The 461,373-nt window shown below is 69.2% G+C and carries 422 protein-coding genes, 4 tRNA genes, 5 pseudogenes and 1 riboswitch (2 of these 432 running past the window's edge); of the genes and pseudogenes, 151 read left to right on the top strand and 280 right to left on the bottom strand.

Annotated features, from left to right (window positions below):
* Positions 1 to 88 carry the end of a TIGR03089 family protein gene (locus ABTV10_RS18195; protein ID WP_499029103.1) on the top strand. It extends 623 nt beyond the left edge of the window, so 88 of the gene's 711 nt are visible here — the last part of the coding sequence; its start codon lies off the left edge, out of view; it ends in the stop codon at positions 86 to 88.
* 66 nt (positions 89 to 154) lie between these two features.
* Here ABTV10_RS18195 and ABTV10_RS18200 read toward each other — a convergent pair whose 3' ends face one another.
* Entirely contained in the window at positions 155 to 2,596 is a 2,442-nt protein-coding gene (locus tag ABTV10_RS18200; protein ID WP_499029105.1) for an ABC transporter permease, read from the bottom strand.
* Complete coding sequence (locus ABTV10_RS18205) at positions 2,596 to 3,351, bottom strand: ABC transporter ATP-binding protein (protein ID WP_499029107.1); 756 nt, start codon at positions 3,349 to 3,351, stop codon at positions 2,596 to 2,598. The genes ABTV10_RS18200 and ABTV10_RS18205 overlap by 1 nt, the downstream gene beginning before the upstream one ends.
* Positions 3,352 to 3,609: 258 nt before the next feature.
* Between ABTV10_RS18205 and ABTV10_RS18210 the strand changes: the two genes are divergently transcribed.
* Positions 3,610 to 4,467, top strand: a complete 858-nt coding sequence (locus ABTV10_RS18210; protein WP_499029109.1) for a DUF559 domain-containing protein — start codon at positions 3,610 to 3,612, stop codon at positions 4,465 to 4,467.
* Positions 4,468 to 4,536: 69 nt separating this feature from the next.
* On the opposite strand, the gene ABTV10_RS18215 is transcribed toward ABTV10_RS18210, so the two are convergent.
* Genes ABTV10_RS18215 through ABTV10_RS18230 form a run of 4 tightly spaced genes read right to left on the bottom strand, consistent with a single transcriptional unit; the run spans position 4,537 to position 8,191 of the window.
* Positions 4,537 to 5,205 carry a response regulator transcription factor gene (locus ABTV10_RS18215; RefSeq protein WP_499029111.1) on the bottom strand — a complete coding sequence of 223 codons (669 nt, stop codon included), beginning with the start codon at positions 5,203 to 5,205 and terminating at the stop codon, positions 4,537 to 4,539.
* A gap of 10 nt (positions 5,206 to 5,215) precedes the next feature.
* Complete coding sequence (locus ABTV10_RS18220) at positions 5,216 to 6,409, bottom strand: sensor histidine kinase (protein WP_499029113.1); 1,194 nt, start codon at positions 6,407 to 6,409, stop codon at positions 5,216 to 5,218.
* Positions 6,410 to 6,439: 30 nt separating this feature from the next.
* Positions 6,440 to 6,949: a 5-(carboxyamino)imidazole ribonucleotide mutase gene (purE, locus tag ABTV10_RS18225; protein WP_499029115.1), complete on the bottom strand. Its 510-nt coding sequence runs from the start codon at positions 6,947 to 6,949 to the stop codon at positions 6,440 to 6,442.
* 36 nt (positions 6,950 to 6,985) lie between these two features.
* Positions 6,986 to 8,191, bottom strand: coding sequence for a 5-(carboxyamino)imidazole ribonucleotide synthase (locus ABTV10_RS18230; protein WP_499035215.1), 1,206 nt, complete (start codon positions 8,189 to 8,191; stop codon positions 6,986 to 6,988).
* Positions 8,192 to 8,382: 191 nt separating this feature from the next.
* Between ABTV10_RS18230 and ABTV10_RS18235 the strand changes: the two genes are divergently transcribed.
* Positions 8,383 to 8,931, top strand: a complete 549-nt coding sequence (locus tag ABTV10_RS18235; protein ID WP_499029117.1) for a GtrA family protein — start codon at positions 8,383 to 8,385, stop codon at positions 8,929 to 8,931.
* Here ABTV10_RS18235 and ABTV10_RS18240 read toward each other — a convergent pair.
* From ABTV10_RS18240 to ABTV10_RS18255, 4 genes are read right to left on the bottom strand one after another with little or no spacing between them, the layout of a single operon-like run.
* Entirely contained in the window at positions 8,928 to 10,253 is a 1,326-nt protein-coding gene (locus ABTV10_RS18240; RefSeq protein WP_499029119.1) for a sensor histidine kinase, read from the bottom strand. The two genes, ABTV10_RS18235 and ABTV10_RS18240, sit on opposite strands and share 4 nt — an antisense overlap.
* A gap of 12 nt (positions 10,254 to 10,265) precedes the next feature.
* Positions 10,266 to 10,946 carry a response regulator transcription factor gene (locus ABTV10_RS18245; RefSeq protein ID WP_127914529.1) on the bottom strand — a complete coding sequence of 227 codons (681 nt, stop codon included), beginning with the start codon at positions 10,944 to 10,946 and terminating at the stop codon, positions 10,266 to 10,268.
* 38 nt (positions 10,947 to 10,984) lie between these two features.
* Positions 10,985 to 11,587: a PH domain-containing protein gene (locus tag ABTV10_RS18250; RefSeq protein WP_499029121.1), complete on the bottom strand. Its 603-nt coding sequence runs from the start codon at positions 11,585 to 11,587 to the stop codon at positions 10,985 to 10,987.
* A gap of 50 nt (positions 11,588 to 11,637) precedes the next feature.
* Positions 11,638 to 12,234 carry an HdeD family acid-resistance protein gene (locus tag ABTV10_RS18255; RefSeq protein WP_499029122.1) on the bottom strand — a complete coding sequence of 199 codons (597 nt, stop codon included), beginning with the start codon at positions 12,232 to 12,234 and terminating at the stop codon, positions 11,638 to 11,640.
* A 206-nt stretch (positions 12,235 to 12,440) separates the two neighbouring features.
* On the opposite strand from ABTV10_RS18255, the gene ABTV10_RS18260 reads away from it, so the two are divergent.
* Positions 12,441 to 12,860 (top strand): DUF7144 family membrane protein, encoded by a 420-nt coding sequence (locus ABTV10_RS18260; protein ID WP_499029124.1) that lies wholly within the window; start codon positions 12,441 to 12,443, stop codon positions 12,858 to 12,860.
* Positions 12,861 to 12,864: 4 nt separating this feature from the next.
* Here ABTV10_RS18260 and ABTV10_RS18265 read toward each other — a convergent pair whose 3' ends face one another.
* Complete coding sequence (locus tag ABTV10_RS18265) at positions 12,865 to 13,698, bottom strand: biotin--[acetyl-CoA-carboxylase] ligase (RefSeq protein WP_499029126.1); 834 nt, start codon at positions 13,696 to 13,698, stop codon at positions 12,865 to 12,867.
* A 221-nt stretch (positions 13,699 to 13,919) separates the two neighbouring features.
* Here ABTV10_RS18265 and ABTV10_RS18270 point away from each other — a divergent pair, with 221 nt between their 5' ends.
* From ABTV10_RS18270 to ABTV10_RS18280, 3 genes are read left to right on the top strand one after another with little or no spacing between them, the layout of a single operon-like run.
* Positions 13,920 to 15,455 carry an acyl-CoA carboxylase subunit beta gene (locus ABTV10_RS18270; RefSeq protein WP_499035216.1) on the top strand — a complete coding sequence of 512 codons (1,536 nt, stop codon included), beginning with the start codon at positions 13,920 to 13,922 and terminating at the stop codon, positions 15,453 to 15,455.
* Complete coding sequence (locus tag ABTV10_RS18275) at positions 15,452 to 15,784, top strand: acyl-CoA carboxylase subunit epsilon (protein ID WP_499029128.1); 333 nt, start codon at positions 15,452 to 15,454, stop codon at positions 15,782 to 15,784. The genes ABTV10_RS18270 and ABTV10_RS18275 overlap by 4 nt, the downstream gene beginning before the upstream one ends.
* Positions 15,781 to 16,425, top strand: a complete 645-nt coding sequence (locus ABTV10_RS18280) for a Maf family protein (RefSeq protein WP_499029129.1) — start codon at positions 15,781 to 15,783, stop codon at positions 16,423 to 16,425. Before ABTV10_RS18275 ends, ABTV10_RS18280 begins: the two co-directional genes overlap by 4 nt.
* A gap of 7 nt (positions 16,426 to 16,432) precedes the next feature.
* On the opposite strand, the gene ABTV10_RS18285 is transcribed toward ABTV10_RS18280, so the two are convergent.
* Positions 16,433 to 16,822 carry a group III truncated hemoglobin gene (locus ABTV10_RS18285; RefSeq protein ID WP_499029131.1) on the bottom strand — a complete coding sequence of 130 codons (390 nt, stop codon included), beginning with the start codon at positions 16,820 to 16,822 and terminating at the stop codon, positions 16,433 to 16,435.
* Between the two features lie 116 nt (positions 16,823 to 16,938).
* Between ABTV10_RS18285 and ABTV10_RS18290 the strand changes: the two genes are divergently transcribed.
* The 7 genes from ABTV10_RS18290 to ABTV10_RS18320 all read left to right on the top strand — a co-directional run bounded on the left by ABTV10_RS18290 (position 16,939) and on the right by ABTV10_RS18320 (position 22,949).
* A complete protein-coding gene (locus tag ABTV10_RS18290) occupies positions 16,939 to 17,862 on the top strand; it encodes a sulfurtransferase (protein WP_499029133.1) in 924 nt (307 codons plus the stop codon).
* Positions 17,859 to 18,269, top strand: a complete 411-nt coding sequence (locus tag ABTV10_RS18295) for a SufE family protein (protein WP_499029135.1) — start codon at positions 17,859 to 17,861, stop codon at positions 18,267 to 18,269. Before ABTV10_RS18290 ends, ABTV10_RS18295 begins: the two co-directional genes overlap by 4 nt.
* A gap of 112 nt (positions 18,270 to 18,381) precedes the next feature.
* On the top strand, positions 18,382 to 19,764 hold the full coding sequence (locus tag ABTV10_RS18300) for a condensation domain-containing protein (RefSeq protein ID WP_499029137.1): 1,383 nt from the start codon (positions 18,382 to 18,384) through the stop codon (positions 19,762 to 19,764).
* A gap of 230 nt (positions 19,765 to 19,994) precedes the next feature.
* Positions 19,995 to 21,761 carry an acetyl/propionyl/methylcrotonyl-CoA carboxylase subunit alpha gene (locus ABTV10_RS18305; protein WP_499035217.1) on the top strand — a complete coding sequence of 589 codons (1,767 nt, stop codon included), beginning with the start codon at positions 19,995 to 19,997 and terminating at the stop codon, positions 21,759 to 21,761.
* A 90-nt stretch (positions 21,762 to 21,851) separates the two neighbouring features.
* Positions 21,852 to 22,244, top strand: a complete 393-nt coding sequence (locus ABTV10_RS18310; RefSeq protein WP_499029139.1) for a DUF1707 SHOCT-like domain-containing protein — start codon at positions 21,852 to 21,854, stop codon at positions 22,242 to 22,244.
* On the top strand, positions 22,244 to 22,585 hold the full coding sequence (locus tag ABTV10_RS18315) for a hypothetical protein (RefSeq protein ID WP_499029141.1): 342 nt from the start codon (positions 22,244 to 22,246) through the stop codon (positions 22,583 to 22,585). Before ABTV10_RS18310 ends, ABTV10_RS18315 begins: the two co-directional genes overlap by 1 nt.
* 10 nt (positions 22,586 to 22,595) lie before the next feature.
* Entirely contained in the window at positions 22,596 to 22,949 is a 354-nt protein-coding gene (locus ABTV10_RS18320; protein WP_499029143.1) for a VanZ family protein, read from the top strand.
* 16 nt (positions 22,950 to 22,965) lie between these two features.
* Here ABTV10_RS18320 and ABTV10_RS18325 read toward each other — a convergent pair whose 3' ends face one another.
* The 3 genes from ABTV10_RS18325 to lat form a co-directional block, all read right to left on the bottom strand.
* Positions 22,966 to 23,769, bottom strand: coding sequence for a tyrosine-protein phosphatase (locus ABTV10_RS18325; protein ID WP_499029145.1), 804 nt, complete (start codon positions 23,767 to 23,769; stop codon positions 22,966 to 22,968).
* A gap of 80 nt (positions 23,770 to 23,849) precedes the next feature.
* The gene (locus tag ABTV10_RS18330) at positions 23,850 to 25,400 is read right to left on the bottom strand and encodes a Rieske 2Fe-2S domain-containing protein (protein ID WP_499029147.1); all 1,551 of its coding nucleotides are present in this window, start codon (positions 25,398 to 25,400) and stop codon (positions 23,850 to 23,852) included.
* A 109-nt stretch (positions 25,401 to 25,509) separates the two neighbouring features.
* A complete protein-coding gene (gene lat, locus ABTV10_RS18335; RefSeq protein ID WP_499029149.1) occupies positions 25,510 to 26,850 on the bottom strand; it encodes an L-lysine 6-transaminase in 1,341 nt (446 codons plus the stop codon).
* Positions 26,851 to 26,915: 65 nt separating this feature from the next.
* Between lat and hglS the strand changes: the two genes are divergently transcribed.
* From hglS to ABTV10_RS18350, 3 genes are all read left to right on the top strand, one after another.
* The gene (gene hglS, locus ABTV10_RS18340) at positions 26,916 to 28,169 is read left to right on the top strand and encodes a 2-oxoadipate dioxygenase/decarboxylase (protein WP_499029151.1); all 1,254 of its coding nucleotides are present in this window, start codon (positions 26,916 to 26,918) and stop codon (positions 28,167 to 28,169) included.
* Positions 28,166 to 29,695 (top strand): L-piperidine-6-carboxylate dehydrogenase, encoded by a 1,530-nt coding sequence (gene amaB / locus ABTV10_RS18345; protein WP_499029153.1) that lies wholly within the window; start codon positions 28,166 to 28,168, stop codon positions 29,693 to 29,695. Before hglS ends, amaB begins: the two co-directional genes overlap by 4 nt.
* Before the next feature lie 95 nt (positions 29,696 to 29,790).
* A complete protein-coding gene (locus tag ABTV10_RS18350) occupies positions 29,791 to 30,366 on the top strand; it encodes a hypothetical protein (RefSeq protein ID WP_499029155.1) in 576 nt (191 codons plus the stop codon).
* 77 nt (positions 30,367 to 30,443) lie between these two features.
* Here the strand turns inward: ABTV10_RS18350 and ABTV10_RS18355 are convergent, their stop codons facing one another.
* From ABTV10_RS18355 to ABTV10_RS18390, 8 genes are all read right to left on the bottom strand, one after another.
* Entirely contained in the window at positions 30,444 to 31,670 is a 1,227-nt protein-coding gene (locus tag ABTV10_RS18355) for an acyl-CoA dehydrogenase family protein (protein WP_499029157.1), read from the bottom strand.
* Positions 31,671 to 31,713: 43 nt separating this feature from the next.
* Positions 31,714 to 32,781 (bottom strand): phosphotransferase family protein, encoded by a 1,068-nt coding sequence (locus tag ABTV10_RS18360; protein ID WP_499029159.1) that lies wholly within the window; start codon positions 32,779 to 32,781, stop codon positions 31,714 to 31,716.
* Positions 32,782 to 32,785: 4 nt separating this feature from the next.
* Positions 32,786 to 34,528, bottom strand: coding sequence for an AMP-dependent synthetase/ligase (locus tag ABTV10_RS18365; RefSeq protein ID WP_499029161.1), 1,743 nt, complete (start codon positions 34,526 to 34,528; stop codon positions 32,786 to 32,788).
* A gap of 30 nt (positions 34,529 to 34,558) precedes the next feature.
* The gene (locus tag ABTV10_RS18370; RefSeq protein ID WP_499029163.1) at positions 34,559 to 35,206 is read right to left on the bottom strand and encodes a TetR/AcrR family transcriptional regulator; all 648 of its coding nucleotides are present in this window, start codon (positions 35,204 to 35,206) and stop codon (positions 34,559 to 34,561) included.
* Between the two features lie 11 nt (positions 35,207 to 35,217).
* Positions 35,218 to 36,123, bottom strand: coding sequence for a crotonase/enoyl-CoA hydratase family protein (locus ABTV10_RS18375; protein WP_499029165.1), 906 nt, complete (start codon positions 36,121 to 36,123; stop codon positions 35,218 to 35,220).
* Between the two features lie 93 nt (positions 36,124 to 36,216).
* Positions 36,217 to 37,044 (bottom strand): SDR family oxidoreductase, encoded by an 828-nt coding sequence (locus tag ABTV10_RS18380; protein WP_499029167.1) that lies wholly within the window; start codon positions 37,042 to 37,044, stop codon positions 36,217 to 36,219.
* Entirely contained in the window at positions 37,041 to 38,513 is a 1,473-nt protein-coding gene (locus ABTV10_RS18385) for a flavin-containing monooxygenase (protein WP_499029169.1), read from the bottom strand. Before ABTV10_RS18385 ends, ABTV10_RS18380 begins: the two co-directional genes overlap by 4 nt.
* Positions 38,510 to 39,460 carry a patatin-like phospholipase family protein gene (locus ABTV10_RS18390; RefSeq protein WP_499029171.1) on the bottom strand — a complete coding sequence of 317 codons (951 nt, stop codon included), beginning with the start codon at positions 39,458 to 39,460 and terminating at the stop codon, positions 38,510 to 38,512. Before ABTV10_RS18390 ends, ABTV10_RS18385 begins: the two co-directional genes overlap by 4 nt.
* Before the next feature lie 61 nt (positions 39,461 to 39,521).
* Between ABTV10_RS18390 and ABTV10_RS18395 the strand changes: the two genes are divergently transcribed.
* Entirely contained in the window at positions 39,522 to 40,151 is a 630-nt protein-coding gene (locus ABTV10_RS18395; protein ID WP_499029173.1) for a TetR/AcrR family transcriptional regulator, read from the top strand.
* Between the two features lie 18 nt (positions 40,152 to 40,169).
* Here ABTV10_RS18395 and ABTV10_RS18400 read toward each other — a convergent pair whose 3' ends face one another.
* Positions 40,170 to 40,769 carry a DUF8020 domain-containing protein gene (locus tag ABTV10_RS18400; RefSeq protein WP_499029175.1) on the bottom strand — a complete coding sequence of 200 codons (600 nt, stop codon included), beginning with the start codon at positions 40,767 to 40,769 and terminating at the stop codon, positions 40,170 to 40,172.
* A 233-nt stretch (positions 40,770 to 41,002) separates the two neighbouring features.
* Between ABTV10_RS18400 and ABTV10_RS18405 the strand changes: the two genes are divergently transcribed.
* Positions 41,003 to 42,097: an N-formylglutamate amidohydrolase gene (locus ABTV10_RS18405; protein WP_499029177.1), complete on the top strand. Its 1,095-nt coding sequence runs from the start codon at positions 41,003 to 41,005 to the stop codon at positions 42,095 to 42,097.
* A gap of 34 nt (positions 42,098 to 42,131) precedes the next feature.
* Here ABTV10_RS18405 and ABTV10_RS18410 read toward each other — a convergent pair whose 3' ends face one another.
* Positions 42,132 to 43,469 (bottom strand): anaerobic C4-dicarboxylate transporter, encoded by a 1,338-nt coding sequence (locus tag ABTV10_RS18410; RefSeq protein ID WP_499029178.1) that lies wholly within the window; start codon positions 43,467 to 43,469, stop codon positions 42,132 to 42,134.
* Positions 43,470 to 43,558: 89 nt separating this feature from the next.
* On the opposite strand from ABTV10_RS18410, the gene ABTV10_RS18415 reads away from it, so the two are divergent.
* The 4 genes from ABTV10_RS18415 (at position 43,559) to ABTV10_RS18430 (ending at position 50,533) form a co-directional block, all read left to right on the top strand.
* Positions 43,559 to 48,145: an ATP-dependent helicase gene (locus ABTV10_RS18415; protein ID WP_499029180.1), complete on the top strand. Its 4,587-nt coding sequence runs from the start codon at positions 43,559 to 43,561 to the stop codon at positions 48,143 to 48,145.
* A 3-nt stretch (positions 48,146 to 48,148) separates the two neighbouring features.
* The gene (locus tag ABTV10_RS18420) at positions 48,149 to 48,934 is read left to right on the top strand and encodes a DNA-formamidopyrimidine glycosylase family protein (protein ID WP_499029182.1); all 786 of its coding nucleotides are present in this window, start codon (positions 48,149 to 48,151) and stop codon (positions 48,932 to 48,934) included.
* A gap of 100 nt (positions 48,935 to 49,034) precedes the next feature.
* The gene (locus ABTV10_RS18425) at positions 49,035 to 49,973 is read left to right on the top strand and encodes an oxygenase MpaB family protein (RefSeq protein ID WP_499029184.1); all 939 of its coding nucleotides are present in this window, start codon (positions 49,035 to 49,037) and stop codon (positions 49,971 to 49,973) included.
* A gap of 20 nt (positions 49,974 to 49,993) precedes the next feature.
* Positions 49,994 to 50,533 (top strand): hypothetical protein, encoded by a 540-nt coding sequence (locus tag ABTV10_RS18430; protein ID WP_499029186.1) that lies wholly within the window; start codon positions 49,994 to 49,996, stop codon positions 50,531 to 50,533.
* Here the strand turns inward: ABTV10_RS18430 and ABTV10_RS18435 are convergent.
* Positions 50,511 to 52,262 (bottom strand): glycerol-3-phosphate dehydrogenase/oxidase, encoded by a 1,752-nt coding sequence (locus ABTV10_RS18435; protein ID WP_499029188.1) that lies wholly within the window; start codon positions 52,260 to 52,262, stop codon positions 50,511 to 50,513. The genes ABTV10_RS18430 and ABTV10_RS18435 overlap by 23 nt on opposite strands.
* An 81-nt stretch (positions 52,263 to 52,343) precedes the next feature.
* On the opposite strand from ABTV10_RS18435, the gene glpK reads away from it, so the two are divergent.
* On the top strand, positions 52,344 to 53,852 hold the full coding sequence (gene glpK / locus ABTV10_RS18440) for a glycerol kinase GlpK (protein ID WP_499029190.1): 1,509 nt from the start codon (positions 52,344 to 52,346) through the stop codon (positions 53,850 to 53,852).
* Here glpK and ABTV10_RS18445 read toward each other — a convergent pair.
* The 3 genes from ABTV10_RS18445 to ABTV10_RS18455 all read right to left on the bottom strand — a co-directional run bounded on the left by ABTV10_RS18445 (position 53,816) and on the right by ABTV10_RS18455 (position 57,343).
* Positions 53,816 to 54,406 carry a type II toxin-antitoxin system Phd/YefM family antitoxin gene (locus ABTV10_RS18445; protein WP_433606282.1) on the bottom strand — a complete coding sequence of 197 codons (591 nt, stop codon included), beginning with the start codon at positions 54,404 to 54,406 and terminating at the stop codon, positions 53,816 to 53,818. The genes glpK and ABTV10_RS18445 overlap by 37 nt on opposite strands.
* 116 nt (positions 54,407 to 54,522) lie before the next feature.
* Complete coding sequence (locus ABTV10_RS18450) at positions 54,523 to 55,749, bottom strand: aminotransferase-like domain-containing protein (RefSeq protein ID WP_499029192.1); 1,227 nt, start codon at positions 55,747 to 55,749, stop codon at positions 54,523 to 54,525.
* 187 nt (positions 55,750 to 55,936) lie between these two features.
* On the bottom strand, positions 55,937 to 57,343 hold the full coding sequence (locus ABTV10_RS18455) for an NAD(P)H-quinone dehydrogenase (RefSeq protein WP_499029194.1): 1,407 nt from the start codon (positions 57,341 to 57,343) through the stop codon (positions 55,937 to 55,939).
* Positions 57,344 to 57,530: 187 nt separating this feature from the next.
* Between ABTV10_RS18455 and ABTV10_RS18460 the strand changes: the two genes are divergently transcribed.
* Positions 57,531 to 58,001, top strand: a complete 471-nt coding sequence (locus ABTV10_RS18460) for a gamma-glutamylcyclotransferase (RefSeq protein ID WP_433606288.1) — start codon at positions 57,531 to 57,533, stop codon at positions 57,999 to 58,001.
* A gap of 25 nt (positions 58,002 to 58,026) precedes the next feature.
* Here ABTV10_RS18460 and ABTV10_RS18465 read toward each other — a convergent pair whose 3' ends face one another.
* From ABTV10_RS18465 to ABTV10_RS18475, 3 genes are all read right to left on the bottom strand, one after another.
* A complete protein-coding gene (locus ABTV10_RS18465; protein WP_499029196.1) occupies positions 58,027 to 59,178 on the bottom strand; it encodes a M20 family metallopeptidase in 1,152 nt (383 codons plus the stop codon).
* Entirely contained in the window at positions 59,175 to 60,311 is a 1,137-nt protein-coding gene (locus ABTV10_RS18470) for a M20 family metallopeptidase (protein ID WP_499029198.1), read from the bottom strand. Before ABTV10_RS18470 ends, ABTV10_RS18465 begins: the two co-directional genes overlap by 4 nt.
* Positions 60,312 to 60,399: 88 nt before the next feature.
* Positions 60,400 to 61,098, bottom strand: coding sequence for an enoyl-CoA hydratase-related protein (locus ABTV10_RS18475; protein ID WP_499029200.1), 699 nt, complete (start codon positions 61,096 to 61,098; stop codon positions 60,400 to 60,402).
* 54 nt (positions 61,099 to 61,152) lie between these two features.
* Between ABTV10_RS18475 and ABTV10_RS18480 the strand changes: the two genes are divergently transcribed.
* Positions 61,153 to 61,938, top strand: coding sequence for a purine-nucleoside phosphorylase (locus tag ABTV10_RS18480; protein WP_499029202.1), 786 nt, complete (start codon positions 61,153 to 61,155; stop codon positions 61,936 to 61,938).
* Positions 61,935 to 63,413: a phospho-sugar mutase gene (locus tag ABTV10_RS18485; RefSeq protein WP_499029204.1), complete on the top strand. Its 1,479-nt coding sequence runs from the start codon at positions 61,935 to 61,937 to the stop codon at positions 63,411 to 63,413. The genes ABTV10_RS18480 and ABTV10_RS18485 overlap by 4 nt, the downstream gene beginning before the upstream one ends.
* On the opposite strand, the gene upp is transcribed toward ABTV10_RS18485, so the two are convergent.
* A complete protein-coding gene (gene upp / locus ABTV10_RS18490) occupies positions 63,410 to 64,033 on the bottom strand; it encodes a uracil phosphoribosyltransferase (RefSeq protein WP_499029206.1) in 624 nt (207 codons plus the stop codon). The genes ABTV10_RS18485 and upp overlap by 4 nt on opposite strands.
* Positions 64,034 to 64,148: 115 nt before the next feature.
* Here upp and ABTV10_RS18495 point away from each other — a divergent pair, with 115 nt between their 5' ends.
* From ABTV10_RS18495 to ABTV10_RS18515, 5 genes are read left to right on the top strand one after another with little or no spacing between them, the layout of a single operon-like run.
* Complete coding sequence (locus ABTV10_RS18495; protein ID WP_433606300.1) at positions 64,149 to 64,466, top strand: type VII secretion target; 318 nt, start codon at positions 64,149 to 64,151, stop codon at positions 64,464 to 64,466.
* Positions 64,463 to 65,629 (top strand): bifunctional WXG100 family type VII secretion target/C40 family peptidase, encoded by a 1,167-nt coding sequence (locus tag ABTV10_RS18500; protein WP_499029208.1) that lies wholly within the window; start codon positions 64,463 to 64,465, stop codon positions 65,627 to 65,629. The genes ABTV10_RS18495 and ABTV10_RS18500 overlap by 4 nt, the downstream gene beginning before the upstream one ends.
* A 10-nt stretch (positions 65,630 to 65,639) precedes the next feature.
* Positions 65,640 to 65,984, top strand: coding sequence for a hypothetical protein (locus ABTV10_RS18505; RefSeq protein WP_499029210.1), 345 nt, complete (start codon positions 65,640 to 65,642; stop codon positions 65,982 to 65,984).
* Positions 65,981 to 66,286 (top strand): YbaB/EbfC family nucleoid-associated protein, encoded by a 306-nt coding sequence (locus ABTV10_RS18510; RefSeq protein WP_499029212.1) that lies wholly within the window; start codon positions 65,981 to 65,983, stop codon positions 66,284 to 66,286. Before ABTV10_RS18505 ends, ABTV10_RS18510 begins: the two co-directional genes overlap by 4 nt.
* Positions 66,287 to 66,334: 48 nt before the next feature.
* The gene (locus tag ABTV10_RS18515) at positions 66,335 to 67,585 is read left to right on the top strand and encodes a SatS C-terminal domain-containing protein (RefSeq protein WP_499029214.1); all 1,251 of its coding nucleotides are present in this window, start codon (positions 66,335 to 66,337) and stop codon (positions 67,583 to 67,585) included.
* A gap of 1 nt (position 67,586) precedes the next feature.
* Here the strand turns inward: ABTV10_RS18515 and ABTV10_RS18520 are convergent, their stop codons facing one another.
* On the bottom strand, positions 67,587 to 68,675 hold the full coding sequence (locus ABTV10_RS18520) for an adenosine deaminase (protein ID WP_499029216.1): 1,089 nt from the start codon (positions 68,673 to 68,675) through the stop codon (positions 67,587 to 67,589).
* 640 nt (positions 68,676 to 69,315) lie between these two features.
* Here ABTV10_RS18520 and sdhC point away from each other — a divergent pair.
* The 5 genes from sdhC (at position 69,316) to ABTV10_RS18545 (ending at position 74,229) form a co-directional block, all read left to right on the top strand.
* On the top strand, positions 69,316 to 69,720 hold the full coding sequence (gene sdhC / locus ABTV10_RS18525) for a succinate dehydrogenase, cytochrome b556 subunit (RefSeq protein WP_127914577.1): 405 nt from the start codon (positions 69,316 to 69,318) through the stop codon (positions 69,718 to 69,720).
* A 1-nt stretch (position 69,721) separates the two neighbouring features.
* On the top strand, positions 69,722 to 70,165 hold the full coding sequence (locus ABTV10_RS18530) for a succinate dehydrogenase hydrophobic membrane anchor subunit (protein ID WP_499029218.1): 444 nt from the start codon (positions 69,722 to 69,724) through the stop codon (positions 70,163 to 70,165).
* A 15-nt stretch (positions 70,166 to 70,180) separates the two neighbouring features.
* Complete coding sequence (gene sdhA / locus ABTV10_RS18535; protein ID WP_499029221.1) at positions 70,181 to 71,932, top strand: succinate dehydrogenase flavoprotein subunit; 1,752 nt, start codon at positions 70,181 to 70,183, stop codon at positions 71,930 to 71,932.
* A complete protein-coding gene (locus ABTV10_RS18540) occupies positions 71,932 to 72,708 on the top strand; it encodes a succinate dehydrogenase iron-sulfur subunit (RefSeq protein ID WP_127914580.1) in 777 nt (258 codons plus the stop codon). Before sdhA ends, ABTV10_RS18540 begins: the two co-directional genes overlap by 1 nt.
* Before the next feature lie 180 nt (positions 72,709 to 72,888).
* Positions 72,889 to 74,229, top strand: coding sequence for a D-alanyl-D-alanine carboxypeptidase family protein (locus tag ABTV10_RS18545; protein WP_499029223.1), 1,341 nt, complete (start codon positions 72,889 to 72,891; stop codon positions 74,227 to 74,229).
* Between the two features lie 18 nt (positions 74,230 to 74,247).
* Here the strand turns inward: ABTV10_RS18545 and yhjD are convergent, their stop codons facing one another.
* The 9 genes from yhjD to ABTV10_RS18590 form a co-directional block, all read right to left on the bottom strand.
* Positions 74,248 to 75,273 carry an inner membrane protein YhjD gene (yhjD, locus tag ABTV10_RS18550; RefSeq protein WP_499029225.1) on the bottom strand — a complete coding sequence of 342 codons (1,026 nt, stop codon included), beginning with the start codon at positions 75,271 to 75,273 and terminating at the stop codon, positions 74,248 to 74,250.
* A gap of 7 nt (positions 75,274 to 75,280) precedes the next feature.
* Positions 75,281 to 76,324, bottom strand: a complete 1,044-nt coding sequence (gene trpS / locus ABTV10_RS18555) for a tryptophan--tRNA ligase (protein WP_499029227.1) — start codon at positions 76,322 to 76,324, stop codon at positions 75,281 to 75,283.
* A 14-nt stretch (positions 76,325 to 76,338) separates the two neighbouring features.
* On the bottom strand, positions 76,339 to 76,779 hold the full coding sequence (locus ABTV10_RS18560) for a barstar family protein (RefSeq protein ID WP_499029229.1): 441 nt from the start codon (positions 76,777 to 76,779) through the stop codon (positions 76,339 to 76,341).
* Positions 76,779 to 77,285: a guanyl-specific ribonuclease gene (locus ABTV10_RS18565; RefSeq protein ID WP_499029231.1), complete on the bottom strand. Its 507-nt coding sequence runs from the start codon at positions 77,283 to 77,285 to the stop codon at positions 76,779 to 76,781. The genes ABTV10_RS18560 and ABTV10_RS18565 overlap by 1 nt, the downstream gene beginning before the upstream one ends.
* Positions 77,285 to 78,088, bottom strand: coding sequence for an exodeoxyribonuclease III (locus ABTV10_RS18570; protein WP_499029232.1), 804 nt, complete (start codon positions 78,086 to 78,088; stop codon positions 77,285 to 77,287). Before ABTV10_RS18570 ends, ABTV10_RS18565 begins: the two co-directional genes overlap by 1 nt.
* Before the next feature lie 42 nt (positions 78,089 to 78,130).
* Entirely contained in the window at positions 78,131 to 79,330 is a 1,200-nt protein-coding gene (locus tag ABTV10_RS18575) for an MFS transporter (RefSeq protein ID WP_499029234.1), read from the bottom strand.
* A gap of 112 nt (positions 79,331 to 79,442) precedes the next feature.
* On the bottom strand, positions 79,443 to 80,660 hold the full coding sequence (locus ABTV10_RS18580) for an NADP-dependent isocitrate dehydrogenase (protein WP_499029236.1): 1,218 nt from the start codon (positions 80,658 to 80,660) through the stop codon (positions 79,443 to 79,445).
* Between the two features lie 272 nt (positions 80,661 to 80,932).
* Positions 80,933 to 82,516, bottom strand: a complete 1,584-nt coding sequence (hutH, locus tag ABTV10_RS18585) for a histidine ammonia-lyase (protein WP_499029239.1) — start codon at positions 82,514 to 82,516, stop codon at positions 80,933 to 80,935.
* A gap of 63 nt (positions 82,517 to 82,579) precedes the next feature.
* Complete coding sequence (locus ABTV10_RS18590) at positions 82,580 to 83,974, bottom strand: amino acid permease (RefSeq protein ID WP_499035218.1); 1,395 nt, start codon at positions 83,972 to 83,974, stop codon at positions 82,580 to 82,582.
* A gap of 209 nt (positions 83,975 to 84,183) precedes the next feature.
* A riboswitch (SAM riboswitch) is annotated at positions 84,184 to 84,299 on the top strand.
* 148 nt (positions 84,300 to 84,447) lie between these two features.
* Here ABTV10_RS18590 and ABTV10_RS18595 point away from each other — a divergent pair.
* The gene (locus ABTV10_RS18595) at positions 84,448 to 85,749 is read left to right on the top strand and encodes a bifunctional o-acetylhomoserine/o-acetylserine sulfhydrylase (protein ID WP_433606332.1); all 1,302 of its coding nucleotides are present in this window, start codon (positions 84,448 to 84,450) and stop codon (positions 85,747 to 85,749) included.
* Complete coding sequence (gene metX / locus ABTV10_RS18600) at positions 85,746 to 86,891, top strand: homoserine O-acetyltransferase MetX (protein WP_499029241.1); 1,146 nt, start codon at positions 85,746 to 85,748, stop codon at positions 86,889 to 86,891. Before ABTV10_RS18595 ends, metX begins: the two co-directional genes overlap by 4 nt.
* Before the next feature lie 27 nt (positions 86,892 to 86,918).
* Here the strand turns inward: metX and ABTV10_RS18605 are convergent, their stop codons facing one another.
* Both ABTV10_RS18605 and ABTV10_RS18610 read right to left on the bottom strand, forming a co-directional pair.
* Positions 86,919 to 87,194 (bottom strand): DUF3017 domain-containing protein, encoded by a 276-nt coding sequence (locus ABTV10_RS18605; RefSeq protein ID WP_499029243.1) that lies wholly within the window; start codon positions 87,192 to 87,194, stop codon positions 86,919 to 86,921.
* A gap of 9 nt (positions 87,195 to 87,203) precedes the next feature.
* Positions 87,204 to 88,064 (bottom strand): bifunctional methylenetetrahydrofolate dehydrogenase/methenyltetrahydrofolate cyclohydrolase, encoded by an 861-nt coding sequence (locus ABTV10_RS18610; RefSeq protein ID WP_499029245.1) that lies wholly within the window; start codon positions 88,062 to 88,064, stop codon positions 87,204 to 87,206.
* Between the two features lie 31 nt (positions 88,065 to 88,095).
* Between ABTV10_RS18610 and ABTV10_RS18615 the strand changes: the two genes are divergently transcribed.
* Positions 88,096 to 88,602, top strand: a complete 507-nt coding sequence (locus tag ABTV10_RS18615) for a GNAT family N-acetyltransferase (RefSeq protein ID WP_499029247.1) — start codon at positions 88,096 to 88,098, stop codon at positions 88,600 to 88,602.
* Between the two features lie 9 nt (positions 88,603 to 88,611).
* Here ABTV10_RS18615 and ABTV10_RS18620 read toward each other — a convergent pair whose 3' ends face one another.
* Positions 88,612 to 89,217 (bottom strand): pentapeptide repeat-containing protein, encoded by a 606-nt coding sequence (locus ABTV10_RS18620; RefSeq protein WP_499029249.1) that lies wholly within the window; start codon positions 89,215 to 89,217, stop codon positions 88,612 to 88,614.
* 172 nt (positions 89,218 to 89,389) lie between these two features.
* Here ABTV10_RS18620 and ABTV10_RS18625 point away from each other — a divergent pair, with 172 nt between their 5' ends.
* Positions 89,390 to 89,854: a tRNA (cytidine(34)-2'-O)-methyltransferase gene (locus ABTV10_RS18625; RefSeq protein ID WP_499029251.1), complete on the top strand. Its 465-nt coding sequence runs from the start codon at positions 89,390 to 89,392 to the stop codon at positions 89,852 to 89,854.
* A gap of 99 nt (positions 89,855 to 89,953) precedes the next feature.
* Here the strand turns inward: ABTV10_RS18625 and ABTV10_RS18630 are convergent, their stop codons facing one another.
* On the bottom strand, positions 89,954 to 90,847 hold the full coding sequence (locus ABTV10_RS18630; protein ID WP_499029253.1) for a LysR family transcriptional regulator: 894 nt from the start codon (positions 90,845 to 90,847) through the stop codon (positions 89,954 to 89,956).
* Positions 90,848 to 90,938: 91 nt separating this feature from the next.
* Here ABTV10_RS18630 and ABTV10_RS18635 point away from each other — a divergent pair, with 91 nt between their 5' ends.
* Positions 90,939 to 92,003: a TDT family transporter gene (locus tag ABTV10_RS18635; RefSeq protein WP_499029255.1), complete on the top strand. Its 1,065-nt coding sequence runs from the start codon at positions 90,939 to 90,941 to the stop codon at positions 92,001 to 92,003.
* 16 nt (positions 92,004 to 92,019) lie between these two features.
* Here ABTV10_RS18635 and ABTV10_RS18640 read toward each other — a convergent pair whose 3' ends face one another.
* The 8 genes from ABTV10_RS18640 to ABTV10_RS18675 all read right to left on the bottom strand — a co-directional run bounded on the left by ABTV10_RS18640 (position 92,020) and on the right by ABTV10_RS18675 (position 102,911).
* Positions 92,020 to 92,406 (bottom strand): DUF302 domain-containing protein, encoded by a 387-nt coding sequence (locus tag ABTV10_RS18640; RefSeq protein ID WP_499029257.1) that lies wholly within the window; start codon positions 92,404 to 92,406, stop codon positions 92,020 to 92,022.
* A gap of 52 nt (positions 92,407 to 92,458) precedes the next feature.
* Positions 92,459 to 92,725, bottom strand: coding sequence for a metal-sensitive transcriptional regulator (locus tag ABTV10_RS18645; RefSeq protein WP_499029260.1), 267 nt, complete (start codon positions 92,723 to 92,725; stop codon positions 92,459 to 92,461).
* A 92-nt stretch (positions 92,726 to 92,817) separates the two neighbouring features.
* Positions 92,818 to 94,983, bottom strand: a complete 2,166-nt coding sequence (locus tag ABTV10_RS18650; protein WP_499029262.1) for an MMPL family transporter — start codon at positions 94,981 to 94,983, stop codon at positions 92,818 to 92,820.
* Positions 94,984 to 95,108: 125 nt separating this feature from the next.
* Positions 95,109 to 95,417, bottom strand: a complete 309-nt coding sequence (locus ABTV10_RS18655; protein ID WP_499029264.1) for a rhodanese-like domain-containing protein — start codon at positions 95,415 to 95,417, stop codon at positions 95,109 to 95,111.
* 41 nt (positions 95,418 to 95,458) lie between these two features.
* A complete protein-coding gene (locus ABTV10_RS18660; RefSeq protein ID WP_499029266.1) occupies positions 95,459 to 97,114 on the bottom strand; it encodes an FAD-dependent oxidoreductase in 1,656 nt (551 codons plus the stop codon).
* Positions 97,115 to 97,181: 67 nt separating this feature from the next.
* A complete protein-coding gene (locus ABTV10_RS18665) occupies positions 97,182 to 100,544 on the bottom strand; it encodes an error-prone DNA polymerase (protein WP_499029268.1) in 3,363 nt (1,120 codons plus the stop codon).
* A gap of 74 nt (positions 100,545 to 100,618) precedes the next feature.
* Positions 100,619 to 101,800, bottom strand: coding sequence for a methyl acetate hydrolase AcmB (acmB, locus tag ABTV10_RS18670; protein WP_499029270.1), 1,182 nt, complete (start codon positions 101,798 to 101,800; stop codon positions 100,619 to 100,621).
* A gap of 118 nt (positions 101,801 to 101,918) precedes the next feature.
* The gene (locus ABTV10_RS18675; protein WP_499029272.1) at positions 101,919 to 102,911 is read right to left on the bottom strand and encodes an AraC family transcriptional regulator; all 993 of its coding nucleotides are present in this window, start codon (positions 102,909 to 102,911) and stop codon (positions 101,919 to 101,921) included.
* A 299-nt stretch (positions 102,912 to 103,210) separates the two neighbouring features.
* Here ABTV10_RS18675 and ABTV10_RS18680 point away from each other — a divergent pair, with 299 nt between their 5' ends.
* From ABTV10_RS18680 to ABTV10_RS18700, 5 genes are read left to right on the top strand one after another with little or no spacing between them, the layout of a single operon-like run.
* Complete coding sequence (locus ABTV10_RS18680; protein WP_499029275.1) at positions 103,211 to 103,516, top strand: WXG100 family type VII secretion target; 306 nt, start codon at positions 103,211 to 103,213, stop codon at positions 103,514 to 103,516.
* On the top strand, positions 103,516 to 103,803 hold the full coding sequence (locus tag ABTV10_RS18685; RefSeq protein ID WP_433606363.1) for a WXG100 family type VII secretion target: 288 nt from the start codon (positions 103,516 to 103,518) through the stop codon (positions 103,801 to 103,803). Before ABTV10_RS18680 ends, ABTV10_RS18685 begins: the two co-directional genes overlap by 1 nt.
* The gene (locus ABTV10_RS18690; RefSeq protein WP_499029277.1) at positions 103,800 to 105,017 is read left to right on the top strand and encodes a colicin E3/pyocin S6 family cytotoxin; all 1,218 of its coding nucleotides are present in this window, start codon (positions 103,800 to 103,802) and stop codon (positions 105,015 to 105,017) included. The genes ABTV10_RS18685 and ABTV10_RS18690 overlap by 4 nt, the downstream gene beginning before the upstream one ends.
* On the top strand, positions 105,014 to 105,250 hold the full coding sequence (locus ABTV10_RS18695) for a DUF7683 domain-containing protein (RefSeq protein WP_499029279.1): 237 nt from the start codon (positions 105,014 to 105,016) through the stop codon (positions 105,248 to 105,250). Before ABTV10_RS18690 ends, ABTV10_RS18695 begins: the two co-directional genes overlap by 4 nt.
* A 45-nt stretch (positions 105,251 to 105,295) precedes the next feature.
* Positions 105,296 to 105,646 carry a YbaB/EbfC family nucleoid-associated protein gene (locus tag ABTV10_RS18700; protein ID WP_499029280.1) on the top strand — a complete coding sequence of 117 codons (351 nt, stop codon included), beginning with the start codon at positions 105,296 to 105,298 and terminating at the stop codon, positions 105,644 to 105,646.
* Between the two features lie 141 nt (positions 105,647 to 105,787).
* On the opposite strand, the gene ABTV10_RS18705 is transcribed toward ABTV10_RS18700, so the two are convergent.
* Together ABTV10_RS18705 and ABTV10_RS18710 are read right to left on the bottom strand one after the other, a co-directional pair.
* Entirely contained in the window at positions 105,788 to 106,603 is an 816-nt protein-coding gene (locus ABTV10_RS18705) for a DUF4261 domain-containing protein (protein ID WP_499029282.1), read from the bottom strand.
* A gap of 110 nt (positions 106,604 to 106,713) precedes the next feature.
* Positions 106,714 to 107,142, bottom strand: a complete 429-nt coding sequence (locus ABTV10_RS18710) for a YfbO family protein (protein WP_499029284.1) — start codon at positions 107,140 to 107,142, stop codon at positions 106,714 to 106,716.
* A 162-nt stretch (positions 107,143 to 107,304) separates the two neighbouring features.
* Between ABTV10_RS18710 and wrbA the strand changes: the two genes are divergently transcribed.
* From wrbA to ABTV10_RS18765, 11 genes are all read left to right on the top strand, one after another.
* Positions 107,305 to 107,910, top strand: coding sequence for an NAD(P)H:quinone oxidoreductase (wrbA, locus tag ABTV10_RS18715; protein WP_499029286.1), 606 nt, complete (start codon positions 107,305 to 107,307; stop codon positions 107,908 to 107,910).
* Between the two features lie 50 nt (positions 107,911 to 107,960).
* Positions 107,961 to 108,866 carry a MurR/RpiR family transcriptional regulator gene (locus ABTV10_RS18720; RefSeq protein WP_499029288.1) on the top strand — a complete coding sequence of 302 codons (906 nt, stop codon included), beginning with the start codon at positions 107,961 to 107,963 and terminating at the stop codon, positions 108,864 to 108,866.
* A gap of 128 nt (positions 108,867 to 108,994) precedes the next feature.
* On the top strand, positions 108,995 to 110,128 hold the full coding sequence (locus ABTV10_RS18725) for an ABC transporter ATP-binding protein (protein ID WP_499029290.1): 1,134 nt from the start codon (positions 108,995 to 108,997) through the stop codon (positions 110,126 to 110,128).
* Complete coding sequence (locus ABTV10_RS18730; RefSeq protein ID WP_499029292.1) at positions 110,121 to 111,479, top strand: ABC transporter substrate-binding protein; 1,359 nt, start codon at positions 110,121 to 110,123, stop codon at positions 111,477 to 111,479. Before ABTV10_RS18725 ends, ABTV10_RS18730 begins: the two co-directional genes overlap by 8 nt.
* A gap of 20 nt (positions 111,480 to 111,499) precedes the next feature.
* On the top strand, positions 111,500 to 112,255 hold the full coding sequence (locus tag ABTV10_RS18735; RefSeq protein ID WP_499029294.1) for a tyrosine-protein phosphatase: 756 nt from the start codon (positions 111,500 to 111,502) through the stop codon (positions 112,253 to 112,255).
* Positions 112,256 to 112,295: 40 nt separating this feature from the next.
* Positions 112,296 to 113,186, top strand: a complete 891-nt coding sequence (locus ABTV10_RS18740; RefSeq protein WP_499029295.1) for a phosphodiesterase — start codon at positions 112,296 to 112,298, stop codon at positions 113,184 to 113,186.
* Positions 113,187 to 113,216: 30 nt separating this feature from the next.
* Positions 113,217 to 114,182 carry a carbohydrate ABC transporter permease gene (locus tag ABTV10_RS18745; protein ID WP_499029298.1) on the top strand — a complete coding sequence of 322 codons (966 nt, stop codon included), beginning with the start codon at positions 113,217 to 113,219 and terminating at the stop codon, positions 114,180 to 114,182.
* Between the two features lie 21 nt (positions 114,183 to 114,203).
* A complete protein-coding gene (locus ABTV10_RS18750) occupies positions 114,204 to 115,100 on the top strand; it encodes a carbohydrate ABC transporter permease (protein ID WP_499029300.1) in 897 nt (298 codons plus the stop codon).
* Positions 115,101 to 115,199: 99 nt separating this feature from the next.
* Entirely contained in the window at positions 115,200 to 117,320 is a 2,121-nt protein-coding gene (locus tag ABTV10_RS18755; RefSeq protein ID WP_499029302.1) for an MMPL family transporter, read from the top strand.
* A gap of 57 nt (positions 117,321 to 117,377) precedes the next feature.
* A complete protein-coding gene (locus ABTV10_RS18760; RefSeq protein ID WP_499029304.1) occupies positions 117,378 to 119,372 on the top strand; it encodes an SDR family oxidoreductase in 1,995 nt (664 codons plus the stop codon).
* Between the two features lie 160 nt (positions 119,373 to 119,532).
* Entirely contained in the window at positions 119,533 to 120,978 is a 1,446-nt protein-coding gene (locus ABTV10_RS18765; RefSeq protein ID WP_499029306.1) for a trimethylamine monooxygenase, read from the top strand.
* A gap of 22 nt (positions 120,979 to 121,000) precedes the next feature.
* Here the strand turns inward: ABTV10_RS18765 and ABTV10_RS18770 are convergent, their stop codons facing one another.
* Genes ABTV10_RS18770 through imuA' form a run of 7 tightly spaced genes read right to left on the bottom strand, consistent with a single transcriptional unit; the run spans position 121,001 to position 128,337 of the window.
* On the bottom strand, positions 121,001 to 121,918 hold the full coding sequence (locus tag ABTV10_RS18770) for a ferredoxin family protein (protein WP_499029308.1): 918 nt from the start codon (positions 121,916 to 121,918) through the stop codon (positions 121,001 to 121,003).
* A gap of 21 nt (positions 121,919 to 121,939) precedes the next feature.
* Positions 121,940 to 122,518: a YdeI/OmpD-associated family protein gene (locus tag ABTV10_RS18775; RefSeq protein ID WP_499029310.1), complete on the bottom strand. Its 579-nt coding sequence runs from the start codon at positions 122,516 to 122,518 to the stop codon at positions 121,940 to 121,942.
* A gap of 1 nt (position 122,519) precedes the next feature.
* On the bottom strand, positions 122,520 to 123,032 hold the full coding sequence (locus ABTV10_RS18780; protein WP_499029312.1) for a hypothetical protein: 513 nt from the start codon (positions 123,030 to 123,032) through the stop codon (positions 122,520 to 122,522).
* A gap of 29 nt (positions 123,033 to 123,061) precedes the next feature.
* The gene (locus ABTV10_RS18785; protein WP_499029315.1) at positions 123,062 to 123,829 is read right to left on the bottom strand and encodes an alpha/beta fold hydrolase; all 768 of its coding nucleotides are present in this window, start codon (positions 123,827 to 123,829) and stop codon (positions 123,062 to 123,064) included.
* 2 nt (positions 123,830 to 123,831) lie between these two features.
* Positions 123,832 to 125,973, bottom strand: a complete 2,142-nt coding sequence (locus ABTV10_RS18790) for a heavy metal translocating P-type ATPase (protein WP_499029317.1) — start codon at positions 125,971 to 125,973, stop codon at positions 123,832 to 123,834.
* Positions 125,974 to 126,013: 40 nt separating this feature from the next.
* A complete protein-coding gene (locus ABTV10_RS18795; protein ID WP_499029319.1) occupies positions 126,014 to 127,570 on the bottom strand; it encodes a DNA polymerase Y family protein in 1,557 nt (518 codons plus the stop codon).
* Entirely contained in the window at positions 127,567 to 128,337 is a 771-nt protein-coding gene (gene imuA', locus ABTV10_RS18800; protein ID WP_499029321.1) for a DnaE2-dependent mutagenesis accessory factor ImuA', read from the bottom strand. The genes ABTV10_RS18795 and imuA' overlap by 4 nt, the downstream gene beginning before the upstream one ends.
* A gap of 174 nt (positions 128,338 to 128,511) precedes the next feature.
* Here imuA' and ABTV10_RS18805 point away from each other — a divergent pair, with 174 nt between their 5' ends.
* Complete coding sequence (locus ABTV10_RS18805) at positions 128,512 to 129,747, top strand: serine/threonine-protein kinase (protein WP_499029323.1); 1,236 nt, start codon at positions 128,512 to 128,514, stop codon at positions 129,745 to 129,747.
* Between the two features lie 15 nt (positions 129,748 to 129,762).
* Here the strand turns inward: ABTV10_RS18805 and ABTV10_RS18810 are convergent, their stop codons facing one another.
* Entirely contained in the window at positions 129,763 to 130,437 is a 675-nt protein-coding gene (locus ABTV10_RS18810) for a response regulator (protein ID WP_499029325.1), read from the bottom strand.
* A gap of 10 nt (positions 130,438 to 130,447) precedes the next feature.
* Positions 130,448 to 131,782, bottom strand: coding sequence for a PspC domain-containing protein (locus ABTV10_RS18815; protein WP_499029328.1), 1,335 nt, complete (start codon positions 131,780 to 131,782; stop codon positions 130,448 to 130,450).
* Positions 131,783 to 131,922: 140 nt separating this feature from the next.
* Here ABTV10_RS18815 and ABTV10_RS18820 point away from each other — a divergent pair, with 140 nt between their 5' ends.
* The gene (locus ABTV10_RS18820) at positions 131,923 to 133,224 is read left to right on the top strand and encodes a PspC domain-containing protein (protein WP_499029330.1); all 1,302 of its coding nucleotides are present in this window, start codon (positions 131,923 to 131,925) and stop codon (positions 133,222 to 133,224) included.
* Positions 133,217 to 133,468 carry a hypothetical protein gene (locus ABTV10_RS18825; RefSeq protein ID WP_499029332.1) on the top strand — a complete coding sequence of 84 codons (252 nt, stop codon included), beginning with the start codon at positions 133,217 to 133,219 and terminating at the stop codon, positions 133,466 to 133,468. The genes ABTV10_RS18820 and ABTV10_RS18825 overlap by 8 nt, the downstream gene beginning before the upstream one ends.
* A gap of 65 nt (positions 133,469 to 133,533) precedes the next feature.
* On the opposite strand, the gene guaA is transcribed toward ABTV10_RS18825, so the two are convergent.
* From guaA to guaB, 4 genes are all read right to left on the bottom strand, one after another.
* Positions 133,534 to 135,105 (bottom strand): glutamine-hydrolyzing GMP synthase, encoded by a 1,572-nt coding sequence (guaA, locus tag ABTV10_RS18830; RefSeq protein WP_433606417.1) that lies wholly within the window; start codon positions 135,103 to 135,105, stop codon positions 133,534 to 133,536.
* A gap of 41 nt (positions 135,106 to 135,146) precedes the next feature.
* Positions 135,147 to 136,898, bottom strand: a complete 1,752-nt coding sequence (locus tag ABTV10_RS18835) for an FAD-dependent oxidoreductase (RefSeq protein WP_499029334.1) — start codon at positions 136,896 to 136,898, stop codon at positions 135,147 to 135,149.
* A gap of 211 nt (positions 136,899 to 137,109) precedes the next feature.
* Positions 137,110 to 138,249, bottom strand: a complete 1,140-nt coding sequence (locus ABTV10_RS18840; RefSeq protein ID WP_433606421.1) for a GuaB3 family IMP dehydrogenase-related protein — start codon at positions 138,247 to 138,249, stop codon at positions 137,110 to 137,112.
* Positions 138,250 to 138,281: 32 nt separating this feature from the next.
* On the bottom strand, positions 138,282 to 139,748 hold the full coding sequence (gene guaB, locus ABTV10_RS18845) for an IMP dehydrogenase (RefSeq protein ID WP_499035219.1): 1,467 nt from the start codon (positions 139,746 to 139,748) through the stop codon (positions 138,282 to 138,284).
* Between the two features lie 250 nt (positions 139,749 to 139,998).
* Here guaB and ABTV10_RS18850 point away from each other — a divergent pair, with 250 nt between their 5' ends.
* Positions 139,999 to 140,403 (top strand): DUF5319 domain-containing protein, encoded by a 405-nt coding sequence (locus ABTV10_RS18850; RefSeq protein WP_430333678.1) that lies wholly within the window; start codon positions 139,999 to 140,001, stop codon positions 140,401 to 140,403.
* Positions 140,404 to 140,494: 91 nt separating this feature from the next.
* Here ABTV10_RS18850 and ABTV10_RS18855 read toward each other — a convergent pair whose 3' ends face one another.
* The 3 genes from ABTV10_RS18855 to ABTV10_RS18865 all read right to left on the bottom strand — a co-directional run bounded on the left by ABTV10_RS18855 (position 140,495) and on the right by ABTV10_RS18865 (position 142,973).
* Positions 140,495 to 141,460 carry an anti-sigma-D factor RsdA gene (locus ABTV10_RS18855; RefSeq protein WP_499029337.1) on the bottom strand — a complete coding sequence of 322 codons (966 nt, stop codon included), beginning with the start codon at positions 141,458 to 141,460 and terminating at the stop codon, positions 140,495 to 140,497.
* Positions 141,453 to 142,031: a sigma-70 family RNA polymerase sigma factor gene (locus ABTV10_RS18860; protein WP_499029339.1), complete on the bottom strand. Its 579-nt coding sequence runs from the start codon at positions 142,029 to 142,031 to the stop codon at positions 141,453 to 141,455. The genes ABTV10_RS18855 and ABTV10_RS18860 overlap by 8 nt, the downstream gene beginning before the upstream one ends.
* Before the next feature lie 129 nt (positions 142,032 to 142,160).
* A complete protein-coding gene (locus ABTV10_RS18865) occupies positions 142,161 to 142,973 on the bottom strand; it encodes a hypothetical protein (RefSeq protein WP_499029341.1) in 813 nt (270 codons plus the stop codon).
* A gap of 498 nt (positions 142,974 to 143,471) precedes the next feature.
* Between ABTV10_RS18865 and ABTV10_RS18870 the strand changes: the two genes are divergently transcribed.
* Positions 143,472 to 143,762, top strand: a complete 291-nt coding sequence (locus ABTV10_RS18870) for a WhiB family transcriptional regulator (RefSeq protein WP_433606432.1) — start codon at positions 143,472 to 143,474, stop codon at positions 143,760 to 143,762.
* 102 nt (positions 143,763 to 143,864) lie between these two features.
* Here ABTV10_RS18870 and groL read toward each other — a convergent pair whose 3' ends face one another.
* The 4 genes from groL to ABTV10_RS18890 form a co-directional block, all read right to left on the bottom strand.
* Positions 143,865 to 145,478, bottom strand: coding sequence for a chaperonin GroEL (gene groL / locus ABTV10_RS18875; protein ID WP_499029343.1), 1,614 nt, complete (start codon positions 145,476 to 145,478; stop codon positions 143,865 to 143,867).
* 90 nt (positions 145,479 to 145,568) lie between these two features.
* Positions 145,569 to 145,871 (bottom strand): co-chaperone GroES, encoded by a 303-nt coding sequence (gene groES / locus ABTV10_RS18880; protein ID WP_005518479.1) that lies wholly within the window; start codon positions 145,869 to 145,871, stop codon positions 145,569 to 145,571.
* Between the two features lie 189 nt (positions 145,872 to 146,060).
* Positions 146,061 to 146,495 carry a hotdog fold thioesterase gene (locus tag ABTV10_RS18885; RefSeq protein WP_499029345.1) on the bottom strand — a complete coding sequence of 145 codons (435 nt, stop codon included), beginning with the start codon at positions 146,493 to 146,495 and terminating at the stop codon, positions 146,061 to 146,063.
* Positions 146,492 to 147,463, bottom strand: coding sequence for a zinc-binding dehydrogenase (locus ABTV10_RS18890; RefSeq protein WP_499029347.1), 972 nt, complete (start codon positions 147,461 to 147,463; stop codon positions 146,492 to 146,494). The genes ABTV10_RS18885 and ABTV10_RS18890 overlap by 4 nt, the downstream gene beginning before the upstream one ends.
* Positions 147,464 to 147,625: 162 nt before the next feature.
* Between ABTV10_RS18890 and ABTV10_RS18895 the strand changes: the two genes are divergently transcribed.
* The 12 genes from ABTV10_RS18895 to ABTV10_RS18950 all read left to right on the top strand — a co-directional run bounded on the left by ABTV10_RS18895 (position 147,626) and on the right by ABTV10_RS18950 (position 160,367).
* Entirely contained in the window at positions 147,626 to 148,441 is an 816-nt protein-coding gene (locus ABTV10_RS18895; RefSeq protein WP_499029349.1) for a 2-keto-4-pentenoate hydratase, read from the top strand.
* A 17-nt stretch (positions 148,442 to 148,458) separates the two neighbouring features.
* Positions 148,459 to 149,796, top strand: a complete 1,338-nt coding sequence (locus tag ABTV10_RS18900; protein WP_499029351.1) for an aromatic ring-hydroxylating dioxygenase subunit alpha — start codon at positions 148,459 to 148,461, stop codon at positions 149,794 to 149,796.
* Positions 149,793 to 150,143: a bifunctional 3-phenylpropionate/cinnamic acid dioxygenase ferredoxin subunit gene (locus ABTV10_RS18905; RefSeq protein ID WP_499029353.1), complete on the top strand. Its 351-nt coding sequence runs from the start codon at positions 149,793 to 149,795 to the stop codon at positions 150,141 to 150,143. The genes ABTV10_RS18900 and ABTV10_RS18905 overlap by 4 nt, the downstream gene beginning before the upstream one ends.
* A gap of 7 nt (positions 150,144 to 150,150) precedes the next feature.
* Positions 150,151 to 151,389, top strand: a complete 1,239-nt coding sequence (locus ABTV10_RS18910) for an NAD(P)/FAD-dependent oxidoreductase (RefSeq protein ID WP_499029355.1) — start codon at positions 150,151 to 150,153, stop codon at positions 151,387 to 151,389.
* Between the two features lie 7 nt (positions 151,390 to 151,396).
* On the top strand, positions 151,397 to 151,966 hold the full coding sequence (locus tag ABTV10_RS18915; protein ID WP_433606449.1) for an aromatic-ring-hydroxylating dioxygenase subunit beta: 570 nt from the start codon (positions 151,397 to 151,399) through the stop codon (positions 151,964 to 151,966).
* A 47-nt stretch (positions 151,967 to 152,013) separates the two neighbouring features.
* Complete coding sequence (locus ABTV10_RS18920) at positions 152,014 to 152,883, top strand: alpha/beta fold hydrolase (RefSeq protein WP_499029357.1); 870 nt, start codon at positions 152,014 to 152,016, stop codon at positions 152,881 to 152,883.
* On the top strand, positions 152,880 to 153,716 hold the full coding sequence (hcaB, locus tag ABTV10_RS18925) for a 3-(cis-5,6-dihydroxycyclohexa-1,3-dien-1-yl)propanoate dehydrogenase (protein WP_499029359.1): 837 nt from the start codon (positions 152,880 to 152,882) through the stop codon (positions 153,714 to 153,716). The genes ABTV10_RS18920 and hcaB overlap by 4 nt, the downstream gene beginning before the upstream one ends.
* On the top strand, positions 153,713 to 155,314 hold the full coding sequence (locus ABTV10_RS18930) for an acyl-CoA synthetase (RefSeq protein WP_499029361.1): 1,602 nt from the start codon (positions 153,713 to 153,715) through the stop codon (positions 155,312 to 155,314). The genes hcaB and ABTV10_RS18930 overlap by 4 nt, the downstream gene beginning before the upstream one ends.
* Entirely contained in the window at positions 155,311 to 155,709 is a 399-nt protein-coding gene (locus ABTV10_RS18935) for a hypothetical protein (protein ID WP_499029362.1), read from the top strand. The genes ABTV10_RS18930 and ABTV10_RS18935 overlap by 4 nt, the downstream gene beginning before the upstream one ends.
* 147 nt (positions 155,710 to 155,856) lie before the next feature.
* Positions 155,857 to 156,687 (top strand): class I SAM-dependent methyltransferase, encoded by an 831-nt coding sequence (locus tag ABTV10_RS18940; RefSeq protein WP_499029364.1) that lies wholly within the window; start codon positions 155,857 to 155,859, stop codon positions 156,685 to 156,687.
* Between the two features lie 39 nt (positions 156,688 to 156,726).
* Complete coding sequence (locus ABTV10_RS18945) at positions 156,727 to 157,731, top strand: endonuclease/exonuclease/phosphatase family protein (RefSeq protein WP_499029366.1); 1,005 nt, start codon at positions 156,727 to 156,729, stop codon at positions 157,729 to 157,731.
* A 182-nt stretch (positions 157,732 to 157,913) separates the two neighbouring features.
* On the top strand, positions 157,914 to 160,367 hold the full coding sequence (locus tag ABTV10_RS18950; protein WP_499029368.1) for a LuxR C-terminal-related transcriptional regulator: 2,454 nt from the start codon (positions 157,914 to 157,916) through the stop codon (positions 160,365 to 160,367).
* A gap of 191 nt (positions 160,368 to 160,558) precedes the next feature.
* On the opposite strand, the gene ABTV10_RS18955 is transcribed toward ABTV10_RS18950, so the two are convergent.
* Entirely contained in the window at positions 160,559 to 161,983 is a 1,425-nt protein-coding gene (locus ABTV10_RS18955) for a LuxR C-terminal-related transcriptional regulator (RefSeq protein ID WP_499029370.1), read from the bottom strand.
* A gap of 12 nt (positions 161,984 to 161,995) precedes the next feature.
* On the opposite strand from ABTV10_RS18955, the gene ABTV10_RS18960 reads away from it, so the two are divergent.
* Positions 161,996 to 162,430, top strand: a complete 435-nt coding sequence (locus tag ABTV10_RS18960) for a hypothetical protein (RefSeq protein ID WP_499029372.1) — start codon at positions 161,996 to 161,998, stop codon at positions 162,428 to 162,430.
* A 29-nt stretch (positions 162,431 to 162,459) separates the two neighbouring features.
* Here the strand turns inward: ABTV10_RS18960 and ephH are convergent, their stop codons facing one another.
* The 3 genes from ephH to ABTV10_RS18975 form a co-directional block, all read right to left on the bottom strand.
* Positions 162,460 to 163,278, bottom strand: a complete 819-nt coding sequence (gene ephH / locus ABTV10_RS18965; RefSeq protein WP_499029374.1) for an epoxide hydrolase EphH — start codon at positions 163,276 to 163,278, stop codon at positions 162,460 to 162,462.
* 127 nt (positions 163,279 to 163,405) lie between these two features.
* Entirely contained in the window at positions 163,406 to 164,338 is a 933-nt protein-coding gene (locus ABTV10_RS18970) for a 3-carboxyethylcatechol 2,3-dioxygenase (RefSeq protein ID WP_499029375.1), read from the bottom strand.
* A gap of 66 nt (positions 164,339 to 164,404) precedes the next feature.
* The gene (locus ABTV10_RS18975; RefSeq protein WP_499029377.1) at positions 164,405 to 165,211 is read right to left on the bottom strand and encodes an IclR family transcriptional regulator; all 807 of its coding nucleotides are present in this window, start codon (positions 165,209 to 165,211) and stop codon (positions 164,405 to 164,407) included.
* Positions 165,212 to 165,419: 208 nt separating this feature from the next.
* Here ABTV10_RS18975 and ABTV10_RS18980 point away from each other — a divergent pair, with 208 nt between their 5' ends.
* The 11 genes from ABTV10_RS18980 to ABTV10_RS19030 all read left to right on the top strand — a co-directional run bounded on the left by ABTV10_RS18980 (position 165,420) and on the right by ABTV10_RS19030 (position 178,401).
* The gene (locus ABTV10_RS18980; RefSeq protein WP_433606476.1) at positions 165,420 to 166,016 is read left to right on the top strand and encodes a helix-turn-helix domain-containing protein; all 597 of its coding nucleotides are present in this window, start codon (positions 165,420 to 165,422) and stop codon (positions 166,014 to 166,016) included.
* A 114-nt stretch (positions 166,017 to 166,130) separates the two neighbouring features.
* Positions 166,131 to 166,928 (top strand): IclR family transcriptional regulator, encoded by a 798-nt coding sequence (locus tag ABTV10_RS18985; protein WP_499029379.1) that lies wholly within the window; start codon positions 166,131 to 166,133, stop codon positions 166,926 to 166,928.
* A 76-nt stretch (positions 166,929 to 167,004) separates the two neighbouring features.
* The gene (locus ABTV10_RS18990; protein ID WP_499029381.1) at positions 167,005 to 167,745 is read left to right on the top strand and encodes an HD domain-containing protein; all 741 of its coding nucleotides are present in this window, start codon (positions 167,005 to 167,007) and stop codon (positions 167,743 to 167,745) included.
* A 2-nt stretch (positions 167,746 to 167,747) separates the two neighbouring features.
* Positions 167,748 to 170,147 carry a cytochrome P450 gene (locus ABTV10_RS18995; protein ID WP_499029383.1) on the top strand — a complete coding sequence of 800 codons (2,400 nt, stop codon included), beginning with the start codon at positions 167,748 to 167,750 and terminating at the stop codon, positions 170,145 to 170,147.
* 69 nt (positions 170,148 to 170,216) lie between these two features.
* Positions 170,217 to 172,031 (top strand): PEP-utilizing enzyme, encoded by a 1,815-nt coding sequence (locus tag ABTV10_RS19000; RefSeq protein WP_499029385.1) that lies wholly within the window; start codon positions 170,217 to 170,219, stop codon positions 172,029 to 172,031.
* A gap of 1 nt (position 172,032) precedes the next feature.
* Positions 172,033 to 172,770 (top strand): SDR family NAD(P)-dependent oxidoreductase, encoded by a 738-nt coding sequence (locus ABTV10_RS19005; RefSeq protein WP_433606485.1) that lies wholly within the window; start codon positions 172,033 to 172,035, stop codon positions 172,768 to 172,770.
* An 11-nt stretch (positions 172,771 to 172,781) separates the two neighbouring features.
* Positions 172,782 to 173,102, top strand: a complete 321-nt coding sequence (locus ABTV10_RS19010) for a 2Fe-2S iron-sulfur cluster-binding protein (protein ID WP_433606487.1) — start codon at positions 172,782 to 172,784, stop codon at positions 173,100 to 173,102.
* A 2-nt stretch (positions 173,103 to 173,104) separates the two neighbouring features.
* Positions 173,105 to 174,424, top strand: a complete 1,320-nt coding sequence (locus ABTV10_RS19015) for an NAD(P)/FAD-dependent oxidoreductase (RefSeq protein WP_499029388.1) — start codon at positions 173,105 to 173,107, stop codon at positions 174,422 to 174,424.
* A 6-nt stretch (positions 174,425 to 174,430) separates the two neighbouring features.
* Positions 174,431 to 175,078, top strand: coding sequence for an HD domain-containing protein (locus ABTV10_RS19020; RefSeq protein ID WP_114718903.1), 648 nt, complete (start codon positions 174,431 to 174,433; stop codon positions 175,076 to 175,078).
* Positions 175,075 to 176,562: an aldehyde dehydrogenase family protein gene (locus ABTV10_RS19025; protein ID WP_499029390.1), complete on the top strand. Its 1,488-nt coding sequence runs from the start codon at positions 175,075 to 175,077 to the stop codon at positions 176,560 to 176,562. The genes ABTV10_RS19020 and ABTV10_RS19025 overlap by 4 nt, the downstream gene beginning before the upstream one ends.
* A gap of 90 nt (positions 176,563 to 176,652) precedes the next feature.
* Positions 176,653 to 178,401, top strand: coding sequence for a TIGR03767 family metallophosphoesterase (locus ABTV10_RS19030; RefSeq protein WP_499029392.1), 1,749 nt, complete (start codon positions 176,653 to 176,655; stop codon positions 178,399 to 178,401).
* A gap of 31 nt (positions 178,402 to 178,432) precedes the next feature.
* Here ABTV10_RS19030 and ABTV10_RS19035 read toward each other — a convergent pair whose 3' ends face one another.
* Positions 178,433 to 178,987, bottom strand: coding sequence for a potassium channel family protein (locus ABTV10_RS19035; protein ID WP_499029394.1), 555 nt, complete (start codon positions 178,985 to 178,987; stop codon positions 178,433 to 178,435).
* 220 nt (positions 178,988 to 179,207) lie between these two features.
* On the opposite strand from ABTV10_RS19035, the gene ABTV10_RS19040 reads away from it, so the two are divergent.
* Complete coding sequence (locus ABTV10_RS19040) at positions 179,208 to 180,584, top strand: DUF7159 family protein (protein WP_499029397.1); 1,377 nt, start codon at positions 179,208 to 179,210, stop codon at positions 180,582 to 180,584.
* On the opposite strand, the gene tsaD is transcribed toward ABTV10_RS19040, so the two are convergent.
* The 9 genes from tsaD to glmS form a co-directional block, all read right to left on the bottom strand.
* Positions 180,529 to 181,569 carry a tRNA (adenosine(37)-N6)-threonylcarbamoyltransferase complex transferase subunit TsaD gene (gene tsaD / locus ABTV10_RS19045; protein ID WP_499029399.1) on the bottom strand — a complete coding sequence of 347 codons (1,041 nt, stop codon included), beginning with the start codon at positions 181,567 to 181,569 and terminating at the stop codon, positions 180,529 to 180,531. The genes ABTV10_RS19040 and tsaD overlap by 56 nt on opposite strands.
* Positions 181,570 to 181,574: 5 nt before the next feature.
* Positions 181,575 to 182,045, bottom strand: coding sequence for a ribosomal protein S18-alanine N-acetyltransferase (gene rimI, locus ABTV10_RS19050; protein ID WP_433606500.1), 471 nt, complete (start codon positions 182,043 to 182,045; stop codon positions 181,575 to 181,577).
* Positions 182,046 to 182,053: 8 nt separating this feature from the next.
* Complete coding sequence (tsaB, locus tag ABTV10_RS19055) at positions 182,054 to 182,710, bottom strand: tRNA (adenosine(37)-N6)-threonylcarbamoyltransferase complex dimerization subunit type 1 TsaB (RefSeq protein ID WP_433606502.1); 657 nt, start codon at positions 182,708 to 182,710, stop codon at positions 182,054 to 182,056.
* Positions 182,711 to 182,736: 26 nt separating this feature from the next.
* A complete protein-coding gene (tsaE, locus tag ABTV10_RS19060) occupies positions 182,737 to 183,234 on the bottom strand; it encodes a tRNA (adenosine(37)-N6)-threonylcarbamoyltransferase complex ATPase subunit type 1 TsaE (RefSeq protein WP_499029401.1) in 498 nt (165 codons plus the stop codon).
* Entirely contained in the window at positions 183,224 to 184,318 is a 1,095-nt protein-coding gene (locus ABTV10_RS19065; protein WP_499029403.1) for an alpha/beta fold hydrolase, read from the bottom strand. Before ABTV10_RS19065 ends, tsaE begins: the two co-directional genes overlap by 11 nt.
* Positions 184,315 to 185,532, bottom strand: a complete 1,218-nt coding sequence (alr, locus tag ABTV10_RS19070) for an alanine racemase (RefSeq protein WP_499029406.1) — start codon at positions 185,530 to 185,532, stop codon at positions 184,315 to 184,317. Before alr ends, ABTV10_RS19065 begins: the two co-directional genes overlap by 4 nt.
* 58 nt (positions 185,533 to 185,590) lie before the next feature.
* The gene (locus ABTV10_RS19075; protein ID WP_499029408.1) at positions 185,591 to 187,063 is read right to left on the bottom strand and encodes an NAD(P)H-hydrate dehydratase; all 1,473 of its coding nucleotides are present in this window, start codon (positions 187,061 to 187,063) and stop codon (positions 185,591 to 185,593) included.
* 2 nt (positions 187,064 to 187,065) lie between these two features.
* Positions 187,066 to 187,845 (bottom strand): VOC family protein, encoded by a 780-nt coding sequence (locus tag ABTV10_RS19080; RefSeq protein WP_499029410.1) that lies wholly within the window; start codon positions 187,843 to 187,845, stop codon positions 187,066 to 187,068.
* A gap of 195 nt (positions 187,846 to 188,040) precedes the next feature.
* Positions 188,041 to 189,906 carry a glutamine--fructose-6-phosphate transaminase (isomerizing) gene (gene glmS / locus ABTV10_RS19085; protein WP_499029412.1) on the bottom strand — a complete coding sequence of 622 codons (1,866 nt, stop codon included), beginning with the start codon at positions 189,904 to 189,906 and terminating at the stop codon, positions 188,041 to 188,043.
* A gap of 67 nt (positions 189,907 to 189,973) precedes the next feature.
* Here glmS and ABTV10_RS19090 point away from each other — a divergent pair, with 67 nt between their 5' ends.
* Entirely contained in the window at positions 189,974 to 190,858 is an 885-nt protein-coding gene (locus ABTV10_RS19090; protein WP_499029414.1) for a dienelactone hydrolase family protein, read from the top strand.
* Position 190,859: 1 nt separating this feature from the next.
* Here ABTV10_RS19090 and ABTV10_RS19095 read toward each other — a convergent pair whose 3' ends face one another.
* The 10 genes from ABTV10_RS19095 to eccCa all read right to left on the bottom strand — a co-directional run bounded on the left by ABTV10_RS19095 (position 190,860) and on the right by eccCa (position 202,870).
* On the bottom strand, positions 190,860 to 192,338 hold the full coding sequence (locus tag ABTV10_RS19095; RefSeq protein WP_499029416.1) for a hypothetical protein: 1,479 nt from the start codon (positions 192,336 to 192,338) through the stop codon (positions 190,860 to 190,862).
* Positions 192,338 to 192,643, bottom strand: coding sequence for a hypothetical protein (locus ABTV10_RS19100; RefSeq protein WP_499029418.1), 306 nt, complete (start codon positions 192,641 to 192,643; stop codon positions 192,338 to 192,340). The genes ABTV10_RS19095 and ABTV10_RS19100 overlap by 1 nt, the downstream gene beginning before the upstream one ends.
* 105 nt (positions 192,644 to 192,748) lie before the next feature.
* Positions 192,749 to 194,086, bottom strand: a complete 1,338-nt coding sequence (glmM, locus tag ABTV10_RS19105) for a phosphoglucosamine mutase (RefSeq protein WP_499029421.1) — start codon at positions 194,084 to 194,086, stop codon at positions 192,749 to 192,751.
* Between the two features lie 153 nt (positions 194,087 to 194,239).
* On the bottom strand, positions 194,240 to 194,629 hold the full coding sequence (rpsI, locus tag ABTV10_RS19110) for a 30S ribosomal protein S9 (protein ID WP_499035220.1): 390 nt from the start codon (positions 194,627 to 194,629) through the stop codon (positions 194,240 to 194,242).
* A 116-nt stretch (positions 194,630 to 194,745) separates the two neighbouring features.
* Positions 194,746 to 195,240 (bottom strand): 50S ribosomal protein L13, encoded by a 495-nt coding sequence (gene rplM / locus ABTV10_RS19115; protein ID WP_499029423.1) that lies wholly within the window; start codon positions 195,238 to 195,240, stop codon positions 194,746 to 194,748.
* Between the two features lie 121 nt (positions 195,241 to 195,361).
* Positions 195,362 to 196,606 carry an ornithine--oxo-acid transaminase gene (rocD, locus tag ABTV10_RS19120; RefSeq protein ID WP_499029426.1) on the bottom strand — a complete coding sequence of 415 codons (1,245 nt, stop codon included), beginning with the start codon at positions 196,604 to 196,606 and terminating at the stop codon, positions 195,362 to 195,364.
* Positions 196,607 to 196,763: 157 nt separating this feature from the next.
* Entirely contained in the window at positions 196,764 to 197,048 is a 285-nt protein-coding gene (locus ABTV10_RS19125; protein ID WP_433606528.1) for a WXG100 family type VII secretion target, read from the bottom strand.
* Positions 197,049 to 197,096: 48 nt separating this feature from the next.
* Complete coding sequence (locus ABTV10_RS19130) at positions 197,097 to 197,411, bottom strand: WXG100 family type VII secretion target (RefSeq protein WP_433606531.1); 315 nt, start codon at positions 197,409 to 197,411, stop codon at positions 197,097 to 197,099.
* A 174-nt stretch (positions 197,412 to 197,585) separates the two neighbouring features.
* Positions 197,586 to 198,860, bottom strand: a complete 1,275-nt coding sequence (locus ABTV10_RS19135; protein ID WP_499029428.1) for a type VII secretion-associated protein — start codon at positions 198,858 to 198,860, stop codon at positions 197,586 to 197,588.
* Entirely contained in the window at positions 198,857 to 202,870 is a 4,014-nt protein-coding gene (gene eccCa / locus ABTV10_RS19140; RefSeq protein WP_499029430.1) for a type VII secretion protein EccCa, read from the bottom strand. Before eccCa ends, ABTV10_RS19135 begins: the two co-directional genes overlap by 4 nt.
* A 218-nt stretch (positions 202,871 to 203,088) precedes the next feature.
* Here eccCa and eccD point away from each other — a divergent pair, with 218 nt between their 5' ends.
* Both eccD and mycP read left to right on the top strand, forming a co-directional pair.
* Complete coding sequence (gene eccD, locus ABTV10_RS19145; RefSeq protein WP_499029432.1) at positions 203,089 to 204,558, top strand: type VII secretion integral membrane protein EccD; 1,470 nt, start codon at positions 203,089 to 203,091, stop codon at positions 204,556 to 204,558.
* A gap of 8 nt (positions 204,559 to 204,566) precedes the next feature.
* Positions 204,567 to 205,958: a type VII secretion-associated serine protease mycosin gene (gene mycP, locus ABTV10_RS19150; protein ID WP_499029434.1), complete on the top strand. Its 1,392-nt coding sequence runs from the start codon at positions 204,567 to 204,569 to the stop codon at positions 205,956 to 205,958.
* Positions 205,959 to 206,041: 83 nt separating this feature from the next.
* On the opposite strand, the gene eccB is transcribed toward mycP, so the two are convergent.
* Positions 206,042 to 207,517 carry a type VII secretion protein EccB gene (eccB, locus tag ABTV10_RS19155; RefSeq protein WP_499029436.1) on the bottom strand — a complete coding sequence of 492 codons (1,476 nt, stop codon included), beginning with the start codon at positions 207,515 to 207,517 and terminating at the stop codon, positions 206,042 to 206,044.
* A 106-nt stretch (positions 207,518 to 207,623) separates the two neighbouring features.
* On the opposite strand from eccB, the gene eccE reads away from it, so the two are divergent.
* Positions 207,624 to 209,267 carry a type VII secretion protein EccE gene (eccE, locus tag ABTV10_RS19160; RefSeq protein ID WP_499029438.1) on the top strand — a complete coding sequence of 548 codons (1,644 nt, stop codon included), beginning with the start codon at positions 207,624 to 207,626 and terminating at the stop codon, positions 209,265 to 209,267.
* 5 nt (positions 209,268 to 209,272) lie between these two features.
* On the opposite strand, the gene ABTV10_RS19165 is transcribed toward eccE, so the two are convergent.
* Both ABTV10_RS19165 and ABTV10_RS19170 read right to left on the bottom strand, forming a co-directional pair.
* A complete protein-coding gene (locus ABTV10_RS19165) occupies positions 209,273 to 209,827 on the bottom strand; it encodes an NADPH-dependent FMN reductase (RefSeq protein WP_499029440.1) in 555 nt (184 codons plus the stop codon).
* A 38-nt stretch (positions 209,828 to 209,865) separates the two neighbouring features.
* Complete coding sequence (locus ABTV10_RS19170) at positions 209,866 to 210,435, bottom strand: TetR/AcrR family transcriptional regulator (RefSeq protein ID WP_433606547.1); 570 nt, start codon at positions 210,433 to 210,435, stop codon at positions 209,866 to 209,868.
* A gap of 71 nt (positions 210,436 to 210,506) precedes the next feature.
* Here ABTV10_RS19170 and ABTV10_RS19175 point away from each other — a divergent pair, with 71 nt between their 5' ends.
* A complete protein-coding gene (locus ABTV10_RS19175) occupies positions 210,507 to 211,649 on the top strand; it encodes an acyl-CoA dehydrogenase family protein (RefSeq protein ID WP_499029442.1) in 1,143 nt (380 codons plus the stop codon).
* Positions 211,650 to 211,672: 23 nt separating this feature from the next.
* Here ABTV10_RS19175 and ABTV10_RS19180 read toward each other — a convergent pair whose 3' ends face one another.
* From ABTV10_RS19180 to infA, 9 genes are all read right to left on the bottom strand, one after another.
* Complete coding sequence (locus tag ABTV10_RS19180; RefSeq protein ID WP_499029445.1) at positions 211,673 to 212,629, bottom strand: esterase/lipase family protein; 957 nt, start codon at positions 212,627 to 212,629, stop codon at positions 211,673 to 211,675.
* A 320-nt stretch (positions 212,630 to 212,949) separates the two neighbouring features.
* On the bottom strand, positions 212,950 to 213,774 hold the full coding sequence (gene truA / locus ABTV10_RS19185) for a tRNA pseudouridine(38-40) synthase TruA (protein WP_499029447.1): 825 nt from the start codon (positions 213,772 to 213,774) through the stop codon (positions 212,950 to 212,952).
* A gap of 71 nt (positions 213,775 to 213,845) precedes the next feature.
* The gene (gene rplQ, locus ABTV10_RS19190; protein WP_499029449.1) at positions 213,846 to 214,337 is read right to left on the bottom strand and encodes a 50S ribosomal protein L17; all 492 of its coding nucleotides are present in this window, start codon (positions 214,335 to 214,337) and stop codon (positions 213,846 to 213,848) included.
* Positions 214,338 to 214,392: 55 nt separating this feature from the next.
* On the bottom strand, positions 214,393 to 215,457 hold the full coding sequence (locus tag ABTV10_RS19195; RefSeq protein ID WP_433606557.1) for a DNA-directed RNA polymerase subunit alpha: 1,065 nt from the start codon (positions 215,455 to 215,457) through the stop codon (positions 214,393 to 214,395).
* 100 nt (positions 215,458 to 215,557) lie between these two features.
* Positions 215,558 to 216,163, bottom strand: a complete 606-nt coding sequence (gene rpsD, locus ABTV10_RS19200) for a 30S ribosomal protein S4 (RefSeq protein ID WP_114718865.1) — start codon at positions 216,161 to 216,163, stop codon at positions 215,558 to 215,560.
* A gap of 26 nt (positions 216,164 to 216,189) precedes the next feature.
* Positions 216,190 to 216,603, bottom strand: a complete 414-nt coding sequence (gene rpsK, locus ABTV10_RS19205; RefSeq protein ID WP_005239680.1) for a 30S ribosomal protein S11 — start codon at positions 216,601 to 216,603, stop codon at positions 216,190 to 216,192.
* On the bottom strand, positions 216,603 to 216,971 hold the full coding sequence (gene rpsM / locus ABTV10_RS19210) for a 30S ribosomal protein S13 (protein WP_280758552.1): 369 nt from the start codon (positions 216,969 to 216,971) through the stop codon (positions 216,603 to 216,605). The genes rpsK and rpsM overlap by 1 nt, the downstream gene beginning before the upstream one ends.
* A 218-nt stretch (positions 216,972 to 217,189) precedes the next feature.
* Positions 217,190 to 217,303 carry a 50S ribosomal protein L36 gene (gene rpmJ, locus ABTV10_RS19215; RefSeq protein ID WP_025347279.1) on the bottom strand — a complete coding sequence of 38 codons (114 nt, stop codon included), beginning with the start codon at positions 217,301 to 217,303 and terminating at the stop codon, positions 217,190 to 217,192.
* Between the two features lie 77 nt (positions 217,304 to 217,380).
* Complete coding sequence (gene infA, locus ABTV10_RS19220) at positions 217,381 to 217,602, bottom strand: translation initiation factor IF-1 (protein ID WP_003418601.1); 222 nt, start codon at positions 217,600 to 217,602, stop codon at positions 217,381 to 217,383.
* Positions 217,603 to 217,827: 225 nt separating this feature from the next.
* On the opposite strand from infA, the gene dtd reads away from it, so the two are divergent.
* Positions 217,828 to 218,265: a D-aminoacyl-tRNA deacylase gene (dtd, locus tag ABTV10_RS19225; RefSeq protein WP_433606562.1), complete on the top strand. Its 438-nt coding sequence runs from the start codon at positions 217,828 to 217,830 to the stop codon at positions 218,263 to 218,265.
* Between the two features lie 69 nt (positions 218,266 to 218,334).
* Here the strand turns inward: dtd and map are convergent, their stop codons facing one another.
* The 24 genes from map to rpsJ form a co-directional block, all read right to left on the bottom strand.
* Positions 218,335 to 219,138: a type I methionyl aminopeptidase gene (gene map / locus ABTV10_RS19230; protein ID WP_499029455.1), complete on the bottom strand. Its 804-nt coding sequence runs from the start codon at positions 219,136 to 219,138 to the stop codon at positions 218,335 to 218,337.
* Positions 219,138 to 219,683, bottom strand: a complete 546-nt coding sequence (locus tag ABTV10_RS19235) for an adenylate kinase (protein WP_433606566.1) — start codon at positions 219,681 to 219,683, stop codon at positions 219,138 to 219,140. The genes map and ABTV10_RS19235 overlap by 1 nt, the downstream gene beginning before the upstream one ends.
* The gene (secY, locus tag ABTV10_RS19240) at positions 219,680 to 221,002 is read right to left on the bottom strand and encodes a preprotein translocase subunit SecY (RefSeq protein WP_499029457.1); all 1,323 of its coding nucleotides are present in this window, start codon (positions 221,000 to 221,002) and stop codon (positions 219,680 to 219,682) included. Before secY ends, ABTV10_RS19235 begins: the two co-directional genes overlap by 4 nt.
* A gap of 219 nt (positions 221,003 to 221,221) precedes the next feature.
* Complete coding sequence (gene rplO, locus ABTV10_RS19245) at positions 221,222 to 221,662, bottom strand: 50S ribosomal protein L15 (protein WP_280758543.1); 441 nt, start codon at positions 221,660 to 221,662, stop codon at positions 221,222 to 221,224.
* A 2-nt stretch (positions 221,663 to 221,664) separates the two neighbouring features.
* A complete protein-coding gene (rpmD, locus tag ABTV10_RS19250) occupies positions 221,665 to 221,844 on the bottom strand; it encodes a 50S ribosomal protein L30 (protein WP_280758542.1) in 180 nt (59 codons plus the stop codon).
* On the bottom strand, positions 221,844 to 222,482 hold the full coding sequence (gene rpsE / locus ABTV10_RS19255; RefSeq protein ID WP_127918765.1) for a 30S ribosomal protein S5: 639 nt from the start codon (positions 222,480 to 222,482) through the stop codon (positions 221,844 to 221,846). Before rpsE ends, rpmD begins: the two co-directional genes overlap by 1 nt.
* 31 nt (positions 222,483 to 222,513) lie before the next feature.
* Positions 222,514 to 222,921 carry a 50S ribosomal protein L18 gene (rplR, locus tag ABTV10_RS19260; protein ID WP_499029460.1) on the bottom strand — a complete coding sequence of 136 codons (408 nt, stop codon included), beginning with the start codon at positions 222,919 to 222,921 and terminating at the stop codon, positions 222,514 to 222,516.
* Position 222,922: 1 nt separating this feature from the next.
* Complete coding sequence (rplF, locus tag ABTV10_RS19265; protein WP_433606572.1) at positions 222,923 to 223,462, bottom strand: 50S ribosomal protein L6; 540 nt, start codon at positions 223,460 to 223,462, stop codon at positions 222,923 to 222,925.
* Between the two features lie 14 nt (positions 223,463 to 223,476).
* The gene (gene rpsH, locus ABTV10_RS19270) at positions 223,477 to 223,875 is read right to left on the bottom strand and encodes a 30S ribosomal protein S8 (protein ID WP_433606574.1); all 399 of its coding nucleotides are present in this window, start codon (positions 223,873 to 223,875) and stop codon (positions 223,477 to 223,479) included.
* A gap of 170 nt (positions 223,876 to 224,045) precedes the next feature.
* Positions 224,046 to 224,231 (bottom strand): type Z 30S ribosomal protein S14, encoded by a 186-nt coding sequence (locus tag ABTV10_RS19275; protein ID WP_005518383.1) that lies wholly within the window; start codon positions 224,229 to 224,231, stop codon positions 224,046 to 224,048.
* Positions 224,232 to 224,235: 4 nt separating this feature from the next.
* On the bottom strand, positions 224,236 to 224,802 hold the full coding sequence (rplE, locus tag ABTV10_RS19280; RefSeq protein ID WP_433606576.1) for a 50S ribosomal protein L5: 567 nt from the start codon (positions 224,800 to 224,802) through the stop codon (positions 224,236 to 224,238).
* Between the two features lies 1 nt (position 224,803).
* A complete protein-coding gene (rplX, locus tag ABTV10_RS19285; protein ID WP_127918761.1) occupies positions 224,804 to 225,121 on the bottom strand; it encodes a 50S ribosomal protein L24 in 318 nt (105 codons plus the stop codon).
* A complete protein-coding gene (gene rplN, locus ABTV10_RS19290; RefSeq protein ID WP_433606579.1) occupies positions 225,121 to 225,489 on the bottom strand; it encodes a 50S ribosomal protein L14 in 369 nt (122 codons plus the stop codon). The genes rplX and rplN overlap by 1 nt, the downstream gene beginning before the upstream one ends.
* Positions 225,490 to 225,659: 170 nt before the next feature.
* Positions 225,660 to 225,932, bottom strand: coding sequence for a 30S ribosomal protein S17 (gene rpsQ / locus ABTV10_RS19295; RefSeq protein WP_499029463.1), 273 nt, complete (start codon positions 225,930 to 225,932; stop codon positions 225,660 to 225,662).
* A gap of 14 nt (positions 225,933 to 225,946) precedes the next feature.
* On the bottom strand, positions 225,947 to 226,183 hold the full coding sequence (gene rpmC / locus ABTV10_RS19300; protein WP_127918758.1) for a 50S ribosomal protein L29: 237 nt from the start codon (positions 226,181 to 226,183) through the stop codon (positions 225,947 to 225,949).
* Positions 226,183 to 226,599 (bottom strand): 50S ribosomal protein L16, encoded by a 417-nt coding sequence (gene rplP, locus ABTV10_RS19305; RefSeq protein ID WP_031937766.1) that lies wholly within the window; start codon positions 226,597 to 226,599, stop codon positions 226,183 to 226,185. Before rplP ends, rpmC begins: the two co-directional genes overlap by 1 nt.
* Positions 226,600 to 226,602: 3 nt before the next feature.
* Positions 226,603 to 227,400 (bottom strand): 30S ribosomal protein S3, encoded by a 798-nt coding sequence (rpsC, locus tag ABTV10_RS19310; protein ID WP_127918757.1) that lies wholly within the window; start codon positions 227,398 to 227,400, stop codon positions 226,603 to 226,605.
* The gene (gene rplV, locus ABTV10_RS19315) at positions 227,400 to 227,804 is read right to left on the bottom strand and encodes a 50S ribosomal protein L22 (protein WP_433606583.1); all 405 of its coding nucleotides are present in this window, start codon (positions 227,802 to 227,804) and stop codon (positions 227,400 to 227,402) included. Before rplV ends, rpsC begins: the two co-directional genes overlap by 1 nt.
* Positions 227,801 to 228,082 (bottom strand): 30S ribosomal protein S19, encoded by a 282-nt coding sequence (gene rpsS, locus ABTV10_RS19320; protein ID WP_005518370.1) that lies wholly within the window; start codon positions 228,080 to 228,082, stop codon positions 227,801 to 227,803. The genes rplV and rpsS overlap by 4 nt, the downstream gene beginning before the upstream one ends.
* 18 nt (positions 228,083 to 228,100) lie before the next feature.
* Entirely contained in the window at positions 228,101 to 228,934 is an 834-nt protein-coding gene (gene rplB, locus ABTV10_RS19325; RefSeq protein WP_127918755.1) for a 50S ribosomal protein L2, read from the bottom strand.
* 40 nt (positions 228,935 to 228,974) lie between these two features.
* Positions 228,975 to 229,280, bottom strand: a complete 306-nt coding sequence (gene rplW, locus ABTV10_RS19330) for a 50S ribosomal protein L23 (protein ID WP_005239632.1) — start codon at positions 229,278 to 229,280, stop codon at positions 228,975 to 228,977.
* Positions 229,277 to 229,942 (bottom strand): 50S ribosomal protein L4, encoded by a 666-nt coding sequence (gene rplD / locus ABTV10_RS19335; protein ID WP_433606586.1) that lies wholly within the window; start codon positions 229,940 to 229,942, stop codon positions 229,277 to 229,279. Before rplD ends, rplW begins: the two co-directional genes overlap by 4 nt.
* Positions 229,939 to 230,592: a 50S ribosomal protein L3 gene (gene rplC, locus ABTV10_RS19340; protein WP_433606588.1), complete on the bottom strand. Its 654-nt coding sequence runs from the start codon at positions 230,590 to 230,592 to the stop codon at positions 229,939 to 229,941. Before rplC ends, rplD begins: the two co-directional genes overlap by 4 nt.
* A 28-nt stretch (positions 230,593 to 230,620) precedes the next feature.
* A complete protein-coding gene (gene rpsJ / locus ABTV10_RS19345) occupies positions 230,621 to 230,926 on the bottom strand; it encodes a 30S ribosomal protein S10 (protein ID WP_003938093.1) in 306 nt (101 codons plus the stop codon).
* 495 nt (positions 230,927 to 231,421) lie between these two features.
* Here rpsJ and ABTV10_RS19350 point away from each other — a divergent pair, with 495 nt between their 5' ends.
* Positions 231,422 to 231,901 carry a hotdog fold domain-containing protein gene (locus tag ABTV10_RS19350; protein WP_499029469.1) on the top strand — a complete coding sequence of 160 codons (480 nt, stop codon included), beginning with the start codon at positions 231,422 to 231,424 and terminating at the stop codon, positions 231,899 to 231,901.
* A 12-nt stretch (positions 231,902 to 231,913) separates the two neighbouring features.
* Here ABTV10_RS19350 and ABTV10_RS19355 read toward each other — a convergent pair whose 3' ends face one another.
* Positions 231,914 to 233,227: an oxygenase MpaB family protein gene (locus ABTV10_RS19355; RefSeq protein WP_499029471.1), complete on the bottom strand. Its 1,314-nt coding sequence runs from the start codon at positions 233,225 to 233,227 to the stop codon at positions 231,914 to 231,916.
* A 126-nt stretch (positions 233,228 to 233,353) separates the two neighbouring features.
* Between ABTV10_RS19355 and ABTV10_RS19360 the strand changes: the two genes are divergently transcribed.
* From ABTV10_RS19360 to ABTV10_RS19380, 5 genes are all read left to right on the top strand, one after another.
* Complete coding sequence (locus tag ABTV10_RS19360) at positions 233,354 to 234,049, top strand: GntR family transcriptional regulator (RefSeq protein ID WP_499029473.1); 696 nt, start codon at positions 233,354 to 233,356, stop codon at positions 234,047 to 234,049.
* 195 nt (positions 234,050 to 234,244) lie between these two features.
* Entirely contained in the window at positions 234,245 to 235,225 is a 981-nt protein-coding gene (locus ABTV10_RS19365) for an ATP-binding cassette domain-containing protein (protein WP_499029475.1), read from the top strand.
* Positions 235,222 to 236,085, top strand: a complete 864-nt coding sequence (locus ABTV10_RS19370) for an ABC transporter permease (RefSeq protein WP_499029476.1) — start codon at positions 235,222 to 235,224, stop codon at positions 236,083 to 236,085. Before ABTV10_RS19365 ends, ABTV10_RS19370 begins: the two co-directional genes overlap by 4 nt.
* Positions 236,082 to 236,948, top strand: a complete 867-nt coding sequence (locus ABTV10_RS19375) for an ABC transporter permease (RefSeq protein ID WP_499029478.1) — start codon at positions 236,082 to 236,084, stop codon at positions 236,946 to 236,948. Before ABTV10_RS19370 ends, ABTV10_RS19375 begins: the two co-directional genes overlap by 4 nt.
* Before the next feature lie 182 nt (positions 236,949 to 237,130).
* On the top strand, positions 237,131 to 238,030 hold the full coding sequence (locus ABTV10_RS19380) for an esterase/lipase family protein (RefSeq protein ID WP_499029480.1): 900 nt from the start codon (positions 237,131 to 237,133) through the stop codon (positions 238,028 to 238,030).
* Positions 238,031 to 238,110: 80 nt separating this feature from the next.
* Here ABTV10_RS19380 and ABTV10_RS19385 read toward each other — a convergent pair whose 3' ends face one another.
* The 13 genes and pseudogenes from ABTV10_RS19385 to ABTV10_RS19445 form a co-directional block, all read right to left on the bottom strand.
* On the bottom strand, positions 238,111 to 243,978 hold the full coding sequence (locus ABTV10_RS19385) for an amino acid adenylation domain-containing protein (protein WP_499029482.1): 5,868 nt from the start codon (positions 243,976 to 243,978) through the stop codon (positions 238,111 to 238,113).
* Positions 243,979 to 244,083: 105 nt separating this feature from the next.
* On the bottom strand, positions 244,084 to 261,084 hold the full coding sequence (locus ABTV10_RS19390; RefSeq protein WP_499029484.1) for a non-ribosomal peptide synthase/polyketide synthase: 17,001 nt from the start codon (positions 261,082 to 261,084) through the stop codon (positions 244,084 to 244,086).
* A 90-nt stretch (positions 261,085 to 261,174) separates the two neighbouring features.
* Positions 261,175 to 281,910, bottom strand: a complete 20,736-nt coding sequence (locus tag ABTV10_RS19395; RefSeq protein WP_499029487.1) for a non-ribosomal peptide synthase/polyketide synthase — start codon at positions 281,908 to 281,910, stop codon at positions 261,175 to 261,177.
* 373 nt (positions 281,911 to 282,283) lie between these two features.
* The gene (locus tag ABTV10_RS19400) at positions 282,284 to 282,475 is read right to left on the bottom strand and encodes a pyridoxamine 5'-phosphate oxidase family protein (protein ID WP_499029489.1); all 192 of its coding nucleotides are present in this window, start codon (positions 282,473 to 282,475) and stop codon (positions 282,284 to 282,286) included.
* A 69-nt stretch (positions 282,476 to 282,544) separates the two neighbouring features.
* A complete protein-coding gene (locus tag ABTV10_RS19405; RefSeq protein ID WP_433606612.1) occupies positions 282,545 to 283,300 on the bottom strand; it encodes a FadR/GntR family transcriptional regulator in 756 nt (251 codons plus the stop codon).
* 312 nt (positions 283,301 to 283,612) lie between these two features.
* Complete coding sequence (locus tag ABTV10_RS19410) at positions 283,613 to 284,806, bottom strand: acetyl-CoA C-acetyltransferase (protein WP_433606615.1); 1,194 nt, start codon at positions 284,804 to 284,806, stop codon at positions 283,613 to 283,615.
* Positions 284,799 to 285,452: a CoA transferase subunit B gene (locus ABTV10_RS19415; protein ID WP_433606618.1), complete on the bottom strand. Its 654-nt coding sequence runs from the start codon at positions 285,450 to 285,452 to the stop codon at positions 284,799 to 284,801. Before ABTV10_RS19415 ends, ABTV10_RS19410 begins: the two co-directional genes overlap by 8 nt.
* Positions 285,449 to 286,195, bottom strand: a complete 747-nt coding sequence (locus ABTV10_RS19420; RefSeq protein WP_433606620.1) for a CoA transferase subunit A — start codon at positions 286,193 to 286,195, stop codon at positions 285,449 to 285,451. The genes ABTV10_RS19415 and ABTV10_RS19420 overlap by 4 nt, the downstream gene beginning before the upstream one ends.
* On the bottom strand, positions 286,196 to 287,053 hold the full coding sequence (locus ABTV10_RS19425) for an HpcH/HpaI aldolase/citrate lyase family protein (protein WP_433606622.1): 858 nt from the start codon (positions 287,051 to 287,053) through the stop codon (positions 286,196 to 286,198).
* Positions 287,050 to 287,517, bottom strand: a complete 468-nt coding sequence (locus ABTV10_RS19430) for a MaoC family dehydratase (RefSeq protein ID WP_280758848.1) — start codon at positions 287,515 to 287,517, stop codon at positions 287,050 to 287,052. The genes ABTV10_RS19425 and ABTV10_RS19430 overlap by 4 nt, the downstream gene beginning before the upstream one ends.
* Positions 287,518 to 287,519: 2 nt before the next feature.
* Positions 287,520 to 288,689: an acyl-CoA dehydrogenase family protein gene (locus tag ABTV10_RS19435; protein ID WP_433606624.1), complete on the bottom strand. Its 1,170-nt coding sequence runs from the start codon at positions 288,687 to 288,689 to the stop codon at positions 287,520 to 287,522.
* Positions 288,686 to 290,719, bottom strand: a complete 2,034-nt coding sequence (locus tag ABTV10_RS19440; protein ID WP_433606626.1) for an acetyl/propionyl/methylcrotonyl-CoA carboxylase subunit alpha — start codon at positions 290,717 to 290,719, stop codon at positions 288,686 to 288,688. Before ABTV10_RS19440 ends, ABTV10_RS19435 begins: the two co-directional genes overlap by 4 nt.
* Positions 290,720 to 290,727: 8 nt before the next feature.
* Positions 290,728 to 292,239 (bottom strand): annotated as a pseudogene (locus ABTV10_RS19445) (carboxyl transferase domain-containing protein); the annotation flags it as partial.
* Positions 292,240 to 292,430: 191 nt separating this feature from the next.
* Between ABTV10_RS19445 and ABTV10_RS19450 the strand changes: the two are divergent.
* Complete coding sequence (locus ABTV10_RS19450; protein ID WP_499029494.1) at positions 292,431 to 293,087, top strand: SACE_7040 family transcriptional regulator; 657 nt, start codon at positions 292,431 to 292,433, stop codon at positions 293,085 to 293,087.
* 18 nt (positions 293,088 to 293,105) lie between these two features.
* Here the strand turns inward: ABTV10_RS19450 and ABTV10_RS19455 are convergent, their stop codons facing one another.
* From ABTV10_RS19455 to ABTV10_RS19465, 3 genes are all read right to left on the bottom strand, one after another.
* Positions 293,106 to 293,369, bottom strand: a complete 264-nt coding sequence (locus tag ABTV10_RS19455; protein WP_433606630.1) for a GlsB/YeaQ/YmgE family stress response membrane protein — start codon at positions 293,367 to 293,369, stop codon at positions 293,106 to 293,108.
* A 117-nt stretch (positions 293,370 to 293,486) separates the two neighbouring features.
* Complete coding sequence (locus ABTV10_RS19460; RefSeq protein ID WP_433606632.1) at positions 293,487 to 294,599, bottom strand: NDMA-dependent alcohol dehydrogenase; 1,113 nt, start codon at positions 294,597 to 294,599, stop codon at positions 293,487 to 293,489.
* A gap of 38 nt (positions 294,600 to 294,637) precedes the next feature.
* Positions 294,638 to 296,137, bottom strand: a complete 1,500-nt coding sequence (locus ABTV10_RS19465; RefSeq protein WP_433606634.1) for an aldehyde dehydrogenase family protein — start codon at positions 296,135 to 296,137, stop codon at positions 294,638 to 294,640.
* 165 nt (positions 296,138 to 296,302) lie between these two features.
* Here ABTV10_RS19465 and ABTV10_RS19470 point away from each other — a divergent pair, with 165 nt between their 5' ends.
* A complete protein-coding gene (locus ABTV10_RS19470; protein WP_433606636.1) occupies positions 296,303 to 296,614 on the top strand; it encodes a hypothetical protein in 312 nt (103 codons plus the stop codon).
* Between the two features lie 61 nt (positions 296,615 to 296,675).
* On the opposite strand, the gene ABTV10_RS19475 is transcribed toward ABTV10_RS19470, so the two are convergent.
* The 11 genes from ABTV10_RS19475 to ABTV10_RS19525 form a co-directional block, all read right to left on the bottom strand.
* A complete protein-coding gene (locus tag ABTV10_RS19475; RefSeq protein ID WP_499029498.1) occupies positions 296,676 to 298,322 on the bottom strand; it encodes a sigma-54-dependent Fis family transcriptional regulator in 1,647 nt (548 codons plus the stop codon).
* A gap of 12 nt (positions 298,323 to 298,334) precedes the next feature.
* A complete protein-coding gene (locus ABTV10_RS19480) occupies positions 298,335 to 299,990 on the bottom strand; it encodes an AMP-binding protein (RefSeq protein ID WP_433606638.1) in 1,656 nt (551 codons plus the stop codon).
* A gap of 162 nt (positions 299,991 to 300,152) precedes the next feature.
* Positions 300,153 to 301,475 (bottom strand): MFS transporter, encoded by a 1,323-nt coding sequence (locus tag ABTV10_RS19485; protein ID WP_433606640.1) that lies wholly within the window; start codon positions 301,473 to 301,475, stop codon positions 300,153 to 300,155.
* Positions 301,476 to 301,591: 116 nt separating this feature from the next.
* Complete coding sequence (locus tag ABTV10_RS19490; protein WP_433606642.1) at positions 301,592 to 302,251, bottom strand: YoaK family protein; 660 nt, start codon at positions 302,249 to 302,251, stop codon at positions 301,592 to 301,594.
* Between the two features lie 72 nt (positions 302,252 to 302,323).
* The gene (locus ABTV10_RS19495) at positions 302,324 to 302,878 is read right to left on the bottom strand and encodes a hypothetical protein (RefSeq protein WP_499029501.1); all 555 of its coding nucleotides are present in this window, start codon (positions 302,876 to 302,878) and stop codon (positions 302,324 to 302,326) included.
* 73 nt (positions 302,879 to 302,951) lie between these two features.
* Complete coding sequence (locus ABTV10_RS19500; RefSeq protein ID WP_433606646.1) at positions 302,952 to 304,262, bottom strand: GAF domain-containing protein; 1,311 nt, start codon at positions 304,260 to 304,262, stop codon at positions 302,952 to 302,954.
* 62 nt (positions 304,263 to 304,324) lie between these two features.
* Entirely contained in the window at positions 304,325 to 305,812 is a 1,488-nt protein-coding gene (mftG, locus tag ABTV10_RS19505; protein ID WP_499029503.1) for a mycofactocin dehydrogenase MftG, read from the bottom strand.
* Positions 305,813 to 305,814: 2 nt separating this feature from the next.
* Positions 305,815 to 307,212: a mycofactocin biosynthesis glycosyltransferase MftF gene (gene mftF, locus ABTV10_RS19510; protein WP_499029506.1), complete on the bottom strand. Its 1,398-nt coding sequence runs from the start codon at positions 307,210 to 307,212 to the stop codon at positions 305,815 to 305,817.
* Between the two features lie 73 nt (positions 307,213 to 307,285).
* The gene (gene mftE, locus ABTV10_RS19515) at positions 307,286 to 307,966 is read right to left on the bottom strand and encodes a mycofactocin biosynthesis peptidyl-dipeptidase MftE (protein ID WP_433606654.1); all 681 of its coding nucleotides are present in this window, start codon (positions 307,964 to 307,966) and stop codon (positions 307,286 to 307,288) included.
* Between the two features lie 81 nt (positions 307,967 to 308,047).
* Positions 308,048 to 308,671 (bottom strand): hypothetical protein, encoded by a 624-nt coding sequence (locus tag ABTV10_RS19520; RefSeq protein WP_499029508.1) that lies wholly within the window; start codon positions 308,669 to 308,671, stop codon positions 308,048 to 308,050.
* Positions 308,672 to 308,708: 37 nt separating this feature from the next.
* Entirely contained in the window at positions 308,709 to 309,128 is a 420-nt protein-coding gene (locus ABTV10_RS19525) for a hypothetical protein (RefSeq protein ID WP_499029510.1), read from the bottom strand.
* A 181-nt stretch (positions 309,129 to 309,309) separates the two neighbouring features.
* On the opposite strand from ABTV10_RS19525, the gene ABTV10_RS19530 reads away from it, so the two are divergent.
* The 3 genes from ABTV10_RS19530 (at position 309,310) to ABTV10_RS19540 (ending at position 312,578) form a co-directional block, all read left to right on the top strand.
* Complete coding sequence (locus tag ABTV10_RS19530; RefSeq protein WP_433606660.1) at positions 309,310 to 309,762, top strand: HIT family protein; 453 nt, start codon at positions 309,310 to 309,312, stop codon at positions 309,760 to 309,762.
* Between the two features lie 965 nt (positions 309,763 to 310,727).
* A complete protein-coding gene (locus ABTV10_RS19535; protein WP_499029512.1) occupies positions 310,728 to 311,954 on the top strand; it encodes an HNH endonuclease signature motif containing protein in 1,227 nt (408 codons plus the stop codon).
* A 231-nt stretch (positions 311,955 to 312,185) separates the two neighbouring features.
* A complete protein-coding gene (locus tag ABTV10_RS19540) occupies positions 312,186 to 312,578 on the top strand; it encodes a DUF4240 domain-containing protein (RefSeq protein WP_433606666.1) in 393 nt (130 codons plus the stop codon).
* A gap of 23 nt (positions 312,579 to 312,601) precedes the next feature.
* On the opposite strand, the gene ABTV10_RS19545 is transcribed toward ABTV10_RS19540, so the two are convergent.
* The 7 genes from ABTV10_RS19545 to mftA all read right to left on the bottom strand — a co-directional run bounded on the left by ABTV10_RS19545 (position 312,602) and on the right by mftA (position 320,373).
* Positions 312,602 to 314,560 (bottom strand): mycofactocin system FadH/OYE family oxidoreductase 2, encoded by a 1,959-nt coding sequence (locus tag ABTV10_RS19545; protein WP_499029515.1) that lies wholly within the window; start codon positions 314,558 to 314,560, stop codon positions 312,602 to 312,604.
* A gap of 13 nt (positions 314,561 to 314,573) precedes the next feature.
* On the bottom strand, positions 314,574 to 315,386 hold the full coding sequence (locus ABTV10_RS19550; protein WP_127915657.1) for a mycofactocin-coupled SDR family oxidoreductase: 813 nt from the start codon (positions 315,384 to 315,386) through the stop codon (positions 314,574 to 314,576).
* A 21-nt stretch (positions 315,387 to 315,407) separates the two neighbouring features.
* Positions 315,408 to 317,369, bottom strand: a complete 1,962-nt coding sequence (locus tag ABTV10_RS19555; RefSeq protein WP_499029517.1) for a mycofactocin system FadH/OYE family oxidoreductase 1 — start codon at positions 317,367 to 317,369, stop codon at positions 315,408 to 315,410.
* A gap of 25 nt (positions 317,370 to 317,394) precedes the next feature.
* Positions 317,395 to 318,573 carry a pre-mycofactocin synthase MftD gene (mftD, locus tag ABTV10_RS19560; protein ID WP_499029519.1) on the bottom strand — a complete coding sequence of 393 codons (1,179 nt, stop codon included), beginning with the start codon at positions 318,571 to 318,573 and terminating at the stop codon, positions 317,395 to 317,397.
* 88 nt (positions 318,574 to 318,661) lie between these two features.
* Positions 318,662 to 319,879: a mycofactocin radical SAM maturase gene (gene mftC / locus ABTV10_RS19565; RefSeq protein WP_499029522.1), complete on the bottom strand. Its 1,218-nt coding sequence runs from the start codon at positions 319,877 to 319,879 to the stop codon at positions 318,662 to 318,664.
* Positions 319,880 to 319,975: 96 nt separating this feature from the next.
* Positions 319,976 to 320,278, bottom strand: a complete 303-nt coding sequence (gene mftB / locus ABTV10_RS19570) for a mycofactocin biosynthesis chaperone MftB (protein ID WP_499029524.1) — start codon at positions 320,276 to 320,278, stop codon at positions 319,976 to 319,978.
* 2 nt (positions 320,279 to 320,280) lie between these two features.
* Positions 320,281 to 320,373, bottom strand: a complete 93-nt coding sequence (mftA, locus tag ABTV10_RS19575) for a mycofactocin precursor MftA (RefSeq protein ID WP_127915652.1) — start codon at positions 320,371 to 320,373, stop codon at positions 320,281 to 320,283.
* 123 nt (positions 320,374 to 320,496) lie between these two features.
* Here mftA and mftR point away from each other — a divergent pair, with 123 nt between their 5' ends.
* The 5 genes from mftR to ABTV10_RS19600 all read left to right on the top strand — a co-directional run bounded on the left by mftR (position 320,497) and on the right by ABTV10_RS19600 (position 324,367).
* Positions 320,497 to 321,138, top strand: coding sequence for a mycofactocin system transcriptional regulator MftR (gene mftR, locus ABTV10_RS19580; protein ID WP_499029526.1), 642 nt, complete (start codon positions 320,497 to 320,499; stop codon positions 321,136 to 321,138).
* Positions 321,128 to 321,931 (top strand): mycofactocin oligosaccharide methyltransferase MftM, encoded by an 804-nt coding sequence (mftM, locus tag ABTV10_RS19585; protein ID WP_499029528.1) that lies wholly within the window; start codon positions 321,128 to 321,130, stop codon positions 321,929 to 321,931. Before mftR ends, mftM begins: the two co-directional genes overlap by 11 nt.
* 159 nt (positions 321,932 to 322,090) lie before the next feature.
* Positions 322,091 to 323,146, top strand: coding sequence for a 2Fe-2S iron-sulfur cluster-binding protein (locus ABTV10_RS19590; protein WP_499029530.1), 1,056 nt, complete (start codon positions 322,091 to 322,093; stop codon positions 323,144 to 323,146).
* Between the two features lie 210 nt (positions 323,147 to 323,356).
* Positions 323,357 to 323,719, top strand: a complete 363-nt coding sequence (locus tag ABTV10_RS19595; RefSeq protein ID WP_433606686.1) for an SPW repeat protein — start codon at positions 323,357 to 323,359, stop codon at positions 323,717 to 323,719.
* Positions 323,720 to 323,758: 39 nt separating this feature from the next.
* Positions 323,759 to 324,367 (top strand): TetR/AcrR family transcriptional regulator, encoded by a 609-nt coding sequence (locus tag ABTV10_RS19600; RefSeq protein ID WP_499029532.1) that lies wholly within the window; start codon positions 323,759 to 323,761, stop codon positions 324,365 to 324,367.
* A gap of 15 nt (positions 324,368 to 324,382) precedes the next feature.
* On the opposite strand, the gene ABTV10_RS19605 is transcribed toward ABTV10_RS19600, so the two are convergent.
* Both ABTV10_RS19605 and ABTV10_RS19610 read right to left on the bottom strand, forming a co-directional pair.
* On the bottom strand, positions 324,383 to 325,150 hold the full coding sequence (locus tag ABTV10_RS19605) for a glutamate racemase (RefSeq protein ID WP_499029534.1): 768 nt from the start codon (positions 325,148 to 325,150) through the stop codon (positions 324,383 to 324,385).
* 46 nt (positions 325,151 to 325,196) lie between these two features.
* Positions 325,197 to 326,399, bottom strand: a complete 1,203-nt coding sequence (locus ABTV10_RS19610) for an NAD(P)/FAD-dependent oxidoreductase (RefSeq protein WP_499029536.1) — start codon at positions 326,397 to 326,399, stop codon at positions 325,197 to 325,199.
* 221 nt (positions 326,400 to 326,620) lie between these two features.
* On the opposite strand from ABTV10_RS19610, the gene ABTV10_RS19615 reads away from it, so the two are divergent.
* The 6 genes from ABTV10_RS19615 to ABTV10_RS19640 are packed head-to-tail and all read left to right on the top strand — an operon-like array spanning position 326,621 to position 329,821.
* Positions 326,621 to 327,103 carry an Asp23/Gls24 family envelope stress response protein gene (locus tag ABTV10_RS19615; RefSeq protein WP_433606694.1) on the top strand — a complete coding sequence of 161 codons (483 nt, stop codon included), beginning with the start codon at positions 326,621 to 326,623 and terminating at the stop codon, positions 327,101 to 327,103.
* Positions 327,104 to 327,129: 26 nt separating this feature from the next.
* Entirely contained in the window at positions 327,130 to 327,435 is a 306-nt protein-coding gene (locus ABTV10_RS19620) for a hypothetical protein (protein ID WP_499029539.1), read from the top strand.
* Complete coding sequence (locus ABTV10_RS19625) at positions 327,432 to 327,611, top strand: DUF2273 domain-containing protein (RefSeq protein WP_127915643.1); 180 nt, start codon at positions 327,432 to 327,434, stop codon at positions 327,609 to 327,611. Before ABTV10_RS19620 ends, ABTV10_RS19625 begins: the two co-directional genes overlap by 4 nt.
* On the top strand, positions 327,604 to 328,569 hold the full coding sequence (locus ABTV10_RS19630) for a DUF6286 domain-containing protein (protein WP_499029541.1): 966 nt from the start codon (positions 327,604 to 327,606) through the stop codon (positions 328,567 to 328,569). Before ABTV10_RS19625 ends, ABTV10_RS19630 begins: the two co-directional genes overlap by 8 nt.
* Positions 328,566 to 329,183, top strand: a complete 618-nt coding sequence (locus ABTV10_RS19635) for a hypothetical protein (protein WP_499029543.1) — start codon at positions 328,566 to 328,568, stop codon at positions 329,181 to 329,183. The genes ABTV10_RS19630 and ABTV10_RS19635 overlap by 4 nt, the downstream gene beginning before the upstream one ends.
* 14 nt (positions 329,184 to 329,197) lie before the next feature.
* The gene (locus ABTV10_RS19640; RefSeq protein WP_499035221.1) at positions 329,198 to 329,821 is read left to right on the top strand and encodes a pentapeptide repeat-containing protein; all 624 of its coding nucleotides are present in this window, start codon (positions 329,198 to 329,200) and stop codon (positions 329,819 to 329,821) included.
* Here the strand turns inward: ABTV10_RS19640 and ABTV10_RS19645 are convergent.
* Complete coding sequence (locus ABTV10_RS19645) at positions 329,818 to 330,195, bottom strand: YybH family protein (RefSeq protein WP_499029545.1); 378 nt, start codon at positions 330,193 to 330,195, stop codon at positions 329,818 to 329,820. The genes ABTV10_RS19640 and ABTV10_RS19645 overlap by 4 nt on opposite strands.
* Positions 330,196 to 330,297: 102 nt before the next feature.
* Between ABTV10_RS19645 and ABTV10_RS19650 the strand changes: the two genes are divergently transcribed.
* Positions 330,298 to 331,188 (top strand): LysR family transcriptional regulator, encoded by an 891-nt coding sequence (locus ABTV10_RS19650; protein ID WP_499029547.1) that lies wholly within the window; start codon positions 330,298 to 330,300, stop codon positions 331,186 to 331,188.
* A 39-nt stretch (positions 331,189 to 331,227) separates the two neighbouring features.
* On the opposite strand, the gene ABTV10_RS19655 is transcribed toward ABTV10_RS19650, so the two are convergent.
* The 20 genes from ABTV10_RS19655 to ABTV10_RS19750 form a co-directional block, all read right to left on the bottom strand.
* Positions 331,228 to 332,712 carry an FAD-dependent monooxygenase gene (locus tag ABTV10_RS19655; RefSeq protein ID WP_499029549.1) on the bottom strand — a complete coding sequence of 495 codons (1,485 nt, stop codon included), beginning with the start codon at positions 332,710 to 332,712 and terminating at the stop codon, positions 331,228 to 331,230.
* Positions 332,713 to 332,905: 193 nt separating this feature from the next.
* Entirely contained in the window at positions 332,906 to 334,096 is a 1,191-nt protein-coding gene (gene tuf / locus ABTV10_RS19660; protein ID WP_433606709.1) for an elongation factor Tu, read from the bottom strand.
* A gap of 89 nt (positions 334,097 to 334,185) precedes the next feature.
* The gene (fusA, locus tag ABTV10_RS19665) at positions 334,186 to 336,288 is read right to left on the bottom strand and encodes an elongation factor G (RefSeq protein WP_433606711.1); all 2,103 of its coding nucleotides are present in this window, start codon (positions 336,286 to 336,288) and stop codon (positions 334,186 to 334,188) included.
* A 151-nt stretch (positions 336,289 to 336,439) separates the two neighbouring features.
* Entirely contained in the window at positions 336,440 to 336,910 is a 471-nt protein-coding gene (gene rpsG / locus ABTV10_RS19670; RefSeq protein WP_005518273.1) for a 30S ribosomal protein S7, read from the bottom strand.
* Positions 336,910 to 337,284, bottom strand: a complete 375-nt coding sequence (gene rpsL / locus ABTV10_RS19675; RefSeq protein ID WP_127915634.1) for a 30S ribosomal protein S12 — start codon at positions 337,282 to 337,284, stop codon at positions 336,910 to 336,912. The genes rpsG and rpsL overlap by 1 nt, the downstream gene beginning before the upstream one ends.
* A gap of 354 nt (positions 337,285 to 337,638) precedes the next feature.
* On the bottom strand, positions 337,639 to 338,157 hold the full coding sequence (locus ABTV10_RS19680; protein ID WP_499029552.1) for a DUF3558 domain-containing protein: 519 nt from the start codon (positions 338,155 to 338,157) through the stop codon (positions 337,639 to 337,641).
* 8 nt (positions 338,158 to 338,165) lie between these two features.
* On the bottom strand, positions 338,166 to 338,696 hold the full coding sequence (locus ABTV10_RS19685) for a DUF3558 domain-containing protein (RefSeq protein ID WP_499029555.1): 531 nt from the start codon (positions 338,694 to 338,696) through the stop codon (positions 338,166 to 338,168).
* A gap of 18 nt (positions 338,697 to 338,714) precedes the next feature.
* Positions 338,715 to 339,344 carry a TetR/AcrR family transcriptional regulator gene (locus tag ABTV10_RS19690; protein ID WP_433606719.1) on the bottom strand — a complete coding sequence of 210 codons (630 nt, stop codon included), beginning with the start codon at positions 339,342 to 339,344 and terminating at the stop codon, positions 338,715 to 338,717.
* Between the two features lie 254 nt (positions 339,345 to 339,598).
* The gene (locus ABTV10_RS19695) at positions 339,599 to 340,393 is read right to left on the bottom strand and encodes an enoyl-CoA hydratase family protein (protein ID WP_499029557.1); all 795 of its coding nucleotides are present in this window, start codon (positions 340,391 to 340,393) and stop codon (positions 339,599 to 339,601) included.
* Between the two features lie 11 nt (positions 340,394 to 340,404).
* Positions 340,405 to 341,568: an acyl-CoA dehydrogenase family protein gene (locus ABTV10_RS19700; protein WP_433606723.1), complete on the bottom strand. Its 1,164-nt coding sequence runs from the start codon at positions 341,566 to 341,568 to the stop codon at positions 340,405 to 340,407.
* A complete protein-coding gene (locus ABTV10_RS19705) occupies positions 341,565 to 343,568 on the bottom strand; it encodes an acetyl/propionyl/methylcrotonyl-CoA carboxylase subunit alpha (protein ID WP_499029559.1) in 2,004 nt (667 codons plus the stop codon). Before ABTV10_RS19705 ends, ABTV10_RS19700 begins: the two co-directional genes overlap by 4 nt.
* 14 nt (positions 343,569 to 343,582) lie before the next feature.
* Positions 343,583 to 345,181, bottom strand: coding sequence for an acyl-CoA carboxylase subunit beta (locus ABTV10_RS19710; protein ID WP_433606727.1), 1,599 nt, complete (start codon positions 345,179 to 345,181; stop codon positions 343,583 to 343,585).
* A complete protein-coding gene (locus ABTV10_RS19715) occupies positions 345,178 to 346,326 on the bottom strand; it encodes an acyl-CoA dehydrogenase family protein (protein ID WP_499029562.1) in 1,149 nt (382 codons plus the stop codon). Before ABTV10_RS19715 ends, ABTV10_RS19710 begins: the two co-directional genes overlap by 4 nt.
* Positions 346,323 to 348,071, bottom strand: a complete 1,749-nt coding sequence (locus ABTV10_RS19720; protein ID WP_499029564.1) for an acyclic terpene utilization AtuA family protein — start codon at positions 348,069 to 348,071, stop codon at positions 346,323 to 346,325. Before ABTV10_RS19720 ends, ABTV10_RS19715 begins: the two co-directional genes overlap by 4 nt.
* Complete coding sequence (locus tag ABTV10_RS19725; RefSeq protein ID WP_499029566.1) at positions 348,068 to 348,877, bottom strand: TIGR03084 family metal-binding protein; 810 nt, start codon at positions 348,875 to 348,877, stop codon at positions 348,068 to 348,070. Before ABTV10_RS19725 ends, ABTV10_RS19720 begins: the two co-directional genes overlap by 4 nt.
* Positions 348,878 to 348,997: 120 nt before the next feature.
* Positions 348,998 to 349,351, bottom strand: a complete 354-nt coding sequence (locus ABTV10_RS19730) for a hypothetical protein (RefSeq protein ID WP_433606735.1) — start codon at positions 349,349 to 349,351, stop codon at positions 348,998 to 349,000.
* A gap of 163 nt (positions 349,352 to 349,514) precedes the next feature.
* A complete protein-coding gene (locus ABTV10_RS19735) occupies positions 349,515 to 351,053 on the bottom strand; it encodes a DHA2 family efflux MFS transporter permease subunit (RefSeq protein ID WP_499029569.1) in 1,539 nt (512 codons plus the stop codon).
* A complete protein-coding gene (locus ABTV10_RS19740; protein ID WP_499029571.1) occupies positions 351,050 to 351,520 on the bottom strand; it encodes a MarR family winged helix-turn-helix transcriptional regulator in 471 nt (156 codons plus the stop codon). The genes ABTV10_RS19735 and ABTV10_RS19740 overlap by 4 nt, the downstream gene beginning before the upstream one ends.
* A gap of 151 nt (positions 351,521 to 351,671) precedes the next feature.
* The gene (locus ABTV10_RS19745; RefSeq protein ID WP_499029573.1) at positions 351,672 to 352,637 is read right to left on the bottom strand and encodes an NADPH:quinone oxidoreductase family protein; all 966 of its coding nucleotides are present in this window, start codon (positions 352,635 to 352,637) and stop codon (positions 351,672 to 351,674) included.
* A 45-nt stretch (positions 352,638 to 352,682) separates the two neighbouring features.
* Positions 352,683 to 354,377 (bottom strand): FAD-dependent oxidoreductase, encoded by a 1,695-nt coding sequence (locus tag ABTV10_RS19750; protein WP_499029576.1) that lies wholly within the window; start codon positions 354,375 to 354,377, stop codon positions 352,683 to 352,685.
* Between the two features lie 219 nt (positions 354,378 to 354,596).
* Between ABTV10_RS19750 and ABTV10_RS19755 the strand changes: the two genes are divergently transcribed.
* Complete coding sequence (locus tag ABTV10_RS19755) at positions 354,597 to 355,400, top strand: acyl-[acyl-carrier-protein] thioesterase (RefSeq protein WP_499029578.1); 804 nt, start codon at positions 354,597 to 354,599, stop codon at positions 355,398 to 355,400.
* Here the strand turns inward: ABTV10_RS19755 and ABTV10_RS19760 are convergent, their stop codons facing one another.
* The 29 genes and pseudogenes from ABTV10_RS19760 to ABTV10_RS19900 form a co-directional block, all read right to left on the bottom strand.
* Positions 355,401 to 355,601, bottom strand: coding sequence for a hypothetical protein (locus ABTV10_RS19760; RefSeq protein WP_174912506.1), 201 nt, complete (start codon positions 355,599 to 355,601; stop codon positions 355,401 to 355,403).
* A gap of 154 nt (positions 355,602 to 355,755) precedes the next feature.
* Positions 355,756 to 359,739, bottom strand: a complete 3,984-nt coding sequence (locus ABTV10_RS19765) for a DNA-directed RNA polymerase subunit beta' (protein WP_499035223.1) — start codon at positions 359,737 to 359,739, stop codon at positions 355,756 to 355,758.
* Positions 359,740 to 359,843: 104 nt separating this feature from the next.
* Positions 359,844 to 363,269 (bottom strand): annotated as a pseudogene (gene rpoB, locus ABTV10_RS19770) (DNA-directed RNA polymerase subunit beta); the annotation flags it as partial.
* Between the two features lie 483 nt (positions 363,270 to 363,752).
* Positions 363,753 to 364,520 carry a hypothetical protein gene (locus tag ABTV10_RS19775; RefSeq protein WP_499029580.1) on the bottom strand — a complete coding sequence of 256 codons (768 nt, stop codon included), beginning with the start codon at positions 364,518 to 364,520 and terminating at the stop codon, positions 363,753 to 363,755.
* A 74-nt stretch (positions 364,521 to 364,594) separates the two neighbouring features.
* On the bottom strand, positions 364,595 to 365,224 hold the full coding sequence (locus tag ABTV10_RS19780) for a hypothetical protein (RefSeq protein WP_499029583.1): 630 nt from the start codon (positions 365,222 to 365,224) through the stop codon (positions 364,595 to 364,597).
* A 40-nt stretch (positions 365,225 to 365,264) separates the two neighbouring features.
* A complete protein-coding gene (locus ABTV10_RS19785; RefSeq protein WP_433606752.1) occupies positions 365,265 to 366,515 on the bottom strand; it encodes an MCE family protein in 1,251 nt (416 codons plus the stop codon).
* Positions 366,515 to 367,759, bottom strand: coding sequence for an MCE family protein (locus ABTV10_RS19790; protein ID WP_499029586.1), 1,245 nt, complete (start codon positions 367,757 to 367,759; stop codon positions 366,515 to 366,517). Before ABTV10_RS19790 ends, ABTV10_RS19785 begins: the two co-directional genes overlap by 1 nt.
* A complete protein-coding gene (locus ABTV10_RS19795) occupies positions 367,756 to 368,994 on the bottom strand; it encodes an MCE family protein (RefSeq protein WP_499029588.1) in 1,239 nt (412 codons plus the stop codon). Before ABTV10_RS19795 ends, ABTV10_RS19790 begins: the two co-directional genes overlap by 4 nt.
* Positions 368,994 to 370,001 carry an MCE family protein gene (locus ABTV10_RS19800; protein WP_499029590.1) on the bottom strand — a complete coding sequence of 336 codons (1,008 nt, stop codon included), beginning with the start codon at positions 369,999 to 370,001 and terminating at the stop codon, positions 368,994 to 368,996. The genes ABTV10_RS19795 and ABTV10_RS19800 overlap by 1 nt, the downstream gene beginning before the upstream one ends.
* On the bottom strand, positions 369,998 to 371,074 hold the full coding sequence (locus ABTV10_RS19805; RefSeq protein ID WP_499029592.1) for an MCE family protein: 1,077 nt from the start codon (positions 371,072 to 371,074) through the stop codon (positions 369,998 to 370,000). Before ABTV10_RS19805 ends, ABTV10_RS19800 begins: the two co-directional genes overlap by 4 nt.
* A complete protein-coding gene (locus ABTV10_RS19810; protein WP_499029594.1) occupies positions 371,071 to 372,408 on the bottom strand; it encodes an MCE family protein in 1,338 nt (445 codons plus the stop codon). Before ABTV10_RS19810 ends, ABTV10_RS19805 begins: the two co-directional genes overlap by 4 nt.
* A complete protein-coding gene (locus ABTV10_RS19815) occupies positions 372,405 to 373,265 on the bottom strand; it encodes an MlaE family ABC transporter permease (RefSeq protein WP_433606758.1) in 861 nt (286 codons plus the stop codon). The genes ABTV10_RS19810 and ABTV10_RS19815 overlap by 4 nt, the downstream gene beginning before the upstream one ends.
* A gap of 4 nt (positions 373,266 to 373,269) precedes the next feature.
* Positions 373,270 to 374,064: an MlaE family ABC transporter permease gene (locus ABTV10_RS19820; protein ID WP_499029597.1), complete on the bottom strand. Its 795-nt coding sequence runs from the start codon at positions 374,062 to 374,064 to the stop codon at positions 373,270 to 373,272.
* 9 nt (positions 374,065 to 374,073) lie between these two features.
* The gene (locus tag ABTV10_RS19825; RefSeq protein WP_433606762.1) at positions 374,074 to 375,123 is read right to left on the bottom strand and encodes an ABC transporter ATP-binding protein; all 1,050 of its coding nucleotides are present in this window, start codon (positions 375,121 to 375,123) and stop codon (positions 374,074 to 374,076) included.
* Positions 375,124 to 375,353: 230 nt separating this feature from the next.
* A complete protein-coding gene (rplL, locus tag ABTV10_RS19830; RefSeq protein WP_433606764.1) occupies positions 375,354 to 375,740 on the bottom strand; it encodes a 50S ribosomal protein L7/L12 in 387 nt (128 codons plus the stop codon).
* Positions 375,741 to 375,825: 85 nt separating this feature from the next.
* A complete protein-coding gene (rplJ, locus tag ABTV10_RS19835; protein ID WP_433606767.1) occupies positions 375,826 to 376,380 on the bottom strand; it encodes a 50S ribosomal protein L10 in 555 nt (184 codons plus the stop codon).
* Positions 376,381 to 376,842: 462 nt separating this feature from the next.
* Positions 376,843 to 377,556, bottom strand: a complete 714-nt coding sequence (rplA, locus tag ABTV10_RS19840) for a 50S ribosomal protein L1 (RefSeq protein WP_433606769.1) — start codon at positions 377,554 to 377,556, stop codon at positions 376,843 to 376,845.
* A gap of 128 nt (positions 377,557 to 377,684) precedes the next feature.
* Entirely contained in the window at positions 377,685 to 378,119 is a 435-nt protein-coding gene (gene rplK / locus ABTV10_RS19845) for a 50S ribosomal protein L11 (RefSeq protein ID WP_031937663.1), read from the bottom strand.
* A gap of 111 nt (positions 378,120 to 378,230) precedes the next feature.
* The gene (gene nusG / locus ABTV10_RS19850; RefSeq protein WP_499029601.1) at positions 378,231 to 379,034 is read right to left on the bottom strand and encodes a transcription termination/antitermination protein NusG; all 804 of its coding nucleotides are present in this window, start codon (positions 379,032 to 379,034) and stop codon (positions 378,231 to 378,233) included.
* 60 nt (positions 379,035 to 379,094) lie between these two features.
* Positions 379,095 to 379,607: a preprotein translocase subunit SecE gene (secE, locus tag ABTV10_RS19855; RefSeq protein ID WP_499029603.1), complete on the bottom strand. Its 513-nt coding sequence runs from the start codon at positions 379,605 to 379,607 to the stop codon at positions 379,095 to 379,097.
* A gap of 34 nt (positions 379,608 to 379,641) precedes the next feature.
* Positions 379,642 to 379,714 (bottom strand) — tRNA-Trp (locus tag ABTV10_RS19860).
* A gap of 162 nt (positions 379,715 to 379,876) precedes the next feature.
* Positions 379,877 to 380,302 carry a (3R)-hydroxyacyl-ACP dehydratase subunit HadB gene (hadB, locus tag ABTV10_RS19865; RefSeq protein ID WP_433606776.1) on the bottom strand — a complete coding sequence of 142 codons (426 nt, stop codon included), beginning with the start codon at positions 380,300 to 380,302 and terminating at the stop codon, positions 379,877 to 379,879.
* Positions 380,289 to 380,837, bottom strand: a complete 549-nt coding sequence (hadA, locus tag ABTV10_RS19870) for a (3R)-hydroxyacyl-ACP dehydratase subunit HadA (RefSeq protein WP_499029605.1) — start codon at positions 380,835 to 380,837, stop codon at positions 380,289 to 380,291. The genes hadB and hadA overlap by 14 nt, the downstream gene beginning before the upstream one ends.
* A gap of 93 nt (positions 380,838 to 380,930) precedes the next feature.
* Entirely contained in the window at positions 380,931 to 381,098 is a 168-nt protein-coding gene (rpmG, locus tag ABTV10_RS19875; protein WP_031937658.1) for a 50S ribosomal protein L33, read from the bottom strand.
* 62 nt (positions 381,099 to 381,160) lie between these two features.
* Positions 381,161 to 381,233 (bottom strand) — tRNA-Met (locus ABTV10_RS19880).
* Positions 381,234 to 381,278: 45 nt separating this feature from the next.
* A tRNA-Thr gene (locus ABTV10_RS19885) sits at positions 381,279 to 381,351 on the bottom strand.
* A 366-nt stretch (positions 381,352 to 381,717) separates the two neighbouring features.
* A pseudogene (locus ABTV10_RS19890) lies at positions 381,718 to 381,888 on the bottom strand (aldehyde dehydrogenase family protein); the annotation flags it as partial.
* Between the two features lie 272 nt (positions 381,889 to 382,160).
* Positions 382,161 to 382,766, bottom strand: a pseudogene (locus ABTV10_RS19895) (aldehyde dehydrogenase family protein); the annotation flags it as partial.
* A 202-nt stretch (positions 382,767 to 382,968) separates the two neighbouring features.
* A tRNA-Tyr gene (locus ABTV10_RS19900) sits at positions 382,969 to 383,054 on the bottom strand.
* Positions 383,055 to 383,221: 167 nt separating this feature from the next.
* Between ABTV10_RS19900 and ABTV10_RS19905 the strand changes: the two genes are divergently transcribed.
* Positions 383,222 to 383,713 carry a YajQ family cyclic di-GMP-binding protein gene (locus ABTV10_RS19905; protein ID WP_499029607.1) on the top strand — a complete coding sequence of 164 codons (492 nt, stop codon included), beginning with the start codon at positions 383,222 to 383,224 and terminating at the stop codon, positions 383,711 to 383,713.
* A 75-nt stretch (positions 383,714 to 383,788) separates the two neighbouring features.
* On the opposite strand, the gene htpX is transcribed toward ABTV10_RS19905, so the two are convergent.
* Together htpX and ABTV10_RS19915 are read right to left on the bottom strand one after the other, a co-directional pair.
* Positions 383,789 to 384,694, bottom strand: a complete 906-nt coding sequence (htpX, locus tag ABTV10_RS19910; protein ID WP_499029609.1) for a zinc metalloprotease HtpX — start codon at positions 384,692 to 384,694, stop codon at positions 383,789 to 383,791.
* A gap of 116 nt (positions 384,695 to 384,810) precedes the next feature.
* The gene (locus tag ABTV10_RS19915; RefSeq protein WP_499029611.1) at positions 384,811 to 385,824 is read right to left on the bottom strand and encodes a polyprenyl synthetase family protein; all 1,014 of its coding nucleotides are present in this window, start codon (positions 385,822 to 385,824) and stop codon (positions 384,811 to 384,813) included.
* 131 nt (positions 385,825 to 385,955) lie between these two features.
* On the opposite strand from ABTV10_RS19915, the gene ABTV10_RS19920 reads away from it, so the two are divergent.
* A complete protein-coding gene (locus ABTV10_RS19920) occupies positions 385,956 to 387,227 on the top strand; it encodes a geranylgeranyl reductase family protein (protein ID WP_499029613.1) in 1,272 nt (423 codons plus the stop codon).
* A 104-nt stretch (positions 387,228 to 387,331) separates the two neighbouring features.
* On the opposite strand, the gene ABTV10_RS19925 is transcribed toward ABTV10_RS19920, so the two are convergent.
* The 4 genes from ABTV10_RS19925 to menD are packed head-to-tail and all read right to left on the bottom strand — an operon-like array spanning position 387,332 to position 390,854.
* Positions 387,332 to 388,030 carry a demethylmenaquinone methyltransferase gene (locus ABTV10_RS19925; RefSeq protein WP_499029614.1) on the bottom strand — a complete coding sequence of 233 codons (699 nt, stop codon included), beginning with the start codon at positions 388,028 to 388,030 and terminating at the stop codon, positions 387,332 to 387,334.
* 23 nt (positions 388,031 to 388,053) lie between these two features.
* Positions 388,054 to 388,743 carry a phosphatase PAP2 family protein gene (locus ABTV10_RS19930; RefSeq protein ID WP_499029615.1) on the bottom strand — a complete coding sequence of 230 codons (690 nt, stop codon included), beginning with the start codon at positions 388,741 to 388,743 and terminating at the stop codon, positions 388,054 to 388,056.
* A 36-nt stretch (positions 388,744 to 388,779) separates the two neighbouring features.
* Complete coding sequence (locus tag ABTV10_RS19935) at positions 388,780 to 389,211, bottom strand: hypothetical protein (protein WP_499029616.1); 432 nt, start codon at positions 389,209 to 389,211, stop codon at positions 388,780 to 388,782.
* On the bottom strand, positions 389,208 to 390,854 hold the full coding sequence (menD, locus tag ABTV10_RS19940; RefSeq protein WP_499029618.1) for a 2-succinyl-5-enolpyruvyl-6-hydroxy-3-cyclohexene-1-carboxylic-acid synthase: 1,647 nt from the start codon (positions 390,852 to 390,854) through the stop codon (positions 389,208 to 389,210). Before menD ends, ABTV10_RS19935 begins: the two co-directional genes overlap by 4 nt.
* A 62-nt stretch (positions 390,855 to 390,916) precedes the next feature.
* Here menD and ABTV10_RS19945 point away from each other — a divergent pair, with 62 nt between their 5' ends.
* Both ABTV10_RS19945 and ABTV10_RS19950 read left to right on the top strand, forming a co-directional pair.
* Entirely contained in the window at positions 390,917 to 391,516 is a 600-nt protein-coding gene (locus ABTV10_RS19945) for a flavin reductase family protein (protein WP_499029620.1), read from the top strand.
* 65 nt (positions 391,517 to 391,581) lie between these two features.
* Positions 391,582 to 392,406 carry a siderophore-interacting protein gene (locus ABTV10_RS19950; protein WP_499029622.1) on the top strand — a complete coding sequence of 275 codons (825 nt, stop codon included), beginning with the start codon at positions 391,582 to 391,584 and terminating at the stop codon, positions 392,404 to 392,406.
* A 108-nt stretch (positions 392,407 to 392,514) separates the two neighbouring features.
* Here the strand turns inward: ABTV10_RS19950 and ABTV10_RS19955 are convergent, their stop codons facing one another.
* The 3 genes from ABTV10_RS19955 to ABTV10_RS19965 are packed head-to-tail and all read right to left on the bottom strand — an operon-like array spanning position 392,515 to position 394,666.
* Positions 392,515 to 392,961: a DUF6918 family protein gene (locus ABTV10_RS19955; protein ID WP_499029624.1), complete on the bottom strand. Its 447-nt coding sequence runs from the start codon at positions 392,959 to 392,961 to the stop codon at positions 392,515 to 392,517.
* A gap of 47 nt (positions 392,962 to 393,008) precedes the next feature.
* The gene (locus tag ABTV10_RS19960; RefSeq protein WP_499029626.1) at positions 393,009 to 394,022 is read right to left on the bottom strand and encodes an o-succinylbenzoate synthase; all 1,014 of its coding nucleotides are present in this window, start codon (positions 394,020 to 394,022) and stop codon (positions 393,009 to 393,011) included.
* Positions 394,019 to 394,666, bottom strand: coding sequence for a PaaI family thioesterase (locus ABTV10_RS19965; protein WP_499029628.1), 648 nt, complete (start codon positions 394,664 to 394,666; stop codon positions 394,019 to 394,021). Before ABTV10_RS19965 ends, ABTV10_RS19960 begins: the two co-directional genes overlap by 4 nt.
* 83 nt (positions 394,667 to 394,749) lie before the next feature.
* Between ABTV10_RS19965 and ABTV10_RS19970 the strand changes: the two genes are divergently transcribed.
* From ABTV10_RS19970 to ABTV10_RS20000, 7 genes are all read left to right on the top strand, one after another.
* Complete coding sequence (locus tag ABTV10_RS19970) at positions 394,750 to 395,643, top strand: 1,4-dihydroxy-2-naphthoyl-CoA synthase (protein ID WP_433606803.1); 894 nt, start codon at positions 394,750 to 394,752, stop codon at positions 395,641 to 395,643.
* 120 nt (positions 395,644 to 395,763) lie between these two features.
* On the top strand, positions 395,764 to 395,982 hold the full coding sequence (locus tag ABTV10_RS19975) for an SGNH hydrolase domain-containing protein (RefSeq protein ID WP_499035225.1): 219 nt from the start codon (positions 395,764 to 395,766) through the stop codon (positions 395,980 to 395,982).
* A gap of 72 nt (positions 395,983 to 396,054) precedes the next feature.
* A complete protein-coding gene (locus ABTV10_RS19980; protein WP_499029630.1) occupies positions 396,055 to 396,678 on the top strand; it encodes a dienelactone hydrolase family protein in 624 nt (207 codons plus the stop codon).
* The gene (locus ABTV10_RS19985; RefSeq protein ID WP_499029632.1) at positions 396,675 to 398,330 is read left to right on the top strand and encodes a RecQ family ATP-dependent DNA helicase; all 1,656 of its coding nucleotides are present in this window, start codon (positions 396,675 to 396,677) and stop codon (positions 398,328 to 398,330) included. Before ABTV10_RS19980 ends, ABTV10_RS19985 begins: the two co-directional genes overlap by 4 nt.
* Before the next feature lie 33 nt (positions 398,331 to 398,363).
* Positions 398,364 to 398,813, top strand: coding sequence for a hypothetical protein (locus tag ABTV10_RS19990; protein WP_433606811.1), 450 nt, complete (start codon positions 398,364 to 398,366; stop codon positions 398,811 to 398,813).
* Positions 398,814 to 398,845: 32 nt separating this feature from the next.
* Positions 398,846 to 399,226, top strand: a complete 381-nt coding sequence (locus tag ABTV10_RS19995; RefSeq protein WP_499029633.1) for a VOC family protein — start codon at positions 398,846 to 398,848, stop codon at positions 399,224 to 399,226.
* 76 nt (positions 399,227 to 399,302) lie between these two features.
* Entirely contained in the window at positions 399,303 to 400,472 is a 1,170-nt protein-coding gene (locus ABTV10_RS20000; RefSeq protein WP_499028866.1) for an IS30 family transposase, read from the top strand.
* Between the two features lie 46 nt (positions 400,473 to 400,518).
* Here ABTV10_RS20000 and ABTV10_RS20005 read toward each other — a convergent pair whose 3' ends face one another.
* From ABTV10_RS20005 to ABTV10_RS20025, 5 genes are all read right to left on the bottom strand, one after another.
* On the bottom strand, positions 400,519 to 400,872 hold the full coding sequence (locus ABTV10_RS20005) for a hypothetical protein (RefSeq protein ID WP_499029635.1): 354 nt from the start codon (positions 400,870 to 400,872) through the stop codon (positions 400,519 to 400,521).
* A 2-nt stretch (positions 400,873 to 400,874) separates the two neighbouring features.
* A complete protein-coding gene (locus tag ABTV10_RS20010) occupies positions 400,875 to 401,624 on the bottom strand; it encodes an ABC transporter ATP-binding protein (RefSeq protein ID WP_499029637.1) in 750 nt (249 codons plus the stop codon).
* Positions 401,624 to 402,367, bottom strand: a complete 744-nt coding sequence (locus ABTV10_RS20015; RefSeq protein ID WP_499029639.1) for an ABC transporter ATP-binding protein — start codon at positions 402,365 to 402,367, stop codon at positions 401,624 to 401,626. Before ABTV10_RS20015 ends, ABTV10_RS20010 begins: the two co-directional genes overlap by 1 nt.
* Entirely contained in the window at positions 402,360 to 404,651 is a 2,292-nt protein-coding gene (locus ABTV10_RS20020; protein ID WP_499029642.1) for an ABC transporter permease, read from the bottom strand. Before ABTV10_RS20020 ends, ABTV10_RS20015 begins: the two co-directional genes overlap by 8 nt.
* 138 nt (positions 404,652 to 404,789) lie before the next feature.
* Entirely contained in the window at positions 404,790 to 406,205 is a 1,416-nt protein-coding gene (locus ABTV10_RS20025; RefSeq protein ID WP_433606822.1) for an ABC transporter substrate-binding protein, read from the bottom strand.
* A 457-nt stretch (positions 406,206 to 406,662) separates the two neighbouring features.
* On the opposite strand from ABTV10_RS20025, the gene ABTV10_RS20030 reads away from it, so the two are divergent.
* From ABTV10_RS20030 to ABTV10_RS20070, 9 genes are all read left to right on the top strand, one after another.
* On the top strand, positions 406,663 to 407,877 hold the full coding sequence (locus tag ABTV10_RS20030; protein ID WP_499029645.1) for an inorganic phosphate transporter: 1,215 nt from the start codon (positions 406,663 to 406,665) through the stop codon (positions 407,875 to 407,877).
* Positions 407,878 to 407,890: 13 nt separating this feature from the next.
* Positions 407,891 to 408,163 carry a hypothetical protein gene (locus tag ABTV10_RS20035; protein WP_433606826.1) on the top strand — a complete coding sequence of 91 codons (273 nt, stop codon included), beginning with the start codon at positions 407,891 to 407,893 and terminating at the stop codon, positions 408,161 to 408,163.
* Positions 408,164 to 408,206: 43 nt separating this feature from the next.
* Positions 408,207 to 408,596 (top strand): DUF3349 domain-containing protein, encoded by a 390-nt coding sequence (locus ABTV10_RS20040; protein ID WP_499029648.1) that lies wholly within the window; start codon positions 408,207 to 408,209, stop codon positions 408,594 to 408,596.
* 22 nt (positions 408,597 to 408,618) lie between these two features.
* Positions 408,619 to 408,921: a DUF3349 domain-containing protein gene (locus ABTV10_RS20045; protein ID WP_433606830.1), complete on the top strand. Its 303-nt coding sequence runs from the start codon at positions 408,619 to 408,621 to the stop codon at positions 408,919 to 408,921.
* Between the two features lie 41 nt (positions 408,922 to 408,962).
* Positions 408,963 to 410,159, top strand: a complete 1,197-nt coding sequence (gene menE / locus ABTV10_RS20050; protein ID WP_499029650.1) for an o-succinylbenzoate--CoA ligase — start codon at positions 408,963 to 408,965, stop codon at positions 410,157 to 410,159.
* A 322-nt stretch (positions 410,160 to 410,481) separates the two neighbouring features.
* A complete protein-coding gene (locus tag ABTV10_RS20055) occupies positions 410,482 to 410,997 on the top strand; it encodes a hypothetical protein (protein WP_499029652.1) in 516 nt (171 codons plus the stop codon).
* Between the two features lie 193 nt (positions 410,998 to 411,190).
* Complete coding sequence (locus tag ABTV10_RS20060) at positions 411,191 to 411,730, top strand: hypothetical protein (protein WP_499029654.1); 540 nt, start codon at positions 411,191 to 411,193, stop codon at positions 411,728 to 411,730.
* A gap of 122 nt (positions 411,731 to 411,852) precedes the next feature.
* Positions 411,853 to 412,827, top strand: coding sequence for an ATP-binding cassette domain-containing protein (locus ABTV10_RS20065; RefSeq protein ID WP_499029656.1), 975 nt, complete (start codon positions 411,853 to 411,855; stop codon positions 412,825 to 412,827).
* Positions 412,824 to 413,651, top strand: coding sequence for an ABC transporter permease (locus ABTV10_RS20070; protein ID WP_499029658.1), 828 nt, complete (start codon positions 412,824 to 412,826; stop codon positions 413,649 to 413,651). The genes ABTV10_RS20065 and ABTV10_RS20070 overlap by 4 nt, the downstream gene beginning before the upstream one ends.
* Positions 413,652 to 413,656: 5 nt before the next feature.
* On the opposite strand, the gene ABTV10_RS20075 is transcribed toward ABTV10_RS20070, so the two are convergent.
* The gene (locus tag ABTV10_RS20075; RefSeq protein ID WP_499029660.1) at positions 413,657 to 416,977 is read right to left on the bottom strand and encodes an ATP-binding protein; all 3,321 of its coding nucleotides are present in this window, start codon (positions 416,975 to 416,977) and stop codon (positions 413,657 to 413,659) included.
* Between the two features lie 69 nt (positions 416,978 to 417,046).
* On the opposite strand from ABTV10_RS20075, the gene ABTV10_RS20080 reads away from it, so the two are divergent.
* The gene (locus ABTV10_RS20080; RefSeq protein WP_499029662.1) at positions 417,047 to 417,916 is read left to right on the top strand and encodes a 1,4-dihydroxy-2-naphthoate polyprenyltransferase; all 870 of its coding nucleotides are present in this window, start codon (positions 417,047 to 417,049) and stop codon (positions 417,914 to 417,916) included.
* Between the two features lie 27 nt (positions 417,917 to 417,943).
* On the opposite strand, the gene ABTV10_RS20085 is transcribed toward ABTV10_RS20080, so the two are convergent.
* Genes ABTV10_RS20085 through ABTV10_RS20095 form a run of 3 tightly spaced genes read right to left on the bottom strand, consistent with a single transcriptional unit; the run spans position 417,944 to position 419,084 of the window.
* A complete protein-coding gene (locus ABTV10_RS20085) occupies positions 417,944 to 418,294 on the bottom strand; it encodes a VOC family protein (protein ID WP_499029664.1) in 351 nt (116 codons plus the stop codon).
* Between the two features lies 1 nt (position 418,295).
* On the bottom strand, positions 418,296 to 418,676 hold the full coding sequence (locus ABTV10_RS20090) for a phage holin family protein (protein WP_499029666.1): 381 nt from the start codon (positions 418,674 to 418,676) through the stop codon (positions 418,296 to 418,298).
* A 54-nt stretch (positions 418,677 to 418,730) separates the two neighbouring features.
* Positions 418,731 to 419,084, bottom strand: coding sequence for a hypothetical protein (locus ABTV10_RS20095; protein WP_499029668.1), 354 nt, complete (start codon positions 419,082 to 419,084; stop codon positions 418,731 to 418,733).
* Positions 419,085 to 419,187: 103 nt separating this feature from the next.
* Between ABTV10_RS20095 and ABTV10_RS20100 the strand changes: the two genes are divergently transcribed.
* Positions 419,188 to 419,517, top strand: a complete 330-nt coding sequence (locus tag ABTV10_RS20100) for a hypothetical protein (RefSeq protein ID WP_499029670.1) — start codon at positions 419,188 to 419,190, stop codon at positions 419,515 to 419,517.
* Here the strand turns inward: ABTV10_RS20100 and ABTV10_RS20105 are convergent.
* Entirely contained in the window at positions 419,496 to 420,257 is a 762-nt protein-coding gene (locus tag ABTV10_RS20105; RefSeq protein WP_499029672.1) for a lysophospholipid acyltransferase family protein, read from the bottom strand. The genes ABTV10_RS20100 and ABTV10_RS20105 overlap by 22 nt on opposite strands.
* A gap of 97 nt (positions 420,258 to 420,354) precedes the next feature.
* Positions 420,355 to 421,206 carry an SDR family NAD(P)-dependent oxidoreductase gene (locus ABTV10_RS20110; protein ID WP_499029674.1) on the bottom strand — a complete coding sequence of 284 codons (852 nt, stop codon included), beginning with the start codon at positions 421,204 to 421,206 and terminating at the stop codon, positions 420,355 to 420,357.
* A 188-nt stretch (positions 421,207 to 421,394) separates the two neighbouring features.
* On the opposite strand from ABTV10_RS20110, the gene ABTV10_RS20115 reads away from it, so the two are divergent.
* On the top strand, positions 421,395 to 421,694 hold the full coding sequence (locus tag ABTV10_RS20115) for a hypothetical protein (protein WP_499029676.1): 300 nt from the start codon (positions 421,395 to 421,397) through the stop codon (positions 421,692 to 421,694).
* 134 nt (positions 421,695 to 421,828) lie between these two features.
* On the opposite strand, the gene cds1 is transcribed toward ABTV10_RS20115, so the two are convergent.
* Together cds1 and ABTV10_RS20125 are read right to left on the bottom strand one after the other, a co-directional pair.
* Positions 421,829 to 422,923 carry an L-cysteine desulfhydrase Cds1 gene (gene cds1, locus ABTV10_RS20120; protein WP_499029678.1) on the bottom strand — a complete coding sequence of 365 codons (1,095 nt, stop codon included), beginning with the start codon at positions 422,921 to 422,923 and terminating at the stop codon, positions 421,829 to 421,831.
* The gene (locus tag ABTV10_RS20125; protein ID WP_499029680.1) at positions 422,920 to 423,273 is read right to left on the bottom strand and encodes a DUF4229 domain-containing protein; all 354 of its coding nucleotides are present in this window, start codon (positions 423,271 to 423,273) and stop codon (positions 422,920 to 422,922) included. The genes cds1 and ABTV10_RS20125 overlap by 4 nt, the downstream gene beginning before the upstream one ends.
* Before the next feature lie 325 nt (positions 423,274 to 423,598).
* Here ABTV10_RS20125 and ABTV10_RS20130 point away from each other — a divergent pair, with 325 nt between their 5' ends.
* From ABTV10_RS20130 to ABTV10_RS20150, 5 genes and pseudogenes are all read left to right on the top strand, one after another.
* Entirely contained in the window at positions 423,599 to 423,811 is a 213-nt protein-coding gene (locus ABTV10_RS20130; protein WP_005518137.1) for a BldC family transcriptional regulator, read from the top strand.
* A gap of 82 nt (positions 423,812 to 423,893) precedes the next feature.
* On the top strand, positions 423,894 to 424,124 hold the full coding sequence (locus ABTV10_RS20135) for a hypothetical protein (RefSeq protein WP_433606865.1): 231 nt from the start codon (positions 423,894 to 423,896) through the stop codon (positions 424,122 to 424,124).
* A gap of 288 nt (positions 424,125 to 424,412) precedes the next feature.
* Positions 424,413 to 424,541, top strand: a pseudogene (locus tag ABTV10_RS20140) (hypothetical protein); the annotation flags it as partial.
* Positions 424,542 to 424,574: 33 nt separating this feature from the next.
* Positions 424,575 to 424,904 carry a transposase gene (locus ABTV10_RS20145; RefSeq protein WP_499035126.1) on the top strand — a complete coding sequence of 110 codons (330 nt, stop codon included), beginning with the start codon at positions 424,575 to 424,577 and terminating at the stop codon, positions 424,902 to 424,904.
* Complete coding sequence (locus ABTV10_RS20150; RefSeq protein WP_499028888.1) at positions 424,901 to 425,755, top strand: IS3 family transposase; 855 nt, start codon at positions 424,901 to 424,903, stop codon at positions 425,753 to 425,755. Before ABTV10_RS20145 ends, ABTV10_RS20150 begins: the two co-directional genes overlap by 4 nt.
* An 86-nt stretch (positions 425,756 to 425,841) precedes the next feature.
* On the opposite strand, the gene ccsB is transcribed toward ABTV10_RS20150, so the two are convergent.
* Genes ccsB through hemL form a run of 6 tightly spaced genes read right to left on the bottom strand, consistent with a single transcriptional unit; the run spans position 425,842 to position 432,002 of the window.
* A complete protein-coding gene (gene ccsB / locus ABTV10_RS20155; RefSeq protein ID WP_499029684.1) occupies positions 425,842 to 426,810 on the bottom strand; it encodes a c-type cytochrome biogenesis protein CcsB in 969 nt (322 codons plus the stop codon).
* A gap of 38 nt (positions 426,811 to 426,848) precedes the next feature.
* Positions 426,849 to 428,528 carry a cytochrome c biogenesis protein ResB gene (gene resB / locus ABTV10_RS20160; protein WP_499029687.1) on the bottom strand — a complete coding sequence of 560 codons (1,680 nt, stop codon included), beginning with the start codon at positions 428,526 to 428,528 and terminating at the stop codon, positions 426,849 to 426,851.
* Positions 428,525 to 429,352 carry a cytochrome c biogenesis CcdA family protein gene (locus tag ABTV10_RS20165; RefSeq protein ID WP_499029689.1) on the bottom strand — a complete coding sequence of 276 codons (828 nt, stop codon included), beginning with the start codon at positions 429,350 to 429,352 and terminating at the stop codon, positions 428,525 to 428,527. The genes resB and ABTV10_RS20165 overlap by 4 nt, the downstream gene beginning before the upstream one ends.
* Positions 429,349 to 429,963: a TlpA disulfide reductase family protein gene (locus ABTV10_RS20170; RefSeq protein ID WP_499029691.1), complete on the bottom strand. Its 615-nt coding sequence runs from the start codon at positions 429,961 to 429,963 to the stop codon at positions 429,349 to 429,351. The genes ABTV10_RS20165 and ABTV10_RS20170 overlap by 4 nt, the downstream gene beginning before the upstream one ends.
* The gene (locus ABTV10_RS20175) at positions 429,960 to 430,634 is read right to left on the bottom strand and encodes a histidine phosphatase family protein (RefSeq protein ID WP_499029693.1); all 675 of its coding nucleotides are present in this window, start codon (positions 430,632 to 430,634) and stop codon (positions 429,960 to 429,962) included. Before ABTV10_RS20175 ends, ABTV10_RS20170 begins: the two co-directional genes overlap by 4 nt.
* A 33-nt stretch (positions 430,635 to 430,667) precedes the next feature.
* Positions 430,668 to 432,002 carry a glutamate-1-semialdehyde 2,1-aminomutase gene (hemL, locus tag ABTV10_RS20180; protein ID WP_499029695.1) on the bottom strand — a complete coding sequence of 445 codons (1,335 nt, stop codon included), beginning with the start codon at positions 432,000 to 432,002 and terminating at the stop codon, positions 430,668 to 430,670.
* A 148-nt stretch (positions 432,003 to 432,150) separates the two neighbouring features.
* Between hemL and ABTV10_RS20185 the strand changes: the two genes are divergently transcribed.
* The gene (locus ABTV10_RS20185) at positions 432,151 to 434,085 is read left to right on the top strand and encodes an acyl-CoA dehydrogenase family protein (RefSeq protein ID WP_499029697.1); all 1,935 of its coding nucleotides are present in this window, start codon (positions 432,151 to 432,153) and stop codon (positions 434,083 to 434,085) included.
* Here ABTV10_RS20185 and ABTV10_RS20190 read toward each other — a convergent pair.
* The 3 genes from ABTV10_RS20190 to ABTV10_RS20200 all read right to left on the bottom strand — a co-directional run bounded on the left by ABTV10_RS20190 (position 434,082) and on the right by ABTV10_RS20200 (position 436,694).
* Positions 434,082 to 434,885, bottom strand: a complete 804-nt coding sequence (locus ABTV10_RS20190; RefSeq protein ID WP_499029699.1) for a putative protein N(5)-glutamine methyltransferase — start codon at positions 434,883 to 434,885, stop codon at positions 434,082 to 434,084. The genes ABTV10_RS20185 and ABTV10_RS20190 overlap by 4 nt on opposite strands.
* 165 nt (positions 434,886 to 435,050) lie before the next feature.
* The gene (locus ABTV10_RS20195; RefSeq protein ID WP_499029701.1) at positions 435,051 to 436,202 is read right to left on the bottom strand and encodes a PQQ-dependent sugar dehydrogenase; all 1,152 of its coding nucleotides are present in this window, start codon (positions 436,200 to 436,202) and stop codon (positions 435,051 to 435,053) included.
* Between the two features lie 93 nt (positions 436,203 to 436,295).
* On the bottom strand, positions 436,296 to 436,694 hold the full coding sequence (locus ABTV10_RS20200) for a nitroreductase family deazaflavin-dependent oxidoreductase (RefSeq protein WP_499029703.1): 399 nt from the start codon (positions 436,692 to 436,694) through the stop codon (positions 436,296 to 436,298).
* 119 nt (positions 436,695 to 436,813) lie between these two features.
* Here ABTV10_RS20200 and ABTV10_RS20205 point away from each other — a divergent pair, with 119 nt between their 5' ends.
* On the top strand, positions 436,814 to 437,800 hold the full coding sequence (locus tag ABTV10_RS20205) for a hypothetical protein (RefSeq protein WP_499029705.1): 987 nt from the start codon (positions 436,814 to 436,816) through the stop codon (positions 437,798 to 437,800).
* On the opposite strand, the gene ABTV10_RS20210 is transcribed toward ABTV10_RS20205, so the two are convergent.
* The 6 genes from ABTV10_RS20210 to ABTV10_RS20235 are packed head-to-tail and all read right to left on the bottom strand — an operon-like array spanning position 437,784 to position 441,594.
* Positions 437,784 to 439,952, bottom strand: a complete 2,169-nt coding sequence (locus ABTV10_RS20210; protein WP_499029707.1) for a heavy metal translocating P-type ATPase — start codon at positions 439,950 to 439,952, stop codon at positions 437,784 to 437,786. The genes ABTV10_RS20205 and ABTV10_RS20210 overlap by 17 nt on opposite strands.
* Positions 439,949 to 440,152: a heavy-metal-associated domain-containing protein gene (locus tag ABTV10_RS20215; protein WP_499029709.1), complete on the bottom strand. Its 204-nt coding sequence runs from the start codon at positions 440,150 to 440,152 to the stop codon at positions 439,949 to 439,951. The genes ABTV10_RS20210 and ABTV10_RS20215 overlap by 4 nt, the downstream gene beginning before the upstream one ends.
* Positions 440,153 to 440,168: 16 nt before the next feature.
* The gene (locus ABTV10_RS20220; RefSeq protein WP_031940195.1) at positions 440,169 to 440,450 is read right to left on the bottom strand and encodes a metal-sensitive transcriptional regulator; all 282 of its coding nucleotides are present in this window, start codon (positions 440,448 to 440,450) and stop codon (positions 440,169 to 440,171) included.
* A 28-nt stretch (positions 440,451 to 440,478) separates the two neighbouring features.
* Positions 440,479 to 440,709, bottom strand: coding sequence for a hypothetical protein (locus ABTV10_RS20225; RefSeq protein WP_499029711.1), 231 nt, complete (start codon positions 440,707 to 440,709; stop codon positions 440,479 to 440,481).
* Positions 440,706 to 441,209: a transport-regulating membrane protein Mce1N gene (gene mce1N / locus ABTV10_RS20230; RefSeq protein ID WP_499029714.1), complete on the bottom strand. Its 504-nt coding sequence runs from the start codon at positions 441,207 to 441,209 to the stop codon at positions 440,706 to 440,708. Before mce1N ends, ABTV10_RS20225 begins: the two co-directional genes overlap by 4 nt.
* Complete coding sequence (locus ABTV10_RS20235; protein WP_499029716.1) at positions 441,178 to 441,594, bottom strand: hypothetical protein; 417 nt, start codon at positions 441,592 to 441,594, stop codon at positions 441,178 to 441,180. The genes mce1N and ABTV10_RS20235 overlap by 32 nt, the downstream gene beginning before the upstream one ends.
* A gap of 130 nt (positions 441,595 to 441,724) precedes the next feature.
* Between ABTV10_RS20235 and ABTV10_RS20240 the strand changes: the two genes are divergently transcribed.
* On the top strand, positions 441,725 to 442,318 hold the full coding sequence (locus ABTV10_RS20240; RefSeq protein WP_499029718.1) for a hypothetical protein: 594 nt from the start codon (positions 441,725 to 441,727) through the stop codon (positions 442,316 to 442,318).
* Positions 442,319 to 442,553: 235 nt separating this feature from the next.
* On the opposite strand, the gene ABTV10_RS20245 is transcribed toward ABTV10_RS20240, so the two are convergent.
* The 7 genes from ABTV10_RS20245 to ABTV10_RS20275 all read right to left on the bottom strand — a co-directional run bounded on the left by ABTV10_RS20245 (position 442,554) and on the right by ABTV10_RS20275 (position 449,472).
* Positions 442,554 to 443,192, bottom strand: a complete 639-nt coding sequence (locus tag ABTV10_RS20245) for a hypothetical protein (RefSeq protein ID WP_499029720.1) — start codon at positions 443,190 to 443,192, stop codon at positions 442,554 to 442,556.
* Entirely contained in the window at positions 443,180 to 444,157 is a 978-nt protein-coding gene (gene hemB / locus ABTV10_RS20250; protein WP_499029722.1) for a porphobilinogen synthase, read from the bottom strand. Before hemB ends, ABTV10_RS20245 begins: the two co-directional genes overlap by 13 nt.
* A gap of 18 nt (positions 444,158 to 444,175) precedes the next feature.
* Positions 444,176 to 445,741, bottom strand: coding sequence for a bifunctional uroporphyrinogen-III C-methyltransferase/uroporphyrinogen-III synthase (locus ABTV10_RS20255; protein ID WP_499029724.1), 1,566 nt, complete (start codon positions 445,739 to 445,741; stop codon positions 444,176 to 444,178).
* Positions 445,742 to 445,813: 72 nt separating this feature from the next.
* Positions 445,814 to 446,824 carry a hydroxymethylbilane synthase gene (gene hemC, locus ABTV10_RS20260; RefSeq protein WP_499029726.1) on the bottom strand — a complete coding sequence of 337 codons (1,011 nt, stop codon included), beginning with the start codon at positions 446,822 to 446,824 and terminating at the stop codon, positions 445,814 to 445,816.
* Positions 446,821 to 448,194 (bottom strand): glutamyl-tRNA reductase, encoded by a 1,374-nt coding sequence (locus ABTV10_RS20265; RefSeq protein ID WP_499029728.1) that lies wholly within the window; start codon positions 448,192 to 448,194, stop codon positions 446,821 to 446,823. The genes hemC and ABTV10_RS20265 overlap by 4 nt, the downstream gene beginning before the upstream one ends.
* Entirely contained in the window at positions 448,191 to 448,997 is an 807-nt protein-coding gene (locus ABTV10_RS20270; RefSeq protein WP_433606911.1) for a redox-sensing transcriptional repressor Rex, read from the bottom strand. Before ABTV10_RS20270 ends, ABTV10_RS20265 begins: the two co-directional genes overlap by 4 nt.
* A 211-nt stretch (positions 448,998 to 449,208) precedes the next feature.
* Positions 449,209 to 449,472 carry a glutaredoxin family protein gene (locus tag ABTV10_RS20275; protein ID WP_499029730.1) on the bottom strand — a complete coding sequence of 88 codons (264 nt, stop codon included), beginning with the start codon at positions 449,470 to 449,472 and terminating at the stop codon, positions 449,209 to 449,211.
* A gap of 189 nt (positions 449,473 to 449,661) precedes the next feature.
* On the opposite strand from ABTV10_RS20275, the gene ABTV10_RS20280 reads away from it, so the two are divergent.
* Positions 449,662 to 450,789 carry an HAD family hydrolase gene (locus ABTV10_RS20280; RefSeq protein WP_499029732.1) on the top strand — a complete coding sequence of 376 codons (1,128 nt, stop codon included), beginning with the start codon at positions 449,662 to 449,664 and terminating at the stop codon, positions 450,787 to 450,789.
* On the opposite strand, the gene ABTV10_RS20285 is transcribed toward ABTV10_RS20280, so the two are convergent.
* The 10 genes from ABTV10_RS20285 to ABTV10_RS20330 all read right to left on the bottom strand — a co-directional run bounded on the left by ABTV10_RS20285 (position 450,747) and on the right by ABTV10_RS20330 (position 459,289).
* Positions 450,747 to 451,814 (bottom strand): lysophospholipid acyltransferase family protein, encoded by a 1,068-nt coding sequence (locus ABTV10_RS20285; RefSeq protein WP_499029734.1) that lies wholly within the window; start codon positions 451,812 to 451,814, stop codon positions 450,747 to 450,749. The two genes, ABTV10_RS20280 and ABTV10_RS20285, sit on opposite strands and share 43 nt — an antisense overlap.
* A gap of 71 nt (positions 451,815 to 451,885) precedes the next feature.
* On the bottom strand, positions 451,886 to 452,944 hold the full coding sequence (locus tag ABTV10_RS20290; protein ID WP_499029736.1) for an NAD-dependent epimerase/dehydratase family protein: 1,059 nt from the start codon (positions 452,942 to 452,944) through the stop codon (positions 451,886 to 451,888).
* Between the two features lie 206 nt (positions 452,945 to 453,150).
* Positions 453,151 to 453,252, bottom strand: coding sequence for a 30S ribosomal protein bS22 (locus tag ABTV10_RS20295; RefSeq protein ID WP_003402602.1), 102 nt, complete (start codon positions 453,250 to 453,252; stop codon positions 453,151 to 453,153).
* A 210-nt stretch (positions 453,253 to 453,462) separates the two neighbouring features.
* On the bottom strand, positions 453,463 to 453,723 hold the full coding sequence (locus tag ABTV10_RS20300; protein ID WP_433606921.1) for a helix-turn-helix domain-containing protein: 261 nt from the start codon (positions 453,721 to 453,723) through the stop codon (positions 453,463 to 453,465).
* A gap of 138 nt (positions 453,724 to 453,861) precedes the next feature.
* On the bottom strand, positions 453,862 to 454,677 hold the full coding sequence (gene proC / locus ABTV10_RS20305) for a pyrroline-5-carboxylate reductase (RefSeq protein ID WP_499029741.1): 816 nt from the start codon (positions 454,675 to 454,677) through the stop codon (positions 453,862 to 453,864).
* 61 nt (positions 454,678 to 454,738) lie between these two features.
* Complete coding sequence (locus tag ABTV10_RS20310) at positions 454,739 to 455,587, bottom strand: thioesterase family protein (protein WP_499029743.1); 849 nt, start codon at positions 455,585 to 455,587, stop codon at positions 454,739 to 454,741.
* Entirely contained in the window at positions 455,584 to 456,243 is a 660-nt protein-coding gene (locus ABTV10_RS20315; protein WP_499029746.1) for a MerR family transcriptional regulator, read from the bottom strand. The genes ABTV10_RS20310 and ABTV10_RS20315 overlap by 4 nt, the downstream gene beginning before the upstream one ends.
* A 170-nt stretch (positions 456,244 to 456,413) precedes the next feature.
* A complete protein-coding gene (locus ABTV10_RS20320) occupies positions 456,414 to 457,256 on the bottom strand; it encodes a sugar phosphate isomerase/epimerase family protein (RefSeq protein WP_499029748.1) in 843 nt (280 codons plus the stop codon).
* Positions 457,257 to 457,295: 39 nt separating this feature from the next.
* Positions 457,296 to 458,339: an Rv0497 family membrane protein gene (locus ABTV10_RS20325; protein ID WP_499029750.1), complete on the bottom strand. Its 1,044-nt coding sequence runs from the start codon at positions 458,337 to 458,339 to the stop codon at positions 457,296 to 457,298.
* Entirely contained in the window at positions 458,336 to 459,289 is a 954-nt protein-coding gene (locus ABTV10_RS20330) for a Ppx/GppA family phosphatase (protein ID WP_499029752.1), read from the bottom strand. Before ABTV10_RS20330 ends, ABTV10_RS20325 begins: the two co-directional genes overlap by 4 nt.
* A 33-nt stretch (positions 459,290 to 459,322) precedes the next feature.
* Between ABTV10_RS20330 and ABTV10_RS20335 the strand changes: the two genes are divergently transcribed.
* A complete protein-coding gene (locus ABTV10_RS20335) occupies positions 459,323 to 460,162 on the top strand; it encodes a DUF3109 family protein (RefSeq protein WP_499029754.1) in 840 nt (279 codons plus the stop codon).
* 66 nt (positions 460,163 to 460,228) lie between these two features.
* On the opposite strand, the gene ABTV10_RS20340 is transcribed toward ABTV10_RS20335, so the two are convergent.
* Both ABTV10_RS20340 and ABTV10_RS20345 read right to left on the bottom strand, forming a co-directional pair.
* Complete coding sequence (locus ABTV10_RS20340; RefSeq protein ID WP_433606933.1) at positions 460,229 to 460,918, bottom strand: winged helix-turn-helix domain-containing protein; 690 nt, start codon at positions 460,916 to 460,918, stop codon at positions 460,229 to 460,231.
* A 31-nt stretch (positions 460,919 to 460,949) separates the two neighbouring features.
* A protein-coding gene (locus tag ABTV10_RS20345) for a sensor histidine kinase (protein WP_433606935.1) crosses the window boundary here: on the bottom strand, positions 460,950 to 461,373 show its final stretch. Its footprint extends 785 nt past the window's final position; the window shows 424 of its 1,209 coding nt (coding positions 786–1,209); its start codon lies beyond the right edge, outside the window; its stop codon occupies positions 460,950 to 460,952.

The raw sequence follows: 461,373 nt of genomic DNA on the forward strand, positions 1-461,373 counted from the left end.
CTCGCTGGTGCAGGTCTCCAACCCCGACGACGCAGCGCTCGCCCGCCGCGTCGACTCCGAGAAGGTCACCGCCCTACTCGGCGGATAGGGGTCGATCGACACGGCAGGGCCCGGGATCACGGTGATCCCGGGCCCTGCGTCGTCTCGTCGCTGCTCAGCCGGCCAGCGCCGCCACCGGCGCGGTACCGGCCGCCCGCCGCGCCGGCAGCACTGCCGCGACGACGCCGGCGACGCCACCGCCCACCGCGATCAGCGCAAGCGTCGCCCAGGGCAGGGTGTTCAGCACGAGGTCGTCGAAACCGAACACCGACGCCGATCCGCTGATGCCGAACACCAGACCCAGCGCCACGCCGAGCGCCGAGGCCACGCCGGCGATCAGCAGCGCCTCCCACAGCAGCAGTGACCGCAGGCCCGACCGGGTCAGGCCCAGCGCCCTCAGCAGCCCGGATTCGCGGCGCCGTTCGAGCACCGACAGCGCCATCGTGTTACCGACACCGATCAGCGCGATCACCACCGCGACCGACAGCAACCCGGCGACGATCAGCAGCAGCGTGTCCAGCACGCTGTCGAGCGTCGCGCGCATCACGAGCGAGCCGCCGACATCGCTGCCCGGAGCCAACTGCTCTGCGAGCGAAGTAATCTCGTCCTGCACGGCACGGCTGTCGGCGTCGCTCAGTCCGTCGTCGAGCCGGATCCACATCTGGTCCTGCACCACCTGAGACGACAGCGCCGTCAGAATCCGCGCCTCGGTCAACGAGGTCCGGCCGTCCGCGCTGCCCACCGTCACCTCGGCACGACCCACGTTGCCGGCCAGCGCGACCTTGTCGCCCGCATGAAGTCCGTAGTACTGCATATCGGCCGACGGCAGCAGCAGCTGGTCCGCGACCGGCAGCTCGACGTCGGAACGCAGCGTCGCACGAACCGCGCCCAGGTCGACGCCCGTGACCCGGATCGTGCGCCCGTCGGACAGGGCGACGTCGGCGGTCCCGATCGGCGCGACCGCGGCCACACCCTGCAGGCCCTGCACCCGGTCGACGAGATCGACCGGCAGTCCCGCCGCTTCCTCGGTGACGACGCTCACGTCCACCGGGAATTGGTCGTCGACAGCGCCGGGCGCGCTGGCCTTGGTCACCGCGATCCCGACGACGAGCGTGCTGGTGAGCGTGACGCCGATCAGCAGCGCCGTCGCGGTCGCCGCGGTGCGGCGCGGATTACGGCCGGCGTTGCCGGCCGCGAGCTGGCCCACGGGGCCGCCCAGGCGGGACACCACCGCACCCACCTGTGAGATCACCGCGGGAATGATCCGCTGTCCGAGGATCACGATCGAGACGAAGGTCAGCAGCCCGCCGACGCACGCGATCAGCACCTGCGCGGTCCCGGCACCGACGCCGAGAATGCCGACGCCGGCGAGCAGCCCGAGAGTCCCCACCACTCGACGGGTCCGCGACACCACGACCGATTCCGGCTTCGATTCGAGCGGCTGCAGCGCCGCGAGCGGCGACACCCTGGTTGCGGCCCGGCCCGGGGCCGATGCTGCAACCATCGTCATCACGACGCCGACGGCGAGGCCGACGACCACCGTCACCGGTGTCACACTCAAGCTCTGCAACGGGATCGGCACGTCGGCCGCCGAAGCGATTTGCGCCACCAACCAGGCCGCGGCCACACCGAGGCCGACGCCCAGCACCGACGCGACCGCGCCGACCCCGGCCGCCTCGACCCGCACACTGCCGCGGACCTGTGCCGCCGTGGCGCCCACGCAGCGCAGCAGCGCCAACTCCTGGGTGCGGGCGGCGAGCAGGACCGCGAACGTGTTGGCGATAACGAGCCCCGCGACCACCACTGCGATGGCGCCGAACGCGAGCAGCACGCTCGCCAGGACGTCGGAGTCGCCGAGGAACTGCTGCGACGCCAACTCCGCCTGCCGGACACCGGTCACCACCGTGACGTCGGCGGGCAGCATCGACCCCATCCGCTGGGCCAACTGTTCCTGCGACAGGGTGCCGTCACCGGCCACGCGGATCTCCCGCACCGTCGCGCCCGACGCCCACTGCCCCAGCTGCGCCGGCGTCGCGTAGATGGTCGTGCCGTTCATGCTCTGCGCCGTGCCCGCCAGATCGACGGTGCCGACAACCTTCGCGGTCTCCGTCTGGGAGTCGCTGCCCAGCACCGTCACCGTCAGGTCGGTCCCGACCGGGATATCCGACCCGGACCCGACCGCGACCTCCCCCAACGCCTCCGGGAACCGGCCGTCCTGCAACTTCTGCCAACGCAACCCGGGGTCCTGCGACAGCGACACCGCCGACCCGTACGACGAGCCCTCACCGTCGCGCCGCACCTTCACACTGGCCGAGCTGTCCTCGGCGACCGCCCGCACGCCCGGGATCGCCGCGACCGTCGCGGGGTCGACGGTGCCGGTGACGACCACGTCCGTCGTCGCGTACTGCCCGGCAAGCGAACCCGTCACGCCGGCCTTGAGCGTCGCGTTCAACGTCAGCGTCGCCACGATGAACGCCACCGAGATCACGACCGCCAGGATCGACGCGACATACCGTCCCGCATGCGCGCGCATCTGTGCCCACGCCAAGCCACGCATCAGCGGGTCCTGCTCAGGTCGTCGGCGCCGAGCGAACGCATCGTCTCGATCACCGAATCGGTGGTAGGACGGTCGATCTCGCCGGCGATGGTGCCGTCGGCGATCAGCACTACGCGATCGGCATACGACGCGGCGACCGGGTCGTGGGTCACCATCACGACGGTCTGCCCGGTCTCGCGGACGCTCGACCGCAGCAGGTCGAGCACCTCGGCACCGGTGCGCGAGTCCAGGTTGCCGGTGGGCTCGTCCGCGAAGATCACGTCGGGCTGCGGCAACAGCGCCCGCGCGACGGCGACCCGCTGCTGCTGTCCACCGGACAGCTCGTGGGGGCGGTGTCCGAGCCGGTCGGTCAGGCCCAGGCGCCGCACCACCTCGTCGCGCCAGCCGCGCTCGGGGACCCGTCCGGCCAGCCGCATCGGCAGCAGCATGTTCTCCTCCGCCGAGAGCACCGGCAGCAGGTTGAACGCCTGGAACACGAACCCGATCCGCTCGCGGCGCAGTTCGGTCAGCTCACGGTCGCCCAGCGCGGTGATCTCGGTGCCGCCCACGTGCACCGTGCCCGACGTCGCCACGTCCAGTCCGGCCAGGCAGTGCATCAACGTCGACTTGCCCGAGCCGGACGGACCCATGATCGCGGTGAAGGCGCCGGCCTCGAAGTCCACATCCACACCACGCAGGGCGTGGACCGCGGTCTCGCCGCCGCCGTACGTCTTGGTCAGGGCCCGCGCCTGCACCTTCTGGTCACCATTTCTCATGCTGTCGACGTTATGGCTGGTCAGGGTCCTTCCACATCGGAGCGCGGGGCGATCTCCGCGGACGCCGGCGTCATACCTCGGTAGGACCCGGCATCAGCCTGGGCGCCCATTCCTTCGCGATCGGCGCAGGTTCCCGCCGCTACGTCGAAGGAATGGGCGGTGAGGCCGACTGTCCACAGGGCAGCCGTCATCCCCAGATTTCCTGCCGGCCTCGAATCACGGGCACTCGATGTCGGCATCGGCCCCGAGTCTGCGATCGTGAACGCCTTCGGAATCCACACCTACGACGAACTGCTCGCCGCCGGTATCCCGCGCAGCACGATCGGCAGCCGATGCCGCAGCGGCCGATACCACCGAGTGCTACCGCGGATCTATGCGATGACCGAGCCGACGACGCTTGCGCTCTGCCACGCAGTGACACGCTGGCAGCCGACCGCCGTGCTCAGCCACCGGACCGCGGCCTGGCTGCACGGATGGACCGGTGAACCGGACATCGTGGAGGCCACGGTGCCCGCCCACGTTCGGGCACGAACGCCGAAGTGGCTTCTCCTGCATCGCCGTAACCTCGCCGACGCCCAGGTCGGCGAAGCCTGGTCGCTGCCGACGGTGTCGGCCCCGCAGGCACTGGTGGACTGCGCCGCCGTCATGTCCGCGGACGAATTCGAACGCCTCGTGGACAATCAACTGACCAGGTCGGTCGCCCCGCAGCAGTTGCGAGACTTGCTCGACAACTGTCCCGGCAGGTGGGGCAACACGTCATCCAGGGGGCAGTTCCGCACCGCCGCCGTGCGGGCCGCGTCGGAACCGGAACGTCTGCTCGCGCGGGCGCTCAACCGGCGGCGTTGTCCGATGGCCGTGAACGAACCCGTCGGCCCGTACGTGTGCGACTTCGTCGATGCCCGAGCCGAACTCGTCGTCGAGGTGGACGGCCGCGAGTTCCACAGCGCGCCGGACGTGTTCCGCCGCGACAGACGACGCCAGAACTGGCTGGTCCGACAGGGCTGGCTGGTGCTGCGCTACGCCGCCTACGACGTCCTGACCGATCCGGACGCCGTGGCGGACGAGATCGTCGCGGTGGTGCGGCGCCGCCGACACGCGCGACGCCGATCGTCCTGAGCGCCCATTCTTCGCCTGATCGCGCGGGTTTCCGCGCCGCTTCCGAAAGAATGGGCGCCTGAGCCGACGTCAGTCGGAGCCCAGCAGGTCCTGCGGCCGGACGAGACCGATCTGGAACGCGTACAGCACCGCCTGCACACGGTCCCGCGAGCCGGTCTTCGAGAGCACCCGTCCCACATGGGTTTTCACCGTGGCCTCGGAGACCACGAACTTCTCGGCGATCTCCGCGTTCGACAGCCCGTGGGCCATCGCCTCGAGCACCTCCACCTCGCGCGGCGTCAGGTCCTCGGGCAGTGACGGCTGCACCGAGTTGCCCAGCATCGGGCCCACGTGCTGCAGCAGCTTGCGGGTCGAGCGGGCCTCGATGACGGCGTCGCCGCGGTGCACGGTGCGGATCGCGTCGAGCAACTGCTCGGGCGGGACGTCCTTGAGCAGGAAGCCACTGGCACCGGCGCTGATCGCCGACATCACGTACTCGTCGTTCTCGAACGTGGTGAGCACCACCACCTTCGGCGAATCGTCACGGGCGGTGAGCCGGCGGGTCGCCTCGATGCCGTCCATGTTCGGCATCTGGACGTCCATCAGCACGACGTCGGCGGGCGTGCGGGACAACTCCTCGACTCCGCGGGCGCCGTCCGACGCCTCGAGAACCACGGTGAGGTCCGGCTGCGAGTCGATCACCATGCGGAACCCGGCCCGCACCAGCTGCTGGTCGTCGACGAGGGCCACGCGAATCATGGCGTCCAGCCTAGGGTGCGACGTACGGGAGCCTGCCCCGCACCCGGTAGCCGCCGCCCGGCACCGGTCCGGCGGTGAGCTTTCCGCCGTGCAGCTTGGCCCGCTCGGTCATGCCGATCACGCCCTGCCCGCCCGGCGACGGCTCGATCAGTGCCGCCGCACCGCCACGGCCGTCGTCGGCGACAACCAGTTCGACGTCGTCCGATCCCCAGTTCACCGCGACGCGCGCCTGCGCCCCGGGGCCGGCGTGCTTGAGGACGTTGGTCAGCGACTCCTGCACGATGCGATACGCTGTCAGCCCCGCGCCCGTGGACAGCTCGTGCCGCTCACCGGTCACCGTCATGCCAACGTCCAAGCCGCCGCGTCGCAGCTCGGAAACCAGGCTCTCGATGTCGTCGGCGCCGGGCATTGCCGCGAACTCGCGCGGCCGGTCCTCGCGGAGCACCGACAGCAGCGCCCGCATGTCCGTCAGGGCCTGCCGGCCCGTCGAGGCGATGGTCTCGAGCGCGGTGATCGCGGCCTGCGGGTCCTGCGCCGCGCTGTATCGGCCGCCGTCGGCCTGCGCGATGACGACCGTCAGCGAGTGCGCGACGATGTCGTGCATCTCGCGGGCGATGCGGGTGCGCTCGTTGACCGCCGCCAACTCCGCCTCTTGCGCACGCTCGAGTTCGAGCAGCCGGGCCCGCTCGGCCAGACCCTCGAGTTCCTGGATGCGCACCCGGCGCAGGTCGCCGAACGCCCACACCGCGAGCACGAACACCGTGAGGAAGACCGCGGAGACCGCCGCGGCCTCCAGCCCGACTTCCTTGTTCGCGAAGTACCGGAACCCGGCCGCCGTCGCTCCGAGGATGGCGATGCCGAGGGCGGTGTAACTGCTCCACCGGGGTGCGTAGGCCGCGAACGCGTAGAGCGCGACCGGCACCGCGACCACGCTCGGCATCAGCATCTGGTCGACGACGAGCAGGTGCAGGATTGCGAACGCCGCCACCACGAACCCGGACACGACGGTCTTCGAGCGCCGCCACGCCAGCGGCACCGTCATGCCGAGGGAGACGACGACCGCGGCCGGGCCGAAGCCGATCGCGGTCGGGATACAGACCAACGTCAGGAGCGCCGCCTCGACGCGGTCGATGCCGACCGCGTGGACGGCGCTCCAGCGATACAGACGCTCGCTCAGTCGAGATCGGGCCGGGGAACGCGCCATGCCCCCAGCCTAGAGCCCGACCGGTACTGCTCAGCCCAGCAGCTTGGCGCGCAGAGCCTCGTCCTTCTCGAGCACCATCTGCTCGAGCCCGGCCTGGAAGTCGGCCATCCGCTGCTGCAGGGCCGGATCCGACGCGCCGAGGATGCGGGCGGCGAGCAGACCCGCGTTGCGGGCGCCGCCGATCGACACCGTCGCGACCGGCACACCGGCCGGCATCTGCACGATCGACAGCAGCGAATCCATGCCGTCGAGGTACTTGAGCGGAACCGGGACGCCGATCACCGGCAGCGGCGTCGCCGACGCGACCATACCGGGCAGGTGGGCGGCGCCGCCGGCACCGGCGATGATGACCTTGATTCCGCGTCCGGCCGCGTCACGCGCGTAGTCGAGCATGCGCTGCGGGGTGCGGTGCGCCGACACGACGCCCACCTCGAACCGGATGCCGAACTCGGCGAGTGCCTCGGCGGCGGCCTCCATCGTCGGCCAGTCCGAGTCGCTGCCCATGATCAGCCCGACGAGGGGCCCGTTCGATTCAGTCACTTCGCGTCTGCTCCCGTGTGCTCGTTCCAAACAGTGTCATTCCCGCCCATGTACATCCCACCCGTCAGTCCATTCGGCGTGCGACATCCAGTGCGCCGCCCGCTCCGCTCGCTCGCGCACGGCCGCGACGTACGCCGGGTCGTCCAGAGAACCCTGGGCGCCGCCCAGCACGTTCACGTGCCCGATCTTGCGGTCCTTGCGCTCACCCTTGCCGTACAGGTGGACCTTGACGTCGGGCATGCGCGCGAACAGGTGGTGCAGCCGCTCGTCCATGCTCATGGCAGGCGCTTCCGCGGCCCCGAGCACGTTCGCCATCACCGTGACCGGGGCGAGGGGCGACGGGTCGCCGAGCGGGTAGTCGAGGACGGCGCGCAGGTGCTGCTCGAACTGCGAGGTGCGCGCGCCGTCCTGCGTCCAGTGACCGGAGTTGTGCGGACGCATCGCCAGCTCGTTCACGACCAGCGTGCCGTCGGTGGTCTCGAACAGCTCGACGGCCATCGCGCCCACGACACCGAGTTCGGACGCCACCCGCAGCGCCAGCTGCTCGGCCTCGACCGCGAGCTCGGCGGACAGCTGCGGGGCCGGCGCGAGCACGACCGCGCACTGGCCGCTGCGCTGCACCGTCTCGACGACCGGCCACGACGCGCCCTGCCCGAACGGCGAACGCGCGACCATCGCGGAGAGTTCGCGGGTGAAGTCGATGGCCTGCTCGACCATCAACGTGACGCCCTTGTCGAGCTGCTCGGTGACGATGGCCTCGGCCTCGTCGGAGTCGTCGGTGATCCACACACCGCGGCCGTCGTAGCCGCCACGCACAGCCTTGAGAACGACGGGCCAGCCGTGTTCGGCGCCGAACCTGACGACGTCCTCGGCCCAGGTGACCTCGGCGAAGGCTGGGACCGGTGCACCCATCTCGCTGAGCTTCCGGCGCATTGCGAGCTTGTCCTGCGCGTACACGAGGGCCTGCGGCGGCGGCTGCACGTTGACACCCTCCGAGACCAACACGTCGAGGTGCTCGGTGGGAACGTGTTCGTGGTCGAACGTCAGCGCGTTCGAGCCGAGGGCGGCCTTGCGCAACGCGGCAAGGTCCGTATGGCTGCCCAGCACGACGTCGGGGCTGACCTGCGCGGCGGGCTCGTCGATGCTGCCCGCGAGCACCCGCAGGGTCTGGCCCAGCTCGATCGCGGCCTGGTGCGTCATGCGCGCGAGCTGACCGCCGCCGATCATCGTCACCACGGGCATCCCGCTCGGGAGATCACGCGGAGGGGTGGGGCGAGATTCGGAATCAGATTTGCCGGTCACGACACACCATGGTGTCACGTTCGCTCGAGCGCAGTTCTGCCGAGGTCATCCGGCGTCTCGACCTGTGGAGAAGCTGATAAGTAGCAATCCACTGCATCGATCGAGACCGCGGGTTCGTACAATACTTCGTTGTGTCTTTCGTCGACGCGGCGTTGAGCCGAGTTCCTCAGCCCCTCCGGGCCGTCGTCCTCCGCCACCACGAATTGATCAAGTTCGCAATCGTCGGCGGAACGACGATGGTGGTCGACCTGGCCATCTTCTACTCCCTGAGCCTGACGATCCTCGAGCAGAAGCCCGTCGTCGCCAAGATCTTCTCGGGTGTGGTCGCCACCATCCTGAGCTACATCCTCAACCGCGAGTGGTCGTTCAAGCACCGCGGTGGCCGCGAGCGGCATCACGAGGCACTGCTCTTCTTCACGATCAGCGGCATCGGCGTCGGCATCGCGGCGGCGCCGCTGTTCATCGCGAACAACATCTTCGACATCCGCTCGTCGGTGAGCCTCACGGCGCTCGTGGTCGTCGACTTCATCCTGAACTACATCATCGGCAACCTGCTGCAGATGGTCTTCCGGTTCTGGTCCTTCCGCCGGTGGGTGTTCCCGGAGGAGACCGGCCACGAGGTGATCGCACAGCCGGAGCCCGCCGCCGAGCTCACGGGCGAGGAACCCGGGCACATCTAGCGCGGCTCGTGGATGCCGGTCACCCGGGTCGGCACATCGTCCCGGACGGGCGCGAGGAACACCGCGAACAGCGCCGGGCGTCGCCGCTGCAGTTCCAGTCGGCCCCCATCGGCCTCGACGAGCGCCCGCGCCAACGCCAGCCCGACACCCGTCGACCCGGCACCCGAGAATCCCCGGTCGAAGATGTGCGGCGCCAGCTCGTCGCTCACGCCCTCCCCCTCGTCGGACACTTCCACGCACACGCGTGATCCTGTGGCGGACCCTCGCCCCGCCGGACCCGACACCAGTCGCACCGACACCGTGCACGTGCCGGCCCCGTGCTGCAGCGAGTTGTCGATCAGCACCGACACCGCCTCCCGTAGCCGCGTTCCGGTCGCCTTCGACGTCAGCCGCGGCTCGCCTCGCAGCCGCAGTACCCGGCCCGCGTCCTTGTACGGGCCCTGCCAGTCCGCGACGACGCTCGCGAGCTCCCCCACCACCGACACCGGCTCCCGGTTGGCGGCGCCGCTGTCGCGCGACGATCGCACCAGGTCGTCGACGGCGACGGTGAGCCGGTCGACCTGCGCCATCGCCTCCTCCGCCTCGTGCACCACGTCCGGATCCGGGTGACCCGACAGTTCGTCGAGTCGCAGCCGGACCGCGGTGAGACGACTGCGCAGTTGGTGCGACACGTCCGCAACGAGCGCGTGTTCGCGTTGCAGGCGCCCCGAGATCTCGACGGTCGCCGAGTCCAGCACGTCGGACACACGATCCAGTTCGGGGATGCCGTGGCGGCGCGAATCGGGCCGGAAGTCGCCCTCGGCGAGCCGCGCCGCCCGCTCGGCGACGTCCTTGAGCGGGTCGGCGAGACGCTTCGCGGTGACCACCGCGACGCCCGCACCGGCACCCATCGACGCGAGAACCAGCAGAGTCACCGCGCCGACCGCCTGCCGCTGCAGGGTCCGCATCCGGTCCGACGGCGCCTCCAGGCGCAGCGAACCGGACGTTCCCATCGACAGCGACTCGACCAGCGGTGAATCCACCCTCTCGGCACCGATGTCGAGGCGCGCGGCGCCCTCCTCCGGCGTCGGATAGACGACGACCAGCTTGCCTCCCTCCGGGACGACGAGGCGCAGCGAGGTGGTGTCCAGCCCGTCCTCGACGACGCCGGCGCTGCCCTCCTGCACGATGATCTCCGCCGCCATCCGGTCGAGCCTGGCCTGGAGATCGCTGCGGGTGAAGTCCTCCACCCACTGCCACGCCGTGTAGACCAGTGGGACACCCAGCAGCACACCGGTGAAGATGACGACCGCGAGGATCGACAGCAGAATTCTGCGACGCACGGCGAACGGGACCTAGTCGGTATTGATGCGGAATCCGACGCCGCGCACGGTGGCGATCCGCCGATCCGCGCCCGCGCCCTCGTCGCCGATCTTCCGCCGCAGCCAGGACATATGCATGTCGAGGGTCTTCGACCCCCGCAACTCGACGTCGCCCCAGACCTCACGCAGGATCGTGTCCCGCGAGACGACCTGACCGGCGTGCTCGAGAAGCACCCGCAGCAGCTCGTACTCCTTGTTGGCCAGCGCCACCTCGGACCCGTTGACCAGGACGCGGCGCGCCGCGGGCTCGAGCCGGATCCCGGCCACCTCGACGACGACGTCCTCCCCGCCCCCGCTGCGTCGCAGCAGCGCCCGCACCCGCGCCATGAGTTCGGCCAGCCGGAACGGTTTGCCGACGTAGTCGTCGGCGCCCGCGTCCAGTCCAACGACGAAGTCAACCTCGTCGGTGCGCGCGGTGAGCATCAGTACCGCCAGATCCAGGCTGTGCGCGCGCAACTGGCGGCATACCTCGAGTCCGTCCATCCCGGGCAGGCCCAGATCGAGGATCAGGAGTTCGAACTCGCCGGTCAGCGCCCGCTCGAGGGCGGTGGGTCCGGTCTGTTCGATCGTGACGGTGTAGCCCTCGCGGCCGAGTGCACGCGACAGCGGAGCAGCGATGGCCTCGTCATCTTCGGCAAGCAGTACGGCGGTCACGACGACAGCCTACGGTCGGTTCCGCCCGCGCGGATCTATTACCAGCCTTTCCGGTGATTCCGACCATCTTCACCGGCCGCGCCCGGCCACTGGTCCGGCCGTGAGAAACGATCGTCGTAGTAATGGTCCGGGTGGTCGCGGTGAGTACTCGTGGAATCGAAGACCTGGTGGTACAGCAGCGAATGCACCTGCTGGACCTCGGGGATGTCGTCGAATTCGAGGGGATCGTCCGACGACGCGACGATCATGAGCGTCCCGGTGCGCAGCATTCGGTCGACGAGTCCGTGCCGGAACTGCACATTGCTGATCCGGTTCATCGGGATGTCGATGCCGGTGTGGGTCAGCACGCCGTGTCGGATCATCACCCTTCGGTCGGTGACGATGAAATGCGTCGACTTCCACCGCAGCGCCGGAACCAGGACCTTCCACACCACGATGGCGACCCACGCGACGGCGATCACGAGCGACGCCGCCGTCACTGCGCCGCCGGTCAACTGCGATTCCGCGAGCCCCACCAGAAAACCCGCGATCGCGGTGGCGAGGATGAAGATCGCCGACGGAATGACGAGCATCTTCCAGTGCGGATGCCGGTGCAGCACCAGTTCCTCGTCCGCCGCCAGGGCGTCCTGTGGGTATCCCATGACAAGAGTGTGACAGGTTCGAGCAGGCCGCCTTCCGACGCGGATGCCCGTCAGCTCACCCGGCGCGCCAGGAACGGTGCGGCGACGACGATGATGCCGTAGAGGATCATCCAGACGCCGACGACGATGACGAACACCCCGAGCGACAGTTCCGGCTGCAGCAGCACGATGGCACCCGCGACGACGCTGATCAGTCCGAGGACGATGCTGGCGGCGCGGTGGCCGCGGACCTCCGACGCACCCGCGACGATGTCGAGCACGCCGCGGAACACCCACCATGCACCGATGACGAGGGCGATGATCACCAGCGTCTGGAGCGGGCTGCGGAGGACGAGAAACCCGAGCAGGATCGCCAGCGCACCCGACAGACCGGTCAACGTACGCGCCGCGGTCGGCGCGTTCACTTCGGCGAAGGACCGGACGATCTGGATGATGCCGAAGGCGAACACCTGGATCGCGATGAGCACGGCAGCGACGACCAACGTCGCGTCGGGCCACACGAGCATCGCAATTCCGAGACCGAGCGTGAGCAGTCCGAACACGACCGTCAGCCCGGTCAGGAACCGGCCGGCCGTCTCCAGATCACGGGAACCGTCGACCACCCACGCGCCGCCGGCCCCTTCGGACATTCCCTGTTGAGCATTCATCGCTACCCCTCCGCCGCACGAGATTTCGTGGATCAGCGTCAAAGTAACAGCAAACGACGCTCGAGGAGGGATTGCGAGCCCACCTCGACCGCGAACGCGTTTCACCCGCGAGGGGTGAGGAATCTTCGACGGGAACGTCGGAAACTCCACCCGATGAATTGGCTTCTCCAGCGAGGTTTTCGCGACCCATCGAGAGGGGAACTGCAATGACCACAACCACGACGACGCACGCTTCGGGCGGTGGCGCAAAACAGGGTTTCGCGGCGGGTGCATCGATCGCCGCCGCGATCGTTCTCATGACCGTCGGAATTCTGCAGATCTTCCAGGGAATTTCCGCGCTGGCCAACGATGACGTCTTCGTCGTCGGCCCCGAGTACGTGTATCAGTTCGACCTCACGACGTGGGGCTGGATCCACCTGATCATCGGCATCGTGGTCGTCCTCGTCGGTCTGGCGCTGTTGACCGGCGCGACGTGGGCGCGTGTGTGCGCGATCATCATCGCGGCGCTGTCGCTCATCGCGAACTTCCTGTGGATCCCGTGGTACCCGATGTGGTCGATCCTGATCATCGCGCTCGACATCGTGGTGATCTGGGCCGTCTCCACGTGGGACACCGCGAAGGCCTGAGAACTCACACAGCACGCAGATGGGTGATGTCACCGGCCGACACCGCGACCGGTGACTCACCCTCTGCCTTGATCACGATGCGGCCCTCGACGTCGACGTCGGTCGCAACACCCACGAGCTCCCGGTCCCCCGGCAGCTCGGCGCGTACCAGGCGACCGAGGGTTCCGCACCGCTCCCGGTACGCGGCCGCGAGGTCGTCGACGCTCCAACCGGCGCTCTCCCACTCGCGCCACCGCCTCGCCAGTTCGCGGAGCATCGCGCGCGCCAGGACGGTGCGGTCGGTGACGGTCGCCCCCTCCAGGGCGAGCGACGTCGCCGTAGGCACCGGCAGCTCGTTCTCGTCCAGGCTCACGTTCAGCCCGACGCCCACGACGATTGTCGGAACCGGCGCCGTCGAGGCGACCTCGGCGAGGATTCCCGCGACCTTCCGCCCACCGATCAGAACGTCGTTGGGCCACTTCAGTTCCGCGTCGACCTCGGCGACCTTGCGTAGCGCGTCGACCACCGCGATGCCCGACAGCAGCGGCAGCCACCCGATGTCCGCCAGGTCCATCCCGGGCATGTCGAGGACCGCGGACATGGTGACCAGGGCACGCGGGGCGCTCACCCACGGCCGCGCGTGCCGGCCACGTCCACCGGTCTGGTGCTCGGCGATCAGGACGCTGCGCGCATAGTCCGCACCCTGCGGACGGGCCAGCAGGTCGGCATTGGTGGACCCGGTCTCCGACACCACGTCGAGGCGGGACCAGAACGCGTCCGGATCACCGCCCGCGTCACGAACCAGAGCGCGTCGCAGCGCGTCGACATCGAGCGGGGGGCGGTTCAGATCGGTCCACATCCGTCCAGCCTAGGATGCGCTTGGAAAGTGACTCGTCAGTAGCTTAGGTTGAATAATTCAACGCAACCCGACCTCGCTCGACGCAGGCCCCCGAGACCTGGTTAAGCTCACTTCCCATGACCAGTGTGCAGGAGCCAGCCGCGGCGGAGGCGGCGAACACCCCGGATATCCACACGACGGCGGGAAAGCTCGCTGACCTGCGCAGCCGCCAGGCGCAGGCAATGCTGCCCATGGGCGAAGCAGCCGTCGAGAAGGTTCACGCCAAGGGCAAGCTGACGGCCCGCGAGCGCATTCACGCGCTCCTGGACGAGGGCTCCTTCGTCGAGCTCGACGCCCTGGCTCGGCACCGCAGCACCAACTTCGGCCTCGCCGACAACCGTCCCGTCGGCGACGGCGTCGTCACCGGCTACGGCACCATCGACGGCCGCGACGTCTGTGTGTTCAGCCAGGACGCCACCGTGTTCGGCGGCAGCCTCGGCGAGATCTACGGCGAGAAGATCGTCAAGGTGATGGACCTGGCGCTCAAGACCGGCCGTCCGCTGATCGGCATCAACGAGGGCGCCGGCGCGCGCATCCAGGAGGGCGTCGTCTCGCTCGGCCTGTACGGCGAGATCTTCCACCGCAACGTCCAGGCCTCGGGTGTCATCCCGCAGATCTCCCTGATCATGGGCCCGGCCGCCGGCGGCCACGTCTACTCCCCCGCGCTGACCGACTTCGTGGTCATGGTCGACGAGGCCAGCCAGATGTTCGTCACCGGCCCCGACGTCATCAAGACCGTCACCGGCGAGGACGTCACCATGGAGGATCTGGGCGGCGCCCGGACCCACATGGCCAAGTCCGGTGTCGCGCACTACGTCGCTTCCGGCGAGCAGGACGCCCTCGACTACGTCAAGGACCTGCTGTCGTACCTGCCGAGCAACAACCAGGCCGCGGCTCCGCGCCTGGCGCCGTCCGACCCGATCGTCGGCGCCATCGAGGACTCGCTCACCGACGAGGACCGCGAGCTCGACACGCTGATCCCGGACTCGGCGAACCAGCCGTACGACATGCACGAGGTCATCCGTCGCATCCTCGACGACGACGAGTTCCTCGAGGTGCAGGCCGGCCGCGCCATGAACGTCATCGTCGGCTTCGGTCGCGTCGACGGCCGCAGCGTCGGCATCGTCGCGAACCAGCCCACGCAGTTCGCGGGCTGCCTGGACATCGACGCGTCCGAGAAGGCCGCGCGCTTCGTCCGCACCTGCGACGCGTTCAACGTCCCGATCATCACCCTGGTCGACGTCCCGGGCTTCCTCCCCGGCACCGAGCAGGAGTACAACGGCATCATCCGCCGCGGCGCGAAGCTGCTGTACGCGTACGGTGAGGCCACGGTCGGCAAGATCACCGTCATCACCCGCAAGGCGTACGGCGGCGCGTACGACGTCATGGGCTCCAAGCACATGGGCGCGGACGTGAACCTGGCGTGGCCGACCGCGCAGATCGCGGTCATGGGCGCGTCCGGCGCCGTCGGCTTCGTCTACCGCAAGCAGCTTCTCGAGGCTGCCAAGAACGGTGAGGACGTCGACGCGCTGCGCCTGAAGCTGCAGCAGGAGTACGAGGACACCCTGGTGAACCCGTACGTTGCGGCCGAGCGTGGTTACATCGACGCCGTCATCCCGCCCTCGCACACCCGCGGACAGATCGTCTCCGCTCTGCGTCTGCTCGAGCGCAAGATGGTTTCGCTTCCGCCCAAGAAGCATGGGAACATCCCCCTATGACAGCGACCACCCGGGAAGAAGCTCTCACCGACGCCGAGCTGCTGGATGCGTCCTCGCTCGAAGGAGCCGCGTTGGCCGAAGCTGTCGCCGGACTCGAGCCCGACGTCACGTCGAGCCCGCAGTCTCCGCTGATCAGGGTCGTCAAGGGCAACCCGACCGACGAGGACGTCGCCGTGCTCGTCGCGGTGTTGTCCGCGGCTGCCGCTGCCGGCGAGCCCGTCGGCGACGGTCTGCCGCCCGAGACGTGGGGCGCGCCCACCCGCATGCACCGCGGGCACGCGCCGTTCTCCCCGTACTCGTTCAGCACCCCGGTCGCGCCGCGCCCGTGATCCGATTGGTTCTCGCCTCGGCGTCCCCGGCTCGGCTTGCCGTGCTGCGGGGCGCCGGGGTCGAACCCACCGTCCGTGTTTCCGGCGTCGACGAGGACGCCGTCATCGACCGGCTGGGTCCGTCCGCGGCCCCCGAACTGGTCGTCACCGCGCTCGCGGAGGCCAAGGCCCGCGACGTGGTCCCCTCGCTCGTCGCCGAGGGATGTAGCGATGCCGTCGTGATCGGCTGCGACTCGATGCTGCTGATCGACGGCGAACTGCAGGGCAAACCCCACACCGTCGACGTCGCCCGCGACAGATGGCGATCCATGGCCGGACGCAGCGCCACCCTCCTCACGGGCCACAGCGTCCTGCGGATCACCGACGGCGCCGTCACCGCCGACGTCGCCGACCACAGCGGGACCGTGGTGCATTTCGGCACCCCCTCGGCGGAGGACCTCGAGGCCTACCTCGCGTCGGGTGAACCGTTGAAGGTCGCCGGCGCGTTCACTCTCGACAGCCTCGGCGGCTGGTTCGTCGAACGACTCGAGGGCGACCCGTCCAGTGTCATCGGCATCGGGCTGCCGCTGGTGCGGCGCCTGCTCGGCGAGGTCGGGGTCTCGGTGGCCCAGCTGTGGGCCGCGAACTCGCTGGTCCGCTAGACCGGGTCTACTGATCCCGGCCGCGCTGCAGCGCCGCGGCCATCGCGTGCGCCTTGGACTTGGCCCGTTCCGCGTCGGTGCCCACGAACGATTCGTCCACGGTTTCGCACCACAATTCCAGCCACCGGCGAAACCGCTCGTCGGTGAGCCCGTGCTGCCGGTGCAGGGCCTCGTGCACGAGCACGACGTGGCCTTGATAGCGGGTGGTCCGGAAGAGGATCTGCTCCCAGAAGTCGCCGACCACCGGCAGGTGCTCGTCCAGGCCGACGACCACGAGCGTCTCGAAAGCGGGGGCGAGGAGCGGGTCGACCAGCGCCCGCTCGTAGAACCGGCGCAGCAGGAGATCGACGTCGGCACGGGTGGCCAGGTCGCCGCGGCGGTCGTCGAGGCTCGTCACGAGGCCCGACAGTACCCGCCGGTAGCTCGCGCGAGATCGGTCACGCTACCGAACGAGCGACCACATAGAATCGGTGGTGGACACCCTCCACCCACACCTGCCTCAGGAGCCCACCCGTGCCCGTCGCACCCGATCCCAATCCCGCGTTCGCTGCGTACACCCATCCGGAGCGACTCGTCTCGACCGAGTGGCTGTCAGTCAACCTGGGCGCCCCGGGCGTGAAGGTGGTGGAGTCGGACGAGGACGTGCTGCTCTACGACATCGGCCACATCCCCGGCGCGGTGAAGATCGACTGGCACGTGGATCTCAACGACCCGGTCACCCGCGACTACATCGACGGCGCCGCGTTCGCCGACCTCATGAGCCGCAAGGGCATCGAACGCGACGACACCGTCGTCATCTACGGCGACAAGAGCAACTGGTGGGCGGCGTACGCCCTGTGGGTGTTCACGCTGTTCGGCCACGAGGACGTCCGCCTGCTCGACGGCGGGCGGGACGCGTGGCTGTCGGAGAACCGGGACACCACGCTCGACGTGCCCAGTCCGGCGCCGACGCAGTACCCGGTGGTGGCGCGCGACGACAGCACGATCCGCGCGTTCCGGGACGACGTGCTCGCGCATCTCGGCAACGGCCCGCTGGTGGACGTGCGGTCGCCGCAGGAGTACACGGGCGAGCGCACCCACATGCCGGACTACCCGGAGGAGGGCGCCCTGCGGGGCGGCCACATCCCGACCGCGGTCTCGATCCCGTGGGCGCGGGCGGCGGCCCCGGACGGGCGTTTCCGTACCCGCCCCGAACTCGAGGAGATCTACACGGACTTCTCGCGCGAGGACGACGTGATCGCGTACTGCCGGATCGGCGAGCGGTCGAGCCACACGTGGTTCGTCCTGACCCACCTGCTCGGATACCCGCACGTCCGCAACTACGACGGCTCGTGGACCGAGTGGGGCAATGTCGTGCGGGTTCCGATCGTCAAGGGCGATCAGCCGGGGGCCGTCCCCGGTTCCGCATCCGATTCCACCCCGGAAGCCGCATCGTGAGCCTGCCGGAGAGCCTTGCCGAGATCGTCGACGATTTCGCCGCCGTCGACGGTCAGGACAAGCTGCAGCTGTTGCTCGAGTTCAGCCGCGAGCTGGCGCCGCTGCCCCCGGAGCTCGAGCAGGGCGCGATGGAGCCGGTGCCCGAGTGCCAGTCGCCGCTGTTCCTGGCCGTCGACAGCAGCGACCTGGACAAGGTGCGTCTGCATTTCAGCGCGCCCGCCGAGGCGCCGACGACCCGGGGCTTCGCGTCGATTCTCCATCAGGGACTCGACGGGCACAGCGCCGCAACGATTCTCGCGGTTCCCGACGACTTCTATTCAGCGCTCGGCCTCGCCGACGCGGTGAGCCCGCTGCGCCTGCGGGGCATGAGCGCGATGCTCGCGCGCATCAAGCGGCACCTCCGCTGAGCGCGCACCCTCAGAACCGAGACTGAGCCGGGGAGCGACCCTCCCCGGCACCTTCATGTGACGATGTTCACCGCCGCTACCCGCGGCGGAACAAGAGACTGGATTCTCCACGATGGAATTCACCGAGCTCGCGGACTACGCGATCTCCCCCGGCATGCTCACCGAGTGGTTACCCGAGGCCACGACGGGCTGGGTCGACGACGGCCGCCCCGCGTCGTACATCCACGAAGCCCACCTGCGCCGGACCGCCGACGGCACCCACGACGACGGCCGCGAGTCCTGGCTGGGCGCGGCGTTCCGGCTGCCCGGGCAGCTCGACCACGACGCGTTCCGTGCCGCGATCGGTATGTGGATCGAACGCCACGAGCCGTTGCGGAGCCACGCCGCACTCGGCCACGACGGCCGCATCACCCGCCGCACGATCGACCCCGCCGGCATCGAACTCAACGAGGTGCGGCACGAGTACGAGTTCGACGCCGACACGGTGTACGAACGGGTCCACGACCTGTTCGACGAGCTCACCTCCCCGCACCGCTGGCCCGCGTATCTGTTCGTCACGCTCGAACACTCCGATCCGGAACCCGAGTGCACCGTCTTCTTCGCCGCCGACCACTCGATCATCGACGGACTGTCGGTGGTGCTGGTGGCCCACGAGATCACGAGCCTCTACACCGAAGCGATGGCGGGGCCGCCGGCGCTACTCGTCCCCGCGGGCAGCTACATCGACTTCGGGGCCGAGGAGCGGGCCGCCGCGTCCACGGTCGACCACCGGCATCCCGCGGTCGAGTGTTGGCGTTCGGCCTTCGTCCGCAGCAAGGGCCGACTGTCCGACTTCCCACTCGATCTCGGTCCGCGCCCGGTGGAGCGGGTGGCGCAGCGCGCGGTCTCGGAGTGGGTGTTCGACGCCGCCCAGGCCGCCGCCTTCAACACGGTGTGCCACCGCGCGGGCCAGAACTTCTTCGCCGGCGTGCTGGCCTGTTTCGCGGAGGCGTCGGCAGAGCTCACCGGAAGCACCGTCTTCCGCACCGTGACTCCCGTTCACACCCGCAACGACCCGCACTGGGCGACGTCGCTCGGCTGGTTCGTGGGGCTGTCCCCGATCGAGTTCGACATCGCCGGGGCGGCCGACTTCGCGGAGGCAGCCGGCCGGGCGGCGGAGGCGGTGGCGTCGACCAAGTCGGCCGCGAAGGTTCCCTTCGCCCGGGTGGAGGAGGTCCTGGCGACTCGGATCCGCCCGCGGTTCGTGGTGTCGTTCATGGACGTCCGGTTCGTGCCGATGGCGCAGCAGTGGCCCGACGTCCAGGCGCGCGCTCTGCGCAGCCGCCACTACACGCACGACGTCTACGTCTGGGTGAACCGAACCCCGCACGGCGTCAACATCGCCGCGCGGTTCCCGGGGACGCCGACCGCGACAGAGAACGTGCTGCGCTTCCTGGCACGGGCCCGACAGGCACTGTCCGATGTCGTTCCGGTCACACAGGCCGTCGGGGCCTGAACACGGGCCGCGTCGTCAGCGGGCAAACTGCACCTCTACTGGTCAGTAGGGTTGCGGCACCGAATCGAGCACTTAATGTGTAAGCGCTATCCGGTTACATCGTCTATCGGATTGATGCATACACTCCGATGAGATGCCAACAGATACCCGCCGGTGACCCCACAGGTGAACCACGGGGACAGACCATGCGAAACACAGGAGGCTCAGTGCCCACTCATGCCAGCGCGCAGATCACGAAGGTGCTCGTCGCCAACCGCGGCGAGATCGCTGTGCGGGTCATCCGAGCCGCGAAGGATGCCGGCTACGGCAGCGTCGCTGTCTACGCCGAGCCCGATGCGGACGCACAGTTCGTGAAGCTGGCGGACGAGGCTTTCGCCCTCGGCGGCCAGACCTCCGCCGAGTCCTACCTGGTGTTCGACAAGATCCTCGACGCCGCCAAGAAGTCCGGCGCCGACGCGATCCACCCCGGCTACGGCTTCCTGTCCGAGAACGCCGATTTCGCGCAGGCCGTCATCGACGCGGGCCTGATCTGGATCGGCCCCTCGCCGCAGTCCATCCGCGACCTGGGTGACAAGGTCACCGCCCGCCACATCGCCGAGCGCGCCAACGCGCCGATGGCTGCGGGCACCAAGGATCCGGTCAAGAACGCCGACGAGGTCGTCGAGTTCGCCCAGCAGTACGGCGTCCCCGTCGCGATCAAGGCCGCCTTCGGTGGCGGTGGCCGCGGCATGAAGGTCGCGCAGACCATCGAGGAGATCCCCGAGCTGTTCGAGTCGGCCACCCGTGAGGCCATCGCGGCCTTCGGTCGTGGTGAGTGCTTCGTCGAGCAGTACCTGGACAAGGCCCGCCACGTCGAGGCCCAGGTCATCGCCGACCAGCACGGCAACGTCGTCGTCGCCGGCACCCGTGACTGCTCGCTGCAGCGCCGCTTCCAGAAGCTCGTCGAGGAGGCCCCGGCGCCGTTCCTGACGGACGAGCAGCGCGCCCGCATCCACGCGTCCGCCAAGGCGATCTGCAAGGAAGCCGGCTACTACGGTGCCGGCACCGTCGAGTACCTGGTCCAGGGCGACACGGTCTCGTTCCTCGAGGTCAACACCCGCCTGCAGGTCGAGCACCCGGTCACCGAGGAGACCGCCGGCATCGACCTGGTTCGCCAGCAGTTCCTGATCGCCAACGGTGAAGAGCTCACCATCAAGGAGGATCCCACTCCGCGTGGCCACTCCTTCGAGTTCCGCATCAACGGCGAGGACGCCGGCCGTGGCTTCATGCCCGCTCCCGGCCCCATCACCGTCTACAAGGAGCCGACGGGCCCCGGCGTCCGCGTCGACTCCGGTGTCGTCCAGGGCGACGTCATCGGCGGCCAGTTCGACTCGATGCTCGCCAAGCTGATCGTCACCGGCGAGAACCGTGAGCAGGCGCTGCAGCGTGCCGCCCGCGCACTCGCCGAGTTCGAGGTCGACGGCCTGGCCACCGTCATCCCATTCCACCGCCACATCGTCGAGAACCCGGCGTTCGTCGGCAACGGCGAGAGCTTCGACGTCTACACCAAGTGGATCGAGACCGAGTGGGAGAACCCGATCGAGCCGTTCGCCGGTTCGGGCGCTGCCGCTGACGACGAGGAGAACCTCCCCCGTCAGTCGGTCGTCGTCGAGGTCGGCGGCCGTCGCGTCGAGGTCTCGCTGCCCGGTTCGTTCTCGATCGGCACGAGCGGCGCTCCGGCCGGCGCGATCCGCAAGAAGCCGAAGGCGCGCAAGCGTGGCGGTGCCGGCGCGGGTGCGGCGTCGGGTGACGCTGTGACCGCCCCGATGCAGGGCACCGTCGTCAAGGTCGCCGTCGAGGAGGGCCAGGAGGTCGCCGAGGGCGATCTGATCGTCGTCCTCGAGGCCATGAAGATGGAGAACCCGGTCACCGCGCACAAGGCCGGTGTCGTGACGGGCCTGGCGGTCGAGGCCGGCGCCGCGATCACCCAGGGCACGGTTCTGGCCGAGCTGAAGTGACGTTCGGGCAGGGATAACTGCTTCACACTGTGCGCGCCCCGCGGATTCGCGGGGCGCGCACAGTGCTGTTCGGGCAGTAGGCTTTACGGCATGTCCGACCTTCCGGAGATTCGTATCGGCACCGCCGAACGCGAGCACGCACTCGAGGCGTTGTCGCGGCATTTCAGCGACGGCCGGCTCACGATCACCGAGTTCGACGAGCGCAGCGGACAGATCACCGCGGCCACGACGCGCGGCCAGCTCGACAAGGTCTTTGCGGACCTGCCGGCGCTCGCTCCGCCGGCCCCTGCGAAGGTGTCACCCGAGGCGGACGAGACCGAGGACGAGAAGAGCTGGCGCAACACCGTCATGGCGGTGATCCCGTTCGTGGCGCTCGCGCTGTTCTTCCTGGTCCCCATCGACCACAGTTGGCTTTTCTTCCTACTCATTCCGGCAACGGCCGCCATCCTCTTCGGCGGCAAGAAGGGACGTGGCGGCTGCTGATGGAGCCGATCGAGATCAATGCCGGGGCCTGGTACCTGCGCGCGCTGCGCGCCGACGAGCGTGTCGACGACCGCCCCGCGCTCCGGGAAGGCGGGATCGACGACCCCGGCTATGTCCCCGAGCGCGCCCGCCAGTGGGCGGCCGACGAGCACTGTTCCTGGGCCGTGTGCGAGCCGACGACGGGTGAACTGCTCGCCGAGGTGGGCCTGACCCCGAACGGATCCGACGGTGTCGTGAGCGGCTGGGCACGCCCCGGCCACGACGACGCCCTCGAGACCGCCATCGACTCCGTTCGACGCTTCGCGGAGGGTGCCCTCGGGCTGACCCTCGCCGAGCACTGAGCGGCGCGCCGTGCGCGACAGGTTCGACAAGCGCTACGTGCCGCTCGTCATCGCGACGGTCGTCGTACTCGTGATGCTGTTCTCCCCTGGGTCCACCGTCCCGAGCGGGCCGGAGAACAGCGACAAGGTCACCCATGCCCTGATGTTCGCTGCGCTCGCCCTGACGTCGCGTTACGCGCGGATCGGTGCCGCGTGGACCGCCGCGTCGCTGTTGGTGTTCGCGGCGGTCTCGGAGGTGCTGCAGGGCGCACTGCCGATCCAGCGGAGCTGTTCGATCTGGGACGCGGCGGCCGACGCCGTCGGGATCATGATCGGCCTGGTGGCCGCCCGGGTGCTCGCCCGTCCGCTGCGGATTCCGGTGTGAGCACCCGGGGCGCGCGTCAGCCCTCGAGCAGGTGGGTGCGGATCGCGTCCTGCCCGGCGGCGTCGATGCCGAGGCCGTCGCCGAAGTAGCCCTCGATCGAGCCGAAGCTCTCGCGCATCTGCGCGAGCGCGGTCTGGAGGTATTCGGCGCGGACGCCGAGGACCAGTTCGAGCAGGGTGGGATCGCCACCCCCCGCGGCGAACTTGTCGAAGACCTGCTTGAACGACGGCAGCAACTGCTCGTTGGTGAGCAGGTAGTCGTGGAAGACGTCGTCTTCGTCGACGCCCAGCAGGAGGAGCAGCGACGCCGTGGCCCAACCGGTGCGGTCCTTGCCGGTCGTGCAGTGGACGAGGGCCGGGAGGGCGTCCGACGCGGCAAGGTCGGTGAACATCCCGCGATAGGACGCGAGCGCGCTCGGCAGCGTGATCAGGTCGCGGTAGGTCTGCAGGAAGAGATCCATCGCGTGCTGGTCGCCGAGGAACTTCTGCAGGATCGTCGGATCGTCCAACACGGACTGCAGCTGGGCGGCCATCGAGCCGCGCACCTTGTCGGCCAGCACGTCGAGCGGGACCTCCCGCGCCGACGCCGGCGTCCGGTCCGGGGCGGCGTCGCGCTCGGACACGGTCCGAAGATCGAACACGGTCACGAGACCCAGGTCGGCGAGACGCACCGCGTCGTCCACCGTGACCTTGCTCAAATCGGTCGACCGGTAGAAGCGGCCGAAGCGCACCGTCGCGCCGTCGCGCGTGCGGTAGCCACCGATCTCGCGCAGGTTCGGGACGGACAGGATCGGGATGCTCGTGCCAGGCGCAGTGGTCATGCGCCCGAATCTAGACGAACCCGGCGACCGAGGCTCTTCCCGCTCCTCGGTGCCGGGTTCGTGTCGTCGGCGGGGTCCTGTCAGCCCAGCTTCTTCGACCGCAGTTCGTGGCCCTTGGACGTCTTGCAACGCCCGGTCTCGAGGTCCCACTGCCAGCCGTGCAGGTTGCACGTGAGGTTGGAGCCGTCGACGACACCGAACTTGCTCAGGTCGGCCTTGAGGTGCGGGCAGCGGCGCTGGATCTCGTAGCCACCCAGCTCGATCGAGGCGCTGTCGTCGTGGGCCTCGGCAAACCAGCCGTCGGCGTACGCGATGCGCTCGTCGGTGAGGCACTTGAAGAACGTGTAGAGGAACTCGTTGTAGCCGCCGACGCGCCACGCCTCGAAGCGGGTGGACAGGAAGATCGTGTTGACCCAGTCCGGCTCGTCGTCGCGCAGGACGGTGCGTACCAGTTCGGGCGCGATGCGGAAGCCGTAGCGGTACTTGCCGTCACCCTCCTTCGGCTCACGCACTGTGCGGTTCGGGAAGTCGAGGACGACGGTCTCGTCCCCCATCACCAGCCCGACGGGGTAGCCGATGCCGTCGCAGATCAGGTCGGACTGCGCCATGATCGGCTCGAACTTGGCCTTGAGGGGCCCGAGCAGGGGCTCGCCCTCGGCGGGCGCCCACGTGGCCTTCTCGGCCGCGATGACCGGCGCCATCCGCTGCGCCATGTCCTCGATGTAGGCGGCCTTGTCGGAGAAGATCTTCTCGACGTCGGCGTCCGGGATCGGGTGCGCGAGCGTCACCTTCTCGCCGTGGATGTCCACCGTCGAGCCGGGGATCATCAGCAGCCCGCCGTCGTGACCGTGGATCCGCATCTGCTCGAGGAACACGATCTGGTCGGGGAAGATGTTGCCCTCGTCGCCGTGGTCGTCATTGAGCGAACGCAGTGCGTCGTCGAGGAACACCGGCGGGCCGGCGGACGGCACGACCCACGTGGCGCCGACCTGCTCGATGTAGCTGCGGCAGCGGTCCATGCCGCGCTGGCGCTTCTGCTTGCCGAAGTTGCGCTTGGTGCCGGCCGGGATGTCGTAGACCATCGGGTACCAGATGGCGCCCGAGTACTGCAGCAGGTGGATGTCGACCTTGCCGAATGCCTCGAGCATCGGATCCATGTCGACGGGGCGGGCGTCGTTCATGTTGAAGCACACGGTCTCGCCGTCGGAGACGACCAGGCCGGAGTCGCCGATCGGGCCGTCCGCGGGGGCGCGCAGCGCGATGATCATGACGTCCAGGTCACCCTTGGGACCGCTCACCGTGTGCTTGACGGAGTCCTGGGTCTCGAAGAACTTGGTGAAGCCGAGCCCCCGGAGCTCCCGCTCGAGGTCCGGCACCGGGTAGTCGGGCAGCAGGACGGTCGCGTCCTTGTTGACGTGCCGGACCAGCGTCTCGGGATCGAAGTGATCCTTGTGCAGGTGCGAGACGTACAGGTAGTCGACGTTGCCGAGCGCGTCCCAGTCCAGTCCGGTGTTGTCCGGGAAGGGGAACCACGACGCGAAGTACGCGGGGTTCACCCACGGGTCGCAGAGAATCGACCCCGCTTCGGTCTGGATGTGGAATCCGGCGTGTCCGACGCTGGTGATCTGCACTCGTCTGCCTCCTCGATAGACCGCGACAATCGTAACGAGAGCTGACGCCGCACCCGCGCCTCGCACTACGGATGTGGGCCGAAACACCTGGTATTCGGGACTTGATGCCCTACGGCCGCAGCGCGGCGAGTACCCGGTCGAGCGCGTCGACGGCCGCGTCGAGTTCGGCGATGGTGACCGTCAGGGGTGGACGGAAGCGGATTCCGCGCTCGCCGGTCGCGAGGAACAGCACGTGTTCGTCCTCCCGCAGTGCGGTCACCACCCGGTCCCGGTACCCGGGCGTCGGCAGGGTGATCGCGCACATGAGCCCGCGTCCGCGGGGTTCGGTGACGGTGTCGTGGGCGGCCGCGAGTTCCTCGAGCCGGCCGAGCAGGTGTATCCCGCACAGCCGGGCGCGGTCGATCAGCCGGTCCTCCTCGATCACCTCGAGGATGCGCCGGGCGCGGACCATGTCGGTGAGGTTGCCGCCCCACGTCGAGTTGATCCGCGAGCTCACCTCGAAGACGTTGTCGTGGACCTCGTCGACGCGACCGCCGGCCATGATCCCGCACACCTGGGTCTTCTTGCCGAACGCGACGACGTCGGGGGTGACGCCCAGCTGCTGGTAGGCCCACGCGGTGCCGGTGAGCCCACAGCCGGTCTGGACCTCGTCGAAGATCAGCAACGCGTCGTGCTCGACGCAGAGCTCGCGCATGCGGGCGAAGAACTCGGGCCGGAAGTGGTGGTCACCGCCCTCCCCCTGGATCGGCTCGGCGACGAAGCACGCGATGTCGTGCGGGTGCTCGGCGAACGCGCGCCGCGCCTGCCCGAGCGCCCGGTCCTCCGCGGCCGCGACGTCGCGGCCGTCGGCGAGGTGGGGCGCGTCGATCCGGGGCCACGCGAACTTGGGGAACCGCGCGATCTTGGCGGGGTCGGTGTTGGTGAGCGAGAGCGTGTACCCGCTGCGGCCGTGGAACGCCTCGGTCAGGTGCAGCACGCGGGTGCCGAGCGCCGGGTCATGCCCCGCCACCTCGTTGCGGCGGCTCTTCCAGTCGAACGCAACCTTGAGCGCGTTCTCCACGGCGAGGGTGCCGCCGTCGACGAAGAACAGGTGCGGCAGCGCCGGGTCACCGAGGACGCGGGCGAACGTCTCGACGAACCGGGCCATCGGCACGGTGTAGACATCGGAGTTGCTGGGCTTGTTGATCGCGACGGTCGCGAGTTCGTGGCGGAACTGGCCGTCGTCGGCGAGGGCCGGGTGGTTCATGCCGAGCGCCGACGACGCGAAGAAGCCGAACATGTCGAGATAGGTGGTGCCGTCGCGCAGGTCGACCACGTGGACACCGCGGGAGGACTCGAGGTCGAGGACGAGGTCGAACCCGTCCGTGAGCATGTGTGCTCGCAGGACGTCGTGAACGCGCCCGGCCGGCAGGTCCGAGTCACCGGCCGCGGGGCGGACCGCGGTGCTCATATCCAAAGGCTACGTCAGCATTCCGGCCCCCGTCCGGGCATCGAGGCTCGTACGATCGAGGAGCGATGGCCGAAATCCACGAGCTACGGTCGAGATTCGCTGCGGCGCTGTCTCGCATGTACGGCCGCGAGGTGCCCGCCTACACGACGCTGGTGGAGGTCACCGAACAGGTCAATGCGGACTTCCTGGCGGCGAATCCGGACACCGCGCAGCGGCTCGGCAGCATCGCCCGGGTGACCGCGGAACGGCACGGCGCGATCCGGGTGGGCACGCCGTCGGAGATGCACGACGTGGCGGTGCTGTTCGCCGGTTTCGGGATGTACCCGGTCGGCTTCTACGACCTGCGCGAGGCCACCCCACCGGTGCCGGTGGTGTCGACGGCCTTCCGCCCCATCGATCCCGACGAGCTGGCCCGCAACCCGTTCCGGGTGTTCACTTCGATGCTCACCACCGCGGACCGCCGCTTCTTCGACGCGGACCTGCAGCACCGGCTCGAGTCGTTCCTGCACCGCCGCCGACTGTTCCCCGACGTGTTGCTGGCCCTGGCCCGGCGAGCCGCGGACGACGGCGGTCTCGACGAGCCGCAGGCCGAGCGGTTCGTCTCGCTCGCGACGGCGGTGTTCGAGCTGTCCGGGGAACCGGTGGACCGCGCGTGGTACCGGGAACTCGAGGCGGTGTCGGCGGTGGCCGCGGACATCGGCGGCGTGTCGAGCACGCACATCAACCACCTCACTCCGCGGGTGCTCGACATCGACGACCTGTACGCCCGGATGTCGGCGCGCGGGATCGCGATGATCGACCGGATCCAGGGGCCGCCGCGCTGGTCCGGGCCGGCGGTGCTGCTGCGACAGACGTCGTTCCGGGCGTTGGCCGAGCCGCGCAGCTTCGTCGAACTGGACGGGTCGATCACCGACGGCGAACTGCGGGTGCGGTTCGGCGAGGTGGAGGCCCGCGGGATCGCGCTCACACCGTCCGGCCGCGCGCTGTACGACGAGCTGCAGGGCAGCGATCCGTCGAACGCGCACGGGTTGTGGGACAAGAAGTTCCCGACGTCCGAGGACGAACTCGAGACGCGCGGTGCGGCGTACTTCACGTACCACGGCGGGGTGCGCGAGCCGATCGTCTACGAGGACTTCCTGCCGAAGTCGGCCGCGGGGATCTTCCGGTCGAATCTGGACACCGACACCACCGCCACGGCCGGCGAATCCGGAACGGCGTACGACCTGGGCACCCTGGCCGACGTCGTCGGACGCGAGGTGCACGACCCGTACGAGCTGTACGGACGGCAGCAGGAACGCTCAGGAGGAATCGGATCATGACACTGCCCGGCACCGGCACGCTGGCGGGACGCGCCATGGCGGCCCTCGACCGTTGCGGCGCAACACTTCCCGAGATCGCCGGTGACGCCGGCCCGGCGCCGTTGACGGCGCGGACCCCGATCGACGGCTCGGTGCTGGCGTTCCTGCACCCCAGCACGTACGCCGACATCGACGCGGCGGTGGGACGCGCGCACGACGCGTTCGCGGTCTGGCGCACGGTGCCCGCGCCCCGACGTGGCGCGATGGTGCGCCGGCTCGGGGACCTGCTCGCCGAGCACAAGTCGGATCTCGCCGACCTGGTGACGCTCGAGGCGGGCAAGATCCGGTCCGAGGCCCTCGGCGAGGTGCAGGAGATGATCGACGTCTGCGAGTTCGCGGTGGGCCTGTCGCGGCAGCTGTACGGCCGCACGATGGCGTCGGAGCGGCCCGGACACCGGCTGTCGGAGACATGGCACCCGCTCGGGGTGGTGGCGGTGATCTCGGCGTTCAACTTCCCGGTGGCGGTGTGGGCGTGGAACACCGCGCTGGCGCTGGTGTGCGGGGATCCGGTGGTGTGGAAGCCGTCGGAGACGACGCCGCTCACCGCGCTGGCGTGCGACGCGCTGCTGCGCCGGGCCGCTGCCGAGCACGATGCACCGGGCGGTCTGCACCACGTGGTGCTCGGGAGCGCGATCGTCGGCGAGCAGCTCGTGGACGATCCACGGATCGCGCTGGTGAGCGCCACCGGATCGGTGCGGATGGGCCGGGCCGTCGCCCCGCGGGTGGCGGCCCGCTTCGGCCGGTGCCTGCTCGAGCTCGGCGGCAACAACGGCGCGGTGGTGACCCCGTCCGCGGATGTGGATCTCACCGTGCGCGCCGTGGTCTTCGCGGCCGCCGGCACCGCGGGCCAGCGGTGTACGACGTTGCGGCGCCTGATCGTGCACCGCTCGATCGTCGACGAGGTGACGGACCGGATCGCCGACGCGTATCGGCAACTGGCGGTGGGCGACCCGTTCGACGATGGAGTCCTGGTGGGTCCGCTGATCTCCGGGGCCGCGTACCACGCCATGCACGCCGCGCTGGACACCGCGCGCGGCGACGGCGGAGTCGTCGTGACCGGCGGCAGTCGGGTCGGCTCCGGCGCGTCGTTCTACGTGACGCCGGCGCTCGTGCGGATGCCGGCGCAGACCTCGATCGTGCGGGCCGAGACGTTCGCGCCGATCCTCTACGTGCTGACGTACGACACGCTCGACGAGGCAATCGCGCTGCACAACGGTGTCCCACAGGGGCTGTCGTCGGCGATCTTCACCACCGACCAGCGCGAGGCCGAGCGGTTTCTCGCCGCCGACGGCTCCGACTGCGGCATCGCGAACGTCAACATCGGCACGTCCGGCGCGGAGATCGGCGGCGCGTTCGGCGGCGAGAAGGAGACCGGTGGCGGACGCGAATCCGGTTCGGACGCATGGAAGTCGTACATGCGCCGCGCCACCAACACGGTCAACTACTCGGACGAACTCCCCCTCGCCCAGGGCGTGGAGTTCGGCTGACCGTGTAATGCCCACACTCCTTTTCCCGACAGTCCTGACGTAGCGGGGCCGCGTCAGCGGATCTCGGCACAGGGGATGTCGATCAGGAGGGGAACATGAGCATGAACACAGCAGCGAGACGCGCACTGGTGGGGACCATTGCGGCGGTCGCGATCGGTGGCGCCGCGACCGCACCGGCGGGTGCGGTACCGGATCCGCTGGCGCCGCTCACGGCTGTCGCGGCGGGTGCCGCCCTCGGGAACGTTGCGGCGCCGCAGGGGCTCACGACGCAGACTCTGATCGCAGCACGAAACGCGGGATTCCCGATCTACGAGGCGATCGTGACCCACGACTACCCCTTCCCGAAGTCGATGGCGACGCTCACCGAATATCGGCGGGTGTACGACATCAACGTGCTGGGTTCCCCCACGGTGAAGTTCGTCGGCGTGGGAGCGGTCGCCCCGGACACCTTCTGGGTCCTGCAGGGCCGCGCCGTCGCGAACTCGATCGTCGTCAACCTCCACGAGACGTGGCAGGAGAACGTCGCCTTCCCCCTGATGCGGTGGGACAACACACAGCTGACGTTCACCAACAGCCCACTGGTGCAGTTGCCCGACGGCGGCCCCGCAGCCGGCGTCGCGTTCATCACGGACGGGACCGGTTCGACCTCGTCGAGCTCGGGTTCGAGCTGAGGCGACGGGGGCGCCCACCACGCCATGCGCGCCGCGCCGGACATCCCGACCTTCGGGGACGGGTGGCCGCGGACCGCTCAGTGCCCCTCGGGCCGAAAACCACTGTAGCGGCGTAGTTCCCGCCTCGCGATGGCACGCTTGTGCACCTCGTCCGGGCCGTCCGCGAGACGCATGGCACGCAGGTGCGCGTACGTCATCGCCAGCGGGAAGTCGTCCGTGACGCCGGCACCGCCGTGCACCTGGATGGCGCGGTCGACGATACCGAGCGCAATGGCCGGCGCGGCCACCTTGATAGCGGCGATCTCGGTCTGGGCCTGCTTGTTTCCGACGGTGTCCATCAAATGGGCGGTCTTGAGGGTGAGCAGTCGGATCATCTCGATGTCGATGCGTGCTTCTGCGATCCAGTCCTGGATGTTGGCGTTGTCTGCGATCGGCTTGCCGAACGTGACACGGGACTGGGCACGCTTGCACAACAGCTCCAGCGAGCGTTCCGCCATACCGATGGCCCGCATGCTGTGGTGGATCCGGCCGGGACCGAGGCGGGCCTGACTGATCGCGAAGCCCTCCCCTTCACCCTTCAGGACGTCCTGGGCCGGGACGCGCACGCTGTCGAACACGATCTCGGCGTGACCCTCGCGGTCGTGGTAACCGAACACGGGGAGGTTTCGCACCACGGTGACACCGGGTGCATCGATCGGCACCACCATCATCGACTGCTGCCGGTGTTTCGGCGCGTGGGGGTCGGTCTTCCCCATCACGATCAACACCGTGCAGTTCTGGTGCAACGCGTTGGAGGCGAACCACTTTCGTCCGTCGAGCACGTACTCGTCACCCTCGCGGTGCATGGACAGCTCCACGTTCGTGGCGTCGGAGCTGGCCACGCCGGGTTCGGTCATCGCGAACGCCGATCGGATGGTCCCGTCGAGCAGCGGCCTGAGGTACTTCTGCTTGTGCTCGTCGGTCCCGAAGAGCTCGAGCACCTCCATGTTGCCGGTGTCGGGGGCGTTGCAGTTGCAGGCTTCGGGAGCCAGGTGGCTGCGGCCCATGATCTCGGCAAGCGGGGCGTACTCGAGGTTCGTCAGCCCCGCCCCGGTGCCGGGATGGGGGTGGAAGAGATTCCACAGTCCTCGTCTGCGCGCCTCCGCCTTGAGCTCTTCCATGATCGGCGGATGAAAATGCGGGTCCCCGGATTCGCGCATCTGGTGTTCGTACACCGCCTCGGCCGGATACACGTGGGCGTCCATGAATTCGAGCAGGTCGGCCTGCAACGTCCGGGCGCGTTCGGAGAGATCGAACAGGGACATGGAAACTCCTGACGGGTGGATTTGCGCGGGACAGGGCACGCACTCAGTGCTGCGTCGATCGGTATGCGGTCATCTCACCGATGCCGGCTTCGATGAGGGGGCCGACGACGTCGCCGACGGCCGAGAATCCGTCACCGACGGTGTGCCCGTTGATGTAGCGGTAGTGGATCCCTTCGAGGATCACGGCGAGCTTGAAGTATGCGAGTCCGAGGTGGAAGCCGAATCCGTCGCGCGGTTCGGGGCCACCGGCACGGACGTAGACGTCGAGAATCTCGTCACGGGTGAGGAATCCGGGCGCGTTGGAGGCGTCCGCGACGATGTCCGATTCGCAGATCTCGGCGAGCCGGTGGTAGACGAGCAGCAGCGCCAGGTCGGTGATCGGGTCGCCGAGTGTGGACATCTCCCAGTCGATCACCGCGCGGATTTCGTCGTTGTCGTCGACGAGCAGGTTGTCGAGGCGATAGTCGCCGTGGACGACGCCCGGGTCCACTTGCGGCGGCGCGGTGTCGGTCAGCATGTCGATCAGCTCGTCGACGCCGGCGAGTTCGCGTGACCGTGACGCGTCGAGCTGGGCGGTCCAGCGACGCACCTGGCGACCGAGGAATCCTTCTGGCCGCCCGAAGTCTTCGAGCCCGACGGCTGTGAAATCCACCCGGTGGAGCGCGGCCAGCGTTTCGACCATCTCGGTGCTGATGCGGCGGGTGCGCTGGGGTCCGAGCTGGGCAAGCTGCGCGGCCGACCGGAAGGGGGTGCCGGTGACCTCGTCCATCACGTAGAAGGGTGCGCCGAGCACCGCGTCGTCGCGGCATTCTGCCACGATCGTCGGGACCGGGATGTCCGTGCCGGCCAGGGATCGCATGGCGGTCGCTTCCCGGCCCATGTCGTGTGCGGTCGAGAGCACGTGCCCCAGCGGCGGACGGCGCAGGATCCACGCCGAGCGCCCGTCACACACCCGGTAAGTCAGGTTGGAGCGTCCACCGGCGATGAGCTCGGCACGCAGCGGACCGTCGATCGTGGTGGCCTCGGCGAGCCAGGCACGGAATCTGTCCAGGTCGAGCCCTGGAAGGCGTGTCGGCTGGGCGGGGTCGGCCGTGTCGATATCGGTGTTCATCGGCTCACGCGCCAGTGCGGGGAGCCTGGTAGAGGGCGTCGAGGTCATCGACGTGGGCTCGCTCGACGACTCTGCGCTTCATCTTCAAACTCGGTGTGAGGTGACCGGATTCAGTGGTCCACTGATCGCCGAGCAGTGCCCAGGCCTTGACCTGCTCGGGCCGCGAAAGTTGCGCGTTCACAGCGGCGACGTGCGCCCCGATCGCGTCACGGACCAGCGGGTGACTGCCGACGTCGACCGAATCCGCCGGCGAACTCGGGTCCGACCCGAGAATCAGCGCGCGTGCGGCGTCGGGATCGAGTGTCAACAGGGCGACAACGTAGGGCCGATTGCTGCCGTACGCGAGAGCCTGGGAAACCAGAGGTGAGGAGCAGAGGGCGGACTCGATGGCCACCGGACTGATGTTCTTCCCACCGCTGGTGATGATCAACTCCTTCTTGCGGTCCACGACCCGGACGTAGCCGTCGGCGTCGATGGAGCCGATGTCGCCCGTGGACAGGTACCCGTCGGCGTCGACCACCGGGGCGATCGTGCCGTCGGGACACAGGAAACCGGGAGTGACGTTCGGACCGCGAACCAGTAGCTCGCCGTCATCGGCGACCCGGATGTCCATGCAGGGAAGCGCTTTGCCCACGGTGCCGACGCGGGACTCGCTGAACTTGACGGTAGTGACCAGGCCGGACACTTCCGACATACCCCACACGTCCGCGAGCGGCAGGCCCATTACGCGGAGGGCTTCGGACAGGTGGGCCGCGAGAGGCGCGCCGGCGCTGGGAGCCCAGACAACACGGTCCAGTCCTGCCTGCGCGAGGACGGTCTCGGTGTCGGCGTCTGTTGCTCGTGCCGACAAGAGGGCGGCGATCTTCTCCCACAGGCGCGGCACCCCGAACAGAACGGTCGGCCGCGCAGCCCGGATGGTGGCGGGCAGACAGCTGGGGTCGGGGTTGAAGTACACCGTCCCGCGCAGAAAGAGCGCGAGGTAGTAGCTGATGGCGCGGTCCGCGATGTGCGCGAACGGGAGATGACACAGCGTGATGTACGGGTGACCGAGTCCGGCCGCATCGACGAGGGCAGCGGCGTGGGAGATCACGTTGTCGTGCGTCAGCACCACCGCCTTGGGCGCCGACGTGGTGCCCGAGGTGAAGATGACAGTCGCCGGCGTGTCCCCGGCCACCTCTCGGGTGCGTTCGGCGAGCGCGTGCGGTTTCCTGGACAGCAGGCCGCGCCCCTGCTCGAGGACGTCGCGGTAGGACGTCACCGTGGAAGGACCGGCAACGTTGTCGACGAGGGTCTCGTCGAGGAGGATCAGACGCTCGATCCGGCCGGCCTCCAGCGCCGGCGACCACTGCTCGAGCTGAGTCGCCCCCTCGATGATCACGGTGCGCACGTCGGCGCGTTCGGCCTGATCGGCGACCTGAGCCGGGGCGAGTGTGTGATAGAAGCTGGTGGGGACGGCATTCGCGTGGAGCGTCGCGAGGTCGGCCATCCAGTGCTCGGGGCGGTTGGGCATCATCAGCGCAATACGCTCGCCGGGCCCGACCCCCAGCGCGATGAGCCCGGCGGCAAGCCTGGCGACCTGTGTGCGGACGGCGTCGGCATCGAGCGCGGACCAACCATCGGGGCCGGGCACCGGTGCGTCCCAAGCCCGGCCGGCGGGGAGCGTCAGATCGGCGTCTCGCCAGACCAGGCGGGGACCGTCCTCGTCGGAGCTGCCGTGGGGAGATAACAGGTCGAGGAGTGTGCGCATGCTTGAACTCGCTCTCGGAGACTAGGGGTCCTAGGCGGGGTGTGGTGGGGAGTGCAGAAGCGCTCGCGAGAGTCGGGTCACTGTGGTCGCGACCTCGGAACGCGAGGGTGGTACGTCGAGACTGAGCGCGGCGGCGAGGACCGAGCGGAGCGCGCCGATGATCGCTGCGCCCGCCAGATCTGCGTTGATGTCGGTCGGGAGTTCGCCGGTGTGCTGGCCGTGCCGGATGTTGCGGGCGGCCATGCCCGCGTGCCGGCGCTGCCGTTCGGCATCGATGCGGGTCGCGGCCGCCTCCTGCAGGAGACCTGCCGCGACCCGCCGGCCGAGGGGATGTTCGTAGAGGAACGCGACCTCCAACTCGATACGCAACGTCTCCCGTTCCATCCACGTGGCCTCGGGCGCCAGTGGTGCGAGGAAGACCGCGTTGTCGTAGTCGTCGTAGAACTCGGCCACGACGGTCTCGACCAGGCCGGCCTTGCTGCCGAAGTAGCGGTGGATCACGCTCTGCGCGACCCCGGCCGCGGCAGCGACGTCGGCGATCTCCAGGGTTCCGTTCCTGCGGAGTTCGTCCTGCGCCGCCTCGATCAGCCGCTTGCGGGTCGCGCGACCCTTGGCAGTGATCGGACGGGGAGCGGACCCGGTCCGGTCGCTCGGGGAGGAGTTGGTTGCAGCGTTCATAGACGAGAACGTTAGGGAATGATCACGTGCTCCGGGTTGGGCTGCCGTTCCGCGGGGCCCTGGCTGTAGTCGCCGAACAGTCCGTCGCGCTCGGTGACGACGGCACGAACACCGTCCGTCTGCGCCAGATCGATGAACCGCTTCGCATCCGGGGTGTTGCGCATGAGGCCGTCCAGGATCGGTCCGAGCGTCTGAGTGGAAGCGAGGCCCATGTTGTCGTATGCCTGGTTCACGATCAGCTTCATCGCCGACAACTGCGAGAGCGGGATGTTGGACAGCTGCTCGGCCAGCGTCGCCACGGTCGACTCGAGCTCGGCGAACGGAACCGCCTTGTTGATCAGGCCGACCTCTGCGGCCTCTGCGCCGCTGAGGGGCTTACCGGTCAGTGCGTACTCCTTGGCCTTGGTCAGGCCGAGTCGGTAGAGCCACATGCCGGAGAGGTAGCAGCCCCACATACGGCTGTACGGCGTGCCGATCATCGCGTCGTCACTGGCGACGATCAGGTCAGCGGACAGCGCGAAGTCGCTGCCACCGCCAACGCACCAGCCGTGCACCTGGGCGATCACCGGCTTGGAAGTCCGCCACACCGAGAGGAACTTCTGGGTCGGCGCCACCTGCGGCGCGGTCGAGAAGGCGAAGTCCTTACCCGGATCCCACTGACCGTCGGTGTTCATGTGGGAGTCCCAGTGGTGGAAGCCGCCACCGAAGTTGTATCCACCGCAGAAGGAACGTCCCGCGCCGCGGAGCACGATGACCGAGACGTTCTCGTCGAGGGTGGCCATGGCCACCGCCTTCTCCACCTCGTCCGGCATCGGCGGGACGATCGTATTCAGCTGCTCGGGTCGATTGAGCGTGATGGTCGCGATCTTGCCCTCGGTCTTGTAGAGGATCGTTTCGAATTCCGGTGCTTGCGTCATGCCCATACGAAATCATGTGGCGTCCCTCACGTCAAGAAGTGACTTCACTTCTTTTTTCGAGGTCGTCAGGTTCGGCGTACCGCGGAGCAGAGGTCAGCCCCCTTCGGTCCGCCGCAACCGCGCGTCGTAGTCGGCCCGCGCTGTGGGGTCGACGCTCGTCAGCGCCCGTTCACCGCCGACGACCCGCCGAATCAGTCTCATCAGCCGCTCCGGCGCCACCGCCAGCCCGAGGTCCAGTGCCGCGAGGTAGCCGGGGACCGGGGTCTCGGCGCGGCGGGTGCGGACGGTACGCAGGACGGCGGCGGCGATGTCCTCGGCGTCGACGGTGGGCAGGCCCTTCCCCAGTGGGATGCCCGACGTGAGCGTGGTGCGGACGGCGCTGGGCAGGACGGTGGACACACTGATGCCGCCGTCGGCGAACTCCAGCCGGGCCGCCGCCGAGAGTCCCACGGCCGCATACTTGCTCGCGTTGTACACGGCGAGCCCGGGGATGGCGATCTTGCCGGCGAGCGACGCGACGTTCACCACGTGCCCGCGTCCGCGTCCGAGCATGCCGGGCACCACGGCCCTCATCCCGTGGATCGGACCCCACACGTTGACGTCGAGCGTCATCTCCCCCGTGGCGTCGGACTCGTCGAGGAACGCGCCGACCGGCATGACGCCGGCGTTGTTGACGAGGATGTCGATCGGCCCGACCTCGGCGACGCACGCGTCCCACGACGGGCGGGACCGCACGTCGAGCACGTGCGCGGTCCCGATGCCCGCGGCCGCGTCCGTCACGGCGACCCGGTCGATGTCGGCCAGGGCCACCGTCGCCCCGCGTGCCGCGAACGCCTGCGCGGTGGCCCGGCCGATGCCCCGGCCGGCGCCGGTCACGAGCACCCGCGCACCGGACACCGCGATCTCGGGATACCCGGTCACGACGGCACCGCCGATCCCGTCGACGTCAGGTAGGCGGCTTCGTCGAAGTGCCGCAGGCGTTCCCGCATCCGTCCGGTCGACCACGGCCAGTTGAAGCTGTTGCGGCCGTTGACGTCCAGGAAGTAGCTGTGGCAACCGCCGGCGTTGTAGACGGTGGTCGCGAGCGCCTCCTGCACCTCGGCGTTGAACGCGGCCTGCACCTCGGGGCGGGGCTCCATCCGTGTCCATCCCGCCGCGCGCGCCGCGGCGATCGCGGCGGTCAGGTAGTTCAGTTGCGCCTCGAGGATCATGAACGCCGACGTGTGCCCGGTGCCGAGCGCCGGACCGAGCAGCACGAACGCGTTGGGGAATCCGGCGACGGTGGTGCCGAGGTACGCCTGCGGGCTGCCCTTCCAGTGGTCGTCGAGGCTGCGGCCCTGCCCGTCGAACACCCGCCCGGCGATCGGCATGTCGAGGATGTGGAAGCCGGTGCCGAAGATGATGGCGTCCACCTCGCGTTCCACGCCGTCGGCACCGACCACGACGTTGCCGCGCACCGACCGCACCGCGTTGTCGTGCACCTCGACGTTGGGACGGCCCAGCGCCGGGTAGTACGTGTTGGACATCAGCAGGCGCTTGCAGCCGAGCGTGTAGTCCGGTGTGAGCGCCCGGCGGAGTTCCGGATCGCGCACCTGGGTGCGCAGTTGGAGGCGGCCGATCTGCTGGATCACCCGCAGCATCCACGGGTTGCGGAAACCCACGCCGAGCGCCTCCATGATCCCGTACTCGATGCGCCGCAAGGCCTTCAGCGCGCCGGGCAGCGCAGTCAGTGTGGTTCGTACCGCGGCGGGCAACGCGGTGTCGGGCTTGGGCAGCACCCACTGCGCGGTCCGCTGGTACAGGTGCAGCCTGCCCACGCGCGGGGCGATCTCCGGGACGAACTGCACCGCGGACGCCCCGGTTCCGACGACGGCGACACGCTTGCCGGTGAGGTCGTAGTCGTGGTTCCAGCGCGACGAGTGGAACACCTCGCCGGTGAACCCGTCGAGCCCGGGGATGTCGGGGATCAGCGGCTGGTTCCACGGCCCGGCCGCGGCGATCACCGCGTCCGCCGTGTACGTGCCGTTCGACGTCTCCAGCGTCCACCGCCGCGTCGCCTCGTCCCACTGCGCGCGGAGCATCTCGGTGCCGAACCGGACCCGCGCGTGGACCCCGTGTGCGTCCGCGGTCCGTTCGATGTACTCCCGAATCTCGTTCTGGCCCGCGAACAGTCGACTCCAGTCACCGTTGGGCGCGAACGAGTACGAGTACAGCGCCGACGGCACGTCGCAGGCACATCCCGGGTACGTGTTGTCGCGCCAGGTGCCGCCCAGCGAGTCGCCCTTCTCGAGGACCACGACGTCGGCGATTCCCATTTGCTGCAACCGGATCACCGCCCCGATGCCCGAAATTCCGGCGCCGACGACGATCACCTCGTGATGACGGCTCATGCATGCTCTCCTGTCGTGGTGAGGGCACGCTCGGCCGCGGCCCGGGTGCTGCGCAGCGCGTGCTCGAGGGTCGCGAGTCGGCGGCGGTCGTCCATGAAGTTGGCCCCCATCACGGCGAGATCCTCGGCGGTCGCGTCAATCCGGATCACCCGGGTGCCCGACGCGCCCAGCGCCGCGATCTCGGCGTCGAGTCCGGCGCTCATCCAGTTCCGCAGAATCGTCCGTTCGAAGAAGGCGGGCCCGCGGCCGGGGATTCGCCCGCGGGAGGCCATGGGCGCCAGGACGATCACCTCGTCGAGCCCCCGTCCGGCGAGCAGGTCCGCGGAGGCGGTGGACGCCGCGCCGCCGTCGACGAACCGCCGGCCGCCGATCTCCACCGGGGGCATCCAGCCGGGTATCGCCCACGACGCCCGCAGCGCCTGCGACAGCGTCGCGTTCGGCGCCCCCTGCGCGCCGAACGCCACCCGCTCGCCGGTGGCGTAATCCATGGCGATCAACCAGGTCTCGGGGTGCTGCACCCAGCCGCGGGTGTCCGTGACACCGGCTGCGAGCCGGTCCAGCCAGCCCGCGTCGCCGCCGCCCTCGGGGAGCAGCCCGCTCAGCCCGGTCACGGTGGGCAGACCCCGCCGCACCAGTCCGGGCGAGCCGAGGCGCGGTCGCGGCAGCGGCGGGAAGCGCCCCGGCGCCCCGGCCAGATGCCTGGACAGCACCGGATGCGTCGACTCCCCCAGCTGCATCGCGAGGATCTCGTCGATGCCGATGCCGCCGCCGAGCATCGTCACCAGCTCCGCACCGGCGGACGTGCCGATCAGGACGTCGGCGTCGCGCGGGTCCCAGCCGAGCACGTCGCGCACCGCCACCAGCGCCGCGACGGTCCACGCCGCCCCGAGCGTGCCCCCGCATCCGATCACCACGCCCCGACTGAGATGTGTGTCACTCGACGTCATAGTCAGAAGCTAACAGAATTCAGATACCGTCGGTACCCCAAATTTCGGAGAGAATGACCGGATGCCACGTTTGACCAGATCGGAGAGCCAGGCCCGGACCCGGGCCGAGTTGCTCGCGACCGCGCGCGACCTGTTCCTCGCCGACGGCTACGCCGCGACGTCGCTGGAGAAGGTGGCGGACGCCGCGGGGTATTCGAAGGGCGCGGTGTACTCCAACTTCCGCGGTAAGAAGGAGTTGTGCCTCGAGGTCCTGGACCTGATCCACTCGTCTAAGTTCGAGGAGGTCGCGACGGTACTGGCGCTGGACGAGACGACGGATCTCGACGCGACGCTGACCCGCTTCCAGGACTGGGCGGAGCGGACGCTCGGCGACGTCGGCTGGACGATGCTCGAGTTCGAGTTCATCGCCGCGTCCCGTCACGATCCCGAGGTGCGAGCAGCGCTGGCGTCCACCCTGGCGATGGCTCACGGAACAGTTCTGGCGCTGCTGAATTCGCTCACGGCCACGACCGGGGTCCGACTGCCGCTCCCTCCGGAGGACGCAGCCCGCAGCATCCTCAGTCTCGGAGTGGGACTGGGCATCCAGCGCGCCATCGACCCCACCATCTCGGCGCGGATCGTCACCGACAACCTGCGCGCGTTGCTCCGCCGGAGCCCGCCTCTCCCCGACTCGGAGGCAGGATCCCGGTGACGCGCCCCGACGGGCGGTTCAGTTGAGGGTGGCGATGAAATCGAAGATGGCGGGCTGAACCGCGGGATTGGCGTTGGTGATGCCCGTCGCCGCACCGATCGCGCCACCGATCGCCGCGCCCGGAATGCAGCCGACGAACAGGAACAACACGCATCCGACGACCGCACCGACGCCGGCGCCGATCTGCGCGTTCATTGCGCCACCGTTGAACCAGCCCTGCTCGATCTGGCGCACCATATTGTCGTAAGCGTCCTGACGGGCGTCCACGTCGTTCAGCGCACCGACTCCCTGCGCCGGGATCTCCGGAGTGAGGGTGAGCCTGCCGCCGTCGATCGACGGCACGAGCGGCACGGTCGTTCCGGCCACCGGATAGGTCAGCGGGATGGTGCCGACCGTGGCCCCGGTGGGGTCGACGACGTCGACCGTGTCGCCGGCGACGCGGAAGGTGCCCGCGTCGAGAACGGTCTCGAGCGAGGTTCCGTTCGCGCCGATCTGGGTTCGATAGTGGATCGGGCTGGGCGTCGGTGGTGCGCCGGGTTCGGCATAGGCGGTACCGCTGGCCACGCCCAGCGCCGCGATTGCGAGTACAGATACCGCCGCAGTCTTGTGGAGTTTCACGGGGAGCTCCCCTCCTCGCAGGAAGACGGCCCCGACCTGGTCAAAGACCGTCCGGAACATCCACTAGACTAATGAGTGGAGGCCGGTCTGTACGGCCTAACCGAGATTCGACATCGAATCTCGAGCTACTTCGACGACGCGCCCCGTCGCCCACCGCGCGGCGTCCGACGATGTCCGATTCGACCGCATTTCCTTACCGCGCCAGCGGCATTCCCAGCCGCTATCGTCGAGCCATGACTGGCGACCCGCTCTTCCTCGCTGCCGGAACGGAATTCACGGCCGACGATCTGACCTTCTTCGCCGACCGCGACAGCCGAACGCTCGACCAGGCCGTCGCCGACGCGGATCTCCTGGTGAGCTGCCCACATTCGGGCTACGCGATCCCCGAGGAGCTGGCACCGTTCCTCGCACCCCAGTTCACCCGGCGCCTGCAGTTCGATTTCACCGATATGTCCACCGGGCCGATCGTGCGGCGCTGGGCCGAGATCGACCCGCGGATCGTGTACGTGGAGAACCCGCATCCACGAATGATCCGCGACCCCAACCGGGCCCGTCCCGCCGATCTCGAGGCGACGCTCCGGGAGGCGTTCGCCCGGGTGCGCCAGGCCGGGCGCGGCAACAAGGCCGACCTCACCGGCGTCGACGCGGTCCGGCCGGTGACGTTCTCCTTCTACCCGCTGCTGCTCGAACCCGCCGACGACGCCGGGTGGAAGCGCCTGGCCGACACGTTCACCGAGGTTGCCGAGCGCGGTCTCGGTGTCTACGAACGCACGCGGGACGGCCTGGTCGACCGCATGGCCGACCTGGCGCTGCAGCGCGGCACCGACTTCACGACGCTGTCGTTCCACGACACGATGAACCACACGACCCGACGCGACGGCGCCGTGACCGTGCCGCGCGCCGCGGCCGACCTGCTGCCGGACATCGTCGCGCTGTCGAATCGCGGAGACCACCACGGTGATCCGAGAGGCGACAATCCGGTCACGATGGACCCCGAGCGCATCCGTGCACTCGGCGACGCCCACCGGAAGGGGTTCACGGGGTTCTCGACGGACCCCGAGGCCGTGCTGCTCAACCAGCCCTACCTCGGCAGTCAGGAGATCATCTCCGCGGGAGCCCGTTTCGCCGCGCTGCGTCCCCGGGCGGAGGCCGCCGGGACGGTGCTCGGCGCGGTGCAGGCGGAGTTCCGCCGCGAGTTCCTTCTCGGTGAGACGGCGACGTCGGAACTCATGGCGCCCGGCGTCGACTGGCCGGCGGCCGACCCGGATCGGATCGACCGCCTGGCCCACGCCTGCAAGGCGAGCTGGGACGCCTACCGACACCGCTGAGCGGGTCAGACTCGGATCGTCCTCCTACACGACGTCAGCCCAGCAGCACCCCGATCCCGGCACCCGCCGCGATCGTGGTGACCGCCAGGACGAGGGTCGGCACGAAGAACGAGTGGTCGACGAGCTTGGACCCGAGCTTGGTGGTGCCGGACAGGTCGAAGTTGGCGGCGGCGATCTGGGATCCGTTGGTGGGCAACAGGTAGATGCCCGCGAACGCGCCGGCCCACATGCCACTGAGGACGCCCGGGGCGATTCCGGAGGCGAGGCCGATCGGCACGATCGTCCGGGTCGCGGTCGACTGGCTGGTGGTGAGCACGCACACCAGGAACACGCCGAGCGCGAAGATCCACGGGGCGGCATCGACCCAGTCGCCCACCGTGTTCGTGATGGTGTCGCTGTGTGCGCTGATGAAGGTGTCGGTGAGCCAGGCCAGGCCGAACAGCGCGATCGCCGACACCATGCCGGCCCGGAAGACGGTCGAGGCGGGCACCTCGGTCACGTTCGGGCGAGCCACCAGCAGGATCAGGGTGCCGACGACGAACATGATCATCTCGATGATCGGTGTCATCGACAGCGGGCTGCCGTCGGACCCCACCGGGCGGATGTCCTTGAAGAGGCCGAACACGACGATCGCGGCGACACCGCTGAGGAAGATCAGCGCGGCGTTACGGCCCTGGACGGTCGACTCGAGCTCGAGCGCACCCGGGCCGCCGGCACCGACGGCCTCGAGCTCACCGGACTTGATCTTCGCCTGGACCTCGGGATCGTCCCGCAGTTCCTTGCCGAGCTTGTTGACGACGAACGACGACAGCACGATGCCGATGATCGCGGCGGGCAGCGTGACCATGAGGATGTCGACCAACTCGAAGTTGTACGGCGCGACGTCGGTGAGCGTCACCATGGCGGCCATCGCGGCCGACACCGGACTGCACGCGAGCGCGACGCCGGTCGACACCACCGACAACGAGAGCGGACGGGACGGCCGCACCCCGTTGCGGTACGAGAGGTCGTAGATCACCGGGAGCAGCGGGTACAGGATGTTCGACGTTCCCGCACCGACCGAGAACAGGAACGCCACCAGCGGCGCGATGAGCGTGATCTGCTTCGGCCGCCGCGAGATCAACTTCGCCGCGATCGTCACCATCCAGTCGATGCCGCCCGCGACCTGCATCATCGACGACGCGAGCACGACCGACAGCACGATCAGCAGCGCGTCGACCGGTGGGGTGCCGACCGGTTCCCGGAAGACGAAGACGAGGACCGCGACGCCCGCGCCGCCCCACAGACCGAGGGCGACACCGCTCGATCGGGTGCCCATCACGATCGCACCGAGCACCACCGCGAGCTCGAGCACAAACTTCACTGTCTCCATGACATCCCGCCCGTCGGAAAGGAGGACCGATCGTTTGATCAGGAAATTACTACGGGTGCGGGCGTGACGCCGTATAGCGATGTGTGTCGGTGAGTCCGGGCAAGATGGAGCGCATGGACGCCGTCCTCGACCGTTTCTCCGCGCCCACCCGGGAGTGGTTCGACGGTGCCTTCGATGCCCCCACCGCCGCGCAGCTCGGCGCGTGGGACTCCATCGCGAGCGGATCGCACACCCTCGTCGTCGCCCCGACCGGCTCCGGCAAGACGCTGTCGGCGTTCCTGTGGGCCCTCGACCGGTTGGCGTCGACGGCCCATGACGGATCGGAGCGGACGACGCGGGTCCTCTACATCTCGCCGCTCAAGGCGCTCGGCGTGGACGTCGAACGCAACCTGCGGGCGCCGCTGGTCGGCATCACCCAGACCGCCAAGCGCCGCGGATTCGACCCGCCGGAGATCCGCGTCGGCGTCCGGTCCGGCGACACCCCCACCGGTGAGCGTCGCAAGCTGATCAAGACGCCCCCGGACATCCTCATCACCACCCCCGAATCACTGTTCCTGATGCTGACGTCGGCGGCCCGGGACACCCTGACCGGGGTGGAGACGGTCATCGTCGACGAGGTCCACGCGGTCGCGGGCACCAAGCGTGGCGCACACCTGGCCCTGTCGCTCGAACGCCTCGACATGCTGCGCGAGCGGCCGGTGCAGCGCATCGGCCTCTCGGCGACCGTGCGCCCGCACGAGGAGGTGGGCCGGTTCCTCGCGGGCGCGGCGCCGATCCGTATCGTCGCACCGCCCGCGGCCAAGACGTTCGATCTCACCGTCCGGGTTCCCGTCGAGGACATGACCGAACTCGGTGTCGCCGAACCCGATCCGGACTCGGCCTCCCCCACCCCGCAGGCCGGATCGATCTGGCCGCACGTCGAGGAGCAGATCGTCGACCTGATCCTCGAGCACCGTTCGTCGATCGTGTTCGCGAACTCGCGGCGTCTCGCCGAAAAGCTCACCGCGCGGCTCAACGAGATCTACGCCGAACGCCTCGGCACCGCCGTCGAGAAGCAGGGCAGGCCTCCGTCACAGATCGGGGCGCCCACGGAGGTCAACTACGGCGCCGATCCACTGCTCGCCCGGGCCCACCACGGCTCGGTCAGCAAGGACCAGCGCGCGATCATCGAGGACGACCTCAAGTCGGGCCGCCTGCGCTGTGTCGTCGCCACCAGCAGCCTCGAGCTCGGAATCGACATGGGTGCAGTCGATCTCGTCATCCAGGTGGAGGCCCCGCCGTCGGTCGCGAGCGGCCTGCAGCGCGTCGGCCGCGCCGGACACCAGGTGGGTGAGATCTCCCGCGGCGTCCTGTTCCCCAAACACCGCACCGACCTGATCCACTGCGCCGTGACCGTCGAACGCATGACCTCCGGGAAGATCGAGGCCCTCGAGATCCCCGCCAATCCGCTCGACATCCTCGCGCAGCAGACCGTCGCGGCCACCGCACTCGAACCGCTGGACGTCGAGCAGTGGTACGACGTGGTCCGTCGCAGCGGGTCGTTCGCGACACTGCCACGCTCGGCGTACGAGTCGACCCTCGACCTGCTGGCCGGCCGCTATCCGTCCGACGAGTTCGCCGAACTGCGCCCGCGCCTGGTGTGGGACCGCGACGGCGGCACCCTCACCGGCCGTCCCGGATCGCAACGCCTGGCTGTGACGTCTGGCGGCGCGATCCCCGACCGCGGCCTGTTCGCGGTGTACATGGTCGGTGAGAAGTCTTCTCGCGTCGGCGAACTCGACGAGGAGATGGTCTACGAGTCCCGGGTCGGCGACGTGTTCGCGCTCGGCGCGACCAGTTGGCGGATCGAGGAGATCACGTTCGACCGGGTGCTCGTCAGCCCCGCGTACGGCCTGCCCGGACGACTCCCGTTCTGGCACGGCGACGGGCTGGGCCGCCCCGCCGAACTCGGTGAGGCCCTCGGCGGGTTCCTGCGCGAGTTGTCGTCCAGCACGCCGGACGAGGTGACCGCGCGCTGCGTCGCGTCCGGGCTCGACACCAACGCCACCTCCAACCTCGCCGCCCTGGTCACCGACCAGCAGCAGGCCACCGGCCGCGTGCCCACCGACCGAACGCTGGTGGTCGAGCGCTTCCGCGACGAGCTCGGCGACTGGCGCCTGGTCCTGCACTCGCCGTACGGCCTCCGGGTGCACGCGCCGTGGGCGCTCGCGGTCGGTGCCCGGCTGCGCGAACGGTTCGGCGTCGACGCCGCGCCCACCGCGTCCGACGACGGCATCATCGTCCGATTGCCCGACACCGAGGACACCCCGCCGGGCGCCGAACTGTTCGCGTTCGAGCGGGACGAGATCGAGGACATCGTCACCGACGAGGTGGGCGGCTCGGCGCTGTTCGCGTCCCGCTTCCGCGAATGTGCCGCGCGCGCACTGCTGTTGCCGCGCCGCACCCCCGGCAAGCGGGCACCGCTGTGGCAGCAGCGGCAACGCTCCGCCCAACTGCTCGACGTCGCGCGCAAGTTCCCGACCTTCCCGATCCTGCTCGAGACCGTGCGCGAATGCCTGCAGGACGTCTACGACCTGCCCGCGCTGCGCGACCTGTTCGGCCGCATCGCCCGCCGGCAGATCCGGATCGTCGAGGTCGAGACCGCGACCCCGTCGCCGTTCGCGAACGCGCTGCTGTTCGACTACGTGGGCGCGTTCATGTACGAGGGCGACAGCCCGCTCGCCGAACGCCGCGCCGCCGCACTGTCCCTCGATTCGACGCTGCTCGCCGAACTACTCGGCCGGGTGGAGTTGCGCGAGTTGCTCGACGCCGACGTCATCGCGAAGGCCGAGCGGGAACTGCAGCGGCTGGAACCGGACCGCAAGGCCAGGGACATGGAGGGCATGGCCGATCTGCTGCGACTGCTCGGACCGCTCACCACCAAGGAGGCCGCGGCCCGATCGACGTCCGATCCGACGCCGTGGCTCGCCGAACTCGTCGACCACCGCCGCGCCCTTCGTGTGTCGTTCGCCGGACAGCACTGGTGGACGGCCGTCGAGGACGCCGCCCGACTGCGCGACGGTCTCGGGGTGCCGCTGCCCATCGGTACGCCGGCCGCCTTCATCGAACCCGTCGACAATCCACTCGGCGACCTGCTCGGTCGCTACGCGCGCACGCACGGTCCGTTCACCGTGTCCGAGGCGGCGGAGCGCTTCGGCATCGGATCCGCAGTCGCGCGCGACGTCCTCGTCCGTCTCGCGAACGAGAAGCGGGTGGTCGAGGGCGAGTTCCGGCCCGGCGCCTCCGGCAGCGAATGGTGCGACGCCGAGGTGCTGCGCCGCCTGCGCCGCCGCTCCCTGGCGGCCGCCCGGGAGGAGGTCGAACCGGTCAGCACCGCGACCCTTGGCCGGTTCCTGCCCAGCTGGCAGCACGTCGGCGGACCATTGCGCGGACTCGACGGTGTCGTGACCGTCGTGGAACAGCTTGCGGGCGTGCCGGTTCCCGCGTCGGCGCTCGAATCGCTGATCCTCGGCGCCCGGGTGCGCGACTACTCCCCCGCGATGCTCGACGAACTCACCGCCACCGGCGAGGTGCTGTGGTCGGGTTCGGGGCAGATCTCCGGAAAGGACGGCTGGGTGAGCCTGCACCTGGCCGAGTCGTCGCCGCTGACGCTCGCCACGCCCGCCGAGATCGACCTCACCGACGTCCACCGCAGCATCCTCGACACCCTCGCCGGGGGCGGTGCCTACTTCTTCCGGCAACTGTCCGACGCGCTCGGCGCGACAGGCATGGCCGCGTCCCACGGCGTGGACGATCCGGCGCTCACCTCCGCACTGTGGGATCTGGTGTGGGCCGGGTACATCGGTAACGACACCCTCGCACCGCTGCGGGCACTGCTGTCGGACACCTCGCGCGCCACCCCGAGCCACCGCACGCCCCGCCGGCCTCCCCGAGCGCACGCCTACCGTCGTCTCGGCCGTCCCGCGATGCCCACCCGGTCCGGGCCGCCGACCGCGGGCGGACGCTGGTCGCTGCTGCCGGAACCCGAACCCGACCCCACCCTGCGCGCCCACGCGACCGCGGACCTGCTGCTCGAACGGTACGGCGTCGTCACTCGAGGGTCGGTGGTCAGCGAGAACGTCCCCGGCGGATTCGCATCGATGTACAAGGTGCTGCGCGGCTTCGAGGACGGGGGACGCGCCCGCCGCGGCTACTTCGTCGACACCCTCGGTGGTGCCCAGTTCTCGACGTCCGACGTCGTCGATCGGCTGCGCACCCACAGCGATTCGATCGAGGGCCGACACTCGACCTCGCCCGCGGTCACGCTCGCCGCGTGCGACCCGGCGAATCCGTACGGCGCCGCGCTGCCGTGGCCGGCCTCGATGGCCGCCGGCAAGGATCCAGACGCCCCGAAGCACCGCCCGGGCCGCAAGGCGGGCGGTCTCGTGGTGCTCGTCGACGGCGAGCTGGTGCTGTTCGTCGAACGCGGCGGGCGCACGGTGCTCACGTTCACCGACGACATCGACGCCCTGCGCACGGCCGCCGAGTCGCTCGCCGCCACCGTCAAGCGCGGCGGCATCGACAAGGTCGTCGTCGAGAAGGTGGACGGGCTGACCATCCACGGCAACGATTTCGGCCAGTTGCTCGCGGAGGTCGGTTTCTCGGCCACACCGCGCGGCTACCGCCTGCGGGCGTGAGCCATGCCCGAGGGAGACACCGTCTGGCAGACCGCGCACCGACTGGACGCGGCACTCGCCGGACACACGCTCACCGAATGCGACGTCCGAGTGCCGCGGTACGCGACCGTCGACCTGTCGGGTCTGCCCGTCGCATCGGTGATCGCCCGCGGCAAGCACCTGCTCATCCGCGTCGGGGACCACACGATCCACACCCATCTGAAGATGGACGGCGCGTGGCACGTGTACCCGCGCGGCGCCCGGTGGAAGCGCCCGGTACATCAGGCTCGGATCGTCCTGGGCACCGATGACACTGTCGCCGTCGGATTCTCACTCGGCATCACCGAGGTGATCGCACGGACCGACGAGGACACCGTCGTCGGTCATCTCGGGCCCGACCTGCTCGGCCCGGATTGGGACGCCGGGGCCGCGGCCGCCAACCTCGCCTCGGCCGGGGACCGTCCGATCGGTGAGGCTCTGCTCGATCAGCGCATCATGGCCGGCATCGGCAACGTGTACCGCAACGAGATCTGCTTCCTGCGCGGCATCGACCCGCGAACCCCCACCGACCGCGTTCCCGACCTGCCGAAGGTCGTCGACCTGGCGCACCGGCTGCTGCGGGCGAATCGCGACCGCCTCGTCCGCGTCACCACCGGTGATCGACGGCCCGGCCGCCGCGACTGGGTGTACGGGCGCGGCGGCAAGCCGTGCCTGCGGTGCGGGACCCTGATCGTCGCGGCCGAGTTCGGTGAGCAGTCGGGCCGGGAGCGCTCGATCTTCTACTGCCCGAACTGTCAGCCGCAACGCTGACCGGCACCGTCGAGCAACCCGACGCAGTGCGCCACGAACTTCTCGCGGGCCTAGTCTGACAACGGGTGTAGTCACTCCCCTGCGTGGAAGGCGGTTGCTCGTGGCACGAACCGACACCCCGGCACCGATCCCCCTCGGTCCGGACTCGCTCACCTGGCGCTACTTCGGCGACTGGCGCGGCATGCTGCAGGGCCTGTGGGCCGGATCGATGCAGAACATGCATCCCGGTCTCGGCGCGGGCGTCGAGCAGCACTCCCGCTTCTTCGAGGAGCGGTGGGAACGACTGTTCCGGTCGCTCTACCCGATCGGTGGTGTCGTCTTCGACGGCGACCGCGCCCGGATGACGGCCGAGGAGGTCCGCGACTACCACCGCACCATCAAGGGCGTGGACGCGAAGGGACGCCGCTACCACGCCCTCGATCCGGACACCTTCTACTGGGCGCACGCCACCTTCTTCATGGGCACGATTCTCACCGCCGAGCACTTCATGGGCGGCGTCACCGAGACCCAGAAGCGGCAGCTGTTCACCGAGCACGTCCAGTGGTACCGGCTGTACGGGATGAGCATGCGCCCGGTACCGCAGACGTGGGAGGACTTCCAGCAGTACTGGGAGCACATGTGCCGCAACGTCCTCGAGGACAACAAGGCCACCCGCGACGTGCTCGAGCTGTCCGGCATCGGGCGTCCCCCGTTCCTGATGTGGATGCCCGAACCGATCTGGCGCATCGCCAGCATCCCGGTGGCGAGGGGATTCGTGTGGCTGACCGTCGGCCTGTACGACCAACCCGTGCGGGACCTGCTGGGTTACCGGTGGAGGCCCCTCGACGAGTGGGCGCACCGCCGGGTGGGCCGAATGGTGAACGCGGCCTTCCGGCTCGTCCCCGAACGCCGCCGCAAGCATCCGCGTGCCCGCGGCGGCCTGGATCGGGTCAGCGGCCGCGTGCCGGCCGACGCGCCGCTGGTGCACACGCCGACCCGCAATTTGCCGCCGCTCGCTCATCGCGGCGATCCGAGCCACTACGTTCCACCGCTGAACTGAGGTATGCGACGCTTTCAGGCATGGAATCGGATCTTCGCTCGCTGCTGCACCGCCCCCTTCTGAGCCGCTCGGTTCCACTCGATCGGGAGAACGCCGCCAGCCGGATCAGCGCGTACGTGTACGGCAACATCCTGATCCTCGCCGCGCTGATCCCGGAGACCGTCTCCCGCAGCGACTCCCGCACGATCGCCGTCGTGGCGGGAACCGCGCTCTCGACGTTCATCGCCCATGCCTTCGCGGAAGGCGTCGGCAAATCGGTGCGCTCCGGTCGCCAGCTGACGACCGCCGACCGCCTGGCCGAGCTGCGCGACTCGGTGCCGGTGCTCAGCTCGGCGGTCCTGCCGATCATCGTGCTGGCGACGGCGGTGTTCGGCTGGCTCGAGCCGTTCACCGCTCAGGTGATCGCCGAGGTGACGATTCTCATCCGCATCGCGTCGATGGTCTTCGTCATCGCACGACTACGCAACGAGCGGCCCTCCCGCGACACCCTGATCGCGGCGGGGTTGCTGGCCATCGCCGCCACCGCGATCGTCGTCGTCAAGATCGTGCTGACCCACTGACGGCACCCGGCACCGGCTCGAGGATCTCCGCCCGAGCCTCGGGAGCCGCCGCCCGCAGCGCGTCGGCGGAGGCGTCGTCCGGCTGGGCCTGCGACATGATCTCGGCCTCGACGCGCGCCCGGTACGTCTCGACCTCGCGATCGATGGCGGCCTCGTCCCAGCCCAGGACCGGTGCCACGAGCCGGGCCACCTGCTCGGCGCAGCTGACGCCCCGGTGCGTGTACTCGATCGAGATGCGGGTGCGCCGGGCGAGGATGTCCTCGAGGTGCAGCGCCCCTTCCGCCGCGGCCGCGTAGACGGCCTCCACCTGCAGGTAGTCGGGTGCATCGGTGATCGGCTCGCGCAGTTCCGGCGACTCGGCGGCGAGTTCGAGGACCTCCTCGATGAGGGACCCGTACCGGTCCAGCAGGTGCTTGATCCGGTACGGGTGCAGCCCGTACAGCTGCCCGAGGTGCACCGCCTGGTTGACGAGCGCGAAGTAACCGTCGGCGCCGACCAGCGGCACCTTCTCGGTGATCGACGGCGCCACCCGCGCCGGGATGTCCTCGGCGGCGAGGTCGACGGCGTCCTCGCCCATCACCCGATAGGTGGTGTACTTGCCGCCGGCGATCGCGACCAGGCCCGGTGCGACGCGGGCGACCGCGTGCTCGCGCGAGAGCTTGGACGTCTCGTCGCTCTCCCCTGCCAGCAGCGGGCGCAGGCCCGCGTAGACGCCGTCGATGTCGTCGTGTGTGAGCGGGGTGACCAGTACGTTGTTGACGTGGCCGAGGATGTAGTCGATGTCGGCCTTCGTCGCCGCCGGGTGGGCGAGGTCGAGGTTCCAGTCGGTGTCGGTGGTGCCGATGATCCAGTGGTTGCCCCACGGGATGACGAACAGGACGGACTTCTCGGTGCGGAGAATGATCGCGGAGTCACTCACGATGCGATCGCGCGGGACCACGATGTGGACGCCCTTGGACGCCCGCACCCGGAACCGGCCACGCTGCCGCGAGAGTGCCTGGATCTCGTCGGTCCACACGCCGGTCGCGTTGATGACGACGTGGCCCTGGACCTCCGTCGTCGCACCGGTCTCCGAATCTCGCACGCGCACGCCCGACACCCGGTCGGCCTCGCGGAGGAAGCCCACCACCTGTGTGGAGGTGCGCACCACCGCGCCGTAGTGCGCGGCCGTGCGCGCCACCGTCATCGTGTGGCGGGCGTCGTCGACGACTGTGTCGAAGTAGCGGATTCCGCCGATCAACGCGCTGCGCTTGAGCCCCGGCGCCATGCGCAGCGCACCCGCGCGGGTCAGATGCTTCTGCGCCGGAACGGACTTCGCGCCGCCCATCCGGTCGTACAGCATGAAGCCCGCGGCCATGTACGGGCGCTCCCACACGCGGTGGGTCAGCGGGAAGAGGAACTTCAGCGGCTTGACGAGGTGCGGCGCGAGCGTGGACATCGACAGCTCGCGCTCGTGCAGCGCCTCCGCGACCAGACCGAACTCGAGCTGTTCGAGGTAGCGCAGCCCACCGTGGAACATCTTCGACGATCGCGACGACGTGCCGGACGCGAAGTCCCGGGCCTCGACGAGCGCCACCCTCAGCCCGCGGGTCGCGGCGTCGAGCGCGGCGCCGGCGCCGACGACACCGCCGCCGACGACCACCACGTCGAATTGCTCGGATCCCAACTTCTCCCAGGCCTGCTCCCGCTGTCGCGGGCCCAGGAACTGCACTCCAGGCTGCTTGTCCAACTCGGTCTCCCGTGGTTGTCGGCGAATCTGCTCTCAGGCTAGTAGCTTCGTGCGCAGACTGCCCGAGAGACGAGGACGACCGTGACCAAGTACATCGCCGCCATCGACCAGGGAACCACCTCGAGCCGATGCATGATCTTCGACCACGGCGGTCGGGTCGTCGGCGTTGCACAGAAGGAGCACGACCAGATCTTCCCGAAACCGGGCTGGGTGGAGCACGATCCCGAACAGTTGTGGAACAACACCCGGGAGATGGTCGGCAGCGTGCTCGCCAAGACGGATCTCACGGCGCAGGACATCGCCGCGATCGGTATCACGAACCAACGCGAGACCACGGTCGTGTGGGACCGCGAGACCGGCAAGCCCGTCTACAACGCGATCGTGTGGCAGGACACCCGCACCGACCGTCTGTGCACCGAGATCGGCGGCGCCGAGGGACCCGAGCGGTTCCGCGCCACCACCGGTCTGCCGCTGTCGACGTACTTCTCGGGCCCCAAGGTCCGGTGGATCCTCGACAACGTCGACGGCGCCCGCGAGCGGGCGGAAGCCGGGGAGCTTTGTTTCGGGACCATCGACTCGTGGATCATCTGGAACCTCACGGGAGGCCTGCACATCACCGATGTCACCAACGCGTCCCGCACGCTGCTGATGAATCTCGAGACCCTCGACTGGGATCACGACATCTGTGAGGCGATCGGCGTCCCGGTGTCGATGCTGCCGCAGATCCGCAGCTCCTCCGAGGTCTACGGCGACCTCGCCCTGCCCGGGATCTCCGCCGGGATTCCCGTCGCCGGGATTCTCGGCGACCAGCAGGCCGCGACGTTCGGGCAGGCGTGCCTGTCGGAGGGCGAGGCCAAAAACACCTACGGCACCGGGAACTTTCTGCTGCTCAACACCGGAACGACACCGGTCCACAGCGAACACGGACTGCTCACCACCGTCTGTTACAAGCTCGGTGACCAGCCCGCCGTGTACGCCCTGGAGGGCTCGGTCGCGGTCACCGGATCCCTCGTGCAGTGGCTGCGCGACAACCTCGGAATCATTCAGTCGGCCAAGGACATCGAGCCCCTCGCGAAGACCGTCGACGACAACGGCGGCGCGTACTTCGTGCCCGCGTTCTCGGGGCTGTTCGCGCCGCGGTGGCGGCCCGACGCGCGCGGCGTGATCGCCGGCCTGACGCGGTTCGTGAACAAGGGCCATCTCGCCCGGGCCGCCCTCGAGGCCACCGCATACCAGACCCGCGAGGTCATCGAGGCGATGCGCGCCGATTCCGGCGTCGAGCTGAGCTCTCTCAAGGTGGACGGCGGCATGGTCGTCAACGAGACGCTCATGCAATTCCAGTCCGACATCCTCGACGTCCCCGTCACCCGCCCGGTCGTGAACGAGACCACCGCCCTCGGCGCCGCCTACGCGGCGGGCCTGGCCGTCGGATTCTGGAAGAGCGAGAACGACATCCGTGACAACTGGGCCGAGGACAAGACCTGGGAGCCCAAGATGGACGAGTCCGAGCGCGAGCGCCTCTACGCCGGGTGGAACCGCGCGGTCGAGCGGACCTACGGCTGGATCGACGAGGACGGCGCTTCGACGTAGCCCTTCCACGCGCCGAGTCGGTTGCGCCAGTAGTCCGCACTCGGCCCCGGACCGTCCTGCCGAATTCGCACCACGACGCCGCTGTCCGGGTCGGCGCCGATCACGAAGTCGACCCGCACCTCGACCGTCGGTCCGGACGACTTCCGATTCCCGCCCCACGCCATCGTGATCGTCTCACCCTCGGCGCAATCCACGACCCGGCCGATCCCCTCGTCCCAAGAGACGATCACCTCGCCCCCGACCCAGGCGTCGACCATCAGGTCCGACCACCAGGCGGTTCGGAATCGGTAGTGGGCAAACGCTCCCCATACGGCTGGGAGCGACCCGCCGATCACCGTTTCCTCGTCGACGACCCGCCGCCGATCTCGTTCCTCCGAATCGGTGTGCGATTCAGCAAGGGACTCCAGTAACTGCAGGTCTTCGAGTGAGACCAGTGCGGCCGCCGGAGACCCGTTGCGGGTGATCGTGATCCGCTCTCCCGCGTATGCGGCGCGGCACACCATCTCACGCAGTTGAGCTCGCGCCTCACCGAACGGAACCCTTGTCGTACGCATGCCCGGAGCCTAGGAGGAGGGACCGACAAGCAACCCCGCTGTCGACCGCGAGCGGCCGAAACACACGCCTCGGCGAACTCGAAATGTACAGATCAACGGAATCTGTACATTTTCGCTCAGCGACGGTCCACGGCCTCCGGACCGGAGTGGTCCTCGAACGCCTCGCGGAGTCGGTCGACGCCCTCGGCCAGCACCGCGCCGTCGTACGTCGCGAAGCACAGGCGCGCCGCGTGCGGGTGGGCGCTCGCGACGCCGAAGGCGCCGCCCGGCACGTATGCGACGTCGTGTTCGACGGCGGTCTGGAGCATCGCGGTCGTGTCGACGCCGCCGGTGAATTCGATCCAGCAGAACATGCCGCCGTGCACCGCGGCGTGCGAGATGCGGTCCCCGAAAGAGCTGTCCAGCGCGTCGACCAGCGCTCCCGCCCGCGCCGCGTATGCACCGCGGACGGTGGTCAGGTGGGCATCCAGCCACGCGTGGTCGCCCAGCAGTTCGGTCGCGATCTGCTGCGTGAGCGAGGACCCGCACAGGTCGGCGCCCTGCTTGAGAAGTTCGACCGCCTCGCACACCCGGCGGTCGCCGTGCAACCAGCCGATGCGCAGCGCGGGCGCGAGCGTCTTGGATCCGCTCGACAGTCGCAGCACGCGATCCGAGTGCGCCGCGACGGGCGCGGGGGCCGGCGCGTCGAACCACAGTTCCCCGTACGGATCGTCCTCGATGACCCAGAATCCGTACCGGTCCGCGAGCGCCGCGAGGTGCGCCCGCCGCGACGCGGACAGCACGACGCCGCGGGGGTTGTGAAAGTTGCTGACCGTGTGGACGACCTTGGGGCGCAGACCGTCTCGCAGCGAGCGTTCGAGAGTGTCGGTGTCCATGCCGTCGGCGTCGAGGGCGACGGGCACCAGCGCGGCCTGCGCAGTCCGGAAGACCTGCAGCGCACCGGTGTAGCCGGGCTCCTCGACGACGACGGTGTCGCCGGGGTCGAGCAGGACCTGCGCGAGGAGACTCAGCGCCTGCTGCGAGCCGTGGGTGACGACGACCTCGGCCGGGTCGATCCGTCGGCCCACCTTCTCACTCTCGCGGGCGGCAACGGTCTCCCGCAACGGCGCCCACCCGGATGTTTCGCCGTACTGCACCGACCGCGGATCGGTGAGCGCCCGCTCCGCCGCCTGCGCGATGCGTTCGCGCGGAACGAGTTCCGTGGCCGGCAGTCCACCCGCCAGGCTGATGACGTCGGGCCGGGCGGTGAGGGTGAGCAGATCGCGGATGGCCGAACTACGCAGGCCGGCCATCCGCGACGACAGCCGGAGGGACGAATCGAGCGACGACGAATCGAGTGACATGAGGCGACTCCCGTGGCGGAGGTACTGCCGTCGCGCACGACGGCGAAGGACGAAGGCAGAAACACCCAGGTCGTCCCGGATCCACGGGGCGGAGAGCGAAGTTGGTGGGCCGATGGTTCTCGGCCGACCTATCGCATCATTCCACACCCGGCACCACGATGTGAAATCACTTTCTCACATCTCGGGATCAGTCGAGGTCGTCGTGCCGCATCAGCTGACGCGACGCCTCGGTGATCGACCCCGACAGCGACGGGTACACCGAGAAGGTCTGCGCCAGATCGTTCACGGTGAGGTTGTTCTGCACCGCGATCGCGATCGGCAGGATCAGCTCCGACGCCGTCGCCGCGACCACCACACCGCCGATGACCACACCGGTCGCAGGGCGGCAGAAGATCTTCACGAAACCGCGGCGCAGACCGGACATCTTGGCACGCGGGTTGGTGTTGAGCGGCAGCATGACCGTGCGCGCCGGCACCTCACCGTTGTCGATCGCGGCCTGGCTGACGCCGACGTTCGCGATCTCCGGGCGCGTGAACACCGCCGACGCGACCGTCTTGAGCTTGATCGGGCTGACGCCCTCGCCGAGCGCGTGGTACATCGCGATCCGGCCCTGCATCGCGGCGACCGAGGCCAGCGGCAGCAGGCCGGTGCAGTCTCCGGCGGCGTAGATGCCCGACACCGACGTCCGCGACACCCGGTCGACGCGCAGGTAGCCGCCCTTGTCGAGGTCGATGCCGACCTTCTCGAGGCCGAGGCCCTCGGTGTTGGGCGTGGAGCCGACCGCCATGAGCGCGTGGCTGCCGTACACGGTGCGGCCGTCCGAGAGCTTCACGACGACGCCGCCGTCCTCCGTGCGCTCGACGGCGTCGGCGCGCGCGTGCTTGACCAGCGTCACGCCGCGTTCGGCGAGCACGTCCTCGAGGACGAGGGCCGCGTCGGCATCCTCGTGCGGCATCACCCGGTCACGGCTGGATACGAGCGTCACCTTGACGCCCATCTCGGTGTACGCGGAGACGAACTCGGCGCCGGTGACGCCCGATCCGACCACCACGAGGTGCGTGGGCAGTTCCTCGAGGTCGTACAGCTCACGCCACGTGAGGATGCGGTCGCCGTCCGGCTGGGCACCCGGCAGCACGCGCGGGCTGGCACCGGTGGCGATGAGGACGACGTCGGCCTCGAGCGTCTTCTCCTCGCCCGTGGTCAGAGTGGCGCGGACCTGGTGGGACGCCATGCCGATCTGCGGGTCGATCAGCTCGGCCTTGCCGGACAGCAGCTGGACGCCGACGCTCTGGAGGCGAGCGCGGATGTCGGAGGACTGGACCTGCGCGAGATTCTTGACGCGCGAGTTGATCTGCGGCAGCGAGATGGTGGCGCTCGACGGGTCGAGCGAGATGCCCAGATCGGTGGCCCGGCGCATGTCCGTGCGGATGCCGGTGGACGCGATGAAGGTCTTCGACGGGACGCAGTCGAACAGCACGCACGCACCACCGACGCCATCCGAGTCGACCAGTGACACCGACGCCCCGTGCTGGGCAGCCACCAGGGCTGCTTCGTATCCGGCGGGTCCACCACCGATGATCACGATCCGGGTCATGCGTCCTCCAAGCTCGCCGCGCCCGACCGGGATCTCCGGCAGGCCCGGGTACAACGCTATTCCAGTGACCGGGAACACGCTGGCAGTGACCCCTGCCGTCGGACCCCGACGCGCCGAACGCGCATGTCGCTGCGCCGGACGGTCCGGTCGTTACCCGAGTGCGCGCCACACCGATTAGGCTTTTCGCGTGCCGATCTACGCCGCGTACGGGTCCAACATGCACCCGGAACAGATGCTCGAACGCTGCCCGCATTCGCCCATGGCGGGCACCGGCTGGCTCCCCGGCTGGCGACTGACGTTCAGCGGCGACGACATCGGCTGGGAGGGCGCGCTGGCCACCGTCGTCGAGGATCCGGACGATCCGGACGCCAAGGTCTTCGTCGTGCTCTACGACGTCCCGCCCGAGGACGAGGAGCGCCTGGACCGCTGGGAGGGCTCCGAGCTGGGCCTGCACCGCAAGATCCGGCTCCGTGTCGACACCGCCGACGGCCCGGTCCTGGCGTGGCTGTACGTGCTCGACGCGTACGAGGGCGGACTGCCGTCCGCTCGGTATCTCGGGGTGATCGCCGAGGCCGCGGAGATCGCGGGCGCACCGGCCGACTACGTCCGCAACCTACGCACCCGCAACAGCCGCAACGTGGGGCCGGGCACGCCGTAACCGCCCCGCCGCCGGTTCAGGCGGTTCAGGACTGCAACACCAGGTTGGTCAGCACCCGCACGCCCGTCGCGAGGGCGCGCTCGTCGATGTCGAACGTCGGCTGGTGGATGTCCAGTTGCGGGCCGTGCCCGGACCAGACGCCCAGCCGCGCCATCGCGCCCGGCGCCTCCTCCAGGTACCACGAGAAGTCCTCGCCCCCGCCGGACTGCGGGGTGTCCGCGAGCGCGTCGGGGCCGATCGCCCGCACCGCGTCCTCGAGCATCCGCGCCGACACCTCGTCGTTGACGACCGGCGGCACGCCGCGGCGGTAGTTGAGCTCGTAGCGCACCCCCGTCGGCGCCAGCAGTCCGTGCACGATCTCGCGGACGGTCGGCTCGAGCAACGCCCACGTGTCGTGGTCGCCGGTGCGGACGGTACCGGTGAGGATGCCGCTGCGCGGGATGGCGTTGGGAGCCTGCCCCGCGCTCACCGCGCCCCACACCATCACCGTGCCGCTGCGCGGGTCGATGCGTCGACTGAGCATCCCGGGTAGCCCGGTGATGACGGTTCCGATCGCGTACACCAGATCGGTGGTCAGGTGCGGCCGGGAGGTGTGCCCGCCCGGCGAGTCGAGCACCAGCTCGACGGTGTCCGCGGCCGACGTGATCGCCCCCACCCGGACGCCGACCCGTCCCGCCTCCAGGCGCGGGTCGCAGTGCAGCGCGAAGATCCGCGACACTCCCTGCATCCCGCCGGCGGAGACGACGTCGATCGCGCCGCCGGGCATCACCTCCTCGGCGGGCTGGAAGATGAGCCGCACACCGATCGGCAACTGCGGCAGCGAGTTCAACGCGAGAGCGGTGCCGAGCAGGATCGCGGTGTGCGCGTCGTGCCCGCACGCGTGTGCGACACCGGGCACCGTCGACGCGTAGGGCGCGCCGGTCGCCTCCTGTAACGGCAGCGCGTCCATGTCGCCGCGCAGACCGATCCGCATCCCGCCGGGACCGATGTCGCAGACGACACCCGTACCGCCCGGCAGGAGCAGCGGCGACATGCCGGCCGCCGACAGGTGGCTGGCGACGAACGCGGTGGTCGAGAACTCGTGTCGGGCCAGTTCCGGGTTCGCGTGGATGTGCCGACGCCACCGCGACAGTTCCATCGCGTGCTCGGCGAGCCACTTCTCGACGTCCTCGTTCACCGACGCTCCACCCCCTCGAGCAACCGCGCCCTCTGGTCCGGGTCGACCGCGGCGCGAATCGCGGTGCGTGCCAAGGCCATCGCACCGTCGATCACGGCCTGGTCCGCCGATTCCGTGACCGCCGCCGCGGCGAACTCCGGCTGATGGGTGACCGCACCGCCGGAGTCGAGGCCGACCACCGGGTGGATGCCGGGGACGACGTGCGTCACATTGCCCATGTCCGTACTGCCCAGCGGGCGAGACGATTCCAGTTCCACCGGCAGCGGCGTGCGGCCCAGGTCGACGATCTCCTCCCGGAACACGTCGACGAGCCATGGATCCGGCCGCAGTTCGGTGTAGGTGGGCGACACCGTTCGCACGTCGTGCGTGCACCCGGTCGCCAGCGCACCCGCCGCGAAGCACGCCTCGGCGCGGGCGGCCAGTTCGTCGAGCGACGCCGCGGTCTGGGCGCGCAGGTAGTACAGCATCTCGGCGCGGGCCGGGATGATGTTCGGCGCCGTCCCGCCGTCACTGACGATGCCGTGTAACTGTTGTCCGGGTGCGAGATGCTGACGCAGCAGGGCCAGCCCCACCTGCGCGACGGTGACCGCGTCGGCGGCGTTGCGTCCGAACTCCGGTGCGGCCGAGGCGTGCGCCTCCCGGCCGGTGAACGTGACCGCGATGTCCGCGAGCGCGAGCGACGTCGCCCCCACGATGTCGAACGGCCCCGGATGCACCATCAACGCCGCCGCCACGTCGTCGAAGACGCCGCGCTCGAGCATCAGGACCTTGCCACCACCGGTCTCCTCCGCGGGGGTGCCGATGACGCGGACGGTGATCCCCAGCGCGTCCGCGAGGGGAGCGAGCGCGAGGCCCGCACCGACCGCGGACGCGGCAATGATGTTGTGCCCGCACGCATGCCCGATCTCGGGCAGTGCGTCGTACTCGGCGAGAATGCCGACGACGAGTTCGCCGCTACCGAAGCGGGCGTCGAACGCCGTGGGCAGATCCGCGATACCAGCGCGCACCTCGAAGCCGCGTCCGCGCAGGAACTCGACCAACTCGGCGGCGCTGCGATGCTCGTCGAACGCTAGTTCCGCGTGGGCGTGGACGGAGTGCGACAGCGCGATCAGGTCGGATCGCGCCGCCGACACGACATCCGACACAGAAGCCGACGGAGACGCCGCCGGAGATCCTGACCTCACAGTCCCCAGTCTCTCACTCCGGCGGGCCCGGTCCGTGCTATCCGAACTTGAAGTTGCTCTCGTCGGTCTTGGTGTCCAGCGCCTCGAGCGTGTCGCGGTGGATGCTCCGCTTGATACCCGACAGGTTCGCGCCGCGGGTCGAGACCAGCGCCGACGCCCGCGCAACCGCGGCATCGAGCACCAGATCGCCGTCGACAACGTCATCGACGATCCCGGCGGCGAGCGCGTCGCCGCCGCCGTAACGACGACCGGTCGTCATCGCCTCGACCGCCGTCTGGCGCGCCAGCCGGGACGTGAGCAGCGCGGACATGCCCAGCGTGAACGGCATGTTCAGGTTGACCTCGGGCAGGCAGTAGTAGCCGCGGTCGCTGCGCATCACACGGAAGTCGTGGGCGCTCGCCAGCATCGCACCGGCGCCGAAAGCGTGCCCCTGCACGGCCGCGATCGTCGCCATCGGGAACGTCAGGAGGCGCGTGTAGATCGTGTGGACCCGGTCCAGATAGCCGGTGAGCTTGTCGAGGTTGCCGAAGATCCAGTCGGTGTCGAGGCCGTTGGTGTAGAACTTCCCGGTCGCAGTCGTGACCAGCGCCGCGGGCCCCTCGTGCGCCTCGACCTCGTCGAGCAGTGCGTGTGTCGCGTCGATCCAGTCAGGGTGGAACCGATTCTCGTTGTCCGTCTCGCCCTCGTTGCCGAGGTACAGGACGAAGACGTCGCCTTGACGATTCAGGTATGGCATGGCCGTGATACTACCCGTCGGTAACATCGCGTGGCGGCACTACTGTGTCCGTTCATGGGCACACTCGAGCACCAGGCCGCCGACGTCCTCGCGGACCGCACCGGAATCCCGAAGCACTCCGCGGTCGTGGTCCTCGGGTCGGGCTGGCAGGCCGCCGCCGACGCGCTCGGCGAGCCGGCCACGGTCGTGCCGATGGCCGAACTACCCGGCTTCGCGACCCCGTCCGCGGTCGGCCACGCCGGGACGGTGCGATCGGTGCGGGTGGGCGACACCCCAGTGCTGGTGCTGCTGGGGCGGGCGCACGCGTACGAGGGTCACGACCTGTCACGCGTGGTGCACCCGGTCCGAACCGCGATCGCGGCCGGCGCACGAACCGTGATCCTCACCAACGCGGCAGGCGGCATCCGGGAGGGCCTGAGCGTCGGCCAACCCGTCCTCATCAGCGACCACCTCAACCTCACCGCGCGTTCCCCGCTCGTCGGCGCGCAGTTCGTCGACCTGGTCGACGCCTACAGCCCGCGCCTGCGCGAGCTGGCCCGGGCGATCGACCCGTCGCTCACCGAGGGGGTGTACGCGGGACTGCCCGGCCCGCACTACGAGACGCCCGCCGAGATCCGCATGCTGCGCACCCTCGGCGCCGATCTGGTCGGGATGTCGACGGTGCACGAGACCATCGCGGCCCGGGCGCTCGGCGCCGAGGTCCTCGGCGTGTCCCTCGTGACGAACCTCGCGGCCGGCATCACCGGCGAACACCTCGACCACGCCGAGGTCCTCGCCGCCGGGCAGGCCTCCGCCGCCCGCATGGGCGAGTTGCTGCGCGACCTGCTGGCCCGGTTGTGACCCTCCGATTCGGCACCGCCGGCCTGCGCGGACCGGTCGGCGACGGGCCCGACTGCATGAACGTCGGCGTCGTCGAACGCACCACCGCGGGGCTCGCGGCGTGGCTGCGCGACACGTGCCCCGGCGGCGGTGCCGTGGTCGTGGGGCGCGACGCCCGGCACGGGTCCGAGGAGTTCGCCCGCGCCGCCGCCGAGGTGCTGGCCGCGGACGGCTTCGACGTCGTGCTGCTGCCGCGACCGCTGCCCACTCCCCTCGTCCCGTTCGCGGTGCGCCGACTCGGCGCGGTTGCCGGGGTCCAGATCACGGCGTCGCACAACCCGCCGGCCGACAACGGCTACAAGGTGTACGTGCACGGCGGCGCACCGCTCGCGGCGCCGGCCGACCGCGAGATCGAGGACGCGATCGCCCGCGTCGGGCAGATCCGGCGCAGCCCCGTCACCCCGGTCGACGACGCGCTGGTCACGGCGTACCTCGACCGGGTGGCGACGCTGCCGTTCGGCGCCCGCCGCGACATCCGCATCGCTCTCACTCCCCTGCACGGCGTCGGCGGCGCCGTCGCGACCGCCGCGCTGCGCGCCGCCGGATTCACCGACATCCACACCGTCGCAGCACAATTCGAACCCGACCCGAACTTCCCGACGGTCGCGTTCCCGAATCCCGAGGAGCCCGGGGCGACGGACCGGGTGCTGGCCCTCGCCGAATCCGTCGGCGCCGACGTCGCGATCGCGCTCGACCCGGACGCGGACCGCTGCGCCGTCGGCGTTCCCGGCCCCGCGGGCTGGCGGATGCTCACCGGCGACGAGACCGGCGCGCTGCTCGGCAACCGGATACTCGCGCACGCACCCACCGAGGCCCTGGTCGCGACCACGATCGTGTCGTCGACGCTGCTGGGGCGGATCGCCGACGCCCGCGGTCACCGGTCGGCCCGCACCCTCACCGGATTCAAATGGCTGGTGCGCGCCGGCGCCGATCTCGTGTACGCGTACGAGGAGGCCGTCGGGCACTGCGTCGACCCGGATGTCGTGCGCGACAAGGACGGCATCTCGGCCGCCGTGCTGGTGGCCGACCTCGTGGCCGATCTCGCGGGCGAGGGGCGGACGCTGCTCGACGCGCTGGACGACCTCGCCGTCGAATTCGGGCTCCACGCGACGGCCCAGGTGTCGCGCCGCTTCGTCGACCTGGACGAGATCGCTCGCACGATGGACCGACTGCGCGCCCACCCACCGACCGTGATCGCCGGAATCGATATCGAGGCAACCGACCTCGCCGCGGTCCGCGGCCCGCTGCGCACCGACGCCCTCGTGTTCGCCGGACGGGGACTGCGCGTGACGGTCCGGCCGTCGGGCACCGAACCGAAGCTCAAGTGCTACTTCGAGGTGGTCGAACCCGTGTCCGGACGCGCGACCCTGCCGGCGGCGCGGGCCGCGGCGGGGGCGCGCCTGGACGCCGTGCGGAGGTTCGCGCAGAACCTCTAACGGGGGCCGAACTGACGGTCGCCGGCGTCGCCGAGACCCGGCACGATGAAGGCGTTCTCGTCGAGACCCTCGTCGACCGTCGCGGTGATCAGGCGCACCGGGTGGCCGGAGTTCGCGAGCGCCTCGACGCCCTGCGGGGCGGCGACGACGCACACGGCGGTGATGTCGGTGGCGCCCCGGGCGACGAGCAGGTCGATCGTGTGGACCATCGAGCCGCCGGTCGCGAGCATCGGGTCGAGCACGTACACCGGGATGCCGGACAGGTCCGCCGGCAGCGACTCGAGGTACGGCACCGGCTGGTGGGTCTCCTCGTCACGGGCCATGCCGACGAAGCCGACCTGCGACTGCGGGATCAGCGAGCTGGCCTGCTCGATCATGCCGAGCCCCGCCCGCAGGACCGGGACCAGCAGCGGCGGCTGCGCCAGTCGAACGCCCGTCGTGACCGCAACCGGCGTCTTGACCTCGAACTGTGCGGTCGGCGCATCGCGTATGGCCTCGTAGATCAGCATCTGGGTCAGCTGGCGGAGCGCGGACCGGAACGTGGCGTTGTCGCTGCGCTCGTCCCGCATCCTCGTCAGGAGTGCTGCTGCCAGAGGATGGTCGACCACCTGCGTATCCATGACTGCACACGATAGTTGGACCGCGCCCGTCCCCGGAAACGGCCCGAACCGGATGGAACCGAATCGCCGCGCGCTGCGTCGAACACTGCGACGAACAGTTTCGATGGGGGATGCGATGACTGAATTCTCAGCGACCACGGCGGGAATTGCCGCGTTCGGCGCCACCGCGGCCACGCTGGCCACACAGGCCGAGGCGGCCGGGGTGGGGGCTGCGGCCGCCGGACCGGCGCTGCTCGGTCCGGTGTTCGGCCTGATCGGCGGCGACTTCGTCGCGGCGTTCACCGGCGCGCAGACGGCGCACGCGGCGCAACTCGGCCGGCTCGCGTCCGCGTGGGCGTCGATGGGTGACGCCGCGCTCACCACCGCGGCGGCGTACGACACAACCGACGCCGGCACCGGCGCCGCGCTGGGCGCGACGGGGGTGGCGCTGTGATCGACGCACTCGCCCGCCCCGTCGTCGACCTGCTCGGGGCCTTCGGCACGGGCACCCTGCCCGGCGGATCACCCGCGGACGCCATGCGCGCGGCGTCCGACGCGATCGACGCCGTGCACGCGCTGGGCCGGGTCGGGATCGCCGACCTGGGCGGGGTGTGGACCGGTGTCGCCGCCGACGCCGCGCTCGACAAGGCCGAGGCCACCCAGTCCGCGTCGGTGCAGCTGTCCGACCGCGGTCGGGAGATCGCGGTCGTCGTCGAGGCGGCGTCGGAGACCGTGCGGGCGGGGACAACCGAACTACAGGCGATCCTCGATTCCTTCCTGTCGATCGCATCGTCGGCGCTGCCCTTGTTGGCGACCCCGGCGGGTCTGACGATGCTGATCGGCGCGGCGGTCGAGCACCTCGGCCGGGCCCTCACCGTCGTCGAGAGGGTGCGCGGCGAACTCGCCGTCCACACCGCGAAGATGGTCGAACTCACCGCGCCGGATCCCGTCCCTACCGACGCCCGCACCGTCGCCGCGTCGGCGAGCGCGCCCGCGCCCACCAGCGCGGCCGCCGCCGTGCCGGGCGCGGTCACGCCGCAGGCCGACGCCGCGAGCCGTTTCGTGTCGGCGTTCGCGGGTTCCTCCGGCGGGTCGTCCATGTCGTCGTTCGACGGTGCATCCTCCGCCCGCACGGCGTCGTACGACACCGGTTCGAGCCGCGCCTCGGTCGAGACCGGTAGCGCCGGCGGCTCGAGCTCGTACGACCCCCGTTTCGGCGGCAGCGGTGTCGAGATCCTGCTGCCCGACGGCAGTACCGCCGTCGCACCCAACAAGGAGGCCGCCGACGCCGTTCGCAACGCACTCACCCAGCAGGGTGTGCCGTACCAGTGGGGCGGCACCACCCCGGGCCAGGGCCTGGACTGCAGCGGGTTGACACAGTGGGCGTACGGCGAAGCCGGAGTGGAACTGCCACGCCTCGCGCAGGAACAGAACATCGGCACGCCCGTCGACCAGGAGAACCTCATGCCGGGCGACCTCGCAGTGTGGGACGGCCACGTCGCGATGGTGATCGGCAACGGCCAGATGGTCGAGGCCGGGGATCCGGTGAGCGTCAGCGGCATTCGAACCACCAACAGCGGCATGGGCTTCTACGGCTTCTACCGCCCCACCGAGTGATCGGAGAATCATGACGATCGAACCGTCCCCGCCGCCCGCCACCGTGGCGTCGGCGATCAACCGGGCCCGCACCGTCGCGGTCCGCGCCACCGAGGCCGGGCTGCCGGTCGACATCCGCATCGACCGCAGCGAGCTGCGCTACGGCGGCGAACACCTCGCCCGGGAGATCCTGCGGCTGTGCCGGGAGGCGGGCCGCGAAGCCGGCGCCCGCCGTCGCGACGAGCTCGCCCGCGAGGGCATGCCCCGCGACGTGCTCGACCGGCTCGGGCTGCCGACCCGCGACGACGTCGCGGCCGCGGAGCAGGCCGAGGACGAGAACCTCGACACACCGCTGAGCTGGATGCGTGGCGTATGAGCGCGAACGAGATGGACGCGCTCGTCCAGCGCGCAACGGCACAACTGGACCTGCTCGACGACGCGCTGGGGTCGCTGCACGCGATCCGGGCCGAGGCCGTGAGCGAGGACGGGCGCGTGCGCGTGGAAGTCGACGGCAACGGCAGCCCGATCGGACTGTGGCTCAGCGATTCGCTCCACGATCTCGACGCCCGAGCGCTGGCGGGCACGATCACCGACACCGCGCACCGGGCGGCGGCGGCCGCCGCCGTGGAACGGAACCGGATCACGAGCGCGTTGTTCGACACATACGGCGCGGGCTGATCGGTGTCCGGCTACAACTTCGGCCCCGACCTGGCTAGGCTTCCGGCCATGGCTGGAGACATCGTCCCGATCGAACTCGGTCTGACCCGAGGCGACCTCGTCACGCTGTGGGCGCCGCGGTGGCGCGAAGGCGACGACGAGTGGGAGGCGTTCCTCGGCCACGAGGAGGACCTCTACGGGTTCACCTCGGTCGCTGCGCTCGCCGCGTTCATCCGCACCGACGACGACAACGACCTCGTCGAGCACCCGGCCTGGCCCGTCATCTCCAAGCTCGCCGCACCGGAACTCGAGCCGGAGGAGAACTTCACCTTCGACCTGATCGGTGTCCCCGAACTCGCGGCCGGCGACCCGGAGGCGCTCGTCCTCGCGGAGCTCGAGAGCACCCTCGACATGGTCCGCAACATCGGGGAGGTCTGCGACCTCGAACCGGTGGTGAAGTTCTTCGAGAACCACCCCGAAATCGCCTACCTGCGTGGCGGTGTGGACCAGTTCGTCGGCCGCGACGGCGAGGCGCTGTGGGACCGCATCGGCACCGCCATCGCCGAAGACTGGGACGCCGTCATCGACGCCGTCGACTCGATCGTCGCGACGCCCGACGTCGACGCGGACGCGCTCTCCGTCGCCGAAGCCGAGATCCTCGCGGCCGAGGAGAACGTCGTCGACGCCGACGACGACGCCGAGGCCGACGAGGACTACGAGGAGTACGACACCGGCGAGACCCGGGCAGCGGAGGGCGACGAGGACCAGGAGGAGACCTTCTGGACCAGCGTCGGGATCGACCCCATCAAGATCATCACGGCGGGGGCCACGTACTACTCACTGCGCTGCTACCTCGACGAGCACGCGGTGTTCCTCGGACGCGGCGGAAGGATCTCGGTTTTCGGCTCCGAACGCGCACTCGCGCGCTACCTCGCCGACAACCACGACCACGACCTGGCCCGAGTCAGCACATACGAGCGCGTGCAGAACGCGGCCGTGGATGGCTCGCTCGATATCGAGGTCACCGACGAGAACGTCTACGTCCTGCCCGGCCTGGCCGACGATCTCGCCGAGGGACCCGACTCCGTCGACGCCGACCAGTTGGAGCTGGCCGTCGAATTGTTCACCGATGCAGCGGACTTCGCAAAGGACGACTCCACCGACGCCGCGCTGGCGTCGTCGACCCCCCTGGGCTGGTACGTCTCCTACATTCTCGAGCCCACCCCCGGCCGGATGACGCCGAACCCGCCCTTCCAGGCCGAGGCCGAGGCGTGGCGGGCGATCGAGGCCGAGTTCGAGGCCCGGTTGCGACCGGAGTAGGTCAACCGATCAGGACCGCGTAGCCGGGCTTGATGACGTCGTCGATCAGTGCGAGCCGCTGATCGAACGGGATGAACGCCGACTTCATCGCGTTGATGGTGAAGCGTTCCAGGTCGCTCCAGCCGTACCCGAACGTCTCGACGAGCGCCAGCATCTCGCGACTCATCGTGGTGTCGCTCATCAGGCGGTTGTCGGTGTTGACGGTGACGCGGAACCGCTGCCGGGCGAGCAGATCGAACGGATGCTCCTCGAGGTTCGCGACCGCGCCGGTCTGCACATTCGAACTGGGGCACAACTCGAGCGGAATCCGCTTGTCGCGCACGTAGTTCGCGAGCAACCCCAGGGTGACGTCGCCGTCCGGGCCGACAACGATGTCGTCGGTGATGCGCACCCCGTGCCCCAGCCGGTCGGTACCGCAGAACGCGATGGCCTCGTGGATCGACGGCAGACCGAACGCCTCCCCGGCGTGGATGGTGAAATGCGCGTTGCAGTTCCTCATGTACTCGAACGCGTCGAGGTGACGGCTCGGCGGGTAACCGGCCTCGGCGCCGGCGATGTCGAATCCGACCACGCCGCGGTAGCGGAAGCGCACCGCGAGTTCGGCGATCTCCCGGGAGCGCGCGGCGTGACGCATCGCGGTGAGCAGACAGCCGATGCGGATCTCGTGTCCGGCCTCGCGCGCCGCGGCCTCGCCCTCCCGGAACCCTTCGAGGACGTGATCGACCACCTCGTCCAGGCCGAGCCCCGCCTCGAGGTGCTGCTCGGGGGCGAAGCGCACCTCGGCGTAGACGACGCCGTCGGCCGCGAGGTCCTCGGCACACTCGCGCGCCACCCGGCGCAGACCGGCCGGCGTCTGCATCACCGCGACGGTGTGCGCGAAGGTCTCCAGGTACCGCTCGAGGGATCCGCTGTCGGCGGCGTCACGGAACCACCGGGCCAGCTCGTCGGGGGCCTCGACGGGCAGTCCGGTGTACCCGCACTGGTCGGCCAGTTCGGCGACGGTGGCCGGGCGCAGTCCCCCGTCGAGGTGGTCGTGCAGCAGAACCTTCGGTGCCCGGCGGAGGTACTCGAGATCCAACGGCGCTGTCATGGGTCGACGGTAGCCGCGGAACCCGTCGAAAGCGTGTCACGCGGGTTCCGGGTGTCGGAATCCCGGACGACGGTCTGGTGTACAGGCCCGTTCGACATCGGGTCGGCATCCGCCGCGGTGCCGCCGGCAGCGAACTCTGGTCACTCCTGTCACAGCAGGTGAGCGCCGCCGATCGGGCGACCACCACCGGAAATGAAGTTACCGACGAGTACTTACTCCGTGCCGAGTCGAGACCGTATGAGACATTTTCCACATTGCATCCGGCCACGATATGACCATCATCTGTGCGTGCCGCAGCCTCGACGGGCCCCCGCAGCGGAGGTTGCGGGCCCGACACGGTGCTCGACGAACATTGTCGCGCAACAACTTCCAGTCAGCCAGGGCCATAGGTCCCGATCCGACCGCACGTCCTGAATTGATGCAGACGATACCCCCGCCGCCACCTCCGCCATATGGGAAGGCAAACCTAACAAGCATTTTCGGTCCCGTACGAACCACAGAGGGAATTAGTTCCCGGATTCGGTTGGGTTTAGAGTTCACAGAAGTCGGTTTAGGTTCTCGTCGAGCCCGAGCTGCGGTATATCCGAAAAGCTGTGCAGGCTCGACGCGCCCACCAAAGACGTTGGAGGCACAGCACTCGATGAGCAGCACGACTGAAGCCGCTCCCGCGAAGGAGCGCACCCGGTCGCTTTACCGGGGCGACCCCGGCATGTGGTCCTGGGTTCTACACCGGATCACCGGCGTCGCAACATTCTTCTTCCTTTTCGTCCACGTCCTGGACACCGCACTCGTGCGTGTCAACCCGGACACCTACGACCGGGTCATCGAGACCTACAAGAACCCGGTCGTCGGACTCATGGAACTCGCGCTCGTGGCCATGGTGCTCTACCACGCACTCAACGGCCTGCGCGTGATGCTGGTCGACTTCTGGTCGAAGGGCCCGCAGTACCAGCGCCTCATGCTCTGGATCATCATTGCGATCTGGTTCGTGGTCATGATCCCGGGCGCCGGTCGCATCTTCTACAACATGTTTGCGGGGCACTGACATGACGACAGAAGCCAAGACTCTCGGCAAGGCGTTCGACCGCCCCGCCAGCCTGGACAACCCCCGCTCGCCGCGTCGGCCGGCGAAGAACAACTTCGAGCTCTACGCGTGGCTGTTCATGCGTTTCTCGGGCCTGGCGCTGATCATCCTCGTCCTGGGTCACCTGTTCATCATGCTGATGCTCGACGACGGCGTGCACCGCATCAACTTCGCGTTCGTCGCGGGTCGCTGGTCCAGCCCGTTCTGGCAGTTCTGGGACCTCACCATGCTCTGGCTCGCCCAGCTGCACGGCGGTAACGGCCTGCGCACGGTCATCGCGGACTACTCGCGTAAGGACTCCACCCGGTTCTGGCTCAACACGATCCTGGTCGTGTCGATGATCCTGATCATGGGCCTGGGTACCTACGTCATCTTCACCTTCGACCCCAACATCTCGGCGAGCTAGGGGAGCAGAGACTTCATGCAGGAACATCGTTATGACGTCGTCATCGTCGGCGCCGGTGGCGCTGGCATGCGCGCAGCCATCGAGGCCGGGCCCCGCGCCCGCACCGCGGTTCTGACCAAGCTGTACCCCACTCGCAGCCACACCGGCGCCGCCCAGGGCGGTATGTGCGCGGCTCTCGCCAACGTCGAGGAAGACAACTGGGAGTGGCACACCTTCGACACCGTCAAGGGTGGCGACTACCTCGCCGACCAGGACGCCGTCGAGATCATGGCCAAGGAAGCCATCGACGCGGTGCTGGACCTCGAGAAGATGGGCCTCCCCTTCAACCGCACCCCCGAGGGCAAGATCGACCAGCGTCGTTTCGGTGGTCACACCCGTGATCACGGCAAGGCACCGGTTCGCCGCGCGTGCTACGCCGCCGACCGCACCGGCCACATGATCCTGCAGACGCTCTACCAGAACTGCGTCAAGCACGACGTCGAGTTCTTCAACGAGTTCTACGCGCTCGACATCGCGCTGACCGAGACCCCCGAGGGTCCCGTCGCCACCGGTGTCATCGCCTACGAGCTGGCAACCGGTGAGCTCCACGTCTTCCACGCGAAGTCGATCGTGTTCGCCACGGGTGGCTCGGGCCGCATGTACAAGACGACGTCCAACGCGCACACCCTCACCGGTGACGGCATGGGCATCATCTTCCGCAAGGGCCTCCCGCTCGAGGACATGGAGTTCCACCAGTTCCATCCGACGGGACTGGCCGGTCTGGGCATCCTCATCTCCGAGGCCGTGCGAGGCGAGGGTGGCATCCTCCGCAACGTCGACGGCGAGCGTTTCATGGAGCGCTACGCCCCCACCATCAAGGACCTCGCGCCGCGCGACATCGTCGCCCGCTCGATGGTGCTCGAGGTGCTCGAGGGTCGCGGTGCCGGTCCGAACAAGGACTACGTCTACATCGACGTCACGCACCTCGGCGAGGACGTGCTCGAGGAGAAGCTCCCCGACATCACCGAGTTCGCCCGTACCTACCTGGGCGTCGACCCGGTCACCGAGCTGGTCCCGGTCTACCCGACCTGCCACTACGTGATGGGCGGCATCCCCACCAAGATCAACGGTGAGGTGCTGCGCAACAACGAGGACCACGTTCCCGGCCTGTACGCCGCCGGCGAGTGCGCGTGCGTCTCGGTGCACGGCGCGAACCGCCTCGGCACCAACTCGCTGCTCGACATCAACGTCTTCGGGCGCCGCGCCGGCATTGCCGCCGCGGAGCACGCCGAGAAGTCCGAGTTCGTCGACCTGCCCGAGAACCCGGCCGAGAAGGTCGAGAAGTGGCTCGAGGTCATCCTCTCCGACCACGGCCACGAGCGTGTCGCGGACATCCGCACCGAGCTGCAGCAGTCGATGGACAACAACGCGTCGGTGTTCCGCACCGAGGAGACCCTGACGCAGGCGCTCAAGGACATCCACGCCCTCAAGGAGCGCTACAACCACATCACGGTCCAGGACAAGGGCAAGCGCTACAACAGCGACCTGCTCGAGGCCGTCGAGCTGGGCTTCCTCCTCGAGATGGCCGAGGTCACGGTCGTCGGTGCGCTCAACCGCAAGGAGTCGCGCGGCGGCCACGCCCGCGAGGACTACCCGGATCGCAACGACGCCGAGTACATGCAGCACACGATGGCGTACAAGGAGGGATCGGAGCTCATCTCCCCGATCCGTCTGGACTACAAGCCGGTTGTCCAGACCCGCTACGAGCCGATGGAGCGTAAGTACTGATGTCCGCACCTGTCATGGACAAGGACGCACCCGCGCTGCCGCCCGTGCCCGAGGGCGCCGTCATGGTCACCCTCAAGATCGCCCGGTTCAATCCGGAGGACGGCGAGGGCCAGCGCTGGGAGAGCTTCCAGGTTCCCACCCTGCCGACCGACCGTCTGCTGAACCTGCTGCTGTACGTGAAGGGCTACCTGGACGGCACGCTGACGTTCCGTCGCTCCTGCGCGCACGGCGTGTGTGGTTCGGACGCGATGCGCATCAACGGCGTCAACCGTCTGGCCTGCAAGGTCCTGATGCGCGACATGCTGCCCAAGGACGGCAAGCCGATCACCATCACCGTCGAGCCCATCAAGGGCTTGCCGGTCGAGAAGGATCTGCTGGTCAACATGGAGCCCTTCTTCGACGCGTTCCGCGCCGTGAAGCCGTTCCTCATCACGACCGGCAACGAGCCGACCCGTGAGCGCATCCAGTCGCAGGCGGACCGCGCTCGGTTCGACGACACCACCAAGTGCATCCTGTGCGCGTGCTGCACCACGTCGTGCCCGGTGTACTGGAGCGACGGCAGCTACTTCGGCCCGGCCGCGATCGTGAACGCACACCGCTTCATCTTCGACAGCCGTGACGAGGGCGCCGCCGAGCGTCTCGACATCCTGAACGACAAGGACGGCGTGTGGCGCTGCCGCACGACCTTCAACTGCACCGACGCGTGCCCCCGCGGCATCCAGGTGACGAAGGCGATCCAGGAAGTCAAGCGCGCGCTGCTGTTCGCCCGCAAGTGACGTCTTCGTAAGCTGACGCAACACCTCCGTTTTGCGCACTTGGCGCTGCTCCCGACCGGTTCGGGACAGCGGCAAGTGCGCAAAACGCGTTTCAGGGGGTCACGTGAGCGCGTTGCAATACACCCGTGACCGGGCCCACAGCGACACGCCGGGTCTGCTTCCCTACCCTGGACTGACGTTATGACTGCACTCCCGAAGTCCGCTCGGCGGCGAATCCTCCTGACCGCCACCGCCTCTGCACTCGCACTCGGTGCCGGGGTCGCTCCGGCGGCCGCGGTCCCGATGGCAGCGCAGTTGCCGCTGACCGCCGACGTGGGCGTCGCGCCCACGACCACTCCCCCGTTCAGCACGCCGAACACCGACGCCTGTCCGCACCGGGATTCACCGCCGCCCGCGATCGACCTGTCGGAGGTTCCGCAACCCGGTCAGGCCGCGCCGGCGCCGGTGCCGGTGCCCGACAGCCCGGTCGGCGGCGAGGGCCTCGGCAATTGCGGAACCGTCACCGCCCCCGGCACCCCGCCGCTGCCGGCCGACATCTCCGCCACCGGATGGGTGCTCGCCGATCTCGACTCCGGTCAGATCCTCGCCGCGAAGGACCCGCACGGCCGCTACCGGCCCGCCAGCACCATCAAGGTGCTGCTGTCGCTGGTCGCGCTCGAGGAACTCGATCTGGACAAGGCGTATGTCGCCGACGCCGCCGACGCCGCCATGGAGGGCAGCTCCGTCGGTCTCGGCGCCGGCGGCACGTACACCAACCTGCAGCTGATGCAGGGTCTCGTGATGCGCTCGGGCAACGACGCCGCCCACGCGCTCGCCACGCAGCTCGGCGGCGACGAGGCCACCGTGGAGAAGATGAACGCGAAGGCCCGCTCCCTGGGTGCGCTGGACACCCGGACGGCGTCGGTCTCGGGCCTCGACGGGCCCGGCATGTCGACCTCGGCGTATGACCTCGCGCTGTTCTTCCGGGCGGCGATGCAGAATCCGACGTTCGCACAGCTCATCTCGACCGAGTCGGTGGAGTTCCCGGGCCATCCGGCCGATCCGACCAAGCCCGAGGACAAGCCGGTCGAGCCGCACCCGATCTACAACGACAACATGCTGCTCGCCAACTACCCCGGAGCCCTCGGCGGCAAGACCGGTTACACCGACGACGCCCGGCAGACTTTCGTGGGCGGTGCCGAACGTGACGGCCGGCGACTGGCGGTGACCCTCATGGCGGCCGACGTCCTGCCGATCCGCCCGTGGGAGCAGGTGGCCAGGCTCCTCGACTACGGCTGGGCCGTCGCCCCCACCACGTCGGTGGGCGTGCTCGTGGACCCGGCCGCCGCGTCGTCGGACGAGCCCGCCGTGGAGGTCGCGGGACCGGATACGCACGGCCCGGGCGGGATGGATCTGGCGTCCGGTTCGGACCTGCCGAACAAGAGTGCCGCGGGCCGTGTCGCGATCGGCATCGTCGGGTCCGGCGTGGTCGTGGGTCTGCTCGGCTGGGCGCGTGCACTGACCCGTCGCCGACGCCGCTGACGCGAGCGCGACCGAGGCTCAGTCGCCGCGGCGACGCCACAGGCCGGCGAGGCCGATCGCGGCGAGGGCCCCCGCCCCAGTGAGCGCGAGCGCCTCGCGGACCGACGGGCCCTCGCGCAACTGCACCCGCGGACGGATGACGGCCGAGTCCGGCGGCGGCACGTACGCGTTCGCGAGGTTCTCCCGCGCGGTCGCGGCCCACGCCGTCGCGAACAGGATCAGCCGCGCGGTGAGGTTGCTGAACACGAGCAGACCGAGGATCGGGCCGAACGCGACACCGGCCGGGCCCTGGCTGATGACGCCCAGATAGATAGCGCCCACCTGCCGGAAGATCTCGAACACGATCGCGGCCCCGAAGGCGGCCCGGACGGCGCTGCGCAGCGTCACCGGCTCCCGGGGCAGCCGCGCGATCACCCACGTGAGCAGGGCCCAGGTCGCGAGCACGCTGACCGTCAGCGTGGCGATCCGCAGCGCCACCCCGATTCCGGTGACGTCCTCGAGGCCGAGCCATTCGACGACCCACTGCGCGATCGGCCCGTTGCTGAGCGCCGACAGGCCGAAAGTGACGATCATCGCCAGACCGAGGCCGACGAACGCGGCGAGGTCGCGGAGTTTGGTGGCCACGAAGCCCCGCGGCTCGTGCTTGTGTTCCCACATCGCGGTCAGCGCGTCACGCAGGTTCGCCATCCAGCCGAGCCCGGCGTAGGCGGCAACGAGCAGACCGAGCACACCGATCCCGGCGCGCGAGGCGATCGCGGAATCGATGAGACCGTTGACGGTCTCGCCGAGGCCGCCGGGCATGTTCTTGCTGACCTGGTCCTGGATCTCGGTGATCCAGTCGGGGCGGCCCGCCAGCACGAAACCGGCGATCGCGAACGCCACCATCAGGATGGGCACGATCGCGAGGATCGTGAAGTAGGTGATGCCCGCGGCGTAGTGGTCGCCCTTCTGCTGCTGGTAGCGGCCGCCCGCGCGGACGAGGTGATCGAGCCACGGCCGCGCCGCACGCTGCTTGTCGAGAAAGCTGGGTGCGGCGTCGGCCATATACGGATTACCCCCTACTGGTCAGGAATCCCACCTTCTCATAGACCTGACCCAATGTCCGGCCGGCGACCTCCCGGGCGCGGTCGGCACCGGCCGCGAGGATCCGGTCGAGTTCGGCGCGATCGGAGAGGTAGCCGTCGACCTTCTCCCGCAGCGGGGTGACGAACTCGGCGAGCACCTCGGCGGTGTCGGTCTTGAGGTCGCCGTAGCCCTTGCCCGTGTAGCCCGCGACCAGGTCGTCGACGCTCTTGCCGGACAGCGCCGACTGGATGGTGAGCAGGTTGCTGACCCCGGGCTTGTTCTCCGGGTCGAACCGGATCTCGCGCTCGTTGTCGGTCACCGCGGACTTGATCTTCTTCGCCGAGACCTTGGGATCGTCGAGCAGGTTGATCAGACCGGCCGGCGTCGGGCCCGACTTGCTCATCTTCGACGTCGGATCCTGCAGGTCGTAGATCTTGGCGGTGCCCTTGATGATCTGCGGCTCGGGAACCACGAACGTCTTACCGAAACGCGTGTTGAACCGGCCGGCCAGGTCGCGGGCCAGCTCGAGGTGCTGGCGCTGGTCCTCGCCCACCGGCACGCGCTGCGGGCGGTAGAGCAGGATGTCGGCGGCCATCAGCACCGGGTAGGTGAACAGGCCGACGCTGGCGTGCTCGCTGCCCTGACGCGCGGCCTTGTCCTTGAACTGCGTCATGCGGCTGGCCTCACCGAAACCGGTGATGCAGTTGAGGACCCACGCCAGCTCCGCGTGCTCGGGTACCTGGCTCTGCACGAACAGCGTCGACCGCTCGGGATCGATGCCGAGGGCCAGCAGCTGCGCGACGGCCCGCAGGGTGCGTTGACGCAGCTCCTTGGGATCCTGCGGCACCGTGATGGCGTGGAGGTCGGGGATGAAGTAGAAGGCGTCGAAGTCGTCCTGCAGAGGCACCCACTGCTGCAGCGCACCGAGGAAGTTGCCGAGATGGAACGAATCGGCGGTGGGCTGGATACCCGACAGGACGCGAGGCTTCGCGGTCGGTTGAGTGGTGGGATTCTCTGTAGTGCTCGACATAATCCTCGATACTTTCACGCACCGGGATCGGCGATGCGAGGCAGGTGCACGCCGGCGGATGCGAAACGGTCGACGACAGTGTCCTCGTGTCCGGGGCGCACCTGCAACACGATTGCGGCCGCAGTGTGACCGACGGCCGCCGCGAACCAGGACAGCTGGGTCGGCTGTTCGTCCAACAGGACATGTGCGTCCAGCACCAGTACCACCGCATCGTCGCCGACGGTGTCGCCGATCTCGCCGAAGCACTCGTCGAACGCGTCCTTGTTGCGCCCGAAGTAGTACGGGAATTGCAGGGCGGCCGCGAACTCGTCGAACAGCGCCGCGACGGTCGGCATGCGCCGGCCGCGCACGTGCCGCACCGGACGGACACCGCGGAGGTCCTCCTCGATGCCCGCGGCCCGAGCCGGCCCCGCAACCAGCAGCGACAGCCCGCGCGGGAACGTCGGCGTGGTCATCAGCGCATCCTCGCGAAGGTCTCGTAGTGATCGTCGGTGTACCACGCGGATCCGTCGCTGCCGGTGACGATGCGCTGCGCGTCGCGCCCGCGCCCGCTCTGCTTCCGGTTGACGTCCCACTCCTGGTAGCGAACGCGCTGCCCGCCAGCGGTCGCGGGCAGCCGGCCCTCGTGGTTTCCGAACGTCCGGCCGCCCTCGGTGCCGGGGGCGTCGGCGGGCGGCCACCGGCCGGCATCGATCGCGGCGAGTGTGGCCCACGCAGCCTGCGGAACGGCGCTCGCCTGCTGCGCGACGGTCGTCGTGGCCGAGGCCTTCGCGGTGGTCGTCTTCGCGGTGGTGGTCGTCGCGGGAGCGCTGCCGGTAGCCGAGACGGAGGACGACGCGGACGACGCGACGGGGGCCGCATCGTCGCCGCCGCTCTGCGTCCCGACGAACACCGCCACGGCGAGACCCACGAGGGCCACCAGCAGCGCGATGATCGGATTCTTGGATCGGGGCGCGGCCATCAGCGGAACTGCACCGTCACGGGCGCGTGATCCGACCAGCGCTCGGCGTACGTCGCGGCCCGCTCGACGCGGGCCTCCTTCGCCCGCTCCGCCAGCCCCGGGGTGGTGAGGTGGTAGTCGATGCGCCAGCCCGCGTCGGTGTCGAACGCCTTGCCGCGGTACGACCACCACGAGTACGGTCCGTCGACCTCGGGATGCAGCCTGCGGACGACGTCCACCCACGCTCCGTCGGTCAGCAGTTCCTCGACCCACGCCCGCTCGCCGGGGAGGAAGCCCGACTTCTTGACGTTGCCCTTCCAGTTCTTGATGTCCCGCTCGGTGTGCGCGATGTTCCAGTCGCCGCACACGAGAACCTCACGGCCGGCCGCGGCCGCCGCTTCGGCGCTGCGCGCCAGGTGCGCGGCGAACGACGCCATGAACCGTTCCTTCTGCTCCTGCTTGGGGGTCTCGGCCTCACCGGTCGGCAGGTAGAGGCTGCCGACGGTCAGCGCGTCGAAGTCGGCCTCGATGTAGCGCCCGGCGTCGGCGAACTCGTCGTCGCCGAACCCGATGCGCACAGCGTCCGCGGGGCGGCGCGACAGCACGGCCACGCCGTTGCGGCCCTTCGCGGACGGCTCCGCCGAGGCCACGTGCCAGCCGGCGTCGAGAGCGGGCGCGAGGGTATCGCGTAGCTGCTCGTCCGACGCGCGCGTCTCCTGCAGGCACACGACGTCCGCCTGCGATCCCGTGAGCCACTCGAGCAGACCCTTGCGGGCCGCCGCGCGGACACCGTTGACATTGACCGTGGTGATGATGTGGGGCACGACAGAACCGTAGCCGAGACCGGTGACGCTCCCGCCCGCCCGTCAGCGCCGGGCCGTCACCACCGCGACGGCGAGCACCGCCAGGCCCGCCGCGGCCAGGCCCGCCCCCACGAGGGCCGGCGCGGTGTAGCCGAAACCGGCCGCGATCACGACGCCGCCGATCCACGCGCCGAACGCGTTCGCGATGTTGAGCGCGGAGTGGTTGAGGGCGGCGGCGAGGGTCTGCGCGTCGGCGGCGACGTCCATGAGCCGGGTCTGCAGGCCCGGCACGAGGGCCGAGCCGGCCGCGGCGACGAAGAACAGCACGATCATCGCGGTGTAGGGGTTGTGCGCGGCGACGGCGAAGAGCGCGAGGAGCGCCACGAGGGCACCGAGCATCGCGAACAGTCCCCGGGTCAGCGCCCGGTCCGCGAGACGGCCACCGACTACGTTGCCCACCACCATGCCGAGTCCGTAGACCATCAGTGCCAGTGGTACCAGCCCGACCGGCAGTCCGGCGACGTCCGTCATCGTCCAGCCGATGTACGTGTAGACGGCGAACATCCCGCCGAATCCCACGGTGGCGACCACCAGCGTGAGCCACACCTGCCCGCGCCGCAGCGCCGCGAGCTCGGTCCGCGGATCGGTGGTGCGGACACCCTGCAGCGGGGGCACCCACGCCGAGATCGCCGCAACTGTGAGGGCACCGATCAGGGCGACCAGCGCGAACGCGCTGCGCCAGCCCAGGCCCTGTCCGATCCAGGTGGCGGCGGGCACGCCGACGACGTTGGCGACCGCGAGGCCGCTCATGACCGTCGCCACGGCCTTGGCGCGGTGTCCGGGCCCGGCGAGGTATGCGGCGACGAGAGACGCGACACCGAAGTAGGCGCCGTGCGGCAGCCCAGCCACGAAGCGCGCCACGATCAGCCCGCCGTAGTTCGGCGCCACGATCGTGGCCGCGTTACCCACGGTGAAGGCGACCATGAGCGCGATCAGCAGCGTCTTGCGGGGCATCCGGGCCGTCAGGGCCGCGATCACCGGCGCCCCCACCACCACGCCCAGTGCGTACGCCGTGATGACGTGCCCGGCCGTCGGCTCGGAGACACCCAGCCCGCCCGCGATCTGGGGCAGCAGCCCCATCGCCACGAACTCGGTGGTGCCGATGCCGAAGCCGCCCATGGCGAGCGCGAGCATCGCCCGGCGCCGCCCGGCTGGCGAGAGAAGTGTGCTCGAGGACGCAGGTGCGGTCGCCGAGGTGGTCAAGAAACGAGACCTTCCGAACAGGAGGAACAGCTGACGAACGACGTTATCGGCAGAATGGAAACGGGACGTTCCCACGAGGGGAACGTCCCGTTTCGGCGGAGGGGTTACGCGATTACGCGCGCGCCTTCTGCAGGTTCTCGTCGAGGGTCGCGAGGAACTCCTCGGTGGTCTGCCAGGCCTGGTCCGGACCCACCAGCAGTGCGAGGTCCTTGGTCATCTGACCGTTCTCGACGGTCTTGATGACGACGTCCTCGAGCTGCTGCGCGAACTCGATCAGCTCCGGGTTGTTGTCCAGCTTGCCGCGGTGCTCGAGGCCCCGGGTCCAGGCGAAGATCGACGCGATCGGGTTCGTCGAGGTCGGCTTGCCCTGCTGGTGCTGACGGTAGTGGCGCGTGACGGTGCCGTGCGCGGCCTCGGCCTCGACCGTGCGGCCGTCCGGGGTCATCAGCACGGAGGTCATCAGGCCCAGCGAGCCGTAGCCCTGCGCAACGGTGTCGGACTGGACGTCACCGTCGTAGTTCTTGCAGGCCCAGACGTAGCCACCCTCCCACTTGAGGGACGAGGCGACCATGTCGTCGATCAGGCGGTGCTCGTAGTGCAGGCCCGCCGCGTCGAACTCGGCCTTGAACTCCTCCTCGTAGATCCGCTGGAACTCGTCCTTGAACATGCCGTCGTAGGCCTTCAGGATCGTGTTCTTCGTGGAGAGGTAGACCGGGTAGTTCTGCTGCAGGCCGTAGGACAGCGAGGCCCGCGCGAAGTCCTGGATGGACTTCTTGTAGTTGTACATACCCATGACCACGCCGCCGTCCTCGGGCAGGCGGCACACCTCGTGCTGGATCGGCTCGGAGCCGTCGTCCGGGGTGTAGGTGATGGTGACGGTGCCGGCGCCGGGAGCCTTGAAGTCGGTGGCGCGGTACTGGTCACCGAACGCGTGACGGCCGACGATGACCGGCTTGGTCCAGCCGGGGACCAGGCGCGGAACGTTCGAGATCAGGATCGGCGCGCGGAAGATGGTGCCGCCCAGGATGTTACGGATGGTGCCGTTCGGGGAACGCCACATCTTCTTCAGGCCGAATTCCTCGACCCGAGCCTCGTCCGGGGTGATCGTGGCGCACTTGACGCCGACGCCGTGCTTCTTGATCGCTTCCGCAGCGTCGATGGTGACCTGGTCGTCGGTGGCATCGCGATGCTCGATCCCCAGGTCGTAGTACTCGAGATCGACATCCAGGTAGGGATGGATCAGCTTGTCTTTGATGAACTGCCAGATGATGCGGGTCATCTCGTCGCCGTCGAGTTCGACGACCTTGCCTTCGACCTTGATCTTGGACATGGGGGCTTCGCGTCCTCCTAGGAAGTTTCCCTGGTTCCGTTCCCTGGGTATCGGGTGCGCGCGGACCACTTTGTGAGTGCGCCCGCCAACGGTTCAGTTATCAAACGTATCCGGTCCGGATCGCCCGCGTCAGGGCCGACCCAAACATGACGAGCGTACTGCTATCCGCACGGAAGGCAACCACTGGGCCGAAATCCGCACACCCTACCGTCCGGTAACCAGACTTCCGCGGAGGGTCGCCGCGACCACGCGGCGACCCTCCGTCACTCGGATCAGCCGAGCTCGCCGACGACGGCCTCGGCGCTGCCGAGCAGCGCGCCGGACGCGGCCAGCTGCACCGCCGCCTCGATCTCCGGGGCCAGGTAGCGGTCCGTGCCGGGCCCCTCGACGTGCTCGCGGAGGGTGTCGCGCACCGCACCGGTCGCCGGGGACGGCTGCAGGGGCGCCCGCAGGTCCAGGCCGCGCGCCGCGGTGAGGGCCTCGATGGCCAGCACCCGGGTGAGTCCGTCGATCGCACGACGCAGCTTGCGCGCCGCCGACCAGCCCATCGACACGTGGTCCTCCTGCATCGCCGACGAAGGAATCGAATCGACGCTCGACGGGGCCGCCAGGCGCTTGAGCTCGGAGACGATCGCCGCCTGCGTGTACTGGGCGATCATGTGCCCGCTGTCGACGCCCGGATCGTCGGCCAGGAACGGCGGCAATCCGTGGTTGCGTGCCTTGTCCAGGAACCGGTCCGTCCGGCGCTCGCTCATGCTCGCCACGTCGGCGACGACGATTGCCAGGAAGTCCAGCACGTACGCCACGGGCGCGCCGTGGAAGTTGCCGTTCGACTCCACGCGACCGTCGAGGGTGACGACCGGGTTGTCGACCGCGCTCGCCAACTCGTACGACGCGACCCGCTCGGCGTGGGCGAGGGTGTCGCGCGCGCCGCCGGCCACCTGCGGTGCGCAGCGCAGCGAGTAGGCGTCCTGGACGACCGTGCAGTCGGGAGTGGCATGGCTGGCGACGATCTCGGAGCCGGCGAGGAGCCGGGTCATGTTCGCGGCCGCCACCGCCTGCCCGGGCTGCGGCCGCAGCGCCTGGAGGTCGGCGGCGAACACCTTGTCCGTGCCCATCAGCCCCTCGACGCTCATCGCCGCGGTGATGTCGGCGAGCGACAGCAGCCGGTGCAGGTCGTGGCAGGCGAGAACCAGCTGGCCCAGCATGCCGTCGGTGCCGTTGATGAGGGCGAGGCCCTCCTTCTCCTCGAGCTCGACCGGCTCGATCCCGGCCGCGGCCAGCGCCTCGGCCGCGGGCATCAGCTCACCGTCTGTGTTCCGCACGGTGCCCTCGCCGATGACGGCGAGCGCCACGTGTGCCAGCGGCGCGAGGTCGCCGGAGCAGCCCAGGCTGCCGTACTCGTGGACTACCGGGGTGATCCCGGACGACAGCAGCGCCGCGTAGACCTGCGCCACCTCCGGGCGAACCCCGGTGCGGCCGGTCGCGAGCGTGGACAGGCGCAGCAGCATCAGCGCTCGAACCACCTCGCGCTCTACCTCCGGACCGGATCCGGCGGCGTGCGAGCGGATCAGGCTGCGCTGCAACTGGGCCCGCAACTCCAGCGGGATGTGCCGGGTGGCCAGCGCACCGAAGCCGGTGGACACTCCGTAGACAGGCTTCGGATCCTCGGCGAGTGCCCGGATGCGGGCCCGGCTCTCACCGATCGCCGACAGCGCGTCCTCGGACAACTGCACCGCCGCGCCGAATCGTGCGACGCGCACCACTTCCTCCGGTGTCACCGCACCGACACCGACAACCACCGGTGCGATCTCGCCCGCTGCCCGGTCCGTGCGCGGGAGGGTGTTCGTGCTCATTGCTTGTACTCCGTTTCGACAGTGAAAAGTAAGAAGGTGTCTTGCTCGAGGTCGTCGGCGGCGTCAGACGGGATCGACGACGATCTCTTCCTCGGGTGCGCGCTCCGGCTCGACCCAGCGGCGGTAGGCCAGGGCGAGCAGCACCAGCCACACCGCGCCCACGACGAGCGCCACCCGGCTGTCGGCGTCGAACGCGAGTAGCGCGATGACAAAGACGAGGAACCCGATCGCGATCAGCTGCCCGTACGGCCAGAACGGCACCGGGAACTTCAGGGCGGCCGCCTCTTCCGCGCTCATCTTCTTCCGCGAGCGGTACTGGGCCAGCAGGATCATCAGCCAGACGAAGATCGTCGCGAAGGTCGCGATCGAGGCGATGACGAGGAAGACCCGGTCCGGCATCGCGTAGTTGAGGAGCACCCCGACCAGGAGCGCGACGACCATGACGACGACCGTCATCCACGGGACTCCGTTGCGGGAGACCCGACGCATCACCGCCGGGGCCTGGCCACGCTGGGCCATCCCGTACATCATGCGACCGGCGCCGAAGATGTCACTGTTGATCGCGGACAGCGCGGCAGTGATCACCACGACGTTGAGGACGGTAGCGGCCGGACCGATGCCGAGCCCCTGGAAGATCTGCACGAAGGGGCTGCCCTCTGCCCCGATGCTCTGCCACGGGGTGATCGCCATGATCACGGCCAGCGTGAGGACATAGAAGACGATGATCCGGATCGGCACCGTGTTGATCGCTCGGGGAATGGTGCGCTCCGGGTCCTCGGCCTCCCCGGCCGTGATGCCGATGATCTCCGTACCACCGAACGCGAACATCACGATCGCGAAGCACCCGAGGAATCCGCCGATCCCGGTCGCGAAGAATCCCCCCTCGTTCCACAGGTTCGACACGCCCTCGCTGGTGTCGTGGAGACCGAAGCCGAACACCAGGACCGCGATACCACCGGCGATCATCGCCACGATCGCCACGATCTTGACGATCGTGAACCAGAACTCCACCTCACCGAAGACCTTCACGCTGAGCATGTTGATCGCGCCGATGAAGAAGATGATCGCCAGCACCCAGATCCACCGTGGCACATCCGGAAACCAGAAGCCCATGTAGACACCGAAGGCTGTGACGTCGGCCAGACAGACCACGATCATCTCGAACGTGTAGGTCCAGCCGGTGGCGAATCCCGCGAGCGGACCGAGGTGCTTGCTCGCGTACTCGCCGAACGAACCCGACACCGGGTTGCTCACCGCCATCTCGCCGAGCGCACGGAGCACGATGTAGATCACCGCGCCACCGATGAGGTACGCCAGCAGGACGGATGGCCCCGCCTTTTGTATCACCTCGGCGGAGCCGTAGAAGAGGCCGGTGCCTATGGCGGAACCGAGGGCGATGAAGCGGATGTGGCGGGCCGTGAGACCTCGGGTCAGCGCCGCGGCGGTATCTTTCACAATCGAACTCCCTGGAAGGTGGGGTTGTCGGCTGGCGCAGCCCGGGATCGACACCCGAGTTTTGTGCGACTTTTGTGTCCTGCGTCACAACCTGCCGGACATGTATAGTCCTGTATATACATCTAAGTCAAGTGGAGTTCGCCACACTCGTTTCGACGCACTTGCCCGCCCTCCTTCCAACCGTGCGGTCGATACCGCTACTATCGGCGGCAGGTCATGAGCGCCAGCGCCAAGCCCCGGCTCGCTGGCCGGCAACCCTCCAACCGCGGTGGGGTGCCCCGGGTGATGACCAGGTTTGCCGACGCAAGTCGGGAAACAAGCGCGGGTCCGCTGGGACGGACCCACTGACCGGGCCATGCCCCACCGGAGGTTCATCATGTGTTGTTGTCCCGAGTAGCCGGTTTCCAGGCGCGCAGACGATGCTGCGCCGACCCCATCTGCAGACTTCACCTCCCGAACCTGGAGTAGAACGACTCATGACCGAAATCACGGATCCCTCGGCCATCTGGAGCTTCGAGACCAAGCAGATCCACGCTGGTCAGCTGCCCGACGGCACCACCAACGCGCGTGCGCTGCCGATCTACCAGACCACGTCGTACACGTTCAACAGCACCGATCATGCGGCCGCGCTGTTCGGCCTGGCCGAGCCGGGCAACATCTACACCCGCATCATGAACCCGACGCAGGACGCCGTCGAGCAGCGGATCGCCGCGCTCGAGGGTGGCGTCGCCGCGCTGCTGCTCGCGTCCGGCCAGGCCGCCGAGACGTTCGCGATCCTCAACCTCGCCGAGGCCGGCGACCACATCGTGTCGAGCCCGCGCCTGTACGGCGGCACGTACAACCTGTTCCACTACTCGCTGCGCAAGCTGGGCATCGAGGTCTCGTTCGTCGAGGATCCCGACGACATCGAGCAGTGGCGTGCCGCGGTCCGCCCGAACACCAAGGCGTTCTACGGCGAGTCGATCTCGAACCCGCGCAACGACGTGCTCGACATCCCGGGCATCTCGAAGGTCGCGCACGAGAACGGCATCCCGCTAATCGTCGACAACACCGTCGCGACGCCTTACCTGATCCGCCCGCTCGAGCACGGCGCCGACATCGTCGTCCACTCGGCCACCAAGTACCTCGGTGGCCACGGCACCGCGGTCGCCGGCGTGATCGTCGACGGCGGCAAGTTCGACTGGACGCAGGGCCGCCACACCAACTTCACGACGGCCGATCCGAGCTACCACGGTGTCGTGTACGCCGACCTCGGCGCCCCGGCGTTCGCGCTGAAGGCCCGCGTGCAGCTGCTGCGCGACCTCGGTGCCGCGATCTCGCCGTTCAACGCGTTCCTCATCTCACAGGGCATCGAGACGCTGAGCCTGCGCATGGAGCGCCACGTCGCCAACGCGAAGGCCGTCGCCGAGTACCTCGAGGCTCGCCCCGACGTGAAGTCCGTGGCGTACGCGGGCCTGGAGTCCTCGCCGTGGCACGAGCGCGGCAAGACGCTGGCACCGCGCGGCACGGGTGCGATCGTCGCGTTCGAGCTGGCCGGCGGCGTCGACGCGGGCAAGAAGTTCGTCAACGCGCTGACGCTGCACAGCCACGTCGCCAACATCGGTGACGTGCGCTCGCTGGTGATCCACCCGGCCTCGACCACGCACTCGCAGCTGACCCCCGAGGAGCAGCTCGCGTCGGGTGTCACGCCCGGTCTGGTGCGCCTCGCCGTCGGTATCGAGGGCATCGACGACATCATCGCCGACCTCGAAGCCGGGTTTGCGGCGGCGGCGTCTTGACCGTCAGTTCGGTTCGCAACGCCCGTCCAGCGGGATTCCCCCCGCCGGACGGGCAGTTGGGCTTTGTCCACCTCGGCTCGATCGAGCTCGAGAGCGGCGCGGTGGTTCCCGACGTCACCCTCGCTGTCCAGCGGTGGGGAGAGCTCTCCCCCAACCTGGACAACGTGGTTCTCGTCGAGCACGCCCTCACCGGCGACTCGCACGTGACCGGCCCGGCCGACGAGGAGCATCCGTCGCCCGGGTGGTGGGACGGCATGGTCGGCCCCGGCGCCCCGATCGACACCGACGAGTGGTGCGTGCTCGCCGTGAACGTGCTCGGCGGCTGCCGCGGCACCACGGGCCCGGGCTCGCTCGCGGCCGACGGTGCACCCTGGGGATCGCGATTCCCGGAGATCTCGATCCGCGACCAGGTGACCGCCGAGGTCGCGCTCGCGGACCTGCTTGGCGTCGAGCGCCTCGCGGCCGTCATCGGCGGGTCGATGGGCGGAATGCGGACACTCGAGTGGATCGTCGGGCATCCCGACCGGGTCGACGCGGCGCTGATCCTCGCGACCGGCGCCCGGGCCACGGCCGACCAGATCGGCACCCAGACCACGCAGATCCAGATCATCAAGAGCGACCCCGACTGGCAGGGCGGCGACTACCACGGCACCGGACGCGTCCCGCGGGGCGGGCTGGGGCTCGCCCGCCGGATCGCGCACCTGACGTACCGCACCGAGAACGAACTGGACTCGCGCTTCGCCAACGACAACCAGGACGGCGAGAACCCTTGGGCCGGCGGCCGTTACGCGGTCCAGAGCTACCTCGACCATCAGGCCGACAAGCTGGTTGCCCGGTTCGACCCGAGCACGTACGTGCTCCTGACCGAGGCGATGAACCGGCACGACGTGGGCCGCGGCCGCGGCGGCGTCGCGGCGGCCCTCGCGTCGACGAACGTCCCGGTGATCGTCGGCGGTGTCGACTCGGATCGGCTGTACCCGCTGCGGTTGCAGCAGGAACTCGCGGACGGCCTGCCCGGCTGCGACCGGTTGCGCGTGCTCGAGTCGAAGGACGGCCACGACGGTTTCCTCACCGAGGCGGACGCGGTGGCCGAGATGTTGAAGGAGACGATGGAGCTGGCGCGCGCCACCCGTCGCCCCTAGTTGTCGTCGCGCTGGGCCCGGCGCGGATCAGTCGGTGCCCAGCGGATCGATCGATGCCGCCAACGCGATGATCGCAGCGCCGACGACGGTCATGGCCGCGACGTCGAATCCCTTGCCGCGCACGGCGAGCAGTCCCACCTGATCGGGGGACACCACGGCGCGCAGCACCGCCGCGAGCAGCATGGCGCCCCCGAGAACGAGGGCACCACGCCGCCAACGGTCGGCCAGAACCAGGACGAATGCGGCCGCCACCACAACGAGGACGGCCAGCATCGGCAGGTTTCGGCGTACGAACTGCGTCACGGGCGCAGTCTAGCCACGCGCACCGGCGAGCTGCTCGGCCCGCTCGACGACGTTGGTGAGCAGGAAGGCACGGGTGAGCGGTCCGACGCCACCCGGGTTCGGCGAGATGAATCCGGCGACCTCGCGGACGTCGTCGGCGACGTCACCCCGGAGCCCGGCCTCGGTGCGGCTGACGCCCACGTCGAGCACCGCGGCACCCGGCTTGACCATGTCTGCGGTGATCAATCCCGGCACGCCGGCGGCGGCGATCACGATGTCGGCCTGGCGCACCTGCGCGGCCAGGTCACGGGTTCCGGTGTGGCACAGCGTGACCGTCGCATTCTCGGTGCGGCGGGTCAGCAGCAGGCCGATCGGGCGACCGACGGTGACACCTCGGCCGACGACGGCGACGTGCGCGCCCGCGATCGGAACCTCGTAGCGGCGCAGCAGGTGGACGATGCCGCGCGGGGTGCACGGCAGCGGCGCTTCCTTGCCGAGGACGAGGCGGCCCAGGTTCACCGGGTGCAGGCCGTCGGCGTCCTTGTCGGGGTCGATCCGCTCGAGCGCAGCGTTCTCGTCGAGGTGCTTGGGCAGCGGGAGCTGCACGATGTAGCCGGTGCACTCGGGGTTGGCGTTGAGCTCGTCGATCGTGGCCTCGAGCTCTTCCTGCGTGATGTCGGCGGGCAGGTCGCGGCGGATCGAGGTGATCCCGACCTTGGCGCAGTCGTTGTGCTTGCCACGCACGTAGGCGGCCGAACCGGGGTCGTCGCCGACGAGGATGGTGCCCAGACCGGGCGTGATGCCCTTCTCCTTCAGGGCTGCCACCCTGGTCTCGAGGTCCTCGAAAATCTCGTCGCGGGTTGCTTTGCCATCCAGGATCGTTGCAGTCACGGCGACCATTGTTCCAGGCTAGGGTCGCTGCGTGACACCGGCTCCGGATCTACGCGGTCCACGCGTCCTGTTGACTTCCGTCCGACCCGCGCATCGCGAGCGGCTGCGCGAGATTCATCGGCTCCCCGGAGTCGCTCGCTGGTGGAAGGAACCGGGTGACGACTGGCCGGTCCCCGAACCGGACACCGTTGCGTATGCGGTGCTGGAGGACGACCGCGTCGTGGGATTCGCCCAGTGGTACCAGGAGTCGGACCCCGACTTCCGGCACGCGGGGCTCGACCTGTTCCTCGACCCGTCCGTCCACGGCCGGGGGCTGGGCACCGAGGTGGTCCGGGTGATGTGCGCCCACCTCGTGGACGAGCGCGGCTTCCACCGCATCGTCATCGACCCCGAGGCGTCGAATGCTGCCGCGATCGCCTGCTACCGGAAGGTGGGCTTCCGCGACGTCGGCATCATGCGCGAGTACAGCCGGGGCGCCGACGGGGCGTGGCGGGACGGGCTGCTGATGGATCTGCTGGCCCGCGAACTGGTTCGGTGACCCGACGGGTCACCACGGTTCGACGACGAGACCCATCGCGGTCGCGTACGCCACCGCCTGGGTGAGCTCCACCTGGGTGCCGCCGAGTTTCGCAGCGGTCCACAGGCCGGGATCGAGGTGGGCGCCCCGCAGGTCGGCCCCCTCCAGCCGGAGCCCCTCGACCCGGGCGCCGAGCATGTCGACCGACCGCAGGACGGCGCCGCGCATGTCGGCCTGCACGAGGTTGGCCTCCCGGAACCCGGAGTCGGTGAAGTCGATGCCGCGGAGATCGGCACCGCCCATCGACACCAGGGTGAAGTCCACCTCGTCGACCAGCAGCGGCCGCAGCTGACAGTCGACGAACACCGATCCCAGCAGGCTCGATGCGCGGAAACTGCTGTGCCACAGGGTGGTCCGGGTGAACGTGCACGACCGGAACGCGCTCGAGAAGTGGTGCGAGTCGGTGAGATCCGTGCCGGTGAAGTCGCATTCGGTGAACACGGAGAACTCGGTCCGGAGCTCGCTCAAGTCGGCGTCCCGGAACGAGCACCGCGTGTAGTGCTGCCGGCTCCAGGTCTGCTGCGGCAGGCGCGCGTCGGAGAAGTCTTCTCCGACGATCTCGACGAGTTCGGCCATGTGACCCATGCTGCCCCCGAACACCGACAATTACGACCGATGCGGCGCCGCGGCCTTCGGGCGGGCGCGATCGCATTCGGCTGATCCCCGGCGGCGCCGAGACGGTGGCCGGTTCACGATCCATTCGAGTTCGCGAACGGATCACGCATACCCGGATTGATACATTCCCGTGGTGTTCCGAGTGATGTTCCACGAGCCCCGCATCCCACCCAACACCGGCAACGCGATCCGTATGGTCGCCGGCACGGGGTGCGAACTGCACCTCGTGGGACCGCTCGGGTTCGACCTGTCCGAACCGAAGCTCCGCCGGGCGGGACTCGACTACCACGACCTGGCGTCGGTGACGGTGCACGAGAACCTCGACGCGGCCTGGGCCGCCCTGCAGCCGGAGCGGGTGTTCGCGTTCACGGCGCACGCGTCCACGTCGTACGCCGACATCGCCTACCAGCCGGGCGACATCCTGTTGTTCGGGCCGGAACCGACCGGACTGTCGCAGGATGTACTCGAGGACCCGCACGTGACCGCGCAGGTGCGGATCCCGATGGTCCCGGGCCGGCGGTCGCTGAACCTGTCGAACGCCGCGGCGGTCGTCACGTACGAGGCCTGGCGACAGCATGGCTTCGCCGGAGGCGAATAGACGGCTCCAGCGCCGGAGGCGAATAGACGGCTCCAGCGCCGGAGGCGAATAGACGGCTCCAGCGCCGGAGGCGAATAGGTGGCTCGGCGCCGGCGGCGTCTAGCTTCCCGCGCGGGCGATGTCGAGGAAGTCGCGGGCGGCGCCGCGGAGTCCGCGCGTCTCGTCCCACACGGCGAGCAGCCGGCGCGGCATGCGCAGTCCGTCGACCTCGACGGACGCGAGCCGGCCGTCGCCCAGGTCGGCCTCGACTGCCAGTGACGACACCACTGCGGGCGCGTTGCCGGCGACGACGGCCGCCTTCACCGCGGTGCACGACGTGAGTTCGAGGAGCGGATCGACGCAGCCGGGCACCGCGTGCTCGAGTGTCGTGCGGGTGCCGGATCCGGATTCGCGCTGGATGAGTGGTGTGGTCGCGAGTTCGGTCATGGCGATCGGTGCCCGGCGGGTCCACTTGTGTCCGGGCGGGACGATGACGACGAGTTCGTCCCGGGCCACCTCGACCGAGCGCAGCCCGTCCGGGGCGACGGGGCCCTCGACGAATCCGAGGTCGGCCTCCCCCGCCCGCACCTGTGTGGCGACCTCGGTGGAGTTCAGCAGCCGCACCGACGTCACGACGTTCGGGTACTTGCGCCGCATCGTCACCGTCCATCCGGGGACGAGGTATTCGGCGATGGTCATGCTGGCGGCGACGGTGAGGTTGGCGTCCCGTTCGCCACGCAGGGCCGCGACGCCGGATGCGAGTTCCTCGGCGGAGTCGAGAATCGCCGACGCCCATTCGAGGACGAGCGCGCCCTCGGCGGTGGGCTGGACTCCGCCCGCGCCGCGATCGAACACCCGTAGCCCTAGCTGACGCTCCGCGGAGCGCACACGCGCGCTGACGGCCTGCTGACTGAGGCCGTGCTCGCGTCCGGCCGCACCCATGCTCCCGAGTCGACCCACCGCGACCAGCACGTCCAGTGCGGCGAGTTCGGGAACACGGTTCGAAAGCGGCATACCCCCAAGGCTAGACCCACAAACGGCGTTTGTATCCCGTCCACCCCGAGGCTTCTACCGGGAACAACGTCTGGACACCACAGTTGTTTTCATGCTTACTGCTCCGCGTCTGGCACACCTGACCCCCAACTGGTTCGCCATGGTGATGGGCACGGGAATCATCGCCGTCGCCACGTCGTCGCTGCCGGTGAACCTGCCCGGACGACGCGGCATCGCGCTCGCCTTCTGGCTGCTGGCCACGGCCCTGCTGGCGGTGCTGGTGACCGCCTTCGTCGTGCACTGGGTCCGGCACACCGAGCACGCCCGCGGTTATGCCCGCAGCGCCACGATGTTCCCGTTCTACGGCGCACTGCCGATGGCCGTGCTCACCGTGGGCGCCGGCACCGCGGCGGTCGGGTCGACCGTGCTGCCGGCCGACGTCGCCTTCGCCATCGCGGGCACGTTGTGGGCCATCGGCACCGTCGGCGGACTGGTGACGAGCGCGGTGATGGCGATGCGGTTGCAGGGGGTCGCCGACCGCGGCACCCCGGTCCCGGCCTGGCTGATGCCGGTGGTGCCGCCGATGGTGTCGGCCGCGACGGGTGCCGCGTTGGTGAATCACCTGCCCGCGGGGTGGCCTCGGGTCGCAATGCTGGCGGGCTGCTACGCGCTGTTCACGCTGGCGCTGGTCTTCGCCCTGTTCATCGTCGCGATGGTCGGACGCGAGTTCCGCGAGCGCGGGTTGCCGCCGCTGCAGGCGCTGCCGACCATGTGGATCCCGCTCGGCATCGTCGGGCAGTCGATCGCGGCCGCCAACAACCTGGGCACCGCGGCCGAGCATGCCGTCGGTCACGACGCGGCCAACGCACTGCACCTGTTCGGTCTGGGCTACGGGCTGTTCATGGGGACGGTCATGATCGTCGCTATCGCCGCGGTCTGCGTCGTGACCGCCCGCGCTTTCCGTCAGGGCCTGACCTTCACCATGAGCTGGTGGAGCTTCATCTTCCCGGTCGGCGCGTGCGCCGTCGGCATGGGGGCGTTCGGTGTCGCGGGCGACTTCGACATTCCGCGACTGCTGTCGGTGGTCCTTCTGTGCGCCCTGGTCGTCGCCTGGTGTGTGGTGGCAGTGCACACCGCACACCGGGTTCGGACCAGGGCGCTGCCGGCGCCGGCCTGAGCCGGACCGCGAGGGGTCAGGCCAGGGCGTCGATCGCGGCCTGCAGCCGGGTCGTCGCCTCGGCGGCCACGGACTCGAGCTCGGGCTCCCCGGTCACCTCGACCATGAGCGCCGGGTTCATGGCCTCGACGATCACGTCGTCGCCGTCGGCACGGACGACGACGTTGCACGGCAGCAGCAGGCCGATCTGACGGTCGACGCCGACCGCGCGGTGCGCGAGCTGCGGGTTGCAGGCGCCGAGGATGACATACTGCTCCATCTCGGCGCCGATCTTCGCCTTCAGCGTCGCCTGCATGTCGATCTCGGTGAGGACACCGAAACCCTGCTCCTGCAGCGCTGCCCGCGTCTTGGCGATCGCGTCGTCGAACTCGGCGTTCAAGCGGGTCGAGATTCCCAGATCCATCACTGACTCCTCACGGTTGTCGGTTCGGGTGCCCGTTGCCAGTCCCCGGCAATCACGCCAGTGCCAGGAACAGCTTCTCCAGCTCGGCCTCGGTGAGCGGCTCGGACGCCTTGCCGTCACCGGCCAGGCATTCACGCAGTCCCGTCGCGACGATCTTGAATCCGGCCCGGTCGAGTGCCCGGGACACCGCCGCCAACTGCGTGACGACGTCCTTGCAGTCGCGACCGCTCTCGATCATCGAGATGACTCCGGCCAACTGTCCCTGCGCGCGGCGCAGGCGGTTGAGCACCAACGCGATGCTCTCTTCGTCTCCGGTCATGAGACCTCCTCGTTCTACGTCCAGATTACCCACAGGGGTATCCGACCGGATCCGGCTGTGACCACGATCATCAGCCGGATCCGGTCCCGGAATCACCCGTGGGAGAACGTGATGTTCGGCAGGGCCTTGCGCAGCCAGTTCGGCGACCACCAGGCCGCGTTGCCGGTCAGCCGCAGCAGCACCGGCAGCAGCACCAACCGGATCAGGACGGCGTCGAGCAGGACGGCGATGCCGAGCAGGATGCCCATCTCCTTCGGCGGCAGCGGTTCGGCCAGCGCGAAGCTGAAGAACACGCCCACCATGACCGCCGCGGCCGCGAAGATGACCCGTCCCGAGTGCGCCATGCCCGAGATCTGGGCACCGCGCGCGTCGCCGGTCGTCTCGTACTGTTCCTTGACGGTCGACAGCAGGAACACCGTGTAGTCCATCGCGATCGCGAAGATCATTGCGAAGAAGAACACCGGCCCCCAGCCGTCGAGGAAGCCCTGCGGGGTGAAGCCGAGCAGGCTGGACAGGTGCCCGTCCTGGAAGATCAGCTTCGACGCACCGAACGCCGCAGCGGTCGACAGCAGGCTCACGACGGTGCCGATCAGCGAGACCAGCGGGGCCTGCAGCGCCACGAGCAGCAGCAGGAAGCCCAGCACCAGGATCACGCCGATCACGATCGGCAGGTAGTCGTTCAGCGCCTGCTGCAGGTCGAGGTTCTCCGCCGGCGCACCGCCGACCAGGGCGCTGTCGGGCAGCTGCGCCCGCAGCGTGTCGAGCGTGCCGCCGAGCGCGGGATCCGACGGATCGACGGTCGGCAGCGCCTGCATCATCACCAGACCGGACCCGTCCGACGCCGGCATCGCGGGCGTCACCGCGGCCACACCGTTGACGGTTGCCGCCGCCTGGGCCGCAGCGGGCGCGTCGGCCTCGGGGACCACGATCTGCAGCGCGCCGGGCGCGCCGACGCCCATCTGCTCCTGCACCAGTTCGTAGCCCTGACGCACGGCCGCGTCCTCGGGGACGACCTGGATCGACGGCATCGCGACCTTCAGGCCGCCGATCGGGATGGCGATACCGATCAGGATGGCGACCGACGCTACCGCGAACGGCCACGGGTGCCGGTCCAGCAGCTGGCCCCACTTGCGGAACAGCGGCGAGCCGTCCGTCTGGTTCTGTTGCTTCTTGGCGTAGGGCAGCGAACCGGCGTTGACTCTGCGGCCGAGCTTGCCCAGCACCGCGGGCAGCAGTGTCAGCGTCGCGGCCAGCACGAACACGACCGCGAGCATGATGCCGACTGCCATCGTCCGCACGGCGGGGGCAGGCACCAGCAGCACGGCCGACAGGCTCACCAGCACCGTCAAGCCCGACAGCAGCACGGCCTTGCCGGCGGTGTCCATCGTCTCCGCGACCGCCAGGCGGGAGTTGGCGTTCTTGCGCAGTGCGTCCCGGAAGCGCACGACGAGGAACAGCGCGTAGTCGATGCCCAGCGCCAGGGCGAACATCATCGCGAAGTTCATGGCCCACACCGAGATCGGAGTGATCTCGTTGAGCAGCACCAGCGCACCGGCGGACGCGACCAGACCGGCCATCGTCAGCAGCAGCGGCAGGCCGGCGGCGACGAGCGAGCCGAACGCGAGCACCATGATCGCGAGAGTGACCGGCCACGAGAACATCTCGGCCTTGATCATCGCGTCGTGGTTGGCCTTGTTGAAGTCACTCCACAACGCCGAGGCACCGGTCGGGTAGACGTCGATGCCGTCGCCGGAGAGCGCCTTCAGGTCACCACCGAGATCGTCGACCGCGCGCACCATGTCGTCGGTGTTCGCGTTCGCGCCGGCGACCAGGATGCCGGTGTGCCCGTCGGGGCTGATCGTCATGCCGGGCTGGGGCGGGATCACCTCGCCGATGCGGGCGTCGGCCTTCAGCACCGACGTCGCCTCGCCCAGCACCTGCTGGACGGCCGGGTCGGCGAGCGGCTTGTCGTCGGAGTGGACGACGACCTGGACGGCCGACGATGCGTTGCCGCCGAAGTGCTCCTGCGCGAGCTCGCGGACCTTGACCGACTCGGAGCCGTTGGCCTGCCAGCCGGCGCCGGCCAGCGAGCTGAACACCGACGGCGCTGCGGCACCGAGGGCGACGACCAGGACGAGCCACGCGGTGATCACCCATGTGAAGTTGTCGGCCATCGCGGCACCGAGCCGGGCGAGCGGTCCGCCGACGGACTCGGTGGATGGCGGCGGGATGTCCCGCCGCTGTCCGGTGGTGGTCATGGGGATGCCTTTCGGTTCTGGATCGGACTCGGGAATCAGATGAGGAAAATACGGGTGGGGGTATATGAAGGGGCCAAAGAGAACCCGGTCGACAACCACTCGGTTTCGACCGGGTTCGGGTGGAACTACTTGCCGGACTCGACGGCGCGGCCGGACTGCATCCACGCCATGGTGCCGCCTACGACGTTCACAGCATCGACACCGCGGGCCGCGAGGTACTCGGCGGCCTGGCCGCTGCGCCCACCGACCGCGCAGATCATGTAGACGGTGCCGTCGGCGGGAACCTCGTCGACACGCGCGACGAACTCGCTCAGCGGAATCGAGACGGCGCCCGGGACGTGTACCTCGGCGAACTCGTCCGACTCCCGGACGTCGATGAGGGGGGCGCCGGTCGCCAGCACCGATTCGAGTTCGGTCACGTCAATTTCGCGCATGGGGTTCCTTCCGGATGTGTTCGATGGTTCAGGCGACTGTGTCATGCCACGCCGGCCGGCACGTTCGCGTGCCGCCCCGCGTCCCACGTCTTGTATCCGCCGTCGAGGTTGGCCGCGGGCCGACCCAGCCCTGCGAGCAGGCGCACCGCGGTGTGGCCGCGCTGACCCACCTGGCAGTGCACGATCAGGTCTCCGGCCGGCAGGTCGCCGGCCCGATCCCTGAGCTCGTCGAGCGGGACGTTGACGGCGCCGGGGATGGCGCCGGCCGCGAACTCGTCGGCGGTGCGGACGTCCACCAGCGACGCGCCGCCGGCGATCAGGGTATCGAGTTCGTGCCACTGGACGGTGCGGGTGTCGCCGGAGCGCATGTTGTCGGCGATGTAGCCGAGCATGTTCACCGGATCCTTGGCCGAACCGAACTGCGGCGCGTAGGCCAGTTCGAGGTCCGCGAGCTCCGACGCGGTGATCCCGCCGGCCATCGCGGTCGCGATGATGTCGATCCGCTTGTCGACTCCCTCGCCGCCCACGGCCTGGGCGCCGAGGATGGCGTCGGTCTCGGGATCGACCAGCAGCTTGATCGCCATCTGCTGCGCACCCGGGTAGTAGCCGGCGTGCGATTGCGGATGCGTGTGAATCGCCTGGTACGGACGACCCGCGGCACGCAGTCGCTTCTCGTTCCAGCCGGTCGCCGTGACGATCAGCCCGAACACGCCGACCACCGCGGTGCCCGACGACGCCGTGGCGCGCACCGCACGGCCGGCGATGACGTCGGCCACCAGGCGGCCCTGCCGGTTGGCCGGGTTGGCGAGCGGGATCATCGCGACGCCACCGCCCACCGCGTCACGCTTCTCGACGGCGTCGCCGACCGCGAAGATGTGCGGGACGGAGGTGCGCATCTGATCGTCGACCACGACGCCACCGCGCTCGCCCAGGTCGGCGCCCGCCATCTTCGCGAGCGCGTTCTCGGGCCGGACGCCGATCGCCATGACGACGACGTCGGCCGGGACGGTGCGCCCGTCCGCGAGGTCGGCGGTGGTCGCCCCGATCGAGGTCAGCTGGGTGCCGAGCTCGAGGCGCACGCCGTTCTCGCGCATCCGGTCGGCGACCGGGGCGGCCATCTCCGGGTCGAGCGGCGCGAGCACCTGGTCGGCGAGCTCCACGACGGTGACGTCGAGTCCGCGGTGGCGCAGGTTCTCGGCCAGTTCGACGCCGATGAAACCGGCCCCGACGATGACCGCGCTGGGCGCCCCGGACATCTGCGCCGACTCGATCTGCTCGACCAGGCGGTCGACGTCCTCGACGTCGCGCAGGATCAGCGCGCGTTCGACGCCGGGCAGCGGCGGCACGATGGGGCTCGCGCCGGTGCTGAGCACCAGTTCGTCGTAGCTCTCGACGTAGGTGTCGCCAGACGCGAGGTCGTGGACGGTGACGGTGCGGGCGTCGGGATCGATCGCGGCGACCTCGCTGCGGACGCGGACGTCGAGCCGGAAGCGGGCGCCGAGACTCTCGGGCGTCTGCAGCAGCAGCTCGTCGCGGTCCTCGATGACGCCGCCGGCGTAGTAGGGCAGACCGCAGTTCGCGAACGACACGTGCGCGCCGCGCTCGAAGACGACGATCTCCGCCGACTCGTCCAGACGACGCATGCGGGTGGCCGCGGACATTCCGCCGGCGACACCTCCGACGATGACAACCTTCACGATCTACCTCCTCGATGTTGCGACCGACTATACCCCAGGGGGTATCTCACAGGGTGTGAAGCTGCTCTCAGCGGAAGTCCCGCGACCTGGTCGACATCCGCAGGTCCATGAGTTGGAGGTGATCCGCGACGACGGTCACCGCGCCTTCCGCGTTCTGCACCTTCCCGCGCACCAGGAGCGCCGGGGCGCTGGTGGCGAGCTTGCGGTACTTCGCCCACAGACCGACCGAGCACACGACGTTGACCATTCCGGTCTCGTCCTCGAGGTTGAGGAAGGTCACGCCGGCGGCGGTCGCGGGCCGCTGCCGATGCGTCACCGCTCCCCCGACCAGCACCCGGTCCCCGTCCGGTACGTCCAGCAGCCGCGACGCGGGGAGCACACCCAACGCCTCGAGTTGGGGGCGCAGGAACTCCGTCGGGTAGCTGTCGGGCGAGATCCCGGTGGCCCACACGTCGGCGGCGGCGAGTTCGACGTCGCTCATGCCGGGCAGAGTGGGTGCGCGGGTAGACGCGCCCGTGCCGGGGAGCCGGTCCGGGCGCTCCCCCGCGGCCGCGCCGGCCGCCCACAGCGCCTCGCGCCGGGAAAGCCCGAAGCAGCCCAGCGCACCGGACGTCGCAAGGGACTCGACCTGCGCGGTGGTCAGTTCGATCCGGCCGGTCAGGTCCAGGATCGACCGGTACGGGCCGTCCTCCGCTCGCGCGGCGGCGATGCGTTCGGCCAGTGCGGTTCCGATCCCCCGGACGTCCCCCAGCCCCAACCGCACCTCGGTGCCGTGGGCCTCGAGCGTGGCGTGCGCGAGACTCGCGTTGACATCCGCCCCGTGCACCCGCACCCCGTGTCGGCGGGCGTCGGCGACGAGGGATTGCGGCGAGTAGAAGCCCATCGGCTGGGCGCGCAGCAGCCCGGCGCAGAACGCCGCCGGGTGGTGCAGCTTGAACCACGACGAGTAGAAGACGAGCGAGGCGAAGGACTGCGAATGACTTTCGGGGAAACCGAAATTCGCGAACGCGTACAGCTTCTCGTAGATGCGGTCGGCCACGTCGCCGGTGATGCCGTGCAACTCCCGCATGCCGTCGTAGAGCCGTCCACGCAGCCGCTCCATCTTCTCGGGCGACCGCTTGGAACCCATCGCCCGCCGCAACTGGTCCGCCTCGGCGGCGGTGAAACCGGCGGCGTCGACGGCCATCTGCATGAGCTGTTCCTGGAACAGGGGCACGCCCAGCGTGCGGCTCAGCGCCCTCTCGAGGCACGGATGGTCGTAGACGACCGGTTCACGCCCGTTGCGGCGACGGATGTAGGGGTGCACCGACCCGCCCTGGATCGGGCCGGGCCGGATGAGCGCCACCTCGACGACGAGGTCGTAGAAGTTGCGGGGCTTCAGGCGCGGCAGCGTCGCCATCTGGGCCCGCGACTCCACCTGGAACACGCCCACCGAGTCGGCCCGCTGCAGCATCTCGTAGACCGCCTGCTCGGACAGGTCGAGCTGCGCCAGGTCCACCACCATTCCCTTGTGCTCGGCGACCAGGTCGATCATGTAGTGCAACGCCGAGAGCATGCCGAGGCCGAGCAGGTCGAACTTCACCAATCCCACTGCGGCACAGTCGTCCTTGTCCCACTGGAGGACGCTGCGGTTCTCCATGCGCGCCCACTCGACCGGGCACACGTCGGCGATGGGACGGTCGCAGATCACCATGCCGCCGGAGTGGATACCGAGGTGCCGGGGAAAGCCCTCGATCTGCGCGGCCAACTCCAGCACCGCGCGCGGGATGTCGGTGCCGGTCTCCTGACCGACGCCGGTCCACCGGCTGACCTGTTTGCTCCACGCGTCCTGCTGGCCCTGGGAGAACCCGAGCGCCCGCGCCATGTCCCGCACCGACGACTTGCCGCGGTAGGTGATGACATTGGCGACCTGCGCGGCGTACTCGCGGCCGTACTTGGCGTAGACGTGCTGGATGGCCTCCTCGCGGCGGTCGGATTCGATGTCGACGTCGATGTCGGGCGGGCCGTCGCGTTCGGGCGAGAGGAACCGTTCGAACAGCAACTGGTTGCGGACGGGGTCGACGTTGGTGATGCCGATCGCGTAGCAGACCGCCGAGTTGGCGGCCGATCCCCTTCCCTGGCAGAGGATGTCGTTGTTCTTGCAGAACGAGACGATGTCGTGGACCACAAGGAAGTAGCCCGGGAAGGTGAGCCGTTCGATGATCCCGAGTTCGTGTTCGATCTGCGCGTACGCGGCGGGGTTTCCGGACGGCGGACCGTAGCGCCGGCGGGCGCCCTGCATGGTCAGCTCGCGCAGCCAGCTCGCTTCCGTGTGCCCGTCCGGGACGTCGAACGGCGGGAGTTTCGGCGCGATGAGCCGCAGATCGAACGCGCACTCGAGCCCCAACTCGGCGGCCGCCGCGACGGCCTGCGGGCAGTGCGCGAACAGCCGCGCCATCTCGGCCCCGGACCGCAGGTGCGCACCCCCGGTGGGGGCGAGCCAACCCGCAGCCTCGTCGAGGCTCTGCCGGGCCCGCACCGCGGCCATCGCCATCGCGAGCCGGCGGCGGGACGGGTCGGCGAAGTGTGCGGCGGTGGAGGCGATCACGGGAAGACCCTGGCGCGCCGCGAGTTCCGCGAGCTGCGCATTGATCTCGTCGTCCTCGGGCAACCCGCGATGAGTGAGTTCGACGGTGACCCGGTCGACGCCGAAGCGGTCGACGAGATCGGCCAGCGCCGCCTCGGCTGCGTCGAGGCCGCCCGCGGCGAGGGCGCTGCGCACGTGCCCCTTGCGGCAGCCGGTGAGGATCTGCCAGTGCCCGCCCGCCGCCTCGGTGAGCGCGTCGTAGTCGTAACGGGGCTTGCCCTTCTCCCCGCCGGCCAGGTGCGCGGCCGCGATCTGCCGGGACAGCCGCCGATACCCCTCCTGCCCGCGGGCCAGCACCAGCAGGTGTGTGCCGTCCGGGTCGGGAGTACCGGTGCGCGGGGTGGCATCCAGGGACAGTTCGGCCCCGAACACCGTCCGCATGCCCAGTTCCTTCGCGGCCTCGGCGAACCGGACCACGCCGTACATCCCGTCGTGGTCGGTCAGGGCGATGGCGTCCAGACCGAGCCGCACGGCTTCCTCCACGAGTTCCTCGGGCGCGCTGGCGCCGTCGAGGAAGCTGAAGGCCGAGTGGGCGTGCAGTTCGGCGTACGGCACGGTGGCGCCGACCGGGCGTGCGGGATCCTCCGCCAGGTACGCGCCACGCTTGCGGGACCAGGCCGGACTGTCGCTGCCGTCGCCCGGGAACTGCCCGTCACGTCGGCCACCCGGGCGCCCCGACAGCACCCGTTCCATCTCCGCCCACGTCGGCGGACCGTTGCCCCAACCCATCCAGCTGCAACCTTCCCGCAGGTCCGGCGGAGCCTGGACCTGCACGCACGGGAAGACGCGGAGGGGAAGACGCATCTTTCGAACTCATGTTCGAGTGTGCCACGCGCGCCCGGCAGGGTCAACGAGAGCATCCCTGCCGGGCGGTGGCCCTACTGCCACAGAGTGCGATAGGCAGTCGCCTCGAACTCGAGGTAGCCCCCGAGCGATGCGGAGTCGGCGAAGGGCAGCACCTGCGCGGCCCACATGCCCGCGATGCCGTTGCGCCGGTCGATCCAGTAGTAGAGGTTGGCGAGCCCGGCCCAGGCGAGCGCGCCCGCCGGCCGTCCGGTCGGCGCCGGCTCGTCGTTGACCATGAACGTGTACGCCCAGGACTTCGGCTTCCCGGGGAAGAACTCGGCATCGTTCGACAGCTCCGGTTCGACCCCGGGCAGCATCGTCACGCGCTGACCGTCCAACCCGCTCACGACCGCTTGCTCCACCGTTTCGGGCGCAAGGACGCGACCGTGTTCACCTGCCCCGTCGTTCAGCCACATGCGCAGGAACCTGGTGTAGTCGCCCACCGTCGAGTACAGGCCGTGGCCGCCCATGTGCACCTCGGGGTCCTGCGGCAGCACCAGGTCGAGCGGCTCGAGCACGCCGTCCGGCCGCCGCTGATGGATCGTCGCCCGCCGCCGCTCCATCGCGTCGTCGAGCGTGAAGGCCGTGTCCGACATCCCCAAGGGGGCGAAGATGCGCTCGGACATCACGTCGCCCAGACGCTCGCCCCGCACAGCCTCGACGACCAGCCCCGCCCAGTCGATGTTCGACCCGTACTGCCAGCGCTCGCCCGGATCGAACAGCAGCGGCGTCGTCAGCGCGGCCTTCGTGCCGGTGATGACGCTCGGCTGGCCGTGCTCGACCGTCAACCGGTGATAGGTCTCGTCGAAGAACGAGTATCCCAATCCGGCGGTGTGCAGCAGCAGCATGCGCGTCGTGATCGCGCGTTTGGGCGCCCGCAGTACCGGCACCCCCTGCGCATCGAACCCGTCGATCACCTCGAGCTTCCCGATCTCCGGCAGGTAGTTCGACGCCGGGGCGTCGAGATCGAGGAGCCCGTCCTCCACGCACTGCAGCACGGCGGCGCCGGTGATCGCCTTCGTCGTCGAGAACATGGCGAAGACGGTGTCGGGTGTCATCGGCTGGGCGTCGCCTATCGACCGAACTCCGGCCGAGCCCTCGTACACGGTCCCGCTGCGGTCGGTCAGCATCGCGACCACACCGGGCACCTTGCCGGCCCCGGCACCGGTCACGCCGTCGAGCACGGAGTTCAGCTTCGAATCACGTTGTTCCACAGTATCTCTCCCGCCAAGTGTCGGCCTCGTACGGAGAGCAAGCTATGGGAATTTCCGAGGCGCCCACGTCCCCGATCGGCATCCACCGTCTCGAACCGGCAGGTATCGGTGATCGGCGTCACCCTCCGGCGCGACGCAGGGTGTCGGACGGGTTCTCGCCGAACCGTTGCCGATAGGCCGCGGCGAAGACACCCATGTTGACGTACCCCCACGCACCGGCAGCGGCCGCGACAGTGGTCGCCGCCTGGGACGACAACTCTCGCCGCACTCCCTCGAGCCGATGCTCGCGGAGACAGTCCCGTGGAGTGATCCCGAGATACTCGCGGAAGGCGCCGGACAGCGCCCGGACGCTCACACCGACCTCCTGCGCCACCTCGGCCACTGTCGGGATGTCGCGCGCGTTGTCGTCGATGTAGCGCACCGCCCGCCTCACGTAGCCCGGGGCGGGGACCGCCGTGGCCGACGCCAGGTCGACGCCGGCTCTCGCCGCCCATTCCTCGAGCACCTGCGCCGCGATGAGTTCCTGCAGATTGATCCCGATGCGGCCGTGCGCGATCACATCCCGGTCCGTCGCCAGGGTCCGCGAAACGTAGTCCAACAACGCCGGCCACGGGCTGTCCGGGCCGCCGATGACACACTTGTGCCGCCACAACCGGTCGTCCGGAGCCCGCCCCCACCACCGCAGCGCCAGATCGGCCAACAACCGGTGCGGGATCGTGAGGTTGAGCTGAAGATGGTCCGCGTCGGCATCGAACCTGTAATCGACCCGACTGCAGTCGACGACGAACGTCTGTCCGGTCGTCAGGTCGACGCTGGACTTCGGAGCCACCTCGTGCCGCGTCCGTCCGTTCAGGGTGGTGAGCACCAGGATATTGCCCGCCTCGGGCTCGAATTCGCCCAGCGCGACCGGAATCCCGTAGCTGAACCGGGTGAGGGTCATCTCACCGATCTTCGTCGCGAACATGCTCGAGGACGGTGCGAGCGAACGGCCGACCGGCCGGACGTCGTACGGCATGTACACCGAGTCCGACCACTGCTTGATCTCGTCCCAATCGGTGACGGGCCCGGCGGCACGCTCACGACAGGTCCGGGGGTCGAAGGTCGGCGGCACACCGGGAGCATAGGCAGCCGTGTCCTCGGCCGGAAGCATCTCGACCTCGACGCACCGATAGCGGATCAGGCCGCACCCACTCCGCGAACGCCCGGTGGCCGCCGCTGTCCGGCTGCTGGGCTTCTCCACCCACGCGGCCAATGACGTAGTGGTCCTGCACCGCAGCGTGATTGGGACGACGCCCCTCGATCAGGACGTGCGGCGACAGCGTGGCGAAGTCGTCAACTGAGCTCAGGACGGCCCCTGGTAATCTCGCGACAGGGGTGGGGGTCACCCGTTACGCAATGCCAGGGGGGACGATGAGAGCTGACCCGGAGCGGATGCATTCGACCGCGAATCGGGTGGCCGCATTGGCCGACGAATTCTGGGACGACGTCGAGAATCTCCGACGGGAGGCCGAGAACCTCATGACGGACGACTGGGCTGGCGATGCGGCCGACACCCATGCGGCCCTGTGGGCGGTATGGGTCGATTCGGCGCGACGCGTGTCCATGGCCCTGAGCGACGACGCCGGTTTGCTGCACCAGGCAGCGAACGCGTACACAAGCACTGACGAGCAAAACGCGAGGTCGACGTCGACTATCCGGCTGGAGATCGACTCCTGATGGCACGCTACGTCGCGAACACCGAACATATCCTCGCGCTTGTCGAGAAAGCCCGCCGAATCGGTGGACAATTCGAGCAGCGCATCGCCGAGGTTGAACGTGAAATCGCTGCGCTACATATCGATTGGGAAGGCGACGCCGCCGAAGCGCACCGAGGCCAGGCCACAACTTGGCATCGCGAGATGACGGATATGCAGACCGCCCTGGCTGGACTCGAGATCGCCGCACAGGGTGCGCATGACGGGTACGTCGCAAATGTCGAACACAATATGGGGATGTGGCCTTGACGACCCCGATCACCATGGACTCCACGCTGGTGACCGACGCGGCGGAACTATACAGACGAGCTCAGGCCACCGGGCAGGAAGTGATCAACACCCTCGCCGCGGCGCTCGACGCGCACTGGGGATGCGCCGGGAGCGACAGCGCGGGCGCCACCTGGGCGGCGAGCTACGACCCGGCGGCATTCGACGCCGTCGCCGCGGGAACCGCCCTCGTCAACGCCTACGGAAAGATGCACGACCTCCTCGCCTTCACCGCCCTCAACCACGCAAACACCGAGAAGGCCAACAAGAATCCTCCCGAACCCCCGGACGGACCACCGCCGCAACTCCCGACCAGCACGTCGCCGACCTTCAAGGGAGCGTTCGGCGGTGACACCGACGAACCTTTCGGATGGGGCCTGGTCAGCAGCTGGTTACAAGGCCACACCTGGCCCAACGGAGACCCCGACAAGCTCCGCGCCCTCGGCGACGCGTGGCGAGCCGCCGCGACAGGACTCCGCAGCACAGCAGACGGGACCGGATCTGCTTTCCCTCTCCTCGAGGACATCGTCTCAGGTGAGATACCCCAGGCTCTGGCGCAGATGGATCTGGTGTTCAGCGACACCGAGCAGGTGGCGACCCAATACGAGAGCCTCGCCTCGTCATGCCGGGACTGGGCCGACACCATCGAGGACGCCCACCACAAAATCCTCGCGATCCTCGCCGGCGCCCTGGGCGCGGGCCTCATCATCGGGGGCATCGCGGGCTTCTTCACCGCAGGGACCGGGGCGGCGGCCGCCGCAGGCGCGGCTGGCAGCGCCGCCGGAGCATCCATCGTCACAGTCCTCGTCGCCTTCGATACCGCGGCCGCAGTCGCGGTCGGAGCCACGGTCGCCGCCGGTGTCGCGGTCGGCGGAGTGGCCACCGACCTACAACCCCTGCTCGAAGCAAACCCCACCGTGTTCAACGCGAACACCAGCGGCGGAGGCGGAAGCTCACACAACTACGTCACGCCGCCGAAGAACCTGCCAGGATTCCCGAACGCACGGCCCGTGAAGAAGTTGGCCCCGCGGTACCGGCAGCGGTGGGAAGACGCCGACGGGACCACGTACGAGTGGGATTACCAGCACGGCGCAGTGGAGAAATACAACAAGAGCGGCAAACATCTCGGCGAATATGATCCGAACACGGGCACGCAGACAAAGCCACCTGACCCAGGCCGTAAACCAGGGAGATGAAGATGAACTATCTAGAGGCCTACGACAGGGAATCCGGTTTTTTGGTGCGCGAATACCGCTTGAACGGCATAGATCTCGTGGACCTGAAACGACTGCTCGGCATCGACCTACAGGTTGAAATATATGGGTACGACGTTCCAGCCTCGCTCGTTCCGGAGTTGGGTAAGTACACCGAAGAGCCCGTGATCGTGGACGAATCCTACGACTACCAGGTCGGATTCTTCCGCGAGTAGAGGGCCGGTCGAGGGGCATGGCTATTTTTTTCGAGAAGGATCGCAATGGAGTGCTTAGACGAATGGAACGCCGTGCAACGAGAAGCTGTGGCCAGCTGGCGGCGGAAGAACACACAGCTACGTGAAGCGCTGGGCATGGTGATTGTTCGAACCAGTTCTCGCAACAGCGAACTCAGCATCGTGGTCGATGCCGACGCCAGAGTCACCGACGTTCGTCTTACGCCGCAGGCACTACGCCTCGGCGACATCCAGCTGAGCAACCTGTTGCGGGACACGATCCAGAAAGCACAGGCGGAAGTTACTCAGAGAGTAGGGGAGGTCGCGCGCCCATTCACCCACGATCGAGACTCTGTCGCGGCGAGAAAGTTTGTCGACGAACTGCTCAACGACGACTGAGGCCCTCGATGAGTTGGTAAAGGTCCCCACGAGGACCTCGCGTCACCGCTCCTTGTAGTCCGGCGCAGACAGCACCGCCGTTCCCAGACGCGCGCCGTTGGCGACGTCTGGTCGTTCTCGAAAAAAGAGCGGGCGACATGATCAGCGTCGACGACGGAACCAACCCCGCTTGCGCTTGCTCTGGCCGATATCGAACGTCAGGCGAAGAACGGTGCGCTCGGGGTCGAAGGCGCTCGGGGCGTGGTCGACGACGATCTCGGCGGCCTCGGTCGATCCGATCGTGTCGCCGTCGCCGATGACGGGTCCTTGTCCGACCAGGTACGAGGCGATGCCGGTGAGGCGCTCGAAGGTGTCAGCGGCGGATTCGGGGGTCTCCGGGATTTCGATGTCCGGGAGGCCGAGCATGTCGAGACCTCGTGTGTGGCCGGTCATCACGCCGTCCGGTCGCTCACCGATGTTGATCGCGACCCATGCGAGCAGCGGCGGCTCGGGCAGCGTCTCCTTCATCAGGTCTCGGAACAACGCGGGCAGGATGACGTGATCCGCACTACCGAAGTAGACGGCGCGGACGGTGTCGGAGAGTTCGACGATCGACGCGATGACACGCGACAGCAGCACCGCGTCCGCGATCGCGTCCTCGTGCCCACCCCCTGTACGGAAGACCGTGACGATGGTGTGCGCGGCGTAGTCGACCGGTGCCGGAACATCCTTCGGCCACAGGCGGCTGTGCTGGGCGATGTCGGCGACATCGTCCCCCACCCGGGCAGGCACGGTGAGCAGCGCGATCATGCTGTCGCCCAGGTCGAGGCGCACCGGCCCGTCGCCGGACTCGTCGTCACCGACGGAGAGGCCGGAGAAGTCGGCATCCGGCCAGTCTCGCTTCAGCTGCGCGGCCAGCGCTTCCGCGGTGATTTCGGCATCGAGTCGGTCCTGGAACAACATTGCGAGCGCGGGCATGGCTCTCCCCCTGAGAATGTGGGCTTGCACGACGATCGGTCGCCCGATTGAGACGTCGCGCGCTACACCCTATCCCCGCCGCAGGTGCTCTCCGCTCGCAGCTCCACCACTCAGTCCCACACGAGGGAGAGCACCCGGTGCCCGTCCGGGATGGGCGGTACGTCGCAGAAATCGGCGGCGTCGTAGACGAAGCCCTCCCACAGCGACTCCGCCTGCAGGCTCGCCACGTCGAGGCGGGCATCGACGTCCTCGACGGCCAGCGTCGTGCAGATGGCGACGGCCTCGGCGGACAGTCCCTCGTAGCCGTCGTCGAACATCTCCTCGTGCAACTGGACACGCACCCACGCCACCGCCGGATCTTCGGCCAGCACGTCGAGGCGTCGAGTGATCTCGGCGAGGTCCGGACGCCCGTACCCGTACTGATTGGGAGCGATGGAATCCACGAACACGTTCCCGTGGAAGAACTCCGGGACCGTCACCAACGGATACCGGTCGCCGCCGGCAGCCGAACGTTCCAGTACGTGCTCACGCGAAATCATGAGTGGAAAATACTCCTGCCGACGAGACACACCGGACATCACTCGCCCTGCTCACCACGCATCGCCTACCACACATAACCGGCCGATGTGTCCGAAGCCGTGCGTCCGATCCGGATGCGCGGTCTCATGGGATGGGGGCCGACGCACCGAAGGGACGTCCCGATGACCACGTTGTCCGTCATCTACTACTCCGCCACCGGCCACGGCACCGCGATGGCCGATCGGGTGTCCACGGCCGCGCAGTCCGCAGGCGCGGACGTGCGGGTGCGACATATCGCCGAGACCCGCGATCCTGCGACGTTCGCAGGCAACCCGGCATGGTCCGCCAACTACGAACTCACCAAGGACCTCCCTGCGGCCACCGGGGACGACATCGTCTGGGCCGACGCGGTGATCTTCGGGTCCCCGACCCGGTTCGGCAGCACCGCGAGCCCCTTCCAGACCTTCGTCGACACCCTCGGCGGCCTGTGGATGCAGGGGCAGCTCGCCGACAAGGTCTACGCGGCCTTCACCTCGAGCCAGACCCTGCACGGCGGCCAGGAGACCACCTTGACCTCGCTGTACACGTCGCTCATGCATTGGGGCGGCATCCTCGTTCCGCCCGGTTACACCGACCCGGTGAAGTTCGCGGACGGGAACCCGTACGGCGTCAGCAAGGTGACCGGACCGGACAACCAGAACCCCCTGGACGACACCACGATCGCGGCTCTCGAACACCTCGCGACCCGGGTGGTGACGATCGCCGGGAAACTCGCCGGCACGACGTAGCCGGCCTCGCGCGCGCCGACCCGTTCACGAACGTGTGTTATCCAGACGACATGTGTGCTGACTCTCTCGGAACGCAACCACCGATCGGTACGACGACGGCAACCATCCGTGCCCTGGCCGCAGGGCTCGCACCGAGCGAGCGCCGGGTGGCCGACGTGTGCGTCGAACGGCCCCGCGACGTCGCCTGGTGGTCGGCGGCGGATCTGGCGGCGGCGGCATCGACGTCGACCGCGACGGTGGTGCGGGCCTGCCAGAACCTCGGCTTCTCAGGATTCCAGCATGTGCGGATGCTGCTGCTGCGCGATCTGGGCGCCGAGTCCTCGACCGCGTCCGACGCGACCACGCCTCCCGGTGGCGTCGGCATTCTGCGGACGATCGTCTCGGAGGTCGGCACGGATCTGGCCGGCGGCCTGGCACCGCTGTCGGAGGACGCGTTCGACGACGCGGTCCGCGCGCTCGCGAACGCGCGGCGAATCCTGGTCGTCGCCAACGGAGGGTCATCGACGGCCGCAACGGCGTTCGCCGTCCGCTTCCTGCTTCGCGGCCGGGCCGCGGAGGCGCCGACCGACACGGTCCTGCAGGCTCTCACCGCACGGACCCTGTCCGGTGACGATGTGTGCGTCGCGGTCAGCGACTCGGGCATGAACGCGTACACGATCGACGCCGCGCGCGCCGCCCGTGACGCCGGCGCGCACGTCGTCGGTGTCACCGCGCACGCGCGGTCGGCGCTCGTCGACCTGTCGACCACGGCGCTGGTGGTCGGCAGTGGGTCGGGACCCTACGCGGCGCACGGGGTGTCGGCGACGATCATTCAGATGACCTTCCTGCTGGGCCTGCAGGTCGCCGTGTCGGAAGTGGACGGCGCAACCTCCAATTCCACTGAACGAGACGTGGAACATCTTGTCGCCCTGATGAATCCGACCCCTGATTTCCTCGACCCGAAGGATCGCAACTAGCCCTCCAACGCTCACGACTCGTTGGACGACCATTCAGTACTCGTTCACCTTCGGCTGGCTGACTACTCCATGTAATGAGAATTCCGAATCGATCCGATTCGGGTAATCACGTTTCATCGGAGAGGGTCATGGGCAGTATTCGTATCGAGGGCCTGGGCAGAACCTTCGGCGGCGTGACCGCCGTCGACGACATCTCGATGGAGATCCGCGACGGCGACTTCCTCGTCCTCCTGGGCCCCTCGGGCTGCGGCAAGACGACGCTTCTGCGGATGATCGCCGGGCTCCTCGAGCCGACCAGCGGCCGCATCGTCCTCGACGGCGAGGACATCACCACCGCGCCGGCACGCAAACGCGACGTCGCGATGGTCTTCCAGAACTACGCGCTGTATCCGCACCTGTCGGTGGCGCGCAATCTCGGTTTCCCCCTGCGTGTCCGGAAGGTCGCGAAGGACGAGGCGGCCACCCGGGTCGACGAGGTCGCGCGCCAGCTCGACATCGCACACCTGCTCGAGCGCAAGCCGAAGGAGCTGTCGGGCGGCCAGCGTCAGCGGGTCGCGGTCGGACGCGCGATCGTCCGTAACCCCAAGGCATTCCTGATGGACGAGCCGCTGTCGAACCTGGACGCCAAACTGCGGACCGCGACCCGTCGCGAGCTCACCGACCTCCACCGGCGCCTCGGCGCGACGTTCGTGTACGTCACCCACGACCAGGTCGAGGCCATGACGATGGCGACGCGGATCGCGCTGCTCAACGGCGGATCCGTCGAGCAGATCGGCACACCCGAGGAGGTCTACGACCGGCCCGCCTCCGTCTTCGTCGCCGGCTTCCTCGGCAGCCCGGCCATGAATCTGCTCGACGCGACGGTTCTCGGCGTCCACGGCACGGTCCGCGCCGAGGCGCCCGGGCTGCGCGCCGAACTCTTCTCCGGTACGACCGAGGACCTCGACGTGGTACTCGGGATCCGCCCGGAGCACCTGCGCGTCGGCGCCCGTTCCGATGCGGTATCCCTCACCGCCACGGTCGATTCCATCGAGAATCTCGGCAGCGAGGAGATCGCGTACTGCACCGTCGGCGACGCCACCGTCTGCGTCCGCTCCCCCCGGCCGATCGCGATGCACGTCGGCCAGACCCTGTCCCTCACGACCGATCCCGAGCACGTGCACCTGTTCGACCGCGCGAGCGGCCGACGACTCGAGTGGATCGACACCTCTCAGCCCTACGACTACCCCGCCTCTTCCGCTAGGAGCCTGACCCATGCGTAGACGCACCACCGGCCTGGCGCTGCTGTCACTCGCCACCGCCCTCACGGTGGCCGGATGTGCCACCGGCACCGCCGCGTCGAGTTCGTCGTCGGACGGCCTCGTCCCCGAACTCGACCCGAACCAGAAGGTCGAGATCACCTTCGAGTCCTACAACCTCACCCAGGCCGGCCCCTGGACCGACACCATCAACGGACTGATCGCCGACTTCGAGACCGAGCATCCCAACATCGATGTCACACCCCAGCCGCCGCAGGGATTGTCGGCAGCGGGCAGCGGCACCGCCAGCAGCGTGCAGACGCAGCTGCTGGCAGGCAACCCGCCGGACGTGGCGCAGTTGACGTTCGACAGCCTCGACTTCGCCGTCAACCAGCTCGGCGCTCAGTCGCTCGACTCGCTGGTCGGCAAGGACGCCGTGCAGGAGCACCTGGGCGGCGCGAATCCCTATCACCCTCGGGCCGCGACCCTGGGCGACTGGGAGGGTGAGACGTACGGGATGCCGTACGTGTTCTCCACCCCGGTGCTCTACTACAACGCCAGCCTGTTCCAGAAGGCCGGGCTGCCCGCCGACACCGACCTGTCGACGTGGCCCAAGGTCGCCGAGGCTGCGAAGAAGATCACCGCGACGACCGGCAAGCCGTCGCTGACGATCACCTGCGCGGTCAAGGGCGGCAACTGGTGCATGCAGGGCCTGTTCCGGTCGGCCGGCGGCAACGTCCTGTCCGAGGACCGCAGCACCGTCGAGTTCGCGAGCGACGAGTCGGTCGATGCGGTGGAGATGCTGCGCGGCCTGTACGACCAGGGCGTGCTCGCCAACCAGGACGCCGCGGGCCAGATGGAGGGTTTCATGAAGGGCGACACGGCGATCCAGCTCCAGTCGTCGTCCGTCCAGGGCATGCTGCTCGGCTCGGCGAAGGCCGGAGGCTGGGAGCTGCGCGCCGCGGCGATGCCCGCCTTCGAGGGACGCGAGGCGGTGCCCACGAACTCCGGTTCGGCGCTGTTCGTGTTCTCCCAGGACCCGGCGAAGCAGCGGGCCTCGTGGGAGCTCGTCAAGTTCATGACGAGCGATCACGCCTACACCGAGATCTCCTCGAAGATCGGCTACCTGCCACTGCGTACGTCGCTCACCACCGACCCGGCGGCGCTGAAGCCGTGGGCCGACGGCAACCCTCTCCTCGCGCCCAACCTCGAGCAGCTGGACCGGCTCGAGCCGTGGGTGTCGTACCCCGGCAACAGCTACGTCCAGATCGACTCCATCCTCGCCACGGCCATCGAGGAGTCCGTCTTCTACGGCAAGGACCCCGCCGCCACGATGTCCGCCGCCCAGGAGCGGGCACAGGCCCTGCTCCCCTGACCGACGAAAGCGATCCACTGATGACGACCATCCTGCCGCCGCACGCCGCCACCCGCCGGCTTGCCCTGTCCGGCACCTACAACCTGCGTGACGTCGGCGGCTACGCCGCAGGCAGTCGCTCGACCCGGTGGCGCAAGCTGCTGCGCTCCGACGCCCTGCACACGCTCGATCAGAGCGGACGCGACGCCCTCGCCGAGATCGGCCTCGGCCTGGTGATCGACCTGCGCGAGAAGGACGAACTCTCGGCGGCGCCGAACGCCCTCGCCGGGGTCGGACACCGTGAGGTGCACCTGCCCGTCTACGACGGCCCACTCGACCACAACCCGACCGGCGCGACGTTCGACCTCGGCACGCTGTACGGGTGGATGCTCACCGACCACGCCGCCCGGCTCACCGAGGCCGTCCGGCTGATCGCCGCGTCCGGCGACGAACCGGTGCTCGTGCACTGCACCGCAGGCAAGGACCGCACCGGTCTCGTGATCGCACTGGCGCTGGCTGCGGTCGGCGTCGACGCCCGTGACGTCATCGCCGACTACTCGCTCTCCGAGACGATGCTCCACGGCGAATGGGTCGACGCGATGGTCGCCTCGTTCCGGGACCGAGAACTGCCCGAGGACTTCGACATCGAGAGCATCGTCGCGGCGAGCCCCGCAGCGGTGATGCGCACGACACTCGCGCGGATCGACGCCGACCACGGCGGCGCCCGGCCCTTCCTGCGCGACCACGGCATGACCGAGGCCGAACTCACCGATCTGCACGCCGCCCTGCTGGCCTGACGTGCCGCGATACACGACAACGACTTTCGAGGACAGAACCATGAGCGAGTACGGAAAGCCCGACCACTACATCCTGCACGTGAGCGACACCCACTTCGTCGGAGACGGCGAACTGCTCCACGGCAGCGTCGACAGCGACGCCAACCTGGGTCGCCTGTTCGACCGCCTGGACCGCGCCGGGCAGCGACCCGAGGCGATCGTGTTCACCGGAGACCTCGCCGATGCCGGCAATCCGCAGGCGTACGCCCGCCTGCGGGATCTGGTCGAGCCGGCGGCGGCGAAGCTGGGCGCCGAGGTGATCTGGGTGATGGGCAACCACGACAGCCGGCCCGAGTTCCGCGCCGGACTGCTCGACGCCGAGCCCACACAGGAGTCGGTGGACATGGTCCACGACATCGGCGGGCTGCGGGTCATCGCGCTCGACAGCACCGTTCCGGGACACCACCACGGTGAGATCACCGACGAGCAGATCGATTGGCTCCGTGATGTTCTCGCGACTCCGGCGGCGCACGGCACACTGCTCGCGCTGCACCACCCGCCGGTGCCGAGCGCGCTCGAGCTGCTCGAGTCCGTCGAGCTCCGCGACCAGCGCCGACTCGAGGACGCGCTGCGCGGCACCGACGTCCGCGGCATTCTCGGCGGCCACCTGCACTACTCGACCACCTGCACCTTCGGAGGCATCCCGGTGTCCGTCGCGTCGGCCACCTGCTACACCCAGGACCTGTTCCCCGCCGGCGGCGGCATGCGTGGCCAGGACAGCGGACAGTCGTTCAACCTGGTGCACGTGTACTCCGACCGGATCCTGCACACCGTCGTGCCGGTCGAGGAGGGCCCGACGCTGTACGAGGTGACGATGGAACAGATGCGTTACTACCAGTCGCTGTCCCCCGAGGAGCAGCTCGCGGTGATGGCCGAGTCGTCGAGTCACTGACGCACACCCGAAACTGATTGCGAGAATCCAATGTTCGTCGAAGTTCCGGCGAGCGTCGAACCGCAGACCGTCGCTTCGCCCCTGCCCGTACGGGCCGGGGCGGGGTGGCGGTCGCGGGTGTCGCGCCGCGCCGTTCCCTACCTGTTCCTGCTGCCGGCCGTGGCGCTGCTCGTCCTGTGGACATACAAGCCGCTCGCCGAGACGGTCGGGCTCTCGTTCTACAAGTGGAACATGATTCCGACCAGCCCGAAGAAGCCGGTGGGACTCGACAACTACACCGCCGTGCTGTCGCTGCCGGAACTTCACCAGGCTCTGTGGAACACGTTGGCGTACATCGCCGCGTTCATGGTGTTCTCGCTGGTGCTCCCCCTCGCGATCGCAGTGCTGAGCACCCGGGTGAGCGGACGCGCCCGCACGTTCTACCAGGCACTGATCTTCGTGCCCTTCCTCGTGACACCGGTTGCGAGCAGCGCGATCTGGCGTTGGCTGTTCAATCCCGACAACGGCATGATCCCCCGCGTCTCGGCGACGATGGGCTACGACCTCGGCAACGTGTTCCGGGATCCGAAGCTCGCGCTGATCGGTGTGGTCGTGATCGTCGGCTGGCAGATGCTCGGATTCGGCGTCCTCGTCATCTCCGCGGGAATGGCCGGCATCAACCCCGACTACGGTCACGCCGCCTCCCTCGACGGAGCCACACCGTCGACGATCACACGGCGCATCACGCTGCCACTGCTGTCCCCCACGTTGGTGTTCCTGGCCCTCATGACCATCCTGCTCAGCGCCCAGTGGACGTATCCGGTGATCGACGTCCTCACCCAGGGCGGCCCCAGCGGATCGACGACCAACATCTACTACCTGTTGTACGAGTTCGGTTTCCGCAACTTCGACGCCGGACTCTCGGCGGCCGCGGGCACGCTGTTCTTCCTCGGCTTCGGCCTGATCGCATTCGTGTTCGTGCGGCTGTCCGAGCGATTGAGCTTCTACGACAACTGAACCGGCACCAAGGAACCCATCATGGCTTTCGTCATCCTCGACGCCCCCGGGGCGAACCCCACCACACGGCCGGACGTCCCGGCACCGGTCGAACCGCCGGCGGCACCGCGCGGCGGACGACGGCGGATCGCGATCGGTCACATCGTCCTCGCCGCTCTCGCGGTGTTCAGTGTCTTCCCGGTGTACTGGATGTTCGCGACGGCGCTGCGCCGCCCGGAGGACTCGCTCTCGGGCAACCTCCTTCCGTGGCCGCTGAGTACGGAGAACTTTCGGTACGTCTTCGACACCATCCCGATGCTGTCGATGCTCGTCAACACGTTCGCGATGGCCATCGTCGTCGCGGTCAGCCAGCTCTTCGTCGCGCTGCTCGCGTCGTACGGGTTCGCGCGCTGGAACTTCGCCGGCAAGCAACTGCTGTTCCTGTTGTTCGTCGGGTCGTGGCTGGTTCCGTTCCAGGTCACGATGATCCCCAACTACCTGCTGATCTCACAGATGGGTCTGCTCGACACGGTCGCGGGCGTGGTGGTCCCGAACCTGTGCTCGGCGTTCGGCGTGATGCTGCTCCGACAGCACTTGGAGGCCTTCCCGCGCGAGTTGCTCGATGCGAGCGAGATGGACGGCCAGGGCGCATGGGCCGCACTGTGGAAGGTGATCGTGCCCAATATGCGACCGGCGCTCGCGGCACTCGGGATCATGCTGTTCATCTCGGCATGGAACGAATACCTGTGGCCGTCGTTGATCCTGCGGAACTCGGATGCACTGGTGCAGATCGGTATCCGCAGCTTCCTCGGCGCCGAGGGCAACAACTGGGGTGCGGTGATGGCGGCGGCCGGCATCGCCTGCCTGCCGATCTTCCTCATCTACATCTTCCTGCAGCGGCATGTGGTCGACGCGTTCGTCCGCTCAGGCCTGAAGTGACCGGGCCCCACCTGGGCAGACGCAGCAGTCGCTAGAGTCGCGGGGCCGCATCCGATTCGGATGCGGCCCCGCCGTCCCCGGATTCGGAGAACCTCGAGCATGACACGCTGGGCCTCGATCGTCGTTACGCGCAAGTGGTGGGTGCTGACCGTGGTGCTGATCGCCGCGATCGTGGCCGGTATCTGGGGCTCGGGGGTGTTCTCGAAACTCAGCCAGGGCGGATACATCGACCCGGGGAGCGAGTCGGCCGAGGTGTCGCGGATCGTCGAGGACAACTTCGGCCGGCAAGATCCCGACATCGTCGCGATCTACACGGTGCCCGGCGGCAAGACGCTCTCGGACCTCGAACCCGCGGTCACCGACACTCTCGACCGATTCCGGGCCGAGGTGCCGACAGAGTCGGTGACGTCGTACTGGTCCGCGGCGCCGCCGGCGAAACAGCTGCTGCTGTCGGAGGACGGGACCAAGGTGGCGGCGACCGTCGTCCTCTCTCCCGACTCGCACGTCACGGTCGCCACCTTCGCGGATCTGCTACCGAAGCTCGAAATCGACGGCGTGGAATCCGAATTCGCAGGCGGATCCGTCGTCGGCGTGTCGCTCAGCAGCCGGCTGCAGGCCGACCTGGTCCGCGCCGAGGCGATCGCGCTGCCGGTCACACTGGTGCTGCTGGTGTTCGTCTTCGGCGGTCTGGTCGCGGCCGCGGTGCCGGTGTTCGTTGGCCTGCTCGCGGTGCTCAGTTCACTCGGCATCCTCCGCCTGCTCACCGAGGTCACCGAGATCAGTTCGTTCGCGCTCAACGTCGCGTCGCTGATCGGGCTGGGGCTGGCGATCGACTACGGCCTGTTCATCGTGAGCCGATTCCGTGAGGAACTGGCGGGCGGCGCCACTTCCGCCGACGCGACGCGCCGCACCGTGCTGACGGCGGGGCGCACCGTGATGTTCTCGGGCCTGCTGCTCGTGTGCGCGTTCGCGGGCATGCTCGTGTTCCCACAGGCGGTGATCCGCTCGCTCGGCTTCGGCGCGATCGCGGCCGTGACAGGCGCGGCGGTGCTGTCGCTGACGGTGGTGCCGGCGCTGCTGGCGATCCTCGGGCATCGCATCGACGCGCTGTCGTGGCGCAAGGGTGCGGCGCAGCGCGGCGAGGAACGCGCCCGACGCTTCTGGGGTGGTGTCGTCACCCGGGTGATGCGCCGCCCGGCGGTCGTCGCGGTCGGCATCACCGCCGGACTGCTGGTGCTGGCCGCTCCGCTGACGAAGGCGACACTCGGCGAGATCACCTACACCGCACTACCCGCCGACGATCCGGCGCGCGTCGCGACCGAGACGCTGGCGACGGAGTTTCCGTCGACCGGCGAAGGTGCGACCCTCATCGTGCGTGGCCCCGATGGGGCGCCGCCGTCACCGGGCGATCTGTCCCGGGTCGTCGCGGCCGCCAAGCAGGTCGACGGGATCGGGCAGGCGGTCGTGCTCGCGACGCAGAACGACGTCACCGCGATCCAGGCCCTGTACGCGCAGGGGGTCGAGGGCGCCGCGGCGGGCGACGCCGTGCAGGGGTTGCGGGCGATCGATGCGCCTCCGGGCACCGACGTCCTCGTCGGCGGCGGCCGGGCGACGGTCGACGACGGCAACACCGCGATCGTGCAGTGGCTGCCCGCGATGATTGCGATCATGGTGGGCTCGACGCTGGTGCTGATGTTCCTGGCGTTCGGGTCGGTGGTGCTGCCTGTCAAGGCCGTCGCGATGGCCGGACTGAGCCTCGCCGCCACCTTCGGCGTCCTCACGTGGGTGTTCCAAGAGGGTCACGGTGCGGAGCTGCTCGGGGTCACACCGGCCCCGCTCGAGGCGACGTTCGTTGTGCTGATCCTCGCGGTGGTGTTCGGCCTGTCCACCGACTACGAGGTCTTCCTGATGTCGCGCATGGTCGAGGCGCGGGCGGCGGGGGCGACCACGGAGGACGCGGTGCGGATCGGTGCCGAGCGCACGGGCCGGGTGGTCACCGCGGCGGCGATGCTGCTGATCGTCGTCACCGGCGCGTTCACGGTGTCGGGCCTGTCGATCATGCGCTTCCTCGGGGTCGGCATGATCCTCGCGCTGATCATCGACGCGACGGTCGTGCGGATGCTGTTGGTGCCGTCGCTGGTCACCTTGATGGGCGAGGCCAACTGGTGGGCGCCGGCGTGGATGCGGCGCGTGCACGAACGCGTCGGCCTCGGGCACTGACGGCACCGAGTTCGGGAACCCCTGGCACCAGTTATTACTTCGGAGTAAGTTCCGGGTATGGCCACGTACATCGTCACGGGCGGCACGGGGTTCCTCGGCAGGCACACGATCGAGCGGCTGCTCGAACGCGACCCGTCGGCGCAGGTCCACGTCCTGGTCCGCCCCGGATCGGTGTCGAAGCTCGAGCACCTGGCGCACCGCTGGGCGGGCGGTGACCGCGTCCACGCGCTCGTCGGCGATCTGACCGAACCGGGCCTCGGACTCGACGCCCCGCCACCGGCCGCCGACCACGTCGTGCACCTCGGCGCGATCTACGACATGACGGCCGGCGAGGAGCAGGCGGCGACGAACATCGACGGCACCCGGTCGGTGATCGACCTGGCCGCCGGGCTGGGCGCGACGCTGCACCACGTCTCGTCGATCGCGGTGGCGGGCGACCATCGCGGGCGCTTCACCGAGGACGACTTCGACCTGGGCCAGCACTTCCCGACGCCGTACCACCGCACCAAGTTCGAGGCCGAGCGCCTGGTGCGCTCCGCCGACGTGCCGTGGCGGGTCTACCGACCCGCGGCGGTGGTCGGGAGTTCGGTCACCGGCGAGATGGACAAGATCGACGGCCCCTACTACTTCTTCCCCGCGCTGGCCGCACTCGCGAGGCTGCCGTCCGCGCTACCGGTCGCTGTTCCGAAGCTGGGCTACACCAACGTCGTTCCGGTGGACTTCGTCGCGGCCGCGATCGTGGAGTTGATGCTGCGACCGGACCTCGACGGCCGGACGTTCCACCTGGTCTCCCCCGACGCCCAACCGGTCCGGCAGATCTATGCGGCCCTCGCGAAGGCCGCCCACGCGCCGACCCCGGTCGCCGACCTCCCGCGAGCGGTGGCCGCTCCCCTGCTGTCGCCGCCGGCCCGGACCCGGGGCATCCGTGACGTCACCCTGCGCCGGATGGGCATTCCGCCGGTCATGATCGACCACCTCACCCTGCCCACCCGGTTCACGACCGACAGCACACGGGAGGCACTGCGCGGCAGCGGCATCGAGGTACCCGACTTCGGGTCGTACGCCGGCGAGCTGTGGACGTACTGGCGCGAGCACCTCGACCCGGACCGCGCTCGCCGCGACGACCCGGCGGGACCGCTGGTGAACCGACACGTCGTCATCACCGGGGCGTCGTCGGGGATCGGACGCGCGACCGCGATCGCGGCGGCGGCGAAGGGCGCGACGGTGCTGCTGCTCGCCCGCCGCGCCGACGAACTCGACGCCGTGGTGTCGCAGATTCGCGAGGCGGGCGGCTCCGCCTACGCGTACCCGTGCGACGTCACCGACAGCGAGGCCGTCGAGAACACCGTCAAATCCGTTCTGGCCGAGCACGATCACGTGGACATGCTCGTCAACAACGCGGGCCGCTCCATCCGGCGCGGGCTGTACCGGTCGACGGACCGCCTGCACGACTTCGAACGGACCATGGCGGTCAACTACTTCGGCGCGGTGCGGATGGTGCTCGCCTTGCTGCCGCACATGCGCGAGCGACGGTTCGGGCACATCGTCGACGTCAGCACGGCCGGGGTGCAGGCCCGCACCCCGCGGTTCGCCGCGTACATCGCGAGCAAGTCCGCGCTCGACGCGTTCGCGGACGTGGCCGCCGCCGAGACCCTGTCGGACGGCATCACGTTCACCACCATCCACATGCCCCTCGTGCGGACGCCGATGATCACCCCGACGGGCCAGTACAACGCGGGCCCGGCGGCCAGTCCCGAGAAGGCCGCGGCGATGGTGGTCCGCGCCCTGATCGACAGGCCCAAGCGCATCGACGTCCCGGTCGGCACCCTGGCCGAGTTCGGCGCCATCTTCGCGCCGCGTCTCAAGGACCGTGCGCTCTCCGCGCTTTATCACGCGTTCCCCGATTCGCCGGCCGCGCGCGGGGAGGCCGGACCGGACCCGGAACCGGTGCCCGAGGCGCCCCCGGCCGCCGCCCGACCGACCGGTCCGACCGCGTCGGCGGCCCGGTTCGCGCGGCGTCTCGCCCGACTGATCCCGGGCGCGCACTGGTGACGCGAACGCGCTGGTAAACCCATGTAACGTCCCCCGAAAATCGCACAGAATTTCGACTCCGAGGGGCCCCGAAAGTTGGCCAAACCATCTTTCGCTGTGCTAAGCAGGATAGGGGACCAACGAAAATAGGGAGAAAACTTTGACGCCAAGGATCGCGATTTTGGGAGCCGGTCCGAGTGGCCTCGCACAGCTGAGGGCATTCGAGTCTGCACGGAAATCAGGTCTTGGGTCGATGCCCGAAATTGTTTGTTACGAAAAGCAGAGCGACCTGGGCGGCATGTGGAACTACACGTGGCGCACGGGGCTCGATCAACATGGCGAACCGGTGCACGGAAGCATGTACCGCTTCCTGTGGTCCAACGGACCCAAGGAGTGCCTCGAGTTCGCCGACTATTCTTTCGAGGAACATTTCGGCCGACCGATTCCGTCGTACCCGCCCCGTGCCGTGCTGCACGACTACATCATGGGCCGGGTCGACCAGGACGACGTGCGCAAGTACATCCGCTTCGACACCGCCGTCCGGTGGGTGGAGTACGTTCCGCCCACCGGCGAGGGCGAGGCGGGACAGTTCGCGGTGACCGTCGCCGACCACCGCAACGACGTGCTCGAAACCGAGTTGTTCGACCACGTGGTGGTCGCGACCGGACATTTCTCGACGCCGAACGTGCCACATTTCGACGGCATCGAGGACTTCCCCGGGCGCGTGCTGCACGCCCACGACTTCCGTGACGCGCGAGAATTCACAGGTAAGCGGCTTCTGCTCGTCGGCAGCAGTTACTCGGCGGAGGACATCGGCACGCAGTGCTTCAAGTACGGCGCCGCCGAGGTCACCTTCAGCTACCGCTCGAACCCGATGGGTCACGACTGGCCCGAGGGCTTCTCCGAGGTGCCGCTGCTGACCGAGATCGACGGTCACACCGTGCGATTCCAGGACGGGAGCACCCGCGAGGTGGACGCGATCGTCCTGTGCACCGGGTACCGCCACCACTTCCCGTTCCTGCCCGACGAACTGACCCTGAGGACGAACAACCGCCTCTACCCGCGCGACATCTACAAGGGCGTCGTCTCACAGGCCAATTCGCAGCTGTTCTTCCTCGGCATGCAGGACCAGTACTTCACGTTCAACATGTTCGACGCCCAGGCGTGGTACGTGCGCGACGTCATTCTGGGCCGTATCGAATTGCCGGACCACGAAACCCGCGAGCGCGATATCGACGAGTGGCGCGCACGCGAGGAAAACTTGGTCACGGCGGTCGAGGAGATCGATTTCCAGGCCGCCTACATTCGCGATCTGGTGGATCGAACCGACTACCCCGAATTTCATGTCGAAAAGCAGGGTGAGCTCTTCAAGCAGTGGAAGAAGGATAAGAAGAGCGACATCATGGGCTACCGGAATTGCAGCTACACCTCGACGCTGACCGGTACCGTCGCCCCCTCGCTGCACGATGAATGGATAAATATCCTCGACGATTCCGCGGAATCGTTCCTCAACAACGATTTCGGAACTGCGGATACCGCGGCTCCGCGGAAGGTGACGCCGATCGGCCCGCGCTTCTCGCGCCCGCACCCCACGCGGTCCGAGCGGTCGTCCGAACTCTCGGGCTGATCCGCCCGGGTCGGCGAAGCGATCACGAACTCCCCGCCGGGACACCGGCGGGGAGTTCGCGCATGTCCACCGCGACCACGGGATGCACCGGCTTGGCCGCCGCACCGCAACTCGCCGGCCGGGCCGCGAGCTCACGTTGCTCGGTGATCACCCGCCACCGGCGGCCGTCGCGGTGCGTCACGACGACCTCGTCACCGTCCTCGTCCACCGTGAGATCGTCCACATCCGCGGCCACGTCCTGACGGACCAGAACCTCCGCGGCCTGCCCGCGCGGCCCCCAGTAGCTGCGGCCGCGCAGGCCCGGCAGGTACACCTCGTCCGCCGCGGCCGCCCGCACCGCCGCCGCGCTCTGTTCCGGGGTGAGCCGACCGTACGTGTTGCCGCTGGGCAGCAGGATCATCGACGGCGCGAATCGGTGCCCGCCCGTGTGCGAGCACTCCCACACGGCGTCACCGAACTCCGCGGCCAGCGCGGCCGCGACCGGACGGCCCAGCACCGCGCAACACTGGTCACGTTTGCCGTGCGCGCACACCAGCACGACGGGCTCGGTGACGCGCTCACCGAGCCCCGGGGCGGAACCGGACACCACGGTCAGGTCGATGTCCAGCAGATCGGCGGTGTCCCCGATCGTGACCCGCTCGCACCACGAGTTGTCCGGATCAGAGTTCGCCAGCAGCACCGTCCGCCCGTCGCGGGCGTACTCGCTGCGCCCCGGCCGGCGGATGAACATCACCCGGACGCCGGCCGCGTCGGCGCGCCGGGACATCTCGTCCGCGAGGTCCTTCCCGAGCGCCGTGCCGTCGAGCACGTCGCGGCCCCACGCGCCCGGGTACTCGACGCAGACCCAACCGGTGACGTGTGCCGCGGTGCCGGGCAGGGGTTCGTCCGCGGACAGCACGGAGCACGGGACGGGGCCAGTCTGGGGAACCGATTCGCTCACCCCGCCATTGTGTACCGGCGCTCAGCCGTGGAACGTGCGGCCCTCGGCCAGTTGCTCGACGAACGCGGCGATCCGGCGGGCCCGCGTCTCCGGTCGCTTGGCGTCCTGGATCCGGTACAGCGCCGCGTACCGGTTGCGGCTGTCGAGGGTCGCGAAGAACGCCTCCGCCGCCGGGTTCGCGGCCAGCGCGGCGGCGAAGTCCTCCGGTACCTGCGCATCCTTCGAGCCGTCGTAGGCGCGCGCCCAGCGGCCGTCGGCCTTCGCCGCCTCCACCGCGGCCAGTCCCGCGGGCTCCATCAGTCCGCGTTCGATCAGTGCCTCGACGGCCTCCCGGTTCCGCTTGGACCACGGACTGCGGGCGCGGCGGGGCGTGAAGCGCTGGACTCGGAAGTCGTCGTCCAGCCTGCGGGCCTGGCTGTCGATCCAGCCGAAACACAGCGCCACCTCCACCGCCTCGGCGTAGGTCACAGATGTGTGCGCCGAGCCCTTCTTCGCGATCTTCACCCACACACCGGGAGCCGTGGAGACGTTGTCGCGCAACCAGTCCCGGAACGCGGCCTGATCGGCAAAGGACTCGACGGGCAACTCCGTGGCGGCCATGTCAGCGCCCCGCCCACACCCGGATGAAGCCGCGCGCCAGGTAGGCGAAGGTACCGAGTCCCAGCACCCATTTCGTGGTGCTGACCGACGTCGTGGCGCGGATGGCGCCGTCGGTGATCCGGTCGCGGTGGTCGAGCAGGTACAGGCCCGCGACGTTCTCGATGTAGTCGCCCGCGGCCGCCACCACCGGCGCGGCCAGGAGCACGCGCTTGGTCGTCGGCGACAGCGGCGCCAGTTCGTCGAGTCGTCGAACTCCGGCCCGCAGCGCCGTCGCGTAGATCACGGGGTGGACGAAGTCCGGGTAGAAGTGACTGCGGTAGCGCTCGGTCTCGGCGGCGTCCATGCCGTCCAGCACCGCGGTGTAGGCGCGCGCCGACGGTGCCGTCTGCGTCTGCAGCAACTTCGACCCCACCGGCCCGAGCAGGCGCAGGATATTGGCCTGCGACACCACGAAGGCAGCGGACCAGCCGATCAGTTTGCCGTTTGCACGAAGTGAACCACCCCGGAAACCCATGTCCCGCATGATGCCACGCGGGAGCGGATTCAGGGCGCCATCAGGAACGGCAGCACCGCGGATTCGAAGTCGCGGTACCGGTCGCGGTGGATGCTGTGCCCGCACGCGAACGACACCACCTCGCAGTCCCCGATCGCGTCGACCGCGGCCGCGAGCAGCACCGGATCCACCATGCCGGTCGGGCCGCCCCGCAGGATCAGCGTCTCGGCCTCGATGTCGGCGAGGCGCTCCCACCACAGCGGATTCGGCGCGTGGAACTGGGTGAGCGCCGACGCGGTCATCGACCGGTCGAATGCCCACACCGCGCGCGGACTGCGCAGCATGCTGGTGGTGGCGTGCCACAGTTCCACCGGCGACGGCAGCCGGCCGCCGAAGTTCGGGACCGGGTCACCGGGGCGCAGCGGCAGCGGCGCCTCCTCGAGCACGAGTCGGCGCACCAGCGTGGGCCGCTGCTGCGCGACCAGCGAGACCGCGTGCCCACCGAGCGAGTGCCCCACCAGGTCCACGCTGTCGAAGCCGAGGTCCTCGCACAGGCCGAGGATGTCGTCGCCGAACTCGCCGAACAGGTACGACTCCGCACGGGCGCTGCGCCCGTGCCCGCGCAGGTCCACGGCGAGCACCCGTCGTCCCTGCGCCGTCACCGCCCGCGCGAACCGATCCCACGTGCGGCTGTCGCCACCCATACCGTGCACCAGGATCACCGGAACGGGATGCGCCGCAACCGAACCGGTGCCGTCACTGTCGCGGTAGGCGATCGTGTGACCGCTGCGGCTGACTGTCGTCTCGGTAGGCTGCACGGTCACCGAGCGTAGTCGTGCTCCCGCTCGGGAACCGACCGGGTCAGCCGCTGCGGGGTCAGGTTCAACCGGCGCAGCAACTGCGCATTGGCCGCGACCACGACGGTCGACGCCGACATCAGGATCGCGCCCACCTCCATCGGCAGCACAAAGCCGACCGGGGCCAGCACACCCGCCGCGAGCGGCACCGAGATCACGTTGTAGCCCGCCGCCCAGGCGAGGTTCTGCACCATCTTCCGGTATGTCGCGTGCGACAACTCGATCACCGAGACCACGGCGCGCGGATCGTCGCTCACCAGCACGACCCCGGCCGACGCGATCGCGACGTCGGTGCCCGCACCGATCGCGATGCCGACGTCGGCCTGCGCGAGCGCGGGCGCGTCGTTGACGCCGTCGCCCACCATCGCGACCCGGCGGCCCGACGCCTGCAACTCCTTGACCTTCGCCCCCTTGTCCTGCGGCAGGACGCCCGCGATCACGTCGTCGATACCGAGGTCGTCGCCCACCGCCCGCGCGACGGCGTACGCGTCGCCGGTCAGCATCACGACCTTCACGCCGCGGGCGTGCAGCGCCTCGATCGCGTCGCGGGATTCGGGGCGGATCTCGTCGGCCAGCCCGAGCGCGCCGATCACCCGGCCATCGCGCAGGACGTGCAGCACCGTCGACCCCTGCGCCGCCCACTTCTCCGACACCGGCAGTGCGGAGGCCCGATGACTGCCGAGCATGCCGGGTCCACCGACGCTGACCTCGGCGCCGTCGACGGCGGCGGTGACGCCGACCCCGTTGCGGGCCTCGAACCGGGTGGCCTGCGGGATCCGCAGCCCGCGCTGCTCGGCCGCCGCGACGATCGCGCGTCCGAGCGGGTGCTCGCTGTCCCGCTCGACCGCCGCCGCGAGCGCGACGAGGGTGTCCTCGTCGACTCCGGGCACAGCGCCGGCCGCGACGAGAGCGGGCTCGCCCTTGGTGAGGGTGCCGGTCTTGTCGAACAGGACGGTGTCGACGGTGCGCATCGCCTCGAGGGCCCGCCGGTCGGTGACCAGCACGCCCGCGCGGGCGGCGCGCTCCGTGGCGATCGACACGACGAGCGGGATCGCCAGACCCAGGGCGTGCGGGCACGCGATGACCAGAACCGTGATGGTCCGGGTGACGGCCTCCTCGGGGGTACCGAACATCGACCACACCGCCAGCGTGATCACCGCCGCGACCAGCGCGAACCAGAACAGCATCGCCGCGGCCCGGTCGGCCAGCACCTGGGCGCGGGACGACGAGTTCTGCGCCTCCGCGACCAACCGCTGGATCCCGGCGAGGGCGGTGTCGTCGCCGACCGCGGTGATCTCGACGCGCAGTGCCGAGTCGGTCGAGACCGTACCGGCCACCACCGGGTCTCCGACTTCGCGGCGCACAGTGCGCGACTCCCCCGTGATCATCGATTCGTCGAGGTCACCGGCGCCCTCGACGATCCGGCCGTCGGCGGGAATACGTCCACCGGGGCGAACCATCACGATGTCGCCGGTCACCAGGTCGACGGTCGAGACGGTGGTGACGGAGCCGTCGCCGCCGATGCGTTCGGCCTCATCCGGCAGCAGCGCCGCGAGGGAGTCCAGCGCGCTCGACGCCTGCCCCAGCGATCGCATCTCGATCCAGTGTCCGAGCAGCATGATCACGATGAGGAGCGCCAGTTCCCACCAGAAGTCGAGATCGTGGCCGAGCACCCCCAGACTCGCCCCCCACGACGAGACGAACGCGACCGTGATCGCGAGCGAGATCAACAGCATCATGCCGGGCTGACGCGCCCGGATCTCGCTCACCGCGCCGGTGAGGAACGGACGCCCACCCCACACGAACATCGCGGTGCCGAGCAGCGGCGAAATCCATTCCACCGCAGGGTTGTCAGGCGGCGTGTAGCCGACGAGGTCGGCGAACATCATGTTCGCACCGACCACCGGGATCGCCAGGAACAGCATGATCCAGAAGAGCCGCCGGAACTGGGCGACGTGATCGCCGTGCCCTCCATGGCTCGAATGTCGGCCCGAATGTCGGCCCGAATGCTCGGGATGGCCGGAATGACCGACCGAGTGTTCACCCTCGTGATCGGGAGCGTCCGCCACGTGGTGGTCGTGAAGTGCTTCGCCGTGTGGGTTCATACCCATGGAACGTATACCCCCTATGGGTATACGGCAAGAGTTATTCGTAGATGCCCTCCACTCCCCACCTTCCTCCCTCACAAATCAGAAGCAACGCCCGTGACTCGGCGAGCAGCACCTGCGCACGGGCGGCGTCCCGCGCCGCCGCGGCGTCCCACCACCGCTCGTCCACCGGCCACGGCCCCGCCCAACCCTGCACGTCCCATTCCCGGCTCCCCCACCGGAGCCTCGCAGGCGCGGCGGTGAACTCCCCCCGCTCGGTGACGTACACCGGGCCACCGGAACGATCCTGCAGCGTCACCGCGGGGATGTTCGGCAACACCGTCGACGGCGCCGGTTCGGGCAGCCGACCCGGCCACGGCGCTGCCGGGTCCGCATCCGGAACCAGCTCGTCCCCCAAGGGCACCAACGTGATTCGCTCCATCGGGCCACGCCCACCGCTGAGCACGCCCACCCGGACGGACTCCCCGCCGAGCAGACCCTGCACCCGAACCAACGCCCGCCGGGCCCGCTCGTCCTCCTCGCCGACACCGCCCCACAGCCCCAGCTGCAGAGCCCCCGCCGTGACCACTTCCACCGGTTCGAGGCGCAACACCGTGATCCCGGCCGTGGGCCGGGACTCGCTGCGGCCCGTGAGCCAGCCGTCCAACTGCCACCGCACCCGATCCGCGGTGCCCTCCGGCGTCAGCGGCTCGGCGCACCGCCACGTCCGGACCAGGTGCTCGCCGTTCCCGGTGCTCGCCGACACCTGCAGCCGGGTGCACGCCACGCCCGCACCGGACAGGTTCGCGTGCAGTCGCTCGGCCATGGCCCGGCCCGCGAAGGCCGCTGCGTCGACCCGCTCGATCGGCGGATCACACTGCTGTTCCACCTCCAGGTCCGGGGGCACGACACGGGCCGACGGCGGTCGCTCCGGCTCCCCGCGGGCGGCCCGGTGCGCGAGCACCGCGTCGCTGCCGAACCTGGACGCCACGTCCACCGGCGACAACGCCGCGAAGGACCCGACGGTCCGCAGCCCCAGCCGGCGCAGCAGACCGACCAGGTCACCGCGCTCCGGCGCGGCGAGGCTGGATTCGGCCGCGAGTTCGGCGATCGGCAGCGGCGCCAGGAACCGCGCTCCCTCACCAGCGGGAACGAGCGCCGCGTATCGGGCCGCGATCACGGCGGTGGACAGTTCGTCGGCGACGCCGATCCGGCACTCCGCCCCCGCCGCGGCCACCGCGTCGACGAGCTTCTCAGCCGCGGCCTCCTCCGAGCCGAAGTAGCGGATTGCGCCGCGCGCCGCCAGCACCAGCAGTCCCGGACGCAGGATCTCCACCCCCGGAGCCACCTCGTCGACGGCGGTCACCACAGCCTCGAACAGTCGCGCGTCCCGCTCCGGATCGGACTGCGCCACATGCAGTTCCGGGCACCTCGCCTGCGCCTCCCGACGCCGCAGCCCGCGCCGCACCCCCTGCGACCGCGCCGTCGCCGAGCATGCGACCACCCGATTGGCATGCAGCACCGCAACCGACTCCGTGGCCGGCAGGTCCGCCGCCGCGGCCGCCGCCACCGCCGGCCAGTCCGGACACCACACCGCCAGCACCCGCGCACTCATCGGGCCACCGCCTCCGGGATCAGCGCGACGGCTTCGGGAACCCACTCGACCCGCCCGCAGCCCGACCGCACGTCCAGGCGCGCGGTCCGTGGCTGGAACGCCCGGCCCTGCGCCCGCACCGACAACCGGACCGAACACAACCGACCGCGGCCGGCGTCGGCGCCGCGGCCCACCCCGTCGTAGCCGCGCACCCGGGCGTCCAGCCGGACCTCGGCACCGCCCCAGTGCCCGCCGGTCACCACCAACGTCGACTGTTTGCTGCGCGCCCGCGCGACCACGGCCCGGGCCCGCGACGGCGGAACCGAGATCCCGCCCAGCCCCAGCACCACCAGATCCATGCCGTCGAGCAGCACCGCCGCGACCTCCACCGGGTCCGGCCCGGGATCCGGCACGAACGCCAGTCTTCGCAACTGGGCACCCATCTCGGTGGCCGCGAGCACCCCGAGCTTCGGATGCCCGATGACCGCGGCATGCCCACCCGCCTCGGTCACCGCGGCCAACAGTCCGAGCAGCAGCGACGTCGCGCCGGAGACCGCGACCACGGAGCCCCGGGGCAGCCCGCCCCGCGGCAGGAGCGGGGCCAGCGGCCCGGGGACGGGCAGCGTCCGCTCCGCGACATTCTCGGCCCCCGCCTCGCCCCGGGCAACCGCCTCACCCCGCGCCGGCACCGCCGCGATCCGTCGGCGCAGATACTCCAGACGCTGCTGACGGCTCAGCCCGGACAGCGCCGGCGGTGACGGTGCGGACAGCTGGGCGGGTTCGGTCATATCGGCTCCCCGGATCACACATGCTGGTCTCGGGACGTTTCGGTCCCGAAGTGGTTCGGCGCGCGGGGAAGACGCGGACGCACACGTTCGAACATTCTTTCGAACACTTCCAGTAAAGCTCTCCCAGGGTCAGCTCGTCAAGCCGAATCCCGCCGATCCACTAACCTCGAATGCGTGACTGAGCAGGAACGCACCCGATCCGACCGACGAAGCAGAGCGGTCGTCGGGCCGGACTACCTGATGGCAGGCAGGTACCGGCTGCGCTCCAAGCTCGGTGGGGGCGGCATGGGCGCGGTGTGGCTCGCGCACGACACGCTCCTCGACCGCGAGGTCGCCGTGAAACAGGTCACCTCCACCACCGGCATGGACGACGCCGCGGCCCGTGAGGTCCGGCAGCGCGCGCTGCGTGAGGGACGCAACGCCGCGCAGTTGTCCCACGAGCACGCGATCGCGATGTACGACGTCGCCGTCGAGTCCGACGAGCCGTGGCTCGTGATGGAGTACCTGCCGTCCCGCAGCCTGGCCGAGGCGATGAACCTCGTCGATACCCTGCCCCCGCGCGAGGTCGCACAGATCGGCGCGCAGATCGCTGCCGCCCTCACCGACGCGCACGCCGCCGGGATTCTGCACCGCGACATCAAGCCGGGCAACATCCTCGTCGCCGACCGCGGTGACGCGCTCGGCATCGTCAAGATCAGCGACTTCGGGATCGCGCGCGCGAAGGGCGACGCGCCCAGCGGCAAGGCCGGCGTCATCACCGGCACGCCCGCCTACTTCGCCCCCGAGGTGGCCCGCGGCGACGACCCCACCGAGGCCAGCGACGTCTTCTCCCTCGGCGCCACGCTGTACACGGTGGTCGAGGGGCAGCCGCCGTTCGGACTCGACAGCGACCCGATCGCGCTGCTGCACCGGGTCGCGAAGGCGGAGATCTACCGACCCAGCCTCAGTGGGCCGCTCACCGACACGCTGCTGCACATGCTCGAACCCGATCCGACCCGCCGCCCCACGATGGCGCAGGCGCGGGACGCGCTCGCCGCCGTCGCGCTCGGATCCGACACCGCCGGAGCCGGGCACGCCGCCCTGCTGATGGGCGAGCCCGTCAAGACCGCCGACGGCACCGTCCCGCACTGGGCCCACCGCTCGGCGCCGGCGGCAATTCCCCGTCGCCGCCTCGGTTCCACAACGGCGACGGATCTTCCTGCGGTGCAACCGAACACCCCGCTCGGCTCGGTTCCGCGCCCCGCCGGGCGGGCCTGGCTGCGGCAGCTCACCGAGGGACTGACCGGACCGCAGGCCCCGACCGACCTGCGCGGCAGGATCGTCGCGGCCGCACCGCTCGCCATGGCGGTCATGGTCGGCATCATCGTGCTGGCGCTCGTCGTGGCGCTGATCGTGTCGCTGGCACTCTGATCCGCGCCGGCCGCCTCAGTCGATCCGCCGCCGGTGCGCCCACCGCGTGAGCGCATTCCGATTGGACTGCTGCGTCTTTCGCAGCACGTTCGAGGCGTGGGTCTCGACGGTCTTCACCGAGATCACCAACTCCTCCGCGATCTCCCGGTAGGTGTAGCCGCGGGCGAGCAGGCGCAGCACCTCGAGTTCCCGCGGGGTGAGCGAGTCCAGCTCCGGATCCAGCGGCGGCTCCGGCACACTCGACCGTCCGGTGAACGAGTCCAGCACGAATCCCGCGAGGCGCGGGCTGAACACCGCGTCGCCGCCGGCCACCCGGCGCACCCCGTCCGCGAGTTCGGCACCGGAGATCGTCTTCGTCACGTATCCGCGGGCGCCGGCCCGGATGACCGCGATCACGTCCTCTGCGGCGTCGGACACGCTGAGCGCCAGACACACCGGGCCCGAGTCGATCCCGTTCAGCACCGCGACGCCACCGCCGTCGGGCATGTGGACGTCGAGCAGCACCACCTGCGGGCGCAGCGCGTTGATGCCGGCGATTGCCTCGGCGACGCCGCCGGCCTCACCGACGACCTCCATGTCGGACTCCCGGCCGAGTTCCGCGCGCACCCCCGCCCGGAACACCGCGTGATCGTCCACGAGGAAGACACGGAACTTGTCGGAAGCGGAGGCTGTGGAGTCGAGGGGCGTCACGGCCCCCAGATTAGGACATCGACTCCGGCTCGCTCGCGGCCTCCTCCGGAGCCGAGTCGTCGGCGCAGACGGGACGCGGCATGTGGATCCGCACCTCGGTGCCCTTTCCCGGAGTCGACCGGACCTCGACGCGACCGCCGCGGCGCTCGATGCGGGCGCGGATCGACTTCGCCAGCCCCTGTCGGTCCTCGGGCACCGCATCGGGATCGAACCCGACGCCGCGGTCGCGCACGAAGATGCTCACCTGGTCGCGTTCGGTCTCGGCGTACAGGTCGATGCTCGACACCCCCGAGTGCTTGGCGGCGTTGACGAGAGATTCCCGGGTGGCGCCGAGCAACGCGGTGAAGCACTCCCGCGACAGCCCGGGGCCCTCCTTGCCCTCCACGGCGAGTGCGACATCGCCGACCGTGACCGGGCGCACCGTGACACCGTGCTGGTCCTCGACCTCACCGGCGATCGTCTGCAACGCCTCCGCCAGGCTCGTGTGCGCCGTCTCCCCGCCGCCGAACAGCCACCGGCGCAGCTCGCGCTCCTGACCGCGCGCCAGCCGCGCCACCTCGTGCGGGGAATCCGCCTGCTTCTGGATCAACGCGAGCGTCTGGAGGACGGAGTCGTGCAGGTGCGAGGCGATCTCCTCGCGTTCCTCGTTGCGGATGCGCGCGGCGCGCTCCTCGCCGAGCGCCCGCCACAGCTTGAGCCACAGCGGCACCGTGAGCAGGCCCGCGCCCACCAGCGTCACGACGACGGCCAGCAGCGACGACCGCAGTGCCTCGATGTCGACCTGCGCGAGGATCACCACACCGAGGCCAGTGACGATGAGCGTGACACCGCCGAGCACGCGGGCCCACGTGAGTACGGTCGGACGGTGCGGCAGTCCGAGGACCGAACGGGAGCCGTCGGTGTCGAACTCGCGCCACACCAGTGCGGCACCCACCGCGACCACGATGAACGGGGTGACCACGGATGCGGCGGTGCCGTTGATCAGCCAACTCAGGCTCGCGGCGACGGCGAGGCCGATGACGGCGAGGCCCATGGCCCGACGCCGCTCGGCGGCACTCGGCCGCTCGGTGTCGGTGCCGGGCGGCGTGAAGATCCAGAGCAGTCCGTAGGCCATGATGCCTGCGCCCGCCAGCGACGCGAGCAGGGTGAACGCGACCCGCACCTTGAACACGTCGACGCCCAGATGATCGGCGATCCCGCCGGCGACACCGCCGACGATCCGACCCCCGACGCGGCGCTGCAGCTTCGGGTAGAGGGCTTCGTCCACGACGGGAGCAGGAACCGCCGACAGCGCGGGGCTCACCGCCGGATTCACGGGCTCGTTCGGGTCGACCAGAGGGTGCACAGTCCCGATCCTGGCACGGTTGCGTCGGCGTGACATCAGGGCCCGACCCTGAGATCGCCGGCCCTGGGGCCTGCGGTTCAGGGAAAGATCAGGGTAGTTCCCGATGGTACGAACGGCACCGTCCACGCCAGGATTGATCCATGACGACTGGGAGCTTCTCGGATCAGCTTCACGACCTCTGGCGGACCCGCCCGATACGGCTGCCGCAGCAGGGACACATCGCCGGTGTCGCGGCCGGGATCGGCCACCGATACCGCGTCGACCCTGTGCTGGTACGGGTCGCGTTCGTCGTGTCCACGCTCTTCGGCGGGGCCGGCATCATCCTGTACCTCGCGGGCTGGCTGCTGCTCAGCAAGCCCGGCGACCAGGTGTCGCCCGCCGAATCGCTGCTGGGGCGGGGCCGCAGCTCCCAGTCCGGCACCAAGACGGTGGTGCTGATCGTCGCCCTCGCCATCGCGCTGAGCACGATCGGGCCGATCGGGTTCGGCATGGGGGGCTCGGTGCTCCTGAGCTTCGCGCTGATGCTCGGTGGCCTGTGGCTGCTGTACCAGCGGGAGCCGGTGCCCCCGGCGCTACCGCCGAACGTCGCGCAGCCGACGGTCGGCTACCCGGTCACCGCGTTCCAGACCACTCAGGCCGCCGCGTACACGCCGCCCATGTACGGCCCCTACACGCGACTGCCCGACCACTATGAACCCACCGAACCCATTCCCGCCCCTCGGCAGGAGACGGGCGGCGACGACCGCCCGGCCGCGAACGATCCGACGCCGCCCGCCTGGGATCCGCTGGGCGTCGCACCGTTCGCGTGGGACCTGCCCGAACCGGCGAGCCCGCCCGCACTGCCCGCGGAACTGCCCCGGCAACGCACACGGTTCACGTCCGTGGTCCTCGGTCTCGCGGTCCTGGCGGCGGCAGCCGCAGCGGCGCTGTCGGCCGTGGTCGGCCCGGACTGGTTGTCCCCCGGCCGGATCGGCGCGATCTCGCTCGCGGTGATCGGCGTCGGACTGGTCCTCGGCTCGTTCCTGCGTCGCGGGTACGGGTTGCTCGTGGTCGCGTTCCCGCTCCTCGGGTTCGTCGTCCTCGCATCGATCGTCGGACCGCTGCACTGGGACGAGACCAAGGTCGGCGACCACGTGTGGACCCCGACGTCGCTGGCCGAACTCGCGCCCGTCTACGAGGGCACCGCCGGCGACTTCACCCTCGACCTCACGCACCTCGACCTGACGACGAACCGCGAGGTTCGGATCGAGGGCAAGCTCGGCAACTACACGGTGATCGTGCCGCAGAACATGAACGTCCAGTCCGAATGCTCGGTGACCGTCGGCGACAAGAGGTGCATCGGAGAGGGCTACGTCGACGGCGGCGCCGACGGCACCGCCGGACCGGTCCTGACAGTGAAGATCGACAACAAGCTCGGAGAGGTGAGGGTCGACCGTGGCTGATTTCGCCGATATCCCTGACACCGGTGCCGACGGCACCGACGAACAGTCCACCGCGAAGCCGTCCCGCCGCCCGGCGGTCGGGTTGCTGCTCGCCGGCCTGGCCGCACTGCTCGTCAGCGCATGGGCCCTGATCGGCCCCTTCTCGCTCGAACCCCTCGCGAACGTCGAGTTCCACTGGCTGTTCGTGATCGTGGCCGTGGCCGTCGGCGCGGTCCTGGTGTTCTCCCCCGGACGGCGGCGCTAGCCGCACGAACGACAGCGCCCCGGCCTGTGTGGTGGCCGGGGCGCTGTCGTGCGTTCAGGTGGGGATCACTCCCACTCGATCGTTCCCGGCGGCTTGCTGGTGACGTCGAGCACGACGCGGTTGACGTCCGCGACCTCGTTGGTGATGCGCGTGGAGATGCGCTCGAGCACCTCGTAGGGCAGGCGGGTCCAGTCGGCGGTCATCGCGTCCTCGCTCGAGACCGGGCGCAGCACGATCGGGTGACCGTACGTGCGGCCGTCGCCCTGGACGCCGACGCTGCGGACGTCCGCGAGCAGCACGACGGGGCACTGCCAGATCTGGCCGTCCAGGCCGGCGGCGGTGAGTTCCTCGCGCGCTATGGAATCCGCGTGACGCAGGATCTCGAGACGCTCCTGCGTGACCTCGCCGATGATGCGGATACCCAGACCCGGACCCGGGAACGGCTGACGTCCGACGATCTCCTCGGGCAGACCCAGCTCGCGGCCGACGGCACGCACCTCGTCCTTGAACAGCAGGCGCAGCGGCTCGACCAGCTTGAACTGCAGGTCCTCGGGCAGGCCACCGACGTTGTGGTGGCTCTTGATGTTCGCGGTGCCGGTGCCGCCACCGGACTCGACGACGTCCGGGTACAGGGTGCCCTGGACGAGGAAGTCGACGGTCTCGCCGTGTGCAGCGCTCTCGCCGAGCACCTCGGACACCGCACCCTCGAAGCTGCGGATGAACTCGCGGCCGATGATCTTGCGCTTGGTCTCCGGCTCGGACACTCCGGCCAGCTCACGCAGGAACGTCTCGGACGCGTCGACCGTCACCAGGCGGGCGCCGGTCGCGGCGACGAAGTCCTTCTCGACCTGCTGACGCTCACCGGCACGCATCAGGCCGTGATCGACGAACACACACGTGAGGCGGTCACCGATCGCACGCTGCACCAGCGCCGCCGCGACGGCGGAGTCGACGCCACCGGACAGACCGCAGATGGCCTTGCCGTCGCCGACCTGCTCACGGACCTGCTCGACGAGCGCGTCGGCGATGTTCGCGGCCGTCCACGCGCCGGGAATCTCGGCGATCTCGTGCAGGAAGCGGCTGAGCACCTGCTGGCCGTGCGGCGAGTGCAGCACCTCGGGGTGGTACTGGACCCCGGCGAGCTTGCGGGCGCGGTCCTCGAACGCGGCGACCGGCGCGCCGGCGCTCGACGCGGTGACCTCGAAGCCCTCGGGCGCGGCCGTGACGCCGTCGCCGTGGCTCATCCACACCGGCTGCGTCGCGGGCAGGCCGTCGTGCAGGACGCCGCCCGTGACGGTCATCTCGGTGCGGCCGTACTCGCGTCCGCCGGTGTGCGCGACGGTGCCGCCGAGCGCCTTGGCCATCGCCTGGAAGCCGTAGCAGATACCGAAGACCGGAACGCCCAGGTCGAAGAGCGCGGCGTCGAGCTGCGGCGCGCCCTCCTCGTACACACTCGACGGGCCACCGGACAGGACGACCGCGAGCGGCTTCTTCGCCGCGATCTCCTCGACGGTGGCCGTATGCGGCACCACTTCCGAGTAGACCTTCGCCTCACGCACGCGGCGAGCGATCAGCTGCGCGTACTGGGCTCCGAAGTCGACGACGAGAACCGGCCTGTCCTGCTGGGTTTCTGACACCTGCACAGTCTAATATGCCCAGCTCCGGCGGCGTCCCCGGCCTATGCGACCCCGGATCCGGCTTCCGCGTCGTCCGTCTGAACACCCCGGATCTCGACGATCGGCAGTGTCAGGGCCGCCGGGGCACCCGCCGGGACCACCGGGTTCTTCGGCGCCACCGCCGCGACGCGCCGGTAGGGCGCGCCCTGCTCGGGCCGGGTGTCCTGCTCGCCCTTGTTCGGCCACAGCGACGCCGCCCGCTCGGCCTGCGCGCTGATCGTGAGCGAGGGGTTCACCCCAAGGTTCGCCGAGACTGCGGCGCCGTCGACGACGCTGAGCGTCGGGTAGCCGTAGACCCGGTGGTACGGGTCGATCACGCCGTGGTCGGCGTCGGCACCGATCGTGCAGCCCCCGAGGAAATGCGCGGTGAGCGGGATGTTGAACACCTCGCCCCACGTGCCGCCGGCGATACCTCCGATCTTGTCGGCGATCCGGCGGGTGGCCTCGTGTCCGACCGGGATCCAGCTGGGGTTCGGCTCGCCGTAGCCCTGCTTGCTGGTGACCTTGCGGCGGCCGAAGATCCCGCGCTTGGTGTACGTGGTGATCGAGTTGTCGAGGTTCTGCATGACGAGCGCGATGATCGTGCGCTCGCTCCAGTTCTTCACCGACAGCATCCGCAGCAATTGCACCGGATTCCGGGCGATGGTGCCGAGCAGCTTGATCCACCGCGGAGTTGTGCCGCCGCCCTCCGTCATCAGTGTCTGCAGCAGCGCCATCGCGTTCGAGCCCTTGCCGTAGCGCACCGGCTCGATGTGCGTGTCCGACGCCGGATGGAACGACGACGTGATCGCCACACCGCGGGTGAGGTCGAGGTTCGGGTCCACCTTCGGCTTGGCCGCGCCGAGCAGCGCCTCGGAGTTGGTACGTGTCAGCTCGCCCAGCCGGTCCGACAGCCGGGGCAGCGTGCCGGTGTCCTTCATCTTGTGCAGCAGGTGCTGGGTGCCCCACGTGCCGGCCGCCACGACGACGTACTTCGCGGTGTACGTCTTGTGGTTCCTGCGGATCTTCGCGCCGGTGCGGCGGGTCACGACGTCCCACGTGCCGTCGGACGCCTCGTGCAGCGACTCGACGGTCGTCATCGGGACGATCGTGGCACCCGCCTTCTCCGCGAGCCCGAGGTAGTTCTTGATCAGTGTGTTCTTGGCGCCGTGACGGCAGCCGGTCATGCACTCGCCGCATTCGATGCAGCCGGTGCGGGCTGGACCGGCGCCGCCGAAGTACGGGTCCTCGACGGTCTTGCCGGGCTCGCCGAAGAACACTCCGACCGGGGTCTGGATGAAGGTGTCACCGACGCCCATGTCCTCGGCGACCGACTTGATCACCTCGTCGGCGGGCGTCATGTGCGGGTTCTGTACGACGCCGAGCATCTTGCGCGCCTGCTCGTAGTGCGGCGTGAGTTCGGCGTCCCAGTCGGTGATGTCGCGCCACTGCCGGTCCTGGAAGAACGACGCCGGCGGCTTGTACAGGGTGTTCGCGTAGTTGAGCGAGCCGCCGCCCACGCCCGCACCCGCGAGGATCATCACGTCGCGCAGCAGATGGACCCGCTGGATCCCGTAGCAGCCCAGGGCCGGCGCCCAGAGGAACCGCTTGAGATCCCAGCTCGTCTTCGCGAAGTCCGAATCGGCGTAGCGCCGCCCCGCCTCGAGCACACCGACCTTGTAGCCCTTCTCGACCAGCCGGAGCGCGGTGACGCTGCCACCGAATCCCGAGCCGACGACGAGCACGTCGTAGTCGGTCGCACGCTGCTTACCCATGTGATACCTCCACCGGAGAACCAGATTAGTTACTCGCCAGTATGCACCCGTCTACCTGTGACTCGAGCCACAAGGGTGCCCTAACTGTAACCACCGGTCGCACAAATGGTGGCGGTTCCCCGAAACGCCTGTGACCGAATGTCACACCGGTTCAGTCCAACTGAACGGATGCGACATTCGGCCACAGGGACGAGACGGGGTCAGGCTGGGATCAGGCCCGGACGCTCAGCCCGACCTTCTGGAACTCCTTGAGGTCGGAGTAGCCCGACTTCGCCATCGAGCGACGCAGGCCGCCGACGAAGTTGAGCGAACCGTACGGGTCGTCCGACGGCCCGTTCAGCACCTGCGACAGGCCCGGACGCTCGCCGTACGAGACCGGCATCAGCGAGCCGCGCGGCATCGACGGGTGCGCAGCCGCGGACGGCCAGTACCAGCCGCCGCCGGGTGCCTCCTGCGCGACCGCGAGGGGCGCCCCGAGGACCGCCGCGTCGGCACCGCACGCGATGGCCTTCGCGAAGTCGCCCGACGTCGTGATGTCGCCGTCGGCGATGACGTGCACGTACCGGCCGCCGGTCTCGTCGAGGTAGTCGCGGCGGGCTGCGGCGGCGTCGGCGATAGCGGTCGCCATCGGCACGCCGATGCCCAGCACCTCGTTGGTGGTGGTGGCCCCCTCGGTGGAGCCGTAGCCGACGATCACACCGGCCGCACCGGTCCGCATCAGGTGCAGCGCGGTGCGGTGGTCGCTCACGCCGCCCGCGATGACCGGGACGTCCAGCTCGGAGATGAACGTCTTGAGGTTCAGCGGCTCGCTCTCGCCGTGCGCGACGTGCTCGGCCGAGATGATCGTGCCGTGGACGACGAGCAGGTCGATACCGGCCTTGACCAGCTCGGGGGTGAGCGCGCGGGCGTTCTGCGGGCTGACCCGGACGGCGGTCGTGACGCCGGCGTCGCGGACCTGCGCGACGGCGGCGGCCAGCAGACCCGGCTGCAGCGGCGCGGCGTGCAGTTCCTGCAGGCGCGCGACGGCAGCGTCCGGATCGACCTCCTTCTCCGCCAGCTCCGCGAGTTCGGCAAGCTTGGCTTCGACATCGGCGTGCCGACCCCACAGGCCCTCGCCGTTGATCACACCGAGACCGCCGGCCTTGCCGAGCTCGATCGCGAACGACGGCGACACCAGCGCGTCGGTCGGATGCGCCAGCACCGGGATGTCGAAGCGGTACGCATCGATCTGCCAGGCCGTCGACACCTCCTTGGAGGAGCGGGTCCGGCGAGAGGGAACGATGTTGATGTCGTCCAACTCGTAGGTGCGTCGGGCAGTCCTGCCCATGCCGATTTCGACGAGGTCGCGCACGCGCGCCCCTTTCTCGATTGTGTTGTGTGGTGCTAGCGGGCTGCGTAGTTGGGCGCTTCGACCGTCATCGTGATGTCGTGCGGATGGCTCTCCTTGAGGCCGGCCGCGGTGATCTGGACGAACTGCGCCTGCTGCAACTGCTCGATGCTGGAGGATCCGGTGTAGCCCATGGCCGCGCGGAGACCACCGGTGAGCTGGTGGATCACCTGCGACAGCGGACCGCGGAACGGGACGCGTCCCTCGATGCCCTCCGGGACGAGCTTGTCCTCAGCGAGGACGTCGTCCTGGAAGTAGCGGTCCTTGGAGTACGACTTGCCCTGGCCGCGACCCTGCATCGCGCCGAGCGAGCCCATGCCGCGGTAGCTCTTGAACTGCTTGCCGCCGACCAGGATCAGTTCGCCCGGGGACTCGGCGGTGCCGGCGAGGAGCGAGCCGAGCATCGCGGTGGACGCGCCGGCGGCGAGCGCCTTGGCGACGTCACCGGAGAACTGGAGGCCACCGTCGGCGATGACCGGGACGCCGTGCGCGGAGGCGGCCGCAGTGGCTTCCAGGATCGCGGTGATCTGCGGGGCACCGACACCGGCGATGACACGCGTGGTGCAGATGGAGCCGGGGCCGACACCGACCTTGACGGCGTCCGCGCCGGCCTCGACGAGCGCGAGGGCGCCGGAGCGGGTGGCGACGTTGCCGCCGATGAGCTGGACGCGGTCGCCGATCTCGCCCTTGAGCTTGGTGATCATGTCGAGCACGCCACGGGAGTGGCCGTGCGCGCTGTCGACCACGAGGACGTCGACACCGGCGTCCGCGAGCGTCATGGCGCGGGTCCAGGCCTCGTCGCCGACGCCGACGGCGGCACCGACGAGCAGGCGGCCGTCGCGGTCCTTGGTGGCGTTCGGATGCTGCTCGGTCTTGACGAAGTCCTTGACGGTGATCAGACCGGTGAGCCGGCCGTGGCCGTCGACGATCGGCAGCTTCTCGATCTTGTGGCGACGCAGCAGTCCGAGCGCGACCTCGGCGGTGACGCCCTCGCGCGCGGTGATCAGCGGCGCCTTGGTCATCACCTCCGCGACCTGACGGTTCTGGTCGACCTCGAACCGCATGTCGCGGTTGGTGATGATGCCGACGAGCTGGCCGGCGTCGTCCGTGACGGGCAGACCGGAGATGCGGAAGCGCGCGCACATCGCGTCGACCTCGGCGAGCGTGTTCGTCGGCTTGCACGTCACCGGGTCGGTGACCATGCCGGCCTCGGACCGCTTGACGGTCTCGACCCACCCGGCCTGCGCCTCGATGGACGAGTTGCGGTGCAGGACACCCATGCCGCCGGCGCGCGCCATGGCGATGGCCATGCGTGCCTCGGTCACGGTGTCCATCGCGGAGCTGACGAGCGGGACGTTGAGACGGATCTCGCGGGTCAGTTGACTCGAGGTGTCGACCTGGTTGGGAACGACGTCCGATGCCGCCGGCAGCAGCAGCACGTCGTCGAAGGTGAGACCCAGCATCGCAACCTTGTTCGGGTCGTCTCCCCCGGTGTGAACGTGCCCTGCGGAACTACTCATGCGGCTCGGGCCCTCCATGAAGCGTCGATCGAGTAAAGGAAGAAGCGGCGGGCGGTACGACCGTCAGGCGGTGACGTCCACCCGTCCCGAGACCATGATATCGGCTCGCTCGAACGGGCACACGAGCGCTCCCGGCGACTCACCGGGCGCTATCAGCTAGCGCAGACCGGGCTGACCTGCGTACCGTGGTCTTGTGCGCGATCAACTGCCTCCCGGCCTTCCGCCGGACCCCTTTGCCGGTGACCCCGCCGACCCGTCGGCTGCGCTCGACGCGATCGAGCCGGGACAGCCGCTGGATCCCCACGAGCGTCTCGCCGTGGAGGAGGACCTCGCCGACCTCGCCGTGTACGAGGCACTGCTCAGCCACCGCGGAATCCGCGGGCTGGTCGTGTGCTGCGAGGACTGCCAGCAGGACCACTACCACGACTGGGACATGCTGCGCGCGAACCTGCTTCAGCTGTTGGTCGACGGCACGGTCCGCCCGCACGAGCCGGCGTACGATCCGTCACCCGACGCGTACGTGACGTGGGACTACTGCCGCGGGTACGCGGACGCCTCGATGAACGACGCGCTCCACGGCGACAGCTTCGACCTCTGAGGTAGCTCGCACAGACACACAGACGACCACGGCCCGGCAAGGAAACTTGCCGGGCCGTGGTCGTTTCGCGTGGTCTCGCTACCGGTGGGGCTCAGCCCGTCGGCGAGGTCGGCGTCCCGCCGACCGATCCGCCCGTCGCCCGTGTGGTCGACGTCGCAGGCGCAGACGTCGTGGTAGTGGTCGGCGACGGTGTCGCCGACGCGGACGACGACGGCGGTTGCGTCGTCGACGTCACGGGCGCGGACGTCGCAGGCGCGCTCGTACCCGGATTGGTCATCGGCAGCTCCGGGTTCGACGTCGTTCCCGGTCCCGTCGACATCTCCGACATCGTCACCGAGTCCGTCACCGACGAGGAGTGCTCGGCAACCGTCGACGCCGGCGACGGCTCCGGGGGCGGCGGGGGCGGCGGTGTCGTTGCCTTCTGCAGCTCCACCAGCAGCCGGTCCCGCCAGCCGTTCAACTGGTCGCGGGTGCTCGCCTCGTTGACGTCACTCGCCCGAGCAGCGGCGGAGTCGAGCTTGGCCTTGGCGCCGGCGGCGTCGCCGGAGGCGATCAGCCGCTCGGCCTCCTCGAGGTTCGACGTCGTGTCGATCTTCGCGACGGTCGAGGCGGCACGCTCGGTGAAGACGACCTGCTTGACGCCCCACAGCGGATCGCCGGGTTCGGCGTTGTACGAGAAGATCGTCATCCCGCCCATGGCGATCGCGACGACCGCCGCCGCGGCCGCGATGGGACGAAGCAACCGGAGTTGACCGCGGCCCGAACGGGTCCGGGTCGAGAGGGACCCTCGAGCCTCGAGCTCACGGTGGACCCGCTCGACGATCTCGTCGAGGTCCGGCTCGGCGGGCATCGGCTGCGCGAGGATCTCGGTCCGCCAGTTCGAGAGCAATGCCGCGACCTGGTATTCCTCGGGGCTGTCGGTCGCGACGGGACCGCCACCGGCGATCGCGTCGATCAGCGCGTCGTCGCGGCGCACCGCCGACACGTCGACCGGATTGCCGTTCCCGGCGAGATCGGCGTAGGGATCGCCCGGCTCACCATTGTGTCCCCTACCCATGTCTCTCACCTGCTCTCGTCACTTCCTTCTTCAACTTCGCGATGGCTCGGTGCTGAGCCACGCGCACTGCACCGGCGGTGCTTCCGACCGCCGCGGCCGTCTCCTCGGCGGACAGGCCGACGACGAGCCGGAGGACCAGGATCTCGCGGTGCTTCTCCGGAAGCGTTTCCAGCAGCGCGTTCACCTGTCGGCTCGTCTCCGAACTCAGTGCCCGGTCTTCGGGACCGTCTTCGGAGGAAACGACATCTGGTACTTCAGCAACTGGATCGGATTTGTTACGCGCCGCGTTTCGGTGCGCATCGGCGACCTTGTGAGCGGCGATGCCGTAGACGAACGCCATGAACGGACGACCCTGGTCCTGGTAGCGCGGCAGCGCTGTCATGACGGCCAGGCACACCTCCTGCGCGACGTCGTCAGGGGACAGATTCCCCCGCTCCGCGGCTCCGACCCGGGCCCGGCAGTACCGCACGACAAGCGGGCGAATTGTCTGCAAGACCTGGGACAGAGCGTTCCGGTCGCCCTGTGCCGCAGCGGCGACGGCGGAGTTCAACTCCTCACCCGTGTTAGACATCGTCTGAGCGAATCCTGGCGTTACAGTGGCACGTCCCCCCAGCCGGGTGTGCTTCCGCCTCGCGGCGGAACGTCTGTAAGAGTAACGACACAGTCCGACCGGTCAGTGCATCGTTCGGATTTCCGGCGCTCATTCGGCGAACCTGCCGCCCCGGTGGGCGATCGCATCTGCACATTCGTCGCGGACGGCTCGGGCGGCCGCGCTGGGACGTACGCCGTCGATGAGCATCGCCGCCGCCCACCGGAGCGGCAGGAGCCCGTGGGCCCGGCTCTCGGCTTCCACCCGTTCGGCGGTTTCGAGCGCCAGGTCCGGCTCGGGTCGACCCGTTGCGGCGGCAGCGAACAACAGCGCCGACTTGATGCGGTGCCTGACGGACGGGCCGTCCGCGGACCGGTCGACGGCTGCCTGCGCGTGCGTCGTCGCGGTCTCGAAGTCGCCGGACGCGAGCGCGATCTCGGCGGTCACCCAGTGCAGTCGCACATGCTGGCGCCACAGCGCTTCCGTGTTCCCGATTTCGTCGAGGTAGGCGCCGCAACGGTCGAGCAGGCGATGCCCCAGTGCCAGCCGACCGCAGCCGAGGGCGTCGGCCGCGAGTCCGGTCAGTGCGTCGCATCGCGCCTCGTGTCGGAGCGTGTCGTCCGAGTCCGACAGGGCGTCGCCCGCCCGGCTCGTCCCGACCAGCGCCAGCGCGGCACCATCGCACTCGGCGGCCAGGGCGTGGCCGCCGAGTTGCCGCAACAGCGACGCCTGCGTGCTGGCAGCGAGCGACACGACCGCCGGCGGTGCGGCCGACCGTCGCACCGCGTCGAGCTCGGCGCGCGCCTGGGCGTACCGCCCTTGGCCACCGAGCGCCACGGCGCGGAGCCAGCGTCCGACGGCATCGTCCGGCGCGGACAGTGGGTTTCGCCCGGGATCCGGGCCGAACGCAACGTCACGAAGCATCCGAAGATCATCCCACCGATGCGCCCGTCATCCCGAAACCGATATGGGTCCGCTGGCCGCGGAATTCGGACCATATTCCAACTGGACGACCTGTTATTTATCCGAACCGTGCCAGTGCTGGCACGACCCACTCGATTTGCTTCAATGTTGAAGAATATGTGGCCAGGAGGTTAACGGGAATCGCCGCACAATACTCCGGAGTAGCAAAATCGGACATCGATGCCGGACGATCGTCCAGGTGGGGCCCACACCAACCAGCACCGACGTCGACGGCCCGCGTACCGCCACGCAATCACACCCGCTTGTCGATGTAAATGACCAGGCCGTTAATTCTTCGCTCCGCCGATATGTAAATCGCCACTCGACGAAAGTGTTGACGTGATTTCGTACACCCCTTTACGGTTGCCTGTGCGTGACCATTTTCATTGGTCCCGTCATCCACGGGGGGTGGCGGGCCGCTCGCAGCTTCATCGCGAGCCTGCTGACAGAGGAGTCCTGATGCCTGTTCCTAATCACCTTCCCGGCCCCAACGCCGACATCTGGGACTGGCAGATGCGCGGGCTGTGTCGTGGCCTCGATTCCTCGGTGTTCTTCCACCCGGACGGCGAACGTGGCCGCGCCCGGGCGCAGCGGGAGAGCCGTGCCAAGGAGATGTGCCGGCGGTGTCCGGTACTGACCCAGTGCCGCAACCACGCCCTGGCGGTCTGTGAGCCGTACGGGATCTGGGGAGGGATGTCGGAGTCCGAGCGGGAGATGCTGACCAGGCAGTCCCGCCGCCGGATCGCTTGAGGGGATCGTGTAGTCGCCGCTAGGTGACGAGGACACGAAACGCGAAGGTCCCCGGACGAATTCGTCCGGGGACCTTCGCGTTTTCGGCGAGCGCCGAGGCGATCAGTGAGCGTGGCCGTGGCCGGTGTCCGCTGCTTCCTCGGTGGGCTTCTCGACGACGGCGCTCTCGGTGGTGAGCACCATGCGCGCGACCGACGCCGCATTGACGACCGCGGAACGGGTCACCTTGACCGGGTCCACGACACCGTCGGCGAGCAGGTCGCCGTAGGTGAGGGTCGCGGCGTTGAAGCCGTGGCCCTTAGGCGCCTCGGCGACCTTGCTGACCACGACGGCACCGTCGAGACCGGCGTTGGTGGCGATCCAGTAGAGCGGGGCCTCGAGCGCGGTGCGCACGACCTCGACACCGGTGGCCTCGTCGCCGGAGAGCGACGCGGCGAGGTCGGTGAGGACCTGACCCGCCTGCACGATGGCGGAACCACCGCCGGGGACGATGCCCTCCTCGACCGCAGCCTTGGCAGCGTTGACCGCGTCCTCGACACGGAACTTGCGCTCCTTGAGGTCGGTCTCGGTGGCCGCGCCGACCTTGATGACGGCGACGCCGCCGGCCAGCTTCGCGAGGCGCTCCTCGAGCTTCTCGCGATCCCAGTCGGAGTCGGTGTTCTCGATCTCGCGCTTGAGCTGCCCGACGCGGGTCTCGATGTCGGCCTCGGTGCCGGCGCCGTCGACGATCGTGGTCTCGTCCTTGGTGACGACGACTCGACGGGCGCTGCCCAGCAGGTCCAGGCCGGCGTCCTTGAGCGTGACACCCATGTCGGCGGTGATCACGGTACCGGCGGTGACGACGGCCAGATCCTCGAGGAACGCCTTGCGGCGGTCACCGAAGAACGGAGCCTTGACGGCAACGGCCTTGAGGGTCTTGCGGATCGAGTTCACCACGAGGGTCGACAGGGACTCGCCCTCGATGTCCTCGGCGATGATCAGGACCGGCTTGCCGGACTCGGCGATCTTCTCGAGCAGCGGCAGGAACTCGGGCAGCGAGCTGATCTTCTCGCGGTAGAGCAGGATCAGCGCGTCCTCGAGGACGGCCTGCTGCGCGTCGATGTCGGTGATGAAGTACGGCGACAGGAAGCCCTTGTCGAACTGCACGCCCTCGGTGACGACGAGTTCGGTGTGCAGGGTCGAGGACTCCTCGACCGTGACGACGCCGTCGACGCCGACGCGGGTCATGGCCTCGCCGACCATCTCACCGATCTCCTCGTCGCGCGACGAGACGGTGGCGACCTGCGCGATGGCGTTCTTGCCCTCGACCGGAGTCGCGGCCGCGAGCAGAGCCTCGGACACGGCGTCGGCGGCCTTGCTGATGCCGACGCCGAGCGCGATCGGATTCGCGCCTGCCGCAACGTTCTTCAGGCCGGCCTTGACCAGCGCCTGCGCGAGCACGGTGGCGGTGGTGGTGCCGTCACCCGCGACGTCGTTGGTCTTGGTGGCGACGCTCTTGACGAGCTGTGCGCCGAGGTTTTCGAACGGATCCTCGAGCTCGATCTCGCGCGCGATGCTCACACCGTCGTTGGTGACGGTGGGGCCGCCGAACGCCTTGGCGAGCACGACGTGCCGGCCGCGCGGGCCGATGGTGACCTTGACGGCGTCGGCGAGCTGGTCGACGCCGCGTTCGAGCGCGCGCCGGGCCTTCTCGTTGAATTCAATTTGCTTGGACATTGATTCAGCTTCTCCTGGATTTCAGGGCTTCGGCCGGAACGCACTCCGCCCCGGGTCCGATGCGGAACTCCGGGGCGGGAGGCGTGAGGCTTACTTGGCGACGACAGCCAGAACGTCGCGAGCCGACAGGATCAGGTACTCCTGGCCGGCGTACTTGATCTCGGTTCCGCCGTACTTGCTGTAGATGACGGTGTCGCCTTCCTGGACGTCCAGCGGAATGCGCTTCTCGCCGTCCTCGTCCCAGCGGCCGGGGCCAACGGCGACGACGGTGCCCTCCTGGGGCTTCTCCTTCGCCGTGTCGGGGATGACCAGGCCGGAGGCAGTCGTCGTCTCGGCCTCGTTGGCCTGGACGAGGATCTTGTCCTCGAGCGGCTTGATGTTCACGCTCGCCACGATGAGCCCTCCACTTTCAGGGGTTCGTTGGGCCCGAGGCTGTTCCTCGGACCACGATCAGTTCAGTCACCACGGTGACTCCTCGCGGGCCCCGTCGTCGCGGGTGCCGGGACTCGCTCAGCGTCGACTAGCACTCTATACATGAGAGTGCCAGCACTCAAGGGCGGCGTGCGCTTCCGCGGACGAATGTCAGTACTGCGACGGCGTCTCCAGCACGGCCATCGTGCAGCGCGAGACGCACACCAGCTTGTCCTCGTCGTTCACGATCCTGATCTCCCAGACGTGCGAACGCCGTCCCAGCGCGAGCGGCGTCGCCTCGCCGTACACCCATCCCGAACCCACGGGCCGCACATGGTTGGCGTTGATCTCCATGCCGACGCAGTGGAACTTGGTGCGGTCCACCGCGAAGGTCGCCGCCCAGCTCGCGAGGGTCTCGGCCAACGCGATCGACGCGCCGCCGTGCAGGACGCCGGCAGGTTGCCTGGTCCGCTCGTCGACCGGCATCCGGCCCTTGAGCGAGTTCTCGGTCATCTCGGTCACCTCGATGCCGAGATTCCGATTGAGGGTGTCTGCGCCCTTCGCGTTGGCGCTCTCGATTGTCGGATCGCCGATCCAGATGCTCATGAGACCTTCACCACGACCTTCCCGTTGACGTCACCGTCAATCATGGCCTGGAACCCAGCGTGAATGTCCTGCAACGGGATCACCCGGTCGATCCTGGGCCGCAGTCCGGTGGCCTCCATCATGCGCAGCATCGACACCAGCTCGGCGCGGGTGCAACCCGTCGACCCCAGGATTCGCTGCTGCAGGTAGAAGATGCGGGTGAGGTCCGCCGGCGGGTTGGAGCCGGACGTCGCGCCGGCGATCACGATCGTGCCGCCCGGACGCAGGGACCGCATCGAGTGCGCCCACGTCGCCTCACCGACGGTCTCGATGACGACATCCACCTTCTCGGGCAACCGGGCGCCGGCCTCGATCGCGGTGTGTGCACCGAGTTCGAGCGCGCTCGCACGCTTCTCGGCGCTGCGGCTCGCGGCGTAGACCTTGGCACCCGCGGCGGCTGCCAGGCTGATCGCGGCGGTCGCGACACCGCCGCCGGCCCCCTGCACCAGAACACGGTCGCCGGCCTTGATCTGCGCCTGCGTGAACAGCATCCGGTACGCGGTGGTCCACGCGACGGGCAGACACGCGGCCTCGTCGAACGACAGCCAGTCCGGCTTGGGGATCAGGTTGCGCTTGGGCACCACCAGGTACTCGGCGAAGGCTCCGTCGTGCTGCTCCGACAGCAGCGCCCGGTTCGGGTCGAGCGTCTCGTCGCCCATGCCGCCGTCGGCGTCGGCGATCACCGGGTAGACGATCACCTCGTTGCCGTCCTCGTCGACGCCGGCGGCGTCGCAGCCGAGGATCATCGGAATCCGGTCGGCCGGGTGCCCGACGCCACGCAGCGTCCACACGTCGTGCATGTTGAGGGCGGACGAACGCACTGCCACCTTGGCCCAGCCGTCGGGGACGATCGGGTCGGGAACCTCGCGGAGCTCGAGTCCGCTCAGCGGATCGGCCGAATTCTGGGCGACGGCGACGGCTGCGAGCATGGATTCTCCTGTGCTGTCGGACACAGCCACCGGGTGCAGTGGCCGTGAAATACGTGTTCGGATAGCCATGTTCGGCGCGGCGACCCGTCTCGCGCGAGGGCGCGTTCCGTACCTCGGCACGACCGCTGGCCCCGGAACTGTCGGGGGCGTTCTCCTGTACGCATGGCAACTGACACCACGGGCGCGCTGCACGCGGCGGTCCCTTCCCTCGCCGCGCAGCTGGCCGAGGCGGAGCGCACTCGGCAGCCGGTCGCGCAACCCACCTCGTCGCACCCCGACCTGACGGTCGCCGACGCCTACGAGATCCAGCGCCGCAACATCGCGCGGCGGATCGAGGCCGGCGAGCGGATCGTGGGTCGCAAGATCGGGCTCACCTCGCTCGCGATGCAGCAACAGCTCGGTGTCGACCAGCCGGACTTCGGCGCGATCCTCGACACGATGGTGGTGGCCCACGAGGGCGAACAGGCCGCCGACGACCTGGTGGCGCCGCGCGCCGAGGCGGAGTTCACGTTCCGACTCAGCCACGACCTGGTTCCCGGCGACGCCCCGTTCACGTTCGAACAGGTCCGGGACGCGATCGGCGAGGTCATGCTGAGCCTCGAACTGATCGACAGCCGGATCGCCGACTGGAAGATCGGCCTCGTCGACACCGTCGCGGACAACGCGTCCAGCGCCCGTCTGGTCGCGGGCCCGGGAGTGCCCGCCACCCGGGAGCTCCTCGACGCCCTTCCGGACATGATCCTCACGCTCACCCGTGACGGCGAGAACGTCACCGAGGGCCCCGGTTCGGCCGTCCTCGGTCATCCACTCAATGCCATTGTCTGGCTGGCTAATTCGCTCGCCGAGTACGGCGACCATCTGCGCGCCGGGGACCTCGTCCTGGCCGGCGCTGTGCACGCCGCGGTCCCGCTGGCCGCCGGCTCCACCTTCGGTGTCAGCTCGCCGGGCCTGCCCGACGTCACCGTCCGCATCGTCTAGATCAAGGGAGACGACACATGTGTACCTCCGACGGAGGCAGCCCGACCACGGGCTCGATCAAGAGGCCGGCCGCCCTCACCAGGTTCGTCGACGTGTCGACGATGGTGGACAGCGACAACGGCTACGTCGATCGCGCGGTCTTCACCGACCAGTCGATCTACCAGCAGGAGCTGCGCCGCATCTTCGCGCCGAGCTGGCTGTTCCTGGGGCACACCTCGCAGATCGCGAAGCCCGGAGAGTTCCTCACCACCTACATGGGTGAGGACCCGGTCATCGTGACGATGGGCAAGGACCGCACGATCCGCGCGTTCCTCAACTCGTGCCGCCACCGCGGTGCCCGGGTGTGCCGCGCCGACTTCGGTGCCACCAAGAACTTCACCTGCACGTACCACGGCTGGAGCTTCGACACCGCCGGCCAGCTGGTGAGCGTCCCCAACGAGGCCGGCTACCCGGAGAGCTTCGACAAGAAGGACTGGGGCCTGGTCGAGGTCGCGCAGCTCGACACCTACCACGGCCTGATCTTCGCGACCTGGAATCCCGCTGCGCCGCCGCTGAAGGAAGCGCTCGGCGGCATGACCTACTACATGGACGCGATGCTCGATCGCGATCCCGAGGGCACGGTCGCAGTCGGCGGCATCCACAAGTGGGTGCTGGACGGCAACTGGAAGCTGGCGGCCGAGCAGTTCGCCACCGACTGGTACCACGTCAACATGTCGCACGCGTCGGCGCTGATGGTGCTCTCCCCCACCGGCCGCGGACCGAAGGCGGAGATCGCCAACACCCCCGGCCGCCAGTTCTCCGATCCGCTGGGTCACGGCGCCGGGTTCCCTACGCACCCGCGCAGCCGCTTCGACGCCCAGCCGGTGCACGAGTACTACGACTACGACGCGCTCCGTGAGCGTCTCGGCGACGAGCGCGTCGAGGGCCCGCTGACAACCGGTCACGCGACCGTCTTCCCGAACTTCTCGTACCTGCCGGTCAACGGCAGCATCCGCGTCTGGCACCCGAAGGGACCGGACAAGATGGAGGTCTGGGCCTGGACCATCGTCGACAAGTCGATGCCTGAGGACGTGCGCGAGGCGCAGCGTCTCTACAACCTGCGCACCTTCGGCCCCAGCGGCATCTTCGAGCAGGACGACGGAGAGAACTGGAGCGAGTGCCAGTCCATCGCAGGCGGTTTCATCACCAACAGTGTGCCGCTGAACTACCAGATGGGCCTGGGCAGCGAGCGTGAGGACGGCGTCTACCCCGGCAAGACGAGCGAGTTGTACAGCGACGCCGCGGGCCGCGGCTTCTACCGACGCTGGGCGGAACTGATGAACACACCGGCATGGCACGAAAAGGGCGCGAAGTGAGCGAGACCATCACCAGGATCAAGGTCGGCGCAGTCGGCGACATCGAGGACGGCGAGGCGCTGGTCGTCGACGCCGAGCAGACCGGCACCGGCGAGCCCATCGCGGTCTTCCACGACGAAGGCGAGTACTTCGCGCTCAACGACCGCTGCAGCCACGGCGAGGCATCCCTCGCGGACGGTTGGATCGAGGGCGGTCAGGTGGAGTGCCCGCTGCACGCGGGCAAGTTCTGCCTGCGCACCGGCTCGGTGCTCTCCATGCCGGCCACCGAGGACGTCGCGGCCCACAAGGTCGAGGTCGAGGGCGACGAAATCTGGCTGTACCCCGGCCAGTCCGCGGCCGCGGAGTGACGCGTCCATGAGCACACGCGAGCGCACTCCTGAGCGCATCGTCGTCGTCGGAGGCGGACTCGCCGGCGTCAGTGCCGCCGGTGAGCTCCGCTCCCGCGGCTTCGAGGGTGAGATCACGCTGGTCGACGGCGGACCCACGCCGTACGACCGTCCGCCACTGTCCAAGGCGTTCATGTTCGGCACGGCCGACGAGTCCGATCTCGCCCTGGCCAAGCCGGATTGGTATGTCGAGCAGCAGATCACGCTGCGCACCGGCGTCCCGGTCACGGCGCTGAAACCGGACGAGGGCGTCGTCGAGCTCGCGGACGGCACCCGCCTGGACGCGGACGTGACGATCCTGACCACCGGCGCCGGCGCGCGGCCCCTGCCGGTTCCCGGCGGCGATCTGCCGCAGGTGCACCTGCTCCGCACGATCGACGACGCCCGCGCCCTCAAGGCGCGGTTGGTCCCGGGCGCGCGACTGGTCGTGATCGGCGCCGGCCTGATCGGCGCCGAAACCGCCTCGGCCGCATTGCAGCTCGGTGCGACCGTCACGCTGGTGGATCCGCTCGATCCGCCGATCGTGCCCGCGGTCGGCCCGGAGATGGCACGGTACCTGCACGACCAGCACACCGAGCACGGCATCGCGGTGCACACCGCGGGCGTGACCGAGATCCGCGAGAGCGGCGGGGCCGTCACCGTGGTCCTCACGACCGGTGAGGAGCTGCCCGCCGACGCGGTTCTCGTCGGCATCGGGTCCATCCCGTCCACCGAACTCGCGGAGGGCGCGGGCCTCGACGTCGACGGCGGTGTGCTCGTCGACGAGAACTTCCGCACGAGCCATCCGGCCGTGTTCGCGGCCGGCGACGTCGCGCGGATGCGCGCCGCCGACGGCACGCTGCACCGGCGCGAAGAGCACTGGGAGGCAGCACAACTGAACGGACGTGCGGTTGCCGCCCGCGTCCTGGGGCAGGAACCCGAGCCCGAGTGCGCCGGATGGTTCTGGTCCGACCGGCACGGCATCCACGTGCAGGGCGTCGGATCGATGACCGCCGAGGGCGAGACCGTGATCCGGCCTCGCCCCGACGACGCCGCCCGCCCGCAGATGGCGTTCCGTGTCCGGGGCAACACCCTGGTCGGCGCCGCGTTCATCGACGGCGGCCCGGCAGTGCGGGCCGCGCGCATCATCATCGACCGCGCTCTTCCCGTCGACCCGGCCGCCCTGGCCGACCCGACCGTGAATCTGCGCAAGCTCGCCAAAGGATGACCGACTCATGGCAACCGACACCACCTCGGCGACCGTCTCCGCCCAGCGGCAGGCCGCCGACGCCGACACCCACTTCCGGGTGCAGCAGCTGTACTTCCACGAAGCCGAACTGATCGACGACGGCCGGTTCACCGACTGGCTCGACCTGCTCGCCGAGGACCTGCACTACTGGGCGCCCACCCGCACCAACCGGCTGCGCCGCCAGCAGTCGCTCGCGGTGGCCGCCCGCGGCGAGGCCGCGTTCTTCGACGAGACCCGGGCCAGCCTGGCGTGGCGCATCCGCCGCTTCGACTCCGGCATGGCGTGGGCGGAGGATCCGCCGTCTCGCACCCGGCACCTGGTGAGCAACGTCGTCGTTCGGCACACCGACGAGGACGAGCGTGAGATCGGTCAGTGGTACGCGCGATCGAACTTCATCGTCTACCGCAACCGGCTCGAGCGCGAGGTCGACATCTACTCCGGCGGCCGCGAGGACATCCTCCGCGAGACCGAGAGCGGCGACCTGGTGGTCGCCCGCCGCACGATCCTGCTCGATCAGAACGTATTGCTGGCCAAGAACATCAGCACGTTCTTCTGATCGCCCCCAGCCACCGACTCTTCCCAGACACAGGAGCGCGTGAACAAGTGACCACGAACGCAGCGGCGGAGACAGCCCTGACCACTCGCGAGGTGCAGACCTCGCTCGGCACGATCAAGGTGAGCGAGGCCGGCAGCGGCCCCGTCCTGGTGATGCTGCACGGCGGCGGCCCGGGCGCGTCCGCGATCGCCAACTACAGCCAGAACCTGCCGGCGCTGACGCCGCATTTCCGCGTCGTGCTGCCGGACCAGCCCGGCTTCGGCGGCAGCTACCGCCCCACGGAGGAAGACCTCCAGGAGCGCAGCATCACGCAGATCACCGTCGACGCGCTGATCCAGACGCTCGACGCGATGGGCATCGACGAGTTCCACCTGATGGGCAACAGCCTCGGTGGCGCCGCCGCGATCGCGCTCGCGCTGGCGATCCCGCAGCGGGTCACGCGGCTGGTGCTGATGGCTCCGGGCGGCGGCTGGCTGCCGTTCGGCCCGACGCCGACCGAGGGCCAGAAGGCGATGTTCCGCTACTACAACGGCGGCGGCCCGACCGTGAAGAAGATGAAGGACTTCGTCCGCACCATGGTCGCCGACCCGAAGCAGTTCGACGACGCGAACATCCAGGCCCGCTACGAGGCGTCGCTGGACGAGAGCCACATCGAGTTCTACCACCGCTACAACGCCGCGTTCGCGCGGCGCCACGGCATGGATCCGCTGTGGCGGGACGCCCACAAGATCAAGGCGCCGACGCTCCTGCTGTGGGGCACCGAGGACCGCACCATCACGTTCGAGGGCTCGCAGCTGATGCTCAAGCAGATCCCGAACGTGCAGCTGCACGCGTTCAGCAAGTGCGGCCACTGGGTGCAGGTCGAGCGTCAGAAGGAGTTCGAGCGGCTCGTGGTGGACTTCTTGGAGGATCAGTGACCGGGTGGCTCGAGGGCAACGTCGCCCTCATCACCGGCGGCGGCTCCGGACTGGGCCGGGCCGTCGCCGAGCGGTTCCTCGACGAGGGCGCGTCGGTCGTCGTCGCCGATCGTGATCCCGCCAAGCTGAGTGATCTCGTCGAATCGGCAGGAGACCGCGCGGACCGCGTTCACGTCGTCGAGGCCGACGTGCGATCGACCGCCGACCAGCATCGCGCGGTCGCGGAGGCTGTCGCGCGCTTCGGTAAACTCGACACCCTGGTGCCGAATGCGGGTATCTGGGATTACCAGCGCAGCATCACCCGCCTGGGCGGCGAGGAACTGTCCGCGGCGTTCGACGAGCTTTTCGCCATCAACGTCAAGGGCTACCTGCTGGCCGTCGAGGCTGCGTGGCGCGAGCTGGTCAAGACCCGCGGCAGCATCGTGATGACGCTGTCGAACTCGGCCTTCTACCCGAACGGAGGCGGTCCGCTGTACACCGCGAGCAAGCACGCCTGCCGCGGACTGGTGCTGGAACTGGCCTACGAGCTGGCCCCGAAGGTGCGGGTCAACGGCGTCGCCGCCGGCGGCATGCGCACCGACCTGCGCGGACCCGAGTCGATCGGTCTGGCCGACCGGTCGATCGAGGCATCGTTCGCGCGCAGCACCACGACGGGCGCCAACCCGCTGCTGCCGCTGCACGACGCCAGCGTCGACCCTGCCGACTTCACGGCGCCGTACGTGCTGCTGGCCTCGTCGGCCAACAGCTCCAACATCACCGGTGCGGTGATCCCCGTCGACGGCGGTATCGCCGCCCGCGGGTTCCGCACCGCAGCGGGCGGAGACGATCTGTGAGCACCGAGAAGACACCTGTGGACATCAGCCCGGCCCGCGCACTCCGGTCGCTGGGCCGCCTGCACGGCGCCCGCACGGCGCTGATCTACGAGGACCACACGATCGACTACCGCGCGCTCACCGAGCGTGTGCACGCGATGGCGGTGGCCCTACACGCGTCGGGAGTCCGCAAGGGCGACCGGGTGGCCTACCTCGGCCTCAACAGCCCGACGTTCCTCGTGACCTACCTCGCCTCGGCGTGGGTGGGTGCGGTGTTCGTGCCGGTCAATTTCCGCCTGGCCGCCGCCGAGATCGCCTACCAGCTGGGCGATTTCGGACCCCGCGTCCTGATTGTCGAGCCCGGTCACATGGATGTCGTCGACGAGATCGATCCGGCCGTCCTGCCGGCGCGCATGTTCGCGGTCGACAACGACGACGCGGTGCCGCTGACCGACGAGCCGTCCGAGCGCTGGGAACGCCTGACGGCAGCCCTCGCACGCGGCGCGGCCCAGGGCGTCGAACTGACCCCGCTCCCCCGCTTCGCGGACGATCTGGCCGCGCTGATGTACACGTCGGGCACGACCGGACGCCCCAAGGGCGTCATGCTCACGCACGGCAACATCTGGTGGAACTCGTTCAACGTGGACTCGGTGGTCGAGACCAGCCGCAGCGACGTCAACCTCGCGGTGGCGCCGCTGTTCCACATCGGCTGCCTCAACTCGTTCACGCTGCGCAGCCTCGCCCGCGGCGGTGCCACGCTGGTGCGCCGCACATTCGACCCGGCCCGCACGCTCGCCGACCTCGTCGAGTACAAGGTCAACACGATCTTCGCAGTGCCGGCGATGTTCTCGGCGATCGCCCAACTGCCGCAGTTCGCGGACGCGGACCTGTCGCAGTTGCGGTCGGCCATCGTCGCGGGCGCCCCGGTGCCGCCGAGCCTGGTCAAGGAGTACGGCCACCACGGTGTCGCGCTGCAGCAGGCCTGGGGCCTGACCGAGACCGCACCGTTCGCGACCTCGCTGCCGCCCGAGCGGACACTCGAGCGGGCGTCGTCGGCGGGTCTGCCGATGCCGTTCACCGAGATCAAGATCGTCGACCCGGTGACCGGCGCGACCGTGACCGAGCCGAACGCCGCCGGCGAGATCTGCGTCCGCGGCCCGAACGTCACCCCCGGCTACTGGGCCAACCAGGACGCGACGGCCGCGGCGTTCGACGCCGAGAACTGGTTCCACTCGGGCGACCTGGGCTGCCTCGACGAGGAGGGCTTCCTCTACATCGTCGACCGGATCAAGGACATGATCATCTCGGGCGGCGAGAACGTCTACCCGGCCGAGGTCGAGCGGGTGCTCGTCGAGTTCCCGGGGGTCACGGACGCGGCGGTCGTCGGCGCGCCGGATCCCAAGTGGGGCGAGATCGTCGTCGCCGTGTTGGTCGTCTCGACCGACACCGATCCGACGCTCGAGGAGATTCGGGACTTCACCAGCGAGCGACTCGCCCGCTACAAGCTCCCGAAGGAGATCTTGGTTCTGGACTCGTTGCCGCGCAACGGTTCCGGGAAGCTCGACAAGGTGGAGCTCCGCAAGCTCGCCGCCGACGGCCGCGGTTCGCTGAACCGATGAGCACCCCGGGCTGGCCGCTGACGTACGCGGTGCACGACGGCGGCACCCCGGTCGAGGTGCGCGCACGGTTCGCCGTGCGCGGGCCCCTCGGGAACGCCTATCCCGCCGGTGTCGCCGACCTGGAACTCGACGTCGACGGGCTGCGTGACGCCGACGCGCTGCGCGGCCTCGGTGAGCGGATCCTGCGCGAAAGCCCGGAATGTCGACGGGTCGTGATGCCGGTTCCGGCGGGCGACCTGGACGCGATCGGCTTCGCCGAGGACGCCGGGTTCCGGTATGTCGTCGACGTCGACGTGCCGGGCGACCGCGGCGAGATCACGGAGCTCTCGCTCCTGGTCATGGAACCCGCTTGGGTGGCCGACGCGCCGACCGCGGTCAACGATCTTCCGCTCTGACCGGGCCAGCCTGAGGGGCGGCCGGATTCGCCCGAATCCGGCCGCCCTTCAGTCGTTTTCGGACCCGGGTCCGGCGCGCCTCCCCACCGGATGCCCCGCGTCTGGTACTTGGTTGAGGTGAATCCAACTATCAGCCCTTCGGCTCTCATGTCCGCCGCCGCCGGCGCCGCCCACGCGATGGTGGACTCGCCCCCGCATCTGATCGTCGACGTGACCGCGCGACGGCTCTGTGCGGCCGCAGGCAGCCCATCGCCCCTCGACTTCCACCTCGCCCACCCTGGCGAACCGATCCTCGCCGCGGCCCGGCTGTCGGCCGCCGCCCGCAGCGCGTACGCCGAACGGCTGCTGCGTTCTTCCGGCATCCGTCAGTACGTTGTCCTGGGTGCCGGCCTCGACACATCGGTGTCGCGCACTCCCGAGTCCTGCGACGTCTGGCACGTCGATCTCCCGGGTGTGCTCGCCTGGCGTTCGGCGCTCCTGGAGACGGCCGGTGTCCCGGATCGGGGCGTGCCGGTGCCCGTGGATCGGTCCACCAGCGATCCGGTTCCGGCGCTTGCGCAGGCGGGGCTGCGCGGCGGCGAACCGGCCTTCGTCTCGTGGCTCGGGGTGTCGATGTACCTCGACGGAGACGCGGTGCAGCGGACCTTCGCATCGCTCGGTCGGCTCGCGCCGGGATCCGAGTTGGTGTTCGACCACATCATGCCCCCTGCCGACCGCGACGACGCGGGCGCCGACTACGCCCGTGCGGTGGCCGCCGCGGTGGGGGCGCAGGGTGAACCGTGGCGGTGCACACCGTCGCTCTCCGCGCTACACGGCTCGCTGGAGGCGACCGGATGGTCGACTGTCGAGTCCCTGTGTGAATCCGAATCGGTCCCCGCAGGCTTCTGGGATCGCTCGGATGCCCTGCAGCCCATGGACCTGGTCCGCCTCACCCACGCCACGCTGTCGTCGACGCCGCGCACCGAACGAAACGGATAAACTCCCGGCGTCCGGCTCGGCGACACCTGGGGGAATCCGATGAGACGTGTGCTGACACTTCGCCGCGCGGCGGCGGTCGTCGGGGGCGCCGGAATCGCGTCGGGCCTCGCCGCCCTCATCGCGTTCCACTCGGGCGCCTCGAGCAACGTCGTCATCGTGGCGGCCTCGTTCGCGCCGTTGCTGTTGGTGGTGACGATCGTCGGCGCGCTCGTCACCGCCGCCGCGCGGCAGTGGATCCTGCTCGGGATCTCCGCGGTCGTGCTGGCGTTGGGGGCCTGGGCGTTCGGACCGTTGTGGATGGGCGGCGCGGCCGGTGAGCATCCCGAACCGACGGGGCCGTCGATCCGCGTGATGCAGTCCAACATCATGGTGGGTTCCGCGGACCCCGCGGCGCTGGTGCGGTCGGTGCGCGAGCAGCGTGTCGACGTGCTGACGATTCAGGAGCTGACGGAGCCGGCCGTGGAGGCGTTGCGGGCGGCGGGGCTGGAGGAACTCCTTCCGCACACCTTCCTGGTGCCGCACGTGACCGGTGGTGGCGGCGGCGGAATCTACAGTCGGCTCCCCCTGTCGAACGGCCGCAGGGTGGACGGGATGGCGCTGACGAATCTGGTTGCCGAGGTGGACGCCGGGCTGGCCGAACCGGTGGTGGTGTACGACGTGCACCCGGTGCCCGCGTACATCGCACCGGCCGCTGACTGGACCGAGGACTTCGATCGGTTGCGCGACGAACTGGATTCGGCTGCGACACACCGCAACGTGATCGTCAGCGGCGACTTCAACGCCACGTACGCGCACCGCAAGTTCCGCGATCTGCGACGCGGTGGGTACGTGGATGCGGCGGACCAGTTGGGCGCCGGCATTCTGCCGACGTACCCGACCGACAAGCGCTATCCCGCCGTTGTCGGGATCGATCACATCCTGACGAAGGGCGCGCAGGCGACGTCCCTCGACCGTATCGACGTCGTCGGCTCGGATCACCACGGACTGGTCGCGGACGTGCAACTCGGTGTCGGTCAGAACGGTGGCGGTTCGGCGCCGCAGTGAGACTCGATGCGGTGAGGCTCCGGTCCTCCCCCGCTTCGCGTTCGCCGCGGTACTCGCGGCACCCTCGAGGAGTGATCCGTATCGAGCCGGTCGGGTGACCGTTCTCGCGGTCGGCGGAGACCGCTTGGTACAAGATATCTGCAGCCGGATTCGGACAGCATGGGGTCCAGAGGGGTGTGAGGATGGCATCTGCACGTTTGCCGTGGGGACGATCCCGGCTGCTCACCAGGCTCGACGAGGCACCGCAGACCGTGCTGTGGGGTCCCCGTGGGTACGGGAAGACGACACTCGTGGAGACGTGGCTGGCGGCGCAACCGGACACCACCGTGATCCGAGTCGAGGTTCCCGATCCCGGCACGGCCACGGAACAGTACTGGTCGGATCTCACGGAGAGGGTGACCGTGGACACCGACGTGCTCGTCCTCGACCGCCCGGATCGGCTGTGCGACGTGACCATCTGGGAACGGCTGCACACGATCCGCGCGGCGCATCGCGGGTTGTGCGTCGTGGTGTCGATTCGCGAGAGCACCTTGCTGGAGTCCCTACGCTTACCCGACCCGAACCTGACGGTTGTCACCGCGGCGGAACTGGAGTTCACCGAGGCGGAGGTCGCCGACCTGCTCGCACACCACGCCGTGTCGTCCCCGGATCGGACGGCCCGAGACCTGTGGCGGGTCACCGGAGGCCATCCGGCGCTGGTTGCGATCGCCGAGGACGTGGTCCGAGCCTTCGGCAGCGACCTGGATTTCGAGCGGGAACGTGCCTATCTGGCAGTACGGGTACAGATCGACAGGTATGTCGAGGACATGCTGCTGGAGGAGCCGGGCATCGGTGGCATGGCGCGCACGATCGCGGTGCTGCGGCGGCCGTTCCCCGATGCGCTGGAACTGTTGGGGGTCGACGACATCGCAGGGACCCTCGGCGGCCTCGAACGCGCTGGCCTGTTGCGACGGATGCCAGCGGCACCGGACCCGTACTGGACGTGGCCCCCAGCGCTCCGCAGATCCGTACTGCGGAGCGTGGAGCGGGACGCTGTGGTGCCCTCTCGCGTCGCCTCGGCGACCCTCGCACGCTGGTTCGCCGACCGCGGCGAGCCTGTCGAGGCACTCCGGCACGCGACCGACGGTCAGGACTGGGATCTGATGATCGCCATCCTCGCCACCGAGTGGCCCACTATCGTCACGACCGGACTGGGAGTACTGGTCCGGGCGTTGCACGCACTGCCGGAATCGGAGGCACAGGCGAACCCGGCCGTCCGGTACGCGCGCCTCATCGTCGCCGGAGTCGGCCTGACGGCGGGAAGTCCGGGCCACGTGCGCGGGCCGCTGCCGGAGATCTCCGTTACCGAGACCGCTGATCGCGACTCGGCCGAACGGGCGCTCCTGACCGGGACACTGCGCCTGTGCATTCAACGCTGGAACGGCGACTACGACGAGGCCGTGCGTGACCGCGACGCACTGGTGACACTCGCGAACCGGGTAGGCGAGTCCGGTGGCCTGGACCGGCGCTGGCTCTCCTCGGCCTGGATGCACTTCGGGCTGGCCAGCCAGCTCCGCGCCGGGGACAAGCGGACCGTGGAACTTCTCACCCGAGCCGTCGACTGCGGCATCGACGATCCCGGCAACTTCGCGGCCCGTCAGGCCGCCGGTCATCTGGCGCTGCACTACGCGGTGCGGGGCGAGTCCGAGCGGGCGGCACACTGGCTCCGGCAGGAGGCGAGGTTCGGGGAGCGGGCGGGCTGGATCCGAGCGCTGGTCGAACGTCCGGGGATCGTTGCGCGGGCACTGGAACAACTCGATCGACTGGAAGTCCCCGCTGCCGAAGCCGCAATGGACGAGCTGGACGAACTCGACGAAGAGCTCGACGAGCTCTGGGCGTTCGTCGTGTACGTGCGCAGTCAACTCGACCTGATCCAGGGCCGTTCCGAGGTCGGCCTCGACCGGGTGGACAGGAGCCGCCACCGGCTCGCGCGCCGGCTCGGGCCGACCGCCGCTGCGCGCCCACTGTTGACCGCGGCGTCGATGGACCTACACACGGCGGCGGGTCAGGCGACGCGGGTGCTCGACCATGCCCGACGGGCAGACGGACCGATGCACCCGATGATGCGGCTGGCCGCGGCGAGGGCCGCCATGTGCGCCGGCGACCATGCGGCCGCGACCGCGTTCTGCACGCCTCTGACCGGGCGCCAGGTCAGCGAGACCCGGGTCCGCCTCGAGGCGTTGTTGATCACCGCCACGCTCGCGCACGAGCAGGGCAGCGACGACGACTCCCGGATCGCATGGAACCGAGCAACGGCGACGTCTCGCGACAGTGGGCTGGTGCGGCCGCTATTGACCGTGCCGCCCGCGATCCGCGAGGCGCTGACCGCGGGCGGAGACGCGATTCCCTTCGCGGACAAACTTGCCGAGTGGGGCGACGGACCGTACCCGCGTCCCGCACCCCCGGTAACCCTGACCGAGCGCGAGGCCGTCGTGCTCGACGGCCTCGCCCGCGGCGGCAGCGTTGCGCAGATCGCCGAGTCCCTGTTCGTCTCCCCGAACACCGTCAAATCCCAGCGCCAGAGCCTGTACCGGAAGCTCGGTGTGAACTCCCGCCGTAGCGCCGTCCTGGAGGCTGCACGCCGCGGACTTCTCTAACGGCGCCGGGAGCGGAACTCCTGTTGCGGCGGTGAGGAGCCGACACCGAAATCGGCCGCCTCAGCGCCGAACCGCCACCAGACCCTGCCACCTTCTGAAACACACAGCTGCGGAACGCCTTCCAGCAACGACGGGCGTCTTGGGGTTCGTCCGGTGCACTGAGCGGCGATATCAGTTGTTCGAAGGCGCAGCTATTGCCCGGGATTCGCCACCGGGCCGACAGACAGAAGTAGTCGGACGAGTTCAGCCTGGCGGTGCGTGGCGGTCTTCTCGAAGATGTGCTGAAGATGCGTTCTGATCGTGGTGGTCGAGACGGAGAACTCCTGGGCGATCGGCCTCAACCCATCGCCCTGGGCGACGCGCCGCGCGACCTCCGCCTCCGTGCTGGTGAGCGCATACAGCCGGCGCAACATGCCGGTATCCAGTTTGGGGACCCGATCGGGATCGTCGATCACGACGAGTGCGGTGGCACCCGATGCGTCCAGTCCGACGGCGCCTGCTCCGACGGTCTCCGCACTGAGCGGCACCACATGGACTGCGTATTCGCTTCGTCCGGAGGGGCGAGGACAGGAGACCGAGCCTCCGGCGGGAACACCGTCGCCGGGTGCGTTCACAGCGCGGTACATGAGACCGCGAAGCTCTCGATCGGAACGCAGGAGGGACGCTGCGACAGATCCCTGCGCATCGAGGTGAAGGCCGTCGTCGGAAACGAAGATTCTCTCCGCCGCGGAATTGAGGTGCAGAATCCGCGTGTCCGGGCCGATGATCACGATGCCACGCGACATCAGCTCGATCGCCGCAGCCAGGTCGCGCTCGCTCCGCGCAAGGTCCGCGAGTTTCGCTCGGGTGCGAATCGCCTGTTGTAGGTGGGGAACCAACTGTCCGAGCAACGACAGTCGATCGGCAGTTCCGAACGATTCCGAGCCACGCTGCGCCGCAACTCCCAGCCACGCGGTACTGCTACCGCTGGTCAACCGGACGAACAGCCCGTCCTCGAAACGGTTGGGCCGACACCAGTCGACATAGAACTCCGTCTTCATGTGGGGGTAGATCAATTCTGCCCCGGTGTGGATGCGGCCGATCGGCGCCCGTTCCACGGCTTCTGCCACGTAGTCGAGTCGACCGTAGTACTCGTTGTAGGTCGCACGCGCGGACAGCTCACCACCGACCTGCCAGTCGGCTCGTCGCGCACTGATCGCCGACGTCAGCAGGCCGGAACCGTGCCCGCCGAAGGCACGCACGAGACCGTGGAGTACCGAATCCCACTGCTCGGGAACAACGGCCGTCGCATAAATCGCGGACACGAGGCGGGAAAATTCGTCGACGCTGATCATCGACCGCCCCTTACGGAAGTCGGGTGCGGAGGTCGGGTGCACGGCACCCTGTATTCCCTCGATTATCGCCGATTTCGTCTGTTTGTACGAGGTCGAATTCAGCTGTGCGTGATGTTCTGGTTGTGGGCGTTCGACCACGAACCCGACGACATCCGATTTCCGGAAAAGGCATCGACGAGAACGCCCCGAAATTGTGAGGGAAATCACAATTGAAACGACCGGCCGAACGCGCCTCGCCCCCAAGCCGGTTCGGCGACGCACATCCAGATGACCACGCCCCACGAGGTGAGACCCATGACAAGCACAACACCGATCACCACCATGCACGCATATTCGGCCACCCGTGAGCAGGCGTATTCGACCGGCGCGGAATGGACGCTCAGTTGTGTCGGCGTCGCTCGGATCCTCTACGGCATCCTCCCGCTGGCGCTCCTGGCCAACGGATTCGCAGCAGGTACCGCTGTCGCGATCGCGGCACTCGCGATCTTAGGAGTCGAATTCGTCATCCAGGGCATCGCCACGACAGCGCTGGCGAGAACCCTCACCGACAGCGGCATCGCCGTGATCGTTGCGGTAGCGCTCGACGCACTCGTCACCGTCCTCGCGATGGTGCTACTGGCCGCCGGCTGGAACCAGGTCACCGCTGCCGCAGGACTTGTAGTGCTCGGCGCGGTCGCAGTGGCGACGCTGTCGGCTGTCGTCGTCGCTCTGACGTCCACTTCGCCCTGACGCGGGATTACCGCGCTCCGAGCGCGGCATCACCCCACGTCGCGACACCTCGCAACCCTCTCGAGGTGAACGCGTACCGCGCCCGCCACTGCATCCGGATCCTCGAGCATCGGAATGTGTCCGACACCGGGAAGGACGATCTCTTCTACATCTCCGGGGAGTTCGTCGAGGAAGCGCTGAATGCATGTGTCCCGGGTCAGGAACGTGTCGAACTCCGCCAGGATCAACGACGTCGGTGCGGTCACCCGGTCGAGGCCGGTGTGCGGCCCGTCGCGCAGGAAGGCGAGCAGGATCGGCATGTAGACAGTGCAGCGCGACACGGCGCGAACGACATCGGTCGCGTCGCCGGGATCGACACGGGAGACATCGTGGCTGCAGTTCGCGATGACGGGACGCTGGAAGAACCGACTCGAAGCGGCGCGGTCACCGAGCACGCGGGCGAGCGTCATGAGCGGGAACTGCGCTGCGAACCCGAAACCTGTCCGGAATTCGGTGCGGGAGAATCGCTTCCACCCGCCACCGGGGTTGATACCGGCGAGCGATCGCACGCGCCCCCGTCGCTCGAGTTCGAACGCAACCTGGCCCCCCAGCGAGTTGCCAACCACGTGGCATGTGCGCCAACCGATTGCGTCCAGTTCGCGTTCGATGCCGTCGGCGATCCCGGCAATCCCCAGATCGCGCCACCGCAGTCGCGGCCCGCCCCAGTGCCCGGGCATCGTCAGCGCGAGTACGTCGTAGTCCGTGGCCAGATCGTCGAGTACGCGATGCCACACGTGATGCGAGAGTGTGAAGCCGTGGAGCAGCAGGACCGGTTCGCCCGACCCTGCGCGGTGCCTTGAAGTCACCATGACGCCCCCTCCCCTGGAAGTCCTGTTCTCATGGCTAGCACTCCGCCGCAGCGTTGTCGAGCACCACAAAGACGACGGAGGCCGGGTTCCCGTGAAGGGAATCCCGGCCTCGTGGCCTTGCTGCCGGCTACTTCGCCGTCGTCACCGCGAAGCCCGCGACCCACTCCGGAATCGCCCGGTAGTAGCGCGACTGCAGTTCGTACGAGCCGGACGCCGCGAGCGCCGCGTAGGCAGCGATCCATGTGCGCACCTCGTGCGACGATCCGCCGCCGTGCTCCTCGAAGAACTCGTTGGACCAGCCGTCGAACTGCTCGAGGTCACCGGACGCGACGATGTCGAGAACATCGTTGTCCCACTCGGGGTTCAGCGGCTTGCGGGTCGACGTGCCCGCTGCCAAGTCGATGCCGGACTGCACGACGCGCTGCTCACCGCGGGCACGCTGCTCCGGGGTGGGCGGGTTACCGAGAATGAGCGCCTCCGCGACGCGCGGCGGGGCTCCCGCGAGGATCGGCACCGGCGGATCGTGCGACAGCCCGCCCGACGCCAGGAACAGCACCCGCTTGTCGAGCAGCGACGCCGCCTCGCCGAGCGCCTTGCCGAACTGCCGGATCCGGCGCACAGGGCCGAGCGGCGCGGCCACACCGTTGACGAACACCGGGATGGTGGGCACCGACTGGATGCCGCCGAACAGCATCTCCAGTGGCTGCACGAAGCCGTGGTCGACCACCATGCGGGCCGAGATCGTCAGGTCGATGTCACGCTCGAGCACACCCTCCGCGATCCGGTTGGCCGTCTCGGCGTCGACGAGGATCTCACCCTCCGCAGACCCGAAGTCGCCCACCGCGATCGCGCCCGTGGCGATCGCGAACGGAGGCATCTTCTCGTAGAAGAATCCGTTGTAGTGGTCGGGTGCGAACAGCACGACCACCTCGGGATCGAACTCCTCGATGAACTTCCGCGCCCCGGCAACGGCGTGATCGACCTCGTCGAGCACCTGCTGCGCGGGATCGTTGAGCCCGATCAGCGGTGAGTGGGACAGCGCAACCAGCGCGACTGGCATGAACGGCTCCTTCGGCCTGAATCTGTTTCCGGGACAGGTTCTTCCCGGAAGATGGGGTGTCGGCACCTACGACGCGAGTGCGACCTGAGACGCGGACAGCGCACGCGACGCAGCCAGACACACCCGGCGCAGCGCGGGTTCCGCGCTCGCCGGCGAGTAGCGGGAGGCCTGCCCCGAGACGGAGAACGCCGCGATCGGCCGCGCACCGGCGCCCGTCACGACGCCGCCCACACACACGAGTCCCTCACGGGTCTCCTCGCGGTCGAAGGCCACTCCCGTCCGGCGCACCTGGGACAGCTCGACGCGCAGCCGGCCGATGTCGGTGATCGTGTGCGTCGTCCGCGCCGCCAGCTGCGACCCGATCAACCCTTCGGCGTCCTGGCCGGAGTACGCGAGCAGCGCCTTGCCGACCGCAGTGCAGTGCGCCGGCGCGCGGCCGCCGACGCGGGACGGCGACGCGACGGACCGGTGACCGTAGAGCTTGTTGATGTAGAGGATGTCGGCGCCGTGGAGCACCGCGAGATGAACTGTCTGGCGGGTGGCCTCGTACAGGTCGGCCAGGAACGGGGTGAGGACGTCGCGGACCACGGAATGCTGCGGCGCGTACACCCGTCCGCCGAGATTGTGGAGCTCGGCACCAAGGCGGTAGTCGCTGCCGACCCGCTCGACGGCGTGGTTACGCTCGAGCATCCCGAGAATCCGGAAGGCCGTCGACTTGCTCAGCCCGGACCGCCGGGCGAGTTCGCTCACGCCGACACCGGAATGCGCTTCCTGGCCGAAGCTGGTGAGCAGGCTCATCGCCTTGTCCACGGCCGCGCGGCCGTCCCGCGCCGAGCTCGGCTGCGACAGATCGGTCAGCTCCTGCACACCCATGACCCCTACCACTTCACTCTGCGAAACGGACATCTCCGGCGCTACCCGGCGCCGTACCCGAGTCTGCCCACCTGGCATTTGCATGTCAAGAGTGACGATAGTGATACTAAAAGTGACACTCGCTCCGGCTCCGCTTTAATCGTGTGGAGCATTGAGCTCATTGGAAGGAGCCGCGCGGCACCGTGCACACCCGTCGAGAGGAGGACCCGTGGACAGCAACGGCCTGATAGCACGCAACGTGCAGCGGTTCCGCAACGAACGCCAGATGAGCATGGGCGACCTCGCCAAGCGCGCGAATCTGTCGAAACAGACCCTCTCGAAGATCGAGCAGGGTGTCGGCAATCCCACAGTCGAAACCATTGACGCGATCGCCGAGGCCCTGGACGTCCCGCTGCGACGACTCGTCACCGAGTGGGGAACCCGGGTGTTCGTCGTCCGCGCCGCAGAAGGCTCCTGGGTCGACAAGCCGGGAACCGGGTCCACCAAGGTCCTCGACCAGATCTACGGCTCCGGCTACGTGCGCACGAGCCTGACCCGGCTGCAGAACGCCGGAACCGACGACGTCGACTCCCTCGTTCGGCCGCCCGACTCCGCCGGCACCCTCGTGCACGCATACGTCGTCAGCGGCAAGGTTCGGCTCGGCCCGGCCAACGAGCTCACCGATCTCGGCGCCGGCGACTTCGTGCAGTTCCCCAGCGACGTCCCGTGGGTGCTCGAGTCCCTCTCCGCCGAGGCCACCGTGCACGTCGTCACGACGATGCCGCAGGTTCCGCAGTTCGGGCCGCTCAGCAACGAGAACGCCTGAGCAACCCGACCGACGCGATTCCGCCGAACCCGCCGCCGCGATGTGGAGACGGCGGGCCGACTGGAGCAGGATCTGGGGACGAGGGGGACCCATAGAGTCGGAAGGCGGTTCCACATGGCAGGTACTCCCAGGGAAGCCGGCCGGACCACCACGTCGCGGGTGCTCGCGATCCTGGAGGTGTTCGAGAACGATCCCGGACCGATCGCGCTGAGCAACATCGCGGCCGAGACCGGCATGCCGCTGACGACGGTGCACCGCCTGGTCGGCGAACTCGAGCGCTGGGGCGCGCTGCTCCGCGTACCGGACGGGCGATACCAGGTCGGCATCCGCCTGTGGGAGATCGGCCAGAACGCGGGCGTCCGCCTGCGCGACATCGTCCACCCTCCGCTCCAGGATCTGTTCGACCTCACCCACGAGACCGTCCACTTCGTCGTGCGCCGCGGGACCGAGGTGATCTACGTCGACCGCATCTACGGCAGCCGGCGCGTTCCCCGCCTCGCGCGTGTCGGCAGCCGACTGCCGCTGCACCCCACCGCGGTCGGGAAAGTGCTCCTGGCATACCAGGATCCCTGGTTCCGGGAGACGTACCTCTCGAACACCCTCGAGCGCCGCTCCCGGTTCACGATCACCGAGCCGGCGCGGCTCGCGCGCGAACTCGACACCATCCGTGAAGTGGGCTACGCGAAGACCCAGGAGGAGATGGCCCTCGGATCGTGCTCGGTCGCGATCCCGGTCCGCGCACCGAACGACGAAGTGGTCGCCGCGATCGGCGTGGTCCTGCCGAGCAACCGTTCGACGGACATGACCCGATTCCTGCCACCGCTACGCGGCACCGGAGCCCGTCTCGAAAAGATGTTCAAGGCGCTGCCACAGCCCGTCGAACAGGCAATACGCAGCTTCTGGTTGAGCTGATTCCGTTCATCGGAAGGATTCGCTTGGCCCCACCGACGCAACCGGTCAGAGTGTTCCGTGTCACAAGGAGGACGACATGGAGACCAACAGCACAGGGCTCCTCGGCCGGGACGTCCGGAGTCACGTTCCGAGCGCCGCGGATGTACCCCACCTGATCGGAATGGACCCGGCACACGACCGCATCTGGCGCAGAGCAGCACCGCATCTTCGGGTGCGGGACAACGACTCTCACACGCTGTACGCGTTCGGTATCGCCCGCGCCCTGATCGACCAGGTGCCGGGGGCGCGGCCTGAGATCGCCCTGCCGGCGATCCTGCTCCACGACGTCGGTTGGTCGACGGTCCCGAAGGAACTGGTGCTGGAGGCGATCGCACCACAGCCGCGGCATCCGGAACTGGTCCGCGTCCACGAGATCGAGGGCGCCGCGATCGCACGGTCGATCCTCGCCGACCTCGGCACAGCCGACGCCGACATCGACGAGATCGCCGCGATCATCGACGGTCACGACAGTCGCCGCGAGGCCATCAGCCCCAGCGACGCGGTCGTCAAGGACGCCGACAAGCTCTGGCGAATCACCCCGCACGGGCTGGCCACCGTCGGCCGATGGTTCGGGCTCTCCGCGCGCGAGACGCTCCGGCTGGTCTGGTCCCGCACCCACGCCCACCTGTGCACCGAGCCGGCCCGACTGATGGCTCGCGGGTTCGCCGCGATCGCGTCGACCGACGTGTCACCGCAATTTCACGAATTGTGCTCTGCAACACCGAATACCCCAGATACCGCGCTCTACGAGCACCCGACACCCCGAGTCCAGGAGTGAACATGTCCGCGCCGACGCAGAAGACGACCGCCACCGTCTCCACGGGTGGTTGCCCCGTCGACCATCATGGCTACGAACCGTTCGACATGAACGACCCGTTCTCGGCCTACGCCCGCCTCCGCTCCGCGGAACCGGTCATGTTCGACGAGCGGATCGGCTGCTGGGTGGTCACCCGCTACGACGACATCAAGGCCGTCTTCGACAACTGGGAGATCTTCAGCAGCGAGAACGCCCAGGCACCGGTGCGCGAGCGTGGACCGCAGGCGAAGCAGATCATGAACGACGGCGGGTTCACCGCCTACTCCGGCCTGTCCGCCCGGAGGCCGCCGGAGCACACCCGCATCCGCAAGGCGACCTCGAAGGCGTTCACGCCGCGTCGCTACAAGGCGCTCGAGCCGTTCATCCGGGCGAACGTCGATCAGCAGCTGCGGGCCCTGCTCGCGCACAAGGACCGACGCGGCGACCTGCTGCGCGACCTCGCCTACGACGTGCCGACCGTGACGATCCTGACCCTGATCGGCGCCGACACGAGTCAGGTCGACCAGTACAAGCGCTGGTCCGATTCCCGCGCCGCGATGACCTGGGGCAACCTGAGCGACGAGCAGCAGATCCCGCACGCGCACAACCTCGTCGAGTACTGGCAGGAGTGCCAGCGGCTGGTCGCCCACGCCCACGCGCACGGCGGCGACAACCTCGTCGCCGACCTGGTGCGCGCCCAGCAGGAGGGCACGGAGATCACCGACCACGAGATCGCGTCGGTCTGCTACAGCCTGCTGTTCGCGGGACACGAGACGACGACGACGCTGATCTCCAACACGCTACGGCTGCTGCTGGCGCACCGGGATCAGTGGGAGGCACTGCGCGAGGATCCGAAGAAGATCCCGAAGGCCGTCGAGGAGGTGCTCCGCTACTCCCCCTCGATCGTCGCCTGGCGCCGAAAGGCGCTCGAGGACACGACGATCGGTGGGACCCCGATTCCCGCGGGCGCCGAGATCCTGCTGGTGATGGGCTCCGCCAACCGGGACGAGTCGCAGTTCACCGATCCCGAGACCTTCGACATCACGCGGGACAACGCGCGCGAGCACCTCGCCTTCGGCTTCGGCCTGCACTACTGCCTGGGCAACATGCTCGCCAAGCTCCAGACCCGCGTTGTCGTCGAGGAGGTGCTGAAGACGGCACCGTTCCTCGAACTCGTCGATCCCGACGCGATCACCTTCGGCGAGAACCTGTCGTTCCGGGCACCGAGGTCGGTGCCGGTACGGTGGGACGCTCCCGGCGAGGACGCGGCGGACGCGGCCGGGGCGCTCGAGATCTCGCCGGCCCGGTACATCCAGTTCTTCGACGGCGCGCAGGAGCCGGAGCACGACCGGTTGGGCGGCAAGTGCGCCTCGCTGGTGTCGCTGACGGCGGCCGGCATGCCGGTGCCGCCGGGGTTCGCGCTGACCACGATGCTCTACGACGACTTCATCGCCTCGGCCGGCATCGCCGACGAGATCCGTGAGCTGCTCGCCGGCCTCGATCCCGAGGACGTCGCCCGTGTGGATGCGGTCTCCGCCCGGATCCGGGACGCGATCACCTCCCGACCTGTCCCGGAGCCGCTGCGCCGCTTGACTATCGACGCGTACGAGCGTCTGCAGTCCCGGTTCGAACAGCCGGTGCCGGTAGCGGTGCGCTCGTCCGCCACCGCAGAGGACCTGCCCGACGCCAGCTTCGCCGGCCAGCAGGACACCTACCTGTGGCTCAACGGGATCGACGAGGTGCTCGAGCACATCCGGTGCTGCTGGGCGTCGCTCTACACCAGCCGCGCGATCACCTACCGGCTGAAGAACAACATCCCCGACGAGGGGCTCTCGATGGCCGTCGCGGTCCAGAAGATGGTCAGCGCCAAGGTCGCCGGTGTCGCGATGACGATGGACCCCACCAACGGGGACCGCTCGAAGATCACCGTCGATGCGTCGTACGGTGTCGGTGAGATGGTCGTCTCGGGTCAGGTCACCCCGGACAACATCGTGCTCGACAAGGTGATGCTGACCGTGGTGTCCGAGACGATCGGCGACAAGCACGCCGAACTGGTCCCCGATCCGGTCTCGCACCGCCTCGTCGAGCGTGAGGTCGACGCCGACCGCCGCGCCTGCCGCAGCCTGAACGACGACGAACTGAAGGCCGTCGCCGCGATCGCCAAGCGTGCCGAGAAGCACTACGGATGCCCCCAGGACATCGAGTGGGCGCTCGACGCCGACCTCCCCGACGGCGAGAACCTCCTGCTCCTGCAATCCCGCCCCGAGACCGTCTGGTCCGCAAAAGCCGTGCAGGACAAGACACCCGACTCCCCCACACCGGCCCGCCGCGGTCTCGACCTGAGTTCGATCAGCCGGGCCATGACCAAGCCGCGCTCCGCCTGACCCGACCGCGCCCACCGCATACGCATCCAGCACCCACCCCCGCCCCGTTTTCCTTCCAGAGGAACTCCCATGACGATGAAGTCCTTCCCGAGCCCCTTCGATCTCGATGTCCCAGCCGGCGCCGAGGGCTGGCAGGAGCTCTACCCGTACAACATGGTCTTCCAGCCCAATCGCCAAGACGTCGACGACGCCAAGTTCTGGTTCTGCGACAGCCAGCACTGGCCCACGGTGTTCAAGCCGTTCGAGACCATCGGCGGCGAGTTCGCCGTCAAGTGTCTGGGCCAGTACAACACCCGGCACCTGCTGATCCCGAACTCCAACGGCATCGAATTCAAGATGCACCTCGGCTACCTGTACATGTCGCCCATCCCGGCTCCGGAGGAGGAGTTCGACACGCGCGCACCGCTGTTCGAGGAGCGTGCGGCATACTACTACGCGAACTGGGACTCGCTGCTCGAGAAGTGGCACAAGAAGGTTCGTCAGACGATCGACGAGATGAACGCGCTGTCGTTCGCGAAGCTGCCCGACATGGTGTCGATCGAGGACATCCGCTCGGGTACGGCGAAGGACGGTACCGAGGTCCTGCTCGAGAACTACGACCGGCTGATCCAGCTCTGCTACCAGAACTGGCAGTACCACTTCGAGTTCCTCAACCTCGGGTACATCGCGTACCTCGACTTCTTCGGCTTCTGCAAGGAGGTGTTCCCGAACATCCCCGACCAGTCGATCGCGACGATGGTGCAGGGTGTCGACATGGAACTGTTCCGGCCCGACGACGAACTCAAGCACCTCGCGAAGTTGGCCGTCGAACTGGGGCTCACCGGGCTGTTCGACGACACGGACGACCCGGACGGCACCCTGGCCCGGATCGCGAAGGCACAGAACGGCGCCCAGTGGATCGCGCAGTACGAGGGTGCGCAGGATCCATGGTTCAACTTCACCGTCGGCAACGGCTTCTACGGCCACGACAAGTACTGGATCGAGCATCAGGAACTGCCGCTCGGCTACATCGCCGACTACATCCGGCGTCTCGGCGAGGGACAGGAGATCATGCGTCCGGTCGCCGAACTCGCGGCCGAGCGCGACCGGATCGCCGAGGAGTACCGCGATCTGCTCGACGACGACACGCGAGAGACGTTCGACGCCAAGCTCGGACTGGCCCGCACTGCCTACCCGTACGTCGAGAACCACAACTTCTACATCGAGCACTGGACGATGGGCGTGTTCTGGCGCAAGGTCCGCGAACTCTCCCGCATGCTGCACGAGGAAGAGTTCTGGCCCGAGGCGGACGACCTGCTGTACCTCAAGCGCAGCGAGGTGCGCGAAGCCCTGTTCGACCTGGCGACCGCGTGGGCCGTCGGCGCCGAGCCGACCGGACCGCACTACTGGCCCGCCGAGATCGAACGCCGTCGGGGCATCATCGACGCGCTGAAGACCCGCCGTCCGGAGCCGGCGCTCAACACTCCGCCGGAGTTCATCACCGAGCCGTTCACGAGCATGCTCTACGGCATCACCACCGAGCAGGTCCAGCAGTGGCTCAGCGACGACGACGAGTCCGGCGACAATCTCCGCGGCATGGCGGCGTCGCCGGGTGTCGTGGAAGGCATCGCCCGCGTCGTCACGAGTTCCGACGAGCTGTCGCTTGTCCAGGACGGTGAGATCCTCGTCGCCCCGGTGACCGCTCCGTCGTGGGGGCCGATCTTCGGGAAGATCAAGGCGACCGTGACCGACATCGGCGGCATGATGAGTCACGCCGCGATCGTGTGCCGCGAGTACGGCCTGCCGGCCGTGACCGGCACCGGTTCCGCGTCGACCCAGATCAAGACCGGGCAGCGCCTCCACGTCGACGGCACCAAGGGTGTCGTCACGGTTCTGGGCGAGTGACATGCGCACCGTTCTGATCACCGGCGGCGCAGGAGGACTCGGCCGCGCATTCGCCGAGGGGTTCGCCGAGCGTGGCTACCGGGTGGCGGTCGCCGACATCGACGCCGCCGGGGCCGAGGAGACCGCACGACAGCTCCGCGAAGGCGGGGCCGAGGCGACGGCGCTCGCGGTGGACGTGACCTCGGTGGAATCGACCGACGCAATGGCGTCCGCGGTCGCCGAGTTCGGGGGCGGCCACATCGACGTCCTCGTCAACAACGCGGCGATCTACGCCGGCGTGACCCGGTCGCCCTTCGAGGAGATCGACCCGGGCGAATGGGACCGCGTCATGGCGGTGAACCTCAAGGGGCCGTGGATGTGTGCGCGGGCCTGCAGCCCGTACCTGGCGGAGGGCGGATCGGTCGTGAACCTCTCCTCCGCAACGATTCTCAGCGGATCGGCGCACTGGATGCACTACGTCGCGTCCAAGGGCGGCGTGGTCGCACTGACCCGGGTGATGGCCAAGGAGTTGGGTTCGCGATCGATCACCGTCAACGCGATCGCGCCGGGCTTCACCCTCACCGAGGCGAGCTACGGACTGATGGACGACGCCGAGAACTACGGCGTCGACCGCGGCGCGATCAAGCGGGCCAGTCGGCCCGACGACATCGTCGGAGCCGCACTGTTCCTGGCCGGTCCGGACAGCAAGTACATCACCGGCCAGACACTCGTCGTCGACGGCGGCCGGCAGTTCATCTAGGAGGCGCAGCAATGCCCACAGTCACCTACACCGATCACGACGGCAACACCCGCGCCGTCGACGGCAGTGTCGGCGATTCCGTCATGGAGGTCGCGATGCGCAACGGCGTCGCGGGAATTGTCGCCGAGTGTGGCGGCTCGCTGTCGTGCGCCACGTGCCATGTCTTCGTCCGGCCGGACCAGTTCGACGGCCTGCCGGAGATGGACGACATGGAGGACGAGATGCTCTACGGCACGGCGGTGGACCGCCGGGACAACTCCCGCCTGTCCTGCCAGGTCAAGCTCACGGACGGCATGGATCTGCACGTACACACCCCGGAAACGCAGGTGTGACAGTGCCTTCCGACTACGCCCCAGCCACCGGCACTGCCGGCAGTGGGCTGCTCATCATCGGATCGAGCCAGGCCGGCGTCCAGCTGGCCGGCTCGCTCCGGGCGCTCGGGTACGCCGCGCCGATCACGTTACTGGGCGACGAGAACCACCGTCCCTACCAGCGGCCGGCACTGTCCAAGGAGTTCCTGCAGGGCCTGGTGTCCGCCGAATCGCTGATCTTCCGCAGCACGGAATACTGGGACGAACACCGTATTTCGCTCGTCAAGGGTGAGCGCATCACCAGCGTCGAACGCGGGCCCGACGGATCGGGGGTCGCCGTCGCGGCGTCCGGCACGAGGTTCCCGTTCGATCGTCTGGCACTGACCGTCGGCGCCCGCGCACGAACGATCGACGTCCCGGGCCACGACCTGGACGGGGTCCTGTACCTGCGCAACGCCGACGACGCCCTCGAACTCAAGCGGCGCATGCCGGACGCCACCGACATCGTCGTCGTCGGCGGCGGGTTCATCGGGATCGAGGCGGCCGCGAGTGCACTGAAGATGGGTAAGAACGCGACCGTTCTCGAGGCCGGGCCGCGTCTGGTCGGCCGGGCCGTCGGACCGGAGACGTCGGAGTATCTGCTCGCGGCACACCGCGAGCGCGGGATGCGAATCGAGTTGGACGCCAACGTCACCCGGATCGTGGGAGCAAACGGTGCCGTGACGGGCGTCGAGCTCGCCGACGGGCGCGTCCTGCCCGCGCAGATCGTGCTCGTCGGCATCGGCGTCGTGCCCAATGTCGAACTGGCCCGGTCGATGGGGCTCGTCTGCGACGACGGCATCCGTGTCGACGAGTATGCGCTGGCCTCGGACGGCACCACGGTCGCGGTGGGTGACTGCGCGAACATGCCCAATCCCGTGCCCGGTGCTGACCCCGGCGATCGGATCCGTGTCGAAAGCGTCAACAACGCGATCGAACACGCCAAGATCGCCGCCTACTCGCTGACCGGCCGCCGCACCGAATACACCAGCATTCCGTGGTTCTGGTCGAACCAGGGCGACCTGAAACTGCAGATCGCGGGCCTGTCGACCGGATACGACACCACGGTCGTGCGCCGGGACGACGCGAAAGGCAAGTTCACGGTCCTGTACTACCGCCGGGGACGAGTCATCGCTGCGGACTGCGTCAACAACCCGCTCGACTTCATGGCCGTGCGAAGCGCCCTCGTGAAGGGTGCCCACATCCCCGCCGATCTCGCGGCCGACCCCGCGACGGCCCTCAAGACGATCACCGCCGAGAGCCCGGACACGCTCTCGGCCCCGACTTCATCCGAATCGAGGTAGTGCGCAATGCGTACCCCTACCGCCCTTCCCGTCGACACCTCGCCGATCGTCGTGGCGCCCGACGCCGATACCGACCTGGATCCGATCTGGAAGTCGGTGGTGCCCGAGTCCCGGGCCCGCGGCAACGACATCCACCTGCCCACGTCGTTCGCGTACGCCGAGCGCCTGTGCGACTGCTACCCGGAGGCGGACTCGCTCATCGTCCGCGTCTCGATCCTGTTGCACGACACCGGATGGGGTCGAGTCGACGAATCACGGATCATCTCGGAGGGCTTCAGCGGCGACTGGCGCAAGGCCGCGATCCGCTACGAGCACGAGCGTCAAGGCTGCATCATCGCGCGCGAGGTACTCCCTCCGCTGGGCTACGACGACGAGTTCGTCGAGCGCGTCTGCGAGATCATCGACGGCCACGACACGCGCCCCGACGCCAAGTCGCTCGAGGACGAACTCGTCCGCGACGCCGACCGGCTGTGGCGTTTCGCGCCCGTCGGCATCGCACTCGCCTCGTCCTGGTTCGGCATGACCCCGTCGGTGTACTGCGACCGACTCGAGAGCGAGATCCTGCCCGAGCTGAAAACCGAAGCCGGATACCGGATCGCCGTCGCGGACCTCGATCGGTCACGCGCACTGTTGAAGACGGACGTGCTCCGATGACACCGGCAGCGCCGGCTCGGTCCCGGCTCGAGCTTCCCTACACGCACGTCGACGATCTCTTCGTCGACGGCACCTGGATCGCGTCCACGAGCGACGAGAGCATCGACGTCGTCGACCCGGCCACCGAGGAGGTGTGGGGTTCGGTACCGAACGCCTCCGCTCGCGACGTCGATGCGGCGGTCGACGCCGCCGACCGCGCCTTCCGCGAACCGGGGTGGTCGGATCGGAGTCCGTCCGACCGCGCGCAGTACCTGCTGCGGATCGCGGAGGAGATCGAGAAGCGGGCCGAGCCCATGTCCTGGACCACGACCCGGGAGAACGGCAGCCCGATCGCCGAAACCGCGGGCAGCGCAGCGAATGCCGCCGGCATCTTCCGCTACTTCGCGTCGCTGGCGCCGTACCTCGAGAGCAGCGATGTGCGGCCGTATCCCAACGGCCAGGGAACCACCGCCGTGTTCCGTGATCCCGTGGGCGTCTGTGCCCTCATCGCGCCGTGGAACTTTCCGATCAACCTCGTGGTCGCCAAGCTGGCACCGGCACTGCTCGCCGGCTGCACGGCGGTGATCAAACCCGCCGAGTCCACGCCGCTGTCGATCCGGTTCGTCGTCGAGGCCGTCGCGGCGGCCGGTGTCCCCGCCGGAGTGGTGAACCTGGTGACCGGGGCCGGTGCCGTGGGCGATCGACTGGTGCGCCACCCCCTGGTCCGCAAGGTCGCCTTCACGGGATCGACGGGCGTCGGCCGGAGGATCGCCGCGGCCTGCGGCGAGCTGCTGCGGCCGGTCACTCTCGAACTGGGCGGGAAGTCGTCGGCGATCGTGCTCGAGGACGCCGACCTGGACGCCTTCTCGCAGGTGCTCATTCGCTCCTGCATGCGCAACACCGGCCAGACCTGCTACATCGCGACCAGGATCCTCGCACCCGCGTCGCGCTACGACGAGGTGGTCGACACCGTCACCCGCACCGTCGCCGCCGCGAAGCAAGGCGATCCCTTCGACGGCGACACCGCCTTCGGACCGTCGGCGACGAAGGAGCAGTACGCGAAGGTCCTCGGGTACATCGAGGGAGCCCGGGCCGAGGGGGCGCGGATCACCACCGGCGGCGACCGCGCCGCCACGGACCGCGGGTACTTCGTCCAGCCCACCGTCTTCGCCGACGTCACCGAGGACATGGCGATCGCCCGCGAGGAAGTCTTCGGCCCGGTGGTAACGATCCTGCGCTACGACACCGTCGACGACGCCGTCCGGATCGCCAACGGCACCGAATTCGGTCTGGGCGGAATCGTCTTCTCCGCGGACGAGGATCGGGCCGTGGAGGTGGCGCGCCGCATCGACACCGGATCGGTCGGGATCAACTTCTTCGCCTCGAACCACAGCGCGCCGTTCGGCGGACGCGGAGACTCCGGGCTCGGTGTCGAGTTCGGGATCGAGGGCCTGAACGCCTACCTCACGCCGCAATCCGTCCACCGCCGGTCCCCCACAGGGTGATCGAACGCCGGCAGGAGCGCCGGCGTGACACGACCCACCCCGTTTCGCCCAACGGGACGCTGTGGGCGATCCGTCGCCTACAGTGTCCGCGTGGGTGAACATCAGGTGAACGGCATGAATCGGCGGACCTTCTTCGGAGCCGCGGGCGTCGGCGCCCTCGGAATCGCAGGACTACCGCTCGTCGGCAGCCCGTCGTGGAATCCGCTCGTGGGCCGCGCGCTCGCCGCGCCGCTACCGGCATCGATCGCCGGCACCACACTCGAGTCGGTCGCGGTCCCCCTCGGCACCAGCGGGTACCGTCGGCTCACCGCCGGTCCCGGCTGGCCGCTGGTCGTCCGGAACGACCTCGCGGAGGCCAAGTCCGGCCGCGAGGATCGGCGAACCGCGCTCGCGTCCATGGTCCAGCTCACGGACGTCCACGTGCTCGACGCCCAGTCACCCGTTCGATTCGAGTACGTCCACCCCTACCAGGGCGCCGCATTCCGGCCGCAGGAGACCATGACCGCCCAGGGTCTGGTCTCCCTGATCGATCGCGTGAACGCGCTGCGGATCGGTCCGCACACCCAACGTGAGTTCGATGCCGTGATCACGACCGGCGACAACACCGACAACAAGGAATTCGTCGAGCTGGGCTGGTTCCTCACGGCCCTCAACGGCGGCACCATCACGCCGAACACCGGCGACCCGGCCCGCTACGAGGGCGTCCAGAACTCGGGTGCCGACCTGTACTGGAACCCCGAGTCGTCGATCCAGGACATCTACAAGAAGGCCGGCTTCCCGGAGATTCCCGGCCTGCTGAGCGCGGCGCTGCAGCCCGTCACCAGCCCGGGACTGAACACCAAGTGGTACTGCGTCTTCGGCAATCACGACGACTCCGTCGAGGGAACGCTCCCGAGCGGTATCCCGTTCCTCGAGCAGATGTACACGGGCGACAAGAAGTTCGAGGTGCCCGACTCCGCCGACCAGGCGGCACGCATCTCGAGCGCCCTGAGTTCCGACCCGACGGCCCTGCTCAACCTGCTGTCGGCCATCACCACGCCTCCGCGCACCGTCACCCCGGACGCGGCCCGCAAGCCGTTCACGCCACGCGAGTTCATCGCCGCGCACCTCGACCCCGCCGCCACCGGGCCCGGCCCGGTCGGCCACGGCTTCGCCCCCGACGCCGACGAGAGCGGAATCGGCTACTACACCTTCGAGATCGCGCCCGGCGTGATCGGCATCAGCATGGACTCGACCAACCGCGCCGGCCTGGTCGACGGCTCGCTCGGCGAGGAACAGTTCAGGTGGATCGAGCAGACCCTGCTGGCCGGCAGCAGCAAGTACTACGACACCAACGGTGCCCTGATCACGCAGAGCCGCACCGACACCTACTTCGTGCTGTTCAGCCACCACACCAGCACGACGATGGCGAACACGCTCCCGGATCCCGAGCGCCCGCTCGAGCCTCGCATCAAGGGCGCGCAACTGGTGGATCTGCTGCACCGCTTCCCGAACGTCCTCGCCTGGGTCAACGGCCACACCCACGAGAACCGGATCACGCCGCAGGTCGGCCGGACTCCCGAGCAGGGGTTCTGGGAGATCAACACCGCGTCGCACATCGACTTCCCGCAGCAGGGCCGCATCATCGAGGTCGTCGACAACGAGGACGGAACCGTCTCGCTGCTGACGACGCTGATCGAGGCCGACAGCCCGTACCAGGTCGACTACGACGACTTCTCGCCCGCGGGTCTGGCCTCGATGTACCGGGAGTTCTCCTTCAACGACATCCACGCCGATCCGAAACTGCTCGGCGGATCGCCGGACCACAACGTCGAACTGGTTCTCGCGACGCTGCGCTAGGTCACCGCGGGAGGCTGCGCCGGGCCCGTCGTCACTCGTCCTCGTCGGACGCGTCACGGCGGGCCTTGCCCCACTTGACCGCCTCGACCAGCAGTTTCACGACCACGGCCAGCATCACCAGATTGCCGACCATCATCACGCTCACGATCAGACGTGCCGTCTCGTCGACCGCGACGATGTCACCGAACCCGACTGTCGCGAAGACCGTGAGCGTGAAGTAGAGCGCGTCGACCCGGCTCATCGGTTCGCTGAACGCGTTCGGATCCATCTGCGCCAGCAGGAATGTCGTGGTGGCCGAGCCCAGCAGGTACACCGGCAGCGTGACGGCGAGCGCCTCCGCCGCGCGGAGCGCCGGCGTGGGCGAGCGAACGATCTGCAGCACCTGCCAGACGCACAACGCGGCGACGAGTAACAGCCCGCCGACGAGGAGCACGACGGCGCCCGCATTCGACAGACGATCCATCGGCAACACGAAGTACGCGGACACCAGAAGCACGACGGTGAACAGTGGACGCAGCAGCGCGAGCCGCAGCAGTCGACGCCGCTCGTGCCGGTCCAGCTCTCGCAGCCGGTCGCGGTCGGACATGGACCCTCACTTCCGCCGTCCCGCTTGCGCAGCGGTGAGCCCTTTCTACCGCGAACACTCTACGTGACCTGCGACGACACACGGTACCGAGCGACGCTGGACGAGGATCTGTAACATTCAGATAACGACGCCGATGGCTGGAGGGGAGGAAGCGCAGCTTTCCGCTGCGCCCGAAGCCAGACCCCGAACAGTTTCTCGAGACCGAAACGGGAGGTGAACAGTGCGCAACTCGCTCGGAATTTCCACGGGCTCGGCGGGCGTGTGCAGCGCACTCGTCACCACCGACGACGCGGGCAGCCAATCCGTCGAGTATCGGACGATCTCCGCAGACCTGGACAGCCACGCCGATGTCGGCGACCTGGCACTGTCCGCCATCGGGCTCATGACCACCCAGGTTCCCGACTGCAGAATCGAACCCGACGCGATCGCCGTCGCGTACCGCACCGATCGCCAGGCCGCGGCCGTGCGATCCGCGGCCAGGACGCAGCGCAAGGCGATTCGCCTGGTACCCGAGACCCATGCCACCCTCGCCTACCTGCGGAGCACCGGACTCGTCGATCGGTACGACTGCATCGCGCTCGCGGATCTCGGCGCCTCCGGGCTCACCGTCACGGTCCTCGACCCGGCCGACGGCACTGTCACGTTCTGCGACCGCACCTCCCGGGTCCGCGCGGAGACCGCACCGTCCGGGTTCGCAGCCGGGATCGGTTCCCGGGTGGCGAAGTTCGTCGCCGACTCCATCAACCATTCCGAGCGCCAGCCTGCCGCCGTCGTCCTGGTCGGCGGCGGTGGAAACATCCCCGACGTCGGCAAAGGACTCGACACGGCGTTCGACTGCGCCGTCATCGTCGTGCCCGAACCCGAGGCCGCGACCGCGAAGGGCGCGGCACTGCTGGCCGGATCGAATGCCCGACAGCAGTTCCCGGTGGTCACTGGGTCCCGCGGTCGGCTGTCCGCTCCACTGATCGCGGCCTTCGTGCTGGGCGCACTGATCATCGGTTACGGCGTCCAACAGATGATTCCGAAGAGCGCGGAGAACTACTCGCCCGCAGGCAGTCTGGTCGAGACCCCGAGTGAGGCCCCGACGTCCACCGACCACCCGACGTCGACCGTCGTGCAACCCGAGGAAACCGGGATCCCGTCGGTCGACCCGACACCGACGTCGACGGTCCCGGTGCCCGCCGCCGAGATGCCGTCGTCCACGTCCGAGACCACCACGCCGACCGTCACGACCACCGCACCGGCGCCTCCGACACCGACCAGCACCACGCCCGAACCGCCGAAGACCACGAAGCAGACACGGCCGTGGATCCCACCTCAGTGGCCGGAAGAGCCGAGTTGGCTCCCCGACAACGCGACGCCGCCGCGACTACCGAGCTTCGAGGTGCCGGGCTTCAGCCCACCGGACTTCGACGACGACCACGACCACGACCACCGGCCGCAGGGGCGGCCCGGTATGGCACCCGGGTTCGCGCCGCCCCGGTTACCGGATTCGGTGCCGGGATTCGGTGGACCGCAGGTACCCGAGCGCCGTTCGGCGATCAGCCCCGAACCTGGCTCACCGACACCGGAAGTCCCGGATTCGTCGCCGAGGTGAGCTGCGACGGCTGCGCCCCGCCCGCGATGAGATGGGCACCGAGCGCGGCGATCATCACGCCATTGTCGGTGCACAACCGGGGGCTCGGCACGCGCAGCGTCAGACCCGCTGCCGCGCAGCGCTCCTCCGCGAGGGAACGGATCCGCGAGTTCGCGGTTGCGCCACCACCGAGCACCAGGGTGTCCACACCCACGTCCTGAGCCGCGCGCACGGCCTTCATCGTCAGCACGTCCGCGACCGACTCCTGGAAGCCCGCGGCCACGTCGGCGACCGGAACCGGTTCGCCCGCACGCTGCTTCGCCTCGACGAACCGCGCGACCGCGGTCTTGAGGCCGGAGAACGAGAAGTCGTGGCGCGCGTCTCGCGGGCCGGTCATGCCGCGCGGGAACGTGATGGCGTCCCGATCGCCCCGCTGGGCAAGGCGATCGAGCGCGGGGCCGCCCGGGAAGCCGAGATCGAGCAGCCGGGCGACCTTGTCGAACGCCTCACCGGCCGCGTCGTCGACGGTGGTACCCAGCTCGACGATCGGCGTGCGTCCCAGTTCTTCGACGTGCAGCAGGTGCGTGTGTCCGCCCGAGACGAGCAGCGCGACACACGCGGGCATCGGCCCGTGCTCGATGGTGTCGACCGCGACATGGCCGCCGAGGTGGTTGATCGCGTAGAACGGCACCCCCCACGCGGCCGCATACGCCTTGGCCGCCGCGACACCGACCAGGAGCGCGCCGGCCAGGCCCGGCCCGATCGTCACGCAGACCGCGTCGGGCTTGTCGATTCCCGCGGCCGCGAGTGCGCGCTTCATGGTCGGCACCATCGCCTCGAGATGCGCACGCGACGCCACCTCCGGCACCACGCCGCCGTAGCGGGCATGCTGGTCGACGCTCGACGCCACCTCGTCCGCCAGCAGTTCGCAGCGGCCGTCACCGAGCCAGCGGACGATGCCGACACCGGTCTCGTCGCACGAACTCTCGATACCCATCACGATCATGGCCGTCACTCCTTGCCCGATGCCGGACGACGCATCGTGAATGCGTCCGCGCCGCTCGGCTGGTAGTACCGCTTCCTGGTGCCGACGATCTCGAACCCCTCCCGCCGGTACAGCGCGATCGCCGGTTCGTTGTCGGTGCGGACCTCGAGGAACACCGGTCCACCCCACTTGTCCGCCACTCGCAGCAGTTCCGTGAGTAGTGCGCCGCCGATGCCGCCACGCTGCACCGCCGGATCGACACCGATCGTGTGGACTTCGGCCTCCGGGGTCACACTCGTGCCCAGCAATGCCACCCCGGCGTAGCCGATCAGTGCGTCGGCGTCGTCGCGCGCCGCGAAGTAGTGGTTGTGACCACCCGCCAGCTCAGACCGGAACGCGTGCGCGCTCCACGGGTCGTCACCGGGGAAGAGGATCTGCTCGAGCTCGGCGCACCGGTCGGCGTCCGCGTCGGTCATCGGGACGATCCGAATGCTCATGCCCGTGCTCATTTCCGACGGTCCGCGAGCTCCACCGCATCGGGCCGACGCAGGTACAGGGGCACCAGCGGCTCCGGCTCGACGCCGACGCGCAGTGCCAGCGCCGCAACCGACACCAGACCGGCCGGCGACGGCGTCTCCACCGGCTCGACCGGCAGGTCGAACATGTCCACGTGCGACGCCGACCCGGCGATCACCTCCGACGGTGCCGCCTCGAGTTCGGACGGCTTGACCACCTCGGGGCCCGCGACCCGCGTGCCGCCCGCGTATCGCGCCCAGTACACCTCACGGCGACGGGCATCGGTGACCACCAACAGGTTCCGGTCACCCGGGACATCCGCCGCGATCGCGTCGAGGCTGCACACGCCGTGCACCGGGATGCCGAGCGCGTCACCGAACGCGGCGCCGGTCGCCATGCCGACGCGCAGACCGGTGAACGGTCCCGGCCCCACCCCGACGACCACGGCCTCGAGATCCGCAGGGGTATGGCCGGACTCGGCGAGACATTCGAGGATCTGCGGCGTCAGGACCTCCGCATGCGCGCGGGCGTCGACGGTGACCCGGGTCGCCAGCGCCCGCGGGGAACCGGTGTCGGATTCCCGGTCGAAGCGCACGACACCCGCGGTGACCGCGGGAGTGGAGGTGTCGATCGCAAGCACAAGCACGGTAGTCCAGGCTACTCGTCCGGCCCTTACGGGCTGGACACCCACTCCCAACTGGCGGTGCGGACGTCGGATTCGGGTTCACGACGCAGCCGCACCCGCAGGTGCCGATCCGCCAGATGCTCGACGACTCCCTCCCCCCACTCGACGACCACGACCGCACTCGCGAGATCGGTGTCGAGGTCGAGCGCGTCGAGCTGATCGTGCATGTCCACAGCATCGGAGGCCACCGCCTCGTTCAACCGGTAGGCGTCGACGTGGACCAGGGCGACGGGATCGCCCCCGTCGGGCCGGGTGCCCGGCCGGTGCTCGCGGGCGATGATGAACGTCGGCGACGTCACCCGGCCCTCGACGCCCAGCCCGGCCGCGATGCCGCGGGTCAGTGCGGTCTTGCCGGCCCCGAGCGGGCCGTCGAGCACGACGAGATCGCCGGCTACCAGGCCACGGGCCAGCGCACGGCCCAGCGCCTCGGTGTCCTCCGTGGTGGGCAGCGTCGCGCTGCCCCCGGTACGTGTGTCAGCCGACATCGGTCTGCTCCAGTTCACCCGCCGGCGCTGCATTCTCGCGATTCTCGCGGCTCGACACGGCGCGCCGGACCAGCCGATCGATCGCATCGGAGGTTACCTGCGGGAACTCGAGCTCCACGAGATGGCCCGCGCCGCGGACCCGCACCAGCTCGGCCCGGGGCAGCGCCGCCGCAAGCGACCTCGAACCCGGGAACGGGATGATCATGTCGGTGTCCCCGCACAGCACCAGCGCCGGCGTGTCGGCCAGCACCGGCAGTGCCTCGGATTCGTCGTGCAGTTCCAGAGATTCGAGGAAGTTGACGATCGTGACCACCGAGACGTCGTTCAGCATGCCGTCGGAGAACTCGACCAGCCGCGGGCTCACCTCGGTGCCGTACGACGCGGCGCGCAGGATCGGCGAGATGATCGCCCGCGCCGCGCCGCGTGCCTGCTGCACCAGGCCCGGCGCGGTGCGCACCGCGAGCCGGAACGCGTCGATCACCGGATTGTTCAGATTGCGGCCGAGCCCCGACTTGTTCAGGCCGGCCGCCGTCGTGGCGAGCAGGCCGACGCCGATCACCTTGTCGTCGAACAACTCCGGGAACTGTCGGGCCATGGCGAGGATCGTCATGCCGCCCATCGAATGCCCCACCAGGACGACCGGACCCGACGGCGCGACGGCGTCGACCACCGCCGCGAGGTCGCGGCCCAACTGCGCGATGGTGCAGCTGTCGGGAGCCGGCATGCCGGACTCGCCGTGACCGCGCTGGTCGTAGAACACCAGCCGCGCCGAGTCGCCCCACACCTGCGTGAGCTGCGTGCGCTGGAAATGCCACGACTCCATCCGCAGGCAGTACCCGTGCACGAAGATCACGGTCAGCGGCGCGTCCGCAGGACCCACCTCGCGGACCATCAGCGGCACGTCGTCCTCCGTCGGGACGACCCGGCTCCGGTCGCGGCTCATCAGGTCGAAGTCCTCGGACCCGTACACCTCGGGTCCGCGGCGCGTCGTGACAGCCTTCACCACGTTCAGTCCCGCAAGCGTGCCGATCGCGGCGACCCCCGCCACTCCTCCGAACAGGCCGAGCCTGTTCAGGGGGTTCACGACGTACCGCCCGGTCCTCCGACGTATGTACGAACCGTCCGTCCCCGCACCGACGTCACCACCTCGTAGTGGATGGTGTCGAGGGCGTCCGCCCACTCCTGTGCGTGCGGTTCGCCGTGTTCGCCGTTACCGAAGAACACCGCGGTGTCGCCCTCGCGGACCGCCGCGCCGTCCGGTCCCAGATCCACGACCACCTGGTCCATGCAGACCCGGCCGATGCCCGGACGGCGGTCGTCGCCGAGCCACACGTCGAAGCGCCCGCCCAGGGCACGCGGGATACCGTCCGCGTACCCGACCGGCAGCAGCGCCACCGTCGTGTCGCGCGGCGCGACCCACGTGTGCCCGTAGGACACACCGTCACCGGCTGCCAACTTCTTCACCAAGGCCACCCTCGATCGGAACGTCATGACCGGCCGCAGGCCGAACGTCCCCAGATCCGGAACCGGGGACAGTCCGTATATCGCGATTCCCGGCCGAACCATGTCGAATCGCAGGTCGGCGCGGGTGAGGGTGGCCGCCGAGTTCGACAGGTGCGCGGCCTCCGGAACCAGACCGAGGCGCTTCGCGTCGGCCAGCGCGCCGGTGAACCGTGCGCGCTGCTCGTCGATGACCGGGTGGTGTGGCTCGTCGGCGTGCGCAAGATGCGAGAAGACGCCCCTGAACCGGACCGCGCCCTCCGCCTCGACGCGGGCGAGGTCCTTCAGGAAGTCCGTCCACTCCTCGCGGGAGACGCCGTTCCGGTTCAGGCCCGTGTCGACCTTGACCGTCACGGTCGCCGTGGTGCCCACTCGCCGGGCCGCCGCGACGACGGCCGCGAGGTGCCGCGGCGACGACAACCCCAGTTCGACCCCCGCCGCGATCGCCGGGGCGAAGTCGGAGTCGGCCGTGTGCAGCCACGACAGCACGGGCGCGGTGATCCCGGCGTTCTTGAGTTCGAGGCCCTCGGCGAGCGTCGTGACACCCAGTTCGCGGGCGCCCGCCGCCAGCGCGGCCCGCGCCACCGGGACGGCGCCGTGGTTGTACGCGTCGGCCTTGACCACGGCCATCACCGCGGCGGCACCGGCGTGCTCGCGCAGGATGCCGATGTTGTGCGCCACCGCGTCGAGATCGATCACCGCTTCGGCCTGGGGCGCCGCTGCCGGGGGCGGGGTATCCGCTGCGGCGGCGCTCGTGGTCTTCGGTTCGGTGTCAGGCTCCTGCGCGGTAGTGGTCACGGAATTCGATCCTGCCACTCATCAGGACGAAACAGTCCCGCGGGTACAACCCGACCAGTCACGATTCGGGCACATGTGAGTTCGGGAACACGCGCAGAATCCGGATCGCGGACCGGAGGTGTGCGAGCAGCGTCGACGCGGAGATCGGCGCGAGCCCCGCCTCGCCGACCTCCTCGGCGCCCTCGCGCGCACCGAGGTTGGCGGCCAGCGAGTGCGCCCGGGTGCCCGCCGCGGCGGCGAGCGCCGGCGCGAGCCCCGTCGCCATCAGGGCCCCGATGATGCCCGACAGCACGTCGCCCGAACCGGCGGTGGCCGCCCACGAACTGCCCGCGTCATTGACGTGGACGCGTCCGTGTGGGTCGGCGATGACCGTGGCCCGCCCCTTGAGCAGGACCGTGACACCCCACTCCGCCGCCAACTCCCGCGTCGCCGCAACCCGGTCCGGGACCGGTGCGACGCGGGTGAGCCGCTGGAACTCCCCCGCATGCGGGGTGAGCAGGGTCGGGGCGCGACGCGCGCGCAACTGGTGGACCAGATCGGAATGCTCGGCCAGCAGGTTCAGGCCGTCGGCGTCGACGAGGACCGGCACCTCCGTCTCGAGGACCGTGCGCAGCTCGGCCACGGCAGCGTGGTCGGTGCCGATTCCCGGGCCGACGACCCACGCCTGCACCCGTCCCGCGTCGGCGGGCGACATCGCCGTCACCACCTCCGGCCAGTGCCCGAGGACCTCGGTGGCCGCCCGGCCCGCGTACCGGACCATGCCCGCCGTCGCCGTCACCGCCGCGCCCGACGTCAACACCGCCGCGCCGGGATAGTGCCCGCTGCCGGCGACGACCCCCACCACACCCTGCGTGTACTTGTCGTCGGCGGCGCGGGGAACCGGCCACAGCCGGCCCACCTCCGCCGGATCGAGCGCGGTCATCTCTGTTTCCGGCAGCTCCAGGCCGATCGGCACCAACTCGACCCGTCCGCACCTGGCGGCGGCCAACACGTGGACCGGCTTGAGCGCGCCGAACGCCACCGTCACCGCAGCCGTCACCGCCGGGCCGTCCACCGCACCCGTGTCGGGGTCGACACCGCTGGGCAGATCCACCGCGACGATCGGTGCGTCCAACTGCGCCACGATCGCGGCCGCGGTGGGGCGCAGTGCCCCCTTCCCGGAGATCCCGACGATGCCGTCGAGCACCAGGTCCGGATCGCCCGGGTCCGGTGACACGCGTCCACCCGCGGCCTTCAGTGCCGCGAGCCCCGCAGCGTGCGCGCGAGACGGATCGAGCAGCACGGCGGTGACCGCCGCCCCGCGCCGGCGCAGCATTGCCCCGGCCCACAGCGCGTCGCCGCCGTTGTCCCCGGAGCCCACCAGCAGCGTGACGTCCCGACCGACGACTCCCCCGGTGCGCGCTCGCAACTCGTCGGCCGCGACCCGCGCCAACCCGTACGCCGCGCGCCGCATCAACGTTCCCTCGGGCAGGCTCGCGAGCAACGGCGCCTCGGCCGCCTTGACCTCCGCCGTCGTGTAGAAGTTCCGCATGTCTACTCGGCCGCCACCGGTCCCGCGATCATGAACAGGGCACCGTTCGGATCCGCGACCTGGGCCATCCGCCCGTATTCGGAGTCCCACGGTTCGCGCACCACCGTGCCGCCGAGCTCGACGACCCGGGCGACGGCGTCGTCGGTACTGTCCACCTGAACGAACATTTGCCAGTGCGACGGCACCTCGGCCGCCAACGCCTTGCTCGCATCGAAGATGCCGGCCAGATCGTCGCCGTCGAACCGGCCTGTCGAGTAACGGAATTCGTCGGTGTCGCTCAGCGTCGCCAGCTCCCAGCCGAAGACGTCCCGATAGAACGGCAGGGCCGCGTCGTAGTCCTTGGTCACCAGCTCGAACCAGGCCGGTGCACCGGTCTCGCCGATCACCCCGAACCCCTTGTGCTCGGCCGGCTGCCAGGCACCGACCGCGCCACCCGACGGGTCGCGGAACAGCGCCATCCGTCCCTGCGCGGGCACCGTCATCGGCTCCATCATCACCTGACCGCCCGCCCTTGTGACCGCCTTCGCGGTGGCGTCGACGTCGGCCGTGGCCAGATACGTGGTCCACACGTCGACGTACGGGGTGCCCGGCTGTCCCGCCATCAACCCGGCGACGGGCTTGCCGCCCGAGAAGAACATCACGTAGCCGCCGTACTCCTCACCGGACGACTCGTGGGTCCAACCGAAGAGATCGTCGTAGAACGCGGCGGCACGGTCGACGTCGGAGGACTGCAGATCGATCCAGCACGGTGCGCCGAAAGGCGCCGAATCACGGGTGGGCATGACAACTCCTCGCACGGTTCGAGGTCGGGAAGGGCACACTCGTGCTCAGACTACGCCGAAAGCCCCGAGGACAGGTGCGAGCGCGCGGATTGCCGGAATCGCTTCGACCACAATCGTTTCCGACGGTTCGGCGACCGTGACACGCCGGGTGCGGTCGTGGTGATCCGACCACCACGACCGCACCGAGACGACGCCCTATTCGACGGTGACGGACTTCGCGAGGTTCCGCGGCTTGTCGACGTCCAGACCGCGCGCCTGCGCGACCTCGGCCGCGAACACCTGCAGCGGCACCGTCGACAGCAGTGGCTGCAGCAGCGTCGGCGCGGCCGGGATCTCGATGAGGTGATCGGCGTGCGCCCGCACCGCCTCGTCGCCCTCCTCGGCGATCACGATCGTCGTCGCCCCGCGCGCCTTGATCTCCTGGATGTTCGAGACCAGCTTCGAGTGCAGCACCGCGCGCCCCTTGGGCGACGGCATGATCACGATGACCGGCAGGCCCTCCTGGATCAGCGCGATCGGACCGTGCTTGAGCTCGCCCGCCGCGAAGCCCTCGGCGTGCATGTACGCGAGCTCCTTGAGCTTGAGCGCACCCTCGAGCGCCACCGGGTAGCCCACGTGACGACCGAGGAAGAGCACCGCCGGCGACTGCGCGAACGTGCGCGCGAGTTCCCGCACCGACTCCACTGTCTCGAGCACCCGCGCCACCAGATCCGGCATCGCGGCCAGGTCGGCGTACTCCCGCGCGACCTCGTCGGGGTACTTGGTACCCCGCGCCTGCGCCAAGGCCAGTCCCACCAGGTAGTTCGCGGTCACCTGGGCGAGGAAGGCCTTGGTCGAGGCGACGGCGATCTCCGGACCGGCCCGCGTGTAGAGAACCGCGTCGGCCTCGCGTGGGATCTGCGCGCCGTTGGTGTTGCAGATCGCGAGCACGCGCGCCTTCTGGTCCTTCGCGTGCTTGACCGCCTCGAGCGTGTCCGCGGTTTCACCGGACTGCGAGATGGCGACGACGAGCGTCGACCGGTCCAGAACCGGGTCGCGGTAGCGGAACTCGCTCGCGAGCTCCACCTCGACGGGCAGCCGCGTCCAGTGCTCGATCGCGTACTTGGCGAGCAGACCCGAGTGGTAGGCGCTGCCGCACGCGACGACGAAGACCTTGTCGACGTCGCGCAGCTCCTGATCCGACAGGCGCTGCTCGTCGAGCACGATGCGCCGGTCGACGAAGTGCCCGCGCAGGGTGTCGGCGACCGCGTCCGGCTGCTCCTGGATCTCCTTGAGCATGAAGTAGTCGTGGCCACCCTTCTCGGCGGCCTGCAGGTCCCAGTCGATCGTGAAAGGCCGAGTCGGGACATCCGCGTTTCCGAAGAAGTCGGTCACCGAGTAGCCGTCCGCGGTGATGACGACCACCTGATCCTGGCCCAGTTCGATCGCGTCGCGGGTGTGCTCGATGAACGCGGCGACGTCCGAGCCGACGAACATCTCGCCCTCGCCGACTCCGACGACCAGCGGCGTCGACCGGCGGGCCGCGATGATCATGTCCGGATGGTCGGCGTGCGTGAACACCAGCGTGAACGCGCCCTCGAGACGACGGAGCACCGACAGCGTGCTCTCCAGGAAGTCGCCCTTCGTGGGTCCTTCCTCGAACGCGCGGGCCATCAGGTGGACCGCGACCTCGGAGTCTGTGTCGCTCAGCAGATCGACCCCGGCGGCCTCGAGTTCGGCGCGCAGCGGCGCGAAGTTCTCGATGATGCCGTTGTGGACCACGGCGAACCTGCCGCTCGCGTCGCGGTGCGGATGCGCGTTGCGGTCGGTCGGCTTGCCGTGCGTCGCCCAGCGGGTGTGCCCCATGCCGGTGGTGCCTGCGAACGTCGCGCGGCCCACGTCGTCGAGCTCGGCCTGGAGGTTGGCCAGACGTCCGGCCTTACGTTCCGTGGCGAGACCACCCGCACCGTCGAGCACGGCAATGCCCGCGGAGTCGTAGCCGCGGTATTCCATCCGCTGCAGCGCCTTCTCCACGACGTCCAGAGCCTGGCGGTGGCCCACGTAACCCACGATTCCGCACATGGTTCACCAGGGTACTTGGACGACCGTGCGGAGCGAACTCGGTCCGCTATCGGATAACGTCACACGCGTGGCGCAGACACCGAAGTCCCTGGTATCCAAGCTGTCCAAGCGTGGCCCGCACCGGGTGCTGCGCGGTGACCTCGCGCTCGCGGGCCAGCCGGGCGTGGTCTACACCCCCGCAGAGGGCTTCAACCTGCCCGCCGTCGCCTTCGCCCACGACTGGCTCGCCGGCGCCGCGAACTATGCCGCCACGTTCGAGCACCTCGCGTCGTGGGGCATCGTCGTCGCCGCACCGAGCACCGAGCGCGGTCCCGTCCCGTCGCACCTCGGCCTGGCCGCGGACCTCGGCACGGCCCTCGACATCTGCACCGGCGTGCGCCTCGGCCCGGGCCGGATCAGCGTCCATCCCGACCGCGTCGCCTTCGCCGGTCACGGCATGGGCGCCGGAGTCGCCGTCCTCGCCGCCGCCCAGCAGGGCCGCGTGAAGGCCGTCGCCGCACTGTTCCCGGCCCCGACGGCACCGTCGGCGGTCACCGCGGCGGCCCGGGTCGAGGTGCCGGGACTGATCCTCGCCGGCGCGAAGGACGCCGATTCGATGACCAGCGATGCGCTCGCACTCGCCGATGCGTGGAAGGGCGAGAGCCTGCTCCGCGTCGTCGACAAGGGCTCCAACACGGGGCTCGTCGAGGGTCGACGGCTACTCGGTTTCCTCGGTGTCGGCGGCGCCGAGCGCCGGACGCAGCACGTCACCCGCGCGCTTCTCACCGGTTTCCTGCTGCGACACCTCACCGACGACAAGACGTACGCCGCCTTCTCGGACCCCGACGCCCACTTCCCCGGCACCCACCCGGTCACCCGGGAGGACGAGGAGGACTCGAAGGGCCCGACCGACCCGCGGGACGCCGCCGCGCACCACGCGGGTGCCCAGATCAGCCACCTCCTGGGCCACTAACTCACAGCGGTCCCGCTTCGGCGATCTCGACCTCCGGCCCCTCGGGGGCCGGCGGCTCCGACCCCAACTCCGCCAACGCCGGTTCCGCCGCCGTGCGGTTGCCGGGCGCCGTACGCGCACCCAGCGCCGGGTGCGCCGGCGGGGGCGCCGCGGGCACGCACGATTCGACGGGCGCTTGCGGCGGGTCCGACGGTGGCGGCGCCGTCGGCTGGATTTCCACCGGTTCCGGCGGCGGGGGTTGCGCCGACGTAGTTTCCGCGGCAGGGAGTTCGACTGTTGGCGAAGGCATTTCGGGCTCGGGCTCGGACTCGGGCTCGGGCTCGGGCTCGGGACAGTCGTCGGGAACGGCTGGTTCCTCCGCGGGCACCGGTGGCGCGGTCGCCGCAACGTTGTCGCAACAGGGCTCCGGGTCGAGGTTCAGGCTGCACTTGACGCCGGTCTGCTCGGTCGACTCCGAAGCATCGGTCGGCTCAGTGGCCTCAGTGGCCTCAGTGGCCTCGACCGCCTCGCGGACGATGTCGCCGACCGTGTCGACCACGGCGAGCGCGACGTCGGCCACCACACCGACGATCGCACCGACCGCACGCACGGTGCCGTCGACGACGAGTCCGTCGAGAGCGAGCGATCCGCAGCCCGCCGTCGAACCGGGCGCCGGCGACACCGGCCGGGCACCGGTCAGCGTGCCGAGGCCGGTGAGGCTCGTCGATCCCGCCGACGACGTCGGCCCCGTTTCGCGGCCGGGAACGACGGTGGCCGGTGCCACCGGCGATTCGCGGCACCGGGCAGGCGGGGCGGCAGCGGGGCTGCCACAATCCGCACCCGCGAGCCGTCCGGGAACCGGAAACGCGCTGTCGTCGATCTGCGCAAACGCGCAAGCGAGGTTACGGTAGGCGTCGTCGACCGCCGTCGTGGTGGCGTCGCACAGGGCCGTGAACCGGCTCACCGCGTCCCGCACGTGCGGGAGGAACAGGTCCGCGAGCCAGTCCACACACACCCAGCCCGAGATCGCGGTGTCGATCTGTTCCGGTGTGAGCCCCCCGGCCCGGCAGGCGTCGCGGGCACCCACCCACTCCGATTTCCGCGTCACAGCCTCGGTAATCGCACCGGAGGCCTCGACGAGCGCGCACCGCACGTCGGCGACGCTCCGGCGCACCCGATCTGCCCGCTCGAGATGCGCGCCCAGATGCTCACGGGCGAGATCCGCATCGGCCCCGGCCCACGCCTGCTCGAGAGCCGGGACCACCGCGTCCTGGTCGTCGAACCGCTCGCCGAGATCCGCGACGACCCTCGTCAGCACCTCGATGTCCGCGTCCAGGGCACCGAGGTGGATGTCCCGCTGCTCGAAATAGCGGGCCTCCACCTCCAGGTAGGTGGGCAGTCGGTCGCCGGTCGCCAACCGGTCCGCGACGACGGCGGCGCGGGGCAGGAAGAGTGCGAAGTACTGCAGGCCGGCCGCGCCGGCGTCGAGGATCGCCTCCACTACCGGCCGCCGAGTACGACGACGTTCCGCGCCGTGACGGCGTCCTGCCGGTCGTAGGCGTCGGCGGTGGCCGCGAGCGCCCGGCCGGTTGCGTCGGACGCGGCCGCCCACGCCCCGATCGCGCGGGCCAACCGCAGGTAACCCTCGCGAATGGCGCGCTCGCGTGCCGCGCTCCCGGCGACCACCGGCGCGAACCCACACTCGGTCACCGTCCGCGCCGCCTCCCCGAGGGGTACGGCATCCGCCTGCAACGCACGTGCCGCTGCCCGCACCCTCGCGACATCGATCGAGACCACGTCTGCCATCGGTTCCGCCCCTTCGCGCTGTCGATTCGGCTCCTTCGTCCTGTTCGACGCACGCGGCTGCCCCGCGGTTCCGTTGGTTCGGTTCGGGATTCGGCCGACCCTCCGCTACGCGGACGCCACCTTCTCCGCGAGTGTCTCGGCGATGCGCTGGGCAGTCCCGGAATCCGCTGCCTCGACCATCACCCGCACGAGCTGCTCGGTTCCCGACGGGCGCAACAGGACCCGTCCGGTGTCGCCCAGTTCGGACTCCGCCGCACCGATCGCAGCCTGGACGTGCGGCGCCGTCGCGACCGCCGCCTTGTCCGCGACGCGGACGTTGATCAGCACCTGCGGCAGCGACGTCATCGCACCGGCCAACTCCGCGAGCGAGCATCCGGTCGTCGCCATACGGCCCATCAGCCGCAGGCCCGTGAGCACGCCGTCACCGGTCGTTCCGTGACCCGGCAGCACCACGTGACCTGACTGCTCACCGCCCAGGCTGAACCCGCCCGCGCGCAGTTCCTCGAGCACGTATCGGTCACCGACCGCGGTGGTCCGGACCGTGATCCCGGCCTCCCGCATCGCGATGTGCAACCCCAGATTGCTCATCACCGTCGCGACGAGCGTGTTGTCGACCAACTCGCCGGAATCGCGCATGCCGATCGCGAGGACGGTCATGATCGCGTCGCCGTCGACGACGGCGCCCGTCGCATCCACCGCGAGGCAGCGATCGGCGTCACCGTCGTGCGCCAGGCCGATGTCGGCGCCGTGTTCGACGACCGCACGCTGCAGCGCCCCGAGGTGCGTCGACCCGCAGTCGTCGTTGATGTTGAGGCCGTCCGGTTCCGCGTTGATCGCGATCACCGTCGCGCCGGCGGCCCGGTAGGCGTCGGGCGCAACGGTCGACGCGGCGCCGTGCGCGCAGTCGACCACCACGGTGAGCCCGCCCAGGCTCCTGTCCTGCGCGTTCGCGAGGTGCGCCAGGTACCGGCTGGTTGCGTCGAACGCGACGTCGACCCGGCCGATGCCCGCGCCGGTCGGGCGACGCGTCGGGCCGGCCGCGATCGCAGCCTCGATGCGGTTCTCGACGTCGTCGTCGAGCTTGTGCCCGCCCGCCGCGAAGATCTTGATGCCGTTGTCGGGCATGGGGTTGTGCGAGGCGGAGATCATCACGCCCAGCGCGGCGCCGTATGCACCGGTCAGGTAGGCAACCGCCGGCGTGGGCAGGATACCGACGAGAATCACGTCGACACCGGACGCGGTCAACCCGGCGGTGACGGCGGCCTCGAGCATCTCGCCGCTCGCCCTCGGATCCCGGCCGACGACCGCGAGGGGCCGCTCCGTCCCGGAGCCCTCTTGCGCGAGCACCTCGGCCGCCGCCGCGGCCACCTTCAAGGCCAGCTCGGCGGTCAACTCGGCATTCGCCAAGCCCCGCACGCCGTCCGTGCCGAACATACGACCCATGTGAATCCGATCCCTCGCAATCCGGGTAGTCGATCCGTGAGCATCCAGGTAAAGCACGAAAGCAGGCGTCCGGTAGCGAAGAGCTCTACGAACGCCTGCTCTCGTGGAAGAACAGGTGCCGGAGCCGACACGGATGTCGGCTCCGGCGACACATCAGCGCTTGGAGTACTGAGATGCCTTGCGGGCCTTCTTCAGGCCGTACTTCTTACGCTCGACGGCGCGGGCGTCACGCGTCAGGAAGCCGGCGCGCTTGAGCGCGGGGCGATCCTCGGCGGTGACCTCGACCAGAGCGCGGGCGATGGCGAGACGCAGAGCGCCGGCCTGGCCCGACGGGCCGCCACCGGTCAGCAGCGCGGTGATGTCGAACGACTCGGTGCGCTCGACCGTGACCAGCGGAGCCTTGATGAGCTGCTGGTGCACCTTGTTCGGGAAGTAATCCTCGAGGGTGCGGCCGTTGAGCTTGAACTCACCGGTGCCGGGGGTCAGGCGGACGCGGACGACCGCCTCCTTGCGACGACCGACGGTCTGGACCGGGCGGTCGATGACGATCGGAGCCTGCGGAGCAGCCTCCTCGTACACCTCGGTGACCTCGGTCTCGGTGCTGTACTCCGAGAGCTCGTCTGCCGCAGCCTCGACGGCCTCGTTGAAGTCTTCGTTGCTCACTGGGCGACCTGCTTGATCTCGAACGGAACCGGCTGCTGCGCGGCGTGGGGGTGGGTCGGGCCTGCGTAGACCTTCAGCTTGCCCGCGATGGCGCGGCCCAGCTTGTTCTTGGGGAGCATGCCGACGACGGCCTTCTCCACGAGGCGATCCGGGTTCTTCTCGAGAACCTCGCCGACCGAACGGGACTTCAGGCCACCCGGATGTCCGGAGTGGTGGTACAGGAACTTGTCCGTACGCTTGTTGCCGCTGATGGCAACCTTGTCGGCGTTGATGATGACGACGAAGTCGCCGCCGTCAACGTGCGGTGCAAAGGTGGGCTTGTGCTTGCCGCGGAGCAGGTTGGCTGCCTGCACGGCAAGGCGACCGAGCACCACGTCAGTGGCGTCGATGACGTGCCAGGTACGGGTCACGTCTCCGGCCTTCGGGGAATACGTAGGCACAGAACTTCCTCGTCTGTTCGTTTCTGCTGCTGGCCGAGCGTGCAGCACCATCCGTCCCCGGCGGCCAGTTGAGACCCGGGAACGACGTCCCACCGCGCACGAGAGCGAGGCGAGAGACGGCACGCCGACGTAGAACGATACCGGCTGGGGCCGACCAGGGTCAAAAACACCGCTATCCGGAGAGGGCGTCCGCGAGGCGTTCGACGGCCCACGTCAGGTCGTCCCGACTGATCACCAGCGGCGGCGCGATCCGGACCGTGCCCTCGTGCGCGTCCTTCGCGAGCACCCGCCGGTTGAGCAGACGCTCGCAGATCACGCGAGCGGGCGGCTGCCCGGGCGCCAACTGGAGGCCCGCCCACAGGCCCCGACCGCGCACCTGCGCTACCCGGTCGGCGGGCAACTGCCCCAGCAACTCGTGCAGGTATTCGCCGAGTTCCCGGCTGCGCCGCTGGTAGATGCCGGTCTCGAGAAGTCGGACGACGCCGCTGCCGACCGCGCATGCCAGCGGGTTGCCACCGAACGTGCTGCCGTGCTCGCCGGGGTGAATGACGTTCATGACCTCACGATCGGCGACCACGGCGGAGACCGGGACGATCCCGCCACCCAGCGCCTTCCCCAGGATGTAAACGTCGGGGACGACACCCTCGCGGTCGCAGGCGAACGTGTCCCCGGTCCGCCCCAGTCCACTCTGGATCTCGTCGGCGAGCATCAGGATGCCGTGGTCGTCGCACAGCCTCCGCACTCCCGCGAGGTAACCGTCCGGGGGCACCAGGACACCCGCCTCGCCCTGGATCGGTTCGACCAGGACCGCGACGGTGTTCTCGTTGATCGCGTCCGCCATCGCGGCGAGGCTGCCGTACTCGACCGACGGGAATCCCGGTGCGAAGGGGCCGAAGCCGCCGCGCGCGTCCGGATCCGACGAGAAGCCGACGATCCCGATCGTGCGCCCGTGGAAGTTGCCGGCGCACGTGACGATCTCCGCCCGGTCGTCGGGCACGCCCTTGACGTCGTAGCCCCATTTGCGCGCGAGCTTGAGCGCGGTCTCCACGGCCTCCGCGCCGGTGTTCATCGGCAGCACCGCGTCCTTGCGGCACAGCCGGGCGACGTCGGCACAGAACTCGGCGAACCGGTCGTGCTGGAATGCGCGGCTGGTGAGCGCGAGCCGACCGATCTGCACGCGCGCGATCTCGACCAGTTCGGGGTGGGAGTGGCCGAAGTTCAGCGCTGAGTAGCCGGCGAGCACGTCGAGATAGTCGACGCCGTCGATGCCACGTACCCAGGCGCCGGAGCCCGACGTGATCACGATCGGGAGCGGACTGTAGTTGTGTGCGCTGTGCTCGTCCGCACGGGCGAGTTCCGCCGCGGTCTCGGCCGTGACCAGCACGCGTTCGCCATCGAGGTGATGTCCCGCCGTCATATCGCCCACCTCCCGGCCCGGGCGCCGCGCGCCACTGCTTTCGGGTCAGGCCAGTATCCGCCGACGGGCACTCGGCGGCAATCGTTCTCGGAGGTGGATACACGTGTGCCCCGACGGCTCTCCTCCGTCGGGGCACACGCAACCTGAGGTAGTAGGACTACCCCCAGCTGTTGGCGGCGGCGCTGTTCACCTGCTGCATGTCCGCATTGCCCTGGCCGACGACGCGACCGACGGCGTCGAGGATCTGATTGAGCTCTTGCGCCGAGGAGTCCCACCGCGACTGCGCCGCCTGGTAGGCCTCGGAGGCCGAGCCCTCCCACTCCGCGACCATCGGCGCGATGTGGGCCTTGAGATCGTCGAGCTTGCCGTTCATCTCGGCCTGGATCTGATCGATCCGAGCCTTGAGAGCTTCGATCTGCGCGAATGAGTAACGCATGGTCATGATTGACTGCTCCTGTCGGTACTGGTCTGGAAATTCAGGCGATCGAGATCAGATGTTCAGGCTGCTCGCGACGTTGTTGAGCGAGCTCGTGTGATCCTGCTGCGCGGCGTCGTACGAGACGCTGTTCGACTTGATGTTCTCGCTGATGTCCTGGAGCGCCTGATTGAGGCTGGACGCGTTGGCGTCCCACCCCTCCATGAGGTTCTGGAACGCGATCGCCGCGGAGCCCTCCCAGCCACCACGGATAGCGTCGACCTCGCCCTTGAGGGTGCTCAGCAGACCCTGGATCTCGCTCCGCACGTCGCTGACGCGACGCGAGGTCGCCTCCATAGTCTCGACGGTGGTCTTCATCTGATCGCTCACTTCGACTCCTTCGGATGCACTCGGATGCGCTCGGCATCGTCGTCCCACTTCCGCGTCCCGCCACCGATCCCCCCAGGGACTCGTCGCAGCCAGTTCGCGCCTACATTTGGTTGGACGCACGCATGCGCCGATTCGGTTCCATCCATCCCGGAACTTTTTCCAGGGACGGCATTCTCAGGCCGCACCCACCTCGACACTGCGGACGGCCTGCTCGCAATCCAAAGCCAACGCGTCCCACTCCCCATCCCGAAACTGGCAGCCCACGCTCACCTGTACGCCCTCCTCGACGAGGACGTACCAGCGGACGCGTGATCGGTCGTCCGGAGACTCCAGGTACGAGATAGCTGGCCGGCCGGCGAACTCGGCGTTCGGATCGAACTGCGAGAAGGGACCATCGGGACCGCGGTCGCCGATCCGACGCGCGAGCGCACGCGCCACCTCGGCCTGGTCCGAGCCCGCGGCGACGTCGGTGGGAACGAGAACGATGCGGCGCCCGCCGACCCCCGTGGGCGTCAGGTCGAGGCGACCCGGTTTGATCTCCGGACGCCACCGGTCCGGCAGCTGGACGCTCACCGGACCGATCTCGAAGCGCTGCAACGGTTCGGCGAGATCCGTGCTGCCCGCCCGGGTCCACGGCTGCCAGAGCACGAGGGCGGTGCCGACGGCCGCCGCCACGACGAGGCCACCGACCGCCGCGAGGACGGCGCGCCCGGACCGGCGCCGCGGAGCGGCCGGGCCGTGCTCGAGCCATGCGGTGGGCGACCCGCCGCGATCGTCCGCCGGGGTCTCCACCGCGGGCATTCGCACCAGATCCGCATCCGCTACGACCACGACCGTCGGTTCGATTCCGGCGGTGAGAGGTCCCGCTACCTCGGGGTCCGCCCCCGCCACCAGCACGGTCTCGACCGGCCGCTCACCGGCAACCGTGCGCACCAGCCGGTCGAGCAGCGCGACGCGGTCGGGATGGTCACGAAGATCGAGATTGCCGGTGTCCGAGGCGAGTTCGCACGCCACGAGGGCCGGCTCACCGCGATCCCCTCGCTCGACCAGGCTGGCGGTGGTCGACAGCGGCGTGCACTCGAGCACCACCCAACGCGTACCGTCCTTCGGCGCCGGTGCCGCGAGCGCCACCGGCAACAGCGTCACCTCGTGGGCGGACCGCCGCGCGGCCGACTCGAGCACACCACGCCGGAACGATCCCCAGTGCGACGGGTAGGTCACGGTCACGCGGGCCGCGAATCCTGCTCCCCTCGTGGCTGTTCCGAGTGCACGATGGAGCGACGCCGCAAGGACGTCGACGAACGCGACCGGCTGTGCCCCGACGAGGACGTACCGGTCATCGATGCACGCGCCCCAGTCCCGGATGGACTCGTCCGGCACCCTGACGACCCCGGACGGGGACGCCACCCAGACCGCGTCGTCGGCGAGGTGCAGGACCGCTCCGGTCACAACGGCGGCAACCACGCGACCTGAACCAGCGCGGTTCCACTCCGCGCGACGAAGGTGCCGCGCCCTGGTGGCTGCTCGCTGGGCCGGACCGTACCGATGAGGTTGCCCTCGTCCCGGCTGCCGCTCATCACCATTCCGGCCGGCACGAGGTCGCGCATCCGTGCGATCACCGGCTCGTAGAGCGCACGTGACGCGCCACCGGACCGTCTGGCAACGATCAGGTGCAGGCCCAGATCCTTCGCGTGCGCGAGGTAGTCGAGCAGCGGGGTCAACGGGTTGCCACTCGACGTCGCGACAAGGTCGTAGTCGTCGACGACGACGTAGATTTCGGGGCCCGACCACCACGACCGCTCCCGCAACTGCTGCTGGGTGGTGTCCGGTCCGGGCATACGGCTCGCGAGAATGCCCGCCAGATCGTTCATCATGGTCGTGAACGTCGTTGCCGAGGCCGCGTAGCCGGCGAGGTGATCACCCTCGACCACACCGAGCATGGTGCGTCGGTAGTCACCGATGATCAGCTTCGCCTGCTGCGGCGTGTTCGACTCCATCAGGCCGAGGCAGATTCCGCGCAGCAGCGTCGTCTTGCCGCACGCACTGTCGCCGAACACGAGGAAGTGCGCCTGATCCGCGAAATCGAGGTACACCGGCGCGAGTTCGGCCTCGTCGATACCGATCGGCACCGACAGGCACGCTCCCCCCGGAGCGACCGGGGCCGGCCAGTTCCCCGCGGCGGCCGCGAGCAGGTTCTCCCGCGGAACGCGATCGGGCAGCATCCGTACCGGCGGGGCCCCCGGACCGGAGCGCACTGCCCCGAGACGGGCGACGGCGTCGGCGACCCCGGCGCCGAGATCCTGGCTGCGGCAGGCCCCGTCCAACCGTGGCAGCGCGGCGAGCAGATGCAGTCCCTCCCGGGTGATGCCGCGGCCGGGTCGCCCGGCCGGAACCAGCATCGCCTTCGCGCGGCCCACATCGGAGTCCGTCGGGTCACCCAACCGCAACTCGATTCTGGTGCCGAGCTGATCCTTGAGCGCGGGCCGGATGTCGGCCCAGCGTGGGGTGGCCAGGACCACGTGCACACCGAACGAGAGACCCTGCCCGGCAAGGGCACTGATCTGCGCTTCGAGCGCCTCGAAATCCTGCCGGATACTCGGCCAGCCGTCGATGACGAGGAATGCGTCCCCGAAGGGATCCTCGGCCGCGCCCGCCGCCGCCGTCCCCTCGACCCCGCCGCCGCGCAGGTTCCGGAACTCGGCCATCGACTCGATGCCGAGTTCCCGGAAGCGCCGCTCCCGCTGACGCACCAGGGTGGCCATCTCGGCCACCGTGCGCCGCACCAGGTCGACGTCGAGTCGATTCGCGACCGATCCGACGTGCGGTAGGCCCGCCAGACCCGAGAGCGTGCCGCCGCCGAAGTCGAGGCAGTAGAACTGCACCTGCCGCGGCGAATGCGTGGCCGCCATCGACATGATGAGCGTCCGCAGCAGCGTCGACTTGCCGGACTGCGGCCCGCCGACGACGGCGACGTTGCCGGTCGCGCCCGACAGGTCGGTCACCAGCAGGTCCCGACGCTGGTCGAACGGCCGGTCGATCACGCCGATCGGCGCCCGCAGCGAACTCACCGCGGGAACGGCTTCCGTCACGGCGGAGGGCGGCAGGATCTGGTCGAGCGTCGGCGCGACGTCGAGCGGCGGCAGCCACACCTCGTGCGCCGCCGGCCCGCGTCCGCGAAGGCGATCGACGAGGACCTCGAGGACGGACCGCTGGTCGCCGTCCCCGTCGGGCACCGGATCGGGTTCGATCGGGACCGCCGGTTCCTCGAACACCGGCAACGCAACCGGCGCGGCGGTGAACGGGCGCGCGTGGAGGTCGACGCTCGGCACGTTCCCACCCGTCGATCGACGGATCCGCTCGGTTTCGTAGGGGCCGGAGACGTACGACGCCTGGAAGCGCACGATCTCCGCGGAGTCGCACTTGAGGTAACCGGCGCCCGGCGACGCGGGCAAGTGGTAGGCGTCGGGCACGCCGAGCACCGTGCGGGACTCGTTGGCCGAGAAAGTCTTCAGACCGATCCGGTAGGAGAGGTGACTGTCGAGGCCACGCAGCTTGCCCTCCTCGAGCCGCTGGCTCGCGAGCAACAGGTGCATGTGCAGCGAGCGGCCGAGGCGACCGATCGCGACGAACAGGTCCGCGAACTCGGGCTGCTGGCTGAGCAGTTCGGAGAACTCGTCGACGACGATGAACAGCGCCGGCAACGGCGCGAGGTCCGCACCGGCGCTGCGTGCCTTCTCGTAGTCCGTGACGTTCGCGAAGTTGCCGGCGGCGCGCAGCAGTTCCTGCCGCCGGTTCATCTCGCCGGCGAGCGCGTCCTTCATGCGGTCCACCATCGCCAGTTCCTCGGCGAGGTTGGTGATGACCGCGGCGACGTGCGGCGCATCCTCGAGGCCGAGGAACGTCGCACCGCCCTTGAAGTCGACCAGGACCAGGTTGAGCGCGTCGGGCGAGTGGGTCGCGAGCAGACCCAGCACCAGGGTGCGCAGGAACTCCGACTTGCCGGATCCGGTGGCGCCGATGCACAGACCGTGGGGGCCCATACCGTTCTCGGCTGCCTCCTTGAGGTCGAGTTCGACGGGGCTGCCGTCGACCCCGACGCCGATGGGGACGCGGAGCCGATCGCGGCCGTGCCTCGGCGCCCACCCCTGGACGGGATCGAACCGGCCGACGTCGCCGATCCCGAGCAGGCGACTCCATCCTGCGGCCACGGGGGCGCCGTCGTCGTCGCCGGTGTCGGCGGCGGTGCGGACAGCGATCCGGAAGGGGGCGAGTCGCCGGGCCGCGGACAGCGCCTCCTGCGGCGTCAACGCGTCCGCGGTCGCGAACCTCTCGACCCCGGCGCCGCTCCGGGCGCCGAGTCCACCGTCGGTTGTCACGAGCTGCAGGCCGCGGGTGGCCGTGAGTCGCGGGCAGTACCCGCTCAGGTCCAGCAGCGTCACCGAATCCAGTCCGCCGTCCGTGACGGCACCGCTGTCACCGTCGAGGATTCCCCCGTCGATCACGACCACGATCTGCGGCACCCCGGGTGTCGGGGGCGCGCTCCGCGAGAATCGCCCCCGCATCGAGAACTGCTGCCCCAGAGACGATTCGAGCTCGATAACCGATCCGTACATCATCCGCGCGGACCCCGCGCCGTCGAACACGTCCGGATGCTGCGCATGGGGAAGCCACTTGACCCAGTCCCACTCCGCAGCCGTGTCGGGTCCGCACACCACTGCGATCTGGAGCTGATCGGGTCCGTGGAACGTGCACAGTTGGACCAGCATCGCGCGGACAAGTCCGCGCGCACCGTCCCTGTCACCGTCGACGGAGATCGCCGCGAACCCGCGCAACGACACCGCCGTCGGCAGGTCCGCGACCACCGAGTGGGCCCGCACGAACCGGCGCAGCGATACCGCGGACACCGGCTCGAGATCCTCGACCGGCCCGGTCTCCGGCGGGATCAGCCGGGTTGCGAGCCTCTGACTGCCCCGACCGACGCGCACGTGGCCGTAGTCGGGGTCGGTGGTGCGGCGCTCCCACATGCGCACCGTTCCGGTCAGCGTCCACAGCGTCGCGGGATCCGGATGGCTCCACTCGAGCGCCTTGCGCTGTTGCATCCCGGTGTCGAGGGCGTCGCGTCGCAGCTGGTCGAGATAGCGCAGGTAGTCCTTGCGGTCCTCGTTCGCCTCGGCCGCCTTCGGTCCACCGCCCCGGCCCCCGCCCGCGAGCATGCCGACCATCGACACCAGCATCATCACCGGGAACATCAGTGCCATCGGGTTGGCGGCCATGCCGGAGGTGAACATCAGTGCGGTCATGCCGACCATGGCGGCGACCATGACGAGCGGCAGCAACTTGGTCATCAGGTTGCCGGGCGTCATCCGGGGAATCTCGGGGGGCGTCTGCAGGCTCACCTCCCCGCCCGGCGTACGCGGAGCCTCCCGACGTGCCCGGCGCACGAAGTGCACGGTGCCCATGTTTCCACCCCCAGAACAAGGCCAGTCCCCGCCCGGCCGGTCCCCTCGACCGCACCGAGTCACCCCCCACGGGCTGCGGACTCGCGAACTGAGAAACTACAGCACCGCACCGACGGTGCACACCGTGGAGTGCGGGGACCGTAACCAGGTATGGTGCCGATGGTTTCGAAGCGAGCGGTTCGGATGGGGATCCGGATCGCGGGATCCGGGGGATGATCGTGACAGTTCTGCCTGCCGAGTACGCCGTCGGCGGAGGCACGCGGCCGCGAGGGCCGGCCGACCTGTGTCGACTCACGATTCTCGCTCCGCACACCCAGATCGACCTCGCGCTCCCGAACGCGGTCCCGGTCGAGCTCCTGATCCCGGGTATCGCTGATCTCGTCCGGAAACACAGCGCCGCCAACGACTTCGACGCCGCCGAGGAGCGCACCGAACCGGTTCGGTGGACGCTGTCCAGGGTCGGGACACCGCCGCTGTCGCCGGCGTTGAGTCTGCAGGAGCACGGCGTCCTCGACGGTGAACTGCTGGTGTTCGACAGCGCCGAGGCCAGCCCTCCCCCTCCGCTTTTCGACGACATCATGTACAACGTCGCCGTGGCGGACACGGGCCACACGCACCCCTGGACACCCCGAATCGCACGTCTCACCGGTTCCGCGATCGCGGTTGCGGCCACCGTGGCGGGTGCCTTCGCCCTGTTGCAGGTCGACGGTTCCGTCCAGTCCCTCGTCGGCGCCGGGTGCGCGCTGCTGACACTCGTGTTGTTCCTGGTCGCGGGAGCCGTCGGAAGCCGGGTCTACGGGGATTCGGGAGCCGCCGTCACCCTCGGCACGGCCGCGTTGCCCCTGGCCTTCGCGTCCGGAATGCTGCTGGTGCCCGGCGACCGTGGGGCACCGCACGCCCTGTTGGGGCTCGTGATGGTCGGGGCCACAGCGGTTCTCGCGCTGCGCGCGGGCGGCGTGGGACACACCGTGTTCACCGCCGCCGCAGCCGTCTCCCTCTTCGGGTCCGTGGCGGCTCTCGCGGCGACCCTCACCGACCAATCCCTGCGTACCGTCGGCGCGCTGCTCGCCGGCGCCGCGCTGGTCGGACTGGTGGGCGCGCCCCGCGTCGCGCTGCTGCTCGCGAAGTTGCCGCTGCCGCCGGTCCCGGCCCCGGGTACGTCGGTCGATCCGGCCGAGGACGATCCCGACGACACCCGCAGCGTGCCGTCGTTCGAGTTCGTCGCGGCACGCGCGGACCGGGCGCGGCGGTTCCTCACCGGACTGGTCTGCGCGATGACTCTGCTCACCGGATTCGGGGTGCTGGCGGCCGCCGTCCCGACGTCCGGCTCCGGGATCTACTGGCCGGGAACCGCACTCGCCGTCGCCGCCGCGACCGTTCTGATGTTCCGCGGCCGGACGTTCAGTGCGGCGGAGCAGGCCGTCCCGCTGATCGGGGGCGGGGGCGCGATCCTCGTGCTCCTGTGCGCCGCGACGGCGGTAGCCGTTCCGGACGCCGCGCTCGGGGTGTTCGCGACCGCGGCGCTGGTCGTGCTCGCAGCACTGGCACTCGGGATCCTGGCCCCGCGCAAGAGCTTCTCACCCGTACAACGGCGCGCCACCGAACTACTCGACTACGCCGCGATCGCGGCCGTCGTCCCGCTGGCGTGTTGGGTGTCCGGACTCTTCGCCGCGATCAGAGGATTGTGAGCGCGATCGTGGCAGGCACCGCACGATCCCGACTGCTCCGGACGTCGGCCGTCACGGCCCTGATCGCGTTGACCACCTCGGTGGGACCGGGCGTCGCGGGTGCGGTCCTTCCCGCGCCGGTCGATCCGGGCAAGCTTCCGCCGCCATCGCGTCCGGCACCGCTCGTGCCCACCGAGCAGCGCAATGCGTGCGCGGTGGCACTGCCGATGGGTGACAGCCCGGATGTGCCGCGGCCTCAGCGCACCATGGATTTCGCATCGGTCTGGCCGCTGACCCGTGGCCAGGGACAGACCGTGGCGGTGATCGACACCGGCGTGGCCCGGCACCCGCGTCTTCCCGACCTGGTCCCGGGGGGCGACTACGTCTCGAACGGCGACGGCACCGGGGACTGCGACGCGCACGGCACCATCGTCGCCGGGCTCATCGCGGCCGCGCCGGTCGCCGGGTCGGGATTTTCCGGCGGCGCTCCCGACGCGCGGATCATCACGATCCGACAGTCGAGCGCGAACTTCTCCGAGGCACGGCGGCGCGACGACCCGAACGACGTGCAGAATTCCAGCGGCTACGGCAACACCCAGACGATGGCGATGGCGGTGCGGCAGGCGGCCGACATGGGCGCGACGGTCATCAACATCTCGGAGGTGGCGTGCCGGTCCGCTGCCGAGGGCATCGGCGACCAGTCGCTCGGCGCCGCCGTCCAGTACGCAGCGACGGTCAAGAACGCGGTGGTGGTTGCGGCCGCCGGGAACTACGGCTCGGGTGGGTGCGCCACACAGAATCCGCCGCTCGATCCGCTGAACCCGAGTGCGAATCAATGGGACTCGGTGTCGATGATCGCGACGCCCGCCTGGTACGACGACTACGTGCTGACCGTCGGTTCGGTGAATCCGGACGGGTCGGCGTCGGAGTTCAGCCTCGGCGGGCCGTGGGTCGACGTCGCGGCGCCGGGGACCGGGATCGTGTCGCTGAACCCCGACGGTCGCGGTCAGACACAGCAGTGGCTGACAGCGCAGGGAGAGCAGCAGCCCTTCGACGGAACGAGTTTCGCCGCACCGCTCGTCGCCGCAACCGCCGCACTGGTGCGCGCCCGCCACCCGCAGCTCACGGCACAGCAGGTGATCGCGCGCATCGAGTCCACGGCACAGGCCCCGGCCGAGGGCTGGAATCCGTTCGTCGGACACGGCGTGGTCGACCCGGCGGCCGCGGTGAGCGCGGACCTGCCCCTGGAGGGCGTCGCCGTCGACGCGGCGCGCTCGACGCCCGTCGCGGCGCCCGCACCGGCTCCGACCCCGGACACCCGACCGCGCACGGTAGCACTGGCCGCGACGGGCGCGATCGCCGTGGTGGTGGTGCTCGGTGTCCTCGCGTCGTATCCACTGCGGCGGCGCCGCACCATGTGACTGCGGCGGCGCCGCACCATGTGACTGCGGCGGCGCCGCACCATGTGACTGCGGCGGCGCCGCAATACGGGACGGTGGCGGGGTCAGTTGCCCGCAGCGACCGGGGCGGCGTTGTCGTCCGGTGCGACGCCGTCGTGGGCGACGAGCGCCTCTTCACGGCCGAGTGTCGGTCCGGGAGCGAGGAGTTCGACGATCCGCCACGGCGCCGGCGGGCCGGGCACGTCGAATCCGAGGGCCTTGGCGGCGTCGGCGTTCTTGACGCCGTAGCGGACGCCGGTGTCGGCGACGAAGAACATCCCGCCCTTGCGGGAGCTGCCGGACTCGAGACCCGTCGCCTGGACGAATCCGCTGCTGCCGGGACGCACGTAGACGGCGTCGGCGTTGTCGCCGGGTCCGTCCGCCTGCGCCAGTCGGACGGTGCGCGCGTCGTCGGGGATGGGCAGCGCACGGCCGGCCGACACGGCCAGTGTGGCGTCGACGCGCCCGGAGTCGTCGCCCGCGACGGATCCCTGCGGGGTCCAGGTCAGGCAGCTGACGGGTTCGTCGGCGTCGTCGACGAGCCGCGGCGGGGCGCTCGGGAACGTCGCGACGTCGAGTCCGTGCGAGGTGGGCGCCTTGGCGAGGGCGTCGGGCGCGACGGTCGGTACCTCGGATTGCCCCTGCGAGTCCGAGAAGTGGATGAGCACCGCGGTAGCCTCGCTGACCTCCTGGACGCCGTCGCGCAGCACCACGTAGTAGCGGGCGTCGTCTCCCCTCTTGACCTTTACGACGGATCCCACCGTTCTTCCGGCGATGTCGTAGCCCGGTGCAGACCCGGCCCCGTCGATGTCGGGCGCCGCGATCGGCAGCGTCTCCGGGATCGCGTTGAGCATGCCGCGACTGATCGGGCGCGGTTGTGCCCCTTCGAGTCCCAGCGCGCGGGTGACCGCCTGGTCGTCGAGATCGATGGGGGCGCGGTGGCCGTCGTACACCAGGAACGTCGCGTCCGACTGCGACACCAGCAGAGCCTGCCCCGAATCGAACTGCCCGACGCGGTCGCCCCACGTGGGCTCGCCGACGACGACTGTCGTTGTCACCGAGCGACGTCCGTCCGGCGAGACGGTGTCGCACACCGTCCACGGCTGCCCGTCCGGATCGCCGCCCGCGGGGAGCGCCGACGGCGCACCGGGGATGCCGACGAGTGCGCCGCGAGGCCGGCTGTCGATCTCGGATTCCTTGATCATGACGGGCTTCGCCGACTCCCCGACGACGAGCCGCGCGGACGCAAGGTTCAGGACCGGGTGCAGGGTGCCGTCCATGACGACGAACATTGCGCCCGAGTCCTTTCCGACAACGATCGACGCATTGCCGATCTTGTCCTGGGGGCGGATCAGCGCGAGCGCCGCACACGCCGCGAGACCGATGCACGCGACGACCACCCCCACCGCGAGGGCCCGCGACTGCGCCCGCATCGGGTCGTGCAACATCCGCACGTCGCGCCGGACGAGCGCATGCTCCATCCGGCGAACGAGGAATCGATATCCGCTGACCTGCCATCGCGTAGTCGGCTGTGCCGCCATGTTCCCTCCCCCATCAGGCGCACGCTACGGACCCACACAGTACAGTTCGCCTGCAAGCACACTTCGGCGGGCGATGTCCGTCTGGTTCAGGTATCGGGGAGGAACCGTGGACCAATTCCGTGCCGGACGCCGTCCGCACACGGCGGCAGTCACAGTGACGACGGTTGTCGTCGCGCAGCTTCTCGCGGTCGCGATCTGTCTACTCGGGCTGTGGGCGGGTCTGCCGCTGTGGGCCGCGGTCGTGATCGCGGCGATCCCGTGCGCCGCGCTGTTTGTCCGCACCGGCGGACGACTGCCCGTCTCGTGGGCCGAGGCCGCATGGCATTTCGTCCTCGGCCGCCGCCCCGGCCTCGGTCGGGGGAAGGATTTCCATTCGCCCGGGGAGACCGTCGGGCTGCACTGGGTCGACGGTCAGGTCCTGGCCGTGGTCGAGCTGTTGCCACCGTCGCGGAGTTGGACCCGGATGACCCGCGACACCTGCGAGTCCCCCGAGCAGCTGCCGCTCGCGGCACTCGCGACCTGCCTCGAGCAGAACGACGTCGCCCTCAGCGGCATCGACGTGGTCAGCCACGGCAGCCGCGCGGTCGCGGGCACACCGGCGGCCGATGTCTACGACGCACTCGTCGGCCCGCTTCCGGCGGCCGCGCAGCGCATCGTGTGGGTGGTGCTGCGGTTCGACGCGTCAGCCAACGAGGCGTCCGTGGCCCGTCGCGGCGGCGGCGTCGACGGCGCCTCACGCACGCTCGCCGTGGCGGCACGCCGGGTGGTCCGCACGCTCGCCGAGTCGGGATATCGCTCACGGATCCTGTCGGCGGCCGAGATCGAATCGGCCTGCGCGCGGATCTGCCGCGGGGTGCATCCGGACGCGATGGGTCAGGAGTGGGACCACGTGCCGCTGGCCGGCGTGCGGAACGTCGGGAACGCGGTGGACCCGCGCCGGCTCTCGCGGGAGGTGCTGACGAGCGTGTGGTCGGCGCCGAGCCTGGGCACGACCGTCGCGCTGCGGCTGCGCCCGGCACAGAGCCCGGGCACCGTCCAGGTCGGTGCGGCCTTTCGCCGGTCGGTCCGAGCAGAACCCGAACGGCTGCAGGTTCCCGGGTTGATCTCCGCGCAGGGCCGGCACCGGGACGCGTTGTTGGCGCACCTGCCCGCGTCGTCGCCGGACCTCGACGCCCTCACGCCGATGGGCGCGGTCACCCCCGAGCAGCTGGACGCGTTGCGGCTGCCGGTGGCCGGATGCGGTCAGCTGGTGGGATCCGACCCGTACGGGCACGCGGTGACCGCCCGCATCACCGGGCCCGGTGTCACGAACGTGTACGTCGCAGGCGAGCTCTACCTGGTGCAGCAGTTGGTCTTCCGTGCAGTCGCGACGGGTGCTCGCGTCCTCGTCCGTACCGACCGCCCGCATGCCTGGCGGGTGCTGGTCGAGTCCGTCGCGACACCGATGCGGTTACGCACGGCGCACGAATCATCCCGGTCGGAAACGGGATTCGACACGGTGGTCGTCGACGGCGTCCCCGTTCCGCCCGCGCGGGCCGGGGTGACGACCGTTCACGTGCACCAGGATCCGCGCATGTGGCCACAACCCGCACCGGACATCGCGATCGTGCAGCCGGGGGCGTCGGGCGATCGGGTCGTCCTGTCCGTCGGTGATCAGCGCGTCGACCTCACGCTCGTGACGATCGCGTCCGAGACCGCGTTCGTCGGACGCCCGATCGGCCCGTCTGCGAGGCTCGCCGCGGTGCGCTGACCGGGTCAGCCCCGATACGGGGTGCGCTCGCGCTGCGTCCGGAGCGCATCCGCCCACCACGCCAACTGCGTGAGCATCCGCTGGGCGGCGTCGTTCGCGGGGCCGTCGTCCGGGTCGAAGTGCTTGCGGGCCTGATGGAAACTGACCGCCTCACGTACCGAGACCATGTGCAGTTCGGCCACCACCTGGCGCAACTGCTCGACCGCGCGTAGCCCTCCCGACATCCCGCCGTACGCGACGAACCCGATCGGCTTGGCGCGCCACTCGTACTTGACCGTGTCGAGCGCCGTCTTGAGCGCGGCCGGGTAGCCGTGGTTGTACTCGCTCGTGACGACGACGAACGCGTCCGCGTTGCCGATCCGCTCGGTGAACGCCTCCACGTCCGAACCCTGCGAAAGATCCTGTGGCAGTGACATGTCGGCGAGGTCGAGAACGGCGGTGTCGAACCCGTCGCGGGCGCGGGCCCGTTCGAGGAACCAGTCGACGACCACGGGCGCGAACCGCTTGGCGCGGACACTGCCGACGATCACCTCGAGTCGCAACGGTCGATCCAGCTCCATCGGCACGCTCCCTTCCGGTCCGATCGTAGAGCGCCCGATCAGAGTCCGCGGGTCAGCAGGATCGCCAACTCCTGGTACGCCTCGGCGTCTCCCAGGCCGGTCGAGGCCGCGACCTGCCGTTGCTGGATCCGCACCATCGCCGCGGCCGCGACGTCGCCGACGAACGCCGCGTGCGCGTCCCGCAGCTCACCCGCCGCGACCCCTTCGGTGATGAGTTCCTGGACCCGACGCGACGCGAATCGGGTGTTGCGCTCGTACACCTCACGCACCCCCGAGTCGGCGGACAGATCCTCCATGAACTGCGCCGACGCCGGCCGCAACTGCTCGCCCACCGCCTCGAGATACATGCGGATGCGCTCGCGGGCGCCCACCGCACCGGCCAGGCTCGCCTCCACCTTCTCGGTCGCACCACGGAAGAAGTGCACCGTGGCCGCGCGAACCAACTGCTCCTTGCTGTCGGCGAGACGGTACAGCGTGGACTTCGAGCAGTGCAGGCGGGCGGCCAGGTCGTCGAGGGTGAGGTGCGCGAACCCCTCGTCGAGGATCAGGGCCACGAGCGCATCGAACAGCGCGATGCGTCGAGCCGTCATCTTCACCGGGGTTGCCATACGCGAAACGGTACTGCAGTATCGCTTCCAGTACCACTTTTCGAATCTCGTCAATCCGCGAGGAGACCGCCGTGCCCGTCGAACGCCTGCTGCCCACCCAGGAAGCCCACGACCTCATCGACCTCACCCGCGACGTCGCCGACAAGGTGCTGGCGCCGATCGTCGACGAGTGCGAGAAGACCGAGAAGTTCCCCGACGGCGTCTTCCCCGCACTCGGCCGCGCCGGGCTGCTGAGCCTGCCGTACCCGGAGGAGTTCGGCGGCGGCAACCAGCCCTACGAGGTGTACCTGCAGGTCCTCGAGGAGATCGCGGCGCGCTGGGCGGCCGTCGCCGTCGCCACCAGCGTGCACAGCCTGTCCTGCTTCGCGCTCGCCACCCACGGCACCGACGAGCAGAAGGCGACGTGGCTGCCCGACATGCTCGGTGGCGAGACCATCGGCGCCTACAGCCTGTCCGAGCCGCAGGCCGGCTCCGACGCCGCCGCACTGATGTGCCGGGCCACCGAGGTGGACGGCGGCTTCCGCATCAACGGCAGCAAGGCGTGGATCACCAACGGCGGCCGCGCCGACTTCTACACGCTGTTCGCCCGCACGAGCGACGACGGCTCCCGCGGCATCTCGTGCTTCCTGGTGCCCAAGGACACCGAGGGCCTGAGCTTCGGCAAGCCCGAGGAGAAGATGGGCCTGCGCGCCGTCCCCACCACGGCCGCCCACTACGACGACGCCTTCGTCCCTGCCGAGCGCCTCATCGGCAAGACCGGGCAGGGTCTGCCGATCGCCTTCAGCGCACTCGACTCCGGACGCCTCGGCATCGCAGCCGTCGCGGTCGGCCTGGCGCAGGGCGCACTCGACGACGCCGTCGCATACGCCAAGGAGCGCAAGGCATTCGGTAAGCGCATCATCGACCACCAGGGTCTCGGCTTCGTCCTCGCCGACATGGCCGCCGCCGTCGACTCCGCCCGCGCCACCTACATCGACGCCGCCCGCCGACGCGACGCCGGACTCCCATACTCCCGCAACGCCTCCGTCGCGAAGCTCGTCGCGACCGACGCCGCGATGAAGGTCACCACCGACGCGGTGCAGGTGTTCGGCGGTTACGGGTACACCCAGGACTTCCCCGTCGAGCGGTACATGCGCGAAGCGAAGATCACCCAGATCTTCGAGGGCACCAACCAGATTCAGCGACTGGTCATCGCACGCCAGCTCGCGGGCTGATCGGGCCGGAGCGTCCGAGGGGCTCAGCCGATGGGCGTCCCCGTCAACGGTGAGATCGGCATGCAGGGCACCGGACGCGGATGCTCCGGATCGAGTGCGTTCAGCACGTGCGCCGCGGCGATGGGTGACGCGCCCATCGCCGCGTGCTCGGAGTAGTCCTGCGGACACTGGTCCTGGACGACGACGTTGACCGTGTTCGGTCCCGGCACGAGTCCGTTGGTGTACGGGACGACCAACTCGTCGTACCGAGTGGCGATGTTGGTGTACGCGACGCCGGGGGCGTACGGGCCGCCACCTTCGTTCACCTTGTTCACGAAGTCGGTTCCGGGCGCCATGTCCAGGCAGGCCATGCACAACTGTCCGAACGTCTGCTGCTGTAGCGGCCCGAGACCGTATTGCTTCGCGAATGCGGTGATCTCGCCCGCCCATAACGCGCCGGCGCCCAGCCACAGCGGGGCGAGCGACACGTACTTGTCGACCTTCGCGGCGCCACCGAGAAATTTCACGTAGTAGTTCGGCATCAGGGTGCCCTGGGAGTGCCCGACGAGGTCGACCTTGTCCGCGCCGGTGGCCGCGAGCACCTCGTCGACGAATCCGGCGAGTTCGCGGGCACTCTCCTCGAGTGGCGCCAGCGCACCGAAGGCACTGCCCGGCCAGGAGGCACCGGGGCGCACACCGTAGGTGGGTGCGAACACGCAGTAGCCGTTGTTCTTCAGCAACGGAACGTACGTCGTCCAGTTGGTCTGCCGATTCGCCCCGGTCCCGTGGACCAGGATCACCGGGCGGGGATGCTCCGCCGTGGGTGTGCAGGACCAGTCGTTCGAACCGGGGAGCGACCCACCTGGGTGTGCCACCTCCGCCCCGATGCCGTCATAGAAGTTGTACGGGACCGGGAGTGGCTCGGCCCCAGCGGGCGCCGCAAACGCTGCGAGAACAGAGGCGGCTACGAGGACGAGCGCGGTAGCGAGAGACGGACGCATGCGTAGCTCCCATCAGCAGAACACGATGTTCCTGACGGGCTGGGACGGTATCAGCCTGCGGACCGGCAGCGGGCAGACTCGGACGGTTGCGGCCGATGGCCGCAGGGCGGTCCGGTCGTGTGCCCGCGCGTTCAGAGGTGAGCGGTGACGGTGACGACGGCCAACCAGACCGACAGAATCACCGTGACGACTTCGAACAGCCGGCGCTCGGCGGCTCGTCGGACTCGAGCGCCGCGGCCCACAGCACGACCAGCACCACGATCTCCGCAATGTTCAACGCGCGGAAGACACGTCGACCGATGCCCAACCCGATCGTCGGGCTACTCCCCGCAGCAACCCGCCCCGCCCGGCTCGATCGCCGTGCGCATCTCCCGGGTGGCCTCGTTGCGGGCGGCGAGATCCTCGTCCGCCGGGTAATCGACGCGAACCAGCGAAAGCCCGTGCGCGGGAGCGACGGCGACAGCGCTCGCCCGCTCGCGCTCGGCCAGCAGACCGGCCATCCATTCGATCGTGCGACGTCCCTCACCGACCGCGAGTGCGGCCCCGACAAGGCTGCGCACCATCGACCAGCAGAACGCGTCGGCGCTGACGAAGGCGGTGAGTTCGTGGCCTGACCGCTCCCAGTCGAAGCGCTGCAGTTCGCGGACCGTCGTCGCACCCTCACGGCGCTTGCAGAACGCGGCGAAGTCGTGCAGACCCAGCAACCGCGACGACGCCTCGCGCATCGCATCGACGTCGACGTCCTTCGGCCACGCCACCGTGTCGCGGGCACGCAGCGGATCCGCGCCGTACGGTGCCGTGGTCAACCGGTACTCGTAGTGCCGACGGATCGCCGAGAACCGGGCATCGAAGTGTTCGGGAGCGAACGAGACGTCCTTGACCCGAACGTCTTTCGGCAGAAATCGGGCCAGCCGGCGCACCAGACGCGACGGCTCGTCCGGGATCATGTCGGCCGGGACGTCGACGTGCGCGACCTGACCGCTCGCGTGCACACCGGCGTCGGTGCGGCCCGCCACCGTCAGCAGCACCGGGGTGCGGACGATCGCGCTCAGTTTCTCTTCGATCTCACCGCACACCGTGCGGCGACCGGGCTGGCGCGCCCAGCCGGAGAAGTCGGTGCCGTCGTACGAGATATCGAGCCGCAATCGAACGAACCCGCCGTCCCCAACGGGAACGACGGGTTCGTTCGATTCAGCATGTGCCGAAACCAAGTGGACTAGTCCTTCTTGGCCTCGTCGGCATCGGCTGCGGCCTCGACGACCTCGGCCTCGGGGGCCTCGGCCTCCTCGGCAGCCGGAGCAGCCTGCGAAGCAGCGACACGACGAGCGCGGTCCGCCTCGGAGGTGACCGTCTTCTCCTGGACGAGCTCGATGATCGCCATGGGAGCGTTGTCACCCTTGCGGGGGACGGTCTTGATGATGCGGGTGTAACCACCGTCGCGGTCGGCGTAGAACGGGCCGATCTCCGCGAACAGGGTGTGAACGACATCCTTGTTACGGATGACCTTCAGAACCTCGCGACGGTCGGCCAGGGATCCACCCTTGGCCTTGGTCACGATCTTCTCGGCGTACGGACGCAGGGCCTTGGCCTTGGCCTCCGTGGTGGTGATTCGGCCGTGCTCGAAGAGAGCAGTCGCCAGGTTGGCGAAGATCGCCTTCTGGTGCGACGCCGACCCGCCGAAGCGGGCACCCTTCTTGGGCTTGGGCATTGGAGCTCCTCTTGGGCTCGCCCAGCACATTTGCCCATGTGCCGGGTGATACGGGTTACAGCTGTTCGGTCTCGGCGTAGTCCTGGTCGGTGCCGTCAGCGTCGCTGAAGGAACCGGCGTCGGTGTCGCTCCACGTACCGGTGGCGGCGTCGTAGCCGGCAACGGTCGTCGGATCGAACGACGCAGGGCTGTCCTTGAGGGCGAGGCCGAGCGAATGCAGCTTGACCTTGACCTCGTCGATGGACTTCTGTCCGAAATTGCGGATGTCGAGCAGATCGGACTCCGTGCGTGCCACGAGCTCACCGACGGTGTGAACACCCTCGCGCTTGAGGCAGTTGTAGGAGCGGACCGTCAGATCCAGATCCTCGATGGGGAGTCCGAAGGACGCGATGTGATCGGCCTCGGCGGGCGAGGGTCCGATCTCGATGCCTTCTGCCTCGACGTTCAGCTCACGGGCCAGGCCGAAGAGCTCAACCAGGGTCTTGCCCGCCGAAGCGAGCGCGTCCCGAGCGGTGATGGAGTTCTTGGTCTCCACGTCGAGAATCAGCCGATCGAAGTCGGTGCGCTGCTCGACGCGGGTCGCCTCCACCTTGTAGGTGACCTTGAGCACCGGCGAGTAGATCGAGTCGACCGGGATACGGCCGATCTCGGCGCCGGACGCCTTGTTCTGGACGGCGGGGACGTAACCGCGACCGCGCTCGACCACGAGCTCGATCTCCAGCTTGCCCTTGTCGTTCAGGGTGGCGATGTGCAGATCCGGGTTGTTGACCGTGACGCCTGCCGGCGGAACGATGTCACCCGCAGTCACGACCCCAGGGCCCTGCTTGCGGACATACATGGTGACCGGCTCGTCCTCTTCGGAGCTCACGACCAGGCCCTTGAGGTTCAGGATGATGTCGGTGACATCCTCCTTCACGCCCGGAACCGTGGTGAACTCGTGGAGAACGCCGTCGATGCGGATGCTGGTGACAGCAGCGCCGGGAATCGACGACAGCAGCGTGCGGCGCAGCGAATTGCCGAGGGTGTACCCGAAGCCTGGCTCGAGGGGCTCGATCACGAACTTCGAGCGGTTTTCAGCGATGACCTCTTCGGTCAGCGTGGGTCGCTGAGAAATGAGCATTGGATTTCCTCCTGTACGGGCGTCCGCCATATGACGCCCACGATGGGAAAGGCTTGGGGCCCGGGAGCGACCGAAACCGGCCGCTCCCGGGCATTACGCCTTACTTCGAGTAGTACTCGACGATCAGCTGTTCCTGCAGCGGAACCTCGATCTGCGCACGCTCGGGGAGCTGGTGCACCAGGATGCGGAGGCGTCCACCGACGACCTGCAGCCAACCCGGGATCGGGCGATCGCCCTGGGTCTCACGGGCGATCTGGAACGGCAGGGTCGCCAGCGACTTCTCGCGGACATCGATGATGTCGTACTGCGAGACGCGGTAGCTGGGGATGTCGACCTTCTTGTTGTTCACGAGAAGGTGGCCGTGCGTGACCAGCTGACGCGCCTGACGGCGGGTGCGAGCCAGACCAGCGCGGTACACGACGTTGTCGAGACGCGACTCCAGGATCTGGAGCAGGTTCTCACCGGTCTTACCGGGGCGGTTGACCGCCTCCTGGTAGTAGCGACGGAACTGCTTCTCCATGACGCCGTAGGTGAAGCGGGCCTTCTGCTTCTCCTGCAGCTGGAGCAGGTACTCGCTCTCCTTGATGCGCGCGCGGCCGTGCTGGCCCGGCGGGTAAGGACGCCGCTCGAATGCCTGGTCGCCTCCGACGAGGTCGACGCGCAGACGACGCGACTTGCGGGTGATGGGTCCGGTATAACGTGCCATGTTCTTTTACCTATCCTTCCCGCTACTTAAACCCGACGCCGCTTGGGCGGACGGCAGCCGTTGTGCGGCTGGGGGGTGACATCGGAGATGGTGCCGACCTCGAGGCCTGCAGCCTGCAGCGAGCGGATCGCGGTCTCGCGGCCCGAGCCCGGGCCCTTCACGAAGACGTCGACCTTCTTGACGCCGTGCTCCTGCGCCTTGCGGGCAGCGTTCTCCGCAGCGAGCTGAGCAGCGAACGGCGTCGACTTACGCGAGCCCTTGAAGCCCACGTGGCCCGACGACGCCCAGGAGATGACGTTGCCGGCCGGGTCGGTGATCGACACGATCGTGTTGTTGAAGGTGCTCTTGATGTGAGCGGCACCGTGCGGGACGTTCTTCTTGTCCCTGCGACGCGCCTTCTGGGTCTTCTTCGGACCGGTGCTACGTGACTTGGGAGGCATTACTTCTTCTTTCCTGCGACGGTGCGCTTCGGACCCTTACGGGTGCGAGCGTTGGTCTTGGTGCGCTGTCCACGCACGGGCAGACCACGACGGTGGCGCAGGCCCTGGTAGCAGCCGATCTCGATCTTGCGGCGGATGTCCGCCTGCACCTCGCGGCGCAGGTCACCCTCGACCTTCACCGACTCCTCGATGTACTCGCGGAGCTTGGCGAGGTCCTCGTCGGACAGGTCCTTGCTGCGCAGGTCCGGGTTGACACCCGTGGCAGCAAGGATCTCCTTGGAGGTGGTACGGCCGATGCCGTAGATGTAGGTCAGTGCGATCTCCATGCGCTTTTCGCGGGGAAGATCAACACCTGCGAGACGTGCCATGTGGCATTCCTATCGGTGTGCGGAGGTCTGCTCCCAGTCCGTCCCCTGCGTCTACAAACTCTGCGGTTCACACTCGCAGTGGGGCCCCGGCCTCCGTGCCGGGGGTGGACCGCTACCTGCCCTCGATTGCTCGCCGGGCCCGGGGTTGCGGTTGGTGCTGAGAGGTCTTCTTTGCGCTTGTTGCCAAGCCGACCTCGAAAAGGCCGTGAACTGCGGGACTAGCCCTGACGCTGCTTGTGGCGCAGGTTGTCGCAGATCACCATGACGCGCCCGTTACGGCGAATCACCTTGCACTTCTCGCAGATCTTCTTGACGCTAGGCTGAACCTTCACGTGCGTCTGATCTCCTGTTGTCTGTCCACCCGAGGGCAGACATAGTTCTCCCCGGCCGGATCTGGCCGGGGAAGCTATTACTTGTAGCGGTAAACGATGCGCCCACGCGACAGGTCGTAGGGCGACAGCTCCACGACGACGCGGTCCTCGGGAAGAATGCGAATGTAGTGCTGACGCATCTTGCCGCTGATGTGTGCCAGGACCTTGTGGCCGTTCTCCAGCTCAATGCGGAACATCGCATTGGGCAGCGGCTCGACAACTCGTCCTTCGACCTCGATGGCCCCGTCCTTCTTAGCCATGTCCTCCGCGATCCGTTGAGTGGCGTATGGGTGCATCGGCTACCGTCACCGGTATCCGCTACAACGGTGGTCCTGTCGGCCGATGAGCCACTCCGACACGAGGCCGGACACGCTGACAACCGATACGCAGGGCGCACCGTTGTTCCATCCTACCGGTAATTCCCAACCAGGCCAAATGCGGCCTCGAGTCGCCCCGGCTCCCCCATCCGAAGGAAGAAGATCTACATGCGCGCGCTCGTCCAGCGGGTCACATCGGCAGCCGTCACGGTCGACGGCGAGGAGGTCGGCCGGATCGCGCCGCCCGCCGGCGGGCAGGGACTGCTCGTGCTCCTCGGGGTCGGGCACGACGACGACCCGGTCGCCGCATCGAACCTCGCCCGGCGCGTGTGGCGCCTGCGGATCCTCGACGACGAGAAGTCCGCCTCCGACGTCGACGCCCCGATCCTCGTCGTCAGCCAGTTCACCCTCATGGCCGACACCCGCAAGAGCCGCCGGCCGTCGTGGTCCCCCGCCGCACCCCGTGCCGTCGCCGAACCGCTCGTCGACGCGTTCGGCGCCGCACTGCGCGACCTGGGCGCCACGGTCGAAGTCGGCCGGTTCGGCGAGCACATGGAAGTGAGCCTCGTCAACGACGGCCCGGTCACCGTGCTGCTCGAAAGCTGACGACACCTCCGGACACACAAACGCCGGGCGGGCAGTGAACTCTCACTGCCCGCCCGGCGTTGTTCGATCTCAGTTGTCGCCGGGGCGCAACGTGAGGATCCGCGGACCGTCCTCCGTGACGGCGACCGTGTGCTCCCAGTGCGCGGCACGACTGCCGTCGGTGGTCACCACCGTCCACTCGTCGTCGAGCACCTCGGTCTCGTACGTCCCGAGGGTGAGCATCGGCTCGATCGCCAGGACCGACCCGATCACCAGATGCGGCCCCTTGCCGGGGGCGCCCTCGTTCGGCAGGAACGGATCCATGTGCATCTCGCGCCCGATCGCGTGACCGCCGTAGCCGTCGACGATCCCGTAGTGACGACCGTGCGCCGACTCCGCGGCACGCGTTCCCAGTTCGATCGCGTGCGAGACGTCGGTCAGCCGGTTGCCCTCCACCATCGCGACGATGCCGGCCTCCATCGACAGGCGCGTCGCCTCGCTCAGCTGGGCGTCGGCCTCGCTGAGTTCACCGACGCCGAACGTCCACGCCGAGTCGCCGTGCCACCCATCGAGGATGGCACCGCAGTCGATCGACACGAGGTCGCCCTCGACCAGGAGCTCGTCCGCGGACGGGATGCCGTGCACGACGCGATCGTTGACCGAGGCGCAAATGGATCCCGTGAACCCGTGGTAGCCGAGGAACGACGGGACCGCGCCGGCGTCGCGGATGACCGCTTCGGCGACCTGGTCGAGCTCCAGCGTGCTGACTCCCGGCTTGGCCGCGTCTCGCACCGCCACGAGGGCGGCCCCGACGATCGCACCCGCCGCCGCCATGGCGTCGAGCTCACCCGCCGTGCGGAACGGAACGACCTTGCGCTTGCGGCCGAACGCCATTACTTCCCCAGCGCGGAGAGAGCGCGGGCGTTGACCTCTTCGACAGCACCGACAGCGTCGACGGTGACGATCTGGCCGGCGTAGTAGTCGAGCAGCGGCGCCGTCTCCTCGCGGTAGACGCGCATGCGGTTGCGGATGACGTCCTCGGTGTCGTCGGCGCGACCGCGGGCGAGCATCCGCTCGACGACGACCTCGTCGTCGACATCGAACGCGAGCACACCGTCGAGCTTGGCGCCGAGGCCCTCGAGAATGTCCTCCAGTGCCTTCGCCTGGTCGACCGTGCGGGGGAAGCCGTCGAGCAGGAAGCCGTTGGCCGCATCCGGCTCGGCGACGCGCGCCTTCACCATGTTGTTCGTGATCTCGCTCGGGACCAGGTTGCCCGCATCGAGGTACTTCTTGGCCTCGAGTCCGAGGGGGGTCGACTGCCCGATGTTCGCGCGGAACAGATCTCCGGTGGAGATGTGGGGAACGCCCAGCTTTTCGGACAGGATCGCGGCCTGGGTGCCCTTACCGGCACCGGGAGGACCAAGGAGGACAAGTCTCACTTGAGGAACCCTTCATAGTTTCGCTGCATGAGCTGGCTCTCGATCTGCTTAACCGTATCGAGGCCCACACTGACCATAATCAGCACCGCGGTGCCGCCGAACGGCAGGTTGGTCGCGCCACCCGAGTTGCCGATCTCGAGGAAGAGATTCGGCAGCACCGCGATGGTGCCGAGGTAGATCGCGCCCGGCAGAGTGATACGGCTCAGCACGTAGTTCAGGTAGTCGGCGGTCGGCCGTCCGGGACGAATGCCCGGGATGAAACCGCCGAACTTCTTCATCTCGTCGGCGCGTTCCTCCGGGTTGAAGGTGATCGCGACGTAGAAGTAGGTGAAGAAGACGATCATGCCGAAGTAGATCAGGATGTAGACCGGGTTCGCCGGGTTCACGAGGTACTCGTTGATCCACTTCTGCCACCAGCTCGGATCCGGGTCGGTGTTGGCACCGGTGAGCTGGACGATGAGGTTCGGCAGGTACAGCAACGACGACGCGAAGATCACCGGGATGACGCCGGCCTGGTTGACCTTGAGCGGCAGGTACGTGGACGAGCCGCCGTACATCTTCCGGCCGACCATCCTCTTGGCGTACTGCACCGGGATGCGGCGCTGGCCCTGCTCGACGAAGACGACACCGGCGATGATCGCGAGCGCCGCGACACACACGAGCGCAAAGATCAGACCGCCACGGCTGTCGAGGATCGCCTTGCCCTCCGACGGGATGCGCGACGCGATGCCCGCGAAGATCAGCAGCGACATGCCGTTGCCGATACCGCGCTCGGTGATCAGCTCACCGAACCACATCACGAGGCACGCGCCGGCCGTCATGACCAGGACGATGATGACCAGCCCGAAGACGCTGTCGTCGGCGAGGATCGGCTCCGTACAGCCCTGTAGCAGCTGCCCCCGCGCCGCGAGGGCGACGATGCCGGTCGCCTGCAGGACTGCCAGCGCGACCGACAGGTAGCGCGTGTACTGCGTCATCTTCGCCTGGCCCGACTGGCCCTCCTTGCGGAGCTCCTCGAACTTCGGGATGACGACGGTCAGCAACTGGATGATGATGCTGGCCGTGATGTACGGCATGATGCCGATCGCAAACACCGACAGCTGCAACAGCGCGCCGCCGGAGAACAGATTGATCAGCGAGTAGATGCCGGCCGATTCGCCACCGGACACCTGATCGATACATGCACGGACGTTGCCGTAGTCGACACCCGGCGACGGCAACGTCGCCCCCAGCCTGTACAGGGCGACCAGACCCAACGTGAAGAGGATCTTCCGCCTCAGGTCAGGCGTCCTGAGGGCCGAGACAAAGGCGGAAAGCAAAGATCCTCCTGGCGCACGACATACGGAGAGCCGATCTGAATGACCCGCCCCGTGAATTGAAGAACTCTAGAACTCTAGCAGTGACACATGAAAACACAGCCCGGTTGCACGGGCTGGACGCTCTCCAGTATGCCCGTTCGCGCACCCTGGAGCGACGAATGGCCGCAACTCGTCCCCGTGGGGAGGAGTTGCGGCCATTCGACAGCTAGCTGAGCGAGATCACAGCTCGGTGGTGGTACCACCGGCAGCGGCGATCTTCTCCTTCGCAGCGCCCGAGAACTTGTTCGCGGTGACCTGGACGGCCACCGTGAGCTCGCCCTCGCCGAGAACCTTCACGAGCTGGTTCTTGCGAACCGCGCCCGCAGCGACGAGCTCGGCAACGCCGATCTGTCCACCCTCGGGGAACAGACGGGCGATGTCGCCCACGTTCACAACCTGGTACTCGGTGCGGAACGCGTTCTTGAAGCCCTTGAGCTTGGGCAGACGCATGTGCAGCGGCATCTGTCCACCCTCGAAGGCGGCCGACACGTTCTTACGTGCCTTGGTGCCCTTGGTGCCGCGACCAGCGGTCTTACCCTTCGAGCCCTCACCGCGACCGACGCGAGTCTTGTCGGTCTTGGCGCCGGGCGCGGGGCGCAGGTGGTGCAACTTGATGGTCATGGTTAGACCTCCTCAACCGTGACGAGGTGGCGCACCACGTTGATCAGACCACGGTTCTGCGCGTTGTCCTCGCGGACGACGGACTGACGGATGCCCTTCAGTCCGAGGGTGCGCATGCTGTCCCGCTGGTTCTGCTTCGAACCGATGGTGCTCTTGACCTGGGTGACCTTGAGCTGTGCCATTACTTCACGCTCCCAGCCTGTGCACGAGCGCGCAGCATGCCGGCCGGGGCCACGTCCTCGAGGGGCAGGCCACGACGGGCTGCAACCTCTTCCGGACGCTGCAGACCCTTGAGGGCGGCAACCGTCGCGTGCACGACGTTGATCGCGTTGTCGCTACCGAGCGACTTGGCGAGGATGTCGGAGACGCCCGCGCACTCGAGCACGGCACGCACCGCGCCACCGGCGATCACACCGGTACCCGGGCTGGCCGGACGCAGCATGACGACACCGGCCGCCGCCTCGCCCTGAACCGGGTGGGTGATGGTGCTGCCGATGAGCGGCACACGGAAGAAGCTCTTGCGAGCCTCCTCGACGCCCTTCTGGATGGCCGCAGGAACTTCCTTGGCCTTGCCGTAGCCGACGCCGACGAGTCCGTTGCCGTCGCCCACGATCACGAGAGCGGTGAAGCTGAAGCGACGACCGCCCTTGACGACCTTCGACACGCGGTTGATGGAGACAACGCGCTCGATGTGGTTCGACTTCTCGGCAGCGTTGTCACGACGGTTGTCGCGACGATCGCGACCACCGCGGTTGTCGCCCTGGGGGCCACCCTGTCCGGCGGGTCCGCTTCCGCCGTCACGCCTTTGACGTCCCGGCATCAGGCATTCCTTCCGTTAGTAATGTTGGTCATCAGAACTTCAACCCGCCTTCGCGAGCAGCGTCTGCCAGGGCCGCGATGCGGCCGCTGTAGGTGTGGCCACCGCGGTCGAAGACCACGGTCTCCACGCCGGCTGCCTTGGCGCGCTCGGCGATCAGCTGACCGACCTTGGCACCACGGGCGCTCTTGTCGCCCTCCAGCGCACGCACGTCGGCCTCGATGGTCGACGCAGCGGCGAGGGTCTTGCCGGCCAGATCGTCCACCAGCTGCACGTGGATGTGCCGCGCGGAGCGGTTCACCACGAGACGGGGACGCTCCGGGGTGCCGGAGACCTTCTTGCGGAGACGGAAGTGACGACGCGCCTTCGACAGACGACGCGTCGTGGACGCGTCCTTGCCCAGCGGAATCCGCTTGGCCTTCTGATTTGCAGTCTGGCTCATATCACTTACCCGTCTTTCCGACCTTGCGACGGACCTGCTCACCCTCGTAACGGATGCCCTTGCCCTTGTACGGGTCGGACTTACGCAGGCGGCGGATGTTGGCCGCGATCTGGCCGACCTTCTGCTTGTCGATGCCGGAGATCGAGAACTTGGTCGGCGACTCGACAGCGAAGGTGATGCCCTCCGGAGCCTCGATCGGGACCGGGTGGCTGTAGCCGAGCGCGAACTCGAGGTCCTGGCCCTTCAGCGCCACACGGTAACCAACGCCGTGGATCTCCATCTTGGTGGTGTAACCCGTGGTCACACCGACGATCATGTTCTGCACGAGGGTGCGCGACAGACCGTGCAGCGCGCGGCTGCGACGCTCGTCGTCGGGACGGGTGACCTGCAGGGCACCGTCCTCACCCTTGACGACCGAGATCGGCTCGGAGACGGTCAGCGACAGCGAACCCTTGGGGCCCTTGACCGCGACGTCCTGTCCGGCGATGGTCACGTCGACGCCCGCGGGGACGGCGACCGGAATCTTTCCAATACGCGACATTCTGGTGGCCTCCCTTACCAGACGTAGGCGAGGACTTCCCCGCCCACTCCCTGATTGGCCGCCTGACGATCGGTGAGCAGACCGGAAGACGTGGAGATGATCGCCACGCCGAGGCCGCCCAGGACCTTGGGCAGGTTAGTGGACTTCGCGTACACGCGCAGACCCGGCTTGGAAACACGGCGAACGCCGGCGAGGCTACGCTCGCGGCTCGGGCCGTACTTGAGGTCGACGATCAGCGTCTTGCCGACCTCGGCATCCTCGGTGCGGAAGTCCGCGATGTAGCCCTCGCGCTTGAGGATCTCGGCGATGTTCGCCTTGATCTTCGAGTGCGGCAGCTTCACCTCGTCGTGGTACGCCGAGTTGGCGTTACGCAGACGCGTCAAGAAGTCTGCGATCGGATCAGTCATGGTCATGAGTTGACCTGTGCACCTTTCTCGTTGGGGTTCCCATGCAACACCGGTGCCGGCCCCGCTCCCCCGGTGTATCGGAAGGAGCGGGGCCGGCCCGATCGTGGGCCTACAACGAAGTGGTTCTTACCTTCACCGTTCCGCGGATGCGGAGCGGAAGTCTTGTCGTTGGCTGCTTACCAGGAGCTCTTGTGAACGCCCGGCAGCTCGCCGGCGTGTGCCATCTCGCGAACGCAGATACGGCACAGACCGAACTTGCGGAACACCGAGTGCGGACGGCCGCACTTCTGGCAACGGGTGTACGCGCGCACCGCGAACTTCGGCTTCTTGTTGGCCTTGTTGACCAGTGCCTTCTTAGCCATGGGCTCAGTTCTCCTTGAACGGGAAGCCGAGGTGCTTGAGCAGCGCACGGCCTTCTTCGTTGTTGGTGGCGGTGGTCACGACGGTGATGTCCATACCACGCGGACGATCGATCTTGTCCACGTCGATCTCGTGGAACATCGACTGCTCGTTGAGGCCGAACGTGTAGTTGCCGTTGCCGTCGAACTGGTTACCCGACAGGCCGCGGAAGTCGCGGATACGGGGCAGCGCGATGGACACGAGACGGTCCAGGAACTCCCACATGCGGTCGCCACGCAGCGTGACGCGTGCGCCGATCGGCATGCCCTCACGCAGCTTGAACTGCGCGATGGACTTGCGGGCCTTGCGGATCTCGGGCTTCTGACCGGTGATCAGAGCGAGATCGGCAACCGCGCCGTTGATCAGCTTCGCGTCGCGGGCGGCGTCGCCGACACCCATGTTGACGACGACCTTGACGACGCCGGGGATCTGCATGACGTTCGCGTAGTCGAACTCGGCGTTCAGCGCGTCACGGATCTCCGCGCGGTAGCGAGCCTTCAGACGCGGCTGGGTCTTGTTCTCAGTGGAGGTCATGTCAGATGTCCTTCCCGTTCTTCCGGGAAATCCGAACGCGCTTGCCGGTCTCCTCGTCGGTGCGGTAACCCACGCGGGTGGGGTTGCCGTCCGAGTCGACGACCATCACGTTGGAAACGTGGATCGGAGCTTCCTGCGTCACGATGCCGCCGGAGGAGGCGCCACGCTCGTTCGCGGAAACCGCGGTGTGCTTCTTGATGCGGTTCACGCCCTCGACGAGGACCTTGTCGGTCGCGGGGTAGGCCTGGATGACCTTGCCCTTCGCGCCCTTGTCCTTGCCGGAGACGACCAGCACGGTGTCACCCTTGTGCACCTTCATCACAGCACCTCCGGGGCGAGCGAGACGATCTTCATGAAGCGCTTGTCGCGCAGCTCACGACCGACGGGTCCGAAGATACGGGTGCCGCGCGGATCGTTGTCCGCCTTGATGATGACGGCAGCGTTCTCGTCGAACTTGATGTACGAGCCGTCCGGACGGCGACGCTCCTTGGTGGTGCGGACGACGACGGCCTTGACGACCTCGCCCTTCTTCACGTTTCCACCCGGGGTCGCGTCCTTGACGGTGGCGACGATGATGTCGCCGATCCCGGCGTAGCGACGAGACGAGCCACCGAGAACGCGGATGCAGAGAATCTCCTTGGCACCCGTGTTGTCGGCGACGCGCAGTCGCGACTCCTGCTGAATCACTAACTTCTCCTTGACCTGGCTTGTTTCGATCCGGCGGCTCGCACGCGAGTCACCAAATCTTGCGCGGCAGATTTCCGACCCGACGCGCGCGGTCCGTACCCGCCGATGGTGGGGCTGCCACTGCATTCACAGGGCAACCCCACCATCGTACTGGATACACTCTTCGGCTCTTACTTGGCCTTCTCGAGGACCTCGACCAGACGCCAGCGCTTGGTCGCCGACAGCGGTCGGGTCTCCATGAGCTGGACGCGGTCGCCGATGCCGGCGAGGCCGTTCTCGTCGTGCGCCTTGACCTTCGAGGTGCGTCGGATGATCTTGCCGTAGAGCGGGTGCTTCACCCGGTCCTCCAGCTCGACCACGATGGTCTTCTCCATCTTGTCCGAGACCACGTAGCCGATGCGGACCTTGCGGCTGCCGCGCTCTTCGGTGCTGTTGGTGCTCACTGCCTTATCCTCACTCATGCCGCGTCACCTGCGTCCGGACCGGAGGCCAGGCCGAGCTCGCGCTCGCGCAGGACGGTGTAGATGCGCGCAATCTCGTGACGGACCGTGCGCAGCCGGCGGTTGTTGTCCAGCTGACCGGTGGCCATCTGGAAACGAAGGTTGAACAGTTCTTCCTTCGACTCACGGAGCTTGGTGACCAACTCGTCGTCGGTCAGCTCGCGGAGCTCTGCAGCAGGGCTGGTGGTTGCCATCAGAACTGCTCCTCCCTCGTCACGATCCGGCACTTGCACGGGAGCTTGTGCATCGCGCGACGCAGAGCCTCGCGGGCGATCTCCTCGTTCGGGTAGCTCATCTCGAACATCACCCGTCCGGGCTTGACGTTCGCGACCCACCACTCCGGCGAACCCTTACCGGAACCCATGCGGGTCTCGGCAGGCTTCTTGGTGAGCGGGCGATCCGGGAAGATGTTGATCCAGATCTTGCCGCCACGCTTGATGTGCCGGGTCATGGCGATACGAGCGGACTCGATCTGCCGGTTGGTGATGTAGGCGGGCTCGAGAGCCTGGATGCCGTACTCACCGAAGGCCACCTGGGTCCCGCCCTTGGCGGCACCCGAACGGCTCGGGTGGTGCTGCTTGCGGTGCTTGACCCGACGTGGGATCAACATGCGTCAGCCCTCCTTCTGCTCGGTCGAAGCGGGTGCATCGGCGGTTGCAGTCGCAGCGCGACCGGCCTCGGTGCTGGTCGCGGTGGTGCCGGCGGCACCGGAGCGACGCGGACGGCTCGGACGCTCGCGACGCGGGCGCTCGGCCGGCGCAGCAGCAGCCAGCTCACGCTTGCCGCCGACGATGTCGCCCTTGTAGATCCAGACCTTCACGCCGATGCGACCGAAGGTGGTCTTGGCCTCGTACAGGCCGTAGTCGATGTCGGCACGCAGCGTGTGCAGCGGGACACGACCCTCGCGGTAGAACTCCGAGCGGCTCATCTCGGCGCCGCCGAGGCGGCCCGAGCACTGCACGCGGATGCCCTTGACGTTCGGCTGACGCATGGCCGACTGGATGGCCTTGCGCATCGCACGACGGAACGCGACACGGTTCGAGAGCTGCTCGGCGACACCCTGTGCCACCAGCTGGGCCTCGGCCTCGGCGTTCTTGACCTCGAGGATGTTCAGCTGGACCTGCTTGCCGGTCAGCTTCTCGAGCTCGGCGCGGATGCGATCCGCCTCGGCGCCACGTCGACCGATGACGATGCCCGGACGCGCGGTGTGGATGTCCACACGCACACGGTCACGGGTGCGCTCGATCTCGACCTTCGCGATGCCCGCGCGCTCCATGCCGGTGGCGAGGAGCTTACGGATCGCGACGTCTTCCTTGACGTACTCCGCGTACTGCTTGTCTGCGTACCAGCGCGACTTCCAGTCGGTCGTGATGCCGAGACGGAAGCCGTGCGGGTTGATCTTCTGGCCCACTACTGACCACTTCCCTTCCGGCGGTTACGACCCGAGGCGGAGCCCCGGCTGGCCACACTCTCCACGATGACGGTGATGTGGCTCGAACGCTTACGGATCCGGAAGGCCCGGCCCTGTGCGCGCGGCTGGAACCGCTTGAGGGTCGCGCCCTCGTCCACGAACGCCGTCGCGACGACGAGCGTCGACGGATCGAGGTTCAGGTTGTTCTGCGCGTTGGCAGCTGCGCTGGCGATCACCTTCGCGACCGGCTCGGCCGCGGACTGCGGCGCGAACTTCAGGATCGCGAGAGCCTCGTCAACCGACTTGCCGCGGACGATGTCCACGACACGGCGCGCCTTCATGGGGGTCACGCGCACGTGGCGCGCGACCGCCTTGGCGGTGGGGTTCTGGGTTTCAGTACTCATCGACGCTTGCTCTTCCGGTCGTCCTTGATGTGGCCCTTGAACGTCCTGGTCGGTGCAAACTCTCCGAGCTTGTGGCCAACCATCGAATCCGAAACGAACACCGGAACGTGCTTGCGTCCGTCGTGGACGGCAAACGTGTGACCGATGAAGTCCGGAATGATCGTGGAACGACGGCTCCAGGTCTTGATGACCTGCTTGGTGCCCTTCTCGTTCTGCACGTCCACCTTCGCAAGGAGGTGGTCATCGACGAACGGGCCCTTCTTCAGGCTGCGTGGCATCCTTCACTCCCTCCTTGACTAGCGCTTCTTGCCGGTACGGCGACGACGGACGATGAGCTTGTCGCTCGCCTTGTTCTTGCGGGTGCGGCCCTCGGGCTTGCCCCAGGGGCTGACCGGGTGGCGACCACCGGAGGTCTTACCCTCACCACCACCGTGCGGGTGGTCGACAGGGTTCATGACCACACCGCGGACGGTCGGGCGAACGCCCTTCCAACGCATGCGGCCGGCCTTGCCCCAGTTGATGTTCGACTGCTCGGCGTTGCCGACCTCGCCGACGGTGGCGCGGCAGCGCACGTCGACGCGACGGATCTCACCGGACGGCATACGCAGCGTGGCGTAGGTGCCTTCCTTACCCAGCAGCTGGATGCTGGCACCGGCGGAGCGGGCCATCTTGGCGCCGCCGCCCGGACGCAGCTCCACAGCGTGGATGGTGGTACCGGTGGGGATGTTGCGCAGCGGCAGGTTGTTGCCCGGCTTGATGTCGGCGCCTGCGCCGGACTCGATCGGGGCGCCCTGCACCAGGCCCTTGGGGGCGATGATGTAGCGCTTCTCGCCGTCCGCGTAGTGCAGCAGCGCGATCCGAGCGGTGCGGTTGGGGTCGTACTCGATGTGAGCGACCTTGGCCGGCACGCCGTCCTTGTCGTTGCGACGGAAGTCGATCAACCGGTAGGCGCGCTTGTGACCGCCACCCTTGTGACGGGTGGTGATGCGACCGTGGGCGTTACGACCACCGCGACCGTGCAGCGGGCGAACCAGCGACTTCTCGGGCGTCGACCGAGTGATCTCGGCGAAGTCCGAGACGCTCGAGCCGCGACGGCCCGGGGTAGTCGGCTTGTACTTACGGATTGCCATGAGTCTTCTCGTCCTCTATATCTCGTCAAGTCCCAGGCGCTTACGCGACCGGGCCTCCGAAGATCTCGATGGGCTTGCTGTCGGCCGAGAGGGTCACGAGCGCGCGCTTGGTGTCCTTGCGCTTGCCGTAACCGAAGCGGGTCCGCTTGCGCTTGCCCTGACGGTTGGCGGTGTTGACGCTGGTCACGGTCACACCGAAGATCTTCTCCACGGCGATCTTGATCTGCGTCTTGTTCGAGTCCGGGTGCACCAGGAAGGTGTAGGTGCCTTCCTCGATCAGACCGTAGGACTTCTCCGAGATGACCGGAGCCAGCAAGATGTCGCGGGGGTCGGCGATGGTGCTCACTTGCTCTCCTCCTCATTCTTGGCCGGGCCCGCGATGAAGGTGTTCAGAGCCTCGAGGCTGAACACGACGTCATCGCTGTTGAGCACGTCGTAGGTGTTGAGCTGGTCGGGTGCGATGGGGTGCACGCCTTCCAGGTTCTGCACGCTCTTCCACGCTGCGATGTCCTCGCGGCCGACGACCAGCAGGAACTTCTTGCGGTCGGACAGCTCGCCCAGGAACGACTTCGCCGTCTTGGTGGACGGGACCTGCCCGGCGACCAGCTCGGTGATGACGTGGATGCGCTCGTTGCGGGCCCGATCGGAGAGGGCGCCACGGAGAGCAGCGGCCTTCATCTTCTTGGGGGTGCGCTGGGTGTAGTCACGCGGCTGCGGGCCGTGGACGGTGCCACCGCCGGCGAACTGCGGCGCACGGGTCGAGCCCTGACGTGCGCGGCCGGTGCCCTTCTGGCGGTACGGCTTCTTGCCACCGCCGCGGACCTCGCCGCGGGTCTTGGTGGCGTGAGTGCCCTGACGTGCCGCAGCGAGCTGCGCGACGACGACCTGGTGCATCAGAGCGATGTTCGCGGTCGCGTCGAAGATCTCGGAGGGGAGATCGACGGTGCCGTTGGTCTTGCCACCGGCAACCTTGACGTCGAGGGTCAGCTTGGTTGCGGTCTCGGTCATGCCGAAGCACCACCCTTCACTGCGGTCTTGACGATCACGAGGCCACCCTTGCGGCCGGGGATCGCACCCTTGATCAGCAGCAGACCGTTCTCGGCGTCCACCTTGTGGACCGAGAGGTTCTGCGTCGTGATGCGGTCGGAGCCCATGCGGCCCGACATGCGCATGCCCTTGAACACGCGGCCGGGGGTGGCGCAGCCACCGATGGAACCCGGGCGACGGTGAACAGCCTGCGCACCGTGGGAGGCGCCCTGACCGGCGAAGCCGTGACGCTTCATGGTGCCGGCGAAGCCCTTGCCCTTGCTGGTGCCGGTGACGTCGACGTATGCGCCGTCCTCGAAGACCTCGGCCGTGAGCTCCTGGCCGACCTCGTACGCGGAGGTGTCGGCAACGCGGAGCTCGACGACGTGGCGACGCGGGGTGACGCCGGCCTTGGCGAACTGACCGGAGGTCGGCTTGTTCACCTTGCGCGGGTCGATGGCGCCGAACGCCAGCTGCACGGCGCTGTAGCCGTCACGCTCTTCGGTACGGATCTGGGTGACGACGTTCGGCCCAGCCTTCACGACGGTGACCGGGACGACCCGGTTGTTCTCGTCGAAGACCTGGGTCATGCCGAGCTTGGTGCCCAGGATTCCCTTGATCTGATTAGTCATTTGATATCTCCGCTGCGTCTTCCCAAGCTCACTGGATGTTCACGTCGACGCTGGCCGGAAGGTCGATGCGCATGAGCGCGTCGACCGTCTTCGGCGTCGGGTCGAGGATGTCGATCAGCCGCTTGTGAGTACGCATCTCGAAGTGCTCGCGCGAGTCCTTGTACTTGTGCGGCGAGCGGATGACGCAGTACACGTTCTTCTCGGTGGGCAACGGCACCGGGCCGACCACGCGGGCCCCGGTCCGGGTCACCGTCTCGACGATCTTGCGCGCTGACGCGTCGATCGCCTCATGGTCATAGGCCTTGAGCCTGATGCGGATCTTCTGTCCCGCCACGCTTAGTGTCCTTTTCTTGCCGCGTTTCGTAGAACCCGAACGAGCCGGGGACTACCTCGTCTGCACAGCCCCGGGGCTGAAACACGACACGAACAACACTGGCGACCGAGACATCACTCGATCCGCTGCCGCTGTTCATGTGTCATGGTTCTCCGGTCCACGCGGTCGGGCGTGTCGCCTGGCCGCTCATTCCCGGGCCCCGGAAATCCCTTCCCGGGAGCCGCGAGAACCGCACCGGATGCGCCCGCGAGGGGGCGCAAACGTTGGGTACTGCTTCCGTCTTGCATCGCCGTGACCAGGCATTTCGGCCCGATACTCGACGTTCATCCAGCCCGACTTGGGTCGCAACGGATGGCGTCCCAGTCAAGGCAACCCGATCAGTATGCCGTAGCGGACCCGAGAGTTCAAATCGCACCCCGGGAGATCTTCGAGGTCAGCGGGCATGCGCACCGCATTTCCGGCCCGTCTAACTTACTCGAGAGTAAGATCGCGTTCATGACGACACCCGCGACCGCGACCTACCGAAGCTGGCAGAGGTTGCCCGCCAACAGATTCGGCCGTGCACTGTTCTCCATCGGCATGTGCGCGCGGGTCCCCTTCTTCGCGACGGTGCTGCCGACCGTCGAGCACCTGGCGCCCGGACGTTGCGAGGTCACCGCCCCCAAATGGTGGGGCGTCCACAACCACATCGGGACCTTCCACGCGATCGCCGCATGCAATCTCGCCGAGATCGCGATGGGCATGCTCGCCGAGGCAACCGTGCCGTCGACCCATCGGTGGATCCCCAAGGCGATGAACGTGCGTTACGTCGCGAAGGCCGAGTCCCGGCTCCGGGCGGCCGCCAGGCTCGACGACGTCCCCGACTTCGGCTCGACGACCGAGGGCACGGAACTGACCATCCCCGTCGCGATCACCGACCGTGCGGGCACCGAGGTCGTGCACGCCGACATCACGGTCTGGGTCACCCCCGCCTGAGGCCCGTCGGGGTCAGGGCTGACGGCCGACCTCGGCACGCTCCCCCGGGAAATGCTGCATCATCCCCCGATACTGTTCCCGCTCTCCGCGCCGCAGGAGCCAGGCTCGTCCGCCGGGCACGACCCGCGCCGCGGTGTGCTTGACGAAGTTCGCCGGGATCCTGAGAGCCACGTACCACGGCAACGCGAAGCCGAGCCCGAGTTCGGCCAGGCCGACGCGTCCGACGTGAGCGGCCGCGACCGAACGGATCTTCTGATACTGGAATCGCCGGCGCAGGGCACGCAGCCGCCCGAAGTCCAGCGACAGCCGCGAGTCGACGAGCGCGCGCGCCAAGGTCACCGTGTGTTCGTCGGGGCCCGGCGACGTGAGCAGCACGTGGTAGAGCTTGCGCCGCCCGTCCTGCTCGTCGACGGCGAGGAAGCGGTCGTCGACGCCCATCAACCAGCCGATGTACCGCCACAGGTGCATGACGGCGTGGCCATCGGCGCGACCGATCGGCATCCCGAGGCTGCGCATGCCCATCAGGTAGAAGGAGCAGAACAGCTCGTAGGTGGCCGACTGATCGGCCTGGTTGATCGGCAGGCCCCAGTCGTCGACGCTCCAGTCGTCGTCGCGGGCGTAGTGCCGATTGATCATCGCGTGCATGACCCGCACGTGGACGGTCAGTTGCCAGCCCTGACCGCCGCGTTCCATGCCGCCCGGCTGCACGCACTCGTACCACCACTTGACGGTCTCCCCCACACGGCGCCGGGCGCCCTCCCCGTTCAGCCGCCCGGTGCGGACCAGCAGATCGGTCGTGGCCGAACTCCGATACCCGGTCAGCAACGCGGAGCCGAGCACGTCGAGGCTGTTGATCCCCCCGCGCCGGCAAACCTCGGCTCCCCGCCGCAGCAGGGCGTCGTCGACCCAGCCTGGCCGCCGTCCGATCACGTCGAAGAACGTCCGCAGCGCAGCGGGTGCGTCGGGTACCGCCCCGATCCCACCGCCGAGAGCCACTCGGAACTGCTTCATCGTCACCGTGTGGTCCTGCGTGATTGCCGCGGCGAGTGCGTCACCGGCGTCGTCGCACCGCGTCAGGGCCTCGGCGACGAAGGCCAGATCGTCCGGCGTCGGCTCGGGGTCGATCCGAATGAACCGGCGGATGGGAGCGCCCGCGCGGCGGGCCCACTCGGGCGAGAGCATGAAGCGCCGCGGCGCTCCCTCGAGAATCGGCTCGGGCAACCGCGACCGGTCGATCCGCGCCACGCCACCCCGGTCCCCTGCGGATACGACGACACCCACCAGCGCCCCCCGACCTCCGGCGCGCAGATTCCGCGCGCGAGCCACCCGATATATTCGACCGGATCTGATTGTTGCACGCATCACACCAGCGGGTCCGGAACCGGACACGTCACTGCCGGTCGCCGATGCCGACGACGGCGGGGCACGTGACGTCCCGCGAAGGAGTACTCGATGGCCCTGTCCGCCGCCTCTCGTTCCGCATCGACCCGCACGCTGCGCCGTCGTCCCCAGCTGTCCGACGATGTCGCGGTGCACGTGCGGAACCTGATCATGTCGGGCGGCGTGCGGCCCGGCGAGTTCATCCGCCTGGACGAGACGGCGGCGGATCTCGGTGTCAGTGTCACGCCGGTCCGGGAGGCGCTGCTGACGCTGCGCGGCGAGGGACTCGTCGAACTGGTCCCCCACCGCGGGTACGTCGTGGCACCGCTGAGCCGGGACGACGTCCACGACATCTTCTGGTTGCAGGGACAGATCGCCGAGGAATTGGCGGTCCGGGCAGTCGAACGCGTCGACGACGAGACCGCCGCGGAACTGACCGACCTCAACGAGCGACTGCGGCATGCCGTCGATGTCGGGGACGCGGCCCGCATCGAGGAGTTCGAGTTCGGCTTCCATCGGTACCTCAACCACCTGGTGGGCGCGCGCAAGCTCTCCTGGTTCCTGCTCGGTGCCACCCGCTACACGCCCGTGCACTTCTATTCGTCGGATCGGGAGTGGGGCGACGACGCGGTGGCGAGTCACACACGCCTGCTCTCCGCGCTCCTGGCACGGGACCACGCGGCGGTCGCCGCCGAGACGAGAGCCCACTTCGACGACGGCGCAAAGCGCCTGGTGCGGCACCTGGAGTCGGCGGGGATCTGGGACTGACAACGCGGCGGAACGCACGCGATCGCGAGCTCCTCGCACGACCTGGGCGGCCCGACGCCGGTGGCTGAAAGGACCGGCGCGGCGCCTCCGCCGGGTAACATTTCCCCGAAGCGGAGGGAATACACGTCGACGGATGGACGAGTGGACCCTGAGAGGCGGTCACCCATCCAACCCAGGTGAACTAGCGGAGTGTCGATGCCCATATTCCAGGACGCAGCTGTGCTGGTCGACGACGTCCACAAATCCTTCGGCGACGTGAAGGCCTTGCAGGGCGTCAGTTTCGAAGCCAAGCGCGGCTCGGTCCTGGGGATCCTCGGGCCCAACGGCGCCGGCAAGACGACGACGGTGAAGGTGCTGTCGACGCTCCTGCGGCCCGACAGCGGACGCGCGATGGTCGCCGGGCACGACGTCGTCACCCAAGCCGCCGATGTGCGGCGTTCGATCATGATGACCGGCCAGTACGCGGCGCTCGACGAGACGCTCTCAGGCCGCGAGAACATCGAGCTGTTCGGCCGGCTGATGGGTCTCGACCGCGCATCCGCCAAGCAGCGGGCGCAGGCGCTGCTCACGGAGTTCGATCTTCTCGACGCCGGTAAGCGTGCCGTCCGCAACTATTCCGGAGGTATGCGGCGACGGATCGACATCGCGTGCGGACTGGTCGTCCGCCCCGAGGTCGTGTTCCTGGACGAGCCGACCACCGGCCTCGACCCGCGCAGCCGTCAGGGCGTGTGGTCCCTGGTCACGTCGCTGAAGGAGCAGGGCATCACCGTGCTGCTGACCACGCAGTACCTCGAGGAGGCCGACCTGCTCAGCGACAACATCATCGTCATCGACCGCGGCACCGTGATCGCGGAGGGCACCGCGGACCAGTTGAAGGCGCGTACCGGCGGCAGCTACTGCGAGGTGGTGCCTCTCGATCCGCAGAAGCTGCCGTGGGCCGTCCACGCGCTGGGCAACCTGGTCCCCCCGGAGGTGCGGGCCGAGGTCGCCGAGGCGGGTGAGGGCATCGACCGGGTCTCGCTCCCGGCACCCGACGGCGCGGCGACGCTGTCGGAGGCGCTGCGCCGACTCGACGCCGCGGGCATCGAACTGGCGGACATCGCGCTGCGCCGTCCGTCGCTGGACGACGTCTTCCTGTCGCTGACGGGTCATTCCGCGCCGGAGACCCAGCGATGAGCACGCACGCGAACAGCGCCGCCCAGGGCCTATCGGTCTCCGCGGCCGCGGAGCGAGCTGCGGTGGCGGTGCCGACGAGACGGATCGGCTCGCACCGGCGCCCTGATCCCAACGGCTTCCAGCAGTGGCTCGCGCTGACCGGGCGCTCGCTCAAGTCGATGGTGAAGACCGGCGAGCTCGCGGTCGCAGTCATCGCGCCGCTGATCTTCACCATCGGCTTCTATCTCCCGCTGCGGTTCGTGATGAAGCTGCAGGGCATCGACTACGCCCAGTTCCTGATGCCGATCATCGTGCTGCAGGCGATGGCGTTCACCGCGATCTCGGCGTCCCAGTTGGCGTCGGTCGAAGCCCTGCACGGCTTGACCACGCGGCTGAAGACGATGCCGGTGGCCGGTCCGGTGCCACTGATATCGCGCATGACCAGCAGCCTGGTGCGGTCCACGATCACGCTGACGGCGGCGCTCGTCTACGGCTATGCCATCGGGTTCCGGTTCAGTGCCGGGGCGGCGCAGGCCGCGCTGTTCTGCCTGTTGGCGCTCACGATCAGCCTCACGTTGTCGCTCGGCGCCGACGCGATCGGCACGCTCGCGAAATCACCCGAGGCGACGGCGCAGGCACTCGCACTGCCCCAGCTGATCCTGGGCATGCTGTCGAGCGGCTTCGTTCCCGAATCCGGGTTTCCCGAGTGGATCCGTCCATTCGTGCGTAACCAGCCGATCTCCCAGTTCTCCTTCGCCATGCGCGACATGGCCGAGGGCGGGGTGACCGCGTCGGTCCTGTTCCCCGCTGTCGCGTGGTGCGTCGGGCTGATGGTGGTCTTCGCTCCCCTGGCCTGGTGGGCAAGCGTGAGGCGTAAATGAGCAACCCCTCGAAGTTCACGACCATGACGCCGACACAGTCCGCCGACGGCATGTTCGCGTTTCCGCTGCCGACCGAGACATGGCCCGAGTCCTCCGCCAAGGCGTTGTGGACCCACAGCCTCATCCAGTGCAAGCGCCTGCTGATGCGCTGGTCCCGCGATCCGTCCACGATGATCCAGGCGCTGCTGTACCCGGCCCTGACGCTGGTGATGTTCCGGATCGTCATCGGTAACACCGTCACCGCGGCGACGGGCCAGCCCGCCGTCTACGGCCAGGTTCCGATGATCATCCTCGTCGGCGCGATGTTCGGCTCGATCGTCAGTGCCGTCGGATTGCGGGCCGAACGGAAGACTGGTCTGCTCTCCCGGTTCTGGACGCTGCCGGTCCATCGCGCGGCGGGCCTCGTCGGCCGCATGATGGCGGAGGCGGTGCGTGTCTTCCTGACGACCCTCGTGATCCTGGCGGTCGGCTTCGTCCTCGGTTTCCGCCTGACGCAGGGGATCCTGCCGAGCATTCTGCTGCTGGTGCTGCCGATCGTGTTCGGCATGGGCTTCGCGATGATGGTGACGGCGTTGGCCACCGTCGCCGGGGACGCGCCTCTGGTCGAACTCGTCTCGATCAGCTGCACGCTCCTGATGTTCTTCAATTCCGGCTTCGTGCCGGTCATGGCGTACCCGACATGGCTGCAACCGGTCGTCGCGGCGCAGCCGATGTCGTGCGCAATCGACGCGATGCGGGCGCTCGCGCTGGGCGGACCGACGCTGGTGCCGGTGCTGCAGACCCTCGCCTGGTCGATCGGGATGATCGCGGCCTTCCTCTACCCCGCCATCCGTGGGTACCGGCGCGCCGCCGAGACCGGCTGAGCAGGGTTCGTTCGGCGTAGACGACCGCCGCGCGCGACGCGGCGGGCCTCGTCGATGCCCGAATCGATCTGTCACTCCGAATCATCCTGATTTTCACCTGCTCTTTGGGGTAGGTCTGCCCTTTTCGTCTGATATCAATCTCAGCGAATCTCCCCTTTCCTCCCTTTTCAGGAGCACCCCGAATGGTCCTTCGACGCCGTCGGCTGGCGAGTCTGCTCGCAACTGCAGCCGCGGTCCTGTTCTGCGCGGTCGGCCTCCAGCCGGCGACCGCGGCCGCCGATCCCGCCGGCGCCCCCGCGGGCGCCAACGACTGGTCCTGCCGCCCGTCCCCGCAGCACCCGCGGCCGGTGGTCCTCGTCCACGGCACCGGCATGAGCATGCAGGAGACCTGGGGCGCGATCTCCCCGAGCCTGAGCAGCGAGGGGTACTGCGTGTTCGCCTTGAACTACGGCATCGCAGCGCAGTCGTGGGGCACCGGCGACATCCGCAACTCCGCCCGTGAGCTGGCGGGATTCGTCGAGACGGTGCGCGCCCGCACCGGCGCCGCGCAGGTCGACATCGTCGGCCACTCCCAGGGCGGCACGATGGCACGCCAGTACCTGCGGTTCGAGGGCGGGGCCGACGCGGCCGATCCGGCACGCAACAAGGTGCACCGCCTGGTGATGCTGGGGCCCACCACGCACGGCACCACGTTCAACGGGCAGCAACGTCTCATCGACGCGTTCACGTCGCTGCGGATCACCGACGAACGCACGAACGAAGTGCTCGCCGGGATGAGCATCGGACTCGCCTCCTATCAGCAGCTGATCGGGTCCCGGTTCCTGGCCGACCTCAACGCCGGCCGCGAGACGATGCCGGGGATCATCTACACGGTCATCGCGTCACGGACCGATGCGGTCGTGACCCCGCCCGAGGGGTCGTTCCTCGTTCCGGCCCCCGGGTCGTCGGTACGCAACGAGTGGGTCCAGGACAGCTGCCCCGGCGCGACGATCTCGCACGTGGGGCTCACCGTGGATCCGAGTGCGACCTTCCTGGTGCGGCGCGCGCTCGACCCGAGCACCCCCGGCGCCGTCCCCTGCTGATCGAGCAGTGGAAACGCTGTGGCCGGTCCTCCCCCTGGAGAGGACCGGCCACAGTGGTCGTTCGTTCGTTCGCTCGGGCGTCAGTTCGCGCGATTCAGGTAGCGATCGAGTTCGGGTCCGATCACCTCGAGTGCCTGCGGCGAGGTCATCTGCCGGTGTCCGGCCGCGACCGGGACCACCTCGATCGAGCCGCGGACGGACGCCCGCCAGCCGTCCACGCCGTCGGCTTCGCCCATGCCGGCGCCGAAGTAGAGCAGATCGCCGTCGAAGTCGCCCGGCCGGTAACGCTCGAGCAGCGCGTACGAATGCGCGATGCCCTCGAGAATGCGTTCCCAGCCCCGGCCCGTGATCCGGTCGAACGGCGCCGGCAGCCCGCGCAGGATGGTGTCGACGCGCTCGGGATCCAGCTGTCGGAGCGCGACATCCCCGCCGGCGAGTTCGGCCGCGAACTCACCGAGCAGGTCGGCGAGCGACGGGTCCTCGTACTCGACGAGGCCCACCTCCGGATCGAGCACGTGGCTGTCGAGCATCGCGAGGGTCCGCACCGTTTCCCCCATGCCGCGCAGCTGTACCGCCATGGCGTGCGCAATCGACCCACCGAGGGACCAACCGGCGAGGTGGTAAGGGCCGCTCGGCTGGATCCGGCGGATCCGATCGACGTACAGGGCGGCCCAGTCCTCGATGGTGGTCGGCAGCTCGGCGTCCTCGCTCAGGGCGGGCGACTGGATGCCGTAGATCGGACGGTCCTCGCTCACGTGCCCGGCCAGACCGGCGAAGCCCCACGACAGCCCGGTGACCGGGTGGATGCAGAACAGGGGGTCCGCGGTTCCCGAGGTCCGCACCGGCAGCACCACGCCGAGGCCGGCGTCCTCGTACGTGCCTGCGGTGGACGGCGCACCGGATCCGATCCGCGCGGCGATGCTCTCGACCGTGGGGTCGACGAACATCCACTGCAGCGGCACCGGGACACCGAGCGCGTCGCGCAGCGCGGACACGACGGTCACCGCGACGAGCGAATTGCCGCCGAGGTCGAAGAAGTCGTCGTCCAGCCCGACCTTGTCGACCCCGAGCGCGTCGGCGAAGGCTCCGGCCACCGCAATCTCGAGCGGCGTCACCGGGGCACGGAACTGTCGCGGTTCGACCGCGGGCGCCGGTAGCGCCTTGCGGTCGATCTTGCCGTTGACGTTCAGTGGGAGGGCGTCGAGTTCGACGAACACCGACGGCACCATGTACGACGGCAGGCTCGCCGCGAGGTCCGCGGCGAGTTCGGCGGTGTCGAGGGGCTCGGTGTCGGCGGACACGACGTACGCCACCAGCCGGTCGCCGGACCTGTCGTCGCTCCGCACGGTGACGGCCGCCTCGGCGAGGTCGGCACGGGACCGCAGTGCGGCCTCGATCTCGCCGAGCTCGATCCGGAAACCGCGCAGCTTCACCTGGAAGTCGGCGCGCCCGATGTAGCCGAGGGTGCCGTCGGCGCGCCATGCGACGACGTCGCCGGTGCGGTACATCCGGGTACCGGCCGGCCCGTACGGATCCGCGACGAAGCGGTCCGCGGTGAGGGCCGGGCGACCGTGGTATCCCCGGGCCAGCTGCGCGCCGGCCAGGTACAGCTCGCCGGGCACACCGACGGGCACCGGACGCAGCCGGTCGTCGAGGACGAGCAGGCGGGTGTTCCATTCGGGGCCGCCGATGGGGACCGCCGCGGTGTCGATTCCACCGACGCGCTGCGCGGTCACCGACACCGCGGCCTCGGTGGGGCCGTAGAGGTTGACCAGTTCGGCGGTGCCCGCGGCGGCGAACCGCGCCGCGGTGTCGGCCGGCAGGACCTCGCCGATCGCCAGGACCCGGCGCAGCGACTCGGGCAGCCGGTCCCCCGACTCGACCAGCAGCGCCTGGAGCATCGACGGCACCACGTGCAGGGTGGTCACCTGCTCGCGGCGCATCAGCGCGTTGAGGTAGCCGGGATCCCGGTGCCCGTCCGCGGCGGCGACGACGAGTCGTCCGCCGGACGTCAGCGCGGACCAGAACTCCCACACCGACAGGTCGAACGTCGCGGCCGTCTTGAGGAGGGCCGCGTCGGACGCGTCCAGGCCGTACTCGGCGCGCTTCCACTCGAGCTGGTTGACGACTGCCGCGTGGCTGACGGCGACGCCCTTCGGCCGCCCCGTCGAACCGGACGTGAAGATGACGTAGGCGGTGTTGTCGGCGCGCAGCGGCGCGGTGCGCTCGTGGCCCGCGACGGGTGCGGCGTCGAACCGGCTGCCGTCGAAGGTGTCCAGGTGCAGCACGGGGGTGTGTTCGTCGGCCTCGAAACCGTCGCGCGCCGTGGTCAGTACGCAGAGCGGCTGCGCCGTCTCGAGGATGTAGCCGGTGCGGTCGGCGGGATGATCCGGATCGATCGGGACGTAGGCGCCGCCGGCCTTCGCCACCGCGTACATGCCGACCAGCAACTCGACGGAGCGGCGCATCGCGAGCGCGACCCGGGTCTCGGGTCCGACGCCCATCCCGATCAGACAGCGGGCGAGGCGGTTGACCCGGGCGTCGAACTCGGAGTACGTCAGGCGCTCGGTCTCGGCCACCAGTGCCGGCGCATGTGGTGCCGCCGCGACGCTCGCGTCGAACAGGTCGACGAGTGTCACGGCCGCGTCCAGCGGGCGGTCCGTCGCATTCCAATCGACCAGTGCGCGTTCGCGTTCGGCCGGGTCGATCATGTCGAGGTCACCGACGGGGGTGGACGGTTCCTCGACCACGGCCCGCAGGATCCGCACGTACATCTGCGCGATCCGCCGCACGGTCGCCTCGGTGAACAGGTCGGTGGCGTACGTGAAGTTGACCGCGAAGTCCGCGGGGTTCCCCTCGTCGTCCATGTTGTCGGCGATCGTCGCGTGCAGGTCGAACTTTGCGAGGTCGAGGTCGATGTCGAGCGGCGCGACCTCGAGCCCGGGCAGCGCGAGCGCGCCGATCCGCATGTTCTGGAAGGAGAATCCGACCTGGAAGAGCGGGTGCCGCGACGTCGAGCGCACCGGGTTGAGGACCTCGACGAGACGCTCGAACGGCACATCGTCGTTGGCGAAGGCGTCGAGGTCGGCGGCCCGCACCCGCGCGAGGAGGTCGGTGAACGGCTCGGCCGGATCGATCCGGGCCCGCAGGGCGAGGGTGTTGACGAACATGCCGACGAGGTCGTCGAGGGCGGCGTCGCCGCGGCCCGCGATGGGGGTGCCGACGACGATGTCGTCCGACCGGGACAGTCGGGCCAGCAGGACCGCGAGTGCCGCGTGCATGACCATGAACGGGCTCGCGCCCTGGGCGTGGCCGAGTTCGACCAGCGCCCGGTGCGTCGCCGCGTCCACCTCGGCCCCGACGGTCGCGCCCGCGTACGACTGGTGCGCCGGTCGCGGATGGTCCGTGGGCAGATCGAGCTGGTCCGGGATCCCGGCCAAACGCTCCCGCCAGAAGGCGATCTGGCGCGACAGCAGCGATTGCGGGTCGGTCTCGGCACCGAGCACGTTGCGCTGCCACAGTGCGTAGTCGGCGTACTGCACGGGCAGCGGCGCCCACTGCGGTGCCGCCCCTGCGGCGCGCGCCGTGTACGCCGTGATGACGTCGCGGACCAGCGGACCCATCGACACACCGTCGGCCGCGATGTGGTGGACGGACAGCGCGAGCACATGTTCGGTGGGCGACACCGCGAACAGGCGCACCCGCAGCGGCACCTCGTCGGAGACGTCGAACCGGCTCGTCGCGACCTCTCCGACGCGGGCGGCGACGTCGGCGGCGGGAACGGTGACCGGTTCGAGGTCGACGCCCGGCAGGGGCTCCCCGACCGGAAGGATCACCTGCTGCCCGACACCGGCCTGGTCGGGGTAGACGGTGCGGAGCGATTCGTGCCGTGCGATCAGGTCGAGCACGGCGGCTCGCAGTGCGGCCACGTCGAGTTGTCCGGACAACCGGACCGCGAGCGGGATGTTGTTCACGGCGGATTCGGGCTCGAGGCGGTTGAGGAACCACATCCGCTGCTGCGCCAGCGACAACGGGATCCGTTCGGGCCGTGCGCCCGCGACGAGGGCCGGCCGGGCGGCGCCGTCGGAGGCGTCGGCGACCTGCGCTGCAAGGGCCTCGACGGTGGACGCCTCGAACACCGCGCGGACGGGGATCTGGGCGCCGACGGCCGCGGACAGGCGCGAGACGACCTGTGTGGCGATCAGCGAGTTGCCGCCGAGTTCGAAGAAGTCGTCGTCCAGCCCCACCCGCGCGGCGTCGAGGACGTCCGCGAACACCGACGCGACCAGTTCCTCGGTGGCGGTGTTTGGGGCCCGGAACGCCTTGGCCTCGAACACCGGCGCCGGCAGCGCCTGCCGGTCGAGCTTGCCGACGGGGGTCAGCGGGATCTCGTCGAGCACCATCACCGTCGCGGGCACCATGTGCCGCGGCAGGGAGCGGCCGACGAACTCGGTCAGCGCGGCGGTGTCGACGCGGCGACCGGCGACGGCGTGCACGTAGGAGACCAGAACCTTACTCCCCGTGGCGGATTCGTGCGCCACGGTGGCAGCGAAGTCGACATCGTCGTGATCGGCGAACGCGGCGTCGATCTCGCCGAGTTCGATGCGGAAGCCGCGGATCTTGACTTGGAAGTCGGAGCGTCCCACGTATTCCAACACGGACTCGAGCCCGCTGCCCTTCCACCGCACCACGTCACCGGTGCGGTACATGCGCTGTCCGGGTTCTCCGAACGGGCAGGCGACGAACCGCTCGGCGGTGAGGGCGAACCGGTCGTGGTAGCCGCGGGCGACACCCGGCCCCCACACGTACAGTTCGCCGGCCACGCCGACTGGGGCGGGGCGCAGGCGGTCGTCGAGCACCGCCAGCGACATGCCCTGCGTGCCGGCCCCGATCGTGACGGGCTCGCCGGGAACCAGCGGATCCGAGATCGCCGTCATGATCGTCGTCTCGGTAGGTCCGTAGCCGTTGAAGAAGCGGCGGCCCGGTGCGGCCCAGCGCGTCACGAGGTCGGGCGGGCACGCCTCGCCGCCGACGACCACGTCGCCGAAGGTGTCGAGCCCGATCGGATCGACGGACGCGAGCGCGGCGGGAGTCACGAATCCGTGGGTGACGCGTTGCGCCGCAATGAGTTCGGCGAGATCGTCACCGCCGTAGACGGTGGGCGGTGCGATCACCATCGTCGATCCGGCGCCGACCGCGAGGAGCAGTTCGAGCACGGAGGCGTCGAAGCTCGGCGACGCGAAGTGCAGGGTGCGGGACTGCGGGGTGAGCTGGTATCGCCGGACCTGCTCGGCGCAGAAGTCACCCAGGCCGGCCTGCGTGACCACGACGCCCTTGGGCTTGCCGGTCGAACCGGAGGTGTAGATCACGTACGCCGGGTCGGCGTCCGTCAGCGTGCGGGTGCGGTCGGCGAATGTGATCGGGTCCGCGGAGCGCCCGGCCAGGACGCGGTCGAAGTCGGCGCCGAGGACGAGCCATTCGACGGTGTCCGGGAGCGAGTCCCGCGCGTCGGCGGTCGTCAGGCCCACGACGACACCGGAATCGGTCACCATGTGGGCGACCCGGTCGGCGGGGTAGTTCGGGTCGACGGGCACGAACGCGGCGCCCGACTTCGCGACACCCCACACCGAGGACACCGACTCGATCGAGCGGGGCACGGCGACGGCGACGAGATCGCCCGGCCCGACGCCGCGTTCGATCAGGATGCGGGCGAGTCGCGAGGACCACGCGTCGAGGTCTTCGTACGAGCGGGAACGGTCGCCGCAGACGAGGGCGGTGGCCGACGGGTCGCGCTCGACGGCGGCCGCCAGCAGCTGTGGCAGTGTCGTCGAGCGGGAGCGGCTCCGGCGCGCCGGTCGTTCCCTGCGTTCGGGCCGCGGACGCCTCGCCCGCTTGCCCTCGCTACTGCCCGTGTCCTCTGCGCTCAGCTCCCGACTCCGCTCGCTCATGCGTTCCGAACACCCCACGTACCGCTCGTCGGCATCTCACAACGCACCACAGTGACTCTTTCCCTCACACCTACATCGCCGGGCAAACGAACCATCATTATCGCCTCACACCGACCACGCCTCCGCGTCGGCAACAACCCGCCGGATCTCCGGCAGCTGTCCCGCCGGCCGTCCGCCGGTCAGCACCAGAACCTCGAGATCCTCGAGTTCCTCCACGTCGAGGTCCTGCGCACGGGCGCCCGACAGGAAGGCGTGGGTCACCCATTCGTCGGCCAGAACGTCGGTGGCGTTACCGTCCGACAGCTCGGTGACGACCGTCACGGCACCTGCGGTCGCCGACACGAGTAGTTCCGTCACGGCCCACACGCTGGTCATGGGTTCGCTGCACAGCGTCCGCGATTCGTAGGTGATGCCGTACCGCTCGCGGTCACGCTCGGCGAGCGCGACGACATGCCCGTGGGTGAGCGTGAGCGTGCCGTCCGCCGCGACGACTGCCGGATCCTCGGGCGTGAGGCGTCGGATCCGCTCGGCGTACGTGACGGGCCGGCCGGACTGCGCGTCGATGCGGGCACGGTTGTCGTCCAGCACGATCCACTCCACCGTGTCCGGCAGTGTCGCGACGTGCGCCGACGTCGTGATGCCGACCTTCATGGCCGAATCGGACACATCCGCGCCCGCGTCGACGCTCATGTCCCGGACGTCGACCGGGGTGAGCGCCGCACCGGACTCGAGCACCGCCCACGCCGCGACCACCGCGTCGACGGACCGCGGCAGCGCGACCGGTACCCGGTGGCCGGGGCCGACGCCTTCGGCGATCAGCACCCGAGCCAGGCGCGCGGCCCGGGCGGCGAGTTCGCTGTAGGTGGTCTCCTCCCCGTCGTCCGAGACGGCGGGGGCCTCGGGATCCGCCTCGACCACCGCGGCCAGCGCCTGCGGCACCGTGGTGTCGCTCGGCACCACCGCACCGGTGTCCGCCTCGGCTGCCGCGCGACCGGCCGCCGACCCGCCGAGCAGCTGAGCGCGTTCGTCGGCGGACGCGATCTCGATGTCGCCCACCACCGTCCGTGGATCGGCGGCGACGGCCTCGAGGACGCGCACGAATCGCTGTCCGATCAGGTGCGCGGTCGACTCGTCGAACAGGTCGGTGGCGTACGTCAGCAGCGCCTCGAGCTCGCCCGACGGCATCGGGACCAGCGTGAACTGCAGGTCGAACTTCGCCGCCGACTCGACGCCGGGGACGCCGGCGACCGTCAGCCCCGGCAGCTCGAGGGCCGCCTGCTGCTGGTTCTGGAACGACAGCACCGTCTGGAACAACGGATGCCGGGCCGTCGAGCGGGCCGGCGCGACGGCCTCGACGACCCGCTCGAACGGCACGTCCGCATGGGCGAACGCCGACAGGTCCGTCTCCCGTGCCCGCGCCACGACCTCCGCGAACGTCATCGATGACGTCAGCTCGGTGCGCAGCGCCAGCGTGTTGACGAACATGCCGACCAGGTCGTCCAGGGCGGCCTCGCCGCGACCCGCGACCGGCGTGCCGACGGTGACGTCCCAGGTTCCGCCGAGCCGGGCCAACAGCACCGCCAACGCGCTGTGCGTGACCATGAACAGCGACGAACCCTGCTCACGCGCAATCGATTCGAGCGCGGTGTGCAGACCCGCCGGGATCGTGAATCCGACCTCGGCGCCCCGCATGGACTGCACCGGTGGACGCGGGCGGTCCGTCGGGAGCTCGAGCAGATCGGGCGCCCCGGACAGGACGCGGACCCAGAATTCGAGCTGTTCGGCGGCCACGGTGCCCGGCTCGTCGGCCGAACCGAGGACGTCGTGCTGCCACAGCGAGTAGTCGGCGTACTGCACCGCGAGCGGCGCCCACTGCGGCGCCTGCCCCTGGCTGCGTGCGGCATAGGCCGTCATCAGGTCCCGCGCCATGGGCGCCATCGAGATGCCGTCCGCGCTGATGTGGTGGATCACGAACGCGAATACGTGGACTTCGTCCGAGAGCCGGAACAGTGCGGCGCGCAGCGGAACTCCCGCGGTGACGTCGAAGCCGCGGCCGAGCAGTCCGGTCACCCGAGCCTGCACATCGGCCTCGTCCTCGACGGCTACCGGCTCGAGGTCCACGTCGACGCCGTCGACGGGGAGGATCGCCTGGTATGCACCCTCCGGCCCCTCCGGGTAGTACGTGCGCAGCACCTCGTGCCGCGCCAGCACGTCCCGCAACGCGGCCCGCAGCGCCTCGGTGTCGAGGATGCCCGTGAGCTGCATCGCCAGTGGGATGTTGTACGCCGCCGACTCCGCGTCGAGGCGGCTCAGGAACCACATGCGCTGCTGTGCCAGCGACAACGGAATCCGGTCGGGGCGCGGACCGGCCGTGAGCGCCTTCCGCGCTCCCCCACCGATGAGGGACTGCACCTGCCCGGCGACGCCTTCGACGGTCGACGCCTCGAACAGCACCCGCACCGGCACCCGCGCATCCAGCGCCGCACCCAGGCGCGAGACCACCTGCGTCGCGACCAGCGAATTACCGCCGAGCGCGAAGAAATCGTCGTCCAACCCGACCCGGTCGAGGTCGAGAACGTCCGCGAACACACCCGCGACGATCTCCTCCACCGGCGTCGTCGGCGCCCGGAACTCGCGCACCTCGAACACCGGCTCCGGCAGCGCCTTCCGATCCAACTTGCCCGACGCGTTCAACGGGAACGCATCCAGCACCACGAACACCGCCGGCACCATGTACGACGCCAGGGTCCGCGCCAACTCGGCCTTGACCGCGGCGACGTCGAGCGACGCGTCCGCCACCACGTAGGCAACCAGCTGTTCCGACTTCACCGACACCACCGACTGGGTGATCTCCGGCAGCGCCAGCAGCGCCGCCTCGATCTCGCCGAGTTCGATCCGCAGACCACGCAGCTTCACCTGGAAGTCGGTGCGGCCCAGGTACTCCAGCTCGCCCGCGGCCGTCCACCTGACGAGGTCACCCGTGCGGTACATCCGCTCCCCGGTGGCACCGAAGGGGTTCGCCACGAACCGGTCCGCCGTCAAATCACTGCGGCCCACGTAGCCGCGCGCCAACTGCGCACCCGCCAGATACAACTCACCCGGAGCCCCCACCGGCACCGGCGACAGCCGAGCATCGAGCACGAACACCTGCGTGTTCCACACCGGCGCACCGATCGGCACACTCGCCACATCGGCCTCGGCCACCTCGTGGAACGTCACATCCACCGCGGCCTCGGTCGGACCGTAGAGGTTGTGCAGTCGCGCACCCGAGATCGCCCGGAACCGCGCCGCCGTCTGCGCCGGCAACGCCTCACCCGAGGCGAAGACGTTCCGCAGCGTGGTCACGTTCTCCGCGGCCGGCTCGGCCACGAACACCGACAGCATCGACGGCACGAAGTGCGCGACGGTCACGCCGTGATCGACCATGGTCCGCGCCAGATACCCCGGATCCCGGTGCCCGTCCGGAGCCGCCACCACCAGACGCGCACCCACCTGTAACGGCCAGAAGAACTCCCACACCGACACATCGAACGTGAACGGCGTCTTCTGCAACACCACATCGCCAGCCGACAAACCGTACTCGGCCTGCATCCACACCAGACGATTCACGATCGCCGCATGCGACACCGCCACCCCCTTCGGGCGACCCGTCGAACCCGACGTGAAGATCACATACGCGGTGTGCGAACCACGCAGCGGGGCAGCACGATCCGCATCCGACGGCGGCGCGTCCGAGAACCCGGTGACATCCGCCTCGTCGAGATTCACGACGGAGACAGACCTCTCCCCCGCAACCTCGAAACCGTCTCGCGACGTCGACAGCACCAGGGTCGGCGCCGCGGTGTCGAGGATGTAGCCGTTGCGCTCGGCTGGCTGATCCGGATCCACCGGCACATACCCGCCACCCGCCGTCAGCACCGCGTACATGCCGACCAGCAGATCCAGCGAACGCCGCATCCCCAGACCCACCAGCGAATCCGGGCCGACCCCGGCTTCGATCAGATACCGCGCCGTCCGATGCACCCGCGCCGCGAACTCGCCGTAGGTCAGCGACTCACCCTCGAACACGAGCGCCGCCGCATCCGGTGTCCGGGCCACCTGCGACTCGAACAGATCCACCAGCGTCGCGTCCGACACCGCATGCGCGGTCGCGTTCCACTCGCCCAGGAGCCGCGTCCGCTCGGCGCGGTCCAGCAGCTCCACGTCACCGACCACCACGCCCGGATCCGCCGTCACCGACTCCAGCACCCGCACGAACCGCTCCCCGAACGAGTGCATCGTGGGCGCGTCGAACAGGTCGGTGGCGTAGGTGAGCGTCACCGCGTACCCGTCGGCGGTGTCTTCCTGGACCGTCACCTGGAGGTCGAACTTGGCGGTCGCGTCGTCGTGTTCGAACTCGGTGACGGTGAGGTCGCCGAGCGCGAATTCGGCGCGTGCCAGGTTCTGGAACGTGAGCATCACCTGGAACAGCGGATGCCGTCCCTGGGACCGCGCGGGGTCGAGGATCTCGACCAGACGCTCGAACGGCAGGTCGGCGTGGCCGAACGCCGCCAGGTCGGTGGCGCGCACATCGCCGAGCAGGTCGGCGAACGCGCGTCCGCCGTCGACCTCGGTGCGCAGCACCAGCGTGTTGACGAACATGCCCACCAGATCGTCGAGCGCCGCGTCGCCGCGACCCGCGACCGGGGTGCCGATCGCGATGTCCGACGTCCCGCTCAGCCGCGCCAACAGCGCCGACAGCGCCGCGTGCACCACCATGAACGGGGTCGCGCCGTGCGCCCGCGCGATCCGATCGACAGCGGCCCGCAGGTCCGCGCCGATCGAGAACCGGTGAGCGCTACCGCGGTTCGATGCCACCGCGGGCCGGGGTCGGTCGGTGGGCAGATCCAGCTGTTCGGGCAGCCCGGCCAGCGAGGTCTTCCAGTACTCGGCCTGGCGAGCGATCACCGACTGCGGATCGTCGTCCGCACCGAGTGCGTTCCGCTGCCACAGCGTGAAGTCCGCGTACTGCACCGCGAGCGGCGCCCATACGGGAGCCGCGCCGTTGGCGCGGGCGGCGTACGCCGTCATCACGTCGCGGGCCAGCGGTGCCACCGAGAAGCCGTCCGCGGCAATGTGATGCACGACGAGAACGAGGATGTGCTCGGTGGCCGACACCGCGAACAGCCGCGCCCGCATCGGCAGGTCCCGCGTCAGGTCGAATCCCGTCCCGGCGAGTTCGGCGACCCGGCGGGGCAGAGCGTCCGCCGCAATGTCGTCCACCGGCAGCAGATCACCCCACCCGCTCGCGCGCACGTCCTGGTATCCGACGCCGTCGACGTCGACGAACACGGTGCGGAGCGACTCGTGCCGGTCGACGACGTCGGCGACCGCGGCCTGCAGCGCCCCCACATCGAGCGTGCCCGTGAGCCGGAGCACGAGCGGAATGTTGTCGACCACCGACTCGGGGTCGAGTCGGTTCAGGAACCACATCCGCTGCTGCGCCAGCGACAACGGAATCCGCTCGGGACGCGGCTGCGGCACCAGCGCGGGCCGACCGTCGCCGGAGAGCGCGGTGAGCCGCGCCGCGAGCGCCTCGACGGTCGAGGCCTCGAACAGCTCCCGCACGGGCACCCGCGCGCCCAGCGCCGCTCCGAGTCGGGACGCGACCCGCGTCGCGATCAGCGAGTTGCCACCGAGGTCGAAGAAGTCGTCGTCCAGCCCCACCAGCGGGGCGTCGAGGACGTCCGCGAACACCGACGCGACCAGTTCCTCGGTGGCGGTGCCGGGGGCCCGGAACGCCTTGGCCTCGAACACCGGCGCCGGCAGCGCCTGCCGGTCCAGCTTGCCGACCGGGGTGAGCGGGATCGCGTCCAGCACGACGATCGACGCCGGCACCATGTACGACGGCAGCAGCGACGCGACATGCGCCGTCAGCACCGCGGGCTCCACGGCGTCGGCCTGCACGTACGACACCAGCGCCGTCTGCCCGGACGGCAGCGTGTGGCCGACGGTGGTCGCGAACGACACCGCCGGATGGTCGGTGAGCGCCGCGTCGATCTCGCCGAGTTCGATGCGGAAGCCGCGGACCTTCACCTGGAAGTCGGAGCGTCCCACGTACTCGATGGCCGGGTCCCCGGACGGATCCTCGGTCCACCGGACGACGTCACCGGTGCGGTACATCCGCTCCCCTGCCCCGCCGAACGGGTTCGCGACGAAGCGATCCGCCGTCAGTTCCGCGCGACCGTGGTAGCCGCGAGCCAGTGCCTCGCCCGAGAGGTACAGCTCACCAGCGACGCCCACCGGGACCGGCCGCAGCCGGGCGTCGAGGATCAGCGCGCCGACACCCGGGGTGGGGCCACCGATCGTGATCGGCTTGCCCGCGAAGAGTTCTCCGCGTGTGGAGATGATCGTCGTCTCGGTGGGACCGTACGCGTTGAAGAATCGGCGACCGGGCGCCCATCGGCCGACCAGTTCGGTGGTCGAGGCGTCACCACCGACCGACAGCAGCCGCAGGTCGTCGAGCCCGTCGACGTCCATCGACCCGAGCACGGCCGGGGTGATGAGCGCGACAGTCACCGCACGCTCCGCGAGCAGCGCATGCAGCTCGTCGCCGCCGAGGATCGACGGCGGCACGACGACCAGCTCGGCACCGGCGGACGCCGCCAGCGTCCACTCGAGCACCGACGGGTCGAAGCTCGGCGAGCAGACGTGCAGCACCCGGTCGGACGCGGTCACCTCGTACAGCTCGGCGGACTGGTTCACCAGGCCCGACAGCCCGCGGTGGGTGACCTCGACGCCCTTCGGCTTGCCGGTCGAACCCGACGTGTAGATCACGTACGCCACGTGGTCGAGATGCAGCGGCCGCAAGCGGTCGGCATCACGAACGGCAGCGATCGACCGTCCGGCCGCCGACGCCGCCTGCTCGAGTGTGGTCAGCGTGCACCACGAGACCGCATCGGGCAGCGCGTCCACGTCCGCCGCGATGCCGAGCACCGCCGCCGAGTCGGTCACCATGTGGGCGATCCGGTCGGCCGGGTAGGTGGGGTCCACCGGCACGTAGGCCGCACCGGTCTTGGCGACCGCCCACACGCACAGCACCATCTCCCACGAGCGCGGGAAGGACAGCGCCACCACCGTTTCCGGACCGACACCGCGGCCGATCAGTTCACGCGCCAGCGCGCTGGAGCGTTCGTCGAGGTCCCGGTAGGTGAGCGTCGTCGCGTCGCAACTCACCGCAGGTGCGGCCGGGTCCGATGCGACACCACCGACGAGGATCTCGGCCAGGGTGCGCAGCGGCGGCACCGCCCCACCGTCGAGGGAGGTCAGTCGCGCGTACTCGTCGTCGTCGAGGATCTCGGCATCACCGACCGGCAGCGCCGGGTCCGCTGTCAGCGCCGTGAGGAGGCGGACGAACCGCGTCCCGAACGTGCGCACGGTCGGCTCGTCGAACAGGTCCGTCGCATAGGTCAATTCGACCGTCAGGCCCGGTTCCACCGGATCGTCGGCGACGGTGACCTGCAGGTCGAACTTCGCCAGCGCCATGTCGACGTCGACGCCGGAGACCGTGAGTCCCGGCAGCGTCCGGTGCCCGGAACCCATGCCCCGCTGGAACGCGAGCGCCACCTGGAACAGCGGGTGCCGCGCCTGCGAGCGCTCCGGGTCGAGGATCTCGACCAGACGCTCGAACGGGATGTCGGCGTGCTCGAACGCGTCGAGGTCGACGGACCGGACGGCGCCGAGCAGGTCGGCGAACGACAGTGCGCCGTCGACTTCGGTGCGCAGCACCAGTGTGTTGACGAACATGCCGACGATGTCGTCGAGCGCGGCCTCTCCGCGACCGGCGACCGGGGTACCGATGGCGATGTCGGAGGTCCCGCTCAGCCGCGCCAGCAGCACCGACAGCGCCGCGTGCACCACCATGAACGGCGTCGCCCCGTGCGCGCGGGCCGCCGACTCGATCGCAGCATGCAGCTCGGCGTCGATCGAGAATCGGTACGACGCACCGCGATTCGACGCGACCACCGGACGCGGCCGATCCGACGGCAGATCCAGTTGCTCGGGCAGACCGGCTAGCGCAGACGTCCAGAACGCCGCCTGCTGCGCGATCAGCGACTCCGGGTCGTCCTCGCTGCCGAGGATCTCCCGCTGCCACAGCGCGTAGTCGGCGTACTGCACGTCCAGCGGCGCCCATCCCGGCGCCGCACCGGTTGTCCGCGCCGCGTACGCGACGACGACGTCGCGGGTCAGCGGCCCCATCGAGAAGCCGTCCGCCGCGATGTGGTGCACCACGAGGACCAGCACGTGCTCGTCGGGCTGCACCCGGTACAGCGCGGCACGCACCGGCACGTCGGCGGACAGGTCGAAGCCGGCGGTGGCGAGGGCCCCGATCCGCGAGACCAGTTCGGCCTCGGGCACCGGCACCGGTGTGAGGTCAAGCGCGACGGCGTCGACCGGCAGGATCACCTGCGTGCCCACACCGTCCACGTCCGGGTACACCGTGCGCAGCGACTCGTGCCGCCCGAGGACGTCACGCAGCGCGTCCTGCAGCGCGGCGGTGTCGAGGTCTCCTGTGAGGCGGATGGCGACCGGGACGTTGTTGACCGCCGAGTCCGGATCCAGCCGGCTCAGGAACCACATGCGCTGCTGAGCCAGCGACAGCGGAATCCGCTCCGGACGGTCCTGCGGAGCGAGCGGTGTCCGGCCGCCGGATCCGAGACGCGCGATGCGTGCGGCGAGCGCCTCCACCGTCGACGCCTCGAACAGCACCCGCACCGGCACCCGCGCATCCAGCGCCGCACCCAGGCGCGAGACCACCTGCGTCGCGACCAGCGAATTACCGCCGAGCGCGAAGAAGTCGTCGTCCAGACCGACCCGGTCGAGGTCGAGAACGTCCGCGAACACACCCGCGACGATCTCCTCCACCGGCGACGTCGGCGCCCGGAACTCGCGCACCTCGAACACCGGCTCCGGCAACGCCCGCCGATCCAACTTGCCCGACGCGTTCAACGGGAACGCGTCCAACACCACGAACACCGCCGGCACCATGTACGACGCCAGAGTCCGCGACAGCTCCGCCTTGACCGCGGCGACGTCGAGCGACACGTCCGCCACCACATAGGCAACCAACTGTTCCGACTTCACCGACACCACCGACTGGGTGATCTCCGGCAGCGCCACCAGCGCCGCCTCGACCTCACCCAACTCGATCCGCAGACCACGCAACTTCACCTGGAAGTCCGTGCGACCCAGGTACTCCAGCTCACCCGCGGCCGTCCACCTGACGAGGTCACCCGTGCGATACATCCGCTCACCGGCGGCCCCGAACGGGTTCGCCACGAACCGATCCGCCGTCAAATCACTGCGACCCACATAGCCGCGCGCCAACTGCGCACCCGCCAGGTACAGCTCACCCGGCACACCCACGGCAACCGGATGCAACCGGGCATCGAGCACGTACGCACACGTGTTCCATGCCGGCGCACCGATCGGCACCGACGCCACATCGGCCCCGGTCACCTCGTGGAACGTGGCCTGCACCGTCACCTCGGTCGGCCCGTACACGTTGTGCATCGACGCTCCGGTCACCCGGCCCAGCCGCGCCACCGTGCGCGGCGACAACGCCTCACCACCGCAGAACACGCGTGTGAGCGACGCTGCCTTGTCCGCGTCGAGATGGTCGATCGTGGCGTCCAGGACCGACGGCACGAACTGCGCCACCGTCACCGCCTGCTCACCGATCGCCCGGGCCAGGGCGGCCGGATCCCGATGCGCATCCCGCGACGCCACCGCCACGCTCGCACCGGTCTGCAACGGCCAGAACAACTCCCACACCGACGCGTCGAACGTGAACGGCGTCTTCAGCAGCACCCGGTCGAGCGCCCCGAGCGGGTACTCCGCCTGCATCCACGACGACAGATTCACCACCGCCGCATGGGGCACGGACACGCCCTTCGGCCGCCCGGTCGAGCCCGACGTGAACAGCACGTACGCCGTCGAGGCACCGCGCAGCGGCGCCGCACGGTCGGCGTCGACGATCGGAGCATCGGAATGCGCGGACAGATCGAGCGTGTCCACGTCGACCACCGGGGCCGCGCCGGCCTCGACGCCCGCGTCGCCGGTCGTGCTCAGCACCAGCACCGGACGCGCGACCTCGAGCACGTACCCGTTGCGCTCCGCGGGCTGGTCGGGATCGAGCGGAACGTAACCGCCACCAGCGGCCAGCACGGCGTGAACCGCGACGAGCAGGTCCACCGAGCGCCCCATCGCCACGGCCACCAGCGATTCGGGGCCCACTCCGAGATCGATCAGATGACGGGCCAGGCGCCTCACCCGGGCGGCGAATTCGCCGTAGGTCAGTGTCTCCGCCGCGGACACCACGGCGGTCGCGTCCGGCGCGGCCGCGACCTGCGCCTCGAACAGATCGACCAGCGTCGCGTCCCCCACCGCATGTGCGGTCGCGTTCCACTCGCCCAGAACCTGCGTCCACTCCCCGCCGTCGAGCAACTCCACGTCGCCGACCACCACGTCCGGATCCGCCGTCACCGATTCCAGCACCCGCACAAACCGCTCGCCGAACGAACGCATCGTGGGCTCGTCGAACAGATCCGTGGCGTACGTCAGGTCCACGGACAGGCCGTCCGTCGCCTCCGACAGGGTCACCTGCAGGTCGAACTTCGCGGCCGGGGTGTCCATCTCGACCCCGGACACGGTCAGGCCGGGAAGCTCGAGGGTCGTCTGCCCGAGGTTCTGCAGCGTCAGCATCACCTGGAACAGCGGGTGCCGCGACTGCGAGCGCTCCACGGCGAGGATCTCGACCAGTCGCTCGAACGGCAGGTCGGCGTGATCGAACGCCGCGAGGTCCGCGGCACGGACGTCGGTGAGCAACTGCGTGAACGTGAGATCCGGCCGGACGTCGGACCGCAGCACGAGGGTGCCGACGAACATGCCGATCAGATCGTCGAGCGCCGCCTCGCCACGGCCCGCGACCGGGGTACCGACCGCGATGTCCGACGTGCCACTCAGCCGTGCGAGCAGCACCGACAGCGCCGCGTGGACCACCATGAACGGGGTCGCACCGTGTGCCGCGGCAACCGTCTCGATCGCGGCACGCAGTTCGGATCCGATCGTGAATCGGTGCGAGGCGCCGCGGTGCGATGCCACGGCCGGACGGGGCCGGTCGGACGGCAGGTCGAGCTGACCGGGCAGACCGGCCAGCGTCGTCGTCCAGTAGTCGATCTGCCGCGACACCGCCGACTCGGGGTCGTCCTCCGAACCGAGCACGTCGCGCTGCCACAGCGTGTAGTCGGCGTACTGCACGGTCAGCGGCGCCCAGGCCGGAAGGTGGCCGGCCGCCCGAGCCGCGTACGCGGTCATCACGTCGCGGGTCAGCGGTCCCATCGAGAAGCCGTCCGCCGCAATGTGATGCACGACGAGGATCAGGACGTGCTCGGTGGGCGTCACGGCGAACAGGCGGATCCGCACCGGGATCTCGTTGGTCAGGTCGAACCCGGCGGTGACCATCTCCCCGATGCGCGCCGGCAACTCGGCCTCGACGACGGGTTCCGCCGTGACAACCGCCGCGACGTCGGACGCCGGACGGATCGCCTGGTAGCCGACGCCGTCGACCTCGGGGAAGACGGTGCGCAGCGACTCGTGGCGGTCCAGGACGTCACCGATTGCCGCCGAGAGGGATTCGACGTCCAGCGCACCGGACAGGCGGATCGCCAGCGGGATGTTGTTCACCGCCGACTCCGGTTCGAAGCGGTTCAGGAACCACATCCGCTGCTGCGCGAGCGACAGCGGGATCCGGTCGGGCCGCGGACCGGCCACGAGCGCCTTCACCCGGTCGCCGGTCGACGCGGACACGCGGGCCGCGAGTGCTGCGACGGTCGACGCGTCGAACAGCACCCGAACCGGAACGGTGGTGTCCAGCGCGGCGCCCAGTCGCGCCGCCACCTGCGTGGCCAGGAGCGAGTTGCCTCCGAGCGCGAAGAAGTCGTCGCCGCGTCCCACCCGTTCGGCGCCCAGGACGTCGGCGAACACCGACGCCACCGCCTGCTCCACCGGCGTGGTGGGGGCACGGAACTCCGCCGCTTCGAACACCGGCTCCGGCAGTGCCTTCCGGTCGAGCTTGCCGCTGCCCGTGAGCGGGAGGCGGTCGAGTGTCAGCACCGCCGCGGGCACCATGTACGCGGTGAGCGAGCGGCCCGCGAACTCCTTGAGTTCCGCGGCGTCGAGCGACCGGCCGGCGGCCGCCACGACGTACGCCACCAACTGCTCACGCACCACCAGGACGGCCACCTGGGCCACGGCGTCGTGGGCGGAGAGGACCGTCTCGATCTCGCCGAGTTCGATGCGGAAGCCGCGCAGCTTCACCTGATCGTCGGCGCGGCCGACGTACTCGATCACGCGGTCCGCGCTCGCGCGAACCACGTCACCGGTGCGGTACAGGCGGGAGCCGGGCGCCCCGTACGGGTTGGCCACGAACCGTTCCGCGGTGAGCGCGGGGCGACCGAGGTAGCCGCGCGCCACCCCGGCGCCGTCGAGGTACAGCTCGCCGGGCACGCCCGCGGGAACGGGCCGCATGCGGGAGTCGAGCACCAATGCGGTGGCCCCGCGGATCGCGCGCCCGATGGTCACGGGCTCGCCCGGGACGAGCGCGTCGGAGATGTTGGAGGCGACAGTCGCCTCGGTGGGCCCGTACGCGTTGAACATCCGCCGACCGCCGGTCGCCCAGCGGGCCACCAGGTCCGCCGGGCACGCCTCGCCGCCGACCACGACCACGCCGAGCGCGTCCAGGCCGGACGGATCCACCGACGCCAGGGCGGCCGGCGTCACGAACGCGTGGGTGACGCGTTGCGAGCGCAGCAGCGCGGCCAGCTCGGCACCGCCGTAGATCGTCGTCGGCGCGACCACCATGGTCGCCGCCGCCCCGAACGCCATCAGCAGCTCGAGAATCGACGCATCGAAACTCGGTGACGCGAAATGCAATGTCCGCGAGCCCGACCCGATGCCGTACCGCTCCACCTGCTCGGCCGCGAACGCCGCCAGACCGGTGTGCGTCACCACGACGCCCTTCGGCACACCCGTCGACCCCGACGTGTAGATGACGTACGCCGGATCGGCGACGCGCAACGGGCGCACCCGGTCCGTGTCGGCCACCGGAGCGGCCGACGCCGAGGCGATGTCCGCCACCGTCGACCCGTCGTCGAGCACCAGCCACGGCAGTGCGGCCGGCAGGCCGGCAGCGTGCTCGCCGAGCGTGACGCCCAGAACTGCACGCGAATCCGACACCATGTGTGCCACCCGGTCCGCCGGGTAGTTCGGGTCGACCGGCACGAACGCGGCACCGGTCTTCGCGACGGCCCATACGGCGACGACGGATTCGATCGACCGGGTGAGCGCGATCGCGACGACGTCCTCGGGTCCGGCACCGCGGGCGATGAGGGCCCGTGCGAGTCGCGACGAACGCTCGTCGAGTTCGCGGTAGGTCACCGTCTGCTCGCCCGAGACGAGCGCGACCTTCGACGGATCCGCGCTCGCGGCGGCCGCGAGGATCTGCGGCAGCAGTATCGGTTCCGGGCCGTTGCCGTCGGTCGCCGCGATCAGCGCGGACGCTTCGGCGGCGCCCAGGATGTCGATGTCGCCGACGACCACGTCGGCGTCGGCGGCCACCGCCGCCAGCACGCGCACGAACCGGTCGGCGAAGAGGCGCATCGTCGATTCGTCGAAGAGGTCGGTCGCGTACGTGAGATCCACGTCCAGACCGGCCCCGGCCGACTCCGCGAGCGTGACCGCCAGGTCGAACTTCGCGACGGCGGCATCGAAGTCGACACCCGCGACGGTCAGGTCACCCAGCACGAGTTCGGTCCGGTCCATGTTCTGGAACGACAGCACCACCTGGAACAGCGGGTGCCGCGCCTGGGACCGCGCAGGGCTCAGAACCTCGACGAGGCGCTCGAAGGGCACGTCGGCGTGCGCGAATGCCTCGAGGTCGGAGGCCCGGACCGCCGTCAGCAGGTCGGCGAACGAGCGCTCGCCCGACACCTCGGCGCGCAGGACGAGGGTGTTGACGAACATGCCGATCAGGTCGTCGAGCGCGGCCTCACCACGGCCCGCGACCGGTGTGCCGATCGCGATGTCCGACGTGCCGCTCAGCCGGGCCAGCAGCACCGACAGCGCCGCGTGCACCACCATGAACGTGGTGGCGCCGTGCTCGCGCGCGACGGCGTCGAGTCGAGACGACAGCTCCGCATCGATCGAGAACCGGTACGACGCACCAGCGTTCGTCGCCACCGTCGGCCGCGGGCGATCCGCGGGCAGGTCGAGACGGTCGGGCAGGTCCGCGAGCGCCCCGCGCCAGTAGTCCACCTGGCGGGTGATGAGCGATTCGGGGTCGTCCTCGCTGCCGAGGACCTCGCGCTGCCACAGCGCGAAGTCGGCGTACTGCACGGCGAGCGGCGCCCACGTCGGGGCGGCACCGGCCGAGCGGGCCGCGTACGCGGTGACGATGTCGCGGGTGAGCGGGCCCATCGAGAAGCCGTCGGCGCTGATGTGGTGGACGACGACCACGAGCACGTGCTCGGTGGGCGACACCTCGAGCAGGCGCACCCGCAGCGGCACCTCGGCGGTGACGTCGAATCCCCGCGAGATCGTCTCGGTGACGGCGGTGGCGATGTCGGACTCGGCCACCGGGGCCGGGTCGAGATCCACGACGGCCCGATCGGCCGGCAGGATCACCTGGTGAGCCTCGCCGTCGTGCTCGGGGAAGACGGTCCGCAGTGCCTCGTGGCGCTCGACGACGTCGGCGACGGCGCCGCGCAGCGCATCGACGTCCAGGGCCCCGGACAGGCGGATCGCGACGACGATGTTGTTCACCGCGGACGAGGTGTCGAACCGGTTGAGGAACCACATCCGCTGCTGCGCGAGCGACAGCGGGACCGTGGCGGGACGGTTCTGCGGGACCAGCGGCGCGCGGGTGTCCCCACCCGCGGCGACGAGGGAGTCGACCAGCGACGCCAGCTGCGCGACGGTCGGTGCGTCGAAGAAGTCGCGGACGTCGATGCGGATGCCGAGGTCGGCGCTGACCCGGGCGAGGACGCGGGTGGCGCTGAGCGAGTTGCCGCCGAGCGCGAAGTAGTCGTCGTCGACGCCGATGCGCTCGGCGCCGAGGACCTCCGCGAAGGTCGCCGCGAGCATCTCCTCGGTCGGCGTGCTCGGGGCCCGGTACTCGCGGGCGAGCGACGAGAAGTCCGGCGCGGGAAGGGCCTTGCGGTCGAGCTTGCCGCTGGCGTTCAGCGGGAACTCGGCCAGCGCCACGAACAGCGACGGAATCATGTATTCCGGCAAGCGGGCACCCACCGCGGCCGCGAGCTCGTCCCGGTCGACCGGCGCGCCGCCGTCGGTGACGACGTACGCCACCAGGTGGTCGCCCAGGTCGGGGTCCGAGTGCACGATCACGACGGACTGCGACACCGCATCGTGGTCGAGCAGCGCCGACTCGATCTCGCCGAGTTCGATGCGCAGGCCGCGCAGCTTGACCTGGAAGTCGGTGCGGCCCACGTACTCCAGCTCGCCGGATGCCCCGATCTTCACGAGGTCGCCGGTTCGGTACATGCGGTCGCCGGGCGCGCCGTACGGGTCGGCGACGAACCGGTCGGCCGTCAGGTCGGGGCGTTGCAGGTAGCCGCGCGCGAGCTGGACGCCCGCGAGATACAGCTCGCCCTCGGAGCCGACGGGTGTGCGGCGCAGGCCCTCGTCGAGGACGTACAGGTCGGTGTCGGCGACGGCGCGACCGATCGGCACCGTCGTGGTGTCGGCGGCCGTTGCCTCGTGGTAGGTGACGTCGACGGCGGCCTCGGTGGGGCCGTACAGGTTGTGCAGCGCCGTCGTCGAGATGTCAGTGATGTCACGGAACCGCGCCGCGGTCTGCGGCGGCAGCGCCTCACCCGACGCGAACACGTTGCGCAGGGTGGTGACGGGTGTCGCGGTCGACTGTGCCGGATCCCCCGTCGCTCCGCTCGCCAGGAACGCCACGAACACCGACAGCATCGACGGCACGAAGTGTGCGACGGTCACGCCGCGATCGACCATGATCCGTGCGAGGTACGCCGGGTCGCGGTGCCCGTCCGGGGCGGCGATCACCAGGCGCGCGCCGGCCTGCAACGGCCAGAAGAACTCCCACACCGACACGTCGAACGTGAACGGCGTCTTCTGCAGCACCACGTCGTCGGCGGTCATCGGGTACATGCTCTGCCGCCACCGCAGGTTGGCGACGATCGCACCGTGTCCGACGGCCACGCCCTTGGGGCGGCCGGTGGAGCCGGACGTGAAGATCACGTAGGCGAGGTTGTCCTCCGACAGCGGCGCGAGTCGGTCGTCGTCGGTGACCGGGTCGGCCGAGAGTCCGTCGACGTCGCGGGTGTCGATCGCCAGGACCGGCGTCGCCGTATCGACCGTCAATCCGTCCCTCGTGGTCGTGAGGATCACCGTCGGGCAGGCGATGTCGAGCACATAGCCGAGGCGGTCGGCCGGGTGGTCGGGGTCGAGCGGGACGTACGCGCCGCCGGCCTTGACGATCGCGTACATGCCGATCAGGAGGTCGAACGAACGGCGGATGCCGAGGCCCACCATCGAATCCGGGCCGACACCGAGCGAGATCAGGTGCCGGGCGAGACGGTTGGCGCGGGAGTCGAACTCGGCATAGGTCAGGCACTCGCCGTCGAACTCGAGGGCCACGGCGTCGGGGGTGGCGGCGACCTGGCGGTCGAACAGCGACGCGAGCGTGTCGGCGGTCGGTGTCGGGGCGGGCGCACTGTCGCCGAGGACCTCGGCGGCGTCGGCGAACAGGCGGGCGAGCACCCCCTGCAGGCCCCCGTGTTCGGCCGACTCGAGCAGGCCCGGAACGAGGTTGGAGAGCACGACAGGCACCAGCGAGTCGATGCCGAGTACCCCGCCCATCGCGGCGTCGAGGGTCTCGATCTCGGACCTCAGGTGGGCGTACGTGACCGACGTATCGCCGAGTTCGAGTGCGACTCGATCGGGTTCGACCGAGGTCACCCCGGCAAGCAACCGGGGCAGGTCCTCCACCGTCATCGCACCGGCTCCAGCGTCGTTCGCCGCCATGTGTTTTCGTCCTCCCGACATCTACCTCGACTACGACCGCGTGACTCGGGGGAGCCGACCTGTCGACTCCCCCGGTTCATCCGAACGCGATCACTCGATTCCGCCCTCACCGTCGGCCAGCGCCGCGGCGTCGACGATCATCTTGCCGATCACCGCGCCGTAGCCCTCGGCACCGAGCGCCGGCAGGATTCCCGGCAGCAGACCCGACAGCGCCACGGTCATCAGCGCCTCGGGCTTGAGCGCGCCGCCCGTCGCCTTCGCCGTCGTGTCGATCTTGGCGTGCAGGTCGCCGAACGTGACGTCGGTGCCTGCGTGCGAGACGGCCACCGTGTCGGGCGCGACCCGGGCGGCGCTTGCCACCAGTTCGGGCAGGTCCTCGACCGTCAGCTCCCTCTTCGGCGCGAGCGCCTCGCGCTCGGCGTCGGTGGTGACGTCGATGGCCCGCAGCACGATCGCCGGGTTGTCGGTCACCGCGTCGAGGATCCTCACGAACCGCTCACCGAACGCGGCCACCGTCTCCTTGTCGAACAGGTCCGTCGCGTACGTGAACATCGCCCGGAACCCGGTGAGCGCACCGTCGGCGCCGAACTGTTCCACAGCGGTGAGCTGCAGATCGAACTTGGCCTGGTCGTCGCCGAGGTCGAGCGCCGACACCTCGAGGCCCGGCAGGGCGAACGTGCCGGTGTCCATGTTCTGGAACGTCAGCATCACCTGGAACAGCGGGGTGTACGCGCTGGACCGCCGGACGCCGGCCGCCTCGACCACCTGCTCGAACGGCACGTCGGCGTTGCCGAATGCGGCGAGGTCCTGCGTCCGCGCGTGCGCCAGCAGGTCCACGAACGACGACGCCGGTTCGACGCGGGTACGCAGCGCCAGCGTGTTGACGAACATGCCGATCAGGTCGTCCGTCGCGGCCTCACCGCGACCGGCGACCGGCGTGCCGATCGTGACGTCGTTCGAACCGCCGAGCCGCGACAGCAGCACCGCGAGCGCCGCATGGAACACCATGAACGTCGTCGCCCCCTGCTCGCGAGCCGTGTTCTCCACGCGCGCAGCCAGCTCCGCGTCGATGTCGATGTCGACGGAGGCGCCGGCCATCGACGGCCGGGCCGGGCGCGGGCGGTCCGTCGGCAGCGCCGACAGCTCGGGAGCATCCTTCAGTTCGTCCGCCCAGTACGCGATCTGACGCGACACCGCCGCATCCGGGTCGGACTCGTCACCGAGCACCTCCCGCTGCCACAGGCTGAAGTCGGCGTACTGCACAGCCAGCGGCTGCCACTGCGGTGCACCGCCGTCGACGCGCGCCACGTACGCGAGCATCACGTCCCGGATGAGCGGTCCCATCGAGAAGCCGTCGGCGCTGATGTGGTGCGCCACGAACGCGAGGACGTGCTCACCCGCGGCCAACGCGAACAGCGCGGCACGCACCGGCACCTCGGCCGTGACGTCGAAGCCACGTCCGACGAAGTCGGTGAGCCGGTCGACGACCTCGGCCTCGGTGACCGTGACCGGATCCAGCCGCGGCACCGCCTGCTCGACCGGAACCACGTGTTGGACAGGGCCGTCGGCAGTGTCCGGGTACATCGTGCGCAGCACCTCGTGCCGAGCGATCACGTCGGCGACCGCGCCCCGCAGGACATCGACGTCGAGCGCGCCGGACAGCCGGACCGCCACCGGAATGTTGTAGGCCGACGACGCCGGATTTACCTGGTTCAGCGTCCACATCCGCTGCTGCGCCAGCGACAGCGGAACCCGGTCGGGGCGTGGCCGCGCCGTGAGAGGGGCCCGTGCCCCGCGGCCCACGAGCGGTGTCACCGCGGCGACGACCCCGGCCACCGTGGAGTCCTCGAACACCACGCGCACCGGCACCTGGGTGTCGAGTGCGGCGCCGAGTCGGGCCACCAGCTGCGTCGCGACGAGCGAGTTGCCGCCGAGCGCGAAGAAGTCGTCGTCCAGGCCGACCTGCTCCACCCCGAGCACGTCCGCGAACGCGCCCGCGACGATCTCCTCGAGCGCCGTGTTCGCGGCCCGGAAGTCCCGGGCCTCGAAAACCGGCGCCGGGAGCGCCTTACGGTCGAGCTTGCCGTTCGCGTTGAGCGGCAACGCCTCGAGGGCCACGAACGCTGACGGCACCATGTACGACGGCAGGGTCCGCGTCAGCTCCGCCCGGACGTCCTCGATGTCGAGGTCCACGCCGGCCGCGGGCACCAGGTAGGCGACCAGACGGTCGCCGGTGCGGTCGTCGCTGTGTGCCGTGACCGCGGCGGCCGCCACCACCGGCAACTCCCGCAGCGCGGCCTCGATCTCGCCGAGCTCGATGCGGAAACCGCGGACCTTCACCTGGAAGTCGGCGCGCTCGACGTACTCGAGTTCTCCCGAGAGCTTCCATCGGACCACGTCACCGGTGCGGTACATCCGCTCGCCGGTGCCCCACGGGTTCGCGACGAACCGGTCCGCGGTCAGGTCGGCCCGGCCGAAGTAGCCGCACGCCAACTGCGCACCGGCGAGGTACAGCTCGCCGGTCACGCCCGCGGGCACCGGACTCAGCCGCGAATCCAGCACGTACACCTGGGTGTTCCACTCGGGGACACCGATCGGGACGACGGTGGTGTCGGCGGCGGTCACCTCGTGGTGGGTCACCGACACCGCGGCCTCGGTGGGGCCGTACAGGTTGTGCAGCGTCGCACCGTTCCGCTCCCGGAACGCCTGGGCGGTGGCCGCCGGCAGCGCCTCGCCGATCGCGAAGATGTGCCGCAACGACGACGGCAGCACCCCGTCCGCGGTGGTCAGCAGCATCGAGAGCATCGACGGCACGACGTGGAACGCGGTCACCTGCTCGTCGCGCAGCACCTCCAGCAGGTAGCCGGGGTCGCGGTGCCCGTCCGGTGTCGCGATGACGAGGCGACCACCGCACGTCGTCATCGACCAGAACTCCCAGACCGAGAGGTCGAACGTGGCCGCGGTCTTGAGTAGAGCCGCGTCCGACGCACCCAGGTCGTATTCGTCCCGCATCCAGCGCAACTGGTTGACGATCGCGGCGTGCGGGACGGCGACGCCCTTGGGCCGGCCCGTCGAACCGGACGTGAAGATCACGTACGCGGTGTTGTCCGGCCGCAGCGGTGCACGACGTTCGGCGGCCGCGATCGGCGCGTCGGATACCGCGCCGAGGTCCAGCGTGTCGATCTCGACGATCGGCCACGCGGTCGCGGTGACGCCGTCGCGCGAGGTCGTCAGGACGCACACCGGCCGGGCCGCGTCCAGGATGTAGCCGGTCCGCTCGGCGGGCTGGTCCGGGTCCACCGGAACGTAGGCGCAGCCGGTCTTGGTGACCGCGTACATGGCGACCAGCAGGTCCACGGATCGGCGGATCGCCAGGGCCACCGACGATTCCGGACCGACACCGCGCCCGATCAAGTGCCGCGCGAGACGGTTCACGCGCGCGTCGAACTCTGCGTACGTGAGGCTCTCGTCACCCGCGACCAGCGCGACGGCGGCGGGTGTGGCGGCGACCTGCGCGTCGAACAGGTCGACCAGCGTCGCCGCCTCGGACCGTCGGGCGGTGGCGTTCCAGCCGGTCAGCAGCTGCGCACGCTCGTCGGCGCCGAGCAGGTCGACATCGCCCACCGGGAGCGTCGGCTTGACGACGACGGTCGCGAGCAGCCGCGCGAACCGGTCCGCGAAGGCACGGACGGTCGGCTCGTCGAAGAGGTCGGTCGCGTACGTCATGGACGCCTTCATCCCGACCGGATCGCCGCTGTCGTCGTAGCGGTCCTCCACAATGAGGTGCAGATCGAACTGCGCCACACCGGATTCCACCTCGGCCACGTCCACGGTGAGCCCCGGCAGTTCGAGGCTGCCGCGATCGTGGTTCTGGAACGAGAAGCCCACCTGGAACAGCGGATGCCGGGCGGTGGACCGTGCCGGGTTGAGGACCTCGACCAGGCGTTCGAACGGAACGTCCGCGTTCGCGAACGCCTGCAGGTCACCCTCGCGGACGGCCGCGAGTGTGTCGACGAACGAGCGTCCGCCGTCGATCCGGGTTCGGAACACGAGCGTGTTGACGAACATGCCGACGAGGTCGTCGAGCGCGGACTCGCCGCGCCCCGCGATCGGGGTGCCGACGGCAATGTCGTCGCTGCCCGAGAGCCGCGACAGCAGCACCGCGAACGCCGAGTGCACCGCCATGAAGACCGTCGCGTTCCGGCTGCGGGCCAGGTCGCGCAGACCACGGTGGGTCGGGGCGTCGATCTCGAACTCGACCAGCCCGCCGCGGAACGACTGCACCGCCGGACGCGGGTGATCGGTCGGCAGGTTCAGCTGATCCGGCAGATCCGCGAGACGCTGGGTCCAGTACGAGAGCTGCTGCGCCGACAGCGATTCCGGATCGTCCTCGTCACCGAGAACCTCGCGCTGCCACAGCGCGTAGTCGGCATACTGCACCGTCAGCGGCGCCCAGCCGGGTGCGTGCCCGGTCGAGCGCGCGGCGTACGCGGTCATGACGTCCCGCGTCAATGGCGCGAGGGACGCGCCGTCGGCACTGATGTGGTGCACGACCATGCCGAGCACGTACTGGCCGGCACCGGTTCGGTACAGCTCTACCCGGATCGGGACGTCCGTCGTCACGTCGAAGCGGGTCGACGCGAGGCCGCGCAGCCGCGCGGGCACGTCGCTCGGGTCGACGTCGATCGCCGCGAGCGCGAGCACGGCCCGGTCGGCAGGCAGGATCACTTGCTGCGGGCCGTCGTCCGTAGCCGGGAACACCGTGCGCAGCGACTCGTGGCGGGCAGTGACGTCGGCCACGGCCTGTTCCAGCGCCGCCACGTCGAGGTCGCCGGACAGTCGCAGGGCCATCGGGATGTTGTACGCGGTCGATTCGGTGTCGAAGCGGTTGAGGAACCACATGCGCTGCTGCGCGAGCGACAGCGGAATCCGCTCCGGACGGGTCCGCGCGACCAGTTCCTCACGGCCGCCACCGGACTGCTCCGCCAGCCGCGCCGCGAGCGTCTCCACCGTCGACGCCTCGAACAGCTCCCGCACCGGCACCCGCGCATCCAGCGCCGCACCCAGACGCGCCACGACCTGCGTCGCGACCAGCGAATTACCGCCGAGCGCGAAGAAATCGTCGTCCAACCCGACCCGGCCGAGGTCGAGAACGTCCGCGAACACACCCGCGACGATCTCCTCCACCGGCGACGTCGGCGCACGGAACTCGCGCACCTCGAACACCGGCTCCGGCAACGCCCGCCGATCCAACTTGCCCGACGCGTTCAACGGGAACGCGTCCAACACCACGAACACCGCCGGCACCATGTACGACGCCAGAGTCCGCGACAGCTCCGCCTTGACCGCATCCGTGTCGAGCGACGCGTCCGCCACCACATAGGCAACCAGCTGTTCCGACTTCACCAACACCACCGACTGGGTGATCTCCGGCAGCGCCACCAGCGCCGCCTCGACCTCACCCAGCTCGATCCGCAGACCACGCAGCTTCACCTGGAAGTCGGTGCGGCCCAGGTACTCCAGCTCACCCGCGGCCGTCCACCTGACGAGGTCACCCGTGCGGTACATCCGCTCACCGGCGGTCCCGAACGGGTTCGCCACGAAACGGTCCGCCGTCAGATCGCCGCGGCCGAAGTAGCCGCGCGCCAACTGAGTTCCGGCCAGGTACAACTCACCGGCCACACCGGCGGGTACCGGGCGCAGACGGGCGTCGAGCACGTATGCCCGACTGTTCCACACGGGCGATCCCATCGGGACGCTCGAACCGATGGTGCCCGCGACCGGCCGCGCCGTGGCGTGCACGGCAAACTCGGTCGGGCCGTACAGGTTGTGCAACTCGGCACCGTTCACCGCGGCGAAGGCCTCGGCCGCCGCGGTCGGGAACGCCTCACCGGCCACCAGCACCGCACGCAGCGTCCGGCAGTCGCCCTCGGCCAGTTCCGCCGTGAACGCCGACAGCATCGACGGCACGAACGACGTCGTCGTCACCGCCTGCTGCTCGATCACGCGCTTCAGGTACGCGGGATCGCGGTGCCCGTCCGGGGCGGCGATCACCAGGCGGCCACCGACCGCGAGGGTGCCGAACAGCTCCCACAGCGACACGTCGAACGTGAACGGCGTCTTCTGCAGCACCACATCGGCCGCGGACAACCCGTACTCGGCGCACAGCCAGCGCACCTGGTTGACGATCGCCGCATGCCCGACCGCGACACCCTTGGGACGACCCGTCGAACCGGACGTGAAGATCACGTACGCGGCGTTGTCGGGCCGCAGCGGCGAGCGCCGCTCGGCATCGGTCACCGGGGCATCCGAGAACGCCGCCACGTCGACGGCATCGAGGTTCACGATCCGCTCGGTGGCGGGCAGGTCGGCACTGTCACGCGAGGTGCTCAGCAGCAGCACCGGGTTCGCCGTCTCGAGGATGTACCCGTTGCGGTCCGCCGGCTGATCCGGATCCACCGGAACGTATCCACCACCGGCAGCCAGCACCGCGTACATGCCCACCAACAGATCCAGCGAACGGCGCATCCCCAGACCCACCAGGGAATCCGGGCCGACACCGGCTTCGATCAGGAAGCGGGCCGTCCGGTGCACCCGGGACGCGAACTCGCCGTAGGTCAGCGACACGCCCTCGAAGACGAGGGCCGTCGCTTCCGGCGTCCGGGCCACCTGTTCCTCGAACACGTCGACCAGGGTCGACCCCTCGACCGCGTGCCCGGTCGCGTTCCAGCCCTCGAGGACCCGCGACTGCTCCGCACCGTCCAGCAACTCGACGTCGCCGACGATCGCCGCAGGATCCGCCGTCACCGACTCGAGCAGGCGCACGAAACGGTCCCCGAACGCCCGCACCGACGACTCGTCGAAGAGATCGGTCGCATAGGTGAGGTCGACCACGTATCCGGTCGCGGAAGGCTCGACGGTCACCTGCAGGTCGAACTTCGAGACAGCCGCGTCGAATTCGACGGCGGAGACGCTCAGACCGGGCAGCTCGAGCGATGCGCGGTCCAGGTTCTGGAACGCCAGCATCACCTGGAACAGCGGGTGGCGCCCCTGCGACCGCTCCGGGTCGAGGATCTCGACGAGCCGCTCGAACGGCAGGTCGGCGTGCTCGAACGCCGCGAGATCGGTGCCGCGGACCTGTCCCAGGAGGTCGGCGAACGACTGTCCGCCGTCGACCTCGGCCCGCAGGACCAGCGTGCCGACGAACATGCCGATCAGGTGGTCGAGTGCTGCCTCGCCGCGGCCCGCGACCGGGGTGCCGATCACGATGTCGGAGGTGCCGCTCAGCCGCGCCAGCAGCACCGACAGCGCCGCGTGCACCACCATGAACGGTGTCGCACCGTGTGCACGGGCCACCGACTCGATCGCAGTGTGCAGCTCCGTGTCGATCGAGAACCGATATGACGCCCCACGATTCGACGCGATCACCGGACGCGGACGGTCGGACGGCAGATCCAGCTGCTCCGGCAGGTCGGCGAGCCGCTCGGTCCAGTACGAGACCTGCGCCGAGATCAGCGACTCCGGATCGTCCTCGCCGCCGAGGACCTCGCGCTGCCACAGCGCGTAATCGGCGTACTGCACGTCGAGCGGTGCCCACGAGGGGACGTCACCGGTCGACCGCACCGCGTAGGCACCGATGATGTCGCGGGTCAGCGGTCCCATCGAGAAACCGTCCGCCGCGATGTGGTGCACCACGAGGACCAGCACGTGCTGGTCGGATGCGAGCCGGAACAGCTTGGTGCGCAGCGGGATCTCGGACGTCAGGTCGAATCCGGCCGACGCCAGCTCGTCGATGCACGCGACAAGTTCGGCCTCGGTCACCGACTCGGACACGCAGTCGATCGCGGCCTGCTCGGCGGGCAGGATGGTCTGCGTGCCGACACCGTCGACATCCGGGAACACCGTGCGCAGCGACTCGTGACGTGCGACGACGTCGGCGAGCGCGGTCCGCAGAGCCTCTACGTCGAGCGCCCCGGTGAGCCGGATCGCGACCGGAATGTTGTTCACGGCCGAATCGGGCTCGAACCGGTTGAGGAACCACATGCGCTGCTGCGCCAGCGACAACGGAATCCGCTCCGGGCGCGGCCCGGCCGTGAGCGCCTTCCGCGCTCCCCCACCGATGAGGGACTGCACCTGCCCGGCAAGGACTTCCACTGTCGACGCCTCGAAAAGCACCCGCACTGGCACCCGCGCATCAAACGCCGCACCGAGGCGCGAGACCACCTGCGTCGCGACCAGCGAATTGCCGCCGAGCGCGAAGAAGTCGTCGTCCAGACCGACCCGGTCGAGGTCGAGAACGTCCGCGAACACACCCGCGATGATCTCCTCCACCGGCGTCGTCGGCGCACGGAAGGTCTTGGCCTCGAACACCGGCTCCGGCAGCGCCTTCCGATCCAACTTGCCCGACGCGTTCAACGGGAACGCGTCCAGCACCACGAACACCGCCGGCACCATGTACGACGCCAACGCCTTCGCCAACTCGGCCTTCGCGACCTCGGCATCGAACGGCCCGTCCGCCACCACGTAGGCAACCAACTGGTCCGACTTCACCAACACCACGGACTGCGCGATCGACGGCAGTTCGAGCAGCGCCGTCTCGATCTCCCCCAACTCGATCCGCAGACCCCGCAGCTTGACCTGGAAGTCGGTGCGACCGATGTAGTCCAACTCACCCGAGGCGGTCCACCGCACCAGGTCACCCGTGCGGTACATCCGCTCCCCGGCGGCACCGAACGGGTTGGCCACGAACCGATCCGCCGTCAAATCACTGCGACCGACGTACCCGCGCGCCAACTGCGCACCCGCCAGATACAACTCACCCGGAACACCCACCGGCACCGGCGACAGCCGACCATCGAGGACGAACACCTGCGTGTTCCACACCGGCGCACCGATCGGCACGCTCGCCACGTCGGCCTCAGTCACCTCGTGGAACGTCACATCCACCGCGGCCTCGGTCGGACCGTAGAGGTTGTGCAGCACCGCACCCGGCACCACGTCACGCACGCGTGCCGCGGTCTGCGCGGGCAACGCCTCACCCGACGCGAACACCAGGCGAAGCGAATCCACCCCGGCCACCGCAGGGTCGGCCACGAACACCGACAGCATCGACGGCACGAAATGCGCCGTCGTCACCGACTCCTCCACCATCACCCGCGCCAGATACGCCGGATCCCGATGACCGTCCGGGGCGGCGATCACCAGACGCGCACCCACCTGCAACGGCCAGAAGAACTCCCACACCGACACATCGAACGTGAACGGCGTCTTCTGCAGCACCGTGTCCGCCGAACCCAGACCGTACTCGGCCTGCATCCACACCAGACGATTCACGATCGCCGCATGCGACACCGCCACCCCCTTCGGGCGACCCGTCGAACCCGACGTGAAGATCACGTACGCCGCGTTGTCCGGTCGCAGCAACGCGCGGCGTTCCCCGTCCGTGATGGGCGCATCCGAATACATCGAGACGTCGACGGTGTCGATGTCCACGACCGTCCCGGAGACGGGCAGACCCGTACGGTCCCGCGAGGTACTGAGCAGCAGAACCGGATTCGCGGTCTCCAGGATGTAGCCGTTGCGCTCCGCCGGCTGATCCGGATCCACCGGCACATACCCACCACCGGCAGCCAGCACCGCGTACATGCCCACCAACAGATCCAGCGAACGGCGCATCCCCAGACCCACCAGGGAATCCGGGCCGACACCCTCCGCGATCAGGAAGCGGGCCGTCCGGTGCACCCGGGACGCGAACTCGCCGTAGGTCAGCGACTCACCCTCGAACACGAGGGCCGCCGCATCCGGTGTCCGGGCCACCTGCGCCTCGAACAACTCCACGAGCGTCGCGCCCTCGACGGCGTGACGGGTGTCGTTCCAGCGCTCGAGGACCAGCACACGCTCCGACGCGTCCACGAGGTCGACATCGCCGACCGCGATGGACGGGTCCGCGGTCGCGGCCTCGAGCACGCGCACGAACCGTTCCCCGAACACCCGAATCGTCGACGCGTCGAACAGGTCGGTGGCGTAGGTCAGTTCGACGGAGAGCCCCGCGGCTGACCCGGACTCCTCGATCGATTCGGCGACCGTCACCTGCAGGTCGAACTTCGCTGCGGCGGCGTCGAGATCGATCGCGGACACCGACAGCCCCTGCAGTTCGAGCGCCAGCGGGCCCAGGTTCTGGAACGTCAGCATCACTTGGAACAGCGGATGTCGGGCCTGCGACCGAGCCGGATCGAGGACCTCGACGAGGCGCTCGAACGGGACATCCGCGTGCGCGAACGCGGCGAGGTCGATCTCGCGCGTCCGGGCCAGCAGGTCCTCGAACGAACTGCCGCCGTCCACGTCGGTGCGCAAGACGAGGGTGCCGACGAACATGCCGATGACGTCGTCGAGTGCCTGCTCTCCGCGACCGGCGATCGGCGTGCCGATCGCGATGTCCGACGTCCCGCTCAGCCGCGCCAACAGCGCCGCCAGCGCCGCGTGCACCACCATGAACGGCGTCGTGTTGGTGCGCTGCGCCAGCGCCACGATCGCCTGATGTGTCGCATCGTCGATGGTGAAGCGGTGGGTCGCGCCCCGTCCGGATGCGACCACGGGCCGCGGCCGGTCCGCAGGGACGTCGAGCTGCTCGGGCAGCCCGGCGAGCCGGTCCGCCCAGTACGAAATCTGCTGGGAGATCAGCGAATCCGGGTCGTCCTCGCTGCCGAGCACGGCCCGCTGCCACAGCGCGAAGTCGGCGTACTGCACCGTGAGCGGCGCCCACGCCGGGGCGCTCCCCGCGCAGCGCGCGGTGTAGGCGACCATGATGTCGCGGGTAAGCGGTCCCATCGAGAAGCCGTCGGCCGCGATGTGATGGACGACCAGCGCGAGCACGTGCTCGGTGGGGCTCAGCTCGTACAGTGCCGCCCGCAGCGGCACGTCGCGCGTCACGTCGAACGCCGACCGCGCGAGATCGTCCAGCGCGGAGGCCAGTTCGTCGGCGGCGATCGCGATCGGCTCGAGCGCGATCGCGGCCCGGGACGGCGGGAGAATCACCTGGCTGCCGACTCCGTCGACCTCCGGGTACACGGTGCGCAGCGACTCGTGCCGGGCGATCACGTCTGCGACCGCCGCCCGCATCGCGGTGCGGTCGAGCAGGCCGGACAGCCGGACGGCGACGGGGATGTTGTTGCCCGCCGACGAGGTGTCGAAGCGATTGAGGAACCACATGCGCTGCTGCGCGTACGACAGCGGCACGACATCGGGTCGGGTGCGCGCGACCAGTCGGGTTCGGCCGCCGCTGCCGGCGACCTGCTCGATCCGTGCCGCGAGGGCACGGACGCTGGAGGCCTCGAACAGCGTGCGGACCGGGACCGAGGTCTCGAGCGCCTCACCGAGGCGGGCCACCGCACGCGTCGCGACGAGCGAGTTGCCGCCGAGTTCGAAGAAGTCGTCGTCGCGTCCCACCCGGGCGACACCGAGCAGATCGGTGAACACGTCGGCGACGATCTCCTCGATCGGCGTCTCGGGGGCCCGGAATTCGCGGGCCTCGAACTCGGGTTCGGGCAGTGCCCGACGGTCGAGCTTGCCGCTTCCGCTGATCGGCAGCTCGTCGAGCACGACGACGGCTGAGGGGATCATGTACGACGGCAGGGCTCGTCCCACCGCATCCTTCACGGCGACCGAGTCGATCGAGGCACCCCCCGCGGCAACGAGATACGCCACCAGCTGCTCGTGCTTGACCACGACCACCGCCTGTGCGACGACGTCCAGCCGGTGCAGAACGGCCTCGATCTCGCCGAGTTCGATGCGGAAGCCGCGCAGCTTCACCTGATCGTCGGCGCGGCCGACGTACTCGATCACCCGATCCGCGCCGGTCCGTACGACGTCACCGGTGCGGTACAGGCGCGAGCCGCGCTCCCCGTACGGGTTCGCGACGAACCGTTCCGCGGTGAGCCCGGCGCGCTCGTGGTATCCGCGGGCCAGGCCCGGCCCCTCGAGGTACAGCTCACCCGTCACCCCGGCCGGGACCGGGCGCAGGCGCGCGTCCAGCACGTAGGCGTTCGCCCCGCGGATCGCGCGCCCGATCGTCACGGGCTCGCCCGGCACGAGCGGGTCGGAGATGTTGGAGGCCACGGTCGCCTCGGTGGGCCCGTACGCGTTGAACATCCGCCGACCACCGGTCGCCCACCGGGCCACCAGATCCGCCGAACACGCCTCGCCACCGACCACGACCACACCGAGCGCGTCCAGGCCGGACGGATCCACCGACGCCAGCGCCGCCGGCGTCACGAACGCGTGCGTCACCCGATGGACGGCCAGAACGTCCGTGAGTTCCTGGCCGCCGTAGATCGACGTCGGCGCGACCACCATGGTCGCCCCCGCCCCGAACGCCATCAGCAGCTCGAGAATCGACGCATCGAAACTCGGCGACGCGAAATGCAATGTCCGCGAACCCGATCCGATGCCGTACCGCTCCACCTGCTCCGCCGCGAACGCCGCCAGACCGGCGTGCGTCACCACGACACCCTTCGGCACACCCGTCGACCCCGACGTGTAGATGACGTACGCCGGATCGGCGACGCGCAACGGGCGCACCCGATCGGCGTTCGACGGCCGGACCACCGACTGCTCGTCGAGCGCGGCGGACACCGCGGCGTCGTCGAGGACCAACCAGGGAATACCGTCCGGGAGGCCGGCGGCGTGCTCGGACGTGGTCACGCCCAGCACGGCACCCGAGTCCGACACCATGTGCGCCACCCGATCACCCGGGTAGTTCGGGTCGACCGGCACGAACGCGGCACCGGACTTGGCGACCGCCCACACCGCGGTCACCGATTCGACGGACCGGGTCAGCGCCACCGCGATGACGTCCTCGGGTCCCGCGCCGCGCGACACCAGCAACCGCGCCAACCGGGTGGACCGCTCGTCGAGCACGCGATAGGTGACCTCGTCGGTCCCGGAGACCAGGGCGAGCGCGTCGGGGTCGATATCCGTTGCAGCGGCCAGCAGATCCGGCAGCACCGCCGGTTCGGGAGCGGCGGGGGCGACCGGGCCGGTCAGCTGCGCGAACTCGTCGTCGCCGAGCAGGTCGATGTCGCCGACGACGACGTCGGGCGAGGCGACGACCGCGTCGAGAACCCGGAGGAATCGATCCGCCAACGCCCGCACCGTCGACTCGTCGAACAGGTCTGTCGCGTAGGTGAACTCACCCGACATTCCGTCGGCGAGACCGTTCTCGCCGATCGATTCCCGGAACGTGAACTGCAGATCGAACTTCGCGACCTCGGCGTCGAGTTCCACCTTGTCGATCGTGAGGCCGGGCAGCTCGAGATGGGTCGGGCCCAGGTTCTCGAACGAGAGCATCACCTGGATCAGCGGATGCCGGGCCGTCGAACGCGCCGGGTTGAGGATCTCGACGAGCCGCTCGAACGGGATGTCGGAGTGCGCGAACGCGCCCAGCGCGACGTCCCGCGCGTGGGACAGGAGGTCGGCGAACCGTGCGCCGCCGTCGACGTGGGTACGCAGCACGAGCGTGTTGACGAACATGCCGACCAGGTCGTCGAGCGCCTGCTCACCGCGCCCGGCCACCGGGGTGCCGATGGCGACGTCATCGGTGGCGGCAGATCGGGACAGCAGCACGGTCAGCGCAGCGTGCACGACCATGAACAGCGACGCGTTGCGTTCGTGCGCGAGCGCGATGAGCGCACGGTGCACGTTCGCCGGCACCGTGAAGTCGATCTTCGCGCCGCGGTAGGACTGCCGCGCCGGGCGAGGGCGGTCCGTCGGCACGTCGAGTTGGTCGGGCAGTCCGTCGAGGTGTGCGGACCAGTAGCGCGCCTGCTTCGCGACGATCGAGTCCTCGTCGTCCTCCGACCCGAGGATCTGCTGCTGCCACAGCGCGTAATCGGCGTACTGGACGGGCAGCGTCTCCCACACCGGCTGTCCCCACCGGATCCGCGCCTCGTACGACGCCATGACGTCGCGGGCGAGCGGCCCCATCGACCACCCGTCGGCACTGATGTGGTGGACGACGATCGCGAGGACGTGGTGGAAGGGGTCGACCCGGAACAGCGTGGCCCGCACCGGCGCGTGCGTCGTGACGTCGAACCCGGTGGACGCGAAAACCGCCATCGCACGGTCCAGTTCGTCGCCGTCGACGTCGATCGGGCTGAGGTTCGGGACGACACGCACGGCGTCGAGCACCACCTGGTGCGGACCGTCCTGCGAGTCGGGGAAGATCGTCCGGAGCGACTCGTGCCGGTCCAGCATGTCGACGAGCGCGACCTGCAGTGCCACGACATCCAGATCGCCCGTCAACCGCAGACCGAACGAGAGGTTGTAGGTCGCCGACTCGGGCTCGAGACGGTTGAGGAACCACATCCGCTGCTGCGCCAACGACAGCGGAACCCGGGCCGGGCGGTCCTGCGCCACCAGCGGCGCACGGCGACCCGCGCCCGCGTGCTGTTCCACCCGCACCGCCAACTGCTCGACGGTGGACGACTCGAACAGCACCCGCACCGGCACCGACGTGTCCAGCGCCGCCCCCAGGCGAGCGACCACCTGCGTGGCGATCAGCGAGTTGCCGCCGAGCGCGAAGAACTCGTCGTCCAACCCGACGTTCTCGGCGCCGAGAACGTCCGCGAGGACGTCGGCCACGATCTCCTCGACCGGCGTCCGCGGAGCCCGGAACGACTTCGCCTCGAACACGGGTGCGGGCAGCGCACGCCGGTCGATCTTGCCCGACGTGGTCCGCGGCAGTGCGTCGACCGGCAGGAACAGCGTCGGCACCATGTACGACGGCAGCCGCGACGACAGGTGGTCCCGCAGATCCGCCGGATCGACCGGGTCGCCGGCCTCGGTCGAGGGGACGACGTAGGCGACCAACTGGTCGCCCGCGCGCGGGTCGTGGTGCAGCGCCACCACGGCCTGGGACACCGAAACATGCTCGAGGACGGCCATTTCCACGTCACCGAGCTCGATGCGGAGACCGCGCAGCTTCACCTGGAAGTCGCTGCGCCCCACATACTCGAGCTCGCCGACACCGCTGGGCGTGACGATCCACCGCACGAGGTCACCGGTGCGGTACATCCGCTCGCCCGGCGCCCACGGGTCGGCGACGAAGCGATCCGACGTGAGATCGGGCCGGCGACGGTATCCGCGTGCCAACTGGGCACCGGACACGTACAGCTCCCCGACCACGCCGGCCGGGACGGGGTTCAACCGCGAATCGAGCACGCGGGCCCTGCTGTTCCAGACCGGAGCACCGATCGGCACCGCCGTCGACGCCGTCTCGGTGACGGTGCGACGGGTCACCTGGACCGCGGTCTCGGTGGGGCCGTACAGGTTGTGGATCGCGGCATCGCAGATGCTGCGGACCCGGGAAACCACTGCGGCGGTGAGTGGTTCGCCACCACAGAACACGTGTGACAGCGACACGCAGCCCTGTCGTTCGAGGTGGTCGGCGACGGCGTCGAGCACCGTCGGAACGAACTGCACCACCGTGATCGACTGCTCGGCGAGAATCCTCGCGAGATAGGCGGGATCGCGGTGACCGTCGGGCGCGGCGACGACGATTCGTGCGCCGGTTTCCAACGGCCAGAACAGCTCCCACACCGACGCGTCGAAGGTGACCGGGGTCTTGAACAGCACCGAGTCGTCGGCGCCGAGACCGTACTCCTCCTGCATCGACAGCAGCTGGTTGACCACCGCCGCGTGGGAAACCGTGACGCCCTTGGGCCGACCGGTCGATCCGGACGTGAAGAGGACGTAGGCGGCGTTGGCCGGGCGCAGCGGGCTCCGCCGGTCGTCGTCGGTCAAGGGCGCCGGCGACACCGTCGACAGGTCGAGGGTGTCGACATCCACCCGGCGGAGGTGCTGCGGCAGGTCGACGTCGTCACCGGCCGCGGTCAGGACACACGCCGGTGCCGCCGTGTCGAGGATGTGCGTGTTGCGTTCGATGGGCTGCTGCGGATCGATCGGCACGTAGGCGCCACCGGCAGCGAGCACCGCGTGCAGGGCCGTGAGCAGTTCGGGCGATCGCTCCATCGCCACCGCGACCACGGTCTCCGGTCCCACACCCAGCCCGATCAGGTGCCGCGCGAGGCGGTTGACGCGGCCCGCGAACTCCTCGTACGTCCACGAACCCGACTCGAAGATCACGGCGGGCGCGGACGGCGTCGTCGCGGCCTGCCGCTCGAACAGTTCGGGCAGCGTCACGGCGGGGACGTCGTGGGCGGTCCGGTTCCACTCGTCGACGACCTGCCACTGCTCGGTCTCGTCCAGCAGAGACACGTCACCCACGGTGAGCGCGGTGTCGGTGACGATCGCATCCAGGATGCGCACGAACCGCTCCGCGAACGTGGCGACGGTCGACTCGTCGAACAGGTCCGTGGCGTACTCGAGGACGGCACCGATCGCCGCGGGGGCGCCGGCATCGTCGAATGCCTCCGAAATCTGCAGCTGGAGATCGAACTTCGAGATCGGCACGTCCAGTTCGGCGGCGCCGGCCCGAACCCCGGCGAAGCTCAGGTCGCGCACGCCGGACACCTCGGCCGACAGCATGGCCTGGAACAGCGGGTGGCGAGCGGGCGAGCGCGTCGGTTCGAGCGCGTCGACCAGCCACTCGAACGGGACGTCCGCGTTGCCGTACGCCTCGAGGTCGTTGTCCTTGACCTCGCTCAGCAGGTCGGCGAACGAGATCGCCGGATCCACCTGCGTCCGCAACACAAGCGTGTTGACGAACATGCCGATCAGCCCGTCGAGCGCCTCGTCGCCGCGGCCCGCGACGGGGGTACCGATCGCGATGTCGGACGTCCCGCTGAGCCGGGACAGCAGCACCGCGTACGCCGCGTGCACGACCATGAACAACGTCGCGCCGTGTTCGCGGGCCACCTCCAGCAGGCGTGCGTGCGTCCCGGCGTCGATGTCGAAACGGAACTTGGCGCCGGCGTTGGACGCCACCGCGGGACGCGGACGATCGGACGGCAGGTCGAGCTGGTCCGGCAGGCCGGCGAGCGCGCGCGTCCAGTACGCGAGCTGCTGTCCGGCAATCGAGTTGGCGTCGGACTCCGATCCGAGCATCTCGTGCTGCCACACCGCGTAGTCGGCGTACTGCACGGGCAGCGGCGCCCACACCGGAGCCGAACCCTCGGCGCGCGCGGCGTACGCGATCATCAGGTCACGGGCGAGCGGGCCGAACGAGGATCCGTCGGCCGCGATGTGGTGCAGGACCATCGCGACCACGTACTCGCCATCGGACAGGCGCAGCAGCTCGATCCGGAACGGGGGCTCGGTCGTCACGTCGAAGCCGCGCGACGCGAGACGGAGCAGGGTCGCCTCGAGGTCGTCCGGCGTGGTCGCGACCGGTTCGAGTTCACGCACGACGTCACGCGCGGGGAGGATCATCTGCCTGGCGACGCCGTCGACCTCGGGGTAGACGGTGCGCAGCGACTCGTGGCGCTCGACCACGTCGGCGAAGGCGGCGGAGAACGCCTGCGGGTCGACCGTCCCGGACAGCCGGACCGCGAACGGCAGGTTGTAGACCGCGGTCGAGGAGTCGAACCGGTTGAGGAACCACATCCGCTGCTGCGCGAGCGACAGCGGGATCCGCTCGGGACGCGGGACGGAGCCGAGCGCGGGCGTTCCGGTGCCGCGCACCACCGTCGCGCCGGCACGTGCGGCCAGCGCCGCGACGGTCGACGCCTCGAACAGCTCACGCACGCCGAGCCGCACCCCGAGGGCGGCGCCGACGCGGGTCACGACCTGCGTCGCGACCAGGGAGTTGCCGCCGAGCTCGAAGAAGTCGTCGTCGAGTCCGACCTTCTCGATGCCGAGGACCTCGGCGTACACGGCGGCGACGGTCTTCTCGGCGTCGCTGCGGGGCGATCGGAATTCCTTGTTGCTGAGGAACATCGGCTCGGGCAGGGCCTTGCGGTCGAGCTTGCCGCTGGTGTTCAGCGGGAAGGCCTCGAGCACCGTGACCGATGCCGGCACCATGTACGCCGGCAGGGACCGGCCGGCGAACTCGGCCAGCTCCGACGGCACGATCGTGCGTCCGGGTGCGGGTACGACGTACGCCACCAGCTGGTCGCCTGTCGCGGTCGCCACCACGAGCACCACGGTCTGCGACACGTCGTCGTGCGCCAGCAGCACCGTCTCGATCTCGCCCAGCTCGATGCGCTGGCCGCGGAACTTCACCTGGAAGTCGGTGCGCCCGATGTAGTCGAGGGTGCCGTCGGCACGCCACCGGACGAGGTCACCGGTGCGGTACATCCGCTCACCGGCGTGACCGATGCCGTCGACGCCGCCGAACGGGTTGGCGACGAAGCGATCCGACGTGATGTCGGGTCGGCCGACGTAGCCACGGGCCAGCTGGTCGCCCGCGAGGTACAGCTCACCGGGCTGCCCGATCGGCGCGGGGCGCAGCCGGTGGTCGAGCACGTAGGCGCGGGTGTTCCACTCGGCCACACCGATCGGCACCGTCGTGGTGTCCTGCGGGCCGGACTCGTAGTAGGTCACCGACACCGCCGCCTCGGTGGGGCCGTACAGGTTGTGCAGGCCGGCCCCGCAGAGCTGCCGGAACTCGGCGGCGGTCTCCGGCGGCAGCGCCTCGCCGATGACGAACACGTCGCGCAGCGAATCACAGGATCCGGCAGGAGCATTCGCGACGAACACCGTCAGCATCGACGGCACGAAGTCGGTGACGGTCACCGAGTGCTCGGCGATCTTGTTCGCCACGTACACCGGGTCGCGGTGTCCGTCGGGGGTGGCCACGACCATCGCGGCGCCGACCCGCAGCGGCATGAAGAAGCCCCACAGCGACACGTCGAACGTGGTCGCGGTCTTCTGCAGGTAGACGTCCGACCCGGCCATCGGATACTCGTGCAGCATCCACTCGAGCTGGTTGTCGATTGCCGCGTGCGAGACGGCGACGCCCTTGGGCCGGCCGGTCGAGCCGGACGTGTAGATCACGTACGCCGTGTTGTCCGGGTGCAGCGGCGCGAGCCGGTCCGCATCGGTCACGGGTCGGGTGTCGAGCCCGGCGGGGTCGACCGCGTCGATCTCGATGGTGACGGTCCCGGCGGGCAGGTCGACCTGGTCACGGGCGGTGGTCAGGACACAGGCCGGCCGCGCCGACTCGAGGATGTACGACGTGCGATCGACGGGATGGTCCGGGTCGATCGGGACCCAGGCGCCGCCCGCCTTGACGATCGCGTACAGGCCCACGATCAGATCGAGCGATCGCCGGATGGACAGGCCCACAAGGGATTCCGGCCCCACGCCCCGGTCGATCAGGAGGCGCGCGAGACCTGTGGCCCGAGCGTCGAGCTCCGCGTACGTGAGTGAGCTGCCCTCGTAGACGAGCGCGGTCGCGTCCGGGGTGCGGGCCACCTGCTCGTCGAACGCCTCCGCGAGGTTGCGCCGCGGGACGCTGTGGTCGGTCCGGACCCAGTCGTTCAGGACGACCCGCTGCTCGAGATCGGTGCCGAGCGGGATCTCCCACACGGGCCGATCGGACGCCGACGCGACGTACCGGTCGAGGAACTCGACGAAGCGATCGTGGTTGCGCCGGGCCTCGTCGTCGCCGTACAGGTTGGGGTTGGACTCGAAGTCCACGTGTGTCGTGGTGCCCGCGATGCCCTGGTAGACGTTGACGCCGAGGTCCTCGATCAGACCGGTCGAGAGGATGTGCTGCTCACCGACCATGTCGCCGAACCGGAGTTCGGTGTGGAACATCATGATGTTCACCCAGGGACCGAAGAACGACGCCTGCCCGGCCGCGCCGGTGACGTCGCGCCGGATGTCCTCGTGCCGGTAACGCTGATGGCGCAGGGCGCCCGAGACCTCGGTGGCGACGCGACCGAGCAGTTCCGACACTGTCGTGCCCGGGGAGACCGTCAGACGCAGCGGCACGACGTTCGATGTCATGCCACCCGAGCGCCGCAGCACGGCCGTGGTGCGTCCGGTGACGGGCAGGCTGAGGACGACGTCCTCCCGCCCGGTCATCTGCGCGAGGTACGCCGCGAACGCCGCGATGACGACCGTCGCGATCGTCGTGTCCTCACGATCGAGGAAGGCGTCCATCCGGCCGGCGGTCCCCACCGTCAGGGCGGCGCTGTCGATCCGGCTCAGCGGCGCGGGCGGCGCCGCGCGGCCGGCGAGGCTCGTCGACTCCTCGACGCCGGACAGCCGTTCGAGCCAGTACTCGCGATCGGACGTGAAGCGAGTCGAGGCACGGTAGGTGCGATCGGCGTCGCACACCTTCTCGAGCGGCGACGCCAGGCAGACAGACGGCTCCGTCTCCGCCGTCTCGGCGCTGTACCACTCGGCCACCCGGTTGACGAACGTCGTGGCGCCGAAGCCGTCCAGGACGACGTGGTGCGCGCGGTTGTACCAGAAGTAGACGTCATCCTCGAGATGCAGGACGGCCCCGACGACGAGGCGGTCGCGCAGCAGGTCGACCGGCGCGCTGTAGTCGGCGCGCATCCAGGCGAGGGCCGCCGCACGCGGATCGATCTCCCCGCGCAGATCGACGTAGCGGGGTGTGTCGTCGAGGGTGGTGTCGACGACCTGGTGCGGTTCGGCGTCGATCTCGAGCAGCCGGACGTAGGCGGAACCGGTCTCCGCCGCCGCACGGGACGTGGCCCGATGCAGGCGGGCGATGTCGAGGTCGCCGTGGAGCTCGACGTACTGCGCGATGTTGGCCGGCACAGAGGGGTCGACATGTTGCGCGAACCACATGCCGAGCTGTGCCTGGGAGAGCGGGAACGGTCGCGACGCACCGTCGTGCGTGTCGCCCCCGAACGAGCTGTCACCCTCTAGTCCACCGACGCCTAGCGAGTCCAAACCCTAGCCTTTCTACCCACCGTCACACGCCCCCGCGCGCGTCGAAGGATCGACCCGCGGCGGACACCGAGCACATCTGTCCAGCCGAGCCCGCCGCAGGACCGGAACAAACGACCGGAACGGCCCGCGCTCGGGGTTATATCTGCTGATCGGACCTGGTTCGTTACAGCAGGGAACACCGGCTGACGCCGGTCACCGAGATGAGGGAGAGTCGGTCAACCACGAGGACCGTGATCGAACACACTCGCCGCGCCCCGGTCTGTCCGAGGCGGTCACGTGCGGCGGTCGATCACCGGTTTTCCTGGGCTGAGCACCCGCAACAATCTACAGGGTCGTTCCGCCAGAACCCATTTACGTCCGGTGCAGTGGGCACTCATCCGGTGACGTCGAGCGCCGCGATCACCTTGGTCGGACGCACCCTCACCACGAGCTCGCCGGGCACTCCGTTGCGCCGACCGAACTCGGCCGACCGCTCGTCGCCCATGTACCGGCGCCCGATCTCGGTCGCCACCCGCACCAGTTCGTCGGGGTCCGTGGACAGGACGGCGTCACCCTGAATCTGCACGAAGGCGTACGGGGGCTCCTCGAGATCGGCGCTACCAGCGGCCGCCTGCCGGGTTCGAAGGATCGTCTCTCAGGAGAGAATTTCGACGAGTGTCGTCGCCGAGTCCCCCACCATGTACTTCTCGATCCCGTCCAGATTCTTGTGCCAGAAGTTCTGCGCCTCGACCGCGTCGCCGCTGCGCAGGTAGGCCAGCAGCTTCGTGTAGGCGCGCTGCGCGGCGCGAGCCGCCGGTCGGTCGTGGTCGTCGCCGTGAGAGGCGATGAAGAGCGAGTTGTGGGCGTCGATGATGTGCGCGAGCATCCCGGCGAGCACCGAGAGCGTCTCGTTGCCGGCCAGGTCGACCAGGCTCTGGTGCAGCTGGACGTCGTGGTGCGCGAACGCGGCCGCGTCGCCGACCAGGTCGGCGCCCCGCGCGATCGACTCCGCGAGCTTGTCCAGCTGTTCGGAGTGCCCCGGTCCAGCGAGCACACCGACCGCGGTCACCTCGAGCGACGCGCGGGCACGGTAGACGTCGACCAGCGGCGTCCCCTTGTACTGCAGCAGCAGGCCGGTGTACCGGGCCGCGACCGACGGGTCCGGCGCCATCACCCGGGCGCCGCCGCGCGCACCGCGCAGCACCGTGATGATCGACTCCGACTCGAGGATCCGGAACGCCTCGCGCAGCGTGGGACGCGACACCCCGAACTGTTCCATCAGGACCGATTCGTTCGGCAGGGGATCCCCGGCACCGAGTTCACCGGTGATGATCCGGCGACGCAGGTTCGCGGCCACGAGCTCGCCGGCCTTGGGCACCCGCACCACAGTCGATTTCGATCCGACCGTCACGTTGTCCCTCTCCTCGCCTCCGGTCCCGACGATCGCCCGGACTCGTACCGATGAAGGGTACAAGGGTTTAGTTGTTTCCTCCCCTTCCGACGGCCATTCCGTCGGTGGCAACCGTCACCCCCGAGCGGAAACGATGTTACCGGCCGGTAGCGAGTGGCTGTCGCTGTGCAGTTGAACGTGCCCGATGACAGCGCCTGCACGTCGCATCGCGATGGGCGACGTCAGCGTCAATGGGACGCTGGTGCCGGCTTCGAGCCCCCACGGATGTGGGCCCGAAGCCGGCGCAGGTGCGGGCTTCGTGAGACGACCGGCTCACCGCACCCGCAGGATGAGTGCGTCGCCCTGGCCGCCGCCGCCGCACAGCGCGGCCGCGCCGACACCGCCGCCGCGACGGCGCAGCTCGAGCGCCAGGTGCAGCGCGATGCGGGCACCGGACATCCCGAGCGGGTGCCCGATCGCGATGGCGCCGCCGTTGACGTTGACCTTCGCCGGGTCGATGCCGAGCTCGCGGGTCGACACGATGCCGACGGCGGCGAACGCCTCGTTGATCTCGACCAGGTCCAGATCCGTCGGGTCGATCCCCTCACGCTCGCAGGCACGGGCGATCGCCCGCGCCGGCTGGGACTGCAGCGTCGAGTCCGGTCCGGCGACCACACCGTGGGCACCGATCTCGGCGATCCACTCGAGACCCAACGCCTCGGCCTTGGCCTTGCTCATCACCACGACCGCGGCCGCGCCGTCGGAGATCTGCGACGCGGTGCCGGCGGTGATCGCACCGTCCTTCGCGAACGCCGGACGCAGCTTCGCCAGCGACTCGACGGTGGTGTCCGCGCGCACGCCCTCGTCGGTGTCGACGACGACGGGCTCGCCGCGGCGCTGCGGGATCGTCACCGGCACCACCTCGTCGGCGAACAGCCCGTCCTTCCACGCGCGGGCCGCCCGCTGATGCGAGGCCGCCGCGAACGCGTCCTGGTCCTCGCGACTGACGAACCGCGCGTCCCTGTTCTCGGACTCGGTGAGGTTGCCCATCGGCTGATCGGTGAAGATGTCGTGCAGCCCGTCGTAGGCCATGTGGTCGCGCAGGGTGACGTCGCCGTACTTGAAGCCCTCGCGGCTCTTCTCGAGCAGGTGCGGGGCCCGCGACATCGACTCCTGGCCGCCGGCGACGACGATGTCGAACTCGCCCGCCCGGATCAACTGGTCCGCCAGCGCGATCGCGTCGATACCCGACAGGCACACCTTGTTCACCGTGAGCGCGGGAACGCTCATCGGGATGCCCGCCGCCACCGCGGCCTGCCGGGCCGGCATCTGGCCCGCGCCGGCGGTCAGGACCTGCCCCATGATCACGTACTCGACCTGCTCCGGCGCGACACCGGCCTTCTCGAGCGCACCCTTGATCGCGACCCCGCCGAGGTCCGAACCCGACAGATCCTTCAAGGTTCCCAGCAGTCGCCCGACCGGGGTCCGGGCCCCGGCAACGATGACAGAGGTTGGTGCACTAGACATTTGCTTGCTCCTCCAAGTCGACGATCAATTCGGCGCCGGTCGCGGCCTGCACCTGCTCGACGGTGACGTCGGGTGCGAGTTCCCGCAGCACCAGCCCGCTGTCGGTGACGTCGATGACGGCCAGGTTGGTGATGATCCGCTGCACGACGGCCTGACCGGTCAGGGGCAGCGTGCACTGCTCGACGATCTTGGCGCCGCCATCGCGGTCGGTGTGTTCCATGACCACGATGACGCGCCGGGCACCGTGCACCAGATCCATGGCGCCGCCCATGCCCTTGACCATCTTGCCCGGCACCATCCAGTTCGCCAGGTCCCCGGTCCGGGAGACCTGCATGCCCCCGAGGACCGCGGTGTCGATGTGGCCGCCGCGAATCATGCCGAACGACAACGCCGAATCGAAGAACGCCGCACCCGGGTTCACCGTCACCGTCTCCTTGCCCGCGTTGATCAGGTCGGGATCGACCGCATCGTCGCTCGGGTAGGGGCCGGTGCCCAGGATGCCGTTCTCCGAGTGCAGCACCACCTTCACCCCCTCGGGCAGGTAGTTCGGGATCAAGGTCGGCAGCCCGATCCCCAGGTTGACGTACTCGCCGTCGATCATCTCCGCCGCGGCGCGCGCGGCCATCTGCTCACGTGACCAGCTCATGCCGACACCGTCCGCTTCTCGATTCGCTTCTCCTGCACCCCGGTATGCACCACACGCTGGACGAACACCCCCGGCAGATGCACCTGCCCCGGATCGATCTCGCCCGGCTCCACCAACTGCTCGACCTGCGCGATCGTCACCCGCCCCGCCATCGCGGCGAGCGGGTTGAAGTTCATCGCGGTCTTGTTGAACACCAGATTGCCCTCGGTGTCCCCGACCTCGGCGTGCACCAGCGCGAAGTCGGCGACGATCGACTCCTCGAGCACGTACGTCTTGCCGCCGAACTCGCGGGTCTCCTTCGCCGGCGACGCGACCGCGACCGACCCGTCCGCGTGGTAACGCCACGGCAGCCCGCCGTCGGAGACCGGGGTCCCCACACCGGCCGGCGTGTAGAACGCGGGGATCCCGGCACCACCGGCCCGCATCCGCTCGGCCAGGGTGCCCTGCGGCGTCAACTCCACCTCCAGCTCACCCGACAGGTACTGGCGCGCGAACTCCTTGTTCTCACCCACGTACGACGCGGTGACCCGACGGATCTGCCCGGCCGCCAACAGGATCCCCAAACCCCACTCGTCGACACCGCAGTTGTTGGAGAACACCTCGAGCCCCGACACACCCCGCTCGGCCAACGCGCCGATCAACTCCGTGGGGATGCCGCACAGACCGAAACCGCCCACCGTCAACGACGATCCGTCTGCAATGTCCGCGACGGCCTCCGCCGCCGAATTCCACAGCTTGCTCATCTACTCACGCTCCTCGCTGCGGACGCCGCTGCGCCGCACTATCTCCTCCGCATGTCGCAATACCGGTGAATCCACCATGCGACCCTCGAACGCGAAGACGCCGCGCTCTCGGGTCGCCGCAGCGAGAACCCGCTCGGCCCAACCCAACTGCTCCGCGGTGGGTGCATACGCCCGCCGGATGACATCGATCTGACTCGGGTGGATCGCGACCTTGGCGTCGAACCCGACCGCGACGGCGTCCTCGCATTCCTCACCGAGCCCGGTCAGATCCGGAATGTCGAGGAACACCGAGTCGAGCGCGAATCTGCCGTGGGCCTTCGCGGCAAGCAGGGCGGTCGACCGGACGTGCCGGGCGACGTCCCGGTAGCCGCCGTCGGCGCGGCGGCTCGACGCTCCGCCGAGGGCCGCGACGAGGTCCTCGGCGCCCCACATGACGCCGACCGCGTTCTCGGCGCGCACCGCCTGCTCGATCGCCAGTGCGCCGAGCGGTGACTCGACGAGCGCGATCACCGACAGCGGCGCGAGATCGAGGACCTGGTCCACGGATTCACACTTGGGCAGCATCACCGCGGTGTAGGGCGTGCGGTCCAGCACCGCGCAGTCGAGTGCATAGTCGTCGGTGCCGTGCGCGTTCACCCGCACCACCGTGCGGTCCGGGTCCAGCGGGACGTCGACCAGCGCCCGGCGGGCCGCCTCCTTGTCCGCCGGCGCGACGCCGTCTTCGAGGTCGAGGATGACGACGTCGGCCGCCGCCGCGGCTTTCGCGAAGCGTTCGGGGCGGTCGGCCGGGCAGAACAGCCACGCCGATCCGGGAACCGTTCCGGCCCAGATGCTCTCGGTGTTCAGCGCGTCGCTCATGCCGGCTTCTTCCGCACCAGGGTCTTGCGAACTGCGGTCGCCACGACGTCGCCGTGCTGGTTGCGGCCGGTGTGTTCGAAGGTCACGATGCCCTCCCCCGGTCGACTGCGGGACTCGCGCAGGTCGGTCACGACCGTCTCGGCGTACAGCGTGTCACCGTGGAAGAGCGGCTTGGGGAACGCGATCTCGGAGAAGCCGAGATTCGCGACGATGGTGCCCTGCGTCAGTTGCGCCACCGACAGACCGACGAGGGTGGACAGCGTGAACATCGAATTCACCAGCCGCTCCCCGAACTGCGTCTCGGCGGCGAACGCGGCGTCGAGGTGCAGCGCCTGGGTGTTCATCGTGAGCGTCGTGAACAGGACGTTGTCGGCCTCGGTGATGGTGCGCCCGGGCCGGTGCGCGTACACCACCCCGGTCTCGAACTCCTCGAACCACAGCCCGCGCTGGACGATCTTGCGCATCGTCACACCGACACCCCCAGTTCCCTGGCGATCAGCATCAACTGGACCTCGGTGGTGCCCTCACCGACCTCGAGGATCTTGCTGTCGCGGTAGTGGCGGGCCACCGGGTACTCGTTCATGAAACCGTATCCACCGAAGATCTGGGTGGCATCGCGCGCATTGTCCATCGCGGCCTCGCTGGCGACGAGCTTCGCGATGGATGCCTGCTTCTTGAACGGCTTGCCGGACAGCATCAGTGCGGCGGCGTCGTAGTACGCGGTCCGTGCGACGTGCGCCCGCGCCTCCATGCGCGCGATCTTGAATTCGATGGCCTGGTTGGCCCCGATGGGGCGTCCGAACGCCTCGCGTTCCTTCGCGTAGCGGACGGACTCGTCGACGCAGCCCTGCGCGGCACCAACCGACAGCGCCGCGATCGCGATGCGGCCCTCGTCGAGGATGCGCAGGAAGTTCGCGTAGCCGCGGCCGCGTTCGCCGAGCAGGTTCGCCTCGGGGACCCGCACGTCCTGGAACGTCAGCGGGTGGGTGTCGGAGGCGTTCCAGCCGACCTTGTTGTACGCCGGCTCGGCGGTGAACCCGGGGGTGGAGGTCGGCACCAGGATCGTGGAGATCTCCTTCTTGCCGTTGTCCTTGACGCCGGTGACCGCGGTGACGGTGACGAGCTTGGTGATGTTCGTGCCGGAGTTGGTGATGAACTGCTTGTTGCCGTTGATGACCCACTCGCCGTCGGCGAGCTTTGCGGTGGTGCGGGTGCCGCCCGCGTCGCTGCCGGCCCCGGGTTCGGTGAGACCGAACGCCGCCAACGACTTTCCGCTCGTGAGCTGTGGCAGCCACTCCTGCTTCTGCTCCTCGTTGCCGAAGCGGTACACCGGCATCGCACCGAGCGAGACACCGGCCTCGAGAGTGATGGCGACGGACTGGTCGACCTTGCCCAGTTCCTCGAGCGCGAGGCACAGCGCGAAGTAGTCGCCGCCCATGCCGCCGTACTCCTCGGGGAACGGCAGACCGAACAGGCCCATGTCGGCCATGCCGTCGACCACCTCGTACGGGAACGTGTGGTTGGCGTCGTGTTCCGCGGACACCGGCGCGACCACGGTCTGCGCGAAGTCCCGGACGGTCTTTGCGAGCTGCTGGTACTCGTCGGGCAGCGATGCGGTGGACAGGTACTCGGTCATGACGCGACATCCTTCGGTGCGAGTTCGGAAGACTGCTCGGATTCGGTGGCGGGACTGACCCGCGCGAGGGGTTGATCGACCTTGACCTGGTCGCCGACGGCGACGAGGACCTCGACGACGCCGGCGATCGGTGCGGACAGGGTGTGCTCCATCTTCATGGCCTCGACGACCACGACGGCGGTCCCGGCGTCGACGGTGTCGCCGGACGCCGCGGCCACCGCGATGACGGTGCCGGGCATGGGGCTGGTGAGCGCGGCGTCACCCGCGTGGGCGTCGTCGCCGCGCACGCTGGCCTCGCGTAGCTGCGAGACGATCCACGTGCCGCCACCCCCGGCCAGCCACAGCGTTCCGTCGTCCTCCGCAACACGGAAGGTGTCGTGCCGGCCGTCGACCACGACGGTCAGGGTGCCGGCGTCGAGCCGCGCCGTGAGCGTGCGGTTCTCGCCGCCCTCGATGCGGGCGAGACCGTCGTCGGGGGTGCCGGTGACGAGCACGTGCTCGGTGCGGTCGCCGCAGCGCAGTCGCAGCGAGATCGGTTCCCGGCCGCCGACGCGCCATCCGCTGGGGACGTCCCACGGGTCGGCCCCGCTCCCGGTACCGCTGCGCCACAACCCGAGCCAGTGCTGGGCGGCCGCGGCGATCAGCACGTCGTCGTCGACCACCGGCGCGTGGAAGTCGGAGACCCGACGGTCCAGCAGGCCGGTGTCGAGGCGTCCGGCGCGGACGTCCTCGTCGGCGAGCAGGAACCGGAGGAAGTCGACGTTGGTCACGACACCGAGGACAGCGGTGTCCGCGAGCGCGCGGTCGAGGCGCCGCAGCGCCTCCGCACGGTCGTCGCCGTGCGCGATCACCTTCGCCAGCATCGGGTCGTAGTCGCTGCCGACCACCGTGCCGTCGTGCAGGCCCGAGTCGACCCGCACCCCGACCCCGGCCGGGTCGGTGAGACCGAGCACCCGACCGCCGGTCGGCAGGAAGCCGCGGGCCGGATCCTCGGCGTACACGCGGGCCTCGATCGCGTGCCCGGTGAGTGTGATGTCGTCCTGGGTGAAACCGAGCGGCTCCCCGGCCGCGATCCGCACCTGCCACTCGACGAGGTCGAGTCCCGTCACCATCTCGGTGACCGGGTGCTCCACCTGCAGGCGGGTGTTCATCTCCATGAAGAAGAACTCGTCGGGCCGATCCGCGGACACGATGAACTCGACGGTGCCGGCGCCGGTGTAGTCGACGCTGCGGGCGGTATCGCACGCGGCGGCACCGATCCGTGCCCGGGTCGCGGCGTCGAGCAGCGGCGACGGCGCCTCCTCGATCACCTTCTGGTGCCGGCGCTGCAGGCTGCACTCACGTTCGCCGAGATGCACGACGTTGCCGTGGCCGTCGGCGAGGATCTGCACCTCGATGTGCCGGGGCCGCAGCACGAACCGCTCGAGGAACAGGGTGTCGTCACCGAAGGCCGACCCGGCCTCGCGGCGCGCACTGACCAACGCGCCCGGCAGGTCCGCCGGATCCTCGACCAGCCGCATGCCCTTGCCGCCGCCACCGGCGGACGGCTTGACGAGCACCGGGTAGCCGATCTCGTCGGCCGCGGCGATCAGTTCGGCATCCGACAGCCCCGGCTTCGCGATGCCCGGCACCACCGGGACGTCGAACGCGGCGACCGCGTTCTTCGCGGTGATCTTGTCGCCCATCACCTCGATGGCCCGCGCGGACGGGCCCAGGAAGACGACGCCGGCGGCCGCGCAGGCGGCCGCGAACGCGGTGTTCTCGGAGAGGAATCCGTAGCCGGGGTGGATAGCCTGCGCGCCCGTGCGCTTCGCGGCATCGAGGACCCGGTCGATGTCGAGGTAGCTCTCCCGCGCGGCGGCGGGACCGAGCAGCACCGCGGTGTCGGCCTCGCGAACGTGGCGGGCGCCGGCGTCGGCCTCGCTGTAGACCGCGACCGAGCGGATGCCCATGGTGCGCAACGTGCGGATGACGCGGACCGCGATCTCGCCGCGGTTGGCGACGAGGACGGTATCGAACTGCGTAGTCATGTATGCCCTCACATCCGGAAGACGCCGTAGGAGACCGGCTCGAGCGGCGCGTTCGCGCACGCCGACAGGGCCAGTCCGACAACGGTTCTGGTGTCGGCGGGGTCGATCACACCGTCGTCCCACAGCCGAGCGGTCGAGTAGTACGGATTGCCCTGCGCCTCGTACTGCGCACGGATCGCATCGGGATCCTTCCCGGACCCGACCGCGCCGAGCACCGACGCGGCCTGCTCGCCGCCCATGACGGAGATACGCGCGTTGGGCCACATCCACAGGAACCGCGGCGAGTAGGCGCGGCCGCACATCGAGTAGTTGCCCGCACCGTACGAGCCGCCGATCACGACCGTCAGCTTCGGCACCCGGGCGCACGCAACGGCGGTGACCATCTTGGCGCCGTGCTTGGCGATGCCGCCGGCCTCGTACTCACGGCCGACCATGAAGCCAGTGATGTTCTGCAGGAACAGCAGCGGGATGCTGCGCTTGTCGCACAGTTCGATGAAGTGAGCGCCCTTCATCGCCGACTCGGCGAACAGCACGCCGTTGTTGGCGACGATGCCGACCGGGTGCCCGTGGATGCGGGCGAACCCGGTGACGAGCGTCTTGCCGTACTCGGCCTTGAACTCCTGGAAGCTGGAACCATCGCGGGCACCGCCGGCGCCCCCGTCGACCAAGCGCGTAATCACCTCACGCACGTCGTACGGGATGCGCGGGTCGGTCGGGACGATGTCGTACAACTCGTCCTGGTCCGCGGCCGGAGCCACCGTCTCGACCACGTCCCACGGCCGGGGTGCCCGCGGACCGAAGGTCGACACGATGTTCCGGACGATGCGCAGCGCGTCGCGGTCGTCCTCGGCGAGATGATCGGTGACACCGGAGACCTTCGAATGCAGGTCGCCGCCACCGAGTTCCTCGGCCGTGACGACCTCGCCGGTCGCGGCCTTCACCAGCGGCGGACCGCCGAGGAAGATCGTGCCCTGGTTGCGGACGATCACGGCCTCGTCGCTCATCGCCGGCACGTACGCGCCGCCAGCGGTGCACGAGCCGAGGACCGCGGCGATCTGCGGAATCCCCTTGGCGCTCATGGTCGCCTGGTTGTAGAAGATACGGCCGAAGTGCTCGCGGTCCGGGAAGACCTCGTCCTGCATCGGCAGGAACGCGCCGCCGGAATCGACCAGGTAGAGGCACGGCAGGTTGTTCTGCAGCGCGATCTCCTGCGCCCGCAGGTGCTTCTTGACCGTCATCGGGTAGTAGGTGCCGCCCTTGACGGTGGCGTCGTTGGCGACGATCACGCACTCGCGCCCGGAGACGCGTCCGACACCACCGATCACGCCGGCGCCGGGGCATTCGTCGTCGTACATGCCGTTGGCGGCGAGCGGCGCCAGTTCGAGGAACGGGCTGCCCGGGTCGAGCAGCGCGTTCACGCGGTCACGCGGCAGCAGTTTGCCGCGGGCGACGTGGCGTTCACGCGAGCGTTCACTGCCGCCACGCGCCGCGGCCGCGAGCCGCTCGCGCAGGTCTGCCACGAGTTCGACGTGTTGTTCCCGATTCGCAGACTTCGGCGGGGTCGACGAGATGGTGCTGGGGGTTGTCACGGCACCGTCCTTCCGGAGGTTCCCGATACGCTGAGGTGAGTGAGTTAATCTCGACTAACTGAAGGTTAGGTTATCTGTGATTAACTGAGTTGTCCAGACCACATTGCACAGGAACGTGACACATGACCGATCTCGGAGCCCGACCGGGCGATCAGAGACTCGACGACGACCGGCCCGCCAGCCGCCGCAGCCGCGCGAAGGCCGACCGGCGGCAGGAGTTGCTGCGCGCCGCGGCACGTCTGGTCGCCGAGCGCGGCTTCCCCGGAGTGCGGCTCGAGGATCTCGGCGCCGCGGTGGGCATCAGCGGGCCCGCCGTCTACCGGCACTTCCCCAACAAGGACGCGCTGCTGGTGGAACTGCTCACCGACATCAGTGAACGCCTGTTGGCCGGCGGCACGGACGTGGTGGAGCGGGTCGCCGACCCCGGCGCAGCGCTCGAGGAACTCGTCGACTTCCACCTCGACTTCGCGCTCGGGGAGCCGGACCTGATCCGCGTCCAGGACCGCGACCTGCACTCGCTGCCCGACGACGCGCGCCACCGCGTCCGGCAGACCCAGCGTCGGTACGTCGAGATCTGGGTGGACGTGCTGCGCCGGATGGACCCGACGCTGGACGCGACTCGCGCGCGGATCGCGGCGCACGCGACTTTCGGCCTCATCAACTCCACCCCGTACAGCGCGGTGTCCCCGTCCGCCGAGGGGAAGGCGGACGGGGATCCGACCCGCGCGGTGCTGCGGCGCATGGCACTGGCCGCGCTGCCGCCGGGCACGACGTGGTGACGCTGCCCGGTTCCTGCGTCAGGTGCGCCGACTGGTGATCGACGTGTAGGCGAGCGTCAGCACGGCCGCGACCGCGATGCTGATGATCCACCGCCACCAGTCGATACCGGGAGTGTCGCCCTTGTCGCTGATGAGGCCCCAGATCCAGTAGCCCAGGAGGGCGCCGATGATGCCGATGACGACGGTGATGATCCACCCCATCGCCTGTTTGCCCGGAATCACCAGGCGCGCGATCACGCCGATGACGGCGCCGAAGATGATCGTGCCGATGATCTCGCCCATGCGGGGCTCCTTCCGTCCGCCCCCGTCGGCGCGGAGACACTTCCGCCCTGGTTCGACGGTACGGTTTCCGTCGAACCAGGGCGGAATATCACGCAGATCGTTGCGGGAGCGAGTCCGTCATCCTCCGTGCACGATGACGCCGCGGATGTTCGTGCCGTTGCGCAGGTCCTCGTAACCCTGGTTGACATCCTCGAGGGAGTAGCGGGTGGTGACGAGCTCGTCGAGCTTCAGCTCGCCCTGGTCGTACATGCGCAGCAGTCGGACGATGTCGTACTGCGGGTTGGCCGATCCGAACAGCGTGCCCTTGATGGTCTTCTCGTTGAGCGTCAGGTCGGCGCCCGACACGTGCACGGTCAGCTTCGCCGGATCGGCGAGGCCGGTGATGACGACGGTGCCGCCCTTGCCGATCACGGCGGTCGCCGCCGCGACCACCTCCTCGTCGACGGTGCCGACCAGAATGAGGGCCTGATCGGCGCCCTGACCCCAGCTCAGCTCGTTGACCTTCACCGCGGCCTCCTCCGCCGTGGCGTAGGCGTGGGTGGCACCGAACTTCAGCGCGGTCTCGCGCTTGAACGCCACCGGGTCGACCACGACCACGTACCGGGCGCCGGCCTGCACCGCACCCTGCACGGCATTGATACCCAGCCCGCCGATGCCGTAGATGACGGTGATGTCGCCGGCACGGACCCCACCGGAGTAGACCGCGGTCCCCCAGCCCGACGGGACACCGCAGCCGACGAGCACCGCGGTCTCGAGGGGAAGCCAGTCGTCGACCTTGACGACGGAGTGCTGCGAGATCGTCGCCCGCTCGGCGAACGTGCCGAGCATGCACATGGCACCGAAGTCGGTTCCCCCGGAATGGAATCGGAACGTCCCGTCGGGCATCGAGCCCTCCAGGATGGTCGCGCCCATGTCGCACAGGTTCTGTCGGCCGGTGGCGCAGTACCGGCACGTTCCACAGTTGGGGATGAAACTGCACACGACGTGGTCGCCGGGCTTCACCTTGGTGACGCCGGGGCCGACCTCCTCGATGATGCCGGAGCCCTCGTGTCCGCCGACGATCGGATAGCGGGGCGGCAGATCACCGTCCGTCAGATGCAGATCCGAGTGGCACAGTCCCGCCGCGGTGTACTTGATCAGCACCTCGCCGGGGCCTGGACCGTCCAGGTCGAGTTCCATGATCTCGAACGGCTTTCCGGGCTCGAGCAGAACAGCAGCCTTGGTCTTCATGGGTTCTCCTTCGGGGTTCGAGAGTGCGAGCGGGAATGTCAGAGGGCGACGTTGACGGCCTTGGTCTGGGTGAACGCGTCGATGCCGGAGGCACCGAGTTCGCGACCCCAGCCGGACTGCTTGTAGCCGCCGAACGGCATTGCGGTGTCGAAGCCGTTGTACTGGTTGACCCACACCGAACCGGCCTTCAGCCGACGGGCCGTGCGGTGCGCCTTGGAGATGTCCCGGGTCCAGACACCGGCGGCCAGACCGTAGATGGAGTCGTTGGCGGCGGTGACGATGCCCTCGTCCGCGTCGAACGGCAGGGCCGCGACGACGGGACCGAAGATCTCCTCGCGGACAACGCTGAAGTCGGGCTTGACGTCGACCAGCACGGTCGGCTCGACGAAGTAGCCCGTCTCGCCCCAGCGCTTGCCGCCGGTGAGCGCCCGGGCTCCGTCGGCAAGTCCGTCGCGCAGATACCCCGTGACCCGGTCGAACTGTTCCTGCGACACGAGCGGGCCGAGTTCGGTTGTCGGGTCCAGCCCGGGGCCGATCTTGACCTTGCTCGCGGCATCGGCGACCGCCTCCGTGAAGCGCTCGAAGATGCTGTTCTCGACGTACAGGCGGGTGCCGGCGACACAGCACTGACCGTGGTTGAAAAGCCAGGCGTTGAGCGAACCCTGCACGGCCGCATCGAAATCGGCGTCCGCGAACACGATGTTGGGGCTCTTGCCGCCCAGCTCGAGGCTGACCTTCTTCAGATTGCCCCTGGCGGCGTCGACGATCTTCTTGCCGACCTCGGTGGAACCGGTGAACGCGACCTTGTCGACGTCGTCGTGCCCGGACAGCGCGGCACCGGCGTCGCCGAAGCCGGGCACGATGTTGACCACGCCGGGCGGGAACCCTGCCTCCTCGAAGATCTCGGCGAGCATGATCGCGGTGAGCGGCGTCTGCTCGGCCGGCTTGAGGATGACGGTGTTACCGGCAGCGAGGGCTGGCGCGAGCTTCCAGGACGCCATGAGCAGCGGGAAGTTCCACGGCACGATCAGCCCGCACACCCCGATGGGCTCGCGGAGCGTGTAGGCGTGGAATTCGCCGCCCGGCGCGAACGGCATCGACACGTTGACGGTGCTGCCCTCGATCTTGGTGGCCCACCCGGCGTAGTAGCGGAAGACGTCGGCCGCCCACGCGACGTCGACGGCGGACGCGATGGCCGCAGACTTACCGTTGTCGAGCGCCTCGAGCTGACCGAACTCGGCGGCACGCTCGGTGAGCAGGTCACCGACCTTCCAGATGAGGCGCTCACGCTCGTTCGGCTTCATCGTGGCCCACGGGCCCTCGTCGAACGCACGGCGCGCGGCCTGGACGGCGCGGTCGATGTCGACGGCCTCGCCGTGCGCGACGTCGGCGAGGCGATCGCCGGTCGCCGGATCATGCGTGACGAACGTGCGACCGGAAGCCGCGTCGACGAACTCACCCCCGATGTACAGCTGCTTCGTGCCGGTGAGAAACTCGCGAACCCGCGGCGAAATGGACTGCTCGGCAACGAGAGTCATGCCCGAACCTCCTGGAGACGACGTGTGATGTGCAACACAGCCATCGTGCTCCGGGCTGGCGGTCGTCAACTGTTCAAGCTCTGGACAGCTGGCCGAAATGCCCGCGAACAGCACACCGCCGCCACACCTGGGGCAGCGAGGTGTCCAAACTACTGCGAGGGCTACGTGTACCGCGGCGACGCCAACGTCTTCGACAGGACCACCAAGGTCGGCGAATACGCCCTCACGGGCCCGGACATGGCGAAGGACCAGGTTCTCACCGGCGCCTCGGGTACGGGAACCTCGGCGGCGCTGGCCCGGGGCGAGTACTGGGTGTTCACCAAGTGCAAGGAGATCGGCGACACCGCCTACCAGGTCGTCGGCCAGCCCGTGCGGGTGGCAATCACCGAGGATGCGGCCGTGGTTCCCGGGCTCGGTAGCATCGAGGACTTCTTCCGTGACGCTCTGAACGGCGTGCTCAGCCAGTTCGGCAGCTAGCCTGCAGGTTTCGCGAGCCGCGTGCGGTCGGCGGTTCAGTCCGCCGGCCGCACCCGACTGCTCACACGGTGATGTCGAGGGCCCGGATCCGGCTGTACAGCGTGGTGCGACTGATGCCGAGTCGCGCCGCGGCGTGCACCTTGTTGCCGCGACTCTCCTGAAGTGCCTCGATGATCGCGTCCCGCTCCGCGCGTTCACGGCCGCCCAGTCGGGCCACCCGCCCGGGCGCGCGGTACTCCTCGGGCAGGTCCTCGACCCGGATTGCCGCCCCGCCCCGGTCGGGAAGGCCGGCGAGCACCGCGCGCAGTTCGACGAGATTACCCGGCCACGTGTGCTCGGACAGCGCGGTCAGTGCACTGGGGCCGATCCGCAGTCCACCCCGGCCGACCTCCGCGGCGAGGGCGTCGGCGAGCGCCGGAAGCTCCCGGATCCGCTGCCGCAGAGCGGGAACCGTGACCTGTGCGCCGCAGCGCGCGAGCAGGTCCCGCACGGCCGGTCGGACCGCGTCGAGCGGGTCGGAGGTGAACACCGGCCGGGGTCCGTCGGCGCGCGCGGCGAACGACGCCAACAGCGCGACCACCGGTTCCGGAGCGAGATGGACGTGTTCGATCAGGACATGCTCGGGTTGGGTCTCGGCGTGCGCGAGCAACCGGGCACACCAGTCCCGCTCCCCCTCCGCCACAATGTGCGCGGCGTCCACCACCACGATCGCCCCCGCCGCGAACTCCCTTGCGGCCCAGCTTCGCCCGCTGCCCGGTTCCCCGACGATCGCGAGGGCGCCCGGACTGGAGCGCAACTCGTGCAGCCGGGCACGTAGCCGCGAGGTCGCGTCCTGCGGCGTGGCCCTGCGCCGCACGGGGGGCCGAGTCTCGTCGACGTCCAGCAGGAAAAGCGCACCACTCTCGGCGCCGGCCACCCGGTCGATGCGCAGCCCGGTGCACCCGCCACCGGACAGCGCGAAGTCCAGGCTGCGCGACTCGCCGGCGGGGACGTCGGCCGCGAGCGCGCGCAACGCCACATGATCGCTCGGGTCGAGCAGTTCCACCGCCGCCTTGTTCGTGAGCATGATGTCCTGACCCATCGCGGCCACGGCGACACCACGCTGCCGGGCGGCGATCTGGAAGGCATCCACCACGCGTCGGTCCGATTCCCGCGCGCCCTCGAGAAGTCGAGCCTCGATGTCCCGGACCGCCCGCGCGAGGAAGGGCACGAACAGCGGATTCGCCGTCTTCTCCGTCGCTGTGATGTCGAGGATGCCCTCGATCCGGCGCGTGACCGGGTGCACGATCGGTTGGCCGTAACAGCTGAACTGCCGGAACGACTCGAGGAAGTGCTCGTCGCGATGGACGACGATGCCCTGACGCACCTCGAGCGGCGTTCCGAGGGCGTTGGTGCCGTACGTCTCCTCGGAGAGCGCGACACCGGGCAGCACGCCGACGCCTTCCATCGCAGCCTTCATGGCAGCGGAATCGAACACCCGTGACACGACGCGACAGTCACGGTCGACGAGCAGGATGCCGCACCCGGTACCGGACAGCTGTACCCGCAACTCGTCGAGCACCGGCCGGGCGGCCCTGAGCAGCCGCCCGGCCGAGTCCGACGGATCGAGCAGCGTCGGCTCCGGCACGCGCGCCGGGTCGATGCCGCTGAGCTGTGAACGCCTCCAGGACAATTCGATTTCCGGCCGCAACGCGTGCACCACCGCCACTACTCCCTCCGATCAGGCGCGATCGATCAGTTCGAGCGACATCTCCCGCATGTCGACCTTGCGGATCTTGCCGGTGACCGTCATCGGGAACTCGTCGACCAGGTGGACGTAGCGGGGGATCTTGTAGTGCGCCAGCTTTCCGGTGCAGAACGCGCGCAACGAATCCGCATCGAGTGGCTGCGCGCCCTCGCGCAGCCGGATCCACACCATCAGTTCCTCCCCGTACTTCGCGTCCGGGACGCCGATCACCTGGGCGTCGAGGACGTCGGGGTGGGTGTAGAGGAACTCCTCGATCTCGCGTGGGTAGACGTTCTCGCCGCCGCGGATCACCATGTCCTTGATCCGGCCGGTGATCGCGACGTACCCGTCGCCGTCCATCACCCCGATGTCACCGGTGTGCATCCACCGCGCCGCATCGATCGCCTCGGCCGTCTTGTCCGGGTTGTCCCAGTAGCCGAGCATCACCGAGTACCCGCGGGTGCACAGCTCGCCGGGCTCCCCGCGCGGCACCGTCAACCCGGTCGCGGGATCGACGATCTTCACCTCGAGGTGCGGGCCGACCTGACCGACCGTCGACACGCGCTGGTCGATGCTGTCGTCGCGGCGGGTCTGCAGCGACACCGGCGACGTCTCGGTCATCCCGTAACAGATCGACACCTCCGCCATCCCCATCCGCTCGATGACCTGCTTCATCACCTCCACCGGACACGGGGAGCCGGCCATGATCCCGGTCCGCAGACTCGACAGGTCGTACGTCTCGAAACCCGGGTCGGCCAGCTCCGCGATGAACATCGTCGGCACCCCGTACAGCGACGTGCACCGCTCGGCCTGCACCGCCGCCAGGGTCGCGGCCGGGTCGAACGCCGGTCCGGGAATCACCATCGCCGCCCCGTGACTGGTACACGCGAGGTTGCCCATCACCATCCCGAAGCAGTGGTAGAACGGCACCGGAATACACACCCGGTCGCGCTCGGTGTATCCGCACAACTCGCCGACGAAATAGCCGTTGTTGAGGATGTTGTGGTGACTGAGCGTCGCACCCTTCGGGAAACCCGTTGTCCCCGACGTGTACTGGATGTTGATCGGATCGTCCGCCGAGAGCGCGGCCTGCGCCCGCGCCAGCGGCGCACGGTCGTCCGCCAGCGCCGCGCGGCCGTCGGCGACCAACGCGTCCCACCCCGGCGTGCCCAGCAGCAGCACGTGCTCGAGGGCGGCGCACTCGGGCCGCACCTGCTCGATCATCGCCGCGTAGTCGGACGTCTTGAACGACGGCGCGGCGATCAGCATCCCGATCCCGGCCTGATCGAGCACGTACTGCAACTCGTGCGACCGGTACGCGGGGTTGATGTTGACCAGGATCGCGCCGATCTTCGCCGTCGCGTACTGGACCATCGTCCACTCCGCGCAGTTCGGCGCCCAGATCCCGACCCGGTCACCCTTGCCGATCCCGACCCCGAGCAACCCGGCCGCGACCGCATCGACGTCCGCGGCCAACTCGCTGTAGGTCCACCGACGCCCCGAACCCCGATCGATCAACGCGTCCCGCGCACCGTGCGCGGCGACCGTCCGGTCGAAGTTGTCACCGATGGTGTCGCCCAGCATGGGCGCATCCCACGTTCCCGAGGCGTAGCTCGGTAGGGATCCGTGCAGCGAAGCGGTTGTGGTCATCGCGTTTCCTCTCCAGGCGCCGACCCCGGCACCCATGGGAGAAACCCGTCGGTGCGGGCCTCCCCAACGTACTCGCACGAGTGTGATGTAGGACATAGTCGCCGGTCGGGGGTGTCGACAACTGTTCAGTGTTCGAACACCCCCACCCGGACGGGAACGGAATCAGAGCGCGCGGTCCTTCGTCTCGACCAGCGCCTTGGTGCACACGAAGCTGACGACACCGAGCGCCGCGAGCATCAGGCCGATCGCGAAGCTGCCGTAGGACGAGGCCAGCGGTGCCGCGATCAGCGGCGGGATCGCGCCGCCGAGAACGCCGGCGAGGTTGTAGCCGAGCCCGGCGCCGGTGTAGCGGTAGCGGGTGTGGAACATCTCCGGCAGGAGCGCCCCGCACGGCCCGTAGGCCATACCGAAGATGGCGAGCGTGATGCACATCCCGACCACGAAGGCGACCGCGGAACCGGTGTCGAGCAGCGGGAACAGCACGAGGGCCCATCCCACCGCGAGGACACAGGAGATCATGATGACGCGGCGGCGGCCGATCCGGTCGGAGTACAGCGCCGAGACGACGATGGCGCCGCCGAAGACGACTGCCGCGACGATGCCGACTGCCAGCACGAACGGGCGACTGAAGCCGAGGGTCTTGGTGCCGTAGCTGGTGAGGAACGCGGTGCCCATGTAGAAGAGCGCGAACAGCGTCGCGAGTGCGCCGCCCGAGAGCAGGATCTCCTTGGTCTGGTACCGCCACGCGTCGAGGAACGGCAGCGTGCGGGGACCGGATGCGGCGGCGTCGGCCTGCTGCGCCCGGAACACCGGGGTTTCCTCGATGGCCAGGCGCATGTACAGCCCGATGGCGACGAGGACGATGGAGAACACGAACGGCACTCGCCAGCCCCAGCTGAGGAACGTCTCGTTGGCGTCACCGAAGATCGCACCCGTGATGATGAACGTGCTACTCGACAGCACGAACGCGATGGCCGGTCCCAACTGCGGGAACATCGCGTAGAGCCCGCGCTTGCCCGGCGGCGCGTACTCGGCGGTGAGCAGGGTCGCGCCCGCCCATTCGCCGCCGACGGCGAAGCCTTGGCCGAAGCGGAGCAGCACGAGGATGATCGGCGCCGCGACCCCGATCGTCTCCGCACCCGGGAGCAGTCCGATGAGGAGGGTCGAGATGCCCATCAACAGGAGGGTCGAGACGAGGGTCTTCTTACGACCGATCCGGTCGCCGTAGTGCCCGAACAACATTGCGCCTACCGGCCGCGCGATGAATGCCACCGCGAAGGTCGCGAAGGACGCGACGGTGCCGGCGGTGGAACCGAGCGCCGGGAAGAAGACCGTCGGGAAGACCAGTGCGGCGGCGGTTCCGTAGATGAAGAAGTCGTAGAACTCGATCGTCGTTCCGATACAACTCGCGATGGCCACCCTGCGCACGCTGGTGCGCGGGGAGGTGGCGGTCGCCGAGTCGAACGATGGCGACACAGTCGTCATGGATCCCTCTTCTCGAGCCGTGCGTGACGCCCCGATTGGCGTCAGCGACTGCGAGGAAAGGTAGTGACCTGGCTCACGTGCCAGCTACCCCCGGATGGGGGTGAAGGTGATGCCGGTCACCCCCATCCCGTCAGGACGGGGGGTGGTGTCCGGGCGAGGACCACTGCGAGTACCGCGCCCCAGAGCGCGGCCGGCCACAGCGCGTTCAACCCGAGGAATCGGTAGGCGGTCGCCCCGAGAGCGGCGCCCACGATCATCGCCAGCCACAACAGGAAGTGTCGGACCCATCCCCAGCGCTCACCACCGGTGAGCGCGGTGACCAGGCGCTGCCCCATCTTCACGAGGGTGCCGGTCATGTAGGTGAGGCTGATACTGACTTCGCCCTCCCGCTCGAAGGTGGAGTTCTCCGCGCCCATCGCGAGCACCATCAGCGCGATGGCGACGGGGGTGGCACCCAGCAGGTGGCCCGCCGCGGCGAGGACGAGGAGTGCCGTGACCAGCGCCAGGACCGCCGGACGATGGTGGCGTCCTGTGGTGCGGCCGGTGAAGGATCCAGCCATCACACCCACCACGAACAGCGCGACGATCCCGGCACCGGTAAACGCCGTCCCGACGAGCCCGTCGGCCACCGAGACCGCAAGCTTCGTGGAGTTTCCACTCATGAAGGACACGAAGTATCCACCGAGCGTGATGAACCCCATCGCGTCGACGAATCCCGCCAGGGCGGAAAGGAATACGGCAACGACCGCGATGCGTCTGGGATAGTGGAGCACCATGTCTGGACGATAGTCCTGCGAGCACCCACCACCGCGAACCGGTGGCGGGTGCTCACCGTGACAGGCCGCGGGCTATTCCTCGTCGAGGCCGCAGGCGCCGCTCAGTTCGCGCGCGATCTCGCCCCACACGGTGGCGTACGACGCGATCCCGGGAGCGGCGGCCCACTCCGCCTCACCTGCCTTCACCTTCCGCAACGCCTCCGCGAACAGGTCCTGGTAGCGCGACAGGCGCGGGACGAACGCGGAGACGTCGTCGAGCACATCCTGGGCCCGCTTGTCGAGGGCGGCGAGCGCGTCCGCGTCGACGTCACCGCCGGCGACGAGGTCCCGCACCGGACCGTCGAGCTCGAGGAAGCGCTCGTGGATCTCGGCGATCGAGTCCTCGTCGATCGAGACGCGCTCGGCGTCGAGCTGGTCACCGAGTTCGGCGATCCCGGCGTCGGTGAGCGCGAAAGAGCCGTCGCCGGTCGCCTCCGCCTTGCCCTGCGCGAGCAGCGCGTCGCGTGCCGCCTCGGCGGACGCGGCGGCCACCCCGAGCTGGGCGGCGAGGACGTCGGTCGTCACCTGCCCCTTCAAACGGATCGTCTGCAGCAGTGCCAGTTCGTCGACGTTGCCCGCGAAGGCCATCGTGTACTCCTCGTGTTCTCGAAACGTGTCCCTCGAGAACCTACAGCTCGGCGATCCGGGCCGGGGACGCCAGCTAACGCCACGCGCCCCCGCCGAAGCGGCGGTCGAGCAGGCGCACGTGCGCCTCGACCTGCGCGTGCAGCGCCGAGGCCGGGTCGAGTGTCAGCAGGTACGCCGCCCACGCCGCCAGGTCCTGGCGGCCGTGGATGGAGTTGGTCCACGTCGCCAGCAGACGCGTGTCCCCGGCCCGCAGCACCGTCGCCCGCATGCGCGCGCGGAGATCGTCTCGGACCTCCGCGACACCGGGCGCCTCCGACCCGGCCAGGACCGGCCCGTCGTACATCCGCAGCGCCGACGAGACATCCCCGCGGTCGAGGTACGACCGCACCTCGCCGACGTCGGAGTCGAGCGGGGTGAGCAGCCGGTACGGCCGCGACCCCAGCCGGTGCGCCCCGAACACCTTGCGCAACCTCGACATCTCGGCGCGGACCGTGACCGCGTCGAGTTCCACCTCGTCGAGCAGCACCGCGAGATGGTCCGCCCCCAGCCCCTCCGGGTGCTCCGCCAGCAGCAACAGGATTTCCGCGTGCCGCCGCGGCAGTTCGTGCCGCTCGCCGTCGACCACCAACGCCGGGCGCTGCGATCCCAGGACCTCGAGACGCGGGGTCGACGTCGTCACCGGCCGGGGGGACGCGAGCGCCTGCAGTCGGAGTTCCGTCTCGACGGCGACGGCCGTCGCCCGGACGAGGGCGAGCGCCTCGGGCACCGCGACTCGGGGTCCGCCGGTGATGTCGAGAGCGCCGATAATCCGCCCGGTGGTCGGATCGTGCACCGGCGCCGCCGAACAACTCCACGCGTGCATGGCGCGATTGAAGTGCTCGGCCGCGAAGATCTGGACGCTGTGGTCGAGCGCGAGCGCAGTGCCGGGGGCGTTGGTGCCCACGCGGTCCTCGCTCCAGTCCGACCCCTCGACGAAGTTGATGTCCAGGGCACGGTCCTTGGCGGAGGAGTCGCCCTCGATCCACAACAATCGACCGTTGGCGTCGCTCATCGCGACGAGCAGACCGGTGTCGGCCGCGTCCTCGACGAGCAGCTTCCGGACGACCGGGCGGATCGCTGCGAGCGGATGCGCGGCGCGGTACTCTTCGAGCGCCCTGCCGTCGAGCACCACCTCGTCGTCGACGAGGTCGGGGCTCACCCCGTTTCCGCGACTGCGCACCCACGATGCGTGGACGACGTCGCGCACCGTCTCCGTGTCGGTCTGCGCCGACTCGACGAATCGCTGATGGGCCCAGGAGGTGCGCTCGGCGAGCACACCGACGTCATCGCCCGGACGCACCGCAATCCACGGATTGCGCGGCGGTCCGGGTTCACGCTGTGCCATCGGCGCCTCCATCCCGCACCAATCCCGCCTGTCACCTCAAAGTCGCGCCAACTGTAACGCTTTCAGAGGAAGGTACTGGCACGTTCAGCCACCATGACTGCCGTGGCGTGCGGTCCGCGACTGGGAACGGACGGCAGGATCGATGTGTCCACGACGAACAGCCCGTCGAGACCGTGCACTCGGCACCGGTCGTCGACCACCGACGAGTCCGCGTCGGAACCCATCCGGCAACTGCCCGACAGGTGCAGCGAGGTGCCGAGGTGATCGGCCAGCCAGCCGTCGGACATCTCGATCGGCTCCGGCTCGAGCAGTCGGCGCATCGGTCCCATGTGCATGAGGTCGGCGGCATGCGTCACCGCCTCGCGCAGCGCCTGGCGGTCCTCGGCCGACTCGAGGTAGCGATACGACACCTGCGGCGCGTCGGCCGGGTCGGCCGAGACGAGTCGGATCTCCCCGCGGCTTCGCGGCTTCATCAGGACGACCCCCAGGCACGGCTTTCCGATGCCCGATCCGGGGATGAGGTCTCCGAACGACGCTGTGTAGGGACGCATCTCGATGTCGTCGGTGTTGAGTGTCACCTGCAGCGCCGGCGTCTGCCGGGTGCGGGCGACCGACTGGCGATACTCGTACGGCACCACGACTTCCGGGTGATCGGAAAACTCCGCGCCCACCGCCGGCAGGTCCGCGACCACCGGGATGCCCAACTGCGACAGGTGCCCGGCGTCGCCGACACCGGAGAGCATCAGCAGGTGCGGCGTCGCGACGGCACCGGCGGTGAGGACCACCGTCGACGTGCGGATCATGCGCACGTCGGAATCGGTAGCCACCTCGAGTCCCACCACCCGCGCACCGGAGAAGAGGACGCGGGTGACGGTGGTGTCGGACCGGACGGTGAGATTCCGGCGGCCGAGGTTCGGCAGCAGGTAGGCCGACGCGGGTCCCACCCGGGCACCGTCCCGGATGTTCAACGGCACGGGCCCGATGCCGTGCGAGCCGGGGGCATTCTTGTCCGGGTCGTCGGGATGCCCGGCGGCGTGCGCGACATCGGCGAACGCGGCACTGACGGGATGCCACCGGTCCGGCGGATCGCGCCGGACCGGAATCGGGCCGTTCGCCCCGTGCCACGGTCCGGTGAAGTCCGCGTCGGTCTCGATCTCCCGGAAGAACGGCAGCACATGCTCGTACGACCACGCCGCCGGCCAGTGGTCGAAATCCTCCACCTGCGCCCGTACGAAGTAGCCGCCGTTGACGGCGCCCGACCCGCCGAGCACGCGGCCCCGGGCGATCCACCCGGCCCGGCCGCTCGTCAGCTCCACCGGGTAGGGCCAGATCCAGCGGCTGTCCGGCCCCACCGGCAGGACACCCGCGTCGACCAGTTCGGGCGGGAACTCCGCCGGAATTCGATGCCCAGGCCCGGATTCGACGAGCACGACGTCCCGGTTCGGGTCCTCACTGAGTCGCCCGGCCAGGACGCTCCCGCACGAGCCGCCGCCCACCACGACGACATCGGCGGATTCCGGGAACTCCGGTGTCCCCGCGGCCGACGCCACGGTCAGTTACCGATGCGCGGTTCGAGTGCCCGCAGATCCCGGGCGCGGATCGCGCCCTGCCACAGGCCCGCCCCGTACGCGACGTCGTCGAGGCGCTTGAACGCGGTGTGCCGCACCGGCCCCAGACCGCCCGGCTCCCGGTGCGTCGCCCAGTCGACGACGCCCTCGGCGACCGCGATCGCCAGCAGGAGCCTTCTGATACGACGGGACACCAGCATCACGAGCAGCGTGATCGGCCAGTACGAGCGGCACATGGCCGACGCGAGCTGCCAGGCGCCGTTGCCGAAACCGCGCGCAGCCAGGGCCGTGGCGATCCGGGTCGGCTGGTCGAGGTCGGCGAACGTGCGGCGCAGGCGCAGCACCGTGACCAGGAACGTCGCGAGGCTCGACAGGAGGCCGATCCGCGTGCAGCTCGCGGCGGCGAGGACGGCCATCAGCGTCCACTTCGACATCGCGACGGGCGGGACCATGCCGTCGTGCCGGGCCGCGAGCGGGGCCGCCCCGGTGCCGTAGAACATCTTGCGGGTGAACCACTTGCCGAACGAGACGCGATGGTCGTGCGCGACGTGGGCGACCGGCTCGTAGCGCAGACGCCAGCCCGCCTCCTGCAGCCGCCAGCACAGGTCGACGTCCTCGGCGACGTGCATCGACTCGTCGAATCCCCCGGTCTCCACCAGCACGTCGCGGCGCAGCAGCATCGCCGCGCTCGGCACGTACGACACCGGGCTGCCCGAACGGACCGCGGCCTCCTTGCGGCCGAGGTCGAGTGACGACCGGGTGTGCTCGTAGCGGGCGAGCGCGGCACCCTCCGGTTCGAGGGCGACGATGCGCGGCGCCACCAGCGCCACCGCCGGGTCGCTGAAATGCCCGAGCATCCGTTCGAGCCATCCCGTCCGCGGAACCACGTCCGAGTCCAGGAACGCAACGAAAGGTGTTTTCGCAGCACGGAATCCGGTGTTACGGGCCGCGGCGGGGCCACGGGACCGCTCGTGTCGCAGGAGCGTCACGTGCGCGGCGGCGCCGGACAGGTCGGGCAGCTCGAGCGGGACGGTCGATCCGTCGTCGACGACGATGACCTGGAGACCGCGCAGCGCGGGGACCAGTCGCGCGATGCCCGCGACGTTGTCGCGGAGCGGCACCACCACCGTGACGTCACTCGGGGACGGCGTGCTCATCGGCCGCGGATTCGCGATCCCGGAGTCGAGCAGTCGGCGCGCGACGACGGCCGTCTGGGAATCCACCACCTCGAGGTAGCCGTCGCCGATCATCTCGGCCGCGGCCGGAGCAAGTTTGAGCATCCGCATGGGCGAGCCACCGATGAGGACCCGGCCGCCGGAGTAGGCGCGCACCGTGGGATCGATGCGGATCCCGAACCCGTCGGGCAGTCGCGGCTCGTGCATCAGACGATGGTAAGGGCGAATCGGGCGTTGGGCAGAACTTGCCCCAAAAAACCCGGACGTTTCACCACAGACGTCACAGGAGTCGCCCGTCGGGCCGCGGCGTCCAGCCGGAGACCGCCTTCCGGGAGCGTTCCACCAGGGCATCGAACAACGTGCGGCCCTCCTCGGCCGACGCATCCGTGGGATCGCCGAGGATCCCGTTCGCGGTGGCCGCGAGCATGCCGCCGGCCCGCAGCTGCGGCATCAACTCCGCGATCGGCGTCGTGTTGCCCCGCTCGGCCCGGTCCATCGCGACGTCGTCGGGTGAAAGGTGGAGCAGCAGGGATGTTTCGGTCCGACCGGCATGCGCATCGGCACCGGGCACCGCACACGGCAGCCAGGCGACGTCGCGGCCCTCGTATCGCAGCAGCTCTACCGCCTTCACCAGCGCCGGACCGTTGCCGCCGTGCCCGTTGACGAACACGACCCGCCGCGCCCACCGGCACGCCGACCGGCCGTACTCGACGAGCAGCAGCTCGAGCGCGGCGGTGCCGAGTGAGATGGTGCCGGCGAACCCCTCGTGCTCGCCGCTCGCGCCGTACTCGATCGCCGGTGCGCACGTGACCCCCGGCAGGGCACGTGCGACCGCCGACGCGATCCGGGTGTCGGTGTCCAGCGGCAGGTGCGGGCCGTGCTGCTCGAGCGAGCCGACCGGGACGGCGACGGTGAGGTAGTCGCGCGGCACGTCCGGCCAGGGGGTGCGGGCGAGATGCATCGGTCGATCGTATGCGAGGAGCAGGCCGTCGCAGCGAACGCAGCACTGGCACAGTGCGGTTCGCCGCGTCGGTGCACGGAATCAGCGGCGGAAGAGGGCCGCGGCCGCGAGCCCGTCGCGCAGGTGCTCGTAATCTCCGACCATCGCCGCTCGAAGGACGGCCTCGTCCATGCCCGGTCCGGCGGCGAGCAGCGATTCGAGCGCCGCGTCGCTTCCACGCACCGCGGAGCCCAGCAGGTCGTCCGAGGCCTCTTCGAGGAAGTCCGCCAGCGTGGAGAGCGCCGACGACGGTTCCCGAGACGAGCCAGGTGCCAGCATCATCGGCGCGATACGCATCGGATCGTGGCCGACCGCGGACCACCGCCCGCCCTCGTACCCGTACGCGAAGTTGAGCGTGTCGTCGGCGGCGGCCGGCGCGAGCCACCAGCGTTCGGCTCCGTGCGCCTCCAGCACCTTGCGGTCACCGTCGAAGTCCGGCTCGGGACAGTCGCGATCGAAACCGAAGATCGCCGCCCTCCCCTCCGGTAGCCGGACGAAGCGGAAGTACGATCCGCCACCGTCGTGGTAGGTGACTCGATCGGTCTCGATCGAGAACGCGCACTCGAGGTCGGGATACGAGAAGACGGCCGCGTGTACCGCCGCCCACCCGGCGAGAATTCGACGAACGGCCTCCGGATCCGGTAGATCGACCTGTGTCTGTGCCATGGCCGGAAGGTAGCGCACCCCTCGGACATCGTCCGTCTCAGTCGTGGACGTTGTCCTCGAGCAGCGATCGGAAGTCACGGGCGAGTTGCACGACCGCGTTGCCGTTGTCGTGGTCGACGAGGCGGACCGTTCCGTCGGCCGCGATCCAGATCGGGTTCCCGGACCCGTCGTCGGCGATCACGACACCGTCGATCAGAGACCCGTACGCCTCACGCGCCCAGGTGGTCAACTCGATGCAGCTCTCCCGACCCAGGATCGAGGCGTTGTTCCACGCATGGACGGGCACGCCCACGAAGCAGCCGCCCCACCGGCCCACGAACTCCTCGTACTCCCCGTCCGGCACCAGACCCACGGTCGCCAGTCGATCGCGGAGCTCGCCGGAGGGAATGGGCCGTCCGAGACCGTACATCCGCACCGCGCGTTCGATACGAGCGACGAGTTCAGCGCCGAGAGCCATGGACGCGATCCTAGGCGCCGGGTACGGCCTGACGCCCGGTCGCAAGTCCGACAAGGGCTGTCTCGCCTTACGTTTCCGACAGGCGCATCGTCACGCCAGGTCGCGCCGCGTAACTCGAAGGGACGACTCGAAGGGACGGCCTTTCGGGCGCTGACGGCGCTTCGAGCTAACGTGAGAAGTCATGAGTGATCAGTGTCTGTTCTGCGGCATCGTGTCCGGGAGCGTGCCCAGTGTCCGGGTGGCGGAGGATGACACGACGTACGCGTTCATGGACATCAATCCCGGTTCGGACGGTCACATACTGGTCATTCCCAAGCGACACAGCAACGACCTGTTGGCGATCCCGGCCGATGATCTGACCGCCGTGACCCTGGCTGCACAACGTGTCGCGAAGGCGGCAGTCGAGGAGTTCGGCGCCGACGGAGTCAACTTGCTCAACTGCTGCGGTGCGGATGCGTGGCAGACAGTGTTCCATTTCCACCTGCATGTGATCCCACGGTATGTCGACAAGACCAGGGACCGACTCGTGCTGCCCTGGGTGCCGGGGACGCCGGGCAACAAGGACACGATTTCCGACCTGGGCGAGCGCCTTTCCATTGCTCTCGAGGGGCAACCCGCCGCGGCGCTGGACTGACCGCCCAATTCCGCGAACAGTCGACGCGCGACTGTGAGGCCGCACGCCCCCAAGATGCCGAACGGACGCGTCGCAGTACCGGACGAGTTCGATTCCGAACAGGGTTGAGGGCGGGCGGTCAGGGTCGGATCCCGAGGGTCAACGAAGACATCCGCGCAGGTAAGCGCACCGGACGAAATCAGGGCGTTCAGGGGAACTCTTGCCCGGCCGGTCGGCACAGGCGCACGATAGGAGTGGCCGGAGGCCGAGCCCGGCGCACAGGTGATCATCACGCGTTTGACGGGCGGTCGCTCGCTGAGGCGTTGTTGGAATACGCGCAGAGGGGGTGCATATGGATCTGTACGGCCTCTACTCGGGCCCCATCGGGACGCTCATCGACCTGCACCGCGCGTGGCTGAGCAACGGAACGCTGCCGCGATTGAGCGACGGCAGGAGGTGATCAAGTCGCTCGGCTTCTTCGGGGCGATCAGGGCGACGACGACGGCGGGCCGGTAGCAACCGAAAGGACGGCGGGCCATGCCTGGCCTCTGGTGGTACGTGAAGGACCTGCCTGTCGGCGTGCGCGACTGGATAGCTTCCGTAGCGCCTGGACTTTGGTGGGGCGGGGCGTGAGTCGAAAATGGACTCGTGGATCTACTAATTCCCCTTGCCTCCCGAGTGGAGGTGGTCGCTCATGTTGATACTGCCGTGCGAATGGGGAGGCTACTGCGGCCCCCGCTGAGTTGCGACCTGGAGAGTCGCCTACCTGTCTTGCGTCAAGAAACTGGCTGCCCAAGAGCCGGATTCGGGAGTCCGCGGCATCCCCTTCCGCCTGTGCCCGCATCGTAAACGCCCAGAGGCTGCCAGAAAGTTGACGCACCAGAGAACCCTTGACTCGAACACATGTTCTAACTAAACTGACGTTATGAATCCGGGGGGGACTCAACGAAACCGGCGTCGCAGCCACAGCGCTGCAGCCCGACGAGGTGCGCGCCCTCCCCGAATCCGAGTTACTGGCAGCGGCGGTCGACATCTCCTGTGGGATCGAACGACTCGAAGCTCTCCGCGTCGCCGCGGTCGGCGAGATAGACCATCGCACAGTATCATTCGACGTTCTCGGATTCCGCAGCGTGAAGCTGTGGCTGGCGTCGAATACGTTGATGGAGATCCCCGCGGCCGCGCGCATCCTGTCGCTCGCCAAGGCATTGCGCCGCGAACCGGAGATCGCCGACGCGTTCGAGAACGGCCGGATCTCCGCCGATCACGCCGCACTGATCGCCAAGTTCTGCGAACAGCCACCGCGCGGGATGCCGGACGAAGCACTCGAACCATGCCGAAACCTCTTGCTGGACTGTGCCACCAGGCCACACGCGACCACCGCCGCGGTGCGTGGCTGCATCGGACGCCTCGAGCACATCTTCGAATCCGACGAACTCCCACCCAGCGAGGACACCGACCGCAACGAGTTCCACGCCTCGAAGACACTCAACGGTCGCGTCGCGGTCAAAGGCGACCTCGACAGCGAGACCGGTGAAATGCTGCTCACCGCACTGTCGGCGCTCACCAAGCCACGCAACCCCGCCGACGACCCCGCAACTTCCCACACTCCCGGCCGGCGTCGAGCCGAGGCCTTCGGCGTAATCCTCCACCAGTACCTGAACTCCGGAGCCGCGCCCGTCGAAGGCGGCGAGCGTCCACACGTATCGCTCCACGTGAATGCGCGAGACCTCGCCCGCACCGCGGCCGAGCACGGTGACGCCCTCGACCTGTTCGGTGATGCCGACGTCGCGCACATGCCTTGGACCGGTCCGCTGACCATTGCGTCGGCGCGCCGCCTCGCCTGCGACTGCCACCTCACCCCTGTCGTCATGGAGGACGGCATCCCCCTCGACCTCGGCCGCACCAGCAGGACCGTGTCGAAGAAGCAGCGCCGCGCCCTCGTCGCGCGCGACCACGGCTGCGCGTTTCCCAGATGCGGTGCGCCGCCCGCCCACTGCGAAGGGCACCACGTGAAACACTGGATCGACGGTGGCCCAACCGACCTGGACAACCTGGTGCTGCTCTGCCGGTACCACCACCGCCTACTCCATCACTCGCATTGGCAAGTCGAGATAGGCACCGACCGAAAGCCGTGGTTCACCCCACCCACGTCGGTGGATCCACACCGACGACCGATCCCGGGACACAATCGCGCCGGACCCCGGGTGGCCTAGGGTGCGTCCGGCAAGCACGGCCTCCAACGTGTGCGGTCTGCGCAATGACCATGAGCGCATCCGTGGAGCCGTGCTTCGCGGGCGTTCACCAGGTCCGGGTTGGGGGCCCACACGAAGGTCCGTCCTGACTCGATGTGCTGATATGAGATAACCGCGCGTGTTGTGGGGCGGCCGGCCTCATCACTGACAGGATGCCGGTACGTCTGCTCGCCTGGAAGATTGGGAGACGCTTTGGCTGACGCTGTTCGTCACGACGACGATCCGGACGTCGACTGGTTCTGGGACGTCATCGAGGAGGCTTCGCGAAGCCGTGATCGCCTCGGGGAAATTCTCGGACAACTGCCGAAGGGCGCCGTGTACAGGTTCCAAGATCTGTTCCTGGACTTCGCCGCCGAGCTACAGGACGAACCGTATCTGTCCCATCTCGGACCTGACGAGTCCGAAGACGGCCTGGAAGATGCAGCGAACTGGGTCGTCAGCCAGGGGCGCGCGACGTACGAAGCCGTTCTCGACGAGCCGAGCCGGATGCCGTCACACATCGACGTCTTTGATCCGGCCAACCTCGGCGGGCTCGCCTACGAGGTCTACTACCACCGGTTCGGGGAGACGCTGGATCTGATCTAGCTCTACCCGGCCATCGAGTCGACCTACAGCGACACCGCCACCCGGTGCCCCTCCAGCACCGCGGCGTGCGAGCGTCGGGGCGTGACCGCGTCGCCGATGCGGTGCACCTCGAACGGCAGCGACTCGTTGCGCGACAACGCCTTCCACAACCCGTCCTCGGGTTCCTGGTGGATCGCGCACACCACCCAGTCGAACACCGCCGAGACCTCCGTGCCGGCCAGGTGATTGACCGACGTGACCCGAACGCGCTCACCCACCGTGACCGCCGCGGTCACCGACAGATCGGTCCACTGCTCGATCCCCGCCCGGTGCGCGCGCTGCTGCCAGCCCTCCATGTCCAACGTGATGCCGAGGTCCTGGCCGACGATCATCCCCGCCGCCGCGATCGTCACCGCGCACCCGCGCGACGCCAACGTCTCCGCCACCGACGGCCCCTGCTGGAATCCGAGTTCGTCCACGACCAGCACCCGGCCGGTGGGACAAACGGTGCTCTCGAGCACCTCTCGGGCATGGACCACCCGCGGGCACTCCCCCGCCCACCCGGGTCGCACCGGACGCGCACCGGTCGCGACCACCACGACATCGGGCACCGCCGCGAGCAACGACTCGACCGTCCCCTCGGCGCCCGTCACGATCCGTACACCCCGGCGCACGCACTCGCGCTCGAGATTCCGCACCAGATCGCCCAACTCGCCGCGACCGGACGCCGACGCCGCCACCCTGATCTGCCCGCCCACGACGTCCGCGCGCTCGAACAGCGTCACACGGTGCCCGCGCTCGGCCGCGGTCGCCGCGGCCGACAGCCCCGCCGGGCCGCCGCCCACCACGACCACCCGACGCCCCGACGCCGCGGGCATCGGCAGCGCCACCGATTCCCGACCGGCACGCGGATTCGCGACGCAGCCGAGCCAGCGGCCCAGCCCCATGCGTCCGACGCACTCCTGATTGCACGACAGGCACGTGCGGATCTCGTCGTCGGCGCCGCGACGGGCCTTGTCGACGAACTCCGGGTCGGCGATCTGACCGCGCACCACGCCCACCAGGTCGCACCGGCCGTGCGCGAGCGCGCGCTCGGCCTCCGCCGGTTCCTTCAGCCGCCCCACGCCGATCACCGGCAGCCGCACCGCCCGCCGGATCACGTCGGAGATGTGCAGCGCGTACCCGCGCGGTGTCGCCATCGACGGCTCCACCAGGTGCAGCGTCTCGGTGGCCATGCCCATCGTGGTGTTCATGTAGTCGACGGCACCGGTCGCCTCGACCAGCCGCGCGACTGCGACCGCCTCGTCGAGCACGATGCCACCGGCCACCCGCTCGTCACCTGAGAGTCGCACTCCCAGGAGCAGATCCGGGCCGATCACCTCCCGCACCGCTTTGATCACCTCGAGCAGGAACCGCGCCCGATTCTCGATGGGACCGCCGTACTCGTCGGTGCGCACGTTGGTGCCGGACGCGAGGAAGCCGCGGATCAGCGACGACTGCGAACCCTGCAGTTCGACGCCGTCGAATCCGCCGTCCCGGCAGTGCCGCGCGACCGTCGCGTATCCCGCGACCAGTTCGGCGATCTCGCCGGGAACGAGCGCCTTGGGCACCTCCCGGAACAGCGGATCCGGGACCGGGCTCGGCGCCCACAGCGGACGCCGCGAGTACAGGCCCGAGCCCTGCCCCCCGTTGTGGTTGAGCTGCGCGAGGATCACCGCGCCGTGGCTGTGCGCGGCCGCGGTGATCTCGCGGTAGCCGTCCACCACCTCGGGTCGATACCCGTGAATCACCTTCTCGTACGGCCAGTCCGACGGATGGACGCACTGTTCCTCGGTGATGATCATCCCCGCCCCGCCCGCGGCGCGCGCCGCGTAGTACGCGGTGTGCTGCTCGGTGGGCAGTCCACCGCGCGCGTAGTTCGTCAGGTGCGCGGTGAACACCACCCGGTTGCGCAGCGTGTGCGCGCCCAGGCGGAGCGGGGAGAACAGCAGAGGATGACGCATGAACGGTGCTCGGTCAGACCTTGGTGTTGCCCTGGTCCAGCGCGACCTGGCTCGCCGTCACCGTCTTGGAGCCGTCACCGGCCAGCCACATCACCGCATCGGTGATGTCGTCGGGATCGGCGATCGGCTTCTCGGTGAGGATCGGTGCGAAGCTCGCACCGTAGTGCGGGTGCTTCTGCAGGATCACCAGGCTGCCCTGATCGGTGCCCATGGGCGTGTTGACGCCGTACGGGTGGATCGAGTTGACGCGGATGTTGAACTCGCCCAACTCCTTCGCCGCCGCCTGCGTGAGACCGACCAGACCGAACTTCGATGCCGCGTAGTGCGCCTGGCCCGGCAGACCCTTCATGCCGGCCACCGAGCTGACGAGGATGATCGATCCTCCGCGGCCGCCCTCGATCATCGTCGGCACCGCCGCCTTGAGGGTCTTGAACGCGCCGGTGAGGTTGATGTCGATCAGGGTCTCCCACTGCTCGTCCGACATCTCCCAGAAGCGGTTCCAGTTGCAGATGCCGGCGTTGGCGATGACGATGTCGAGCCGACCGAACTGCTCCACACCCGCGTCGACGACGGCCTTCAACGCGGCGCTGTCGCGGACGTCGGCCTCGCGGGCGTAGATCTTCGCGCCCTCGGCCTCGACGAGGCGGACGGTCTCCGCGAAGTCGTCCGCGGTCGCCGCGTCGTACGTGTTGTCGTCCGTGACGCTCTTGCACACATCCACCGCGATGATCGCGGCACCCTCCCGCGCCAAGCGCACCGCATGCGAGCGGCCCTGGCCGCGCGCCGCACCGGTGATGAAGGCGACCTTGCCGTCGAACTGTCCCACAGTGATCTCCTGTCCCGTTGACTACCTCGTGCACTGATCTGTCGAACGCGTCGGACGAGCCGACGGATTGGAACTCGTCGGCACCGCCGACATCGCCGCGAGACGTCCCTCGCGGACAGCTTCGAGGACGGTGCGAGGTGCGACGCAGTCGCCGACCCGCAACGCATCCTGTACCTCGATCCCCTCGTCGGGCAGCGGGTGCGCGCAGTCCACCAGCACCGCACACGGCACCCGCGTCAACTCGCCTGTGAACCGGTTGCGCAGCACCGCTTCCTCCGCGCCCGCCGACACCGGAACCGAGGCGAGATGCCGCCCGATTCCGGCCCGGCGCACCCGCGTGTTGGCCCCGACGAGATCGCCGGTGGGGCCCAGCCGGGAGCCCACGATCTGGTCCGGCGTCACGATCGAGACCGTCCGGCCCCGGGCCGCCAGCCACGACGCCACCGACACCGCCACCGGCCCGCCGACCGGGTCGACCACCAGTACCGGTCCCGACTCCAGCACGCCGCCGGCCAGCACCTCCGCGGCCGTGGTGGCCTGCACACCCGCGCCCACCGGACAGGGGGACGGACGGTGGGTGCTGCCCGTTGCGAGCACGACGGTGGTGGCCGCGACCGCGCCGATGTCGGCGGCCGTGACCTCGACGCCGGTGCGAATCTGCACCCCGAGTCGCCGGCACTCGCGCTCCAGCCAGTCGACGAGGTTCGCCAGCCGCGCGCGACCCGATCCGGCGGCGGCCGTCCGAACCATGCCGCCCGGACGATTACGCCTGTCGCACAGGGCAACCCGGAATCCGCGGAGCGCCAGCACTCGCGCGGTCTCGAGGCCCGCAGGGCCGGCGCCGACCACGAGGGCGGGGCCGAGGTCGCCGCCGCACACGGGTTCGGGATCGACGGTCTCGTGCCCGGCCGACGGGTTCCCGATGCACGTGACGACCGGGTTGCGCGGATCGCGCACCAGACACGTCTGGTTGCACAGCACGCACGGCCGAGGCACAACGCCGGCCCGCACCCTCGTCACGAGGTCGGGGTCGGCGATCTGCGCGCGGGTCATCTCGACGGCGTCGGCGACGCCGTCGTCGAGTGCACGCTGCGCGGCATCGGCGTCGACGACGCTGCCCTGCAGCACCACCGGCACCCGCCCACCGGCGGCCGCGCGGATGCCCCGGCACAGGTCGACGTTGAATCCGGGTTCGGTGTGCCCGTCCGGCCGGTAGGACGCCGCCGAGTACGGTCCGCCGCGGACCACCACGACCAGGTCCAGCGAATCGGCCAGTGCTCGAACCTGGTCGGCGGCCGTCTCCGGGGTCACCCCCGCCCACGGCGCCTGCTCGTCGCAGCTCAACCGCAGCGACAGGATGCGGTCGTCGCCGAGTTCGGCGCGGACCGCGTCGAGCACCTCACGCGTGAGACGCAGTCGGTCGACCCCGTACTCGTCGGCGCGACGGTTCGTCAGGCCGGAGTGGAACTGCCGCAGCAACGACGACGCACCCGCGTCGATCTCGACACCGTCCACGCCCGACGCCACCGCGAGCGCGGCCGCGCCGCGGAAGCCGTCGACCAGCGACGTGATCTCGGCGCGCTCCATCTCCATCGGCAGCTCGCGGGACACCGGGTCGGCGAACCGGGACGGCGCCCACAGCGCGGCCTGCGACCACGCGCTCGAACCCTGGAATCCGTTGTGCCCCAGGCTGGCGAGCACCAGCGTTCCGTGCGGGCGACACGCCGCGACGACGTCCCGCCACCCCGCCCAGCAGTCCGCGGCCAGCGGCGCCCGCTCGTACGGCCAGTCGCTGGGATGGACCGATGCGGTCTCGGTGACGATCAGCCCGGCACCGCCGCGGGCGCGGCGTGCGTAGTACGCGACATGCCGCGGCGAGAGCGCACGCCCGTTGCCGAGGTTGGTCTCGTGCGGACCGAACAGCACCCTGGCCGGGGCGGTGCACCCGGCCAGGGTGATCTGCTCGGTGAGCGTGGTGCGCATCGCGCCTCGTTCGACGCGTGCGGTTCTAGCCGACGCCCAGGTCTCGGCGGAATCCCTCCGGAATCACCAGGTCGTTGGGGCTCAGGTCGTGAATCGACTTGTGACCCAGACCCAGAACCGCCGAATCGATGCCGCCGCGCAGAATGTCGAGGACGTTCTCGACACCGGCCTGACCGTTCGCGGACAGACCCCACAGGTACGCGCGGCCGATCATGACGGCCCGGGCGCCGAGCGCGAGCGCCTTGACGACGTCGCTGCCGCGGCGGATGCCGCCGTCGAGCAGGACCTCGAGCTGATCGCCGACGGCCTCGGCGATGGCCGGCAGCGCCCGGATCGGCGCGGGAGTGCCGTCGAGGTTGTTGCCGCCGTGGTTCGACACCGAGATCGCCGAGCAACCGGCGTCGAGGGCTCGCTTGGCGTCGTCGACCCGCATGACGCCCTTGAGCATGAACGGCCCGCCCCACTGCTCACGCAGCCACGCGACGTCCTCCCACGTCGGCAGCGGGGTGCCCATCCACTGCCCGTACGCGCCGAAGAACGTGGGCGCGTCCTGGCCGGGCGCGGCCAGGTTCGGCGTCGTCAGGTCCGGTACCTTGCCGGTCTTGGCGAACTCCCACAACCACTTCGGGCGCGTGATGCCCTCGGGGGCGAACTGGAACATCGCCTTGAGGTCCATCTTCTCCGGGATAGCCGGGCTGCCCCAGTCGCGTCCGTTGGAGAAGGACCAGTCGAGGGTGATGATCAGGCCCGTCGCGCCGGCGGCTCGGGCGCGTTCCATGCGCTGCAGCAGCGTGTCGCGGTCGCCCACCCAGTACATCTGGAAGAAGGTCTGCGGATTGGCCGCAGCCACCTCCTCGATCGACTTGCTCGCGAACGAGCTCAGCCCGATCGCGGTGCCGCGCGCGGCGGCGGCGCGAGCGACGGCGACCTCGCCGTCGGGGTGCACGGCCTGCACACCGGTCGGCGAGATCATCACCGGCATGGAGATGGGCTGGCCCATCACAGTGGTCGACAGATCACGCTCGCCGCACAGGCCCGCCACGTGCGGAGCGAACCCGAGCTCGGAGAACGCCGCGATGTTGTCGTCGACCGTCAGGCCCTTCTCGGATCCCGCAACCAGGGCCGCGTACACCGACTTGGGCAGACGCTTCTTCGCGCGACGCTGCGCCTCGGCGACGGTCTCGAACCACGCGCTCTTGGCCATAACACACTCTTCCTTCGATCAGGGGGTGTGGCCGAATGTCACATGCGTTCAACTGGACTGAACGCATGTGACATTCGGCCATCGGGAACTACATCCCGGCAAGCGGGTTTTCGTCGCAGATCTTGGCCGGCGGACGGGTCAGCAGGGTCAGCGGCACCGGCGCCTGCGGCGTGCGGCGCTCGGCCCGCTTGCCGGTGCGGGAGTGGTCCTGGCTGGACTTGGGCACCGTGCGCTCGGCCTCGAGCGCCGACGCACCGTAGCCCTGCACGCACTCCGGGTCCGGACCGTCCATCGGCAGGCCCGTGAAGAACTTGGCCGCCATGCAGCCACCGCGGCACGCGTCGTAGTGGTTGCACTTGCTGCAGGCGCCGCCGGTCTGCGGCGAGCGCAGATCCTGGAACAGGTCCGAGTGCTGCCACACCTGCTGGAATCCACCGTCGGCGACGATGTTTCCGGCGAGGAACTGGTCGTGGATCGCGAACGGGCAGGCGTACACGTCGCCGATCGGATCGATCAGGCACACGACGCGTCCGGCGCCGCACAGGTTCAGGCCGGGCAGCGCGTCCCCGTACGCGGACAGGTGGAAGAACGAGTCACCCGTGAGCACGCCCTCACCGTTGGCGACCAGCCAGTCGTACAGCTCGCGCTGCTGCTCCTGCGTGGGGTGCAGTTCGTCCCACACGTCGGCGCCGCGACCGGACGGACGCAGGCGCGTGATGCGTAGCGTCGCACCGTACTTGTCGGCGAGCGCCTTGAACTCGTCGAGCTGGCTCACGTTCTCGCGGGTGACGACGACCGAGATCTTGGCATCCCGGAAACCGGCCTCGGAGAGATTCTCGAGCGCCCGGATCGCCATCGCGAACGAACCCGGCCCGCGCACAGCATCGTTCACTTCGGCGGTCGCGCCGTCGAGCGAGATCTGGACGTCGACGTAGTCGCTCGCCGCGAGTCGCTCGGCCACCTTCTTGTCGATCTTGACGCCGTTGGTGGAGAACTTCACGCCCACCTGGTGCGCCGTGGCGTAGTCCACGAGCTCCCAGAAGTCCGAGCGCACGGTCGGCTCGCCGCCACCGATGTTGACGTAGAAGACCTGCATGCGCTGCAGCTCGTCGATGATCGACTTGCACTGCTCGGTCGACAGCTCGCGCGGATCCCGTCGCCCGGAGGACGACAGGCAGTGCACGCAGGACAGGTTGCACGCGTAGGTGAGTTCCCACGTGAGGCAGATCGGAGCATCGAGGCCGAGTTCGAACTGGTCGACCAGTCGCCCCACTGTGGGAGCAGGAGGCTCGAGAACTGAGGTCATGGCTGAAATCCTCGAATCAGGCTGAATCCTCGGAACAAAAGGTCTGGAAATTCAGGGATGTCTGGTTGGGTGCAGGACGTGAAGAAGAGACGCGGATCAGGACGGCACGATCATGTGCGAGTCGGCCAGGGTCTCGAGGGCGCGCAGATACGGTCGTGCCGCATCCCCCTCGATGTCGTTGGCCTGGAGAGCTGCCCGGACGTTCCGGTGCTCGGGCAGGGATTCGACGATCGCGACGATGGTCCGGTTCTTCAGGAACGACAGCTTGCGCGTTCCGAAGTGGTAGAGCAGCGCCCCGAACGGTTCGGGGCGCAGCGCCACCTGCGGGTGAAGCTTCCACGCCGCGTCGAGATCGATCGTGCCGACCGACGAACTGCCGTCGGCGACTTGTTCGGACACGATCAGTACACGCCGCACATGCCGTCGATGGAAACCTCTTCGACGAGGGACTCCTCGACGAGCTGGCTCTCGGTGACGCTCTGGCGATCGGACATCGATTCCTCCTCCACATCGGACCCCGGGATCGGAGTCGGAGCCCACAGTGACCGTTCACTGTGACTCGGTTCACCACTGTAATGGCATCGGGTGCACAATGACTAGTGAAGGAGGTCACAGAGGTGCGAACCCGTAGGAACCCGTCGTCGCGAATCGGCCGGCGGCCGACGACCACTCGCGACCGCATCGCCGCGGTCGGGATCGACCTGTTCGCCGCACGCGGATTCGACGACACCAGCGTCGACGACATCGCCGAGGCCGCGGGAATCGCACGCCGCACGTTCTTCCGGTACTTCCCGTCCAAGAACGCGGTGCCGTGGGGCGACTTCGACGCGCACCTCACCGAGATGCGGACCCTGCTCGCCGAGATACCCGACGACGTACCGCTTCTCGACGGCATGATCTCGGCGCTGTTGGCGTTCAACACGTTTCCACCCGAGGTCGCCGAGGCCCACCGCGAACGCATGAGGCTGATCTTCGTGGTACCGGCGCTGCAGGCGTACTCGGTGGTGATGTACGACGGCTGGCGCAAGGTGATCGCCGAATACGTCGCGCGGCGGATGCGGCTCGATCCCGGCGACCAACTCCCCCGCACCGTCGGGTACATGATGCTCGGCGTCGCCCTCGCGGCGTACGAGACGTGGCTGACGGACGACTCGCTCGACCTGATCGACCTGCTCACCGAGGGCAGCCGGATCCTCTACACCAGCCTGAACGACATCGACGAACCTCTGCCGAACGGGACCGCCCACCATGACGCTTGACTCACTCGCCCCCTGCCCACCCGGCCTGTGGTCGCACGACCACGTCACCGTCGAGCGCGTCCCGAGCGGCCCCATCACGCTCACCCGCACCGGCGACGCGCTGCACGTGCGCCACTCGCTGGGACCGGAGTCGCTCAGCGAGCGCCTGGTGGCGGGGGTGACCGCGTCCATCGGCGACGCCGACTTCGGGCAGACCGAGTTCGAATTGACCATGGTGGGACTGGTGCGCTCGACAGTGCCGGACGCCCTCGAGTCGTGGACCGTCTACTACCGCAATTCCCTGGACGAACTACTGGACGGCACCGCCGACTTCGCGCCGATCCACGACAAGGCCGCCGAACTGGTCCGCGGCAGCGTGCTCGACCTGGGCTCCTGCTTCGGCTTCCTGCCGCTGCGCCTCGCGGGCGCCGGCGTCCCGGTCACCGCGACCGACATCCTGCCGGGCACGATGACGCTGCTCGACGCCGTCGCGCCGACCCTCGGGTTGTCCGTCGACACCCTCGTGTGCGACGCCGCGAACGTGCCGGTGCCCGACGACAGCGCCGACACCGTCACCGCCATCCACCTCCTCGAGCACGTCGCCCCCCGGATCGGCGCCGCCGTCGTCGCGGAGGCGCTGCGGATCGCCCGCGAGCGCGTCGTGATCGCGGTGCCCTACGAGGACGTGGCCACCGCATGCCACGGCCACGTGCGTACATTCGACGCCGACGCGCTGCGGGCACTCGGTGTCTCGACCGGTCGACCGTTCGAGGTCTTCGATCATCACGGCGGCTGGCTCGTCCTCGAGGCCTGATGTCTCGAGTGTCCGATTCGGGCCTCGAGAACGCTCCCGATCAGCGGGAGCCGAAATCGGAGAATTACCATCCTGCCGGTAGCGTCGCTACGCTGCTACGCTGAAACTAGAACACGTTCTAAACGTTCTAGACTGATCCACGAGAGGACCAGAGTTCGCATGACCACTATCGATGTGCCGCACAGCTCTCGATCCGCGGTGCTCACCGTGTCCGGGGTGATCGAGGAGACCCCCGACTCGCGGTCGCTGGTCTTCGACGTCCCCGCGGACATGAAGAGCAAGTTCCAGTACAAGCCCGGCCAGTTCCTGACGCTGCGCATCCCGAGCGACCTGACCGGTTCGGTTGCCCGCTGCTACTCGCTCGCGAGCTCGCCGTTCACCGACGACGCCCCCAAGGTCACCGTCAAGCGCACTGCCGAGGGCTACGGCTCCAACTGGCTGTGCGACAACGTCTCGGTGGGCGACCAGATCGAGGTGCTTCCCCCGTCCGGCATCTTCACGCCGAAGTCCCTCGACCACGACTTCCTGCTGTTCGGCGCGGGCAGCGGCATCACGCCCGTCATGTCGATCCTCAAGTCGGCGCTGACCGAGGGCAAGGGCAAGGTCGTCCTGGTCTACGCCAACCGCGACGAGAACTCGGTGATCTTCGCCGCCGAGCTGCGCGAGCTGGCCGCCAAGTACGCCGACCGCCTGACGATCGTCCACTGGATCGAGTCGCTGCAGGGCCTGCCCACGGCCGCCCAGATCGCGACCCTCGCGGCGCCGTTCACGTCGCACGAGGCGTTCATGTGTGGCCCCGGCCCCTTCATGGACACCATCCACGACGCCCTGGCCCAGGCCGGCATGCCGCGGTCCCAGGTCCACGCCGAGGTCTTCAACTCCCTGAGCGGCGACCCGTTCCAGGACGTCGAGCTCGAGGAAGTCACCGCGGAAGAGGCCGCCGACGCCGCGAGCGTCGAGGTCGAACTCGACGGCGAGACCCACAACCTGAGCTGGCCGCGCAAGCAGACCCTGGTCGACATCATGCTGGCGAAGGGCCTGGACGTGCCCTACTCCTGCCAGGAGGGCGAGTGCGGCTCGTGCGCCTGCACCGTGCTCGAGGGCGAGGTCTCGATGGAGCACGCCGGCGTCCTCGACGAGGAGGACATCGCCAACGGCTACATCCTGGGCTGCCAGGCCAAGCCGGTGAGCGATCACCTCAAGATCGAGTTCTGACACTCGGCACCGCTCGTCAAGGGCCCGACTCCACCTCCGGTGGGGTCGGGCCCTTTTCGCACGTGCGCAACAGCGCCGTGGCCTGAACTGCACGAATCCGTCATCGAAGTGCAACCCGGACATATTGATCGGCCGGTCAGTCAGCGTGACACTGAAGCCGAGGACACGATCCTCTCCCCTTTTCCCAGGCCTATCTCCAGGAGGCGGGTCATGAAGGCATCAACTCGTTGGCAGGACTACGCGGCCGTCATCATCGGCGCGTTCGCGGCGCTCTCGCCGCTGTGGCTCTCGACGAACACCGGCGCACGGTGGTCGCTGATCGTGCTGGGCGTGCTCGTCGCCCTCGCCGGCCTGGCACACATGGCACGGCCCGGGATGGCGGCGGCGGACTACGCGATGGGCGTGCTGGGCGTGCTGCTGTTCATCTCCCCGTGGGTCATGAACTTCCACACGATGACCGGGGCGGCGTGGACAGCCTGGGTCGTCGGCGCGCTGACCGTGGTGGTCTCCGTCGCCGGCATGCCCGCGATGAGCGCACGAATGCACGGACACGGAGGCATCGCGGCGCACTGACCGCCACCGGCAGCGAACCGACAGACAGAGAACCACACCATGCCGCACCGTCGGCGCAGCGCGAGGATCGACGGGGACGCTCGCGCGAAGATCCTCGACGCCGCCGAGACCCTCATCGCCGACCGCGGCTTCGACGCCACCTCGACAGCCGCGGTCGCCGCGGCCGCCGAGGTGCCGAAAGGCCTCGTCTTCTACTACTTCCCCACCAAGACCGACATCCTCACGGCGCTGCTCGCCGAACGCCTCCCCACCGAACCCCTCGACGACATCGCGCATCTCGTCGCCCCCGGTGATCCGGCGAGAAGCCTGGTGAACCTCGACGACGCGCTCAACCTGCGCGACCACGACTCGTCGGTGATGCGGGTGATCATCTGGCGCGAGGCGGAGACGCACCCCGACGTCCGCGACTACCTGCGGCGGTTCCGCTCGTACCTGCACGACGCGACGGTCCGGGTCCTGCAGGCCAGCGCGGTCGTCCCCGTGCGTCCGGGCACGCTGCGGGCATGCGCCAACGCGTGGGTCGCCGCGATGTTCTCGGCCGCCAGCAACGACCGGATGCGCGACCTCGACGACATCCCGCGACTGCACCACGACGAGCTCGACACTGTCGCGCAGGTCGTGGCCGCGGGGATGGCCCAGCTCGGATGACGCCGGGACGAGAACTCAGCGGGACGGCGCCGCGAGCAGCAGCCGTCCGGCGTCGAAGCTGGCGGCGCTGACCGGCAGCTCACCGCGGGTCCCGCTCAGCAGGACTTCGACCGTGCCGTCGCCGGTCGAATCACGTCCCAGGGCGTCGATGCGCCGCAGCGTCTGCGTCGCGACGGCCTCGGCGCTGTCGAACAGCACGACACCGTCGGGCAGGTGGGCCGCGATCTCGTCCGCCACCAGCGGGTAGTGCGTGCAGCCGAGCACCACGCCGGTGACGTCGCCGGGCGTGCGGGCCGCCGCCGACGCGATCGCCGCCCCGACCGCATCGATGTCGCCGCGGTCGATGGCGTCGGCGAGGCCGTGGGCGGCCACCCCCACGACCGAGCTCCCGTTGGCGAACTGCGCGACGAGGTTCGCCTGGTACGCGCTCGCCGTGGTGGCGGCCGTCGCCCAGATTGCGACCGAATCGCACATCGCCGCGGCCGGCTTGATCGCCGGGACCGTGCCGATGACGGGGATGCCGGAGCCCAGGTCGGCGCGCACGTGCTCGAGGGCCGTGACGCTCGCGGTGTTGCACGGCAACACCACGACCTCGGCCCCGCGGTCGACGGCCCGGCGGGCCGTGCCGACGACGCGCTCGATCACCCACTGCTCGTCACGCGGGCCCCACGGGGCGCCCTCCGGGTCGAGGGACAGCATCAGGTCGAGGTCCGGACGCAACCGGCGCAACCACGCAGACGTCGGGAGAAGTCCGAGACCCGAGTCGATGAGCGCAACGATCACCCGACAAATCTAGCCCGACCGGTTCGGACCGGAACGGGCAGCCAGGTCACGCGGACGTCGGTGCCAGCAGTTCCGCGATCGGCGCACCCGCCGCGATCTTCGCGCGCATCTTCATCACCGCACCGGCCGAGCCCAGGCCGACCACCGCGGTGAGCAGGCCGTCACGCGAGTAGTAGGCGACGAACTTGCGACCGTCGTCCTTGACCATGTGGACCTCGTCCTCGGCCGACACCGTGCCCAGGGCCTGGATCTTGAGTCCGTACTGATCGCTCCAGAAGTACGGGACCTGCGCCGGCGCGCTCGGATCACCCGTCCCGGTGAGCGCACCCGCCAGGATCTTCGCCTGATCACCGGCGTTGCTCCAGTGCTCGACGCGCTTGTGTCCGCCCGACTCGTGCCGCCACGCCGCGACGTCGCCGATGGCCCACACGTGCGGGTCGTTCGTGCGGCCCACCTCGTCGCACAGCACCCCGTTGCCGAGCTCGATGCCCGAACCCTCGAGCCAGCCCGTGACCGGCACCGAGCCGATACCGATCGCTACCACGTCGACGGCGATCTCGGTGCCGTCGGACAGCACGGCACCGCTCACCCGCCCGTCGCCGGTGAGGGCCGCGAGCCCGACGCCGGCGCGCACGTCGACGCCCTCCTCGGTGTGCAGGCGCCCGACCAGCTTGCCGATCTGCTCGCCCAGCACCGATGCCAGCGGCGCCGGCTGCGGCTCGAGGAGCACCACGTCGAGCCCCAGCGCACGCATGCTGGCCGCGAGCTCACATCCGATGAAGCCGGCGCCGACGACGAGCGCACGGGCCCCCTCACGCAGGTCGGCGCGCAGCGCGCGACTCTCGTCGACGGAACGCAGCACGTGAACGCCGTCCAGGTCGGGCAGGCTGGGGATGCGGCGCGGGCTCAGCCCGGTCGCGATGATCAGCTCGCCGTACGCCATCTCGCTGCCGTCGGCGAGCTGCAGTACCCGGCGCTCGCGGTCCACTCCGGTGGCGGCCGTGCCGAGACGCAACTCGACGCGATGCTCGTCGTAGAACTCCTGCGGGCGCAGCGTCGTGTCGTCGTGCTCCCCGCGGACGACCTCCTTCGACAGCGGCGGCCGGTCGTACGGCAGGTGCCGCTCGTCACCGACGACGACGAGTTCACCGTCGTACCCCGACTGGCGCAGCTCCTCGGCGGCGCGGACGGCGGCCAGCCCGGCCCCGACGATCACGACCGGACCGACGGCCTTGTCACTACTGGTCATCCCTGCCAACCCCTCCGTCACCACACACGACACGTCATCCGGGCGTTCCACGCGAGTACGCCGCAGCTGGAACATGTTCTACCAAATTGGAGGGGTATCGGGTACCCGCCGGGGCCGGGCCCGGCGTACCGCTGCGCGTCGTGCCCCAAGTGCCGGCCGCACTCACTACAGTTGGACGGGAACCGGGCCGACGCGGGAACGGCACCGGACGAGGAGCGACGATGACCACTGATCCGGGTGCAGGTGTTTCGGGCACTGGAGGCTCTACGGGTGGACGAATCCGGTTCGGCGGGTCCACCCCCGAACTGATCGATTCACAGGGCAGGACGATCATCGCGGACGCGGTCGTCGCAAAGATCGCGGGCATCGCTACGCGGGAGATCAGCGGCGTCTACGACGTCGGAGGCGGCACCGCCCGCGTCGTGGGCGCGCTGCGCGACCGCATCCCCGGCGCCCGGGTCAACCACGGTCAGGGCGTCGCGGTCGAGGTCGGCGAGAAGCAGGCCGCGATCGACATCGGCATCGTCGCCGAGTACGGCGTCGCCCTCCACGAACTCGCGGCCGGGATCCGGCGCAACGTCATCGCGGCGGTCGAGAACATGACAGGTCTCGAGGTGACCGAAGTGAACATCACCGTCTTCGACGTCGTCCTGTTCGACGAGAACGAGCCCGGCGTCGACGACGCCAAGCCGCGCGTACAGTGACCGGTCCTGCGTCACAACCACTTTCGGTGGCCGAACGCGCCGCCGCGGCAGCACTGGCTGTGCCGGGGGTGGCGGGCCTGCACGGCGGCGAGTTCGGCACGGTCGCCACGTACCTCCCCGGTCGACGCGTCACCGGCATCCGGATCGACGACGACACCTGCGCGGTCCACGTGACCGTGCGCTATCCGGCCGACCTGTTCGCTACCGCCGAAGGCATCCGCGCCGCGGTCCGCGCGGTCGTGGCGGTGCCGGTCGACGTGACGATCGAGGACCTCGCGGACAGCCCCGACGGCGCCGACTCCACAGCCGACCAGAGAGGACCTGGACAATGACCAGCACGGGCATGGGACTGATCGCGGGACTGCTCCTCGCGCTCGCCGGAATCCTCGGCGGCTTCAGCGGTTTCGTCTTCGCAGTGTTGCTCGGCGCGGTCGGGATGGCGATCGGTGCGCACCGCGACGGCCACCTGGACCTCGGAGCCCTGCTACGGTCCCGCGGCCGTGGCTGAGTTCGATTCCATCACCGCGTCGCCCGACACGACCGACGAACCGGGCTCGCGCGGACGGCTGATCATCAAGGACCGCGCGATCGAGAAGATCGCGACCACCGCGGCCCTGCAGGTGCCCGGCGTCGTGCAGCAGGGCGGCGGGCTGACCCGGTTCACCGGTCGCGATCTGCCCCGGGCGGACGTCTCCACCGGCGCCCGATCGGTCGCGGTGAGTCTGTACCTCGGGGTGCGCTGGCCGTGCGACGTCGCCGAACTGACCCGGCGGGTCCACCGCGAGGTGGGCGATCAGGTCGAGAACCTCACCGGTATGCCGCTGCACCAACTGGGGGTGCTCGTCGCCGGCACCGACTGCGCGGCGCCGGGCGACGGCGACGGCGGCGAGTGCCCCACCCCCGTGCCCGCGCCGACCGTCACACCTCCCCGGACCCCGACGGCGGCGCCCGCCGCCGTCCCGGCGGCCGTCGCGATCGCCGTCGGACTTCTCGCGCTCGCCGCGGTCGCGGCACGCGAACTACTCATCGCCCGCGGGGCGATCTCCGGTGCGCCGTGGCTGCGGAACACCTTCGAGTGGGTCGGGCGCCTGCACTGGGAACAGTGGCTCGTCCCCGCATCGATCGCCGCCCTCGCCGTCGGGATCCTGTTGGTGCTGCTCGCGCTCGCACCACGCACCCGCACGCACGTCCCGGCGCGGATCGGGGCCGAGGCCCCCGCCGTCTGGCTGCGACCGGTCGACGTCGCGCGAATGTGCAGTGCCCGCGCCGGCACGCTGGCCGGGGTGCTCACCGCGCACACCACGGTGGACCGTCGACGCGCGACCGTGCACGTGGTCACCGTGCCCGATCTGCCCGCCGGCGAACTGCGCGACGCCGTGACGGACGCCGTCCGGGAGCAGCTCGCGGTACTCGACCGGCCACTGAAGCTGCGGGTGCGAATCAAGCGGTCGCGGAGCGAGTCGTGAAGCGCGGTGCGGCGGCCCTCAACCGCCTGCTGGTCCTGACCGTCGGACTCGCGCTGGCCGCGGTCGGCGCGGCCGCGCTCGCCTGGGACCGCGACGTGGAGACGGTCCGAAACGCCGTGTCCCGCATCGACCGTGACCGGATCGCCGCAGTACCCGAACAGACGTGGTGGCACTGGGCACTCGGCGTCACGGTCGCCGTCGGTGTGGTCCTGGGGATCGTCGTGCTCGCGGTCGACCTCACCCGGCGACGCGCCGCCCCCAGCACGATGCTCGAGACGAGCACCGACACCCCCGTCGCGATCGACCTCGGTCCCATCGCGGGCGGCGTCGCCGCCGAACTGCAACGGCTGCCCGGCGTTCGGCGGGCCCGTGGGCGGGCCGTGTCCGACCGCGGACTGGCGACACTCCAGATCACGCTGGACGCCGACCCGCACTCCGACATCGCCGCACTGGTCCGCGACGCCGAACGCGTCGCGGCGACGACCACGTCCGCTCTCGGTGGAACCGCCGTCGCCGACGTCGCCGTCCGCGTCCTGCTGCACCTCGATCGTGCCGACCATCCACCCGCCCCAACCCCCGCGGCGCAGTCGACGCCCACCGAGGGAGGAGACTGACCCAGGTGAGTGACATGCCGCCCGACGTGACCGCCGACGACACCGAATACGAGCGCGAGGACTTCGCCGACGCGTGCTTCGCCGGGGAGACGTGGCGTCGCCGCACCTACATCGGGTGCGACTTCCGGGACGCGGACCTGTCCGGACTCGTCACCGAGAGCGTCACGTTCACCGACTGCTACTTCACCGGCACCGATCTCACCGGATCCCGGCACAGCGGCAGCGCGTTCCGGAACTGCCATTTCGAGTACACGCGCATGTGGGACAGTACGTTCCAGCACTCGAGCTTCATGGGCTCGGTGATCCGGGAATCCCGGATCCGCCCACTCACCCTCGAGGAAGTGGACTTCACACTCGCCTCGCTCGGCGAGATCGACCTCCGCGGCGTCGACCTGTCCGGGTGTCGGCTACGCGAGGCCAACCTCGTCGGCGCCGACCTGCGCAAGGCGATCCTGCGCGGCGCCGACCTGACCGGCGCCCGCACCGCCGATCTCCGCCTCGACGACGCCGACCTCGAGGGCGCCCAGGTCGACCCGTCCCTGTGGACGTCCGCGACACTCAGCGGCGCTGCCATCGAACTGACGCAGGCCGTGAGTTTCGCTGCGGCACACGGGTTGCGCGTCGCGGTCGGCTACTAGCGGCCGTCGCCGGGCGTGACGAACTCCGGCTGATCGAGCACCCGCAGCCAACTGCCGTCGGCCTGCCGCCGGACCACCTGTGCCCGGGCGCCCGCGCCGTCCCGCGGTGGCGTCGACGTCAGCGCGAGGTCACCGCTCACCAGCGTCGGGAGCGGGGGTTCGGGTTCGAAGCGCGGCGCATGGCTGAGCACCTGCGCCCACAGGTCCCGGATCGCCGCGCGGCCGACCGTGAACGATCCCGGCGGGTAGGCCATCACCGCATCCTCCTCGTACAGCGCGGCGACGCCGTCCGCGTCGCCGGCGTTCGAGCGCTCCACGAACAACCGGGTGAGGTCCTCGGGGGTCATCGCCTGCTCGACGTGTGCCTTCGTCATCGTTGTGTCCTCTCGTGTGCGTCCGATCCGTCACTACGAGCGTCGGCCATCTCGAATAAGAAATCCAACAGATAGTTCTTCTCGAAACTAGAATCTACAGTTATGGAACTTCGTCAGCTCGAGTACTTCGTGGCAGTCGCCGAGGAAGCCAACTTCACCCGTGCCGCCGCGCGCGTACACGTCAGCCAGTCGGGCATCAGCGCACAGATCCGCCAGCTCGAGAACGACCTGGGAGCACCCCTGTTCGACCGCTCGACCCGCATCGCCACACTCACGGTGGCCGGCGAGGCCGCCGTGACGCACGCCCGCGCCGCGCTGGCCGCAGCCCGCGCCGTCCGTGATGCCGTCGACGACGTCAACCAGCTGGTCCGGGGTCGGCTCGAGGTCGGCATGGTCACGGCCTGCACCGTGACGCCACTGTTCGACGCCCTGTCCGCGTTTCATCACGCGCATCCGGGCGTCGACGTGAGCCTGACGGAGGACAACTCCGATCGACTCGTCGACGGCGTACGCGGCGGGACCATCGACCTGGCTCTCGTCGGGGTCGCGGGTGACACGCCCACCGATTTGGACTCGTTCACGCTGGTGCGTGAGCGGTTGGTCGCCGCGGTGCCCGCCGGTCATCCCCTGACCCGGCTGTCGTCGGCGACGCTGGCCGACGTGTGCGCTCATCCTCTGGTCGCGCTGCCGTCGGGCACCGGCATCCGCACCGTTCTCGAGCAGGGGTGCGCGGAACTGCGCTGCCGGGCCGACGTCGCGCTGCAGGCCAGCGCCCCCGATGCCGTGGCCGACCTCGCGGCCCGCGGGCTGGGCGTCGCAATCCTGAGCGAGTCCATGGCGGCGGCGTACCCGAACCTGGACTCGCGGGTGATCACCGACGTCCCCGTCGACGCCGTGCTGGCACTCGTGTGGAAGCAGGAACCCTCGCCCGCGCTGCGCGAACTCCTCACGCACACCCGGCGCGCGTTCGGGGAGCACCGCGCCTCCTCGTGACGTCGTCCCCGGGAGGCAGGTTCCGGTGTGGCCCGACGGTCACGGGGCGCCTGTCCAAGAACGGTATGCGGTCTCCCAGCCCGACGGGCCTCGGTCCTGCAGACTCGGACCGGCCCATGCGATGTATCCGTCGGGGCGGACGAGCAGCGCCGGGCCGCTGTCCCGGCGTCGGGTCTGCACGACCTGGTCCGGCACACCGGTGGGCGCGGGGGCGGCGCCGTTCTCACGGACCAGCACGAAGCCCGGGTGCTCTCTCTGGACCGCCGTCAGCCGCCCCTCGTGCAGCGGTACCTCGGTGGCACGCCTGCCGACCAGGCGGTGCTGATCTCGGCCCCGGGGATAGCGCAGGGTCACACCGGAGAAGCTGCCCGCGATCATGTCCCGCGCCGGCGCGAACCGCGAGAGCAGCGGCGCGAGAGTGTCGCGCAAGGCCCGGGCGGGGGCGGGTTCCAGGGTGACAGCGCGCATCATGAGGCCGCTCTGCAGGACGACCCGCTTCCCCACGGGATGCCGCTCCCGCTGGTACGAACTCAGGACTGCGGGGTCCGCGCCCGACAGCACGGCGTCGAGCTTCCAGGCAAGGTTGGCGGCGTCCTGGATGCCGGTGTTCATCCCCTGGCCTCCCATCGGGGAGTGCACGTGCGCGGCGTCGCCCGCCAGGAACACGCGCCCGTGCCGGTAGTCGCTCACCTGCCGCTCGTCGCAGTGGAAGCGGGACGACCACGAGAATTCCTCCACTCCGACGTCACGCCCCATCGCGCGACCGAGGACGGCGATCACCTCGTCCTCCTCCACCGGGTCGGTGTCGGGAAGGGGTCGGGCCCGGTCCCAGGTCATCGATCTGAACCATCCGGGCCGGGCCTTGCCGTAGGGCGCCAGGAAGCCGAAGCAATCCCCGGTGGTGCCGAGTGTGAGGCCGGCGCCGTCGGGTCCCGCGCTCAGCCGGACATCGGCCAGCGCCACCGACGACAGCACCGTCCTGCCGGGAAAATCGACCCCGAGGAGTCGGCGGACCGTGCTGTGGGCGCCGTCCGCGCCCACGACGTACTCGGCTCGCCACACGTCGCTGTCGACGCCGCCCTTCGGGCGCGACGTGACCGTCACGCCGCTCCGATCCTGCGCCAGACCCGACACCTCCGAACCACGCAGCACCATCGCCCCTTGGGCTTCGGCGTAGCGCGTGAGGGCTCGGTCGACGTCGGTCTGCGGGGTGATCAACACGAACCGGTACCGCGACGGCAGGTTGCTCAGATCGAGCGCCGCGTCGGCGAACAGGTTGATACGCGAAGCAGTGCCGGCGTCCGCCAGCAAGTCGTCGGCCAGACCGCGGCTGTCCAGCACCTCGAGGGTGCGGGGCATGGTGACGAAGGCCCGGCTGGACGGATTGATCGACGGCCACCGCTCCAGAACCACGACCTGACGGCCGGCACGAGCGAGATCCCCCGCGACAGTCATCCCGGTGGGTCCTCCCCCGACCACCAGCACCTCGGTCTCGTGCCTGGCGACGGATTCACGAGAGGGCATCGCCGCTCCTTTGTCCGACGCCGGAAGCCGGCGCGTTCTCGGTACCGGTTTCCGTCCAGCCTAGGGCGAGCCTGAACCCAGGTCCCGCGAACAAGTCCGCCGCATCCCCACCCGGACCGATTCCGGCCACCGAAACGCCGAAGGGCGCCCACTCCCGAAGGAGTGAGCGCCCTTGGCGTCAGTGAGAACTAGCTCACTTGATGATCTTCGTGACGCGACCGGCACCGACGGTGCGGCCACCCTCACGGATCGCGAAGCGCAGGCCCTCGTCCATGGCGACCGGCTGGATCAGCACGACGGACATCTCGGTGTTGTCACCGGGCATGACCATCTCGGTGCCCTCGGGCAGGGTCACAACGCCCGTCACGTCAGTCGTACGGAAGTAGAACTGCGGACGGTAGTTGTTGAAGAACGGCGTGTGGCGGCCGCCCTCGTCCTTGGACAGGATGTACGCCTGGCCCTCGAACTCGGTGTGCGGGGTGGTGGTGCCGGGCTTGACGACAACCTGGCCACGCTCGACGTCCTCGCGCTTGATGCCACGAACCAGCAGACCGACGTTGTCGCCCGCCTGGCCCTGGTCGAGCAGCTTGCGGAACATCTCGATGCCCGTGACCGTGGTCTTGGTGACATCGGGACGGATGCCGACGATCTCGACTTCCTCGTTCACGTTGATCACGCCGCGCTCGATACGACCGGTGACGACGGTGCCACGACCGGTGATCGTGAAGACGTCCTCGACCGGCATCAGGAACGGCTTGTCGGTCTCACGAACCGGGTCCGGGATCGACTCGTCGACAGCAGCCATCAGGTCCTCGATGGACTTGACCCACTTGGCGTCGCCCTCGAGTGCCTTCAGAGCCGAGATCGGGATGACCGGAGCGTTCTCGTCGAACTCCTGGCCGGCCAGCAGCTCGCGGACCTCCATCTCGACGAGCTCGAGGATTTCCTCGTCGTCGACCATGTCGGCCTTGTTCAGGGCGACGAGGATGTAGGGAACGCCGACCTGGCGGGCGAGCAGCACGTGCTCACGGGTCTGCGGCATCGGGCCGTCGGTAGCCGCCACGACCAGGATCGCGCCGTCCATCTGGGCAGCGCCGGTGATCATGTTCTTGATGTAGTCGGCGTGACCGGGGGCATCGACGTGAGCGTAGTGACGCTTCTCCGTCTGGTACTCAACATGCGAGATGTTGATCGTGATGCCGCGAGCCTTCTCCTCGGGAGCCTTGTCGATCTGGTCGAACGCGAAGCTCTCGTTGAGATCCGGGTACTTGTCGGCGAGCACCTTGGTGATGGCCGCGGTGGTCGTGGTCTTGCCGTGGTCGACGTGACCGATGGTGCCGATGTTCACGTGCGGCTTGGTCCGCTCGAACTTCGCCTTCGCCACTGGATGTCCTCCTGGACTGATTGTGCTTGCGGTATGCAGCAGTGCGGTTGGTTATTACGTTGGTCGTGCTTCGGCCGACGAAACCGAGGTTACTCGCCGGTCGCCTTGGCGATGATTTCCTTCGAGACGTTCGCGGGAACCTCTGCGTAGGAATCGAACACCATGGAGAAGTTCGCACGGCCCTGGGTCTTCGACCGCAGGTCACCGATGTAGCCGAACATCTCCGAGAGCGGAACCAGCGCCTTCACGACACGGGCACCACTGCGTTCCTCCATGGCCTGGATCTGGCCACGGCGGGAGTTGAGGTCGCCGATCACTTCACCCATGTAGTCCTCGGGCGTGGTGACCTCGACAGCCATGAGGGGCTCGAGAATGACCGGGCCGGCCTTGCGGGCAGCTTCCTTGAGCGCCTGCGAACCGGCGACCTTGAAGGCCATTTCCGAGGAGTCGACGTCGTGGTAAGCGCCGTCGAGCAGGGTCAGCTTCAGGTTCACGAGCGGGTAACCGGCGAGAACACCGTACTGCATCGCGTCCTGGGCACCGGCGTCGACCGAGGGGATGTACTCGCGCGGAACGCGGCCACCCGTGACCTTGTTCTCGAACTCGTAGCTCGCGCCGTCCTCGCCGACGAAGGGCTCGAGGGCGATGATGACCTTTGCGAACTGGCCCGAACCACCGGTCTGCTTCTTGTGCGTGAACTCGTGCTTCTCGACCGGCTTGGTGATGGTCTCACGGTACGCAACCTGCGGCTTACCGACGTTGGCCTCGACCTTGAACTCGCGACGCATACGGTCGACGAGGATGTCGAGGTGGAGCTCGCCCATACCGCCGATGACGGTCTGACCGGTCTCCTCGTCCAGCTCGACCGAGAAGGTCGGGTCCTCTTCCGCGAGCTTCTGGATCGCGGTGCCCAGCTTCTCCTGGTCGGACTTGGTCTTGGGCTCGATCGAGACCTGGATGACCGGGTCCGGGAACGTCATCGACTCGAGGACGATCGGGTTCGCCTGGTCGCACAGGGTGTCACCGGTCGTGGTGTCCTTCAGGCCGATCATCGCGTAGATGTGGCCCGCGACGGCCTCGTCGACCGGGTTCTCCTTGTTGGCGTGCATCTGGAAGAGCTTGCCGATGCGCTCCTTCTTGCCCTTGGTGGCGTTGAGCACCTGGGCACCCGGCTCGACACGACCCGAGTAGACGCGCACGAAGGTGAGCTTGCCGAAGAACGGGTGCGCCGCAATCTTGAAGGCGAGAGCCGAGAACGGCTCGTCCTTGCTGGGCTTGCGGACCAGCTCCTCTTCCTCGTTGTTCACGGCGTGGCCGTGGACCTCGCCGATGTCCAGCGGGTTCGGCAGGTAGTCGATGACCGCGTCGAGCATGGGCTGAACGCCCTTGTTCTTGAACGCGGAGCCACACAGCACCGGGTACAGCTCGGAGTTGACCGTCAGCTTGCGGATGGCGCCCTTGATCTCCTCGACCGTGAGCTCCTCGCCGCCGAAGTACTTCTCCATGAGAGCTTCGTCGGACTCGGCGACCGTCTCGAGCAGCTTCTCGCGGTACTCGGCAGCCTTGTCGGCCAGATCCGCGGGGATCTCCTCGATGGTCGGCTCGGCGCCGATCTCGACGACGCCGCGCCAGGTGATGGCCTTCATCTCGACGAGGTCGACGACACCGTCGAAGTCGTCCTCAGCGCCGATCGGCAGCTGCAGGACCAGCGGCTTCGCGCCGAGGCGATCGATGATGGTCTGCACGGTGAAGTAGAAGTCCGCGCCCATCTTGTCCATCTTGTTGACGAAGCAGATGCGCGGAACGTCGTACTTGGCAGCCTGGCGCCAGACCTGCTCGGACTGGGGCTCGACGCCCTCCTTGCCGTCGAACACGGCAACGGCGCCATCAAGAACACGGAGGGAGCGCTCAACTTCCACCGTGAAGTCGACGTGGCCGGGGGTGTCGATGATGTTGATCTGGTTCTTGTTCCAGAAGCAGGTGACGGCGGCGGAGGTGATGGTGATACCACGCTCCTTCTCCTGCTCCATCCAGTCGGTGGTCGACGCACCGTCGTGGGTCTCACCGATCTTGTAGTTCACACCGGTGTAGAAGAGGATGCGCTCGGTCGTGGTGGTCTTGCCGGCATCGATGTGCGCCATGATGCCGATATTGCGGACCTTGTTCAGGTCGGTCAGCACTTCCTGTGCCACAGGATTCTTCCCCGCTCGTTGATCGTGTCGGCCCTTCTGGGGCCACGTCTCTTTTTCTTGTCAGCCGGCCCGGTGACGGAACCGACACAGTAGTGACAACGCCAGGCCGAGGGATTTGGTGCCCGTGAGGCTCCCTCGGCCTGGCGCGGTGTCACCAGCGGTAGTGCGCGAACGCCTTGTTGGCTTCAGCCATCTTGTGGGTGTCCTCGCGACGCTTCACCGAAGCGCCCAGGCCGTTGCTCGCATCGAGAAGCTCGTTGGCGAGACGCTCGACCATGGTCTTCTCACGACGAGCGCGCGAGAAGGTGACCAGCCAGCGCAGGGCCAGCGTGGTGGAGCGACCCGGACGAACCTCGACCGGCACCTGGTAGGTGGCGCCACCGACGCGACGGCTGCGGACCTCGAGGGCGGGCTTGACGTTGTCGAGCGCGCGCTTGAGGGTGACGACCGGATCGGTGCCGGTCTTCTCGCGAGCCTGCTCGAGGGCACCGTAGACGATGCGCTCGGCGGTGGACTTCTTGCCGTCCAGCAGGATCTTGTTCACCAGCTGGGTGACCAGCGGCGAGCCGTAGACCGGGTCGGCGACGAGCGGGCGCTTGGGAGCGGGGCCCTTACGTGGCATTAGCTCTTCTCCTTCTTGGCGCCGTAACGGCTGCGAGCCTGCTTGCGGTTCTTGACACCCTGGGTGTCGAGCGAGCCGCGGATGATCTTGTAGCGCACACCGGGGAGGTCCTTCACACGACCGCCGCGGACGAGCACCATCGAGTGCTCCTGCAGGTTGTGGCCCTCACCCGGGATGTAAGCGGTGACCTCGACGGAGCTGGTCAGGCGCACACGGGCGACCTTCCGCAGCGCGGAGTTCGGCTTCTTCGGGGTGGTGGTGTACACGCGAGTGCACACGCCACGACGCTGCGGGCTGCCCTTCAGGGCCGCGGTCTTGACCTTGGCGGCCTTGTCGCGGCGGCCCTTACGGACCAGCTGGTTGATGGTTGGCATGTATCGGCTTTCTACGTTGGTTCCAGACTGCTCAGACGAGCAACACTGGCTGTTCTGAAATTAGGGATCCATCGGTTGGGGCAAGAAAGCTGCTGCCCCGCACCCACCCCGCGCGTGCACACGAGGTCGGGCGTGTCGCGTACCCCCACACAGGCAACCGGATGCTCGTACCTGCAGAAACCTCACGGAAACTCCAGAAACACGCGCACGCCAACGCCTCGCATAGGCACACAGATCGAGCCCGAGCACGCCGGAGCAAAGCCTGCGGAGCGACCCCAGCGGTCGGACACGACCCCCAACGATACCTGGCGGCTCCGTTCGAGGTCAAAGCGGGCCCGAGCGCCGAGCCGTTTGTCAAGCGCTCAGGTTCAAAGTGAGTTTCGCCAGCGTGGCCGCGGCCTCACACGGGTCAGGATGCCCCGCGTCCCGGTACTGCACCCACCAACCGACGACACCCGAGACGGGGCTGCCGGTGGAGATCCCGCACGCGCCGGGATCGCGCGGCTGCCGCGCAAGCACCGCACGTCGGCCGTCGACGCTCGCGTCCTCGACCGCGTATCCCAGGCGCTGCGCCGTCTCGCGCTCGACGTCGAGCGACCCGGTCTCGAACCAGTCGAACGTCACCCGCACCGGCCCGGCCGGGCCGGCGACGGACCACCGGCAGATCGCACCGAAGAAGCCGCGCTCGATGCCGCCGCCGCCCACGGCGTCGGCGATCTGCTCCGGTTCGACGACGTCGCACTCGGTGAGCAGCGCCGCGTACTCGGACGACGAGCCCGGCGCGGTCGCACCCTGCGGCACGGGTGTGCCGTCGACGGTGGCGCCGCATCCCGAGAGCACGAGAACACCGACGACCGCAGCGGCCGGGAGCACCCGGCGCCTCACCTCCGGGCCCTCTCGACCGTCAGCTCGGCGAGCTGTCGGGCCACCCCGCACGGATCCGCCGTCGGCGTGGCGTCGGCGTAGGCGATCGACCAGTGCACGAAGTCGTCGCCGAACTGCACGCCCAGCTCACACAGCCGACTCGAGAGCGAGGCCACGAATCCGGGATTGCCGCCGATCTCGATGTCGGTGGCGGGGCGCCCGATCAGTTCACTGCCCGCGCGCTCGCGCCCGATCGGGCTGCCGCGGTACCAGGAGAACGACACGTGCGGGGAACTCTGGCCGTCCTGCGCGGACAACTGCCACTCGCAGCCCACGGAATTGCGGACGACGGTTCCGAAGCCGGGGACGCCGAACACCGTCGCGACCTCGTCGTCGGTCACGGATCCGCACTCCCCGAAGAACGGGCCGGGCGCCCCCGCGCTCGACGCCGGCGCGGCACCGGGTGCCCCCTCATCGGATCCGGCGCCGCCACAGCCGGCGAGCAGCACCGCCGCCGCCAGCAGGGCACCCACCAGCTTCTTCGGCATGGAGCGGAACTGTACCGGCTACGACAGCGAGGCCGTGGGCGACGACGGCGCCGCCGCGATCGAACCCAACGCAGCATCGAGCTGGGCCGCCCAGCACCGCACGATCTCGGCGCGCCGCCGGGAGTCGTCGGTCAGGACGTCGGCGAGGCCGAGCCCGCGCGCCAGGTCGAGGGTGGCCTGGACGAGTCCGCGAACGGCGGGGTCCGAGTCGTCGACGCCGAGGCTCTCGACGGCGGTGCGGTGGGCGACGCGGCCGAATCGCTCCTCGAGCGGGAGGACGCGGGCCCGCAGTTCCGGGTCGGCGGCCGCCGCGGTCCACACCTGCAGCGCCGCCTTGAACAGCGTGCTCGTGTAGTAGTCGACGAGCCGGGCGACGACCGCCTCGGTGCGACCGGCGCCGGCGGGCAACTCGGTGACCTCTCGGTGCGCCTGCTCCATCCGGCTGTCGAACATGAACTCGAGTGCAGCGGTGATGAGGTCCTCACGCGTCGGGAAGTGATGCTGCGTCGCTCCCCGCGAGACACCCGCGCGCTGCGCGACGACGGCGACCGTGGTCGCGGACCAACCGAACTCGGCCAGACTGTCGACGGTCGCTTCGAGGAGACGGTGCCTGGTGAGGCGGCTCCTGTCCTGTTGTGGTGCGCGCATCCGATTTCGTCCTCTCCGGTGTCTTCCGGTCGTCGTGTGCAGTGGCTACGCCGCCTTGTGGGCGACATGTGCGGCGCTCCGACAACGACCACAATCAGGAAGGGTTACATCACGGAGTCATTGCAGGGCGGCCTCGCACACGTTACTGATTCTGCAAAGAAGGGTGCCCTTCCTTTCCGTCATCATCTTCGGCTGATCCGACGCCCCGACGACAGTGGGGTCCGTTCCACGACGGAACGGACCCCACAGCTGTCTCAGCCGTCGACGGCCCACTTCGGCGGTCGCTTCTGCAGGAACGCCGTCATCCCCTCGACGGCCTCCTCCGAGCCGAACAGCCTGGCCGACTGCGCCGCCAGGTCCTCTGCGTAGCGATCGAAGTCGGCCAGCATCCGCATCGTCGTGAGCTTCTTGGACTCGGCCAGCCCCTGCGGCGAACACTGCCGCAGTGCTGCCCCCAGCTCACGCACCACCGCCGCCGGATCCTGGACGGCCTCGCTGATCAGACCGATCGCCTCGGCCTCGTGCGAACCGAACTTCTCCCCGGTGAGGAAGTAGCGTCCGGCCGCGCGCGAGGTCAGTCTCGGGACCACCGTCAGCGAGATGATCGACGCGGCCAGACCCAGCCGTGCCTCGGTGAGCGCGAAGGTGCTCTCCGGTCCGGCGACCACGATGTCGCAGGCGCCGACCAGTCCCATGCCCCCGGCCCGGACGTGTCCGTCGATCCGACCGATCACGGGCTTCGGCAGTTCGACGATCGCCCGCAGCAGCGCCGTCATCTGTCGGGTGCGTCCGGCCGCCAGTTCCGCCGGGTCCGAGTCCGCGGCCCCACTCGCCTCCGACAAGTCCGCGCCCGCGCAGAAGGTGCCGCCCGTGTGGGTGAGCACGACGGCGCGCACCGCATCGTCGGCGGCTGCGTCGGCCAGGCCCCGCCGCAACTGGTCGACCAGTCTGCCCGAGATGGCATTGCGGTTGTGCGGCGAGTCCAGCGTCAGCGTCGCGACGCCGTCGGCGACGTCGTAGCGGACGAGGAGATCCGTCGTGTTCGTCATGTCGGCCACCGTCAGTAGGACTTGGGCAGGCCCAGCGAGTGCTGGGCGACGAAGTTGAGGATCATCTCGCGGCTCACCGGTGCCACCCGTGCGATCCGGGCCGCGCCCAGCATCGCGGACAGGCCGTACTCCTTGGTGAGCCCGGCACCGCCGTGTGTCTGGATCGCTTGGTCGAGGGTCTTGATGCTGGCCTCGGCAGCCGCGTACTTGGCCATGTTCGCGGCCTCGGCGGCACCGAAGTCGTCGCCGCCGTCGTAGAGCACCGCGGCCTTCTGCATCATCAGCTTCGCCAGCTCGAGCTCGATCTTGCACTGCGCGAGGGGATGCGCGAGACCCTGGTGGGCACCGATCGGCGTCTTCCACACCGTGCGTTCCTTCGCGAACTTCACGCCGGCCTCGAGCGCCCACCGCCCCATCCCGATCGCCATGGCCGCACCGAGGATTCGCTCGGGGTTCAGGCCGGCGAACAGCTGCATGAGCGCCGCGTCCTCGGAGCCGACGAGCGCGTCCGCGGGCAGTCTCACGTCGTCGAGGAACAGCGTGAACTGGCGGTCCGGTTCGATGACGTCCATCTCCATCGGCGTCGCGACGAAGTTCTCGGCGTCGGTGGGCACGATGAACAGTGCCGGCTTGAGCTTGCCGGTCTTGTGATCCTCGGTGCGCGCGACGATCAGAACAGCGTCGGCCTGGTCGACCCCGGAGATGAAGACTTTGTTGCCCTTGAGGATCCAGTCCTCGCCGTCCCGCCGCGCGGTCGTGGTGATCTGGTGCGAGTTGGAACCGGCGTCGGGTTCGGTGATGCCGAACGCCATGATCTTCGAGCCGTCGGCGAGCGCGGTGAGCCACTCCTGCTTCTGCGCGTCGGTGCCGTACTTGCCGATGATGGTGCCGCAGATCGCGGGCGAGACCACGACGAGGAGCAGCCCGGCGCCCTGCGCCGCGAGTTCCTCCTGGACCAGCGCGAGCTCGTAGATGCCGGCTCCCCCACCGCCGTACTCCTCGGGCAGGTTCACGCCGAGGAAACCGAGCTTGCCGGCCTCGTTCCACAGTTCGGTGAGCGGCTCGCCCTTGCGCGCCTTCGGCAGCACGTAGTCGACGTAGTTGAAGCGCTGCGCGAGCTTGGACACCGCCGCCCGCAACTCCTTCTGCTCCTCCGTCTCGATGAAGCTGCTCATGCGGTTTCTCCTTCTGCGACTTCTGCTTCCACGATTGCCAGGATCGATCCGACGTCGACCTGGTGGCCGACGTCGACGGACAGTTCGGTGAGCACACCCGAGGTGGGCGCCTTGACGGTGTGCTCCATCTTCATGGCCTCGAGCCACAGGATCGGCTGCCCGGCCGCGACCCGGTCCCCGACGGCCGCTCCCAGGCGGATCACCGCGCCGGGCATGGGCGCCAGCAGCGAGCCCTCCGCGACGACGGTCGACGGGTCGACGAATCGCGGGAGCGCCGTCAGCGTCACCGGCCCGAGCGGCGAGTCGACGCACACCCGGTCGCCGTAGCGTGCGACATCGAACCGCCGCTGTAGGCCGGCGACGTCGAGCACCACGTGGTCGGGGCTGGATGCCGCGAGCGTGACGTCGTCGAAGTCCTCGGCGTGCAGACCCGACCGGGTCAGCAGGTAGCGGACGTCGTGGTCGCCGTGAATGCCGTTGTATCGCTTGCTCTGCGGCTGCGACGGCAGGTTCCGCCAGCCACTCGGCAGTCCGCCGAGCACCGGCGCGGCGGCCCGGTTGGCCGCGGCGTCCGCGACGGCGGCCGCCAGTGCCGACAGGCTCTCCGCGTTGTCGTCGGCGAGCGGACGCGCCAGCGCGTCGAGCCCGTGGGTGTCGAAGAACGCGGTGTCGGTGTCGCCCGCGAGGAACGCCGGGTGACGCAGGACATTGACGAGCAGGTCGCGGTTGGTCTGCAGCCCGTGCAGGCGAGCGCTCGCCAGCGCCGACGCGAGCACCTGTGCGGCCTGGGCGCGGGTGGGCGCGTACGAGATGACCTTGGCGAGCATCGGATCGTAGAAGACGCTCACCACCGAGCCGTTCTCCACACCCGAGTCCAGACGCACGCCGGTCCGCTCGAGAACGTCGAACTCTGCTGTGCTGCCGGGCAGTTCGATGCGCTCGACGACGCCGCTCTGCGGACGCCATCCGTGCGCGGGATCCTCGGCGTAGAGCCGGACCTCGATCGAGTGTCCGCGGAGCGCGGGCGGCTCCGCCGGCAGTTCGGCGCCGCCGGCGACCTGCAGCTGCAGGTCCACCAGGTCGAGCCCGGTGGTGCACTCGGTGACCGGGTGCTCCACCTGCAGGCGGGTGTTCATCTCCAGGAAGAAGAAGTCGCCCTGCTCGTCGGCCAGGAACTCGACGGTGCCGGCGCCTTCGTAGCCGATCGCGTTCGCGGCGAGCCGCGCGGCGTCGAACAGCTTGGCGCGCATCGCCGGAATGCGTTGGACGAGCGGCGACGGCGCCTCCTCGACCACCTTCTGGTGGCGGCGCTGGATCGAGCATTCGCGCTCGCCGACCGCCCACACGGTGCCGTGCCGGTCGGCCATCACCTGCACCTCGATGTGGCGTCCGGTCTCGAGGTAACGCTCGCAGAACACCGTCGGATCGCCGAACGCGGACTCCGCCTCGCGGCGGGCCGCCTCGATCTCACCGGACAGCGCCGACAGTTCGCGCACCACCCGCATGCCGCGTCCACCGCCGCCGGCCGATGCCTTGACCAGGACCGGCAGGTCGGCCTCGGTCACCGCGTCGGGGTCGAGTTCGGCGAGGACCGGTACCCCGGCCTCGGCCATGATCCGCTTGGATTCGACCTTCGAGCCCATCAGCTCGATCGACTTGGCGGGCGGGCCGATCCATGTCAGCCCGGCCGCCTCGACGGCCAGCGCGAAATCGGCGTTCTCCGAGAGGAATCCGTAGCCAGGGTGGATCGCGTCGGCGCCCGCGGCTCGTGCCGCGGCGATGATCGCGTCGGCCCGCAGGTACGTCTGGGCGGGCGTCGCTCCCGGCAGCCGGACCGCGGCGTCGGCCTCGGCGACGTGCGGGCTCGCAGCGTCCGGGTCGGAGAACACCGCCACGGTGCCGATGCCGGAACGCCGGCACGTCGCGAAGACCCGGCGGGCAATCTCGCCGCGGTTGGCGACCAGCACGGACGTGATGGTGGGGTTACTCGCAGTTGTCATCAAACGTTCCTCACTCACATCCGGAAGACGCCGAAGTTCTCGGTGCCCTCGATCGGGGCGGTGGCGATGGCCGACAGGCACATCCCCACCACCGTGCGGGTGTCGCGGGGGTCGATCACGCCGTCGTCGTACAGGCGCCCGGACAGGAACATCGGCAGCGATTCGGCCTCGATCTGGTTCTCGATCATGGCCCGCATGCCGGCATCGGCCTGCTCGTCGAAGACCTGGCCGCGGGCCTCGGCGGCGGCGCGACCGACGATCGAGATGACGCCCGCGAGCTGGGCGCCACCCATGACCGCGGACTTGGAACTGGGCCACGCGAACAGGAACCGCGGATCGAACGCGCGCCCGCACATGCCGTAGTGGCCGGCACCGTACGAGGCGCCGAGCAGGATCGAGATGTGCGGGACCTTCGAGTTGGCGACCGCGTTGATCATCATCGATCCGTGCTTGATCATGCCGCCCTCCTCGTATTCCTTGCCCACCATGTAGCCGGTGGTGTTGTGCAGGAACAGAAGAGGGGTGTTCGAGCGGTTCGCCAGCTGGATGAACTGGGTGGCCTTCTGCGATTCCTCGCTGAAGAGCACGCCGCGCGCGTTGGCGAGGATGCCGATCGGGTAGCCGTGCAGTTCGGCCCAGCCCGTGACGAGCGACGAGCCGTAGAGCGGCTTGAACTCGTCGAAGTCGGATCCGTCGACGATGCGCGCGATCACCTCGCGGGGATCGAACGGGATCTTCAGATCCGACGGCACGATGCCGAGCAGTTCCTCGGGGTCCTCGAGCGGCTCGATCACCTCGGTCCGCGGCGCCGGCCCCTGCTTCTTCCAGTTGAGTCGCCGGACGATGCTGCGGCCGATGCGGATCGCGTCCTGCTCGTCGTGGGCGAAGTAGTCGGCCAGGCCGGACTTGCGCGCGTGCATCTCGGCGCCGCCGAGGGATTCGTCGTCCGACTCCTCACCGGTGGCCATCTTCACCAGCGGCGGCCCCGCCAGGAACACCTTGGACCGTTCCTTGATCATCACGACGTGGTCGGACATGCCGGGGATGTAGGCGCCGCCCGCGGTGGAGTTGCCGAACACCAGCGCGATCGTCGGGATGCCGGCCGCCGACAGCTGGGTGAGGTCACGGAACATCCGCCCGCCGGGGATGAACACCTCCTTCTGCGTCGGCAGGTCGGCGCCGCCGGATTCGACGAGCGAGATCACCGGGAGGCGGTTCTGCACCGCGATGTCGTTGGCGCGGAAGCCCTTCTTGAGCGTCCACGGGTTGCTGGTCCCGCCGCGGACCGTCGGGTCGTTCGCGACGATGAGGCACTCGACGCCGCTGACGACGCCGATTCCGACGATCGTCGACGCGCCCACCGGGAACTCGGTGCCCCATGCGGCGAGCGGGGACAGCTCGAGGAACGGCGAGTCCGGATCGAGCAGCAGTTCGATGCGCTCGCGGGCCAGCAGCTTGCCCCGCTTGTGGTGCCGCTCGACGTACTTCTCGCCGCCCCCGGCGAGGGCCTTCGCGTGCTCGACCTCGAGTTCGCCGAGCTTGGCGGTCATCGACTCCACCGCCGACGTGTACTCGGCCGAGTTCGTGTCCAGTGTCGACTTCAGGATCGTCACGACTGATACCCCAATCGCTTGGCCGCCAGGGAGGTCAGGATCTCCGTGGTCCCGCCCCCGATGCCCAGAATTCGCATGTCCCGGTACTGCCTCTCCACTTCGCTTTCCGCCATGTAGCCCATGCCGCCGAACAACTGCACGGCCTGGTTCGCGACCCACTCGCCGGCCTCGACCGCGGTGTTCTTCGCAAAGCACACCTCGGCGACGAAGTCCTCACTCGACGTGAGCGAGCGTTCGACGAGGGTGCGGGTGTAGACGCGGGCGACGTCGATGCGCCGCGTCATCTCGGTGAGGGTGTTCTGCACGGCCTGCCGCGAGATCAGCGGCCGGCCGAACGTCTCGCGATCGCGGCACCACTGCAGCGTCAGGTCCAGGCACCGTTGTGCACTGGAGTACGCCTGCGCCGCCAGCGCGATGCGTTCGGTGAGGAACGCCTGCGCGATCTGCACGAACCCCGAGTTCTCGTCGCCCACCAGGTTCTCCACCGGGACCCGCACGTCGACGAACGACAGCTCCGCGGTGTCCGACGCACGCCAGCCCATTTTGTCGAGCTTGCGCGCCACCTCGAATCCCGGTGTGCCCCTCTCGATCACGAGCAGCGACACCCCGCCGGCTCCCGGACCGCCGGTGCGCACCGCGGTGACGACGAAGTCGGCCCGGACCGCGGAGGTGATGAACGTCTTGGCGCCGTTGACGACGTAGTGGTCGCCGTCGCGCACCGCCGTGGTCCGCAGGTGCCCGACGTCGGAACCGCCGCCCGGTTCGGTGATCGCGAGCGAACCGATCTTCTCGCCCGCGAGGGTGGGCCGGACCCACCGGTCGATCTGGTCCGGATCGCCCGCCGCGATCAGGTGCGGCAGCGCGATACCGCACGTGAACAGCGACGCGAACAGTCCACCCGACGCCCCGGCCTGGTGCATCTCCTCACAGATCAGCACCGCGTCGACCAGGTCACCGCCGTCGCCGCCGACCTCCTCCGGTAAGCCGGCGCCGAGCAGGCCCAGCGCGGCGGCCTTACGGTGCAGCTCGCGCGGGATCTCGCCGCCGCGCTCCCAGTCGCCGAGGTGCGGGAGGATCTCGTGCTCGACGAAGCCGCGGACGGTTTTGCGCAGCTGCTGCCGCTCGGGGGTGTCCCACACACTCATGCGTGTCCTTCCTGGAGTTCGTCGGCGTAACTGGGGACCAGGACGGTGGGGATCTCGATGTGCCGCGAGCGCAACCACTCCCCGAGTCCCTTGGCCTGCGGGTCGAACCGGGCCTGCGAGGCGACCCCGCGGCCGAGGATGCCCTCGATGACGAAGTTGACGGCCCGCAGATTCGGCAGCACGTGCCGCGTCACCTCGAGCGACTTCGCCTCGGGCAACATCCTTTTCAGTTCGTCGACGGTGAGCGCGTGGACCAGCCACCGCCACTGCTCGTCGGTGCGCACCCACACCCCGACGTTGGCGTTACCGCCCTTGTCGCCGCTGCGGGCGGCCGCGACGGCGCCCAGCGGCGCGGTCACCGTGTCGTCCGAGTCCAGCGGATCCGGCAGCGACGGCGCGGCCACCTCCTCGAGAACCCGAGTCTGCGTGCCGGGCGCGATGTCCAGACGCGTGCCGTCGGGCAGGACCGCGACGTGCGGCACCTGATCCACGTCGACGTAGCCGGGTGTGAACACCGCGTACGGCTGGCCGTTCGACGGCGGCGCGGTGAGCGCGAATCCGGGGTAGCTGGCCAGCGCGAGTTCGACCGCGACCGACGAGAACGCGCGTCCGACGACGTTCGGGTCGGTGTCGCGGACCGTGCACCGCAGCAGCGCGCTCGCGGACTCCTCGGTGTCGGCGTCCGGGTGGTCGGTGCGCGCAAGCGTCCACTCCAGTTCCTGCGGCTTGACCGTCAGCCACGAATCCAGCTGCCGCCGAACCAGTTCGGCCTTGGCCTCGATGTCGAGACCGGTGAGCACGAACGTCGCCTCGTTACGGAATCCGGCGAGCGCGTTGAGCGAGACCTTGTACTGCGGCGGCGGCGCCTCGCCGGTCACGCCCGCGATGCGGACGCGGTCGGGTCCGGCGGCGGAGATCTGGATCGAGTCCATGCGGGCGGTCGCGTCCGGGTTCGCGTAGCGGCCGCCGGTGATCTCGTACAGCAGCTGCGCGGTGACGGTGTCGACGGTCACCGCGCCCCCGGTACCGGCGTGCTTGGTGATGACCGACGAGCCGTCGGCGGCGATCTCGGCGATCGGGAAGCCGGGTCGGCCCAGATCGGGGATCTCGGTGAACCACGAGTAGTTGCCGCCGGTGGCCTGCGTGCCGCACTCGATCACGTGCCCGGCGACCACCGCACCCGCCAGCTTGTCGAAATCGTCGCGCGCCCAGCCGAAGTGCGCCGCGGCCGGTCCGACGATCACCGACGCGTCGGTGACGCGGCCGGTGACGACGACGTCGGCGCCGGCGTTCAGGCACTCGACGATGCCCCACGCCCCCAGGTACGCGTTGGCGGTCAGGGGCGTGGTCTCACGGTCGAGCCCGAGTTCGGCGACCCGCGCGATCAGGTCGTCGCCCTCGACGTGCGCGATCCTCGCGCTGAGCCCCAGCCGGTCGTTCACCTCGCGCAGTGCGTCAGCGAGTCCGGCCGGATTGAGTCCGCCGGCGTTCGCCACGATCTTCACGCCCCGGTCGAGCGCCAGACCGAGACAGTCCTCGGCCTGGCGCAGGAACGTCTTCGCGTAGCCGCGCGACGGATCCTTCATGCGGTCCCGCCCGAGGATGAGCATCGTCAGCTCGGCGAGATAGTCGCCGGTGAGATAGTCGAGTTCACCGCCCTCGAGCATCTCGCGCATGGCCGAGATCCGGTCGCCGTAGAACCCCGAGCAGTTGCCGATGCGGACGGGCGTCGGTGATGCGGTCATCGGGTCGCCTCCGTCCGGGTCGATTCGGCGGGATCCCGGCCCGCGCCGGGCGGCCCGGCGAACGCCTGCGCGATGTCGAGCCACCGCTCGGCGTCGTCGCCCGTCGCCCGCACTGCGGTGTCCGCGCGATGCAGGCGCTGCGTGACAAGGAGACAGAAGTCCTCCGCCGGACCCGTCACCCGCTGCGACGCGCCCTCCGGACCCCATGCCCACACGGCGCCGTCCGGCGCGACGAGCTCCACCCGGAACTCCTCGGCCGGAGGCGTGAGCTCGTTGACGCTGTACGCGAAGTCGCGGGTGCGGACGCCCAGGCGCGCAACGTGCTTCAGGCGGTCGGTCGCGTCGGTCGACACACCGAGCGCGTCGGCGACGTCCCGTCCGTGCGCCCACGTCTCCATCAGTCGGGCGGTCGCCATCGAGGCGGCGCTCATCGGCGGCCCGTACCACGGCAGCTTCGCGCCGGACGGGACCGAGAGCAACACCTCGGCGAGCCGGTCGCGCGTCGCCCGCCAGTCGGTCAGCAGTTCCCGCGGCGGACGCCGCGCCTCCGACTCTGCGCCCTGGTCGACGAACCCGTGCGGGTTCTTCCAGGCCTCGGTGAGCTGTCGCGCGAACTCGTCCGCGTCGGTGGCCGCCATGAGCGCCGCCCGGTCGGTCCACGCGAGGTGACCGATCTGGTGCGCGACGGTCCAGCCGGCGGCCGGTGTCGGCGTCGCCCACCGATCGTCGGGCAGATCCGCGACGAGCGCGTCGAGCGCTGCCCCCTCTGCGCGAAGGTCGTCGACGATCTTGGTCAAGTCAGCCACATACCCCTCCTCGGATGATGAGACCAGCATCACATCGAGGGGCGCATAAATCAAGCACGAGTGATTGTTTATGCGGGTGTGTGTGACCGAAAGCCCGCGTCGGCGCAGGTCAGAGAGTGATCAGGCGCTCAGATCGGCTTCCGCGCCCCAGTCCCGCCGACCGCCGCTCAGCGACCACGCGAAATCGGGCGCGCGGGTCACGGCATGCTGCCGCTCGATCGCGAAGTTCGTGACCGGGAGGCGCTCCACCAGACCGGAATCGGCCAACATGTTCCCCACCACCCCCTGCTCGAACATCGAGAACGCAGTGTGGTTGACCGATTGGACGGCGACCTGGAGCGCCGTGAGCGCGGTGTCGTGCGGGCCGAACTCGGCCAGCGTGTGACCGCCGTCGACCGTGGTGCCGACCACCGCGTAGTAGTGCCAGTGCGAAGTGTTGTCCGGGTTGTGCGCGACGTCAGGCTCGACAGCCATGATCGCCCCTTCCCTACTCGAGGCTCCTGACGCGACGATAGAACCGACCCCCGACAGGATCGGGGCGACGCGCCGACGCGACCTCGAACGATGCACAAGGACCCCCGTGCGAAACGAATCGCACAGGGGCCCTTTGCCCGAGAACTCCGGAGAGTACCGAATGTCAGTGCATCATCACCGGCTGGACTTCCTCGGTCGTCGGCGTGGTGCGCCGGCGCGGCAGGAAGAACGCGGGGATCAGCGTGCAGAGCACCAGCACGAACGCGACGGTGAACGTGTTGCCGAACGCGTCGGCCGCCGCACCCAGGATCTGTTCCGGCATGCCGGGGGGCTCGGAGGCCACGACCTGGTCGAAGTGCTGCGCCATGACATTCTCGTTCGTGAGACCACGGTCGAGGAGCTGGTTCGTCAGGATCACGGACATCGTCGCGGTGCCGATCGAGCCGGCGGTCTGCTGGACGATGTTCATCAGCGTCGAACCACGGGCGATCATCTCGTTCTTCAGCGTGACCATGGCGGCCGTCATCAGCGGCATCATGGTGCAGCCCATGCCGAGGCCCTGCACGAAGAGCGAGCCGAGCAGCAGCCAGTACGGCGAGTCCGACGACAGCTGGGTGAAGGCGAACATGCCCAGTGCAATCAGCGGAAGACCCGTCAGCACGATCTTGCCGGGACCGATCTTGTCGACCAGTCGGCCGGCGATCGGCATCGTCACCATCGCGCCGATGCCCTGCGGCGCGAGCAGCAAGCCCGCGGCCAGGGTGGACTCACCGCGCACCTGGATGAAGTAGCTCGGGAACAACAGACCTGCACCCATGAACGCGACGATGAACGTCGACGTCGTGAGCACCGCGACGGTCAGCTGACGGTTCCGGAACAGACGCAGGTCGATCAGCGGGTGGTCCTTGCGCAGCGCGTGGAACACGAACCCGACGATCAGAACCAGCCCGATGCCGGCCGAGACGAGAACCCGGGCCGAGGCGATCGTGCCGGTCTCCGGGATCGAGGACACACCGAACAGGAACAACGCCAGACCCGGTGAGAGCAGCACCATGCCGACGAAGTCGAACGCCTGCGACGGGCTCGGCGTGTCCTTGGGCAGCAACTTGAACGCGGCCGCCAACGCGACGATGCCGACGGGCAGGTTGATGAGGAAGATCCAGTGCCAGCTGGCGGCGTCGATCAGCCAGCCACCCAGGATCGGGCCACAGATCGGGCCGAGAAGCATCGGGATGCCGAGCACCGCCATGACCCGGCCGACACGCTCCGGGCCCGCCGCGCGGGTCATGATCGTCATGCCGAGCGGCATGAGCATGCCGCCACCGAAACCCTGCACCACACGGAATGCGATGAGCGAGGTGATGTCCCACGCGAACGCGCACGCCACGGAGCCGGCAACGAAGAGGATCAGCGCGCTGATGTAGAGCCGTTTGGTGCCGAACCGGTCGGCCGCCCAGCCGGTGATCGGGATGACGGTGGCCAGCGCCAGCGTGTACGCGGTCATCGTCCAGGCGACGACCGCATAGGTCGTATCGAACGTTTCGATGAACGTCGGCACCGCGACACTGACCACGGTGACGTCGAGGATGGACATGATGGCGCCGAGCACCACCACGGAGGCGATCTTGAGGACCGCGCCGTCGATCTTGTCCGACTCGGGGGCCCCGGGTTGGGGTCCGGTCGTCGAGTTGGGCGTCGTCATGTACAGAATTCCTGACTTCGGGCCCGCAGGGCGTGGCCTGCGAGTATCGGTTGAAGGGCCTCGAGCAACCGCCTGCGATCCGGCTGGTCCAGCCGTCCCGCGAAGGCACGGAGCTCGTCACGCTTGTCTTCGAGATGACGGGAGACCAGGGTTCGCCCGGACTCCGTCAGCGAGACCCGTTTGATCCGGCGATCTTCGGGGTCCTCACGGCGCAGTACCAATTCCTGGCACACCAACTGGTCGAGGTTCCGACCGGCAGCGGCCACCGACATCCGAAGACACTCGGCGACCTCGTTGATCGCGATCGGCTCCCCGTGCTGCGCCAGCACGAAGAGCGCGCGAACCTGAGAAAACGACAGGTCCATCGCGACAAGGGTGTCCATCGACTCGGACTCCCCCATGCCCAGAAGACGCATGATGAACTCCTCGAGCGCGTCGTAGACCTCATCTGGAGTCACATCTGCCACGAACGGAAATAGTAGCGACTGCGCAACTATTGCAACAACGCAAGGATGCTGGGTCCCCACCCAATCCGCGACCCGTCCACGACACCATGAGCCCCGGACCTGCAGCAACAGATTTTCCGCGCAGGAGGGCCTCAGGTGATGAGGAACACACTCATTCCTGCACGAGGACGGCCTTCCCGAGGACCCGGCCGGCCTCGAGGTCGGCGAGCGCCTCGGCGGCCGAGGCCAGCGGGTACCGCGCCTTGACGATCGGACGCAACCCCGCCCGGACGTGCTTCACCAGGGCCGCATGCGTTTCCGCGAGCGCCGACGGCTCGTGCCGCAGGAATTCGCCCCACGCGGCGCCGACGATGCTGATGTTCCGGAACAGCACCCGGTTGACCTTGACGGACGGGATGCCACCGCCCGCGAAACCGATCACGAGCAACCGTCCCTCCGGCGCGAGGGCGCGCACCGCGTCGTCGAACGCGTCACCGCCGACCGGATCGACCACCACATCGGCACCGCGCCCGCCGGTGAGCTCGCCCACCCGCGTCGCCCACCCGTCGGTGAGTCGCACGACGTCGTCCGCGCCGATCTCGCGCAGGAAGTTGTCGGCGCCCTCGCGACGCACCACCGCGATCACCCGCGCGCCGTGCGCCTTCGCCAACTGGATCGCCGACGTCCCGACACCGCCCGCCGCGCCGAGGATCGCGACGGTCTCCCCCGGCTGCAGCCTGGCCCGGCGCCCGAGCGCGAACTCCATCGTCTGGTAGTTGATGATCAGCGACGCGGCCTCGTCGAAGGACAACTCGTCCGGAATCGGCAGCACCAGCGCCGGCTGGACCGCGACCTGCTCGGCGTACCCACCGAGACTCGACACCGCGAGCACCCGCTGCCCCGGCGCGAATCCGCTGTCCTCCGGGGCGCTGACGACGACACCGGCGACCTCGGTGCCGGGCACGAACGGCGGTTCCGGCCGCAACTGGTACTTGCCGTAGCTGATCAGCAGGTCGGGGAAGCACACGCCGCTGGCCTTGACGTCGATCAGGACCAGGCCGGCCGCGTCCGGTTCGGGGACGTCCTGCACCACCATCGACGCCGGCCCCGCCAGTTCCGTGACCACCACTGCGCGCACTTCCCACCTCCGAATCCGCTGGGCCAGGATGCCCTGCCCGTGACGCTACCCGGCGAACAGGCCCCGACGCCTGCGCCCGACCGCCACCATCTCGGCCGTTTCGGTCATCTTCACCCGCGGCCGCCCCGCAGCCAGACCGCGGGTTCGTTCCGCGCGGTCGATCGCGTCCCAGCCGCGCCGGGAGATCCGCTCGGGCTGCCGACGGGCGAGCAGCTTGCCGAGTTCCCGGCGCCCCCCGGCCGGGGCCGGCAGGCGCCGCGCCTCGAAGTCCTCGACGATCCGCGCCACCGTCTCCTTGGCGCACGCCTTGTTGGTGCCGATGACGCCGTTGGGACCGCGCTTGATCCACCCGGTCACGTACACCCCGGCGAGCGGCTCGCCGGCACCGTCGACCACGCGGCCCCGATCGTTCGGGATCACGCCCCGGCGGTCGTCGAACGGGACGCCCGCGAGCGGTCGCCCGCGGTAGCCGATCGAGCGCAGCACCAGCGACGCGTCGATCCGTTCGGTGCGCCGGGTGGGCCGAGCCGTCAGCGCACCGGACGCGTCCTCGACCAGCTCGTTGGCGACCACCGTCAGTCCGGCCACCCGGTTGTCGCCGAGGATCTCGGTCGGCGACGCCAGATACCGGAACACGATCCGCTTGTTGCCCACCGTCGACGTGCGCTGCGAGAACTCCTGCGCCAGGCGCACCTTCATCCCCACCGCCGGCTCGACGGCGCCGCTGTCGAGGAGCGCCTGCGACGCGGGGTCGAGTTCCGCCTCCGCCGGCTCGATCACGACGTCGACACCCGGCAGGTCGCCGAGGGCCAGGAACTCGGGATTGGTGTACGCGGCCTGCGCGGGACCGCGCCGACCGAGCAGCACCACCTCGCGAATACGGCTGTGCCGCAACGCTGTGAGCGCATGGTCGGCGATGTCCGTCTCGGCGAGATCGTCCGGGTCCGCCGTGAGGATGCGGGCGACGTCGAGGGCGACGTTGCCGTTGCCGACGACGACGGCCCGCTCGCCGGACAGGTCGAATGCGCGATCCGCGTAGTCGGGGTGCCCGTTGTACCAGGCCACGAACTCGGTCGCGGCGTGGCTGCCGGGCAGGCTCTCGCCGGGAATCCCGAGCGCACGGTCACTCGACGCACCGACCGCGTAGATCACCGCGTGGTGATGGTCCAGCAGCTCGGCGTGGCTGACGTGCCTGCCGGCCTCGACGTTGAGGTGGAACTGGAACGCGTCCCGCCCCAGGGACCAGTCGAACATCTCGGTCACCGCCTTGGTACCGGGGTGGTCCGGCGCGACACCCGCGCGAACCAGCCCCCACGGCGTCGGCAGCTTCTCGAACATCTCGACCTCGACGTCGGAGCGCCGCAGCAACTCCTCGGCGGCGTAGCACGCGGCCGGTCCGGCGCCGACGATCGCGACACGGAGCGTGCCGAGGTCGCGCACCGGCGGGGCGGCCGGGGTCAGCGGGGTCCAACCCGGCTGCAGCGGGTGCCGCGTGTAGTAGTCGGCGTTGATGTCCCGGTACCGCTCGAGCGACGCGGTCAGCTGGTCCTCGGGGAAGATCGCGTTCACGGGACAGGCGTCGACGCACGCGCCGCAGTCGATGCACGCCTGCGGCTCGATGTAGAGCATCTCCGTGGTCGCGAACCCCGCCTCCTCCGGCGTCGGGTGGATGCAGTTCACGGGGCACGCCGAGACACAACTGGCGTCGTTGCAGCACGCCTGGGTGATGACGTAGGCCATTTCGATTCCCGCCCTTCACGCGCTCGGGCGTGCTGCACGCCCGGTCACCGCGCCGATGTGACAGCCCTTGTGTGACAGATTTCATGTAACAATGAGTTACAGCTACAGGACTGTACGCGGCCCCGGAGGGCGAAACAAGCATCGTCCGCGGAATCGGGTGACGCCTCGCCGGCGACCTGCCACAATCGCTGGCGACAACCGCCGAACCGAGGGATCACCGTGGCTTCCGAGCAGATCGTCCCCGCAACGCAGATCGTCACAGCAGCGCACGTGCTGGCCCCGGCGCCGCCCCCCGAACGCTGCTTCGAGGCCACCCGGCCCATCCGCACCGCGGACGTCGACAGCGCGTACCGTCTGCGACTCGACGGCGTCGCCCGCTACCTGCAGGACATCGGCAGCGACAACCTCGCCGCCTTCGGATTCGACGACACCGATCCGCTGTGGGTCGTGCGGCGCACCGTGATCGACGTGCTCCGGCCCGCCGTCTGGCCGGGACGGATCCGCCTACGCCGCTGGTGCTCCGCGCATTCGACGCGGTGGTCGGCGATGCGGGTGCAACTGACGAGCGACGCGGACGGCCTGATCGAGACCGAGGGATTCTGGATCAACATCGGCACCGACACCGGCATGCCGGCCCGGATCAGCGACGGTCTGCTGGAGAGCCTGGGGAGCACCACCGCCGAGCACCGACTCCGCTGGAAGCCGTGGCTGCCGGCGGCCCCACCCGAGACGGACGACAGGGAGGACCGCGACGCCGGGGACCGCACGTTCCACCTGCGGACCACGGACATCGACCCGTTCAACCACGTCAACAACGCCACCTACTGGCACGCGGTCGAGGAATACCTGACCGACCGGCCCGACCTGCGCGACGTACCGCACCGGGCCGTCGTCGAACACCTGAGCCCGGTCTTCGCCCGCGACCACGTCCGGATCCGCACCAGCGCCGACGACACGTCCCTGCTGCTCTGGTTCCTCGTCGAGGACGACGTGCGGGCGGTCGCGCGCGTCGAGACGCTGTAGCTAGAACACCTTCTTCGCAACCACCGCGAGGCCGGCGAGGACCAGCGTCACCAGCAGCGCCGTCCCGAAGCCGGTGAGCCACCACAGGACGCCGAACACGACGATGGCGGGCGCGGCGACGATCAGTGCGATCGTCGGGCTCTCCCGCACCACCTCGAGCGCGCTTTCGGCCTTGACCCGGTCGATCTTCTTTCCCGCCATCTCGGTTCCCCTCATCTCGCCCGGCTTGCCCGATTAGTCCGACTCGGCTTCAGGATACGCAGTGCTACTCCATCCAGAATGCACGAAGGTCCCGCCCCCGGGTGGGGACGGGACCTTCGTGTCGGACATTCCTACCGATTACCGGTAGTCCCGACTAGCGGTAGTCGCTGCCGAAACCGTAGTCGTCCAGCGGAACAGCGGCGCCGGTGCCGGTGCCGAAGCCCTCCGGGCTGTAGTACTGGTCGTCGTAGGACGGAACCGCGTACGCAGCCGCACGAGCCTCCTCGGTGGGCTGAACCTGGATGTTCCGGTACCGGTTGATGCCGGTGCCGGCCGGGATCAGCTTGCCGATGATCACGTTCTCCTTGAGACCGATCAGCTTGTCCGAGCGGCAGTTGATCGCCGCATCGGTCAGCACTCGAGTGGTCTCCTGGAACGACGCGGCCGACAGCCACGAGTCGGTCGCCAGCGACGCCTTGGTGATACCCATCAGCACCGGACGGCCGGCCGCGGGCTCGCCGCCCTCGGCGACGACGCGACGGTTGGACGCCTCGAACTCCGCGCGCTCGACCAGCGAACCGGGCAGGAACTCCGTCGCACCCGAGTCGATGATCGTGACGCGACGCAGCATCTGGCGCACGATGACCTCGATGTGCTTGTCGTGGATCGACACACCCTGGCTCCGGTACACCTCCTGAACCTCGTTGACGAGGTGGATCTGCACCTGACGGGGGCCCATGACACGCAGCACCTCGTGCGGGTCGGCAGCGCCTTCCATGAGCTGCTGACCGACGTCGACGTGGTCACCGTCCGCCAGCAGGCGCTCGGAGCCGTCGTCGTGCTTGAACACGCGCAGACGCTGACGCTTCGAGAGCTTGTCGTAGACAACCTCTTCGCCACCGTCGTCCGGGACGATGGTGATCTTGTAGAAGCGCTCGCCGTCCTCGAGCTGCACCCGGCCGGAGACGTCCGCGATGGGCGCCTTGCCCTTCGGGACGCGGGCCTCGAACAGCTCCTGGACACGAGGCAGACCACCGGTGATGTCGGCCGCGCCGGCCGCACCACCCTGGTGGAACGTACGCATCGTCAGCTGGGTACCGGGCTCACCGATCGACTGGGCGGCGACGATACCGACGGCCTCACCGATGTCGACGAGCTTGCCGGTGGCCATCGAGCGGCCGTAGCACGTGGCACACACACCGGTCGCCGTGGTGCAGGTGAGCACCGAGCGGACCTTGACCTGCGTGACACCCGCAGCGAGCAGCGCATCGATCGCCGGATCGCCCAGGTCGTGGCCACGCTCGACGATGACGTTGCCGTTCTCGTCGACCGCGTCCGCGGCGAGGGTGCGGGCGTACGTCGAGGTCTCGACGTGCGCGTCGCGGATGATCGAGCCGTCGGCCTGCTTCTCCGCGATGTGCGTGATGATGCCGCGCTCGGTGCCACAGTCGACCTCGCGGACGATGACGTCCTGCGAGACGTCCACCAGACGACGGGTCAGGTAACCCGAGTCGGCGGTACGCAGAGCGGTATCGGCCAGACCCTTACGAGCACCGTGCGTGTTGATGAAGTACTCGAGAACCGTCAGGCCCTCCTTGAAGGAGGACTTGATCGGACGCGGGATGAACTCACCCTTCGGGTTCGTCACCAGGCCCTTCATACCGGCGAGCGAGCGAACCTGAGTCATGTTGCCGGCCGCGCCGGACTTCACGATCATCGGGATCGGGTTGTCGTCGGGGAAGTGGGCCTCCATGGCCTTGCCGACCTCGTCGGTGGCCTCGGACCAGATCTTCACGAGGGCGCTGTTGCGCTCGGCGTGGTTGAGAGCACCGCGCTGGTACTTCTTCTCGATCTGGTCGGCCTGCGCCTCGAACTGCTCCATGATCTGGGACTTCTCCGGCGGCACGAGGACGTCGGAGATCGAGACCGTCACGCCGGAACGGGTGGCCCAGTAGAAGCCGGTGTCCTTGAGCTTGTCGACGGTCTGCGCGACCACGATCATCGGGTAACGCTCGGCGAGATCGTTGATGATCGTCGCCTGACGCTTCTTCGGCATCTGCTCGTTGATGAACGGGTAGTCCGCCGGGAGCAGATCGTTGAACATGACGCGGCCGAGGGTGGTCTCGGTGATCCAGGCGTCGCCGTAGTTCCAGCCCTCGGGGAACAGCTCCGCCTCGACCTCGCGCGGCGGACGCTGATGCGTCAGACGCACCTTGATACCCGCCTGCACCGACAGCACGCCACGGTCGACAGCCATCTGCGCCTCGGCCGGCGACGAGTACACGCCGTGCTCCGCCTGACCGTCGGTGGCCGGCTTGTACTCGCCGATCGCGCCGTCGACCTGACGGGTCAGGTGGAACAGACCCGTCACCATGTCCAGACGCGGCATGGCGAGCGGGCGACCCGACGCCGGCGACAGGATGTTGTTCGACGACAGCATCAGGATGCGGGCCTCGGCCTGCGCCTCCGCGGACAGCGGCAGGTGCACGGCCATCTGGTCACCGTCGAAGTCGGCGTTGAACGCCTCACACACGAGCGGGTGCAGCTGGATGGCCTTGCCCTCGACGAGCTGCGGCTCGAAGGCCTGGATGCCGAGGCGGTGCAGCGTAGGTGCACGGTTGAGCAGCACCGGGTGCTCGTTGATGACCTCTTCGAGGACGTCCCACACCTGCGGGCGCTGACGCTCGACCATGCGCTTCGCGGACTTGATGTTCTGCGCGTGGTTGAGGTCGACCAGCCGCTTCATGACGAACGGCTTGAACAGCTCGAGCGCCATGAGCTTCGGCAGACCGCACTGGTGCAGCTTGAGCTGCGGACCGACGACGATGACGGAACGGCCCGAGTAGTCGACGCGCTTACCGAGCAGGTTCTGACGGAAGCGGCCCTGCTTGCCCTTGAGCAGATCGGACAGCGACTTCAGCGGACGGTTACCCGGGCCCGTGACGGGCCGGCCACGACGACCGTTGTCGAACAGCGCGTCGACGGACTCCTGCAGCATCCGCTTCTCGTTGTTGACGATGATCTCGGGGGCACCGAGGTCGATCAGTCGCTTGAGGCGGTTGTTGCGGTTGATGACACGGCGGTACAGGTCGTTGAGGTCGGACGTCGCGAAACGGCCACCGTCGAGCTGGACCATCGGACGCAGCTCCGGCGGGATCACCGGGACGGCGTCGAGAACCATGCCCATGGGCGAGTTCCCCGACTGCTGGAAGGCAGCCACGACCTTGAGACGCTTGAGAGCGCGCAGCTTCTTCTGGCCCTTGCCGCTGCGGATGGTCTCGCGCAGCGACTCGGCCTCGGCCTCGATGTCGAAGTTCTCCATGAGCTTCTGGATGGACTCCGCGCCCATCGCGCCCGTGAAGTACTCGCCGTAGCGGTCGACCAGCTCGCGGTACAGCGACTCGTCGACGATGAGCTGCTTGACGCTCAGCTTGGTGAAGGTGTTCCAGATCTCGTCGAGCCGGTCCAGCTCACGCTGGGCACGGTCACGGAGCTGGCGCATCTCGCGCTCGCCGCCGTCCTTGACCTTGCGGCGGACGTCGGACTTGGCACCCTCGGCCTCGAGCTCGGCGATGTCGGCTTCGAGCTTCTGGGCGCGGGCCTCGAGATCGGCGTCGCGCTGATCGGCGACGGTCTTCTTCTCGACCTCCATCTCGGCCTCGAGCGTGGAGAGCTCGTTGTGACGCAGCTCCTCGTCGACACCGACGATGACGTAGGCGGCGAAGTAGATGATCTTCTCGAGATCCTTCGGAGCCAGGTCGAGCAGGTAACCGAGGCGGCTCGGCACACCCTTGAAGTACCAGATGTGGGTCACGGGAGCCGCGAGCTCGATGTGGCCCATACGCTCACGACGCACCTTCGCGCGCGTCACCTCGACGCCGCAGCGCTCACAGATGATGCCCTTGAAGCGGACACGCTTGTACTTACCGCAGTAGCACTCCCAGTCCCGGGTGGGGCCGAAGATCTTCTCGCAGAAGAGGCCGTCCTTCTCGGGCTTGAGCGTGCGGTAGTTGATGGTCTCCGGCTTCTTGACCTCGCCGTAGGACCAGTTGCGGATGTCTTCCGCGGTCGCGAGACCGATGCGGAGTTCATCGAAGAAGTTGACGTCGAGCACGTAACTTCCTTTCCCCAGAGGGATTGTGGATCAGCGGGTGAGGTCCGCTTCTCCTGACTGCCAATTCAAATGTGCTCTAGCGCCCCCGGGCCGCGCAGTTGGTGCGCGCACGGCCCGGGGACCGAAAACTAGTTCGCGAGATCGTCCACGGTCGCGGCCTCGTTCCGGGACAGGTTGATGCCCAGGTTCGCGGCGGCACGCTCGAGGTCCTCGTCGTCGCCGTCCGCCATCGCGATGGCCGCGCCGTCCGAGGACAGCACCTCCACGTTGAGGCAGAGCGACTGGAGCTCCTTGAGGAGCACCTTGAAGGACTCGGGGATGCCCGGCTCGGGGATGTTCTCGCCCTTGACGATGGCCTCGTACACCTTCACGCGGCCGACCACGTCGTCCGACTTGATGGTGAGCAGCTCCTGCAGGGTGTAGGCGGCGCCGTACGCCTGCATCGCCCAGCACTCCATCTCACCGAAGCGCTGGCCACCGAACTGGGCCTTACCGCCGAGCGGCTGCTGGGTGATCATCGAGTACGGACCAGTCGAACGCGCGTGGATCTTGTCGTCGACCAGGTGGTGCAGCTTGATGATGTACATGTAGCCGACCGACACCGGGTACGGGAACGGCTCGCCGGAGCGACCGTCGAACAGCGTCGCCTTGCCGTCCGACCCGACCATCTGCTCACCGTCACGGTTCGGCAGCGTCGAACCGAGCAGACCGGTGAGCTCGTCCTCCTTGGCACCGTCGAACACCGGCGTCGCGATGTTCGAGTCGGCCGGCGCGGACAGCATCTCCTCGGGCAGGTTCTGCGCCCATTCGGGACGGGTGCCGTCGGCAGCGATCTGCACGTTCCAGCCGGTCTTGCCGATCCAGCCGAGGTGCGTCTCCAGGACCTGACCGATGTTCATACGACGCGGAACACCGTGGGTGTTCAGGATGATGTCGACCGGGGTGCCGTCGGGCAGGAACGGCATGTCCTCCTGCGGGAGGATCTTGCCGATGACGCCCTTGTTGCCGTGGCGGCCGGCGAGCTTGTCGCCGTCCTGGATCTTGCGCTTCTGGGCCACGTAGACGCGGACCAGCTCGTTGACGCCCGGAGGCAGATCGTCGTCGTCCTCGCGCGAGAACACGCGGATGCCGATGACCTTGCCGGACTCACCGTGCGGAACCTTGAGGGACGTGTCGCGAACCTCGCGGGCCTTCTCACCGAAGATCGCGCGCAGCAGTCGCTCCTCCGGGGTCAGCTCGGTCTCGCCCTTCGGGGTGACCTTGCCGACCAGGATGTCGCCGTCGCGGACCTCGGCACCGATGCGGACGATGCCGCGCTCGTCGAGATCGGCCAGCACCTCGTCGGAGACGTTCGGGATGTCCCGGGTGATCTCCTCGGCACCGAGCTTGGTGTCGCGGGCGTCGATCTCGTGCTCCTCGATGTGGATCGAGGTGAGCACGTCCTCCTCCACGAGGCGCTGCGACAGGATGATCGCGTCCTCGTAGTTGTGGCCCTCCCACGGCATGATCGCCACGAGCAGGTTCTTGCCGAGCGCCATCTCGCCGTTCTCGGTGCAGGGGCCGTCGGCGAGGACCTGACCGGCCTCGACGCGCTGGCCCTCGTCCACGATCGGACGCTGGTTGGCGCAGGTGCCCTGGTTGGAGCGCGCGAACTTGCGCAGACGGTACGTCTTGCGGCTCGCGTCGTCGGCCATGACGGTGACGTAGTCGGAGGAGACCTCCTCGACGACACCGCTCTTCTCGGTGACGATGACGTCGCCGGCGTCGACCGCGGCACGCAGCTCCATGCCGGTACCGACCAGCGGGGACTCGCTGCGGACCAGCGGCACCGCCTGACGCTGCATGTTCGCACCCATGAGGGCACGGTTGGCGTCGTCGTGCTCGAGGAACGGAATCATCGCGGTCGCGACGGAGACCATCTGTCGCGGCGAGACGTCCATGTAGTCGACGTCCGAGGACGAGACGAACTCGACCTCGCCACCCTTACGGCGGACCAGGACGCGGTCCTCGGCGAAGTGCCCGGCGGAATCGACCGGCGAGTTGGCCTGCGCCACGACGTGGCGGTCCTCCTCGTCCGCGGTCAGGTAGTCGACCTGGTCGGTGACCTGGCCGTCGACGACCTTGCGGTACGGGGTCTCGATGAAACCGAACGGGTTGACCCGCGCGTACACCGACAGCGATCCGATCAGGCCGATGTTCGGGCCTTCAGGGGTCTCGATGGGGCACATGCGGCCGTAGTGCGACGAGTGGACGTCTCGCACCTCGAGGCCGGCGCGCTCACGCGACAGACCGCCGGGGCCCAGCGCCGACAGACGACGCTTGTGGGTCAGGCCCGACAGCGGGTTGTTCTGGTCCATGAACTGCGACAGCTGGGAGGTTCCGAAGAACTCCTTGATCGCGGCGACGACCGGGCGGATGTTGATCAGGGTCTGCGGCGTGATCGCCTCGACGTCCTGAGTCGTCATGCGCTCGCGGACGACGCGCTCCATGCGGGACAGGCCCACGCGGATCTGATTCTGGATGAGCTCGCCCACAGTGCGCAGACGACGGTTACCGAAGTGGTCGATGTCGTCGACCTCGACGGGGACCTCGACGCCCTCCGGAGCGGTCATCGTGGTGTCGCCGGCGTGCAGACGCACCAGGTACTCGATCGTCGCGACGATGTCTTCCTCGGTGAGGGTCGACGCCTCGATCGGCAGGCCGGTGTTCAGGCCCAGCTTCTTGTTGATCTTGTAGCGGCCCACGCGTGCGAGGTCGTAGCGCTTGTCCTTGAAGAACAGGTTCTCCAGGAGGGTCTGCGCGCTCTCCTTCGTCGGCGGCTCGCCGGGACGCAGCTTGCGGTAGATGTCGAGCAGCGCCTCGTCGGTGCCGGCGGTGTTGTCCTTCTCGAGCGTCGACATCATGATCTCGGAGAAACCGAAACGCTGAGTGATCTGCTCGGTGGTCCAACCGAGCGCCTTGAGCAGCACGGTGACCGGCTGACGGCGCTTGCGGTCGATGCGGACGCCCACGGTGTCGCGCTTGTCGACGTCGAACTCGAGCCACGCACCACGTCCCGGGATGACCTTGACGCTGTGCAGGGTCTTCTCGGTGCTCTTGTCGATCGACTCGTCGAAGTACACGCCCGGCGAACGGACCAGCTGCGAGACGACGACGCGCTCGGTGCCATTGATGATGAACGTGCCCTTGTCAGTCATCATCGGGAAATCACCCATGAAGACCGTCTGGCTCTTGATCTCACCGGTGTTGTTGTTGATGAACTCCGCGGTGACGAACAGCGGCGCCGCGTACGTCATGTCCTTGTCTTTGCACTCGTCGACCGAGGCCTTGACCTCGTCGAAGCGAGGGTCGGAGAAGGACAGGGACATCGACCCCGAGAAGTCCTCGATCGGCGAGAGCTCGGCCAGGATCTCGTCGAGACCACCCTGGACCGCTCCGTCGCCACGCGCGGCTGCGCGCTCACGCCAGCCCTGCGAGCCGATCAACCATTCGAACGAATCAGTCTGTAGATCGAGGAGCCCTGGCACCTCGAGGGGTTCGCGAATCTTCGCGAACGAAACCCTCTTGGGGGCTCCGGGGATTCCGGCAACTGCCTTGGTCTGGCTAGAGACTGCCAAGATGCGTCCTTCCAGCACCTCACGCGGGCCGCTCTTGCTGGTGCGACCGCCGCTGTATCTGCTTCTTCATGTGGGGCGAATTCGCTGGTCACAACCCGAACGAATCCTCGCCACAGGAGCAGGAAGCGGATCACTTCGCCGCAGTGAGGTCGAGAGGTGGACAGGAGGCAGCCAGCGCAACGTCCAAAAGTACACCCAAACTCAGTAGATGTCGAGCCGGGCAGCAGAAAGGACACCCCGGATGGGTGCCGCACGCGGGAATCCGCGTGAATGTTCACGCATAGAGTGACGCGTGATCACCGCCGCGTCAAGCCTAGTCCCGGTGTTTCGACTTGCCATGCTCGTCGGGAGCACCGGGAAGATTCCGGACAGTGGGCGTCGGGCGACAGGAAGGCGCTGACCGATCTGTCGAGCGCCCGACTACTGATCCGCAATGTCAGACAATAGCCACACGCCGTCGACTTTTTCCATCCGAACGATCACCGGGCCGGCGACCCCGTCCTGCGCGACACCGTTCATCTCGGCACTGACCGTCATGTTCACGATCAATTCGGCCCGGTCACCGTCCAGGACTTTCACCCCGACATCACTCACCTCGGCGGTCGTGCTCGTGCCCGACTGCCGAACCGCCGACACCGTCGTGTCGACCGTCTGGTCGAACTCGGCGCGCATCTTCTCCGTCAGCACGCCCCGCGCCCGGTCCGGGTACTGGTCGATGGAGTCGGGCGCGTACTCGGACAGTGTGGTCAGGGCGGAGCGGGCCGCCTCCGCCACCTCCGACGTCGCGGCGACGTCGACGTACGCGGTATTGCTCACCTGCGCTCCCGGCCGAAACGCGGCGACCACCGCGAAGACCGCGGCCACGGCCGCCACCGCACCCAGGACCGCGACCAGCCGCCAGCCGAGCCGCCCGCCCCCCGCCGGCCCCTCCGGTTCCGCGGGCACCCCCGCGGAACCCGGGCCGTCCTCCGCCGCGGAACCCTGCTCGACGACCGGGCCTTGCTCTACGCCGGGGCTCCGCTCGACGACCGTGGCCCCCGACTCCGGCGCCTCGACGGGCACGGAGTCGACCGGGGACGAATCGTCGGCGACGCCCGACGCCGGGCCGGCGGAACGCCCCGCCGTACCGGCGACCTTGGGTCGCCGCTGCGGCGTGTTCAACCTGGTGTTACGACGGATGGGAGGCACTGGAGAACTCCTTTGACGGGCAGCGACGACACCACGCGGGACGTCGACCCGGATCGGGCAGGGCAGGGCAGGCGCTACTGGCCACCGGCGTCGGGGGCGGGCGTGGCCGGTCCGGCGTTCGGATCCGCGGGCGGCGCCGGGGCGGGCGCCGGTGCGGGAGACTCGTCGAGCACCGCGGCGTTGCCGAGATTCACGGACTTCGACGCACGCCATACGCCGTCGTCGCCCTCGTCCATGGTCAACCGCATCGTCACGCGCACCTTGCGTGACGACTGGTCGGGCCACGTCGTCGTCGAGGCGAGGACGACGAGCGCATCGGCGGTCCCGTCGTCGGTGTTCAGCGCCGTCAGGGTCGCACCGAGCACCTCGGCGGTACTGCGGGCCCCGGTCTGTGCCGTCTGCTGGGTGAGCTGGTCCTTCGTCGCGTTCAGGTCGTCGACCAGGCCGCCCGTGATCGACGACTCGATGTTCGCGAACGACGTGTCGAGGTTCGCGGCGTCGAACGAGTTGAGGTTGATCGCGGCCTGCCGGGCGTCGGACAGCGCCGACTCGCGCGCGTCCGCCTCGGGCTTCTCCACGAACGCGGCCCGCGCCCACCCGACACCGAACCATCCGGCCGCCACGACGGCGCCGACGAGGAGAACGACCACCGCAACGGTCGCCGCGACGAGGATCTTGTTGTTCTTGGTCGTGGTGTCCGTCACACGGCAACCTTACTCTCGGGTAACGAATGTTCGCCCGACGCTACCGGACCGGCACGACGCCCATCAGGGTCGCGAGCTGGGTGGCGATCGGGTTCAGGTTCAACTTGTCGGGATCGGTCTTGGGGTTGCTGTCCCACGGCTGCGGGGTCCGCGGATCGGCGTAGACGATACGTTCGGCACTGCGGACACCGGTCGGGTTGCCCTGCTCGACCGCGCACCGCACGTTCGTGTTGAACGGGAAGTCGTCGACGGTGTCGTCGAAGTTCGGGTTCTGGGCCTTCATCTGCGCGAGGATCTCCTGCGTGCCCTCGTAGCCCTGCGTGCACGGGACCGGGTTGTTGGTCTCGAGGACGAGCCCGAAGTGGATGGTCCCGTCGCCGGGCGCGACGGCCGACGCACCCGCCGACAGTGCCGGCAGGAACTGGAACAGCGGCTGCAGCGCGATCGACCGCGGCGCGAGAGTCGTCAGCGTCGTGTCCAGGTTCGTCAGATTCGCGGTGAGGGCGTCGCCGCTGTTCGCCACGACCTTGCCGAGGGAGTCGCTGGCGTCCGTTCCGGTTCCGATCAGTCGGCGGACGTCGGGGTCGCTCGACTTCAGCTGGGCCGCGACCTGCTCGAGGCCGTCGCTGAACTGGCGGATCGCGCCGGACTGTTCGGCCTGGGTGTCGAGCACCGTCCGGCCGTCGCTGATGAGCGCGAGCGTCTGCGGCAGCGCCTCGTTCGCGGTCTCGGTGAAACGGCCGAGCGAATCGACCAGCACCTGCAGGTCGTCCCCCTTGCCGGTCAGCGCTCTGCCCAGTTCCACGACGGTGGTGTGCAGCGCGTCGGTCGGGACCGACCGGGCGAGCCTGTCCACGCTCCCGATCAGGTCCTCGACCGGAATCGGCGTGGCCGTGTTCGGTTCGGTGATCACCGATCCGTCGGTGAGGTAGGGGCCCTCGTCGGTGTCCGGCTGCAGATCCACGTACTGCTCACCGATCGCCGACCGGTTGGCGACCACGGCCTTGGCCGACGCCGGGATCTGAGGCGCACCGTCGCTGATCATGAGCGCGACGGACACGCCGTCCTCGGTCAGGGTGAGGTCACCGACCCGCCCGACGGGCACACCGCGGTACGTCACCTCGGCGTTGGTGAAGATGCCGCCGGAGTTCGCGAGCTGCGCGTCCACCTGGTACTCGCCGAATCCCAGCAGCGTGTCCAGACGCACGTACTTGGCGCCGACGTAGCTGATGCCGAGCACCGCGACGACGACGAACGCCACCAACTGCCACCTGGCGAGACGCGAGACCATTACCCACCCACCCCCAGCTGCTTCAAGAACGCATCGAACGGGTTCTGCTGCGCGGACACCGGCGCGGTGCCTGGCGCGGGAACCGGGTCGGGCACGATCGGCGGCAGCGGCAGCAGCGACACCGTCGGCCAGCCCGGGCGCGCGCCGTTGCCGTTGTAGTACGGGTTGCTCGGGTTCACGGGCACCGGCGGACCGTACTTCGGCGGGTAGTACACCGGGTCGGGCTTGCCGACGCCGAGGTTCGACAGAGTGTCCCCGATCTGCAGGTCGATGGACAGGAACACGTTGGACATGCCGCCGTGGATCGAGGGGATGATCGAGTCCGGGAACGGGAACGTGGGCACGATCGGCGCCGACGCAATGATGTCCGGGGTGGCCTCCGCGAGCTGCTGCAGTGTGGGCCGCAGCGCCCGCAGATCCGCGATCAGATCGTCCTTCGACTCGTTGATGACGTCGCTGCCGACCTGCCCGAGCCGATCCACCTGCGCAAGCATCTGCACCAGCTGCGGACGCTGCTCGGCGAGGATGTTCACGCCCTCCGGCAGCTCGTCGAGGATCTTCTCGAGTTTGGACGTCTGGTCGCCGACGCGCACGCTGAGCGTGTCGAGGCCGTCCAGCGCGCGGGTGATCGAGTCGCGCTGCTCGTCGAGTCCCGCGATGAGAGTGTTCGCCTGCTCGAGCAGGCCGCGGACCTTCGTCTCGCGACCGTCGAGTGCCTTCTCGAGTTCCGAGACGATCGGCTGCAGCTGTGCGACGCCACCACCATTGAGCAGCAGAGACAGCGCACCGAGTACCTGCTCGATGTCGGTGGCGTGGCGGGTGCGGTCCACCGGGATGGTGTCGCCGCTCGCCAGCCGCTCGGTCGACGGATTCACGTCCGGCGCCGAGATCGCGATGAACTTCTCGCCCAGCAGGTTCGACTGCTGCACCTCCGCGACCGCGTTGGCCGGCAGGTCGACCGAACTGTTGACCAGCGTGTCGACCTGCGCGGTCCAGCCGTCGGACGCCACCTCGATGGTCTCGACCCGGCCCACCGGAACACCGTCGACCTTGACGGTCGACTGGGGTACCAGATCGAGCACGTCGTCGAACTCGATCTTCACGTGCATCGGATCGTTACCGATGTCGGCGCCGCCGGGCAGCGGGACCGAGTAGATGCCACCCGACGAGCACCCGGTCGCGGCCACCGCGAGCACGCACATTCCCGCGGCCATCGCTGCGGCCCTCGTCCGCACAGTCCTCACGGCGTGCCCCCCGGGGTTCCGCCCAACCGCGGCGACGGCGTGCCCGGGACAGTGCCCGGCACAGTCCCGCGCTGCAGGTTGTCGCCGCTCAGGATGCCGAGCGGCAGGTTCAACGTCGGCGTCTTCACACCGGCCGTCAGCTGATCCGTGACGACCTTGCAGTTGTCGATGAGCGGCTTCATCTGCCGCCCCAGCGCCTCGAACCGCGGATCCCCCGGCATCAGCTTCGCGACGTCGATGAGCTTGCAGCCCAGGCCGAACGGATCCTGCAGGTCCGGCAGGTCGACGCGCATCTGCAGCGTGCCCGACTCGGCGTCGTGCGCGTTGACCAGATTGCTGATCGCCAGCGGAATCGTCACCAGCGCCTCCGCGAGCGCGTCGCGCTGGTCGGCGACCGTCTGGGTGACGGTGGTGAGCCCGTCGAGATTCTGCGCGAGCAGGTCCCGGTTGTTCTCGACGAACCGGGCGACGTCGCCGAGCGCGAGCGACAGCTGGTTCAGCGCCAGCCCCAGATTCTCCTTCTCCCCCGCCAGGAATCCACTCAAGTCGGCCAGCTGGGTGTTGAACTGGCGCACCTGCGCGTCGTTCGCGGCGAGCGCGCCGACGAACACCTGCAGGTTCTTGACGGTGTCGAAGATGTCGGCGCGCGAGTCCGACAGCGTGCGCGCCGCCGCGGACAGCTGTGTGAACGTGTTGCCCAGCGCGTCGCCGTTGCCGTCGAGGTTCGCGGCGGCGGTGTCGACGAGGTCGGACAGCGCACCGTCCTTGTTGGCCCCGTTCGGGCCGAGTGCCTCCGACAGCTCGGTGACGCTGGCGTACAGCTCGTCGACCTCGACCGGTGTGGCCGTGCGGTCCCGCGGGATCGTCGCGTCCCGGCTCATCTTCTCGCCGCCCGTGTAGGCCGGCGTGAGCTGGATGTAGCGGTCGGAGACGACCGACGGCGTGATCTGCGCGGCCCTCGCGTCGGCCGGGATGTCGACGCCGCGCTCGACGGTCATCGTCACCTGCACCTGTTCGCCCTGCGGAACCACCGAATCGACCCTGCCGACCTTCACACCGAGGACGCGCACGTCGGAGCCCTCGTAGATGCCCACCGACTTGTCGAAGTATGCGGTGATCCTGGTGGTGCCCGCGTTCTGGAACGCCCACCACAGAACGCCGGCCGCCACGACCGCGAGGGCCGTGATCAGCGCCACGGGAATCCACCTGCGGGCGCCTGCCCGAATCTCGCTCATCAGTTACCCCCCAGGGTGCGGAAGGGCTCGCGGTATCCGGGGATGTCCGGCAGCCCGGGCGGGGTCAGGTTGGTCACGACTGTGTCGAACCAGCGGCCGTTCCCGAGGACATTGGCGTAGATGCGGTAGAACGGCGCCGCGTACTCGAGCGCCTTGCTCACGTTCTGTTGGTTCGCGTTGAGGATGTCGATGACGCCCTGCAGCTGCGTGAGCGCCGGGGTGATCTGGGCCTCGTTGTCCGCGACCAGGCCGGTGAGCTCCCGCGACAGCGTCTGGGTGCTGACGAGCAGCTGACCGATCGCCTGCTGGCGGGTGTTGAGCTCCGCGAGCAGCGTGCCGCCGTTCGCGAGGATCTTCTCGAACTGCTCGTTCCGGTCGGCGAGAATCTGCGAGGTCTGCTTGGTCGCCTCGAACAGCTTTCCGAGTTCCTGGTCGCGCTTGGCGATGGTCTCGGACAGCCGGGCGACGCCGTCGAGCGAACCCCGGATCTCGTCGGGGGTTCCGGCGAACGACTGCGACAGCACCTCGAAGCTCGACGCCAGTTGCGTCGTGTCGATCTCCGCGAGCGTCGTCGCGGCGTCGCCGAAGGCGTCGATGACGTCGTACGGCGACGTGGTCCGCTCGAGCGGGATCGGTGTTCCCGGGTCGAGCACCTCGGTGCCGCGCGGGTCGAGGGCCAGGTACTTCTGCCCCAGGATCGTCTTGATCTGGATCGACGCCGTGGACTGGTCGCCCACCCACGCGTCCTTGGTCTGGAACGTCACCAGGACACGGTCACCGGCCAGGTCGATGTCGGTGACCTTGCCGATCTTCACACCGGCCACCCGCACCTCGTTGCCGGGCTTGAGACCGGCGGCCTCCGAGAACTCGGCGGTGTACCGATTGGCGGCGCCGACGATCGGCAGGCTGTCGAGGAAGAACGCCGACATGGTCGCGAGCAGGATCACCAGGATGCCGAGGCCACCGGTGACCGCCGGATTGCGCTTCTTCGTCGCGTGACTCGTCACTGGCCACCGTCCGCGTAGCAACGAGGAGCCGCGTTCGTGTAGATGGGCTGGTTGATCGTCGGAAGGTTCGTCGGCAAGTTGAGCTGCGGCGCCGTTCCCGGCCCGGCGACGATGTCGATGCCGCACAGGTAGAACTGGAACCACGACCCGTAGCTGCCCGCGCGCCCCAGCTTCTCCATCTTCACCGGCAGGTTCGCGAGCACCTGGTTCACGTCGTCGGATCGCTCGTTGACGTGCCCGGCCAGCGCGTTGAGACCCGCGATCGAACCCTGGATCGACGGCCGGGTCGGCACCAGGAGATCGGCGGTCGCGTCGGTCAGCTCGGACAGCGACTGCACCGACCGGCCGATCACACCGCGGTCGGCGTTCAGCCCGCTCACCAGGCGCTCGGTGTTCACGATCAGCTGGTCGACCTGCTCGTCACGCTTGTTGACGGTGTCGAGGACGTGGTTGAGATTGGTGATCAGCTCGCCGATCACCTTGTCCTTGTCGGCGATCGTGTTGGTCAGGGACGCGGTGTTCGCCACGAGTTCCTCGATCGTTCCGCCCTCCCCCTGGAACACCTGGATGATCTGGTACGACAGCTTGTTGACGTCGTCGGCGCTGAGCGTCTGGAACAGCGGCCGGAACCCGTTGAACAGCGTCGTGAGGTTCACGGCCGGCTTGGTCCGGTCGAGTGGGATCGTCTCCCCCGCGTTCATCTTGTACCCCTGTTGACCGGTCCCCTGCTCGAGCGCGATGTATCGCTGCCCGACGAGGTTGCGGAACCGGATCGTCGCCGTCGTGCTGGCGGGCAGCCAGTCCCGGTCGGTGAGCGCGAACTCGACCTGCGCTTCCCGGTCGTCGACGATCTCGATCTTGGTCACCTGGCCCACCCGGACACCGGCGATGCGGACCTCGTCACCCTTGTTGAGCGACGTCACGTCGGTGAACCGCGCATTGAACTTCGTTCCCCCCGCGGAACTGGTGTTCGCGATCGTGAGAGCGAGAAAGCCCGTCGCGACGATGGTGACCACCGCGAAGATCAGCAGTTTGGTGAGCGGCGCAGCCACCCCTCGCAGCTGTCGCTTCACTTGACGCTCACCTCCTTTCCGCGCAGTGCCGGGGCACCGATCCTGGTGGTCCACGACGGCACGTCCTCCGGAGCGATGCCGGTCGCCTCGCCGTACACGACGGCCAGGGTGTCGCGCTCGAGTTGCGAGCCCACGTACGTCACGGGCGCGGTCGCCGACGGCATCACCGAGTACTGCGGAGCCGGGACGTCCGGGATGTTCTGGTCGCCCGCGTTCCGGGTCGGGACCTGGTACGAACCGTCGTGGATCGAGCCGCCCGGGTACTGGCCGATGTCGGTGCCCAGCGAAGGCGCCTCGTAGCAGCGCGGCCCGCGGGTGTCGATCAGCCGGGGCTCGTCCTGGTTGGGCAGGTAGCGGCCGCGGGGATTGACGAGTTCGATGGTCGCCCGTGCACCCGGCAGGTCTGTGCCCTCGCCGGTGATCGCACCGGACCGCGCCATCACGTCCGCGAAGTTGGCGAACGTGCAGCCGAACGTCCCGGAGAACCGCGCGAGGATCTCGAGCGCCTCCCGCGAGTCCGCCGCGATCGAGACGAGCGAATCACGGTTGGCGGTGAGCAGATCGGCGGTGCTCGCACCGGTCGAGGTCACCGACGCCATGAGCGCGTCGATCGAGCTCCGCTCCTGCACGACGGTGGCGTTCGTGGTGCGCAGGCTGTCGAGCGCGTTGATCAGCTGCGGCGCGGCATCGGAGTACGTCTGGGTAAACGTCGCGAAGCTCTGCAGCCCGGCCTTCAGGTCCGGCATCCGCGTGTTGACGCCGGCGAAGATCGTGTCGAGCTGGTCGAGCGTGACCCCGAGCTGTTCGCCGCGGCCGTCGAGCGCCTGCGACAGTGCCCCCAGCGTCGACGCCAGACTCTCCGGCGGGATGGCCTGCAGCAGCGGCAGCAGGCCGTCGAGCATCTTGCCGAGTTCGACAGCGTTGCCGCTCTTGTCCTGGTAGATGGTGCCGCCGGCCTCGATCGGGTTCGGGCTCGGATTTTCGGGGATCACCAGGTCGACGTACCGCTCGCCGAACAGCGTCTTCGGGAGGAGGCGCGCGGTGGCGTTCGACGGGATCAGCTCGGCCTTGTCGGGCTCGATCGCCATGACCGAGGTGACCTTGCCGTTCTCGGTCGACGCGCCCCGCACCTCACCGACGATGAGGCCGCGGACCTTGACGTCCGCGTTGCGCGGCAGCGCGTTGCCGACGGTGTCGGTCACGAGATCGACCTTGACGACGGGCTTGAACGTCTTGGTGTAGCTGGCGATCGTCCCGCCCACGAACAGGGCCAGGACCAGGAAGAACGCGACTCCCAGGATGCGGCGGCGCAGCTTCGACGGTGTCTCGATCATCCGGCCACCCGCACCGTGGTCGTCGTGCCCCAGATCGCAAGGCTCAGGAAGAAGTCCAGGACGGCGATGGTGACGATGGCGGTGCGCACGGCGTGGCCGACCGCGACACCGACGCCGGCCGGGCCGCCGCGGGCGTGGAACCCGTAGTAGCAGTGGACGAGGATCAGGACGAACGCGAACACCAGCACCTTGCCGAAGGACCACAACACGTCCTCGGGCGGCAGGAACAGGTTGAAGTAGTGGTCGTACGACCCCGTGGACTGGCCGTTGAACACGGTGCTCACGACACGCGACGCTAGGTACGCAGCGAGCAGGCCGACGATGTACAGCGGGATCACCGCGACGAAGCCGGCGATCATCCGGGTCGTGACGAGGAACGGCACGCTGGGCACCGCCATCACCTCGAGCGCGTCGATCTCCTCCGAAATCCGCATCGCACCGAGCTGGGCGGTGAAACCACAGCCGACCGTGGCCGACAGCGCGAGCGCCGCGACGACCGGCGCGATCTCCCGGGTGTTGACGTACGCCGACAAGAAGCCGGTCAGCACGGAGCTGCCGATCTGATCGAGGGCCGCGAAACCCTGCAGACCGACGACGACGCCGGTGAACCCGGACATCATCACGATGACGCCGATGGTGCCGCCGATCACCGCGAGCGCGCCGCTGCCGAAGGTCACCTCGGCGAGCAGTCGCAGCATCTCCTTGCGGTAGCGGCGCAGCGTCCGCGGCGTCCACGCGATGGCCCGGGAGTAGAACGACATCTGCTCGCCGGCGTTGTCGAGCACGTCGAGCGGCTTGCGCGCCCAGCGTCGCGCCCGGATCAGTGCGTAGTCGCCGCGACCCCGTGCGATCGTCATCGACTCATGCCCCCTTCGCCGGGACGATCTGCAGGTACACGGTGGTGAGGATCAGGTTCGCAAAGAACAACACCAGGAACGTGATGACGACGGCCTGGTTCACCGCCTCCCCGACGCCCTTGGGCCCTCCCTTGGGCGTGAGTCCCTTGTAGGCCGCGATGACACCCGCGATGACGCCGAAGATCGCCGCCTTGACCTCGGCGATGTACAGGTCGGGCAGCTGTGCGAGCGCCGAGAACGATGCGAGGTAGGCGCCGGGGGTACCGCCCTGGAGGATGACGTTGAAGAAGTAGCCACCCGCGATGCCGACGACCGAGACCAGACCGTTGAGCAACACCGCGACCAACACCATCGCGAGGACCCGCGGAACGACCAGGCGCTGGACCGGGTTGATGCCGAGCACCTCCATCGCGTCGATCTCCTCCCGGATCGTCCGCGAACCCAGATCGGCGGTGACGGCCGAACCCGCCGCGCCGGCGATCAGCAGAGCCGTCACGATCGGACTGCCCTGCTGGATCACGGCGAGAACACTGGCGGCGCCTGTGAAGGCTTCGGCACCCAACTGTTTGATCAGCGAGCCGGTCTGCAACGACACGACCGCACCGAACGGAATCGCGACGAGCGCTGTCGGGAGGATCGTCACGCTCGCGATGAACCACGCCTGTTCGATGAACTCCTTGAACTGGAACGGCCGCTTGAACGTGTTGCGAACGACGTCGACGAACAGTTGGACGATGTTGCCGGCCTGGGTCAACGCCCCGGTGACCGGCTTCATCATCGAAGCGCGCGCGCCCCCCATACGCGGTCCTTAACCGCGCCCGAAGGTGGACTGTCCGAGTCCCCCGTCGTCGTACGTGGGAATCACCTGGGTCGCCTGGTCGTCGTTCATGCTCGCAAGGATGCTCTGCTGGGCCTCGTACGGCAGCGTGTGCAGGATCTGGCGGACGCGGGCCTGACGGCGAGCGACCGCCTGACGGAACGGCAGTCCGGGCGTGGCCTGCATCTGCGGCACCACACCGTAGACGTCGTCGGTGCCGCCGTGATGGTGACCGGCGTCGACGAGCGCCTGCTCGTGCGCCATCTGGGCCTCGTCCTTCTCCTCCGACATGCCGATCGGGCCGATCTTGGACCCGTTGAGGAACTGGTGCACCACGGGTTCGTCGCTGGTGAGCAGCACCTCACGCGGACCGAACATGACGAGCTGCTTGCGGAACAGCATGCCCAGGTTGTCGGGCACGGTGCGGGCCAGGTTGATGTTGTGCGTCACGATGAGGATCGTCGCGTCGATCTGCGCGTTGATGTCGATCAGCAGCTGGCTGAGGTACGTCGTGCGGACCGGGTCGAGGCCCGAGTCCGGCTCGTCGACGAGGATGATCTGGGGATCGAGCACCAGGGCGCGAGCGAGTCCGGCGCGCTTGCGCATACCGCCGGAGATCTCGCCGGGGAGCTTGCCCTCGGCCCCGACGAGGCCGTTGAGCTCGAGCTTCTCCATGACGATCTTGCGGATCTCGGACTCGGACTTCTTGGTGTGCTCACGCAGCGGGAAGGCCACATTGTCGTACAGGTTCATCGAGCCGAACAGTGCGCCGTCCTGGAACAGGACGCCGAACAGCTTCCGGATCTCGTACAACTCCTTCGAGGAGCACTGCAGGATGTCGGTCCCGTCGATGACGATCGACCCCTCCTCGGGCCGCAGCAGACCGATCAGGGACTTGAGGAACACCGACTTGCCGGTACCGGACGGGCCCAGCAGCGCGCTGACCTCTCCGGCCGGCAGCGTGAGCGTCACGTCCTGCCAGATCTTCTGCGAGCCGAAAGACTTCGTGAGTCCTTCGACTGCTACCTCGACTCCCACCATTACCTCCTGCGTTCAGGCACGTCCCCCCACTGTGATCCACTGTGGGTTGCGTCACTCTATCGCATCGAAGTGTTATCCGTGACACCGCATATTACTTATGAGTAAGTAAGCCGACAAGACCCGACAGTCCCGACGACTGGGACAGGTCGGGCGACGACGAAGAGGGCCGCCCCCGAACGGGGACGGCCCTCTTCTCGATGCTTCGTCAGGAAGCAGCGCAGAAAAACGTCTTACTTGACGGTGATCTTCGCGCCGGCAGCCTCGAGCTTCTCCTTGGCAGCGTCAGCTGCGTCCTTGGCGACCTTCTCCAGGATCGGCTTCGGAGCACCCTCGACGAGGTCCTTGGCTTCCTTCAGGCCCAGGCCGGAGACGACCTCACGGACGACCTTGATGACCTGGATCTTCTTGTCGCCAGCCGACTCCAGGATGACGTCGAACTCGTCCTGCTCGGACTCGGCCTCAGCGGCAGCGGCCGGAGCGCCGGCAGCGGCAACGGCAACCGGAGCAGCAGCGGTGACCTCGAAGGTCTCCTCGAACGCCTTCACGAACTCCGAGAGCTCGAGCAGGGTCAGCTCCTTGAACTGGTCCAGCAACTCTTCGGTGGTGAGCTTCGCCATGGTGGCGGTCCTTCCTCTTAAGTCCTGTGTCGCTGATCCGCGACCGGACAGGTGGTGATGGTTGTGATGCGCAGGTGCGGATCAGCTATTCGGCAGCGGCGTCGGCGGGAGCCTCGGCCCCACCCTCCGCAGCCTTCTTCTCCTGCAGCGCGGCGGCCAGACGGGCCACCTGCGAAGCGGGAGCGTTGAACAGGCCAGCGGCCTTTGCCAAGTTGCCCTTCATCGCGCCGGCGAGCTTGGCCAACAGGATCTCGCGGGACTCGAGGTCCGCGATCTGGTTGACCTGCTCCACGGACAGCGCAGCGCCGTCCATGTACCCGCCCTTGATGACGAGTGCCTTGTTGTCCTTAGCGAAGGCCTTGATGGCCTTGGCAGCGTCGACCGGCTCGCCCTTGATGAATGCAATGGCGGTCGGTCCGACGAACAGGTCGTCAAGGCCCTCGACGCCCGCCTCAGCGGCGGCACGCTTGACCAGGGTGTTCTTGGCGACGGAGTAGGTGGCACCCTCTCCGAGAGCGCGTCGCAGCTGCGTCAGACTCGTGACCGACAGACCACGGTATTCCGTGATCACGGCGGCGGTCGAGTCCTTGAACTGCTCGGTGATCTCCGCAACTGCGGAAACCTTCTCAGGCTTTGCCATACTTCGCCTCCTCTCGTGACAGTCGTTGTTCCACTTCGGGCCGTGACATGCAAAACGCCCCGGTGCAGGGCACACGGGGCGTACACGAGGAGATCCATCCATCCGGCCGGAGCCGGGCGCAGACAAACATCCCCCACCTCGTCCTCCTGCGTGGGCCGCCGGGCAATCCCGGACCTTCAACCGATTCCATAACTGGGCACGGTGACCAACGGTCTTGGGTAGAACAGTTTTCGGGGCGGAAATCGCATCGAGCACCGAATTCCAACGAGCAGCCTAACGAAGTCGGGGGTCGAGCGCAAAGCGGATACGCCCCGGACTGCCGGATTGTGCCCACCATCACAGCGCCCGTACGAGCCCGGACCGGCCGGGATGGACGCGGCCGGTCCCCTGGAGACGCCGAAGGCCGGCGCAGATGTTTCTGCGCCGGCCTGCGGTGTCGATCAGATCGCGTGAAGCCGCGACTTACTCGGCATCCTCGAGGAGGTTGCGGGTACGGTTCGGGTCCACCGGGATGCCCGGTCCGGTGGTGGTCGAAACCGTGACCTTCTTGACGTAACGGCCCTTCGCCGACGACGGCTTGGCACGCAGGATCTCGTCCAGCGCCGCGCCGTAGTTCTCGACCAGCTTGGCCTCGTCGAACGACGCCTTGCCGATCACGAAGTGCAGGTTGGCCTGCTTGTCGACGCGGAAGTTGATCTTGCCGCCCTTGATGTCGGCGACAGCCTTCGCGACGTCCGGCGTAACGGTGCCGGTCTTCGGGTTCGGCATCAGGCCACGCGGTCCGAGGACGCGGGCGATGCGGCCGACCTTGGCCATCTGGTCAGGGGTGGCGATCGCGGCGTCGAAGTCGGTCCAACCGCCCTGGATGCGCTCGATCAGATCCTCGGAGCCGACGGCGTCCGCACCGGCGGCCTCGGCCTCGGCGGCCTTCTCGCCCACGGCGAAGACGACGACGCGGGCGGTCTTACCGGTGCCGTGCGGCAGGTTGACCGTGCCGCGAACCATCTGGTCCGCCTTGCGGGGGTCGACGCCCAGGCGGACGGCGACCTCGACGGTCGCGTCCATCTTGGCCGACGAGGTCTCCTTGGCCAGCTTCGCAGCCTGCAGGGGGCTGTAGAGCTTGTCCGCGTCGATCTTCTCAGCGGCGGCGAGGTACGCCTTGCTGCGCTTTGCCATTTCTTCTGTCCTTACTTCTCACCCTGGGCCTCGACCCGGGTGAATGGTTCAGTTGTGGTTACGGGCCTGGCCGGCCCTCCCACAGTGGAGGTTCGACCCTGCAGTGTGAGTGCGGGGCCTCGCTACGCTCAGCCCTCGACGGTGATACCCATCGAGCGCGCGGTGCCGGCGATGATCTTCGCGGCCGCGTCGATGTCGTTCGCGTTGAGGTCTTCCTGCTTGGTCTTCGCGATCTCGCGCACCTGATCCATGGTCACGGTCGCGACCTTGGTCTTGTGCGGCTCGCCGGAGCCCTTCTGGACACCAGCAGCCTTGAGCAGCAGCTTGGCGGCCGGCGGGGTCTTCAGCTTGAAGTCGAAGGTCCGGTCTTCGTAGACGGAGATCTCGACAGGGATCACGTTGCCGCGCTGGGACTCAGTCGCCGCGTTGTAAGCCTTGCAGAACTCCATGATGTTCACGCCGTGCTGACCGAGCGCGGGACCCACGGGCGGTGCAGGGTTGGCCTGACCGGCCTGGATCTGAAGCTTGATCAGCCCTGCGAGCTTCTTCTTCTTGGGGGGCATCTTCGTTCCTTGTTCTTACTGGGTGTGTTTCTTGCGTACTGCGTGCAAGTGTGTGGGTCCCTGGGTGTCCGGTGCAGGCTGTCCGGCACCGGACGGCCACTGGGGACGGTGCTAGATCTTCGAGACCTGATTGAAGGACAGCTCCACCGGGGTCTCGCGACCGAAGATCGAGACGAGGACCTTGAGCTTCTGCTGCTCGGCGTTGACCTCGCTGATGCTCGCCGGGAGGGTCGCGAACGGGCCGTCCATGACGGTGACCGACTCGCCGACCTCGAAGTCGACCTCGATGACCGGCTTCGCGACGGTCGGTGCGGCGACCTCGCCACCGGCAGCGGCGGCAGCCGCGGCAGGCTTCTTCTGGCCCTCCTGCGGCATGAGGAACTTGACGACCTCGTTCAGCGTGAGCGGCGACGGGCGCGAGGTGGCACCGACGAAACCGGTGACGCCGGGGGTGTTGCGGACCGCGCCCCACGACTCGTCGTTCAGCTCCATGCGCACGAGGATGTAGCCAGGAAGGATCTTGCGGTTGACCTGCTTGCGCTGGCCGTTCTTGATCTCGGTGACCTCTTCGGTGGGAACCTCCACCTGGAAGATGTAGTCGCCGACGTCGAGGTTCTGGACGCGGGTCTCGAGGTTGGCCTTCACCTTGTTCTCGTAGCCGGCGTACGAGTGGATGACGTACCAGTCGCCGGGCGCGCGGCGCAGCGCTGCCTTGAACTCGGCGACGGGATCGACTGCTTCCTCGGGAGCCTGTTCCGCGACGGCACCGTCCTCGAGCTGCACGTCGGCAGCGTCAGCAGTGTCGTCCTCGACCGTCTCGTCGACAGACACAGCGTCGTCGGTGTCTTCGGTTACCGCCTCGGCCGAAACGCGCTCCTCGGCCAGGGCCTCGTAGTCGTTCTCGGGGGTGCTCACTGGAGGCACTCTTCCTCTCGTCAATCACATCGTTCGGGAACGCCGACGGGCGCGCCCGAGTTAGCCGAACAACCAGCTGACGCCCTTGATGAATCCGACGTCGAGGAGGCTGATGAACGTCACCATGAAGGCGACGAACACGAGCACAACACTGGTGTAGGTGATCATCTGCTTACGATTGGGCCAGATGACCTTACGGAGCTCGGCAATCACTTCCCGCAGGAAGCGACGAATCCGCTTGAAGATGTTCTCCGTGCGGGGCTTGTCCGCCTTGCGAGACTTACTGGCGACCGACTTCGACACCGCAGAGGACGCGGAGCGAGACTTGGTCGACTTGACGGAAGACGCGGCGACCGCCGGCTTGACCGCCTCGACGGGCTCTGCGATATCGGTGCCGGCGCGGCGCGCGGTGCGCTTGCCGCTGGGCTTTCCTGCTGGGGCCGCACTCTTGGGGCTCTCTTCAGCAGTGACCTCGCCGTTCGCGGGCTGGTCGGGAACGGCCGATCCGTCGACAGGGCCGGAGTCCGCAGACTCGGGAGTGCCGTCGTCGCGCTTACCGCGCTCCTCGCTCACCGTCGTTCCTCTCAGTCGCTGGCCGGTCCGGGTGCAGGGGCGACAGGACTTGAACCTGCAACCTGCGGTTTTGGAGACCGCTGCTCTGCCAGTTGAGCTACGCCCCTTTGTCGACCGATCGAACTGGTCGACCTATCTGGGTTCACATGACATGCGCGCCACCCCTGTGCGGACTGTTACCAGCACCGTAGGGCAGCGCGCAGCGCCTGAGTAACCCCAGAAACTCTAGTGTACTTCAATGCCCGGATCAAACCCAATCCGCTCGGCACTCAGGCCAAACGGACCGTTGCGGTGGCCCGCCCGAAGATCTTGCGACCCTCCGATCGTGCCACGATCGCGACTACTGCGGTCTTGCTTTCGGCGTCCACCGACTTGACCTTGCCGGTGAACTCCACTTCGGCAGCCTTGTCGGCCGCCACATACACCGGGCTGGTGAACCGAACGTTGTATTCGGTCACGGCACCCGGATCGCCGAGCCAGGACGAGACGAACCCGCCACCCAGACCCATCGTGAGCATCCCGTGCGCGACGACATCCGGCAAGCCGGCCAGTCGGGCCACGTGGTCGCTCCAGTGGATGGGGTTGGGATCACCCGACACGCCGGCGTAGTTGACGAGATTGCCACGGGTCAGGGTGACGATGCGCTCGGGCAGTTCCTCGCCGACGGCGACGTCCTCGAACTTACGGAGCGACATGCATCATCACATCCTTGACCGCGTGTGCGATGTTCTCGTCCACTTCACCCCCGGAGCGCGCGACGAGCGTGGTCCAGGTGGTCTGGACCAGTTCGCCGTTCACGTCGGAGATGATGTTTTTGGTGACGATGATGTCGCTGCCTGCTACCTGGCGGAACGATTCCAGGTACACGTCGCAGATCAATCGGTCACCGGCCTTCAGCGGCCTGTGGAACACGAGCCGCTGATCGGTCTGCATGATCTGACTGAGGTCGTAACCGGTTACGACCTCCTCGAACAGCTTCCGCTGCGCGAGCATGCCGACGATCGACACGAAGGTCAGGGGTGCGATGAGGCCGTCGTAACCGAGGCCCTCAGCCGCATTCTCGTCGTGATGAGCGGGGTGATCATCGAGCACCGCACGGGCGTACTCGCGGATCTTCTCCCGGCCGATCTCGTAGAAGTCGGTCACGCGATAGTGGTGCCCGACCATCTCGGCCGCATGCGCGGCGGGGTCGGAGACCAACTCGGCCTCTCTCACGACTGTTTCTGTCACAGCGAAACTCCCCTGCCCTGCTAGACGCAACAACTTCCGTTAGGGCAGTGTGACAGTGAACCTAACGCGCGAGCGTCGACTCCGAGAAGAAACTTACTTGGACTCGCGATGCGCCTGGTGAGTTCCGCAGTTCGGGCAGAACTTCTTCAGCTCGAGGCGATCGGGATCGTTGCGGCGGTTCTTCTTGGTGATGTAGTTGCGGTGCTTGCACACCTCACAGGCCAAGGTGATCTTCGGCCGAACGTCAGTCGAGGAGGCCACTGGATGCCTTCTTTCGCGTGAATCTGATCAGAAAACGATCAGGGTGGATCATTCATCTTGTGTAGCGGTGACCGGACTTGAACCGGCGACGCAACGATTATGAGTCGTTTGCTCTACCAACTGAGCTACACCGCCTCGGTGTCGAGTGTCGCGCGAAACCGGCGGCACCACAATCCAGCGAGCCCCCTGACGGAATCGAACCGTCGACCTTTTCCTTACCATGGAAACGCTCTGCCGACTGAGCTAAGGGGGCGTGGCTGTCCTGCGCATCTCTGCGCGCTGAAGCCTCCAGAAGATTACACAGACCTTCGCCCGAGAAACAAATTGGCAGGTCAGAGCCGGTAAATCGTGACTGCGCCGCGCACTCCCCGTCGTTCTCAGGCACCGATGCGCAGCCGCGCACGCCGATGGGCGTGTCCGGGAGCGCCGGCCACGCCGTTCGATCACCCGTCGAACGGCGTGGCCGGCCGCGGAGCGGGGCCCTCAGGCGTGGCTGACGCGGCTCACCGCACGCCCGACGGCATCGAGTCCAGGAGCACCGTCTTGGCCTCCAGGTACACGGCCGAAGGCCGTCGCGGCCGCCATCACGCCCCATGCCGGATTGCTTGAAGCCGCCGAACGCGATGCCGAAGTCGGTCCGGAACCCGTTGTGCCCGACGGTGCCGGATCGCAGCTGCCGCGACACCGCCCAGGCGCGCTCGACGTCGTGCGTGAACACCGACGCGTTGAGGCCGTAGATGGTGTCGTTCGCGATGCCGACGGCGTCGTTGTCGGCCGCGATGACGCTCACGACCGAGACCCTCGACCTTGTCGAGCTGCCGCGCCATCGCGAGCGGGCCCATCTCGGTCTCCGGGTCGAACGGGTCGCCGACCCGGATCGCGGACATCGCGACGCCCAGGGCCTCGACGAACTCGTCGAGGACGACGCCGGCGGACTCGCCACCGAGCTCGAGCGTGCAGCGGGCGATCCGCTCCCCGCACAGCGAGGCGATGTGCCGCCCACACCTCCCGCTCGGCCGTCACGACGTTGACGACGCCGGCGGGAAGCCCGCACGCCTCGACGATCTCCGCGAACACGTACGCGGCGCCCGGGGCCTTGGGCGAGGCCTTCACGACGACGGTGCAGCCCGCGATGAGCGCCGGGGCGACCTTGTTCGCGATGAGGCCCTGCGGGCTGTTCCGCGGAATGATCGGGGCGACCATCCCGACCGGCTCGCGGACCAGCAGGCCGACACCGCGGCTGGAGCTGGGCTGGTGCTGCTCGACCCACTCGTAGCTGTGGGCGAGGCCCGCGTAGAAGTCGAAGACATCGCCGGACTGCGCCGACGCGTCCGTGGAGGCCGCGGCGAGGATGCCCATCTCACTGGTCCAGATCCGGCCGAGTTCGGCGCTGCGCTCGCGGATGGCGGCGCCGATCGCCCGGACATACGGGGCGCGCTCGGCGTGCGTCATACGCGACCACGGGCCGCGGTCGAACGCTCCCCGGCCCGCGTCGACGGCACGCGATACGTCCTGTGCGCCGGCCTCGGCGACGGTGAGGAACACGTCCTCGGTCGCCGGGTTGACGACGTCGAACCGCGCGGGCGTCGACGGCTCGACCCACTCACCGCCTAGGAACAGACTTCCCGGGTGCTTCACCGACTCGTTCGCGTTGATCAGACCTGCCATCGGGGGAACGACGCCTTCGCGCGTCCGTCGCCCGACCTGTGACGGACACCACTTCCACCGGACGTTAGAGAGGGCGCGGTATCGAAAGACCACGCAGTCTCGACCAGTCGGACAGATCACAGTCCGCTCGCGCCGCCACGGAGGAGAGGGGAAGGACCCCGAAAACAGTTCAGCCCCGGCCCTTTCAGGGCCGGGGCTGAGCTGGTGGCAGGTGTAGGATTCGAACCTACGTAGGCGTAAGCCGACGGATTTACAGTCCGCTCCCATTGGCCGCTCGGGCAACCTGCCTGGTCGCGCTCAGAGAACCGAAGCTCGCTCTGACGCGTATCGAAGAATACAACGAAGTCCCCCCGGATACGCAAACCGGGTGGATACAGGGGGTTGCGACCCGATAGCGTCAGGGCAACCCACCCCCGTCGGGGTGGGGTCGACCGCTATGAATTCAGGAGTGTGCAGTGGCTGATTCGTCCTTCGATGTGGTGAGCAAGGTTGATCGTCAAGAGGTGGACAACGCTCTGCATCAGGCTGCGAAGGAGCTGGGCACGCGGTTCGACTTCCGCAACACGGGGGCGAGCATCGAGTGGTCCGGCGAGGAGACCATCACGCTGACCGCCGACACCGAGGAGCGCCTAGTCGCCGCGCTCGACGTGTTCAAGGAGAAGCTGATCCGCCGCGATATCTCGCTCAAGGCGTTCGACGCCGGCGAGCCGTCGCAGTCCGGCAAGATCTACAAGCTGAGCGGGTCCCTGGTCCAGGGCATCAGCAGCGAGAACGCCAAGAAGATCTCGAAGAAGATCCGCGACGAGGGCCCCAAGGGCGTCAAGGCGCAGATCCAGGGCGAGGAGCTGCGCGTCAGCAGCAAGAAGCGCGACGACCTGCAGGCCGTCATCTCGCTGCTGAAGAACGAGGACTTCGGGATCGCCCTGCAGTTCGTCAACTACCGCTGACGTCACCCCCGCTGCCGAAGCACAGGCCGCACATCTTCCCGTAGGGAACGTGTGCGGCCTGTGCCATCTGAAACTTCAGTGCTCCCGGTAGGTCGGGGGCAGACCCCCGTCGGAGGGGCCACCCCCGGCCATCTTCTCCAGACGGGCGATCCGGTCGGCCATGGGCGGGTGGGTGGAGAACATCTTGCTGACCCGGTCGCCGGCGCGGAACGGGTTGGCGATCATCATGTGCGACTGCGCCGCGATCTTCGGTTCCGGCGGCAGCGGCGCGGCCTGCGTGCCGCGTTCGAGCTTGCGCAGCGCCGACGCGAGCGCCAGCGGATCACCCGTCAGCTCGGCCCCGGACTGATCGGCCTGGTACTCCCGCGACCGCGACACCGCGAGCTTGACGACGGTGGCCGCGATCGGCCCCAGCAGCGAGACCAGAAGCAGCGCAATGGGATTGGCCCCCTGCCCGTTGCCGCGGCCGCCGAACATGTTCGCATACAACGCCATGTTCGCAAGGCCCGAGACGACGGCCGCCATCGCGCCGGCGACCGACGAGATCAGGATGTCGCGGTTGTAGACGTGGGACAGTTCGTGGCCGAGCACGGCCCGCAGTTCCCGTTCGTCGAGGATGTCGAGGATGCCGCTCGTGCAGCACACCGCCGCATGCCGGGGGTTCCGGCCGGTCGCGAAGGCATTGGGGGCCGCGGTGGGGCTGATGTACAGCCGGGGCATCGGCTGGTGCGCCGCGGTCGCGAGTTCGCGGACGATCTTGTAGATGACCGGCGCCTGCACCTCGGTGATGGGCTGGGCATGCATCGCGCGCAACGCGAGCTTGTCGCTGTTGAAGTACGCCCACGCGTTGGTCGCCACCGCCAGGAAGATCGAGAAGATCAGGATGTTCCGGTTGCCGAACAACGAGCCGATGAAGATGATCAGCGCCGACATCCCGACCAGCAGCCCGAAGGTCTTGGCACCGTTTGCGTAACCGTGCACGACTCGCCTCTTCCCTATCCGCCGTCACCCTGGACCCGGGACGGCTCCTGCCAAGACAACGAACCAGCCCGGGAACACGGTTCCCGGGCTGGTGTGAAGGCTACTTCAGCGAGTGGTCAGCCGACGCGTTCGACGGTGTACCCGACGAGTCGCACCAGCGCCTCGTTGGCCGGGCCCTGCGGCAGCTGCGCGAGCTCGACGCGCGCCCGATCGGCGTACTCGCCGAGCTTCGCCTTGGCCGCGGCCATGCCCGGCGAGCGCTCGAGCAGCGCCAGGGCCTCGGCGAGGTCGGCGTCGTCCGTGACGGGTCCGGCGAGCAGTTCCCGGAGGCGATCCGCGTCGGATCCCTCCTCGCGCAGCGCGTACAGCACCGGCAGCGTGTGGACACCCTCGCGCAGGTCGGTCCCGGGGGTCTTGCCGGACTGCTCGGACGCCGACGAGATGTCGATGATGTCGTCGGCGATCTGGAACGCGGTGCCGACGGCGTCGCCGAGGCGCTCGAGCCGGGCGATCTGGTCGGCGTCGGCGCCCGAGAAGGTACCGCCGAAGCGTCCGCTGGCCGCGATCAGCGAGCCGGTCTTCTCCCACACGACCTTGAGGTAGTGCTCCACCGGATCCTGGTGTTCGCGCGCACCGATCGTCTCCCGCATCTGCCCGGTGACCAGCTCCGCGAACGTCTCCGCGATGATCCGCACCGCCTCGGGGCCGAGCGTCGACACCAGACGCGAGGCGTGGGCGAACAGGTAGTCGCCGGCCAGGATCGCGATGCTGTTGCCCCAACGGGCATTGGCACTCGGGGCGCCGCGCCGCATCGCGGCCTCATCCATGACGTCGTCGTGGTACAGCGTCGCCAGGTGGACGAGCTCGACGACGGTGGCCGCGGTCACGACGGCGGGGTCGGAGCCCTTGGGTCCCAGCTGCGCAGTCAGGACGGTGAACAGCGGACGGAACCGCTTGCCGCCGGCCTTGGCGAGGTGCAGCGCCGCTTCGGTGAGGAAGTCCTCACCGTCGGACAGCTCGCTGACCAGAAGCTCCTCGACGCGGGCGAGCCCGTCGCGCACGACGTCCGCGAGCTGCTGGTCGCCGAGATCGACTCCGGCGACGACAGTGCTCGACCCCTCAGTGCTCACGATGTCAGTACTCATTCCTGTAGTCGGTGACGCCTCGGTAACCACGGTAGTGAACCTAGCGGTATCACCGGCCGGTACCGAACCTGCCCTCGCCGCGTTGTCCTACCTCAGCCTGAGAAGATACTGGGGTGGTGGCCGACAATTTCCCGACCGCAGGGTCCAGCGATGCCCCGAATCTCCCCTCGAGCACGGAAGTACTGGTCGTCGGCGCCGGTCCGGCGGGTTCCTCGGCCGCGGCGTGGGCGGCGCGCGACGGCCGCGACGTCCTTCTCGTCGACGCGGCGACGTTTCCCCGGGACAAGACGTGCGGTGACGGCCTGACGCCGCGGGCGGTCGCCGAACTCGACCAGCTGGGGCTGGGCGACTGGATCCGCGAACGCACCGTCAACAGGGGCCTGCGACTGACCGGGTGGGGCCGGGAACTGCAGCTGCCGTGGCCCGGTGGGACGCTGCCCGCGGTCGGCAGCGCCGTCCCGCGTGCGGAACTCGACGACCGTCTGCGTCTCACGGCGGTCGACTCGGGCGCACGAATGGTCCAGGGCGCCAAGGCTGTCGGCGTCGACCTCGACGGCGACCGGGTGCATGCGGTGACGCTGAAGACGGCCGCCGGCCCGCGCACCGTCACGTGCGAGAAGCTGATCGTCGCCGACGGTGTGCGCTCGACGCTCGGCAAGCAACTGGGCCGCGAGTGGCACCGCGACACCGCGTACGGCGTCGCGGCCCGGGCGTACGTGTCGTCGGGTCGCAGCGACGATCCGTGGATCACGTCACACCTCGAGCTGCGCGACGACACCGGCGCGCTGCAGCCCGGCTACGGCTGGGTGTTCCCGCTCGGGACCGGCGAGGTGAACATCGGTGTCGGCACGCTCGCGACCGCCAAGCGGCCGGCCCCGGGTGCGCTGCGGCCGCTGCTCGACCTGTACGTCGCGCAGCGGCGCACCGAGTGGCAGCTCGACGGCAACGTGCATGCGGTGGCGTCGGCGCTGCTGCCGATGGGTGGTGCCGTGTCGAACATCGCGGGCCGCAACTGGGCGCTGATCGGCGACGCCGCCGCGTGTGTGAATCCGCTCAACGGCGAGGGCATCGACTACGGACTCGAGGGCGGCCGCCTGGTGGCGCGGGTGCTCGACGAGCCCGACCTCACCGACGTGTGGCCGGGGATCCTGCGCGACCGCTACGGCCGCGCGTTCTCGATCGCACGCCGGTTGGCGGGGCTGCTGACGCTCGCGCGGTTCCTGCCGGCGTCGGGCCCGGTGGCGATGCGCTCACGCGCGATGATGGCGGTCGCGGTGCGGGTGATGGGCAACCTCGTCACCGACGAGGACGCCGACGCCGTCGCCCGCGCGTGGCGCACGTCCGGGGCGGCGTCCCTGCGACTCGATACGCGGCCACCGTTCGCCTGATCCCATTCACCGCTCGGATTCGGCAACCCACGCCGCGATCTGTGCGAAATGCTCTGCCACGCTACTCCGCGATGGTCCCGTCGCCGCCGGGATCGCGGGCGACGTCAGCGAACGGCGCGGTGCAGCGCGACGATGCCACCGGTGAGGTTCCGCCACTGCACGTTCCTCCAGCCGGCAGCCTCGATCCGCTTGGCGAGGTCCTCCTGCGCGGGCCAGGCGCGGATCGACTCCGCGAGGTAGACGTACGCGTCGGGGTTGCTGCTGACGGCGCGCGCGACCTGCGGAAGCGCCTTCATCAGGTATTCCATGTAGATCTTGCGGAACGGCCCGAACACCGGCGTGGAGAACTCGCTCACCACGAGGCGCCCGCCGGGTTTGGTGACGCGGGCGATCTCGCGCAGGCCGGCGTCGAAGTCGGAGACGTTGCGCAGGCCGAACGAGATGGTGGCGGCGTCGAACACGCCGTCGGCGTACGGCAGGTGCATGGCGTCGCCGGCGACCATCGGGACGTTGCGGCCGATACCGGCCTGGAGCATGCCCTTGGAGAAGTCGGTGGCCACCACCCAGGCGCCGGAGCGGCCGAGTTCGACGGTGGAGACGCCGGTGCCGGCGGCGAGGTCGAGGACCCGCTCCCCCGGCTTCAGGTCGAGGGCAGCACGCGTGGCCTTGCGCCAACTGCGGTCCTGCCCGAAGGAGAGCACTGTGTTCGTCAGGTCGTATCGCTCGGCGACCCCGTCGAACATGGACGCGACCTCGTGCGGATCCTTCTCGAGCGAGGCCCGCGATCCGTGTGTTTCTGCCACGCTCGAAGACGCTACCAACCGGCTCACGCCTCGATGTCCGCTGCCGGGCTGTCCGGCGACGGGGCATCCGCCGACGGGGTGCGCCGGGTCAGGGCGCGGGCCTTGCCGCGGGCCCACGGCACGAGCATCACCACCACCGCGATCGTGACGGAAGAGCCGAGAACCGCGCCGGCGAGGACGTCGTGCGGGTAGTGGACGCCCTGCACCACGCGGGCCGCGGCGATGAGGACGGCGAGCGCGATCACCAGGCCCCGCTGCACCGACGACAGCATCTGCTCCGACGCCAGCACGATGGCGGTCGCGAGACCGACCGCGATGACGGTGTGGTTGCTCGGGAAGGACCAGTCCCCGACCGCGGGGCAGTCCGGCAGCGCCACCTGGGTGCGGCACGGCCGGTCCTCGCCGACGAGCGACTTGACGATCTCGCTGAGCGCGTAGGCGACGACGACACCGACCCCGCCCATCAGCAGGTCCCCGAGGTACGGGGAGCGGGTGCGCCACATCTGCACGGCGAGCACCGCGAACAGTGCCACGAGCACGAGCAGCCCGACGTCCGCGATGAGCCCGACTCCGGGCAGGTCCGCCGTGTGCGGGACGATCGCGCGGTAGATCGCTGCGCTCACATCGCGCAGCAGGTACAGCGCCACCACGACCACCGACGCGGCGATCAGCATCATCCCCGCGCGTTCGGCACTCCTCGTACTGGTTCGCATTCGACCGAGGATAGAAACCGTTCCTGAGTGAACTTCTCAGGAATTGTCGGAATTGCCGCTTCGCGCCCGGCGGCGCAGCACGAAGAGCACCGGCAGGGCCACGAGCCACGTCACGACGATCACCGATCCGGCGGGCACGATGGCGACCCGCGCGTCACGCCCGGCGACACGGACCAGGTCCGGATCGCTGCGTGAGTACTCGACGTCGATGCGCTGGCCGGCGGTCAGATTGGTCGGATAGAGCACGCCGAGTTTCGGGTTGTGGGTGACGCCGTCGGGCGTGACGAAGCTGACCGCCGACCGCAGCGAACCCGCCGACAGCACCTCCGCGGTCGCGGTGCCCATGTCCGACTCGATGGTCCGGTCGTTGCGCCACGCCGCCAGCACGAGCAGGACCGCCAGCACCGAGATCCCGATCGCGGCGACGACGATCCCGACGAACGTCCGGCGCGCGACGCGGGGACTCACAGCTGTGCCCGCACGGCGGCGTGCAACTCGCGCAGGCCGGACCGTTCGGTGGCCACCTCGAGCACCCGGATGCCCTCCGACGGCTCGGTCAGTGCGGCGGCGAGTCCCGACAGCGTGACGTGTGCGTGCGGGATCCGATACGCGGCGCACAGCGCGGCCAGGTCCATCCCGTGCGGCGTCCCGAAGACGCGCTCGAACACGCCCGCGTACTGCGGGTCGCCCTGCTCGAGCAGCTCGAAGATGCCGCCACCGTCGTCGTTGGCGACGACGATCGTCAGATCCTTCGGACGCGGCTCACCGGTCCCGATGAGCAGGCCCGACGCGTCGTGCAGGAACGTCAGGTCGCCGAGCAGGGCCACGGTGCGGCCCTCGTTCTCATAGGCGAGCGCCGCGCCGACCGCGCTGGAGACGGTGCCGTCGATGCCGGCGACGCCGCGGTTGGACAGCACCCGCACCCCGGCGCGCGGGTAGCTCACGAGCGCCGCGTCGCGCACCGGGTTGGACGCGCCCAGCAGCAGCTGGTCGCCGTCGGACAGCGCGTCCATGACCGCCGCCGCAACATGCAGGCCGGTGGTCTTGGGGTGCGCCGCGAGCTGCGAGCGGACGGCCTTGTCGGCGTGCTCGGACAGGTGCCGGCAGCGCGCGATCCACGCCGGGTCGGGCTCGCCGGACACCACGGCGCGGGTGCCGGTGGCGCGGACGTTGCCGGAGACATCGGGCCAACGCGGGCCGGTGGTGAGCGCGTACACCGCGACGGCGGGATCGGCGAGCAGCTTGGAGACGGGTCGGTGCAGCGTGGGCCGGCCGGTGATGATCGCCTGACGCGGCTTGAGTTGCGGCAGCGCGAGCGGGTGCAGCGGCAGCCCGTGCAGCGGCGCTGTCGGCTCGGCCACGGTCGGCAGCCCGGCAAGCTCGGGCCGGTAGGCGGCACCGTGCCCGGAGATCACGACGGTGTCGGGCGTGATGTCGAGGTCCATCGGCACGTCCAGGGTGGCGTGCGTCGTCGTGGTCCACGGCGCGCCGTCGGGGCGGCCCTCCGGCATCGGCCCCTGCGCGTGGACGTCGGGCACGAGCGGCTCGCGCAGCGGGATGTCGAAGTGGACGGGTCCGGCGTTGCCGGAGCGGGTGCCGCGGGCGGCGGCGAGCACCCGGCACACCGCGGAGCGCCACTGGCTGTTCTGTTCGTCGAAGCGGATCCCACGCAGCGACTCGTCGCCGGCCTCCTCGGCCAGTCCGAGGCTGATCGCCGCGCGCACCTGGCTGCCGAACAGTCCGAATTGTTCGACGGTCTGGTTGGCGCCGGTGCCGAGCAACTCGTACGGGCGGTTGGCGCTGAGCACGATGAGCGGAATCCGCGCGTAGTTCGCCTCGAGCACGGCCGGGCCGAGGTTCGCGACCGCGGTACCGGAGGTCATCACGACCGGGACCGGGCGCCCGCCCGCGATCGACAGACCCAGGGCCAGGAAGCCGGCGGTGCGCTCGTCGATGCGCATGTGCAGGCGAATCCGCCCCGCGGTGTCGGCGGCCTGCAGCGCGAACGCCAGCGGCGCGTTGCGCGAACCCGGGCAGAGCACGGCCTCACGTACCCCGCCGCGGATCAGTTCGTCGACGACGGCGGTGGCTTGTGCAGTGGACGGATTCACGCCTTCCAGATTGGCAGACGCTGCGGTCGCCGCGCCGCGAGGGGGCTGCCACGATGGTCGGCATGGTGCGCACGATCTTCGACCCCGCCGACATCGATCCCGGCCGCTTCTACAAGGTGCTGACCGCGTCGGTGGTGCCGCGGCCGATCGCGTGGGTGTCGACGCTGTCGGCGGACGGCGTGCCCAATCTGGCGCCGTACAGCTTTTTCACGGTGTCGAGCGCGAATCCCCCGGTGGTGCAGTTCACGTCGGTCACCCGCAAGGACAGCCTGCGGAACATCGAGGCGACCGGCGAGTTCGTGGTCAACGTCGCGACCGAACCGATGGTCGAACAGGTCAACGCCAGTTCGGCGCCGTACGAGCCGGGCACCGACGAGTTCGCGGTGCTCGGCATCGCGAGCGAGCCGAGCGGGCGGGTGCGTCCGCCCCGGGTCGCCGACTCCCCCGTGGCGATCGAGTGCCGGCTGCGGCAGGTGATCGAGGTGGGCGAGTCGTTCGTCGTGATGGGTGACGTGCTGGCGGTCGCGGTGCGGCCGGAGACGCTCGCCGACGACGACCTGCCCGCGTTCGCGGCGCTGGCGCCGCTCAGCCGCCTGGGCCGCGACGAATGGGGCATGACGCCGCCGGTCCGCCGCTTCCGCCGTCCGGGCCGCCCTGGCTGACCCAGCGGGAACGCGTTCGTATTAGGGTTGGCTAAACTATCACCGGATTCGCGGGACGGAATGCCATGGCCAAACGCTCCAAGTTCGTCAAACCCGAACAGCGCGAGATCGTCTCGGCGCACGTGCTGGGCAGCAAGCGGATCAGCCCCAACTTCGTCCGCGTCACCATCGGCGGCGACGGCCTGCACGGGTTCACCCCGATGGGTTTCGACCAATGGTTCCGGATGTTCATTCCGGAGGCCGGACAGAGCGACGTCCGGCTGCCGCACTCCGCCGGCAGCCTGTGGTACGCGCAGTACAAGCTGATCCCCAAGGACGCCCGACCGGTGCTCCGGAACTACACGGTCCGCGAATTCCGTCGCGCCGGAGGCATTTTCGGCGACGGCCCGGAACTCGACATCGACTTCGCGTCGCACGGCGACCTCGGCCCGGCGTCGGCGTGGGCCGACGCCTGCGCCGCGGGCGATCCGCTGGGCCTGCTGGACGAGGGCCTGATCTACAACCCCACCCCCGATGCCCGCTGGCACCTGCTGGTGGGCGACGAGAGCGCGCTGCCCGCGATCGTCGGCATCCTCCGGTCCGTCGACCCGGGTCTGCGGGTGCGCGCGTACATCGAGATCCCGCACGCCGACGACGCGCAGAGCGTGGCCGTGAGCGACAACGTCGAACTGCACTGGCTGGTGCGTGACGACGCGTCGGCGAAGCCCGGCGAACTCGCGCTCGCGACGGTGCGGGCCGCCGAGCTGCCCGAGGGCCCGTTCTACACGTTCGTCGCCGGCGAGAGCGATCTCGCGACGGGCGTGCGCCGGCACCTCGTCGCCGACCGGCACGTGCCCAAGTCCGACATCGCGTTCACCGGCTACTGGCGCCGCGGCCGAGCCGCGTACTGATACGGCGGCCGAGCCGCGTATCGATACAGCGGACACGCCGCGTACTGAACCCGAAAACGACAGTGGGCCCGCCCGGATCACCGGACGGGCCCACCGTGTCGCCAGGAACTAGGCGGCGTGCTTCTGCACCAGGTCGCCGAGACGCGGCAGCGCCTCGATGACATGCTTCTTCGCCGACGGGCGCAGCGTCGAGTAGACCTTCTTGATCGCGCCCTTGTCGGTGCCCTCGATGCGCTCGTCCGTCACGCCCAGCAGGGCGTCGGCCGCGGCATCGCTGCGCGCGGTCAGGAACGCCGAGAAGCTGCCCTCACCACTCGCGACGAACTCCTGCCAGAACGGCTCGAGCCGCGCGACGAACGCCGGCAGCAGTCCCTCGATGGCGTCCGGCACGATCGACGGGCCGACCTTCTTCACCGCCGAGTAGCCGCCCTTCAGCGCAAGCCCCGACGCACCCTTCTTGTCAGAGACCTCCGCGTCGACGAGCGCTTCGACGTCCGCGAGAACCGCGGGCATCCGTGCGTCGTCCAACAGGGTGTCGTTCAGCGCTGCAACCACTTCCAATGCCTCCGTATCGACTGGTCCGTATCTGGCCGGGCACGACACTATACGAGGCCGTTACCTCCGCCGACCACGAGCAGTTCGTAACAGCGCCGCAGCCGGGCGAGCCACCACTCGGCGCGCTCGGCCGAGGCGGCCAGTCGGGAGACACGGGCGGAGTCCGGGACGACCGGACAGGCGTCCAGGCTGCCGTCGGACATCGCGCGCGGCTCGGCCGTCACGTCGGCGGCGAACAGGCCCCCGGTACCCAGCCCGCACGCGTGCTCCAGGTTCGGCAGCGCGGCCGCCGCGGCCAGTCCGGCGCCCATCCCGACGGCCGTGTCCAGGGCGCTCGACACCACGACCGGCACGCCGTACCCGGCGAGTTCGTCGGCGAGCGCGAGCAGGCGGCGCATGCCGCCGAGCGGCGGCACCTTCACCACGGCGACGTCCGCGCCCCCCGCGCGCACCACCTTCAGCGGGTCCTCGGCGCGACGGATGCTCTCATCGGCCGCGATCGGGACGCCGGGCAGGCGGCGGCGGACCTCGACGAGTTCGGGCACGCTCGCACAGGGTTGCTCGGCGTACTCGAGCGGGCCGTCGGCCGTGAGAGCCGTCAGTGCACGGACCGCTTCCTCGACGTCCCAGCCGCCGTTGGCGTCGATCCGCACGTTCGGGACAAGGGCGCGCACGGCGCTGACCCGTGCGACGTCCTGCGCGAGGCTCTGTCCCTTCTCGGCGACCTTGACCTTCGCGGTGCGGGCGCCGGGGAACCGCGTGAGGATCTCCGGCACCTGTTCGGGGCCGATCGCCGGCACGGTCGCGTTGACCGGCACCCGATCCCGCACCGGCGCAGGCGGACCGAGCCACGCGGCCTCGAGCCCGGCACGCAGCCAGTGCGCGGCCTCGGCGTCGTCGTACTCCGGGAACGGCGCGAACTCGCCCCACCCGGCGGGGCCCTCGAGCAGGACGGCCTCGCGAGTGGTGATGCCGCGGAAGCGAACCCGCATGGGCAGGCTCACCACGCGGGCGCCCGCCAGCACCTCGTCGATGGGCGGGAACCCGGACGTCACCGTCACGGCTGGCCGGGCAGCAGCTGGACCATGAGCGCCTCGCAGTCGGCGAGCACCGTGCCGTCTCGGTCGCGCAACTCCGCGGTGCAGAAGATCTTGCGGCCCTCGACCCGGTCCACGCGCCCCTCGATGACCAGTTCCGTCTCGATCGGGGTGACCTTGCGGTAGTTGACGTGCAGGTACCCGGTACGGGCGATCGGGTGGCCCGCCTCGTGGACGATCATGCCGAGCAGGTCGTCGAACAGCAGCCCGATCGTGCCGCCGTGCGCGGCGCCGTTGCCGCCGCGGTGGAACATGCGGAACATCCCGCGGCCCCTGACCCCTTCGACGCCGTTGCGCTCGAAGATCCACGGCAGGAGCAGCAGGCTGCCGCGGCCGGGCAGATCCGAGTTGAAGCCGGCGGGCTGCTTGCCCTCCGGAACCCGGTACGGCTCGATGAGCGCGGCCAGCGCCTCGGCCTGTGCGATCGCCTGCTCGGCGACGTCGTCGGGGATATGCGTCGACACCGCGAGGTCCTGTAACCGCCGGAACGACTCGACGAACCGCTCGAAGTTCGGACCCGCCTCGACAGGGGTGAACACCGGGAACCCGCCGTGGTGTGCGTGGACGTCGTCCCCGGTGACCGCCTCGGTCCGCAGTTGATCGCTCATCCCTGCACGGTAACGCCGGGGTGACGAGGTTCCGACGCGAGGTGCTCCCCCGACACACCGGGGCCGCGGCCTATCCTCGCTCCGTGACCTTCAACCCGCAGCTCTGGCGTCCCGTCCCCGGTTTCGAGGACCTCACCGACATCACGTACCACCGACATGTCACCGAGGGCATCGTCCGCATCGCGTTCGATCGCCCCGAGGTGCGGAATGCGTTCCGCCCGCACACCGTCGACGAGCTGTACCGCACGCTCGACCACGCCCGCATGACCTCCGACGTCGGGTGCGTGCTGCTCACCGGCAACGGCCCGAGCCCCAAGGACGGCGGCTGGGCGTTCTGTTCGGGCGGCGACCAGCGCATCCGCGGCCGCAGCGGCTACCAGTACGCATCCGGTGAGACCGCCGAGACGGTGGACCCGGCGCGCGCCGGCCGCCTGCACATCCTCGAGGTGCAGCGCCTGATCCGGTTCATGCCGAAGGTCGTCATCGCCCTGGTCAACGGCTGGGCCGCGGGCGGCGGACACAGCCTGCACGTCACGTGCGACCTGACGCTCGCCTCCCGCGAGCACGCCCGCTTCAAGCAGACCGACGCCGACGTGGGCAGCTTCGACGGCGGCTACGGCAGCGCGTACCTCGCAAAGATGGTGGGCCAGAAGTTCGCCCGCGAGATCTTCTTCCTCGGCGACACCTACACCGCCGAGGAGATGCACCAGATGGGCGCGGTCAACCGGGTCGTCGACCACGACGAACTCGAGAACGTCGCGATCGAGTGGGGTACCAAGATCAACGGTAAGTCCCCTCAGGCGCAGCGCATGCTCAAGTACGCGTTCAACCTTCAGGATGACGGTCTGGTGGGCCAGCAACTGTTCGCCGGCGAGGCCACCCGCCTGGCCTACATGACCGACGAGGCCGTCGAGGGCCGCGACTCGTTCCTGCAGAAGCGCGACCCGGACTGGTCGCCGTACCCCTGGTACTATTGACCTCCCCTTTACTCGCGCATCGGGTAAAGGTTCCTACGCCGAGATTCGAGAATCGGCTAGGCAGGTTCCCACTTCGTCGGGGTCTGCGAGCGCAAGCACTCGCCGGATCGGGCGGTGGCGATGAACGCGTCCGGGATCGCGGCCGAGGCTGCGGCGACGTCGGCCGGCGGCGGGGAGTACGCCGACCTCACCGACCTGTTCTGCACCGCCGACCGCTGCCCGGTGATCGTCGGCAACGACCTGGTGTTCCGCGACGACAACCACCTCACAATCGAGCACGCCCAGGCGCTCTCACCGGTCGTGGCCGCACTCGCCGACCGCGCCCTCGCCGGCGGCTGATCCTGGGCGCGAGATCGGTCTCGGGGCCCGATTCCCCTTGGGCGACCCCGCGATCGGGTGTGCAATGGACAGGTGAGCACCGAGACGAAGTTCGCGGTCGACGGCGTCCACCTGTCGGGCTCGCTGACCGATCCGGCCGGAGACCTGCCGGTGGTCGTGTTCGCGCACGGCAGCGGTAGCGGCCGGTTCAGTCCGCGCAACCGCTTCGTGGCCGAACTCCTGCAGGACGTCGGCCTGGGCACGCTGCTGTTCGACCTACTCGCCCCCGATGAGGAGGGGGACCGTCGGCTGGTGTTCGACATCCCGCTGCTGTCGGCGCGGCTCACCGAGGTCACTGCGCAGCTGCGGGAGCGGGCACCGTCGATCGCGTACTTCGGGGCGAGCACGGGTGCCGCCGCGGCCCTGCACGCCGCCGCCGCGCGCGACGCCGACATCGCCGCGATCGTCTCCCGCGGCGGACGCCCCGACCTGGCCGGGTCGCGGCTGTCGGCGGTGCGGGCGCCGACGCTGCTGCTGGTCGGTTCCCTCGATACCGCGGTGATCGAACTGAACCGGCAGGCCGCGGAGCTGCTCGAGTGCGAGCACGAACTCGTGATCGTTCCGGGCGCGACGCACCTGTTCGAGGAGCCCGGCACCCTCGACATCGTCGCCGATCACGCCCGGAACTGGTTCGTCGCGCACGGGCGCCGATCGTGACGGATTCCGCTCGGCTGCCGACGGAAATCCTGCAGGATCGCGACCGCACCGACGACCTGCGCCGGGTGGCGCGCGAGGACTTCGGCTGGGAACGACTCAAGCCCGGGCAGCTCGAGGCGATGGCGCCCATCCTCGACGGCCGCGACGTGGTGGCGGCGATGCCCACCGGCTACGGCAAGTCCGCGGTCTACCAGGTGACTGCCGCGCTACGCGAGGGCATGACGCTGGTGATCTCGCCACTCATCGCCCTCGAACACGACCAGGTGTCGGGCATCGAGGCCGCCGACGACGCCCCTGTCGCGCTGGCGGTGAACTCCACGCTCGGACCGCGCCGGACCGCGGAGGCCTGGCGGATCGTGGAACAGGCCGGCGCGGAGTATGTGTTCCTCTCCCCTGAGCAACTCGCGAACGAGACGACGCTGCAGCGGCTCGCGGCGTCGGACGTCTCGCTGATCGTGGTGGACGAGGCGCACTGCATCAGCGCGTGGGGCCACGACTTCCGGCCCGACTACCTCCGGCTGGGCGCCGCGATCGACCGGCTGGGCCATCCCCCGGTGCTGGCGCTGACCGCGACGGCGTCGCCGCCGGTGCGGGAGGAGATCGTCACACAGTTGCGGATGCGGGACCCGCTCGTGGTGGTGGGCGGCTTCGATCGCCCGAACATCCGGCTCGAGGTGCAGCGGTGCATCACCGCCGACGACAAGAGGCGCGCGCTGCTGACCCGAGTCCAGCGGATGTCGGGCACCGGCCTGCTGTACGTGTCCACCCGCGCGGCGACGCTGCAGTACGCGCGGTGGCTGGCCGAGGCCGGGCTCCGCACCGCGGCCTACCACGGCGGGATGCGCGGGACCGACCGCAGCCGCGTGCACGAGGGCTTCCTGGACGGCCGGTTCGACGTGGTGGTGGCGACGTCGGCGTTCGGGCTCGGCATCGACAAGCCCGACGTCCGGTTCGTGTTGCACGAGTCGGTGCCGGATTCGCTCGACGACTACTACCAGCAGATCGGCCGGGCGGGCCGCGACGGCGCCGACGCGCTGGCGCTGCTGTTCTACCGTCCCGAGGATCTGGCGCTGCGCACGTTCTTCGCGGCGACGCACCCACGTGAGGACGCGCTGCGCCGGATATATCGGGCAATCCCGTCGGATCCGATCCCGCTGCGCGAGTTGCGATCCCGGACGGGCCTGCGGTCCCGGACCGTGACGAACACGGTCAACCTCCTGGCCCGCGCCGACGTCATCCGTGACGATTCGGCCGGCATCGCGTCGCTCGGTGTCGCCGACGACGCCGCCGTGGCCGCGGCCCTGCACGTCGCGACGGTGGACCGCCGGATGGACCGCTCCCGCGTCGAGATGATGCGCGGCTACGCCGAGACCCGCGGGTGCCGACGACGCTTCCTGCTCGAGTACTTCGGCGAGTACCCCGACGGGCGTTGCGGGAACTGCGACAGCTGCGACGACAACCGCGGCGCGCCAACAACGTCCGCGCAGATTCCGTTCCCGGTCGACACCCGGGTGACGCACCGGGCGTGGGGCGGCGGCGTGGTGATGCGCACCGAGGCCGACCGGATCACCGTCCTGTTCGACGAGCACGGGTACCGGACGCTGTCACTGGAAGCGCTCGACGGCACAGATCTGCTTCGCCCGATCAGCTGACGAGGACACTCCACGACCAGGCACACTTGATCCATGACCGTCGACCGCGAGCAGCCCGCACCGGAGCATCGCCGCCCGGAGGGGGTCACGGATGCCACCGTCGAAGCCGTCGGCAAACTGTCCGAGGCCCTGGAGACGGTCGAGCAGGCCCGCGGCCACCTGTACGCGTTCCACCAGCTGATGGGGCGGGCCGATCGGCAACTCGGCGAGGCGACGGAGATGCTGATCGAGTCCGGGCATCCGGCGAGCGCGGATCGGCTGAGGACGTCGATGGTGGGCCGCAACGTGCTCGAGGGCCGCTGGACCTTCCAGGTCGTCGAGGAGTTCGACGACGGGTACTGGTCCGAGTTCCGCGAACACGAGAAGGCGGTCCGCGAAACACTGCTCCGCGGGCGCCGGCACCTGTACGAGGCCGAGATGAAGGAAGCGCGACGCACGCGGGGCCGCGCGGGCCACGAGGCGCGGCCCGCCCCGGAACAGTGACTGTCGCCGGGCGATTCGGAGGAGAGCGAGACGTGGAGATACTCAGCAGCAGGACGATTCTGCGCCCCCGGGACTACGAGGTGACGTTGTCGTTCTACCGCGACGTTCTCGGCCTGGCGATTGCGCGCGAATACCCCGGGGGCACAGTGTTCTTCGCCGGACAGGGGCTGATCGAGGTGACCGCGCACGGCGGCACCGAACTGGAGTCGCGCTTCTCGGGTGCGCTGTGGCTGCAGGTGCGGAACCTGGCGGACGCCCAGGCCGAGCTGATCCGCGCCGAGGTGCCGATCGTGCGCGAGGCCCGCAAGGAACCGTGGGGGCTGCACGAGATGTGGATCGCGGATCCGGACGACGTCCCGATCGTGTTGGTGCAGATCCCGGAGGACCATCCGATCCGCCGCGACCTGCGCTGAACACGCCTGTGCGCCTTTCCGGTAAGGCGAGTTCAATCGGTCGTTGCAACATCCCTGATCCTGGAGGGTGTTGCAGATGGTGTGGATCGGTCGGCCGCCGGCGCCGGCGCATGCTCGGCTGAAGTTCTGGCAGTGCCGTAGCGAGGGCGCGTCGACGGCAGCGGCCGCGGGTGCGGCATCGGTGGCGTATTCGACGGCGCAGCGGTGGCTGGTGGCGTCCGGTGGGGTTCGTCCCCGCCGGACGCCACCACCGTCGGGCCGGTACCTGTCCCTCGAGGATCGTGAGACGCTCTCCGAACTGCTGCAGGCCGGAAAGAAGCAACACGAGATCGCCGCGGCGTTGGGGCGGTCCCCGTCGACGATCAGCCGAGAGATCGCCCGGGGCACGAACAAGCGTGGCTACTACATCGCCTCCACAGCGCACCGGGCCGCCCAAGCGCGGGCGAAACGACCGAAACCAGCGAAGCTGAACTCGTGCGAGCGGCTGCGGACGTTCGTGCAGTCCCGGCTCGGGAAGAATCATTCTCCGGAGCAGATCTCACGCGCCTTGGTGCGTGAGTTCCCCGACGATCCGGAGATGCGTGTGTCCCACGAAACGATCTACCTCTCGCTCTATGTCCAGGCCCGCGGAGGACTCAAACGGGAACTGACACAGCATCTTCGGACCGGAAGGGTGTTGCGTCAGGGTAGCCGCAAGCCCGACGAGCGGCGGGGCCGGATCCCCGACATGATCAACATTTCCGAGCGTCCCGCCGAGGCCGGGGACCGGGCCGTGCCCGGCCACTGGGAGGGCGATCTGATCATGGGTGCCGGCAACCGGTCCGCGATCGGCACCCTGGTCGAACGTTCCACCCGGTTCGTGATGCTGCTGCACCTGCCCGACGGTCACTCCGCCGAACACGTCAACGTCGCGATGGCCGCCAAGATCCGGGAACTGCCCGCTGCACTGGCCCGCTCGATCACCTGGGACCAGGGCACCGAGATGACCCGGCACGCCCAGTTCACCGTCGACACCGGCGTCCAGGTCTACTTCTGCGACCCCCGCTCACCCTGGCAGCGCGGCTCGAACGAGAACACCAACGGACTGCTGCGCCAGTACTTCCCCAAGGGCACCGACCTGGCCGTTCACACCGCCGAGCGCCTGCAGTTCGTCGCCGACGAACTCAACGAACGGCCCCGCAAGACGCTCGACTGGCATACTCCAGCCGAGCGTCTCGACGAGGCCCTCGTTGCAACGACCGCATGAATCCGCCTAACCCCAGCTACCAGAAAGGCGTACGGGCGCGAAGCGCCTACTTCGAGAGCGCGGCCGCGATCTGGTCGGCCTGCGCCTGACCCTCGTGCAGTTGACGGAGCAGCCACAGCCGCAGAACCTTGGCGACGGCGCCCGCGAGGTACAGCGCGGCACCGATCACCGTCACCGCGAGGAACGCGGTGGCGAGGATCTGGTACGACGTGATGTCGCGCAGATCGTTCAGGGTCAGGGACGAGATGTAGACGACGAAGGCCGCGACGGCACCGACGATCATCAGGATCAGACCGGCGATGCGGGCGGCCCCGTCGCCGCGGGACTGGCCCGTCTTGAGCTTGAGCTCGGCGACGTCGTTCTTGAACTGGGCGCGACGCTCATCTGCGAGAGTGGTCATCGTCATCCTCCTAGGTAGCTGTTGGAAAGGTCGTTCTCGATTTCGTCGGGCGCCCCGACGCGGACCACTCGTCCGTGGAGCATGAGTGCCGCCCGATCGGCGATCGGCAGCACGGCGCGGGCGAACTGCTCGGCCACCAGGATGGTCAGCCCCTCCTCGACCAGCTGGCCGACGATGTCGTACATCTGGGAGACGATCCGCGGCGCCAGACCCATCGACAGTTCGTCGAGCAGCAGCAGGGTCGGGTCGGTGCCGAGGGCCCGGGACAGCGCCAGCATCTGCTGCTCGCCGCCGGACATGGAGCCCGCGAGCTGGTTCTTGCGCTTCCCGAGGATCGGGAAGCGGGTGTACGCGATCTCCTCGAGCTCGGCGAGGCTCGATCCCGTTCCGGTGGCGACCCAGAGGTTCTCGTGCACGGTGAGGTTGGCGAAGATGCCGCGCCCCTCGGGGATCGAGCACACGCCGAGCTTCGCCAGATCCGACGCCTCCGCCCCGTTGACGCAGCGGCCGGCCATCCGCAGCTCGCCGTCGGCGACCGGGAGGATGCCGGAGCAGATCTTCAGCGTGCTGGTCTTGCCGCCGCCGTTGGGCCCGAGCAGCGCCATCACGGTGCCCGGCTGCAGCGCCAGATCGACGCCGTGCAGGACCTCGATCGGCCCGTAGCCCGCTCGGACTCCGGCCAATTCGAGCAACGGGGTGGGCCCGCCCTCCGCGCCCGGCGTCTCGACCTCGTTCGTGGTCACCGACGACATCACACTGCCTCCTCTGCCGTACCGATGTAGGCGGCGATCACCGCCGGGTCGTCGCGGACCTGCTCCGGGCCGCCCGACGCGAGGACAGCACCGTAGTCGAGCACGTGAATGTGCTTGCACAGCTTCATCACCAGCGGGATGTCGTGCTCGACGAGGCAGATCGCGAGGTCGTCCGCGGCGAGTTGCTGCAGCAGCTCGGCGAAGTCCTCGGTCTCCTGCTCGGTCTGCCCGGACGCGGGCTCGTCGAGCAGCAACAGCCGCGGCGACGTCATCAGGGCTCGGGCCGCCTCGACGACGCGGGCCCGTCCGGTCGGGATCTCCGAGACGTCCTTGTCGGCGACATCCGTGAGCTTCGTCAGCTCGAGGATCCGGTCGGTCTCGGCGTCCACGTCGATCTTGCTGCGCGTGTTCGCCCGGTGGATGTCGCCGGCGACGCGGATGTTGTCCCGCACGGACAGCGACAGGAACAGCTCGAGCCGCTGGAACGTGCGGGCCAGGCCCTTGTTCGCGCGCTTGGCCGGCGAGAGCCGTGTGACGTCCTGGCCGTCGAGCAGGATCTTCCCCGACGCCGGCTTCTGGAGGCCGGTGATGGTGTTGAACAGCGTCGTCTTGCCGGCACCGTTCGGTCCGATCAGTCCGGTGATGGCACCGCGCTCGACGGTGATGCTCACATCGTCGACAGCGACGTGGCCACCGAACCGGACCGTGATCCCGCGTGTTTCGAGGATGGGGGTGTCAGGCATGCACACTCAGCTCCTTGGACTTACCGGCGAACTGCTCCGTGGCGGCCGCGGTGTGGGCCGTGACGGTGGCGGGCAGCCCGAGTTCGCGGTCGAGGGCGGCGAGGCTCTCCTCGGTGTAAGGCTGGTCGATGCCGATCTCCTCGGGCGGGACGCCCTTCGCGGCGGCCGCAGCGTCCTCGCCCAGGACCGCTTCCGGCATGACCATCTGGCCGACGACCGGGAGCATGAACACGGTGACGATCGCGATCGTCGCGAACCACCAGTTGCCGAGGACGCCGGTCAGCGCGAGGACGTAGGCCAGCGCCACGACCACGGCACCCCCGACGAGCACGGGCTTGGCACCTCGCAGGCGGCGGTAGCCCTCGATGACGTCGTGCACCGAGCCGGACGGGTTCTTGCCGACACCCATGCCGATCAGGGCGGGGCTCACGGCGGCGAGGTGGCCCAGGAACGTCCACAGCCCCTCGAGTTCCGGCTGCGCCGACGCCAGGTTGTTGAACGACACCATGATCACCGCGAAGCCGACGCCTGCCATGAGGCCGCCGAAGAACGCACCGGTGACGTAGCCGATGCCCGCGACGACGGTGAGCATGAGGATCGTGAGGCTGATCATGATCGAGAAGTTCTCGTTGGAGACCGCGCCGATCGCGCTCGACATCAGGATGCCGCCGAGTCCGGCGATGCCGGCCGAGAGCATGAACACGCTGAGCTTGAGCTTGACCAGGTTCTGTCCGAGCATCGCCGACGCCGCGGGGCTGTCCTTCATCGCGGCGAGGCGGCGGCCGTAGCCGCTGTTGCGCAGCGCGATGACACCGATGGCGAGCACCACGAAGAGCGAGGTGGCCGTCATCAGGAAGGCCGTCTGGTTGCTGAGGTCCAGCGGTCCGATCTCGAGCGGGGGAATCACGAGCGAGCCGCCGGTGAAGATCGAGAACTTCACGCCGAACAGTTCGTGCTCGGTGGTGTCGCGCAACACCATGTTGCTGAGGAACACGCCGAACGCCATCGTCGCGAGCGCCAGGTACAGGCCGCGCAACCGTAGCGCCGGCAGGGCGACCAGACCGCCGATGATCGCGGCGGCGAGCGTTCCGAAGATCAGGCCCCAGATGTTCAAGCGGGCCGCAAGTCCGGTTCCGGAGATACCGAAGTGGAACGCGACGATCGTGGAGATGGCGCCGAAGGACACCGACGCCAGGTTCATCTCGCCGGCGTACCCGGTGAGCAGGGTGAGCGACAGCGCGATGATCGCGAACGAAACACCCAGGGTGAGGGTGGTGATCGCGGACTCGACCATGAGCAGGCGGATCAGGTAGACGATCACGATCAGCGCGACGCCCCACGCGACGGCCTTCCGGACCGACGGGACCGAGTAGCGCTCACGGGTGCGCACGGCCGCGCCGCGCAGGCGGTCCTGCGGCAGCACGATGAGGACGACGAACAGCGCGATCATCGGGAGCGAGACGCGCAGGTTCGACGTCCACGTCCATTCGGCCGGGAAGTAGCCGAGCACGTACGTACCGGCGAGGCCGAGGACGATCGCGCCGACGAACGTGCGCGGGATGCTCCGCAGGCGGCCGAACATGGCGGCGGCGAAGGCGTCGATCACGAGCAGGGTGAGCATGTTCGCCTCGAGGGTGCCACCGCTGATCGGGGTGACGAGGATGCCCGCGAGGACTGCCAGGGTCGAACCGAGCGCCCACGAGAACGCGGCGATGCGTTCGGGATTGTGGCCGTTGAGGCGCAGCAGGTCGGGGTCGTCGACGACACCACGCATCGAGACGCCGACGCGGGTGCGGGTGAACAGGAAGCGCAGGCCGACGGCGATGAGAACCGCGGCGACCAGGCAGATGATCTCGTGCGTGTGGATCGTGGCCCCGAGGAACGAGACCCGGCTCTCGTCGCCGAAGAACATCTTCATGGTCCGGGGATCCTCGGGATGCCAGAACCATTGGGAGAGCGCGAGCATGCCGAGCATGATCGACACCGTGACGACGATCTTGGTGACCTCGGCGGTGTCACGGAGACCACGCATGATCAGGGCGTACAGCAGCAGGCCCATCAGCGGACCGGCCACGCCGACGGTGATGATCAGCGCCACCGGAGTCGGCAGATCCCAGCCGTACTTCAGCTGCCAGTAGAGGAAGGCGCCGAGCATCGCCTGCGCGCCGTGCGCGAAGTTGAAGATGCCGGACGTGTTGTAGGTGAGCACCAGCCCGGAGGCGGCGATTGCGTACACCGAACCCAGGACCAGACCCAGGATCGTGAACGTCACGAATGTGTCCATCTGGAAACCCTCTGAAAAACTCCAGTCGGGATGGACGCGGCGCCCCGGGGCGGGTGGCCCGGGGGCGCCGCGGTCATCGGTCGGATCGAATCTGCCGCGCGGCCTGGAACCTGTGGGTGTCGACCGCCCGGCCTTGGATCAGGCCTTCGGCGTGATCACGTTGGGGTTCAGGTACTTGGTGGAGATCCGGTCGGCATTGAGCTCCGTACCCCACGTCGACGGATCCGTCTTGACCAGGTACTGCGGGTCGCACTTGAACTCGCCGGCCTCGGCGGGGAACGCCTGCGAGTAGTCGGCGCCCTTGATCGACACCATCAGTCCGCACTGCGCGGGAATGTTCTTGCCCGGGTCGCTCGGCGCGTGGAGTCCGCCGCCGTCCCACTCGTGGATCTGGGACAGCTCGTCGATCATGCACTGGCGGGTCAGGTCCGAGCCGCACTCCTTGGCCGCGGTGGCCCACAGCAGGAACGAGGAGGTGGACTGCATGCCGAGGAGCGCGGTCTTGCCGCCCTTGGCCGTGACGAGCTCCTTGTACTGCGCGACGGCCTCGTTGTCGTCGTTCTCGAGCATCTGGAAGGTCATGCCGGCGTTGAGGTTGTCGAGCAGGCCGGTGTCCTTGTTGAACGACTGCACCGCGTTGCCGTACCAGGTGGCCTCACCGAGGATGATCGGATCGATGCCCACCTGGTCGACGGCCTTGAAGAAATTGAACTCGGCCGGGACCGGCGAGCGGGAGGTCCACAGGCCCTTGGCGCCGCAGGCCTTGACCTTCTCCGCGAACGGGACGTAGCTGGCCTCACCCTCGTAGTTGATGGTGACGCCGCAGTCCTTGAGCGTGAAGCCGGCGGCCTCGGCCATCGACTTGGTCTTGGTGAGCGACGTGATGATGGTCGGCATCGTGGACCCGACGAGCGCGAAGTCGTTCTTCAGATCGGGGTGCATCTCGCCCATCTGGAACCACACCGAGGCGTTCGCGATGTCGACGGGGAACGGCACACCCTGGTAGGTCATGGGACCGTTGGCCGCGTCCGGGGAGACGGTGAAGCCGGGGACCGCGGCCATGTTGCAGGCCACGCGGGTCTGCTCGGACGTCTGGTCCATCGCGAAGCCGTGGCCGACCATCATGAACTGGGTGCGGCACGCGTCCTGCATGACGGAGTTGGCCTGCGTCATCGCGGCGTCGTAGTCGGTGCCGACGATCTTGCGGCCGTTGATGCCGCCCTGAGCGTTGCACCAGTCGATCATCGCCGAGACGGCGTCGGACATCTCCTTGTTGAGGCCCGGGCTCTTGGCGAAGCCGCGATCGTCGCCGTATCCGATCTTGATCTCGGTGTCGGAGACGCCCTGATCGGTGGCGCCCTTCGCGTCGCCCTCGCCACACGGGGAGGCGAGGGTGCCGAACTTGTCGACGGAGTTGGACGACGACGCCTGCGCGTCGTTCGATCCGGTGCCCGGCACGACGGCGTCGCCGCCACGGTCGCCGGCGCAGGCCGAGACCAGGGCCGCGGTCGCGGCGAGCGCCACGACCAGCTTGGCAGTCTTGTTTGTCTTCACGGTCGGTGTATCTCCTTCTCAGTGCCCGAGACCGGGCCGGGGTCGAACCAACTGATCGAAAACCTGTCCGGAACTGCGGCGATGGACGACGCCAGCGCGCCGAACCGGAGGTCGCGCAAAAACTAGGTAAAGCAAGTGCCGTTTTTAGGTAAAGGACAGGAGGGACAGCACAACCCCGACCGCTGCCGCCATCCCGCCACCGACCTTCCCGAGCTCCACTCGCCGGGAGGCTGCGCTCCCGGTGGCGAGGACCGTAACGAGCATCACACCCGCCCCCGGACGTCGGTCCCGGTGAGTGAGACAACCCAGTGACGGTCGCCACAGGCTCCGCAAAACGTGAGTGTTCACACACCGAGGGCGCCGTCGTGCGAGGTGATAGGAAAGATGAGAGCGAGAGCACCGTCGATTCACCGGATGCTCGCTGTACTTTTACGCGTTCGATACGCACAATTCGGTTGTGACCGCAGAGCTCGTCGTTCTCTTGGTAGTGGTCGTCACTGCCCTCGCTTTCGATTTCACGAACGGCTTCCACGACACCGGGAACGCGATGGCCACCTCCATCGCCACCGGCGCACTCCGACCGAAGGTCGCAGTGGCACTCTCTGCAACCCTCAACCTGATCGGCGCTTTCCTCTCCGTCGAAGTCGCAGCCACCGTCGCGAAGGGCGTGGTCAACCTCTCGACCGTCAGCGGCGAAGCGCTGCTGCTGATCGTGTTCGCCGGCCTGGTCGGCGGCATTCTGTGGAATCTCGCGACGTGGCTGTTCGGCATGCCTTCCAGCTCGTCGCACGCACTCTTCGGCGGCCTGATCGGCGCCGCCATCGCTTCGATCGGCATGAACGGCGTCGAGTGGGGCGGCGTGCTCGGCAAGGTGATCGTGCCCGCGCTGCTGGCCCCCGTCGTCGCGGCGCTGGTCGCGACCGTCGGCACCAAGCTGATCTACCGGATCACCCGAGACATTCCCGACGACACGAAGAGCAACGGCTTCCGCATCGGACAGGTCGGGACGGCGTCGCTCGTCTCCCTTGCCCACGGCACCAACGACGCCCAGAAGACGATGGGCGTGATCTTCCTGGCGCTCGTCGCACACGGATCGATCTCCGCGGACGCCGAGATGCCGTTCTGGGTCAAGCTCAGCTGCGCCGTCGCGATCGCGCTCGGCACCTACCTCGGCGGTTGGCGCATCATCCGCACGCTCGGCAAGGGCCTCGTCGAGATCTCCGCGCCGCAGGGCATGGCCGCCGAGTCGTCGTCGGCCGCGATCATCCTCACCTCGAGCCACCTGGGCCTGCCGCTGTCGACCACGCACGTCGCCACCGGATCGATCATGGGCACCGGACTGGGCCGCAAGGGCGCCGAGGTCCGCTGGGGTGTGGCCGGCCGCATGGCCGTCGCCTGGCTCATCACGCTGCCCTCGGCGGGCATCGTCGGCGCGATCTGCTGGGCGCTGGCCCACCTGATCGGCGGACTGCCCGGCGTCCTCGTCGTGTTCGCCCTGCTGGTGGCGCTGTCGGTCTTCATGTACCTGCGCTCGCGCCGCCAGCCGATCGACCCGAGCAACGTCAACGCCGAGTGGGACGGCGGCCTGGCACCGGCAACGGAGAACGCCCCGGCCGCCGACGTCGAGGCCGACGCCGACCAGACCACCGCCACCACCGCCAGCAACACCTGAGAGGAGACGACCGATGGATCTACTGACTCAGACCGCCAACTCGCTGTGGCAGGTCGTCCTCGTGGGACTGCTCTTCGGCGCAGGCCTGCCGGCGGTGTTCGCCCTGGGCCTCAAGAGCCTGTCCGTCGGTGCACGGACGAACGCCGACGGGACGTCCACCGCCTCGACGACGGGCAAGATCGGTGCCGCCGTCTGTTTCGCCGTCGTGCTGATCGCGATCATCGCCGGGATACTGATGCTGATGCAGAACTTCCTGGCCAGCAGCTTCGGCATCCACGTCTTCTGAGCGGGGTCCCGACCCGACCCGCACCCCCGCTCCCTTCGTGAAAGTGATCGCATCCGTGAACAGCAAGTACTCGCTCCGTTCGGTACTCGACTGGCTCCGCGCCGGCTACCCGGAGGGGATTCCGGCCAAGGACCACTTCGCGCTGCTGGCCGTGCTCGGACGCCGACTGACCGACGAGGAGATCGGCCAGATCGTCGACCTGTCCATCGCGACCGCACACGAGCACCCCGCTCGGCACGTCGACTACGACGCGCTCAAGAGCATCATCGCGGGGGTCATCCACGAGGAACCCACCGAGGACGACATCACCCGCGTCACCGAACGGCTCGTCGCGGGCGGCTGGCCCGTCGTCGGCGACGACACCGATGCCGCCGCTGCCGGCGACGACACCGATGCCGGTGACGACCAGGAAGCCCCGGACGCCCAGAGCTGACGGACCGAGTTCAGGAGCATCATTGAGCCTGCCTCCGTTTCTCACCTCGATCATCGACTGGCTCCGCGCCGGGTACCCCAACGGCGTCCCGGAGCAGGACTACGTCCCCCTGTTCGCCCTCCTCACCCGACGGCTGTCGGAGGAGGAGGTGGACCTCGTCACCGCGGCCCTCGTCGAGGACGGCGATCTGCCCATCTCGAAGACCGACATCCAGGTCCTGATCACCAAGATCACGAACGAGATGCCGCTCGAGTCCGACGTCGACCGGGTGCAGTCCCACCTGTCCTCCGGCGGGTGGCCGCTTGCGGACCCGCCCCTCCCCTGACCGCCGCGGAGTCGCCTTCCGGGTCGTGCAACCATCGATGGGTGAGCGCGCTCCTGCACACCCTTCCGATCCCTCCCGGCACGGCGGTGGCGTCCGTGCTGCCGACGCTCGAACGAGTGCTGGACGGCGGCGGCCCCCCGCTCCTGCCGGTGCCGCAGGGCGATCCGAAGGAGATCGGCCGGCTCACGGACGCGCTGCGCCCGGACGAACCGATCGACGCCGTGGCCGACGCCGACGACGTGGCGCTGGTGATGGCGACGTCGGGCACCACCGGTGTGCCCAAGGGCGCGATGCTCACCTCGCGTGCGCTGCGCGCGAGCGGTGAGGCGACGCATCGCCGCGTCGGCGGTCCCGGAGCGTGGTTGCTGGCGCTGCCCGCGCACCACATCGCCGGCATGCAGGTGCTGCTGCGCAGCCTGCTCGCGGGCAGGACACCCGTCGTCGTCGACGTCACCGCCGGCTTCGATCCCGGCGACCTGCCGGCGGCGGTGGCCGCGATGACCGGGCCGCGTCGGTACACGTCGCTGGTGCCGACGCAGTTGGTGAAGGCGCTCGACCACGCGGGCGCGACCGAGGCGCTGGCATCGCTCGACGCGGTCCTGCTCGGCGGCGCGGCCACCCCGGCGCCGCTGCTTCGCCGCGCAGTCGCGGCGGGCATCCCGGTGGTGCGGACGTACGGGATGAGCGAGACCTGCGGTGGGTGCGTCTACGACGGCGTCCCGCTGGACGGCGCCACGGTCCGGATCGCCGACGACTCCCGGGTGCTGCTGGGTGGGGCGATGATCGCGTCGGGCTATCGCGGACTGCCCGGGCATCCGGCGTTCGCCGAGCCCGGATGGTTCCGCACCGACGATGCCGGCTCCCTGGCGGACGGCGTCCTCTCGATCCACGGCAGGCTCGACGAGGCGATCTCCACCGGAGGACTGACCGTCGTGCCACAGGTGGTGGAGGCGGTGCTCCTCGAGCACCCGGGGGTGCGTGAGTGCGCCGTCCTCGGGATGCCGGACGAGCGCCTGGGCCAGCGTGTGGTCGCCGCGATCGTTCCCGCCGACGGGTGCGCGCCCACCGCCCGGGAACTCGGTGACCATGTGCGCGCCGCGCTCGACGCCACTGCGGCACCACGCGAGGTTCGACTGGTCGACGCACTCCCCCTGCGCGGTCCGGGCAAGACCGACCGCACCGCGCTGCGCGCATCGTGGCCGGAGCGCGGCGGGCAGGCCGACGCGACAAGTAGTTGAACAAGCAATTGAATATTCTTTGATCCGCCTCCTCCGAAACGGAATCGTTATAGAACGAGCCGATCCGTTGCAGGCCGAGGGGTTTCCGCTGTTCACTTCCGTTACCGACCGGTAGGGATGTCGGTTCCGAGTCCATCCGCGAAGTTCGGACCTTACCTTTCGCGAAGGTTCGCCTTGCGCGAAGTTGACCCAGCCCCGATGCTGACGCAAGTGATCTTGGTTGTCGGGGACAAGACACCGCGATCACTCATCCGTCAGAAGACTTTCCACGAATGAGGGGTTCTCCATGCATACGCGTACTCGGAATACACTCGCCCGCACGGTGAGTGGTGTCGCGATCGCCGCCGCGTCGGCTCTCGCCGTACCCGCCCTCGCGACCGCCGCCCCCACGGTGTCGGCGCCCGAGATCACCGCGTCCGCCGAGGCCAGTTCCATCACGGTCACCGTGCAGAACCCCAACACCGACGCCGGGACGACGTGCGGCGCCTACGCGATCGTCGCCACCAAGCTGTCCGAACTGAAGGACCACCCGGAGAAGCTCCTCGAGCCCGGCTTCGCGGCGTGGAAGGTCAAGACGGCGGACCGCGTCGGACCGTCGAGCACCAAGGAATTCACCACGCCCGCCTTCAACGACGGCATGTACGCCGTCCTCGGCGAGTGCACGTCCACCTCCGGCCAGGCCGCCGTGAGCCGGCCCGAGATCCTCAGCCTGCCCGAGAACGGCCTGTTCGGCAGCCTCGAGAACGGCGCCCTGGAGAACCTCGTCGACTTCATCACCGGTGGGAACATCGACGGCCTGATCAAGGCCATCTCGGCAGGCTCCTCGCAGCCCGCATAACTCCCCCAGATCGTGCGCGGCGGCCCGGCTGTAGGTCGGGGATGTCCGGGTCGCCGCGCATCCTTCCCCTTCGCGCATCTCGCGTCGCACGAAGCGCTCTGGCCGCCGATGCGTCCGCGGGTGATCCCGGCCGACGATGTCGCCCGCGAACCACGGCGGTACGACCACTCTCCCATCGCGGAAAGGTACGACCATGCGTGCACGATCCACCATCGTTCTCACTCGTGCTGCGGCCGGCGTCTCGGTTGCCACCGCCGCACTGTTCGCAGTTCCGGCGGTCGCGTCGGCCACCCCCGCCCAGGAGTTCACGGGACCGGTCCTGACCACCGCGGCCGACGGCAACGTCGTCGACGTCACGGTCGAGAACCCGAACGTCGACTATCCGACCAGCACCTGCGGCGCGGTTGCCGTGGACTCCGCGAAAGTCCCTCAGGCCCTGGACGATCCGACCAAGCTTCTCGAGCCCGGCTTCGTCGTGTGGACGAGCGGCCTCGAGGCCGTTCCCGCCGGTGCCACCAAGTCGTACACGACCGACGCCCTCGCCGACGGCGTGTACGCGTTCGTCGGCGCGTGCGTCTCGCTGGCGAACCCCACGCCGGTACTCGGTGAGCCCCAGATCGTCCCCGTCGGCGGGGTGCTGGGCAGCCTCGGCACCGTCACCGGCAGCCTCGGCGACATCGTCCCGAACCTCGGCGATCTGCTCGGCGACCTCGTCGGTGGCCTGCTGAAGTAACACGACCTCCTGAAGACCCGGGGCCGCGGTGCACGCACCACGGCCCCGGCGCATGCGCACACCCGATCCGCGCGCAAGGGCGCTGCAAGCCCGACGCAAGCGGGACGCGTCAGGGTGGGGGCATGAACCTCGACACCTCACCCCCGGCGATCGAAGCCGTCGGGCTCGTCAAGACGTTCGGGCAGCAGCGCGCGGTAGACGGCGTGAGCCTCACCGTGCCGACCGGATCGGTGTACGGCGTGCTCGGCCCCAACGGCGCGGGCAAGACCACGACGGTCCGGATGCTCGCGACGCTGCTGCGTCCCGACGGCGGCGAGGCCCGCATCTTCGGCCGCGACGTCGTGCGCGAATCGACGGCGGTCCGCTCCCTCGTCGGAGTCACCGGCCAGTACGCCTCGGTCGACGAGGACCTCACCGCCACAGAGAATCTCGTGATCTTCTCGCGCCTGCTCGGTCTGGGTCGCGCCGCCGCCAAGCGCAAGGCCGCCGAACTCCTCGACGAGTTCGCCCTCACCGAGGCGGCGTCCAAGCCGCTGAAGAACTTCTCCGGCGGCATGCGTCGGCGTCTCGACCTGGCGGCCAGCCTGATCGCCCGCCCCCCGCTGCTGTTCCTCGACGAGCCCACCACCGGCCTCGATCCGCGCACCCGCGCCCAGATGTGGGAGACCATCCGGCGCCTGGTCGCCGAGGGCTCGACGGTGCTGCTCACGACGCAGTACCTCGACGAGGCCGACCAACTGGCCGACCGCATCGCGGTCATCGACCGCGGCCGGGTGATCGCCGACGGCACGTCCGACGAGTTGAAGGCGTCGGTCGGGGTGTCGGCCGTGCAACTGACCCTCGCCGACCGCGGGCAGACCGAGGAGGCCTGCCACGTGATCTCGACGATGCTGGGCGTCCCGGCCACCGTCACCCCCGAATCCGGCCGCCTCACCGCGCCGTTGTCCGATCCGACGATCACCGCGGATCTGCTTGTGCGCCTCCGGGATCTGTCGATCGCCGTGGACGAGATCACCGTCTCAAAACCGAGCCTCGACGAGGTGTTCCTCACCATCACCGGGCACGACACCGCCCAGTCCGAACGGAGCGTCGCATGACCACCCTCACCTCGCCCGCGCGGCAGGCGAATACCCGCACGATCGAGGCCGTCGACCGCATCAGCCTGCGGGACTCGATCGCGCACAGCTTCACGATGGCCTACCGGGGGATCTTGAAAATCAAGCACAACCCCGAGCAGCTGTTCGACGTCGTCGTGCAGCCGATCATCTTCACGTTCATGTTCACGTACATCTTCGGAGGCGCGATCTCCGGGGACGTGCAGTCGTACCTGCCGATCATCATCCCGGGCATCCTGGTGCAGACCGTCATCACGACGTCGATCGTGACGGGCACCCAGCTGCGGGAGGACATGGACAAGGGCGTGTTCGACCGGTTCAAGTCGCTGCCGATCGCGCGGATCGCACCGCTGTCCGGGGCGCTGCTCGCCGACGTCGTCCGGTATCTGATCGCGACGACCATCACGATCGTGGTCGGTGTCGCGATGGGCTACCGGCCGGGCGGTGGGTTCGTCGGCGTCGTGTGCGCCGCGCTGCTGATCATGGTGTGCGCGTTCGCGATCAGCTGGATCTTCGCGCTCATGGGCGTGCTGATGAGCAAAGCCTCTGCCGTGCAGGGCGTCTCGATGATGATCCTGTTCCCGCTGACGTTCATGTCCAATGCGTTCGTGCCCGCGGACACGATGCCCGGTTGGATGCAGGCGTTCGTGAACGTCAACCCGGTCTCGCATCTGGTGACCGCGGTCCGCGAGCTCGCCAACGACGGCCACTTCGGCATCCACGCGGTGTGGGCGCTGCTGGGTGCCGCGGTGATCGTCGCGGTCATGGCGCCGCTGACGGTGCGGACCTACATGCGCAAGGCCTGACGGCCTCACACCTGCGGCGTGGCGAGAAGGTCGAGTATCTCGACACGCGCGGCGGCGCGGGGCGTGTTCCGGACGGACGCCAGCGCCGCCGCGACGGTGTCGTCTCCGAGCACGGCGCGCGCCGCGTCGAGGTGGCGATCCAGGCGCATCGACGGATAGTCCTGGCGGGCACGCACTCTCGTCGCCAACGCTACGAGCCGCAAGGCCCGCTCCGCGGCGCCGTGGCCGGTTGCGATGCAGAAGCTGCCGACGGCGCACGCCACCGCACCGGTCTGCGGAAGATCCGGGTACCCGCCGGGCCCGAACCGCTGCATCGACACGGCCGCGAGCCGGTCGGCCACGTCCCTGATCAGGTCCGGACGCCCCGCGAGCACGTGTGCGTCCACGACCGCCGACGCCACCATGACCTCGAGCGGATCGACCGGGAAGTCTCCCGCGAGACCACCGGCGTGCCCGACCGCACGCCGATACTCGGCCAGCCCCCGGTCGACCACGCCGTCGGCCAGATCCGCCTCCGCGGCGCTCGCCGACAGCGTCGCCTGGTTGTGTGTGTCCTCGTTGTTCGCGCCGGTGCCCGGCGCGCCCGCGTGCATCGGGACGAGCGTCGCGAGTTCGGCCCGGGCGGCCGCGATCCGGCCGGCTCCGATCAGGGCCGCCACCATGAAGCCCCGCACCTGCAGGCTCTCGTCGTACAGGTGCAGCTCCCACAGCCCCTCCGCCGAACGCCAGTAGAACGCGACCGCCTCGTCGTAGCGCGTGGACTGGGCGCACAGGCTGCCGAGGTGCTGACACACCATCGCCAGGCCCCAACTGTCTTTCGACTGCTCGGCCAGGACGAGCGCCCGACGCGCATCGGACTCCGAGCCGAACAGATCACCGTTGTTCTCCCGGAGGTTGGCGCGGGCCACCAAGGCGGAACTGCGCGCCCCGGGATCGCTCGAGCGCACCGCCGTCGCGAGCACCCGCGCCAGGCCGCGCCCCGACCCGGGCACCAGCAGCAGGGCCGCGTTGACCCGCGACGACTCGCTGATGTCGGTGCGCTCGGCAAGCAGCCGTCGCAGGCGCGTGCGGGCCACCGCGACCGCGCGCAGGTGACCGCCCATCGCCGTATGGGCGGCGGCCAGCACGTACGCCGCCGCCAGATGGTCACCGGGGACGTCCTCGCGGGTGAGCGCGGAACCGTCGAGTTCGAGCACGCGTGGTGCCCAGTTGAAGACCTCCGAGTGGGCGCCTCGCGAGGCCCACAGGCCACCGAGCACCGGGAAGACCGTGTAGACGGTGCGGACGAGTTTCGCGGAGAGGGCGTATCGCAGCACCGCGAGCAGATTGTCGTGCTCGGCCTCGACGCGATGGGCCGCCGCGACCTGCCGACCGGACATGAAGTCGTGGAACACTTCCCGCGAGAACCGCTCCGCCCATGCGCACGTCCGACTGTGGACCTGCGCGGTCTCGTCACCGTCGGACTGTTCCTCGCCGAACTCCCGGACCGTCTCGAGCATGTGGTAGCGCAGTCCCACCGCATCGGCGCCGTCCGACGGTTCGACCACCGACAGCATCGACTGGTTCGCCAGACCCTCGAGCGCGTCGGCCACGTCGACGATCTCGCCCCACTGCGCGACGGTCGCCGCCGCGTCGGCCGTGAAACCGGCGGGGAGTCGGCACAATCGACGCAGGGCCGCGCGCTCGGTTCCCTCCAGCAGGTTCCAGCTCCAGTCGATGACCGCCCGCAGGGTGCGGTGCCGTTCCGGCGACGTGCGGTCCCCCGAGCGCAGCAGCGCGAAGCGGTCGACCAGTCGGGCGTTGATCTCCTCGACGCTCAGCGTGCGGACCCGCGCCGCGGCGAGTTCGATCGCGAGCGGTAGGCCGTCGAGGGTTCGGCAGAGCCGCTCGACCTCGCCGCGGTCCAGGCGCACCGACGGCCGCACGGCGAGGGCTCGCGCCCGGAACAGTTCGATCGCGGGCGAGCCGTCGTCGTCGATCGCCAACGGCGGCAACGGATACACCGATTCCGCGGTGATCGCCAGCGGGGCGCGACTGGTCGCCAGGACGGTCAGGTGCGGGCTGGCCGCGACCAGGTCGGACACGACGTCGGCGACGTCGTCGATCAGGTGCTCGCAGTTGTCGAGGATCAGCAGCGACGGGCGGGTCGCCAGCGCGTCGCGCAACCGCTGGCGCGCATCATGGATCCGGGTGCGGGTGAGTCCGCCCGGGGCCAGATCGGCCTCGCTCAGGCCCAGAGTGCCGCTGATCGCGGCGACGACGTCCTCGCCGCTGCGCAGCGGGGCCAGTTCGACGAGTGCCACCGGCATCCGCGTGGAGACCTCGCCGCCGAGAGCGTGCGCCACGCGGGTCTTGCCGGTGCCGCCGGGGCCGAGGACGGTCACGACACGCGCCGACGCCAGCAACAGTGCGAGCGCGGCCAGGTCGGTCCCGCGGCCGAGCAGCGGATTGGGTGCGGCCCGGAGCCCGATCGTGCCGGGCAGCGTCCAGGTTGCCGGTTCCGCCTCGCCGCCCGGACCGCCGCCACCGGACATCGCGTGCCGATCCTGCTCGCCGCGCAGGATGGCGGCGTTGAGATCGACGAGCCGGGCGGACGGGTCGACGCCCAGTCGGTCGGCGAGCCGGCCCCGCAGGCCGGCGAACACTTCCAGTGCCTCACTGGACCGTCCCGCTCCGTGCAGGCACTGCATGAGCAGGACGTGCGCCGCCTCGTCGAGCGGAGACGCGCCTGCCGCGGCGCGCGCGAGCGGCAGCGCGTCGTCGTAGTTGCCGGCGGCGACGAGCACCGCGAGTTCGAGGGCGTCGAGCGCGCCCCGGTGTCCGGCAGCCTCCGTCGCCAGATCGTCGGCGAGGTCGCCGTCGGGCAGGTCGGCGCCGGGCTCGCCGCGCCACAGCGCCCGCGCCTGCCGGATCGCCCGCAACGCCCCGGTCGGATCTCCGTCCGCATGACACTGCCCCGCCTGCCGCGCCAGCACGCGCGCCCGTGCCAGGTCCACCTGGTCCGGCGCCAGGACCAGTCGGTAGCCGGCCGGGCCCGCCTCTATGGCGCCCTCGGGCAGCGACGACCGCAGCCGGGAGATCTGCGTGTGCAGGGCGTTGGCTGGCGATTTCGGTGGAGCGTCGCCCCACACGTCCTCGACCAGCGCCGCTGCGCTGCGACTGTGGCCCGGGCGCAGCGCGAGAGCGACCAGCAGACTGCGCGCGCGGGGGCCCGGCAGCGGCGCCAGCACCCCGTCCCGGCGTGTGGCGACATCACCCAGCAGTGCCACCACGACCGGCGGCGCCGTGGGTGCCGGGTCTGCGGGGACGCTCGTCACGGGTTGCACCGGCGCCCAGCCTATGGGAGGAGCCGACCGTGCGGCCACCCGATTCGGCGGAGGTGAAAGGATCGCCGCATGGCTTCTGTGTCCCAGTGGATCGAGGGCGCCCGTCCGCGCACCCTCCCGAACGCGATCGCTCCCGTCCTCGCCGGTACCGGCGCCGCGGCGTCGCTCGGCGGTGCGGTGTGGTGGAAGGCGCTGCTCGCACTGGTCGTCTCGCTCGCGCTCATCGTCGGCGTGAACTTCGCCAACGACTACTCGGACGGCATCCGCGGCACCGACGACGAGCGAGTCGGTCCGCTCCGGCTCGTCGGCTCCAAGCTGGCCTCCCCCGCGGCGGTCAAGACGGCCGCGCTGGGCTGCTTCGCGGTGGCGGCGGTGACGGGTGTCGTCCTGGCACTGGTCTCGGCGTGGTGGCTGATCCTGGTGGGCGCACTGTGCATCCTGGGCGCCTGGTACTACACGGGTGGCAAGAAGCCGTACGGCTACAGCGGATTCGGCGAGATCGCGGTGTTCGTGTTCTTCGGGCTCGTGGCGGTGCTCGGGACCGAGTTCGTCCAGGCCGGCCGCGTCGACTGGGCCGGTCTACTCGCCGCGGTCGCGATCGGCTCGTTCTCCAGCGCCGTCCTCGTCGCGAACAACCTCCGCGACATCCCGACCGACACCGAGTCCGGGAAGATCACGCTCGCAGTCAAACTCGGCGACGCGCGTACCCGCACCCTGCACCTGGTCCTGGTGATCGTGCCGTTCGCGGCAACGTTGGCGCTCGTCGCGCGGACGCCGTGGGCGCTGGTCGGGCTGATCGCGCTGCCCCTCGCGCTGCGCGCGAACGCCCCGGTCCGCACCGGGGGCCGCGGTCCGGCGCTGATCCCGGCGCTCGCGATCACCGGTCAGACCATGCTGGTGTGGGCCGCGGCCACCGGGCTGGCGCTCGGCCTGGGCTGAGCGGAGGCCCGCGAAACCCGCTGTCGCTCAGGCACGGTGCCCGAGCACGTTGACGACGTTGCCGTCCGGGTCGCGGACGAAGAACCGACGCACACCCCACTCCTCGTCGCGGAGCGGGTGGACGATGGTCGCGCCGCGCGCGACCATCGTCTCGTACACGGCGTCGACGTCGTCCACCTCGATGCTCATGTCGGGGTTCTCCGACGCGGTCGCATCCTCGCCCATGATCGTCACCTGGGCGGTGGGGTTCGACGGGGACGCCATCGTCGTGACCCATCCCAGGTTCATCACCTCGACCAACCCGAGCGCGCCGTAGAAGTCCCGGCTGTCGTCGAGGGAACGTGCGTGGATGTCGGGCACGACCCGCCTGATCGTCATCTCACTTCTTGTCCGGGACGAGAGCGCTGAGCACGAAGTTGACGACCGAGATGATGAGCGCGCCCCACACCGCGGTCCAGAAGCCGTCGACGCTCAGACCCCAGTCGGTCTGCGAGCTGATCCACGACGTCAGCAACAGCATCAGTGCGTTGATGACGAGCGTGAACAGGCCGAGCGTGAGGATCAGCAGGGGCAGCGACAGCAGCTGCACGATCGGCTTCACGAACGCGTTGACGACGGTGAAGAGCAGGGCGATGCCGAGGATGATCAGCACATCGCTGCCGGTTCCCTGCCCCGACGAGGCAACTTCGATGCCGCTCACCCACTGCGAGGCGAGCCAGATGGCGATCGCGTTGATCACCAGGCGAATCACGAATGTCATGCACTCATGCTGGCACGAACCCTCCCGGCGCGGGCGTCGGCACCGTCCGGCCCGTCACGGCCGCCGAACGACGGCGGCGTTCAGTCGAAGGCGCTCGTGCAGGAAGTGCTCGATCACATCGATCTCGTCGTCCGAACAGGCGAGCAGGACCTTCACCTCGACGTCCCGCTTCGTGAGGTCCGCGGTGAGCGCGACTCCGACGACGCCCGCGCCGTCGGCCGAACCGCGGAACACGTCCACGCCCTCGCCGTCCCCGCCGGCGGTGTCCTCGAGATACCCGTAGTCGACCGGGTAGACCACCTCCGGGTACCGGGGATGGGCGCTGCCCCGGGGACGATCGATCCGCAGCGGCGTCGTGCGGACCAACTTATCGAGGGCCGAGAAGTACACCGCCAGGTTCGTGTCCATGCTGCCAGCCTGCCACGTAACCCGACACCGACAGTCCGAAACCCTGCGGCGAAATACGCGGAGAACGAGGACAATCCGCACATCCCTCCACTACGCTCGCGACATGACCGCCTGCCGCGTCAACTGGTGGACGGCACTCGCTGCCGCCATGTTGCTCGTCGTCGTCGGTTTCCTGGCCTCGCAGCTCACGCACCTGGCGGACGCATCGGCCAGCGCGGGCCGCGAGTACGGCGAGAGTCAAGCCGTGATGTACAACCAGTTCACCACGCGCGACCCGAGCGATCAGCAGATCCTCCAGTGGTGCAGCACCGGCGCACAGCTGTCCGCGAACACCCAGATCTGGTACCGGGGCGGCATCATCCAGGTCGGGGAACTCGACCAGAAGCGTTTCGCGGAGGGTTGTTTCGAGACCTACCGCGCCGCGACCCGCTGACCGGTCCGGCCGGCCACTGCCCCGTCGACCGCGGCCTGGAGTCGATCCGCGACCACCCGCGTGATCTCCATCGGCTTCGCCGGCAGATCCAGGACGGGTTCGCCGACGTAGACCTCGGCCGATCGACCGGTGTCCGCGTTCGGCCCGTAGCTGATGCCGATGCTCAGCAGCGCCGGCGGCGCCCCGAGTTTGCGCGCCTTGACCGCGATGTGCCCGACCCCGCTGTTGATCTGCTGCAGACGCGACGGGTCACCCTCGTTGCACGTGCCCTCCGGGAAGATCGCGAGGACGTCGCCGCGGCTGAGGCGCTCGGCCGAGATGTCCATCATGCGGCGGCCGGCCTCGGCGACGGCCCGCAGGCCGTGGTTCTTGCTGCGGAACACCGGGATCGAGCCCATCATGTCGACCTTGCGGCGCAGTCCCGGTTCGGCGAACAGTTCGTCCTTCGCCAGCACCCGCGTCCGTCCGATCGACCGGCGCAGCGGCGTCCGCCACGCGGTCGCGGCGAGCGTGTACTGGTCCCGGTCGGAGAGGTGGTTCGCGACGACGATCAGCGGCGTCCCGGACGCGAGCAGTTCCCGAATTCGGTCCCGCGCCCCCGCCTCGTACCGGACCCGCGGGCGGTACCGCGCACTGAGCGCGGCGTAGGCGGCCTTGGCGAGCAACCGGTTCTGTTGGTGATCGAGGTAGAAGCTGTAGACGTCCTCGTAGTTGTCGAGCGTGACTTCGGGCCGGGTCATGTCGCGTCTCCTTCGGATCACCCCACCCGACGACCACGGTACACAACCTACGGAACCGTAACTTGTCTACCGAGGTCGGCACCGCGAGTCGCGACGGTCACGGATTGCGCGGACGGTTCGTCCACCCGCCCTCCGGCTTCGGGAACCAACCGCCGGCCGCATAGGTGCCGCCGTCGACGTGGACCGTGGTGCCGGTGGTGTAGCGCCCGAGATCGGACGCGAGGAACAACGCCGCACCGGCGACGTCGTCCGGCTGCCCCGGCCCGCCCAGCGGCGCCCACGTGGGCCATTTGGCCCACTCCTCCTCCGACAGCCACTCGGTGTACGGCACCTGGACCGACTCGATGAGGTCCGGCGCAATCGCGTTGACCCGGACGCCGATCCGGCCGACCTCCACCGCCAGGCTGCGGCTGAACTGCGTCACCGCGGCCTTGTACGCCGCGTAGACGCTGTGGCCGGGGATCGCGCGGTGCGCCTCGACCGTCGTGAGGTTCACGATCGACCCCCCGCGCCCCCGCTCCGCCATGCCGGGCAGTACGGCGTGCGTGAGCCGGAGCACGTGGTCGAGGTTGATGCCGCCGACCTCCGCCCAGAACTCGGGTTCCGTCTCGGCGAACGGGCGCGGCGGACGCAGGAAGTGACCGACGTTGTTCACCAGTACGTCGGGCGCGAACTCCACGATCCGCGCCGGCACCGCCCACCCGAGGACGTCGTACGCGAGGACCTCGATCGAACCGCCTGCGGCGGCATCGAATTCGAGTGCGCGCGCCGCGTCGGCGTCGACGTCGGCGACCAGGACCGCGGCACCGTGCGCCGCGAAGGAGCGAGCGATCGCGGCGCCGATCCCGTGCGCGCCCCCGGTGACGACTGCCCGTTTGCCCGGAAGCATCGGGCCGGGGCAAAAGGCTGGACGGGACGACTGCGCGGACTGCGCGGGTACTGACGACACGACGACTCCTCCTCGAAGTACGGGGACACCACCGATGATCGATCCCACTGCCGCACGCGCACACGGCATTTCCCGGCCAGCGAGAAACGACGCGTGAGCATTCTCATGCGGGCCGTCCGACACGCGCCGCGTCCGCGTGGTTAGCCTCGAACCGAAGGACCCACGACTCGAACGGGAGAGAAGTCATCATGCTGACCAAGACCGCCACCTCCGCCCTCGCCGCCGCCGGACTTGTCGGTGGCTACGCCGTCGCCCGACAGACCGGAAACCGTCAGCTCGGTGGTGCGGTGCTCGCGGCGGTCGGCGGCGTCTGCACCTACAACTGGGCCAAGAGCTCGGGCCCGGGCCGCGCCGCAGCCCTGCTCGGCACCTACGTCGCGGCGTTCGGCGGCTCGCACCCGCTGGCCAAGAAGATCGGCGCATGGCCGTCCGTCGGCGTCGTCGCCGCCGGTACCGCAATCGCGTCGCAGGTCGTCACCCGCGGCTGATCGCGGCCCGACGATGATCCGCCTCGCCGAGCCCGCCGACCTGCCTCGTCTCCAGGAGATCGAGGTGGCGGCGGGCGGGGCCCGGGGGTCGCGATGACCCGGCACGTCCCGATCGACCGGGCAGGCTTCCGCAGCTAGGCCGTCCAGCGCCCGCTGCGGGCGAACTCGTCGAGCACGGCTGTCGGCCCGGTCAGGTCGATCCCTTCGGACGCCACCCAACCGTCGTCGAAGTACGTCCCGGAGTACCGTTCACCGCCGTCGCACAGCAGCGTCACGATGCTGCCGCTGCGGCCCTGTTCGAGCATCTCGGCGACCAAGCCGAACGCACCCCACAGGTTCGTTCCGGTCGAACCGCCCACCTTGCGGCCGAGCACGGCGCTGGCGTGCCGCATCGCGGCGATCGAACCCGCGTCGGGCACCTTGACCATGCGGTCGACGACCTGGCCGATGAACGACGGTTCGACGCGCGGACGGCCGATGCCCTCGATCCGGGAGCCCCGGTCCGAGTTGGAGGTGGCGGTGCAGTCGTCGCACTGCCACGCGTCGAAGAACACGGAGTTCTCCGGGTCCACGACGCACAGCCCGGTGTCGTGCTTGCGGTAGCGCAGGAACCGGCCGATCGTGGCGCCGGTGCCGCCGGTGCCGGCGCCCACGACGATCCACTCCGGGATCGGGTGGTCCTCCTGCTGGAGTTGCGTGAAGATCGACTCGGCGATGTTGTTGTTGCCGCGCCAGTCGGTGGCGCGTTCCGCGTGAGTGAACTGGTCCATGTAGTGGCCGCCGGTCTCGGCCGCCAGGCGCTGCGACTCGGCGTAGATGCTCGACGGATCCGTCACGAAGTGGCAGCGACCACCCTGCGCCTCGATCAGCGCGATCTTCGCCGGGCTCGTGCTCGCGGGCATCACCGCGACGAACTCGAGCCCCAGCAGCTTCGCGAAGTACGCCTCGCTGACGGCGGTCGAGCCGGACGAGGCCTCGATGACCGTCGTGTGCTCGGTGACCCAGCCGTTGCAGATCGAGTACAGGAACAGTGAGCGCGCCAGCCGGTGCTTGAGGCTGCCGGTGATGTGGGTGGACTCGTCCTTGAGATACAGCTGGACGTCCCACTCGGGCGGCAGCGGGTAGCGGAGCAGGTGCGTGTCCGCACTGCGCTGGGCGTCGGCCTCGATGAGGCGGACGGCGTTGTCGACCCAGGCCCGACTACCGCGACGGTCGACGACGGCCGTCACCGGCGGTCCTCGCCCCGCAGCTTCGCGTGCAGGTCTGCCTTGTCGGTCCGGCGCTTCTCGTCGACGGCCGCGATGTCCAAGTTGACCCTCTTGCGGAGCTTCGAGAAGAGAACCAGCGACAGCGGCAGCGCGATGAGAACCGCGAACAGGGCGGCGACGATCAGCGGCACCTCCACCCCGAACAGCTTGCCGCCGAACAGGATGACGACCGCGAGAAGCACCACGAGGCCGAGACGAGCCACCGAGTACAGGGCGACGTCACGGACGAGGGTCCCGGTCGTCACGGCGCCGGCGGGCGCATTGCCCGCGTTGCGGGCCTGGTCAGGACGATTCTGCGCTGCATCACTCACACGACCAGGGTACCGATCGCCGGGCGGGGGCCTCAGGAGACCGGCGGCAGGAGCCGGGACCGAGGTGCGGACGGTCGGACCCGCTCGACCGGGGCCACCCTAGAGCCAGTCGGCCCAGTTCGTACCGAGTTTGCCGATTCGTATTCCCAGCTGAAACATCGCAGTCCGACTAGTCCGATTTGTCTATTACCTCCCCTTTACCAACTTTAGATTGTTCGAGTACCTGGGGGTTGTGGTGCCACTATGTCGGAGCCGGTCGACAAACGAACCGGTCCCGAATCTCCCCGGCCCACCCCAGCGGTAGGCCCCGAAACCTGGAGGATCGATGAGCGCACCCACCTACAACGGCGCCAAGGAAGCCCTGCTGACCCCGGGCCAGGTCGCCGCACTGTTCCATGTCGACCCCAAGACCGTCACGCGTTGGGCGCACGCCGGCCGGCTCGGATCTCTGCGCACCCCCGGAGGACACCGGAGGTTCCGCGAGGCCGAGGTGATGGCGCTGCTCTCGTCCCTGACCACCGAAGCGCATCATTCGTAATCGGTGAGGCCCCACATGGGCGCCCGCCAGGTGGATACCCGGCCGACCCGGACACGGCTACCCTCGTAACAGGAGGTGCACCGTGATCTACCTACTGGCGTTCATCGGCCTGGTTACGCTCGCTGTCCTGTTCTGGAAGGCGTTCGGCCCGACCGCCACCACCGCAGTTCGAGGCGGTAGCGACAGCAAGGTCGGCCGAGTCGTCGGACCGGACGACGACCCCGAGTTCCTGTGGCGCGTGGATCGTGAGAACCACCGTCGACAGTCGGGGCCGCGTCCCGGGACCGACACCCCCACCGACCCGGAGAGCTGATCGGCGTCTGCGTCACGACGGACGCTGGTCCGCGCCCGTGTCCGGGCGCACGTCGCAACGACGCCACCCGTGCGGCCTCCCGTCGGACGAGATCGGGCAGCAGCAGAAACAGACATCAGGAATCGACAACGGTCGCCGTGCGCATGCACGGCGACCGTTTCTCGTCTACCCTCCCCCGTCCCGCCGGGCGCGTCTTTCTCACACTCGACAGCTGAAGGGACCCTTCGTTGAACTGCTCCCCGGAAGTTGGACTGAGAAATTCGGTTCCGATGTCCGGGGAGCAGTTTTATGCGTGCACGAAGTTCACTGTCCGAGGATCAGCGGGTGGTGGCTGTAGCGTTGTTCGAGGTCGGTGTGGGTGACCGCACGGTCGCGACGAGGTTGGGCGTGGGTCGGCCAGCCGTCAGACGGTTGTATGACCGGTGGCGGGTTCGCGGAAGAGGAGTTCTGGTGGCCAAACCTCGGGACAGACGGTCGTTCTCGTTCGAGTTGAAACTCGACGTAGTGCGCCGCGCTATCGCCGGCGAGGCGAAGGTCGACCTCGCCCGCGAGTTCGACCTGTCCTCGCCGAAACTGATCGAGACGTGGGTGCGCAAGTACCGCAACGAGGGCGAGGACGGGCTGCGCCCGAAGCGGGCCGGGCGTCCCCCGAAACCCGCCGATCCCGGGCCGGACGAGGTCAGTGAGCTCGAGCAGCTGCGCCGCGAGAACGAGGTGCTGCGGGCGCAGGTCGCCTACCTGGGAAAATTACGGGCCTTGAGGGCGCAACAACGACGGTGAAGGTCGCTGCCGTCGTCTCCCTCAAGGCCGAACACCGCATCGATGTGCTGCTCGAGGCCACCGGGGTGGCCCGGTCGACGTTCTTCTATCACCAGGCGCGTCTGCGGGCACCGGACCCGAACGCCGAGTTGAAGGCCGCGATCACCGAGGCGTTCGTGCGCAGCCGCGGCCGCTACGGGCACCGTCGCATCCACCACGCACTGACCCGTGCCGGCTGGCGGGTGGCGAAGAAGACGGTGCTGACGCTGATGCGCACGCTCGGGCTGGCCTGCCGGGTCCGACGCAAGCGCAAGTACGTCGCCTATCAGGGCCAGGTCGGCACGATCGCGGCGAACCTGCTCGACCGCGACTTCACCGCCGACGCCCCGAACCGCAAGTGGGTCACCGACGTGACCGAGTTCCGCATCGGCGACGACAAGCTGTATCTGTCACCGGTCATGGACCTGTTCGACCGGCAGATCGTCGCCCACTCGATCGGCCCGTCACCGACGCTGCAACTGACCAACAGTTCGCTGCAAGCCGCGCTCGCGACCCTCGACGACGGGCAGGCCCCGCTCGTGCACTCGGATCAGGGATTCCAGTACCAGCACTCGTCCTGGCGACGGCTGCTCGCTGAAGCCGCTGCGACCCAATCGATGTCGCGCAAGGCCAACTGCTACGACAACGCCGTGATGGAGAACTTCTTCGGCCACCTCAAAGCCGAGCTCTTCGACCACACCCGATACCCCGACACCGAGGCGCTGACCACCGCGATCGACGACTACATCGACTGGTACAACACCGAACGGATCTCCACAAAACTCGAGGGCCTGAGCCCGGTGCAATACCGGACCCAGGCCCTCGCGGCTTAGGCTCCCACTTAGCCAGTCCAACAATCGGGGACCAGTTCACGTGCGCTGGGAGCGCACGAAGGGTCCCTTCAGCTGTGTCCGGGTTGTCAGTTCAGGCCGGCGTAGGAGTGCAGGCCCGAGACCACCATGTTGATGATGAACAGGTTGAACAGCATCGCCACGAAGCCGGCGACGTTGATCCACGCCGCTTTCGTGTCGCGCCAACCCGACGTCGCACGGGCATGCAGGTAGGCCGCGTAGATCACCCACGCGATGAAGGAGACGGTCTCCTTGGGGTCCCAACCCCAGAACCGGCCCCACGCCGCCTCGGCCCAGATCGCGCCGAGGATGATGCCGGCGCCGAACAGCGGGAACGCGACGATCGTCGTCTTGTAGGCGAGACGGTCGAGGGTCTGCGCGTCGGGCAGGCGCTGCGCCAGCTTGCCGAAGAACCCGGTGCTCTCCTCGCCCTTCGGGAAACGGATCCGGTACAGGAACAGGATGCTCGCCACACCGGACACCATGAAGATGCCGCTGCCGACGCTGATGATCGTGACGTGGATCGGCAGCCAGAACGACTTGAGCGCCGGAACCACCGGGGCCGCGTCGGCGTACAGCACGGTGGCCGCGAGGAACATCAGGACCAGCACCGGAACCAGCAGGAACACGAACAGGTCCGTGGTCTTGCGCAGCGCGACGATGCCCGCGATCACCGCGGCCGCGCACGCCATCGTCACGAACTCGTACATGTTGCCGAGCGGGAATCGCTCGGTCGCCAGGCCGCGCAGCACGATCGACGCGATGTGCAGCACCACGCCGACGATCAGCAGGGCGTAGCCCATGCCGCCGAACTTCTCGGACCACGTCTTGCCGGGCTGTTCCACCACGCGGCCGGGCGCCTGCGACTCGGTGGCGACCGGGCCGCCGCCGACGGTCACGAGCTCGCGGTCCTGCACCTCGCGTGCCCGCATCGACGCGTACCGCGCGATGAGCAGCACGGTGGCCAGGACGTAGATCGCAAACGCCGACTCGAACGACCAGTCGCTGTAGCGAGCGAGTGTCTCGTTGATCGTCATGAATTCATCTCCTGCGCGATGCGCGCTCGTGTTGTCCGTTATGCCGTGCCGTCACCCAACAGGCGGGTGCGCAGCCGATCGAACTCGTCGCCCCAGCCGGCCTGATCCGTTCGGGCAAGCCCGCCGAGCTCTACTACAGTACGTCGTTCGCCCTCGGCCAATGTAGCCGACACGGTGTCGGGATCCTTCGCGGGGTAGATCCGCACCCAGACGCGGCGACGCTTGACCACCAGCGACGTCAGCAGGCCCGCCATCATCACCAGCGCCGATACCAGCACCCACTGCTGCGCGGGGTCGTGCGAGACCTGCAGGTTGACGAAGTCGACGGCGCCGTCGAAGCGGACCTGGGTGCCGTCGGCGAGGGTCTTGCTCTCGCCGGGGAACAGGTTCACCCGCTCCTGCTTGACCAACCGGCCCTGGTTGACCAGCTCCTTGTTGAGGGAGAACAGGTTCTGCGGAAGCCCGGTGTCGAGGCCGGTGTCGCCCTTGTAGATGTCGATCGCGACGGCCGGATCGGTCATCGCCGGGTAGCCCGACGACAGCAGACTCCCGTGGAACACCGCGGTCGGCGCGAACAGTCCCTCGATCGCGATCTGGTTCCTGCGCCGCTCGTCCTCGTTCGGGTAGAGGCCGCCGGGCGGATCGAACCGCATCGCGCCGCTGGACAGGAACGTCGTCGCATCGTCGGGCTGCCACTGCAGCGTCTCGGTGCGGGACTCGCCGTTCGGGAACGTCACGGTGAACGTGGGCGCGTACCCGTGGCCCTGCAGGTAGACGCGGTCGCCGGCGACGCGCAGCGGATGGTTGACCCGCAACTCCGTCTCACGCCACGTGTCCGTCTCCAGGTCCTTGCCGGACTGGTAGGAGATGTTCGACCGGAACATCTCGGCCTGGCCGTTGTCGAGGTAGTCGGCGGAGAAGTCCTTGACGCGGATGCACAGCGGCGTCATGCCGGTGCCGTCCTCCTTGAGGCCGGCACGGAACCCGTCGAAGATCGCCGGCGACGTGGTGCACAGGCCGGCACCGTTGTCGGCGATGACGATCGCGTTGCCCTCGTAGCTGAACAGCTTGCCGACCGCGATGGAGACGAGCAGCGCCACCAGCGACAGGTGGAAGACCAGGTTGCCGGCCTCGCGCAGGAATCCCTTCTCCGCCGAGAGGGTGATCTCGTCCGGATGCTTGGCGCGCGCGCCACCGACGCGCTGCTCGACGCGCCAGCCGCGAAGCTGCTTGCGCACGCGCTCGGCCAGGACCTCGGGGTCCTCCTCGACGGTCGCGACGTGGTGGTGCGGGAGCCGGCCCAGGTTGCGCGGCGCCGCGACGGGCTTGGCGCGCAGCGCCTTCGCGTACTCGACGCAGCGCGGGATGATGCAGCCGACCAGGGAGATGAACAGCAGCACGTAGATCGCGGTGAACCAGAAGCTGCCGAACACGTCGAACAGTTCCAGCTTGTCCATGATCGGACCGAGCGTCGGCCGGTTCGCGATGTACTCGTTGACCTTGCCCTCGTTGAGGCTGCGCTGCGGCAGCAGTGCGCCGGGGATGGCGGCGAGCGCCAGCAGAAACAGCAGCACCAGGGCGGTCCGCATCGACGTCAGGCCACGCCACGCGTTGCGAACGACGGCGAGGGCGCGGCCGGCCGGGGACTGCCGCGGCGGGCGCGGAGCCTCGGTGTCGGCCGGCGACCCGTCGGCGCTCAGTGTGTCTCGAACTGTCATATCGGCAAAGTCACCTCCGTGACGAATGCGTCGCGGATCCAGCCGACGAACTGGTCCCACGCGCCGGTGACCAGTGCGATACCGACCACAATCAACAAGATTCCGCCGAAGATCTGGATCGTTCGGCTGTTGCGGCGCAGCCAGCCGACGCCGCGCAGCGCCCGCGCCGACCCGAGCGCCACCAGGACGAAGGGCAGCCCCAGGCCCAGGCAATAGGCGACGATGAGCGCCACGCCGCGGACCGCGGTCGCGCCCTCGGTGCCCGCGGACACCGACATCACACCGGCGAGCGTCGGGCCCAGGCAGGGCGTCCAGCCGAGCGCGAACACGCCGCCCAGCAGGGGCGCGCCGATCAGGCCGGACACCTGCTTCGGCGCGAACCGGGTGTCCTTCTGCAGCGCCGGGATCAGCCCGACGAACGCCAGGCCCATCACGATCGTGACGACGCCGCCGACCCGCTGGAGTACTTCCCGGTTGATCGTGAGCGCCTCGATGGCCCCGAACACCGTGGCGGTGGCGAGCACGAAGACGACGGTGAAACCGGCGACGAACAGCCCCGCGGCGCCCGCGACGCGCAGGCGACCGTCGCGCAGGGTCTTCGTCCGGGTCTGTGCCTCCCCCGCGGTCACGGCCGGCGCGTCGGCGCCGACCACGCCGGCGAGGTACGACAGGTAGCCCGGGACGAGCGGCACCACACACGGCGATGCGAACGACACCAGTCCGGCGAGCATGCAGGCGCCGAGCGCGAGTAGCAGCGGCCCGGTCGAGGCGGTGGCCTGGAATGTCTCGCCGACGTCGGCCAGCAGGATCGTGTCGGTCGTCATCCCTGGTCCTGCGGCTCCTGTGCGACGCGTTCCACCACGGGCTGCAGGTCGTCCGCCAGCAGTTCCTTGAGGAAGACGGCGGCGACGCGATGCTGCCGATCGAGCACGATGGTCGTCGGGATGACGCTGGTCGGGTAGTTCTTGCCGAGCGAGACGAGGCTCCGCATCGCCGGATCGTAGATCGACGGGTAGCTCACCTTGTTGTCGATCACGAAGTCCTGGGCCTTGTCCTGCGTGTGGTCGCGGACGTTGATGCCGAGGAACTGGACGCCGAGGTCCTTGGTGTTCTCGTAGACCTTCTCGAGATCGTCGGCCTCACCGCGGCACGGGCCGCACCACTGGCCCCACACGTTGAGCACGACGACCTGGCCTGCAAAATCGGATAAGGACGTCGTTTCACCGTCGGTCATCAGGTCGGGGCCGGAGACGTTGCCGACGGTGCCGCGCTCGGACGGCGGATCGTAGAACAGTTCGGTCTGGCCGCCGGGCGAGACGAACACGAAGCTGCCGCCCTGCGCTACGGCGTCCTCGCCGCCGGCGCAGCCCGCGACGGTCGCGGCGACCACCAGTGTGCAGGCCGCGGCCGCCAACCGGAGGGAGGGGAACTTCATGCGCCGGTCACCCTCGGGTCCGACGATCCGGCCGGCTCGGAGTAGACGATGTCGACGAGGGTGTCGCCCTCGTAGACCAGCGACGTCAGGGATGCGAGACCGCACTGACGGTTGCGGGGGTCGTGCCAGAGGCGCTCGCCCTGCAGGAAGCGGCGCAGCGTCCACACCGGCAGCTGGTGGCTCACGCACACGGCCTCGTGGCCCACCGCGGCGACGCGCGCGGTGTTGACCGCGGCGAGCATGCGGTGGGCGATCTGCAGGTAGGGCTCGCCCCACGACGGGGTGAACGGGTCGCGCAGCTTCCACCAGTGCCGCGGCCGGCGCAGCGCACCGTCGCCGACGGCCACCTTGAGGCCCTCGAAGTCGTTCGCGGCCTCGATGAGGTTGGCGTCGGTCGCGATCTGCAGCCCGTGCTTCTCCGCGATCGGCGCGGCCGTCTCCTGCGCCCGCTGCAGCGGCGACGCGACGACGTGCGTGATGTCGTGGTCGGCGAGCGCCGACGCGACGGCGCGGGCCTGCGATTCACCGGTCACCGACAGCCGGAAGTTCGGGAGGCGCCCGTAGAGGATGCCGCCCGGGTTGTGCACCTCACCGTGCCGGAGCACGTGAACGATGGTGCGGGTGTCGGAGTGCGGATGGTCGGCAGCGCTCGCGTTGTCGGCGTCGGTCACGATGGTCGTCCCTGTTCCCTGTGGTTCGGTGGCTCAGTGCTTGGCGGCGGCGGCAGCCTTGGCCGCATGCGGGGCGGCGTCGGCGATCTTCGAGAAGGCGTCGTCGTCGAGGGCGGACGACACGAACCACGCCTCGAACGCGCTCGGCGGCGCGTAGATGCCGCGCGAGAGCAGGGCGTGGAAGAAATCGGGGAACCGCCACGTGTCGGCGGCCTTGGCCTCGGCGTAGTTCGTGACCGGGTTCTCGGAGAAGAACACGCTCACCAGGGTGCCCGCGTACTGGACGCGGTGCGGCACGCCCTCGGCGGTGAGAGCGTCGCCCAGCAGCGCGCCCAGGGTGGCGGCGTTGCGCTCGAGCGCGGCGTAGACCGCGTCGTCGGCGGCCTGCAGGTTGGCGAGGCCCGCGGCGACGGCGACGGGGTTCCCGGACAGCGTGCCCGCCTGGTAGACGGGGCCGGACGGCGCCAGCTTCGCCATGATGTCGGCGCGGCCGCCGAAGGCGGCGGCGGGCAGGCCGCCGCTCATGACCTTGCCGAACGTGTAGAGGTCGCCGGCGACGCCGTCGCGGCCGTACCAGCCGGAGCGGCTGACGCGGAAGCCGGTCATGACCTCGTCCATGATCAGCAGCGCGCCGTGCTCGGTGGTGAGGGCACGCAGGCCCTCGTTGAAGCCGGGCAGCGGTGCGACCGCGCCCATGTTGCCGGCGGCGGCCTCGGTGATGACGCACGCGATCTCGCCGGGGTTGGCGGCGAACGCGGCGCGCACCGCCTCGAGGTCGTTGTAGGGCACGACGATGGTGTCCTCAGCCTGTGCGCCGGTCACGCCGGGCGAGGTGGGCAGGCCGAACGTGGCCAGGCCCGAGCCCGCGTCGGCGAGCAGTGCGTCGACGTGGCCGTGGTAGCAGCCGGAGAACTTGACGATCTTGGAACGGCCGGTGAAGCCGCGGGCCAGGCGGACGGCGCTCATCGTGGCCTCGGTCCCGGAGTTGACCAGGCGGACCTGCTCGACGGGCGCGACGCGGGAGACGATCTCCTCCGCGAGCGCGATCTCCCCCTCGGTGGGGGCACCGAACGACAGACCGGTCGTGGCCGCCTTCTGCACGGCCTCGACGACGGCGGGGTGCGCGTGACCGAGGATCATCGGACCCCACGAGCACACCAGGTCGATGTAGTCGTTGCCGTCCACGTCGGTGAGGGTGTAGCCGGACGCCTCCGCGATGAAGCGGGGGGCGCCGCCGACCGAACCGAAGGCGCGCACCGGGGAGTTGACGCCACCGGGAATGACCTTGGACGCCCGGTCGAAGAGCTGGGCTGAACGGGCGTCGCGGAGATCGGGTCCCAGGCCGGACCCGCTGGAGGCAGCAGTCACGGCTTCCAGTGTCCCAGTTCTGTCGAATTTGCCAACGACAGGGTGTAGGAGGTGGCCGGAATCACATCGCGCCGGCGTGTCCGTTCGCGCAGGTGGGGCGCTGGAGCGTTGCCCAGCGGGACGCGACGGCCCGCATTACGTTCGGAACATGGCGACGACGGCGGACTCCCTGCGGACGACTCTCGACGGCCGGTGGGCGGAGGTGCGCGAGAAGGCCCGCATCGACCTCTCGGCCGACGAGTTCCGGCCCCACCACACCCCCGACCTCGACCGGGCGCGGGCCAAGACGCTCGAGCAACTGCGGGTACTCGCGGCCGGCGGGTTCGTCGACCGCGGCTTCGGGGTCGCGATCGGCAGCGGAGCGGAGCCCGGTGCTGCGGTGACCGCGATCGAGATGCTGGCGATGTCGGACCTGTCGCTCATGGTCAAGGCCGGCGTGCAGTGGGGGCTGTTCGGCGGCGCGATCGAGAACCTCGGCACCGAGCACCACCACGCCGAGTACCTCCGCCCGATGATCGACCTGGACCTGCTGGGCTGTTTCGCGATGACCGAGACCGGGCACGGCAGCGACGTGCAGAGCCTCGAGACGACCGCGACGTACGACCCGAGCACCGACGAGTTCGTGGTCCACTCCCCCACCCCGTCGTCCCGCAAGGACTACATCGGCGGCGCCGCCGAGCACGCCCGCATGGCGGCGGTGTTCGCTCAGTTGGTCGTCGGGGACGAGTCGCACGGTGTGCACTGTCTCCTGGTGCCGATCCGCGACGCCGACGGCAGCGACCTGCCGGGTGTGACGACGTCGGACTGCGGCTGGAAGGGCGGACTGCCCGGTGTCGACAACGGCCGGATCGTGTTCGACCACGTCCGGGTCCCGCGGACCAACCTGCTCGACCGGTACGGGTCGGTGGATGCGGACGGCGTGTACTCGTCGCCGATCGAGAACAAGAACCGCCGCTTCTTCACGATGCTCGGCACGCTGGTGCGCGGGCGGGTGACGGTGGGCGGCTCGGCGGCCGCCGCCGCCCGAGTCGCGCTGACCATCGCGACCCGGTACGCGTTGCAGCGCAAGCAGTTCAGCGCACCCAACGGCGACGGTGCGACGCCGGATCCGGAGGTGCCGATCATGGACTACCTCGTGCACCAGCAGCGCCTGCTGCCGCACATCGCCCGCGCCTACGCGCTGGGCTTCGCGCAGAACGAACTGGTCGCGAGGATGCACGACATCCAGACCGCCGCCGCGGTCGACCCCGCCGAGCAGCGCGAACTCGAGTCCCGGGCGGCCGGACTGAAGGCCGCCAACACGTGGCACGCGACGCGCGCGATCCAGGAGTGCCGCGAGGCGTGCGGCGGCGCCGGCTACCTCGCCGAGAACCGGCTGACGGCACTCAAGGCCGACACCGACGTGTTCACCACGTTCGAGGGCGACAACACGGTGCTGACCCAGTTGGTCGCGAAGGAACTGCTCACCCAGTACGCCGACGAGGTCCGCGGGATGAGCCCGGTCGAGTGGATGGCCTTCGCCGCCAACGCCTTCGGCGACGCGGTCCGCAAGCGCACCGCGGCGCAGCAGATCATCCAGACGATCCTCGACACCCGGCAGGACAACGAGGAGGACGGCAGCCTCTTCAACCGCGGCACCCAGTTGACATTGCTCGAGGACCGCGAGGAGTACCTGCTCGCGACGGCCGCGCGCCGCCTGCAGGGTGCCCGCAAGCGCGAGGACGACCCGTTCGACGCCTTCAACTTCGTCCAGGACCACGTGCTGCACGCGGCGCGGGCGCACATCGACCGGGTGGTGCTCGAGGCGTTCATCGCCGGCATCGACGCGTGCGCGGACGAGACCGCGCGCGACCTGCTGAGCAACCTGTGCGACCTGTTCGCACTCACCGTGATCGACGAGGACAAGGCGTGGTTCATGGAGCACCGGCACCTCTCCGTCGAACGTGCCAAGGCCGTCCGGCGCGGCATCAACGAGCGCTGCCGCACGCTGCGCCCGCACGCCGCGACGCTCGTCGACGGACTGGGCGTGCCGGACGCACTTGCGGGCGCGGCGATGCTCCACGCTCCCACCGACGGTCGTTAGCCCGCCGCCGAGGTGCCCACCACCACGGTCGCGTCGAAGTCGTCCGAGCGGACCACTCTGGCGAGCAGCCCTGCCCGCGTGAAGATCTCGGCTGAGGTAGCCGCCTGCCGGGCCCCGGTTTCGACCAGCACGTGGCCACCCCGACGCAACCAGGCCGACGACTCCGCCGCAACGGCCCGCTGGCAGTCGAGACCGTCGGGGCCACCGTCGAGCGCGACCCGCGGTTCGTGGTCCCGCGCCTCGGGCGGCATCAGCGCGATCGCGTGACTCGGGACGTAGGGGACGTTCGCCACGAGGACGTCGATCCGACCCCGCAGCCCCGCGGGCAGTGCACCGAACAGGTCGCCCTCGTGAACCCGCCCGCCGAGGGGTTCGACATTGCGGCCGGCGCACCGGACCGCGACCGGGTCGATGTCGGCGGCGTGGAGTTCGATGCCCGCCACCTCGCCGGCGAGGGCGACGCCGAGCGCACCTGACCCACAACACAGGTCGACGACGACGGCGCCCGGCCGTGTGAGCGCGGCAGCCTGCCGGACCAGCAGTTCGCTGCGGCGCCGCGGCACGAACACCCCGGCGTCGACGTCGATGCGCCTGCCGCAGAATTCGACCCAGCCCAGGACGTGTTCGAGGGGGGATCCGGCCGAGCGTCGTTCGACCATGCGGGCGAGCTCGCCCGCGTGCGTGGCCTCGGCGATGAGCAGATGTGCTTCGTCCTCGGCGAAAACGCAGCCGGCCGCGCGCAGAGTGGTGACGATCTTCGGAAAAGTGAACGGTGATTGTGGAACCTGAGGAGTCCGCACGAAGAGCCTTTCGGGATGCCGAAGGGGCCCTCACGATCGGTTACGCGGAAATATCCGCTCGATCCCGAGGCGAGAGCACCCTGCCTGTCCGAGCAGTAATGGGTCTCACCTCCTAGGTCGGTTCTCGTTGCTGAACAGCGACTTTCCTGTTCGAGCAGTGCGACACTAACGCGGCGCCGGGGCCACGCGCAACACCTTGTCGTCGGCACCGTTGTCGGTGGTGACCAGCACGCTGCCGTCGGGCATCCGGGTGGCCGAGCGCAGGCGTCCGTAGTCACCGACGAGGGCGGGGTGCGAATCCCTCACGCTTTCACCGGCGTCGGACAATTTCAGGAACAGCAACTCCTGCCCCTGCTGACTCGTGACGGCGAGCGCGCCGTCCCATTCGCCCCAGCCGGTTCCGGCGACGAAGGTGCCGCCGGGCGTCGCGATCGTCGGCTTTCCCGAACTCCACACGGCCGCGACGGCGCCGGGGACGCGGTCGGGATCGGTCATCGGCACGCTCTCGTCGTAGACGCCCGGCTCGCGGTCCGGCCGATATCCGTAATTGGCGCCTGCACGCAGCAGGTTCACCTCGTCGTCGCGGTCGGTGCCCTGCTCGATGCCGTACAGCCGGCCGGTTCCGGGCTGCAGCGCAAGACCCTGCACGTTGCGGTGCCCGAGCGTGAACACGGGGCTGTTCGGATCCGGGTCGCCGGACGCGGGCGATCCGTCCGCATCGACGTGCAACACCTTGCCGCCCAACGAATTCCGATCCTGCGGCACCGTCGGGCGCGCCGAGTCGCCGGTGCCGATGTACAGCGTGCCGTCCGGGTGAGCCAGGATGCGGCATCCACCGTGCCGCCCGCCGGCGCCCACCGGCATCCCCGTCACGACGTCTCCGGTACGGGTGAGGGCGGCCCATCCCGGGTCGACCGTCCACGACACCACTCGGATGTCCGTGCCGGACGCGTCGCGATGGCCCTGACAGGTGTAGACGGTACGACTGCTCGCGAAGTCGGTGGCCAGTGCGATGCCCATCAGTCCGGTCTCGCCCTGCGCGTACAGGTCCGACAGGTCGGCAGTCACCTCGCCGGCGGTCCCGTCGGGATGTTCGGCCACGAAGCGGCCGGTGCGCTCCCCTGTGAGGATCGTGCCGTCCGGGGCGATCACCACATCCCACGGCCGGGTGAGACCATCCATGACCGTGGTGACTTCGAGATCGGGAAACTGCTGCGCGGGAGGTTCTCGAGGTTCCGCGCATGCCGTCGGTACTGTGCCCAGCCCGATGACCGCCGCCACGATGACGGCTCCCGACCCCGTAAACGACTTACGCACGAATGGTCCTCTCCACTTTCCCACGGTCCACGTACCGATAGTCCGAACATCCGTTCGGCGAGAACGTCTCCGATGCGGGCGGTTCCGACGGCGCTAGCCTGCGGTCGTGAGCGCGAACACCGGGTGGTCGGCGGGATCCGGCAGTTTGTCCCAGTAGCCCTGGACCGTCCTGCCCGCCTTCACCCGATACGCCGCGATGATGGGTTCCCGGTCGCGAACCGGGACCTCCGTGGCGGTGTAGTGCGCGGTGCGACCCCGTCGGCTCACGTCCACCTCGGGCGAGGCGCGGAGATTGCGCACCCACTCCGATTCGCCGCGCGTCGAGACGAGGTAGCGGACCCCGTCGACGTCGACGGGCACGACAGGCACCGATCGGGGCTCGTGACTGCGCCGGCCGGTGACGGTGATCTTCTCGGTGCCACTGACACCGGTCGCGAGGGCGATACGGTTGAACACCTCGCGGACCAGCAGCGGCGGTTTCAGGTATGCCATCTCCGAAGTATGAGCGCGTCCGACGCGTCTGTCACCGGCGAGCCGACTCGGATCGCGCGCGGTGCGGACCTGACCTCTGCCGGTAGTGTCGGCCGAACGGGACGATTCGGAGGGGAACGATGACGGCGTGGGTCGAGGTTCTCGTGACGATGGCCGACGGACCCAGCCTCCCGATTCGAGGCGTGATCCGGAAGACTCCGGATGCACCCGAGCGGATCAACTTCGCCACCGTCGGCGAGAGCGAGCCGATGATCGTCGGCGTCGGCAGTGGTGATGTGCGCATCTGGCGCGACCGCAGCAGCGTGCGGGTCGAAACCCTCGACGGCCAGCCGCTGTTCGTCACCGACGGCGAGACGGCGTGGCAGTTCGGGCCGCCCGACGAACCGCCGCTCCGGAACTCGGCCGATCGGGTCTGCTACCTCGGAACGGGGAGTGACCTGCTGTTCAACCGGCCGGCGCACGACTGGCTGCGCGCCGACCACACCCGCCCGGCGGGACCGATCGAGGAGATCAGGTTCCTCGGACGCGACTGCTGGGCAGTGGATCTGGCACCCGGTCCTCATAAGTCAGGCGTCCTGCGGATCGTCGTCGATCGGGAGAGCGGCGCCGTGCTCGAGCAGCGTAACGACGCTTCCGGTTTCCGCGTCTCCTATGTCGAACTCGAGGTCGGCGCCACCACGGAAACCGGACTCTTCACGTGGAGCGGTCCCGCCCGAGATCACGAAGAGGTCCGCCGCGAGCAGGCTGCGGAGCAGCGCGCCGAGCACGAGCGGCGGCTGGAGTGGTTCCGCGACAACGTCTCCGACCGCCTGCCGATCGTCCAGATACCGGTTCCACTGCGGGTCTTGGACCTTCACTCGCTCGACGCGGAGACGGGCGCCTTCCAGGCCTCCGTCACTGGCGGCTTCGTGTCCGGAATGCTCGCCCGACGGCCCCGCTCGAACCAACCATGGAACCTCCTCTGGCACAATGAGACTCACCGCTGGTCGACCGAGGAGTTCGACTGGGCAGCGACCCTTCACGACGTGGTCATCGACGCGGGCGCTCTCGGTGCCCTGCAGGCGACCCTGCACCCCGGTCAGGCCGCGGTCAACGGAACCGCCTGAGCCGCAGGCTGTTCCCCACCACGAACAGCGACGACAGTGCCATCGCGGCGCCCGCGATCATCGGGTTGAGCAGACCGGTCGCGGCGAGCGGGATGGCCGCGACGTTGTAGGCGAACGCCCAGAACAGGTTTCCCTTGATGGTCGCCAGCGTGCGCCGCGACAGCCGGATCGCGTCGGGCACCGACCGCAGGTCGCCGCGCACGAGCGTCAGGTCGCTCGCCTCGATGGCGGCGTCGGTCCCGGTGCCCATCGCGATGCCGACGTCGGCGGTCGCGAGCGCCGCCGCGTCGTTGACCCCGTCACCGACCATCGCAACGGCCCCCTCTTTCCGCAGGCGCGCGACGGTCTCGGCCTTCTGGTCCGGGAGCACCTCGGCGATCACCCGGTCGATGCCGACCTCCCGCGCGACGGCGGTGGCCACCGCCTCGGAGTCACCGGTGAGCAGGACCGGGGTCATCCCGAGGTCACGGATCTCGCGAATCGCTTCGGCGCTGGTCGGTTTCACGGCGTCGGCCACGACCAGTGCACCGCGGACCCGGCCGTCCCACGACACGATCACCGCGGTCCGCCCGTCGGGCAGCAGCCCGTGCAGGTCGTCCGGCACCGCCCCCTGGGGCCGCCCCACCCGCACGGTGCGCCCCTCGACGACGCCCTCGACGCCGATGCCGGGGCGGTTGCCGAACCGGTCGACGGGCAGCAGCGAGGGCACGGCCCGCACGATCGCCCGCGCGACAGGGTGTTCGGAGCCGGACTCGACGGCCGCGGCCAGCGCCAGCACCCGGTCCCGGTCCTCGCCCGGCACCGCGATCACCCGGTCGAGTTCCATCTGCCCCGTGGTCACCGTGCCCGTCTTGTCGAGGACGACGGTGCCGATGCGGCGGGTCTGCTCGAGGACCTCGGGCCCCTTGATGAGGATTCCGAGTTGGGCGCCGCGCCCGGTCCCGACCAGCAGCGCGGTGGGCGTGGCCAGTCCGAGCGCGCACGGGCACGCGACGATGAGCACCGCGACCGCGGCGGTGAACGCCTCGGTCGCCTCGTGCCCCAGCAGCAGCCACACCGAGAGGGTCGCCGCTGCGATCACCAGCACCACCGGCACGAACACAGCAGAGACCCGGTCCGCGAGGCGCTGCGCGTGCGCCTTGCCGCTCTGCGCCTCGGTCACCAGTTTCGCGATGTGCGCCAGTTGTGTGTCGGATCCGACGCGTTCGGCCCGCACGGTGAGCAGGCCGTCCGTGTCGAGGGTGCCGCCGACGACGGCGTCCCCCTCCGTCACCTCGACCGGCACCGACTCCCCGGTGAGCATCGACGTGTCGACGGCCGCACCGCCGCGGACCACGCGGCCGTCGGTCGCGATCTTCTCGCCGGGCCGGACCACGAACTCGTCGCCGACCCGCAGCGCCGACACCGGCACGCGGCGTTCGACGCCGTCGCGCAGTACCGAAACGTCCTTGGCGCCCACCTCGAGCAGTGCCCGCAGCGCGGCACCCGATCGGCGTTTTGCCCGCGACTCCGCATATCGGCCGGCGAGCAGGAACGTGGTGACGCCCGCCGCCACCTCCAGATAGATCTGCCCGGACGGATCGTGCGCACCCGGCCGGAACGTGAACTCGTGCGTCATGCCGATGTCCCCGGCGGTGCCGAACACCAGGGCCCACAGCGACCACCCGTAGGCGGCGAGAGTGCCGAGCGAGACGAGGGTGTCCATCGTCGACATGCCGTGGCGGGCGGTGACGAGAGCGGCGCGATGGAACGGATAGCCGCACCAGAAGACGACGACGGTCGTGAGCGCGAGCGCCACCCACTGCCAGTAGTCGAACTGCAGCGGCGGCATCATCGACACGAGCACCACCGGGACCGTTGCGACGGTCGCGACGATCAGGCGGGCGCCGAGGCGGTCACCGGCCCTCTCGGGGGCGACGGGCTCCGCCGGCACCGTCACCGCTGCCGAGTAGCCGACCTTCTCGACCGTGTCCACGAGGTCCTGGAGGGCGATCGAATCCGGGTACTCGACGCGGGCCTTCTCGGTCGCGTAGTTGACGGTCGCGGTGACGCCGTCGAGTTTGCCGAGTTTGCGTTCGATCCGGGCCGCACACGACGCGCACGTCATACCGCCGATGTCGAGTTCGACGGTGCGCAGCCCGGTGGTGGTCACTGGACCAGCTCGTAGCCCGCCTCGGCGACCGCCGCCGCGACGGCGATCGTGTCCATCGGAGCGTCACTGGTCACCACGACGCGTCCGGACTCGACGTCGACCTCGACGCCCGTGACCCCGGACAGTTCGCTGATCTCCTCGGTGACCGCCGCCGCGCAGTGCCGGCAGGTCATGCCCTTGACGATGTAGGTGTGCTCCATCCGGGCCTCCTCTACCTCAGGATTTCACCAGACGCGCGATCGCGTCGGACGCTTCCTTCACCTTCGCGTCGGCCTCGGGTCCGCCCTTCTTCGCGGCCTCGACGACGCATCCCGCGAGGTGCGCTTCGAGCAGCTTCAGCGACACCGACTGCAGCGCCGAGGTCGCCGCCGACACCTGGGTGAGCACGTCGATGCAGTACCGGTCGTCGGCGATCATGCGCGAGATGCCCTGCACCTGGCCCTCGATGCGCCGCAGACGCTTGAGCAGGTCCTCCTGCTGCGGGCTGTATCCGTTCATGCTCCATATCATACCCCCTACGGGTACCTCAGGAGCGGAGTCGACGCCGGACGTCGAGGGCGAGCAACCCCGCGACGAGCACCGACGCGAACGCCACCGCGATCCACGGACCCGAGTAGTGGACGCTCGTGTACGACGGCGTGTCCGGGGCGATCGGGGCGAACTCACTGGTGCTCACGCCCCGCATCCAGCACAGGACCGTCGCGACGAGCGCCGCGACGGCCCCGACGGCCTCGGCGACCACCACCGGCCGGGTCAAGCCGACGTCCCGTCCACGCTCGCGACCGCCCGGGTCAGCTGTTCGCGCAGGCCCTCGTCGTCGCGGGCCCACGCCTGGACCGGCGAGCCGTCCCGGAGCCGCAATCCGATCGCCTTCCGCCGCCGCGGCACCCCGGACAGTTCCCCGAGGCTTCGCGCGCTCTCCCATGGCTGCGGCTCGTCCGCGTACGGGTCGGCCTCCGGCAGCACCGCCGCGATCTCGGCGACCGGCAACTCCTCGGCCCCCTGCCGCAGCGTCGTGTCGGTCAGCGACACGCTCACGTGCCGGCGAGCCGCCGCCACCTGCACGTACACGATGCCGGCGAGGATGGCGGCAAAGAGCGTCAGGGCGAACCAGTGCACCACCGGTCCGGTCAGCAACTCGATCACGAGCGCAACCACGCAGAACACGGGACCGTAGGCCACGGTCCGCCAGCGCGCACCGGGCTCGTCGAACAGCACGTCCGGCTCACTCGGTCCGATCGCGTCGGAACCACTCACGCGCACCCTCCCGGAACACCAGAACGCCGGCCACCACCAGCATCAACGGAACGACGAGCAGCACCGGGGCGATCACGCCGATCGCCGAGAGCGCGATCGTCACCGACGCGAACACCGCCGAGAGCACCACGACGACGTTCCGCAGCCGCGCGCTGCCCGCGCGCGTCGGCGCCGCGAGGAAGCCGATGCCGAGACCGAACACCAGCGATGTGGCCCCGATCCCCCGCAGCAGCCACACGAACGAATCGGCGTCGGATCCGAGCTGCTCGCGGATCGCGTCGGCGGACGTCGTCAACGCCAGCAACCCGAGCAGAACCATCACGGCCGCACACAGCACCCAGATCCAGTAGGCAACAGAAACCACGCGCGGGGTCGACTCACTCACCACCCCATCATCCTGAGGCATCGACCGCTCTCGGACGAGCGGGGCGCGCGACTTCTCGCCGCATGCTGCTGCGGTTCCCAGCGCAGTCGACGGCGAGGCGGCGCCGTCTCCCGGTGTTACGGTGAGCCCCGTGTTCGACTTTGCCCGCCTCGACGCGGCGATCCTCATGACGCTCCGCGCGTGCGTCACGGAACTCCGCGATGCCGACGACTCGCTCGCGATGGTGGCCTGCGGCATGGTCGAAGACCTCACCGGGTTCTTCGTCGCCGGGGCCGGTGCGCGCTGGGCCGCCGGGCTCGAAGGGTCGAGCGCAGACAAGGCGCAATGGGCCTGGAGTCCGTCGGAGTGGCCGCTCGGCGCGGAAGACCCGGACGATGCCGCGCCGGGGCGGGTAACGAGCGCAATCTGGGCGCTCTCCGGCACCCAGGCAGTGATCGAGGGGACAGGGACAGCGCTCGAGGCTGATGCCTACGATGCCCTCCGGCTGCAATACGAGGACCGGATCGTGCGTGCGATCCAGCGGATGCAGGCGGATGGCGAGTTCCGCGATGCCGCGGGGAACGACGTGTGGATCTGGCTGCACTCCGCGGACGACGCTGATCCCGAGCTCGACGCGCGCAGCTTTGCCGCCCTGCAGGGCCCCGAACTCGCCCGCGATTTCAGTGACCGTTTCGGCGCCGGGGGCGATCGGCTGCTCGCGCGGATCGCGGCCCGCGAGGCGTAGCGCACCACTCCCCGGGGTGGCCCCTCAGCCGGCGAGGACACCCGGAACGAGCAGGAGCAGGAGCGTCCCGATGCCGAACAGCGCGATCAGCGCGATCCACAGCAGCTCCCGTCGCCCGCCGGTTCGATGCTCGACGTGCATCACCACCCCCTGAACGGATTCCGACCACCCTGTTCATGTGACTCCCCTCACACTACAGCGGGGGCTTCGGAGGATCGAATCACGGACGAACCGCTCAGCGCACCGCGGGCAGGTTCAGGAAGTAGTCGTTGGATTCCTTGCGGTGCATCAGCACGATCGCGCCGACGGCGACCACCGCCTGCAGGATCCCGGCGCCGCCCATCACGAGTGCGGCCGTCCCGGTCGCGGCACCCGCACCGAAGACGGTCGGGATCGCGGAGAACACGGTGAACACCCCGGCCATCGTCAACAGCATCCGGGCCCAGTTCTTGCCCTTGCGCATCTTGAAGTCGAACAGCACCGTCAATCCGCCCAGCACAAGGGTGAGGAACACGCCCGTGGCCACCAGGCCGAACACCAGTAGTTGCTCCGCCTGCGACCGGGTGACGGTGACGTCGGGCTGCTTGGCGAACTCGTCCATCAACTGGTCGACGAACGAGGTCCGGTCGCTGTAGACGAACAGCAGCGCCGCGACCAGATACACGACGCCCAGCGCCGCGACCACGAACCACAACTGGAACGCGGTCTGGACGTCGGCCGGGATCGGCTTGTGCTCCTGCGCCGGCGGCGGCGCCGGGTACGGTCCCGGCTGACCCGGCGTCTGCGGCGGACCGGCCGGATACTGCGGCGTCCCCGGCCAGGAGTCGGGCTGCCCCGGCTGCTGCGGCGGCCACTGCCCGGTCACGACAGCCACCCCGCCGCCTCTGCGGCCCAGTAAGTCAGCACGATGTCCGCGCCGGCACGACGGATGCTCAGCAACGACTCGAGGACGGCGGCGTCGCGGTCGATCCACCCGTTCTGCGCGGCCGCGGTGATCATCGCGTACTCGCCGGAGATCTGGTACGCCGCCACCGGGACAGTCGAGCGGTCGGCGACCTCGCGCAGCACGTCCAGGTACGACATCGCGGGCTTGACCATCACCAGGTCCGCGCCCTCGGCGAGGTCGAGGTCCACCTCGAGTCGCGACTCGCGGCGGTTCGCCGGATCCTGCTGGTAGGTGCGGCGGTCGCCCTCGAGCGACGAGCCGACGGCCTCCCTGAAGGGCCCGTAGAACGCCGACGCGTACTTCGCCGAGTAGGCCAGCTGGCCCACCTCGGCGTGACCGGCGGCGTCGAGGCCCTTGCGGATCGCCGCGACCTGGCCGTCCATCATGCCGCTGGGACCGAGCAGGTGTGCGCCGGCGTCGGCCTGCGCGACGGCCATGTCGACGTACCGGGCCAGCGTCGCGTCGTTGTCCACGCGGCCGTCCGCCGACAGCACCCCGCAGTGCCCGTGCGAGGTGAACTCGTCGAGGCACGTGTCGGCCATGAGGACCGTCGAATCCCCGAGTTCCGCCTTCAGCGCGGCGAGACCGCGGTTGAGGATGCCGTCCGGGTCGGTCGCGCCGGACCCGACAGGGTCCTTGTCCTCCTCGCGTGGCACGCCGAACAGCATGAGCCCGCCCACGCCGGCCGCGACCGCGTCGGTCGCCGCCTTCCGGAGCGAGTCCAGCGTGTGCTGGACGACGCCCGGCATCGACGAGATCGGACGCGGCTCGTCGATGCCGTCGGCGACGAACATCGGCAGCACGAGATGACGCGGCTCGAGCGACGTCTCGGCTACCAGGCGGCGCAGCGCGGGGGTACCGCGCAGACGACGGGGACGGTGAACTGGAAACACGGTTCTCCCGAAGGTGGGTCAGCGGCGGGCGCGGGACTTCTTGCGCGGAGGCGGCAGCGCACCCTCGGCGCGCAGCCGGGCCGCATGCTCGGCGAGTGCCTCGACCAGCGGACCCATCTGCGCCGTCTCCGGCTGGACGTCGACGCGCAGACCGAACTCGATGGCGGTCTCGGCCGTCTTCGGTCCGATGCACGCGACGATCGTCCGGGCGTGCGGCTTGCCGGCGATGCCGACGAGGTTGCGCACCGTCGACGACGACGTGAAGCACACCGCGTCGAAGCCGCCCGTCTTGATCATCTCGCGGGTCTCGGCCGGCGGCGGCGCCGCACGCACGGTGCGGTACGCGGTGACGTCGTCGATCTCCCAGCCGCGCTCGCGCAGGCCCTCGGCGAGGGTCTCGGTGGCGATGTCCGCGCGGGGCAGCAGGACACGGTTGACCGGATCGAACACCTCGTCGTACGGCGGGAAGTCGGCCAGCAGGCCCTCGCTCGACTGCTCACCCGACGGCAGCAGTTCCGGCGTGATGCCGAACGAGCGCACCTTCTCCGCGGTGGCCTCGCCGACGCACGCGATCTTCACACCGGAGAACGCGCGCGCGTCCAGGCCGAACGCCTCGAACTTCTCCCACACCGCACGCACCGCGTTGGTGGAGGTGAACACGACCCACTGGTAGCGGCCGTCGACCAGGCCCTTGACGGCGCGCTCCATCTGGGCCGGGCTGCGCGGCGGCTCGACCGCGATGGTGGGGACCTCGATCGGGATGGCGCCGTGCGTGACGAGGCGGTTGCTCATGTCGGCGGCCTGCTCCTTGGTGCGCGGCACCAGGACGGTCCAGCCGTACAGGGCACGCGACTCCCACCACGACATCTTGTTGCGCTGTGAGACGACCTTGCCGACCGTGACGATCAGCGGGCCGACCAGTTCGGAGCCGGCGTCGTTGAGCGTCGCGAGGGTGGCCTCGACGGTGCGCTGCTGACGCGTGGTGCCGCGGACGGTGATCGCGGCCGGGGTCTGCGGGGCCAGGCCGTGCTCGACGAGCGCGCTCGCCGTCTCGGCGAGGTGCGCGGCGCTCGCGTGCAGCACCAGCGGGCCGGGGGCCGCAGCCAGCGCCGCCCAGTCGACCTCGCCGCGCACGTCGGCCTCGGTGTGCGCCGAACCCAGCGCCATGCCGGCGTAGCTCGGCACCGCCGACCCGGACGGCAGACCCGGCAGCACCTCGAACACCACCTGGGTGCGGGCGACGGCCGAGACCTCCGCGATCACGGAGTCGGTGGTCAGCGGGTCGCCCGCGACGAGACGGACCACGTCGTGGCCGTTCTTGGCCTCGGCGACGAGGGTCTTGGCGACCTCCGCGGGCTCGCCGAGCGCGGGACGGACCTCGGCGATCGGCTCGTCGGTCTCCGGGTCGCGGCCGAGCGCGGTGCCGACCAGAGCCGTCACGCCCTTGTCGACGTCGGGATCGGTGAAGGCCAGCGCCGCCGACGCGAGCACGTCCCGCGCGCGGACGGTGAGCAGTGCCGGGTCGCCGGGACCCGATCCCACAAAGAGGATCCGTCCGGGGGTGTTCTTACGGACTCGGCTCATCGGTAGTTCTCCAGTGCGGTCTCATGTCGATAGGAAGAAAGTGCAAAATCAGGCCTCGAAAGGTCAAGCACGTCAAGCATCCGCATCACCTTCCTCGGCAATCGTCATCAGATCTCGGGCGCCGAGCTCGAGGAGTTCACGCGCAACCGCGCGCCCCAGCTCGTCCGCACGCTCGGGCGACCCCACGGTGGACGCCCGAATCACGTCGGAACCGTCGATCGCGGCGGCGCAGCCCCGCACGGACAGTTCCTCGAACACACGGCCCTCGTCGTCGATCGACTCGACGACCTCGGCGATCGCGCCCACCGGGGCGGTGCAGCCGGCCTCGAGCTCGGCGAGCAGCGCGCGCTCGGCGACGACGGCGGCGCGCGCGGCCGCGTCGTCCAGCTCGGACAGGGCCGCGATCAGCTGTGGGTTGTCGGCGCGGCACTCGACGGCCAGCGCGCCCTGCGACGGCGCCGGCAGCATCTGGACCGGCTCGAGCGTCTCGGTGATCTCGGCGGCACGACCGATGCGGGACAGGCCCGCGCGGGCGATCACGATCGCGTCGAGCTCGCCGGACGCCACCTTGCCCAGGCGGGTGTCGATGTTGCCGCGCAGCGGCTCGATCTCCAGCCCCAGGCCGAGGGCGCGCAGCTGCGCGCGGCGGCGCGGAGCCGACGTGCCGATCCTGGATCCCGGCGGCAGCTCACCGAGCACCAGCCCGTTGCGGGCGACGAGGGCGTCGCGCGGGTCCTCGCGGGTGGGGACCGCGGCGATCACCAGATCGTCCGGCTGCGCGGTGGGCAGATCCTTGTACGAGTGCACCGCGACGTCGACCTCGCCGGCCAGCAGTGCCTCGCGCAGTTCCGCGACGAACACGCCGACGCCGATGCGCTGCACCGGGCCGGAGGTGACGTCGCCCTTGGTCTTGATGATCACCAGCTCGGCGGGGTGCCCCGCCGCGATCAGCGCGTCCCGTACGGTGCCGGCCTGCGTCGTGGCGAGCAGGCTGCCGCGGGTGCCGATCCGCAGGGTGCGGGCGCCGGAGCGGGAATCGGATTCGTGGCCGGCGGTCGCTGTCGATGCCGCGTCCGTGCTCATGCCTGCGCGTCCTTTCCTGCTACGTCGGGGCCGGCGGCGAATTCGCCGAGGTCGATCGGTGCGGCCACGGCCTCCGCCGAGCCCGGCCGCAGTTCGAAGAGCTCGCGCAGCGCGGCCGCATACGTGTCGCCGCCCGGAGTGGAGGCGAGCTGTTTGACGCGCACCGTCGGCGCGTGGAGCAGCTTGTCGACGACGCGGCGCACGGTGCGGGCCACCTCGTCGCGCTGCGGGTCGTCCAGACCCGGCAGGCGCGAGTCGAGCCGCAGCAGTTCGGCCTCGACCACCTCGGCGGCGCGCTGGCGCAGCGCGGTGACGGTGGGGGTGACCTCGGCCTGACGCTGCGCGGCCAGGTACTGGGAGAGCTCGGAGGCGACGATCTCACGGGCGGCGTCGGCATCGGACGCCGCGGCGCCGGCGCCCGGATCCCGTTGCAGCGCAGCCATGTCGAGCACAACCACCTCGGGAAGCCCGGCGACGGAGGGCTCCACGTCGCGGGGCAGACCCAGGTCGCAGATCACGAGCGGGCGGTTCGGCTCGCGCTCCGGCCGGGCCAGGGCCCGGTGGGTGTCGGCGAGCGTGACGACCGAACCGACCGCGCCGGTACAGGTGACGAGCACGTCGGACTGCGCCATCGCGTCGGACAGATCGTCGAATCCCACTGCGACGGCGTCGATTCCGTTGCCCACCGCGGTGGCGGCGAGGTGCTCGGCGCGCTCGCGGGTGCGGTTGACGACGAGGATGCGTCCGATGCCCGCGCGGGTCAGGTGCGCGACCGACAGGCTGCCCATCGCGCCGGCGCCGACCACGACGGCGGTGCGTCCGACCAGTCCCCCGTCGCCGAGGATCCCGGCGGCGCGGTCGAGCGCGACGGACACCACGGACGCGCCGGCGGCGTCGATGCCCGTCTCGGAGTGCACCCGCTTACCGACCCGCAGCGCCTGCTGCGCGAGCTCGTGCAGCGCCCGCCCCGCGGCCTGCTGGGCATCGGAGGCGGCGTAGGCGGCGCGGATCTGTCCGAGGATCTGCTGCTCGCCGATCACCATCGAATCCAGGCCGCTGGCGACCGCGAACAGGTGCTCGGCGGCGGCCTCGCTGTAGCGGACGTATGCGTGCTTGTGCAGCTCGGCGAGGTCGAGTTCGGCGTGCTCGGCGAGGAGGTCGCCGATGTCGGTGAGGGCTCCGTGGAACGCGTCCACCACGGCGTAGATCTCGATGCGGTTGCACGTCGAGACGATCATCGCCTCCGAAATGTGGGCCGAGGCCAACATCTTGTCCGTCAGCTTCGGACGGTCGGTGTCCGTGACCGCGATCCGTTCGAGGACGGAGACGGGAGCGCTACGGTGCGAGATCCCGACGAGAAGCACACTCACGGCCTGATCACCGATCCGTTTCTGGTCGAAGCGCCGACCGCCGCGGACGCGGCGGCGGCCTGGGGATTACGTTGCTCGTCCGGAGGAGTGTTCCGGGCCATGTTGAACGACAGCACCTGCATCTCCATCGCGAGATCGACCCGACGCATCTCCACGTGGTCGGGGATCTCCAGCGCGAGCGGGGAGAAGCTGAGGATGCAGCGCAGCCCGGCACCGACGAGTTGGTCGCACACGTCCTGCGCGGCGGCGTCGGGAGTGGCGATGACGCCGATCGTGGCCTCGAGGTCCCGGCACGAGTCGGCGAGCTCGGCGACGTCCCGGACGGTCAGCCCACCGACGCTGGAGCCGACGCACGCCGGATCCTTGTCGAACAGTCCCACCATCGAGAAGCCGCGCCGGTCGAATCCGCCGTAACCGGCGAGTGCGCGCCCGAGGTTGCCGATGCCGACCAGCACGACCCGGTGCCCCTGGTCCAGGCCGAGCGCGGATTCGATGCGGGCACGCAACCGCGCGACGTCGTAGCCGACGCCGCGAACACCGTTGGGGCCCAGGAACGACAGATCCTTGCGGAGCTTGGCCGATCCGACACCGGATGCGCTGGCCAGTTCCTCGCTGGAGACGATGAGCGCACCCTCGTCGGCGAGCACTCCGAGGACCCGCAGGTATGTCGCGAGGCGCGTCACCGTAGCCTGGGGGATGTCACGGTGCTGCGGTGCCGGAGCCGTTCCCCCGCCGGGAGCGGACGGAGCAGCCCCGGCGACGCCGCGGGCCACTGCCCCTTGCGCCTGGTGCTGTTCGGTCACGTCGATGGCTCCTCGTCCGGTCGGCCGTGTACCCCGGCCTTCACACGAAGGTCCCGGGGGATTTGTTCACACCACGGTAACCGCTTGTGAAGCCATGCACAAAGTTGCTCGACCACCCCGAGACGTGCTCTCACCTGCAGAGCGACCGGATCCGACGAGGCGGGGTGACCCTTCCCACTCCGCGGTCGACCCCCTCTCCGCCGAGCGGAATTCAGCCCGCCAGGAGATCGGCGCGCAGCCGGTCCTCGTCGACCTCCCAGTAGCTGTGCTCCTTTCCGTCGAGCAGGACGACGGGCAGCCGGTCCCCGTACTCGGCGCGCAGATCGGGGTTGTCGGCCGCGGCCTCGTCGACGTCGACGCAGGTCAGTTCGAGATCGAACTCCCGGCAGATCTCCTCGAGCAGGTCGCGCGCGGGAACGCACGCCCCGCAGCCGGCGCGGGTGAGGAGGGTGATCCGGTTTCGCGACTGGTCCATGTGCACCAGTGTTCCTCGAGGCCGCGGACTCCTCGGACGCCGGTTCGACGGCGTCCGGCCCGGAGAGTTCCGGACCGTTCCGTTTCGAGACGAACATCACACGCCGCGGGCGCGGCATCGATCCGACGGGATGCGCTCGTGCGGTCGGGCTAGGGTGAGCCAGAGGTGTCTGCGACGCGGGAGGTGCGTGTGCCTGGGCGATCACTGCCGAACGGCGCGAGATCCGGTATGGGCCTGTCCGGGTTCCTGCGCCCCGGACGCCGCCGGATCCGGAATCTGCTCGGTCCGAGCGAGGCCGAACTGCGCGCCAATCTCGCCGGTGAGGCCAGCGCCGACGCCGCGCTCGCCCTGCAGGAGGCCGAGGCCCTGGAAGCGGCCGCGCTCGAAGCCGCCGAGGCGGAAGCCCTCGAGACGGCCCCCGAGGTGGCGGAACCGCCGGCGGAGCCGGCCGAACCGGCTGTCCCCCTCGACCTCACCGCCGCGGCGTTCTTCGACGTCGACAACACGATGGTGCAGGGCGCGTCGATCATCCACTTCGCTCGCGGCCTCGCCGCCCGCAAGTACCTGCGGACGTCGGACCTGGTCGACTTCGCGTGGAAGCAGGTCAAGTTCCGGATCACCGGCAAGGAGAACAGCGACGACGTCGCCGAGGGCCGCGCGAAGGCGCTGTCGTTCGTGGCCGGACGCTCGACCGCGGAACTCGCCCGGCTCGGCGAGGAGATCTACGACGAGGTCATCGCCGACAAGATCTGGGCCGGGACCCGCGCGCTCGCGCAGATGCACCTCGACGCGGGTCAGCAGGTGTGGCTGGTGACGGCCACCCCGGTCGAGTTGGCGCAGGTGATCGCCAAGCGTCTGGGCCTGACCGGCGCGTTGGGCACCGTCGCCGAGAGCCGGGACGGCGTGTTCACCGGTCGCCTCGTCGGCGACATCCTGCACGGACTGGGCAAGGCCCACGCGGTGCGCACCCTCGCGGTCCGGGAGGGCCTGAACCTCAAGCGCTGCACGGCGTACTCCGACAGCTACAACGACGTGCCGATGCTGTCGCTGGTCGGCACCGCTGTCGCCGTCAATCCCGATGCGGACCTGCGCGAGCTCGCCAAGAACCGCGGCTGGGAGGTGCGCGACTTCCGCACCGGACGCAAGGCCGCGAAGGTCGGCATCCCGACCGCGCTGCTGCTCGGCGCGGTCGGCGGCGCGGTGGGCGCGATCCTGAGCCGTCGGCGCGAACGGGTCCTGCTCGCGGAACTGGCCGCCGCCGAGGCAGGCCGCGCTCAGCCCATGAAGACGTTGCGGCGCTGCGCCAACAAGCGGTAGAGGGTCTGCTGGATCGTCTCCCGGACGTGGTCGGTGACCTCGAACAGCACCATCGGGTCGTCCGCCTCGGCGGCGGCGTAGGTGTCGGTGACGATCGGCGTGCCGAACTCGATGAACCACTTGGACGGCAGCGGCACCAAGCCGAGCGGCCCGAGGTGCGGGAACAGCGGCGTCACCGGGAAGTACGGCATGTCCAGCAGTCGCGCGAGCGGCGCGATGTCACCGATCTTGGGATAGATCTCCTCGGATCCGACGATCGAGCACGGGATGATCGGCGCCCCGGCGCGCATCGCCGCCGAGACGAACCCGCCGCGGCCGAACCGTTGCAGCTTGTAGCGCTCGGAGAACGGCTTGCCGATGCCCTTGTAGCCCTCGGGAAACACCGCCGCGACCTCGCCACCGCGCAGTAACCGTTCGGCGTCCGGGTGGCACGCCAGGGTGTGCCCGGCCTTGCGGGCGATGTTCCCGACGATCGGCATCTCGAACGCCAGATCGGCGGCGAGCATCCGCAGGGCCCGGTGCTGCGGGTGATGGTCGTGTACCGCGACCGACGTCATCAGGGCGTCGATCGGGACCACACCCGCGTGGTTGGCCACGACCAGCGCGCCGCCCTGCGCCGGGATGTTCTCGACGCCGCGGACCTCGACCCGGAACCACTTCTCGAACAGCGGCCGCAGCGCCGGCAGGAACACACCGTCGGCGAAGTGCGGGTCGTAGCCGAACTCGTCCACCTCGTAATCCCCGGCGATGCGTCGGCGCAGGAACCCGGCGACACCGGTGATCTGGTCGACGACGCGGGACCGGAGCCCGTCGAGGGGTGAGCCCCCGTGCTCGCCGGCCTCCGCCGCGCCGTTCGCAGGGGCCGGCTCCGCGGCGGGCGCGGCGGCCTTCCCGGGGTCCGCCGCGGGCTCGGGGACCCGCGGGCGATTCACCGGGGAGGGCGAATGTCGATTCGGGACGCGGTCACGCGCCGGGCGGGCGCCCGCGCCGCCGTGCAGGGGAATCACCTTCGCCACTTCGTTCACCAACGCCACCTGCCCTCGTGTCTACGTGCGGTGTGTCTCTGTCGGCACTGCATGCGCTCTGTGTCCGCCGCTCATCTGCCGGCCCGGGGCGGAGTCGGGGCGCCCGCGAGCGCGAGCGCCGTCGATTCGGCCCGGTCCACCCATTCCGGCTCGATGACGCGGGTCAGGCCGGTGCCGCGGACGAAGTCGTCGAGCGCCTCGAGCGTCGTCCATCGCGGCTCGAAGCCCAGTTCGGCGCGCATCCGGGTGGTGTCGAGGCCGCACCCGAAGTGGAAGTAGTCGAGCTGTTCCCGGGTGAACGAGCGCATCTGCGAGCCCATCAGTGCTCGGCCGGCGCTGCGGAACAGCGAGAACGGCATCGGCACTTCGACCCGGCCCGCTCGACGGATCGCCTGCGACATCATCACCGCCCCGTCCCCCGCGACGTTGAACGTCCCGGCCGGACCGGCGACCGTGGCCCGCTCGAGGGCCGCCAGCGCGTCCTCCTCGTGCAGCAACTGCATGCGGGCGTCGCGGCCGAGGATGCTCGGGACGATCGGCGACGACAGGTACCGCGCCACCCAGCCGTGCCGCCGCGGACCCATCAGGGGCGCCAGGCGCAGGATCGACACCGCGATGTCGGGACGGCGGCGTCCGAGCCCGCGGGCATAGCCCTCGATCTCGATGCAGTCGCGGGCCCAGGCCCCCTGGGGCGGGCGGCGGGCGCTCATCTCCTCGGTGAACTTGGCCGGGTCCTTGGGGCTGCCGCCGTAGACAGCGGACGCCGACCGCACCACCACCTTGCGCACGGACGGGGCCTTCTGGCACACCGCGAACAGCTGCATCGCGCCGATGACGTTCATGTCCTTCATCGCCGCCCGGCTGCCGGACTTGGGCGCCTGCGCGACCGTTGCGGCGTGGACGACGGTGTCGACCTCGGCCCCGCGAATCACCTTTCCGATGAGCGGGTTCCGGATGTCGGCTCGGACGAACTCGGCGCGGCCCATGCGGCGCATCATGTCCTTGCTCGGGGAGACGGCGTCGACCGCGATGACGCGATCGACACGCGGGTTCTGCGCGAGTCGCGCCACCAGGAACCCGCCCGGGAACCGGCTCGCGCCCGTCACCAGCACCACCTTCGGTGGCTGCACACCGCGATCGTCAGGACTCACCGCTACCCCCGTCCATTCGCCCCTCCGGCGAGCCTAGCCAATCCACGGGCGCCGGGAAGGGTTCGGCGCAAGGCTTTACACCTTGGCAACACGCCACCCGGACAGGTCCGGACAGGCCACCCGGAACACGCGGATGCCCGCCACCGAAGGGGTGACGGGCATCCGTGTGCAAGAGCCTCTACGGCTTACTTGCCGAGCTTCCGACGCTGAACTCGCGTGCGACGAAGCAGCTTGCGGTGCTTCTTCTTCGACATACGCTTGCGGCGCTTCTTGATCACTGAACCCATGGTGGGTGTCCCTCACAGTCTTCTATAGCGTTCAGCGCACGCCGGTCACGTACGCCTGTGTCTTCCTCTGGCGCTGAGGCCTCGTTGCCACTGGCCGCTCTCACGACCCCAGCGCCTGACGACACCGGCTGGCTGGTACGACGACTCACGATCGTACCGGGACGGGTCCGCTCGGCGAAAACCGAGGTTCACCGTTTCGATTCCGGCGCGTCAGCCGGCGTCGAAATACGAGGTCTCCAGATAATCGTGGACCGCCTTGGCATGGACACGGAAGGAACGCCCGACGCGAACGGCGGGCAGTTCACCACTGTGAACGAGGCGGTACACGGTCATCTTCGAAACCCTCATCAGCGTCGCGACCTCCGCGACGGTGAGGAACTGCGTCCCGGCAAGGCTCGCGCCGCCGGGGCCGTCTTGCTTACCGGTCTTGTCTGACTTTGCCGGGTTTGCCGGGTTTTCCGGGGATCCCATCTGTCCACATACCTCCGGCACATGTCGCGCCGCCGGCTTCCCCTCCGGCGGAACAGACACGCACGTGCTGACACGCAGCTTAGCGTTGCCAGAGGGGTTGATGCGACGGGTGTTGCAAACAAGATCGACAATCTCGATCTACTCGGGGGCAACTCCGAGTTCAGCGGACCGATCCCTGGCGGCCGCGAGGGCGTCGTAGAACGCGGTCCGCAGGCCCCCACGCTCGAGCGCACGCACCGCGGCGGCGGTGGTGCCGCCGGGCGACGTGACGGCGGCCCGCAGCTCGTGGGCGCTCTCGCCGGACTCGGCGAGCATCGCCGCGGAACCGACCATCGTCTGCACCACCAGTTCGCTCGAGGTCGCGCGGGTCAGACCGAGCGCGACACCCGCGTCGATCATCGCCTCGACCGCGAGGAAGAAGTACGCGGGACCCGAGCCGGACACCGCGGTCACCGCGTCGATCTGCGATTCCGGAACCGTGGTGACGGTGCCGACAGCCGCCAGTATCCGGCGCACCAGGTCCAGGTGCTCCGGTTTGACGTGGCGACCGGGCGCCACGACGCTCGCACCCTGCCCGACGAGCATCGGGGTGTTGGACATGACCCGGACGACGGGGAACCCGGCGGGCAGCTTCACCTCGTACCGCACCGTCGGGATACCGGCGGCGAGCGAGACCAGCATCTGCTCCTGCTCGCCGTCGAGGTCTGCCTTGCCCAGGGCGGTCAGGACGGCGTCGACGTCCGCGGGCTTGACCGCGACGACGATGACGTCGGCGCCCTCGGCGGCGTCCTCGATCGTGGTGACGCGGATCGAATACGTCGCCGTCAGTTCCTCGGCACGGGCCGGGTACTGCTCGGCCACCACCAGATCCCGGGCGGGGTGACCGCCCTGCAACAGTCCAGAGATCAGGGCCTCACCGATCTTGCCGCCACCGATCACCGCAATTCTCGTCATGGCCTCCAGCCTGCCACGACGGGCAATCCGGGCCGTCCCCCGGTACCGGGCCGGTCCGGGATCAGCGCGGGATCATGGCGAGCTGACGGCTCTGGACGACGACCGCCCCGGTGGAGTCCAGGACGGTGTGGTCCTCCTCGAACCAGGTGTCGCCGAGCACCGTCGAGCTGGCCATGACGCGCAGCCATCCGGGGGCGGGCCGCCGGCGCAGGTACGTCGTCAGCTGGACGGTGGGCGCCCACCCGAAGATGCCGCGGTTCATCGTCACGGGCGCGCAGATGTCGCCGGTCATGATCCCGAACAGCGCCGCGGTGGCCGGGTCCTGTTCGTCGGCGGCCCACGGCCGCGCCCACATCCGCACCTGCGGCTCGCCCTGCTGCCCTCGCAGGAAGTGCGCCGACGACCCGTCCACGCTCAGGTGACAGCCCTGCGAGACGTGCACGATCTGCGCCATCGGGTGATCGGCGGCCAGCGCCTGCGCCTCGGCCGGCGGCTCGACAGGAAGCTGCGCGAGCGCCTGTTCCCCCGTGTAGTGCGGCTCCCCCGCATCGGGCACCCCCAGCGTGACGGCGGCGTGCACGGCGGGGCGGCCGTTCTGCGACAGCTCCACGTCGACGAGCGACACCTGACGTCCGCGCTTGCGGACGGTCGCGACGACGTCCACCTCCCCGGGATCCGGCGCGGCGAGGTAGTTGGCGCTGACGGCCAGCGGTTGGACGGCCGGATCCACCGGCAGGTCGGGCGCCGCGGTGTCGGTCAGTTCACGCCGAGCCGCGGCCGCGCAGACGGCCATCATGCAGCCGCCGTGCACCTTGGGGCCGATCGTCCAGATCGGGTCGATGTGGGCGGTGTAGCGGCCGCCCCCGTGCGAGGTGACGGTGGTGAGGTCCCGGAAGGGGTGAAGGGTCACGACTGGTCCTGTCTGTCGGGGTCGGCGAAGTCGTCGAAGGTGCGTTCCGCGAAGGCCGCGGCACCGATGTCCTGGTGGGCCAGCCGACGCAGCGCCGCGAGCACGGGTTCGTAGATAGCGGTACCGAGCACGGCGTACTCGATCGCGGACTCGGCGGAATCGGTGGGCATCAGTTCGAGGTCGATCTCGGCGATGCCGCGGATGTGGCGCGCGTACACCTCGAGGCGTTCGTCGGTCATCGGGATGCCGACGTCCTCGGCGGCCGCGAGTGCGCGTTCCAGTTGCGCCACAACGGGATACGACGGCTCGTACACCTGGCCGAGCCGCTCGAGCACCGCCCGTGCCCGCGGATAGTCGCCGGCGTCGTCGTCGGGGGCAGTCGGATACGGCGGCAGCGCGGCCAGCGCGCGACCGAGAGTGTCGAAGACGGTGTCGGCGGGGTGGTCGACGAGCCCGACGATGGTGCGGATCTTCCCCAGCGGCAGGCCGACGCCGGCGAGTGCCTTGATGAGCGCGAGACGCCGTACGTGCTGCTCGCCGTACTCGGCCTGCGTCGCGCTGCTCGCGGCGCCGGGCATGAGCAGACCCTCACGCAGGTAGTACTTGACGGTCGCGAGGGGCACGCCACTGGCGGCGACCAGCTCCGACACCCGCATTCCGACCCCTCACCCCGTTCGACACCCGACAACGTCGGGGCGATCACGGAATCCCTATTGGATAGTAGAACTATCCAATATCGGGCGAGTCTACCGCACACGCGGAGCAGACCATGGATGCCGCAGTCACCGGCCCCGTGATCGGCGCGGGTGTCTCAGCGCTGTAGGCGTCAGCGCAAGTTCTCGCGGGCGAAGCTCAGCGCCTGGCCGAGCATCGACGCGCGTTCGGGCCGGGTGCGCGCGTTCTGCGTGTTGATCTCGACGACGACCTGCCCGGCGAATCCGCTGTCGACCAGATGGCGGCACACCTCGACGCACGGCTGCGTGCCATGACCCGGGATGAGATGTTCGTCCACCGACGCGCCGCGGCCGTCCGCGAGGTGCAGATGCGAGAGCCCGCTGCCCATCCGGCGCGCCAGATCCAGCGCGTCCATGCCGGCGGTGGCGGTGTGCGAGAGGTCCAGCGTGTAGTGCCGGTGCCCGGCGTCGGTGGGGTCGTACGACGGGCTGAACGCCGACAGCGCCGCACCCGGGCCCCCGCGGCGGCGCAGGCGCTGGGCGGTCCGCTCCCGCCCGCCGAAGAAGCTGTCGGCCCGCATCGGGAACATGTTCTCGACCGCGACCACGGCGCCGGTCTTCTCCTCGAGCTCGGCCACCTGATCGGCGAATCCGTCGGCGTATCGACGCTGCCAGCGGAACGGCGGATGGACCACCACGTTCGACGCCCCCAGCACCTCGGCGGCCTCGACCGATCGGTTCAGCTTCGCGACCGGGTCGGAGCCCCACACGCGCTGCGAGATCAGCAGGCACGGCACGTGCACGGCTCGCACGGGCACCGCGTACTTGCGGACCAGCCGCTTGACCGCCGAGAGATCCTGGCTGACCGACTCGGCCCACACCATCAGCTCGACGCCGTCGTAGCCGACCTCGGCGGCATAGCGAAACGCCGCTTCCGTGTTCTCCGGGTAGACGGAGGCCGTGGACAGTCCGACGAGGATCTTCCGATCCGGCATGCGTGCCCTCCCCACGACCTTCCCTCCGCCGCCGACCGGTCAGCTCGTGCTGAGTAGGAAGGCCAGTGGACCGAGTGTGACGAAGACGCCGGCGACGAGGGCGATCACCAGGCTGGTGATGTCGTCGGTGCGGCGCAGGATCCGCACCATCGCGACGAGCCCGACGATCACCAGGACCGACAGGACCAGCGCGACCATCGGCAGCATGTCCCACAGCTTCTCGAAACCCTTGAACATCAGCGCGCCGGCGACGACCGCGACGGCACCCTGACCGAGCAGGACGGCCCACTGCTTGGCACCGCTCGGCTCGGGTTCGAGTTCGAGTTCGTCGATCTCGGCGTCGTCGGTGTCCGTGTCCGCGTCGACCGAGTCGGCGTCCGCGGGCTTGGTGTCGGTCGGCTTGCCGGCTGCGGGCTTGGCGTCGGCAGGCTTGGCGCCGCCCTGGCGCAGCAGGTCGCCCGCGACGGACTGCCCGGACAGCAGTCGCGGCTCGGGCTCACCGCCGCGCGCGAGCGGGGGCACCGGGGCGATGACGGTGGTCGTGGTCGTGGAGTTGGACGGCGTGGCCGATCGCCACCCGGTCTCCACCGGCTCGGAGCGTTTCGCCTCGGCCTTCACCGTGGGAGCGATGACGGTCGGCTCGTCCGCGGCGGCCGGCCGCACCGTCGGCTTCTGCGCCGGCTGGGCGGGCTTCTGGGGCTGCGCCTTCACCTCGGGCTTCGGCGCCGGCTTCGGTGCCGGGGCCGGGGCCGGGGCCGGGGCCGGGGGCGGTGTGGGCTTCGGTGCGACCTGGACCGGCGGAGCCGTGTTCTGGCGCGCCGTCGGCTGCGCGGCGGGCGCGGGCGGGGCCGGATCGACCTTCGGCGCGGCCTGGCGCGGCGCCTCGTCGGCGGAGGTGTCGGGCTCGGCGGTGGCGCGCCCGTTCCGGACGGCCGGGAACTCGCCGGTCAGTTCGGCGACGGAGATGCCGCCTTTGACGCCCCGGCGTCGTCGGCCACCGGCACCGGAGCCGACACGCTGGCCGTTGCGGGCCAACAGCTCCGCAACCGAGATTGCTTGGCTGTCACCTTCGGGCTCAGTCATCGAGCGCTCACCACCAGTTCTCCACCCATGTCCGTATCGAGCTTGCGAAGAATCAGACCCTCACGCAGTGCCCACGGGCAAATCTCGAGCGTGTCGACTCCCAGCGCGCGCATGCTGGCCTCCGCAACGAGAGCACCGGCCACGATCTGCTGAGAGCGGTCGGAACTCACGCCCTCCAATTCTGCACGGTCCGACGCGGTCATCCGTGAGATGAACGCGATCAGCTGCCGCAAACCGCTCGCCGTGAGGGTCCGCTTGACGCGCGGACCTGCGGCGGACGGTGCGGCGCCGGTCAGTCGGGCCAGCGAACGGAAGGTCTTGGAGGTGCCGACGTGCAGGTCCGCCTCGCCCGACGCGCGCAGTTGCTTGGCCGGGGCCACCAGCTCGGCGTCGAGCCAGTCCCGCAGCACCGCGACGCGACGCTTGCCGGGCGGGTCCTCCTGCAGCCAGTCCCGGGTGAGGCGTCCGGCGCCCAGCTGCAGCGAGAACGCCACCTCGGGGTCCTCGTCGCCGCCGGCCGTCAACTCCAGCGAGCCGCCACCGATGTCGAGGTTGAGGATCCGTCCGGCGCTCCAGCCGTACCAACGGCGCACCGCGAGGAACGTCAGCCGGGCCTCGTCCACTCCGGACAGCACCTCGAGGTTCACGCCCGTCTCGGCGCGCACGCGGGACAGCACGGCCTCGGAGTTCTTGGCGTCGCGCACCGCCGATGTCGCGAAGGCCATCAGCTCACCGCAGCCGGACGACTGGGCGATCCCCGCGAAGTCCCGCACGGTCGCGACCAGGCGGTCGGCGCCCACCGGCGTGATATCGCCCCGCTCGTCCGTGTTCTCGGCCAGCCGGAGCGTGGCTTTCGTGGAACTCATCGGCGTGGGGTGCCCACCACGATGAGCGTCCACCACGAGCAGGTGGACGGTGTTGCTTCCGACATCGAGTACCCCAAGGCGCACACGGCTACGGTACTGGGTCTACCGTCGGGCACTGTGACAGCAGGCAGCACCGGCGGCTCCCACAAGATCGCGCCCACGCCGGAAGTGGATCTCGACTTCCCGCGCGAGTGGGTCCAGTTCGTCGACCCCGAGAACTCCGAACACACCATCAAAGCCGACATGACGTGGCTTCTTTCGCGCTGGACCTGCGTGTTCGGCACGCCCGCGTGCCAGGGCACGGTGGCCGGTCGCCCCGACGACGGCTGCTGTTCGCACGGCGCGTTCCTCTCCGACGAGGAGGACCTCGAGAAGCTCGACGCCTCGGTGAGGATGCTCACACCCGAGGACTGGCAGTTCATGGAGAAGGGCCTGGGCAAGAAGGGGGGCAAGAAGGACTACGTCGAGGAGGACGATCTCGAGGACGAGCCGGCGCTGCGCACCCGCAGGTACAAGGGCGCGTGCATCTTCCTCAACCGCCCGGGCTTCGAGGGCGGCATCGGGTGCGCGCTGCACAAGATGGCGCTACGAAAGGGCATCGAGCCGCTCGAGGTCAAGCCCGACGTGTGCTGGCAGTTGCCGATCCGCCGCACGCAGGAGTGGGTGGACCGCCCCGACGGCGAGCAGATCCTCGAGACGACGATCACCGAGTACGACCGCCGCGGCTGGGGCGAGGGCGGCGAGGACCTCGCGTGGTACTGCTCCGGGTCTCCGGACGCGCACGTCGGCAGCAAGCCGGTGTGGCAGTCGTACGCCCCGGAACTGACCGAACTGCTCGGCAAGGCCGCCTACGACGAACTGGCGTCGCTGTGCCGCCGTCGCGAGGGGCTGGGACTGATCGCGGTGCATCCGGCGACCACCGCCGCGCAGGCGAAGCAGCCCCCGTCCGACGACTGAGACGTGGAAGGCCGAATGTCACACGCGTTCGATCCGACTGAACGCGTGTGACATTCGACCGACAGCTCACTCCTCGAGCTTGTACCCGAGGCCGCGGACCGTCACCAGGTGCTTCGGCTTGCCGGGGTCGGCCTCGATCTTGGCGCGCAGCCGCTTGACGTGGACGTCGAGGGTCTTGGTGTCGCCCACGTAGTCGGCGCCCCACACCCGGTCGATGAGCTGCCCGCGCGTGAGGACCCGTCCGGAGTTGCGCAGCAGATACTCGAGGAGGTCGAACTCCTTGAGCGGCAGCGACACCGGCTCGCCGTCGACGTGGACGAGGTGGCGTTCGACGTCCATCCGCACCGGGCCGGCGGCGAGGATACCGTCGTCGGCGCCCGGGTCGGCGTCGGCGTCGGCGCCGCGGCGCAGCACCGCCCGGATGCGGGCGATCAGTTCGCGGGCCGAGTACGGCTTGGTGACATAGTCGTCGGCGCCCAGTTCGAGGCCGACGACCTTGTCGATCTCGCTGTCGCGGGCCGTGACCATGATGACCGGCACCGACGACTTGGCACGCAACTGCTTGCACACGTCGGTGCCGCTCATCCCGGGAAGCATGACGTCGAGCAGGACGATGTCGGCGCCGGAGCGTTCGAACTCGGCCAGCGCGGACGGCCCGTCACCGACGATGGTGGTTTCGAACCCCTCCTTGCGGAGCAGGAACGCGAGCGGATCGGCCAGCGATTCCTCGTCCTCCACGATCAGCACACTCGTCAACGGTTGGCCTCCAGACTCGTGCCGCGGCGCATCACGACGCGGCTTTCTTCTCGATCTTCTCGATGCTTGCGGGTTGGTGGGTCGCACCGGGCGGGGCGGCGTCGACCGCATCGAAGTGCCCGGGAACCTGCAGTGTGAACGTCGATCCGGTGCCGGGTCGGCTCCACAGGTCGATGGATCCGTTGTGGTTGGCGGCGACGTGTTTGACGATCGCCAGCCCCAGGCCGGTGCCGCCGGTGGCCCGCGAGCGGGCCTTGTCGACCCGGAAGAAGCGCTCGAACACGCGCTCCTGGTCTTCCTTGGCGATGCCGATGCCGCGGTCGGTGACCGCGATGGCGACGTTGTCGCCACGGACCGTCCGGCTCACCGACACCGCGGTTCCCTTGGGCGAGTAGGCGATCGCGTTCTCGACGAGATTCGACAGCGCGGTCACCAGCAGCGTGCGGTCCCCCATC

The organism is Paraburkholderia sp. RHO2 (assembly GCF_050955445.1).
Taxonomy (GTDB): Bacteria; Actinomycetota; Actinomycetes; order Mycobacteriales; family Mycobacteriaceae; genus Prescottella; species Prescottella agglutinans_A.

Bases quoted from the DNA above. Each gene is read 5' to 3' on its own strand.
- ABTV10_RS20015 (WP_499029639.1), bottom strand. From the start codon at position 402,367: ATGCCTGACACCCCCATCCTCGAAACACGCGGGATCACGGTCCGGTTC.
- ABTV10_RS18420 (WP_499029182.1), top strand. From the start codon at position 48,149: ATGCCCGAGGGAGACACCGTCTGGCAGACCGCGCACCGACTGGACGCG.
- ABTV10_RS20320 (WP_499029748.1), bottom strand. From the start codon at position 457,256: ATGCCGGATCGGAAGATCCTCGTCGGACTGTCCACGGCCTCCGTCTAC.
- ABTV10_RS20005 (WP_499029635.1), bottom strand. From the start codon at position 400,872: ATGACCACTCTCGCAGATGAGCGTCGCGCCCAGTTCAAGAACGACGTC.
- mftE (WP_433606654.1), bottom strand. From the start codon at position 307,966: ATGCATCTCGCCCGCACCCCCTGGCCGGACGTGCCGCGCGACTACCTC.
- rplO (WP_280758543.1), bottom strand. From the start codon at position 221,662: ATGACCATCAAGTTGCACCACCTGCGCCCCGCGCCCGGCGCCAAGACC.
- mftD (WP_499029519.1), bottom strand. From the start codon at position 318,573: ATGGCCAAGAGCGCGTGGTTCGAGACCGTCGCCGAGGCGCAGCGTCGC.
- ABTV10_RS20130 (WP_005518137.1), top strand. From the start codon at position 423,599: ATGAGCGCACCCACCTACAACGGCGCCAAGGAAGCCCTGCTGACCCCG.
- ABTV10_RS18200 (WP_499029105.1), bottom strand. From the start codon at position 2,596: ATGCGTGGCTTGGCGTGGGCACAGATGCGCGCGCATGCGGGACGGTAT.
- rimI (WP_433606500.1), bottom strand. From the start codon at position 182,045: ATGAGCATTCGGATCGTCCCGATGACCGACGCGGACGCCGACCGGTGC.
- ABTV10_RS18475 (WP_499029200.1), bottom strand. From the start codon at position 61,098: ATGCCATACCTGAATCGTCAAGGCGACGTCTTCGTCCTGTACCTCGGC.
- rpsK (WP_005239680.1), bottom strand. From the start codon at position 216,603: ATGCCTCCCAAGTCACGTAGCACCGGTCCGAAGAAGACCCAGAAGGCG.
- ABTV10_RS18480 (WP_499029202.1), top strand. From the start codon at position 61,153: ATGGGCACACTCGAGCACCAGGCCGCCGACGTCCTCGCGGACCGCACC.
- ABTV10_RS18895 (WP_499029349.1), top strand. From the start codon at position 147,626: ATGGCAACTGACACCACGGGCGCGCTGCACGCGGCGGTCCCTTCCCTC.
- ABTV10_RS18455 (WP_499029194.1), bottom strand. From the start codon at position 57,343: ATGACCCGGATCGTGATCATCGGTGGTGGACCCGCCGGATACGAAGCA.
- ABTV10_RS18855 (WP_499029337.1), bottom strand. From the start codon at position 141,460: ATGGGTAGGGGACACAATGGTGAGCCGGGCGATCCCTACGCCGATCTC.
- ABTV10_RS18820 (WP_499029330.1), top strand. From the start codon at position 131,923: ATGACGACTGGGAGCTTCTCGGATCAGCTTCACGACCTCTGGCGGACC.
- ABTV10_RS19430 (WP_280758848.1), bottom strand. From the start codon at position 287,517: ATGCGCAAGATCGTCCAGCGCGGGCTGTGGTTCGAGGAGTTCGAGACC.
- ABTV10_RS19640 (WP_499035221.1), top strand. From the start codon at position 329,198: ATGCCGCCCGACGTGACCGCCGACGACACCGAATACGAGCGCGAGGAC.
- ABTV10_RS18730 (WP_499029292.1), top strand. From the start codon at position 110,121: ATGCGTAGACGCACCACCGGCCTGGCGCTGCTGTCACTCGCCACCGCC.
- ABTV10_RS19525 (WP_499029510.1), bottom strand. From the start codon at position 309,128: ATGGCTCTCGGCGCTGAACTCGTCGCTCGTATCGAACGCGCGGTGCGG.
- rplB (WP_127918755.1), bottom strand. From the start codon at position 228,934: ATGGCAATCCGTAAGTACAAGCCGACTACCCCGGGCCGTCGCGGCTCG.
- ABTV10_RS18745 (WP_499029298.1), top strand. From the start codon at position 113,217: ATGTTCGTCGAAGTTCCGGCGAGCGTCGAACCGCAGACCGTCGCTTCG.
- ABTV10_RS18960 (WP_499029372.1), top strand. From the start codon at position 161,996: ATGACAAGCACAACACCGATCACCACCATGCACGCATATTCGGCCACC.
- ABTV10_RS19080 (WP_499029410.1), bottom strand. From the start codon at position 187,845: ATGCCCACCCGTGATTCGGCGCCTTTCGGCGCACCGTGCTGGATCGAT.
- ABTV10_RS18695 (WP_499029279.1), top strand. From the start codon at position 105,014: ATGAAGATGAACTATCTAGAGGCCTACGACAGGGAATCCGGTTTTTTG.
- ABTV10_RS18355 (WP_499029157.1), bottom strand. From the start codon at position 31,670: ATGTCCCTGTTCGATCTCTCCGAACGCGCCCGGACGTTGCAGGCCGAC.
- ABTV10_RS20100 (WP_499029670.1), top strand. From the start codon at position 419,188: ATGACCGCCTGCCGCGTCAACTGGTGGACGGCACTCGCTGCCGCCATG.
- ABTV10_RS20095 (WP_499029668.1), bottom strand. From the start codon at position 419,084: ATGGACACGAACCTGGCGGTGTACTTCTCGGCCCTCGATAAGTTGGTC.
- ABTV10_RS20220 (WP_031940195.1), bottom strand. From the start codon at position 440,450: ATGAACGGATACAGCCCGCAGCAGGAGGACCTGCTCAAGCGTCTGCGG.
- map (WP_499029455.1), bottom strand. From the start codon at position 219,138: ATGGCGTTCGGCCGCAAGCGCAAGGTCGTTCCGTTCCGCACGGCGGGT.
- ABTV10_RS19950 (WP_499029622.1), top strand. From the start codon at position 391,582: ATGGCCAAACGCTCCAAGTTCGTCAAACCCGAACAGCGCGAGATCGTC.
- ABTV10_RS19690 (WP_433606719.1), bottom strand. From the start codon at position 339,344: ATGCGCGCACCACAACAGGACAGGAGCCGCCTCACCAGGCACCGTCTC.
- ABTV10_RS18835 (WP_499029334.1), bottom strand. From the start codon at position 136,898: ATGGGTAAGCAGCGTGCGACCGACTACGACGTGCTCGTCGTCGGCTCG.
- ABTV10_RS19375 (WP_499029478.1), top strand. From the start codon at position 236,082: ATGAGCAACCCCTCGAAGTTCACGACCATGACGCCGACACAGTCCGCC.
- ABTV10_RS18790 (WP_499029317.1), bottom strand. From the start codon at position 125,973: ATGAACCCACACGGCGAAGCACTTCACGACCACCACGTGGCGGACGCT.
- ABTV10_RS20000 (WP_499028866.1), top strand. From the start codon at position 399,303: ATGGTGTGGATCGGTCGGCCGCCGGCGCCGGCGCATGCTCGGCTGAAG.
- ABTV10_RS18945 (WP_499029366.1), top strand. From the start codon at position 156,727: ATGAGACGTGTGCTGACACTTCGCCGCGCGGCGGCGGTCGTCGGGGGC.
- ABTV10_RS19965 (WP_499029628.1), bottom strand. From the start codon at position 394,666: ATGAGCGATCAACTGCGGACCGAGGCGGTCACCGGGGACGACGTCCAC.
- ABTV10_RS20070 (WP_499029658.1), top strand. From the start codon at position 412,824: ATGACCACCCTCACCTCGCCCGCGCGGCAGGCGAATACCCGCACGATC.
- ABTV10_RS18405 (WP_499029177.1), top strand. From the start codon at position 41,003: ATGACTGGCGACCCGCTCTTCCTCGCTGCCGGAACGGAATTCACGGCC.
- ABTV10_RS18870 (WP_433606432.1), top strand. From the start codon at position 143,472: ATGCCTGTTCCTAATCACCTTCCCGGCCCCAACGCCGACATCTGGGAC.
- rpsG (WP_005518273.1), bottom strand. From the start codon at position 336,910: ATGCCACGTAAGGGCCCCGCTCCCAAGCGCCCGCTCGTCGCCGACCCG.
- ABTV10_RS19275 (WP_005518383.1), bottom strand. From the start codon at position 224,231: ATGGCTAAGAAGGCACTGGTCAACAAGGCCAACAAGAAGCCGAAGTTC.
- ABTV10_RS19490 (WP_433606642.1), bottom strand. From the start codon at position 302,251: ATGGTGCTCCACTATCCCAGACGCATCGCGGTCGTTGCCGTATTCCTT.
- ABTV10_RS18900 (WP_499029351.1), top strand. From the start codon at position 148,459: ATGTGTACCTCCGACGGAGGCAGCCCGACCACGGGCTCGATCAAGAGG.
- ABTV10_RS19075 (WP_499029408.1), bottom strand. From the start codon at position 187,063: ATGCGGAACTTCTACACGACGGCGGAGGTCAAGGCGGCCGAGGCGCCG.
- ABTV10_RS18910 (WP_499029355.1), top strand. From the start codon at position 150,151: ATGAGCACACGCGAGCGCACTCCTGAGCGCATCGTCGTCGTCGGAGGC.
- ABTV10_RS18410 (WP_499029178.1), bottom strand. From the start codon at position 43,469: ATGGAGACAGTGAAGTTTGTGCTCGAGCTCGCGGTGGTGCTCGGTGCG.
- rplD (WP_433606586.1), bottom strand. From the start codon at position 229,942: ATGACCGAGACCGCAACCAAGCTGACCCTCGACGTCAAGGTTGCCGGT.
- hemC (WP_499029726.1), bottom strand. From the start codon at position 446,824: ATGAGCACGGACGCGGCATCGACAGCGACCGCCGGCCACGAATCCGAT.
- ABTV10_RS19645 (WP_499029545.1), bottom strand. From the start codon at position 330,195: ATGACGAAGGCACACGTCGAGCAGGCGATGACCCCCGAGGACCTCACC.
- ABTV10_RS18375 (WP_499029165.1), bottom strand. From the start codon at position 36,123: ATGACGCAAGCACCGGAATTCGAAACGATCCTCTACAAGACCGAGGGC.
- ABTV10_RS20255 (WP_499029724.1), bottom strand. From the start codon at position 445,741: ATGAGCCGAGTCCGTAAGAACACCCCCGGACGGATCCTCTTTGTGGGA.
- ABTV10_RS19545 (WP_499029515.1), bottom strand. From the start codon at position 314,560: ATGCGTCATCCTCTGCTGTTCTCCCCGCTCCGCCTGGGCGCGCACACG.
- mftF (WP_499029506.1), bottom strand. From the start codon at position 307,212: ATGCACGAGCCGCGACTGCCCGACGGGTTCGGGATCCGCATCGATCCC.
- ABTV10_RS18750 (WP_499029300.1), top strand. From the start codon at position 114,204: ATGGCTTTCGTCATCCTCGACGCCCCCGGGGCGAACCCCACCACACGG.
- ABTV10_RS18275 (WP_499029128.1), top strand. From the start codon at position 15,452: ATGACAGCGACCACCCGGGAAGAAGCTCTCACCGACGCCGAGCTGCTG.
- ABTV10_RS18620 (WP_499029249.1), bottom strand. From the start codon at position 89,217: ATGGCCGAACTCGTCGAGATCGTCGGAGAAGACTTCTCCGACGCGCGC.
- ABTV10_RS19825 (WP_433606762.1), bottom strand. From the start codon at position 375,123: ATGGTGGGAGTCGAGGTAGCAGTCGAAGGACTCACGAAGTCTTTCGGC.
- ABTV10_RS18540 (WP_127914580.1), top strand. From the start codon at position 71,932: ATGTCCGCACCTGTCATGGACAAGGACGCACCCGCGCTGCCGCCCGTG.
- ABTV10_RS19730 (WP_433606735.1), bottom strand. From the start codon at position 349,351: ATGGCTGTCGAGCCTGACGTCGCGCACAACCCGGACAACACTTCGCAC.
- ABTV10_RS18950 (WP_499029368.1), top strand. From the start codon at position 157,914: ATGGCATCTGCACGTTTGCCGTGGGGACGATCCCGGCTGCTCACCAGG.
- ABTV10_RS19465 (WP_433606634.1), bottom strand. From the start codon at position 296,137: ATGACTCTCGTTGCCGAGCAGTCCATTTCGCCGCGGGTTCGCGAGTTT.
- ABTV10_RS18350 (WP_499029155.1), top strand. From the start codon at position 29,791: ATGAGCATGAACACAGCAGCGAGACGCGCACTGGTGGGGACCATTGCG.
- rpsH (WP_433606574.1), bottom strand. From the start codon at position 223,875: ATGACCATGACTGATCCGATCGCAGACTTCTTGACGCGTCTGCGTAAC.
- ABTV10_RS18655 (WP_499029264.1), bottom strand. From the start codon at position 95,417: ATGCGCGAAATTGACGTGACCGAACTCGAATCGGTGCTGGCGACCGGC.
- ABTV10_RS19385 (WP_499029482.1), bottom strand. From the start codon at position 243,978: ATGAGCGAGCGGAGTCGGGAGCTGAGCGCAGAGGACACGGGCAGTAGC.
- rplC (WP_433606588.1), bottom strand. From the start codon at position 230,592: ATGACTAATCAGATCAAGGGAATCCTGGGCACCAAGCTCGGCATGACC.
- rplJ (WP_433606767.1), bottom strand. From the start codon at position 376,380: ATGGCAAAGCCTGAGAAGGTTTCCGCAGTTGCGGAGATCACCGAGCAG.
- ABTV10_RS20020 (WP_499029642.1), bottom strand. From the start codon at position 404,651: ATGGACACATTCGTGACGTTCACGATCCTGGGTCTGGTCCTGGGTTCG.
- ABTV10_RS18915 (WP_433606449.1), top strand. From the start codon at position 151,397: ATGGCAACCGACACCACCTCGGCGACCGTCTCCGCCCAGCGGCAGGCC.
- ABTV10_RS19025 (WP_499029390.1), top strand. From the start codon at position 175,075: ATGACACCGGCAGCGCCGGCTCGGTCCCGGCTCGAGCTTCCCTACACG.
- rplK (WP_031937663.1), bottom strand. From the start codon at position 378,119: ATGCCCCCCAAGAAGAAGAAGCTCGCAGGGCTGATCAAGCTTCAGATC.
- sdhA (WP_499029221.1), top strand. From the start codon at position 70,181: ATGCAGGAACATCGTTATGACGTCGTCATCGTCGGCGCCGGTGGCGCT.
- rplP (WP_031937766.1), bottom strand. From the start codon at position 226,599: ATGTTGATCCCACGTCGGGTCAAGCACCGCAAGCAGCACCACCCGAGC.
- ABTV10_RS18865 (WP_499029341.1), bottom strand. From the start codon at position 142,973: ATGCTTCGTGACGTTGCGTTCGGCCCGGATCCCGGGCGAAACCCACTG.
- rpsL (WP_127915634.1), bottom strand. From the start codon at position 337,284: ATGCCAACCATCAACCAGCTGGTCCGTAAGGGCCGCCGCGACAAGGCC.
- ABTV10_RS18230 (WP_499035215.1), bottom strand. From the start codon at position 8,191: ATGCCCGTGGTGACGATGATCGGCGGCGGTCAGCTCGCGCGCATGACG.
- ABTV10_RS19975 (WP_499035225.1), top strand. From the start codon at position 395,764: ATGAACGCGTCCGGGATCGCGGCCGAGGCTGCGGCGACGTCGGCCGGC.
- tsaD (WP_499029399.1), bottom strand. From the start codon at position 181,569: ATGATCGTGATGGGTATCGAGAGTTCGTGCGACGAGACCGGTGTCGGC.
- rpsS (WP_005518370.1), bottom strand. From the start codon at position 228,082: ATGCCACGCAGCCTGAAGAAGGGCCCGTTCGTCGATGACCACCTCCTT.
- wrbA (WP_499029286.1), top strand. From the start codon at position 107,305: ATGACCACGTTGTCCGTCATCTACTACTCCGCCACCGGCCACGGCACC.
- ABTV10_RS18370 (WP_499029163.1), bottom strand. From the start codon at position 35,206: ATGAACGCTGCAACCAACTCCTCCCCGAGCGACCGGACCGGGTCCGCT.
- ABTV10_RS19705 (WP_499029559.1), bottom strand. From the start codon at position 343,568: ATGACAACTGCGAGTAACCCCACCATCACGTCCGTGCTGGTCGCCAAC.
- ABTV10_RS19370 (WP_499029476.1), top strand. From the start codon at position 235,222: ATGAGCACGCACGCGAACAGCGCCGCCCAGGGCCTATCGGTCTCCGCG.
- ABTV10_RS18720 (WP_499029288.1), top strand. From the start codon at position 107,961: ATGTGTGCTGACTCTCTCGGAACGCAACCACCGATCGGTACGACGACG.
- ABTV10_RS19410 (WP_433606615.1), bottom strand. From the start codon at position 284,806: ATGTCTAGTGCACCAACCTCTGTCATCGTTGCCGGGGCCCGGACCCCG.
- ABTV10_RS20205 (WP_499029705.1), top strand. From the start codon at position 436,814: ATGACGGCGTGGGTCGAGGTTCTCGTGACGATGGCCGACGGACCCAGC.
- dtd (WP_433606562.1), top strand. From the start codon at position 217,828: ATGCGCGCGCTCGTCCAGCGGGTCACATCGGCAGCCGTCACGGTCGAC.
- ABTV10_RS18780 (WP_499029312.1), bottom strand. From the start codon at position 123,032: ATGGGTTTCCGGGGTGGTTCACTTCGTGCAAACGGCAAACTGATCGGC.
- ABTV10_RS19655 (WP_499029549.1), bottom strand. From the start codon at position 332,712: ATGCCCTCTCGTGAATCCGTCGCCAGGCACGAGACCGAGGTGCTGGTG.
- sdhC (WP_127914577.1), top strand. From the start codon at position 69,316: ATGAGCAGCACGACTGAAGCCGCTCCCGCGAAGGAGCGCACCCGGTCG.
- groL (WP_499029343.1), bottom strand. From the start codon at position 145,478: ATGTCCAAGCAAATTGAATTCAACGAGAAGGCCCGGCGCGCGCTCGAA.
- ABTV10_RS19170 (WP_433606547.1), bottom strand. From the start codon at position 210,435: ATGGCAACCCCGGTGAAGATGACGGCTCGACGCATCGCGCTGTTCGAT.
- ABTV10_RS18515 (WP_499029214.1), top strand. From the start codon at position 66,335: ATGGCTGGAGACATCGTCCCGATCGAACTCGGTCTGACCCGAGGCGAC.
- ABTV10_RS19760 (WP_174912506.1), bottom strand. From the start codon at position 355,601: ATGGCGGGAAAGAAGATCGACCGGGTCAAGGCCGAAAGCGCGCTCGAG.
- ABTV10_RS18995 (WP_499029383.1), top strand. From the start codon at position 167,748: ATGTCCGCGCCGACGCAGAAGACGACCGCCACCGTCTCCACGGGTGGT.
- ABTV10_RS18260 (WP_499029124.1), top strand. From the start codon at position 12,441: ATGACCACAACCACGACGACGCACGCTTCGGGCGGTGGCGCAAAACAG.
- ABTV10_RS20300 (WP_433606921.1), bottom strand. From the start codon at position 453,723: ATGGGATCCCCGGAAAACCCGGCAAACCCGGCAAAGTCAGACAAGACC.
- yhjD (WP_499029225.1), bottom strand. From the start codon at position 75,273: ATGGCCGACGCCGCACCCAGCTTTCTCGACAAGCAGCGTGCGGCGCGG.
- ABTV10_RS19495 (WP_499029501.1), bottom strand. From the start codon at position 302,878: ATGGCCTTCGCGGGCAACGTCGACGAACTGGCACTGCTGCAGACGATC.
- ABTV10_RS19945 (WP_499029620.1), top strand. From the start codon at position 390,917: ATGGTGCGCACGATCTTCGACCCCGCCGACATCGATCCCGGCCGCTTC.
- hadB (WP_433606776.1), bottom strand. From the start codon at position 380,302: ATGTCGCTCCGTAAGTTCGAGGACGTCGCCGTCGGCGAGGAACTGCCC.
- rplL (WP_433606764.1), bottom strand. From the start codon at position 375,740: ATGGCGAAGCTCACCACCGAAGAGTTGCTGGACCAGTTCAAGGAGCTG.
- rplV (WP_433606583.1), bottom strand. From the start codon at position 227,804: ATGAGTACTGAAACCCAGAACCCCACCGCCAAGGCGGTCGCGCGCCAC.
- ABTV10_RS19380 (WP_499029480.1), top strand. From the start codon at position 237,131: ATGGTCCTTCGACGCCGTCGGCTGGCGAGTCTGCTCGCAACTGCAGCC.
- tsaE (WP_499029401.1), bottom strand. From the start codon at position 183,234: ATGTCGGCTGACACACGTACCGGGGGCAGCGCGACGCTGCCCACCACG.
- mftM (WP_499029528.1), top strand. From the start codon at position 321,128: ATGACGCTTGACTCACTCGCCCCCTGCCCACCCGGCCTGTGGTCGCAC.
- ABTV10_RS19595 (WP_433606686.1), top strand. From the start codon at position 323,357: ATGAAGGCATCAACTCGTTGGCAGGACTACGCGGCCGTCATCATCGGC.
- ABTV10_RS19485 (WP_433606640.1), bottom strand. From the start codon at position 301,475: ATGACGACTGTGTCGCCATCGTTCGACTCGGCGACCGCCACCTCCCCG.
- ABTV10_RS19100 (WP_499029418.1), bottom strand. From the start codon at position 192,643: ATGGCAGACGTGGTCTCGATCGATGTCGCGAGGGTGCGGGCAGCGGCA.
- ABTV10_RS19700 (WP_433606723.1), bottom strand. From the start codon at position 341,568: ATGAGCAGCTTCATCGAGACGGAGGAGCAGAAGGAGTTGCGGGCGGCG.
- ABTV10_RS20325 (WP_499029750.1), bottom strand. From the start codon at position 458,339: ATGACTGAGCCCGAAGGTGACAGCCAAGCAATCTCGGTTGCGGAGCTG.
- ABTV10_RS20085 (WP_499029664.1), bottom strand. From the start codon at position 418,294: ATGACGATCAGGCGGGTCGTGCCCGACATCCACGCACGTTCCCTCGAC.
- proC (WP_499029741.1), bottom strand. From the start codon at position 454,677: ATGACGAGAATTGCGGTGATCGGTGGCGGCAAGATCGGTGAGGCCCTG.
- ABTV10_RS18505 (WP_499029210.1), top strand. From the start codon at position 65,640: ATGACGATCGAACCGTCCCCGCCGCCCGCCACCGTGGCGTCGGCGATC.
- ABTV10_RS19555 (WP_499029517.1), bottom strand. From the start codon at position 317,369: ATGCGCACCACGCTCACCGAGCAGATCACCCTGGCCGGGTGCACCGCC.
- ABTV10_RS19360 (WP_499029473.1), top strand. From the start codon at position 233,354: ATGGCCCTGTCCGCCGCCTCTCGTTCCGCATCGACCCGCACGCTGCGC.
- ABTV10_RS18650 (WP_499029262.1), bottom strand. From the start codon at position 94,983: ATGACCACCACCGGACAGCGGCGGGACATCCCGCCGCCATCCACCGAG.
- ABTV10_RS18510 (WP_499029212.1), top strand. From the start codon at position 65,981: ATGAGCGCGAACGAGATGGACGCGCTCGTCCAGCGCGCAACGGCACAA.
- ABTV10_RS18630 (WP_499029253.1), bottom strand. From the start codon at position 90,847: ATGCCGCTTTCGAACCGTGTTCCCGAACTCGCCGCACTGGACGTGCTG.
- ABTV10_RS18685 (WP_433606363.1), top strand. From the start codon at position 103,516: ATGGCACGCTACGTCGCGAACACCGAACATATCCTCGCGCTTGTCGAG.
- ABTV10_RS20105 (WP_499029672.1), bottom strand. From the start codon at position 420,257: ATGACCCGGCCCGAAGTCACGCTCGACAACTACGAGGACGTCTACAGC.
- ABTV10_RS19020 (WP_114718903.1), top strand. From the start codon at position 174,431: ATGCGTACCCCTACCGCCCTTCCCGTCGACACCTCGCCGATCGTCGTG.
- ABTV10_RS19815 (WP_433606758.1), bottom strand. From the start codon at position 373,265: ATGACGATCGCACGGGGTCGCGGCGACTACGCACTGATCCGGGCGCGA.
- ABTV10_RS19350 (WP_499029469.1), top strand. From the start codon at position 231,422: ATGACGACACCCGCGACCGCGACCTACCGAAGCTGGCAGAGGTTGCCC.
- glmS (WP_499029412.1), bottom strand. From the start codon at position 189,906: ATGTGCGGAATCGTGGGTTACGTGGGCCACCGCCAGGCTCTGGACGTC.
- ABTV10_RS18940 (WP_499029364.1), top strand. From the start codon at position 155,857: ATGTCCGCCGCCGCCGGCGCCGCCCACGCGATGGTGGACTCGCCCCCG.
- ABTV10_RS18445 (WP_433606282.1), bottom strand. From the start codon at position 54,406: ATGCGTACGACAAGGGTTCCGTTCGGTGAGGCGCGAGCTCAACTGCGT.
- ABTV10_RS18365 (WP_499029161.1), bottom strand. From the start codon at position 34,528: ATGCGCACACTCCTCGACCTGTTATCTCCCCACGGCAGCTCCGACGAG.
- ABTV10_RS19530 (WP_433606660.1), top strand. From the start codon at position 309,310: ATGAGTGATCAGTGTCTGTTCTGCGGCATCGTGTCCGGGAGCGTGCCC.
- hglS (WP_499029151.1), top strand. From the start codon at position 26,916: ATGGCCGAAATCCACGAGCTACGGTCGAGATTCGCTGCGGCGCTGTCT.
- amaB (WP_499029153.1), top strand. From the start codon at position 28,166: ATGACACTGCCCGGCACCGGCACGCTGGCGGGACGCGCCATGGCGGCC.
- ABTV10_RS18205 (WP_499029107.1), bottom strand. From the start codon at position 3,351: ATGAGAAATGGTGACCAGAAGGTGCAGGCGCGGGCCCTGACCAAGACG.
- ABTV10_RS18975 (WP_499029377.1), bottom strand. From the start codon at position 165,211: ATGGGTGTGCAGGAGCTGACCGATCTGTCGCAGCCGAGCTCGGCGCGG.
- mftA (WP_127915652.1), bottom strand. From the start codon at position 320,373: ATGTCCGATCGCCAGAGCGTCACCGAGAGCCAGCTCGTCGAGGAGTCC.
- glmM (WP_499029421.1), bottom strand. From the start codon at position 194,086: ATGGGTCGTATGTTCGGCACGGACGGCGTGCGGGGCTTGGCGAATGCC.
- ABTV10_RS19415 (WP_433606618.1), bottom strand. From the start codon at position 285,452: ATGAGCTGGTCACGTGAGCAGATGGCCGCGCGCGCCGCGGCGGAGATG.
- ABTV10_RS19195 (WP_433606557.1), bottom strand. From the start codon at position 215,457: ATGCTCATTTCTCAGCGACCCACGCTGACCGAAGAGGTCATCGCTGAA.
- ABTV10_RS19365 (WP_499029475.1), top strand. From the start codon at position 234,245: ATGCCCATATTCCAGGACGCAGCTGTGCTGGTCGACGACGTCCACAAA.
- ABTV10_RS18545 (WP_499029223.1), top strand. From the start codon at position 72,889: ATGACTGCACTCCCGAAGTCCGCTCGGCGGCGAATCCTCCTGACCGCC.
- rplM (WP_499029423.1), bottom strand. From the start codon at position 195,240: ATGGTGCTGCACGCTCGGCCAGCAGCAGAAACGAACAGACGAGGAAGT.
- ABTV10_RS20200 (WP_499029703.1), bottom strand. From the start codon at position 436,694: ATGGCATACCTGAAACCGCCGCTGCTGGTCCGCGAGGTGTTCAACCGT.
- infA (WP_003418601.1), bottom strand. From the start codon at position 217,602: ATGGCTAAGAAGGACGGGGCCATCGAGGTCGAAGGACGAGTTGTCGAG.
- rplX (WP_127918761.1), bottom strand. From the start codon at position 225,121: ATGAAGGTGCACAAGGGTGACACCGTGCTGGTCGTCTCCGGCAAGGAC.
- ABTV10_RS18530 (WP_499029218.1), top strand. From the start codon at position 69,722: ATGACGACAGAAGCCAAGACTCTCGGCAAGGCGTTCGACCGCCCCGCC.
- ABTV10_RS18755 (WP_499029302.1), top strand. From the start codon at position 115,200: ATGACACGCTGGGCCTCGATCGTCGTTACGCGCAAGTGGTGGGTGCTG.
- ABTV10_RS20080 (WP_499029662.1), top strand. From the start codon at position 417,047: ATGGCTTCTGTGTCCCAGTGGATCGAGGGCGCCCGTCCGCGCACCCTC.
- ABTV10_RS19590 (WP_499029530.1), top strand. From the start codon at position 322,091: ATGACCACTATCGATGTGCCGCACAGCTCTCGATCCGCGGTGCTCACC.
- ABTV10_RS19610 (WP_499029536.1), bottom strand. From the start codon at position 326,399: ATGACCAGTAGTGACAAGGCCGTCGGTCCGGTCGTGATCGTCGGGGCC.
- ABTV10_RS18775 (WP_499029310.1), bottom strand. From the start codon at position 122,518: ATGGCCGCCACGGAGTTGCCCGTCGAGTCCTTTGCCGATCAGGCCGCG.
- ABTV10_RS18640 (WP_499029257.1), bottom strand. From the start codon at position 92,406: ATGGATCTGGGAATCTCGACCCGCTTGAACGCCGAGTTCGACGACGCG.
- ABTV10_RS20060 (WP_499029654.1), top strand. From the start codon at position 411,191: ATGCGTGCACGATCCACCATCGTTCTCACTCGTGCTGCGGCCGGCGTC.
- ABTV10_RS19180 (WP_499029445.1), bottom strand. From the start codon at position 212,629: ATGCGTCCGTCTCTCGCTACCGCGCTCGTCCTCGTAGCCGCCTCTGTT.
- resB (WP_499029687.1), bottom strand. From the start codon at position 428,528: ATGACAGTTCGAGACACACTGAGCGCCGACGGGTCGCCGGCCGACACC.
- rocD (WP_499029426.1), bottom strand. From the start codon at position 196,606: ATGACGGCGGGACATCACCTCGATGGCGAACGCGTGCTGGTCACGGCC.
- ABTV10_RS19930 (WP_499029615.1), bottom strand. From the start codon at position 388,743: ATGCGAACCAGTACGAGGAGTGCCGAACGCGCGGGGATGATGCTGATC.
- ABTV10_RS19810 (WP_499029594.1), bottom strand. From the start codon at position 372,408: ATGATCGAGACACCGTCGAAGCTGCGCCGCCGCATCCTGGGAGTCGCG.
- ABTV10_RS20115 (WP_499029676.1), top strand. From the start codon at position 421,395: ATGCTGACCAAGACCGCCACCTCCGCCCTCGCCGCCGCCGGACTTGTC.
- ABTV10_RS18310 (WP_499029139.1), top strand. From the start codon at position 21,852: ATGTCCGACCTTCCGGAGATTCGTATCGGCACCGCCGAACGCGAGCAC.
- hutH (WP_499029239.1), bottom strand. From the start codon at position 82,516: ATGAGCACGAACACCCTCCCGCGCACGGACCGGGCAGCGGGCGAGATC.
- ABTV10_RS19720 (WP_499029564.1), bottom strand. From the start codon at position 348,071: ATGACCGCATCACCGACGCCCGTCCGCATCGGCAACTGCTCGGGGTTC.
- ABTV10_RS18270 (WP_499035216.1), top strand. From the start codon at position 13,920: ATGCTGCCCATGGGCGAAGCAGCCGTCGAGAAGGTTCACGCCAAGGGC.
- ABTV10_RS18970 (WP_499029375.1), bottom strand. From the start codon at position 164,338: ATGCCAGTCGCGCTGGTTGCGCTGTCCCACTCACCGCTGATCGGGCTC.
- ABTV10_RS19600 (WP_499029532.1), top strand. From the start codon at position 323,759: ATGCCGCACCGTCGGCGCAGCGCGAGGATCGACGGGGACGCTCGCGCG.
- ABTV10_RS18265 (WP_499029126.1), bottom strand. From the start codon at position 13,698: ATGTGGACCGATCTGAACCGCCCCCCGCTCGATGTCGACGCGCTGCGA.
- ABTV10_RS19035 (WP_499029394.1), bottom strand. From the start codon at position 178,987: ATGTCCGACCGCGACCGGCTGCGAGAGCTGGACCGGCACGAGCGGCGT.
- ABTV10_RS19785 (WP_433606752.1), bottom strand. From the start codon at position 366,515: ATGGTCTCGCGTCTCGCCAGGTGGCAGTTGGTGGCGTTCGTCGTCGTC.
- ABTV10_RS19625 (WP_127915643.1), top strand. From the start codon at position 327,432: ATGACCAGCACGGGCATGGGACTGATCGCGGGACTGCTCCTCGCGCTC.
- ABTV10_RS20170 (WP_499029691.1), bottom strand. From the start codon at position 429,963: ATGAAGTTCCCCTCCCTCCGGTTGGCGGCCGCGGCCTGCACACTGGTG.
- ABTV10_RS18700 (WP_499029280.1), top strand. From the start codon at position 105,296: ATGGAGTGCTTAGACGAATGGAACGCCGTGCAACGAGAAGCTGTGGCC.
- rplF (WP_433606572.1), bottom strand. From the start codon at position 223,462: ATGTCGCGTATTGGAAAGATTCCGGTCGCCGTCCCCGCGGGCGTCGAC.
- ABTV10_RS19715 (WP_499029562.1), bottom strand. From the start codon at position 346,326: ATGAGTGTGTGGGACACCCCCGAGCGGCAGCAGCTGCGCAAAACCGTC.
- trpS (WP_499029227.1), bottom strand. From the start codon at position 76,324: ATGTCGAGCACTACAGAGAATCCCACCACTCAACCGACCGCGAAGCCT.
- ABTV10_RS19010 (WP_433606487.1), top strand. From the start codon at position 172,782: ATGCCCACAGTCACCTACACCGATCACGACGGCAACACCCGCGCCGTC.
- ABTV10_RS19695 (WP_499029557.1), bottom strand. From the start codon at position 340,393: ATGACGAACACGACGGATCTCCTCGTCCGCTACGACGTCGCCGACGGC.
- ABTV10_RS18665 (WP_499029268.1), bottom strand. From the start codon at position 100,544: ATGCGTCTTCCCCTCCGCGTCTTCCCGTGCGTGCAGGTCCAGGCTCCG.
- ABTV10_RS18705 (WP_499029282.1), bottom strand. From the start codon at position 106,603: ATGCCCGCGCTCGCAATGTTGTTCCAGGACCGACTCGATGCCGAAATC.
- rpsD (WP_114718865.1), bottom strand. From the start codon at position 216,163: ATGGCACGTTATACCGGACCCATCACCCGCAAGTCGCGTCGTCTGCGC.
- ABTV10_RS20090 (WP_499029666.1), bottom strand. From the start codon at position 418,676: ATGACATTCGTGATTCGCCTGGTGATCAACGCGATCGCCATCTGGCTC.
- rpsM (WP_280758552.1), bottom strand. From the start codon at position 216,971: ATGGCACGTCTCGCAGGTGTTGATCTTCCCCGCGAAAAGCGCATGGAG.
- ABTV10_RS20165 (WP_499029689.1), bottom strand. From the start codon at position 429,352: ATGACGACCGACACGATCCTGCTGGCCGACGTCGGCGAGACATTCCAG.
- ABTV10_RS18885 (WP_499029345.1), bottom strand. From the start codon at position 146,495: ATGAGCATCTGGATCGGCGATCCGACAATCGAGAGCGCCAACGCGAAG.
- ABTV10_RS19165 (WP_499029440.1), bottom strand. From the start codon at position 209,827: ATGGAGCTGGATCGACCGTTGCGACTCGAGGTGATCGTCGGCAGTGTC.
- ABTV10_RS19420 (WP_433606620.1), bottom strand. From the start codon at position 286,195: ATGAGCAAGCTGTGGAATTCGGCGGCGGAGGCCGTCGCGGACATTGCA.
- ABTV10_RS18635 (WP_499029255.1), top strand. From the start codon at position 90,939: ATGCTTACTGCTCCGCGTCTGGCACACCTGACCCCCAACTGGTTCGCC.
- ABTV10_RS19990 (WP_433606811.1), top strand. From the start codon at position 398,364: ATGACCGTCGACCGCGAGCAGCCCGCACCGGAGCATCGCCGCCCGGAG.
- ABTV10_RS20215 (WP_499029709.1), bottom strand. From the start codon at position 440,152: ATGGAGCACACCTACATCGTCAAGGGCATGACCTGCCGGCACTGCGCG.
- ABTV10_RS18495 (WP_433606300.1), top strand. From the start codon at position 64,149: ATGACTGAATTCTCAGCGACCACGGCGGGAATTGCCGCGTTCGGCGCC.
- ABTV10_RS18250 (WP_499029121.1), bottom strand. From the start codon at position 11,587: ATGGGATACCCACAGGACGCCCTGGCGGCGGACGAGGAACTGGTGCTG.
- rplA (WP_433606769.1), bottom strand. From the start codon at position 377,556: ATGGCAAAGCGCAGCAAGGCGTACCTCGCCGCCGCTGAGAAGATCGAC.
- ABTV10_RS18735 (WP_499029294.1), top strand. From the start codon at position 111,500: ATGACGACCATCCTGCCGCCGCACGCCGCCACCCGCCGGCTTGCCCTG.
- ABTV10_RS18860 (WP_499029339.1), bottom strand. From the start codon at position 142,031: ATGTCTAACACGGGTGAGGAGTTGAACTCCGCCGTCGCCGCTGCGGCA.
- ABTV10_RS18580 (WP_499029236.1), bottom strand. From the start codon at position 80,660: ATGTCCAAGATCAAGGTCGAAGGCAAGGTCGTCGAACTCGACGGCGAC.
- ABTV10_RS19390 (WP_499029484.1), bottom strand. From the start codon at position 261,084: ATGGCGGCGAACGACGCTGGAGCCGGTGCGATGACGGTGGAGGACCTG.
- ABTV10_RS18680 (WP_499029275.1), top strand. From the start codon at position 103,211: ATGAGAGCTGACCCGGAGCGGATGCATTCGACCGCGAATCGGGTGGCC.
- ABTV10_RS18520 (WP_499029216.1), bottom strand. From the start codon at position 68,675: ATGACAGCGCCGTTGGATCTCGAGTACCTCCGCCGGGCACCGAAGGTT.
- ABTV10_RS19425 (WP_433606622.1), bottom strand. From the start codon at position 287,053: ATGAGCGACGCGCTGAACACCGAGAGCATCTGGGCCGGAACGGTTCCC.
- ABTV10_RS18385 (WP_499029169.1), bottom strand. From the start codon at position 38,513: ATGAGCCGTCATCACGAGGTGATCGTCGTCGGCGCCGGAATTTCGGGC.
- rplQ (WP_499029449.1), bottom strand. From the start codon at position 214,337: ATGCCCAAGCCCAAGAAGGGTGCCCGCTTCGGCGGGTCGGCGTCGCAC.
- ABTV10_RS19615 (WP_433606694.1), top strand. From the start codon at position 326,621: ATGACCACTGATCCGGGTGCAGGTGTTTCGGGCACTGGAGGCTCTACG.
- rpmD (WP_280758542.1), bottom strand. From the start codon at position 221,844: ATGGCACAGCTCAAGGTCACCCAGGTCAAGAGCACCATCGGTTCGAAG.
- ABTV10_RS20315 (WP_499029746.1), bottom strand. From the start codon at position 456,243: ATGCGGGTGTCGGAGCTGGTCGCCGCCAGTGGCGTGCCCCTCGCGACC.
- ABTV10_RS19820 (WP_499029597.1), bottom strand. From the start codon at position 374,064: ATGGGGGGCGCGCGCGCTTCGATGATGAAGCCGGTCACCGGGGCGTTG.
- ABTV10_RS18740 (WP_499029295.1), top strand. From the start codon at position 112,296: ATGAGCGAGTACGGAAAGCCCGACCACTACATCCTGCACGTGAGCGAC.
- ABTV10_RS19750 (WP_499029576.1), bottom strand. From the start codon at position 354,377: ATGGCCTACGTCATCACCCAGGCGTGCTGCAACGACGCCAGTTGTGTC.
- ABTV10_RS18760 (WP_499029304.1), top strand. From the start codon at position 117,378: ATGGCCACGTACATCGTCACGGGCGGCACGGGGTTCCTCGGCAGGCAC.
- ABTV10_RS18725 (WP_499029290.1), top strand. From the start codon at position 108,995: ATGGGCAGTATTCGTATCGAGGGCCTGGGCAGAACCTTCGGCGGCGTG.
- ABTV10_RS19435 (WP_433606624.1), bottom strand. From the start codon at position 288,689: ATGACCGAGTACCTGTCCACCGCATCGCTGCCCGACGAGTACCAGCAG.
- ABTV10_RS18215 (WP_499029111.1), bottom strand. From the start codon at position 5,205: ATGATTCGCGTGGCCCTCGTCGACGACCAGCAGCTGGTGCGGGCCGGG.
- ABTV10_RS18430 (WP_499029186.1), top strand. From the start codon at position 49,994: ATGGAATCGGATCTTCGCTCGCTGCTGCACCGCCCCCTTCTGAGCCGC.
- ABTV10_RS19000 (WP_499029385.1), top strand. From the start codon at position 170,217: ATGACGATGAAGTCCTTCCCGAGCCCCTTCGATCTCGATGTCCCAGCC.
- ABTV10_RS18795 (WP_499029319.1), bottom strand. From the start codon at position 127,570: ATGAGTGCGCGGGTGCTGGCGGTGTGGTGTCCGGACTGGCCGGCGGTG.
- ABTV10_RS19455 (WP_433606630.1), bottom strand. From the start codon at position 293,369: ATGGGCGAGATCATCGGCACGATCATCTTCGGCGCCGTCATCGGCGTG.
- upp (WP_499029206.1), bottom strand. From the start codon at position 64,033: ATGGATACGCAGGTGGTCGACCATCCTCTGGCAGCAGCACTCCTGACG.
- ABTV10_RS20295 (WP_003402602.1), bottom strand. From the start codon at position 453,252: ATGGGTTCAGTGATCAAGAAGCGCCGCAAGCGTATGTCGAAGAAGAAG.
- ABTV10_RS18315 (WP_499029141.1), top strand. From the start codon at position 22,244: ATGGAGCCGATCGAGATCAATGCCGGGGCCTGGTACCTGCGCGCGCTG.
- rplE (WP_433606576.1), bottom strand. From the start codon at position 224,802: ATGACCTCCACTGAGAACAAGACCCAGCCGCGTCTGAAGGCTCGCTAC.
- ABTV10_RS18300 (WP_499029137.1), top strand. From the start codon at position 18,382: ATGGAATTCACCGAGCTCGCGGACTACGCGATCTCCCCCGGCATGCTC.
- ccsB (WP_499029684.1), bottom strand. From the start codon at position 426,810: ATGACGATCAACGAGACACTCGCTCGCTACAGCGACTGGTCGTTCGAG.
- ABTV10_RS19450 (WP_499029494.1), top strand. From the start codon at position 292,431: ATGACCGATCTCGGAGCCCGACCGGGCGATCAGAGACTCGACGACGAC.
- ABTV10_RS19440 (WP_433606626.1), bottom strand. From the start codon at position 290,719: ATGACTACGCAGTTCGATACCGTCCTCGTCGCCAACCGCGGCGAGATC.
- ABTV10_RS18985 (WP_499029379.1), top strand. From the start codon at position 166,131: ATGGCAGGTACTCCCAGGGAAGCCGGCCGGACCACCACGTCGCGGGTG.
- ABTV10_RS18325 (WP_499029145.1), bottom strand. From the start codon at position 23,769: ATGACCACTGCGCCTGGCACGAGCATCCCGATCCTGTCCGTCCCGAAC.
- ABTV10_RS19500 (WP_433606646.1), bottom strand. From the start codon at position 304,262: ATGGCACAGCGTGAACCCGGACCGCCGCGCAATCCGTGGATTGCGGTG.
- ABTV10_RS18390 (WP_499029171.1), bottom strand. From the start codon at position 39,460: ATGACGTCGAGTGACACACATCTCAGTCGGGGCGTGGTGATCGGATGC.
- rplR (WP_499029460.1), bottom strand. From the start codon at position 222,921: ATGAGCCAGACTGCAAATCAGAAGGCCAAGCGGATTCCGCTGGGCAAG.
- ABTV10_RS19480 (WP_433606638.1), bottom strand. From the start codon at position 299,990: ATGACCACAACCGCTTCGCTGCACGGATCCCTACCGAGCTACGCCTCG.
- guaB (WP_499035219.1), bottom strand. From the start codon at position 139,748: ATGCTGGGTCTCACCTTCGACGACGTGCTGCTGCTGCCGGCGGCATCG.
- ABTV10_RS18990 (WP_499029381.1), top strand. From the start codon at position 167,005: ATGGAGACCAACAGCACAGGGCTCCTCGGCCGGGACGTCCGGAGTCAC.
- lat (WP_499029149.1), bottom strand. From the start codon at position 26,850: ATGAGCACCGCGGTCCGCCCCGCGGCCGGTGACTCGGACCTGCCGGCC.
- ABTV10_RS18360 (WP_499029159.1), bottom strand. From the start codon at position 32,781: ATGAACACCGATATCGACACGGCCGACCCCGCCCAGCCGACACGCCTT.
- ABTV10_RS19460 (WP_433606632.1), bottom strand. From the start codon at position 294,599: ATGAAGACCAAGGCTGCTGTTCTGCTCGAGCCCGGAAAGCCGTTCGAG.
- ABTV10_RS18255 (WP_499029122.1), bottom strand. From the start codon at position 12,234: ATGAATGCTCAACAGGGAATGTCCGAAGGGGCCGGCGGCGCGTGGGTG.
- ABTV10_RS19795 (WP_499029588.1), bottom strand. From the start codon at position 368,994: ATGAGCGAGATTCGGGCAGGCGCCCGCAGGTGGATTCCCGTGGCGCTG.
- eccB (WP_499029436.1), bottom strand. From the start codon at position 207,517: ATGGCGGCACAGCCGACTACGCGATGGCAGGTCAGCGGATATCGATTC.
- ABTV10_RS20035 (WP_433606826.1), top strand. From the start codon at position 407,891: ATGGATCTACTGACTCAGACCGCCAACTCGCTGTGGCAGGTCGTCCTC.
- ABTV10_RS18645 (WP_499029260.1), bottom strand. From the start codon at position 92,725: ATGACCGGAGACGAAGAGAGCATCGCGTTGGTGCTCAACCGCCTGCGC.
- ABTV10_RS18710 (WP_499029284.1), bottom strand. From the start codon at position 107,142: ATGATTTCGCGTGAGCACGTACTGGAACGTTCGGCTGCCGGCGGCGAC.
- imuA' (WP_499029321.1), bottom strand. From the start codon at position 128,337: ATGACCGAACCCGCCCAGCTGTCCGCACCGTCACCGCCGGCGCTGTCC.
- ABTV10_RS19650 (WP_499029547.1), top strand. From the start codon at position 330,298: ATGGAACTTCGTCAGCTCGAGTACTTCGTGGCAGTCGCCGAGGAAGCC.
- ABTV10_RS19520 (WP_499029508.1), bottom strand. From the start codon at position 308,671: ATGGCACAGACACAGGTCGATCTACCGGATCCGGAGGCCGTTCGTCGA.
- ABTV10_RS19735 (WP_499029569.1), bottom strand. From the start codon at position 351,053: ATGACGACGCCCAACTCGACGACCGGACCCCAACCCGGGGCCCCCGAG.
- ABTV10_RS19125 (WP_433606528.1), bottom strand. From the start codon at position 197,048: ATGACCATGCGTTACTCATTCGCGCAGATCGAAGCTCTCAAGGCTCGG.
- mftC (WP_499029522.1), bottom strand. From the start codon at position 319,879: ATGACCTCAGTTCTCGAGCCTCCTGCTCCCACAGTGGGGCGACTGGTC.
- ABTV10_RS20065 (WP_499029656.1), top strand. From the start codon at position 411,853: ATGAACCTCGACACCTCACCCCCGGCGATCGAAGCCGTCGGGCTCGTC.
- ABTV10_RS18220 (WP_499029113.1), bottom strand. From the start codon at position 6,409: ATGGCGCGTTCCCCGGCCCGATCTCGACTGAGCGAGCGTCTGTATCGC.
- ABTV10_RS19685 (WP_499029555.1), bottom strand. From the start codon at position 338,696: ATGCCGAAGAAGCTGGTGGGTGCCCTGCTGGCGGCGGCGGTGCTGCTC.
- eccCa (WP_499029430.1), bottom strand. From the start codon at position 202,870: ATGGGCACCGTGCACTTCGTGCGCCGGGCACGTCGGGAGGCTCCGCGT.
- ABTV10_RS18890 (WP_499029347.1), bottom strand. From the start codon at position 147,463: ATGCTCGCAGCCGTCGCCGTCGCCCAGAATTCGGCCGATCCGCTGAGC.
- rpsE (WP_127918765.1), bottom strand. From the start codon at position 222,482: ATGCCGGGACGTCAAAGGCGTGACGGCGGAAGCGGACCCGCCGGACAG.
- ABTV10_RS18395 (WP_499029173.1), top strand. From the start codon at position 39,522: ATGCCACGTTTGACCAGATCGGAGAGCCAGGCCCGGACCCGGGCCGAG.
- ABTV10_RS18450 (WP_499029192.1), bottom strand. From the start codon at position 55,749: ATGTCACTCGATTCGTCGTCGCTCGATTCGTCCCTCCGGCTGTCGTCG.
- rpmC (WP_127918758.1), bottom strand. From the start codon at position 226,183: ATGGCAACCACCAGCCCTGCTGCAGAGCTCCGCGAGCTGACCGACGAC.
- ABTV10_RS18565 (WP_499029231.1), bottom strand. From the start codon at position 77,285: ATGGCCGCGCCCCGATCCAAGAATCCGATCATCGCGCTGCTGGTGGCC.
- ABTV10_RS20010 (WP_499029637.1), bottom strand. From the start codon at position 401,624: ATGTCGTCGGTGACCACGAACGAGGTCGAGACGCCGGGCGCGGAGGGC.
- ABTV10_RS18595 (WP_433606332.1), top strand. From the start codon at position 84,448: ATGACCGAAATCACGGATCCCTCGGCCATCTGGAGCTTCGAGACCAAG.
- ABTV10_RS20185 (WP_499029697.1), top strand. From the start codon at position 432,151: ATGGCGACGACGGCGGACTCCCTGCGGACGACTCTCGACGGCCGGTGG.
- ABTV10_RS18935 (WP_499029362.1), top strand. From the start codon at position 155,311: ATGAGCACCCCGGGCTGGCCGCTGACGTACGCGGTGCACGACGGCGGC.
- ABTV10_RS20275 (WP_499029730.1), bottom strand. From the start codon at position 449,472: ATGGACCAGTCGCGAAACCGGATCACCCTCCTCACCCGCGCCGGCTGC.
- ephH (WP_499029374.1), bottom strand. From the start codon at position 163,278: ATGGTGACTTCAAGGCACCGCGCAGGGTCGGGCGAACCGGTCCTGCTG.
- ABTV10_RS18560 (WP_499029229.1), bottom strand. From the start codon at position 76,779: ATGACCACGCCGACGTTCCCGCGCGGGCTGTCGCTGCTGGTTGCGGGG.
- ABTV10_RS19005 (WP_433606485.1), top strand. From the start codon at position 172,033: ATGCGCACCGTTCTGATCACCGGCGGCGCAGGAGGACTCGGCCGCGCA.